At 71.2% G+C, this 457,741-nt stretch carries 412 protein-coding genes, 1 tRNA gene, 1 other RNA gene and 3 pseudogenes (2 of these 417 running past the window's edge); 194 read left to right on the plus strand and 223 right to left on the minus strand.

Features of this window, described 5'->3' with window-relative positions; translation table 11 throughout:
- From ACIBK1_RS18605 to ACIBK1_RS18620, 4 genes are all read right to left on the minus strand, one after another.
- Positions 1-227, minus strand: the 5' end (the start) of a protein-coding gene (locus ACIBK1_RS18605) for a carbohydrate ABC transporter permease (RefSeq protein ID WP_396736357.1). It extends 751 nt beyond the left edge of the window; the window shows 227 of its 978 coding nt (coding positions 1-227); it begins with the start codon at positions 225-227; the stop codon falls past the left edge of the window.
- An 11-nt stretch (positions 228-238) separates the two neighbouring features.
- Positions 239-1,096: a carbohydrate ABC transporter permease gene (locus ACIBK1_RS18610; protein WP_036408138.1), complete on the minus strand. Its 858-nt coding sequence runs from the start codon at positions 1,094-1,096 to the stop codon at positions 239-241.
- A gap of 165 nt (positions 1,097-1,261) precedes the next feature.
- On the minus strand, positions 1,262-2,641 hold the full coding sequence (locus ACIBK1_RS18615; protein ID WP_030510569.1) for an extracellular solute-binding protein: 1,380 nt from the start codon (positions 2,639-2,641) through the stop codon (positions 1,262-1,264).
- Positions 2,642-3,161: 520 nt separating this feature from the next.
- Positions 3,162-4,172 (minus strand): LacI family DNA-binding transcriptional regulator, encoded by a 1,011-nt coding sequence (locus ACIBK1_RS18620; protein WP_076441558.1) that lies wholly within the window; start codon positions 4,170-4,172, stop codon positions 3,162-3,164.
- A gap of 344 nt (positions 4,173-4,516) precedes the next feature.
- Here ACIBK1_RS18620 and ACIBK1_RS18625 point away from each other — a divergent pair, with 344 nt between their 5' ends.
- Complete coding sequence (locus ACIBK1_RS18625) at positions 4,517-7,384, plus strand: discoidin domain-containing protein (RefSeq protein ID WP_396736362.1); 2,868 nt, start codon at positions 4,517-4,519, stop codon at positions 7,382-7,384.
- 81 nt (positions 7,385-7,465) lie between these two features.
- On the opposite strand, the gene ACIBK1_RS18630 is transcribed toward ACIBK1_RS18625, so the two are convergent.
- On the minus strand, positions 7,466-8,458 hold the full coding sequence (locus tag ACIBK1_RS18630) for a LacI family DNA-binding transcriptional regulator (RefSeq protein ID WP_030510572.1): 993 nt from the start codon (positions 8,456-8,458) through the stop codon (positions 7,466-7,468).
- A 130-nt stretch (positions 8,459-8,588) separates the two neighbouring features.
- On the opposite strand from ACIBK1_RS18630, the gene ACIBK1_RS18635 reads away from it, so the two are divergent.
- Positions 8,589-8,960 carry a hypothetical protein gene (locus tag ACIBK1_RS18635; protein WP_143734704.1) on the plus strand — a complete coding sequence of 124 codons (372 nt, stop codon included), beginning with the start codon at positions 8,589-8,591 and terminating at the stop codon, positions 8,958-8,960.
- Between the two features lie 348 nt (positions 8,961-9,308).
- On the opposite strand, the gene ACIBK1_RS18640 is transcribed toward ACIBK1_RS18635, so the two are convergent.
- The 5 genes from ACIBK1_RS18640 to ACIBK1_RS18660 all read right to left on the minus strand — a co-directional run bounded on the left by ACIBK1_RS18640 (position 9,309) and on the right by ACIBK1_RS18660 (position 11,174).
- The gene (locus ACIBK1_RS18640) at positions 9,309-9,554 is read right to left on the minus strand and encodes a helix-turn-helix domain-containing protein (protein ID WP_051762224.1); all 246 of its coding nucleotides are present in this window, start codon (positions 9,552-9,554) and stop codon (positions 9,309-9,311) included.
- Positions 9,547-9,774, minus strand: coding sequence for a DUF6158 family protein (locus ACIBK1_RS18645; protein ID WP_030510574.1), 228 nt, complete (start codon positions 9,772-9,774; stop codon positions 9,547-9,549). Before ACIBK1_RS18645 ends, ACIBK1_RS18640 begins: the two co-directional genes overlap by 8 nt.
- Positions 9,775-9,786: 12 nt before the next feature.
- On the minus strand, positions 9,787-9,945 hold the full coding sequence (locus ACIBK1_RS18650) for a hypothetical protein (protein WP_156081100.1): 159 nt from the start codon (positions 9,943-9,945) through the stop codon (positions 9,787-9,789).
- A gap of 159 nt (positions 9,946-10,104) precedes the next feature.
- A complete protein-coding gene (locus ACIBK1_RS18655) occupies positions 10,105-10,326 on the minus strand; it encodes a DUF397 domain-containing protein (RefSeq protein ID WP_030510575.1) in 222 nt (73 codons plus the stop codon).
- Positions 10,323-11,174 (minus strand): helix-turn-helix domain-containing protein, encoded by an 852-nt coding sequence (locus tag ACIBK1_RS18660; protein ID WP_030510576.1) that lies wholly within the window; start codon positions 11,172-11,174, stop codon positions 10,323-10,325. Before ACIBK1_RS18660 ends, ACIBK1_RS18655 begins: the two co-directional genes overlap by 4 nt.
- 151 nt (positions 11,175-11,325) lie before the next feature.
- On the opposite strand from ACIBK1_RS18660, the gene ACIBK1_RS18665 reads away from it, so the two are divergent.
- From ACIBK1_RS18665 to ACIBK1_RS18680, 4 genes are all read left to right on the plus strand, one after another.
- The gene (locus ACIBK1_RS18665; protein WP_396736365.1) at positions 11,326-11,769 is read left to right on the plus strand and encodes an ATP-binding protein; all 444 of its coding nucleotides are present in this window, start codon (positions 11,326-11,328) and stop codon (positions 11,767-11,769) included.
- Positions 11,770-11,873: 104 nt separating this feature from the next.
- A complete protein-coding gene (locus ACIBK1_RS18670; RefSeq protein ID WP_363418444.1) occupies positions 11,874-13,313 on the plus strand; it encodes an MFS transporter in 1,440 nt (479 codons plus the stop codon).
- Between the two features lie 128 nt (positions 13,314-13,441).
- Positions 13,442-13,573 carry a hypothetical protein gene (locus ACIBK1_RS18675; protein ID WP_256863183.1) on the plus strand — a complete coding sequence of 44 codons (132 nt, stop codon included), beginning with the start codon at positions 13,442-13,444 and terminating at the stop codon, positions 13,571-13,573.
- A 200-nt stretch (positions 13,574-13,773) separates the two neighbouring features.
- Positions 13,774-14,613: an LLM class flavin-dependent oxidoreductase gene (locus ACIBK1_RS18680; RefSeq protein WP_030510579.1), complete on the plus strand. Its 840-nt coding sequence runs from the start codon at positions 13,774-13,776 to the stop codon at positions 14,611-14,613.
- A gap of 26 nt (positions 14,614-14,639) precedes the next feature.
- Here the strand turns inward: ACIBK1_RS18680 and ACIBK1_RS18685 are convergent, their stop codons facing one another.
- Both ACIBK1_RS18685 and ACIBK1_RS18690 read right to left on the minus strand, forming a co-directional pair.
- Positions 14,640-15,140: an SRPBCC family protein gene (locus ACIBK1_RS18685; RefSeq protein WP_030510580.1), complete on the minus strand. Its 501-nt coding sequence runs from the start codon at positions 15,138-15,140 to the stop codon at positions 14,640-14,642.
- On the minus strand, positions 15,137-15,499 hold the full coding sequence (locus ACIBK1_RS18690; protein ID WP_030510581.1) for a metalloregulator ArsR/SmtB family transcription factor: 363 nt from the start codon (positions 15,497-15,499) through the stop codon (positions 15,137-15,139). The genes ACIBK1_RS18685 and ACIBK1_RS18690 overlap by 4 nt, the downstream gene beginning before the upstream one ends.
- Before the next feature lie 194 nt (positions 15,500-15,693).
- Here ACIBK1_RS18690 and ACIBK1_RS18695 point away from each other — a divergent pair, with 194 nt between their 5' ends.
- From ACIBK1_RS18695 to ACIBK1_RS18740, 10 genes are all read left to right on the plus strand, one after another.
- Complete coding sequence (locus ACIBK1_RS18695; protein ID WP_030510582.1) at positions 15,694-16,197, plus strand: PH domain-containing protein; 504 nt, start codon at positions 15,694-15,696, stop codon at positions 16,195-16,197.
- Positions 16,194-17,822, plus strand: a complete 1,629-nt coding sequence (locus ACIBK1_RS18700) for a PH domain-containing protein (protein WP_396736372.1) — start codon at positions 16,194-16,196, stop codon at positions 17,820-17,822. The genes ACIBK1_RS18695 and ACIBK1_RS18700 overlap by 4 nt, the downstream gene beginning before the upstream one ends.
- Before the next feature lie 45 nt (positions 17,823-17,867).
- Positions 17,868-18,881, plus strand: a complete 1,014-nt coding sequence (gene speB, locus ACIBK1_RS18705; RefSeq protein ID WP_396736375.1) for an agmatinase — start codon at positions 17,868-17,870, stop codon at positions 18,879-18,881.
- A 75-nt stretch (positions 18,882-18,956) separates the two neighbouring features.
- Entirely contained in the window at positions 18,957-19,967 is a 1,011-nt protein-coding gene (locus tag ACIBK1_RS18710) for a hypothetical protein (protein ID WP_396736378.1), read from the plus strand.
- A gap of 97 nt (positions 19,968-20,064) precedes the next feature.
- Positions 20,065-21,099, plus strand: a complete 1,035-nt coding sequence (gene mreB / locus ACIBK1_RS18715) for a rod shape-determining protein (protein WP_030510586.1) — start codon at positions 20,065-20,067, stop codon at positions 21,097-21,099.
- 17 nt (positions 21,100-21,116) lie between these two features.
- On the plus strand, positions 21,117-21,953 hold the full coding sequence (gene mreC, locus ACIBK1_RS18720) for a rod shape-determining protein MreC (protein WP_396736382.1): 837 nt from the start codon (positions 21,117-21,119) through the stop codon (positions 21,951-21,953).
- Positions 21,953-22,489 carry a rod shape-determining protein MreD gene (gene mreD, locus ACIBK1_RS18725; protein ID WP_051762228.1) on the plus strand — a complete coding sequence of 179 codons (537 nt, stop codon included), beginning with the start codon at positions 21,953-21,955 and terminating at the stop codon, positions 22,487-22,489. Before mreC ends, mreD begins: the two co-directional genes overlap by 1 nt.
- Positions 22,482-24,530 carry a penicillin-binding protein 2 gene (gene mrdA, locus ACIBK1_RS18730; RefSeq protein ID WP_197042809.1) on the plus strand — a complete coding sequence of 683 codons (2,049 nt, stop codon included), beginning with the start codon at positions 22,482-22,484 and terminating at the stop codon, positions 24,528-24,530. The genes mreD and mrdA overlap by 8 nt, the downstream gene beginning before the upstream one ends.
- 121 nt (positions 24,531-24,651) lie before the next feature.
- Positions 24,652-25,818 (plus strand): rod shape-determining protein RodA, encoded by a 1,167-nt coding sequence (gene rodA, locus ACIBK1_RS18735; RefSeq protein WP_030510590.1) that lies wholly within the window; start codon positions 24,652-24,654, stop codon positions 25,816-25,818.
- A gap of 15 nt (positions 25,819-25,833) precedes the next feature.
- Entirely contained in the window at positions 25,834-26,877 is a 1,044-nt protein-coding gene (locus ACIBK1_RS18740; protein WP_396736387.1) for a DUF2293 domain-containing protein, read from the plus strand.
- A 57-nt stretch (positions 26,878-26,934) separates the two neighbouring features.
- Here ACIBK1_RS18740 and ACIBK1_RS18745 read toward each other — a convergent pair whose 3' ends face one another.
- Both ACIBK1_RS18745 and ACIBK1_RS18750 read right to left on the minus strand, forming a co-directional pair.
- Positions 26,935-27,837, minus strand: coding sequence for a serine/threonine-protein kinase (locus ACIBK1_RS18745; protein WP_030510592.1), 903 nt, complete (start codon positions 27,835-27,837; stop codon positions 26,935-26,937).
- Between the two features lie 109 nt (positions 27,838-27,946).
- Positions 27,947-30,061 (minus strand): N-6 DNA methylase, encoded by a 2,115-nt coding sequence (locus ACIBK1_RS18750; RefSeq protein ID WP_396736390.1) that lies wholly within the window; start codon positions 30,059-30,061, stop codon positions 27,947-27,949.
- A 58-nt stretch (positions 30,062-30,119) separates the two neighbouring features.
- Between ACIBK1_RS18750 and ACIBK1_RS18755 the strand changes: the two genes are divergently transcribed.
- On the plus strand, positions 30,120-30,854 hold the full coding sequence (locus tag ACIBK1_RS18755; RefSeq protein WP_076441589.1) for a PP2C family protein-serine/threonine phosphatase: 735 nt from the start codon (positions 30,120-30,122) through the stop codon (positions 30,852-30,854).
- Positions 30,855-30,962: 108 nt separating this feature from the next.
- On the opposite strand, the gene ACIBK1_RS18760 is transcribed toward ACIBK1_RS18755, so the two are convergent.
- Together ACIBK1_RS18760 and ACIBK1_RS18765 are read right to left on the minus strand one after the other, a co-directional pair.
- The gene (locus tag ACIBK1_RS18760; protein ID WP_396736394.1) at positions 30,963-31,712 is read right to left on the minus strand and encodes an SDR family NAD(P)-dependent oxidoreductase; all 750 of its coding nucleotides are present in this window, start codon (positions 31,710-31,712) and stop codon (positions 30,963-30,965) included.
- Positions 31,713-31,806: 94 nt separating this feature from the next.
- On the minus strand, positions 31,807-32,376 hold the full coding sequence (locus ACIBK1_RS18765; protein WP_357324286.1) for a CGNR zinc finger domain-containing protein: 570 nt from the start codon (positions 32,374-32,376) through the stop codon (positions 31,807-31,809).
- A 71-nt stretch (positions 32,377-32,447) separates the two neighbouring features.
- On the opposite strand from ACIBK1_RS18765, the gene ACIBK1_RS18770 reads away from it, so the two are divergent.
- The 3 genes from ACIBK1_RS18770 (at position 32,448) to ACIBK1_RS18780 (ending at position 35,230) form a co-directional block, all read left to right on the plus strand.
- Positions 32,448-33,212, plus strand: coding sequence for a class I SAM-dependent methyltransferase (locus ACIBK1_RS18770; RefSeq protein ID WP_396736397.1), 765 nt, complete (start codon positions 32,448-32,450; stop codon positions 33,210-33,212).
- 105 nt (positions 33,213-33,317) lie between these two features.
- The gene (locus ACIBK1_RS18775) at positions 33,318-34,436 is read left to right on the plus strand and encodes an acetate/propionate family kinase (protein WP_396736400.1); all 1,119 of its coding nucleotides are present in this window, start codon (positions 33,318-33,320) and stop codon (positions 34,434-34,436) included.
- A gap of 11 nt (positions 34,437-34,447) precedes the next feature.
- Positions 34,448-35,230 carry a PhzF family phenazine biosynthesis protein gene (locus ACIBK1_RS18780; RefSeq protein WP_030510599.1) on the plus strand — a complete coding sequence of 261 codons (783 nt, stop codon included), beginning with the start codon at positions 34,448-34,450 and terminating at the stop codon, positions 35,228-35,230.
- A gap of 2 nt (positions 35,231-35,232) precedes the next feature.
- On the opposite strand, the gene ACIBK1_RS18785 is transcribed toward ACIBK1_RS18780, so the two are convergent.
- The gene (locus tag ACIBK1_RS18785; RefSeq protein WP_030510600.1) at positions 35,233-36,237 is read right to left on the minus strand and encodes a carboxymuconolactone decarboxylase family protein; all 1,005 of its coding nucleotides are present in this window, start codon (positions 36,235-36,237) and stop codon (positions 35,233-35,235) included.
- A 197-nt stretch (positions 36,238-36,434) separates the two neighbouring features.
- On the opposite strand from ACIBK1_RS18785, the gene ACIBK1_RS18790 reads away from it, so the two are divergent.
- Both ACIBK1_RS18790 and ACIBK1_RS18795 read left to right on the plus strand, forming a co-directional pair.
- Positions 36,435-37,919, plus strand: coding sequence for a sensor histidine kinase (locus ACIBK1_RS18790; protein ID WP_081903841.1), 1,485 nt, complete (start codon positions 36,435-36,437; stop codon positions 37,917-37,919).
- A complete protein-coding gene (locus ACIBK1_RS18795) occupies positions 37,916-38,590 on the plus strand; it encodes a response regulator (protein ID WP_030510602.1) in 675 nt (224 codons plus the stop codon). The genes ACIBK1_RS18790 and ACIBK1_RS18795 overlap by 4 nt, the downstream gene beginning before the upstream one ends.
- 166 nt (positions 38,591-38,756) lie before the next feature.
- Here ACIBK1_RS18795 and metE read toward each other — a convergent pair whose 3' ends face one another.
- Positions 38,757-41,000 (minus strand): 5-methyltetrahydropteroyltriglutamate--homocysteine S-methyltransferase, encoded by a 2,244-nt coding sequence (gene metE, locus ACIBK1_RS18800; protein WP_396736405.1) that lies wholly within the window; start codon positions 40,998-41,000, stop codon positions 38,757-38,759.
- Between the two features lie 126 nt (positions 41,001-41,126).
- Positions 41,127-41,978, minus strand: a complete 852-nt coding sequence (locus ACIBK1_RS18805; protein WP_030510604.1) for a helix-turn-helix transcriptional regulator — start codon at positions 41,976-41,978, stop codon at positions 41,127-41,129.
- Positions 41,979-42,064: 86 nt separating this feature from the next.
- Here ACIBK1_RS18805 and ACIBK1_RS18810 point away from each other — a divergent pair, with 86 nt between their 5' ends.
- Positions 42,065-42,874, plus strand: a complete 810-nt coding sequence (locus ACIBK1_RS18810; RefSeq protein ID WP_030510605.1) for an SDR family NAD(P)-dependent oxidoreductase — start codon at positions 42,065-42,067, stop codon at positions 42,872-42,874.
- A 258-nt stretch (positions 42,875-43,132) separates the two neighbouring features.
- On the opposite strand, the gene ACIBK1_RS18815 is transcribed toward ACIBK1_RS18810, so the two are convergent.
- Both ACIBK1_RS18815 and ACIBK1_RS18820 read right to left on the minus strand, forming a co-directional pair.
- Positions 43,133-43,474 (minus strand): MmcQ/YjbR family DNA-binding protein, encoded by a 342-nt coding sequence (locus tag ACIBK1_RS18815; protein ID WP_363534378.1) that lies wholly within the window; start codon positions 43,472-43,474, stop codon positions 43,133-43,135.
- A 185-nt stretch (positions 43,475-43,659) separates the two neighbouring features.
- On the minus strand, positions 43,660-44,385 hold the full coding sequence (locus ACIBK1_RS18820; RefSeq protein WP_396737248.1) for a methyltransferase domain-containing protein: 726 nt from the start codon (positions 44,383-44,385) through the stop codon (positions 43,660-43,662).
- Here ACIBK1_RS18820 and ACIBK1_RS18825 point away from each other — a divergent pair.
- Positions 44,305-44,595, plus strand: a complete 291-nt coding sequence (locus tag ACIBK1_RS18825; RefSeq protein ID WP_396736409.1) for a hypothetical protein — start codon at positions 44,305-44,307, stop codon at positions 44,593-44,595. The genes ACIBK1_RS18820 and ACIBK1_RS18825 overlap by 81 nt on opposite strands.
- Here ACIBK1_RS18825 and ACIBK1_RS18830 read toward each other — a convergent pair.
- Positions 44,519-45,424 (minus strand): helix-turn-helix domain-containing protein, encoded by a 906-nt coding sequence (locus tag ACIBK1_RS18830; protein WP_030510608.1) that lies wholly within the window; start codon positions 45,422-45,424, stop codon positions 44,519-44,521. The two genes, ACIBK1_RS18825 and ACIBK1_RS18830, sit on opposite strands and share 77 nt — an antisense overlap.
- 116 nt (positions 45,425-45,540) lie before the next feature.
- On the opposite strand from ACIBK1_RS18830, the gene ACIBK1_RS18835 reads away from it, so the two are divergent.
- The 12 genes from ACIBK1_RS18835 (at position 45,541) to ACIBK1_RS18890 (ending at position 58,817) form a co-directional block, all read left to right on the plus strand.
- Complete coding sequence (locus tag ACIBK1_RS18835) at positions 45,541-46,362, plus strand: SAM-dependent methyltransferase (protein WP_030510609.1); 822 nt, start codon at positions 45,541-45,543, stop codon at positions 46,360-46,362.
- A 77-nt stretch (positions 46,363-46,439) separates the two neighbouring features.
- A complete protein-coding gene (locus ACIBK1_RS18840; RefSeq protein ID WP_396736414.1) occupies positions 46,440-46,877 on the plus strand; it encodes an ester cyclase in 438 nt (145 codons plus the stop codon).
- A gap of 17 nt (positions 46,878-46,894) precedes the next feature.
- Positions 46,895-47,791, plus strand: a complete 897-nt coding sequence (locus ACIBK1_RS18845; protein WP_030510611.1) for a LysR family transcriptional regulator — start codon at positions 46,895-46,897, stop codon at positions 47,789-47,791.
- Positions 47,792-48,363: 572 nt separating this feature from the next.
- Positions 48,364-48,807: a DoxX family protein gene (locus ACIBK1_RS18850; RefSeq protein ID WP_051762230.1), complete on the plus strand. Its 444-nt coding sequence runs from the start codon at positions 48,364-48,366 to the stop codon at positions 48,805-48,807.
- A 232-nt stretch (positions 48,808-49,039) separates the two neighbouring features.
- Positions 49,040-49,576 (plus strand): RNA polymerase sigma factor, encoded by a 537-nt coding sequence (locus ACIBK1_RS18855; RefSeq protein WP_387074614.1) that lies wholly within the window; start codon positions 49,040-49,042, stop codon positions 49,574-49,576.
- On the plus strand, positions 49,573-50,082 hold the full coding sequence (locus ACIBK1_RS18860; protein ID WP_396736419.1) for a hypothetical protein: 510 nt from the start codon (positions 49,573-49,575) through the stop codon (positions 50,080-50,082). The genes ACIBK1_RS18855 and ACIBK1_RS18860 overlap by 4 nt, the downstream gene beginning before the upstream one ends.
- A 396-nt stretch (positions 50,083-50,478) precedes the next feature.
- Positions 50,479-52,965 (plus strand): glycoside hydrolase family 9 protein, encoded by a 2,487-nt coding sequence (locus ACIBK1_RS18865; RefSeq protein ID WP_396736421.1) that lies wholly within the window; start codon positions 50,479-50,481, stop codon positions 52,963-52,965.
- A 13-nt stretch (positions 52,966-52,978) separates the two neighbouring features.
- The gene (locus ACIBK1_RS18870; RefSeq protein WP_396736424.1) at positions 52,979-55,735 is read left to right on the plus strand and encodes a glycoside hydrolase family 9 protein; all 2,757 of its coding nucleotides are present in this window, start codon (positions 52,979-52,981) and stop codon (positions 55,733-55,735) included.
- A 64-nt stretch (positions 55,736-55,799) separates the two neighbouring features.
- Positions 55,800-57,239 carry a cellulose binding domain-containing protein gene (locus ACIBK1_RS18875; protein ID WP_396736427.1) on the plus strand — a complete coding sequence of 480 codons (1,440 nt, stop codon included), beginning with the start codon at positions 55,800-55,802 and terminating at the stop codon, positions 57,237-57,239.
- A 90-nt stretch (positions 57,240-57,329) separates the two neighbouring features.
- Positions 57,330-57,593 (plus strand): hypothetical protein, encoded by a 264-nt coding sequence (locus tag ACIBK1_RS18880; RefSeq protein WP_156081105.1) that lies wholly within the window; start codon positions 57,330-57,332, stop codon positions 57,591-57,593.
- Complete coding sequence (locus ACIBK1_RS18885; protein WP_363535197.1) at positions 57,590-58,009, plus strand: hypothetical protein; 420 nt, start codon at positions 57,590-57,592, stop codon at positions 58,007-58,009. The genes ACIBK1_RS18880 and ACIBK1_RS18885 overlap by 4 nt, the downstream gene beginning before the upstream one ends.
- 40 nt (positions 58,010-58,049) lie before the next feature.
- Positions 58,050-58,817, plus strand: coding sequence for a ribonuclease HII (locus ACIBK1_RS18890; protein ID WP_030510620.1), 768 nt, complete (start codon positions 58,050-58,052; stop codon positions 58,815-58,817).
- A 79-nt stretch (positions 58,818-58,896) separates the two neighbouring features.
- Here the strand turns inward: ACIBK1_RS18890 and ACIBK1_RS18895 are convergent, their stop codons facing one another.
- From ACIBK1_RS18895 to ACIBK1_RS18940, 10 genes are all read right to left on the minus strand, one after another.
- A complete protein-coding gene (locus ACIBK1_RS18895; protein WP_396736431.1) occupies positions 58,897-60,081 on the minus strand; it encodes a CU044_5270 family protein in 1,185 nt (394 codons plus the stop codon).
- A gap of 41 nt (positions 60,082-60,122) precedes the next feature.
- Positions 60,123-60,680, minus strand: a complete 558-nt coding sequence (locus ACIBK1_RS18900) for an RNA polymerase sigma factor (RefSeq protein ID WP_357313064.1) — start codon at positions 60,678-60,680, stop codon at positions 60,123-60,125.
- A 321-nt stretch (positions 60,681-61,001) separates the two neighbouring features.
- A complete protein-coding gene (panD, locus tag ACIBK1_RS18905; RefSeq protein WP_076441633.1) occupies positions 61,002-61,415 on the minus strand; it encodes an aspartate 1-decarboxylase in 414 nt (137 codons plus the stop codon).
- Positions 61,416-61,502: 87 nt separating this feature from the next.
- On the minus strand, positions 61,503-62,126 hold the full coding sequence (locus tag ACIBK1_RS18910) for a sarcosine oxidase subunit gamma (protein WP_396736435.1): 624 nt from the start codon (positions 62,124-62,126) through the stop codon (positions 61,503-61,505).
- Positions 62,119-65,034: a 2Fe-2S iron-sulfur cluster-binding protein gene (locus ACIBK1_RS18915; protein ID WP_396736438.1), complete on the minus strand. Its 2,916-nt coding sequence runs from the start codon at positions 65,032-65,034 to the stop codon at positions 62,119-62,121. Before ACIBK1_RS18915 ends, ACIBK1_RS18910 begins: the two co-directional genes overlap by 8 nt.
- Positions 65,031-65,309 (minus strand): sarcosine oxidase subunit delta, encoded by a 279-nt coding sequence (locus tag ACIBK1_RS18920; RefSeq protein WP_030510626.1) that lies wholly within the window; start codon positions 65,307-65,309, stop codon positions 65,031-65,033. Before ACIBK1_RS18920 ends, ACIBK1_RS18915 begins: the two co-directional genes overlap by 4 nt.
- Before the next feature lie 17 nt (positions 65,310-65,326).
- Positions 65,327-66,574, minus strand: a complete 1,248-nt coding sequence (locus tag ACIBK1_RS18925; RefSeq protein WP_357313072.1) for a sarcosine oxidase subunit beta family protein — start codon at positions 66,572-66,574, stop codon at positions 65,327-65,329.
- Positions 66,571-67,836 (minus strand): serine hydroxymethyltransferase, encoded by a 1,266-nt coding sequence (gene glyA / locus ACIBK1_RS18930; RefSeq protein ID WP_357313113.1) that lies wholly within the window; start codon positions 67,834-67,836, stop codon positions 66,571-66,573. The genes ACIBK1_RS18925 and glyA overlap by 4 nt, the downstream gene beginning before the upstream one ends.
- A gap of 26 nt (positions 67,837-67,862) precedes the next feature.
- The gene (locus ACIBK1_RS18935) at positions 67,863-70,301 is read right to left on the minus strand and encodes an FAD-dependent oxidoreductase (protein ID WP_396736441.1); all 2,439 of its coding nucleotides are present in this window, start codon (positions 70,299-70,301) and stop codon (positions 67,863-67,865) included.
- 191 nt (positions 70,302-70,492) lie between these two features.
- A complete protein-coding gene (locus ACIBK1_RS18940) occupies positions 70,493-71,545 on the minus strand; it encodes a saccharopine dehydrogenase family protein (protein ID WP_030510630.1) in 1,053 nt (350 codons plus the stop codon).
- 149 nt (positions 71,546-71,694) lie between these two features.
- On the opposite strand from ACIBK1_RS18940, the gene ACIBK1_RS18945 reads away from it, so the two are divergent.
- Complete coding sequence (locus ACIBK1_RS18945) at positions 71,695-72,618, plus strand: AraC family transcriptional regulator (protein ID WP_396736445.1); 924 nt, start codon at positions 71,695-71,697, stop codon at positions 72,616-72,618.
- Positions 72,619-72,661: 43 nt separating this feature from the next.
- On the opposite strand, the gene ACIBK1_RS18950 is transcribed toward ACIBK1_RS18945, so the two are convergent.
- The gene (locus ACIBK1_RS18950) at positions 72,662-73,447 is read right to left on the minus strand and encodes an IclR family transcriptional regulator (protein ID WP_396736447.1); all 786 of its coding nucleotides are present in this window, start codon (positions 73,445-73,447) and stop codon (positions 72,662-72,664) included.
- 109 nt (positions 73,448-73,556) lie between these two features.
- Here ACIBK1_RS18950 and purU point away from each other — a divergent pair, with 109 nt between their 5' ends.
- Positions 73,557-74,423 carry a formyltetrahydrofolate deformylase gene (gene purU, locus ACIBK1_RS18955; protein ID WP_030510633.1) on the plus strand — a complete coding sequence of 289 codons (867 nt, stop codon included), beginning with the start codon at positions 73,557-73,559 and terminating at the stop codon, positions 74,421-74,423.
- A gap of 21 nt (positions 74,424-74,444) precedes the next feature.
- Here the strand turns inward: purU and ACIBK1_RS18960 are convergent, their stop codons facing one another.
- From ACIBK1_RS18960 to ACIBK1_RS18975, 4 genes are all read right to left on the minus strand, one after another.
- A complete protein-coding gene (locus tag ACIBK1_RS18960) occupies positions 74,445-75,095 on the minus strand; it encodes a response regulator (RefSeq protein WP_030510634.1) in 651 nt (216 codons plus the stop codon).
- Entirely contained in the window at positions 75,092-76,357 is a 1,266-nt protein-coding gene (locus ACIBK1_RS18965) for a sensor histidine kinase (RefSeq protein WP_231514078.1), read from the minus strand. The genes ACIBK1_RS18960 and ACIBK1_RS18965 overlap by 4 nt, the downstream gene beginning before the upstream one ends.
- Before the next feature lie 87 nt (positions 76,358-76,444).
- A complete protein-coding gene (locus tag ACIBK1_RS18970) occupies positions 76,445-76,804 on the minus strand; it encodes a hypothetical protein (RefSeq protein ID WP_396736451.1) in 360 nt (119 codons plus the stop codon).
- A gap of 225 nt (positions 76,805-77,029) precedes the next feature.
- Complete coding sequence (locus tag ACIBK1_RS18975; RefSeq protein ID WP_396736454.1) at positions 77,030-77,488, minus strand: MarR family winged helix-turn-helix transcriptional regulator; 459 nt, start codon at positions 77,486-77,488, stop codon at positions 77,030-77,032.
- 136 nt (positions 77,489-77,624) lie between these two features.
- Between ACIBK1_RS18975 and ACIBK1_RS18980 the strand changes: the two genes are divergently transcribed.
- The gene (locus tag ACIBK1_RS18980) at positions 77,625-78,314 is read left to right on the plus strand and encodes a Rossmann-fold NAD(P)-binding domain-containing protein (RefSeq protein ID WP_051762233.1); all 690 of its coding nucleotides are present in this window, start codon (positions 77,625-77,627) and stop codon (positions 78,312-78,314) included.
- A gap of 196 nt (positions 78,315-78,510) precedes the next feature.
- Positions 78,511-79,485: a hypothetical protein gene (locus ACIBK1_RS18985; RefSeq protein WP_156081107.1), complete on the plus strand. Its 975-nt coding sequence runs from the start codon at positions 78,511-78,513 to the stop codon at positions 79,483-79,485.
- A 146-nt stretch (positions 79,486-79,631) separates the two neighbouring features.
- On the opposite strand, the gene ACIBK1_RS18990 is transcribed toward ACIBK1_RS18985, so the two are convergent.
- Positions 79,632-80,324: a TetR/AcrR family transcriptional regulator gene (locus ACIBK1_RS18990; protein WP_081903843.1), complete on the minus strand. Its 693-nt coding sequence runs from the start codon at positions 80,322-80,324 to the stop codon at positions 79,632-79,634.
- Between the two features lie 94 nt (positions 80,325-80,418).
- Here ACIBK1_RS18990 and ACIBK1_RS18995 point away from each other — a divergent pair, with 94 nt between their 5' ends.
- The 3 genes and pseudogenes from ACIBK1_RS18995 to ACIBK1_RS19005 all read left to right on the plus strand — a co-directional run bounded on the left by ACIBK1_RS18995 (position 80,419) and on the right by ACIBK1_RS19005 (position 82,193).
- Entirely contained in the window at positions 80,419-81,135 is a 717-nt protein-coding gene (locus ACIBK1_RS18995) for an aldo/keto reductase (protein WP_396736458.1), read from the plus strand.
- A pseudogene (locus ACIBK1_RS19000) lies at positions 81,132-81,176 on the plus strand (hypothetical protein); the annotation flags it as partial. The gene ACIBK1_RS18995 and the pseudogene ACIBK1_RS19000, both read left to right, overlap by 4 nt.
- Before the next feature lie 231 nt (positions 81,177-81,407).
- Entirely contained in the window at positions 81,408-82,193 is a 786-nt protein-coding gene (locus ACIBK1_RS19005; protein WP_051762234.1) for an IclR family transcriptional regulator, read from the plus strand.
- Here the strand turns inward: ACIBK1_RS19005 and ACIBK1_RS19010 are convergent.
- The 5 genes from ACIBK1_RS19010 to ACIBK1_RS19030 form a co-directional block, all read right to left on the minus strand.
- Complete coding sequence (locus ACIBK1_RS19010) at positions 82,190-84,508, minus strand: FdhF/YdeP family oxidoreductase (RefSeq protein ID WP_396736461.1); 2,319 nt, start codon at positions 84,506-84,508, stop codon at positions 82,190-82,192. The two genes, ACIBK1_RS19005 and ACIBK1_RS19010, sit on opposite strands and share 4 nt — an antisense overlap.
- An 18-nt stretch (positions 84,509-84,526) precedes the next feature.
- On the minus strand, positions 84,527-85,618 hold the full coding sequence (locus ACIBK1_RS19015) for an aromatic ring-hydroxylating oxygenase subunit alpha (RefSeq protein ID WP_197042816.1): 1,092 nt from the start codon (positions 85,616-85,618) through the stop codon (positions 84,527-84,529).
- Between the two features lie 91 nt (positions 85,619-85,709).
- Positions 85,710-86,795: an S-(hydroxymethyl)mycothiol dehydrogenase gene (locus tag ACIBK1_RS19020; RefSeq protein WP_396722543.1), complete on the minus strand. Its 1,086-nt coding sequence runs from the start codon at positions 86,793-86,795 to the stop codon at positions 85,710-85,712.
- 286 nt (positions 86,796-87,081) lie between these two features.
- Positions 87,082-87,666 (minus strand): hypothetical protein, encoded by a 585-nt coding sequence (locus ACIBK1_RS19025; protein ID WP_030512623.1) that lies wholly within the window; start codon positions 87,664-87,666, stop codon positions 87,082-87,084.
- Between the two features lie 9 nt (positions 87,667-87,675).
- Positions 87,676-90,171, minus strand: coding sequence for an AAA family ATPase (locus ACIBK1_RS19030; RefSeq protein ID WP_396722539.1), 2,496 nt, complete (start codon positions 90,169-90,171; stop codon positions 87,676-87,678).
- A gap of 112 nt (positions 90,172-90,283) precedes the next feature.
- Here ACIBK1_RS19030 and ACIBK1_RS19035 point away from each other — a divergent pair, with 112 nt between their 5' ends.
- Positions 90,284-90,889 (plus strand): TetR/AcrR family transcriptional regulator, encoded by a 606-nt coding sequence (locus ACIBK1_RS19035; protein ID WP_231514215.1) that lies wholly within the window; start codon positions 90,284-90,286, stop codon positions 90,887-90,889.
- A gap of 175 nt (positions 90,890-91,064) precedes the next feature.
- Complete coding sequence (pdhA, locus tag ACIBK1_RS19040) at positions 91,065-92,150, plus strand: pyruvate dehydrogenase (acetyl-transferring) E1 component subunit alpha (protein WP_051762911.1); 1,086 nt, start codon at positions 91,065-91,067, stop codon at positions 92,148-92,150.
- On the opposite strand, the gene ACIBK1_RS19045 is transcribed toward pdhA, so the two are convergent.
- Entirely contained in the window at positions 92,117-92,935 is an 819-nt protein-coding gene (locus ACIBK1_RS19045; RefSeq protein ID WP_396736466.1) for a YqjF family protein, read from the minus strand. The genes pdhA and ACIBK1_RS19045 overlap by 34 nt on opposite strands.
- Positions 92,936-93,176: 241 nt before the next feature.
- Between ACIBK1_RS19045 and ACIBK1_RS19050 the strand changes: the two genes are divergently transcribed.
- The 4 genes from ACIBK1_RS19050 (at position 93,177) to ACIBK1_RS19065 (ending at position 100,668) form a co-directional block, all read left to right on the plus strand.
- Complete coding sequence (locus ACIBK1_RS19050) at positions 93,177-97,913, plus strand: ThuA domain-containing protein (RefSeq protein ID WP_396736469.1); 4,737 nt, start codon at positions 93,177-93,179, stop codon at positions 97,911-97,913.
- An 84-nt stretch (positions 97,914-97,997) separates the two neighbouring features.
- On the plus strand, positions 97,998-98,630 hold the full coding sequence (locus ACIBK1_RS19055; RefSeq protein WP_396736472.1) for a hypothetical protein: 633 nt from the start codon (positions 97,998-98,000) through the stop codon (positions 98,628-98,630).
- Between the two features lie 227 nt (positions 98,631-98,857).
- Positions 98,858-100,015, plus strand: coding sequence for a sensor histidine kinase (locus ACIBK1_RS19060; RefSeq protein ID WP_357319946.1), 1,158 nt, complete (start codon positions 98,858-98,860; stop codon positions 100,013-100,015).
- Positions 100,012-100,668 (plus strand): response regulator, encoded by a 657-nt coding sequence (locus ACIBK1_RS19065; RefSeq protein WP_396736474.1) that lies wholly within the window; start codon positions 100,012-100,014, stop codon positions 100,666-100,668. Before ACIBK1_RS19060 ends, ACIBK1_RS19065 begins: the two co-directional genes overlap by 4 nt.
- Before the next feature lie 10 nt (positions 100,669-100,678).
- On the opposite strand, the gene ACIBK1_RS19070 is transcribed toward ACIBK1_RS19065, so the two are convergent.
- Both ACIBK1_RS19070 and ACIBK1_RS19075 read right to left on the minus strand, forming a co-directional pair.
- Entirely contained in the window at positions 100,679-101,803 is a 1,125-nt protein-coding gene (locus ACIBK1_RS19070; RefSeq protein ID WP_396736477.1) for a Gfo/Idh/MocA family protein, read from the minus strand.
- Positions 101,800-102,843 (minus strand): aldo/keto reductase, encoded by a 1,044-nt coding sequence (locus tag ACIBK1_RS19075; RefSeq protein ID WP_396736480.1) that lies wholly within the window; start codon positions 102,841-102,843, stop codon positions 101,800-101,802. Before ACIBK1_RS19075 ends, ACIBK1_RS19070 begins: the two co-directional genes overlap by 4 nt.
- A gap of 110 nt (positions 102,844-102,953) precedes the next feature.
- Between ACIBK1_RS19075 and ACIBK1_RS19080 the strand changes: the two genes are divergently transcribed.
- The 3 genes from ACIBK1_RS19080 (at position 102,954) to ACIBK1_RS19090 (ending at position 108,825) form a co-directional block, all read left to right on the plus strand.
- Complete coding sequence (locus ACIBK1_RS19080) at positions 102,954-103,406, plus strand: MarR family winged helix-turn-helix transcriptional regulator (RefSeq protein WP_396736483.1); 453 nt, start codon at positions 102,954-102,956, stop codon at positions 103,404-103,406.
- A gap of 152 nt (positions 103,407-103,558) precedes the next feature.
- The gene (locus tag ACIBK1_RS19085) at positions 103,559-105,331 is read left to right on the plus strand and encodes a discoidin domain-containing protein (RefSeq protein ID WP_396736486.1); all 1,773 of its coding nucleotides are present in this window, start codon (positions 103,559-103,561) and stop codon (positions 105,329-105,331) included.
- Between the two features lie 17 nt (positions 105,332-105,348).
- Entirely contained in the window at positions 105,349-108,825 is a 3,477-nt protein-coding gene (locus ACIBK1_RS19090; RefSeq protein WP_396736489.1) for a discoidin domain-containing protein, read from the plus strand.
- 8 nt (positions 108,826-108,833) lie between these two features.
- On the opposite strand, the gene ACIBK1_RS19095 is transcribed toward ACIBK1_RS19090, so the two are convergent.
- From ACIBK1_RS19095 to ACIBK1_RS19115, 5 genes are all read right to left on the minus strand, one after another.
- Positions 108,834-109,769, minus strand: coding sequence for an MBL fold metallo-hydrolase (locus tag ACIBK1_RS19095; protein ID WP_239104711.1), 936 nt, complete (start codon positions 109,767-109,769; stop codon positions 108,834-108,836).
- 89 nt (positions 109,770-109,858) lie between these two features.
- Positions 109,859-111,331: an AAA family ATPase gene (locus ACIBK1_RS19100; RefSeq protein ID WP_030511115.1), complete on the minus strand. Its 1,473-nt coding sequence runs from the start codon at positions 111,329-111,331 to the stop codon at positions 109,859-109,861.
- 240 nt (positions 111,332-111,571) lie between these two features.
- A complete protein-coding gene (locus ACIBK1_RS19105; RefSeq protein WP_030511114.1) occupies positions 111,572-112,462 on the minus strand; it encodes a MurR/RpiR family transcriptional regulator in 891 nt (296 codons plus the stop codon).
- A gap of 147 nt (positions 112,463-112,609) precedes the next feature.
- Positions 112,610-114,070: a M14 family zinc carboxypeptidase gene (locus tag ACIBK1_RS19110; RefSeq protein WP_357319052.1), complete on the minus strand. Its 1,461-nt coding sequence runs from the start codon at positions 114,068-114,070 to the stop codon at positions 112,610-112,612.
- Between the two features lie 341 nt (positions 114,071-114,411).
- Positions 114,412-114,876 (minus strand): MarR family winged helix-turn-helix transcriptional regulator, encoded by a 465-nt coding sequence (locus ACIBK1_RS19115; protein ID WP_051762383.1) that lies wholly within the window; start codon positions 114,874-114,876, stop codon positions 114,412-114,414.
- 105 nt (positions 114,877-114,981) lie between these two features.
- Here ACIBK1_RS19115 and ACIBK1_RS19120 point away from each other — a divergent pair, with 105 nt between their 5' ends.
- The 5 genes from ACIBK1_RS19120 (at position 114,982) to ACIBK1_RS19140 (ending at position 121,036) form a co-directional block, all read left to right on the plus strand.
- The gene (locus ACIBK1_RS19120; RefSeq protein WP_396736493.1) at positions 114,982-116,460 is read left to right on the plus strand and encodes an MFS transporter; all 1,479 of its coding nucleotides are present in this window, start codon (positions 114,982-114,984) and stop codon (positions 116,458-116,460) included.
- Positions 116,461-116,586: 126 nt separating this feature from the next.
- Positions 116,587-117,081: a GNAT family N-acetyltransferase gene (locus tag ACIBK1_RS19125; protein ID WP_030511110.1), complete on the plus strand. Its 495-nt coding sequence runs from the start codon at positions 116,587-116,589 to the stop codon at positions 117,079-117,081.
- 369 nt (positions 117,082-117,450) lie between these two features.
- On the plus strand, positions 117,451-118,053 hold the full coding sequence (locus ACIBK1_RS19130; protein ID WP_396722490.1) for a DUF4956 domain-containing protein: 603 nt from the start codon (positions 117,451-117,453) through the stop codon (positions 118,051-118,053).
- Positions 118,050-118,880, plus strand: a complete 831-nt coding sequence (locus ACIBK1_RS19135) for a polyphosphate polymerase domain-containing protein (RefSeq protein ID WP_396736496.1) — start codon at positions 118,050-118,052, stop codon at positions 118,878-118,880. Before ACIBK1_RS19130 ends, ACIBK1_RS19135 begins: the two co-directional genes overlap by 4 nt.
- Positions 118,871-121,036 (plus strand): CotH kinase family protein, encoded by a 2,166-nt coding sequence (locus ACIBK1_RS19140; protein WP_396736499.1) that lies wholly within the window; start codon positions 118,871-118,873, stop codon positions 121,034-121,036. The genes ACIBK1_RS19135 and ACIBK1_RS19140 overlap by 10 nt, the downstream gene beginning before the upstream one ends.
- A gap of 102 nt (positions 121,037-121,138) precedes the next feature.
- Here the strand turns inward: ACIBK1_RS19140 and ACIBK1_RS19145 are convergent, their stop codons facing one another.
- The 3 genes from ACIBK1_RS19145 to ACIBK1_RS19155 form a co-directional block, all read right to left on the minus strand.
- Positions 121,139-122,410: an outer membrane protein assembly factor BamB family protein gene (locus tag ACIBK1_RS19145; protein WP_030511106.1), complete on the minus strand. Its 1,272-nt coding sequence runs from the start codon at positions 122,408-122,410 to the stop codon at positions 121,139-121,141.
- A 934-nt stretch (positions 122,411-123,344) separates the two neighbouring features.
- A complete protein-coding gene (locus ACIBK1_RS19150; RefSeq protein WP_051762380.1) occupies positions 123,345-124,700 on the minus strand; it encodes a hypothetical protein in 1,356 nt (451 codons plus the stop codon).
- A 595-nt stretch (positions 124,701-125,295) separates the two neighbouring features.
- The gene (locus tag ACIBK1_RS19155; RefSeq protein ID WP_156081160.1) at positions 125,296-125,439 is read right to left on the minus strand and encodes a hypothetical protein; all 144 of its coding nucleotides are present in this window, start codon (positions 125,437-125,439) and stop codon (positions 125,296-125,298) included.
- 74 nt (positions 125,440-125,513) lie between these two features.
- Between ACIBK1_RS19155 and ACIBK1_RS19160 the strand changes: the two genes are divergently transcribed.
- A complete protein-coding gene (locus ACIBK1_RS19160; RefSeq protein ID WP_156081159.1) occupies positions 125,514-126,236 on the plus strand; it encodes a hypothetical protein in 723 nt (240 codons plus the stop codon).
- 359 nt (positions 126,237-126,595) lie between these two features.
- Here ACIBK1_RS19160 and ACIBK1_RS19165 read toward each other — a convergent pair whose 3' ends face one another.
- From ACIBK1_RS19165 to ACIBK1_RS19180, 4 genes are all read right to left on the minus strand, one after another.
- On the minus strand, positions 126,596-127,048 hold the full coding sequence (locus ACIBK1_RS19165; RefSeq protein ID WP_396736504.1) for a hypothetical protein: 453 nt from the start codon (positions 127,046-127,048) through the stop codon (positions 126,596-126,598).
- Complete coding sequence (locus ACIBK1_RS19170; RefSeq protein WP_396736507.1) at positions 127,045-127,203, minus strand: hypothetical protein; 159 nt, start codon at positions 127,201-127,203, stop codon at positions 127,045-127,047. The genes ACIBK1_RS19165 and ACIBK1_RS19170 overlap by 4 nt, the downstream gene beginning before the upstream one ends.
- A 76-nt stretch (positions 127,204-127,279) precedes the next feature.
- Positions 127,280-128,020, minus strand: coding sequence for a VOC family protein (locus ACIBK1_RS19175; protein ID WP_396736510.1), 741 nt, complete (start codon positions 128,018-128,020; stop codon positions 127,280-127,282).
- Positions 128,021-128,057: 37 nt separating this feature from the next.
- The gene (locus ACIBK1_RS19180; RefSeq protein ID WP_396736513.1) at positions 128,058-129,635 is read right to left on the minus strand and encodes a serine/threonine protein kinase; all 1,578 of its coding nucleotides are present in this window, start codon (positions 129,633-129,635) and stop codon (positions 128,058-128,060) included.
- A gap of 97 nt (positions 129,636-129,732) precedes the next feature.
- Between ACIBK1_RS19180 and ACIBK1_RS19185 the strand changes: the two genes are divergently transcribed.
- Together ACIBK1_RS19185 and ACIBK1_RS19190 are read left to right on the plus strand one after the other, a co-directional pair.
- Complete coding sequence (locus ACIBK1_RS19185) at positions 129,733-130,119, plus strand: RNA-binding S4 domain-containing protein (RefSeq protein WP_396737252.1); 387 nt, start codon at positions 129,733-129,735, stop codon at positions 130,117-130,119.
- Positions 130,120-130,612: 493 nt separating this feature from the next.
- Positions 130,613-133,309, plus strand: coding sequence for a ricin-type beta-trefoil lectin domain protein (locus ACIBK1_RS19190; RefSeq protein WP_396736516.1), 2,697 nt, complete (start codon positions 130,613-130,615; stop codon positions 133,307-133,309).
- Between the two features lie 201 nt (positions 133,310-133,510).
- Here the strand turns inward: ACIBK1_RS19190 and ACIBK1_RS19195 are convergent, their stop codons facing one another.
- From ACIBK1_RS19195 to ACIBK1_RS19220, 6 genes are all read right to left on the minus strand, one after another.
- A complete protein-coding gene (locus tag ACIBK1_RS19195; protein ID WP_396736519.1) occupies positions 133,511-134,893 on the minus strand; it encodes a nitronate monooxygenase in 1,383 nt (460 codons plus the stop codon).
- A gap of 241 nt (positions 134,894-135,134) precedes the next feature.
- Complete coding sequence (locus ACIBK1_RS19200) at positions 135,135-135,380, minus strand: respiratory nitrate reductase subunit gamma (protein WP_030511097.1); 246 nt, start codon at positions 135,378-135,380, stop codon at positions 135,135-135,137.
- Positions 135,350-135,583, minus strand: a complete 234-nt coding sequence (locus ACIBK1_RS19205) for a hypothetical protein (RefSeq protein ID WP_204053427.1) — start codon at positions 135,581-135,583, stop codon at positions 135,350-135,352. Before ACIBK1_RS19205 ends, ACIBK1_RS19200 begins: the two co-directional genes overlap by 31 nt.
- 405 nt (positions 135,584-135,988) lie before the next feature.
- Positions 135,989-136,891, minus strand: a complete 903-nt coding sequence (locus tag ACIBK1_RS19210; protein WP_396736523.1) for a DUF6082 family protein — start codon at positions 136,889-136,891, stop codon at positions 135,989-135,991.
- Positions 136,892-137,322: 431 nt separating this feature from the next.
- On the minus strand, positions 137,323-137,586 hold the full coding sequence (locus ACIBK1_RS19215) for a YdcF family protein (protein WP_197042849.1): 264 nt from the start codon (positions 137,584-137,586) through the stop codon (positions 137,323-137,325).
- Positions 137,587-137,691: 105 nt separating this feature from the next.
- Positions 137,692-137,766, minus strand: a tRNA-Arg gene (locus tag ACIBK1_RS19220).
- 148 nt (positions 137,767-137,914) lie between these two features.
- Between ACIBK1_RS19220 and ACIBK1_RS19225 the strand changes: the two genes are divergently transcribed.
- Positions 137,915-138,283, plus strand: a complete 369-nt coding sequence (locus ACIBK1_RS19225) for a response regulator transcription factor (protein WP_030511096.1) — start codon at positions 137,915-137,917, stop codon at positions 138,281-138,283.
- 74 nt (positions 138,284-138,357) lie between these two features.
- On the plus strand, positions 138,358-138,978 hold the full coding sequence (locus ACIBK1_RS19230) for a LysE family translocator (protein WP_396736527.1): 621 nt from the start codon (positions 138,358-138,360) through the stop codon (positions 138,976-138,978).
- Here the strand turns inward: ACIBK1_RS19230 and ACIBK1_RS19235 are convergent, their stop codons facing one another.
- A complete protein-coding gene (locus ACIBK1_RS19235; protein WP_036408401.1) occupies positions 138,979-139,686 on the minus strand; it encodes an alpha/beta fold hydrolase in 708 nt (235 codons plus the stop codon). It abuts the gene before it with no gap.
- Between the two features lie 83 nt (positions 139,687-139,769).
- On the opposite strand from ACIBK1_RS19235, the gene ACIBK1_RS19240 reads away from it, so the two are divergent.
- Both ACIBK1_RS19240 and ACIBK1_RS19245 read left to right on the plus strand, forming a co-directional pair.
- A complete protein-coding gene (locus ACIBK1_RS19240) occupies positions 139,770-140,363 on the plus strand; it encodes a TetR/AcrR family transcriptional regulator (RefSeq protein ID WP_396736530.1) in 594 nt (197 codons plus the stop codon).
- A gap of 300 nt (positions 140,364-140,663) precedes the next feature.
- Positions 140,664-141,269 carry a hypothetical protein gene (locus tag ACIBK1_RS19245; protein WP_396736533.1) on the plus strand — a complete coding sequence of 202 codons (606 nt, stop codon included), beginning with the start codon at positions 140,664-140,666 and terminating at the stop codon, positions 141,267-141,269.
- Between the two features lie 53 nt (positions 141,270-141,322).
- Here ACIBK1_RS19245 and ACIBK1_RS19250 read toward each other — a convergent pair whose 3' ends face one another.
- A complete protein-coding gene (locus tag ACIBK1_RS19250) occupies positions 141,323-142,714 on the minus strand; it encodes a glycoside hydrolase family 16 protein (RefSeq protein WP_396736536.1) in 1,392 nt (463 codons plus the stop codon).
- Positions 142,715-143,070: 356 nt separating this feature from the next.
- On the minus strand, positions 143,071-143,577 hold the full coding sequence (locus ACIBK1_RS19255; protein WP_396736538.1) for an anthrone oxygenase family protein: 507 nt from the start codon (positions 143,575-143,577) through the stop codon (positions 143,071-143,073).
- A gap of 137 nt (positions 143,578-143,714) precedes the next feature.
- On the opposite strand from ACIBK1_RS19255, the gene ACIBK1_RS19260 reads away from it, so the two are divergent.
- Together ACIBK1_RS19260 and ACIBK1_RS19265 are read left to right on the plus strand one after the other, a co-directional pair.
- Positions 143,715-144,677 carry an AraC family transcriptional regulator gene (locus ACIBK1_RS19260; RefSeq protein ID WP_396736541.1) on the plus strand — a complete coding sequence of 321 codons (963 nt, stop codon included), beginning with the start codon at positions 143,715-143,717 and terminating at the stop codon, positions 144,675-144,677.
- A 308-nt stretch (positions 144,678-144,985) separates the two neighbouring features.
- Positions 144,986-145,981 carry a LacI family DNA-binding transcriptional regulator gene (locus ACIBK1_RS19265; protein WP_030511088.1) on the plus strand — a complete coding sequence of 332 codons (996 nt, stop codon included), beginning with the start codon at positions 144,986-144,988 and terminating at the stop codon, positions 145,979-145,981.
- 12 nt (positions 145,982-145,993) lie between these two features.
- Here ACIBK1_RS19265 and ACIBK1_RS19270 read toward each other — a convergent pair whose 3' ends face one another.
- Positions 145,994-146,332 carry a rhodanese-like domain-containing protein gene (locus ACIBK1_RS19270; RefSeq protein ID WP_363527350.1) on the minus strand — a complete coding sequence of 113 codons (339 nt, stop codon included), beginning with the start codon at positions 146,330-146,332 and terminating at the stop codon, positions 145,994-145,996.
- Positions 146,333-146,368: 36 nt separating this feature from the next.
- Here ACIBK1_RS19270 and ACIBK1_RS19275 point away from each other — a divergent pair, with 36 nt between their 5' ends.
- Entirely contained in the window at positions 146,369-147,007 is a 639-nt protein-coding gene (locus ACIBK1_RS19275) for a TetR/AcrR family transcriptional regulator (protein ID WP_396736543.1), read from the plus strand.
- An 82-nt stretch (positions 147,008-147,089) separates the two neighbouring features.
- Here the strand turns inward: ACIBK1_RS19275 and ACIBK1_RS19280 are convergent, their stop codons facing one another.
- The 3 genes from ACIBK1_RS19280 to ACIBK1_RS19290 are packed head-to-tail and all read right to left on the minus strand — an operon-like array spanning position 147,090 to position 149,939.
- Entirely contained in the window at positions 147,090-148,286 is a 1,197-nt protein-coding gene (locus tag ACIBK1_RS19280; protein ID WP_396736546.1) for a hypothetical protein, read from the minus strand.
- Positions 148,287-148,288: 2 nt separating this feature from the next.
- Complete coding sequence (locus tag ACIBK1_RS19285) at positions 148,289-148,675, minus strand: Rid family detoxifying hydrolase (RefSeq protein WP_076441803.1); 387 nt, start codon at positions 148,673-148,675, stop codon at positions 148,289-148,291.
- Between the two features lie 13 nt (positions 148,676-148,688).
- Entirely contained in the window at positions 148,689-149,939 is a 1,251-nt protein-coding gene (locus tag ACIBK1_RS19290) for an alanine racemase (RefSeq protein WP_396736549.1), read from the minus strand.
- Between the two features lie 112 nt (positions 149,940-150,051).
- Here ACIBK1_RS19290 and ACIBK1_RS19295 point away from each other — a divergent pair, with 112 nt between their 5' ends.
- The 3 genes from ACIBK1_RS19295 to ACIBK1_RS19305 all read left to right on the plus strand — a co-directional run bounded on the left by ACIBK1_RS19295 (position 150,052) and on the right by ACIBK1_RS19305 (position 153,105).
- Entirely contained in the window at positions 150,052-150,741 is a 690-nt protein-coding gene (locus ACIBK1_RS19295) for a tetratricopeptide repeat protein (protein ID WP_030511084.1), read from the plus strand.
- A 156-nt stretch (positions 150,742-150,897) separates the two neighbouring features.
- The gene (locus ACIBK1_RS19300) at positions 150,898-151,764 is read left to right on the plus strand and encodes an alpha/beta fold hydrolase (protein ID WP_396736554.1); all 867 of its coding nucleotides are present in this window, start codon (positions 150,898-150,900) and stop codon (positions 151,762-151,764) included.
- Positions 151,765-151,824: 60 nt separating this feature from the next.
- Complete coding sequence (locus ACIBK1_RS19305; RefSeq protein WP_396736557.1) at positions 151,825-153,105, plus strand: hypothetical protein; 1,281 nt, start codon at positions 151,825-151,827, stop codon at positions 153,103-153,105.
- Between the two features lie 78 nt (positions 153,106-153,183).
- On the opposite strand, the gene ACIBK1_RS19310 is transcribed toward ACIBK1_RS19305, so the two are convergent.
- From ACIBK1_RS19310 to ACIBK1_RS19320, 3 genes are read right to left on the minus strand one after another with little or no spacing between them, the layout of a single operon-like run.
- Entirely contained in the window at positions 153,184-154,728 is a 1,545-nt protein-coding gene (locus tag ACIBK1_RS19310) for an amidohydrolase family protein (RefSeq protein ID WP_396736560.1), read from the minus strand.
- A 13-nt stretch (positions 154,729-154,741) separates the two neighbouring features.
- Entirely contained in the window at positions 154,742-158,065 is a 3,324-nt protein-coding gene (locus tag ACIBK1_RS19315; protein WP_396736563.1) for a DUF4153 domain-containing protein, read from the minus strand.
- Positions 158,066-158,089: 24 nt separating this feature from the next.
- The gene (locus ACIBK1_RS19320; protein ID WP_036408396.1) at positions 158,090-158,779 is read right to left on the minus strand and encodes a response regulator transcription factor; all 690 of its coding nucleotides are present in this window, start codon (positions 158,777-158,779) and stop codon (positions 158,090-158,092) included.
- 200 nt (positions 158,780-158,979) lie between these two features.
- Between ACIBK1_RS19320 and ACIBK1_RS19325 the strand changes: the two genes are divergently transcribed.
- Both ACIBK1_RS19325 and ACIBK1_RS19330 read left to right on the plus strand, forming a co-directional pair.
- Positions 158,980-159,573, plus strand: coding sequence for a hemerythrin domain-containing protein (locus ACIBK1_RS19325; protein ID WP_030511079.1), 594 nt, complete (start codon positions 158,980-158,982; stop codon positions 159,571-159,573).
- 285 nt (positions 159,574-159,858) lie between these two features.
- Positions 159,859-160,053 (plus strand): hypothetical protein, encoded by a 195-nt coding sequence (locus ACIBK1_RS19330; RefSeq protein ID WP_030511078.1) that lies wholly within the window; start codon positions 159,859-159,861, stop codon positions 160,051-160,053.
- Positions 160,054-160,129: 76 nt separating this feature from the next.
- Here ACIBK1_RS19330 and ACIBK1_RS19335 read toward each other — a convergent pair whose 3' ends face one another.
- Positions 160,130-160,450, minus strand: coding sequence for a DUF3817 domain-containing protein (locus ACIBK1_RS19335; RefSeq protein WP_030511077.1), 321 nt, complete (start codon positions 160,448-160,450; stop codon positions 160,130-160,132).
- 68 nt (positions 160,451-160,518) lie between these two features.
- On the minus strand, positions 160,519-161,319 hold the full coding sequence (locus ACIBK1_RS19340) for an SURF1 family protein (RefSeq protein WP_396736565.1): 801 nt from the start codon (positions 161,317-161,319) through the stop codon (positions 160,519-160,521).
- A gap of 166 nt (positions 161,320-161,485) precedes the next feature.
- On the opposite strand from ACIBK1_RS19340, the gene ACIBK1_RS19345 reads away from it, so the two are divergent.
- The gene (locus ACIBK1_RS19345; RefSeq protein WP_167769296.1) at positions 161,486-161,659 is read left to right on the plus strand and encodes a hypothetical protein; all 174 of its coding nucleotides are present in this window, start codon (positions 161,486-161,488) and stop codon (positions 161,657-161,659) included.
- Positions 161,660-161,876: 217 nt separating this feature from the next.
- A complete protein-coding gene (locus ACIBK1_RS19350) occupies positions 161,877-163,334 on the plus strand; it encodes a flavin-containing monooxygenase (protein WP_030511075.1) in 1,458 nt (485 codons plus the stop codon).
- A 24-nt stretch (positions 163,335-163,358) separates the two neighbouring features.
- On the opposite strand, the gene ggt is transcribed toward ACIBK1_RS19350, so the two are convergent.
- Entirely contained in the window at positions 163,359-165,149 is a 1,791-nt protein-coding gene (gene ggt, locus ACIBK1_RS19355) for a gamma-glutamyltransferase (RefSeq protein WP_396736570.1), read from the minus strand.
- Between the two features lie 207 nt (positions 165,150-165,356).
- Between ggt and ACIBK1_RS19360 the strand changes: the two genes are divergently transcribed.
- On the plus strand, positions 165,357-166,514 hold the full coding sequence (locus tag ACIBK1_RS19360) for a sensor histidine kinase (protein WP_076441823.1): 1,158 nt from the start codon (positions 165,357-165,359) through the stop codon (positions 166,512-166,514).
- A complete protein-coding gene (locus ACIBK1_RS19365) occupies positions 166,511-167,173 on the plus strand; it encodes a response regulator transcription factor (protein WP_030511072.1) in 663 nt (220 codons plus the stop codon). Before ACIBK1_RS19360 ends, ACIBK1_RS19365 begins: the two co-directional genes overlap by 4 nt.
- A gap of 27 nt (positions 167,174-167,200) precedes the next feature.
- Here ACIBK1_RS19365 and ACIBK1_RS19370 read toward each other — a convergent pair whose 3' ends face one another.
- Entirely contained in the window at positions 167,201-167,836 is a 636-nt protein-coding gene (locus ACIBK1_RS19370; protein ID WP_036408392.1) for a TetR/AcrR family transcriptional regulator, read from the minus strand.
- Between the two features lie 89 nt (positions 167,837-167,925).
- Here ACIBK1_RS19370 and ACIBK1_RS19375 point away from each other — a divergent pair, with 89 nt between their 5' ends.
- From ACIBK1_RS19375 to ACIBK1_RS19385, 3 genes are all read left to right on the plus strand, one after another.
- Positions 167,926-169,401 carry a DHA2 family efflux MFS transporter permease subunit gene (locus ACIBK1_RS19375; RefSeq protein ID WP_063754691.1) on the plus strand — a complete coding sequence of 492 codons (1,476 nt, stop codon included), beginning with the start codon at positions 167,926-167,928 and terminating at the stop codon, positions 169,399-169,401.
- A 341-nt stretch (positions 169,402-169,742) separates the two neighbouring features.
- The gene (locus tag ACIBK1_RS19380) at positions 169,743-170,438 is read left to right on the plus strand and encodes an alpha/beta hydrolase (protein WP_030511069.1); all 696 of its coding nucleotides are present in this window, start codon (positions 169,743-169,745) and stop codon (positions 170,436-170,438) included.
- Positions 170,439-170,737: 299 nt separating this feature from the next.
- Positions 170,738-171,181 (plus strand): ester cyclase, encoded by a 444-nt coding sequence (locus ACIBK1_RS19385; protein ID WP_036408390.1) that lies wholly within the window; start codon positions 170,738-170,740, stop codon positions 171,179-171,181.
- Positions 171,182-171,354: 173 nt separating this feature from the next.
- Here the strand turns inward: ACIBK1_RS19385 and ACIBK1_RS19390 are convergent, their stop codons facing one another.
- Together ACIBK1_RS19390 and ACIBK1_RS19395 are read right to left on the minus strand one after the other, a co-directional pair.
- Entirely contained in the window at positions 171,355-172,173 is an 819-nt protein-coding gene (locus ACIBK1_RS19390) for a MerR family transcriptional regulator (protein WP_030511067.1), read from the minus strand.
- 51 nt (positions 172,174-172,224) lie between these two features.
- On the minus strand, positions 172,225-172,833 hold the full coding sequence (locus tag ACIBK1_RS19395; RefSeq protein WP_396736577.1) for a TetR/AcrR family transcriptional regulator: 609 nt from the start codon (positions 172,831-172,833) through the stop codon (positions 172,225-172,227).
- Positions 172,834-173,007: 174 nt separating this feature from the next.
- Between ACIBK1_RS19395 and ACIBK1_RS19400 the strand changes: the two genes are divergently transcribed.
- Positions 173,008-173,925 (plus strand): NmrA/HSCARG family protein, encoded by a 918-nt coding sequence (locus ACIBK1_RS19400; RefSeq protein ID WP_030511065.1) that lies wholly within the window; start codon positions 173,008-173,010, stop codon positions 173,923-173,925.
- A 30-nt stretch (positions 173,926-173,955) separates the two neighbouring features.
- On the opposite strand, the gene ACIBK1_RS19405 is transcribed toward ACIBK1_RS19400, so the two are convergent.
- Positions 173,956-175,116 (minus strand): anhydro-N-acetylmuramic acid kinase, encoded by a 1,161-nt coding sequence (locus ACIBK1_RS19405; protein ID WP_030511064.1) that lies wholly within the window; start codon positions 175,114-175,116, stop codon positions 173,956-173,958.
- 20 nt (positions 175,117-175,136) lie between these two features.
- A complete protein-coding gene (locus ACIBK1_RS19410; protein WP_030511063.1) occupies positions 175,137-175,766 on the minus strand; it encodes a TetR/AcrR family transcriptional regulator in 630 nt (209 codons plus the stop codon).
- A gap of 76 nt (positions 175,767-175,842) precedes the next feature.
- On the opposite strand from ACIBK1_RS19410, the gene ACIBK1_RS19415 reads away from it, so the two are divergent.
- Complete coding sequence (locus ACIBK1_RS19415; protein ID WP_030511062.1) at positions 175,843-176,562, plus strand: carboxymuconolactone decarboxylase family protein; 720 nt, start codon at positions 175,843-175,845, stop codon at positions 176,560-176,562.
- Between the two features lie 92 nt (positions 176,563-176,654).
- Here ACIBK1_RS19415 and ACIBK1_RS19420 read toward each other — a convergent pair whose 3' ends face one another.
- A complete protein-coding gene (locus ACIBK1_RS19420) occupies positions 176,655-178,220 on the minus strand; it encodes a glycoside hydrolase family 10 protein (RefSeq protein WP_030511061.1) in 1,566 nt (521 codons plus the stop codon).
- Between the two features lie 243 nt (positions 178,221-178,463).
- Here ACIBK1_RS19420 and ACIBK1_RS19425 point away from each other — a divergent pair, with 243 nt between their 5' ends.
- Entirely contained in the window at positions 178,464-179,363 is a 900-nt protein-coding gene (locus ACIBK1_RS19425) for a MurR/RpiR family transcriptional regulator (protein ID WP_363529068.1), read from the plus strand.
- 42 nt (positions 179,364-179,405) lie between these two features.
- Here ACIBK1_RS19425 and murQ read toward each other — a convergent pair whose 3' ends face one another.
- From murQ to ACIBK1_RS19455, 6 genes are all read right to left on the minus strand, one after another.
- Positions 179,406-180,359, minus strand: a complete 954-nt coding sequence (gene murQ / locus ACIBK1_RS19430; RefSeq protein ID WP_051762390.1) for an N-acetylmuramic acid 6-phosphate etherase — start codon at positions 180,357-180,359, stop codon at positions 179,406-179,408.
- Positions 180,360-180,425: 66 nt separating this feature from the next.
- Entirely contained in the window at positions 180,426-181,430 is a 1,005-nt protein-coding gene (locus tag ACIBK1_RS19435) for an ABC transporter ATP-binding protein (RefSeq protein ID WP_030511058.1), read from the minus strand.
- Positions 181,427-182,458 carry an ABC transporter ATP-binding protein gene (locus tag ACIBK1_RS19440; RefSeq protein WP_396736584.1) on the minus strand — a complete coding sequence of 344 codons (1,032 nt, stop codon included), beginning with the start codon at positions 182,456-182,458 and terminating at the stop codon, positions 181,427-181,429. Before ACIBK1_RS19440 ends, ACIBK1_RS19435 begins: the two co-directional genes overlap by 4 nt.
- A 2-nt stretch (positions 182,459-182,460) precedes the next feature.
- Positions 182,461-183,363 carry an ABC transporter permease gene (locus tag ACIBK1_RS19445; RefSeq protein ID WP_396736587.1) on the minus strand — a complete coding sequence of 301 codons (903 nt, stop codon included), beginning with the start codon at positions 183,361-183,363 and terminating at the stop codon, positions 182,461-182,463.
- On the minus strand, positions 183,360-184,367 hold the full coding sequence (locus tag ACIBK1_RS19450) for an ABC transporter permease (RefSeq protein ID WP_396736590.1): 1,008 nt from the start codon (positions 184,365-184,367) through the stop codon (positions 183,360-183,362). Before ACIBK1_RS19450 ends, ACIBK1_RS19445 begins: the two co-directional genes overlap by 4 nt.
- 3 nt (positions 184,368-184,370) lie before the next feature.
- Positions 184,371-186,185 (minus strand): ABC transporter substrate-binding protein, encoded by a 1,815-nt coding sequence (locus ACIBK1_RS19455; protein WP_076443208.1) that lies wholly within the window; start codon positions 186,183-186,185, stop codon positions 184,371-184,373.
- 258 nt (positions 186,186-186,443) lie between these two features.
- On the opposite strand from ACIBK1_RS19455, the gene ACIBK1_RS19460 reads away from it, so the two are divergent.
- The 3 genes from ACIBK1_RS19460 to ACIBK1_RS19470 all read left to right on the plus strand — a co-directional run bounded on the left by ACIBK1_RS19460 (position 186,444) and on the right by ACIBK1_RS19470 (position 189,354).
- Positions 186,444-186,644 (plus strand): hypothetical protein, encoded by a 201-nt coding sequence (locus ACIBK1_RS19460; protein ID WP_030511053.1) that lies wholly within the window; start codon positions 186,444-186,446, stop codon positions 186,642-186,644.
- Positions 186,645-186,646: 2 nt separating this feature from the next.
- Positions 186,647-187,801 (plus strand): urease accessory protein UreH domain-containing protein, encoded by a 1,155-nt coding sequence (locus ACIBK1_RS19465; protein ID WP_396736595.1) that lies wholly within the window; start codon positions 186,647-186,649, stop codon positions 187,799-187,801.
- Positions 187,802-187,908: 107 nt separating this feature from the next.
- The gene (locus ACIBK1_RS19470) at positions 187,909-189,354 is read left to right on the plus strand and encodes a tetratricopeptide repeat protein (RefSeq protein WP_396736598.1); all 1,446 of its coding nucleotides are present in this window, start codon (positions 187,909-187,911) and stop codon (positions 189,352-189,354) included.
- 16 nt (positions 189,355-189,370) lie between these two features.
- On the opposite strand, the gene ald is transcribed toward ACIBK1_RS19470, so the two are convergent.
- Together ald and ACIBK1_RS19480 are read right to left on the minus strand one after the other, a co-directional pair.
- A complete protein-coding gene (gene ald, locus ACIBK1_RS19475; protein WP_030511050.1) occupies positions 189,371-190,486 on the minus strand; it encodes an alanine dehydrogenase in 1,116 nt (371 codons plus the stop codon).
- A gap of 67 nt (positions 190,487-190,553) precedes the next feature.
- Complete coding sequence (locus ACIBK1_RS19480) at positions 190,554-191,936, minus strand: aspartate aminotransferase family protein (protein WP_030511049.1); 1,383 nt, start codon at positions 191,934-191,936, stop codon at positions 190,554-190,556.
- Positions 191,937-192,185: 249 nt separating this feature from the next.
- On the opposite strand from ACIBK1_RS19480, the gene ACIBK1_RS19485 reads away from it, so the two are divergent.
- Entirely contained in the window at positions 192,186-193,538 is a 1,353-nt protein-coding gene (locus ACIBK1_RS19485; RefSeq protein WP_156081156.1) for a M20/M25/M40 family metallo-hydrolase, read from the plus strand.
- A 113-nt stretch (positions 193,539-193,651) separates the two neighbouring features.
- Here ACIBK1_RS19485 and ACIBK1_RS19490 read toward each other — a convergent pair whose 3' ends face one another.
- Positions 193,652-194,911: a pectate lyase gene (locus tag ACIBK1_RS19490; protein ID WP_396736601.1), complete on the minus strand. Its 1,260-nt coding sequence runs from the start codon at positions 194,909-194,911 to the stop codon at positions 193,652-193,654.
- A 473-nt stretch (positions 194,912-195,384) separates the two neighbouring features.
- Here ACIBK1_RS19490 and ACIBK1_RS19495 point away from each other — a divergent pair, with 473 nt between their 5' ends.
- From ACIBK1_RS19495 to ACIBK1_RS19515, 5 genes are all read left to right on the plus strand, one after another.
- Positions 195,385-196,221: an ABC transporter ATP-binding protein gene (locus tag ACIBK1_RS19495; protein WP_396736604.1), complete on the plus strand. Its 837-nt coding sequence runs from the start codon at positions 195,385-195,387 to the stop codon at positions 196,219-196,221.
- On the plus strand, positions 196,218-198,566 hold the full coding sequence (locus ACIBK1_RS19500) for a YhgE/Pip family protein (RefSeq protein ID WP_396736607.1): 2,349 nt from the start codon (positions 196,218-196,220) through the stop codon (positions 198,564-198,566). Before ACIBK1_RS19495 ends, ACIBK1_RS19500 begins: the two co-directional genes overlap by 4 nt.
- Positions 198,563-199,174, plus strand: a complete 612-nt coding sequence (locus ACIBK1_RS19505; protein WP_030509221.1) for a TetR/AcrR family transcriptional regulator — start codon at positions 198,563-198,565, stop codon at positions 199,172-199,174. Before ACIBK1_RS19500 ends, ACIBK1_RS19505 begins: the two co-directional genes overlap by 4 nt.
- Before the next feature lie 231 nt (positions 199,175-199,405).
- Positions 199,406-201,232, plus strand: a complete 1,827-nt coding sequence (locus ACIBK1_RS19510) for an extracellular solute-binding protein (RefSeq protein ID WP_396723818.1) — start codon at positions 199,406-199,408, stop codon at positions 201,230-201,232.
- Positions 201,233-201,244: 12 nt separating this feature from the next.
- Positions 201,245-201,997 carry a hypothetical protein gene (locus ACIBK1_RS19515; protein WP_357323554.1) on the plus strand — a complete coding sequence of 251 codons (753 nt, stop codon included), beginning with the start codon at positions 201,245-201,247 and terminating at the stop codon, positions 201,995-201,997.
- Between the two features lie 47 nt (positions 201,998-202,044).
- Here the strand turns inward: ACIBK1_RS19515 and ACIBK1_RS19520 are convergent, their stop codons facing one another.
- Positions 202,045-202,995: a threonine/serine dehydratase gene (locus tag ACIBK1_RS19520; RefSeq protein ID WP_396736611.1), complete on the minus strand. Its 951-nt coding sequence runs from the start codon at positions 202,993-202,995 to the stop codon at positions 202,045-202,047.
- 76 nt (positions 202,996-203,071) lie between these two features.
- Here ACIBK1_RS19520 and ACIBK1_RS19525 point away from each other — a divergent pair, with 76 nt between their 5' ends.
- Together ACIBK1_RS19525 and ACIBK1_RS19530 are read left to right on the plus strand one after the other, a co-directional pair.
- Entirely contained in the window at positions 203,072-203,950 is an 879-nt protein-coding gene (locus ACIBK1_RS19525; RefSeq protein WP_396736614.1) for a LysR family transcriptional regulator, read from the plus strand.
- A gap of 112 nt (positions 203,951-204,062) precedes the next feature.
- Positions 204,063-205,277 carry a serine hydrolase domain-containing protein gene (locus ACIBK1_RS19530; RefSeq protein WP_396736617.1) on the plus strand — a complete coding sequence of 405 codons (1,215 nt, stop codon included), beginning with the start codon at positions 204,063-204,065 and terminating at the stop codon, positions 205,275-205,277.
- 6 nt (positions 205,278-205,283) lie between these two features.
- Here ACIBK1_RS19530 and ACIBK1_RS19535 read toward each other — a convergent pair whose 3' ends face one another.
- Positions 205,284-205,802, minus strand: coding sequence for a hypothetical protein (locus tag ACIBK1_RS19535; RefSeq protein WP_156080989.1), 519 nt, complete (start codon positions 205,800-205,802; stop codon positions 205,284-205,286).
- Positions 205,803-206,027: 225 nt separating this feature from the next.
- Positions 206,028-206,303, minus strand: coding sequence for a helix-turn-helix domain-containing protein (locus ACIBK1_RS19540; RefSeq protein WP_030509229.1), 276 nt, complete (start codon positions 206,301-206,303; stop codon positions 206,028-206,030).
- 54 nt (positions 206,304-206,357) lie between these two features.
- Here ACIBK1_RS19540 and map point away from each other — a divergent pair, with 54 nt between their 5' ends.
- The 4 genes from map (at position 206,358) to ACIBK1_RS19560 (ending at position 209,622) form a co-directional block, all read left to right on the plus strand.
- Positions 206,358-207,125 (plus strand): type I methionyl aminopeptidase, encoded by a 768-nt coding sequence (gene map / locus ACIBK1_RS19545; RefSeq protein WP_030509230.1) that lies wholly within the window; start codon positions 206,358-206,360, stop codon positions 207,123-207,125.
- A 43-nt stretch (positions 207,126-207,168) separates the two neighbouring features.
- The gene (locus ACIBK1_RS19550) at positions 207,169-207,807 is read left to right on the plus strand and encodes a LysE family translocator (RefSeq protein ID WP_030509231.1); all 639 of its coding nucleotides are present in this window, start codon (positions 207,169-207,171) and stop codon (positions 207,805-207,807) included.
- A gap of 106 nt (positions 207,808-207,913) precedes the next feature.
- Positions 207,914-208,594 carry a VC0807 family protein gene (locus ACIBK1_RS19555; RefSeq protein ID WP_396736621.1) on the plus strand — a complete coding sequence of 227 codons (681 nt, stop codon included), beginning with the start codon at positions 207,914-207,916 and terminating at the stop codon, positions 208,592-208,594.
- Positions 208,594-209,622, plus strand: a complete 1,029-nt coding sequence (locus ACIBK1_RS19560) for a hypothetical protein (protein WP_357320151.1) — start codon at positions 208,594-208,596, stop codon at positions 209,620-209,622. The genes ACIBK1_RS19555 and ACIBK1_RS19560 overlap by 1 nt, the downstream gene beginning before the upstream one ends.
- Here ACIBK1_RS19560 and ACIBK1_RS19565 read toward each other — a convergent pair.
- Genes ACIBK1_RS19565 through ACIBK1_RS19585 form a run of 5 tightly spaced genes read right to left on the minus strand, consistent with a single transcriptional unit; the run spans position 209,589 to position 215,892 of the window.
- The gene (locus tag ACIBK1_RS19565; protein WP_396736624.1) at positions 209,589-211,184 is read right to left on the minus strand and encodes an acyl-CoA synthetase; all 1,596 of its coding nucleotides are present in this window, start codon (positions 211,182-211,184) and stop codon (positions 209,589-209,591) included. The genes ACIBK1_RS19560 and ACIBK1_RS19565 overlap by 34 nt on opposite strands.
- An 18-nt stretch (positions 211,185-211,202) precedes the next feature.
- Complete coding sequence (locus ACIBK1_RS19570; protein ID WP_030509235.1) at positions 211,203-212,351, minus strand: thiolase domain-containing protein; 1,149 nt, start codon at positions 212,349-212,351, stop codon at positions 211,203-211,205.
- Positions 212,352-212,361: 10 nt separating this feature from the next.
- Positions 212,362-213,432 (minus strand): lipid-transfer protein, encoded by a 1,071-nt coding sequence (locus tag ACIBK1_RS19575; protein WP_030509236.1) that lies wholly within the window; start codon positions 213,430-213,432, stop codon positions 212,362-212,364.
- Complete coding sequence (locus ACIBK1_RS19580; protein ID WP_396737257.1) at positions 213,429-214,343, minus strand: Zn-ribbon domain-containing OB-fold protein; 915 nt, start codon at positions 214,341-214,343, stop codon at positions 213,429-213,431. The genes ACIBK1_RS19575 and ACIBK1_RS19580 overlap by 4 nt, the downstream gene beginning before the upstream one ends.
- Before the next feature lies 1 nt (position 214,344).
- Entirely contained in the window at positions 214,345-215,892 is a 1,548-nt protein-coding gene (locus ACIBK1_RS19585; protein ID WP_396736628.1) for an acyl-CoA synthetase, read from the minus strand.
- A 160-nt stretch (positions 215,893-216,052) separates the two neighbouring features.
- Between ACIBK1_RS19585 and ACIBK1_RS19590 the strand changes: the two genes are divergently transcribed.
- The 3 genes from ACIBK1_RS19590 (at position 216,053) to ACIBK1_RS19600 (ending at position 219,181) form a co-directional block, all read left to right on the plus strand.
- The gene (locus ACIBK1_RS19590; RefSeq protein WP_357314123.1) at positions 216,053-216,922 is read left to right on the plus strand and encodes a crotonase/enoyl-CoA hydratase family protein; all 870 of its coding nucleotides are present in this window, start codon (positions 216,053-216,055) and stop codon (positions 216,920-216,922) included.
- Positions 216,923-217,012: 90 nt separating this feature from the next.
- Positions 217,013-218,437, plus strand: a complete 1,425-nt coding sequence (locus tag ACIBK1_RS19595) for a serine hydrolase domain-containing protein (RefSeq protein ID WP_396736631.1) — start codon at positions 217,013-217,015, stop codon at positions 218,435-218,437.
- Between the two features lie 24 nt (positions 218,438-218,461).
- Complete coding sequence (locus ACIBK1_RS19600; RefSeq protein WP_396736634.1) at positions 218,462-219,181, plus strand: MerR family transcriptional regulator; 720 nt, start codon at positions 218,462-218,464, stop codon at positions 219,179-219,181.
- A 35-nt stretch (positions 219,182-219,216) separates the two neighbouring features.
- Here ACIBK1_RS19600 and ACIBK1_RS19605 read toward each other — a convergent pair whose 3' ends face one another.
- Complete coding sequence (locus ACIBK1_RS19605) at positions 219,217-220,410, minus strand: damage-control phosphatase ARMT1 family protein (protein WP_396736637.1); 1,194 nt, start codon at positions 220,408-220,410, stop codon at positions 219,217-219,219.
- Positions 220,411-220,554: 144 nt separating this feature from the next.
- Positions 220,555-221,670: an NAD(P)H-dependent flavin oxidoreductase gene (locus ACIBK1_RS19610; protein WP_030509242.1), complete on the minus strand. Its 1,116-nt coding sequence runs from the start codon at positions 221,668-221,670 to the stop codon at positions 220,555-220,557.
- A 260-nt stretch (positions 221,671-221,930) separates the two neighbouring features.
- Here ACIBK1_RS19610 and ACIBK1_RS19615 point away from each other — a divergent pair, with 260 nt between their 5' ends.
- Complete coding sequence (locus ACIBK1_RS19615; RefSeq protein ID WP_030509243.1) at positions 221,931-222,893, plus strand: LysR family transcriptional regulator; 963 nt, start codon at positions 221,931-221,933, stop codon at positions 222,891-222,893.
- Positions 222,894-223,085: 192 nt separating this feature from the next.
- Positions 223,086-224,240, plus strand: a complete 1,155-nt coding sequence (locus ACIBK1_RS19620) for a S1 family peptidase (RefSeq protein ID WP_030509244.1) — start codon at positions 223,086-223,088, stop codon at positions 224,238-224,240.
- 257 nt (positions 224,241-224,497) lie between these two features.
- Here the strand turns inward: ACIBK1_RS19620 and ACIBK1_RS19625 are convergent, their stop codons facing one another.
- The gene (locus ACIBK1_RS19625; RefSeq protein ID WP_396737260.1) at positions 224,498-226,705 is read right to left on the minus strand and encodes an acyl-CoA dehydrogenase; all 2,208 of its coding nucleotides are present in this window, start codon (positions 226,703-226,705) and stop codon (positions 224,498-224,500) included.
- Positions 226,706-226,875: 170 nt separating this feature from the next.
- On the opposite strand from ACIBK1_RS19625, the gene ACIBK1_RS19630 reads away from it, so the two are divergent.
- Together ACIBK1_RS19630 and ACIBK1_RS19635 are read left to right on the plus strand one after the other, a co-directional pair.
- Complete coding sequence (locus ACIBK1_RS19630) at positions 226,876-227,958, plus strand: S1C family serine protease (RefSeq protein ID WP_030509246.1); 1,083 nt, start codon at positions 226,876-226,878, stop codon at positions 227,956-227,958.
- A 79-nt stretch (positions 227,959-228,037) separates the two neighbouring features.
- A complete protein-coding gene (locus ACIBK1_RS19635) occupies positions 228,038-229,081 on the plus strand; it encodes an adenosine deaminase (protein WP_231513968.1) in 1,044 nt (347 codons plus the stop codon).
- On the opposite strand, the gene ACIBK1_RS19640 is transcribed toward ACIBK1_RS19635, so the two are convergent.
- The 6 genes from ACIBK1_RS19640 to ftsE form a co-directional block, all read right to left on the minus strand.
- Positions 229,054-229,626: a UTRA domain-containing protein gene (locus tag ACIBK1_RS19640; protein ID WP_231513969.1), complete on the minus strand. Its 573-nt coding sequence runs from the start codon at positions 229,624-229,626 to the stop codon at positions 229,054-229,056. The genes ACIBK1_RS19635 and ACIBK1_RS19640 overlap by 28 nt on opposite strands.
- 142 nt (positions 229,627-229,768) lie before the next feature.
- Positions 229,769-230,154: a transfer-messenger RNA gene (ssrA, locus tag ACIBK1_RS19645) on the minus strand.
- Between the two features lie 326 nt (positions 230,155-230,480).
- Positions 230,481-232,388 carry a penicillin-binding transpeptidase domain-containing protein gene (locus ACIBK1_RS19650; protein ID WP_030509249.1) on the minus strand — a complete coding sequence of 636 codons (1,908 nt, stop codon included), beginning with the start codon at positions 232,386-232,388 and terminating at the stop codon, positions 230,481-230,483.
- Between the two features lie 3 nt (positions 232,389-232,391).
- A complete protein-coding gene (smpB, locus tag ACIBK1_RS19655; protein ID WP_030509250.1) occupies positions 232,392-232,874 on the minus strand; it encodes an SsrA-binding protein SmpB in 483 nt (160 codons plus the stop codon).
- 56 nt (positions 232,875-232,930) lie between these two features.
- On the minus strand, positions 232,931-233,830 hold the full coding sequence (ftsX, locus tag ACIBK1_RS19660) for a permease-like cell division protein FtsX (protein ID WP_030509251.1): 900 nt from the start codon (positions 233,828-233,830) through the stop codon (positions 232,931-232,933).
- 14 nt (positions 233,831-233,844) lie between these two features.
- On the minus strand, positions 233,845-234,534 hold the full coding sequence (gene ftsE, locus ACIBK1_RS19665; RefSeq protein WP_030509252.1) for a cell division ATP-binding protein FtsE: 690 nt from the start codon (positions 234,532-234,534) through the stop codon (positions 233,845-233,847).
- Between the two features lie 179 nt (positions 234,535-234,713).
- On the opposite strand from ftsE, the gene ACIBK1_RS19670 reads away from it, so the two are divergent.
- The gene (locus ACIBK1_RS19670) at positions 234,714-234,902 is read left to right on the plus strand and encodes a hypothetical protein (RefSeq protein WP_030509253.1); all 189 of its coding nucleotides are present in this window, start codon (positions 234,714-234,716) and stop codon (positions 234,900-234,902) included.
- Here the strand turns inward: ACIBK1_RS19670 and prfB are convergent.
- The gene (prfB, locus tag ACIBK1_RS19675) at positions 234,896-236,014 is read right to left on the minus strand and encodes a peptide chain release factor 2 (RefSeq protein ID WP_030509254.1); all 1,119 of its coding nucleotides are present in this window, start codon (positions 236,012-236,014) and stop codon (positions 234,896-234,898) included. The genes ACIBK1_RS19670 and prfB overlap by 7 nt on opposite strands.
- Positions 235,974-237,308 (minus strand): RNA-guided endonuclease InsQ/TnpB family protein, encoded by a 1,335-nt coding sequence (locus ACIBK1_RS19680; protein WP_396736641.1) that lies wholly within the window; start codon positions 237,306-237,308, stop codon positions 235,974-235,976. Before ACIBK1_RS19680 ends, prfB begins: the two co-directional genes overlap by 41 nt.
- Positions 237,309-237,546: 238 nt before the next feature.
- Here ACIBK1_RS19680 and ACIBK1_RS19685 point away from each other — a divergent pair, with 238 nt between their 5' ends.
- The gene (locus ACIBK1_RS19685) at positions 237,547-238,617 is read left to right on the plus strand and encodes a hypothetical protein (protein WP_396736644.1); all 1,071 of its coding nucleotides are present in this window, start codon (positions 237,547-237,549) and stop codon (positions 238,615-238,617) included.
- Between the two features lie 13 nt (positions 238,618-238,630).
- Here ACIBK1_RS19685 and ACIBK1_RS19690 read toward each other — a convergent pair whose 3' ends face one another.
- Together ACIBK1_RS19690 and ACIBK1_RS19695 are read right to left on the minus strand one after the other, a co-directional pair.
- Positions 238,631-243,586, minus strand: coding sequence for an NAD-glutamate dehydrogenase (locus ACIBK1_RS19690; protein ID WP_396736647.1), 4,956 nt, complete (start codon positions 243,584-243,586; stop codon positions 238,631-238,633).
- Positions 243,587-243,612: 26 nt separating this feature from the next.
- Positions 243,613-244,434 carry a tryptophan 2,3-dioxygenase family protein gene (locus ACIBK1_RS19695; protein ID WP_396736650.1) on the minus strand — a complete coding sequence of 274 codons (822 nt, stop codon included), beginning with the start codon at positions 244,432-244,434 and terminating at the stop codon, positions 243,613-243,615.
- Positions 244,435-244,743: 309 nt separating this feature from the next.
- Here ACIBK1_RS19695 and ACIBK1_RS19700 point away from each other — a divergent pair, with 309 nt between their 5' ends.
- The 11 genes from ACIBK1_RS19700 (at position 244,744) to ACIBK1_RS19750 (ending at position 256,480) form a co-directional block, all read left to right on the plus strand.
- Entirely contained in the window at positions 244,744-245,340 is a 597-nt protein-coding gene (locus tag ACIBK1_RS19700) for a hypothetical protein (RefSeq protein ID WP_396736653.1), read from the plus strand.
- Positions 245,341-245,347: 7 nt separating this feature from the next.
- Positions 245,348-247,561 (plus strand): bifunctional polysaccharide deacetylase/glycosyltransferase family 2 protein, encoded by a 2,214-nt coding sequence (locus tag ACIBK1_RS19705; RefSeq protein WP_396736656.1) that lies wholly within the window; start codon positions 245,348-245,350, stop codon positions 247,559-247,561.
- Positions 247,562-247,728: 167 nt separating this feature from the next.
- Positions 247,729-249,189, plus strand: a complete 1,461-nt coding sequence (locus tag ACIBK1_RS19710; RefSeq protein WP_396736659.1) for an FAD-binding oxidoreductase — start codon at positions 247,729-247,731, stop codon at positions 249,187-249,189.
- 96 nt (positions 249,190-249,285) lie between these two features.
- Positions 249,286-249,612: a DUF2975 domain-containing protein gene (locus ACIBK1_RS19715; RefSeq protein WP_449566886.1), complete on the plus strand. Its 327-nt coding sequence runs from the start codon at positions 249,286-249,288 to the stop codon at positions 249,610-249,612.
- Positions 249,612-249,833, plus strand: coding sequence for a helix-turn-helix domain-containing protein (locus ACIBK1_RS19720; RefSeq protein ID WP_030509262.1), 222 nt, complete (start codon positions 249,612-249,614; stop codon positions 249,831-249,833). Before ACIBK1_RS19715 ends, ACIBK1_RS19720 begins: the two co-directional genes overlap by 1 nt.
- Before the next feature lie 44 nt (positions 249,834-249,877).
- Positions 249,878-250,612, plus strand: a complete 735-nt coding sequence (locus tag ACIBK1_RS19725) for a GNAT family N-acetyltransferase (RefSeq protein WP_396736662.1) — start codon at positions 249,878-249,880, stop codon at positions 250,610-250,612.
- Positions 250,613-250,717: 105 nt separating this feature from the next.
- Entirely contained in the window at positions 250,718-252,151 is a 1,434-nt protein-coding gene (locus tag ACIBK1_RS19730; protein WP_396736665.1) for an ATP-binding protein, read from the plus strand.
- A 99-nt stretch (positions 252,152-252,250) separates the two neighbouring features.
- Positions 252,251-252,895 (plus strand): hypothetical protein, encoded by a 645-nt coding sequence (locus tag ACIBK1_RS19735; protein ID WP_156080992.1) that lies wholly within the window; start codon positions 252,251-252,253, stop codon positions 252,893-252,895.
- 32 nt (positions 252,896-252,927) lie between these two features.
- Positions 252,928-253,593: an ABC transporter ATP-binding protein gene (locus ACIBK1_RS19740; protein WP_197042707.1), complete on the plus strand. Its 666-nt coding sequence runs from the start codon at positions 252,928-252,930 to the stop codon at positions 253,591-253,593.
- Complete coding sequence (locus tag ACIBK1_RS19745) at positions 253,590-254,384, plus strand: hypothetical protein (protein ID WP_051761935.1); 795 nt, start codon at positions 253,590-253,592, stop codon at positions 254,382-254,384. The genes ACIBK1_RS19740 and ACIBK1_RS19745 overlap by 4 nt, the downstream gene beginning before the upstream one ends.
- 20 nt (positions 254,385-254,404) lie before the next feature.
- The gene (locus tag ACIBK1_RS19750; protein ID WP_396736670.1) at positions 254,405-256,480 is read left to right on the plus strand and encodes a polyprenyl synthetase family protein; all 2,076 of its coding nucleotides are present in this window, start codon (positions 254,405-254,407) and stop codon (positions 256,478-256,480) included.
- A gap of 41 nt (positions 256,481-256,521) precedes the next feature.
- Here the strand turns inward: ACIBK1_RS19750 and ACIBK1_RS19755 are convergent, their stop codons facing one another.
- Positions 256,522-257,244 carry a TetR/AcrR family transcriptional regulator gene (locus tag ACIBK1_RS19755; RefSeq protein WP_030509269.1) on the minus strand — a complete coding sequence of 241 codons (723 nt, stop codon included), beginning with the start codon at positions 257,242-257,244 and terminating at the stop codon, positions 256,522-256,524.
- 84 nt (positions 257,245-257,328) lie between these two features.
- Between ACIBK1_RS19755 and ACIBK1_RS19760 the strand changes: the two genes are divergently transcribed.
- The 3 genes from ACIBK1_RS19760 to ACIBK1_RS19770 all read left to right on the plus strand — a co-directional run bounded on the left by ACIBK1_RS19760 (position 257,329) and on the right by ACIBK1_RS19770 (position 260,340).
- Complete coding sequence (locus ACIBK1_RS19760; protein ID WP_396736674.1) at positions 257,329-258,177, plus strand: SDR family oxidoreductase; 849 nt, start codon at positions 257,329-257,331, stop codon at positions 258,175-258,177.
- 94 nt (positions 258,178-258,271) lie between these two features.
- Complete coding sequence (locus ACIBK1_RS19765) at positions 258,272-258,700, plus strand: hypothetical protein (protein ID WP_396736677.1); 429 nt, start codon at positions 258,272-258,274, stop codon at positions 258,698-258,700.
- On the plus strand, positions 258,697-260,340 hold the full coding sequence (locus ACIBK1_RS19770; RefSeq protein ID WP_396736680.1) for a hypothetical protein: 1,644 nt from the start codon (positions 258,697-258,699) through the stop codon (positions 260,338-260,340). Before ACIBK1_RS19765 ends, ACIBK1_RS19770 begins: the two co-directional genes overlap by 4 nt.
- Before the next feature lie 110 nt (positions 260,341-260,450).
- On the opposite strand, the gene ACIBK1_RS19775 is transcribed toward ACIBK1_RS19770, so the two are convergent.
- Positions 260,451-261,128, minus strand: coding sequence for a TetR/AcrR family transcriptional regulator (locus tag ACIBK1_RS19775; RefSeq protein ID WP_396736683.1), 678 nt, complete (start codon positions 261,126-261,128; stop codon positions 260,451-260,453).
- A 102-nt stretch (positions 261,129-261,230) separates the two neighbouring features.
- Here ACIBK1_RS19775 and ACIBK1_RS19780 point away from each other — a divergent pair, with 102 nt between their 5' ends.
- The 3 genes from ACIBK1_RS19780 (at position 261,231) to ACIBK1_RS19790 (ending at position 265,241) form a co-directional block, all read left to right on the plus strand.
- Positions 261,231-262,208 (plus strand): NAD(P)-dependent alcohol dehydrogenase, encoded by a 978-nt coding sequence (locus tag ACIBK1_RS19780; protein WP_396736686.1) that lies wholly within the window; start codon positions 261,231-261,233, stop codon positions 262,206-262,208.
- A gap of 142 nt (positions 262,209-262,350) precedes the next feature.
- Entirely contained in the window at positions 262,351-264,489 is a 2,139-nt protein-coding gene (locus ACIBK1_RS19785; protein ID WP_396736689.1) for a glycoside hydrolase family 6 protein, read from the plus strand.
- 62 nt (positions 264,490-264,551) lie between these two features.
- On the plus strand, positions 264,552-265,241 hold the full coding sequence (locus ACIBK1_RS19790) for an alpha/beta fold hydrolase (protein WP_396736692.1): 690 nt from the start codon (positions 264,552-264,554) through the stop codon (positions 265,239-265,241).
- A 14-nt stretch (positions 265,242-265,255) separates the two neighbouring features.
- Here the strand turns inward: ACIBK1_RS19790 and ACIBK1_RS19795 are convergent, their stop codons facing one another.
- From ACIBK1_RS19795 to ACIBK1_RS19805, 3 genes are all read right to left on the minus strand, one after another.
- Complete coding sequence (locus tag ACIBK1_RS19795) at positions 265,256-265,885, minus strand: TetR/AcrR family transcriptional regulator (protein WP_030509277.1); 630 nt, start codon at positions 265,883-265,885, stop codon at positions 265,256-265,258.
- Between the two features lie 119 nt (positions 265,886-266,004).
- Positions 266,005-266,679 (minus strand): DUF4166 domain-containing protein, encoded by a 675-nt coding sequence (locus ACIBK1_RS19800; protein ID WP_396736695.1) that lies wholly within the window; start codon positions 266,677-266,679, stop codon positions 266,005-266,007.
- Positions 266,676-267,359: a hypothetical protein gene (locus tag ACIBK1_RS19805; RefSeq protein ID WP_396736698.1), complete on the minus strand. Its 684-nt coding sequence runs from the start codon at positions 267,357-267,359 to the stop codon at positions 266,676-266,678. Before ACIBK1_RS19805 ends, ACIBK1_RS19800 begins: the two co-directional genes overlap by 4 nt.
- A gap of 143 nt (positions 267,360-267,502) precedes the next feature.
- On the opposite strand from ACIBK1_RS19805, the gene ACIBK1_RS19810 reads away from it, so the two are divergent.
- A complete protein-coding gene (locus tag ACIBK1_RS19810) occupies positions 267,503-267,862 on the plus strand; it encodes a glycoside hydrolase family 6 protein (RefSeq protein WP_396736701.1) in 360 nt (119 codons plus the stop codon).
- Positions 267,863-267,864: 2 nt separating this feature from the next.
- Here the strand turns inward: ACIBK1_RS19810 and ACIBK1_RS19815 are convergent, their stop codons facing one another.
- Positions 267,865-270,951 carry a DUF3427 domain-containing protein gene (locus ACIBK1_RS19815; RefSeq protein WP_396736704.1) on the minus strand — a complete coding sequence of 1,029 codons (3,087 nt, stop codon included), beginning with the start codon at positions 270,949-270,951 and terminating at the stop codon, positions 267,865-267,867.
- 132 nt (positions 270,952-271,083) lie between these two features.
- Positions 271,084-271,767, minus strand: coding sequence for a DUF5919 domain-containing protein (locus ACIBK1_RS19820; RefSeq protein WP_357319030.1), 684 nt, complete (start codon positions 271,765-271,767; stop codon positions 271,084-271,086).
- Positions 271,768-271,957: 190 nt separating this feature from the next.
- Here ACIBK1_RS19820 and ACIBK1_RS19825 point away from each other — a divergent pair, with 190 nt between their 5' ends.
- Complete coding sequence (locus tag ACIBK1_RS19825) at positions 271,958-272,179, plus strand: hypothetical protein (RefSeq protein ID WP_396736708.1); 222 nt, start codon at positions 271,958-271,960, stop codon at positions 272,177-272,179.
- Between the two features lie 495 nt (positions 272,180-272,674).
- Here ACIBK1_RS19825 and ACIBK1_RS19830 read toward each other — a convergent pair.
- Positions 272,675-273,673, minus strand: a pseudogene (locus ACIBK1_RS19830) (alkaline phosphatase family protein); the annotation flags it as partial.
- Between the two features lie 133 nt (positions 273,674-273,806).
- Positions 273,807-274,697 (minus strand): alpha/beta fold hydrolase, encoded by an 891-nt coding sequence (locus ACIBK1_RS19835; RefSeq protein ID WP_396736711.1) that lies wholly within the window; start codon positions 274,695-274,697, stop codon positions 273,807-273,809.
- A gap of 62 nt (positions 274,698-274,759) precedes the next feature.
- Between ACIBK1_RS19835 and ACIBK1_RS19840 the strand changes: the two genes are divergently transcribed.
- The 4 genes from ACIBK1_RS19840 to ACIBK1_RS19855 all read left to right on the plus strand — a co-directional run bounded on the left by ACIBK1_RS19840 (position 274,760) and on the right by ACIBK1_RS19855 (position 277,087).
- A complete protein-coding gene (locus tag ACIBK1_RS19840) occupies positions 274,760-275,308 on the plus strand; it encodes a helix-turn-helix domain-containing protein (RefSeq protein WP_396736714.1) in 549 nt (182 codons plus the stop codon).
- A gap of 180 nt (positions 275,309-275,488) precedes the next feature.
- A complete protein-coding gene (locus ACIBK1_RS19845) occupies positions 275,489-276,424 on the plus strand; it encodes a zinc-binding alcohol dehydrogenase family protein (RefSeq protein WP_396736717.1) in 936 nt (311 codons plus the stop codon).
- Positions 276,425-276,522: 98 nt separating this feature from the next.
- Complete coding sequence (locus ACIBK1_RS19850; RefSeq protein WP_357319036.1) at positions 276,523-276,606, plus strand: DUF397 domain-containing protein; 84 nt, start codon at positions 276,523-276,525, stop codon at positions 276,604-276,606.
- A 61-nt stretch (positions 276,607-276,667) separates the two neighbouring features.
- The gene (locus ACIBK1_RS19855; protein ID WP_357319012.1) at positions 276,668-277,087 is read left to right on the plus strand and encodes a hypothetical protein; all 420 of its coding nucleotides are present in this window, start codon (positions 276,668-276,670) and stop codon (positions 277,085-277,087) included.
- 10 nt (positions 277,088-277,097) lie between these two features.
- On the opposite strand, the gene ACIBK1_RS19860 is transcribed toward ACIBK1_RS19855, so the two are convergent.
- Genes ACIBK1_RS19860 through ACIBK1_RS19880 form a run of 5 tightly spaced genes read right to left on the minus strand, consistent with a single transcriptional unit; the run spans position 277,098 to position 280,741 of the window.
- On the minus strand, positions 277,098-277,604 hold the full coding sequence (locus tag ACIBK1_RS19860; protein ID WP_396736720.1) for a DinB family protein: 507 nt from the start codon (positions 277,602-277,604) through the stop codon (positions 277,098-277,100).
- Between the two features lie 18 nt (positions 277,605-277,622).
- Positions 277,623-278,264, minus strand: coding sequence for a winged helix-turn-helix transcriptional regulator (locus tag ACIBK1_RS19865; RefSeq protein ID WP_396736723.1), 642 nt, complete (start codon positions 278,262-278,264; stop codon positions 277,623-277,625).
- Between the two features lie 60 nt (positions 278,265-278,324).
- Positions 278,325-278,750 carry an SgcJ/EcaC family oxidoreductase gene (locus ACIBK1_RS19870; RefSeq protein WP_396736726.1) on the minus strand — a complete coding sequence of 142 codons (426 nt, stop codon included), beginning with the start codon at positions 278,748-278,750 and terminating at the stop codon, positions 278,325-278,327.
- Between the two features lie 48 nt (positions 278,751-278,798).
- Positions 278,799-279,830, minus strand: a complete 1,032-nt coding sequence (locus ACIBK1_RS19875; protein WP_396736729.1) for a zinc-dependent alcohol dehydrogenase family protein — start codon at positions 279,828-279,830, stop codon at positions 278,799-278,801.
- Positions 279,831-279,841: 11 nt separating this feature from the next.
- Entirely contained in the window at positions 279,842-280,741 is a 900-nt protein-coding gene (locus ACIBK1_RS19880) for an SDR family oxidoreductase (protein ID WP_396736732.1), read from the minus strand.
- A gap of 352 nt (positions 280,742-281,093) precedes the next feature.
- On the opposite strand from ACIBK1_RS19880, the gene ACIBK1_RS19885 reads away from it, so the two are divergent.
- Positions 281,094-281,375, plus strand: a complete 282-nt coding sequence (locus tag ACIBK1_RS19885) for a HesB/IscA family protein (protein ID WP_396736735.1) — start codon at positions 281,094-281,096, stop codon at positions 281,373-281,375.
- 118 nt (positions 281,376-281,493) lie between these two features.
- Here the strand turns inward: ACIBK1_RS19885 and ACIBK1_RS19890 are convergent, their stop codons facing one another.
- Positions 281,494-282,249 carry an SDR family NAD(P)-dependent oxidoreductase gene (locus ACIBK1_RS19890; protein ID WP_396736738.1) on the minus strand — a complete coding sequence of 252 codons (756 nt, stop codon included), beginning with the start codon at positions 282,247-282,249 and terminating at the stop codon, positions 281,494-281,496.
- A gap of 144 nt (positions 282,250-282,393) precedes the next feature.
- On the opposite strand from ACIBK1_RS19890, the gene ACIBK1_RS19895 reads away from it, so the two are divergent.
- Together ACIBK1_RS19895 and ACIBK1_RS19900 are read left to right on the plus strand one after the other, a co-directional pair.
- The gene (locus tag ACIBK1_RS19895) at positions 282,394-283,254 is read left to right on the plus strand and encodes a helix-turn-helix domain-containing protein (protein WP_396736741.1); all 861 of its coding nucleotides are present in this window, start codon (positions 282,394-282,396) and stop codon (positions 283,252-283,254) included.
- Between the two features lie 45 nt (positions 283,255-283,299).
- Positions 283,300-283,824, plus strand: coding sequence for a GNAT family N-acetyltransferase (locus ACIBK1_RS19900; RefSeq protein WP_030509292.1), 525 nt, complete (start codon positions 283,300-283,302; stop codon positions 283,822-283,824).
- Here ACIBK1_RS19900 and ACIBK1_RS19905 read toward each other — a convergent pair.
- Positions 283,821-284,612: an alpha/beta fold hydrolase gene (locus ACIBK1_RS19905; protein WP_396736745.1), complete on the minus strand. Its 792-nt coding sequence runs from the start codon at positions 284,610-284,612 to the stop codon at positions 283,821-283,823. The two genes, ACIBK1_RS19900 and ACIBK1_RS19905, sit on opposite strands and share 4 nt — an antisense overlap.
- An 18-nt stretch (positions 284,613-284,630) precedes the next feature.
- Positions 284,631-285,206, minus strand: coding sequence for a GNAT family N-acetyltransferase (locus ACIBK1_RS19910; protein ID WP_076432955.1), 576 nt, complete (start codon positions 285,204-285,206; stop codon positions 284,631-284,633).
- A gap of 209 nt (positions 285,207-285,415) precedes the next feature.
- Between ACIBK1_RS19910 and ACIBK1_RS19915 the strand changes: the two genes are divergently transcribed.
- Positions 285,416-286,117 carry a DUF4328 domain-containing protein gene (locus tag ACIBK1_RS19915; RefSeq protein WP_396736749.1) on the plus strand — a complete coding sequence of 234 codons (702 nt, stop codon included), beginning with the start codon at positions 285,416-285,418 and terminating at the stop codon, positions 286,115-286,117.
- A gap of 4 nt (positions 286,118-286,121) precedes the next feature.
- Here ACIBK1_RS19915 and ACIBK1_RS19920 read toward each other — a convergent pair whose 3' ends face one another.
- The 4 genes from ACIBK1_RS19920 to ACIBK1_RS19935 are packed head-to-tail and all read right to left on the minus strand — an operon-like array spanning position 286,122 to position 289,507.
- Positions 286,122-286,727: a response regulator transcription factor gene (locus tag ACIBK1_RS19920; RefSeq protein ID WP_030509296.1), complete on the minus strand. Its 606-nt coding sequence runs from the start codon at positions 286,725-286,727 to the stop codon at positions 286,122-286,124.
- Positions 286,724-287,851 carry a sensor histidine kinase gene (locus ACIBK1_RS19925; protein ID WP_197042712.1) on the minus strand — a complete coding sequence of 376 codons (1,128 nt, stop codon included), beginning with the start codon at positions 287,849-287,851 and terminating at the stop codon, positions 286,724-286,726. The genes ACIBK1_RS19920 and ACIBK1_RS19925 overlap by 4 nt, the downstream gene beginning before the upstream one ends.
- A 10-nt stretch (positions 287,852-287,861) precedes the next feature.
- Positions 287,862-288,599, minus strand: coding sequence for an ABC transporter permease (locus ACIBK1_RS19930; RefSeq protein WP_030509298.1), 738 nt, complete (start codon positions 288,597-288,599; stop codon positions 287,862-287,864).
- Positions 288,596-289,507 carry an ABC transporter ATP-binding protein gene (locus ACIBK1_RS19935; protein WP_357320689.1) on the minus strand — a complete coding sequence of 304 codons (912 nt, stop codon included), beginning with the start codon at positions 289,505-289,507 and terminating at the stop codon, positions 288,596-288,598. Before ACIBK1_RS19935 ends, ACIBK1_RS19930 begins: the two co-directional genes overlap by 4 nt.
- 118 nt (positions 289,508-289,625) lie before the next feature.
- Between ACIBK1_RS19935 and ACIBK1_RS19940 the strand changes: the two genes are divergently transcribed.
- From ACIBK1_RS19940 to ACIBK1_RS19950, 3 genes are all read left to right on the plus strand, one after another.
- On the plus strand, positions 289,626-290,414 hold the full coding sequence (locus ACIBK1_RS19940; RefSeq protein WP_396736753.1) for an endo-1,4-beta-xylanase: 789 nt from the start codon (positions 289,626-289,628) through the stop codon (positions 290,412-290,414).
- Positions 290,415-290,489: 75 nt separating this feature from the next.
- Positions 290,490-291,512: an ATP-binding cassette domain-containing protein gene (locus tag ACIBK1_RS19945; protein WP_396736756.1), complete on the plus strand. Its 1,023-nt coding sequence runs from the start codon at positions 290,490-290,492 to the stop codon at positions 291,510-291,512.
- A complete protein-coding gene (locus ACIBK1_RS19950) occupies positions 291,509-292,354 on the plus strand; it encodes an ABC transporter permease (RefSeq protein ID WP_396736759.1) in 846 nt (281 codons plus the stop codon). The genes ACIBK1_RS19945 and ACIBK1_RS19950 overlap by 4 nt, the downstream gene beginning before the upstream one ends.
- Position 292,355: 1 nt before the next feature.
- Here ACIBK1_RS19950 and ACIBK1_RS19955 read toward each other — a convergent pair whose 3' ends face one another.
- From ACIBK1_RS19955 to ACIBK1_RS19965, 3 genes are all read right to left on the minus strand, one after another.
- Positions 292,356-295,511 carry an ATP-binding protein gene (locus tag ACIBK1_RS19955; protein ID WP_396736762.1) on the minus strand — a complete coding sequence of 1,052 codons (3,156 nt, stop codon included), beginning with the start codon at positions 295,509-295,511 and terminating at the stop codon, positions 292,356-292,358.
- Positions 295,512-295,573: 62 nt separating this feature from the next.
- Positions 295,574-296,365 (minus strand): alpha/beta fold hydrolase, encoded by a 792-nt coding sequence (locus ACIBK1_RS19960; RefSeq protein ID WP_030509304.1) that lies wholly within the window; start codon positions 296,363-296,365, stop codon positions 295,574-295,576.
- Between the two features lie 20 nt (positions 296,366-296,385).
- Positions 296,386-297,030 (minus strand): dihydrofolate reductase family protein, encoded by a 645-nt coding sequence (locus ACIBK1_RS19965; RefSeq protein WP_396736766.1) that lies wholly within the window; start codon positions 297,028-297,030, stop codon positions 296,386-296,388.
- Between the two features lie 98 nt (positions 297,031-297,128).
- Between ACIBK1_RS19965 and ACIBK1_RS19970 the strand changes: the two genes are divergently transcribed.
- Genes ACIBK1_RS19970 through ACIBK1_RS19980 form a run of 3 tightly spaced genes read left to right on the plus strand, consistent with a single transcriptional unit; the run spans position 297,129 to position 298,283 of the window.
- Positions 297,129-297,629 (plus strand): winged helix-turn-helix transcriptional regulator, encoded by a 501-nt coding sequence (locus ACIBK1_RS19970; RefSeq protein ID WP_396736769.1) that lies wholly within the window; start codon positions 297,129-297,131, stop codon positions 297,627-297,629.
- 25 nt (positions 297,630-297,654) lie between these two features.
- Positions 297,655-297,912, plus strand: a complete 258-nt coding sequence (locus ACIBK1_RS19975) for a type II toxin-antitoxin system Phd/YefM family antitoxin (protein ID WP_396736772.1) — start codon at positions 297,655-297,657, stop codon at positions 297,910-297,912.
- Between the two features lie 2 nt (positions 297,913-297,914).
- Positions 297,915-298,283, plus strand: a complete 369-nt coding sequence (locus ACIBK1_RS19980; RefSeq protein WP_396737266.1) for a type II toxin-antitoxin system VapC family toxin — start codon at positions 297,915-297,917, stop codon at positions 298,281-298,283.
- A gap of 70 nt (positions 298,284-298,353) precedes the next feature.
- Here the strand turns inward: ACIBK1_RS19980 and ACIBK1_RS19985 are convergent, their stop codons facing one another.
- The 3 genes from ACIBK1_RS19985 to ACIBK1_RS19995 form a co-directional block, all read right to left on the minus strand.
- Complete coding sequence (locus ACIBK1_RS19985) at positions 298,354-300,279, minus strand: acetoacetate--CoA ligase (RefSeq protein WP_363527921.1); 1,926 nt, start codon at positions 300,277-300,279, stop codon at positions 298,354-298,356.
- 62 nt (positions 300,280-300,341) lie between these two features.
- Positions 300,342-301,217 (minus strand): serine hydrolase, encoded by an 876-nt coding sequence (locus ACIBK1_RS19990; RefSeq protein WP_030509312.1) that lies wholly within the window; start codon positions 301,215-301,217, stop codon positions 300,342-300,344.
- A 32-nt stretch (positions 301,218-301,249) separates the two neighbouring features.
- Complete coding sequence (locus ACIBK1_RS19995) at positions 301,250-302,197, minus strand: LysR family transcriptional regulator (RefSeq protein ID WP_030509313.1); 948 nt, start codon at positions 302,195-302,197, stop codon at positions 301,250-301,252.
- 108 nt (positions 302,198-302,305) lie between these two features.
- Here ACIBK1_RS19995 and ACIBK1_RS20000 point away from each other — a divergent pair, with 108 nt between their 5' ends.
- Positions 302,306-303,853 carry a penicillin-binding transpeptidase domain-containing protein gene (locus ACIBK1_RS20000; RefSeq protein WP_030509314.1) on the plus strand — a complete coding sequence of 516 codons (1,548 nt, stop codon included), beginning with the start codon at positions 302,306-302,308 and terminating at the stop codon, positions 303,851-303,853.
- A gap of 54 nt (positions 303,854-303,907) precedes the next feature.
- Here ACIBK1_RS20000 and ACIBK1_RS20005 read toward each other — a convergent pair whose 3' ends face one another.
- Together ACIBK1_RS20005 and ACIBK1_RS20010 are read right to left on the minus strand one after the other, a co-directional pair.
- Positions 303,908-305,470 carry an SMP-30/gluconolactonase/LRE family protein gene (locus ACIBK1_RS20005; protein ID WP_396736777.1) on the minus strand — a complete coding sequence of 521 codons (1,563 nt, stop codon included), beginning with the start codon at positions 305,468-305,470 and terminating at the stop codon, positions 303,908-303,910.
- Between the two features lie 294 nt (positions 305,471-305,764).
- On the minus strand, positions 305,765-306,484 hold the full coding sequence (locus tag ACIBK1_RS20010; RefSeq protein WP_030509316.1) for an HAD family hydrolase: 720 nt from the start codon (positions 306,482-306,484) through the stop codon (positions 305,765-305,767).
- A gap of 407 nt (positions 306,485-306,891) precedes the next feature.
- Between ACIBK1_RS20010 and ACIBK1_RS20015 the strand changes: the two genes are divergently transcribed.
- The 3 genes from ACIBK1_RS20015 to ACIBK1_RS20025 are packed head-to-tail and all read left to right on the plus strand — an operon-like array spanning position 306,892 to position 317,712.
- Complete coding sequence (locus ACIBK1_RS20015; protein WP_396736780.1) at positions 306,892-311,037, plus strand: LamG-like jellyroll fold domain-containing protein; 4,146 nt, start codon at positions 306,892-306,894, stop codon at positions 311,035-311,037.
- A gap of 53 nt (positions 311,038-311,090) precedes the next feature.
- The gene (locus ACIBK1_RS20020) at positions 311,091-317,312 is read left to right on the plus strand and encodes an RHS repeat-associated core domain-containing protein (RefSeq protein ID WP_396736783.1); all 6,222 of its coding nucleotides are present in this window, start codon (positions 311,091-311,093) and stop codon (positions 317,310-317,312) included.
- A 4-nt stretch (positions 317,313-317,316) separates the two neighbouring features.
- Positions 317,317-317,712 carry a hypothetical protein gene (locus tag ACIBK1_RS20025; RefSeq protein WP_357323081.1) on the plus strand — a complete coding sequence of 132 codons (396 nt, stop codon included), beginning with the start codon at positions 317,317-317,319 and terminating at the stop codon, positions 317,710-317,712.
- Here the strand turns inward: ACIBK1_RS20025 and ACIBK1_RS20030 are convergent, their stop codons facing one another.
- From ACIBK1_RS20030 to ACIBK1_RS20045, 4 genes are read right to left on the minus strand one after another with little or no spacing between them, the layout of a single operon-like run.
- On the minus strand, positions 317,713-318,345 hold the full coding sequence (locus ACIBK1_RS20030) for an HAD family hydrolase (protein WP_030509320.1): 633 nt from the start codon (positions 318,343-318,345) through the stop codon (positions 317,713-317,715).
- Positions 318,346-318,395: 50 nt separating this feature from the next.
- Positions 318,396-318,902, minus strand: a complete 507-nt coding sequence (locus ACIBK1_RS20035; protein ID WP_030509321.1) for a DUF6912 family protein — start codon at positions 318,900-318,902, stop codon at positions 318,396-318,398.
- A 38-nt stretch (positions 318,903-318,940) separates the two neighbouring features.
- The gene (locus ACIBK1_RS20040; protein WP_030509322.1) at positions 318,941-319,615 is read right to left on the minus strand and encodes an HAD family hydrolase; all 675 of its coding nucleotides are present in this window, start codon (positions 319,613-319,615) and stop codon (positions 318,941-318,943) included.
- A 40-nt stretch (positions 319,616-319,655) separates the two neighbouring features.
- A complete protein-coding gene (locus tag ACIBK1_RS20045; protein WP_396736787.1) occupies positions 319,656-320,465 on the minus strand; it encodes a YbaB/EbfC family nucleoid-associated protein in 810 nt (269 codons plus the stop codon).
- Positions 320,466-320,554: 89 nt separating this feature from the next.
- Between ACIBK1_RS20045 and ACIBK1_RS20050 the strand changes: the two genes are divergently transcribed.
- The 3 genes from ACIBK1_RS20050 to ACIBK1_RS20060 are packed head-to-tail and all read left to right on the plus strand — an operon-like array spanning position 320,555 to position 322,082.
- On the plus strand, positions 320,555-320,887 hold the full coding sequence (locus tag ACIBK1_RS20050) for a hypothetical protein (RefSeq protein WP_396736790.1): 333 nt from the start codon (positions 320,555-320,557) through the stop codon (positions 320,885-320,887).
- Positions 320,878-321,819: a hypothetical protein gene (locus tag ACIBK1_RS20055; RefSeq protein ID WP_156080998.1), complete on the plus strand. Its 942-nt coding sequence runs from the start codon at positions 320,878-320,880 to the stop codon at positions 321,817-321,819. The genes ACIBK1_RS20050 and ACIBK1_RS20055 overlap by 10 nt, the downstream gene beginning before the upstream one ends.
- Complete coding sequence (locus ACIBK1_RS20060; protein ID WP_159454731.1) at positions 321,816-322,082, plus strand: hypothetical protein; 267 nt, start codon at positions 321,816-321,818, stop codon at positions 322,080-322,082. Before ACIBK1_RS20055 ends, ACIBK1_RS20060 begins: the two co-directional genes overlap by 4 nt.
- Here ACIBK1_RS20060 and ACIBK1_RS20065 read toward each other — a convergent pair.
- From ACIBK1_RS20065 to ACIBK1_RS20095, 7 genes are all read right to left on the minus strand, one after another.
- Positions 322,075-323,391 (minus strand): glycoside hydrolase family 3 protein, encoded by a 1,317-nt coding sequence (locus ACIBK1_RS20065; protein ID WP_396736794.1) that lies wholly within the window; start codon positions 323,389-323,391, stop codon positions 322,075-322,077. The two genes, ACIBK1_RS20060 and ACIBK1_RS20065, sit on opposite strands and share 8 nt — an antisense overlap.
- A gap of 57 nt (positions 323,392-323,448) precedes the next feature.
- A complete protein-coding gene (gene ptsP, locus ACIBK1_RS20070) occupies positions 323,449-325,185 on the minus strand; it encodes a phosphoenolpyruvate--protein phosphotransferase (RefSeq protein ID WP_396736796.1) in 1,737 nt (578 codons plus the stop codon).
- 29 nt (positions 325,186-325,214) lie between these two features.
- On the minus strand, positions 325,215-325,472 hold the full coding sequence (locus ACIBK1_RS20075) for an HPr family phosphocarrier protein (protein ID WP_030509328.1): 258 nt from the start codon (positions 325,470-325,472) through the stop codon (positions 325,215-325,217).
- A gap of 24 nt (positions 325,473-325,496) precedes the next feature.
- The gene (locus ACIBK1_RS20080; protein WP_030509329.1) at positions 325,497-326,147 is read right to left on the minus strand and encodes an HAD family hydrolase; all 651 of its coding nucleotides are present in this window, start codon (positions 326,145-326,147) and stop codon (positions 325,497-325,499) included.
- Positions 326,148-326,154: 7 nt separating this feature from the next.
- Complete coding sequence (locus ACIBK1_RS20085; RefSeq protein ID WP_396736800.1) at positions 326,155-326,601, minus strand: PTS glucose transporter subunit IIA; 447 nt, start codon at positions 326,599-326,601, stop codon at positions 326,155-326,157.
- A gap of 81 nt (positions 326,602-326,682) precedes the next feature.
- Entirely contained in the window at positions 326,683-326,919 is a 237-nt protein-coding gene (locus ACIBK1_RS20090; RefSeq protein ID WP_030509331.1) for a glucose PTS transporter subunit EIIB, read from the minus strand.
- Positions 326,920-326,952: 33 nt separating this feature from the next.
- Positions 326,953-327,987, minus strand: coding sequence for an SIS domain-containing protein (locus ACIBK1_RS20095; RefSeq protein WP_396736803.1), 1,035 nt, complete (start codon positions 327,985-327,987; stop codon positions 326,953-326,955).
- Positions 327,988-328,140: 153 nt separating this feature from the next.
- Between ACIBK1_RS20095 and ACIBK1_RS20100 the strand changes: the two genes are divergently transcribed.
- From ACIBK1_RS20100 to ACIBK1_RS20110, 3 genes are all read left to right on the plus strand, one after another.
- Positions 328,141-328,881 carry a GntR family transcriptional regulator gene (locus tag ACIBK1_RS20100; RefSeq protein WP_030509333.1) on the plus strand — a complete coding sequence of 247 codons (741 nt, stop codon included), beginning with the start codon at positions 328,141-328,143 and terminating at the stop codon, positions 328,879-328,881.
- A 28-nt stretch (positions 328,882-328,909) separates the two neighbouring features.
- Entirely contained in the window at positions 328,910-330,244 is a 1,335-nt protein-coding gene (locus tag ACIBK1_RS20105) for a PTS transporter subunit EIIC (protein WP_363527905.1), read from the plus strand.
- A gap of 267 nt (positions 330,245-330,511) precedes the next feature.
- Entirely contained in the window at positions 330,512-330,961 is a 450-nt protein-coding gene (locus ACIBK1_RS20110; RefSeq protein WP_030509335.1) for an Rv3235 family protein, read from the plus strand.
- A gap of 65 nt (positions 330,962-331,026) precedes the next feature.
- Here the strand turns inward: ACIBK1_RS20110 and secA are convergent, their stop codons facing one another.
- The gene (gene secA, locus ACIBK1_RS20115) at positions 331,027-333,828 is read right to left on the minus strand and encodes a preprotein translocase subunit SecA (RefSeq protein WP_030509336.1); all 2,802 of its coding nucleotides are present in this window, start codon (positions 333,826-333,828) and stop codon (positions 331,027-331,029) included.
- A 218-nt stretch (positions 333,829-334,046) separates the two neighbouring features.
- On the opposite strand from secA, the gene ACIBK1_RS20120 reads away from it, so the two are divergent.
- Both ACIBK1_RS20120 and ACIBK1_RS20125 read left to right on the plus strand, forming a co-directional pair.
- Positions 334,047-334,319 carry an HGxxPAAW family protein gene (locus tag ACIBK1_RS20120; protein ID WP_036407403.1) on the plus strand — a complete coding sequence of 91 codons (273 nt, stop codon included), beginning with the start codon at positions 334,047-334,049 and terminating at the stop codon, positions 334,317-334,319.
- Positions 334,320-334,375: 56 nt separating this feature from the next.
- Positions 334,376-335,605 (plus strand): winged helix-turn-helix domain-containing protein, encoded by a 1,230-nt coding sequence (locus tag ACIBK1_RS20125; protein WP_396736808.1) that lies wholly within the window; start codon positions 334,376-334,378, stop codon positions 335,603-335,605.
- On the opposite strand, the gene ACIBK1_RS20130 is transcribed toward ACIBK1_RS20125, so the two are convergent.
- Entirely contained in the window at positions 335,598-336,302 is a 705-nt protein-coding gene (locus ACIBK1_RS20130; protein WP_030509339.1) for a response regulator, read from the minus strand. The genes ACIBK1_RS20125 and ACIBK1_RS20130 overlap by 8 nt on opposite strands.
- 268 nt (positions 336,303-336,570) lie before the next feature.
- A complete protein-coding gene (locus tag ACIBK1_RS20135) occupies positions 336,571-336,900 on the minus strand; it encodes a hypothetical protein (RefSeq protein ID WP_396723897.1) in 330 nt (109 codons plus the stop codon).
- 106 nt (positions 336,901-337,006) lie between these two features.
- Here ACIBK1_RS20135 and ACIBK1_RS20140 point away from each other — a divergent pair, with 106 nt between their 5' ends.
- Together ACIBK1_RS20140 and ACIBK1_RS20145 are read left to right on the plus strand one after the other, a co-directional pair.
- Positions 337,007-338,602, plus strand: coding sequence for an alpha/beta hydrolase (locus ACIBK1_RS20140; RefSeq protein WP_396736811.1), 1,596 nt, complete (start codon positions 337,007-337,009; stop codon positions 338,600-338,602).
- An 80-nt stretch (positions 338,603-338,682) separates the two neighbouring features.
- Entirely contained in the window at positions 338,683-339,078 is a 396-nt protein-coding gene (locus ACIBK1_RS20145; RefSeq protein WP_396736814.1) for a hypothetical protein, read from the plus strand.
- A gap of 71 nt (positions 339,079-339,149) precedes the next feature.
- Here the strand turns inward: ACIBK1_RS20145 and hpf are convergent, their stop codons facing one another.
- The 5 genes from hpf to mtrA form a co-directional block, all read right to left on the minus strand.
- Positions 339,150-339,815, minus strand: coding sequence for a ribosome hibernation-promoting factor, HPF/YfiA family (gene hpf, locus ACIBK1_RS20150; protein WP_030509343.1), 666 nt, complete (start codon positions 339,813-339,815; stop codon positions 339,150-339,152).
- 527 nt (positions 339,816-340,342) lie between these two features.
- Positions 340,343-341,065, minus strand: a complete 723-nt coding sequence (locus ACIBK1_RS20155; RefSeq protein WP_030509344.1) for a ComF family protein — start codon at positions 341,063-341,065, stop codon at positions 340,343-340,345.
- Positions 341,066-341,128: 63 nt separating this feature from the next.
- Entirely contained in the window at positions 341,129-342,907 is a 1,779-nt protein-coding gene (locus ACIBK1_RS20160) for an LpqB family beta-propeller domain-containing protein (RefSeq protein ID WP_030509345.1), read from the minus strand.
- Complete coding sequence (gene mtrB, locus ACIBK1_RS20165) at positions 342,897-344,636, minus strand: MtrAB system histidine kinase MtrB (RefSeq protein ID WP_051761952.1); 1,740 nt, start codon at positions 344,634-344,636, stop codon at positions 342,897-342,899. Before mtrB ends, ACIBK1_RS20160 begins: the two co-directional genes overlap by 11 nt.
- A 16-nt stretch (positions 344,637-344,652) precedes the next feature.
- Positions 344,653-345,330, minus strand: coding sequence for an MtrAB system response regulator MtrA (gene mtrA, locus ACIBK1_RS20170; RefSeq protein ID WP_030509347.1), 678 nt, complete (start codon positions 345,328-345,330; stop codon positions 344,653-344,655).
- Between the two features lie 284 nt (positions 345,331-345,614).
- Between mtrA and ACIBK1_RS20175 the strand changes: the two genes are divergently transcribed.
- Genes ACIBK1_RS20175 through ACIBK1_RS20195 form a run of 5 tightly spaced genes read left to right on the plus strand, consistent with a single transcriptional unit; the run spans position 345,615 to position 351,087 of the window.
- Positions 345,615-347,012, plus strand: a complete 1,398-nt coding sequence (locus ACIBK1_RS20175) for a glycerophosphoryl diester phosphodiesterase membrane domain-containing protein (protein WP_396736820.1) — start codon at positions 345,615-345,617, stop codon at positions 347,010-347,012.
- Positions 347,009-347,647, plus strand: a complete 639-nt coding sequence (locus ACIBK1_RS20180; RefSeq protein ID WP_231513972.1) for a DUF4129 domain-containing protein — start codon at positions 347,009-347,011, stop codon at positions 347,645-347,647. Before ACIBK1_RS20175 ends, ACIBK1_RS20180 begins: the two co-directional genes overlap by 4 nt.
- A complete protein-coding gene (locus ACIBK1_RS20185; RefSeq protein ID WP_396736823.1) occupies positions 347,644-348,792 on the plus strand; it encodes a DUF4350 domain-containing protein in 1,149 nt (382 codons plus the stop codon). Before ACIBK1_RS20180 ends, ACIBK1_RS20185 begins: the two co-directional genes overlap by 4 nt.
- Positions 348,789-349,754 carry an AAA family ATPase gene (locus tag ACIBK1_RS20190; protein WP_396736826.1) on the plus strand — a complete coding sequence of 322 codons (966 nt, stop codon included), beginning with the start codon at positions 348,789-348,791 and terminating at the stop codon, positions 349,752-349,754. Before ACIBK1_RS20185 ends, ACIBK1_RS20190 begins: the two co-directional genes overlap by 4 nt.
- A 7-nt stretch (positions 349,755-349,761) precedes the next feature.
- Positions 349,762-351,087 (plus strand): DUF58 domain-containing protein, encoded by a 1,326-nt coding sequence (locus tag ACIBK1_RS20195; RefSeq protein WP_076432877.1) that lies wholly within the window; start codon positions 349,762-349,764, stop codon positions 351,085-351,087.
- 29 nt (positions 351,088-351,116) lie between these two features.
- On the opposite strand, the gene ACIBK1_RS20200 is transcribed toward ACIBK1_RS20195, so the two are convergent.
- Positions 351,117-352,109, minus strand: coding sequence for a stage II sporulation protein M (locus ACIBK1_RS20200; protein WP_030509353.1), 993 nt, complete (start codon positions 352,107-352,109; stop codon positions 351,117-351,119).
- A 41-nt stretch (positions 352,110-352,150) separates the two neighbouring features.
- On the opposite strand from ACIBK1_RS20200, the gene ACIBK1_RS20205 reads away from it, so the two are divergent.
- The gene (locus tag ACIBK1_RS20205; RefSeq protein WP_396736830.1) at positions 352,151-353,065 is read left to right on the plus strand and encodes an RDD family protein; all 915 of its coding nucleotides are present in this window, start codon (positions 352,151-352,153) and stop codon (positions 353,063-353,065) included.
- Between the two features lie 298 nt (positions 353,066-353,363).
- Positions 353,364-353,780: a nuclear transport factor 2 family protein gene (locus ACIBK1_RS20210; protein WP_396736833.1), complete on the plus strand. Its 417-nt coding sequence runs from the start codon at positions 353,364-353,366 to the stop codon at positions 353,778-353,780.
- Between the two features lie 220 nt (positions 353,781-354,000).
- On the opposite strand, the gene ACIBK1_RS20215 is transcribed toward ACIBK1_RS20210, so the two are convergent.
- Positions 354,001-354,396: a hypothetical protein gene (locus ACIBK1_RS20215; RefSeq protein WP_396736836.1), complete on the minus strand. Its 396-nt coding sequence runs from the start codon at positions 354,394-354,396 to the stop codon at positions 354,001-354,003.
- On the opposite strand from ACIBK1_RS20215, the pseudogene ACIBK1_RS20220 reads away from it, so the two are divergent.
- Positions 354,358-354,861, plus strand: a pseudogene (locus tag ACIBK1_RS20220) (DUF222 domain-containing protein); the annotation flags it as partial. The gene ACIBK1_RS20215 and the pseudogene ACIBK1_RS20220 overlap by 39 nt on opposite strands.
- On the opposite strand, the gene ACIBK1_RS20225 reads toward ACIBK1_RS20220, so the two are convergent.
- Positions 354,805-355,368 carry a hypothetical protein gene (locus ACIBK1_RS20225; protein ID WP_396736839.1) on the minus strand — a complete coding sequence of 188 codons (564 nt, stop codon included), beginning with the start codon at positions 355,366-355,368 and terminating at the stop codon, positions 354,805-354,807. The pseudogene ACIBK1_RS20220 and the gene ACIBK1_RS20225 overlap by 57 nt on opposite strands.
- Before the next feature lie 1,000 nt (positions 355,369-356,368).
- Between ACIBK1_RS20225 and ACIBK1_RS20230 the strand changes: the two genes are divergently transcribed.
- Entirely contained in the window at positions 356,369-356,560 is a 192-nt protein-coding gene (locus tag ACIBK1_RS20230) for a hypothetical protein (protein ID WP_396736842.1), read from the plus strand.
- A 17-nt stretch (positions 356,561-356,577) separates the two neighbouring features.
- Here ACIBK1_RS20230 and ACIBK1_RS20235 read toward each other — a convergent pair whose 3' ends face one another.
- The gene (locus tag ACIBK1_RS20235; protein WP_036407409.1) at positions 356,578-357,834 is read right to left on the minus strand and encodes an adenosylhomocysteinase; all 1,257 of its coding nucleotides are present in this window, start codon (positions 357,832-357,834) and stop codon (positions 356,578-356,580) included.
- 61 nt (positions 357,835-357,895) lie between these two features.
- Entirely contained in the window at positions 357,896-359,323 is a 1,428-nt protein-coding gene (ahcY, locus tag ACIBK1_RS20240; protein WP_396736846.1) for an adenosylhomocysteinase, read from the minus strand.
- A 168-nt stretch (positions 359,324-359,491) separates the two neighbouring features.
- Between ahcY and ACIBK1_RS20245 the strand changes: the two genes are divergently transcribed.
- Positions 359,492-359,824 carry a MerR family transcriptional regulator gene (locus tag ACIBK1_RS20245; RefSeq protein ID WP_030509359.1) on the plus strand — a complete coding sequence of 111 codons (333 nt, stop codon included), beginning with the start codon at positions 359,492-359,494 and terminating at the stop codon, positions 359,822-359,824.
- Between the two features lie 31 nt (positions 359,825-359,855).
- On the opposite strand, the gene ACIBK1_RS20250 is transcribed toward ACIBK1_RS20245, so the two are convergent.
- From ACIBK1_RS20250 to ACIBK1_RS20280, 7 genes are all read right to left on the minus strand, one after another.
- Positions 359,856-361,265 carry a DUF6114 domain-containing protein gene (locus tag ACIBK1_RS20250; protein ID WP_396736849.1) on the minus strand — a complete coding sequence of 470 codons (1,410 nt, stop codon included), beginning with the start codon at positions 361,263-361,265 and terminating at the stop codon, positions 359,856-359,858.
- 11 nt (positions 361,266-361,276) lie between these two features.
- Positions 361,277-361,870: a DUF6230 family protein gene (locus ACIBK1_RS20255; protein WP_030509361.1), complete on the minus strand. Its 594-nt coding sequence runs from the start codon at positions 361,868-361,870 to the stop codon at positions 361,277-361,279.
- Between the two features lie 130 nt (positions 361,871-362,000).
- Positions 362,001-362,942, minus strand: a complete 942-nt coding sequence (locus ACIBK1_RS20260) for a cation diffusion facilitator family transporter (RefSeq protein WP_030509362.1) — start codon at positions 362,940-362,942, stop codon at positions 362,001-362,003.
- 48 nt (positions 362,943-362,990) lie between these two features.
- On the minus strand, positions 362,991-364,145 hold the full coding sequence (locus tag ACIBK1_RS20265) for an SIS domain-containing protein (protein WP_396736852.1): 1,155 nt from the start codon (positions 364,143-364,145) through the stop codon (positions 362,991-362,993).
- A 76-nt stretch (positions 364,146-364,221) separates the two neighbouring features.
- Positions 364,222-364,395 (minus strand): Trm112 family protein, encoded by a 174-nt coding sequence (locus ACIBK1_RS20270; RefSeq protein WP_076432865.1) that lies wholly within the window; start codon positions 364,393-364,395, stop codon positions 364,222-364,224.
- 4 nt (positions 364,396-364,399) lie between these two features.
- On the minus strand, positions 364,400-365,755 hold the full coding sequence (locus ACIBK1_RS20275; RefSeq protein ID WP_396736855.1) for a phosphomannomutase/phosphoglucomutase: 1,356 nt from the start codon (positions 365,753-365,755) through the stop codon (positions 364,400-364,402).
- A 70-nt stretch (positions 365,756-365,825) separates the two neighbouring features.
- A complete protein-coding gene (locus ACIBK1_RS20280; protein ID WP_030509365.1) occupies positions 365,826-366,191 on the minus strand; it encodes a DUF3499 domain-containing protein in 366 nt (121 codons plus the stop codon).
- Positions 366,192-366,357: 166 nt separating this feature from the next.
- Between ACIBK1_RS20280 and ACIBK1_RS20285 the strand changes: the two genes are divergently transcribed.
- Positions 366,358-366,825, plus strand: coding sequence for a metallopeptidase family protein (locus ACIBK1_RS20285; protein ID WP_030509366.1), 468 nt, complete (start codon positions 366,358-366,360; stop codon positions 366,823-366,825).
- A 19-nt stretch (positions 366,826-366,844) separates the two neighbouring features.
- On the opposite strand, the gene ACIBK1_RS20290 is transcribed toward ACIBK1_RS20285, so the two are convergent.
- The 4 genes from ACIBK1_RS20290 to ACIBK1_RS20305 all read right to left on the minus strand — a co-directional run bounded on the left by ACIBK1_RS20290 (position 366,845) and on the right by ACIBK1_RS20305 (position 373,518).
- On the minus strand, positions 366,845-368,299 hold the full coding sequence (locus tag ACIBK1_RS20290; protein ID WP_076432863.1) for a DUF5719 family protein: 1,455 nt from the start codon (positions 368,297-368,299) through the stop codon (positions 366,845-366,847).
- Positions 368,296-371,148: a glycosyltransferase gene (locus tag ACIBK1_RS20295; protein ID WP_396736858.1), complete on the minus strand. Its 2,853-nt coding sequence runs from the start codon at positions 371,146-371,148 to the stop codon at positions 368,296-368,298. The genes ACIBK1_RS20290 and ACIBK1_RS20295 overlap by 4 nt, the downstream gene beginning before the upstream one ends.
- Before the next feature lie 180 nt (positions 371,149-371,328).
- Positions 371,329-371,592: a WhiB family transcriptional regulator gene (locus ACIBK1_RS20300; RefSeq protein ID WP_030509369.1), complete on the minus strand. Its 264-nt coding sequence runs from the start codon at positions 371,590-371,592 to the stop codon at positions 371,329-371,331.
- 192 nt (positions 371,593-371,784) lie between these two features.
- Positions 371,785-373,518, minus strand: coding sequence for a hypothetical protein (locus ACIBK1_RS20305; RefSeq protein WP_396736860.1), 1,734 nt, complete (start codon positions 373,516-373,518; stop codon positions 371,785-371,787).
- 171 nt (positions 373,519-373,689) lie between these two features.
- Between ACIBK1_RS20305 and cofD the strand changes: the two genes are divergently transcribed.
- Together cofD and ACIBK1_RS20315 are read left to right on the plus strand one after the other, a co-directional pair.
- On the plus strand, positions 373,690-374,628 hold the full coding sequence (gene cofD, locus ACIBK1_RS20310) for a 2-phospho-L-lactate transferase (protein ID WP_076432857.1): 939 nt from the start codon (positions 373,690-373,692) through the stop codon (positions 374,626-374,628).
- A 21-nt stretch (positions 374,629-374,649) separates the two neighbouring features.
- Complete coding sequence (locus tag ACIBK1_RS20315; protein ID WP_156081002.1) at positions 374,650-375,933, plus strand: coenzyme F420-0:L-glutamate ligase; 1,284 nt, start codon at positions 374,650-374,652, stop codon at positions 375,931-375,933.
- Here the strand turns inward: ACIBK1_RS20315 and ACIBK1_RS20320 are convergent.
- Positions 375,923-378,565 carry a bifunctional FO biosynthesis protein CofGH gene (locus ACIBK1_RS20320; protein ID WP_396736864.1) on the minus strand — a complete coding sequence of 881 codons (2,643 nt, stop codon included), beginning with the start codon at positions 378,563-378,565 and terminating at the stop codon, positions 375,923-375,925. The genes ACIBK1_RS20315 and ACIBK1_RS20320 overlap by 11 nt on opposite strands.
- Positions 378,566-378,693: 128 nt before the next feature.
- Here ACIBK1_RS20320 and ACIBK1_RS20325 point away from each other — a divergent pair, with 128 nt between their 5' ends.
- Positions 378,694-379,116 carry a hypothetical protein gene (locus ACIBK1_RS20325; protein ID WP_396736867.1) on the plus strand — a complete coding sequence of 141 codons (423 nt, stop codon included), beginning with the start codon at positions 378,694-378,696 and terminating at the stop codon, positions 379,114-379,116.
- A 53-nt stretch (positions 379,117-379,169) separates the two neighbouring features.
- On the opposite strand, the gene ACIBK1_RS20330 is transcribed toward ACIBK1_RS20325, so the two are convergent.
- The 9 genes from ACIBK1_RS20330 to ACIBK1_RS20370 all read right to left on the minus strand — a co-directional run bounded on the left by ACIBK1_RS20330 (position 379,170) and on the right by ACIBK1_RS20370 (position 391,706).
- Positions 379,170-381,914, minus strand: coding sequence for a hypothetical protein (locus tag ACIBK1_RS20330; RefSeq protein ID WP_396736870.1), 2,745 nt, complete (start codon positions 381,912-381,914; stop codon positions 379,170-379,172).
- A 94-nt stretch (positions 381,915-382,008) separates the two neighbouring features.
- On the minus strand, positions 382,009-382,986 hold the full coding sequence (locus ACIBK1_RS20335) for a DNA-3-methyladenine glycosylase family protein (protein WP_396736873.1): 978 nt from the start codon (positions 382,984-382,986) through the stop codon (positions 382,009-382,011).
- 1 nt (position 382,987) lies between these two features.
- Positions 382,988-384,091 carry a mannose-1-phosphate guanylyltransferase gene (locus tag ACIBK1_RS20340; protein WP_231513973.1) on the minus strand — a complete coding sequence of 368 codons (1,104 nt, stop codon included), beginning with the start codon at positions 384,089-384,091 and terminating at the stop codon, positions 382,988-382,990.
- 126 nt (positions 384,092-384,217) lie between these two features.
- The gene (locus ACIBK1_RS20345) at positions 384,218-385,345 is read right to left on the minus strand and encodes a glycosyltransferase family 4 protein (RefSeq protein WP_396736877.1); all 1,128 of its coding nucleotides are present in this window, start codon (positions 385,343-385,345) and stop codon (positions 384,218-384,220) included.
- 229 nt (positions 385,346-385,574) lie between these two features.
- Positions 385,575-386,501 carry a lysylphosphatidylglycerol synthase transmembrane domain-containing protein gene (locus tag ACIBK1_RS20350; protein ID WP_030509379.1) on the minus strand — a complete coding sequence of 309 codons (927 nt, stop codon included), beginning with the start codon at positions 386,499-386,501 and terminating at the stop codon, positions 385,575-385,577.
- Positions 386,498-387,352 (minus strand): class I SAM-dependent methyltransferase, encoded by an 855-nt coding sequence (locus ACIBK1_RS20355; RefSeq protein WP_396736880.1) that lies wholly within the window; start codon positions 387,350-387,352, stop codon positions 386,498-386,500. The genes ACIBK1_RS20350 and ACIBK1_RS20355 overlap by 4 nt, the downstream gene beginning before the upstream one ends.
- 122 nt (positions 387,353-387,474) lie before the next feature.
- Positions 387,475-388,590: a glycosyltransferase family 4 protein gene (locus ACIBK1_RS20360; RefSeq protein ID WP_396736883.1), complete on the minus strand. Its 1,116-nt coding sequence runs from the start codon at positions 388,588-388,590 to the stop codon at positions 387,475-387,477.
- Positions 388,587-389,519, minus strand: a complete 933-nt coding sequence (locus ACIBK1_RS20365) for a glycosyltransferase family 2 protein (protein WP_051761954.1) — start codon at positions 389,517-389,519, stop codon at positions 388,587-388,589. Before ACIBK1_RS20365 ends, ACIBK1_RS20360 begins: the two co-directional genes overlap by 4 nt.
- A 63-nt stretch (positions 389,520-389,582) precedes the next feature.
- Entirely contained in the window at positions 389,583-391,706 is a 2,124-nt protein-coding gene (locus ACIBK1_RS20370; RefSeq protein ID WP_396736885.1) for a hypothetical protein, read from the minus strand.
- Between the two features lie 274 nt (positions 391,707-391,980).
- Here ACIBK1_RS20370 and ACIBK1_RS20375 point away from each other — a divergent pair, with 274 nt between their 5' ends.
- The 4 genes from ACIBK1_RS20375 (at position 391,981) to ACIBK1_RS20390 (ending at position 399,680) form a co-directional block, all read left to right on the plus strand.
- A complete protein-coding gene (locus ACIBK1_RS20375) occupies positions 391,981-393,561 on the plus strand; it encodes a hypothetical protein (RefSeq protein WP_396736888.1) in 1,581 nt (526 codons plus the stop codon).
- Between the two features lie 303 nt (positions 393,562-393,864).
- The gene (locus ACIBK1_RS20380; RefSeq protein WP_396736891.1) at positions 393,865-395,802 is read left to right on the plus strand and encodes an LCP family protein; all 1,938 of its coding nucleotides are present in this window, start codon (positions 393,865-393,867) and stop codon (positions 395,800-395,802) included.
- Between the two features lie 298 nt (positions 395,803-396,100).
- The gene (locus ACIBK1_RS20385) at positions 396,101-398,476 is read left to right on the plus strand and encodes an acyltransferase family protein (protein WP_396736896.1); all 2,376 of its coding nucleotides are present in this window, start codon (positions 396,101-396,103) and stop codon (positions 398,474-398,476) included.
- A 67-nt stretch (positions 398,477-398,543) separates the two neighbouring features.
- Positions 398,544-399,680, plus strand: coding sequence for a glycosyltransferase (locus tag ACIBK1_RS20390; RefSeq protein ID WP_036407415.1), 1,137 nt, complete (start codon positions 398,544-398,546; stop codon positions 399,678-399,680).
- 22 nt (positions 399,681-399,702) lie between these two features.
- On the opposite strand, the gene ACIBK1_RS20395 is transcribed toward ACIBK1_RS20390, so the two are convergent.
- Positions 399,703-400,950 carry an RNA polymerase sigma factor gene (locus tag ACIBK1_RS20395; protein WP_030509388.1) on the minus strand — a complete coding sequence of 416 codons (1,248 nt, stop codon included), beginning with the start codon at positions 400,948-400,950 and terminating at the stop codon, positions 399,703-399,705.
- Positions 400,934-401,302: a YciI family protein gene (locus ACIBK1_RS20400; RefSeq protein ID WP_030509389.1), complete on the minus strand. Its 369-nt coding sequence runs from the start codon at positions 401,300-401,302 to the stop codon at positions 400,934-400,936. Before ACIBK1_RS20400 ends, ACIBK1_RS20395 begins: the two co-directional genes overlap by 17 nt.
- Positions 401,303-401,461: 159 nt before the next feature.
- Between ACIBK1_RS20400 and ACIBK1_RS20405 the strand changes: the two genes are divergently transcribed.
- Positions 401,462-402,211 (plus strand): acetoacetate decarboxylase family protein, encoded by a 750-nt coding sequence (locus ACIBK1_RS20405; protein WP_030509390.1) that lies wholly within the window; start codon positions 401,462-401,464, stop codon positions 402,209-402,211.
- A 5-nt stretch (positions 402,212-402,216) separates the two neighbouring features.
- Here the strand turns inward: ACIBK1_RS20405 and ACIBK1_RS20410 are convergent, their stop codons facing one another.
- Positions 402,217-403,107, minus strand: a complete 891-nt coding sequence (locus ACIBK1_RS20410; RefSeq protein ID WP_081903698.1) for an ion transporter — start codon at positions 403,105-403,107, stop codon at positions 402,217-402,219.
- 104 nt (positions 403,108-403,211) lie between these two features.
- Positions 403,212-404,012 carry a hypothetical protein gene (locus ACIBK1_RS20415; protein WP_197042715.1) on the minus strand — a complete coding sequence of 267 codons (801 nt, stop codon included), beginning with the start codon at positions 404,010-404,012 and terminating at the stop codon, positions 403,212-403,214.
- Positions 404,013-404,122: 110 nt separating this feature from the next.
- Between ACIBK1_RS20415 and ACIBK1_RS20420 the strand changes: the two genes are divergently transcribed.
- Positions 404,123-404,974, plus strand: coding sequence for a GNAT family N-acetyltransferase (locus ACIBK1_RS20420; protein WP_030509393.1), 852 nt, complete (start codon positions 404,123-404,125; stop codon positions 404,972-404,974).
- 18 nt (positions 404,975-404,992) lie between these two features.
- Here ACIBK1_RS20420 and ACIBK1_RS20425 read toward each other — a convergent pair whose 3' ends face one another.
- The 6 genes from ACIBK1_RS20425 to ACIBK1_RS20450 form a co-directional block, all read right to left on the minus strand.
- Positions 404,993-405,874 carry a glycosyltransferase family 2 protein gene (locus tag ACIBK1_RS20425; RefSeq protein WP_030509394.1) on the minus strand — a complete coding sequence of 294 codons (882 nt, stop codon included), beginning with the start codon at positions 405,872-405,874 and terminating at the stop codon, positions 404,993-404,995.
- Positions 405,875-406,054: 180 nt separating this feature from the next.
- Positions 406,055-406,813, minus strand: coding sequence for a CDP-alcohol phosphatidyltransferase family protein (locus ACIBK1_RS20430; protein WP_030509395.1), 759 nt, complete (start codon positions 406,811-406,813; stop codon positions 406,055-406,057).
- Positions 406,791-407,831, minus strand: coding sequence for an iron-containing alcohol dehydrogenase family protein (locus tag ACIBK1_RS20435; protein WP_030509396.1), 1,041 nt, complete (start codon positions 407,829-407,831; stop codon positions 406,791-406,793). The genes ACIBK1_RS20430 and ACIBK1_RS20435 overlap by 23 nt, the downstream gene beginning before the upstream one ends.
- Before the next feature lie 44 nt (positions 407,832-407,875).
- Positions 407,876-408,607 (minus strand): phosphocholine cytidylyltransferase family protein, encoded by a 732-nt coding sequence (locus tag ACIBK1_RS20440; protein ID WP_396736902.1) that lies wholly within the window; start codon positions 408,605-408,607, stop codon positions 407,876-407,878.
- Between the two features lie 93 nt (positions 408,608-408,700).
- Positions 408,701-409,366 (minus strand): DUF5941 domain-containing protein, encoded by a 666-nt coding sequence (locus ACIBK1_RS20445; protein ID WP_051761958.1) that lies wholly within the window; start codon positions 409,364-409,366, stop codon positions 408,701-408,703.
- Positions 409,363-410,871: a CDP-alcohol phosphatidyltransferase family protein gene (locus ACIBK1_RS20450; protein ID WP_396736904.1), complete on the minus strand. Its 1,509-nt coding sequence runs from the start codon at positions 410,869-410,871 to the stop codon at positions 409,363-409,365. Before ACIBK1_RS20450 ends, ACIBK1_RS20445 begins: the two co-directional genes overlap by 4 nt.
- 168 nt (positions 410,872-411,039) lie before the next feature.
- Between ACIBK1_RS20450 and ACIBK1_RS20455 the strand changes: the two genes are divergently transcribed.
- Genes ACIBK1_RS20455 through ACIBK1_RS20465 form a run of 3 tightly spaced genes read left to right on the plus strand, consistent with a single transcriptional unit; the run spans position 411,040 to position 415,001 of the window.
- Positions 411,040-412,446, plus strand: a complete 1,407-nt coding sequence (locus ACIBK1_RS20455) for a bifunctional cytidylyltransferase/SDR family oxidoreductase (RefSeq protein ID WP_036407482.1) — start codon at positions 411,040-411,042, stop codon at positions 412,444-412,446.
- Positions 412,447-412,480: 34 nt separating this feature from the next.
- Entirely contained in the window at positions 412,481-414,331 is a 1,851-nt protein-coding gene (locus ACIBK1_RS20460) for a CDP-glycerol glycerophosphotransferase family protein (protein WP_396736907.1), read from the plus strand.
- Between the two features lie 31 nt (positions 414,332-414,362).
- Positions 414,363-415,001 (plus strand): Uma2 family endonuclease, encoded by a 639-nt coding sequence (locus ACIBK1_RS20465; RefSeq protein WP_231513975.1) that lies wholly within the window; start codon positions 414,363-414,365, stop codon positions 414,999-415,001.
- On the opposite strand, the gene ACIBK1_RS20470 is transcribed toward ACIBK1_RS20465, so the two are convergent.
- Positions 414,978-416,036, minus strand: coding sequence for a glycosyltransferase family 2 protein (locus tag ACIBK1_RS20470; protein WP_030509403.1), 1,059 nt, complete (start codon positions 416,034-416,036; stop codon positions 414,978-414,980). The genes ACIBK1_RS20465 and ACIBK1_RS20470 overlap by 24 nt on opposite strands.
- Positions 416,037-416,090: 54 nt before the next feature.
- Here ACIBK1_RS20470 and ACIBK1_RS20475 point away from each other — a divergent pair, with 54 nt between their 5' ends.
- The 7 genes from ACIBK1_RS20475 to ACIBK1_RS20505 all read left to right on the plus strand — a co-directional run bounded on the left by ACIBK1_RS20475 (position 416,091) and on the right by ACIBK1_RS20505 (position 422,106).
- Positions 416,091-417,629: an LCP family protein gene (locus tag ACIBK1_RS20475; RefSeq protein ID WP_030509404.1), complete on the plus strand. Its 1,539-nt coding sequence runs from the start codon at positions 416,091-416,093 to the stop codon at positions 417,627-417,629.
- A gap of 285 nt (positions 417,630-417,914) precedes the next feature.
- The gene (locus tag ACIBK1_RS20480) at positions 417,915-418,568 is read left to right on the plus strand and encodes a hypothetical protein (RefSeq protein ID WP_156081007.1); all 654 of its coding nucleotides are present in this window, start codon (positions 417,915-417,917) and stop codon (positions 418,566-418,568) included.
- Positions 418,569-418,742: 174 nt separating this feature from the next.
- Positions 418,743-419,240, plus strand: a complete 498-nt coding sequence (locus ACIBK1_RS20485; RefSeq protein ID WP_396736912.1) for an SdpA family antimicrobial peptide system protein — start codon at positions 418,743-418,745, stop codon at positions 419,238-419,240.
- Positions 419,234-420,280 carry a sporulation-delaying protein SdpB family protein gene (locus ACIBK1_RS20490; protein WP_396736915.1) on the plus strand — a complete coding sequence of 349 codons (1,047 nt, stop codon included), beginning with the start codon at positions 419,234-419,236 and terminating at the stop codon, positions 420,278-420,280. Before ACIBK1_RS20485 ends, ACIBK1_RS20490 begins: the two co-directional genes overlap by 7 nt.
- A complete protein-coding gene (locus tag ACIBK1_RS20495; RefSeq protein ID WP_030509408.1) occupies positions 420,281-420,745 on the plus strand; it encodes a hypothetical protein in 465 nt (154 codons plus the stop codon). It abuts the gene before it with no gap.
- Positions 420,746-420,751: 6 nt separating this feature from the next.
- Entirely contained in the window at positions 420,752-421,672 is a 921-nt protein-coding gene (locus ACIBK1_RS20500) for a CPBP family intramembrane glutamic endopeptidase (protein WP_396736918.1), read from the plus strand.
- The gene (locus tag ACIBK1_RS20505; RefSeq protein WP_051761962.1) at positions 421,669-422,106 is read left to right on the plus strand and encodes a DCC1-like thiol-disulfide oxidoreductase family protein; all 438 of its coding nucleotides are present in this window, start codon (positions 421,669-421,671) and stop codon (positions 422,104-422,106) included. Before ACIBK1_RS20500 ends, ACIBK1_RS20505 begins: the two co-directional genes overlap by 4 nt.
- Here ACIBK1_RS20505 and ACIBK1_RS20510 read toward each other — a convergent pair.
- The 4 genes from ACIBK1_RS20510 to ACIBK1_RS20525 form a co-directional block, all read right to left on the minus strand.
- Positions 422,075-422,680 carry a response regulator transcription factor gene (locus tag ACIBK1_RS20510; RefSeq protein WP_331281175.1) on the minus strand — a complete coding sequence of 202 codons (606 nt, stop codon included), beginning with the start codon at positions 422,678-422,680 and terminating at the stop codon, positions 422,075-422,077. The two genes, ACIBK1_RS20505 and ACIBK1_RS20510, sit on opposite strands and share 32 nt — an antisense overlap.
- A 1,104-nt stretch (positions 422,681-423,784) precedes the next feature.
- The gene (locus ACIBK1_RS20515) at positions 423,785-424,969 is read right to left on the minus strand and encodes a serine hydrolase domain-containing protein (RefSeq protein WP_396736921.1); all 1,185 of its coding nucleotides are present in this window, start codon (positions 424,967-424,969) and stop codon (positions 423,785-423,787) included.
- A 40-nt stretch (positions 424,970-425,009) separates the two neighbouring features.
- A complete protein-coding gene (locus tag ACIBK1_RS20520; RefSeq protein ID WP_396736924.1) occupies positions 425,010-425,387 on the minus strand; it encodes a hypothetical protein in 378 nt (125 codons plus the stop codon).
- A 284-nt stretch (positions 425,388-425,671) separates the two neighbouring features.
- Entirely contained in the window at positions 425,672-426,298 is a 627-nt protein-coding gene (locus ACIBK1_RS20525) for a TetR/AcrR family transcriptional regulator (RefSeq protein WP_030509415.1), read from the minus strand.
- Positions 426,299-426,391: 93 nt separating this feature from the next.
- Between ACIBK1_RS20525 and ACIBK1_RS20530 the strand changes: the two genes are divergently transcribed.
- Positions 426,392-427,048: a maleylpyruvate isomerase family mycothiol-dependent enzyme gene (locus tag ACIBK1_RS20530; RefSeq protein ID WP_396736927.1), complete on the plus strand. Its 657-nt coding sequence runs from the start codon at positions 426,392-426,394 to the stop codon at positions 427,046-427,048.
- Positions 427,049-427,128: 80 nt separating this feature from the next.
- On the opposite strand, the gene ACIBK1_RS20535 is transcribed toward ACIBK1_RS20530, so the two are convergent.
- Positions 427,129-427,782, minus strand: coding sequence for a TetR/AcrR family transcriptional regulator (locus ACIBK1_RS20535; RefSeq protein ID WP_030509417.1), 654 nt, complete (start codon positions 427,780-427,782; stop codon positions 427,129-427,131).
- A gap of 162 nt (positions 427,783-427,944) precedes the next feature.
- Here ACIBK1_RS20535 and ACIBK1_RS20540 point away from each other — a divergent pair, with 162 nt between their 5' ends.
- Positions 427,945-429,825, plus strand: a complete 1,881-nt coding sequence (locus ACIBK1_RS20540) for an AfsR/SARP family transcriptional regulator (RefSeq protein WP_396736930.1) — start codon at positions 427,945-427,947, stop codon at positions 429,823-429,825.
- A gap of 71 nt (positions 429,826-429,896) precedes the next feature.
- Here ACIBK1_RS20540 and ACIBK1_RS20545 read toward each other — a convergent pair whose 3' ends face one another.
- The 5 genes from ACIBK1_RS20545 to ACIBK1_RS20565 form a co-directional block, all read right to left on the minus strand.
- Entirely contained in the window at positions 429,897-430,073 is a 177-nt protein-coding gene (locus ACIBK1_RS20545) for a hypothetical protein (RefSeq protein ID WP_156081009.1), read from the minus strand.
- Positions 430,074-430,177: 104 nt separating this feature from the next.
- Complete coding sequence (locus tag ACIBK1_RS20550; RefSeq protein WP_396736933.1) at positions 430,178-430,642, minus strand: S26 family signal peptidase; 465 nt, start codon at positions 430,640-430,642, stop codon at positions 430,178-430,180.
- Positions 430,639-432,504, minus strand: a complete 1,866-nt coding sequence (locus tag ACIBK1_RS20555) for an ABC transporter ATP-binding protein (RefSeq protein ID WP_396736936.1) — start codon at positions 432,502-432,504, stop codon at positions 430,639-430,641. Before ACIBK1_RS20555 ends, ACIBK1_RS20550 begins: the two co-directional genes overlap by 4 nt.
- Before the next feature lie 35 nt (positions 432,505-432,539).
- Positions 432,540-433,082, minus strand: a complete 543-nt coding sequence (locus tag ACIBK1_RS20560; RefSeq protein ID WP_357314222.1) for a TlpA family protein disulfide reductase — start codon at positions 433,080-433,082, stop codon at positions 432,540-432,542.
- Positions 433,083-433,088: 6 nt separating this feature from the next.
- Positions 433,089-433,640 (minus strand): MauE/DoxX family redox-associated membrane protein, encoded by a 552-nt coding sequence (locus ACIBK1_RS20565; RefSeq protein WP_396736939.1) that lies wholly within the window; start codon positions 433,638-433,640, stop codon positions 433,089-433,091.
- A gap of 362 nt (positions 433,641-434,002) precedes the next feature.
- Between ACIBK1_RS20565 and ACIBK1_RS20570 the strand changes: the two genes are divergently transcribed.
- On the plus strand, positions 434,003-435,355 hold the full coding sequence (locus tag ACIBK1_RS20570) for a penicillin-binding transpeptidase domain-containing protein (RefSeq protein ID WP_396736942.1): 1,353 nt from the start codon (positions 434,003-434,005) through the stop codon (positions 435,353-435,355).
- Between the two features lie 15 nt (positions 435,356-435,370).
- On the opposite strand, the gene ACIBK1_RS20575 is transcribed toward ACIBK1_RS20570, so the two are convergent.
- On the minus strand, positions 435,371-436,444 hold the full coding sequence (locus ACIBK1_RS20575) for an FUSC family protein (RefSeq protein WP_357314227.1): 1,074 nt from the start codon (positions 436,442-436,444) through the stop codon (positions 435,371-435,373).
- A 115-nt stretch (positions 436,445-436,559) separates the two neighbouring features.
- Positions 436,560-437,534: a GlxA family transcriptional regulator gene (locus tag ACIBK1_RS20580; RefSeq protein WP_231513976.1), complete on the minus strand. Its 975-nt coding sequence runs from the start codon at positions 437,532-437,534 to the stop codon at positions 436,560-436,562.
- A gap of 284 nt (positions 437,535-437,818) precedes the next feature.
- On the opposite strand from ACIBK1_RS20580, the gene ACIBK1_RS20585 reads away from it, so the two are divergent.
- From ACIBK1_RS20585 to ACIBK1_RS20600, 4 genes are all read left to right on the plus strand, one after another.
- Positions 437,819-438,457: an HD domain-containing protein gene (locus tag ACIBK1_RS20585; protein WP_396736946.1), complete on the plus strand. Its 639-nt coding sequence runs from the start codon at positions 437,819-437,821 to the stop codon at positions 438,455-438,457.
- Between the two features lie 71 nt (positions 438,458-438,528).
- Positions 438,529-439,467, plus strand: a complete 939-nt coding sequence (locus ACIBK1_RS20590) for an NADP-dependent oxidoreductase (RefSeq protein WP_396736949.1) — start codon at positions 438,529-438,531, stop codon at positions 439,465-439,467.
- A gap of 146 nt (positions 439,468-439,613) precedes the next feature.
- Complete coding sequence (locus ACIBK1_RS20595; RefSeq protein ID WP_396736952.1) at positions 439,614-440,633, plus strand: methyltransferase; 1,020 nt, start codon at positions 439,614-439,616, stop codon at positions 440,631-440,633.
- 113 nt (positions 440,634-440,746) lie between these two features.
- Positions 440,747-441,682 (plus strand): LLM class F420-dependent oxidoreductase, encoded by a 936-nt coding sequence (locus ACIBK1_RS20600; protein ID WP_396736955.1) that lies wholly within the window; start codon positions 440,747-440,749, stop codon positions 441,680-441,682.
- 122 nt (positions 441,683-441,804) lie between these two features.
- Here ACIBK1_RS20600 and ACIBK1_RS20605 read toward each other — a convergent pair whose 3' ends face one another.
- On the minus strand, positions 441,805-442,968 hold the full coding sequence (locus tag ACIBK1_RS20605; RefSeq protein WP_363529805.1) for an acyl-CoA dehydrogenase family protein: 1,164 nt from the start codon (positions 442,966-442,968) through the stop codon (positions 441,805-441,807).
- Between the two features lie 225 nt (positions 442,969-443,193).
- Here ACIBK1_RS20605 and ACIBK1_RS20610 point away from each other — a divergent pair, with 225 nt between their 5' ends.
- The gene (locus ACIBK1_RS20610) at positions 443,194-444,507 is read left to right on the plus strand and encodes a UDP-glucose dehydrogenase family protein (protein WP_030509430.1); all 1,314 of its coding nucleotides are present in this window, start codon (positions 443,194-443,196) and stop codon (positions 444,505-444,507) included.
- On the opposite strand, the gene purE is transcribed toward ACIBK1_RS20610, so the two are convergent.
- Genes purE through ACIBK1_RS20625 form a run of 3 tightly spaced genes read right to left on the minus strand, consistent with a single transcriptional unit; the run spans position 444,504 to position 447,189 of the window.
- Positions 444,504-445,019 (minus strand): 5-(carboxyamino)imidazole ribonucleotide mutase, encoded by a 516-nt coding sequence (gene purE / locus ACIBK1_RS20615; protein WP_030509431.1) that lies wholly within the window; start codon positions 445,017-445,019, stop codon positions 444,504-444,506. The genes ACIBK1_RS20610 and purE overlap by 4 nt on opposite strands.
- On the minus strand, positions 445,012-446,178 hold the full coding sequence (locus tag ACIBK1_RS20620; RefSeq protein ID WP_030509432.1) for a 5-(carboxyamino)imidazole ribonucleotide synthase: 1,167 nt from the start codon (positions 446,176-446,178) through the stop codon (positions 445,012-445,014). The genes purE and ACIBK1_RS20620 overlap by 8 nt, the downstream gene beginning before the upstream one ends.
- Before the next feature lie 36 nt (positions 446,179-446,214).
- Positions 446,215-447,189 (minus strand): hypothetical protein, encoded by a 975-nt coding sequence (locus ACIBK1_RS20625; RefSeq protein WP_396736960.1) that lies wholly within the window; start codon positions 447,187-447,189, stop codon positions 446,215-446,217.
- Between the two features lie 242 nt (positions 447,190-447,431).
- On the opposite strand from ACIBK1_RS20625, the gene ACIBK1_RS20630 reads away from it, so the two are divergent.
- Complete coding sequence (locus tag ACIBK1_RS20630) at positions 447,432-447,995, plus strand: GtrA family protein (protein WP_396736963.1); 564 nt, start codon at positions 447,432-447,434, stop codon at positions 447,993-447,995.
- A 16-nt stretch (positions 447,996-448,011) separates the two neighbouring features.
- Here ACIBK1_RS20630 and ACIBK1_RS20635 read toward each other — a convergent pair whose 3' ends face one another.
- From ACIBK1_RS20635 to ACIBK1_RS20675, 9 genes are all read right to left on the minus strand, one after another.
- Positions 448,012-449,280, minus strand: a complete 1,269-nt coding sequence (locus ACIBK1_RS20635) for a sensor histidine kinase (RefSeq protein ID WP_030509435.1) — start codon at positions 449,278-449,280, stop codon at positions 448,012-448,014.
- 35 nt (positions 449,281-449,315) lie between these two features.
- Positions 449,316-449,984 carry a response regulator transcription factor gene (locus tag ACIBK1_RS20640; RefSeq protein ID WP_030451323.1) on the minus strand — a complete coding sequence of 223 codons (669 nt, stop codon included), beginning with the start codon at positions 449,982-449,984 and terminating at the stop codon, positions 449,316-449,318.
- A 284-nt stretch (positions 449,985-450,268) separates the two neighbouring features.
- Complete coding sequence (gene bfr / locus ACIBK1_RS20645) at positions 450,269-450,751, minus strand: bacterioferritin (protein WP_030509436.1); 483 nt, start codon at positions 450,749-450,751, stop codon at positions 450,269-450,271.
- A gap of 13 nt (positions 450,752-450,764) precedes the next feature.
- Positions 450,765-450,980, minus strand: coding sequence for a (2Fe-2S)-binding protein (locus ACIBK1_RS20650; RefSeq protein WP_331281176.1), 216 nt, complete (start codon positions 450,978-450,980; stop codon positions 450,765-450,767).
- A gap of 100 nt (positions 450,981-451,080) precedes the next feature.
- Positions 451,081-452,166, minus strand: a complete 1,086-nt coding sequence (locus ACIBK1_RS20655; RefSeq protein WP_396736966.1) for an S-(hydroxymethyl)mycothiol dehydrogenase — start codon at positions 452,164-452,166, stop codon at positions 451,081-451,083.
- 10 nt (positions 452,167-452,176) lie between these two features.
- Complete coding sequence (locus ACIBK1_RS20660; protein WP_231513919.1) at positions 452,177-453,178, minus strand: adenylate/guanylate cyclase domain-containing protein; 1,002 nt, start codon at positions 453,176-453,178, stop codon at positions 452,177-452,179.
- A 39-nt stretch (positions 453,179-453,217) separates the two neighbouring features.
- Positions 453,218-453,730, minus strand: a complete 513-nt coding sequence (locus ACIBK1_RS20665; protein ID WP_030508563.1) for a PH domain-containing protein — start codon at positions 453,728-453,730, stop codon at positions 453,218-453,220.
- Between the two features lie 94 nt (positions 453,731-453,824).
- On the minus strand, positions 453,825-454,676 hold the full coding sequence (locus tag ACIBK1_RS20670) for a biotin--[acetyl-CoA-carboxylase] ligase (protein ID WP_030508562.1): 852 nt from the start codon (positions 454,674-454,676) through the stop codon (positions 453,825-453,827).
- A gap of 57 nt (positions 454,677-454,733) precedes the next feature.
- Positions 454,734-455,897: a glycosyltransferase family 9 protein gene (locus ACIBK1_RS20675; RefSeq protein ID WP_197042644.1), complete on the minus strand. Its 1,164-nt coding sequence runs from the start codon at positions 455,895-455,897 to the stop codon at positions 454,734-454,736.
- Positions 455,898-456,062: 165 nt separating this feature from the next.
- On the opposite strand from ACIBK1_RS20675, the gene ACIBK1_RS20680 reads away from it, so the two are divergent.
- Together ACIBK1_RS20680 and ACIBK1_RS20685 are read left to right on the plus strand one after the other, a co-directional pair.
- Positions 456,063-457,274 carry a glycosyltransferase gene (locus ACIBK1_RS20680; protein WP_051761812.1) on the plus strand — a complete coding sequence of 404 codons (1,212 nt, stop codon included), beginning with the start codon at positions 456,063-456,065 and terminating at the stop codon, positions 457,272-457,274.
- On the plus strand, positions 457,267-457,741 hold the beginning of the coding sequence (locus ACIBK1_RS20685) for a glycosyltransferase family 9 protein (protein ID WP_051761811.1). The gene runs 626 nt beyond the window's last position; only the first 475 of its 1,101 coding nucleotides appear in the window; it begins with the start codon at positions 457,267-457,269; its stop codon lies beyond the right edge, outside the window. The genes ACIBK1_RS20680 and ACIBK1_RS20685 overlap by 8 nt, the downstream gene beginning before the upstream one ends.

Below are 457,741 nucleotides of genomic sequence, written 5' to 3' on the forward strand. Positions count from 1 at the left end.
CAGTAGAGCGGGAAGACGAACGCGGCGGTGAAGCTCACCACCACGATCACCAGCACGATCCAGTAGATGATCCGGCCACGCGTCGTGTTGAGCTGGTGCGGCGAGACGGCGGTGCGGAACTGCGTGTTGATCGGCTTGCGGGGCCGCCGCTGCCCGCGGCGCTCCTGCCCGGCGGAGGTGGCCGGCGGCCCGGCCGAGCGGTCGGGCATGACGGTGATGTTCGACATGGTCGCTCCCCTCATACCGTGTTGTCGCGCGAGACGCGCAGGTAGATCGCGGAGAACACCATGAGCACGATCATGAGCATCAGGCCGAGCGCGTTGCCCGCGTTGAGATTGCCGAAGTTGAAGGCGTACTGGTACATGAGGTAGACGACGCTGACCGTGGCGTTCTCCGGACCGCCGCCGGTGAGCAGGTAGGGCTCGATGAACACCTGCATGGTCGCCACGATCTGGAGCAGCAGCATCACCAGCAGGATCAGCTTGGTCTGCGGGATCGTGACGTGCCAGATGCGCTTGAACAGGCCCGCGCCGTCGAGTTCGGCGGCCTCGTACAACTCGCTCGGGATCGTCTGCAGGGCGGCGAGATAGATGAGCGTGCCGCTGCCCATGTTCATCCAGGTGGAGACGATGACCAGCGAGATCAGCGCCGTGCTCGTCGAGTTGAGCCACTGCAGGCCGGGCAGGTGGAACAGGTCCAGGACCTGGTTGAACAGCCCGTAGTCGGGGTTGTAGAACCACTGGAACAGCAGCACGCTCACCGCGGGCGGCAGCATGACCGGCAGGTAGACCACGAAGCGCAGGTAGGCGCGCGCGTGCCGCAGCTCGTTGAGGACAATCGCGGTGACGAACGGGATCCCGTAGCCGCACAGCAGGGCGAGCACCGTGAACAGCGCGGTGTTGACCCAGGCCGGCCCGAAGGCCGGGTCGCTGACGACGGTGCGGAAGTTGTCCAGCCCCACCCATGTGGGCGGGTCCACGAAGTTGGTCTTCTGGAAGCTGAGGATGACCTCCCGGACCATCGGATACCAGGAGAAGAACGCGAAACAGATCAGAGCGCCGCACAGGAAGCCGTAGGCGGTCACGTTGCGTCGCACCGCGCGCCCTAGTTTCGTCGGCTGCCGCCGCCCGCCGCCCGCTGCCGGGATGCTCGCTGTGGTCATCGTTGTGAATCCGATCTCGACGTGATTGCCGGGGCGCCGGCCACGCGCGTACGACGGCGGCGGGCGGCGCCCCGGATTAGGCCCGGATTATCCGGGCGATCAGCCCTTCGAAGCCAGCAGGGAGTTGACCTTCGACTCGGCATCGGACAGAAGCTGGTCGATGTTCGCGTCCTTGCGGGTCAGCACGGCCGACATCGGAGTGTCGAGGATCTTGTAGATCTCCTGTGCGTACGGCCCGGGCTCGGCCTTGGGCGGGATGCCCTTGGAGCCCTCCACCCAGCCGGCGAACTGGGCGGCGTCGATGTTCGCGTTCTGCTGCCGCAGGTCGTTCACGGCCTGGCCGGACGGCGTGTCCGCGCCGTACAGGTCGGGGTACGGCTGGCCGACCGTCAGGTTCGCGCCCTTGGCTCGCACGTAGTCGAACTGGCCCTTACCGGGGGTGAGGAACTTGTACTCGATCCACTTGAGGCCGGCCTTGATCTGCTCCGGGGTGGCCTTCGGGTTGATCATGTAGCCGGCGCCGCCGTTGAACAGGGCCTTGGCCTCGGGCTGGGCGGTGATGGCGTAGTTCTCGAACTTGCCGCCGAAGTCGTTGCGCAGCGAGATGAGCACGTCGGGCGCGCCCAGCATCATGCCCATCTTGCCGCCGGCCATGGCCTTCATCAGGGCCGGCCAGTCGATGTAGAGCTGGGAGCCCATGCTGTTGTCGGCCCACCGCATCTGGTGGAGGTTCTCCAGCACGGCCTTGCCCTCGGGGGTGTTGAAGGCGGCCTTCTTGCCGTCGTCGGTGATGACCGATCCGCCCCGGCCGTAGATGGAGGCGGTGAAGTGCCAGCCGCCGACGTTGTTGCCGCTGTACTCGCCGTACCCGACGTAGCCGGGACCGAGCCCCGCGATCTTCTTCGCGGCGGCCTGCACGTCGGCCCAGGTCTTGGGCGGGTTGTTCGGGTCGAGGCCGGCCTTGGTGAAGACCGCCTTGTTGTAGACGAGGCCCATGCCGTAGCCGTCGGTTGGCAGGCCGTAGATCTTGCCGTCCTTCTTGAACAGGTCGATCGAGCTGTTGTAGTCCTGGAACGTCTTGATCTCGTTGACGTACGGCGTGAGGTCGGCGGCCTGCCCGCTTTCGATGAGGCGGCCCACGTTGGGGAAGTTGACGTAGAAGACCGTCTCCAGCTCGCCGCTGGCCAGCTTGGGCTCGAAGGTGCGCGGGTCGTAGCAGGGGAAGGCGTCGGTGACCTTCGTAACCTTGATGTTGGGGTTCAGCTGCTGGAAGGCCGCCAGGTCCTCCTCGAAGGTCGCCCGCTCCGCCTTGTTCGTCTTCGGCGGCTCGCAGTTGACCGAGATCGACACCGGCCCGGCGCTGCCGGCCGCCGCGCCGGCCTTCTCGCCGCCGTTACCGCTGTCGTCGGTGCCGCACGCCGCGGCCGCTGCAATGGCAAGTCCCGAGACCAGCAGTATCGAGAGCTTGTGGGATTTCATCCTCGTTCCCTTCTGGAACCGCGCACCACGACCCGTCGAAGCACACGGCTCGGGGCCGACTGGAGCGCCCCGATCCGCTCGGTTGCGAGAAACATACAGAGGCATGCAGGACTGAGCAATAGTCCGTCATTAACTCTGCAAAAAAGTGACAGTGATCGGTCTGTCATTGGTGTGCCACGGTCGGGCCGCGTTCACGAACGGGCTTTTAAGGCGGAGACGCGCTCACGAGCGGGGTTGTGGGCCGAGCGTGCGAGCTTTGAGGACCGGGACGCGCCCAAGAGCTGGTCTTTGAGGACGGGGACGCGCTCACGAGCGGGCGGGTGCTCCGGCCGGCCGTGATAGTTGCGCTCTGGTGAGCCTCGGGAGCGGCCATCGCGGGCGCGGTGGTACAGGGCACGGTCTTACGCCGGCCTCCGCACCCGCCCGCCCCCGGCGCTCCGCGCGCTGATTGACGGGGCAGATGACCTGGTTCGCTGACCAGCGCGGGCGAGGTTTGTGGGGGTGACCGGGGCAGGGCCTGTCAGGGGCGGGGGGCGGGGGCGGTCGAGGCGCGTACGACGAGTTCGGGCTCGAACAGCAGCTCGTCACCGGGCACCACGGCCGCGTCGATCTGGGCCACGAGCAGCTCGACGGCGGCCCTGCCCATGGCGTCGATGGGCTGGCGGACCGTGGTCAGCGGCGGGTCCACGCAGTTCATCAGCGCCGAGTCGTCGTAGCCGATGACGGAGACGTCCTCGGGCACCGACAGCCCCGCCCGGCGGGCCGCTCTGATGGCGCCGAGGGCGAGCACGTCGCTGGCGCAGATGATGCCGGTGACGCCGGCGGCGACCATGCGCGTGGCGGCGGCGTGCCCGCCTTCCAGCGAGAACATCGTGTGCTCGACGTGGTCGGGGCCGAGCTCCAGGCCGTTGGCGGCGGCGTACGCGCGGAACGCGGCGAGCTTGCGCTGGGACGGCACGTGGTCGGGCGGGCCGAGCAGCATCGCGACCTGGCGGTGCCCGAGCGCCATGAGGTGGGCGAGCGCGATCTCGGCGGCGGCGACGTCGTCGCAGGAGACCTGCGGGAACCCGAGATGCTCGACCGCGGCGTTGACGAGCACGGTCGGCAGTTTGCGTTCGAGGACCCTGCGGTAGTGGCTGTGGGAGGCGTCCCCCTGGGCGTACAGGCCGCCGGCGAAGACCATGCCGGACACGTGCTGCTGGAGGAGCAGGTCCACGTAGTCGGACTCCGAGACGCCGCCCACGGTCCGGGTGCACAGGACGGACGTGAACCCCTGCTGGGCCAGCGCACCGCCGACGACCTCGGCGAACGCCGGGAAGATCGGGTTCTGCAGTTCCGGGAGGACCAGGCCGACGAGCCGGCCGCGGTCGCCGCGCAGCTGGGTGGGCCGTTCGTATCCCAGCACGTCGAGCGCGGTGAGCACCGCCTCTCTGGTGGCGTCGGAGACCCCCGGCTTGCCGTTGAGCACGCGACTCACCGTCGCCTCGCTCACGCCCACCTTCTTAGCCACTTCCGCAAGCCGTCGTGTCATGGACGCAACTATACGACAGTGAGCGCAAGGACTTTCATCCACTTGCGCAGGCGCGCACGAGCAGCAGGTCGGGCCGCATTCTCGCGGTTGGGGGTCTCCCCCGCCGATCGTGGTGGGCGGGGGGCGATCCCGCCGCTCCTGGGGGAAAGGTGCGGATCGTTCCAGGGGGCTCGGGGCTGGGGTTACGTAATGTCGTAACGCGCATGTCATCTTGCGACTTCTCGTCGCAATATTGCAGAAGGATGTTTGTCAACTTATCGTGTGGGCCACTCACCTTCTTCGGAGGTGTGGCGGTTCAGCGTCCACGCCGCATCTCACGGGTCTCGCATGCAGAAAGGAACCTCATGAGAAGATCCGGAGCCGCCGTCGCGGTGGCGGGGGCGCTGATCGCCGTGGGGAGCGTGGTGGCGTTCCCCGGCACCTCGTCGGCCGCGACCTCGCCGTCGCCCTTCTCCGTCCCTGGGCGAGGTGCGACCGTGCCGTTCACCGAGATCGAGGCCGAGGCCGCCACGACCAACGGCGAGCAGATCGGCCCGGACCGCGTCTACACCCACCTGCCGTCCGAGGCGTCGGGCCGCCGGGCCGTACGCCTCGACGCGCCGGGAGAGTACGTCGAGTTCACCCTGCCCAAGCCCGCCAACGCGATGACCGTGCGCTACAGCGTGCCGGACAACGCCGCCGGAACGGGCATCACAGCGCCGGTCGATCTGCGGGTCAACGGGACGAAGCTCAAGGACCTGCAGTTCACCTCCCGGTACGGCTGGTTCTACGGCGGCTACCCGTTCGGCAACACGCCCGGCGACAAGCCGCACCACTTCTACGACGAGACCCGGACGATGTTCGGGTCCACCCTGGCCGCGGGGACGAAGGTCAGGATCCAGGTGGCCTCCACCTCGGTCGCGCCGTGGGTCGTCGTGGACCTCGCCGACTTCGAACTCGTGCCGGACGCGATCCCCCGGCCCGCCGGGTCGCTGTCCGTCGACGACTTCGGCGCCGACCGCAACGGCACGAACGACTCCACCGCCGCCTTCCAGGCCGCCGTCGACGCGGGAAAGGCCCAGGGCAAGGAGGTCTACATCCCGGCCGGGACGTACACGCTGTGGGACCACGTGGTCGTGGACGGGGTCACGCTGCGCGGCGCCGGGCCCTGGTACAGCGTGCTCACCGGCCGGCACCCCACCCAGCGCAACCGGGCCGCCGGCGTCTACGGCAAGTACGTGAGCGGCGGCGGCTACACCGGGCCGATCCGGTCCCACGAGGCGGGCGGGCCGAGCCGCAACGTCACCCTGCGGGACTTCGCGATCATCGGCGACATCACTGAACGCGTGGACGAGGACCAGGTCAACGCCCTCGGGGGCGCGATGACCGATTCGGTGGTCGACAACGTGTGGCTCCAGCACACCAAGGTCGGGGCCTGGATGGACGGCCCGATGGACAACTTCACGCTGAAGAACAGCCGCATCCTCGACCAGACGGCCGACGGCGTGAACTTCCACACCGGGGTCACCGACTCCACGGTGACCAACACCTTCGTGCGCAACACGGGCGACGACGGCCTGGCGATGTGGCCCGACCGGATGGCCAACGTGAACAACGCGTTCACGTTTAACACGGTGGTCGCGCCGGTCCTGGCCAACAACATCGTGACGTACGGCGGCCGGGACATAAAGATCACCGACAACGTGGTGAGCGACACGGTCACCAACGGCGGCGGCATCCACGTCGCGAACCGCTATCCCGGGGTGAACTCCGGCCAGGGCACGGCGGTGGCCGGCACGATCACCGTCGCCCGCGACACCCTCATCAGGGCCGGCAACAGCGACTACAACTGGAACTTCGGCGTCGGCGCGATCTGGTTCGACGCCCTCAACGAGCCGGTCAACGCGACGATCAACGTCACCGACACCGACATCGTCGACAGCTCCTACGAGGCCATCCAGTTCATCGAGGGCAGCACCCAGACCGTCAACTTCTCGAACGTCAACGTGGACGGCACCGGGACGTACATGATCCAGGCGCAGGCGGCGGCGAAGGCGAGCTTCACCAACGTGAGGGCGGCCCACATCGGCGCGGGCGTCGCGATCCACAACTGCGTCGGCACCGGATTCGCCCCCGCGTACGGCAGCGGCAACTCCGGCTGGAGCCCGACGTCCACCGTCTGCACCGGCCAGTGGCCCACGCCGAACTACATCTACGACGGCAGCGACCCCAGCCCGAGCCCGTCGCCGTCCACCTCGCCCTCCTCTTCGCCCTCCCCCTCCCCCTCTCCCTCGCCCAGCCCGACGGCGTGCGCTCCCGGCAGCGGCGACCTCGCCCGGGGCAAGACGGTCACGGCGACGAGCAGCACCCAGGCGTACGTCCCGGCCAACACCGTGGACGGCGACGCGAACACCTACTGGGAGTCGGCCAACAACGCCTTCCCACAGTCGATCACCGTGGACCTGTGCGCGGCGACCGCGGTCCAGCGGGTGGTGCTCAAGCTGCCGCCGAGCGCGGCCTGGGGCACCCGGACCCAGACGCTGTCGGTCCTGGGCAGCACGGACGGCACGAACTACACCACGGTGTCCCCCTCTGCGGGCCGCACCTTCGACCCGGCCACCGGCAACACGGCGAGCATCTCCTTCGGCACGGCGAACGTCCGGTACGTCCGGGTGACGGTCACCGGCAACACCGGCTGGCCCGCCGGACAGCTGTCGGCCTTCGAGGTGTACGGCACCGGCGGCGGCACCCCCAGCCCCTCACCCAGCCCCTCGCCCAGTGCCTCCCCCAGCCCGTCGCCCAGCCCGCTGCCCACGGGGAACCTCGCCCGGGGCAAGGCGGTCAGCGCGAGCAGCCACGCCGACGTGTACGTGGCGGGCAACACGACCGACGGGAACGCGGGCACCTACTGGGAGTCGGCCAACAACGCCTTCCCGCAGACCCTGACCGTGGATCTCGGCGCGACCGTCACCGTCGGCAGGGTGGTGCTCAAGCTGCCGCCGAGCACCGCCTGGGGCACCCGCACCCAGACGCTGTCGGTCCTCGGCAGCACGGACGGCACGAACTACACGACGATCGCCGGGCCCGCGGGCTACACGTTCGACCCGGCGACCGGCAACAGCGTCACCGTCGCCGTGCCCGCCGCCGCCCGGCGCTACCTGCGGCTGAACGTCACCGGTAACACCGGCTGGCCTGCCGCGCAGATCTCCGAGTTCGAGGCGTACGCCTCGTAACCCGGAACGGGACGCCCGGAGGAGGAGTGGACGCCTCCTCCTCCGGGCTCCCCCACACAGCATGACCCCCTCGGCAGGCCGTCAGGTGACGGGGACGCCGACGCGGCCGGTGGAGGAGCGGACCACGAGCTCCGGCTCGAACAACAGCTCGCCGGTGGCGACGGCGGCGCCCTCGATCTGGCTGACCAGCAGCTCCACCGCGGCCCGGCCCATCGCCTCGATCGGCTGACGCACCGTCGTGAGCGGCGGGTCCACGCAGGTCATGAGCGCGGAGTCGTCGTATCCGACGACGGACACGTCCTGGGGCACGCGTCTACCGGCCCGCCGCGCCGCGCGGATCGCCCCGAGGGCCAGCGGGTCGCTGCCGCAGATGATCCCGGTGACGTCCTGCCGCACGAGCTTCAACGCCGCCGCGTGACCGCCCTCCAGCGAGTGCATCGTGTGCTCGACCAGCTCGCCGCCCGCCGCGCGGAACGCCTCCAGCTTGCGTATGGACGGCATGTGGTCGGCGGGACCGACGACGAGGCCGATCCGCTGGTGACCGAGCGCGCGCAGGTGGCCCAGCGCCTGCTCCACCGCGATCGTGTCGTCGCAGGAGACACGGGGGAAGTCCCAGTGATCTGCGGCCGCGTTCACCAGCACGGTGGGCAGCCGCCGCTCGACCAGCCGCAGGTAGTGCTCGTGGACCATGCCGGTCTGCGTGTAGAGCCCCCCGGCGAAGACCACGCCGGACACCTGCTGCTGCAACAGCAGGTCCACGTAGTCGGCCTCGGAGATCCCGCCGACCGTACGCGTGCACAGCACGGGGGTGAACCCCTGCTGGGCCAGCGCCCCGCCGACGACCTCGGCGAACGCCGGGAAGATCGGGTTCTGCAGCTCGGGCAGGACGAGCCCGACCAGGCGGGCGCGCTCGCCGCGCAACTGCGTGGGCCGCTCATACCCGAGCACGTCGAGAGCCGTGAGCACGGCCTCCCGGGTGGCCTCGGAGACCCCTGCCTTGCCGTTGAGGACGCGACTCACCGTGGCCTCACTGACCCCGACCTTCTTCGCAACCTCCGCAAGCCGTCGCGTCATGGCGGCAAGCATACGACGCGGAACGGCCGCGCCAAGGATCTTCGACGACACGGATGCAAGCGGGCTGAAAGCACTGTGAAAGGGGTGATTCCTAGTGTCCACCGTGTTGCAGATCTCCCAGGAAGGCACCATGAACATCCTCAGGAACAGCCTCGCCGTCGTCGCGGCGTCCGCCCTTCTCGGCCTGACCGCCGCCTGCAGCGGGAGCCAGACGGCCGTCTGCGAGGAGGCGACCAAGGCGTTCACCGACTACAGCTCCAAGGCCGCGGGCGCGGCCGGCGACATCAAGGGCCTCAACGCCGCCACCGGCGACCTCGCGGCGCAGCTCAAGGAGCTGTCGGGCAAGGCCGACGGCGACCTGAAGGTGGCGCTCGCCGGCATGGCCGACTCGTGGGCATCCTTCAAGATCGACCTGTCGGACCCGGCCGCCGCGACCAAGCTCACCGAGTTCGGGCAGAAGGCCACCCAGGCGACCCAGCAGCTCGCCTCCGCCTGCTCCTGACCTCCGCGGCCCGACCCGCCGCCGGCGCCTGCGCCGGGGGCGGGCGGGTGCGGAGGCCGGCGTAAGACCGTGCCCTGTACCACCGCGCCCGCGATGGCCGCTCCCGAGGCTCACCAGAGCGCAACTATCACGGCCGGCCGGAGCACCCGCCCGTCCGTGAGCGCGTCCGCCTGGGTGGTGAAGCAAAACCCGCTCGCGAGCGCAAAGTGCGGTGCGACCTCGATCACAGCAGATCCTTGAGCACATCCAGCCTGTTGGCGGAGCCAAAGCGCGTCACGGACGCCGAGCAGGCCCTTGAGCGCGTAAGCCCGGCCAAGGCGCTCCTCTTTCCCGCCCCCGGCCGGGCCGTCAGTATTCGAGCCCCCAGTCGTGGGTGCCGAGGGTGTAGGCGTCTCCCTTGGGCACCAGCCTGCCGCCCTTGGCAAGGCTGTCGAGGCACCGCCGTACGTCGTCCTCCGGAAGCCCGGTCATCGCGGCGACGTCGGCGACGGTCGCGGGCCGTCCCTTCGTGTTCAATGCGGCGACGGCCTCGTAGACCGTCATGTCCGCCGTGGTCATCTCCTGGACGTCTTCCAGGCGCTCCTCGTCAGGCACTGCGCTGTCTCGCCCCCTCACGCAGCCGCTCCGGATCGACCTGCCGGTCCGGGTAGCGTGCGAGGTACTCGCCTTCCAGCTCCTGCGTCCGCGAGGTGTGGCGCTCCAGCGCGTCGTCCGACCCGTGGAACAACGTCTCCGTGCGGGTCTCGTGCAGGTGGCGCAACTCGCGGATCAGGTCCTCGTCGCCCAGGTCCCGCGGGTCGACTCCCATGGTCATGGCGGTCCTCCCTCACACCTCTGTCGGCTTGTCCCAGCGCTCGTCGGGGTTCTTGTCGTCCGGCTCCGCGTTCGGCGGGTCCGTGGCGGACGGAGTCCACTCACCGGCGATGTCCGGCTCATCCGCGTCGTCGCGGACGGTATCGATGTGTCGGTCGTCTTCCTTTCGCATGCCAGGTCTCCTGCCCGGTGGAGCGCCCGCCATTCCGGACCGGCCGCACCGCATCGCCCCCGGAACGCACGCATCGCCCCGCCACGCCGAATCGCCCCCGGAATGCCGTACGGCCCGCTCCGTCCAGGACGGAGACGGGCCCTACGGGGACGGGAGTGCTCAGGACAGGTCGAACTCCCCGCCCTTGACCCCCTCGATGAACGCCTCCCACTCCCCGGGGGTGAACATCAGCCGCGGGCCCTGGGGATCCTTCGAGTCGCGCACGGCGACGCCGTCGCGCAGGCGCGCGACCTCCACGCACTGGTTGCCGACGGTGTTCGAGCGCGCCGCCTTGCGCCAGACCGCGCAGGCCAGGTCGTCCGCCGGTACGAGTCCCCTCATCGTCCTGCCATCTCCTTCTCGACCGAAATGATCATTTCCATGGACTTCTCCGGGCCGAGCGCGGCGGCACGAAGATGATCGAAGACCTGGACGTATCCGCGGATCTCCGCCGGATCCTCCAGGTAGAGCTCGCCGCTCATGTTCTCCAGCAGCACGACGTCGGCGTCGCCGGGATCGGGGAAGGCCAGGATCGCCGTCGAGTTGCCCATGCCGAGGTAGGCGCCCGCGTCGAACGGCAGCACCTGCACGGTGACGTTCGGCTGGACGGCCATCTCCTGCAACCTGCGCAGTTGCTCGGCCATCACGGGCGGCCCGCCCACGGGCCGGCGCAGCGCCGCCTCGTCGAGGACGGCCCACAGTTCCAGCGGGGCGGGCCCGGTCAGGCGCCGCTGGCGCTCCATCCGGGCCGCCGCCCGCCGCTCGATCTCCGCCGGATCCTTGACCAGGGCGGCGCCGATGACCGCGCGGGCGTAGTCCTCCGTCTGGAGCAGCCCGGGGACCAGCAGCGGCTCGTAGTTGCGCACCGACGACGCCTCGGACTCCAGCCCGACGTACGGCCCGGGCAGGACGTCGTCGTAGGCGCGCCACCATCCCCGCCGGGCGGCGTCCCTGGCCAGCGCGATCAGCGCGTCCCGTTCCGAGCCCTCGACGCCGTAGAGATCGAGCAGGTCGCGGATGGTCCGGGCGTGCGGGCGGGTGTGGCCGGTCTCGATGCGATAGACGGTGGAGGCCGCCATGCCGAGCCGTCGCGCGACCTCCTCGCGAACGAACCCGGCTTCACGCCGTAGACGCGTCAGCTCACCGGAAAGCCGACGGAGCCGGACAGTAGGGCCGCCAACTCCCCTCATAGGTCGAACTCTCCCTTTCGCCGCAAAAGGAAACTATGCAATCGTGCATTCGCCATATTGCGTAGCCGTATTGCAAAGTGCAGGATGAACGCAGTCTTGCACGGACCTCGAATCGCCATCCACAGACGGGTGCACAGGGAGTTATCAGGGGATGACAATTCTCAACCTCTCGGGGAGAATCGCGATCTCACGCCCCTTCTCAGGAGACCCGTCCCGGGTGCGGGCCGCCCGGCGGTTCGTGGCGAACCGTCTCGGCGACGGCCATCCCTACCGCGACGACGCCGTGCAACTGATCGGCGAGCTGGTCGCCGAGTCCCTGCGCCACGCCGCCTCCTGTGGACGCCCGCCGGGGTACGGCGTGTCGGTCCTGGCCACGCCCGCCGCGGCCCGGGTCACGCTGTCGACACAGGGCTGCGGGTGCTGGACGTCTCCCCAGCTCACGCCGGGCCGCGGCGTCCACCTCGTGGATCTGTTCACCCGCCGGTGGGGCGTGTCGGCCAGCCGCACCGGGGTCTGCGTGTGGTTCGAGCTCGGGCACGACGCCGCCGTGCCGCCGCCCAGGGGCGTGGAGAGCGAGAGCACGAAGACGGCCTGACCGCCGGCGCGCACCGGCCGGGACCGGGACCGGTGCGAAGCAGAATGAATTTCTGGCCGGATCCGGGGTAGACGGGCGCCATATCTTCCGGAGAAGGGGACGATATGGCGCAAATAAGCACCGACATTCCCGCGCGGCTGGATCGGCTCCCCTGGGCCCGTTGGCACTGGCTCGTGCTCATCGGACTCGGCACCGTCTGGATCCTCGACGGGCTCGAAGTGACCATCGTCGGGGTCATCGGCCCCCGGATCACCGACCCGAGCAGCGGGCTTGGACTCACCGACAGCGAGGTCGGGATCGCCGCCGGGGTGTACGTCGCGGGAGCCTGTCTCGGCGCTCTCTTCTTCGGCCACCTGACGGATAGATTCGGGCGCAAGAAGCTCTTCCTGGTGACGCTCGCCGTCTACCTTGCCGCCACCGTGGCCACGGCCTTCTCGCACGACGCCTGGTACTTCTACCTGTGCCGGTTCTTCACCGGCGCCGGCATCGGAGGCGAGTACGCCGCGATCAACTCGGCGATCGACGAGCTCATCCCGGCCCGGGTGCGCGGCACGGTCGACCTGGTGGTGAACGGCTCCTTCTGGCTCGGCACCGCGCTCGGCGCGCTCATCGCGATCCCGGCGCTCGACACGAGCCTGCTGCCGGCCGATCTCGGCTGGCGCCTGCTGTTCGGCCTGGGCGCCGTCCTCGGTGTGGCGATCCTGCTGGTCCGCAGGACCGTGCCGGAGAGCCCACGCTGGCTGTTCATCCACGGGCGCGGCGAAGAGGCCGAGGAGATCGTGCGGGACATCGAGACGAAGGTCCGCGAGGAGAGCGGCAAGACGCTCGAACCCGCGCACGGGGAGATCAGGATCAACCAGCGGACGCACACCCCGCTGACGGAGGTGGCGGCCACACTGCTGCGGCGCTACCCCAAGCGCACGACCGTCGGCCTGTCGCTGTTCATCGGCCAGGCATTCCTCTACAACTCGATCTTCTTCACGTACGCGCTGGTGCTGTCGACGTTCTTCAAGGTGCCGGACGGCAGCACGCCGTGGTATCTCGTCCCGATCGCGATCGGGAACTTCCTCGGCCCGGTCCTGCTCGGCCGGTTCTTCGACACGATCGGCCGCCGGACGATGATCGCGGGCAGCTACGTGCTGTCCGGCCTGCTCCTGCTGGGCACCGCCGCGCTGTTCGACGCGCAGGTGCTTACCCCGGTGACCCTCACGGCCTGCTGGATGGTGGTGTTCTTCTTCGCCTCGGCGGGGGCGAGCAGCGCCTACCTGACGGTCTCGGAGATCTTCCCGATGGAGACCAGGGCCCTGGCGATCGCGCTGTTCTACGCCGTGGGCACCGGGCTCGGCGGCATCATCGGGCCGGTGCTGTTCGGCCGCCTGGTGGAGAGCGGGGTCGTCGGCAACGTCGTGGTCGGTTACATAATCGGCGCCGTCCTGATGATGGCGGCCGGGCTGGTGCAGTGGTTCATGGGCGTGGAGGCCGCACGGCGCTCCCTGGAGGACATCGCCGCGCCGCTCAGCGCCGAGCAGCACCAGATGGTCTGACCGGACGCACCGGTACGGCTCGCACCAGGGAAGCGCGAGCCGTACCGGCTGGGTGTCTCACCGCTCTCTTGGGTATCAACCCCCTCAGATGCGCACATAAGGCGCATCCTCGTACATTCGGGGGAATCATGGCTGACGACGCTCAGAAGAAGAAGCCCGCGAAGTCCACCGGCAAGGCGAAGAGGACGGCCATCAAGGAAGCCCGCTCGGCGAAGCAGGCGAAGAAGGCCAACCGTCCCGCCGAGGGCGCGAGCGAGTGACGGCCGCACGGCCGGTGCCACCATGATCCGGGCCGGGCCCACCGTGGCCCGGCCCTCCTCATTCCCTGCCCCGCTGAAACCCCCGCCCCCGCCGAGCAACCCATCCGTCCCCTGCGCCGTCGCCCGGTATGCGCCGCTTCCCTCCGTCCTGGATACTCGAAGGCCGTAGAGCCGATCTCGCCTGTTCTGGAGGGCCGCCCGTGAGGCTTGGAGTCGTCTTCGACCGCGACCTCCCGCCGGAGTCGCTCACGCCGTTCGCCGGGGAGCTCGACGGCACGGCGGTCTCCGACCTGTGGGTGGTGGAGGACCTCGGCTGGACGGGCGCGATCTCCTCGGCCGCCACGGCGCTGGCCGCGACCTCGCGCCTGCGCGTGGGCATCGGCATCACTCCGGCGCCCCTGCGCAATCCGATGCTGCTGGCGATGGAGCTGGCCAACCTGGCCCGCCTCCACCCCGGGCGGCTGGCCGCCGGGATCGGGCACGGCGTGCAGGCGTGGATGCGTCAGGTGGGCGCCGCCGCCGCGTCGCCGCTGTCGCTGCTGGAGGAGACGATCACGTCCGTACGGTCGCTGCTGCGCGGCGAGACCGTCACCCTGCACGGACGCGAGGTGAGCCTGGACGGCGTCCGCCTCGTCCACCCGCCGGCCGAGCCGCCGCCCGTCCTCGCCGGAGTGGTGAGCCCGCGCTCACTGGCCCTGTCGGGACGGATCGCCCAGGGCACCATCCTCCCCGAGGGCCTCCCCCCGGAGCGGCTGCGGTCGATGATCGAGGGGATCGGCGCGACCGGAGACCACGAAGTGGTGGCGTTCGTCCACCTCTACGTCGGCGACGGCGCGCGCGAGGCCATGCGGAAGGCGGCCGAGGAGCAGGCCGGGTTCCTGCAGGTCGCGCCGGAGGAGGTCGCCATGGCGGCCGGTTCGCCGGAGGAGGCGGCCGCGCACGTCAGGGCATTGTGGGAGGCGGGCGTCTCCACGGTCGCCGTCCGCCCGGTGGGCGCCGACCCGCTTTCCCACGTCCACACGCTGCTGTCCGCCCTCTGAGGTCATCCGTCAAGGGCCGGGGGCCCTCATGTCTGGGCGGGCAGTCCGGCGTAGTAGGGCCGCATCGCGGGGTAGTAGGCGGCGAAGTCCGGCGTGGGTGAGCCGTCACGCGCGGCCACGAGCATGTCCAGGTAGTACTCCCAGCCCGGGCCGATCTCGCCGAGCTGCTCCTCGGTCTCGAGGTGCTGCACGAACCGCAGGCGCGTTGCACCGGCGGCTTCCGACAGCAGCATCTCGACGCGCCAGGTGCCGGATTCGTCGGTAGCCGACAGCGCCAGCCGCCGTGGCGGATCGCACGCGTCGATGCGCATTTCGAGCCACGGCGCCTCGTCCTCGAACGCCATCCGCACCTTGATCGTGCGGCCGGGCGCGGCGTCGCCCTCCCACGGCCCGAACCAGCGCGCCGTGGACTCGGGCTCGGTGATGCTGGCCCACACGTCCTCGGCGGAGGCGCGGAACGAGCGCGTCAGGACGAGATCACTGCCGGCGCCGGTGCGGAACAGCTCGCCGGTGGGGGAATGGTTCACGCGGTGTTCTCCTTCGCTTGGTCGGCCGCACTGCGCGTACGGCGTTCGCGCCGGGTCCGGTAGACCTCCGTCTCCAGCGCGTCGAGGCGGTGCTCCCAGCCGAGAGGCCGGACGAACTGGCCGAGCCATACGGCGAGCTCGGTGAGCTGCCCGGCGTCGAGCTCGTAGAGCCGTTGCCTGCCGACGAGCTGGTCGCGCACCAGCCCGCTTTGCCGGAGCACCCGCAGGTGGCGGCTCACGGCCGGCCGGCTGATCCGGAAGTGCCCGGCGATCTGTCCCGCCGAGAGCCTGCCTCCGCGCAACATGACCAGGATCTCCCGGCGCACCGGGTCCGCGATCGCTTGCACCACCATGTCCATGAGGAAAAGCGTAACCTATAGGTTACGCTTTTCGCCGGACGGCGGCCTCGTACCGGAACCACCTCGCCAACGCGACCGTCCCCGTCGGCAGAACCGTCCGATCCACCGCCGATCGCGGGACACGACATTTGTCCCGATCAGGACGGGATATGCGCCACTACGCCAGAACGCGCGCGATCGGGCAGAGTTGAGACGTGGACACCCCGACCCTCCGGTCTCCTCAGCACCGCGTGAGCCGCACCGCCGTCTGGTATTGGGCCGCACGGGCCGCCCTCGGCTGGCTGGTCCTCCTCGCGGCCCAGGTCGTCTGGCTCGTGGCCGACGGCGACGGTGACGCCTGGCCCGCCGCCACCCACGTGACCGCTCTCGTCGTCACCGCCGTCGTCGCGGTGGCGCACGTCACGGTCATGCCACAGTGGCGTTATCGGGTGCACCGCTGGGAGGCCACGTCCGCGGCCGTGTTCACCCAGTCGGGCTGGTTCAAGCAGGAGTGGCGCATCGCCCCCGTCTCCCGCATCCAGACCGTGGACAGCGAGCGCGGCCCGCTGGAGCAGATCTTCCGCCTGGCCAACGTCACCGTCACCACCGCCTCCGCCGCCGGCCCGATCAAGGTCAGCGGCCTCGACCGCGACACGGCCCAGCGCCTGGTCGCCGAACTCACCGCGACCGCGCAGGCGACGGCGGGTGACGCCACGTGATCGACCTCGTCGAGACGACCTCGAGCTGGCGGCGGCTGAGCCCGCGCATGCTGGTGATCCACCCGTTCCAGGAGGTCGTACGGGCCGCCCCGGCGCTGCTCGGCCTGCTGGTCGCGGGGACGAGCAGCGGCGGGCAGGGCCAATGGTGGAGCATCGGCGGCGTCGGCCTCATGGTGGTGCTCGGCATGCTCCGCTGGTTCACCACGACCTATCGCATCACCCCCGAGCACGTGCAGGTCCGCCGCGGCCTGCTGACCCGCAAGGTGGTGACCGTGCCGCGCGACCGGGTCCGCACGGTGGACGTCACCTCCCACGTGCTGCACCGGGTGCTCGGCCTGGCCCGGGTGGAGGTGGGGACGGGCACGTCGGAGCGCAGGCGCGAGGGCCGGCTCAAGCTCGACGCGCTGTCCGCCGCCGAGGCCGCCCGCCTGCGCGTGGAGCTGCTGCACCGCTCTCCCGCCGCGACCTCCACCTCGTCCGCCGCGTCCGCCGCGTCCGCCGCGTCCGCCGCGTCCGCCGCGGAGATCAGCGTGACGCCTCCCGCGGGGAGCACGCCGGCCGCGGAGACCGAACTCGCGCGGATGCGTCCCGAGTGGGTGAGGTTCGGGCCGTTCACGATGTCCGGACTCGTCACGGTGGGCGTCGTCGCCGGGTTCGTGTCCCGGCTGGTCTCGGAGGGCAACGTCGACCTCGGCAGGGTCGGGCCCGTCCAGGAGACCCTGCGGTGGTTCAGGGCGATGTCGCTCCCGCTGGAGATCACGACGGTGGTGCTCGTGCTGGTGGTGTTCGTGAGCGTCGCCTCCACGCTCGGCTACGTCCTGGCCTTCGGCAACTTCCGGCTGACCCGGCACCCCGAGGGCACCCTCCACGTGACCCGGGGGCTGCTGACCACGCGGGCCACCACGATCGAGGAACGCCGGCTGCGCGGGGTCGAGGTCACCGAGCCGCTGCTGCTGCGCGCCGTACGCGGGGCCCGCCTTTCCGCGGTCACGACGGGGCTGCGGGCGGCGCAGGGCGCCCAGCGCGGCGGATCGTTGCTGCTGCCGCCCGCGCCGCGCGCGGCCGCCGTGTCGGTGGCCCGGCTCGTGCTCCCCCGTGTCGCCGTCGCCCCGTCCGACTCCTCCGCCTCCGGAGCCTCGCCGGTCACCGTGGGTCTGACCGCGCACGGCCCCGCCGCACTGCGCCGCAGGTTCACCCGGGCGTACGGCGTGCACGCGCTGGTGCTGGCCGCGCTGGTCGCGCTGTGGTGGTGGGCCGGGCTGCCGTCGTGGACGTGGCTCACCGCCGCCGCCCTGCTGCCGCTGACCGCCCTGCTCGCCGCCGACCGCTACCGCTCTCTCGGCCACGCTCTGACGTCCGGGTATCTGATCACCCGCTGGGGCTCGTTCTCCCGTCGCCGGGTGGCGCTGGAGTGCGACGGCGTCATCGGCTGGAACGTCGAGCGGTCGTTCTTCCAGCGCCGGGCCGGCCTGGTGACGCTGACGGCGACCACGGCGGCGGGCAAGCAGGGCTACCAGGTGCGCGACGTGGACCTCGCCGAGGCGCTGCGCCTGGCCGCCGCGGGCACCCCGGGCCTGCTCGACCCGTTCCTCGTCGAGGAGCAGCACGTCAGCCCTGTCGGCTAATAGCATGGGTTGCCCGATAAGACCGGTTTGATGCCAGGAGTTGGATTGTCCCGCTACGGCCAGATGTTCGGCCCCGACATCACGTTCCTCGGCGTCGAGCGCTGCGACCTCGACGACCCGGCCGGCTACGCGGACGCCGACGTCGTCATCCTGGGCGCGCCGTTCGACGGCGGCACCTCCCACCGCCCGGGTGCGCGATTCGGCCCGAACGCCATCCGGCAGACCTGCTATCTCCCCCACGACGGCTCCCGCCCCAGCCTGGCGCTGCGCGTGGACGCCCTCAAGGACCTGCGGGTGCTTGACGCCGGAGACGTGGAGACCTACGCCGGGGACATCGAGGGCAGCCTGCGCGCGATCGAGGACGCGGTCGCCAAGATCGCGGCCTCCGGGGCGATCCCCGTCGTCCTCGGCGGCGACCACACGATCGCCCTGCCCGACGCGACCGGCGTGGCCCGCCACCACGGCTTCGGCCGGATCTCCATGCTCCACTTCGACGCGCACGCCGACACCGGCGACATCGAGTTCGGCCACCTGCACGGCCACGGGCAGCCGATGCGGCGGCTCATCGAGTCGGGGGCCATCCGGGGCGACCGCTTCCTGCAGATCGGCCTGCGCGGCTACTGGCCGGGGCCGGAGATCCTCGACTGGATGGCCGGGCAGCGCATGCGGTCGTACGAGATGACCGAGATCGTCGCCAAGGGTCTCGACGAGTGCCTCAGCGAGGCGTACGCGATCGCGCTCGACGAGTGCGACGGCGTCTACCTGTCGGTCGACGTGGACGTCTGCGACCCCGGCCACGCACCCGGCACCGGCACGCCCGAGCCGGGCGGCCTGTCGGCCCGCCAGCTCCTCGACGCCGTACGCAGGACCTGTTACGAGCTGCCCGTCGTCGGCCTGGAGATCGTCGAGGTGGCCCCGCCGTACGACCACGCGGACATCACTGCGTACCTGGGCAACCGGGTCGTGCTGGAGGCGCTGTCGGCGATCGCCCGGCGGCGCAGGGACGCCGCCGACGGCACCCGCTGGGATCCGCGGCAGCCCCTCCTCGACGGCCGCTGAGACCGCTCCGGGACAACCGGTGCGTACGGGCTGTTTCCCCCCACGGCCGGGAGCCGATCTGGTAGGCATGGTCGGATGACGCGATCGAGAACCGCCGCAGTCCTGGCCGTCGCCGCCGCGCTCCCGGCGCTCCTGACCGGCTGCGCGGCCGGCGGCGACGTCACGGGCTCGGCGCGGGCGGCGTCACGGGCCACGCCGGTCACACGACCCTCAGGCGACGCCGCGACCGTGGGAGCAAGCGAGCCGGCGACGGCGGGAGCGAGCGGGCCGGCGACCAGGGACGCGTCGGCCGCCCGCCCCGTCCGGTCCCCCGCGAAGCCCGTGCGGGTGCCTGCCGGGGTGACGGCGGGGTACGCCGTGGTCGACGTGACCACGGGCAAGACGGTCGCCCAACGGCAGGCGCACCATCGGTTCCGGTCGGCGTCGGTGGTGAAGATCCTCATCGCCACCGACTATCTGGAGCGGCACAGGGGGACGATCCCGGCCCGGGACATGGCGCTGCTGACGCCCATGCTCCGTGGCAGCGACGACGACGCGGCGACGGCCCTGTGGCGGCGCGGCGGCCAGGGCGAGATCGTGCGGCGGATGGCGCGCAGGATCGGCCTGACCGAAACCGCCCCGCCACCCGCCGCCAAACCCGGCTTCTGGGGCTACACGGCCATCAGCGCGGCCGACATCGCGCTCGTCTATCGGTATCTGTTGCGGCGGGCCGAGCCGCGCGTCCGCGACTTCGTCCTCGGCAATCTGCGCAAGGCGTCGCAGTGCGCCCGCGACGGTTTCGACCAGTTCTTCGGCATCCCCCGCGCCGTCCCCCGGCCCTGGGCGATCAAGCAGGGCTGGTCCGGATATGGTGCGGTTCCTCCCGTCAAATGCACCCGGACGAAGGCGACGTCATACCGTATCGGGGCGGTCACAATCAGCGGCAACCCGGTTGATTTCGGCCGTCCGGTGCTCCACACTACTGGCGTGATCGGCGACCGGCTGATCATGGTGGTGCTCACCCTGCAGCCCTCGGGGGCGTCCTTCACGCAGTCGGCCCAGCGGGTGACGAAGCTGGCGAGAGACCTCTATCTCAGCGTCGCCTAGCGGTCCGGTTCGTACGGGAGGGACCGTTCTGTTTAGAGGCAGGGCCGCCGGGCAGCGATCACGCGTGCTCTCCCTCCTTTCTGAAAGCTGGTCGGCGATGGGTTTCCCGTGGGGATTGCTCGGCCGGGACATGGCGGTCGATCTCGGCACGGCCAACACGCTCGTGTACGTGCGCAAGAAGGGCGTGGTCCTCGACGAGCCGTCGGTGGTGGCGGTCAACCTGCACACGGACAGGATCGTGGCGGTCGGGACCGCGGCGAAGGAGATGATCGGGCGGACCCCGCCCCACATCGCCACGCTGCGTCCCCTCAAGGACGGCGTGATCGCCGACCTCGACGCGGCCGAGCGCATGCTGCGGCACTTCATCCAGGTGGCGCACAAGAACCGCTACCTGGCCAGGCCCCGGGTCGTCGTCGCCGTGCCGAGCGGCACCACGAGCGTCGAGCAGCGCGCGGTCAGGGAGGCGGCGTACGAGGCGGGCGCCCGCCGCGTCCGCATCATCGAGGAGCCGATGGCCGCGGCGATCGGCGCCGGGCTCAACGTGGGCGACACGACCGGCAACATGGTCGTGGACATCGGCGGCGGCACGACGGAGGTCGCGATCGTCTCGCTCGGCGGGGTGGTCGTGTCGAAGTCCGTGCGGGTCGGCGGCGACGAGCTCGACGAGGCGATCGTCAACTACGTCAAGAAGGAACACTCCCTGATGCTCGGCGAGCGCACGGCCGAGCACGTCAAGATCAAGCTGGGCAGCGCGCGGCCGGGCGGCGACGAGACCACGCCGCTGCCGATCCGCGGCCGTGACCTGGTGACCGGCCTGCCGAAAACCGCGACGATCAACCGGGCGCAGGTGCGGGAGGCGATCGAGGACCAGGTCCAGACGATCGTCGACGCCGTGCAGAGCACGCTGGACCAGTGCCCGGCCGAGCTGGCGGGCGACCTGATCGACAACGGCATCGTGCTGACCGGCGGCGGCGCGCTGCTCGACGGGCTGGCCGAACGGCTCGAGAAGGCCGTCGGCATGCCGATCCACCTCGTCGACCAGCCGCTCCAGTCCGTGGTGCTGGGCGCGGGCCGGTGCGTCGAGCGTTTCGACGACATGCAGGACGTGTTCCTCCCCGAAACGCGTCGATGAGGGCCTCCGGTCGCCGGGTGCCCGTTTTGCTTGCGCTCGTCTCCGCCGCCCTGATCGCAGCCGACACCGTCACCCCGCTCGAACCGCTGCGGGCGTTCGGGTCGGCCGTCTTCGGCGGGCTGGAGGACGCGGCGTCCGCCGGCGTCCGCTGGGCGTCGGGCGAGCATCGCGTGGCGGAGCTCGAACGCGAGAACGCCCGCCTGCGCGCCGACCTGCTGGCCGCCCGGCGCCCGACCCCGTCCCCCGCCCAGGCGGACGGCTACCGGGTCGTGTCGGCCCACGTCATCGGCTTCGGCCGGGACGGCACGGTCACCGTCGACACCGGCTCCGACGCCGGTGTGACCCGCGACATGACCGTGTTCGACGGCGACGGGCTGGTCGGCCGGATCCTGCGCTCCGGCCCCGGCACGGCGACCGTGCAGCTCGCCACGGCCTCCGGCGCCTCGATCGGGGCCCGGCTGGAGGGCTCGCGTGAGGTCGGCCTGGTGACCGGCGTCCCCGAGCACGGGCTGCTGCGGCTGAGCCTGCTCAACGCCTCCGCCGAGGTCAAGCCCGGCGACCGGGTGGTGACCCTGGGGTCGCGGGACATGCGGCCGTACGTGCCGGACGTGCCGATCGGCACGGTGGTCACGGTGGAACCCGCGCCGGACGCGCTGACCAGGACGGCGCTCGTGCGTCCCTTCGCCCGCTTCACCGCGCTCGACCTCGTCACCGTGGTGCTGGGACCGCTGCCGGACGCCGCGGCGGTGGACGCGTCCGCCGCCGAAGGCGAGGCCGGGAGCGAGGCCGGGGGCGGGGATGCGGACGCCGCGAAGAGCGGCGAGAAGAACCAGAAGAAGGCGAAGGGGGCGTGATGAAGGCGGTCGTCCTGTCCGTGCTCGTGGTCCTCCTCGCACCGGTGCTCCAGGTCGCCGTGGTCAACGGGCTGTCCCTGCCCGGCGGCGGACCCGACGTCGTGCTGGTCGCCGTCATCGCGCTTGCGGCGCTGCTACGCCCCGGAGCGGGGGCGTTCCTGGGGTTCGCCGCGGGCCTGGCCGCCGACGTCGCGCCGCCCGCCGACCACACCATCGGGCGGCTCGCCCTGGTCATGTGCCTGGCCGGGTGGGTGTGCGCACGGGTCACCGCGGACGGCGCGGCCGGGCGGCGCACCGCCGTCGCCGCCGTCGTGGCCCTGGGCGCGACGCTCGCCGGGGGCGTGCTCGCGGCCCTGCTCGACGGCACGCCCTGGGGCACGGCACTCGCGCCCGGCGCCGTCGCCTGGACCGTCGGCCTGGCCGCGCTCGTGGCGGCGGCGCTCGCCCTGCTGCCCCGCCGCCGCTCGTTCGGGCGGGTGCCGAGGTCGCGGGACGGTTCACGCGATCGGTACGGCCGGGGGAGGCGGCTTGCGTAGGACCGTCCACCGGGGCCGCCTCACGCTCGTGTTCGTCGTGGTGACCGCGCTCATGCTGACCCTGCTCGGCCGCCTGTGGTATCTGCAGATCGTCACCGGCCCGTCGTACGTGCGGGCGGCCACGGAGTCACGGGTCCGCTCGGTCGTCCTGCCGCCGGTGCGGGGGCCGATCCTCGACGTACGCGGCCGGCCGCTGGTCGCCAACGAGACCAAACCCCTGGTGTCGGTGGACTACATGGCCCTCATCCACCAGCCCGACGGCGGGCGGGACGTGCTGACCCGGCTCGCCCGGGCCCTGGGCCGGCCCTACCAGGAGATCGCCGACCGGGCCCGGCTGTGCGCCGGAGGTGTGCCCCGGCCGTGCTGGCCCGGCTCGCCGTACCAGCCGATCGTGGTCGCGGACGACGTGAGCGTGCGCACGGCGCTGTGGATCGCGGAGCGGCAGGACGAGTTCCCCGGCGTCAGCACCGCGTTGCGGCCGGTCAGGACCTATCCGCTCGGCTCGGCCGCGGCGCACGTGCTCGGTTACCTGCAGCCGCCCTCCCCCGACGACCCCGAGGGAGGCCCGGAGCTGATCGGCCGCGACGGCCTCGAAGCGCAGTACGACCGCGAGCTGGCCGGGCGCACCGGGCTCAGGCAGGTGGCCGTGGACAGCACGGGCACGGTCACCGGCCTGATCCGCGAGGAGGCCGCCGTCGCCGGAGACACGCTGGTGACCAGCATCGACGCGCGCATCCAGGAGGTGGCCGAGCGGGCGCTGGCCCGGGCCGTGACCGCCGCGCGCAAGCGGGGCGAGCCCGCGGACAGCGGCGCGGCGGTGGTGCTGGAGGCGAAGACCGGGCGGGTGACGGCGATCGCCGACTATCCCACCTACGACCCGGGCGTGTGGACCGGGGGCATCTCGCAGCACGACTACGAGGACCTGCCGCTGGTCAGCGCGGCCGTGCAGGGGCAGTGGCCACCGGGTTCCACCTGGAAGGTGACCTCGACGGCCGCGGCGGCGAAGGCGGGCTACTCACTGCGGGCCTCCTACGACTGCCCGGGCGGCTACACGATCGGCGGCCGGGTGTTCCACAACTTCGAGAGCGCCGAGCTGGGCCGGATGGACATGCACCGGGCCCTGGTGGTGTCCTGCGACACGATCTTCTACCGGTTCGCCGAGAAGATGTGGCAGCGCGACGGCGGGCTCAAGCCGGTCAAACACCCCAAGGACCCGATGCAGAAGATGGCCGGGGAGTTCGGGTTCGGCACGCCCACCGGCGTCGACCTGCCGCACGAGGCGTCGGGGCGGGTGCCCGACCGCGCCTGGAAGAAGGCCAACTGGGAGCGGACCAAGGCCGACTCCTGCCGCCGCGCCAAGACCGGCTATCCGGAGATGTCCGACCGCAAGCGGGCGGCCTACCTCAAGGCGCTCGCCTCCGACAACTGCCGTTCCGGCGGGGTCTGGTGGGCGGGCGACGCGGCCAACTTCTCGATCGGCCAGGGCGACGTGCTGGTGACGCCGCTCCAGCTCGCCCGGGGGTACGCCGCGCTCGCCAACGGCGGCACGGTCTTCAGCCCCAGGATCGGCAAGCGGGTCGTGCGCCCCGACGGCACCGTGGTCCGCACGATCAACCCGCCCGTCGTGGGAAAGATCGACGCCTCTCGCACGACGCTGCGGTTCATCCGCGACTCGCTCGCCGACGTGCCTCGCGCGGGTACGGCCGCCGGCGCGTTCGAGGGCTACTCCTTCAAGCGGCTGCCGGTCGCGGGGAAGACCGGCACCGCCGAGGCGTACGGCAGGCAGGACACCTCGTGGTTCGCCTCCTTCGGCCCGGTGAAGAAGCCGAAGTATGTCGTGGTGGTGGTCGTCTCGCAGGGCGGCACGGGCGCGACCACGGCGGCCCCCGCCGCCCGGGAGATCTGGGAGGGCATCGCCGCCCTCACCCACGACGCGAAGAAGCACGGCAAGAAGAGCACGAAGCACGACAAGGACGGCGGAGGGGCGCGGTCCGCCTCCCTGCCTCCGGTCGCGTTCTCCGAGCCGGGTGGCACGCGGTGACGGGCGGGACCCGGACGGGCGGGACTCGGACGGGCAGCGGTGGAACAGGCTGGACTCGGACGGGCAGGACTCGGACGGGCAGGGGTGGAACGGGCTGGGCTCGGCTGGTTGGAGGCACGCGATGACGACGCTCGGTCCCCTGTCCGTACGGCTGCCGGCGAGCCGGGCGACCAGGCGGAGGCCGTGGGCGCGCCTCGCCTTCTTCCCCGCCTGGGGCCTGGTGCTGCCCGCGGCCGCGTTGTCGGCGATCGGGCTGCTGCTCGTGTGGTCGGCCACCCGCAACGAGCCGGGCTCGACACTCCTGCAGCGGCAGGCGCTCAGCGTGGGCATCGGCTTCGCGCTCCTGTGGGCCGTCTCGCGGATCGACCTGCGAATGCTGCGGGCCTACGTCCCGGTGCTGTACCTGCTCGGGCTGGCCGGGCTGGTCGCCGTGCTGACCCCGCTGGGCCGCACGATCAACGGCTCGCACGCCTGGATCGTGCTCGGCGACGGGCTGCAGTTCCAGCCGTCCGAGTTCGCCAAGGCGGCCACGGTGCTCGCGATCGCGACGGCGCTGGGCGAGCCGCGCGACGGCGAGCGCAGGCCGGGCGCCGGGGCCGTGCTGCTCGCCCTCGGCCTCGCCGCGGTGCCGGTCGGGCTGATCGCGCTGCAGCCCGACTACGGCACCGCGATGGTCTTCCTGGTGCTGGCCACCGGGATGATCGTGGTGTCGGGAGCGCCCAAGAGGTGGTTCGCGGCGTTCGCCGCCGCCGGGGCCGCCGGGCTTCTCCTGGTGTGGCGGCTCGACCTGATCCGGCCCTACCAGCTCCAGCGCCTGATGGTGCTGGCCGACCCGGACGCCGACCCCATGGGCATGGGCTACAACGCCACCCAGGCCAGGATCGCGATCGGCTCCGGGGGCCTGCTCGGCAAGGGCCTGTTCCACGGCGAGCAGACGGCGGGTCATTTCGTGCCCGAGCAGCACACCGACTTCATCTTCACCGTCGCGGGCGAGGAGCTCGGCTTCCTCGGCGCGGCCTGCGTGATCCTGCTGATGCTCGCCCTGTTGTGGCGCGGCCTGTGGATCGCGGCCAAGAGCCCCTCACCGTTCGGCACGGCGGTGGCCGGCGGGGTGGTGTGCTGGCTGGCGTTCCAGACGTTCGTGAACGTCGGGATGACGATGGGCCTGCTGCCGGTCGCGGGGCTGCCGCTGCCGTTCGTGTCGTACGGCGGGTCGGCCACGATCTCCAGCCTGGCGGCCGTGGGGCTGCTCGCCGCCGTGAACCGGCGTACGCGCACACCGGCATAGGGCACCCTTGGAGGAATGCGCAGCAAGCTCGGCGGACGGGTGGCCCAGGCGGCGGAGATCGCCCTGGCCACCCGCAAGTACGTGACCCCGATCGACGTCCTCACCGGCCTGCGGTGGCTGCACGACCGCCACGTGGAGACGTGGCGGCAGGGGCGCGCCGACAGCCTGGAAGGGCTGGCCGCCGTGGACGCCGGCCGGATGGCCGAGGCCCTGTCGCATCTGCGCGCGTGGGCCATGTCCCGCGACCTGCTGGAGAGCGAGGCGGCCTACACGGCGGGCACCCGCGACCGGCGGCCGCTGCGCTTCACGGCGGCGGGCGACGAGGACCTGGAGCGTGCCTTCCGCGCCCACTGGCTGTCGCCCGAGCTGAGCGAGACACGGCGGCGGCAGATCGCCGAACGGCACAGCAAGGCCCCCGACCTCACGGCCGTGGCGCCGCTGGACGCGTGGACGTGTGCCGGGTGCGGGGACACCGGGCCTTATCTGATCATGGAGGACGATCGGCCGCACTGCCTGACCTGCGCCGACATGGACCATCTGTGCTTCCTTCCGGCGGGGAACGCGGCGCTGAGCCGCCGCGCCAAGAAGGAGAGCGGGTTGTCTGCGGTGGTGGTCCGCTTCAACCGGCGGCGCAAGAGATACGAGCGGCTCGGCGTGCTGGTCGAGGAGGAGGCGCTGACCCGGGCCGAGGAGCAGTGCCTGGCCGACGAGGAGGCACGGCTGCGCCGCCGCGAACGCGACCGCGAGCGCCGGGCCGGCGAGGACGCCGAGTTCCAGACGAGGATGGCTGCGCAGATCCGCCGCCTGTTCCCCCACTGCCCGGCCGAGCGGGCCGAGGCCATCGCCGCGCACGCCGCCGTACGCGGCAGCGGGCGGGTGGGCCGCACCGCCGCCGCCCGGGTGCTGGACGAGAACGCCATCACGCTCGCCGTGATCGCGAGCGTGCGCCATCTGGACACCGACTACGACGCGCTGCTGATGGGCGGGACGCCGCGGATGACGGCCCGCGAGCGAATCCGCCCCCGGGTCGAGGAGGTCCTGACGGCCTGGCGGGCGTGAGCGCCCGCTTCCGGCGGACCTCCGGCCGGCCCATCAGCGGACCCTTCAGCGGCCCCGTCAGCGGACCCGGCCGACCATCTGGGCGTACATGCGCCCGGGGCTGGGGACCGACGAGGGGTTGAGGAAGCCGGGCAGCGGGGGCAGGTCGACCGCGAACGGCTGCAGCCGCTCGAACAGCGTGTGCGCGTCGGGCGGCCGGTTGTCCGGCTCCTTCTCCAGCAGTTCGGCGATGAGACGGTCGAGCGCGGCGGGGACCCCCGGCACCCGCGGCGGCTGTTCCTTCACCTGCTTGTCGAACACGGCGTACTCCGTGGGCCCGGTGAACAGCTGGTTGCCGGTCAGCATCTCGTGCAGCACGCAGCCGAGCGAGTACAGGTCGCTCTTCGGCCCGGCGACGCCCCGCTGGATCTGCTCCGGGGACATGTACGCCGGGGTGCCGAGAATCTGCCCGATCCGGGTGAACTGCGCCGTCCTCCCCGCGACGTCCGTCTCACGCAGCATGGCGAGCCCGAAGTCGAGCAGCTTCACGCTGCCGTCCGGGCAGAGCATGAGGTTGGTCGGCTTGAGGTCCCGGTGGCAGATCGACAGCTCGTGGGCGGCGGTCAGCACGGCGCACGCCTGCGCGGCGATGGCCGCGGCCCACGGCACCGGCAGCGGGCCGTGCTCGCTCAGCAGGTCGGCGACCGTCACGCCCTCGATGAACTGCATGACCTGGAAGAGCCGCTGCTCGTAGGTGCCGAAGTCGTAGAGCACGGGCGCGCCCGGGTGGTCGAGCTTCGCGAGGATGCGCGCCTCGCGGATGAAGCGGCGCTGCAACTCCTCGTCGGGGCCGTCGGGCAGCCGCAGGAACTTCACCGCCACCTTGCGGTCGAGCCGCCGGTCGTGCCCGCCGTATACGGCGCCCATGCCGCCCTGCCCCAGGGGGAGGTCGTCCAGGTCATACCGGTCCCCGATGACCATGCGCCCCTCCCGTCGGCCTATCGGGGAAAAGCTACCGGATTCGTCCGCGATGCTCGGGCTCGGCGGCAGGGTGGACAGGACTCTCTCAGCTGAGGAGCTGCCGGCCGCGTCACCCACGGGGGCGGAGGCGTCCGTCGATCAGCCCCTCGACGCCGAGCCGCGCGAGCGCCTCACCCGCCGCGGCCACCTCGCGCAGGCCGTCCTCCAGCGCGAGCAGCCGCCGGAAGGCCGTGCCGTACGTCCGCTGGACGGCCAGGGGAAGCTGGGGCACGCGGGCCCGGCGGGCCTCCACGCGGCTGCTGCCCAGGTGCGGCCGCCCGCCGCCCGCGGCGTAGCGCAGGAACCCGGCCAGGAACTCGGGATCCACCTTGCCGGGATCGACGCGGAAAAGGCTGAGATGGGGGCCCAGGACCGCCCCCTCCCCCGCGACCACCCGGGCGGTGACGGCCGACGCGACGACGTCTCCCCGCCGTACGGCGAGCAGGCCGGGGGCGCGCGGGATCCACCTCGACGGCGTCGTTCCGGCCGCGACGTCGTCGGCCGTCAGCACGGGCACTTCCCCCTCGGGCACCTCGCCGCCGGAAACCTCGCCGCCGGAAACCTCGCTCTCGGACATCTCGCTGCCGGACATCTCGCTGCCGGGGACATCGGCGGGCAGCGCCCGCAGCGTCGAGTGCCTGATGGTGACCAGCCCGGATCTCGCCATCTCGGCCACGGTCGCCCACGACACGTCCCAGCCCGCCGCGCCGCCGGTGAGCACCTCCAGGTCGGGCATGTCGCCGGCCAGCGCCGCGAGCGCCTCCCTGAAGCGCTCACCGGCCGCGGGAAAACCCCGCATGTCGACCCGGGGGGACAGGTGCCGCGCCGGGCTCACGTCCACCTCGTCGTCGAGGATGTCGATGATCCTGACCGTGCGGCCGCCGGGCGGAAGCTCGGTCTTCGCGAGGTGGGCCCGCCAGGCCGCTTCGACGGAGGCCGGGTCGTCTCCCGCGTCGGCCACGAGGATCGCGCCGGGCTGCCGTTCCCCAGGCTCGGGACGGCGCAGCAGCCACAGGTCGGGGCCCCCGGGCACCAGCGTGAAGACCGCGCGCAGCGCGCCCGTCCGCAGCAGGTTCGCCCGGATGCGGCGTCCCGGGCGGCGGCTCGCCGCGACACCCGGCATCAGGATGGCCACCAGCCCGCCGGGCCGCACGTGGGCGAGGCAGTGCTGCACCCAGGCCAGCTCCGACTCGCCCCGCGGAGGCATGCCGTACTGCCAGCGCGGATCGCCGACGAGGTCCTCGTGGCCCCACGCCCGCTCGTTGAACGGCGGGTCGCACACGACCGCGTCCGCGAGCGCGCCGTCCGACGGCCGGTCCGGCGGGAACGCGTCGTGCCGCAGCGCGTCCCCCGGGACGACCCGGGCGTCCCGTCCGCGCAGCAGCAGCCGCAACGCCGCGAGCATCGCGACCGTCTCGTTGGCGTCCTGGCCGAGCAGTCGCACGTCGTCCCCCGCCCCGGCGGCCCCGGCGGCGCCCAGCAGGAGTGTGCCCATGCCGCACGCCGGGTCGAGCACCGTCCGCGCCCCCGAACAGGCCAGCCGGGTCATCAGGGCGACCAGGTCGGGCCGGGTCAGCGCCAGCCTGCGGCTGTGCGCCTCGGCGTACCGCTCGCAGAGGAACTCGAACGTGCCGGCCGCGCCGCTCCGCTCGGCCATCCCGGCGACCAGCCGGAGCAGGCCGGGCTCGACCTGCGTCGCGTCCCCCGCGCGCGGGGGCAGGTCGGCGGTCGCCTCCGCCACCGCACGCGGGAGCCGTACGGCGAGGTCGGGGGCGGCGGACAGCCGCTTCCAGCCGTCGGGGTCGCGGAGCGTGTAGAGCAGGAACGCCCCCACCTCCCCCAGCACCTCGCCCAGGCGCAGGTCGTCCGCCGACGCGCGCAGCCGCTGCCAGACGCGGTCGCCCTGGGACACCTCGAACGACTTGCCGTTCCTGCGCAGCCACGCCTCCACTTCGGGAAGCGAGAAAAGGGGGCTGGAGGCGGTACCTCCGACCGGCTGGGGGAAGTCCTCGTAGCGGCGGCGCCAGTTGCTGACCGCGGCCCTGCCGACGTCGGCGAGCCGGGCGATGTCGCCCGCGTTCACGGTCGCTTCGACCGCCGCCTCGACGGCGGCCTCGAGCGGGCTCGCGGCGGCCGGGCGCGCGGTCGTGTCCGCCGAGTTGTCCGCCTGGGCGTCGTGGCTCATGAACACGAGCCTAGCACTGTGCTTGTGAAGTGACTCAACCAATGGTTTACTCAAAACCATGACGCACAACCGTATTCGGTACGCCGCGGGGTCGGACGTCGGGCGCTCGCGTGCCAACAACGAGGATTCGGTGCACGCCGGCGAGCGCCTGCTCGCCATCGCCGACGGGATGGGCGGACACGGACACGGCGAGGTCGCCAGCGCGGCCGTCATCTCCACACTGGCCAGACTGGAGGACGGTCCGGCTCCCGCCGACGTCGCCGCCGCCCTCGCGGACGCCGTACGGGAGGCGGGGCAGTGCCTGGGCGACCTCGCCGCCCAGGACCCGGCACTCGAGCGGATGGGCACCACGGTCACCGCGATGCTGTGGGACGGCCAGGGGAAGTTCGCCCTGGCCCACGTGGGCGACTCGCGGGCCTACATGCTGCGTGACGGCGCGCTCTACCAGATCACCCGCGACCACACGCTGGTGCAGTCGCTGGTGGACGACGGCCGCATGAGCCCCGACCAGGCCGCCCGCCATCCGCGCCGGTCCCTGCTGCTGCGGGCGCTGGAGACGAGCGGCCTGGCCGAGCCGGACCTCTCGCTGCGCGAGGTGCACCCGGGCGACCGCTATCTGCTGTGCTCCGACGGGCTCTCCGCCGTGCTCGAACCCGAGGCGATGCACCACGTGCTCACCACCGTGGCCGATCCGCAGGAGGCGGTCAGCCGGCTCATCGAGCTGGCCAACGAGGGCGGCGGACCCGACAACATCTCGTGCGTGGTCGCCGACGTCGAAGCCGCCGACGCCTGAGACCCGCCCCGTCCCGCGCCCGTCGGAGGACCCCGCAGCCGGCAGCGGGGCACAGCCGGACAGCGCCCGACGCCGGGGCCGCGCCCGGGTGGTGTGCCCGGACGGACGTCAGACGGCCCAGCCGCCGTCCACGTTGATCGTCGCCCCGGTGACGTAACGCCCGCCGTCGCCCGCCAGGTGGGCCACGGTCTCGGCGATGTCGCCCGGCTCCGCGTAGCGGCCGAGGACCGTCAGCCCCCGGATCGTGTCCGCCATGGGGCTGTCCGCCGGGTTCGAGGCGGTGTCGGTCGGGCCGGGGTTGACGAGGTTGACCGTGATGCCGCGCGGCCCGAGGTCACGGGCGAGCCCCTTGGTCATTCCGGTCATGGCCGTCTTGCTCATCGCGTACAGGGCGAAGCCCGGGAAGACGGCCCGCTCGGCCATGTTGCTTCCGATGGTGATGATCCGGCCGCCCTCGGTCATGTGGGCCGCCGCCGCCCGCGCGGCCAGGAACGGCCCGCGCACGTTGGCCGCGAGCGTACGGTCGACCTCCTCCGGCCCCAGGTCCTCGATCGGCGCGACGTGGAAGACCGCCGCGTTGTTCACGAGGACGTCGAGCCGGCCGAACTCCGCGGCCGCCTCGTCCACGGCCGCGGTGACCGCCTTCGCGTCGCCGTTGTCGGCCCGGATGACCAGCGCCCGCCGGCCCATCCCCTTCACCTTCTCGGCCACGGCGGCCGCGCTGTCCCCGTCGCGCTCGTAGGTCAGCGCCACGTCCGCGCCGCGCTCGGCCAGCTTGAGTGCGACCGCCGCGCCGATCCCCCGGCCACCCCCGGTGACCAGGGCCGCCTTGCCGTTCATGTCGTCGATCTCGTTCATGGTGTCGAGCATGGCGGCGGCGCCACAGGGAGGTCCGGCGGCGATCGGACCTCGCGTTCCGACCGTCAGGCCCGCGAGACAGGCGACAGAGCGGTCAGGCGCCGCGTGCCCGGAAGGCGGCGGTCTTGACCCGGTTCTGGCAGGCCGTGGAGCAGAAGCGGCGGGTGCCGTTGCGGGAGGTGTCCACGTACACGCGGTCGCAGTGCGGCGCGGTGCACACGCCGAGCCGGTCGTGCAACTCGCTGCCGAGCACCACGGCGAGGCCGGTCGCGCAACCGGCCGCGTAGTTGCCGGCCAGGGTGCCGCCCGCGCCGTGGAAGTGCAGGTGCCAGGGCTCCCCGTCGTGCCGGTCGAGGTGCGGGCGGGCGTCCGTCTCGGCCAGCAGTCCGTTCAGGGCGAGCGCCGCCGCGTCCACGTCGCCACGCGTCACCGCCTCGAACACGCCGCGCAGCCGCCCCGCGACCTCCGCGAGCGCGTCCACCTCTTCCTCGGCGACCTCGGGCGCCCGGCTGTCGCCGGCCGCGAGGACGTCGCCGACCGCGGCGGCCCGCGCCTCACCCGTCGGCGGCGCGTACGGCCGGCCCCGCGCCTCACCCTCGGTCAGCGTGTTGACCAGGCCGACCGCGATCGACACCACAGCATCGGTGTGACTGTTGAAATTCACTTGACCAGTTACGCCCTTGCGTTCTACGTTGTAACTGCCGAAAGCATACACGCCAGTTACAAGGAGTCGGCATGCTCACGATCGACGTGGCCACCAGGTGGATCGACCGTTGGGACCGCCAGCAGGAGGGCTATCTCCCCGATCGGGAGGAACGCTTCACCGCGCTGATCGACGCCGTCGAGGCGGGCATGGGCCATCCGGACCCCCTGGTGATCGACCTCGGCTGCGGCCCCGGCTCGCTCTCGGCCCGCCTGCTGGACCGTCTTCCCGGGGCCACGGTCGTGGCGGTCGACGCCGATCCCCTCCTGCTGTCGCTCGCCCGGGCGGCGTACGGCGACCGTGACGGCCTGCGCCTCGCCGACCTGGACCTGCGCGAGCCGGGGTGGAGCCGGGCGCTCGGCCTCGACCGCCCGGCGGACGTGGCGGTGAGCACGACCGCGCTGCACTGGCTGGCCGAGCCCCATCTGCGCGCCGTGTACGCCGAGCTCGCGACCGTGCTGCGCCCGGGTGGGCTGTTCCTCAACGGCGACCACTTCAGCTCCGAGGACACCACTCCCCAGCTGGCGCGGCTGGAGCGGGCCGTGCACGAGAGCGAGGAGCGGCGGCGCTTCGCCGGCGGCCGTCCGGAGGACTGGCGCCAGTGGTGGGACGCGATCGCCGCCGACCCCGACCTCGCCGGTGTCGCGGCACCCCGGCCGGCCACCGCGGCGCACCACGGCTCGGAGTCGCTTCACCTGTCCACCCATGTCGAGGCCCTCCGCGCGGCGGGCTTCGCCGAGATCGGGACGCTGTGGCAGCGCGGCGACAACCGCCTGCTCTGCGCCGTGCGTCCGTAGTCTCCCCGGCCGTTCTTCCCGGCCGATCTTTTCGGCCGTTCTTCCGGCCGTTCTTTCCGGCGGCCGCCGGGGTTTGCCCGCCGGGCCGCCGGATAGACGAACGCCATGACACCGACCGTGCTCACCGTCAACGCGGGCTCCAGCAGCCTGCAGCTGCATCTGGTGCGGGACGGCCGCGTGGTGCGGACCGAGCACAGCGAGCACAGCCCGGACCCCGCCGCGGCGGAGCGCACGCTGTCGGACTTCCTGTCCGGGGCGGACACCGAGGTGACCGCCGTCGGTCACCGGCTCGTCCACGGCGGCGAGGCCGTGCGCGCTCCGGCGGTCGCCGACGACGACGTGGTGGAGGCCGTACGCGGATACGCCGACCTCGCGCCGCTGCACGTGCCGCCCGCGCTCGCGCTGGTCGAGGCGGCCCGGCGGGTGCTGCCGTCCGTGCCGCACGTGCTGTGTCCCGACACCGCCTTCCACGCCGGGCTTCCCGCCGCCGCCGCGACCTACGCCCTGCCCGCCGAGTGGCGGCGGCGCTGGGGCCTGCGCCGCTACGGCTTCCACGGGCTGTCGTACGCGTGGGCGACCCGGCGTGCGGCCGAGCTGCTCGGACGCCCGGCCGGGGAGGTCAGCCTGGTCCTCACGCATCTCGGCGGCGGATGCTCGGTCTGCGCCGTGCGGGACGGCCGGAGCGTGGATACCTCGATGGGGTTCACTCCGTTGGAGGGTGTGCCCATGAGCAAGCGCTCCGGCAGCGTCGATCCCGGCATGCTCCTGTGGCTGCTGTCCGGCGCACGCCTCACGCTGGAGGAGCTGAGCGACGGGCTGGAGCACGGCTCCGGCCTGCTGGGGCTGTCCGACGGCCTGTCGGGCGACACCCGCGACCTGGTCGCCTCACCTGAGGAGGCCGCCGCCTTGGCGCTCGACGTGTTCGCCTACCGGGTGAGCCGGGAGATCGCCGCCTCGGCCGCCGCTCTCGACCGGCTCGACGCGCTCGTGTTCACCGGCGAGATCGGCTGGGACCAGCCCGAGGTGCGCGAGGCGGTGTGCGGCCGGCTGTCGCTGCTCGGCGTCGAGCCCCCCGCCGTGACCGACGTGGACCGGGACGGCGTCGTCAGTCCGCCGGGCGCCCGCCTGCCGGTCCTCGTCGTACGGCCCCGCGAGGAGCTCCAGGTCGCCCGGGAGACCCTCGCCGCGCTCGGCCGGCCCGGTGGCGGAGGCGGGCGGCCGTAGAATCCGCAGACATGCGCATCTTCACCGTGGACTCCTTCACCGACCGGCCGTTCCGGGGCAATCCCGCCGCGGTCTGCCTCCTCGACGACACCGTGCCGGACGAGTGGATGCAGGCGGTGGCCGCCGAGATGCGCCATTCGGAGACGGCCTTCGTTCTCGGGCAGGCCGAGGGGCCGTGCTCGCTGCGCTGGTTCACCCCCGCGGTCGAGGTCGCGCTGTGCGGGCACGCCACCCTGGCCACCGCGCACGTCCTCTACTCTCTCGGGGAGTCCGGGCGGCTGGAGTTCGACACGAAGAGCGGCGTGCTCGCGACCGAGCAGGCGGACGGCGGGCTGATCGCGATGGACTTCCCGGCGAAGCAGGCCACGCCGTGCCCGCCGCCGGACGGCCTCGTCGAGGCACTCGGCGTCACGCCGGTGTGGACCGGCCGCAGCGAGTTCGACCTGCTGGTCGAGGTCGGGTCAGCCGAGGAGGTCCGGGCCGCCGAGCCCGACATGGCGCGGCTCGCCGAGGTCGAGGCCCGCGGCGTCATCGTGACGGCGTCCGGCGAAAGCACCTCCGCCGACTACGTCTCCCGGTTCTTCGGCCCCCGGGTGGGCGTGCCCGAGGACCCGGTCACCGGGTCGGCCCACTGCGTGCTCGCGCCGCACTGGTCGGCCAGGCTCGGCCGGGACGCGCTCGTCGGGGAGCAGGTGTCGCGGCGCGGCGGGACCGTGCGCACAACCCTGCGCGGCGACCGCGTCGAACTCGCCGGGCACGCCGTGACCATCTGGTCCGGCGAACTGGAGGTCTGACCTCAGGCGGGCACCGCGAGTGCGGCCTCGATCCGCCGGACGGCGGTGATCGCCCCGAACGCCAGCAGCCGCACGAGGTCGGCGTCGGACCGGCCGCCCCCGGCCTCCCGCCAGGCGGCCACGTCCGCGTCGGCCACCCGATACGGCGCGAGGGCGGCCAGCAGGGCGAGCTTGGCCGCCGGGCGCTGTGCGGGCGCGACGTCCGCCAGCGGACCGGACGGCCAGCCGGACAGCGGAGGGTGTTCGCCGTCCCAGGCCGCGACGGCCTCCACGACCGCCTCCCTGGCCGAGTCGCCCAGCAGATGACCTCCCTCCCCCGCCGCGGCCCGCAGCGCGGCGAACGCGGTCCCGGCCGGGGCGCCCGCCGCCCAGGCCGGGGCGGGGCCCGAGGGCAGCCCGTGCAGCAGGGGCAGCGCCTCGCCCTGCGGCAGCCTGCGGCGTACCGTCTTGGCGAGGGCCCTGCCGCCCAGGCCGCGTACCAGCCGGGAGCGCTGCAGCCCGGCCGGCAGGAGGTCGTCGGTCAGCAGCGACGACACCATCCTGTTGATGAAATGGAAGGCGAGGGCCGTGCCGATGTGCTCGGCCGCGTGACCCTCCGGGCACGGCGGCGCCTGCCCGGACGTGGCCGTGCCGGTGGCCCAGGCGAACAGCCGGGCGTGCTCAGGATCGGACGGCTTCTCCCCGCGTGCGACGGTCTCGGCCAGCTCGTGCTCACCCGTCGCGTGCAGGAGCACGGTGTGGGCGTCCACGCAGAAGGGGCACTTGTTGGCGAGGGAGACCCCGGTGGCGACGACCTCCTTGGCCGCCCTCGGGGCCTGCCCGGCGACCAGCGACTCACGCAGCATCGCCCAGGTGGCCGCGAGCATCTCGGGAGCCGGGGACAACGTCAGGAACAGCGGCATGCGGGCCATGCCGAAATCACGGGCGATCTGCGCGTAGACCTGGGCGATCAGGCCGGCCGCCGCCTCCGTGGGCACCGGCGTCACATAGCGGTAGGGCGTCGGCATCTCCGCCTCCTCATCGGTCGTGCTGTCATGCGAACCGATCCTGCCGAGCGCCGTCGCCCCCGTCGTCGTACGGCGGAATGCGTTCCCGGCCGCTCCCGGCGCGGCTGCAGGGTGGCGGCCGTACTCCCGCGGGAGTAGCGCCGGATGGGTCCGCCGGGAGGAGGCGGGCCGAATCGGCCTCGGTTTACCCTTCAGACATGGACGGCGATCGCGGACGGCAGGCGTCCCCCAGCCCACGGGAGTCTCGCTCACCGGTGACCGTGGACGAGCCGGCGTCGCCCGGCCCACGGGCGTTCGCGGACCTGCCGGGACTCCCCGGCAAACCGCCCTTCAAGGACGAAGTGGCCCGCTCGGACGGACCACCCCTCACGGACGGACCGCCTCTGAAGGACGGACCGCCCCTCACGGACGGACCGCCTCTCACGGACGAGCCGGCCCTCGGGGACGACCGGGCGGGGGCCGGCCGTCGCCGCCTTCCCCGGTTCTACGGGTCGGACGCCGCGCTCGCGGCTGTCGTGGCGGTGCTGCTCGCGGGCGGCACCCTGGTTCCCGGCGCGCCGAGCGGGCCCGCGCAGCTGGGGGTGGTGGGCTACCTGCTCCTGGTGGGAGGGTCCTTCGCCCTCGCCGCCCGGCGGGCGGCGCCGGTGACGGCGCTCGTCGTCTCCGGGGCCTGCATGCTGGCCTACGCCCTGCTGGTGCAACCCGAGACCGCGACCGCGTTCCCCCTCCTGCTCACGGTGTTCTCGGCGGCCACCGTGGGCCGGCGCGTGTGGGCGGCGTCGGTCAGCGCCGCCTACCTCGCCGGTGTACTGCTGGAGCAGCTGTCGGACCTCGGCGCACGGACCCCGCGCGACGTGGTGGACCGGGTCGGCCTGCTGGTCGGCTGGTTCGTCGCCGCCAACGTGGCGGGAGTCGTCACCCGGCAACGGCGGGCGTACCTTCGCCAGGCCGAGCAGCGCGCCGTCGAGGCGGAGCGCACCCGCGAGGAGGTCGCGCTGCGCCGGGCCGGCGAGGAGCGGCTGCGCATCGCCAGGGAACTGCACGACTCGCTCACCCACAGCATTTCGATCATCAAGGTGCAGGCGGGAGTGGCCGTCCATCTCGCGCGCAAGCGGGGCGACGACGTGCCGCCCGCGCTGCTGGCGATCCAGGACGCGAGTGCGGACGCCATGCGGGAGCTGCGCGCGACGCTGGAGGTGCTGCGCGAACCCGGCCCCGACGACGCGCCCGGCGCGGCCCGTGCCGACAGGATCGGCGAGCTGGTCGATCGGGCGCGGTCGGCGGGCGTGCCGGCCACGCTCGCGGTCAGCGGCACGCCCCGCGCCCTTCCGCCCGAGGTCGACCTGACCGCCTACCGGATCGTGCAGGAGGCGCTCACCAACGTGGCGCGGCACGCGGGCCCCGCCTCGGCGTCCGTGCACGTCCGCTATCTGCCCGACGCCCTCGTCGTACTCGTCGAGGACGACGGCAGGGGCGCCGAGACACCAGGGCGCGGAGCGGACGAGCCTTCCGGAACGGGCACCGCGATCGGGCCCGAAGCGGTTCGGGTGGGCGTCGGGCTCACCGGCATGCGCGAGCGGGTGTCCGGGCTGGGCGGGCGGCTCCGGACCGGTCCGGGAGCGGACGGCGGTTTCACGGTCCACGCCGAGCTGCCCCTCCCGGTCACGGAGGGAGCGGCGTGATCAGGGTGCTGCTGGTGGACGACCAGGCGCTCATCCGGGCCGGCTTCAAGGCGCTGCTCGACGCCGAGGACGGCGTGGAGGTGGTCGGCGAGGCGGGCGACGGCAGCCAGGGCCTGGCGCTGGCCGAGCGGCACCTCCCCGACGTCGCGCTCGTGGACATCCAGATGCCGGTCATGGACGGCATCGAGGCCACTCGCCGCATCGCCGCCGATCCCCGCCTGGCCGCCACCCGGGTGGTGATCCTGACCAACTACGGGCTCGACCGCTACGTGTTCGACGCGCTGCGGGCGGGCGCGAGCGGCTTCCTGCTCAAGGACACCGACCCGGCGGAGCTCGTCCAGGCGATCAGGGTCGCGGCGCGCGGCGACGCCCTGCTGTCACCGGCGGTCACCCGGACGCTGATCAGCGAGTACGTCTCCCGCCCGCCGGACGCCCTGCCGACGGCCGCCCTGGAGCAGCTCACCAACCGCGAACGGGAGGTCGTCGCCCTGGTCGCGCACGGCCTCACCAACGAGGAGATCGCCGCGCACATGGTGATCAGCCCGTTCACCGCCAAGACCCATGTGAGCAGGGCGATGACCAAGCTCGGCGCGCGGGACCGGGCGCAGCTCGTCGTCTTCGCCTACGAGTCCGGCCTGGTGGTCCCCCGGGGGTCCGCCAAGCCCCGCTGAACCGTCCGTCCGGCCCCGGGGACGCGTACTGCGGGGTCTCTCCGATCACCTCCACACGTCTGCGTACGCCCGTGGCCGCGGTCTCGCCCTGCTCTCGCTCCCGGCCTGCACCCACCTCCCACCGCTCAGGCATGGCGCGCCCGGGGGCGGTGCTCGGGCCCACCGCTCAGGAGCGGCGCTCGCGCAGGCGGGCCGCCGCCTCGACCACGTTGGCGAGCGCCGCCTCGACCTGCTCGTACGAGCGGGTCTTCAGCCCGCAGTCGGGGTTGACCCACAACCGCTCGGCGGGCACTGTCCGCAGCGCCTCCGTGAGCAGGTGCTCCACCTCGTCGGCGCCCGGCACGCGCGGCGAGTGGATGTCGTACACGCCGGGTCCGAGCCCACGGGAGAAGCCGCCGACCACGCCCAGCACGCGTCCCCGCGAACGCGCCGACTCGATGCTCGTGACGTCGGCGTCGAGCGCGTCGATCGCCGCGAGGATCTGGTCGGCGTCCGAGTAGCACAGATGCGTGTGGATCTGCGTCTGCTCACTCACACCCGAGGTGGCCCATCGGTAGGCGGCGACGGCCCACTCCAGGTAGGCGCCCTGCTCGGCACGCCGCAGCGGCACCAGCTCGCGCAGCGCGGGCTCGTCGACCTGGATGACGCGGATGCCCGCCTCCTCCAGGTCGCCCACCTCCTCCCGTACGGCGTCGGCGACCTGGAACACCACCTCGCGCAGCGGCAGGTCGTCGCGGACGAACGACCAGGCCACGATCGTCACCGGGCCGGTGAGCATGCCCTTGACCGGCGTGCTCGTCAGCGACTGCGCGTACCGAGCCCACCTCACCGTGATCGGCCCCGGCCGCCGCACGTCGCCGTGCAGGATGGGCGGGCGGGTGCAGCGCGAGCCGTACGACTGGACCCAGCCGTGCCGGGTGACGGCGAAGCCGTCGAGGTGCTCGGCGAAATACTGCACCATGTCGTTGCGCTCGGGCTCGCCGTGCACGAGGACGTCCAGCCCCAGCCGCTCCTGCAGCGCGATCACCTGCTCGATCTCCGCGCGGACCATGTTCTCGTAGGCCGCCTCGCCGATCTCTCCGGCCGCGAGGGCCGCCCGGGCCCGGCGCAGCTCGCCCGTCTGGGGGAAGGAGCCGATCGTGGTGACCGGGAGAAGCGGCAGCTTCAGGTGCTCGGCCTGCGCCGCCGCCCGTACGGCGTAGGGGGCGCGGCCCTCCGCCGTCCGGGCCGGGAAGGTGTGCGGGCGCTCCTGTGCGGCGGGATGTTCGGGCAGGTGATGCCCGGGTGTGACCGCAAGCAGGGCCGCCAGCTCGGCCACCTCGGCGACCTTCTGCTCGGCGAACGCCAGCCGCTCCCGCAGCGCGGGGTCGAGGCCGGTCTCGCGCCCCACGTCGTAGGGCACGTGGAGGAGCGAGCACGACGTGCTCACCACGACCCGCCCGGCGCGCTCCCGCACGGCGAGCAGCGTGGCCAGCGCGCGGTCCCGGTCGGTGCGCCACACGTCGCGTCCCGAGACCACGCCGGCGACGACGGTCTTGCCGGCCAGCGCCTCCACACCCAGCGCCTCCACACCCAGGGCGTCCACACCGTGGGCCGAGCCCCGGACGAGGTCCAGGCCGACGGCCTCGACCGGCGCTCCGGCCAGCACGGGCAGCGCGTCGCCGAGATCGCCGAAATAGGAGGCGACCAGCAGCGCGGGCCGGTTCTCCAGCCGTCCCAGCCGGCCGTACGCCGCCTCGGCCGCGGCCAGCTCGGCGGGGGTGCGGTCGGCGACCAGGGCGGGCTCGTCCAGCTGCACCCAGCCGACGCCCTCCGCGGCCAGTTCGGCCAGCAGGCGGGCGTACACCTCGGCCACGTCGTCCAGCCGGTCGAGCGGGGCGAAGCCCTCTGGGCTGTCCGGCGCGGCCTGCGACAGCAGCAGGAACGTCACCGGCCCGACCAGCACCGGCCGGGTCTCCAGTCCCAGCGCGCGGGCCTCGCGCACCTCGGCCAGCGGCTTGGCGGCGTCGAGTGAGAAGACCGTGTCCGGGCCGATCTCGGGAACGATGTAGTGGTAGTTGGTGTCGAACCACTTGGTCATGCGCAGCGGGGCGATCCCCTCGGCGCCCCGGGCCATCGCGAAGTAGGTCTCCAGGTCGTCGTCGTGCCGGTAGCGCGCGGGCACCGCGCCCAGCAGCACCGCCGTGTCGAGCACCTGGTCGTAATAGGAGAACGTGTTCGACGGCAGGCCCTCCAGTCCGAGCGCGGCGATTCGCCGCCAGGTGTCCTCCCGCAACCGCCGTGCGGTCTCCTCCAGGTCCGCCCGGCCGGAACGCCCCTCCCAGTAGGACTCCAGCGCCCGCTTCAACTCCCGATCCGGCCCGATCCGCGGATATCCCAGCACGGTCGATGCGGGAAAAGACGACGTCATCACCACTCCTCATACGTCGAACAGGACGCCCCGCATCCTCTCCTCGTCCCGTCCCGCCCCGGCGGATCTATCGAGCACGCTTATGGATCAGTTCGACAGGTCACCCGCGCTGGTCAACGGGGCCGGTCAACGGGGGGCGTCCATGCGCTGCGTGCCGATGACCGACAGCAGCCGTAGCGCCTCTTCCGACGGCGAACCGGGTACGGCCGTGTAGATCACCACCTGCTGATCGCGGTCGGCGATGTCGAGGACGTCGCAGTTGACGGTGACCGGGCCGACCATCGCATGCTGGAAGGTCTTGCACAGCGTGGGCCCGTCAGTGACGTCGTGGGAAGCCCACAGGCGTGCGAACTCCGGGCTCTTCGCGAGGAGTTCGTCCACCAGCCCGGTGACCTCCGGCGCGTCCGGGTAGCGGGCGGCGGCGGCACGCAGGCGCCGGGCCGCGTGCCGGGCGAAGTCGTCGGCGTCGGAGACCCCGTACAACCGCCGTCCCTCGCGGTGCGGGCCGATGAACACGCGGCGCACCAGGTTGCGGTCGCGCCGGGACAGGGCCGAGAAGTCCTCCATGAGGGCGGCCGCCAACTCGTTCCAGGCGAGCACCTCGAGCGTGGCGGACGTCACGAACGCGGCGGCCTGCGGCAGCCTCGCCAGCAGGTCCAGGATGCTCTGCCGCACCTCCCGCGGGGGCCCCGGCGGCGGGGCGGGCGAGACGCCGGCGAGGTGGTGGAGGTGGGCGCGCTCGGCGTCCGACAGGCGCAGGGCCCGGGCCAGCCCGGCCAGCACCTCGCGCGACGGGTGCGGACCGCGGGCCTGCTCCAGCCGCGTGTAGTACTCGGTCGAGATGAAGGCCAGCTGCGCCGCCTCCTCACGCCGCAGCCCCGGGGTGCGGCGCCTGGGCCCCGCGGGCAGCCCCACGTCGGCAGGGCTGATCCGCTCGCGCCTGCTGCGCAGGAAGTCGGCCAGTTCTCGTCGGTTCACACCTCCAGTGTGCGCGCAGCGCGCGAGCGATCCAGGTACTGCCGATGCCTGGATGGAGCGGCGCCCGTCGGCGCAGGCTCACTGGCATGGACAACACACCGACAACAGGCACGACCATCCCCACCCCGCCCGGCGCTCCCGGCCTGCTCGACGGCAAGGTCGCCTTCGTCAGCGGCGCCGGACGCGGCATCGGAGCCGCGGCGGCGCGGCTGTTCGCCCGGGAGGGCGCACGAGTGCTGCTCGCGGCCCGCACGGAGGCCCAGCTCAAGACGGTGACCGAGGAGATCCGGGCGACGGGCGGCACCGCCGACTACGTGGTGTGCGACCTGGCCGACACGGAGAGCGTGCGGGCCGCCGTGAACCGCGTGGTGGACCTGTACGGCCGGCTCGACGTCGCTTTCAACAACGGGGCGATCGGCCAGCCGCCCGGCCCGCTGGACCGGATGCAGGAGGCCGACTTCGACCTCGTCTACGCCGTGAACCTCAAGGGCGTCTGGCTGGCCATGGTCGCCGAGGTGGAGGCGATCCGGGCCACCGCGGGCACGGGCGCCATCGTCAACAACTCGTCCGTCGGCAGCTGGGGAGGCAACCCGGAGCTGCCGGCCTACGGTGCGATGAAACGGGCGGTCAACAGCCTCACCGAGTCGGCCGCCGTCACCTACGGCCCCGAAGGCATCCGGGTCAACGCCATCGCCCCCGGCAACACGCTCACCGAGATGATCCGCGCCTGGGAGGCGGAGTCCCCGGGTCTCCAGGAGCGGCTCACGGCCTGGACACCGCTGCGCCGCGGGGCCGACCCGGCCGAGATCGCCGAGGCCGCCGCCTGGCTGCTGAGCGACCGCGCCTCCTTCGTGACCGGCGCCGTCCTGCGGGTCGACGGCGGCGCCCGAGTCTGAGCCAGGGCGGAGATCTTCCCCTGCGGTGCCGGGCCTGCCGGCGGGCTCCGCCCATGTGGTGTCCAGGCCAGCGGACGCGTCCACTGCGGTGGCCGACGCCTCACCTGCGGTTCCCGGGGCCTGCCGGCCGAATCCGGCCACCGACTTCGGCCGCAGCGTTCCGGCCCCGCGTCCGGCTCCCGCGATCCATTGACCGTGCTTATGGATCACGCGCCGGTCATTCCGCCTGCCTGCGGCGTCGTGCCGCTTCCCGGCGAATCAGGTCGCGTCGTAGGCGGCGGCCACTCGTTTGGGCACGACCATGCGCCAGGCGTCGACGACGAGCTCCCGCATCTCGGTCTCGTCGATGGCCGCCATCCTGACCCGGACCCATTGATAGCGCTCGTCCGAGGGCAGGGGCATGACGAACTTCTCCGGCTCGGAGGCCACGAGGGCTTCCCGCTCCTCCTTGGGGAACGCGAAGCCCATCAGGGTCTCGTCCGGGGAGATGGAGATGTACACGATGCCCCTGACCCGGAACTTCACGTGGTCGCGCACCAGCGCTTCCTCGGTGCGGGGCAGCGTCAGCGCGACCCGCCGCACGTCGTCGGCCGTGACCATCAGAGGCCGTCCTCGGCTCGGACGGCCCCCACCGCGGCCGGCAATGAAAGATCGAACGTCGTCACGGACGCACCATAGCCCCGGCCACCGACATTCCGGCCGACGCCGTCGTGCCCCCAGCGGACGGGCTACCTCCCCGGCGGTGCGCACGCACGATGCTCACGGACGGTGCTCACGGACGGCGCTCACGGACGGCGGGCGGCCGCCAGGAACATGGGCACGGCGAGGAACAGCCTGCCCCGCCGCGCGCGGCCGGTCTGTTCCGCGATCCAGTCGTCGGCCTGCCGCCGGGTGACCGCGCCCGCCGCGTACGCCCCCTCGGCGAGGCCGGTGGTGATCGGCAGGAACGACTCGTCCGTGAAGACACCCGTACGGACCTCGGCGGTGACGTCCGCGAAGCCCGCGTCGAGCAGGAGGTTGCGGTGACGGCGGGCCGCGTGCGGGCTGGGCACGGCCTCCGCCCTCGCGTGCACCATGACCCGGCTGAGAGCGGGGTCGTCCGAGTCGATCACGAAGGTGTCCCAGTCCTGCCCCACCAGCACGATCCGCCCGCCCGGGGCGAGCACCCGCCATGCCTCGGCCGCCGCCCGCGCCGGATCATCCAGGGCGTGGTAGACCTTGTCGGCCCGATAACCGGTCAGTTCGCCGTCCCCGAACGGCAGGTCGCAGGCGTCGGCCCGGCGGAACTCCAGGCCCGGGTGCCGGGACCGCTGCTGACGCCCGCCCGTGTCGCGGGCGACCGGCGCCGTTACGGCCCCGGCGACCTCTTCCGGGTGGCCGTGATCCTGCGGGCGAAGGAGGCCGGGCTCGGCCTCGACGAGATCCGCGAGATGATCGCCGCCCGCGCCGCGTCCGAGCGGCGGGAGATCCTCCGGCAGCGACGGGCCGAGCTCCTGCGACGCATAGAACAGGCCCGAGCGGCCCTGGAGGTGGTCGAGTGCGCACTGGGCTGCGACCACGACGACGTCACCGGCTGCGCGCACTTCCAGCAGGCCGTATTCGAACGGATCGGCCTGCCGGCTCCCGCGCCGCTCGCCCCGGACGTCAGGGATGGGCGCGCAGGGCGGCGAGGAGCCAGGCGAAGTCGTCCGCGTGGGACGGTTTCGGCTCCCGGCCGTTGATCACGGCCATGAGGTGCCGATAGCGCTCGGCCTCGGCGAACAGCCCGGCCTCCAGACGCTGTACGACGGCCGCCCGGCCGTCGGCGTCCATGTCGCCGAGCAGGCGGCCGACGACCTCGACGGCCTCGGGCGAGTCGGGGCGCACCCCGTTCTCCCGCGCCTCACCCACCTGCCAGGCGACCTTCTTCGCGAACCACATGAAGCCTCCCGGCCCCTGCCCCCCGCGGTTGCGCGCGTTGTGTTGCACCATGTCGCGCATCCGCCGCCGGAAGCCGGGATCCTGCACGAGCTCGGCGAGCTCCACCCAGGCGTCCACCTGCTCGGGCGTGGGGTCGTCGGGCAGGCCGATCTCGGTGTGCCGCAGCCGGTTCCTGAGCTCCGGGTCGGCGTCCAGGCCGCCGAAGACCTCGTCCACGAAGTTCTCGATGATGCGCCGCCGCTCCTCGGCGGACAGCCGTGCCAGCTCGTTCAACAGTTTCGTCTCCTCCGTGCCGGACCGCCGCCTCGCGACGGTGCTGAGCACCGCGCGCCTGAGCCGCAGGGTGCGGATCTGCGCGTCCAGTGCGTCCACATGGACGGCGGCGATGTCGGCCAGGGTGACCTTCCGCTCCAGCACCCGCCGTACGTCGTCCAGGCCGAGACCGAGATCCCGCAGCGTCCTGATGAGCTCCAGCCGGGCCACGGCGCCGGCGTCGTAGAGCCGGTAGCCTCCCTCGCTCCGCTCCGCAGGCGGCAGCGCGCCGACGTCCGACCAGTATCGGATCGTGCGCACCGGCATCCCGGTGCGGCGGGAGAGCCATCCGATGGTGAACAGCCCCTCGTCGTCCATGACTCCGAGTGTGGTCTCTCCACCGGCTGGAGACTCAAGGGCCGGTTTTCACCGCTATGCCGTGCGCCAGGGAGTCTCTAAGGTGGGCATTGATCACGTGACGGCAGGAGGACCGGATGAGCGACGGCTTCGTGGACGGCCCCGGCGAGGAGCACCGTCCCAAGCTCGACACGAGCGTGCCGCACTCGGCACGCATCTGGAACTACTTCCTGGGCGGCAAGGACCACTTCACCGTCGACCGCGAACTCGGCGAGCAGATCCGGCAGGCGTACCCCGGCATCGTCGACATCGCCCGGCAGTCGCGGGGCTTCCTCGGCCGGGCCGTGCGGCACCTGGCGGGCGAGGTGGGCATCCGGCAGTTCCTCGACATCGGCACCGGCCTGCCGACCGCCGACAACACCCACCAGGTGGCGCAGCGGGTGGCGCCGGAGTCCCGCGTCGTGTACGTGGACAACGACCCCCTCGTGCTGGTGCACGCGAACGCCCTGCTGACCAGCAGCCCGCCCGGCGTGACCGACTACATCGAGGCCGACGTACGCGCTCCCGACGAGATCTTGAGCGCCGCGTCGAAGACGCTCGACTTCCGCGAGCCGGTGGCCCTCATGCTGCTGGGGATCATGGGCCAGGTGCTCGACGACTCGGAGGCGTACGCGATCGTGCGCCGGCTCATGGACGCCCTGCCGTCCGGCAGCCACCTGGTCTTCGAGGACGGCACGAAGGTCGTCCTGCCCGAGGCGGCCGACGAGGCGGAGCGCATCCGCGCCGAGGGCGGCGACCCCTACCGGTTGCGGACGCCCGAGCAGTTCGCGCGCTTCTTCGACGGCCTCACCCTGCTGGAGCCGGGGGTGGTGTCGGTGTCGCGGTGGCGGCCCGACCCCACCCAGCTCGGGGAGGCGTCCGAGGTCGACGCGCTGTGCGGGGTCGCCCGCAAGGACTGACCCGCCCCCCTTCGCTCCGCCCCTGCGTCGCCACCTGTTTCCATGGGTAGGAGTTCCAGGATGGGGACGGGAGGCGCATGGCCGAGATCAACGCGCTGCTCGACGCGATCACGGACGCGATCAGCTCTCACGACGAGGAGCGACTGCTCCGCTGCCTCGCCCCGGGGGCCGTGGTCGTCACGCCTGCGGGGGTGCTGGAGGGTCACGAGCAGATCGGCTGGTACTTCCGGCAGCTTTTCACGGCGTTCCCCGACCTGCACAACGAGATCACCACCCGGGCCGTCCTCGACGACAGCGTCGTCACGGAGTTCACGTTCAGCGGCACCCACACCGGAGTGCTGCTGCTGCCGGGCGGCACGGAGGTCATGGGCACCGGCCGCCGCGTGGTCTTCCCCGCGGCGGTCTCCTACACGATGGGCGACGACGGCGTGTTCTCCAGCGGGCGGTTCTACTACGACCAGGTGGCGTTCTACCGCCAGACGGGCTGCCACCTGCGTCTGCGCAGGACCGTCTGATCTCCCCATACTGGAGCGTGGACTCCGGCCCGCCGCTGCGCGACATCGGCTGCTTTACCCTCGTCGCCCGGCACCTCAGCTTCTCCCGCGCCGCCGCCGAACTGGGCGTCTCCCAGCCCGCCGCGAGCCAGGCCGTCGGCCGTCTCGAGCGCACGCTCGGGGTCCGCCTGTTCGAGCGGACCAGCAGGGAGGTCCACCTGTCGCCGGCCGGCAAGGCGCTGCTGCCGTACGCCGAGGCGCTGCTGGAGTCGGCGGCCGCCTTCTCGGCGGAGGCGAGGCGGCTCGCCGCGCCGGAGGGCGCCGGTGTCCGTCTGGCCTATCCCCCGCCGGTCGGCGGCCTCGCGGCGCGGATCGCCCGCCGGATGGCACGCCTCGATCCCCCGGCCGAGGTGGAACTGTGCCCGGCCGGCCGGGCCGCCGCCCTCGCCGCCCTCGCCGCCGGCGAGGTCACCGCGGCCGTCCTCGCCGCTCCCTTCCCGAGGGAGCTGACCACCGCCGCCCGTTTCCACGTGTCCGTCGGGCATCTGGCCGTGCCGGCCGGGGACCCGCTCGCCGGACTGCCCCGCGTGCAGCCCGAACGGCTCGCGCGGCACCGCGTCCTGCTGCCTCGGGAACGTCCGCCCGGCGGGATGTGGGCGCGGCTCGCCGCCCGCGTCGGGCCGCACCGGCAGCACGTCGTGGCCGACGAGATCGACGACTTCGCCGCGGCGCTCGATCTGGTCGCGGCCGGCGTCGGCCTGCTGCCCACCCCCTCCCTGGTCGTGACGTCCGTCCGCAGGGACGACGTCGCCTTCGTCCCGCTGGACGCGGGCGACCTTCGCCTGACGTACGCGCTCGCGTGGCGGGGTGAACGGCTGTCGGCCGGGCTGATGGCACTCGTGCGTACGGCGCAGGAGTGCCTCTGGACGAGGTAGCGCCCAGGGGTTCCAGGCGCTGACGCCGGAGCACTGATGCGAGAAAGTTTCACGCAGCCTCCCGTGGCGGGACCGTCCGCGACCCCGGAGAACCGGCAGGTGACCGGGCCGGCGTCGTGAATTCCCCAACACCGTGTCGCCGCTTCCTGACAGAGAATTACTTGAAGACTTGACCAGCGACACCGATATCAGCATTCTTGGGGCTAGCCGCCCCGCGCATATTCACCGCTGAATAAGCGAGGCGCGGCAACGTGGTTCACCGACGAACCGCCGAAGCCGTCAGCGACGATGCTGCTTATTTGGGCTTTGACCAGCGGATCTGGGTCTTTTGCTCGCACAACCGCGCGGCTTCGCACCGCCGGACGCCCAATCCGCCGACAATGTGAGCCACAGAACGCAGGAGATGACGGCCGATTTACTTCGCCATGACTGCGAATAGGCGATGGCCGGAGTTTCCCGTTTCCCTTCCGCCGGATCTCAGCTTTTCCGGCGCGTTCCCATCGGCCTGCCCGGATCGTGTCCGCGCGCATGCGACGCGGCCCATCCGGCAGGCACGACAAGAAGGTGATCACATGAAAACGGACCAGATCAGGGGACCAGTCCTCTCGCTTTTCCGCATCGTCACGGGACTGCTGTTCGTCTGCCACGGCGCGGCGACGATCTTCGGCGTGCTGGGCGGCAACCGCGGCACCGGCCACGCCCTGGCGATCGGCACGTGGCCGGGCTGGTGGGCGGCGGCCATCCAGCTGGTGTTCGGGACGCTCGTCCTCGTCGGGCTGCTCACCCGCGTCAGCGCGCTGCTGTGCTCCGGCTCGATGGCGTACGCGTATTTCACCGTCCACCTGCCGCAGGGCCTGTTCCCGATCCAGAACGGCGGCGAGGCGGCGGCAATGTTCTGCTGGTCGTTCTTCCTCGTCGCGGTCTTCGGGCCCGGCGCCTGGGCGCTGGACACGCTGATCCACCGGATGCGGCACCAGGAGGTCGAGACGTACGCGCCCGCGCCGGTGCAGGCGTGACCACATCGCGCCACCGCCCGTAGGGCGAAGTCGAGCGCCGGGCCCGGAGCGGCCCGCGCGCGCGGCGCCTCGCGGCCGGACGTCACACGGGCGTCCGGCCGCGAGTCCGGCGGGCCGCCCTCCCCGGCCCGTTCCCTTCTCAGCGGCCGCCACCGTGGCATCCCATCCAGTGGCCGGATGCGTGAACCTGATCGGCCCCTCGTCCGACTGTGCAATAAGACGGGAGGACGAGATGACCGACGAGCTGCTGGTGGTGCGTGCCCAGCTTGGCGAGCGCGCGGCGCTGGCCGAGCTGGTCGCCCGCTGGCAGATGCCCGTGTGGACGTACGTGCGGCGCATGCTCGATGCCGAGCGGGCCGACGACGTCACCCAGGAGATCTGGCTGGCCGTGATCCGCGGCCTGCCCCGGTTGCGGGAACCCGCCCGGTTCGCGCCCTGGCTGTTCACCATCGCGCGCCGATCGGTCACCGACCGTCTGCGCGGCCAGTACGCCAGGGAACACGAGCACGGGCACGAGACTCTGGCGGCCGGTGACGTGACCGTCGACGATCCCGTGGACGCCGCGGTGGACCGCGCCGAGCTGGTGAGCCTCCTGTCGGGCCTGCCCATGCCGGAGCGGGAGATCCTCGTCCTGTTCTACCTGCAGGACCTCTCGGTGGAGGACTGCGCGCAGATCTGCGAGATCCCCGCCGGGACGGTCAAGTCGCGGCTCAACCGCGCACGGCGCCTGTTGCGCGCGCAGCTGGAGGAGAAGGGATACCGGCCATGACCGAGGAGCCGCCGCTGTCGGCGCGGGAGATGATCGAGCGGCTCGAACCGGCGCTGTCCCGTGCCAGGCGCGTCCGCGCGGTGACGTCGCTGTTGTCCGGGCTGTCGGGCACGGCGTTCGTGACCGCCCTGTGGGCAGGCGAGCCAGGCCCGCTGCCCGGCCGCACGCGGGTGATGTTCGCCCTTCTCGCCGTCATCTGCCTGGCCTGGGCCGGCTACGGCGGATGGCTGCTCATGCGCCGGGTGCCGCTGTTCGCCACCGACCGCGTGATCGCCGCGTGGATCGCCCTGGCCGCCTCGCTGGCCACCACCGCCGCTCTCACCGTGCCGGCGGTGCGGCGCGGCACCGGCCTCGCCCCCGTGCTGGCGATCGGAGGGTTGTTCGTGGCGGCCGCACTGGTGCTGGCCGTGCACGCCCATGCCCGCCGGGCGGCGCTGCTGCGCCGGGCACGCGAGCTCACGGCGACGCATCCGTCCACACCGCGCACGCACACGTCCGAGAACTGACTCGGCGAGACGAAAGGCGCTCGTGATGGCACACAATCCGAAACTCATCCGCCGCCGGTTCGGCAGGACCGCGTTGCTCGCGGTGACCCTGGCCGTCGCCGGAATCCTCCTCGCGGGTGTGCTCATGCTGCTGCTGTGAACGCGACGCGGAGCTGAAAGCGGGGCGGAGCCGAAAGCAGGGCGCAGCTGACGCGGCGCGGAGCTGAAAGTTTCAGCTCCACGCCATGCCCTCGACCTCCCTGACCTGGACGTATCGCTCCGTGACCGGAGCGTGCTTGGATCGCGCGACCTCGCGTACGCACCATCCGGGCGGGAGTCCTCCCGAGATCGTCCCGCCCGCTTCCGGGGCGGCCCCGCACGGCGGGGCCGGCCCGTCGTCCTTTCGAGGGGCACGTGATGCGACTACCGCGACGGCTGCTGAGCGCGAGCACGGCGACCGCACTGGCCGGCGCCCTGCTGGCCGTCACCTCGACTTCCACCCCCGTTGCGGCCGCGTCCTTCAACTACGGCGAGGCGCTGCAGAAGTCGTTCCTGTTCTACGAGGCGCAGGAGTCGGGGCACCTCCCGTCCACCAACCGGGTGACCTGGCGCGCCGACTCGACCGTCAACGACGGGAAGTCCGCCGGGGTGGATCTGTCCGGCGGCTTCTACGACGCGGGCGACCACGTGAAGTTCGGCTTCCCGATGGCGGCCATGACCACCACGCTGGCCTGGGGCGGCGCGGACTACCGGGCGTCCTACGAGCGCTCGGGCCAGCTGCCGTACCTGCTGAACACGCTCCGGCAGTCGAACGACTACTTCATCGACGCCCATCCCGAGCCGAACGTCCTGTACGTCCAGGTCGGCGACGGCGGTGAGGACCACTCCTACTGGGGAGCGCCGGAGACCGTCGAGGCCAAGGGCCACAAGCGACCGGTCTACAAGATCACCGCGTCGTGCCCGGGCACCGACGTCGCCGCCGAGACCGCCGCCGCGATGGCCGCCTCGTCGGTCGTCTTCCGGCCCACCGACCCGTCGTACGCCGACACGCTGCTCACCCACGCCAAGCAGCTGTTCACGTTCGCCGACACGACCAAGGGCACGAACGGCCGCGACACGGCGTACGTGAACTGCGTCAGCGCCGCGCAGGGGTTCTACAACTCCACGGGCGAGGGCGGGCAGGTCGAGGGCGCCACGAAGATGTACTGGGACGAGCTGGCCTGGGCCTCCGTCTGGCTCTACCGGGCCACCGGCACCGCGAGCTACCTCGACCGGGCCCGCGAGTTCTACCCGAAGATGGGCACCCAGGAGGATCCGGGCAGCAACGGGCAGCAGGTGCCGGTCTTCAACTTCGGCTTCGGCTGGAACGACAAGCAGTACGCCGTCTACGAGCAGATGGCCGAGCTGACCGGCGAGCAGAAGTACAAGGACGACGTCCAGCGCTACCTCGACTACTGGACGGTCGGATACAAGGGCAAGAAGGGCACGATCACGCCCGGCGGCCTGGCGTACATCTTCTACTGGGCCTCGCTGCGCATGGCCGCCAACACGGCCTTCGTCGCGATGAGGTACGCCGACTTCCTCGGCTCGGGCGACTCGCTGTACGCGCGCTACCACGACTTCGGCAAACGGCAGGTCGACTACGCGCTGGGCGACAACCCCAGGCACTCCAGCTACATGATCGGCTTCGGGACCAACCCGCCGCGCAACCCGCACCACCGCGGCGCGCACGGCTCCTGGACCAACGCCGGTCCCGACGGCGAGCCCACCGTCAGCAGGCACATCCTGTACGGCGCGCTGGTCGGCGGCCCGGACGGCGCCGACGCCTACACCGACAGCCGCGGCGACTACGTGAAGAACGAGGTCGCGCTCGACTTCAACTCCGGCATCACCAGCTCGCTCGCCGTCCTCTACGGCGAGTACGGCGGCTCGCCCCTGGCCACGCTGCCGCGCGAGACGCCCGACGGCCCGGAGTTCTCCCTGGAGCCGACCATCACCCACACGAGCCGGGAGACGGCGGCCAAGACGTTCGTCATCAACAAGTCGGCCTGGCCGGCGACCGTGCTCGACAAGGCGAAGTTCCGCTACTACTTCACGCTCGACGGCTCGACGACGGCGAGCCAGGTCACGGTGAGCACCTCCTACACGCAGTGCAAGCAGCCCACCGGGCCGCACCTGCTGGAGGGGCGCACCTACTACGCCGAGGTCGACTGCACCGGAACGCTCATCTTCCCCGGCGGCCAGTCGGAGTATCGCCGCGAGGTGCAGCTGCGCATCGGCGTGGCCGACGGCGCGACCTGGGATCCGTCCAACGACTGGTCGGCCAAGGGCGCGGACCACATGACGCTGTACGGCAACGACGGCCGCGTCATCTGGGGCACGCCGCCCGGCGCCGAGCCCTCGCCCAGCCCGTCGCCGTCACGGTCGCCCTCACCGTCGCCATCCGCCTCCCCGTCGCCCTCGCCCTCGCCCTCGGCGTCCCCTTCGGCGTCGCCGTCCCCCAGCCCGTCCCCCAGCCCGTCGCCGTCGCCCAGCCCCTCACCGAGCCCGTCCCCCTCCCCCTCTCCGTCTCCGTCCCCGTCCGCTGGTGGCGGGTGCAGGGTGACGTACGCGCCCAACGACTGGGGCGGCGGGTTCACCGCGACCGTCACGATCGCCAACACCGGCACCACCGCGATCAACGGCTGGACCCTCAAGTTCGCCTTCCCCGGCAACCAGAAGATCAGCCCGCCCGGCTGGTCGGCCACGTGGACCCAGACCGGCACCGCCGTCACCGCCACCGGCTTCGACTGGAACAAGACCATCAACCCCGGCCAGTCCGTCCAGATCGGCTTCCAGGGCACCTACACCGGCGGCAACCCCAGCCCGGCCGCCTTCACCCTCAACGGCACCACCTGCTCCTGAGATGAGGCCATCGATGAGACTCCTGTCCCTGGGCGGGGTGGCCGCCGTACTGGCCGCCCTGCTCGTCCCGGGCCCGGCGCCCGCTCAGGCGGCGAGCTCGTACAACTACACCGAGGCCCTGCAGAAGTCGATCTACTTCTACGAGGCGCAGCAGTCCGGCAAGAAGCCCGCCTGGAGCCGGGTGGAGTGGCGCGGCGACCGCACGCTGAACGACGGCAAGGCCGCGGGGGTGGACCTGTCCGGCGGCTGGTACGACGCGGGCGACCACGTCAAGTTCGGCTTCCCGATGGCGTTCACCACGACGATGCTGGCCTGGGGCCTGGTCGAGAACCGCACCGGTTACGGGACCCAGCTCACGCCCATGCTGAACAACCTCAAGTGGGCCACCGACTACCTGATCGCCGCCCATCCCGAGCCGGAGACGTTGTACGTCCAGGTGGGCGACGGCAGCGTCGACCACGCGTACTGGGGTCCGCCCGAGGTGATCGACATCAAGGGCATGGCGCGGCCGGTCTACAAGATCACCCCGACGTGCAAGGGCACCGACGTCGTCGCCGAGACGGCGGCGGCGATGGCGGCCTCCTCGATGGCCTTCCGGCCGGCCGACCCGTCGTACGCCGACACGCTGCTCACCCACGCGAAGCAGCTGTTCACGTTCGCCGACACGACCAAGGGCTCCAACGGCCAGGACACGGCGTACACGAGCTGCGTGCCGGGCATCTCCGGCTACTACAACTCGACCTGGGAGGGCGGCTCCGACCACCCGGGCGCGACCAAGATGTACTGGGACGAACTGGCCTGGGCGGCCGTGTGGCTCTACCAGGCCACCGGCACCGGGAGCTACCTCGACAAGGCCCGCGAGTTCTATCCCAAGATGGGTAGCGAGCCCGACGCGGGCCAGGGCGCGGGCGGCACGGCCGTCCCGGCGTACACCTTCGGCCTCGGCTGGAACGACAAGGAGTACGGCGTCTACGCGCTGATGGCCACGCTGACGGGCGAGCAGCAGTACAAGGACGACGTCCAGCGCTACCTCGACTACTGGACCACGGGCTACAAGGGCAAGAAGGGACCGGTCACCCCCGGCGGCCTGGCCTACATCTTCAACTGGGCCTCGCTGCGCATGGCGCTGAACACCGCGTGGGTGGCCCTCGTCTACGCCGACCACCTCGGCCCGGACGACCCCCTCTACGCCCGCTACCACGACTTCGCCAAGCGGCAGGTCGACTACGCGCTCGGGGACAACCCCCGCCACTCCAGCTACATGGTCGGCTTCGGGACGAACCCGCCCACGCACGTCCACCACCGGGCGGCCAGCGGCCAGTACCTCGGCTACATGAGCGACACCAGCGGCCCGAACCTGCACGTCCTGTACGGCGCGCTCGCCGGCGGCCCGGACCAGACCGACGCCTACACCGACAGCCGCACGGACTACGTCCGCAACGAGGTCGCCATCGACTACAACTCCGGCATCACCAACGTGCTCGCGCGGTTCGCCAAGGAGTACGGCGGGACGCCGGTGGCGGGCTTCCCCGCCCCGGAGAGCAAGTACGACGAGATCCACGCCGAGACCGGCAACGTCTACACCGGCGTGGACGGCACCTCGCTGAGCGTCACCATCACCAACACGTCGAACTGGCCGCCGCGCGTCCTCCAGTCGGGCAAGGCGCGCTACTACTTCACGCTTGACGGCTCCATCTCCGTCTCCCAGGTGAAGGTGACCGGCGGAGACAGCAACGGCTGTGCCGTGACCGGGCCGACGCTCGCGCAGGACCGCACCTACTACGCCGAGGTGGACTGCACCGGCAAGCCCATCTATCCCGGCGACGCCCAGCTCTACCGCCGCAGCACGCAACTGCGGATCTCGGTGCCGAACGGCGCGACCTGGGACCCGTCCAACGACTGGTCGGCGTCGGCGGCCTCGCACGTGCCGGTATACGACGGGAACACGCTGGTGTGGGGCACGCCGCCCGGCGGCACGCCCAGCCCGTCCCCCTCGCCGTCGCCTTCCCCGTCCCCCTCGCCGTCGCCGTCTCCCTCACCGTCGCCCTCGCCGTCGGCTTCGGTGGACACCACGCCGCCGAGCGCGCCCACCGGGCTGTGGGTCTGCGGAGCGGACTTCGTCAACGCCGTCCCGATGTGCTGGACGGCCTCGACCGACGACACCGGGGTCACCGGCTATGACGTCTACATGAAGCAGGGCACGAGCTTCACCAAGATCGGCTCGTCCACGTCCACGCTGTACGTCGCCGACAAGCTGGTGGCCGGAACCAGCTACACGTTCTACGTGGTGGCCAGGGACGCGGCCGGCAACACCAGCCAGCCCTCGGCCACGCTCACCGCGACCGCCCAGTCGGGCCTGCCCACCCCGTCCCCCTCGCCCAGCCCCTCTCGGTCGCCGTCGCCGTCGCCCAGCCCGTCTCCGTCACCGTCACCGTCTCCGTCACCGTCTGCCGGTGGCGGGTGCAAGGTGACCTACGGGACCAGCGACTGGGGCGGCGGCTTCACCGCGACCGTCACGATCGCCAACACCGGCACCACGACGATCAACGGCTGGACCCTGAAGTTCGCCTTCCCCGGCAACCAGACGATCACGCCTCCCGGCTGGTCGGCCACCTGGGCCCAGACCGGAGCCAACGTCACCGCCACCAGCCTCGACTGGAACAAGGCCATCAACCCCGGCCAGTCCATCCAGATCGGCTTCAACGGCGCCTACACCGGCAGCAACCCCAAACCCACCGCCTTCACCCTCAACGGCACCACCTGCTCCTGATCCCGCCGACGGCCCGGCGCGTCCCCCGATGCGCCGGGCCGCCCCCATCGGAAAGGTGAACCACATGCCCGTCAAGGGTCTCCGTCCGGTCTCCGTGATCCTGGGCGCCGGCCTCGCGCTCGCCGCGTCCGCCGCGCCTGCCGTCGGCGCCGCGGACACCACCCCGCCCAGCGCGCCGGGAACGCTGTTCCACTGCCCGCTGCCCGGCGCGCCCGGGTCGGGCCTCGGCATCGGCGTGTCGCTGTGCTGGGGCGCCGCTACCGACGACGTCGGGGTGACCGGCTACGACGTCCAGGTCAAACAGGACGGCGTCTTCACGGCCATCCGTACGACGACCGGCACCGGTTCCATCGTCAGCGGCCTCACCCTTGGGCAGTCGTACACGTTCCGGGTCATCGCCAGGGACGCGGCCGGGAACGCCGGCTCGCCGTCCAACGAGGTGACGCAGGCCGCGAACTATCTCAGCGGCATGTCGCCGTCCGCTCCCCCGCCCAGCCCGTCGCCGATCGACCGGACCCCGCCGACCCGCCCGGAGGGGCTGGGACCGTACAGCGTCTACATCAACGGAGCGGCGGGCCTGACCTGGACCCGCTCCACCGACAACGTGGCGGTGTCCGGCTACGACGTGTACGCCTGGATCGACGGCGCCTTCAGCAAGGTGCCGGCCCAGGTCTCCACGCCGGCCGACGACAAGGTCCTCGCGATCGTGGGCCTCACTCCGGGGCGCGACTACCTGTTCTACGTCGTGGCGAAGGACGCCGCAGGCAACCTCAGCGCGCCCTCCGACCTGGTCCGCCAGCGGGCCATGGTCGAGCCGCCCGCCCCCAGCCCGAGCCCCGGAACGGACACCACCCCGCCCGGCACCCCGACCGGGCTGACATCGGTGAGCGGGATGGACATCCCCGGGGGAGTCTTCCTCGCCTGGAACAGCGTCAGCGACGACAGCGGGGTCCCGTCCAAGTACGACCTCTTCCGCCAGACCGACCACGGCTACGCCTACGAGGGCGAGAACGGCATCCCCCGCGACATCGTCTCGGGCCTCGAAGGCGGCAAGCCGTACACCTTCCAGGTCGTCGCCCGCGACGCCGCCGGCAACCTGAGCAACCCCTCCGCGCCGTACACGGCCGTCGCGCAGCCGGGCGGAACCTCCTCGCCCAGCCCGTCGCCGTCCGCGTCCTCCGGTACCGCGTGCAAGGTCACGTACGCGCCCACCACCTGGGGCGGCGGGTTCACCGCCACTGTCACGATCACCAACACCGGCACCGCCGCCATCGCCGGATGGAAGCTCGGCTTCAGCTTCCCGCTCGCCTCCCAGCGGGTCACCAACGGATGGTCGGCCGTCTGGACCCAGTCCGGCACCGCGGTCACGGCCGAGAACTACGAATGGAACAAGACGATCAAGCCGGGCCAGTCGCTGTACCTCGGCTTCAACGGCGCCTACTCCGGTGAGAACCCCCCGCCCGCCGCCTTCACCCTCAACGGAAACGCCTGCACGATGACGTGACACGTGGCGACCGACGCCATCCGCGTTCATGCACCACGACCATGGAGCACGGATCTGTCATACCTCTCTTCTACCCGGTAGAATTCTGGTATGACTGCTGACATGACCAGCATCAAAGTCCCCAAGGCGCTCCGAGACGAGCTCAACGAGCTGGCCAATCAGTCCGGACGCGGGACGACGCTGGCCGACGTGCTGAACCAGCTCCTCGAAGAGCACAAGACGACCCGCCTTCGCCAACGGCTGGCCTTCGAGGAGCTCCTCGCACGGGCGAAGGCGGACCCCGACGCCGTCGCCAAGGCCGAACGCCTCACGCAGGGGGCGATCGAGCACTTGCGGCGACCCCAGGCTTCATGAGCGTCGGATACGTCCTCGACGACGTCACGATCAGCGAACTCGGCAGAGGTGATCTGGTCGTCGCGAATCTCGTCGCGGCCTTGGACGAGCACACCATCCGCGTCAGCGTGCCCGCCATCGCGCTCGCCTCGGCGCAGCACACCCTGAGCGAATCCCAGACCGAGGCCGTCCACGGAATGATCCACCGGCTGGAGCACGTCCGGCTGGAGCCGATCGCATCCACCGAGGATGTGCTCCGCCTGTCGGCGGTCTCGGTGCGGCTGACCGAGCAGCAGGACATACCCGCGGCGCACACCGTGGCCGTGGCCCGTTATCTCGGCTTCCCCATCCTCGCCACAGACCTCAAACGGTGGGAGCCGGTCCGCGCGCACCTGCCATGGCAGCTCGACATCTACGAGATCAGCGATTCGGACTGACTCTCCCGACCGGCCTGCGGGTGCCTGGGAAGATACGGGGATGACCGACGCCCTGCCCGGGCTTGAGCCCGGCGCCCCATCCCCCACCGCACCCGCGACATCCCCGCGGCGCGCGGCCGGATACGAGATCGAGGATGAGCTGCGTGCCGCGGGGGCGGTCCATGTCGCGGGCGTGGACGAGGTCGGCCGCGGCGCGTGGGCGGGCCCGGTGATGGTCTGCGCGGCCGTCACCGCCTTCGGCCCGCCGCCCGAGCTGCCGGGACGCGGGGAGCGCACGGTCCGGCTGACCGATTCCAAGCTGCTCGGCCCGGCCCAGCGGGAGGCGTTCGCCGCGGTCCTGCCCGAGTGGCTCACCTGTCACGCGTACGGCGCGGCCGGACCGGAGGAGATCGACGAGGTCGGCATGACCGAGGCGCTGCGCCGGGCCGCGTGCCGTGCACTGGAGGCCCTGCCGCTGCGGCCCGACGTGGTGCTCCTCGACGGCGCGCACGACTTCCTCGGCCGGCCGTGGCGGGTGCGGTGCGAGGTCAAGGCCGACCAGCGCTCGGTGTCGGTGGCCGCCGCGTCGGTGCTGGCCAAGGTCCACCGCGACCGCCTGATGGCGGAGATCGGCGAGGAGCACCCGGCGTACGGCTTCGCCGCCAACGCGGGCTACCCCTCCCCCGTCCACCAGCAGGCGCTGGCGGAGACGGGCCCGACCCCCCACCACCGGCTCTCGTGGTCCTACCTCGACGACCTCCCCCAGTGGCGGCACCTGCGCAAACACCGCGACCCCCTCGCGGGCTCCGGTCAGATGACCCTCCTCTGAGGCTTCGGCGGCGGGCCGGTCGCGGCATGGCCCGGCGAGATCGTCGCCGCCGTGACCGGCCCGCCGTCAGCTACGGAGGTCAGGGCCGGCGGCCGAGGGCGTCCACCCAGCCGGCGTCCTCCAGGGTGACCCGGAGGTAGGGGGCGGACGCGCCGTCCCCCGCCACCTCGTACTGCAGCAGCCTGGCCGAGCCCGGGTCCACGATGATCCGATACTCGACGGACTCGCCGTGGTCGCCGGGTTCGGTCGCCGCCAGGGCCGCCCCTGTCCGCCCCAGCGAATCGGCACGCTCGCCCAGCGCGGTCAGGCCCTGCTCACCGGCCAGCACCCGGAACAGCGCGGCCCGCGTGCCCGGCGTGATCGGGGCGTTCAGCAGGTCGACGGCCGTCTGCCACAGGTAGACCGAGAAGTCCTCGTCCGTGCCGCCGGACGGGCGTGCCCGGTACAGCTCGTGCAGACGCCGCCCCAACGCCTTCTCGCCGGTGGGCAACCGGTCCACGTTCCGGATGGTGAGGCTGGGGTTGTCGATCGACAGGACCCGGTCGAGCCGGTCGTCGTCGACGGTCCGGCCCCCCTTGATCAGACGGGGCGATCCCGAGCTGCGCCACTTCTCCTCGTCCTCCGGCGAGCCGAACGTGATCTTCCCGTCGGACCTGCGGACGTTGCGGTTGACGTCCCCCTTCGCCCGGGCACGCCAGCTCTCGTCGGTGCTGCCCGAATAGGCGGCGTACGCCAAGTCGCTCGTCTTCTTCAGTTTGCTCACCTGCGCGTCCAGCCACCGGTCGGCGGCCTCCTTCGAACCGGACGCCGCTCTCCTGTCCCGCTCGGCGGCCAGAGCCTTCAGCTTGGCGACATACGCGTCTTCGTCCACCCGGACCCGGCTGAAGGTGCGCTCGCGGGTGTACCAGTAGCGGCCGGTGCTCGCCGGAGTCCTCGCCGCGCTCTCGGCGGCGGCCAGCAGCACGCTACGGGCGTCGAGGGCGGCGGGACGGGTGGCGACGGTCCGCGAAAGCGCGGCCGAGGGGGCCGGCCCGGGCTGCGGGGCCACGTGGGGAGCGACGATCACTGCTGCGGCGAGCCCGGCGGCCGCCAGGCCGCCACTCAGAAGCAACGGGCGCCGCCTGAACGGTACGGCCGCCTTCGGCGGTGCGGGCGGGGTGCGGAAGGCACGGGCGAGGTCGTCCGCGCGGTGGCGGCTGTGGGCCGCCTCGGTCAGCTCGTCCAGCCGTGCGGGCTTGAGCTGGGCGAACATACGGTCGGTCATGCGTTCCTCCGGGGAAGTGCTGCGAGGGGGTTCGGCGGCCATCACGTCTCCTCCGCCAACCGCTGCCTGCCGGCGGCGGTCCGCGCCGGTGAGGTGCTCCTGCTCGATTCGGCGCGTAACGCCCGGACCAGTCGTTTGCGGGCACGATGCAGCCGCACGTTGTAGGTGCGGGTGGAGCAGCCCATGACGGCTGCGGCCTGCTCGGGCGGCAGGCCGTGCCAGCTCGCCAGCGCCATCGCCTCCACGTCCTGCTCGGGCAGGGTCGCCAGCGCGGCCAGCGCGGTGTCCCGGTCAACGACATGGTCGGCGATGTCCCAGGCCACGTTGTCGCGCTCGGTGCCGAGCGCGGCGATGCGGTCCACCAGCGCCTTGCGCCGGCCACGCGAGTCGCGCTGCTTGGCCAGCAGGTTGCGGGCCACGCCGAGCAACCAGGGCAGCACGGGCTCGGGCAGCTCGGCCAGGCGCCGCCAGGCGACCAGGAAGGTCTCGCTGCACACGTCCTCGGCGACGCTGTGGTCGGCGCGCAGCAGTGCGTATCCCAGCACCGCCCGGTAATGCCGGTCGTAGAGGTTCGTGAAGCGTTCTTCGGAATCGTTCACGCCAAGTAGTCCTCGCAGAAGCCCCAGGATTACCACCGAACCCGAAAAGCCGAACCCCGAAGGGGGTTCGGCAGCGCGAGACGTGGACAAGCCGGCGCCCCGCCGGACATCCGCACGGCGGGGCGGTGGAGGCGGGCGATCAGCTCCATGGGGCCGCCGGGCACCTCGGTTACGCCGTCGTCCGGCTTAAGGCTGCCGAGCGGTTCGACGACACTGCGGCCGAGTTCGGCATGGGGTGGGCGGATCGGGGCGGGCGGATCGTGGCGGGCGAGCGCGCGAGAGGACCGGCCTCACCGGACAGCGCGGGAGTTCCCGGCCCTCCTACGCGACGTGGTCGCCGGGGGTCAGCCCCATGCCGTCGGGCACGGCGGCGGGGTCGGAGCCCACGTGCAGCGGCTTGTTGTCCTTGTCGACGAAGACGACGCGGGGCTTGAGCGCCTTGACCTCCTCCTCGGCGACCAGCGCGTACGCGATGATGATCACAAGGTCGCCGACCGAGATGAGGCGGGCGGCGGCGCCGTTGATTCCGATGACGCCGGAGCCCGCCGGGCCCTCGATCACATAGGTGGACAGGCGGTTGCCGTTGTCGATGTCGACGATGTCGACCTTCTCACCCTCGACGAGGTCGGCCTCGGCCATCAGGTCCGCGTCGATGGTCACCGAGCCGACGTAGTGCAGATCGGCCTGCGTGACGGTCGCGCGGTGGATCTTCGACTTCATCAGCGTGCGGAACATGGTCTCCCACCGGGGTGCGGACTGCCCTCCTTACGAGCGCCCTCGATGCTATGTCACACGCCTGACCGGCAGAACCGCGGCCCGGCGTCAGGCCGGGTCGGCCTCCCCGGCCGGGGACGTGACGTACTCGACGGACGCGTCGAGCAGCCACTCCGCGACGTACGCGGCGAAGGACGAGCGGACCAGCAGGCGGAAACCGTCCTCACCGGCGACCAGGACGACTCCCGCCCTGGCCAGCGTGGTCTGGGCGACCCGCCCCGGGCCGAACACCCGGGGGTGCAGGTCCAGCGCGCAGCCGTGGGCCAGCACGTCCCGCGCCCGGTCCCCGGCGACCACCAGGGTGGTGCGCTGGGCCGACACGTCGACGACCGAGACGTGCTCACCGGCCGCCGCCTCGGCAAGCCGCTCCACAAGCCCCGGAGCGGCGCCGTCGGGACCGACCACCAGCCACTCGTCGGGCCCGAGCCACAGGACCTCCAGGTCGCCGCCGCCCGCCGCGGTGCCGGGCTCCATCGGCAGCGGCACCCCGATCGCCGTCCCGATGCGCTCCGCCGCCGGGCTCTTGGGGTCCACCCGGAGGTTGACCTGGGACAGGAAGGGGATCTCGGCCAGGCGCAGGCCGCCGCCCGCGCTCGCCGCCTCGAACCTGGCCGCGAACGCCGCGGCCGGACTCCTGCGCTCAGCCATCGACACAGCCGCCGGCTCAACCATCGCGGCGCGCTCCTTCCGGGTCGTACAGGACGTGCGAAGTCACGGTGACGGGCACCAGGTCCGCCCCGACCGGCGCGTACAGCCGCTCGCCGATCCGCTCGCGTCCGCCACTCACCAGCGCGAGCGCGAACGTACGGCCCAGCGCGGCACTGCGGTAGCTGGAGGTGACGAAGCCGAGCGTCGGGACCGGCGGCTCGGGCAGCGCCGAGGTGTCCACGAGGTGGGCGCCCTCGGGCAGCAGCACGCCGGGGTCCTCGGGCAGCAGGCCGACCAGGTGCTTGCGGTCGGGCCGGGAGGTGTCCGCCCGGGCGAAGGACCGCTTGCCGACGAAGTCGGCCTTCTTCTTCGAGACGATCCACTCCATGCCGAGGTCCTGCGGGGTGACCGTGCCGTCGGTGTCCTGACCGACGATGGGGAACCCCTTCTCGGCACGCAGCACGTGCATGGTCTCGGTGCCGTACGGCGTGACCTCGCCGGACGCCATGACCGCCTCCCACAGGGCGAGCCCGTACCAGGAGGACACGTTGATCTCGTAGGCCAGCTCGCCCGAGAAGCTGATCCGGCAGACCCGCGCCTCGATCCCGGCGACCTCGGCGTCCCGCCACGTCATGAAGGGGAAGCTGTCGTTGTCCACCGCCAGACCCGGCGCGAGCCGCGCCAGCACCTCGCGGGAGCGCGGCCCGACGAGCGCGACGGTCGCCCACTGCTCGGTGACCGACGTGCAGTGCACCCGCAGGTCCGGCCACTCGGTCTGCAGCCACTCCTCCATCCAGTCGAGCACCGCGGCCGCGTTGCCGGTCGTCGTGGTGACGAGGAAGCGGTCGTCCGCCAGCCGGATGACGGTGCCGTCGTCGAAGACCATGCCGTCGGGGCGGCACATCACGCCGTAGCGGATGGAGCCGACCTTGAGCGTGCTCATCATGTTCGTGTAGAGCCGGTCGAGGAGCACCGCAGCGTCGGGGCCGACCACGTCGATCTTCCCGAGCGTGGAGGCGTCCATCGCGGCCACGTCCTCGCGGGCCGCCCGGCACTCGCGCAGCACGGCGGTCTCCATGTCCTCACCCGGGCCCTCGCCCTGCTGCGGGTAGTACCAGGGCCGCTTCCACTGGCCGACGTTCTCGAACAGCGCACCGCGCGCCACGTGCCACTCGTGCATCGCGGTGACGCGCACCGGGTCGTGCAGCGGCCCCCGGTCGCGGCCCGCCAGCGCGGCGAACGACACCGGCGTGTACGGCGCGCGGAACGTCGTGGTCCCCAGCTCGGCGACGTCGACGCCGAGCGCGTGCGCCACGACACCGCCGGTCAGCAGCCCGGACGTCTTGCCCTGGTCGTGCGCCGTGCCCGCCGTGGTGTAGCGCTTGACGTGCTCGACCGAGCTGAGCCCCGCGCCGGTGGCGCGCAGCACCTCCGCCACGGTGACGTCCCGCTGCAGGTCCACGAAGTGCGTGCCGTAGTCGCCGCTCTCCACGAGCCACACATGCTCGGCGGGCGCGGCGACAGGCTCCTCGTCCGCGGTCGGCAGAGTGGTCTCGGCCGGCGGAGTGGTCTCGGCCGGCACGGCGAAGCCGGCGGCGGCCAGCGCGCGGCGGCCCGCCTCCGCGCCGTCCTCCAGGCATTCCCGCAGCGTGCGGACGCCCGTGCCCCCGACACCCCTCGCGAAACCGGCGGCCTCCACCGCCTGGCGCGTCTCGCCGGGCGTGAACGCGCCCAGCTCCTCGTCGTAGCGCAGCGTGCCCCCGGCCTGGCTGAACAGGTGCACCACCGGCGTCCAGCCGCCGGACACGAGCAGCAGGTCGGCGGGGATCTCCCGGGCCTGGCCACCCGAGCCCTGTGCTTCCGGGCGCGGAGCGACCTCGACCGAGGAGACCTCGCCTTCGCCCTTCGCGGCGGTGACCACGTGGCCGGTCAGGACCTCGATGCCGCGCTCGGCGCAGCGCGCCGCCCACGTCTCGCCGGGGGCGTGCCGTACGTCGGCGATCGCGGCGATCTCGACACCGGCGCCGGCGAGGTCGAGCGCCGCGGCGTACGCGCTGTCGTTGGTGGTGAACACCACCGCTCGCGAGCCGGGCAGGACGCGGTAGTGGTTCGCGTAGGTGCGGGCCGCGCCCGCCAGCATCACGCCGGGCAGGTCGTTCCCGGCGAAGGCGACGAACCGCTCATGGCCGCCGGTCGCCAGCACCACGCGCCTGGCCCGGATGCGCCACACGCGCTCGCGCGCCACGTCGGCGGGCGCCTGGGCGCCCAGGTGGTTCGTCCGGCGCTCCACCGCGATGACGTAGTTGTCGTCGTAGTGACCGAGGACCGTGGTGCGGCGCAGCACGCGCACCTCCGGCAGGGCGGCCAGCGCGGCCGCCTCCCCGGCCGCCCACTCGCGACCGGGCGCGCCGTCGAGCGTCTCGGCCGTGCCGAGCAGGCTGCCGCCCGGCTCGGGCCGCTCGTCGGCGAGGATCACCCGGGCGCCGGCCCGCGCGGCCACGCCCGCGGCGGCGATGCCGGCCGGTCCCGCGCCGACCACGAGCACGTCGCAGTGCGCGTGCACCGCGTCGTAGCGCGCCGGGTCGGGGCGGTCGGCCAGCCTGCCCTGTCCCGGCAGGCCCGTGGCGACCAGGCCGTCGTACAGCTCGACGGTCGTGGCGGTGAGCATGGGCTCGGGGAAGGGCTCCTCGATCTGGACGAGCGCGTTGGGCTCCTCGCAGCCCGCGGCGTACACGCCGCGCGGACGGCCGAGCTTGATGCTGCTCGCCACCGCGCGCACGCCGTTGGCGAGCAGCGCCGAGGCCAGCGTGTCGCCCTCCAGGCCCGCGTACTCCCGGCCGTCGAACCGGAAGCGCAGCGTCTTTCCCGTCGCCCCCTCGCGCCGGTGCGGCTGTGCGGCGGCCCCGCCGGTTCGCTCGCTACGCTCGCTCATGCGATCACCGGCCGCGGCTCGCCCGCCCGATAGACGGCGTGGATCTCGTTGGTGGCGGTGTCCCGTACGGCGTTGAACCAGCGGCGGCATCCGGCGGTGTGGCTCCACCGCTCCGCGAACAGGCCCTTGGGGTTGTCGCGGAAGAACAGGTAGCGGGCCCACTCCTCGTCGGACAGGGCGGCCGGGTCCTCCGGATAGGCGACGTGGGCCTGCCCCCCGTAGTGGAACTCGGCCTCGTCCCGCGGCCCGCACCACGGGCAGGGAATCAGCAGCATTCTGTCTGTCTCCGGTGTTAATGCGCGACGGCGGCGGCGCCGTGCTCGTCGACGAGCTTGCCGGTGGTGAACCGGTCGAGCGAGAAGGGGGCGTTGAGCGGGTGGGGCTCGCCGGTGGCCACGGTGTGGGCGTAGCACCAGCCGACGCCCGGGGTGGCCTTGAACCCTCCGGTACCCCAGCCGCAGTTGACGTACAGGTCCTCGACGGGGGTGAGGCCGACGACGGGCGAGGCGTCGGGGGTCACGTCCACCACGCCGCCCCAGGTCCGCAGCACGTGCGCCCGGGCGAAGACCGGGAACAGCTCCAGCGCGGCCGACATCTGCCGCTCGATGATGTGGAACGCGCCGCGCTGACGGTAGGAGTTGGCCGCGTCGATGCCCGCCCCCATGACCAGCTCGCCCTTGTGCGCCTGGCTCACGTAGACGTGGACCGCGTTCGACATGACGACGGTGGGGTGCACCGGTTCGAGCAGCTCCGACACCAGCGCCTGCAGCGGGTGGCTCTGCAGCGGCAGCGAAACCCCGGCGTATCCGGCGACGACCGAGGAGTGCCCTGCGGCGGCGAGCGCGACCTTCCCGGCCGCGATCGGGCCGCGGGTGGTCTGGACGCCGGTCACCCGGCCGTCGCGCACGTCGAGGCCGGTCACCTCGCAGTGCTCGATCATGTCGACCCCGAGGTCGGCCGCCGCCTTCGCGTAGCCCCACGCCACGTAGTCGTGCTTGGCGATGCCGGCCCTGGGCTGGTAGGTGCCGCCGAGCACCGGATAGCGCACGTCGGGCGAGATGTCGACGATCGGGCAGACCTCCTTGACCTGCTCCGGCGTCAGCCACTCGGCGTCCACGCCGTTGAGCCGGTTGGCGTTGACCCGGCGCACGCTGTCGCGCACGTCCTGCAGGCTGTGCGCCAGGTTGAGCACGCCGCGCTGGCTGAACAGCAGGGGGTAGCCGAGGTCCTCCTCCAGCCCCTCCCACAGCTTCAGCGCGTGCTCGTAGATGCCCGCGCTCTCGTCCCACAGGTAGTTGGACCGGATGATGGTGGTGTTGCGGGCCATGTTGCCGCCCGCGAGCCAGCCGCGCTCCAGCACGGCGACGTTCGTGATGCCGTGGTTCTTGGCCAGGTAGTAGGCCGTGGCCAGGCCGTGCCCGCCGCCGCCGACGATCACCACGTCGTACGCGCGCTTGGGCTCCGCCGAGCGCCACAGCCGGTCGGGGTGGTCGGGCAGGTCCGCGCCCGGCGTCCTGCGCCCTTGAGTTTCGGGGCTCACTGGGCCGCTCCGTTCAGGCCGGGGTAGAGCGGGTGCTTGGCGGCGAGGGCCTCGACCCGGGCGCGCAGCGCCGTCAGGTCCGCGCCGGGACGCAGCACCTGGGCGATCACGTCGGAGACCTCCTCGAACTCGGGACGGGCGAACCCCCGGGTGGCCAGGGCCGGGGTGCCGATCCGCAGCCCGGAGGTGACCATCGGGGGCCGGGGGTCGAACGGCACCGCGTTGCGGTTGACCGTGATCCCGGCCTCGTGGAGCCGGTCCTCGGCCTGGCGGCCGTCCAGCTCCGATGCGCGCAGGTCGACCAGCACCAGGTGGACGTCCGTCCCGCCGGACAGCACCCGTACGCCCGTCTCGGCGGCGTCGGGGGCGAGCAGCCGGTCGGCGAGGATCCGCGCGCCCTCCAGCGTGCGGCGCTGCCGGTCGCGGAACCACTCGCCCGCCGCGATCTTGAACGCGACGGCCTTGGCCGCGATGACGTGTTCAAGCGGACCGCCCTGCTGGCCCGGGAACACCGACGAGTTGATCTTCTTCGCGAGGTCCTCGGTGGACAGGATCACCCCGCCCCTGGGCCCGCCGAGCGTCTTGTGCGTGGTCGTGGTGACGACGTGCGCGTGCGGGACCGGCGACGGGTGCAGCCCCGCCGCGACCAGCCCGGCGAAGTGCGCCATGTCCACCATCAGGTACGCCCCGACCTCGTCGGCGATGCGCCGGAAGGCGGCGAAGTCGAGGTGGCGCGGGTAGGCCGACCAGCCCGCGATGATCAGCTTGGGCCGGTGCTCGCGGGCGAGCCGCTCTACCTCGTCCATGTCCACGAGGCTGTCGCTCTCGCGCACGTGGTAGGCCACGACGTTGTAGAGGCGGCCGGAGAAGTTGATCCGCATGCCGTGGGTGAGGTGGCCGCCGTGCGCGAGGTCGAGACCGAGGATCGTGTCGCCCGGCTCCAGTAGCGCGGACATGGCCGCGGCGTTGGCCTGCGCCCCCGAGTGGGGCTGCACGTTCGCCGCCTCCGCGCCGAACAGCGCCCTCACCCGGTCGATCGCCAGCCGCTCGATCACGTCGACGTGCTCGCAGCCGCCGTAGTAGCGCCTGCCCGGGTAGCCCTCGGCGTACTTGTTGGTGAGCACCGAGCCCTGCGCCTGCATCACCGAGACGGGCGCGAAGTTCTCCGAGGCGATCATCTCCAGCGTGGTTCGCTGGCGGCGCGTCTCCTCGCCGATCGCCGCCGCGACCTCCGGATCGGCCTCGGCGAGCGGCGCGTCCATCACCGAATCGTTCACTTCAGTCCTCACTAGCTGCGCAGCCGTTCCATGGCGGGGTCGAACAGGGGCTCCTCGGCGACCACGGCGGTCACCCGCCGGTCGAAGTAACCGATCTCCAGCGTCCGTCCCGGCGTGGCCAGCTCGGCGGGCAGCCAGGCGTAGGCGATGCCCTTGCCGATCGTGTAGCCGAAGGCCGCGCTGGTGACGTAGCCGACGGCGCTCTCGCCGTCGTACACCGGCTCCTTGCCCATGACGACCTGGGTGGGGTCGTCGACGGTCAGGCAGGCGAGGCGGCGGCGCACGTTCTCCTTGCGCCGCTCCAGCGCCTCGCGGCCGACGAAGTCGCCCTTGTCCATCTTCACCGCGAACCCGAGCCCGGCCTCGTACGGGTCGTGCTCGAAGGTCATGTCGGTGCCGAACGACCGGTAGCCCTTCTCCAGCCGCAGGCTCGCGAAGGCGCCGCGCCCGCCGGCGATGATGCCGTGCCGCTGCCCGGCCTCCCAGAGCGTGTCCCACAGCTTGGCGCCCAGGTCGGCGGTGGTGTAGAGCTCCCAGCCCAGCTCGCCGATGTACGACAGCCGCAGCGCGGTGACCGGCACGGTGCCGATGTACGCCTTCTTCGCCCGGAAGTAGCGGAAGCCCTGGTTGGAGAAGTCCGCGTCGGTCAGCGGCTGGACGAGGTCGCGGGCACGCGGGCCCCACACGCCGAGGCAGCAGGTGCCCGCGGTGATGTCGCGGACCATGACCGAGCCGTCCGGGGGCAGGTGACGGTGGAACCAGTCGAGATCGAGGTTGCCGTTGGCGCCGACCTGGAACACGTCGCGGCCCAGCCGGGCGACGGTCACGTCGCTGCGGATGCCGCCGTCGGTGTCGAGCAGCAGGCAGTAGGTCACCGAGCCGACCGACTTGTCCATCTGGCCCGTCGTCAGCCGCTGCAGGAAGGCGAGAGCGCCCGGGCCGGCCACCTCCAGGCGCTTCAGCGCGGTCATGTCGTACAGCGCGACGGACTCGCGGGACGCCTGGGCCTCCGCGCCGACGATGGGCGACCAGTAGCGCGCCGCCCAGTCGTCGGGCGTGGGGATGTCGCGGCCCTCCAGCAGGCGGGCGTTCGCGCCGTACCACTGCGGCCGCTCGTAACCGACGGCCTCCAGGAAGAAGGCGTCCAGCTCGCGCTGCCGGGTGTGGAAGGGGCTGAGGCGGAGTGGCCGCGGCTCCTCCATCGGCTGGAGCGGGTGGATGATGTCGTAGACCTCGACGAAGTTCTGGCAGTCGCGGGCCAGCACATAATCGGGCGCGAGCTGGTGCGGCTCGAACCGGTTGACGTCGCACTCGTGCAGGTCGAAGGACGAGCAGTGACCGTCGACCAGCCACTCGGCCATCGCCCTGCCGACGCCCGCGGAGTGGGTCACCCAGACCGCCTCGGCGACCCAGAAGCCCTTCACGTCGGGCGACTCGCCCATGAGGGGCATGTGGTCCTGGGTGAAGGAGAACAGGCCGTTGATGCCCTCGTCCAGCTTGGCCGCGCGGGTGCCGGGCAGCAGCCGCTGCGTCTCGGTCCAGGCGTCCTCGAAGTCCTCCGGCGTGAACGTGAGCACCGACGGCATGACCTCGGCCTCGTCCACGGAGAGCAGGTCCTCCGGCTTGACCGGCATCGGCCGGTGGCCGTAGTAGCCGATGCCGACGCCGTCGAACCGCTGGCGGTAGTAGAGGTCGGCGTCCTGGTGGCGCAGGATCGGCAGCGTCGCCTCCTCCTCGCGTCCGGCGAGGTCGGGCACCTGCCCCGTCCAGGCGAGCTGGTGGGCGAGCGGGGTGAGCGGCAGCGGCATCCCGACCATGCCGGCGACCTTCGGGCCCCAGATGCCGGCGCAGCAGACCACGACGTCGGCGGGGATCTCCCCCTGGTCGGTCACCACTGCGGCCACCCGGCCGTCCTCGGTGCGGACGTCGAGCACCTCGTGCCGCTCCAGCACCCGTACGCCGCGGGACCGAGCGCGCCTGAGCTGCGCCTCGACCGCGCGTACGGCCTTGGCGACGCCGTCGGTGGGGATGTGCAGGCCGCCGTGCACGACTCCGGGGTCGAGCAGGGGGAAGAGCTCGGCGCATTCGGCGGGGGTGAGCAGGCGCGACTCGACGCCCCAGGACGTGGCCCAGCCGTGCCGCCTGTGCAGCTCGGAGAGCCGTTCCGGGCTGGTCGCGACCTCCAGCCCGCCGACCTGGAGGAAACAGGGCTCGCCGTCGAGGTCGAGGGAGCAGAGCTTCTCGACGGTGTAGCGCGCCATCTCGGTCATGGTCTTCGACCCGTTGATCTGGAAGACCAGTCCCGGGGCGTGCGAGGAGGAGCCTCCGGTCGCGGGCACCGAGCCCTGGTCGACCACGGTGACGTCCGTCCAGCCCCGGGCCGACAGTTCGTCGGCGAGCGCCGCACCGACGACGCCTGCTCCGATGATGACGACGCGCGGGCCCGTCATACCCACCTCCGTTGCTGCATATTTTGTTGCACAATTCGCAACAGTATGCGTTTAACGCAACAAGCGTGACGCGTCACATCCCGGGTGTCAAGCATCAAAAACTGGGCAAAACCGCACCCTCTCGGATGTGCGGCGCCCGGCAGCGACGAGCCGTGCGAGGGGGGCGCGAAGCCTGCAGGGCATCCGGGGCGTCAGCCGGCCGGCGGCTCCTCGATGCTCCAGCGAATTCCGCGGCGGGCGAGATGGTCAAGGAACGCCAGGGAATCGAACGCCTGGGCGGGGGCGAGGACACCCGCCTTGATCGGCTCGGCGACCAGGCGGCAGGCGCTCTCCACGGCGATCGCCGCGGTGGTGCCGTAGGTGTCGGCGCCCCGCACGAAGCCGCGGGCACGGCGGCCGTCGACGCCGAGGGCGTCGAGCACGTACGTGAAGCGCTGTCCCCGGCGGCTCTCCTCGCTCGGCCCTTCAGGAAGGCTCTCGACGACCTCCGCCGGCATCGGGCTGTTCAGCCGCTCCACCAGTTCCGCCTCGGCCAGTCCCTCCATGTGCCGGACGACGACGTGCCGCGGGACGGTGACCACCTCCGGCAGGGGGAAGCGCGCCACCGGGGTCGCCTCGGGCTCCTTCGGAAGGGTGACCGCTCCGCGCCGCGCCGGGACGCCCGGCCGCCACACTCCGTCGTCATAGGCGAGCCCGCCCGCCCTGACCGACTCGATGGTTTCGATCACCGAGCGCAGCGAGCCGCGTGACGGCCCGCCACCCCCAGCGATCACGTGGGTGCTGATGAGCTCGTCCAACGGCCCGAGCCGGGCGGCGAGTTGGTGGGCGAGGAGGTCGGCAGGCAGGCATGCGTCGGTGGTTGCGGGCACCACGGTGACACCGGCCGCCTCGGCCGCCGCCGCGAAAGTCTCGAAGACGCCGTTGATGTAGAGCTGCTCACCTGCGGTGTCGACATAGTGCAGGCCGCCCGCGATCGCGGCGCGTACCACTGCCGCGCCCGACGGAGTGAACGGCCCGGCGCAGTTGACGACCGCGTCACAGCCGCGCAGTGCCTCCACGAGCCCGGGATGGTCGTCGACGGCGGCGACACGTTGTTCCGCCTTGGGATGGCCGACCGAGGCTGCGGCCTCTGCCACGCGGACGGGGTCACGGCCGACCAGGACGGCCTCGACGCCGAGCCGTGCCAGCTCGGCGACGACGAGCTTCCCCTGGTATCCGTTCGCGCCGAATACGGCGATCTTCATCTGAGGTCTCCCGGAGGTGCGATCCGGCGCCGTGCGGGTCACAGCGCCCATCGCACCGTAAAGCCGCACACGAAGACGACTGAATGGCCAAACCGCTCGACTGTTTGCGTCATCGTCTTCCGTTGATCGCCTTCGGTTACGGTGATCGGGTGGATGTCCTCTCAGACGTCGTCAGCACGGCGCGCACCGGCCGGCCGCACGCGGCCCTGGTCACGCGATCCGCTCCTTTCGGCCGCTGGTTTCCCGCCTCGCAGGCCGCCGGGTTCCACGTCGTACTCCAGGGCACGTGCTGGCTCCTGCCAACGGAGGCAGAGCCAGTCGCGCTGGGGCCCGGCGACGTGGCGTTCCTGCCGCGCGGTTCCGCCCACGGCCTGGCCGACGTCCCGTCGACCCCAATCAACGATTCATCCGCGCCCCTTTCCGGCATCCGTTACGGCGACGCAGAGCGCCCCGCCGCCGGGCAGCCGACGGCGGTCATGCTCTGCGGCGCCTACCTGCTGGACCGATCCGGGCCCCACCCACTCCTGGACGACCTGCCCGAGGTCATCCACCTGCCCGCCCGGGTAGGCCGGCATCCCGAGCTGCGCGCGGCGGTCGACCTCCTGGGGACCGAATTGCAGCGCCCGCCTCGTCCCGGCGCCGACGCCGCACTCCCCACGCTGCTGGACCTGCTCCTGCTGTACCTACTGCGGGCCTGGTTCAGCGACGGGCATTTCTGCGACGACTCCCGCACAGGGTGGGTCGCGGCTCTGCACGATCCGTCCGTCGCGGCCGCTCTCCGCGCGATCCACGCGGACCCGGGCCGGGGGTGGACCGTCGAGGAGCTGGGCCGGCAGGCACGCCTGTCCCGCGCCGCCTTCGCCCGCCGCTTCACCCAGCTGGTCGGACGGCCACCGCTCACCTACCTGACGTGGTGGCGCCTGACCACCGCCGCCCGGCTCCTGCGCACCTGCGACGCACCCGTCAACACGATCGCCCAGCAGGTCGGCTACACCTCGCCGTACGCCTTCACCCATGCCTTCAAACGCCAGTACGGAATGCCACCCGGCGCCTACCGCGGCGGCGCCTGCTGAACGACGAGGCTCCGTGATCACGGACGAACGTGCACGGCGCAGATCAGCGCCGGGCCGGGCCGAACCATCCCATCCGGGCGGACACCTCCTGTGCTGCCGCCATGACCTGCTCGGCCACGGCGGCGATCGCCGTCTCGGGCATCCGGAAGCTCGGGCCGGACGCGCTGAGCGAGGCCACGACGGAGCCGTCCACGCCGAGGACGGGCGCCGCGACCGCGCTCAGGCCGTCCTCCAGTTCGTCCACCGCCGTCGCGTACCCACGGCGGCGCACCTCGGCGAGTTCCGCGCGCAGCCGGCCGGGATCGGTGACGGTGCGCGTGGCGAGGACGGGCAGCCCCGCCGCGATCACCTCCTCGCGCAGCGCGGCGGGCGCGTGCGCGAGCAGGACCTTGCCGTTGGACGTCGCGTGCAGGGGGATCCGCTGACCCACCCAGTGGTGCAGCTGGAGCGCCGACGGTCCGGCGACCTGGTCGACGTACAGGGCCTCCCGGCCCGCGAGGACGGCCACGTTGACGGTCTCTCCCACCGCGCGGGCGAGCGCGGGCGTGACGGCCCGGCTCTCGCGCACCAGGTCGAGCCGCGCACTGGTCGCCCCGGCGAGCCTGACCACGCCCACGCCGAGCCGATATCTGCCGCGGTCGCTGTCCTGCTCGACCAGGTCGTGGCTCTCCAGCGTCGCCACCAGGCGGAACGCGGTGGACCTGTGCACGCCGAGGGTGGCCGCGAGCTCGCTGACGCCGAGCTCGCCGTCCCTGGCGAGCAACTTCAGGATGGTGAGTGCGCGGTCTACGGACTGTACGGTCGCCCCGTCACCCAACCCGTTGCTCATGGCACAACTCTACGCATATTGCGCATCAACCTCTTGACCTGTTTCTCGCGACGGGTCACTCTGTTGCGTATACGTCACCATGTTGCGTATTACGCACTCAGGAGGCTCCATGTCCGCTCGCCAGGGTCGCGAGTTCGTCCTCACGTTCTCCTGCGTCGACCGGCCGGGGATCGTCTACGCGGTGAGCGGCTTCCTCGTCCAGCACGCGGGCGACATCCTGCAGAGCCAGGAGTTCAACGACCGCACGAACGGCCACTTCTTCATGCGGGTCCACTTCGAGGTGCCCGAGGGCCGCGGCGACATCGAGGAGCTGCGCCGCGGCTTCTCCTACGTCGGCGACTCCTTCCAGATGACCTGGCAGATCAAGGACGCCGTGACGCCGACGAGGACGCTCGTGCTCGTGTCGAGGTTCGGCCACTGCGTGAACGACCTGCTCTACCGCCAGCGGGTCGGCGCGCTGAACGTCGAGATCCCCGCCATCGTCTCCAACCACCGGGACCTCGAACCGCTGGCCGAGTTCTACGGCGTGCCGTTCCACCACGTGCCCGTCACGCCCGGCACCAAGCCCGAGGCCGAGCGGCGCGTCCTGGAGCTGGCCGAGGAGCTCGACACCGATCTGATCGTGCTCGCCCGCTACATGCAGATCCTGAGCGACGACATGTGCAAGCGCCTGGAGGGCCGGGCGATCAACATCCATCACTCGTTCCTGCCGGGGTTCAAGGGCGCCAAGCCCTACCACCAGGCGCACGAGCGCGGCGTCAAGCTGATCGGCGCCACCGCGCACTACGTCACCGCCGACCTCGACGAGGGACCGATCATCGAACAGGACGTGGCACGCGTGGATCACTCGCTCGACCCGGGCGAGCTGGTCACCGCGGGCCGCGACGTGGAGGCGCAGGTGCTGGCCAGGGCCGTGCGCTGGCACAGCGAGAACCGCGTCCTCCTCAACGGTGACCGCACCGTCGTCTTCCGCTGACCCCCTCACCGCCGAGTACGTTCACGGACGCTCGGGAGCACCGAGCAGGCCGCGGTTGTACCCCTCCGCGACCGCGGCCGCACGGTCGTTGACGTCGAGCTTCGTATAGATGTTGAGCAGGTGCGTCTTGACGGTGGCCTCGGTGATGAACAGCCGGGCGGCCGCCTCCCGGTTGGTGTGCCCAGCCGCGACCAGGCGCAGCACCTCCAGCTCGCGCTGGCTCAACGGGCCGGTCGACGGCGCCGGGGCGCGCAGCCGGCTCATCAGGCGGGCGGCGACCGACGGAGAAAGTGCGGCCTCGCCGCGGGCGGCCGCGCGTACGGCGCGCAGCAGCTCGTCTCGCGGCGCGTCCTTGAGCAGGTAGCCGGTGGCGCCGGCCTCGATCGCGGGCAGCACGTGGCTGTCGGTGTCGTAGGTGGTCAGCACCAGCACCCGGGCCGGCACGCCGCGCCGGGTCAGCTCGCCGATCGCGGTGACGCCGTCCATGCCGGCCATCCGCAGGTCCATCAGGATCACGTCCGGCCCGAGCGCCTCGGCCAGCCGGACCGCCTCGGCCCCGTCCGCCGCCTCGCCGACCACGGTGAACTCGGGGTCGCGGGCGAACATGCTGCTCAGCCCGTCCCGTACCACCGGGTGGTCGTCGGCGATGAGCAGCTTGATCGGGTCACTCACGCGCGCACCTCCGGCGCCTCGGCGGGCAGGCAGGCCGAGATCCCCGTCCCGCCCCCCACCTCCGATTCGATCTGCAACGTGCCCGGCAACGCCTCGATCCGCTGCCGCATCGCCACCAGCCCGAAGCCCCCGTCGCGTTCGACCTGGGCGGTCGGGTCGAAGCCGCAGCCGTCATCGCGGACGTCGAGGGCCACCTGCTGGTCCATGTAGGAAAGGGTGAGACCGACGCGGGTGACGGTGCCGGCATGCTTGGCGACGTTGGCCAAGGCCTCTTGGGCGACCCGTAACAGGGCGACCTCGGCCTCCGGGCGCATCGTGCGGGTTTCGCCGGTCACCGTGACCTGGGCCGGGATGCCGTGACGGGCCGACCACATGGCCGCCACCTCGGTGACGGCGTCGGCCAGGCGGCCGGTCTCCAGCGGCTCCGGGCGCAACTCGTTCACCGAGCGCCGCGCCTCGGTCAGGCCCTCCCGGGCCAGCGCGGTCGCCGCCGCGTGGTGCCGGCGCCACGCGGCCGGGTCGTCCGCCGCGTGCTCGGCAGCCTGCAACTGCGTGACGATGCCGGTCAGGCTCTGGGCCAGCGTGTCGTGGATCTCCCGGGCCATCCGGGCCCGCTCGTCCAGGACGCCGGCCGCGCGGGCCTGCTCCACCAGCCGGTCCTGCAGCGCCGCGTTCTCGGCCAGCGCCGCGGCCAGCCGCGCGTTGGCCTCCCGGGCCTCGCGCAGCGCCGCCTCCCGGGAGTCGTAGTACCGCCCGCCGATCTCGCCCATCCAGGCCAGCAGGCACATCGGCGCGATGTTGACGACCAGGATCCCCAGGTACTCGAGGTGGCCGACCCAGGAGCCGGTGTCCAAGCCGGCCGACTGTGCGGTTCCGGCCACCACCGCGACGCCGGCGATGAAGTACAGCTCGCGCGGCCAGCCGATGATCCGGTACGCGTAGAAGTACAGCGCCGGTGTGTACAAGCCGAACCACGGATTGCGCAGGACCATGACCAGCCCGAACAGGATCAGGCCTGCCAGGAAGACGCCCATCACGCCGACCCGGTCGCGCCACGCCGGGTGCAGCGTGAAGAGCGCCAGGCTCCACACCGCGGCCGCCGCGCAGAGCACGAGATCGATGGCGAGGGAGCCGGGCTGGTCGTGCTTGAAGGCGATGGTCAGGGCGGCCATGACGGCCAGCAGCACGTAGGGCACCACGGTGACCATGGGCCGGAACCGCTGTTCCCAGCTCGCCGGCCCGGCCATCTGCCAACTCTGCATCGCGTACCTACTCCCAGTGGGACAATCTAGCCGCCGCCCCGACCGCCCACGCGGGCGACGCGAGCAGAGCGAGCTCGATCACCGCGCTCACGGCCGGACCGCCGGGCGCCGGTTGATCTGCACGACCACGGCCAGCAGGAGCAGGCCGCAGACGCCCTGCTCGAGCTTGAACCAGAGCGGGAACAGTCCGGGCAGCGCGATGATCACCGCGATCGCGACCACCATCACCGCGGTGACGACGCGCAGCCGCAACAGCATCCGGCGGTCGCCGCGGGCCGCCCGGACCGCGAAGAACAGCGTGAGCAGCGAGCCGACGGCGACGATCACACCGCGGACCCAGACCTCGGTGGTGACCATCGTCGCGTCGTGCCGAAACACGATCATCGCCACCAGTGTCAGCAGGCTGACCGCGGCGTACCCGCTGATCAGCCAGACCACATTGCGCATGTCAGTGTGCCTCCGTCTTCTCGTTCGCGACGGAATTCAGCGTCGCAACAGAGGCACCCCGAACGGATCGCCCGATCTCCCGAGCGGGCGGTGGAAGCGGCGACTCGCCCACGCGGTGGAGCGACTCCACCGATCGGTGGATTCAGGGGCGTGCCGCCGACCGGGACGTCGGTGACCGTCCGGCAGTAGAAGCCGTGCACGCGCTGCCGTGGCCGATCAGGTCAATCAGGCCCGCCAGTCAGCCACGAGACGACCCAATTCGATGAACTGCTTCCGCTGAGCGGGCGACAGCGGTGCGAGCAGTTCCGCCTGGACGCCGTCGACGATGTCGTCCAGCCTCAGGAGTGCCTGCCTTCCGGCCTCGGTGATGGTGACGATGTTGCGGCGTTTGTGCTCGGGGTCGGGACGACGCTCGATCAGTCCGCGCCCCTCCATCTCGGTCAGGCCACCCGTGACGTCGCTGCGGTCGATTCCCGTACCGCGACTGAGGTCCGCCTGACTGGCGGCGCCCCATTGCTCAAGCGCGGCGAGCAGTCGGTAGTGGTAGCTGCGCAGGCCATCGGCGTAGGCCTCGAATGCGGCCGCCAGGAGGGCGGAGGAGCGGGCGAAGACACGGCTGACGATCCAGGTGGGGCGGTCCTTGACGCGATCAGGAGTCCGATCCGGCTGGTGGCGCATGGGCATGCCGCTCAGCATACAGAGTTGTTGGTCCCACCAACACTTGCTATGTTGGCGAAACCAACATTGGTCTGGCCAACATTGGGTGGGACAACCCCGCCTGCGAAACGGCCGGGGCCGACCACATCAAGGAGAACTATCGATGAGCACCACGCACGAGCCGACCGCGAAGCCCCCGGGCGCAAACGTCCTCGTCGTCGGCCGCAGTCCGAGCGCTCTGGTCCCCGCCGTCGACATCCTGCGCAAGACGGGATACACCGCGAACGCGACGAACCAGTTCGACAGGGTTCTCACCGATTACGACGCCGGCGGAGTCGACATCCTGGTGTTCGGGGGCATGGTGCCCCCGGACATCAAGCAGCACGTGCGTGATGAATTGACGCGGCTGAATCCTGAGGCCCGCGTCATCCAGGGATTGTTCGGGATACCCGAGCTGATCGCGGCGCAGGTAGCGGCGGCCACATGTCCGCCGCTGCCGGAAGGCGACGAAGTCGCCTACGATGCGGACCACCGTTGCGTGCGACTCACCATCCACGAGTCCGCCGATGTACGCGTGGAGGTCTGGTGGGCCACATCGTTCACCCCACCCGAGTCGACCAGCGTCTCCGAGCGGGTATACGAGAAAACCCTCGACCCCGGTGCCCACGTCATCCCGGTCCCTCACCACGTTCCCGAGGAAGCCTCATTCGGGGCCGTCACCGTCGGCCAGTCCGTGCAGGTGTTCACGATCGGCCCCGTGCCCGACTCCGTACGGCGACTGGTGCCCACATCGGCCGAGGACAAGCGTCTTCCCGACGTCACTGCTGTGACAACGCGAATCGATGAGTCCTGAGCTGAGACCCCACCCCAGCAGCGTCCGGACTCCGAGCCGCGAGCCCGGACGCCGCGGGGATACCGCGCGCCGAACCCTCTGGTTCGCGCCCTCTCCCGGATTCGCCCTCGCGGACTTCGACGTGGATTTCCCGGCCCGGATGCTTCTGATCCTGCCCGTACTCCGCTGACCACCCCACGTAACGAGGAAGCACTTCATGTCGCCTTTTTGTCGCCTCGCACGAGCCTGCGCGATCGCTGCTCGAACCTCACTCGCCCTGTCGGCGGCCGTTGCCGCGCTCTTCGCCGTCGCGACGGCGACGCCGACCGCGGCATCGGCCGACACCGATACGAACGCGGCGAAGTACTACGGCATGTGGAATTACGACCAACCCGATGCCGCCACGCTGAACAACGTCGATGTACTGGCCTGTCCCGACGGCGGTGGCCGATGCGACCGGCAACTGCCGCTGCCGCTGCAGGTGCCCCAGGTCGGCTGGGTGGTGTTCTCTCCCGGCCCCCACGGGACGGTCGATGGAACCACCGATGGGGGCTGTACCTGGAACTTCCGCGTCCAGCGCACCGGGCTGGAGTTGTCGTCCACCATCCAGCAGTGCGTCAACCGGGCGGTCGGTTCCTTGGGCAACATCACGAAATGGTCCGTCCAGGTGAAGGGCAACCGGGAGACGGAGTCGATCGTGGCCGTCAGCCATCAGCCCAACGGAGTGGATCTCATCGGCACCATGAAATCCGGCTCCCGCACCAAGGTGGTCGGCGGCCGGGACAGCGGCAAATTCGTCAAGCGGTTCCTCGGGGACTACCGCTACGACCCGGCGGACTTCCACACCCTCACCAACGTCGTCTCCACCGACAAGGGCACGGTCTACCCGGAACAGGGCACGGTCCGGTTCAGCGCCACGGACAAGAAGGGCAGGATCAACGCGCACACTCCGGACGGTTGCGACTGGACACTGACCGTGCGCGGCGACACCGCCGAGCTCGATCCCGCCACGCAGACCTGCCACTCCGCGACGGGCGACACCTCACTGGTCTACTGGGCACTGGTCGCCGACGACGGACGGCACATGAACGCCTTCCGTGCCGGATCCACCACCACGCCGAACCGACCTCCGGCCAACACCTTCCTGTACGTCGGTGCGCTGACCAGATCCGCCACAGGTAAAGCCGAATAGCCCCGCCACCCCAGGCGGTCCACCACTACCTCAGCCCCCGTTCCCGCCCGTGATCACAGCCGCGGGCCCGGCCCGACTTCGCTTGCTCACGCTTCTTGGGATCCGCCGACGAGCGATCGGCCGATCGGGGGCGCAGCCGGCGCGGGTCAGCGGGCGAGCTGTTGGAGCCAGTCGCGCAGGAGTGCCGTTTCGGCGGGCCGCAGCGGAAGGTCGGCCTGATCCGCGGCGGCGATGGCGGCGTCGAGGGCGAGTGCCCGTGAGGCTAGACCGGAATCCACGTCCGGCGGCGCGTCGGTGACGAGGGAGCCGATGACGGTTTCCCGCACCCTCGCGGAGATCTCCAGGTCGCGGTTCTCATCCGGGTCAGCGATCAGCGACAGGGTCACGCCGGTGACGGCGGCCTGCAAGAGGCGTGCCGCCAGTACGGGCGCGACCCGCAGGCGGCCGACGGCCGCGACGCGGTCCAGGAACTTCAGCACGAGGTCGTGAGCCTCGGTCGCGGCGGGCGGCCGGCGACCGGGCCGGTCGGAGCCGAACATCAGCAGGTAGAAGGCCGGGTGGCGCAGACCGAAGTCGACGTGGGCGTCCCAGCCACGACGCATGTCGTCGACCGGATCGCCGGTGGACGGCAGGAGGTGCTTCTCGTCCAGGTAGCGGTCGAAGGCGAGGATGGCCAGGGCCGCGAGCAGTCCGTCCTTGTCGCCGAAGAACTGGTAGAGGGAGGCCGCGCGGACCCCTGCCGCCGCCGCGACCGAGCGCGTGGAGACCGCCTGGGCGCCCTCGCGCTCCAGGATGCCGGCCGCCACCTCGAGGATCTGCCGCTTCTTCGCCTCGTGCACGGTTGCAATGATACGCATTTTCGCGTATCAGTGACACGTAACAGTGCTACATATTTGAGCGTTGCACTGATCCGCCACGTCGAGGAGACATTCCATGAATCGAGTTGGATACGGCGCCATGCAACTCGCCGGGCCGAACGTCTGGGGCCCGCCGGGCGATCCCGAGTCGGCCCGGCGGGTGCTGCGCCTCGCGGTCGAGCTGGGCGTGACGTTCTTCGACACCGCCAACGCCTACGGGCCGCGTACCGTCAACCGGCTGATCGGGCAGGCACTGCGGCCGTTCCCTGACGGGGTGATCGTCGGCAACAAGGTCGGCGCCGGGCGTGGCGCGGACGGGTCATGGCTCATCACCGGTCACCCCCGAACGGTCCGCCGGCAGGTCCACGAGGCCCTCGAGGACATGGGTACGGAGATCAGCGAGCTGACCTATCTGCGGCTGGGAGGTGACACCCCGGGAATCCGCGGTGATGTGCCGCTGGAGGATTCGCTCGGCGTGCTCGTCGAACTGCGCGACCAGGGCCTCATCCGCCGCATCGGCCTGTCCGGGGCGTCGCCGGAGATGCTGGCCCGCGCTCAGAGGATGACACCGATCGCGGCCGTGCAGAACCGGTTCAACCTGCTCGACCGCAGCGGCGTGCAGGTCCTCGCCGACTGTGAGCGGCAGGGCATCATGTTCGTGCCTTACTTCCCGCTCGCCTCCGGGCGGCTCACCGGCTACGCCGAGCTGACCGGCCCCGCACGGCGACTCGGCACGTCGCCGGCCAGGTCGCTCTGGCCTGGTTGTTGCGCCGTTCCCCGGCCGTTGTCGTGATTCCCGGCACGACGAACCCCGATCATCTACGTGCCAACGTCACCGCGGCGGATGTTGCCGACGACTTGACCGACGCCGAGGTGAGCCGCATGACCGGGCTCGCCGACGAGTCGACGGCCGCACTCGACCAGCCGGACGCGTCCACTCTCGACGCCCTCACGACCGCGGCGGACCGCCACCGGTAGCCCCCGGTTCAACGGGCCCCATTCCCGGGAGCCGGCCCCCGGCCCGGAGGCCGGGCGACGTGGAAGCTCAAGCGCTACAGTCCGGCTATGAGCAACGACGCTTCCGGCAGGACCGAGGCCAGCGGCGGCGGCGTGCAGTCCGTGGACCGGGCGATCAGCATCATGGAGATCCTCGCCGGCCGCGGAGAGGCCGGGGTCACCGAGATCGCCGCCGAGATCGAGGTCCACAAGTCGACCGCGTTCCGCCTGCTGGGCGCGCTGGAGGCGCGCGGGCTCGTGGAGCAGACCGAGGACCGCGGCAAGTATCGCCTCGGCTTCGGGCTCGTCCGCCTCGCCGGCAGCGTCTCCATGCGGATGGACGTCACCCAGCAGAGCAGGCCCGTCTGCCACCGCCTGGCGGAGGAGATCGGCGAGACCGTGAACATCGCCGTCCTGCGCTCGCACTACGCGGTCAACCTCGACCAGGTGCGCGGCCCCTCCGCCGTCACCGCCTACAACTGGGTGGGTCAGCTCACGCCCCTGCACGCGACGTCGAGCGGCAAGGTCCTGCTCGCGTACGTGGACCGGCAGCGCCGCGACGACCTGCTGCGCGTCGCGGGCCTCCAGCGCTACACGCCCAGCACGGTGACCTCGGCGGAGGACCTGGAGCGGGAGCTGGCGACGGTGCGCGAGCGCGGCTACGCGCTCACGCTGGAGGAGCTGGAGGTGGGCCTGAACGCGCTCGCCGCTCCCGTCCGCTCCTTCGGCGGAGAGGTCGTGGCGGCGGTGAGCGCGTCGGGGCCCGCCTACCGGTTCAGCGAGGGCCGCATGCGCGAGCTGGCCCCTCTCCTCGTCAAGGGAGCCGAGGAGATCAGTCACCGCCTCGGCGGCTAGCCCTCTCCCTCCGCCGCGCGCCGCAGCCGCACGACGACGCTCTTGGACGTGGGCGTGTTCGAGGTCTCCGCCACCGAGTCCAGGGGCACCAGCACGTTGGTCTCCGGGAAGTAGGCCGCGCAGCAGCCCCGCGCCGTCGGGTAGGCGACGGCCCGGAACCCCTCGGCCACGCGCTCGCCGTCCGGCCACTCGCTGATCAGGTCGAGCATGTCGCCGTCGGCGAGACCACGCTCGGCCAGGTCGTCGGGGTGGACGAAGACCACCCGGCGCCCGTTCTTGACGCCGCGGTAGCGGTCGTCCAGGCCGTAGATCGTGGTGTTGTACTGGTCGTGGCTGCGCACGGTCTGCAGCAGGAGCCGGCCCGGAGGCACCCGCAGCACCTCCAGCGGGTTGACCGTGAAGTTCGCCTTCCCCGTGGCCGTGGGGAAGCGGCGCTCGTCGCGCGGCGCGTTCGGCAGGAGGAAGCCGCCCGGCCTGCGCGCTCTCGCGTTGAAGTCGCCGAACCCCGGCACCACCCGCTCGATGCGCTCCCTGATCGCGTCGTACCCCGCCTCGAACTCGGCCCACGGCACGTGCGGGTCGTCGCCGAGCAGCTCACGGGCCAGCCGGCACACGATGGCCACCTCGGACAGCAGCGTGTCCGACGCGGGGCGCAGCCGTCCGCGCGAGGCGTGCACGGCGCCCATCGAGTCCTCGACGGTGACGAACTGCTCGCCGCCGGCCTGGACGTCCCGCTCGGTGCGGCCGAGCGTGGGCAGGATGAGCGCCTGTTCGCCGCACACGGCGTGCGACCGGTTCAGCTTGGTCGACACCTGCACGGTGAGCCGGCAGCGGCGCAGGGCCGCCTCCGTCGCGGCGGTGTCCGGCGTCGCGGAGACGAAGTTGCCGCCCATGGCGAAGAACACCTGGGCGTCCCCGTCGCGCATGGCGCGGATGGCCTCCACGGTGTCGTGGCCGTGCTCGCGCGGCGGCGGGAAGCCGAACTCCTGCTCCAACGCGTCGAGGAACTCGGGTTTGGGCTTCTCGTAGATGCCCATCGTCCGGTCGCCCTGCACGTTGGAGTGCCCGCGTACGGGACACACGCCCGCGCCCGGCCGTCCCACGTTGCCGCGCAGCAGCAGGAAATCGACGATCTCCCTGATCGTCGGGACCGACTTGCGGTGCTGGGTGAGGCCCATCGCCCAGCAGACCACGACCGAGCGGGCGGCCAGCACGTCGCGGGCCGTCTCCTCGATCTCGGCGCGGGTCAGGCCGGTCGCCTCCAGCACCTCGTCCCAGTACCGATCAGCACTGCCGAGCCCGCGTACGTGCTTCTCCCAGGCGTCGAACCCGTGCGTGTGCGCCTCGATGAACTCGCGGTCCACCACCGTGCCGGGCGCGGCGTCCTCGGCCTCCAGCAGGAGCAGCGACAGCGCCTGGAACAGCGCCAGGTCGCCGCCGAGGCGGATCTGCAGGAACCGGTCGGACAGCGCCGTCCCGGTCCCGGCGAGACCGGAGGGCCGCTGCGGGTTCCGGAACCGCAGCAGCCCGGCCTCCGGCAGCGGGTTGACCGCCACGATCCGCGCGCCGGCCCGCTTCGCCCGCTCCAGCGCGGTGAGCATGCGCGGATGGTTGGTGCCCGGGTTCTGGCCGACCACGAAGATCAGGTCGGCCCGGTGCAGGTCCTCCAGCAGCACGGTGCCCTTGCCGATGCCGAGCGTCTCGGTCAGCGCCGAGCCGCTCGACTCGTGGCACATGTTGGAGCAGTCGGGCAGGTTGTTGGTGCCGAACCTGCGGACGAGAAGCTGGTAGGCGAAGGCGGCCTCGTTGGAGGTGCGGCCGGAGGTGTAGAAGACGGCCTGCCCCGGGTGGTTGAGCGCGGCCAGTTCACGTGCGACGACACCGAAGGCGTCCTCCCACGAGATCGGCTCGTAGTGGTCCGAGCCGGCCGGCTTGTACATCGGCTCGGTGAGCCGGCCCTGCTGACCCAGCCAGTAGTCGCTGCGCCGGGCCAGCTCACTCACCGGATGCTCGGCGAAGAAGTCGCGGGTGACCCGGCGGACCGTCGCCTCCTCGGCCACCGCCTTCGCGCCGTTCTCGCAGAACTCGGCGGGGCTGCGGTGACCGTCGCCCTCGGGCCAGGCGCATCCCGGGCAGTCGAAACCGGACTTCTGGTTGACCCGCAGCAGGGTCAGCATCGTCCGTCCCGCGCCCATCTGCCGATAGGCCGTGCCGAGCGCGTGGCCGACCGCCGGGACCCCGCCCGCCCAGGTCTTGGGCGAGCCGATCTCCAGGCGTTCGTCTCCGACATCCTCCCGAGGGGGCTTACGTGTCACGCCGCATCTCCTCCGAACTCACTCGCCGATCTTGCCACGCACCCAATCATGGAACAGGCCGATGTGGTGCTCGCTCGGCACCAGCACGCCGCCCTTGGCGTAGGTGCGGGAGCTCATCGAGGGCTGGGTGCGCTCGCAGGCGTCGAAGTCCTGCTCGTTGACCCGGTGGAACAGCTCAACCGACCGGCTGACGTCCTTGCCGGAGGCCACGACCTCCGGCAGGTAGAGCCAGTCGCACTCCACCACCGTGCGGTCGACCGCCAGCGGGAACATCCGGTGGACGATGACGTGGTCGGGCACCATGTTGACGAACACCTGCGGCTTGATCGTGATGGCGTAGTAGCGCCTGTCCTGATCCTCGCTGATGGTCGGGATGCGGTCGAGCCCCTCGGAGCCGTCTACTGTGAACCCCTGGATGCCCTCGCCGAACAGCGCGCCGTGGCCCACGTAGTACTGCGCCGCGTAGCCGTCGGCGAACTCCGGCAGCACCTCGGTCAGCTCCGGGTGGATGGTCGCGCAGTGGTAGCACTCCATGAAGTTCTCGACGATGAGCTTCCAGTTGGCCTTCACGTCGTACACGATCCGGCGGCCGAGCGCGAGGTTGGCGACGTCGTAGTTGTCGAGGGAGGCCACGTCGCCGAGACGCGTGCGCACCTCGCCGAGCACCGTGTCCTCGAACGAGGGCGGCTCCTCGGCCAGGCACACCCACACGTAGCCCAGCCACTCCCGCACCGCCACGTTGACCAGGCCGTACTCGACCCGGTCGAGGTCGGGCATCTTGGTGAGGTTGGGGGCGGCGATGAGCTTGCCCTCCAGGTCGTACGTCCAGGCGTGGTAGGGGCACTGGAAGGCCCGCTTGACCTCGCCGGAATCCTCCGTGCAGATCCGCGCGCCGCGGTGGCGGCAGACGTTGTAGAACGCGCGGATCGAGTTGTCCCGCGCGCGGGTGATCAGGATGCTCTCGGTGCCGACCTGGACGGTCTTGAACGCTCCGGGCTTGGGCAGGTCGGCGGCCCTTACCGCGCAGAACCACATCGACTCGAAGATGTGCTTCTGCTCCAGCGCGAAGACCTGGGGGTCGGTGTAGTGCTCGCCCGGCAGCGTGGCCATCAGGCTGGGGGGCAGGCTCGTGGTGCTCACTGGTCGCTCCTGAAGGTCGTACGTCGCACGTCGGGGATCGAGATGATCAGGGGGAGGCCGGTCACAGGACCACGACGGAGCGCAGCACCTCGCCGTGGTGCATCTTCTCGAAGGCCGCCTCGACGTCCTCGAGCGCGATCGTCTCGGTGACGAACGCGTCCAGGTCGAGCCTGCCCTGCTGGTAGAGGGACACGAGCATGGGGAAGTCGCGGCTGGGCAGGCAGTCGCCGTACCAGGAGGACTTGAGCGCGCCGCCGCGGCCGAAGACGTCGAGCAGCGGCAGTTCGAGCTGCATCTCCGGGGTCGGCACGCCGACCAGCACGACGGTCCCGGCCAGGTCGCGGGCGTAGAAGGCCTGCTTGTACGTCTCGGGGCGGCCCACCGCCTCGATCACGACGTCGGCGCCGAACCCGCCGGTGAGGTCGCGGATCGCCTCCACCGGGTCGGTCTCCCGCGAGTTGACGGTGTGCGTGGCGCCGAAACGGCGGGCCCAGTCGAGCTTGGTGTCGTCCACGTCCACCGCGATGATCGTGGTCGCCCCGGCCAGGTGCGCGCCCGCGACCGCCGCGTCGCCCACGCCGCCGCAGCCGATGACGGCCACCGAGTCGCCGCGGGTCACGCCGCCGGTGTTGATGGCCGCGCCGAGGCCCGCCATGATGCCGCAGCCGAGCAGGCCGGCCGCGACCGGCGACGCGCTCGGGTCGACCTTCGTGCACTGACCGGCCGCCACCAGCGTCTTGTCGGCGAACGCGCCGATCCCGAGCGCCGGGGACAGCGGGGTGCCGTCGGCCAGCGTCATCTTCTGCGTGGCGTTGTGGGTGGCGAAGCAGTACTGCGGGCGTCCGCGCAGGCAGGCCCGGCAGGCGCCGCAGACCGCGCGCCAGTTGAGGATGACGAAGTCGCCGGGGGCGACGTCGGTCACGCCCTCGCCGACCGCCTCGACCACGCCCGCCGCCTCGTGACCGAGCAGGAACGGGAAGTCGTCGTTGATGCCGCCCTCGCGGTAGTGCAGGTCGGTGTGGCACACCCCGCAGGCCTGCACGGCCACGAGCGCCTCACCCGGACCCGGGTCGGGGACGACGATGGTCTCCAGGCTGACCGGCTGTCCCTTGCCCCTCGCGACGACCCCGCGGACTTCGTGCGCCATGTCTCTCTTTCCCTCGATCAGTCAGCGTGCAGTGGTTGTGCAAGACGAAACACATAGCACTATGCGCAACAGACTGAGGCCGTACAAGGCCAGTGTCAAGAGCCCAAAAACTGGCGTGATCTTGCAGTTTGTTGCACGCGATGCCGCTGCCTGCGGCAACACCCTTGACGATCTTGCAGTAACTCGCAGACAAGACCTCCCACCTGCGATTTCCCGTTCGTGATCATGCGGCAAATTACAAGATCACGCGGGTGGGGTGGTGGGGTGGTGGGGTGGTGGGGTGGGGTTAGCGGGGGTTTTGTTCAAGGTGGGTGACGACCGGGGCGAGCAGGTCGTTCAGCTCGCGCACGAGGACCGCGAGCGCCCGGTGCGCCGTCTCGGCCAGGTCGTGCGCGGGACCGTCCGGCGCGGCGGGCAGGTCGTCCAGCGGCACCGGGGCGTCCACGACCAGGGTGGGACGCAGATAGGGGACCTTCGCGAGGTCCTGCTCGGCGGGCTCGACGAACTGGCCGAAGATCTCCGGCCAGTCCCGCCAGCCGCGGTCGCGCCACCAGTCACGCGACACCGTCAGCGCGGCCGGCGGCGGGGAGACGATCGTGACGCGCGCCGTCAGCGACCCGTCCCAGGTGTTGCGGTCGCAGGAGGCCGACAGGATCCGCCGGTGCCAGCGCACGAACCCCGGCGAGGTCAGGGGCGGGGTGGCGATCCGCCAGGCCGCGCACGCGAACGCGACCGGCGCGATGTCACCCCACACCCCCTCGAACTCGCCGATGTTCTCCCACACCCGCTCGGAGTAGTGGCTGACGCCGCTGTAGCGGACGCGCTCGCGGTCGGATCGGCCGTCGATCCAGAACGCCTGCTGGTCGGGCATGCGCCGGGATCAGCCGTTCGACGCGGCGGTGCTCGGCGCGGCGACGGCGGCGGGCGCGGTCTCGCCGACGAAGGTGAACGTCGCGGCGTCACCTTCGCCCTCGATGTCGATCTTGACGACCTGGCCCGGCCGCAGCTCGCCGTAGAGGATCTTCTCCGACAGCGTGTCCTCCAGCTCGCGCTGGATCGTGCGCCGCAGCGGACGGGCGCCCATCACCGGGTCGTACCCGCGGTCGGCCAGCACCTGCTTGGCCGCCTGAGACACCTCCAGGCCCATGTCGCGGTCCTTCAGGCGCTCGGCCACCTGGGCGAGCATCAGGTCCACGATCTGGATGATCTCCTTGGGCGTGAGCTGGTGGAAGACCACGATGTCGTCGACGCGGTTGAGGAACTCGGGCCGGAAGTGCTGCTTGAGCTCCTCCTGCACCTTGACCTTCATCCGCTCGTAGGTGCTCTCCTCGTCGTTCGCCTTCGCGAAGCCCAGCCCCACGGCCTTGGAGATGTCCCGGGTGCCGAGGTTGGTCGTCATGATGATGACGGTGTTCTTGAAGTCGACCACCCGGCCCTGGGCGTCGGTCAGGCGACCGTCCTCCAGGATCTGCAGCAGCGAGTTGAAGATGTCCCCGTGCGCCTTCTCGACCTCGTCGAACAGGACCACGGAGAACGGCTTGCGCCGCACCTTCTCGGTCAGCTGGCCGCCCTCTTCGTACCCGACATAACCGGGCGGGGAGCCGAACAGCCGCGAGACGGTGTGCTTCTCCATGAACTCCGACATGTCAAGCATGATCAGCGCGTCTTCGTCGCCGAACAGGAACTCCGCCAGCGCCTTGGACAGTTCGGTCTTGCCGACACCCGACGGGCCGGCGAAGATGAACGACCCACCCGGACGGCGCGGGTCCTTCAACCCGGCGCGGGTGCGCCGGATCGACCGCGACAGCCCCTTGATCGCGTCGTCCTGACCGATGATCCGCTTGTGCAGCTCGTCTTCCATGCGGAGCAGCCGCTGCGACTCCTCCTCGGTCAGCTTGAACACCGGGATACCGGTGGCGGTGGCCAGAACCTCGGCGATGAGCTCCTCGGTCACCTCGGCCACGACATCCATGTCGCCGGCCTTCCACTCCTTCTCCCGCCGCTCCCGCTTGAGCTGCAGCTGCTTTTCCTGATCCCGCAACGCCGCGGCCTTCTCGAAGTCCTGCGCGTCGATCGCGGACTCCTTCTCCCGCCGCACGTTCGCGATCTTCTCGTCGTACTCGCGCAGGTCCGGCGGCGCCGTCATCCGGCGGATCCGCATCCGCGAGCCCGCCTCGTCGATCAGGTCGATCGCCTTGTCCGGCAGGAACCGATCACTGATGTAACGGTCCGCAAGCGTCGCCGCAGCCACCAGCGCACCATCGGTGATCGACACCCGGTGATGCGCCTCGTAACGATCCCGCAGCCCCTTGAGGATCTCGATCGTGTGCGACAACGACGGCTCGGCCACCTGAATCGGCTGGAACCGCCGCTCCAGCGCGGCGTCCTTCTCGACGTGCTTGCGATACTCGTCCAGGGTCGTCGCGCCGATCGTCTGCAGTTCGCCCCTCGCGAGAGGGGGCTTCAGAATGCTCGCGGCGTCGATGGCGCCCTCGGCGGCGCCCGCGCCGACCAGCGTGTGCAGCTCGTCGATGAACAAGATGATGTCGCCGCGGGTGCGGATCTCCTTGACGACCTTCTTCAGGCGCTCTTCGAAGTCACCGCGGTAACGGGAACCGGCCACCAGCGCACCCAGATCCAGGGTGTAGAGCTGCTTGTCCTTCAGCGTCTCGGGCACCTCACCCTTGACGATCTTCTGCGACAGCCCCTCCACCACGGCGGTCTTGCCCACACCGGGCTCACCCACCAACACCGGGTTGTTCTTCGTCCGGCGGGACAACACCTGCATGACCCGCTCGATCTCCTTGTCCCGGCCGATCACCGGGTCGAGCTTGCCCTCCCGCGCGGCCTGGGTCAGGTTGCGCCCGAACTGATCCAGCACAAGCGACGTCGACGGCGCCGACTCCTGCGGCCCACCCGCCGCCGCCGGCTCCTTGCCCTGATACCCGTGCAGCAACTGAATGACCTGCTGACGCACCCTGTTCAGATCAGCGCCCAGCTTCACCAGCACCTGCGCCGCGACACCCTCACCCTCCCGGATCAACCCCAGAAGAATGTGCTCGGTGCCGATGTAGTTGTGCCCGAGCTGCAACGCCTCGCGCAGCGACAGCTCAAGAACCTTCTTGGCCCGCGGCGTGAAGGGTATGTGTCCCGACGGCGCCGACTGCCCCTGACCGATGATCTCCTCGACCTGCTGGCGCACCCCCTCGAGACTGATCCCAAGACTCTCCAGAGCCTTGGCCGCCACACCCTCACCCTCATGGATCAAACCAAGAAGAATGTGCTCGGTACCGATGTAGTTGTGGTTGAGCATCCGAGCCTCTTCCTGGGCAAGGACGACAACCCGCCGCGCACGGTCGGTGAACCTCTCGAACATCTGCACTCCTCGCTGCGGCGTGACCTACAATCGGAGTCTCCACTTCGGTTACAGGCTATGAAGCGGCTAATCCGGATGTCAATCGAGGCGTGGGGAGAGCCGAGGGATGCCGATGGACCAGCGCGTTCCCGAGCAGGACGCCTCCGGAGAGCCGGCCAGGACGATGCGCGCCGACGCCCAGCGCAACCGTACGCGCATCCTGGAGGCCGCCGAGACCGTCTTCGCCGCCAAGGGTCCCTCCGCCTCGACCGAGGAGATCGCCCAGAAGGCCGGTGTCGGAATCGGGACCGTCTTCCGGCACTTCCCCACCAAGGAGTCCCTGCTCAAGGCGATCATGAACGCGGTCGCGGTCAGGCTGGCCGAGGAGACCAGGGCGCTCGCGGCTCAGGGCGACCCCGCCACCGCCTTCTTCACCTTCTTCACCCGCACGGTCGAGCAGGCCGCTGAGCAGAAGACCGTCGTCGACCTGCTCGCCCAGGCCGGCATCCCGGTCACCGTCGCCAAGCCCGTCCTCGCCCTGCGCGAGGCCGTCGAGGTGCTCGTCGGCAAGGCCCAGCAGGCCGGGGCCGTACGTTCCGACGTACGGGTGCCGGAGGTCATGGCCCTGCTGATCGGCGTGTGCCAGGCGTCCCTGCACACCCGGCTGGAGCCCGATCTGCGGGCCCGTACGCTCGCGATCGTCTTCGCGGGCCTGCGCCCCGCCGCCGCGACCGGCTGACCCCCGCCTCCCGGCCTTCGTACAAAACCGCAGCTCATCGGCGTGGCGGGCACGCGGTGTGAACCCTCGCGTCCCATAACCGCAATGATTGGCTGCGCACGGTGCGGACGAACCCGTCGATGGGGAGGGGTCGGAGGCGCCGCGCAGCGGTCACCGTTGTCAGAGAGGAGACGACGTGCGGCGCCAGGACGAGGCCGAAGATCTGGTCCAGTTGCTCACGCCCGAAGGCGAGCGTGTCGCGCACCCCGAGTACGACCTGGACCTGTCGAAGAGCCAGTATCGGGGGCTCTACCGCGACATGGCGCTGGTACGCCGGATCGACCGGGAGGCCTTCGCTCTCCAGCGCCTCGGCGAGCTGGGAATGTGGATCCCCTGTCTGGGGCAGGAGGCCGCCCAGATCGGCTCGGGCCGGGCGCTGGCTCCAGACGACCACGTGTTCCCGTCCTATCGGGAGCACGGCGTCGCCTGGTGCCGGGGCATCGCCCCTCTCGAACTCATGGGCATGCTGCGCGGCACGACGAACGGCGGCTGGGACCCCCGGGAGACCCGCTTCCACCTCTACACGATCGTCCTCGGCGCGCAGACGCTGCACGCCGTGGGGTACGCCATGGGGGTACGCAAGGACGGCGACGACTCGGCCGTCGTGGCCTACTTCGGCGACGGCGCGGCGAGCGAGGGGGACGTCAGTGAGGCGTTCAACTTCGCGGCCGTGTTCGACGCGCCGGTGGTGTTCTTCTGCCAGAACAACCAGTGGGCCATCTCCCACCCCGTCGGGCGGCAGAGCCGGGCGCCGATCTACCAGCGTGCGCGGGGCTTCGGCTTCCCCGGCGTACGGGTGGACGGCAACGACGTGCTGGCCTGCCTCGCCGTGACGAGGGCCGCGCTGCGGCACGCACGCTCCGGGGGCGGGCCGTTCCTCATCGAGGCGCACACCTACCGGATGGGCCCGCACACCACCTCCGACGACCCTGGCCGTTACAGGCCTGCCGAGGAGGTGGACGCGTGGCGGAAGAAGGACCCGATCGCGCGCCTGCGGGCCTACCTGCTGCGGGAGGGCATGGCCGACGAGGCGTTCTTCACCGAGGTCGACGAGGAGGGCGACCGCATGGCGCTCGAACTGCGCGACGGGGTCATCACCATGCCGGACCCGCCGGTGGACGCCATGTTCGACCACGTCTACGCCGGCAGGCACGCGCTGGTGGAGGAGGAGCGCGCCTGGTACGCCGCCTACCTCGACCGCTTCGAGGAGCCCGGCGCCTGACCCGCGCCCGGCGCAAGGACCTCAGCCGCGCGGTGAGCGGCCAGGCGGAACGAGGCCGTCTGATAGCGGACCGGGTGCGGCATGCCGATCCGCACGGGTACGCCGGGAGACGCGTACACGAGCGGGTCGTGGCCGGGCGCGGGAAGGCCGGCCGCTTCGAGCAGTCCCTGCTCCAGCCCGGCGAGCCGGGCGCGGTGCAGGGGCCAGCGCGGGTGTTCCACCTCCGCCGTCGCCAGGCGGCCCGCGACGACCGTGAACAGCCGGTAGCGCTCGACCAGGAAGTCCGCGAGCCCGTCGCGCTCGGCCTCGGTCATCGCAGCGCCGAGGTCGACGTCCGCGTCGCAGCGCGCCCCGGCGGGCCCCGGCCACCGGCGCCGGCAGCGGTAGCGGCGCCGCGCCCCCTCGCCGGTCACGGACATGTCCGACCAGTAGTACGGCAGCCGATACGTGGCCCGGGCGCCCAGCACGGCGGGCAGTCTCCCGGCGTCCAGCGACAGGAACCACAGACCACCCCTCCCCCTGCCGTCCCTGACGTACGTACGCACGTTGGTCTCAGGGAAGCGCGACAGCCACGGCAGCGGCGGCAGGCCGGGCGCCCGCACGTCGCGCATCAGAAACGGCGTGAGCCCGACGTACGCGGACCCCTCGTAGGCGTCCGCGGTGAGCCCGTCCGGCAGGAACGCCTGCACGAGCTCGGGTGGATACCTCCAGTGGATGAACGTGATGTCGGCCCAGTGGTGGTGCATCACCGGACGCTCGACCCGTCCTGCCGTCAGGGAGACCATGCCCGGGTTGCTACCCAGGAGACCCATGACGGCACGCGTCTGCGGATGGCCGGCAGTCGGCGCAGGCACTTTCGCCTTTTGCGAGAGAAAGTTATCCAGTTCTCACATAACTATCTTCACAAATAGGCAAAAGAAGCCTACGTTCGGTGCGATCACCTGCTTCAAGGTCGATCTGTGAAGCGGGGGTCACGCGCCCGGGCCCGTGCCGGGCGCACCGCACGGACGAAAGGAAACCTCCGCCATGCCCCCCAGGCGGCCTACCGATCGCGCAAGAAAACGGATCGCGCAGACCTGCGCCTCACTCCTGGCCTTCACAGGCCTGACCGTCCTCACCCCGGCCGCGCCCGCACAGGCGCACGCGGCGCCCATCGACGCCTCCGACTACCAGCGCGTGGAGCTGGCCAGGGGCGCCGCCGAGATGGGCGAGCCGATGACGATGACCGTGCTGCCCGACCTGTCGGTGCTGCACACCGCTCGCGAGGGCGTCCTGCGGCGCACCGACGCGCGCGGCGACACGACCGTGGTCGGCACCCTGAACGTCTACAACCACGACGAGGAGGGGCTCCAGGGAGTCGCCGCCGACCCGGGCTTCGCGACCAACCGGTTCGTCTACCTCTACTACGCTCCCCGCCTCACCACCCCTGACGGCGACGCTCCGGCCACCGCGTCCGACTTCTCGGCCTGGAAGGGCGTGAACCGGCTGTCCAGGTTCACCGTCAAGCCCGACTGGACGCTGGACAAGGACAGCGAGGTCAAGATCCTCGACGTGCCCGCCGACCGCGGCATCTGCTGCCACGTGGGCGGCGACATGGACTTCGACGCCGCGGGCAACCTCTATCTCTCGACCGGCGACGACAGCAACCCCTTCGACTCGTCGGGCTATGCCCCGATCGACGAGCGGCCCGACCGCAACCCGGCGTACGACGCCCAGCGCAGCGCGGGCAACACCGACGACCTGCGCGGCAAGATCCTGCGCATCAAGGTCAAGCCGGACGGGACCTACGACATCCCCGAGGGCAACCTGTTCCCTCCGGGCACCCCGGACACCCGGCCCGAGATCTACGCCATGGGCTTCCGCAACCCGTTCCGGTTGAGTGTCGACAAGGCCACGGGCGTCGTCTACGTGGGCGACTACGGCCCCGACGCCGGCACCGCCGACCCCAACCGGGGGCCGGGCGGCCAGGTCGAGTTCAACCGGGTCACCCGCCCCGGCAACTACGGCTGGCCCTACTGCACGGGCACCAACACGCCGGCCGAGACCTACAACGCCTTCGCCTTCCCCTCCGGCCCCTCCGGGGCGAAGTACGACTGCGCCGGCGGCCCGGTCAACGCCTCCCCGCGCAACACCGGGCAGCGTACGCTGCCGCCCGCCCAGCCCGCGTGGATCAGGTACGGCGGCGACGCCGGTTCGCCGCCCGAGTTCGGCGGCGGCTCCGAGTCGCCCATGGGCGGGCCGGTCTACCACTACGACGCCGCGCTCGACTCGGCGGTCAAGTTCCCACAGGACCTGGACGGACACCTGTTCGCCGGCGAGTTCGGCCGCAGGTGGATCAAGGCGATCGATGTGCAGGCCGACGGGACGCGCGGCGACATCGCCGACTTCCCGTGGACCGGCACGCAGGTGATGGACCTGGCGTTCGGCCCGGACGGCGCGCTGTACGTGCTCGACTACGGCACCGGCTACTTCAACGGCGACGCCAACTCGGCGTTGTATCGCTTCGAGTACATCAAGGGCCGTGACCGTTCCCCGGTCGCCGTGGCCAAGGCCGACAAGACCTCGGGCAAGACGCCGCTCACCGTCACGTTCTCCTCGGCCGGCTCCGCCGACCCTGAGGGCGCCACGCTCACCTACGCCTGGGACTTCGGCGACGGCACCACGTCCACCGAGGCGAACCCGGTCAAGACCTACGACGAGGTCGGCACGTACACCGCGACGCTGACGGTGCGCGACCCCGCGGGCAACAGCGGCAGCGCGAGCGTGGTCGTCACGGCGGGCAACACCGCGCCGGCCGTGACCATCGAGACACCCACGGCGGGCAGCCTGTTCCAGTGGGGCGACTCGGTCCCCTTCACGATCAAGGTCACCGACCCCGAGGACGGCGACGTCGACTGCTCGAAGGTCAAGATGACCTACGTGCTGGGCCACGACAGCCACGGCCACCAGATCTCCTCGAAGACCGGCTGCTCCGGCGAGCTGACCATCCCGGTCGACGGCGAGCACGACGACGCGGCGAACATCTTCGCGGTGTTCGACGCCGAATACACCGACAAGGGCGGGCTGACCACCCACAGCCAGCACATCCTGCAGCCGCGGCACCGCCAGGCCGAGCACTACGCGGCCTCGCAGGGCGTCAACCCGATCGCGAAGAGCAATGCGCACGGCGGCAAGACCGTGGGTGACATCAACGCCGGCGACTGGATCTCCTTCACGCCCTACGAGCTGACCAAGGCCAAGGGGATCACCGCCCGTGTCTCCTCCGGCGGGAAGGGCGGCACCATCGAGGTGCGCGCGGGTTCGCGGACCGGCACCCTCCTGGGCAAGGTGAGCGTGCCCGTCACCGGAAGCTGGGAGACGTTCACCGACGTGTCCGCGCCGCTGTCGAACGCCCCGGCCGGGACGACCGAGCTCTCCCTGGTCTTCCAGGGCCACGACGGCGCGCTGTTCGACGTGGACGACTTCACGCTGACGGCGGAACCGCCGGCCGGCGGAAGCCCGGCGCCGATCGTCGGCGCCGCCGGCCTGTGCCTCGACGTCGCGAACGCCGACCCCGCCAACGGAACCAAGGTGCAGCTCTTCGAGTGCAACGGGACCGGGGCGCAGGTCTGGACCGTAAGCGGTGACACCCTCCGCTCGCTCGGCAAGTGTCTCGACGTGTCCAACGGCGGCACCGCCGACGGCACGCGGGTGCAGATCTGGGACTGCGTCTCGGGTGTCGGCGCGCAGATCTGGACCGTCGGCACGGACGGCACCATCAAGAACCCCCAGTCGGGCAAGTGCCTCGACGCGACCGACCCCGCCCAGATCGTCATCAGGACGTGTGACGGCCGCGACGCGCAGAAGTGGACGACGGCGACCCCGGGCAGCGCCGAGGGCGAGGTCCTGGTCTTCTCCCGTACGGCCGGCTTCCGGCACGACTCGATCCCGGCGGGCGTCCAGGCCATCAAGGACCTGGGCTTCACGGTCACCGCGACCGAGGACCCCGCCGTCTTCACCACCGAGAACCTGGCGAAGTACAAGGCCGTGGTGTTCCTCAGCACCACGGGCGACGTGCTGAACGACGCCCAGCAGGCGGCTTTCGAGGCGTACGTCAAGGCGGGCGGCGGCTACGCCGGCATCCACGCCGCGGCGGACACCGAGTATGACTGGCCGTTCTACGGCGGCCTGGTCGGGGCGTGGTTCGCCTCGCACCCGGCCGTGCAGCAGGCGACGGTGAAGGTGGAGGACCGGGCCCACCCGTCGACCGCCCACCTCGGCTCGACGTGGACGCGCACCGACGAGTGGTACGACTACCGGACCAACGCCCGCAGCACCGCGCACGTGCTGGCCACGCTCGACGAGAAGTCGTACTCGGGCGGGAAGATGGGCGACGACCATCCGATCGCCTGGTGCAAGGAGTATCAGGGCGGCCGGTCGTTCTACACGGGCGGCGGGCACACGGCGTCCTCGTTCTCCGAGCCGGAGTTCCGGCAGCACCTGCTGGGCGGCATCAGGTACGCCATGGGCGACCTCAAGGCCGACTGCCGTCCGGAGAGCGGCTACACGACGCTCTACAACGGCGGCACCACCGGCTGGCAGCAGGCCGGGCCCGGCGGATTCACGAACGCCGACGGCACCCTGACCTCGCACGGGGGCCTGGGACTGCTCTGGTACAAGGCGAAGGAGTTCCACTCCTACTCGCTCAAGCTCGACTGGAAGATGCGCGGCGACGACAACGCGGGCGTCTTCGTCGGCTTCCCCGCCTCCGACGACCCCTGGTCGGCGGTCGACAACGGCTACGAGATCCAGATCGACGCCACGGACTCCCCGGACAAGACGACCGGGTCCGTCTACGGCTTCCAGTCGGCGGACCTCAAGGCCCGTGACGCAGCCCTCAACCCGCCGGGCCAGTGGAACACCTACGAGCTCCGCGTGGAGGGCGAGCGCCTGCAGATCTTCCTGAACGGCGTGAAGATCAACGACTTCACCAACACCGATCCGAAGCGGTCCCTCCAGCAGGGCTACGTGGGCATCCAGAACCACGGCGACGGCGACGAGGTGGCGTTCCGGAACATCCGCATCAAGGAGCTCGGCCCGGCGGAGGGCGACGTCACCGTCCAGGCCGAGAGCTGGACCGAGGCGAACGGCGTCGACACCTACCCCCACACCCCCGCGCACGGCGGCACCGTGCTCGGCTACGTCAACCCCGGCGACTGGGCGGCGTACGACGGCGTGGACCTGACCGGCGTCACCCGCTTCACGGCCCGGGTGGCCTCCCCCGACCCCAGCGGCGGCTTCGAGATCCGGACCGGTTCCCCGACCGGCCCCGTGCTCGGCAGCGTCACCGTTCCCAACACCGGCGGGTGGGAGTCGTACGCGGACGTCTCCACGGCGCTCACGAACGTCCCCTCCGGGAGCGTGAAGCTCTATCTGGTGTTCACCGGGGCGAACTTCGACGTGGACGACTTCACGCTCGTACGCGGCACGAAGGAGGTCAAGCTGACCGTGACGGCCGCGCCGCGCTGCATCGGCAGCTCGGTGTACCTCGCCGTGACGGCGGTCAACGACGGCGACGCGCCGGCCACGATCGAGCTGAACACCGCGTTCGGCAAGAAGACCGTGGCCGACGTCGCTCCGGGCAAGCAGGCCTACCAGTCCTTCAACACCCGGACCGCCCAGATCGACGCCGGCACGGTCACCGTGAAGGCGACCGCCACGATCGGCGGCAAGCAGGTCACCTCGTCCTACGACGTCGACTACAGCGCGGCAAGCTGCGGCTGAGCCGCCACCACCGCGGTAGCACAACCCGGGGCCGGCCGGCCGGCCAGCCGGCCGGCCCCGCCCCCCATAGATGGAGCGATTCCCATGAGAATGACCACCCGGATACTCGCCGCGTCGGTGCTCGGCCTGGCGCTCGCCGGGGCCGGCCTGGCCGGTCCCGCGCTGGCCGACGACGACCCCGCCACCGGCGGCGTGGATGTGTCGGTGAACATCCAGCCCACCACCACCCCCGGCCAGCTGTCGATGACCGTGGCCGACAACAACGGGGTGTCCCTGCAGGAGAACGGCTCCGACGCCGCCGCCCGCCAGTTCACCGGCACCCTGCCCACCGTCACCGTCACCGACACCCGCACCCCCGAGGAGATCCCCGCCGGCGAGTACTGGGCCGTCGTCGGCCAGGCCAGCCAGTTCGTCGCCGCCGACGACCCGGCCAAGACCATCGGCCCCGAATACCTCGGCTGGAAGCCGCACCTGATCAGCGACTCCTCCACCGGCGCGGTCGCCGCCGGTGAGCCGGTCTCCAGTGTCGTCTCCGACGGCACCGGAGCCCCCGAGGTGGGCCTGAAGGGCCAGGAACTGCTGGTCTCCTCCGCCGACTCCACCGAGGAGATCGGCACCTCGCAGGTCAACGCCGACCTCGCCCTGCGCACCCCCACCGACGTCGCCGCCGGCGAATACCACTCCACCATCACCCTGTCGCTGTTCAACCAGTCCTGACCCGGCGGCCTCAAGGGCCGTCCACCCGGGGTGCCCCGTGACGCGAGTCGCGGGGCACCCGCTTCCTTCTTCGGCCGGTCTGCGCCAGGTCTGGGCGGAATACTCCCGGCGAAGTAGCCGTACGGCGGATGGAGCAGGATCGAGGTGCCTGTGGCCGGACGACGCGGCGCGGACGCGGACCGGCCTAGCGTTGCGGGCGTCAGCAAGCCTCGAAGGAAAGGGCCCGCATGGCCGCATCCCCCACAGTGCCCGCGCCCGCCTCCACCCCGGACACCCCGGTCCGCCAGACCGGCTGGATCGCCGACCTCACGTTCGCCGTTCTCACCGTGGTCCTCTTCGTCGCCGTCGCCCTCGCCACGGGGGTGCACAACCCCTGGGACGGCCCGATTCCCCTCGCGCTGTTCCTCGGCGTGCTCCTGCTCGTCCGGCGTCGATGGCCGATGACCGTGCTGCTGCTGTCGGTCGCCGCCGTCTTCGCCTACCACCTGACGCATTGGTCTCCCGCCGGGTGGATCTGGCCCGTCGCTGCGGCGTACTTCACCGCGGCCGCCACCTCGCGGGTGCGCTGGGTGGTCGCCGTCGGCGTCGCCCAGCTCGTCTACTCCGCCGTGGACGCCCGGTGGATCATCGACAGGAACCTCGTCCGGTATCTCATACACACGCTCGGGGAGGGACTGCTGCTCGCGGCCCTCGTCGCCGTGGGGCTCGCCTACGCCGCGTCGCAGCGCCGGGGCGACCTGCTGCGCGAGGCCGAATATCGCGCCCGCGCCGCGGAGGAGCGCCTGAGCGTCGCGCGCGAGGTGCACGACATCGTCGCCCACACGCTGGCCGTCGTCGGCGTCCACCTCAACGTCGCCGCCGACACCCTGCGGGAGGAGCCGGCCGAAGCCGCCGCCGCGCTGCGCCTGGCCCAGGACGTCAGGAACCGGGCGATGAAGGACCTCAACGCCCTCATCGCCCTCCTGCGGGAGGGCCCCGCCGGCACCGAGCCCCAGCCCGACGTGTCATCGCTCGGCGCGCTCGTCGCCGACGCTCGCGCCGCCGGGCTCGACGTCGCCCTCCACGAACACGGGGACCTGTCCACGATCCCCGCCCCCGCGTCCGTCGCGGTCCACCGCATCGTGCAGGAGGCCCTCGCCAACACGCTCAGGCATTCGGGGGCGACCGCGGCCCAGGTGGCGGTCGGCCGCCACCCGCGGTCGGTCACCGTCGAGGTCACCGACGACGGCAAGGGCGACCCGACCGGCGGCGGGATCACGGACGGGAACGGCCTCACCGGGATGCGCGAGCGGGTGCGCGCCCTCGGCGGGACGCTCACCGCCGGTCCGGCGCCCCGGGGATTCGCCGTGCGGGCCGAGATCCCTGTGGCAGGCTCTCCGGAGTGACGATCAGAGTGCTCCTCGCCGACGACCAGGCACTCGTGCGTGCGGGCTTCCGCAGCCTGCTGGCCCGCTCCCGGGACGTGGCCGTCGTCGGGGAGGCCGCCGACGGCGCCGAGGCCGTACGGCTGGCCGTGAGCACCCGCCCCGACGTCGTCCTCATGGACATCCGCATGCCGGGGACGGACGGAATCACGGCCACCCGGAGCATCGTCACCGGTCAGGGCTGCCGGGTCGTCATCCTCACGACCTTCGACACCGACGAGCACGTCTTCGCCGCGCTGCGCGCCGGAGCCAGCGGCTTCCTGACCAAGGACGTCGAACCGGCCGAGCTGCGCCGCGCGGTGGCCGCCGTGGCCGCCGGGGACGCGCTCCTGTCTCCCGGCGTCACCCGCCGCGTCATCGAGCGGTTCGCCCGGCGGCAGGACCTCGCGCCCGACGCCGAGGAGCGGCTGGCCGCCCTCACCGCCCGCGAGCGGGAAGTGGTGCGGCTCGTCGCGCTCGGCCTGTCCAACGGCGAGATCGCCGAACGCCTGGTCATCAGCCCGCTGACCGCGAAGACCCACGTCGCCAGGGCCGTCGCCAAGCTGGACGTGCGCGACCGGGTGCAGCTCGTCATCCTGGCCTACGAGAGCGGCCTGGTGCGGCCAGGCGGCTGAGGGTTCGCGGTCAGGGCGTCGTGACCGCGGATTCGATGCTGCGGTGCCGGGCGGCGCCGTGCGCGAAATCGGGCACGCCCGAGGCGCCGCCATCGCGCAGGTCGTCCAGGAACCGGTGGTAGGCGTGCGCGACCGCGTACGCCGGTGCGTCGGCGCGGGGGTCCAGTCGCGGAACGCGGACGTACGACTCCGGCACGGTCAGGGGCGCGAGCCCTGTGGATGCGCCGCGGGCGCCCTCGATGGTGACCGGGCTGAGCTGGAGATGGCCGACGGGGGCGGTGACGACGAGGTCGCCCTCGGTGCCGTTGATCTCCCAGCGGAAGTTGGTGCCCCGGGAAACGCCTCCGCGGTAGTGGAAGGTGGCCACCGCGCCGCCCGGCAGCCGTCCCGAGGCCACCACCTGGTCCGGGACGGTCATGGGGACGGGCCGTCCGCTCCCGGTGTCCACGGCCGACGTACGCCGGGACGCCAGGCCGATCCGCAGATCCTCCGGCTCGCCCAGGACGGACGCGAATCCGTCGAGGGTGTGCGCGAAGGGGATGGTCAGCAGCGTCATGCCGTTGGCGGCGTCGAGCACGTGGTGATCGCCGGGGCCGACGGTGCCGCCCCAGGCGCCGCCGGAGCCGACGACCGTCGTGGACAGCACCTCCCCCACGTAGCCGTCGGCCACGAGATCCCGCAGGTAGGCCAGGGCCGGGTGCGACCGCGCCTGGAGCCCGACGACGGTCGGCACCGCGCGGTCGCGCGCGTACCGCGTCATGTCCTCGGCCTCCGCGAGCCCGTTGCCGAGCGGCCACTCGCACAGCACGCTCTTGCCGGCGCTCAGCGCCGTCCGCACCAGGTCCCGGTGGTGCGGCACCTTCACCGCCACGACCACGAGGTCCACCTCGTCGCAGGCGGCCAGTTCGGCGGCCGTCCCGAAGGTGCGCGCCACCCCGTGCTTGTGTCCTGAGCGCTCCGCCGACTCCTTCGAACTCGTGCTCAGGGCCCTCAGCTCATAACCCGGGACGGCACGCAGAGCCGGCAGGTGAGAGCGCTCGGCCCAGCTTCCGGCGGCCCCGAGTCCGATGATCCCTACGCCGATCGGCCTCCCTGACCGGACCGTCCCGGCGAGCGGTGACGTGGACGTGTTCATGAGTCGCGGCCTTCTTTCTCTGTAGCCGGCTTCGGGGTGCGCTCGCTGTCCAGCAGCGCCATGAGGGGTGCGGCGTACCGGGTCCCGGCCACCGCGCCGGCCGGGACGGCCTCGTCGATGGCGCGGAGGTCCGCTCCGGTCAGGGCGACGCCGGTCGCGGCCAGGGCCTCCTCGATGCGATGCGGCCGGCGGGCGCCCAGGACGGCCACGATGGTGCCGCGCTCGCGGTTCTGCGCGATGACCCAGGCGGTGGCGAGTTGCGCGACGCTGATGCCGTACGCGTCGGCGAGTGGCCGCAGCCGGTCCACGAGGGCGAGGTTCGCGGGGAGATTTCCGGGATGGACGCGGGGCAGCCAGTGGGCGCGCGGGTCACCCCCGGCGGGCTGCCGGTAGACGCCGGTGAGCAGGCCGTGCGCGAGGACCCCGTAGGCGGTGACGCCGATCCCCAGCTCGCGGCAGGTGTCCAGGACGCCGTTGGTCTCGGGATCACGGCTGAACAGGGAGTATTCGATCTGCACGTCGCAGATCGGGTGCACGGCGTGGGCACGGCGGATGGTCTCCGGCCCCACCTCGGAGAGCCCGATGTGGCGCACGTGCCCGGCGTGGACCAGCTCGGAGATCGCGCCGATCGTGTCCTCGATCGGGGTGCCGGGAGCGAGGCGCGCGGGGCGGTAGATGTCGACATGGTCGCTTCCGAGGCGGCGCAGCGAGTAGGCGAGCGCGTTCTTGACGTGGGCGGGCCTGCCCTCGATGCCGACGAAGGCTCCGTCGGGGCCGCGCAGAGCGCCGAACTTTACGCTCAGGAGCGCCTTGTCGCGATCACCCGGGCGGAGAGCGCGGCGGATGAGGTCCTCGTTGTGGCCCATGCCGTAGAAGTCGGCGGTGTCGAGGAGGGTGACGCCCGCGTCGAGGGCCGCGTGGATCGTGGCGACGGCGTCGGCCTCGTCGGCGGGGGCGGTGTGGTCGGACATGCCGGCGCAGCCCAGGGCGAGAGGGGCGGCCCGAGGGCCGCCGGTTCCAAGAGGTCGGGTGGTGTGCATGGCGCCTCCTGCGGGGCGAGAAGCAAGCGTGGACGGCCGCCGACAGGGCTGCCGTGGACGCAGCCACCTGTTAGCGTTGATATCTCAACATTAGGGAGAGGTGTGTTGATATGTCAACGCGGGGAGAGCTGGCCGCTTCGAGCGAGGCCGCGACCGGAGCCGCGCCGGACCCCGTCGATTTCTGGGCCGCCTTCAAGCGCGCCCATGAGGTCGTCCGGGCCCGCGTGATCGCGGACACCGCCGAGGCGGCGGGCCTGTCCGAGCCCGACCTGTCGATCCTCGTCAACCTCGACAAGGCGGGAGGAGCTCTGCGCCAGAGCGAGCTCGCCGCGTCGCTCGGCTGGGACCGCACCCGCCTCTCCCACCAGCTCACCCGCATGAGCACCCGCGGGCTCGTCACCCGCGAGCGCACCGGCGGCGTCATCGTCGCCCTCACCGACACCGGCCGCGCCGCCGTCGCCGCCGCCCAGCCCGGCCTGGACGCCGCCGTGCGCCGCCACTTCACCGGCAAGCTCTCCGCCCAGGAGATCGAGACGCTGGCCTCGGTGTTCGGCCGGTTCTAGCGAGGACAGGAACGCGAAGCCGTCGACACCACGGAGAGAGCGCCATGATCTTTTCCTTGCACACTAAATTCAAGTATTGACCTAAGTATCGAAGGCGATCATTCTCGGGTCAGGGCTCGCCTCTGTTCACCCCCCGAAGAGGAATCGCCATCATGAGAGAGCGTTCGACGATCCATCCCACGCGCCGCGCCCTGACGGCCGTGCTCAGCGCACTGGTCCTGGTCGTGGCCTGCGTCGTCGCGGCGGCGGCCGCCTCCACGCCGGCCACGGCCGCGCCCGCGCTGCTGTCGCAGGGCAAGACCGCGACGGCCTCGTCCACCGAGAACGCCGGGACCCCCGCCTCCGCGGCCGTCGACGGCAACACCGGCACCCGATGGTCCAGCGCGTTCGGCGACCCGCAGTGGCTCCAGGTCGACCTCGGAACCACGGCGACGCTGAGCCAGGTCGTCCTCAACTGGGAGGCCGCCTACGCCACGGCCTTCAAAATCCAGGTGTCCGGCAACGCCACCACCTGGACCGACCTCTACTCCACCACCACCGGCACCGGCGGCATGCAGACCCTCACCGTCAACGGCACCGGCCGGTACGTCCGCGTGTACGGCACCGCCCGCGCCACCGCGTACGGCTACTCGCTGTGGGAGTTCCAGGTCTACGGCACGACGTCGAGCGGCGCCTGCGGCACGGCCGACGCCGCCCAGGGCAGGCCGGCGACCGCCTCCTCCACCGAGAACGCCGGGACGCCCGCCTCGGCGGCCGTCGACGGCAACGGCGCGACCCGCTGGTCCAGCGCGTTCGGCGACCCGCAGTGGCTCCAGGTGGACCTCGGCTCGGCCACGACGATCTGCAAGGTCGTCCTGACCTGGGAGGCCGCCTACGCCACGGCCTTCAAAATCCAGGTCTCCGGCAACGCCACCACCTGGACCGACCTCTACTCCACCACCACCGGCACCGGCGGCACCCAGACCCTCAACGTCAACGGCACGGGCCGCTACGTCCGCGTGTACGGCACCGCCCGCGCCACCGCGTACGGCTACTCGCTGTGGAGCTTCACCGTGAACACCACGGGCGGCTCGACCGATCCGACGACCGGCCCGACGACCCCGCCCGACGCCTTCTGGGGCGACACCTCGGCCATCCCGGCGGCCAGGAACGTCGTCATGGTCAAAATCCTCAACCGGACCAACGGCCAGTATCCCGACTCGCAGGTCTACTGGAGCTACAACGGCCAGGTCCACTCGATCGCCGAGCAGCCCTACTTCGACATGCCGGCCAACACGGCGGGCCGCATGTACTTCTACCTCGGCTCCCCCAACAGCCAGTACTACGACTTCATCGAGTTCACCGTCGGTCCTTCGGTGTTCAACGGCAACACGACCCGGGTGGACGCGTTCGGCCTGAAGCTCGCGATGCGCCTGCACGCCCGCGACGGCTACGACGTGGCGGTCGGCGAGGACTACGCCACCTTCGCCGAGTCCCGCGCGGCTACGTTCCAGCGGTTCGTGGACGAGGTGCCGGCCGAGTTCAAGCCGCTGGCCCAGGTGCAGGCGCCGTACCGCATCCCGGCCCCGGGGAGCGCGTCGATCTTCCAGCCCGGCGGGGCGTACGCGAACTACTTCACCGGCTATGCCGCCCAGCAGGGCGTGACGGCGACGACCTCTCAGGTCACCGGGTGCGCCGGGCCGCTCGCCGAGGCGCCGAAGATGTGCGCGGCGCTCAACCGGCACGTGGCCGGGCTGTCCGACGCCCAGCAGTCGGACCCGTCGAACTACTACACGGCCGCGCCGGCGAACTACTACGCGAAGTTCTGGCACGACCACGCCATCGGCAAGCTCGCCTACGGCTTCCCCTACGACGACTACGCGGGCCATTCCTCGTTCATCTCGCACGGCGACCCACAGTGGCTGCTGGTCGCGGTCGGCTGGTAACGCAGGCAGGAGACGCCATGACACACCCCCGCACGCTCCGGCGCGGGCTCTCCCTCATGCTGGCCGCGGCGCTCGCGCTGTTCGCGAGCGTCGTCGCCGGGCCCGCGTACGCCGCGCCCGTCCTGCTGTCGCAGGGCAAGACCGCGACGGCCTCGTCCGCCGAGAACGCCGGGACGCCCGCCTCTGCCGCGGTGGACGGCGACGCCGGCACCCGGTGGTCCAGCGCGTTCGGCGACCCGCAGTGGCTCCAGGTCGACCTCGGGACCACGGCGACGCTGAGCCAGGTCATTCTCAGCTGGGAGGCCGCCTACGCCACGGCCTTCAAAATCCAGGTGTCCGACAACGCCACCACCTGGACCGACCTCTACAGCACGACCACCGGCACCGGCGGCACCCAGACCCTCAACGTGACCGGCTCGGGCCGCTACGTCCGGGTCTACGGCACCGCCCGCGCCACCGGCTACGGCTATTCGCTGTGGGAGTTCCAGGTCTACGGCACCACCGGCACGTCCTCGGGCTGCACCGGTCCCAACGCCGCGCTGAACCGGACAGCGACCGCCTCGTCCACCGAGAACGCCGGGACGCCCGCCTCCGCGGCGGTGGACGGCGACGCCGGCACCCGCTGGTCCAGCGCCGCCGCCGACCCCCAGTGGCTCCAGGTCGACCTCGGCTCGGCCACGACGATCTGCAAGGTCGTCCTGACCTGGGAGGCGGCCTACGCCACGGCGTTCAAAATCCAGGTGTCCGGCAACGCCACCACCTGGACCGACCTCTACAGCACGACCACCGGCACCGGAGGCACGCAGACCCTCGACGTCACCGGCTCGGGCCGCTACGTCCGGCTGTACGGCACCGCCCGCGCCACCGGCTGGGGCTACTCGCTGTGGGAGTTCGCCGTCCACACCAGCGGCGGCGGCACGACCGACCCACCGCCGACCGGCACGCCCATCTCGGCGTACAAGCAGGTGACGGCCTCGTCCTGGGAGGGCGGCAACGCCCCGGCGGCGGCGCTCGACGGGCGGACGACGACCCGCTGGTCGAGCCAGTACTCCGACGACCAGTGGCTGCGGGTGGACCTCGGCGGCGCCGGGCACATCACCGGCGTCACGCTCAACTGGGAGTCCGCGTACGCCACCGGCTACCGCATCGAGGTGTCCGCCAACGGCACGTCATGGACGCCGATCCACACCACGACCAGCGGCAAGGGCGGCGTGGAGAACCTGAGCGTCACCGGCGACGGCCGCTACGTCCGCTTCGTCGGCACGGCGCGGGCGACGGGCTACGGCTACTCGCTCTGGGAGTTCCAGGTCTTCGGCACCGTGGACACGGCGGCCACGACCGCTCCCCTGCTGTCCGCGCCCACCAAGGCCCCGGCGACCACCGGCCAGTTCGCGCTGTCCGCCCCCGCCGACAAGGCCATGATCACCGACACCCGGCGGCCCGCGTTCTCCTGGGCGGCCGTCTCCGGGGCGGTGCGCTACGAGGTCTGGCTGAACGTCAGCCGCACCGACTACGACTTCACCGCCTCGGGCAACCTGATCGACCTCTACACCAAGGTCGCCGAGCCGACCGGCACGAGCTACACGCCCACCTGGGACATCCCCGACCGGTGGACGTACAAGTGGTACGTCGTCGCGGTGAGCGGCTCGGGCGCGAGGACGACCTCGAACATCCGCACCTTCAGCCTCTACCTGCCCGACATCGAGCAGGTCGCCGACGGCGTCCCGGTCGTCGGCGGCGCCCGCGACCTCAACAAGAACGGCACGATCGAGCCGTACGAGAACTGGCGGCTGCCCGTCGAAACCCGCGTCAACGACCTTCTCGGCAGGATGACCCTCGAGGAGAAGGCATACCAGATGTTCTACAACGCCCAGGCCTACCCGCTGTCGGGCTGGCACTTCGGCCCGGCGTTGCCGAACGACCTGCACGCCGTGCTGCTGAGCGCGTCCGGAACCCGGCTCGGCATCCCGCCCGTCTCCGCGGGCGACACCATCGCCGGATACCAGACCACCTATCCGCTGCAGAGCACGCTCGCGGCGGGCAAGGACTACGCGCTCGACTACAAGCTCGGCGACATGCAGCGCCGCGAAGAGCTGGAGGTCGGGGCGCGCGGCGTGCTCGGCCCGCTCGCCGAGGTCGGCACCAAGGTCCTCTACCCCCGCATCCAGGAGGGCAACGGCGAGAACGCCGACGTCGCGGCCGCCCAGGTCCGCGCGCTGGTGGCCGGGCTCCAGGGCGGCCCCGAGCTCAACCCCGCCTCGGTGCTGGCCACCGTGAAGCACTGGCCGGGCGAGGGCGCGGGCGGCGAGGCCGGCATCACCTACGACGCGGTGACGATCAAGTACCACATGATCCCGTTCAGGGCCGCGATGGAGGCCGGCGCCGTCAACATCATGCCCGGCTACGCCGGGAGCTCCTACCTCGACCCGGGCGGGTCGGGCGCGGGCGACAGCAAGCCGATCCTCGACTACCTGCGGAACAACCTGGGCTACACCGGTCTCATCACCACCGACTGGCTGCCGTCGTCGGTCTGGGTCAAGGCCGCGAACGCCGGCTCCGACGTGATGGGCGGGGCCGACCCCGGAGCCACCGGGTTCACCATGGCGACCTTCCTCGCAAACGTCCCGATCGCGCGGATCAACGACGCGGTGACCCGGATCCTGCGCCTCAAGTTCACGCTCGGCGTGTTCGAGCGCCCGTACGGCGACCCGGTGAACGGGCCCTACCGCTTCCACCAGCCGTCGTACGTCGCGCTCGCCAACCAGGCCGCCCGGGAGTCCGTCACGCTGCTCAAGAACAACGGCGCGCTGCCGCTGAAGCTCAAGGCGGGCGACAACGTCGTCGTCGCCGGTCCGCGGGCCACCGACGGCTCGGCCTGCTGCATCTGGACGAGCTTCTTCCATCAGGAGTACGGCTCGCAGACCCTCCTCGACGCGGTCAGGGCGCGGGCGGCCACCACGGGCGTCAACGTCTACCAGGACACCGGGCCTTCACCCAAGCTCGCGATCGTGGCGGTCGGCGAGCCGACCTACACGCACGCCACCGCCTGGGTGAAGGAGCAACCCCAGCTGCCCGCCGACCAGCTGTCCGTCATCCAGAACTTCAAGAACCAGGGCATTCCGGTGGTCGTCGTGCTGACCCTCCCCCGGCCCATCGTCATCAGCGAGTGGAACGGCCTCGCCGACGCCATCGTGGTGACGTACCGGGGCGGTGAGGAGGTCGGCCCGGCCACGGCGAGTCTCCTGTTCGGCGACTACACACCGCGCGGGCGTCTGCCCTGGCAGCTGCCGCGCAGCCTCGACCAGGTCCTCAAGCCGGGCGGCGGCGACGTGCTCGCCGACGCCGTCGAGGACTGGAACCTCCCCTACGACCTGGGCGCGACCGCCGCCCAGCGCGCGGAGATCCGGGCCCGCATCGACGCGGGCCAGACCGTCCCCACCACCTACGGCAACCCCCTCTATCCGTACGGAGCCGGCCTGCAGGGCTGGTCGTGACGCCCGCTTCAGACTGAAGTGGGCAGCGGCCCGCCGCTCCAGGTCATGGCGTCGCCGAAGGCGGCGAGGAGATCCACCTCGCCGCCTTCGGCCTCGGCGTAGGCGCGGTGGAGGTTGAGCACCAGGCGCTCGGCGTCCGCCCATCCGGCGAACTCCCCCAGGTCGGCCGCCTGCGCGGCGGCCAGCGGGGTCAGCCCGTTCTCACGTCCCGCCTGGGCGGTGTCGAGGACGAAGCGGTAGTACCGCTCGTGCGCGGCCAGGACCTCCGGCAGCTCGGAGGCGGTGGCGAGCGGCCCGTGTCCCGGCACGACGTGCTCGGGTTCGAAGGCCGCCAGCCAGTCCAGCGACCGCAGCGCCCCCTCGACCGACCCCATCAGCACCATCGGGGTGAGCCCGTTGAACAGCAGGTCCCCGGCGAACAGCACCCGTTCGCCGGGAAGCCACGCCACGACGTCCCCGGGAGTGTGGGCGGCGTAGCCGGGATGCCGCAGCTCGACGCGGCGCGCCCCCACATGGACGGTCAGCTCGGAGGTGAAGACCACCGACGGCGGGCGGCGCGTCACGTGTCCCCAGTCGGGCACCGGCGTCCACACAGGCGGGCACGCATCGATGATCGGATCGACCAGCAACGCCTCTCTCATCGCCGCGTGCCCGAAGACGACCGTGTCGTCCGGGAGCAGGCTGTTTCCGTAGCAGTGGTCCCCGTGCTGGTGGGTGTTCACCGCCAACCGGACCGGAGCGTCACCGGTCGCCTCGGCGACCGCGCCGAGGAACCGCCGGGTGCGCTCCTCGGTCGCGCAGGTGTCGACGATCAGGACGCCGTCGTCGCCTGCCACGGCTCCGGCGTTGTTCAGCCACCACGTGCCGTCCGGCTGCGTCCAGGCGAAGACCCCTGGCACCACCTCATGCAGCCCCGCCCCCTCGGCCCGCTCCACCACGCTCACGATTCCTCTCGTCGACGTCCTGTCCAGGGGGGACCCTATCGACGGAGGCCCACGTCCCCGCTCGGGGGATGGCCGGTCAGCGAGGCGCGTCAGCTCCGGCCGTACAGAGCCGGAAGGTCGATCAGGTGCACATCGGGTGAGGCGCTCGCCTGGGCCACCGCCTTGTCGTTGAATCCGGCGCCGCTGAAGCACACGAGACGGGTACGCGTAGTGTCGTAACGACCGGACGCGGCGATCAAGTCGCGGATGTGCCGGAGACGTTCGACGTGGGCGATTCCCATCGTGTCATTCCATTTGGCTTCGCCGATGGCCAGGAGCGGCGGCTTGCCGCCGTCAGCGATGCCGATCACGGCCACGTCCACCTCGTGACCGGTTCTGGCCTTGGAATCGTGGACGACACCGTGACCGACGCGGGCAGGCAGCCCGCCGAACAGGTCGGGATCGGCGTGATGCAGCGACCACTCCCGGCAGATCTGCTCGAAATGTGGGCCGAGGACATTGCTGACGAAGCGGCGGCGGCTGGCCTGCCAGACCCGGGCGGCGCTGCCCGGTCGCTCGAGCTGATCCCAGACCGGCCGCATGATGGCGTGGTAGAAGCGGATCAACGGTTCGGAGATGCGATATGTGGCGCGGTTGTCCCGGAACGCATCCGCATCGCGGTGGAGCAGGCCTGCGTCTTCGAGCACGTTAATGGGATGCGCGATGTCCGTCGCCTTGCGTTCCAGGTAGCCGGCCATGCCCCCGCGCGTGGCGTTGCCGTCGGCGACGGCCGCCAGGACGGACAGATACAGGGCGCTGTCACGCAGGTCCGGCTCCTCGGCCAGCAGATAGCGGGCTTCGCGGAACAGTGGTGTCTCCGGGTTGAGCACAGTGCGGACCACCCAGTCGTCGAAGTCCTCCGGTCCCGCCGGAGTGTCGCCCCGTGCGAACTCGCGACGGTAGGCGGGCGTGCCGCCGACAACGGCGTTGACCTTGAGAGCCAGCGCCGGATCGGAGATCTCCCAGAACTCGGCGGCCAGACGGTGGTCGAGCGGACGGACGAGCAGTTCCAGTCCCGCCCGTCCGCGCAAGGGCGCGTTCCCGGACAAGAGCCGGCCCATGAAGGACAGCGCCGAACCACACAACAACAGACGCGTACGGGATGTGGTGCGCTGATCCCGCATCGGCCGGAACGCCTCCTGGATGAGGGAAGGCAACTCCGGGTTCGCCCGTGAGAGGTAGGGAAACTCGTCGATCACGACGGGGGTGGGCCGCTCGGAGCCAAGAGCCAGGAGTGCGTCGAGGGCTTCGGACCAGTCGGCGAAATGATAGGGGGTGGCAGGGCGGGCATGGGCGGTCAGCGCGGCACTCAACCGGCGCAGCGATTCGGCATCGGCCGCCTCGGTCGCTCCGAAGTAGAAGCCGCCTGCGGCACGACACGCGGCGTCCAGCAGGAAGGTCTTGCCCTGGCGCCGTCGCCCGGAGACCACTCCGAGAGTCGCGCCCGGTTGCTCGTCGGTGATGAACCGCGTCAAGGCGGACCATTCGTAGTCGCGGTCGAACATCCCGACCGGCTTCTCCATGGCACGCTCACAGATATAGGACTGCAGTTATATAAACTATAGTCCTCAAAGAGCCGGGCCGTGCGGACGTCGGCTCCGCGGTGTCCAGCAGTGCCGGTGGGCCTCCACGACCTCCTCCAGCGGAAACACGCGGTCCGCCACCGGGCGGAAGGCCTCCGCACGCAGGCCCGAGGCAACAAAGGCGACGGCGCGGCGGCTCCGGGTCCCTGGCGATCTCCAGCACCGCGACGTGCTCGCCCTTCAGCCGGTCAGGAAGACCTGACGCTCCGCGGCCCTGTCGTCGAACGCCTCCAGCCGGGCCTGCCCCTCCGCGGCGAGGGCGTCCAGCATGGTGTGCAGCAGCGCGGTGCACAGGACCGTCGGACCGGCGTGGGAGTCGAACGCGAAGCCCGAGCTCACCGGGGCGAGCAGGACCTCGTCCGCGAGGTCGGTGAGCCGGCCCACCGGCTGGTCGGTGACGAGGGCGATCTTCAGCCGGACCCGTCGCGCCCAGACGAGCCCCTGCTCCAGCTCACGCGGATAGCGCGGCAGGCCGATGGCGAGCACCCACGCGGCGCCCGACTCCGCCGCCCTGCTCAGCCGGTCTTCCATGATCGAGCCCGGCACGTCCAGGACGCGTACGTCCGGGAGCACCTTCTCGGCGAGGTAGCCGAACAGGTGCGCCAGCGGCGCGGAGATCCGCAGGCCCATGACCAGAAGCGGGCTCGACCCGGCCAGTTGACCCGCCACCCGCCGGAGCTGCCCGGGGTCGGCCAGGCCGTCGCGCAGCCGTTCGAGGTCGCGGATCTCGGAGGTGACCAGCTCCTGGATCTCGTTGTGGCGGTCGTCCGTCTGAGCCGGCGGCCGATCGCCGAAGACCGATGTGCGCAGCGCCTCCCGGAACTCCGGGAACCCGCGGAACCCGAGCGCGGCGGCGAAGCGGGTGACCGAGGGCTGGCTGACGCCGGCGCGCTCGGCGAGGTCCGCGCTGGTGAAGAAGACGGCCTCCTGCGCGTTGTCCAGCAGGTAGCGCGCGATCCGGCGTTGCGACGGCGAGAGGCGGTGGCCGTCGAAGAGCGCGCGCAGATTCGCGACGATCCGGGCGGCGTCCAGGACGGCGAGCGGCCGGCCGGGCTCTGGGACGTGCCTCATCCTGGAACACTTCCCTTCTTCGAGGAGTGACGGACCCGGCCTTCTCGCCGGGCCGCCTCACTCGTGAATCGTGAAGCGCCTGCCGGATGCAACGCCGCCGGGCGGCCCCCGCAGGGACCGCCCGGCTACGTCGCGTCGTGATGTCGGTCAGTTCTTCGGGCCGTTGCCGTTGAACCTCGTCTTGCACTCCTGCAGCCGCACGTCGACCTGCTCGCCCCGGTCGACGGTCACGTGCACCGTCTCCAGAACCTCGCCGGTCGGGCGGGCGCAGGTGAGCGTCCAGCTCTCCTTGATGAAGTTGCCCGGCCCGGTGGCGACGACACCGGTCTCGGTGTAGGCCGGGGCCGGCCGTACGGACGGGTTGACGTGCCAGGCGAACTTGCCGTTGGCGGGCGCGACCAGCGTCGACTCCAGATGGGTGGGGACCCTCTGGGGCGGGTCGAGGACGTCGTTCGCCTGCTTGATCGGCGCGGTCCACAGGTCGAAGTCCTTGGTGATCTTCAGGACCGCGCCCTTCGGCGCCTTGCCGGTGATGACGGAGTGCGCCGCCGGATCGGCCGCGTACTCCAGGGCCACCATGAACGCCTCGCGGTTCGACTTGCCCTCGTAGCGGCCGGTGCCCGTGTAGTCCTCGATCACCTCGGAGTAGGTGTTGTTGGTCGACTGGGTCTTCATGATCTCGAAGGTGAACCCGAGGCCGCGGGTCGCGTAGTACGACCAGTCCGGGGTCTCACCGGTCGTCTCGTAGTCGAAGCCCGACTTCATGCCGGTGTAGCCGTTCTCGGCCGTGATCGCGTCGGTCAGCGCGGCGTAGACGGCCTCGTCCGGGGCGTCGCCCGCGCGCTTCTCCAGCGGCGGGCGCAGGACGGTGTGACCGGAGGTGTGGTTCGTGATCAGGACCGTGACCTGGTTGTTCTTGGTCAGGTCCATGATGTTCTGCACTTCGGGCTCGGAGCCGGGCCCCGGGCCGCGGGTCGTCGCGTTGGAACCGGCGTTGCTGCCCCAGCCGAAGGGGTAGTTGCGGTTGATGTCGACGCCGCCGCTGCTCGCGCACGTCGGGGACACCCCACAGCTCGTACGCCGGTTGATGACGAACCCGTCGACGTTGACGACCGGGACGAAGATGACCCGTGCCGTGTCGAGCAGACGCGTGATCCGGGGGTCCTTGCCGTCGTTGCCGATGAGGTCGTAGGCGAACTCCATCGTGTGCTCGCCGGACGGCCACTCGTTGCCGTGGTGGACGCCCATCATCAGCAGGACCGGCTTGCCGTCGGCGGCGTCGACGTCGTGGGTGACCTCGATGCCGTACACCTCCCGGCCCTGGCGGGTCTTGTGCGGCAGCGTGATGTGCTTGACGAGGCCGGGATGCCGGGCGCTCAGCGCCAGCATCTCGTCGTTGTAGTCGGTGATCGTCCGGTAGGTGGTCCGTCCGCTGGGCAGGCTCGGCGCCTGCTCCTGGACGATCGCCGGGGAGTCCGCGGTGGCGGTGACATCGGCGCCGGCGGCCGGAATGCCGAGACCTCCCAGGAAACCGACGCCCAGCGCCAGCGTGAGAACGCGTTTCCCGAGGACAGAGGCAGTGGAGGGGGACGTGCCTCCTGAAGACATGCTGAAACCTTTCTCAGCCGCAGACGAGCGGGAAACGAAAACGCATCCTTTTCTCCGGGCCGTCTTTCGGCAGCTCGCGACGCCCCCCGAACCGTCGCTGACTGCAAAGTTTCAGTAAGTCTGCGGGGTGAATGTGAGGCTGTCAACCACTGATCGGCTGCCTTCTCCGCACGTACGGAAAATGCGTCGGTGATTTCTCGCACCCGGACGAAATGCCGATGGTGCGGGAAGAACCGCGGCGGGAGCTCAGTCTCCGTTGAGCGCTGTCTGAGGAAGGCGTGAGACGGCTTCGTGAGGGTCGCGGAACTCGATGCCGTACGCCCGGGAGGTCTGCGCGCTCGCTACCGGGGCGGAGCGTCGGCGTCGCCGGGCCCCTGGCCCCGGACGGCCCGGCCGAGCAGCTCGGTGAGCGTCCGCCGTTCGTCCTCGTCGAGCGCACCGAGGAGTTCGCCTTCCGCCCCGCCCACCAGGCCGCGCCCCTGCTCCCCCGCCCGTACGCCGTCCGGCGTAAGCGTCAGCAGGTAGGCGCGCCGGTCCGCGGGGCTACGGCGACGCTCGACGAGCCTCGCCTGTTCGAGGCCGTCGACGACCGCGACGACGGTGGTCCGGTCGATTCCGAGGCGCTGGCCCAGGTGCTGCTGCGTCATCGGGCCCTCGTCGGCCAGCAGCGCCAGGACGGCCTGCTGCTTCACGGTCACCCCCAGCGCCTCGAGTCGCCGGGCCTCCAGGTCGAGGGCGCGCATGTAGAGCCTGCCGAGCAGGAAGCTGAGACGGCCGGACAACGCCTGGGGCACCTCGGAGGTCATGCTGAGAGATTAGCAGCGGCACAAATAAATCGCTGTCCTGATTGTCAGTCAGGCTGTTACAGTTGCGCCCGACGAGACCCTGATCCGTGCGGAAGGACGAGCCGAATGACGGAGAGCACCGAGCAGAGGACGGAGTCGTCGCACCCCGATCGCTGGCGATGGTTCGGGCTGGCTTCGGTCGCGCTCGCACAGCTGATGATCGTGGTCGACATGACGATCATCAATGTGGCGTTGCCCTCCATCAACGCCGACCTGGCGATCACGGCGGCCGACCGGCAGTGGGTCATCACCGCGTACACGCTCCCCTTCGCGGGACTCCTCCTGCTGGGCGGGCGGGTCAGCGACTACACCGGCCGCAAGCGAGCGCTTCTCATCGGGCTGGTCGGCTTCGCCGCGGCTTCGGTGGCCGGTGGCGCGGCGACGAGCCTGACGATGCTGCTGGCCGCCCGGGTGGCGCAGGGAGCGTTCGGCGCGCTGCTCGCGCCCGCGTCGCTCTCCCTCGTGTCCACGACCTTCACCGACCCCAAGGAGCGGGGTGCCGCGTTCGGGGTCTTCGGCGGGGTCGTCGCCGCGGGATCACCGATCGGGCTGATCCTCGGCGGAATCCTCACCACATCGCTGAGCTGGCACTGGGTGCTCTATGTCAACGCTCCCATCGCCCTGGTCGCCGCACTCGGCGTCGTGGGGTTCCTGCACGAGTCCCGCGCCGAGGTCAGGACCGGATACGACTTCCTCGGAGCGGTGCCGGCCACGGCCGGCCTGGTGGCGATCGTCTGGGGGTTCACCAAGGCGACGCAGGACGGCTGGACCGCGACGGCCACCATCGTGTCGCTCGCCGCGGGCGTCGTCCTGCTGGCCCTGTTCCTGCTCGCGGAGGCCCGGGTGGGCAACCCCCTGCTCCCTCTGCCGATCCTCCGCCATCGCGGACGCGGCGGCGCCTACCTCGTCGTCGCGCTGATGATGGCCGGGCCGTTCGGCGCCTACCTGTTCATCAGCTTCTTTCTGCAGGACATCAAGCATTACTCCGCCCTGCGGACGGGGCTGGCCTTCCTGCCGCTGACCCTCGGCGTCATGCTGGCCGTGGGCCTCGGCAGCCGGCTGATGACGACCGTCGCGCCACGGTTCATCATGGGGGCCGGCCTGCTCCTGGGGGCCGTGGGGATGGCGCTACTCACGCGCCTCGACGCCGACAGCGCGTACGCGTCCGGCGTCCTTCCCTCCTTCATCCTGATCGGCATCGGGATGGGCCTCGTCCTGCCGGCCGCACTCGACCTGTCGACGTTCGGCGTACGGCCCAGCGAGGCGGGCGTGGCGAGCGCGATGTTCAACGTCTCCCAGCAGGCCGGCGCGTCGCTGGACACCGCGTTGCTGAACACCGTCGCGGCCAACGGCACCGCGGCCTACCTCGCCGCCAACGCCTCCAGCGTGCAGAGCCAGGTTCACGGCTACAACCTCGCGACGGGGTGGGCGGCGGGGATCCTGCTCGTGGCCGCGCTGGCCGCCCTGCTCCTGATCGACACCCGGCTGGGAAAGACGGCTCCCACGGCGCCCAGTCCCGAAGCCGACGCGACGATCGCCCGTTAGCAGTCACCTTCGGGTCCTTCCACACGCAGGGCATCACCTCAGGCCCGACTCGACGACTTCATGCAGCCGCCTGCCACTGGCGGAAACTCAGGTGGCCTCGGCGCACGATCTGGCTAAAGTCGGGCAATGCCCGAGCTGAAGCGGCTGCATGCCGACCACGCCCCGGCGGTCCTGGCCTTCGAGCTTGCGAACCGCACCTACTTCGCTGCTTCGATCTCCGACCGCGGCGACGAGTTCTTCGACCAGTTCCCCGACCGGTACAACGCCTCGCTGGCCGAGCAGGAGGCCGGCATCTGCGCCTTCTACGTGCTCGTCGCTGATGACGGCTCGGTTCTGGCCCGGTTCAACCTGTACGACTTGGAGGACGGCGCTGCGAGACTCGGCTACCGGGTCGCGCAGCAGGTCGCCGACCGCGGCGTGGCGACCGCGACCGTCCAGGAGCTTTGTCGGCTGGCGGCGGCACGGCATGGGCTGCGCACACTACGGGCGGTCACCTCCCACGACAATGTCGCGTCCCAGAAGGTGTTGACCAAGGCCGGGTTCGTCCCGGTCGGCCCGGCCACCCCAGCCGATCTCGGCGGCAAGTCAGGCACCTGGTATCAGCGCGACCTTCAGCCGTAGACCGTGATCTTGCTGGTGGACCGGCTACAGGAAGGCTGCCACCACCACTGATCATCGATGCGTGACGACCAATCCGATTTTCGAGCCCTGGGCAGTGAAACTTTCACCTGGATACACCTCGCTCGGAATGGCGCATCGCTTTCGACGAACGACGACGCACTGGCCCTGAGTAATTGCCGATCAGCGATCTTCTGCCAATTCGGACATGACTCCTTGTCAGATGTTCATTGACGCGACACTGCGGATTCACCTATTGTTCCGCACGAGTTCCCGAAACTTTCTTTTGACATTCGAAAGTTTCGACACGCCCGCGTGGAGGAGCGGGCCTGCCCTGCCCACCCCGGCGGCGACTCAGGAGGAACGAACGTGGTGGCACAGCTCGTCCTGTTCGCGATCGACATCTGCGCGGTGGTGTTGCTCGTCTTCGGGCTCTACTTCCCCCGGCACCGCCGACGTGACCTGGTCGTCTCCTACCTCGGGGTCAACATCGGCGTCCTCGCGGTGGCGAGCGCGCTGAGCGCCGGCAACGTCGGCGCGGGCCTCGGGCTGGGAATGGCGTTGTTCGGTGTGCTGTCCATCATCCGCCTGCGCTCGACCGAACTCGACCAGCACGAGGTCGCCTACTATTTCTCGGCCCTCGCCCTGGGGATCCTCGGCGCGGTGAGCACCACCTCGGTCTGGCTCAGCGGCGGCATGATGGCGCTCATCCTCGTGGTGATGTTCCTGGGCGACCACCGGCGGCTGCTCCGGCACTACCGGCACCAGATCCTGGTGCTCGACTCGGCCTTCACCGACCATGTCGCGCTCGTCGCGCACCTGGAACAACTCCTCGACGCCCGGGTGCACGCCGTCACCGTCCAGCGGCTCGACCTGGTCAACGAGACCACCGTGGTCGACGTCCGGTACGCGCTGACCGACCGGGCGCTGACCGCCGACCCCGAGGCGCCCGCACACGCCGGAGCACGCCCATGACCACGATGCCCTTAGGGACCGCCCTGGCGCGACTGGCCCCCGTCGGGCTTGACGAGCTGGTCGACCGGGCCGCGCTGCAGACCCGGGTGGACCGCAAGTATCTGGTCCCGGCCGAGGCGCTGCCCCACCTGCTGGAACGGCTCATGCCGTACGCCCAGGTGCTGGACATCGACGGCGAACGCACCTTCCGCTACCAGTCGGTGTATTTCGACACCCCGCAGTTGACCAGCTATCACTGCGCGGCCTATCGCCGACGCCGGCGTTTCAAGGTGCGCACCCGCACCTACGTCGACTCCGCCCGGTGCTGGCTGGAGGTCAAGATCAGTGGCGCGCGGGGCCGCATCACCAAACACCGGCTGCCCTATGACCCGCGGAACCGCGACACGGTGGACCCCGGGCGCGACTTCGTCGACGACGCACTCGACCGCGAGTCGATCGGTCCCGCCGCCAGGAGCTTTCTCGAACCAGTCCTGGTCACCGAATACCACCGCGCCACCCTGCTGCTGCCGGACACCGCGAGCCGGGTCACCCTCGACACCGAGCTCGCCTGGCGGCATGGCGAGGCCGCGCTGCGGCTGCCCGGCCTCGCCGTGGTCGAGACCAAGAGCGCCTCGGCCGCCACCCCGGTCGACCGCATGCTGTGGCGGGCCGGGATGAGACCCGCCCGCATCTCCAAATACGCCACCGGTCTGGCCGCGCTCCGCCCCGACCTGCCGGACACGCCGTGGCGGCGGACGCTGCGCCGCCACTTCCATGGCACCGCGTCGCCCATGGACCCGGCGCCCGACATCTCCCACCGCCCCGAACAGGAGGCATCGTGCGTCTGACGCTCCGCAGCACCGGCGTCACGGCGGCTCGCCGTACCACGAGGACGGCGGTCGCCGCCGTGCTCCTCACCGGGCTCCTCGCCGGACCCCTCAACGCGTACCCGTCATCGGCGGGCGCCGGGTCGGCTTCCAGTACCGCAGCGTCCACAGCGAAGGCCACAGCGGTGGACGACCTGACCGGCGACATCGCCTTCTCCGTACCGAGCGGCACCTTCCAGGGGCAGGTCTCGGTGTCGCTGACCACCGCGGCCGGCGGCGCGCAGATCCGCTACACCACCGACGGAACGCCGCCCACCGCGCAGTCGGCGCTCTACGGCGGCCAGCCGCTGCAGTTCACCCGCACCACCCAGTTGCGCGCACAGGCCTTCGCCGGCGGCACGGCGTCCGGAAAGCCCGGAACGGCCATGTACGTCGCCACCGCCACCACCACGACCCACGACCTGCCGCTGGTCCTGATCGACTCGTACGGCAAGGGCAAGCCCGGCCGGGACTATCTCGACGCCGCCACCATGATCTTCGACCCGGGCAGTGGTGCGACGACGTCGCTGACCGCGGCTCCGGCCGTGGCCACCCGCTCCGGATTCCACCTGCGGGGGCAGTCGTCGGCCTCGTTCGAGAAGGCGCCCTATCGCCTGGAGTTCTGGGACAACGACAACGACGACGCCGACTACCCGGTGCTGGGGATGCCCGCCGACTCCGACTGGGTGCTGCGCGGGCCGTTCCCCGACAAGTCGCTGATCCGCGAGGCCCTGGTTTACGACCTCGGCAAGGAGATGGGGCTGAAGGCTCCCCGGTATCGGTTCGTGGAGCTCTATCTCAACACCGACGCCGGTCCGGTGGGCGCCGACGACTACATGGGCGTCTACATGCTCGCCGAGACGATCAAGAATTCGAAGAACCGCCTCGACCTCAAGCAACTGGACGGGGACGACACGACCCTGCCGAAGCTCACGGGCGGGTACATCTGGAAGTTCGAGTGGATGGCCGCGGAGGAGCCGACGCTGCCGTGCAGCGGGTCCTCGGCCACCTGCTGGACCTATCTCGAAGTGGTCGACCCCTCACCGCTGCAGTCGCAGCAGAAGGACTGGCTGCGGGGCTACATCCAGGAATTCCACAACGTGCTGCACTCGCAGAACTTCGCCGATCCGGACACCGGCTATCGGGCGTACATCGACGTGGGTTCGTTCATCGACCAGCTGATCGTCTACGAGCTGAGCCGGAACATGGACGCCAACTATCGCAGCGCCTACTTCTACAAGGACCGGGACTCCAAGATCTTCGCCGGTCCGCTGTGGGACTACGACCTCACGTTCGGCGTGGGCGGGTTCTTCCAGAACGACCAGACCGCGGGCTGGCAGTACCAGCAGACCCGGCAGCCGGTCGCCAACGACTGGTTCACCCAGCTCATGCGGGATCCGGCCTTCGTCGACCAGGTCAAGGCGCGCTGGCAGGAGCTGCGCCGCGGCGTGCTGTCCGACGCCGCGCTGCAGAGCAGGATCGACGCTCTCGCCCAGCCGCTGACCAACGCCGCACAGCGCAACTTCCAGCGCTGGCCGAACCTCACGACGCGCACCATCGGCTTCTTCAACACCCCGACCGCGTCCACCTGGCAGGGGCAGGTGCAGTACCTGCGCGACTGGACGCTGCGCCGCGCGGCCTGGCTGGACTCGACGGCGGCGTGGGGCGGTCCGGTCGCCTCGCCCAGTCCGAGTCCCTCCCCCAGTGCCTCCCCGAGTCCCTCCCCCAGCGTCTCGCCGAGCCCATCGCCCAGCGTCTCGCCGAGCCCATCGCCGAGCGCCAGTCCCAGCCGTTCGCCGAGCCCGTCGCCCAGTCCTAGCCCCTCGCCGTCCGGCGGAGTGTCCGTCGCCTGCTCGGCGACGCTGCGGGTGGTGAGCTCCTGGACCGGCGGGTTCCAGGGTGAGGTCACGGTGCGCGCGGGCAACGCGGCGATCAACGGCTGGACCGTGAAGTGGACCTGGCCCGGTGGGCAGACCATCACCCAGCTGTGGGGAGGGCTGAGCTCCGGCTCCGGCTCGGCCATGTCGGTGCGCAACGAGTCGTGGAACGGCTCGCTTGCGGCCAACACGAGCACGACCTTCGGCTTCATCGGCAGCGGCTCGGCCACCACCCCGGCGGCCACCTGCACCAGCCCCTGATGTGAGGCGAATCGACGGGGTCTCGTCCGCCGGTCAGGACGGGACCCCGTCGCAACGGGCGAATCAACCCACCCGGCCGCGCGACGACCGGGCCCGGTCCGGTCAGCTCTCCTTGGTGTCGACGTAGACGACCGCGTGCTTCGCCGTGACCGAGGTCCACGGCACGATGACGACGGCGCCGTTCCGCTCGAAGGCCCGCGCGCGCTCCCCATCGGTGCCGTACTTCTGCGGCAGTTCCCCCACCTTCGCCGCCTTGCCGGTGGCCGCGTCCAGACGGACGAGCCGGGGAGGCAGGTCCCGCCAGTCGCCGACCTCCAGGGCGAGCAGGCCGTGGTCGTCGGCCCGGACGAGGTTCAGCATCGTGGGCTGGGTGCCGGACGACTCCCACACCTGCTTGCCGGTCTTGAGGTCGAAGGCGAGCACCTTGTCGCCCGATCGCGCCTTGCCCGGCACGTTCTCCGGGAAGGTCGTGAGGTAGAGGCGGTCGCCGTGCACGGCGTAGCGGCGCTGCTCGAACATCCCGTCCACGAACGCGACCGTGTTCATGGCGAGCATGTCCACCTTGCCGGTCGTGAACTCGCTGACCTTGCCGCCTCGGTCGTCGAGGACCGTGAAGGAGCTCTTGTCGCCGTCCTCCTGGCGGACGATCAGCGGGTCGGCCGACAGCATCAGGCTCATCAGGCTGAGATCGCCCATCTTGTAACGCCACCGGGGCGCGCCGCTCTTCGGGTCGAGCACCTCCACGAGGCCACCCGATCCCTCGAAGGTGCAGTCGAGGAGCAGGGCCACCTGGGCCGCCGCCGCGTTCACGTCCTTGATGTGGCAGCCCTCCGGCAGCCGCGCCGTCCACTGCTTCGCGCCGTTCGACAGGCGGTAGCCGGACAGGACGTCGTCGGCGTACACCACCACGACGTCGCCCGCGTTCATGATCTGGGGCACGGTGAGCGAGTTGGCCACCCGGGACTTCTCGGCCGGAATCTTGATCTTCCAGGTGATCTTTCCTGTCGCGGCGTCGACGCCGGCCAGGTGGTCGCACAGCTGGTCGCTGCCGTACGCCACGGCGCCCTTGCCGTTCGCCAGGTCGGCGGTGGCGCCGCAGAGCTGGTCGCCGGGCGACGGAGCGCCCCAGGCGCGCTTGCCCGAGGTCAGGTCGTAGGCGAGCACCCCGTCGCGCTGCACCCGGATCACCGTTTTGTCGGTCAGCCAGCCCGCGAACGCGAGCCCCTGGGTGAAGTCCATGCTGTCGGCACTCGCGAGCGGGACGGACCACTCCCCCTCGCCCCCACCGGATGCGGTGCCGGAGCCGGTGCCGGAGCCCGCGACGAACCAGGCGGTCCCCCCGCCCACCGCCAGCAGCACCACCAGCCCGAGCACGACGAACAGCGCCGTCTTGCCCTTGCCGCCGGGCGCCTGTTGCTGCGGCTGTGGCGGGAGCCCCTGGGGCGGCTGCCCCGGAGCGCCATACTTCTGGCCTGGGTAGCCCCCCTGCTGACCGGAGTAGCCCTGTTGGCCCGCATACCCCTGCTGCCCCGGATGCCAGGGCGTCCGGCCCTGCGCCGGCGGAGCGGGGGCCGACGCCGCCGGGCCCGGCTGCGGCTGGGCTTGCGGCTGCGGCTGCGGCTGCGGCTGCGGCTGCCCCCAGGGTTGCGCGTACGGCGAGCCCGGGTAACCCTGACCCGGCCCGCCTTGACCCGGCCCGCCTTGACCCGGCCCGCCTTGACCCGGCCCGCCTTGACCTGGCCCACCCTGGCTCGGCTGCCCCAGACCGGGTCCACCTCGACCGGGTCCGCCTTGACCCGGCTGACCGTACGGCGCCGGTGCGCCGGGGGCGCCCGGACCCCACGGCGCGCTCTGGCCGGGCGGTCCGTACCCCGGAGGGGCCGAGGCCTGCGGGCCGGGCCCGGCCTGCCCCCGCGACGCGGCTTCACTCCACTGCCCCGGACCACCCGGCTGCCCGTACGCCTGCGGGCCGGGTGCGGGCTGGCCAAAAGCCGGATGACCATGGGCCGGCTGAGCGGGTGCGGGCTGGCCAAAAGCCGGATGACCATGGGCCGGCTGAGCGGGTGCGGGCTGGCCATAGGCCGGCTGACCGTAAGCCGGCAGAGCGGGGGCGGACTGGCCGGGTGCGGGCTGGCTCAGGCCTCCGGCTTCACCCTGGTGTCCCCGATCGAGGTGCGGCTGTTCCTGCCCGCCGTAGAGCGATCGGCCGTCGCCGTACGCGTACGGCGACGGCGCGGGGGACGGCGAGGGCGGAGTGGGCCCGCCGTACGCGTCCCTGTTGTGCTGATCCGTCATACCTCTCCCCCGATCACGCGAACTGGGCGCGGACGTAGCTCGCCCACTGCCGCTCGAAGTCCGCCCTCGTCACGCCGAGCACCTGGAAGAGGGCGGCTTCGCTGTCGTCGCCCGGTGCCCGGTAAGCCGCGACCACGCCCTCGACCAGCTTCCGCTCGCCGTACTTCTGCGCGATGAACCGCATGGCCACATGCCCCATGAGGTAGTTGACGCTGGTCATCTGCTTGAAGTCCCAGAGGGCGTTGGTCGGCAGCTTCCCGTCGAACGGCATGGCGAGCTGTCCTGCCACGTAGGCGCGGCCCTCGGCGGCCCGCCGGTTCCGCGCGATCGGCTGACTGCGGCCGGCCACATACTCGGCGAAGCCCTCGGTGATCCAGTTCGCCCTGCCGAACAGAGCGAACTGCGCGCTGTCGAGCCCGGCGACGAGCGAGTGCGCCAGCTCGTGCTCGGAGATCTCCATGATCCCCTGCTCGTCCTTGAAGAACTCGGACGCCGTGTCCATGACGACGCGGGTGCCGCCGATCTTCACGGTGTCGTTCCCGATTCCCCAGCGCGGCATCGGGATCGAAACTCCCGCCTCGTTCGCCTTGGACGTACGGAACAGCTTGCCGAGCTGGGTCTTGCCCTCGACCAGCGCCACCACGAAACCGCTCGGCACCGCCGCGTCCGGATCGCCGTTCTTCTGCCAGAAGGCGAGATCGCTCGTGGCCGCGGCGGAGACGGTAGGCGCGACGCGCCGGGCGAGGGCGGCGTCCTTCGGCCTGGCGAGCACGAGGCTTCCGCCCGCCTTCGCCACCACGATGTCCGGCCAGATGTCCCACGGCCCGGGGTAGTACATGGTCTTCGACGCCTCGCCGCTGATCGTCGGCGGCGCACCCTCCACCTTCGTCACGACCAAGGGCGCCTTCGGCGACGCCTTCTCGATGGTCCAGCGGTACCACTCGGACACCGGACGCAGGTCGATGCCGGTGAACCGGTGGACGAAGGCGACATCCTGCGTGAACTTCACGCCACGCCCGAAACTGTCCTGAGCCCGGCCCTGGCGGCGCAACACCTCGTACGACTTCTCGGCCAGCGGCATCTTGCGCAGGTTGGCGAAGACTCTCGCCTGATCGCGGACCAGAGCGGCGTTCTTCTGGTCGAAGATCGAGGTGAACGCCTTGGCGTCGCCCGAGGCCAGCGCCTTGCTGTGCGACTGGACCAGCTTCGTGATCTCGTCGTCCTTCACCACGACCGTGTTCGAGTCGACGGCGACGTCGCCCGTGCCGTCTCCGGCGGTGTCGTCGCCGGAGCCGCCGCCCCGCAGGACGAGGCCCACCCCCGCGCCCACCGCGACGACGAGGACGAGGGACAGGATGCCGAGCGTCACCCACAGCCCGGTCCTGCGTCCGGGCCCAGGAGGGGGCGGCGGAGGTTGAGGCTGCCACTGCTGCGATGGGGGCTGCCACTGCTGCTGCGGAGGACCGTACTGCCACTGCGGAGGGGGAGGTGGAGGCTGAGACTGCCACTGCGGCTGAGGCGGATACTGCTGGTGATAACCGGGCCCCGTCGTCACTCTTGCCCCGTAAATGCTCAGAGTTATCGAAAGGCGTAAAGCGTATCAGTGGCCATGAAGCGGGCACCGGCGCTTCCCACAACGCGCCGTACGGGCTCTCGACATGTTCTCTGACCAGGCGTTTTCGAGCCTCCTGACCGAATGATCCGGGCCCTCACCGGCCAATCAGCGGAGCCGTACGGGCATTCATGCGGACCGGCAGGCCGCCACAGACGACGACTGGAACGATCCATTCACGGCCAATCCGCGGAATCCTCACCATCGGCGCCCAGGAATGCCGGGATTGCGTCGATCCCGCTGACGAAATCGATGAAGAGCGCACCCCAGCCTTGATCGCCCGGAGTCGGACACGCCCGGCCGGCAGGACAGCCGAGGGCATGTGCGCCCGGACGCACCGGTAGCGCGGGGGCTACGCCACCGCGGCGATCTTCGCCTCACGGCGCTTCTCGATGCTCGCCATGGCGACAACGTCGTCCGGCAGTGCGTCGGGCACGGCGGCGTCGCACCGGCGAAGATTGCGGCCGGCAACGGTCCGCTGAGCGGACCGGAACATCGCTTCGCCGGTCGGCCCGGATGAAGATATGACGGCGATAAGCAGACCGGGGTGACATTTGTGGGGGAAGCTCGATGCGTCGTCGATCTCGAATTTCAGCGTTTGCCGCTGGTCGTTCAATCACACACGGATTTCTTGTCGTTCTCCTGTCGCTTTCCCTTTTCAGCACGGCATGTATAGACCAGGAGTACGGAGGAGGCTCGAACGCCGCGGAGACCGAGAAGGGGCAGGTTCAGGAGCCGAAGAAGTCGAAGAAACCCAAGGGCCCGGTCTGCCCCGCTCCGGGGCCCATCACGAGATCCCAACTCCCCGCCTTTCCACCGGCGGACGGGGTCAGTGCGATCACGCAGAACCCCTGCATCAGCATCGCGGGCCTTGCCGATGACGCCCTCGGTTTCATCCCCGAAGGGGGCTCCGAGGAGTTCAAGCGGTTCCGCGGCGGGCTCGAGCGCTTCATCAGCAGGGTGAACGCGGTCAACGACGCGGCGGAGTGCGCCTACGAGACCGATCATTTGGCGATCGGCGTGTACCACCACGACGCCACCCCATGGTCGATCGGCATGGTGGCGGTCGTCCGCGGGGACCTGGACGCGCTGGTCGACAGCGGAGTCTGCTGGCTGCTGAGGAGGCTGCCGTTCGACGTTTCCACGGGTTTCGCACCTGACGAATTTCGTCCCTACTTCTGCGCCGACGCCGTCACCAGGAGAAGCAACGGCTATCGCTTCACGATCCTGTGGATCGGCTCGTCGAATGTCATGTGCGGGAGCCTCGCCACCATCTACAGCGGCACCACCTAAAACGCCGAACCCGCACGAACACCCCCGGATCCGCCTGTCTGTTCCGGAGGTTCGGAGTCCCTGACGGTCGAAAGCGGCTCCGCTGCCCGACTACGCGCCTGACCCTCCCGCGCAACGCGGACAGTGCCCCCGCGATCAGGTCCCACGCCTGGTCGACGTGGTGAACGCCGGTCCGTCGGTCGTGCCCGCAATACTCGCCGCCCGCCGCACGCAGAGATCCGGATTCACCGCGCGGGTCCGCCGAGGGACCTCCGCCGATCCGGTGGCGGAGGTCGAGCTGGCGACTGAACTGACCACTGTTCGAGATCGCAGGAGAACCGGCCTTCCAGGGTCAGACGCGCTGCCGGCACAGCCACGCATCACCCGACGCGGGTGGAGTCCATGGTCCAGTTGGTCTCCCAGGTACGGCCGCCGTCGTAGGAGAAGGCCTGCTCCCAGTGGCACGTGCCGGGTGTGATCCCCGACCAGATGAACCGGACCCGGATCGGACGGCCGTCGTCGGTGTCGTCGGCGTAGAAGGTGCCGACGCCGTCGACGAAACGGCCGACGACCGGCACCGGATCCAGGCCACGCCTGCTGTTGACCCAGTAGATGGACCACTCGTCCCGCTCGGCGTCGTACGTCCGGACCGTCGCGCCGTCGAAGTCCTTGGTCGGTAGCGTGAGCGTGTCGAAGCTGCCCGCGCCGCCGAAGAAGCCGTACGCGACGCAGCGGCCCGGGAACTCCTCCCACTCATCGCTGCCGACACCCCGCTTCAGCAGCCTCCGGTTGGCCACGTCCCACGTGCCGACGAGGAAGTCGAAGTCGTTCACAGTCCCGCCCTTTCCGTCCGGGCGCCGGCCAGGTGGTCGCCGCCGCCCGCAGATCCGCCCCTCCGCCCGAACGCCCGCCCGGGCCGGTCGTCGTGATTTCGGCCGCCGCCCGCCGTCGGGTCGGGCCACCGCGTGATCTTCTCGATGAACGCCATGCCGGGACCGTACGGCCCCTCCACTGACACCTACTGTCAGTGGAGACTCCCATGTGTCCGGGGGGCGGGCTCCCCGTCAGGACGGGGCGAGGACGCAGAACTCGTTGCCCTCCGGGTCGGCCAGGACGATCCACGAGGCGTCGCCCTGACCGACGTCGGCGGGGGTGGCGCCGAGGGCCTGCAGACGGGCGACCTCCGCCGCCTGGTCGTCGCCGGGGTAGGGCAGCAGGTCGAGATGCACGCGGTTCCACACGGTCGTCGCACCGAGCGTCGTGCGGATGAACTCCAGATACGGCCCGACCCCCTTGGCCGAGCGCAGCCGCGCGTGGTCGTCGCTCACCTCGTGCAGGGTCCAGTCCATCGCCTCGTCCCAGAACCGGGCCATGGCCCTGGGATCCGCGCAGTCGACCACCACCGCGGCGATCGGCCCGGTGTCCCGGTAGATCTCGCGCGGCTCCAGCACGCAGAACACGTTGCCCTCCGGGTCGGCCAGGACCGTCCACGGGACATCGCCCTGGCCCACGTCGGCGGGCGTCGCACCGAGCTCCTTCAGGCGTGCGACCAGCTCCGCCTGATGGGCCTCGGAGGTGGTGGCGAGATCCAAGTGCACCCGATACCGCACCGATTCCGGGTCCGGGACGGCGACGACGCAGACACAGAGGGCCACGGGGTCCGGCCAGACGAAGCCCACGGGCCCGACGCCTGTCACCGCGGGTCCGTCGCTGAAGACATCCCAGCCGAGCGCGTCCGCCCAGAACCGGCCGAGCGCCGAGTTGTCCCGGGCTTTGAAGTTGAGCAGACCAAGTCGCAGCGCCATGCCGCTCACCCTACGTTCGGCAGGTCAACCGGGGTGGTCAGTCCTTGATCAGGAGTCCCTGGAAGATGACCTCGCCCTCGTCGCCGTCCCATCGGTAGGCGAGCCCTTCGCCGGTCTGGGTCAGGGTGATCGTGCCCGCGGCGCACGTGTCCAGCCGGAAGACGAGTGCCGTGCCGGCGCTGCGCGTCAGCGTCAGACTCCCCCGGCATGAAGTGTTGGTGTCCTTCCAGCTTCCGGTGCGCCTGCCCGGCTCCAGCACGATCTGTACGTCGGTCTCGCTGGTTCCCACGAGCTGGTCGGGCTCGAGGTGGCCTCCCCAGGTGCCGGCGAACGCGGCCGGAACCGTCCCGCCCGGCGTGGTCGACGGCACGGGAGCCGCCTTCGGTGTCCCTGTGGCGTTCCCGGAGGAATCGTCCGAGGCGTCGTCCGTCGTCATGGTCTCGTCCTGCCCCGCGCCGCCGTAGTCCGTGACGGTCTCCCCCGGCATGGCGTCGGCGGGCGGCGCCGGTGACTCGCCGGCATGCGAGACGGTCGTCGTCGTGGTGGCGTGCGTCGAGGTGCCGGCCGTGCCGCTGGACAGCAGGCGCGGCCCCAGCAGAGCGGCGGTGACCGACACCGCGGCCACGGCCGCCACCGCCCCGGCGACGATCCCGGTGCGGGAAGCCCGCCGACGGCCGCCCACCCCGGTGGTCTCCGTACCCGACGGCATCGTCCCGGCCGGACCGGGAGCCGGGACGGCCGGGAGAATCGCGGTCGGCCCGCCCTGCCGTACGCCTTCCGGCCTGGTGGTCGCCGCGGCCGCGCCCGCCTGAAGCGGGTCGGGGGTGGACCCGACGAGTTCCAGCAGCAGGTCGCGGGAGGCAGGCCGGCGCATGGGATCCTTCGCCAGGCATCGTTCGACCACGCCGCGCAGCGATGGGGGCAGTGCCGAGACGTCGGGCTCGGCGGTCAGGATCCGGTGCATGACGGCGGGGACGCCGCCGGCGCCGAAGGCCGGGCGGCCCGTGGCGGCGAAGACCATCGTGGCTCCCCAGGCGAACACGTCGGAGGCGGACGTGGCCGGGTCCCCGGCGATCTGCTCGGGAGCCAGGTAGGCCGGGGTGCCGACCGGGCCTCCCGTGATCGTGTCGCTCGCGCCGTGCCTGGCGATGCCGAAGTCCACCACCCGGGGGCCGTCCGGCCCCAGCAGCACGTTGGCCGGTTTGAAGTCCCGGTGCACGATCCCGGCCGCGTGAATGGCCGTCAGCGCCGTGGCCGTGCCGACCGCGAGGCGTTCCAGCTCGCCGCCCCGCAGCGCACCGCCGGAATCGACCCGCTGCTGCAGCGACGGCCCGTCGATGAACTCGCTCACCACGTACGGCATCCGCCCGTCGACCACCGCGGTCAGCACCCGGGCGGTACAGAAGGGCGCGACCCCGCGCATCGCGTCGAGCTCGCGGACCAGCCGCTCCTTCACCGACGAGTCGAGCCCCGACTTGAGCACCTTCACCGCGACCGGTTCCCCGCGGGGCGACAGCCCGAGGAACACCACCCCCTGCCCGCCCTCGCCGAGCCGCCCCCGCAGCGTGAACTCACCCAGCACGCGCGGGTCATCGGGCTCCAGGGGGGTGACCATGGCACCGAACCCTAGCGACGCAAAGGCGCGACGCGATACGCCTCAGCGCCGCTGTCAGTACAGTGTCGGAGTGTCCGGTGAGCAGGTGAGTGCGCGGGTGGACGTCTGGATCTGGTCGGTACGGCTGACCAGGACTCGTTCGATCGCGTCCGACGCCTGCCGGGGCGGTCACGTCCGGGTCAACGGGGTGCGGGTCAAGCCCGCGCACGTCGTCCGGGCCGGTGACGAGGTCCGGCTGCGACACGAGGGGCGCGAACGCATCGTGGTCGTCTCCCGCATCATCACCAAGCGCGTCGGCGCCCCCGTGGCCGCCGAGTGCTACGTCGACAAGAGCCCTCCGCCTCCTCCGCCCGAGCAGGCCGCGACGGTGGCCGTCCGGGCTCGTGGCGCGGGACGCCCCACCAAACGCGAGCGCCGCAGCATCGACAGACTGCTCGGGCGCCCGGCGGTGGAGGAGCGGGACCGCCGGGCACGTCCCGAGTGAACGGCGACAGAACGCTTCGACGTCGATCAAAGGTGGGATGACTCCCCGCGGCCACGTCGCCGCCCAGGGGTGAACGAGCTAGCACGGCGCCCACCAAGCGGTCGCCGTCCCGGCGCGCGCTCAGCCTGCCTGCCGATGAAAGTTTCAGCCAGCCCTCGCGAGAATCGGCGGCCGCCTGCCCATCGGCCCCAGGTCACTCGGCGCTCATGATTGTTTCTTGACCCGAGACATCACACGTCATACGTTGTACGAAACCGAGCCTATTCATGGGATGTTCTCCGGACAGCCCACCTGAGCTCTTGCGTTCGGAGGCACCCCTTTGACCGCATGCCCTGCATCAGGGTGTCCCCATCGAACGGCGGCCCGCCGAACGACGTCCGCAACCGCACGACAAAGACGCCCCGCACGCGCAAGTGCCCACCCCGATGAGTCCTGCCAAGGCGGGGTGATTTCGCGGCGGAGATCCGCTCGGAACCAGCGAAAGGAACAGAGCGTGAAGTCAGCCCTGTCCACCACTGAGAGGGCGTTAGCAGCGCTCGCGGTGTTCGTCGCCGCCGTGTTGCTGCCGACCTTCGCAGGTAGTACCCCGGCCTCGGCCGCTACCCAGGCGACCTACTACGTCGCCCCCGACGGCAACGACGCCAACCCCGGAACGATCACGTCGCCGTTCAGAACCCTGCAGCGCGCGAGGGACGTCGTCCGCACGGTGAACGCCAATATGACAGGCGACATCTACGTGTACCTCCGCGGGGGGAACTACCCGGTCAGCAGCACGATCGACTTCACGCCGGCCGACTCCGGCACGAACGGCAACCGGGTCATATACGCCGCGTACCAGAACGAGACGCCGATCCTCAACGGAGGCGTCCAGGTAACCGGATGGACGCAGCACAGCGGCAACATCTGGAAAGCCCCGCTGAATCGCAGCAACAAGCTCCGTGCGCTCTATGTCAACGACAAGCGGGCGTACATGGCTTCGAAAACGATAAGTTCACAGGGCTGCTACGGCACCTACACCATCACGGCGGGGCAGGCGTCCTGGGCGTGGGAGTCGGGTTCGCAGTGCGCGGGGGCGAAGTACAGTCTGAACGACTTTCCCGCTGTCGCCACCAACCAGGACGACATCGAGATAGAGACGTCGACGACCTGGACCACGGCCATCGTGGGAGTCCGGCAGGTCACCGCTGACGGCTCCAACCGCATAGCCCTGTTCCAGCAGCCGGGTGCGGCCATCGCCCAGGGCGCCTTCAACGGGAACGCCCAGGTCGGCGGCACCCACAAGGTCATGAACGCCTACGAGTTCCTGGACACGCCGGGCGAGTTCTTCTTCGACAAGTCGAGCAAGACTTTGTACTACTACAAGGCAAGCTCCGAAGACATGTCGACCGCGACGGTCTTCGCGCCGAACAACGTGTCCACCCTCCTCAAGGTCGCCGGAACCTCCACGAGCAATCGCGTCCGGAACATCACCTTCTCCGGCCTCACGGTCGAGCACTCCGACTGGAATCTGTTCAACGTGGCCGGCTCGGTGTACAAGCAGGCCCAGCAGGGCAACCTCGGCGCGATCGCCTATGCAAAGCAGAACTTCCACGCCTACTACTACCGCAATGTCGACGTGGCGCCCGGCGCCATCCAGATCGACAACGCCGACGGGCTCGTCCTGCAGAACAACCGGATCCAGCACACCGGCGTCGACGGAATCAGCATGGTCAACGACGTGGTGAACACACAGTTGACCGGAAACTACACGAACGACATCGCCGGCTCCGCCGTCGTCGTGGGCCATCCCCAGCATGTCTACATCGGGGACTACACCTCCACCAATCACGAGAAGTATCCCGTGGGGGTCGAAGGAGCGCCCAAGAACATCGATATCAAGAACAACTACATCTACGACAGCGCCGTTTTGTTCAACGGCCACAGCCCCATCTCGGCGTACTTCGCCGACACCCTGACCATCCAGCACAACCGCATCGAGAAAGCCCCGTGGTCCGGTATAACGCTCGGCTGGGGCTGGTGGAACTTCGACGGGTCGTCAGGCTCGATCGCGCCCAACCGGCCGACCACCACGGCGAAGAACAACACCATCAGCTACAACCACATCATCGACACGGTGCAGCGCCTGAGCGATACGGCTCCCATCTACACGCTGGGCAGCCAGCCGGGAACCACAATCAGCAACAACTACCTGCAGGGCGTCCCGGCCGGTCACAAGTACGGACTCCACCCGGACGAAGGCTCGGCGTACATCACCTTCCGCGACAACGTCCTGAGCGTGGACAAGAATGTCACGTGGCTCATCAACTCCGACGACTTCGGGCGTAAACACGACCTGAGCATCACGCAGACGTACGGGGCCATCAACAAGGTCTCCAACAAGAACCTGCCGAACAGCACGGTCCAGGACATCCTCGTATCCTCCGACTATGTCTGGCCGTCGCAGGCCTACGGCATCGCCGTGAACTCCGGACTCGAGGACGCGTACAAGAGCATCATTCCGCAGAGCAATCTCTCTCTGCCGGACTACGTCCTGCCCGCCAGCACGTTCACAGGCGCCGGTGTGACGTCGATTCCCATCCGGAGCGCGGGCGACGCGAGCAAGACGGTGTGGCTGGCTCCCTCGGGCACGACCTCCTTCACCGCCGGCAGCACGATGACCAGGGCAAGCGGAACCGCGACTTCCATCGCCGTTCCGTCGGCGAACGGCGAGTATCGGCTCTACGTCGTGGACGCCCAGGGCAATCGATCGGCCGAGTCGAAGTCGCTCGTCAGGCAGGGCAACGGCGGCGGGACCGGCCAGCAGAGCGGCTCGATCGTCGGTGGCCAGTCCGGCCGATGCGTCGACGTGCCGAACTCCAGCACCACCAACGGCACCCAGGTCCAGCTGTACGACTGCAACGGACAGACCAACCAGCGGTGGACGTACACGTCCGGCAAGCAACTGCAGGTGTTCGGCAGCAAGTGCCTGGACGCGTACAACCAGGGCACGACGAATGGCACCCAGGTGATCATCTGGGACTGCAACGGACAGACCAACCAGCAGTGGAACCTCAACTCGAACGGCACCATCACCGGTGTGCAGTCCGGGTTGTGCCTGGACGCCAACGGCGCCGCCACCGCCAACGGCACGAAGCTCATCCTGTGGTCGTGCAACGGCGGCACGAACCAGCAGTGGAGCCTGCGCAGCTGATGTGAGGTTCCCACCGGGCCGCGGACGGTGACACACGCACCGCCCGCGGCCCATCCCCGCCGACGCTCCGGATTCCCCCCGAGGCGCCGCAGCCCTCGGCCACGAGGGGGACGACGATGCGGTCTCCGGGATCGATCTCGTCACCGCGGATACCCGCGATCAGCCCGTGAGCTGGGCGGCGCCGCCTGCCCCGGCTCTGGATCAGCGTGCGCCGGTCCCCTGCAGGATGCGTTCGACCACGTCGGCGGCCGAGTAGTCGTCCGGCAGACCGCTGAGGAAGCCGGTGTCCTGGCCGAGAGTGAGCAGCGGGGGCTCGAGATAACCGTCCGGACGGCGCTGTCCGAGACCGATCGCGGCGAGCAGCCCGTTGCACAGGCACCGGCGCCCGGCGGTCTCCTCCACGCGACCGCCCTTGCGGACGTAGGTCTCCGCTGGTTCCGCCGGGCAGCGGTAGCCGACTCCGCCGTCCGGCTTCTGATAGGGCGTGCGCAGGTGGCCCAGATCACACAGCCGGGGCCGCTCCGCGTAGACGCCGGCATCGGACAGCGTGCCGGCCACCTGGGCGACCTTGAAGGGAAAACCGGCAGGGGATGCCTGCGGGTCGTTGCGGACCTCCAGGGCGCCGTCGGCGGCGTCGCGCAGCAGTCGCCGCCTCAGCTCGTCGTCCAGGCCCGACTCCCGGCACAGCGCGAACGCCGACCCCACCTGGATCCCGGCGGCTCCCGTCTCCAGCGCACTGACGAGCCCGTCGGGCGTGCCGTACCCACCGGCGAGCCAGAACGGCAGGCCGAGCCCCGCGACCTTGCCGAGGTCCACCTCGTCACGCGGGCCGTACACGGGTTCGCCCGCCTCGTCCAGCCGCACCCGGCCGCGCGGCGGCGCGCTGTGACCGCCCGCCGCCGGAGACTCGATCACGAACCCGTACGGCCTGGTCACCGCCGAGCGCGCGAGGTAGGCGGCCAGGATGTGCGAGGAGACGATCGCCAGCAGCCGGGGCCGTGCCAGAGGCGCGAACGACCGGCCGAGCAGTGTCACCGGGTCGAGGCCGACCGTGTGCGACGTCTCGCCCCCCGCCACGGTCACCGAGATCTCCGCATCCCGTTGCGCCGCGAGATCGTCGAGCAGCCGCGGGATCTCCGCCGGAATGCCGGCGCCCATCAGCACGTAGTCGACTCCGGCGAGCATGGCCCCATAGACCGCGGCCGGCGTGGCCATCTGAATCTTCTCCAGATAATTGACCCCGATCAGACCGTCGTGCCCCTCCTTGGCGAGCAGGACCTCGGCGAAGTTGGCGACCACGGCCAGCTCGTCCGCGGCCTGGCCGCGCCGCAGCCCCAGACGCGGCACCGGCCGGTACGGCCTGTCGTCGACGGCCCCGCCGGTGACGAAGTAGCGGGCCAGGACCCGCTCGGCGATCTCGGGGACCGGAAAACGGGCCAGCGCGCGGCGCAGATGCCCTCCGGGATCCCCCTGCTGCAGCCGGCGGGCCAGCGTGACGTCGAGCGCCGTGCCCGACACCACGCCGAGCTGACCGGTGCCCGCCACCGCACGGGCCAGCCTCCACCCGGACACCCCCACGCCCATCCCGCCCTGTATCAACACGGGTGGCGCCGCGCCTGCGGGCCCGGTCCGCGCTGTCGGGAATCCTTCCGTACCACCATCGGCGTCGGACAACCCGCATCCCCCAAAGTCCCAGGTTCTCGCCTATGGCCCGCCGACGGCGGGGCCGATCAGGAGTCCACCACGGCCCGAGAGAGGGGCTGTAGTGACGAAGGTCCCACGGCAGGCGGCCGCCGGTCCTCTCCTGCCCCGCCGCGTGGGGGCGTCAGCGGCCGAGGCGTGCGGTCGCCTCGCGCCCGGCGACCGGCGTGGGCGGAACGGCCGGGAGCGGCCCTCGGCGCGCACGGTAGACGACGTACGGGCGCCACAGATAGGCCAGCGGCGCCGACCAGACGTGCACGAGCCGCGTAAAGGGCCACAACACCAGGAACAGGAAGCCGCCGATGGCGTGCACCTGGTAAACCAACGGCGCGCCGATCATCAGGTCGCTGCGCGGGGAGAACCAGAACACACTGCGGAACCAGACCGCGATCGTCCCAGGGCGTAGGTGCCGTACCGGCCGTAGACGAAGCCCATGAGCAGTGGCGGTACGAAGCCGCCCAGGCCGCCCGCGGCGCCCACGACCCCGGTGACCGAGCCGACCTTGTTCGCCGGGGCGAGCAGCGCCACCAGGGCGAACGTCGCACCGCTGCCGGCGCCGAGCGCGGCGGCCATGGACAGGAACGCGACCGTACGACAGGTGCCAGCCCGGGCGTGAACGCCTGGACGGCGGCGCCGGCCACGACGACCAGCAGCGTCCCGGCGAGCACCCCGGTCGGCGGGAACCGGTCGGACAGCCACCCGCCCACCGGGCGCATCAGCACCGCCAGCAGCACGAATCCGGCCATCCGGTTGGCGGCATCGGCCTGCGCCAGTCCGTACGCGGTCTTGAGGTAGGCGGGCAGGTAGACCGAGAACGCCACATATCCGCTGAACGCCACCGCGTACAGCGCCGAGGCCTGCCACGTCATCCGCAGCCGCAGCGTGGCCGCCAGCCGATGGGCCAGCGACTCGGCCGGCCAGGCGCCTGCCCCTCTCATGCTCCCCGCGTCAAGATCGTAGAGCCGCTAATCCAAGGCCTCAGCGCGTCGAATGACAAGACCTCGACTGTTTACGGTTCAGAATCAGCCGAGCTAACCATCCGATCAGAAGCGCTATCACGGCGAACAAGGCTCCGCTTTTGATGCTGTCAACGGGAAGAGAACGAGCGCGCGTTGGACTCGCATTTCCGCTCGGCCCTACGGAGGATACATCGACCTTATTATTTGCTGCCTCCCATTCCTCGTCCAAGATGCGGGCGAACTCGCGCGATCTCTTACTTGCCCGTTCCCCCCTCCTATACGCGTCGGCCGCACGATTCCACAAGAAGCGCCCTGCCGGGCTGCTGAACGCCTCCCTGCGAACCATATCCCGCAACTCAATTTCCTCTATATAGCCGAGTCGATATAAGGAGAACCAGTGGTTGATCCATAGGTTGACATAAGCCCGTTGACGGCTAAATTTAACCTCCTCCGGGGTGCCCACTGGAAAACCTACCCCTTCCGCCAGTATCGGGTCGTCAAGCAGCATGTGTACCAACTCTTGCTGACGTGTTCGCATGAACTCTTCGCGCGCCATTCGGCTTTGGTTTATTTGCAAGACCAGAGTCACAATTAGGCCAATCAGAGTTAGCGCCGTGAGGATCGCCGCAATCCCTCCATAGGCTTGCCCGATCTCACTTAGCCGTCCCCAATCCGAGCGGGAGAACCGGTCGGCAAACCATCCCAATAGCAGAGGAGATAAGAGGACGAGAGCAAGGGTAGGCAGACATAAAACAAAGGCAAGCGCACGCAGGAATGCCGCATTTCTCCTAGCCCGAGAGCGTCGGGTCGGCGCCATCATGTCCTCTTCCCTAACAACTGGCTCACTGAAGCAGGAAGCCCAAGCTCCTTGCGAACGATGATGCCGCCTACAGGCCAAGACGTGTAGGGCACTGGGGACCATCCGGGGACCACGTCATGCATACAGCCGAACAACTTGCACGTCACCAAACCTCGTACAGGGCTACCTGAAGGCCGTTGAGCTGTGAAAACGCCTACCCACGTCCTGGGGGTCAAGAGGGCTGACCATCGACTATCCAGGCAGGAAGGTTCCGAGCAGTGAACACGCGGAAGAGCCGCTCTGATCAAACCAAGCGACTGGTGAAACCCGCAGCTACCAGTCGTTGGAAGGCAGCAGCGACCTCATCCGGGTATGGCTGCTCGATGGCGAAGCCCTTCTTGGCGTACTCGGTGATCCTCTGAGTGTCACCGACCAGCATGTTGATTACGCGGTCTCTCTCCGATGCTCGTCACGTAGTCGTCGAGCGAGAGGGGAAGCAACGCGCACGTTACCTCTATCTCGGGCCGCAGCTTCTTGCACGCCGCATAGGCACGTCACTGCTGGTACGGCCGGGAGACGAGAACGGCTGACGCCACAGCGACTCCACGCTGCTCCAAGAGGGCGCGCGTGTTCGTGACGTTCTCCCCCGTGCTGGTCACGCGAGGCTCGACCAAGATGGCGTCTCCAGGGACGCCGAGTTTGGTGGCGTGTTCCTTGTAGTGGACAGCCTCGCCACGGGGGAACCGACTGACGGCCGGTGGGGGCGTTGGCGCCTGCCCGAGTACTAGCCCTCGCGGCCTGGTCCACGACTGGTCCACGAACAGCGAGCGCCAATGAGAACGGGCGGGAGTCCGTGAGACTGGAGGCCCGCCCGACGATCTGTCGTTCGCCCTGGTCAGCAGCTTGATCCGTTGGTCAAGGTCTGGTGCCCCCTGTAGGATTCGAACCTACGCACCCGGCTCCGGAGGCCGGTGCTCTATCCCCTGAGCTAAGGGGGCTCAACCGCTGATAAGGCTACCAGTACTTGAAGGCGGCTCGTGACATCAATACGGCCGCCGGGGGCTCGGGCATGTGGATCAGTGAAAACCGCGCGCCCACCCCGTCTCATTGGCTAGCTTTGCCGCCGTGGGCGAGCTTCTGGGACGTGTGCTGGTCGTGGATGACGACGAGGTCATCCGGCAGCTCATAGCGGTCAACCTGACCCTGGAGGGGTTCGAGGTCGAGACCGCGTACGACGGGCAGGACTGCTTGGACCGCGTCCATGACGTGGATCCCGATGTGATCACGCTCGACGTGATGATGCCGCGCCTGGACGGCTGGGAGACTGCCACGCGGCTGCGGGAGGACCCGAGCACCCGGCACATCAAGGTCATGCTCATCACCGCCCGGGCCCAGGAGGACGACCGCAGGCGGGGCTACGACATCGGCGTCGACGCCTATCTCACCAAGCCGTTCGACCCGGCCGAGCTGATCCAGAACGTACGGGAACTGGCCAAGGGCCCCGGCGCACTCTGAGCCGCATTGGTCCACGGACGCCGGCGCCGATTGGCCTGGGCGTGCGGGCCGGGACGCCTCTAGCCTCGGCAAACGTGATCGATTCCTCGACGTTGCTGGTCTACGCCGCCGCCTCGGCGGCGGTGGTGGCCGTGCCCGGCCCCAACCATCTGTACATCGCCGCCCGGGGCGTAGCCCAGGGCCGCCGTGCCGGGGTCGCCTCGGCCCTCGGGGTGGAGACGGGCACGCTGCTCCACATCGCCGCGGCGGCGGCCGGCCTATCCTATCTGCTCGCACGGTCCGCAGAGCTGTTCACCGTGGTGAAATGGGTCGGCGTCGCCTATCTGGCCTATCTCGGCGTCCGCGCTCTGACCCGCCGGGGCGCGGACGGCGACGAGCCGAGGCCGCAGCCGCTGCGCCGGGTCTTCCTCGAAGGCGTCGTGGTCAACGTGCTGAATCCCAAGACCGTGCTGTTCTTCCTGGCGTTCCTGCCGCAGTTCGTGGATCCCTCGGGCGACGTGCCGGGGCAGGTCCTGCTTCTCGGACTGGTGATCGCCGTCATCGGGCTGGCCTCGGACCTCGCGTACGCGCTCACCGCCGGGTCGCTCGGCCGCCGCCTGCGCGCGAGCACGCTCAGGTACGTCTCGGGTGTGGCCTACCTGGTGCTCGCCCTCGTCGCAGCGCTGAGCGGGGCCGGGCGAGCGGCGCGGGGCTGATCAGGCCGCGCAGGCGGACACGTCCTCGGCCGCTTTGTCGATGAAGCGGGCCAGCCCGGCGGGATCGGCGAGCACGGTCAGATGGCCCCGACCCTGCAGGTGGGCGAGGCTGCCGTCGGCGCAGGCCCGCAGGAACGCCGACTCGTCGACGCGGAAGGGATCGCGGGCGCCGTTCAGCAGCCAGACCCTGCCGGGGTAGGCGGCCAGCGAGGCGAGGGGGTCCTCCGCCATGACCGCCGCGACGACGGACGCCACGACCTCGCTGCTCAGCCCGCCCTCGATCATGGCTTCTCCTGCGGCCCCCGGCAGCATCCGCCGCAGCGCGAAGCGGCTCACCCGGTCGACCAGCGCGGGGTTGCGGGCGGCCAGGCGCCCGGCGAGCCGGTAGGCGTGCGCTCTGGGCCGGTCCGGCCGGGCCGTGCAGCCCACCGCGACCAAGCCGGCGACGAGGTCCGGATGCCGGGCGGCGGCGGCGATGCCCACGTAGCCGCCGAGGGACAGCCCCACGACGAGGGCCCGCCCGCCCAGGCCCGCGATCGTCTCCGCGACGACGTCGCAGGCCGCCTCGGTGCCGTACGGCAGGCCGCGGCGGCGGCCGTGGCCGGGCAGGTCGGGGGCGGCGGACGGGGCCCGCAGCAGCGCCCGGACCGGCGACCACATCGTGCCGCTCAGCCGGATGCCGTGAACGAAGACCACCGGCATGCTCATGACACACCTCCTTCGAAACGCAACGCAACGGTGCGTTGCGTGTCTCATTAAAACACAACGGTGCGTTGCAGTAAGCTCCCGCCATGGCCCCACGCAAGAAGGACGACATCCTGAACGCCGCGCTGCGTCTGCTGGCGGAGAAGGGCTACGAGCGCCTGACCATCGAGGGTGTGGCCGAGCTGTCGGGGGTCAACAAGACGACGATCTACCGGTGGTGGCCGTCGAAGGCCGCCCTGCTCGGCACGGCGCTGGTCGAGGCGCAGGAGCTCGGCTTCGACGTGCCCGACACCGGGAGCCTGCGCGGCGACCTCCACGCGCTGCTGGACGGTCTGGCCTGGCTGCTCACCACTCCCCCGGCGGCGGACATCGCCGTCGCGGCGCTCGGAGCCGCCGTCAACAGCCCCGAGCTGGCGGAGGCGGCCAAGGGCTTCTTCGCCGACCGGTTCGCCCGGGAGCAGCCGATCTTCGAGCGGGCCCGGGAGCGCGGTGAGCTCGCCGATTCCGCCGACCCGATGATGATCATGGATTTGCTCGCGGGCGCGGTCTGGCTGCGGGTGGTATTCCGGCAACTGCCCCTGGACGATGGTTTTACCGAGCAGGCGGTGAACGCCGTACTCGATGGGGTAGGGCGGCCAGGGGATCCCAGGGCAGGCCGACCGGCGCGGGCCGGCGGCTGACCTGACGGATCGATCTTACGGCCCGGCCAGGAGTGTCACGGGCGGGCCCTTCGCGACGGGTTCGCGGCGCCGCACGCTCCATGCGCGGCCGCGTGCGCCCGGCGCGTCGTTCCCGCGGACGTTCCATGACCCGCGCGGTCGCGTCCGCTCACGTCGTTCGCGCACATCCCAGCCGCGCCGGCCACGCCAGGCCGCACCATGTCATGCCGCGTCGTGTCATGCAGCACCGTGTCATGCCGTGCCGTGTCATGCCGTGCCGTGTCATGCCGTGCCCCAGCGCCGACTGGAGGGAGCACACCGATGACCATGTCCAGCAAACCGCCGAAACCGCACGGCAAGCGGCCCCGGCTTCTCCTCGGAATCGCCGCGGCGCTCACCCTCGTCACCGGCGCGGGCCTCGCCACCGCGGGCGCGTCGGGCCAGGACCAGCCGCGCTACCCCCAGGAGGCACAGCTCCGGTCCGGTCCTGAGCAGTTCGGCATGACCGAGCTCGCGCTGCTCCAGCTCGGACCGGCCCGCCAGCCCAGCCCGTCCGGCGACTACCAGACCTTCACCAGCCAGACCGGGGCGGTGGAATCGGTGCGGAGCGGCGCCCTCACGGTGGACGGCCGCACCTACGCGATCGACGAGTCGACCAGGGTCGTCGCGGACTACAAGGGCCTGCAGGGGATCCAAGAGGGCGACCAGGTATGGGTCGTGGGCACGACCGGCGGCAGCCCTCGCGCGATCATCGTCGCGGACGCCAGCCGCCCGGCCCTGCCGGGACACGGCGGAGGCGGCGCGCCCCCGGGGCAGACTCCGCAGACTCCGCAGACCCCGACCGCACCCGGCACTCCCAGTGAGCCCGGCGCACCTGGCGCACCCGGCGAGTCGCCTTCGCCGGAGACGGTCCCACCCACCGAGTGACGTACGTCCGGCCACGGGCGGGGACCCGGAGCGGCCCCCGCCCTGCGTGACGGTCAGGACGTGGAGAACGCGAACCAGTTGAGGTTGACGAAGTCGGCAGGCTGGCCGCTGCTGAAGGTGAGGTAGACCGTGTGGGTGCCGGTCGTCGCCGTGATGTTGGCCGGCACGGTCGTCCAGTTCTGCCAGCCGCCGGTGTTGCCGACGGCGAAGTCGCCGATCGGGGTCGCCGTCGGGCTGTCGAGCCTGACCTGGACGAGGCCGCTCACGCCGGCGGCCGCGCCGGAGGCGACCCTGGCCTTGAACTGCCGCGCCGCCGTCGAGCCGAAGTTCACGCCGTCGAAGCGCAGCCAGTCGCCGTTGGAGATGTAGCCGACGTTCTGACCGCCGCCGCTGTCCTGGGTCGTCTCCACCTGCGTGCCGCTCTGCGCCTGGTAGTTCTCCGCCTCGATGGTGGAGCGGGCGTCCACGCCGCCGCTCGGCGGGGGCGAGCTCGGCGGCGGGCTGCTGGTCGCGCCGCTCTGCCACACGGCCACGTAGTCGACCACCATCGGCCGCCCCGACACCGTGGCGGAGGTGGGCGTGGAGAACCCGGCGACGCCGTTGGGGAAGCCGCCGCCGATCGCGACGTTGAGCAGGAGGAAGTATCCGGCGTGGGAGGTCATGTTCGACCACGTCGTGGCGTCGAGCTGGCTCTGGCTGATGCTGTGGAACTGCTGGCCGTCCACGTACCACCGGAGCTGGTTGGGGGTGACGCTGCGGTCCCACTCGAAGCGGTAGGTGTGGAAGGCCGACTGGCAGGTCGAGCCCGGGCAGGCCCTGCTGGCGCCGATGCCGTTGGTCTCGCTGCACGCCCCGCCGGGGTTCACGCCGCAGTGCAGCACGCCCCAGACCGAGTTGATGCCGTTGACGTTCTCCATGATGTCGAACTCGCCGATGGCCGGCCAGTTCTGGTAGTTGCCGCGGTACGGCGAGCCCAGCGCCCAGAAGGCCGGCCAGTAGCCGAGGGCGGCGTTGCCCGTCACGTTCGGCATCTGGATGCGGCCCTCGATGCGCAGGATCCGTCCGGCCTCGGGCTTGAAGTCGGTGCGGCGGGTCTCGATCCGCGCGGAGGTCCAGCTCTGGCCGCTGCCGATCGGGGTGATGCGCAGGTTGCCGCCGCCGTCCAGGCTGACGTTGGCCGAGTCGGCCGTGTAGTTCTGGATCTCGCCGGTGCCCCAGTTGCCCGGGCCTCCGGGGTACGAGTGGCCGGTGTCGATGATCCAGTTGTTGGACGACGGAAGCGTTCCGGCCGCGCCGTTGAAGTCGTCCGACCAGACGAGCGACCAGCCGGACGGCGTCGAGGGCACCGAGGCGCCGGCGGGCCGTACGGCGAGGGCCAGGACCGCGGCGGCCACGGCGAGCAGCGCCAGAACCGAGCGCCGCCATGGGGAGTGGAGCACACGCATGAGTACCTCTCCTCCTCGGTCCGGTCGTCGCGGCGGGGGGATTGGGGGGTGCGGGTGGCCTCACGGAGCGGAAACGGCGGACGTCCGCTGCGCCGGACGGCGGCGTCCGGAGAGGGGTCGTGAGGGCCCGCGCACCGCGATCGCGGACCGCTTGAGCGACACTTTCCCCTCTGAATCTCACTCGCGTCAAGAGGATCTGTGAAATCTGAGAGAGCGTTCTCAGCATGTCCCTCCGGGCGTGAGCAGCGACGAGAGAGCGCTCTCCAGCCTGCGTTCCTCATGGCCCGGGTCCGCGCCCCGGCGGCCCGCCGCCGCGCTGCTCGAAGCGCCGCAGGGCGGGATAGAGCGTGTTGGGGTCAGGAGCCCCGGCCCCAGCGGTAGGCGCCGTAGCCCATGAGCAGCAGGCTCACCGCGCCGGCCACGGCTCGCCAGGTGTTCCACGTGGTCCACCGGGCCGAGTAGTCCGACCAGATCCTGGCGGCGGCCTCGGCCGGGTCGCCGTGGGCCGCCACTGCGGCCAGGGCGTCGTTCATCGGCACGTTCACGGCGGCCGTGATCAGGATCACGCCGACGGCGTACACCGCGGCCGCCGCGAAGAACGGCCAGGCCGCGCCGGAGCGAGGGGTGGCCAGCAGCAGGGCGCCCGCCCCCGCGGCGGCGATCGGGGCGAGGACGAACGCCGCCAGGAACGCCGGGTTCTGGATCTTGACGTTCACCGCGTTCATCGCGTCGATCGCCGAGGAGGCCGACGCGGCGTTCAGGCCCGGCATGACCCCCACCGAGAACCCGAAGAAGGTGCCCGCCATCCCGGCGGTCATGAGCATGGACAGGGCCGCGGCGACGGCGGCCAGAAGGTACGTCATGCCTCCTCCGCCGCGACGCGGACGCCGAGGACGACCAGGATTCGCGCTTTCGTCATGGTCACCACTCAACCGGCGGACCGCTCCCGGCGACATCGCCGAGACGCTCGACCGCATATCCGGCCGTCTACGATCTGGGCATGGACGCGCTGGCCGATCTCCTCGACGGCCCCCGGGCGCGGGGAGCCTTCCTGCTGCGGGCGACCCTGAGCCCGCCCTGGTCGGTGCGGATCCAGGACGAGGCGCCGCTGTGCCTGGTCGCGATGGTGCGCGACGAGGCGTGGATCACCCCGGACGAGGACCGCGTCTCAGAGGACAGGGCCGTACGCGTGGGGCCGGGCGACGTGGCGGTCGTGCGCGGTCCCGTCCACTACACGGTCGCCGACGACCCGGCGACCGCGCCGCAGGTCGTGATCCACCCCGGCCAGGTCTGCACCACACCGGACGGCCGCGCCCTGTCGGCGGAGATGGACCTGGGCACGCGTAACTGGGGCAACGACCCGGACGGCTCCGCCGTGATGCTCATCGGCACCTACCAGATGCGCGGCGCGGTCACCCAGCGGCTGCTGGCGGCGCTGCCCACGCTGCTGGTGCTGCGCGGCGACTCCTGGGACGGCTCCCTCGTCACGCTGCTCGGCAGGGAGATCGTCAAGGACGAGCCGGGCCAGGAGGTGGTGCTCGACCGCCTGCTCGACCTGCTGCTGATCGCCGTGCTGCGGACGTGGTTCTCCCGGCCGGACGCGCGGGCCCCGGGGTGGTATCGGGCGCACGGCGACCCGGTGGTGGGGCCGGCGCTGCGGATGCTGCATGCCGACCCGGCCCACCCCTGGACGGTCGCCGAGCTGGCGGGCCGGGCGGGGGTCTCCCGCGCCGCACTCGCGCAGCGGTTCGCGAAGCTGGTCGGCGAGCCGCCGATGGCCTATCTGACCGGGCTGCGGCTGGCGCAGGCGGCCGACCTGCTGCGCGAGACGGACGCGACGCTGGACGCCGTGGCGCGGCGGGTCGGCTACGGCACCGCGTTCGCGCTCAGCTCGGCCTTCAAGCGGGAACGCGGCGTGAGCCCGCAGCGGTATCGGGAGGGCCTGAGCCGCCCGGCCGGCTGAGATCCGGGTCCGGCCACCCGGGGGCGGCGCACGCCGCGATCTCCGCCGGTGCGACCTGACGGGTTATCTCGTATGGTCGCTCCTGCACGACTTCGAGTGGGCGTACGGCTTCCGCCCGAGGTTCGGCATCGTGTCCATCTGTCGACTCCGAGACCCGGCGACGCGTTCCCAAGGACAACGCGCTGTGGTATCGAGACGTCATCGAACGCAACGGGCTGGGGAGTGCCCGACGCATGCCGCCCGACGCGGAGGCGCCTCCTGGGCCCACGCGCGGCAGTGCGTCGTCGGGCACGACGAAGGGGGACTGAATGAAACGACCCACTCTGGAGGCGGTCGCGGCGCGGGCAGGGGTGTCCCGCGCCACCGTCTCCCGGGTCGTCAACGGGCAGATGACGGTGACACCGCAGATCAGGGATGCGGTGATGCGCGCCGTGGACGAGCTGGGTTACGTCCCCAACTCCGCGGCGCGCAGCCTCGTCACCCAGCGGACCGACTCGATCGCGCTGGTCGTGTCGGAGCCGCCGACCAGGGTCTTCTCCGAGGACCCGATGTTCTCCACGGTCATCCGCTCGGCCAGTCTGGAACTCGAGGCCGCCGACAAGCAGGTCGTGCTCATGCTCGGCGGCTCGGCCCAGAACCACGCGCGGATCGAGCGCTACATCGCCAGCGGCCACGTCGACGGGGTCATGCTGATCTCGATGCACGGCGCCGACCCGCTGCCCTCGGCCATCGCGCGGATGGGCGTCCCCGTCGTCTCGTACGGCAGGCCGCCCGTGCCGGTGCCCCTGCCGTACGTGGACAACGACAACGTGGGCGGTGCGGGGAAGGCGGTGCGCCACCTGCTGGACGGCGGACGGCGGCGCATCGCCACGATCGCCGGGCCGCAGGACATGGTCGGCGGCCAGGACCGGCTCAAGGGCTACCGCGACGCGCTGCGCGAGTCCGACCGGCGGTCGATCGTCGCCGTCGGGGACTTCACCCGTGAGTCCGGCGCCGTCGCCATGCGCCACCTGCTGCAGGACGACCCGGACCTGGACGCCGTCTTCGTCGCCAACGACCTCATGGCCATCGGGGCGCTGCAGACCCTGCGACAGGCGGGCCGCCGGGTGCCGGACGACGTGGCCGTCGTCGGGTTCGACGACATCGAGGCGGCCCGCTTCACCGAGCCCCCGCTGACCACGATCAGGCACCCGGTCATCGAGCAGGCCGCCGCGATGGTCCGGCTGCTGCTCGGCCTGTTCAACGACGGCCCGGCCGACCCCGTGATCCTCCCCACCGAGCTCGTCGTCCGCGACTCCGCCTGAGCGCCGGAACGATCAGGACGCGGCGGTCAGCGACTCGACCGGCAGGCCTGCCTCGACCCAGTCCTGGATGCCCTCCCGATACTTGCGTACGTCGGTGTATCCGAGCGCGGTCAGCCGGTTGGCCACGGCCTGGCTGTTGGCGCAGGCCGGATTCGAGCAGTAGGTGACGATCGCGGCGTTCTTGTCCGGCAGCAGTTCGGCGGCCCGCTCGGCGACCTGGTCCTCCGTCAGCGGGATCGCTCCCGGGAGGTGCCGCTGGGCGTAGTAGTCGCCGCCCAGCGCGTCGACGACGGTGACGGTGCCGGCCTCGATGGCGGCCTTGAGCTCGTCCCTGCTGATGAGAGCGGTCATTGCGTCCTCCAAATAAATGGACTACAGTCCGGTTGCGTGAACAGCTCGGAACTTACCGGACCACAGTCCGGATCGTCAAGGGACCTCACCTCCCTGCTCGCAGACCCGCCCAGGGAACGCGCAGACGCCGCCCGCAACCGGCGGCGGGTGCTGGAGGCCGCGGCGAAGCTGTTCCGGGAGCACGGAGTCGAAGCCGTTTCGATGGACGCGGTGGCGGCGGAGGCCGGCGTGGGCAAGGGCACGCTCTTCCGCCGGTTCGGGGACAAGTCCGGGCTCGTGGCGGCCCTGCTCGACGACAAGGAACGGGAGCTGCAGGAGCGGATCCTGTCCGGGCCGCCGCCGCTGGGGCCCGGCGCCCTAGCGTGCGATCGGGTGCGGGCGTTCGTCGCGGCCTACGCCGGCTACCTCGTCGAACACCTCGATCTGCTGCGTGTGTCGGAGACCGCGAGCCCCGGAGCCCGATATCGGATCGGCTCCTATCGTTTCTGGCACCGCCACCTGGCGATCCTGCTGGCCGAGGCGCGCCCAGGCGCCGACGCCGACTACCTCGCCCACGCGCTGCTGGCCCCGCTGGGCGCCGAGCACGTCACCGCCGTGCTACGCGACTGCGACGCCGCCCGAGTCGCCGCGGGTCTGGCCGTCCTCGCGGACGCCCTGGTAGCGGACCGGCCGTGACCACGGGCCGGGCGGCGGCGCACCCGCGGCGGCTCCGGCCCGGGTCGAGTCGAAAGCGGACGTCCGCGGCGGACGCCCGTGCTCAGGCGAGCGCGTCGGTGATGCGGCCGAGCGCCTCGAAGGGTGCCAGGCCGTACGCGTAGAAGTCGGCGGCCCCGGCCCCCGCCGTACGGGCCGCGCGCACCTTGGCGGCCAGCCGGTCGGCGGAGTCGGTGTCCGGGGGGCCGGGGCGCAGCACGACCCTCAGCTCCGGATTCTTGCCCACCGAGCGCCGGTAGGCCGCCACGTCGTCGGCCACCCGGGCCGGGTCCCTGGCATACCCGAGGACCGCGAACGACGGGACCAGGTCGCCGAGCGCCACCAGGTCGATCCCGAGCTGCCAGGAGTCGTGCGCGGCCAGGCCGGCCGCGGGCAGCCCGTGGGCGTAGCCCTTGGCCGCGCCCGTCGCGTCCATGAACGTCAGCCGCGCGCCTTCGGCCGTCACCGCCGCCGCGACCTCGCCCACCAGCGACGTGACGCTCTCGGAGCGGGCCCGCGCGTACGCCACCGTCTCCGGTCCGGCGTAGGCCGTCAGCGCCGCCCGCGTGACCTCGCCCTCCGCCGGGGGGTCGCCGTCGAGCACGCCCCCGACGATCCTGGCGCACTCCTGCCTGGCCACCTCGGCGTTCACCCCGAGATCGACGGCCCGGCGCATGCAGTTGGCGCAGAAGCACAGGCCGAACAGGAAGGCGTCCATCGGGCCGAGCGCCACGAAGCACCGCTCGTAGGCGAAGGCCCCGAAGTGCAGCGACTCCGCGACGACCGTGTCCACCCCCTGCCGGGCGACGGCCCGGGCCAGCGCCACGGCGTACGCCCGCACGTCGGGGTGCGAGGGGCACAGGTCGGCCGGGGATCCGTGGTCGCCGAAGCAGTTCTCCACCGTCACGTCGGGGTGGGCCAGGCCGAGGGTGGCGTTGTGCAGGAACACGGTCCAGCCGTGCAGCCGCATCCCCCGGTCCCCGCAGGCGCGGCGCAGCTCGTCGATCGGCCGGTCCTGCGCACCCGGCTGCACGGGCGGGGTCAGGCGCAGACCGTCGAACAGGTCCTCCGGAGGCGGGAAGTGGACGCCGTCGCGGCGCAGCGTCAGCCGCGACGCGCCGTGCGGGGTGACGTCCCTGGCCCGGTGGTAGGCCGCGGCCACCGCGACGCCTCGCACGCCGTACGCCGAGGCCCGGTCGAGCAGCCCCCGCACGCCCTCGGCTGACAGGTCCTCGACGAAGACGTACAGGGCGCTGTCCATCGTCAACGGCCCGCGTACGCCACGAAGTCGATCTCGACGAGGATGTCCATGAGATCGGAGCCCACCGTGGTGCGCACCGGGTAGGGCCGGGTGAAGTAGGACTGGTAGACCTCGTTGAACGCGGCGAAGTCCTCCTTGAGGTTCTGCAGGTGGACCGTCGCCTTCACCACGTCGTCGAAGGTCAGGCCGCGGGCCTCCAGCACCGCCCCGAGGTTGCGCATGGTGCGGTGCGTCTGGGCGGCCACGTCGTCGCCTGCGACCTCGCCGGTCGCGGGGTCGAGCGGCCCCATGCCGGAGGTGTAGAGGAAGTCGCCCACCACGAGCCCCTGGGAGTACGCGCCGATCGGCGGGGCCCCGGCGGTCGTACGGATCTCCTGCTTGCCAGCCATTGTCACCGCTCCATCAGAAACACGTACCGATCAAATCAATCACGACGTCGTCGTCGTCCACCACGGGGATGACGCGCCATTTGTCGAAGGCCGTACACGGATGGGACAGCCCGAACGACACGAGGTCTCCCGGGCGCAGCCCGGCGTCGCCGTCGAGATAGGCGTGCTGGTCCTGCACCTTGACGACCGTCACCCCGGTCAGCGGCTCGGCCGGACCCCGGCCGCCGCGCCGCACGGCCCTGGGAAAGGGCAGGTGGATGTCGTGGGGTACGTCCCGCTTGCCCATGCCGACCAGCACGAGACCGGGCTCGGGCACGGACAGGACCTGCGCCCAGACCTCCAGCGCCGGCCGCAGCTCGCCCTCCAGCCGGTTGTAGGGCGTGTGCTCGGAGTAGTAGCCGTCGTCGTGGGCGATGTAGGCGCCGCTGCGCAGCACCACTGTGGCGCCCAGCTCACCGGTCAGCGGCGCGAGCTCCTCGGCCATCAGGTCGAACCACGAGCTGCCCCCGGCGGAGACCACGATGGGGCCGGCCACCTGCGGCGCGAGCGTCCGGGCCGCGCGGGCCAGGTCGCGCAGGAACCCGCGCACCCCGGCGGCCTCGTGGTGGGTCCCCTCGTATCCGGCGACCCCGGCCAGCTCGGTCCCCCGCGCCTCCCGCGCCGCGCGGGCCACCGCCAGCAGCTCGTCCTGGTCGCGGCAGCCGGTCCGGCCGCCCGGGTGGCCCAGCTCGACCAGCACCCGGAACGGGACGTCGCCGGCCGCCTCGTCGAGCACGCGCACGCCCTCGATCGAGTCGGCGAAGCAGAGGAAGTCGAAGCGCCCGATCTCGCCGGCCAGCCAGCGCAGCGCGCCGCGGTCGAAGATCTCGTTGGCCAGCAGCACGCGCGGAACGCCGAAGGAGCGGTGGACGAGCACCTGACCCGGCGTGGCGGCGGTGACCCCCCACGCCCCGGCGTCGAGCTGGTCCCGGACGAGCTGCGGCGACATCGTGGTCTTGGCGTGCGGCGCGAAGGCCAGCCCGTGCAGGTCGGCGAAGCGCGCCAGCGTCGCGATGTTGTGGTCGAGGGCCGAGCGCCGTGCCGTCATCACCGGCCAGGTGAACGCACCGTCGAACAGGGAGTGCCGGGCCTCGGCGAACTCCCGTCCGCCGATCGGCTCGCCCGGCCACAGGAAACCGCGCGTGCGCGCGTCGACGACGATCTCCGGGAGCCCCCGCTCCGTGCGCCCTGCGGGCTGCCGTGGGAGGCCGTCCGCGAAACCCACGCCGCCCCCTTGTTGTCCCGGTTCAGACCACCTTGTGGATCGTACTGGACCACCGCCTCGGAGGTAGACTCGCGCCCTCACACCATGATCGGATGATCGGGACGGGGTAGGGATGAGCGGCGACGCACGGCTCGATCGGGCCCTGGCCCTCTACGAGCAGGCGGTCTTCGGCGGCGACGCCACGGCTCTCGCCGAGGCCGACCGGGAGCTGGACGCGGTGGAAGCCGACCTGACCACCCGGGCATCGGGACGGGACATCGGCGCGGCCGAGGCCGGTCTCGCGCTGGCCCGCGGCCGCATCGTCCACGCGCGGTTCCTCGAACACCACGAGGAGGACCCCCGCGAACTCGAGCTGTTCGAGCGGGCGGCCGATCTCTTCCGGCGGCTCGGCGACACACGCGGCGAGGGCGAGGCGCTCTTCTGGATCGGCTGCTTCCACCAGGTCGTACGGCACGACGACGAGGCGGCCGGGCCCGCGTTGCGGCGGTCGTACGAGCTCGCGGCGAAGGCCGGCGACAGGCTGACGATGTCCTACGCGCTCAGGCACCTGGGGATCGCCGAGCACAAGGCGGGACGGCTGGAGGCGGCGCGCGAACGGCTGGAGGAATCGGTCCGGCTGCGGCGGGAGCTCGATTTCCATCCGGGTGTCGCCGCCAACCTGGTCGGACTGGCCTACATCGCCGTCGCCGAGGACCGCCGGGACGACGCCCTGCGGCTGCTCGACGAGGCGGCCGCCCTGGCGGAGACGAGCGGAGCCCTGGGCATCGCGCGGCACGTGGAACAGGCGCGTACGGCCCTGTGACCGAGGCCGGGCGACCCGGTCGCCTCGCGCGTCCACCGGTTCCGCGGGTCCGCCTGCATTCGATGACACGTTCGAGATAGGGTGTGACCGCCCTCACAGGGGCTCTGAGGTTCCGCAGCGCAGACATCCGCAACGTAGACAGAGGAGTGACCGCCCATGACCGAGCCCAGGACCCACACCCTCGAAGTGCCCGGCTGCGTTCTCCATTACGACCTCCGCGAGGCCGAGGGCACCACCGAGCCGATCCTGCTGCTGATCGGATCGCCGATGAGCGCCGCCGGGTTCGCCGCCCTGGCACGGCATTTCCAGGACCGCACGGTGGTCACCTACGACCCGCGCGGCAGCGACCGGAGCACGCGGACCAGCGGTGCCGCCGAGTCGACCCCCGAGTTGCACGCCGACGACCTGCACCGGCTGATCGACGCGCTCGGAGGCGGGCCGGTGGACGTCTTCGCCAGCAGCGGAGGGGCGGTCAACGCCCTCGCGCTCGTCGCCCGGCATCCCGAGCAGGTGCGCACGCTCGTGGCGCACGAGCCGCCCGCCGCCCAGGTCCTGCCGGACCGGGAGCAGGCGCTGGCCGCCGTTGCCGACATCCGGCGGACCTACGATCGGGAGGGTTTCGGGCCGGCGATGGTGAAGTTCATCGTGGTCACCGGCCACCAGGGCGAGATCCCGGCGGACTTCGCCGATCAGCCCATGCCGAGCCCTGCCGAGTTCGGGCTGCCGGCGGAGGACGACGGTGCGCGTGGCGACGTGATGTTCGAGCAGAACCTCATCACCTGCACGCACTACGAGCCCGACTTCGACGCGCTCCGCGCGGCTCCGGCCCGCATCGTCGTCGGCGTCGGAGCCGAGTCGGAGGGGCAGCTGGCCCGCCGCGCGGGCGAGGCGGTCGCCGAGCGGCTCGGCACCAAGCCGGTGATCTTCCCCAGCAACCACGGCGGGTTCCTCGACGACACGTTCGGCATGCCGGGCGATCCGGACAACTTCGCCGTCACGCTGCGCCAGGTTCTGGCCGAGTAGGCCGCCGAGCCCGTCGAGCCGGGCGGCGAACTCCACCCCGCCATTGGGCGTCCAACCTTCATGAGCCCGCGCGCGTCGTTCACCCCGGCGTTGTCAGCCGCCATCGTCGTGGCCGTGCTGGCCGCCGCCTGCACCGCCCCGCCCGCCCGCGGACGCGTGTCCGAGCGGGCACCGGCGTCCGCTGCCACGGGTGTCGCGCCGGGCACGCCGGGGGCGGGCGGGAAGGGATTTCGAGGGGCCTGGGACTATCTGTATCCGGACGATCCGCCTGAGCGGCACCGGCCCGTGACGGTCGCGGCCGATGAGTCGGGGCCGTGGCGGCTGCGCCTGCTCGCCGACTACGGGGTGTTCGACCAGATCACCTGTGTCGTCGCCACGGCGCCCGGAGTGGCCTGGGCGTTCGGGTTCGATGAGACGTGGCGGGGCCGGCTGGTCGCACTGCGCTGGGACGGAGCCCGCTGGACCAGGTACGCCTCCGCACAGCGGGCCTACCCGGTTGCCGCTGCGGCCTCGGGGCCGGACGACGTCTGGCTGCTGCTGCGGGAGGCACGTCGCGGGCAGGTCCTGCACTGGGACGGGGCGCGGTGGGCGCCGGTCGGCGGCGGCGGGTCGTTCGCCCGGCTGGGCTCGGCGGGCAGGGGTCGGGCGTGGGCGCTGGACGGCAAGGAACCCGCGATCCGGCTGTCCGACGGCGGCCCCTGGCGGCGGGTGCCGGGACCCGGGACGGGGATGGCGGTGCGGGCGCTTTCCGTGCCCGCATCCGGGACGTACTGGGCGGTCGCCAATGACATGCGGCGGGGGCGCACGGCGCTTTACCGGCGTGCGCCCGGTGGCTCGTGGGAGCCGGTCGCCTTCGGCGGGGCGCTGCCGAAGGACACCCGGGAGAACTCGCTCGGTCTCCAGGGGGTGGTGGCCGCCTCCGACTCCGACGTCTGGGCGTACGGCACCTACGGGGCACGTCCCGATCCGGAGGGGGACGGCGCCCCGGTGAGGGACCCCTTCGCCGCGCACTGGGACGGGCGGGCCTGGCGGCCCGTGGCCGTGCCCAAGGGCTGGCGGTTCACCGACGCGGCGGTCGCCGACGGGCAGGGCGGGCTGCGGGCCGTGGTGGCGAGCACGACCGGCGACGAGGACGCCGTCGCGGCCGAGACCGCCGTCCTCTCGCTGACGCCCACCGGCCCCGCCACGCCGGCCGAGCCGAAGATCGAGGGCGGGCGGGTGGTGCTGCGCGGGCTTGCGAGAGTCCCGGGGACGCACCGCTTCTGGGCGGTGGGCGCGGCCTTCCCTGTGTCGCCGGATATGTCGGCGTCCACCTCCGTCATCTATGGCTGGCGGCCCTGAAGGCGCTGCGGCCGGCGCCTGCCGCGCTCCGGGTGCGGGCCGGGGACGCGAGTGCGAGCAGCGTCGCTCACGGTCCGGTTAGGCAGGACGCAGCGCGCGGCCGGGGGTGGCGCCGGTGAGCTCGCCCCCGCGCAGCACCGGCACACCGCCGACGAGCACGTCGTCCACGCCCACGGCGAGCGAGCGGGGCTTGTCGTAGGTCGCGGTGTCGGCCACCGTGGCCGGGTCGACGACCACCAGGTCCGCGGCCTGGCCACGCCGCACGAGACCGCGGTCGGGCAGCCGGAAGCGTCGCGCCGGGTGCGAGGCCAGGTGCACGGCGGCCTGTTCCCAGGTGAGGTCGCCGAGTTCGCGTACGTGCCGGCCGAGGTAGCGGGCGAACGCGCCGAAGCCGCGGGGGTGCGGATGGCCGCCCACGTAGATGCCGTCGGAGCCGCCCGTGTGGCCGGGGTCGCGCATGACGGCGCGCACCGACTCCTCCCCCGCCGGGCCCTCGTCGGGGCGGGCCTGCACGCAGCCCGCCTGGAGCCGGGTCTCCGCCAGCAGCACCCGGCAGAACTCGGCGGGGCCGGCGCCGAACTCGGCCGCCGCGGCGGGCAGGGTCATCCCCTCGGCCCACTCGAACCCGGGGGCGTGCGACAGCGTGATCCGCGGCCACAGGTCGTCGCGCCCCGCCCACTCCCCGGCGAGGCGTTCGCGTTCGGAGGACAACATCGCCACGGCGCGGTCGGGGTCGGCGGCGGGCACCCACGGCGGCAGCGTCACCATCGCCAGGATCGTGCTGGCCCGTAGGTAGGGATAGGTGTCGAAGGTCAGGTCGACGTCCTGCCGCCGGGCGTCCTCGACCAGCGGCAGCAAGGTGGAGGCCGGGCCGTGGAGGTGCGAGACGTGCACGGCCGCGCCGGACCGCCGGGCGATCTCCACGACCTCCGTCATCCCCACCGACGCCGACGCGCCGTACGCGCGCATGTGCGTCACGTACGGCAGGCCGCCCAGCGGTGCGCACAACGCCGCCAGTTCGGCGGCGTCGGCGTATCGGCCGGGGGCGTACTCCAGGCCCGACGACAGCCCGGCCGCCCCTTCGGCCAGGCCCCGCTCGACCGCGCGCAGCATGGCGCGCAGTTCGTCCCCGTCCGCGGCGCGTTCCGCGGCGCCCATCGCGTCGAACCGGATCGTCGCGTGCGGCAGCAGGTAGACGGTGTTGAGCGCGGTCGCGCCGTCGTATCCGGCGAGCAGGCCGGCGACGCTCACCGGCCCGTCCACGTGCGGGTGCGGGCCGTTGATCGCCGCGAAGTAGCGGCTCGCGTACGCGAAGGAGGCCGGGGAGGTGGCCGGGGCGAACGACAGCCCGTCCTGTCCCAGCACGAACGTCGTGACCCCCTGCCGCAGCGCGGCCTGCTGCACGAAGGGGTCGAACACGGCCGCGTCGCCGTGCGCGTGGCAGTCGACCAGGCCCGGCAGCACGAGCCTGCCCGCCGCGTCGATCCGCACCGCCGCCTCGGCCGCGCCGAGGCGGCCCACCGCCTCGACCAGTCCCCCGCGCACCCCGACGTCGGCGCGGAACGCGGGGGCTCCGGTGCCGTCCACGACGCGGCCACCGTTGATCAGGACATCGAAGGTCACGTCACCGATTAGATCAGTCGTACGGACCGGACAGGCGCGAGAAGCCGGGGCAGTCGCGCGACCGCGAGACGGGCGGCACGACGGGCCTGCGCTCCAGCACCTCGCGGGCGCGGGCGCGGGCGAGGTTCCAGCCGTTCCACGGGTCCGGCCTCCACAGGTCGTTGAAGGCCACCACGTCGCTCAGCACGCAGCTGCGGTCGGGCTCGGGCAGGCGGTCGAGGATCGGCACGGCCTCCGCCCCCAGCTCGCTCAGATAGCCGTGGTCGAGCCGCTCCACACCCCGGACCGCCAGCTGGGTCTCGGCCACCCTCGCGTCGGGGTCCCACACCGCGAACGCCAGCAGCGACACCCCGGTGAGCAGCACGAGCGCGCGGAAGAACCAGGACGTGCCGCCGCCGGCCAGGCGGACCGCTCCCACCGCCAGGACCAGCACGAACACCGCGCCGAGCCACCAGATCGTCGCCTCCACCGAGGCGCGCAGCCGCGACAGGCCGTACGCGTCGGTGTAGAGGCCGAGCCGGTGCAGCGCCGAGGCGAGGATGACCAGGGTGAACGCGCACAGCAGGCCGAGCAGCACGGCGAGCAGCCAGCGGTCGGCCCGGCTCTCGCGGCGCAGCAGGGCGACCGCGGCCGCCACGATGCCGAGCACGAAGAGGCTGACCGTGACGAGTTCGAAGAAGCCCGACCTCGCGTACTCCGCGTAGGTGAGCCCCGCCGTCGTCAGCACCCTGCGGCTTCCGCCGAACAACACCGTGATCTGCACGGTCACGAACGCCGCGAACAGCACGTTCAGCCCGAGCAGCGGGATCACCCACACCTGACGGCCGAGGGACATCCGCAGGTCGGGCGCGGCGGGCTCGGCCACCGGCCGCAGGCCCACCAGCACCGCCGCCGCGGCCAGGCCCGCGAACACGCAGAACACGAAGATCCGGTAGGGCAGGCTCCTGACCCAGTCAGGGGTGCGCAGCAGGTCGCTGAGGAAGGCCGAGAAGACGGCGTCCGCGGAGGAGAACAGCAGGCCGAAGACGGCCAGCAGGACGACGGTCACGAGGGCGCTGACCAGTGTGGGCAGCATCCGGCGCCGTTTCAGTCTCCGGAGCGGCCCGGCCAGGAACCACGGCAGCGGCAGCAGCGCGAACACGACCGAGACCCCACCCTTGATCACCGCGAGCCAGCCCCGCCCGCCGCCCGACACCGCGAGGGACCCGACTCCGAACGCGGCCAGCAGCACCGGCCCGACCAGCCAGTCGGCGTCGCGGAAGAGCGCCACGGAGACCAGCGCGTACGCCAGGAGGCCGAAGGCCACCGTCCACGGCGTGATCCGGCCACGCCGGAGCGGCAGCACCACGGGGAACGCCGCGGCGCCCATCGCGACCCCCGTCAGCACGAACCCCAGCCCGGGCGACGCGTCCGGCAGGGCGACGGCGGCGACCAGACCGGCCGCCGCGGCGGCCGGCAGCAGCCACCGGGGCGCGTCCGGCAGCTCCGGTCGCGGGAACAGCGGCGGCGGCACGTACGCGGGCGGCGGCGGAGTGACCGGCATATGTGATGGCACAGCGCCCTGCCAGGGCGACGGCGGCGCGCCCGCCGGCGTGGGCCGGTGGGCCCATGACGAGCCGCGGCTCGCTCCCGCGATCGTGCCGCCGACGACGAACAGCAACACCACCACCGTGTCCAAGCCGAGGATGACCGAGACTGCCATCCCGATGAACAGCCCGGCGAACATGCCGACGCCCGTCCCGAGCGCCGCCCGCGCCAGCTGCCCGGCGCGGTCGTAGGCGGGATTCGAGGCAAGCACGTTCGAAGCGACCGCGTTCGAGGCAAGCGCGTTCGAAGCGACCGCGTTCGAGGCAAGCGTGTCCGAAGCGACCGCGTTCGAAGCGACCGCGTTCGAGGCAAGCGTGTCCGAAGCGACCGCGTTCGAAGCGAGGGTGTGCGGCGCGCGCGGCCCCGCGGCCGCATTCGCGTCCTGCACCGCCGCGTCCGGCTGGTCCGCAAGCTCCCCCTGCCCGGCCTCCGCTTGCTCGCCCCCGTCCGGGGTCCCGGGCGAGGACGCCCCCGCCTCCTCGCCTCGCACGATTTCGCCCCGCACGGCCTCGTCGCCGGTCTCCTCCGGCCTCTTCGCCGGAGCGAGGGCGTCGGCCGGGCCGGCCAGGCCGGCGCCCTCGTCCCGGGACGGGCCTCGCTCGCCGGGCCGGCCTTCTGCGCGTCCCGCGCCCGGCTCACGGACGTCCATGTCTCCCTTTCCGGCGTGGACGGGCCCGTCCGCGCTCTCTCCCGCCGTGCTCTCTCCCGCCGCGGACTCCCCGCGCAGCGGCAGCACGACGACCATCCGGCACCCCGGGGTCGTCTCCCGGCCTCTCCTCGCGGCCCGTCTCATGGCCGGGGCCGGGTCCGACACCGCGATCGACCCGCCGTGCAACTCGACGATCTCCTTGGCGATGGCGAGCCCGAGCCCGGCCCCGCCCGCGTCCGCGGCCCGTCCGGCGTCGAGCCGCGAGAAGCGCTCGAACACCCGGGCCCGCTCCACCTGCGGGATGCCGGGGCCGTCGTCGACCACGCTGATCTCCAGGTTCGCCCCGGACGGCCGCGCCTCCACCCGGACCGTGCCGCCGGACGGGCTGTGCCGTACGGCGTTGTCGAGCAGGTTGGCCAGCACCTGGGCGAGCAGGGCCCCGTCGGCGGACAGCACCGTCCCCGGACCGACCGCGCTCACCACTGTGACGTCGTCACGCGCGAGAGTCGCCTCCGAGACGGCCTGGCGGCACAACGACGCCAGGTCCAGCTCCTCCGGCTCGATCAGCCGGGCCCCCGAGTCGAGCCTCGACAGGTCGAGGAGCTGGGCCACCAGGCGGCCGAGCCGCTGCGTCTGGGCGAGGGCCGTGCCCAGGGTGTCGAGGTCGGGCGGCGTGACGCCGTCCACGATGTTCTCCAGCACGGCCTGCAGGCCGGTGATCGGCGTGCGCAGCTCGTGGCTGACGTTGGCCACCAGTTCGCGCCGTTGGCGATCGACCTCGGCGAGGTCGGCCGCCATGGCGTTGAAGGCCCGCGCCAGCTCTCCCACCTCGTCGCGGGAGGTCGCGCTCACGCGCAGGCCATACCGGCCCTTGGCGATCGTCTGCGCGGCGGCTGCCATCTCGCGCAGCGGCCGGATCATGCCGCGGGCGAGGAGCTGCACCATGATCAGCGCGAGCACGACGGCGATCGCGATCCTCAGATCGCGGGACAGGCCGGAGTTGATGCCGACCTCGTTGACGACGAACGCCGCGACCACGGCGAGCACGATCACGATGCCGAGCTTGACCTTGATACGGCCGAGGAAATCGAGCGGCCTCAACGCCTGGCTCTCCCTAATGAAGCGTCACGGACGGACGAGCGCGTATCCCACGCCATGGACGGTACGGACGACCTCCGGGCCGAGCTTGCGGCGCAGCGCGCGGACGTGGCTGTCCACGGTCCGGGTCGCGGCGGCCTCGGAGAAGCCCCAGATGTCCGACAGCAGCCGTTCGCGCTCGAAGACCTGGCCGGGCCGCTCGGCGAGACGCCGCAGCAGGTCGAACTCGGTCCGGGTGAGCTGGGCCTCGGCCCCGCGGACGAACACGCGGCGCTCGGCCGTGTCGATCTCGACGTCGCCGACCCGGATCACCGCGTCCTCGTGGGCCAGCAGGCTGGCCCGCTCCACCCGCCGCAGCAGCGCGTGGATCCTCGCGACGAGTTCCCGCATGCTGAACGGCTTGGTGATGTAGTCGTCGGCCCCCACCCCCAGGCCGACCAGGACGTCCGTCTCCTCGCCGAGCGCGGTGAGCATGAGCACCGGCACCGGCCGGGCGGCCTGCATCCTGCGGCACACCTCGAGCCCGTCCAGGCCCGGCAGCAGCCGGTCGAGGACGACGACGTCGGGCTCCGCCTTCGCGTAGGCCGCGAGCGCCCCCTCGCCGTCGCTCGCAACGCGCACGTCGAAACCCTCCGCCACGAGCCGGAGCCGTACGGCGTTCGCGATCGTGTCGTCGTCCTCGACCACGAGGACGCGGCGCTGCTGAGGGGTAGCCATGGAGGGAAGCGTAGATGCCCTCTGTGCAGAGCCGTCGTCCGGAAATGTGCAGATCCCGTGCATCCGGTGCAGGAAGGCCGCCCGCGCCGGCCGGGCCGGGGCCGCGGGCGGCCGCATCGCATCCGTGCGCCGAATCCGCAGGTCAGGGGTTTCGCTTCCCTGTTACGGGTAGCCCGGATATGACCAGGAAGGAGGCGCTAATGGACCGCCAGTCAAGGCCGGAGACCATGCGGGAGAACGACGTGATCGATCTCCTGACGCAGCAGCACGTTCTCATCCGGGAGCTGTTCGACGAGGTCGACAGAAGCCAGGGGGAGCAGCGCAGGGAGGCCTTCAGCCGCCTTGTCCGCCTGCTCGCCGTCCACGAGACGGCGGAGGAGGAGATCGTCCATCCCTACGCACGGCGCAAGCTGGTCGGCGGCGACACGATCGTGGACAACCGCCTGCAGGAGGAGGAAGAGGCGAAGGAGATGCTCAGCCGCCTCGACGACATGGACGTGACGACGCCGGAGTTCTCCCAGGAGCTGGAGAGGCTGCGGGCCGCGGTGTTCGCCCACGCCGCCGCCGAGGAGCGCTACGAGTTCTCCGAGCTCAAGGCCAGCACGTCCGAGGGTGAGCGCAGGGCGATGGCCGTGGGCGTCAAGGCAGCCGAGGCGATGGCTCCCACGCACCCGCACCCCGGGATCGAATCGGCGACGGAGAACATCCTGCTGGGAACGCCCGTCGCGATCATGGATCGAGCCCGCGACGTGATCCGCAAGGCGATGGGCAAGTCGGAGTCCGGCGAAGGCTGAGTCTCCAGGCGGGCCGCCGTACGGGACGGAGTCCGTCCCGTCGACACGGGAGCGCGGCCCATGCCGGACGACCGGGGAGCGTGCGCGGCGCCGCGGGGCCGGCGGGAGACGACGACTCGTCTCCCTGGCACCGCGGCGCCTCGCCGCGGAGGTGCGGCGCGGAGGTGCGACGGCCGGGATCGGGCCGGCCCCCGGGGTGTTCACGGAACTCGGCCGAGACCCCGGACGTTCTCCAGGCGACGCGGGACGACGTTCCGCGCGGGACCCGACACGAAAGGCCTGACGATGTCGCCACTGGGCAAGTACTACGTGGGCGCGGCGGTGGTGGCCGTGCTGGTCTTCATCCTTCCGGTGCCGACGCTTCTGGCCTGGCTGATCACGATCGGCGCGCTGGGTGCGCCGATCGTCGCCTACTTCATGCTGGACGAGTCGCAGCGGGCGCGGCTGCGGCGCATCCGCCGCCGCCAGATCGGCGGCTGACTCCCCACAAAGCTGAAGGACACAGAGCTGAAGGACACGGCCGGGTCGCGCTCGCGGCCCGGCCGTTCCGCGTCGCTCAGGAAGCGGTGGCGATCCTCCTGCGCGCCCGCTCGGTGACGCTGCGCTCCATCACGAAGGACAGGAACGGGATCGTGCCCGCGATGAGCACCAGCAGCAGATAGCCCACCGACCAGCGCGCCTTGATCAGGCCCAGGTTGATCGCGGCCACCAGATAGATCATGTACAGGAAGCCGTGGATCGGCCCGACGACCGCGACCATGGTGCCGCTGTCGAAGCCGTACTTGACGACCATGGCGGCACACAGTACGAGCAGCATCACGCCGACGATGTAGGCCATGACGCGGTAGAAGTTGAGCGCGGATTCCACGTCGATCATTACCTCTGCTGGGGAAACGGTCACCCCACGATATCCGTGCCACCCGGCGGTCCGGCCTCCAGGGCCGATCAGGCCTCCACGTGCGCGGCGGGCTCGGACGGCTCCGGCTCCGCGTCCTCCCGCTCCCGCCGCCCGCGCTGGGCGTCGCGTACGAAGTGGAACCACATGTACACGGCGAACAGCGCGAAGATCCACCACTGGAGGGCGTAGGCCAGGTTGCGCCAGGTGAAGCCGCCGCCGACGGTCGGCGGCGACACGGCCACCGGCGTGACGCGGGACGGCGGCTCCTGCGCGGCCGCGACGACGAACCCGTCCCGCACCCGCGCGTCCGGCCACAGGTTGATCAGCTCCGCCGTCGACACCGTGGCCACCTGGCCGCGTGGCAGGTTCCCGCTGCGCATCACGTCGTCGGTCTGCTCGGCCGGCCGCAGCCGCCCGGTCACGGTCACGGCGCCCTCGGGCGCGGCCGTGGCGGGGTCGTCCGCACGGGGAACCCAGCCGCGTACGACGGGGACGACCGTGCCGTCCGCGAGCCGCAGCGGCGTGAGCAGCCAGAATCCGCTCCCGCGAGCCGCCCGGCCGCCGGGGGCGGCGACGTCCGCGACCCGGTCGGCCACCAGCAGCTGGTGCGCGGCGTCGTAGGTCCCCGTGGCGGTCACCTTGCGGCTGATCGCGGTGCCGCTCACGTGCTGTCCCACCTGAGCCAGCTCGGTGACGGCCACGGGCGCGGGGTCGGGAGCCCGCTTCGGGGCGCCCGACGCCTCGAAGACGCCGAGCTGCCAGCGGCCGAGGAAGGTGAAGGACACGAGCACCCCGATGACCAGCAGGTGCAGGGCCACCAGCCGGGGAGCCAGGAGGGTGCGGAGCATGGATACAACGCTATCCGCCGACCACACCGGTCCGAAATCCGCGCCGGGGCCCGGGACGGGACCTCGCGAGACCGCCGTTTCCCGACTCGCCCAAGCGATTGCCAGGAGAGGGCAAAATCCGACAAATCACAGCGATGGCGCACCATGTGTCGCTAGAGTCTTGCCCATGTCCGACCCTCAGATCGACCCGGCCGGAAACACGCAGGCTTTCCGGGTGTTCGCGCAGCAGCAGGACGCGGAGGCCTCCAAGGAGCAGCCGTCCCGCCTGCCGATTTGGATCGCCGCCGGTGCGGCGCTCGTCGTGATCCTCGCCGTGGTGGCGTACCTCCTGGTCCGCTGACATACCTGTACCAGCCGCCGACGACCGCGCCCGTCGGCGGCTTTGTCATGCCCGCCGACGGTTCGGTTCTCCACCCGCATGACGTACGGTGAGGGGCGCCACGGCGTCCCCGCGACGGGCGCTCCCCGGCCGCTCCGGCCGTGCCGCATCGGCCCCTGGACCCGGCCCACCCGCGGGCATAGGTTGGACAGATCTTCCAATAGGACGGGGAGGACGCATGCCCAGTCCGGGCGTCACGATCATCGGTTCCGGGTTCGCCGGGCTGTGCATGGCCATCAAGCTCAAGGAAGCCGGCTACCACGACTTCGTGATCCTGGAGAAGGCCGGCGAGCTCGGCGGCACCTGGCGGGACAACACCTATCCCGGCTGCGCCTGCGACGTCCCCTCGCCGCTGTACTCCTTCTCGTTCGAGCTCAACCCCGGCTGGTCACGGCTGTTCTCCCCGCAGGAGGAGATCTGGGACTACCTGCGGGCCTGCGCTCGGAAGTACGACCTGGAGCCCCACCTGCGGTTCGGCACGGAGGTCAGCGGGCTGGAGTACGACGACGAGCGGGCCCTGTGGCGGGTGTCGACCGGCGACGGGGAGACTTTCGAGACCCACGCCGTCGTCTCCGGCGTCGGCGCCCTGCACGTGCCGTCGCTCCCCGAGATCCCCGGGCGTGAGCGCTTCACCGGCACGGCGTTCCACTCCGCCCGGTGGGACCACTCCGCGGACCCGGCCGGCAAGCGCGTCGCCGTCGTCGGCACCGGTGCGTCGGCGGTCCAGTTCGTCCCCGTCGTCGCCGAGCAGGCGAGCCGGCTCACCGTCTTCCAGCGCACCCCGCCGTGGATCCAGCCCAAGCCGGACCTGCCGATAGCCGGACGGCTGAAACGGGCCATGGAGACGCCCGGCGGCGCCCGCCTGCTGCGCGACGCCGTCTACTGGCTGCTGGAGACCCGAGCCGTGGGCTTCACGATCGACCCGCGGCTGATGAAGGTCCACCAGGCGATGGCCGAGCGGCACCTGGCCCGGCAGGTGCCCGACCCCGGGATGCGCGCGAAGCTGACGCCCGACTACACCATCGGCTGCAAGCGGATCCTGCTGTCCAACGACTACTATCCCGCGCTGACCAGGGACAACGTCGAGCTGGTCACCGACGGGATCACCGAGATCAGGGAGCGGTCGATCGTGGACGCCGCGGGGCGCGAGCACGAGGTCGACATGATCGTGTACGGCACCGGCTTCAAGGTGGTCGACGCGCTCAACGAGCAGAACATCGTCGGCAGGAACGGCGTCAAGATCCAGGACGCGTGGCGCGACGGCGTCGAGGCCTACTACGGGATCACGACCGCGGGTTTCCCCAACCTGTTCTTCCTGCTCGGCCCCAACACCGGTCTCGGGCACTCCTCGGTCGTCTTCATGATCGAGTCGCAGGTCCGCTATGTCATGGACTGCCTGCGGCTGCTGTCGAGGACCAAGGCGAAGGCCCTGGACGTGCGGCCGGCGGCGCAGCGGGCCTTCAACGACCGCCTCCGGCAGCGGCTCGACCGGCTGGTGTGGAACGAGGGCGGCTGCACGAGCTGGTATCTCGACGAGCACGGCAGGAACCGCACGCTGTGGCCCGGCTTCACCTTCGAATACTGGGCGCGGACCCGGAAGGTGAAGCCGGCGGCCTACGAACTCATCGGCGCCTGAGACCGACTGGGGGGCTGATTCGGATCAGCGGCGCGGGCTGACCACGAGGGCGCTGCCTCCGCCACGCCTGGCCGGCTCGGCGGCCGCCTGGACGCGGCCGTTCTCCAGGAACTCCAGGCCGGTCGCCGCGCCGATCTCCCCCGCCGGCGGCCCGGGAACGTCCGTCAGCGTGTGACCGAGCGCGGTCAGCTCCGCGCCGTACCGGTCGGCGAACGCGGGCTCGGCCTGGGTGGCGGCGGTGTTGCGCTGCGAGGCGCGCGGCGCGGCCACGGCCTCGGGGAGCGACATGCCGAAGTCGAGCCGGTTCACCAGGATCTGCAGCACCGTCGTGATGATCGTCGCACCGCCGGGCGAGCCGACGGCGAGCAGCGGCGTGCCGTCCTTGAGCACGATGGTCGGGGCCATGGACGACCTCGGGCGCTTGCCGGGGGCGGGCAGGTTGGGGTCGCCCGGCGCCGGGCCGAAGGTGAAGTCGGTCAGTTCGTTGTTGAGCAGGATGCCGCGGCCGGGCACCACGATCCCGCTGCCGCCGGTCTGCTCGATCGTGATGTTGTAGGCGGCCACGTCGCCCCAGCGGTCGGTCACCACGAGGTGGGTGGTCTCGGGACCCTCCTTCTTCTCCTCGGGCACCGAGCCCGCCGACGCCCCCGGGGACCCCTGCGCCGCCGCGGGGCACGCCGTGTAGGAGCCGTCGGGCGAACCCGGCGCGGCGGGGTGCGCCATCGCCCGCGGGCCGATCAGGCAGGCGCGCTCCTTGGCGAACCCGTCGGACAGCAACTGCTCCAGCGGCACGTTCACGTACGCCGGGTCGCCGACGTAGGCGTTGCGGTCGGCGAACGCGAGCCGGGACGCCTCCAGATACTCGTGCAGGCCGACCTTCGGGAGGGCCTCCAGGATCTTCAGCGCCTCTCCCACCGTTGATCCGCCGGACGACGGCGGCGCCATGCCGTACACGTCGAGGCCCTTGTACGCGACCTTGGTGGGCGGCCGTTCGAGCGCCCGGTAGGCCCTGAGGTCGGAGACCTCCATCAGCCCCGTCCTGACGTTCCTGGTGGCCCCCCGGCGCACCGGCGGTTTCTTCACGGTCGCGACGATCTCCCGGCCGAGCGCCCCGCCGTACAACCAGTCCGGGCCGCGGATGCTCAGCTCACGGTAGGTGCGCGCGAGGTCGGGGTTACGGAAGACCGAGCCGACCGGCGGCGGCTCCCCGCCCGGCAGGTAGAGCGAGGCGGTCGAGGTGAAGTCGGCGAAGCGGGCGGCGTTCTGCTCCGTCTGGTCGTGGAACGTCTGGTCGACGACGAAACCCTTCTCGGCGATCTCGATCGCGGGGCGCAGCGCCTGCCGCATCGGCATCGTGCCGTAGCGGCGCAGCGCCAGGTCCCACTGCGCCACGCTGCCCGGGACGCCGACCGACAGCCCGCTCGTGACGGCCTCGTCGAACGGGATGCCCTCGAACGCCGTCGAGGTCATCGCCCGCGGGGCGGTCTCGCGCCCGTCGATCGTGGTCACCTTCCGCTTGCGGGCGTCGTAGTAGACGATGAAGCCGCCTCCGGCGAGCCCCGCCGAGTAGGGCTCGGTCACGCCCAGTGCCGCGGCCCCCGCCACCGCCGCGTCCATCGCGTTGCCGCCCTGGCGCAGCACCGAGAGCGCCGCCTTGCTCGCGTCGAGGTCCACGGTGGCCACGGCCCCGCCGTACCCCTCCGCGACCGGCCGCTTGGCCTCCGGGGCGGGCCGCACCGGCGCGGCGTGGACGGGCGGCGCGAGGAAGCCCACGAACGTGACCAGCCCCAGCGACGCGACGACGACGCTCCTCATGCCCCGGCACCTCCAGCACGACGTGACCGATCACTCCAGCATGACTCACGGCAGTCAATATCGCTGCGGGATTGTCCGCTTTTGGACGCCGATCCTGGCCGAGCACGCCGGCAGGCGACGCGGCGAACGCGCTACTCCTTCCGGCGTACGGCGGACTGCCGCGCGGGGCGGATGCGGTGACCAGCGGTGATGGCCTAGCGTGCGGGTGTGCGTTCCCGTTCCGCCGTGTACCACCGCATCGATCCCGTTCTGCCGATCATCGTCGGGATCCTCCAGGTGTTCCTGTCGATAGGCGCCCAGTATGGGCAGTTGCGGAACCCGGACCTCGGACGGGTGCCGCTGACCTGGTGGGGCTACGCGCTGCTGCTGGTCGGGCCGCTCGCGATCGCGCTGCGCCGCCGCGCGCCGGTCGCCGCGCTGGTCGTCACGTTCACGGCCACCTCGGTCTACATGCTGTTCGACTACGCGTACGGGCCGGTGTTCCTCAGCCCGATCATCGTGATCTTCAATGCGGTGCTGTCGGGACACCGTCGCGCGGCGTGGCTGTCGGCGGGGGCGTTCTTCCTGTTCGTCGTCGCCTACGCCACCTGGCTCATCCCCCATCGCGCGAGCCTCTTCCACCACACCGCGGTCGCGGCCTACCTGCTGCTCACGCTGACCGTCGCGGAGTTCCACAGGATGCGCCGCGAGCGCCTGGCCGAGCGCCGGCGGGTGGCGCAGGAGGAGGCACGGCGGCAGGCGAGCGAGGAACGGCTCACCATGGCCCAGGAGCTGCACGACGTGCTCGCCCACAACATCTCGCTGATCCACGTGCAGGCGTCCACCGCCCTGCACATCCTGGACGACCACCCCGAGCAGGCCCGCACCGCGCTGACCACGATCAAGCAGGCGTCCAAGGACGTCCTGACCGAGATGCGCGGCGTGCTGAGCCTGCTCAGGGACGGCGCGCCGCGCTCCCCCATGGCCGGGATGGCCCATCTCGCCGACCTCGCCGAGCGCAGCGGCCTGCCGGTCGCGGTGGAGGTCACCGGGCAGGAGCGCCCGCTGCCCGCCGGCATCGACCGGGCCGGCTACCGGATCGTGCAGGAGTCGCTGACCAACGTCTCGCGGCACGCGCCCGGCTCCCGGGTGACCGTACGCGTGGCGTACGCGCCGGAGGAGCTGACCGTGGTGATCGAGGACGACGGCGCGGGAACGGCGCGGGCCGAGGCGGGCCTCGGCAGCGGCAACGGCATCCCCGGCATGCGCGAACGGGCCGCGGCGCTCGGCGGGTCGCTGGCGGCGGGCCCCCGGCCCGGCGGCGGCTTCCGCGTCGAGGCCCGTCTCCCTCTCCCCCCGTCCGCCGGCCAGAAGGAGCCGAAGTGATACGCGTGCTACTCGCCGACGACCAGGCACTGGTCCGGGCCGGGTTCCGGGCCCTGCTCGACGCGCAGGAGGGGATGACCGTCGTCGGTGAGGCGGGCGACGGCGAGCAGGCCGTCCTGCTCACCCGCGACCTGCGTCCCGACGTGGTGCTGATGGACATCCGCATGCCCGGCACCGACGGCCTGACGGCCACCCGCCGCATCGGCGACGACCCCGCCCTCACCGACGTGAGGATCGTCATGCTCACCACGTTCGAGCTGGACGAGTACGTCTTCGAGGCCCTGCGCGGCGGCGCGAGCGGCTTCCTGGTGAAGGACACCGAGCCGGCCGAGCTGATCCAGGCCGTGCGGGTGGTGGCCTCCGGCGACGCCCTGCTGTCCCCCGGCGTGACGCGCAGGCTCATCGCGGAGTACGTCGCCCGCGCCAAGGAGCCCGGCATCGCGACCCGCCTCGACCCGCTCACCGAACGGGAGCGGGAGGTGCTCTCGCTCGTGGGCACCGGCATGACGAACGACGAGATCGCCGCCAGGCTCTACATGTCCCCGGCGACGGCCAAGACCCACGTGAGCCGCACGATGAGCAAGCTCCACGCGCGCGACCGTGCCCAGCTCGTCGTCATCGCGTACGAGTCGGGCCTGGTCAAACCCGGCTGGCTCTGAGGCGCCGTACGGCCGCGCCGGGTCAGGTCAGACGGCCGCCACCGGACCCGGCGCGTCGTGGTGGCCGCGGACGAGGGGGAGGAAGAGCTCGTCGAGGATCGACCGGATGCGTGCGGGCTTCGGAGGTTCGAGGTCCATGAGCAGGTCGTGACGCACCAGGTCGAACGGCATGGCGAGCACCGCGGGAGGGATCCGGTCCAGATCGATCTCGCCGCGGTCGTGGGCGCGCTGGTAGATGGCCCGGACGCGGGGGAGCCGCTGGTCGCCGATGATCCGGTCGCGCACCTGGGCGGGAGTGAGCCCGGTGCTGGTCAGCAGCCCCGAGAAGGCGGCGGCCGCGGTGACGGCGAAGAAGGCGGCGCGGGCCTCGGCCATGCCGGTCAGCGCGGCGAGGAGGTCGCCACGCAGGGTCCCTGTGTCGGGGAGGTCGACCGGGTGGCTGCTGCGGTAGTGCTCCAGCGCGGCGAGCACGAGCTGGTCCTTGTTGGCCCAGCGGCGGTACAGCACCGCGATGCCGGTGCCTGCGCGGGTGGCGACGGACTCCATCGTCAGTCTCGCGAAGCCGGCCTCGGCCAGCTCGTCCCAGGCCGCGTCCAGCAGCGCGGCCTCAAGCTCGGGCCCGCGCCGGCGTCGGCGGGAGGACGCGGCGGCAGATGTGGTCACGGCTCCACTATAAGAAAGGTTTGCATTCCCTAGCAACGCGCCCTACTCTCCCAAGAGATGGATTCCTCTCTTATGTCGAGGGCGGGACGATGACCGAGACCACCGAGGCGAAGCTGTCGCCACAGGTGAAGAACGCGCTGATCGCGCTGATCGTGGGCGGGATCGCGGCGATCCTCGACTCGACGATGGTGACGCTGGCGATCCACACGCTGGCGGTGCGGCTGCACTCGACCGCCGGCACGATCCAGTGGGTCACCACCGGCTTCCTGCTGGCGATGGCCGTCGCGATCCCGGTCACCGGGTGGGCCGAGCGCCGCTGGGGCGGCAAGCGGGTCTGGATGGCCGCGCTGGTGCTGTTCGTGCTCGCCTCGGTGCTGTGCGCGGTGGCGTGGAACGGCGCGAGCCTGATCGGCTTCCGGGCGCTGCAGGGCTTCGGGGCAGGGCTGATCTTCCCGCTGATGCAGACGCTCGCGGTGAGAGCCGCGGGCGGACAGGTCGGCAGCCGGTTGATGGCGGCCGTCAGCCTGCCGATCGCGCTCGGCCCGATCCTCGGCCCGGTGATCGGCGGGGTGATCCTGAACGGGCTGGGCTGGCGCTGGCTGTTCCTCGTCAACGTGCCCGTGATCGCCGCCGGGCTGCTGCTGGCGTGGCGGTTCCTGCCCGCCGACCACCCCGGCTCCCCCGCCGGGCGCGGGCGCCCGGACTGGATCGGCCTGGCGCTGCTCGCGCCGGCGCTGACGGGGATCCTGCTCGGCCTGTCGCAACTGTCCGAGGACGGCGGGATCGGCCACGCCGGGGTGCTGGCGCCGCTGCTCGCCGGGGTCGTCCTCCTGGCCGCGTTCGTCGTGTGGGCGTCGCGGCCCGGCGAGCGCGAGCCGATCGTCGACGTCCGGCTGCTGCGCGTGCGCTCGCTCGGCAGTGCCTCCGCGGTCCTGTTCACCGCCGGCGCGGCGATGTACGCCGGCATGTTCCTGCTGCCGCTGTACTACCAGCAGTTGCGAGGCGACAGCGTGCTGGACGCCGGGCTGCTGCTGATCCCGCAGGGTGTGGGCGCGCTCGCCTCGCGCTTCGTGATCGGCCGGCTGGTCGACCGATTCGGGGCCCGCGCCCTGACGATCGCCGGCTTCCTGCTCGCCGCCGTCGCCACCGTCCCGTTCGCGCTCGCCGGGCCGGGCACGGACCTGTGGTGGCTGGGAGCCGTGCTGCTGGTTCGCGGCCTGGGGACCGGGGCGGTGCTGATCCCGCCGATGTCCGTCGCCTACCAGGACATCCGGCCGGCGGGCATCCCGCACGCCACCATGAACACCCGCATCGCTCAGCAGGTGGGAGCCTCGTTCGGCACCGCCGTCGTCGCCGTCGCCCTGCAGTCGCTGCTCGGCCACGGCGCCACCGGCGCCTTCCAGGGCGCGTTCTGGTGGGCGGCCGGCATCGCCGTCGTGGCGATCGTCCCCGCCGTCGCCCTCCCGGCCCGCCGACCCGCGAGCCGATCACCTGCGGCCGCGCCGGTGCACGACGACGAGACCGCAGGCAGCCGAGTGGACGCGCAGGAAGAGGCCGCCCACTAGTAGTGCTTGCGGGGGCGCAAGGCCCCCATGCGGCGATTCGTGCAACTTGAATGTCGGTCATGATCCAAATGAGGGTGGTGCCCCATTGAGGCAATCGTCGACACTGCGTGGGCTGCGCAGACCTCTTAGATTGTGAACGTAATCACAGATGCGGCCGGGCGGACAACCTGGTCAAGCCGCGCCACCGGCAGGCCGGGAGGGGTTTTTCCTTGCGACAGGGGGGCTCGCCCCCGCCTCATAGATAATTGGTGACATCTATCACGTGGACGCTGTGAGGCGGGGGCCTGCATGATGGGCCCGCACATCGTGCCCAACACATCACCTGCCCCTATGAGGTTCGAATGCCCCTGCCGTCGCTGTTGCTGGTCCCCGGAGCGTGGCACAAGCCCGAGCATCTGCAACTCCTCATCGATGACCTGCCCGGCATCAATGTCCACACCGTGGCCCTCACCTCGTGTGGCGACGATCCCAAGGCGCTGGGCGACATGTACTCTGACGCGGCCGCCATCAGGGCCGCGGTCGAGGCGATCGGCGGCCCCGTGGTCGTCGTCGCGCACTCCTACGGCGGCGTCCCCACCACGCAGGCACTCGCCGATGCGTCCAACGTCAAGAGCATCGTCTACCTCGCCGCGTTCCAGCTCGACGCAGGAGACTCCCTGCTGTCGAGCGCGGGCGGCGACCCGGCACTTTGGTGGGAGTTTCACCGGCAGGAGGGTGTCGGCGACTTCCTGACCGTCGCGAACCCGGTCGAGGTGTTCTATGGCGACGTGGACAGCAGCGTTGCCGAGAAGGCGGCGGCAGCCCTGGGTTACCAGTCCTACGCCGCCACCACCCAGAAGCTGACCGCGGTCGCCTGGCAGACGATTCCGAGCACCTACATCATCTGCGAAGCAGACGGCGCCATCCCGCCCTTCGTCCAGGAACTCTTCGCGAAGCGTGCCGACAGGACGCTGCGGCTGAACAGCTCGCACTCTCCCTTCCTGTCGCAGCCCTCCGCACTCGCCCAGCTCATCAGGCACGAACTCAGCCTGCCCTGAGCCGGCCGGCGCGGACTTCAGCCGGAGCGTGAGCCCGGCTGCCCCTGCCGCCCGCCGGTCGCCGTCCACTGCGGCCGGCGGGCCCCCAACCGCTTCCCCACGACTCCGCGGGATGCCGCTCGCGGGCAAGCAGGAGATGCGATCGGCGAGCGCGGCAAGGGTTTACACGAATTTGCCCTGGCTGGGATATTGCTGGGCAGCCCCTGGCGTGTCCGCGACGGCCTCGTGGTCCATAGTCGGCCTACCCGTGGGTAGTGTGATAAAAGGGTCTATTTTCCGACCACGGAGAGGTTACGGCCATGGTCGACAAGTGGGAGATTAAGCGCGGGCTGGCCGACGCGATCAACGACCACGACGTGCATCGAATGCTTGATTTCTTCGCCGAGGATGCCGTCTTCGTCTCTCCCGTAGGGCTGGCAGAGGGACACGAACAGATCGCGTGGTTCTTTGAGCAATTCTTCAAGGGATTTCCGGACCTCCACCTGGCGGTGTGGTACGAGGCCACCGATACCGACAACCCCATGATGGTCGAATGGACGGGGACCGGCACGCACACCGGACCGGTTCTGCTGCCCGACGGGCAGGAACTGGAAGCGACAGGCCGCCGCATCACTCTGCGCGGCACCTGCGCCTCGTTCGTCGAGAACGGAAAAATCGTCACGCACCGGGAGTACTTCGACCAGTTGGAGCTGTACACACAGCTCGGCTTGCACTTGTCAAGAGACGAGCCGGCCACCGCGTAGCCCCTCCTACAGCGGATTGCCCGATTCGGTGGACAAGTCCGCTTGCCGGCCGAGAGTTCGAACTCTACTGCGGCAGCCTCCGCCAGCGTGCCCGGCGGCGCCGAAGGTGGTCGCGGTCCTGCTCGCAACGACCACCCTGATCACCTGACAAAGCACTACTAGGTCGTGTCTCCCTAACCGGCGAGCGGCTCCTGGAGTTCGGTGACCCACCCGGCGGGGTCGTCAGGGCACTCCAGGTAGAGCTCCCTGGCGTACCCGGCGGAGCGATGATCGCCGTCCGCGATCCACCGGGCCAGCGTCTGCTCGGTCGAAAGGACGTCGTCCATCGGGCCGCGATGCACGATCGTGGCCGCCCGCTCGATCGCGGGCAGGTCCACGACCGCGAAGTCGTGACCGTCCTCGGGCGCGACCGCGACCGGCATCGCCGCGTGCGCGAGGATCCCGTCGCCGCCGGGAGCGTCCTCGTAGTAGGCGATCCCCGGCCCCACCGGGGTCACCCCGGCCTCGTCCAGCCTGCGGCACAGCTCCTGGAACAGCGGGCCCACGACCGGGCCGATGTCCCGGGGTTCGTAGCTACGCGCCACGCCGCTGAGTTCCGCCACCCGGACGGCGGGGATGCGCTTGACCACCACGTCATCGGTGTTCATGTGTCCCTCACTCTCGATCGTCCGGAGCCTCGCCTCGACCTGGGCCAGCCGGTCCGCCGCGGCGGCCATCGCCGCCTCCAGCTCGGCCTGCCGCAGCCGCAGCATCCCGCGCAGCTCGGCGGCGCTCACCTGCTCGTCCAGGATCTCCCTCACCTGCCTGAGGGTGAAGCCCAGGTCCTTGAGCGCGGTGATCCGGTTGAGCCGGGCGAGCTGGCCCGCCTCGTAGAAGCGGTAGCCACTCGCAGGATCGACGCGGGCCGGGCGGAGCAGCCCGATCGCGTCGTAGTGGTGCAGCATGCGGACCGACACGCGGCCGTGCCTGGCGAAGTCTCCGATCGTGAACATGATGCGGCCGATTCCAGCGCCTCACACGGTGTCAGGGTCAAGCGCCGCCTGTCAGGCAGTAGGTGGCAGGGGCGGCAGGAGGCGCGCTCCCTCGGACCGCAGGCCGTCGAAGATCAGGTGAAGGTATCGGCGCCAGGCCCCCGTGACGCCCCGCTCCGGCGCGGCGGCCTGGCAGGCCGCCGTCAGCATCCGGATCACATCCTCCCCGGTGATGTCACCGCGGACGACACCCTCCCTTCTGGCTCGGGCGGTGAGCGCCTCAGCGACGCCGGACAGGCGGCCGGCGGCGGCGCGAACCACCGGATCCCCGCGGACGTCCGTGGTCGCCGCCTGGCAGAAGGAGCGGTCGCTCACGTGCAGCTCCACGCCCGCCGTCATGAACTCCAGCAGGGCCGCCTCCGGGTCCGCGTCCTCCAGCAGCGTGCGCCCCGTGGCCGCGAGCTCGTCGAGCCGGTCGGACACGATCGCGGCCGCCAGCGACTCCTTGGTCGCGAAGTGGCGGAAGACCGTGCCCTTCCCGATGCCCGCGCGCTGCGCGATCTCGGAGATCGACACCTCCATGCCGTGTTCGGCGAACGCCTCACGCGCGGCGGCGAGCAGCGACTGGCGGTTGCGGACGGCGTCGGCCCGCAGGCGGTGTGTCTGCGATGGGGTCGGCACGTGGCGCCTCGCCTCCCAACTGGTGTTTCCGGCGACCTTAGCACAAGTTGACCGCACGGTCCGGTTATGCCAGATTCAATCTGACCGTGCGGTCCGTTTATCGGCGCGGCCCGCTCGACGTCGCCACCGGCCGTGTGAGCGGCCGCGCATCGAGATGGACAGGAAGGTCAGATCATGGACGACAGACGGCATACGGTCCTGGTCGTCGGAGCGACCGGCACCCAGGGATCGGCCGCGGCGCGCGGCCTGTTGCGCCGCGGCCACCGGGTGCGCGCCCTGACCCGCGAACCCGGCCGCGCCCGGCACCTGACCGAGTTGGGCGCCGAGGTGGCCGTCGGCGATCTCGGCGACCCGGCGGCGGTCGAAGCCGCACTCGACGGTGTGACCGCCGTGTTCGCGGTGCCGCTCCGCGATCCCGGCGACGACGGCGCCGAGCTGGCGAACGCCGCCTTCCTCATCGAGGCGGCCAAGCGCTCAGGCGTCCGGCACTTCGTCCAGACCTCCGTGGCCGGCACCGGCGATCTGTCCCGCATGCCCCGCTGGGGCACCGGCCACTGGAACGAGGCGTACTGGGAGACCAAGCACCGGATCGAGGAAGCCGTTCGCGACGGCGGCCTGCCCGCCTACACCATCCTCAAGCCGTCGTTCCTCATGGAGAACCTCCTTCCGCCCAAGGCGCCGCTGATGTTCCCCGAACTGGCCCGGGGTGAGATCGTCACTGCCGTCGGGCGGCATGTCAGAGTGCAGATGATCAGCGCCGGTGACCTCGCGGCCTTCGCCGCCGCGGCGCTCGAACGTCCCGGCCGCTTCTCCGGACAGAGCATCGAACTGGCCGCCGAAGCGCTGACCATGCACGAAGTGGCCGCCACGATCGGCGCCGTCACGCAGCGGACCGTCAGGGCGGTCGCGCTCACCCCGTCGCAGGCCGTCGCCGCGGGTCGTCCACTGGCGGTCGTCCGCGGCGAGGAATGGCTCAACGAGGTGGGATATCACGCTCCGATCGAGGCGCTCGCCCCCTACGGCGTCGCTCTGACCGGCTTCAAGCAGTGGGCGCAGACGCACCGCTCCAGGCTCCGCCAGACCGGCGGCTGATCAGGACGTCCGTCTCCGATCCCAGGCGCCTCACCCGGTGCCGGGCGCAACGGCGCTCATGCGGATGCGGCGGGGCGGCGCGGCGAGCGGTTCCGGCAGCCGCAGCGGCCCGCGGCCCGGCGTGACGGTGCCGAGCACCCGAGGCCCGGCCGCGCCCGTGCACGCGGGCACCGTGCCGGGCAGGCCGTGCGCCGTCAGCCAGCCGAGATAGGAGAACGCGATCGCCTCCTTGGCGTCCGAGGGCACGCCGAGGTCGTCGCTCGGCAGCAGCCGCACGCCTCGGGCCCGCTCACGCAGCGCGCTCATCAGGGCGGGGTTGCGCACGCCGCCGCCGGAGACGACGACCGTGCCGAGCCCGTGCCGCCGGATCTCCGCCGCGACCGTCTCGGCGGTGAGCGCCGTGAGCGTCGCCACCACGTCCGCCAGGCCCAGCGCGTACGGCCCGGCGATCCGGTCCGGATAGCCCGCGTGGAACAGTTCCTTGCCCGTCGTCTTGGGCGGCGGCCGGTGATAGTAGGGCTCGGCGAGCAGCTCGGCCAGCAGGCCCTCGTGGACCTTGCCCGCCGCGGCCAGCCTGCCGTCCTCGTCGTACGGCATGCCGGTGGCGGCGCGCACGGCCGCGTCCGTCAGCGCCGAGGCCGGGCCGGTGTCGTAGGCGAGCGGGGGCTCGCACACGGTGAGGTTGGCGATGCCGCCGAGGTTCAGCGCGCCGGCCCGCCCCGCCGACGCGGGCAGCCCGGACAGCAGCGGCAGGTCGAAGGCGGACACGAGCGGCGCGCCCTGGCCGCCCGCGGCCACGTCGCGCACCCGCAGGTCCGACACGACCGGCACCCCGAGCCGCTCGGCGATCCAGGCGGGCTGCCCGAGCTGGAGCGTCCCCCGCACGCGCCCGTCCTCCACCCAGTGGTACATCGTCTGCCCGTGCGAGCAGACGAGGTCGGCGGCCGGGCAGGCCGCCGCCGCCTCGGCGAACGCCCGGCCCACGAGCGTGTCGAGGCGGCAGACCTCGCCCATGTCCGTGCGGTCCGGCGGCAGCGCGGCGACGATCGAAGCCCGCAGCTCAGGCGGGTAGGGCACCGTGCCGGTGTGCTCCACGACACCGGTGAGCAGGTCGCCGTCCCGCGACCAGCGGACGAGCGCGCAGTCGATCCCGTCGTGGGAGGTTCCCGACATCAGCCCGAGTACGCGCACACCTGCCTCGCGAGGATTCTTCAGCCGGCTCTCGGCGGGAGGCCGACGAGCTTGGTGAGGAAGCGGTCGATCTGCTCCTCGGCGGGCGGCCAGGACAGGTCGGGCTCGTTGATCCGCTGCGACAGCATGCCGTTCACCGCCGTGCGCAGGTCGATCGCGACGGTCGCCGCGTCGTCAGGCGGGGCGACCCCGGCGTCCATGCAGCGCCGGACCGCCTCCGTGGTCCTGGCGACCAGCACCTCCTTGAACGGCATGCCGAGCCGCCGGTGGACCGCGCTCTCGTGCAGCACCTTGTAGAGGCCCGGATGCTCGTGCGCCCACGCGGCCTGCGCGAGGATGCGGGCCCGCAGCCGCGCCGCGGGGTCCTCCTGCGCCGCGTCCGCCTCGTCACCGGTCCGCACCAGCTCCTCGTGACAGCGCCGCAGCACCGCGAGCACGAGCGCGTCGCGGTCGGGAAAGTGCAGGTAGACCGAGGTGGCCGCGATCGACACCTCGCGCGCCACGGCACGCAGCGACAGCGCCTCGTCGTCGGCGAGCTCATCGAGCATGCGCATGGCCGCCGCGACGATCTCCTCGCGCAGCCGCTCGCCCTGCCCCCGCGCGTTCGGACGGCGGCGGGCGGCGGGGGTCGGGGGCGTGGTGGATTCCATGACCGGCCCATTGTACGAGGACGATCATCACGCTACAGTCGTAGCGCTACGACCGTTCACCCAAGGAGTGATCCCCGTGACCGTCCACACCTCCACGGACTTCGACACGATCAACGAGATGGACCCGGTGTTCGCCCAGATGGCGGCCGCCAGCGTCGGGCACTGCTGGGCGGTGCCCGAGCTGACCGACCGCGAGAAGGTGTTCCTGGCCCTGGCGGCGGACGTCTGCCAGCCGGCCCTCGGGTTCCCCTTCGAGATGCACGTCCGCGCGGGCCTGCAGCGCGGCGTGTCCACCGCGGACATGCGGGCGCTGCTGCGCCTGATCTCCTACGACAGCGGGTATGTCGCGGCGCTGGCCGCGCTGGAGCGGCTCGCCGGGATCGAGGCCGCCGCCGGGCTCCCCCGTCCGGACGCCGAGCCGCTGCCCGGGGACCTGCTGGAGACCGGTCCCGGCGCGGCGCCGACCCCGCTTCCCGCGCCGGTGCGGGCCGAGCTGACCGAGCTCGACCCGTACTTCCTGGAGTATTTCGACCTTCAGTCGCGGATGCGGGGCGTCCAGGGTCCGGGCACGCTGAGCATCCGCGAGCGGGCGTTCGTGACGATGAGCGTCGACGTGCACTACCAGACGCTGGACGAGACGTTCCGCATCCACGTCGGCCGCGCCCTGGGAGCCGGCGCGACCCACGAGGACGTGCGGGCCGTGCTGCGCTTCAACGCGCAGTTCGGGGCGACCCGGGCATGGCAGGCGTGGAAAGCGCTCAACGCCTGTCTCGCCGAGCTCACCCCCGTCCGCTGACGACCGCCGACGCACGCCTGCCGAGCCTGCCGAAGCCGTAACGGCCACGGCCCGCGCCGCCTGACCGCGCGGACCGACGCTCGCTGTACCGGTTAGTGCGCCCTGCGTTCCTGACTCGGCTCGCTCTGGCGGGACGCCCGGTCGACCGCCGTGACGTGATAGCGGTGGCCGGGCGCGCCGCCGGGATCGACCCAGCGGACGTGCCTGCCCGCCGGGACGACCGCGACCAGGTGCGCCGCGTCGGCGAAGTCCTGCCGCCGGGCGGGCCGGTCGAACCGGAAGACGGCGAACTGGAACGGGGCGCGGGGTCCGGTGGCCTCGACGTGCAGCTCCACGCCCCCGCTCACGCGGCGGGCCGAGGCGAGCACGGGACGACGCGGCGGCTCGCCGCCCGCGAGCCTGGGCAGCAGCGGCGCGAGCGCCGGACGCGTGTAGTGCCCGCTCACGACCGCGCCGATCGACCCGAGCCGGTCGTCGCGGACGTCGGCGGCGTTGTACCAGATGTCCCCGCCGACCTCCGGATGGTCGCGGTTGAGCGTGAGGTGCCGGGACAGCTCGTCCGGCTGGAACCACTCCGCGGGCTGCCCGGCCGTCCCCGCCTTGTACGCCGCCTGGCCGATCCACAGCTGCACGCCTGTGCCGGCGGCCACGCCGGACCACCACGGAACCAGCTTGGCGTAGTCGGCGTTCGACTGGCCGATGTACCAGTAGAGCTGCGGCGCGATGTAGTCGAGCCAGCCCTTCTTCACCCACCCGCGGGTGTCGGCGTGCAGGTTGTCGTACGACTGGCCGCCGCTGGTGTCGGAGCCCAGCGGGTCGGTGGCCTTGTTGCGCCAGATGCCCGACGGGCCGATGCCCCAGATCACCTCGGGCTTGGCCTGCCGCACGCGCTGCTGCATCTCCCGCACCAGCAGGTCGACGTTGTCGCGCCGCCACGAGGCCAGGTCCGGGAAGCCCGCGCCGTACGCCGCGTAGGCCGCGCCGTCGTCGAACGCCGTGGTGTTGACCGGGTAGAAGTAGTCGTCGAAGTGCACGCCGTCGATGTCGTAGCGGGTGACGGCGTCCATCATCGCGTCCTGCACGAACGCCCGGACCTCGGGGATGCCGGGGTTGTAGTAGAGCTTCCCGCCGTACGGGACGATCCACTCGGGATGGCGGCGGCCGGGGTGGTCGGGGTGCAGCTTGGCCGGGTCCGCCTGCATCGACACGCGGTAGGGGTTGAACCAGGCGTGGAACGCCAGGCCCCTCCGGTGGGCCGCCTCGACGGCGAAGCCCAGCGGGTCGTAGCCCGGGTCCTGCCCCTGGACCCCGGTGAGGTACTGCGACCACGGCTCGTACGGGGACGGCCAGAAGGCGTCGGCGGTCGGCCTGATCTGCACGAACACGGAGTTGAGCCGGCGCGCCACGGCCAGGTCGAGCCAGGCCTCGAACTCGGCCTGCTGCTTCTCGGGCGTCAGTCCCGTCGTGGACGGCCAGTTGATGTTGACGACCGAGGCGATCCACATGCCGCGCATCTGGCGCAGCGGCGGGACGTACCCGGCGGGAGAGGCGGAGAGGGCGGAAGCGGGGGATGCGGCGAGGGCCGGCAGCGGGACGGCCGACGCCGCGGCGGAGAGGGCCAGGCCGCGCAGCACGGCACGCCGGGAGGGGGAGCTCAATCGGACCTCCGAAGGCCGGGGGGATTCGGCGATCACGACACTGGCAGAAACTTACTTTCAGATCAATGCGGATAAAAGAAAGTGTCATCGACGTGTAATCTGCCCCAAGAGGTCCTCATGGGAGACGTCGGCGGGCATCCAGGTCACGCCGCACATGTCTCGACATGTGGACTTCTGGTCCGTTGTCCCGCACCGGCGGACGCATGGATCTAAGCTGATCGCGCACAGGAGAGGCTGCAGGTGATGAACGAGAACGAGGGCGCCGCACCGGTCAACCCGATCGCGACGGTGCGCGCGGTGTTGCCCTCGCTCACCCCCGCCGCCCAGACCATCGCGCGCCTCATCCTCGACGACCCCGCCATGGTGGCCCGCAGCACCATCACGGAGATCAGCGCGGTCTCGGGGATCAGCGAGGCGACGATCGTGCGGACGGCACGGGCGCTGGGCTTCGCCGGCTACTCCCAGCTGCGGTTCGCCCTCGCGGCGGCCGTGGCCAGGGACACCCCCGAGCGGCTCGTGCCCGGCGACCTCGCCCCGGACGATCCCCTCACCGACGTGATCGCCAAGGTCACCCGGGCCGAGTCGCAGGCGCTCGCCGACACGGCGGCCCAGCTCAACCCCGACGGCCTCGGCGCGGTCGTGGACGCCGTCGCCGGCGCCCGCCGGGTGGACGTGTACGGCGTGGGCGCCTCCGGCCTCGTCGCGGCCGACATGGCGCAGAAACTGATGCGGATCGGGCTGCCCGGCCACTACTTCACCGACGCCCACCTCGCGCTCACCAGCTCCGCGCTGCTGCGCGAGGGAGACGTGGCCGTCGGAGTGAGCTGCACCGGCGAGACCCCCGACGTGCTCGGCCCGGCGCGGGTCGCCCGCAAGGCCGGCGCGACCGTCGTGGCCATCACGAACAACCCCCGCTCGTCGCTGGCCGGACTCGCCGACCACGTCCTGATCTCCGCGGGGCGCGAGACGGCGTTCCGGCCGGGCGCGCTGGCCAGCCGGATCAGCCAGCTGCTCATCGTCGACTGCGTCTTCGTCGGCGTCGCGCAGCGCACGTTCGACACCTCCGACGCCGCCTTACGGGCGACCCGCGACGCGCTCGCCGACTATCTCGGCGATGCCCACCGCCGCGCCCGCTCGGCCTGAGCGCCCTTCCTCACTCGACCTCACTGAGTCACGGCGCGCCGATCACGCCGCCCCGCCAGCGCGGCGGGCGGCCTCCAGACGGTCGCCGTTGGCCTTCAGCAGCGCCCGGGCGCCGTCCGGGCCGAGATCGCGCTCGATCATCAGCACGGCCACCTTGACGTTCCAGTCCGCCGCCTCGAGCGCGCCCCGCGCCGCGGCGGCCCCGGCGCCGGTGATGTCGCCGACGATCCGCGTCGCCCTGCGCGTGAGCTTCTCGTTCACCGCCGAGACCTCGATCATGGCGTTCCCGTACGTCCTGCCGAGCCGGATCATCGCGATCGTGGAGATCATGTTGAGCACGAGCTTCTGGGCGGTCCCCGCCTTGAGCCGGGTCGAGCCGGCCACCACCTCGGGGCCGACGACCACCTCGATCGGATGCTCGGCCCGCTCCGACAGCGGCGACCCCGGGTTGCAGGACAGGCTCACGGTCAGCGCACCGCGGCGCGCGGCCTCGTCCAGCGCCCCGAGCACGAACGGCGCGCGGCCGCTGGCGGAGATCCCCACCAGCGAGTCGAGCGGGCCCAGGCCCCGGTCGGCGATGGCCGCCGCCCCGCCGTCGTGGTCGTCCTCGGCGCCCTCCACCGATCGGGTCAGCGCGGCCTCGCCGCCCGCGATGACGCCCTGCACGAGTTCGGGGTCGGTGCCGAAGGTCGGCGGACACTCCGAGGCGTCGAGCACGCCCAGCCTGCCGGACGTCCCCGCCCCCACGTAGAACAGGCGTCCGCCCCGCGCCATCCGGCCGGCGATCGCGTCGATGGCGGCCGAGACGGCCGGAACGGCCGTGGCCACCGCGCCGGGCACCGTGGCGTCGGCCGCGTTCATCAGGCGGGCGATCTCCTCGGTCGGCAGCCGGTCGATGTCGCGATAACGCGGATCGCTCCGCTCGGTGTAGAGCTCGCTCTGCTCGGTGTAAAGCTCGCTGTGCTCGGTGGACAGGCCCGTCAGTGGGTCAGTCATCTTGTCCCTGTCGTCGGTTTCCATCTCCGGCCTCCCCCGCTCGCCGTACGCGTCCGGAACGACTCCTCACCGGCGGCTCACCGGCAGGGCGACCACGCTGCGGCGCTCGGGATGGAAGCAGGCGTGCTCCTGCGGCATGCCGCCGTCCCGGCCGAGCGCGGGCCGCTCGCGTTCGCACCGCTCGGTCCTGAACGGGCAGCGCGGCGCGAACAGGCACCCGTCGGGGTGCTCCCCCGGCGCCTCCACCGGCACGACCCGCTGCTCGCCCGGCGACTCCAGGCCGTGCAGCACCGGGATGGCCGACAGCAGCGCCTGCGTGTAGGGATGCACCGGGGCCGAGATGACGGTCTCGACCGGGCCGCGTTCGACCACCTGGCCGCGGTAGATGACGTACAGCTCGCCGTCGGTGCCGATGTAGCGGGCCGTCGCCACGTCGTGCGTGATGAAAAGCACGCTCACCCCGAGCCGTTCGCGCAGGTCCTTCAGCAGCGCGAGGATGCCCAGGCGCAGCGACACGTCGATCATCGAGACGGCCTCGTCGGCGACCAGGACCTCGGGATCGACGGTGAGCGCGCGAGCGATCACCACGCGCTGGCGCATGCCGCCCGACAGCTGGTGGGGATAGCGCGGCAGCACGTAGCCCGGGTCGAGCCCGACCAGCCCGAGCAGCTCCCGGGCCCGCTCGTCCGCCCATGAGCGCGGCCTGCCGGTCTGCCTCGCCCGCAGCGCGAGCGGCGCGGCCAGGGCCTGGTGGATCGTGCGCGTCGGGTTCAGCGCGGAGTACGGGTCCTGGTGGATGAGCTGCACCCGGCGGAAGTACGGCTGCCGCCTGCGGTGGCTCAGCGACGACATCGCCACGTCGTCGATGACGATCTCCCCGGAGTCGCAGGTCTCCAGCCCGGCGATGATCCGGCCGAGCGTGGTCTTGCCGCAGCCCGACTCGCCGATGAACGAGACCGCGCCGCCCTTCGGAATGGCGAAGTCCACGCCGCGCAGCGCGGGCACCTCCCGGGCGCCGAGCACGCCGCCTCGCTGCCGGAACGTCTTCGTGATGCCGATCCCGCCGATCACGCCTGGTCCTCCCCCGTCGCGGCCGCCACGGCCGGTCTGTCCCCGTCGTCGTCCCGTACGGCGTGGCAGGCCGCCGACCGGGAGCCCGAAACGACCACCGGTGGCCGGCCGGTCTCGCACACGTCCATGCGCAGCGGGCAGCGCTCGCGGAACACGCACCCGTCGGCTGGGATGTCGGCCAGCGTCGGCGGTCGGCCCGGCAGGGCGTGCGCCTCGCCGATGTCGCCGACGAGTCGCGGGATGGCCCCGAGCAGCCCCCGCGTGTACGGGTGGCGCGGCCCGGCCAGCACCTCCCGGGTGGGCCCCTGCTCGGCCACGCGCCCGCCGTACATGACCGCGAGCCGGTCGGCGACCTCGGCCACCACCCCGAGGTCGTGGGTGATGACGAGCGTGGTGAGCCCGCGCTCGGCGTGCACCTCCCGCACGATGCGCAGGATCGTCGCCTGCGTGATCATGTCGAGCGCGGTCGTGGGCTCGTCCAGCACGACGATGCGGGCGTTCAGCACCAGGGCCAGCATGATGCCGACCCGCTGGCGCATGCCGCCCGACAGCTCGTGCTGGTAGGAGTCGAGCACCCGGGCGCCGTCCAGGCCCATCCGGCCGAGCAGGTCGCGGGCGTCGGCCAGCAGGCCGCGCACGTCCTCGACGCCGTGAGAGCGGCCCAGGTCGAGCACCTGTTTGCCGACCGTCTTGAGCGGGTTGAGGGAGTTCTGCGCCGCCTGGAAGACGTACCCGACGTGCCGTCCCCGGGCTCGGCGCAGCCCCTCGCCGCCGAGCGCGACGACGTCGCCGAGTCCGTCGATCTCGACGCTGCCCGCCGCGATCCTGCCGGGCGGCTGCACGGCGTTGAGCAGCGCGAGCGCGAGCGTGGACTTGCCGGACCCCGACTCGCCGACGACCCCGGTGATCGTGCCGGGCGCGAGGTCGAGGTCGACGCCGGACACCGCGGGCAGCTCGCCGGCCGGAGTGCGGTAGACCACGGTCAGCCCGCGAATCCGCACGCCGGGAGGACTCTGCTCGGGAGCCATGCTCACTCCTCCCGCAGCCGGGGGTTGAAGATCTCGTCCATCGCGTCCACGACCAGCACGATGCCGAGCGTGAGCAGCAGGATCGCCAGCAGCGGCGCCAGCAGGTACGGCAGTGCGGCCGTCGTGGTCAGCGCGCCGCCGCCGAAGACGGCGAGGTTGAGCATGACGCCCCAGTTGTTCGCCTCGAACGGCAGCACCCCCAGGAAGAACAGGCCCACCTGCGCGTAGACCGCGCCGGTCACCGCGATGAGCGCGTTCATCGCGATGTACGGAGCCATGCCGGGCAGCAGCTCCCTGCCGACGATGTGCGTCGTGGACAGCCCGAGCCCCCGGGCGGCCTCGATGAAGCCGCGCTCGCGCAGCGACAGCGTCTGCGACCGCACGGCCCGGGCCACACCGCCCCAGCCGAGCAGCCCGAGCACCAGGCCCATCTCGACGGCGGCGGTGAACTTCCACACCGTCGACAGCACCAGCAGCAGCGGCAGCCCCGGGATCGTGAGCTTCATGTCGGTGAACCGCATGAGCACGGTGTCCCAGCGGCCCCGCCGGAACCCGGCGAACAGCCCGACGCCCGCGCCGACGACGACCGTGATGACGGCCGTCACGACGGCGGTCAGCAGGACGTACCGGGTGCCGGTGACGACGAGGGCGAGCACGTCCGTGCCCTCGAAGTCGGTGCCGAACGGATGCCGCAGGCTCGGCGACGCGTAGAGCGCGCTCGTGTCGCGGGGCAGGGGATCGGGGTAGAGCATCGGCCCGAGGATCCCCATGAGGGCGAACACCGCGAGGATGAGCGCCCCGGCCATCCGGCTCGGCTTGCGCCGCATGACCCGCCAGACGCCCCGCCAGAAGTTGCGGCGGATCGCCGCGGCGGCCCCCGCCTCCGGCACGATGGTCGCGCTCATGCCGTCTCCCCTCCGCTGCGTACCCGGGGGTCGATGACCGTGTAGAGGAGGTCGGCGGCGATGTTCGCGACGACGATCGCCGTCGTGATGAGCAGGAACGCCCCGCCCATCAGCGAGTAGTCGCGGTTGTTGACGCTGTCGATGAGCATCAGCCCCAGGCCCGGGTAGTTGAAGATGCGCTCGATGAAGATCGCGCCGCCGAAGAGCAGGCCCAGCGAGAGCGCCAGGATCGTGAACAGCGGCAGGATCGCGTTGCGCGCGACGTAACGGAAGACGATCGACCGCTTCATCCCGCGCAGCTCGGCGGCCAGGATGAAGTCGTCGCCGAGCACGGTGACCACGCTCGACTTCATCGCGAGGATCCACCCGCCGTAACCGGCCAGCGCGTACGTGACGACCGGCAGGGTGGCGTGCTGGACCAGCGAGCCGATGTAGTCGGCGGTGAAGCCGGGGTCGATCATGATGTCGGCCGTCCCCCCGGCGGGGAGGATCGGGACCAACGTGGTGAAGATCGCCCCCAGCAGCAGCGCCAGCACATACTGCGGGACCCCGTGCAGCAGCGATCCGGAGATCGCGAGCAGGTCGCCCAGCACGCCGGTCCGTTTGATCGCCGCGTAGACGCCCATGACGACACCGGCGAGGAAGCTCAGCAGCGTCCCGGTGAGCACCGGGATCACCGTCCACTTGGCGGCCGAGAACAGCACGGTGGACACGCCGGCGCCGGGCACGGACAGCGACTGCCCGAGGTCGAGGTGGGCCAGGCCGCCCATGTAGCCGAGGTACTGCTCCCACAGGCTGCCCTTCGGCGTGAAGCCGTACAGCGCCTCGACCGCGCGCTGGGCGGCGTCGGGGGCCATGCCCTGCTCGACGAGCTTCTGGTAGCGAGCCGCGAGCGGGTCGCCCGGGACGCTCCTGATGATCAGAAAACTGATCGTCGTGACGACCAGGATCATGACGAACCCGCGGGCCACGTGGCCCGCGAGCCGCCGGAGGAGAACCGCCATGGACTACTGCTTCTTCTTGATCAGGCCGAGCTGGATCCAGACGCCGGAGGGCTGGCGCAGCAGGTCGCTCTCGTCTTCGGGGAAGCCGGTAAAGCGGTTGGTGTTGACGAACTGCGTGTTCACGTAGTCCCAGAGCTGGATCACCGGAAGATCCTGGTTGGCCGCCTTGGCGAGCTTGGCGATGACGGCCTTCTGCTCGTCACCCGTGACGCTGTTGAGCTGGGCCGTCAGCTCACCGGGGTTGACCGCGCCAACGCCCTCGACGTCGATCGTCTCTGGGCCGCCCATCCAGTTGCCGTCCTTGCCCGCGGACGAGTGCTTGACCTTGCCGCCGAGGATGTTCCACCCGTTGGAGGAGCCGTACAGGCGCTGGAAGATGTTGTACGGCGCGGGGCCGAGCGCGATGAGCCAGAAGCCGAGGTCGTACTTGCCCTCGTTGAGCTCGGACAGGTAGAGCGGATAGTCGGCCGTGGTCACCACCTCGGCGTCCACGCCGGCCGTGGCGAGTTGGCTGGTGATGGCCTTGGCCGCGGAGACCCAGTCGGAGAACGGCGCGGGGATGTGGATCGTCACCTTCCACGGCTTGCCGTCGGCCAGCGCCCACTTGCCGTCCTTCTTCTGGAGGCCGGCCTCGGTGAACTCCTTGTCCGCCCTGGCCGGGTCCAGCGCGTACGGCTCCAGCGCGTCGAGTTCGGCGCCGAGCCATTCCCTGGCGGCCTTCTGGTGGATGCCCGAAGTGGTCACGGCCGCCGTGCCGCCCTCGGGAGAGGCGATCTGCGTGACCTCCTCCCGGTTGATCAGGTATGCCAGCCCGCGCCGCACATGCACGTTGTCGTACGGCTTCTTCGCCTGGTTGAACGCCAGCGCGACGGCCACCGGGGAGTAGCCCTTGATCACCTGGTTGCCGGGCGTCGCCTTGATGCGCTTCATCACGTCGGCGGGCACCGCGGTGAACGGGGCGTTGTCGAGCGTGCCGGAGGTCAGGTAGTTCCAGATCTGCTCGTTCCCCGTGGTGTTGAGCAGCTTGAGCTGGTCGGGCGCGACGTTGGCGGCGTTGTAGAAGTTCTTGTTCTTCACCAGCAGCGCCTCGCCGGGGTTCATCCGCTTGAGGACGAACGGGCCGGCCGACACGTCCTGGGCCGGAGCGAACGCGAGCACCTTCTCCGACAGCGCCTTGACCTGCCCGCGCGCCGCCTCGGCCTCGGGGCCGTCGCCGCGGGCGGCCGTGAGCGTGTCCCAGAAGCCGGCGGGAACGACGCTCTGCCACACATGTTCGGGCACCACGAAGGCGTCCATGACCCCCCGCACGAACGTGACACTGGGGTTCTTCATGTCCTGAGTGATTTTGATCGTCTTGTCGTCGACGATTTCGACGTCCGAGGCGGCGCCGGCCGCGCCGGGGTCGACCGCGAAGGCGGTGCTGCCCTGGGTGTAGGCGAGCGCGATGGAGAACTTCACGTCCTCGGCAGTGACCGGCTGCCCGTCGGACCACTTGTTGCCCGGCTGGAGGTGAAGGGTGATGGAGGAGTTGTCCGGCGCGATGTCCCAGCTCGCCGCGATGCCCGGGTAGAACTGGTTCGGGTCGGTGAGGGTGTTCTTCGCCCAGGCGATCCTCATCGCGTTGTAGCCCCAGAACGCGTTGCCCTTGGGGTTCCACGGGTTGATCGGCGCGTTGACGTCGAGCGACGGCTTGTTGATGTCGACCGTGGTGTAGACGCCGCCACCGCCGCCTGTGGAGTTCCCGCTCGTGCCGCCGCCGCTGCATGCCGCGACGGCGGCGAGGCCGAGCAACGCCGCGACCGCTGTCAGACGTTTCATTGACCGCTCCGGGGGGTTGTTCTGATGCGGATCTTGACCGGACCTTACGCGGCGGCCCAAGCGCAGGTCAATAAACTGCAAAACTCGTGAGTGTTCTGCAACTTTCCTTCATATGGATCACGGCGAAACCGAGCGCCGCGATCGGGCGCCGGGAGTGGCGGTCTTCTCTCCGGCCGGTCAGCGAACTGTTACTGGTCGCCGCCATGCGATCACATTACGTTGCGAGCAAAGGCACCCCGCCCCACGAGGAGGACCGGCGTGAAGTCCATCGCCCGATTCTGTGGCAACTGCAGCTGCGGCTGCCCCGAGCTGTTCGTGGACGCCTCCGCCCCGGCGGAGCGTCAGGTCGTCATCACCGATGACTTCGGCCAGAAGGTGGAGATGAGCATCGACCAGCTCGGCTCGCTCGTGGAGGCGGCGAAGACCGGCGCGCTGGACGACCTCGCGCTCACCGGCTGACCGTGAACGCGGCCGCCCTGTTCGCCGGGGGCCTCGCCGCAGGCCTGGCCGCGGGCACGGCGTCATGCACCGCGGTCCAGGGCGGCCTCCTCATCGGCCTGGTCGCCCGGCCCGGCGACCGCAGCGGCCCGTCCCGCGGCTTCGCGCCGGTGGCGGCGTTCCTGACCGGCAGGCTCGCCGCCCACACCGCCCTCGGGGCGCTGCTCGGACTGGCGGGCGCGGCCGTCCAGGTCGGCCCGCGCACCCGCGCGGCGCTGCTCGTCGCCGCCGGAACCGCGGTGGTCGTGCTCGCCGTACGGATGCTCCGCCGCCGCGAGGCGGGCTGCGCACCGGAGAGGAAGGCGCCCGCCGCGGCACGCGGCGACCCCGACGGATGCGTGTGTCCGGACGGCGGGCACGGACAGGGCGCCGCACCACCGGGTCGCGTACCCAGCCCACCACTGGACAGCGCCCCCAGCCCACTACTTCACAGCGCGCCCGGCGCACCGCTTGACAGCGCAGCCCGCGGGACCGGCTCCCCCGGCACCGGCGCCCGCTCCCCCGCTCTTGCGCGGGCGGCGGGACTGGGCATGGCCACGATCTTCGTACCCTGCGGCGTCACGATCGGCATGGAGGTCGTGGCCGTCGGCGCGGGTTCCGCGCTGGGGGGCGCGGCCGCGCTCGCGGGGCTCGCCTTCGGCACGGCGCCCGCCTTCGCCGCCCTGGGACTGCTGCTGCGCACGCTCGTCTCGGCCAGGCTGGCCGCGCTGGCGGGGATCGCGGCCCTGGCCGCCGGGCTGTTCACGGTCGGCTCCGGGCTGCGGCTCGGCGGCTGGCTGCCGGACTTGTCCATGCCGCAGTTCGGCTCCCCCGCCGCCGCGGCGGGACGCGCCCTCACCGGAGCGGACGGCGTGCAGCGGCTCACCGTCTGGGCGACCGCGGAAGGATTCCGGCCCGGGATCGCCGTCGCCGCCGCCGGCCGGCCCGTCGAAATCGCCTTCAGGACCAAGGACAACCGGGGCTGCACGCGCACGCTCGCGATCGACGGTCACGACGTCGTGCTCCCCGTGACGGGCGAGCGCGTGGTGCGGCTTGCGGCCCGCCCGGAGGGGCGGTTGCGTTACGCCTGCGGCATGGGGATGTACGTGGGCTTCGTCAGGTTCGAGCGCTCCCCCTGACCCCTGAGCAGGGGTACTCCCGCCCGGGAAGGGTGGGAACCGGCGTCACCCCAATGTCTTGCCAATAACCCTCCGTGACGACTCGGTTACGTGTCACCCTGTCTCCCATGACACTAGTGGGAGCGACGGAGGCGACCGCGTGGCCCGGGATACCGGTCCCGCGTACCCCTGAACCCCTGGACCCGGCCGAGGCGTACCTGGTCGACAGGGCCCGGGACGGCGACCGTGACGCGGCGCACCGGCTGGGCCGGCTGTGCGCGGAGCGCGACGACCGACTGGGCGCCCGGCACTGGTGGGAGCGGGCGGCGCGGGCGGGCAATGTCGACAGCGCCTACAACCTGGGGCTGTGGCACCGCACGCACGGGACGACCGAGGAGGCGATCGGCTGGTTCGAGCTGGCGGCGGGCACCGGCGACGCCGACGCGGCGACGAACCTGGCATCGCTGCTGCTGGAGCGGCGCGGCGACATCGACGGAGCGCGCAAGTGGTTCGAGCAGGCGGCCGAAGACGGCTCCCGCCACGCGGCCCGGCGGCTGGCCCTGCTCTGCGAGGACCAGGGCGACGGCATGGGCGCGCGGCGCTGGCACTTCAGGGCCGCCGTGGACGGCGACCTGCGCTCGGCCCACGACCTGGGGTTCCTGGGCTACGCCGCGGGCGACGAGGCCGAGGCGCTGCACTGGTGGGAGTACGCGGCGCGCGGCGGCCACGCGGAGGCCGCTTATCACATGGCCCTGCTCCTGCACGCGGTCCGCGACGAGAAGGGCGCGGAGGCGTTCTACCGGCTCGCCGCCCGCGCCGACCACGCCGGGGCGGCCTTCCGGCTCGGCGACATGGCGCTCTGCCGGGGCGACCTGCACACGGCGCGCGCCTGCTTCGAACGGGCGACGCAGACCGGCAGGCCGGACGCGCGGCGGATGGCCGGCCTCGTCTGCGCCCGGATGGACGACAAGCCGGCGGCCGCCCAATGGTATGGGCAGGCCGCGGCCGACGACCCCGAGGCCGCCTTCCGCTTCGGGCTGCTGCTCGTCGCGGACCACAACGATCTGAAGGGCGCACGCCACTGGTTCAGGCGGGCGGCCGAACGCGGGCACCACGGCGCCATGGTCGAGCTGCGGACGCTGCTGCCCCTGCTCGGCGCGTCGCCCGAGGCCGAGGAATGCCTGCTCGATCCGGCTCCGCCCTACTGGAGCCGGCCGGCGGAACCCGAGCAGGCCGCACGCGCGGAACTCGCCGTGGCCGCGGCGCGCAGGCGCGGCGACTCGGCGGCGGAGCCCGCGGACCTGGTCGAGATCCTCGGCACGTGGGATCTGGTCACCGGTGATCCCGCCGCAGTGGCCTCACCTCTCGGCGACGGGCCTGACGAGGTGGGCCCGGCGGACACGGTGAGGTGGCTCGCGCGGGCGAGCGGGGTGCACCGGGTCGCGATCGAGCACCTCGGCCTGGTGCGCGCGACGCTGCTGCGGCCGGGCACGGCCCCGTTACCCACCCCGGCCGAGGTCGAGCACGTGCTCGGCACCGCGAGGGATCTGCGCAGCCGCCTCGGACTGCGCTGATCCCCCACGTCTCCGGTCAGGCGGCGAGGATCTCCGCGACCGGCGTGTACGCCAGGTCGTGCGCCGCCGCGACCGGCGCGTTGGTGAGCACGCCGGCGTGGGTGTTGAGACCCAGGCCGAGCGCCTCGTCGCCGCGCAGCGCGTCCTTCCAGCCCTTGTCGGCGATCGTGAGGGCGTACGGCAGGGTCGCGTTGGTCAGGGCGTAGGTGGAGGTGTTGGCCACCGAGCCCGGCATGTTCGCCACGCAGTAGAACACCGACTCGTGCACGCGGAACGTCGGCTCGTCGTGCGTGGTCGGGCGGGAGTCCTCGAAGCAGCCGCCCTGGTCGATCGCGATGTCGACGAGCACGGAGCCCGGCTTCATGCGGGAGACCAGCTCGTTGGAGACGAGCGTCGGGGCCTTGGCGCCCGGGATGAGCACGGCGCCGACGACCAGGTCGGCCTCGATCACGGCCCGCTCGATCGCGTACGACGTCGAGACCAGCGTCGTCAGCCGGCCCTGGTAGATGGCGTCGATGAAGCGCAGCCGGTCGATGTTGACGTCGAGGATCGTCACGTCGGCGCCCATGCCGACGGCGATCTGCGCCGCGTTCAGACCGGAGACGCCGCCGCCGATCACGACGACCTTGGCGGGGGCCACGCCGGGCACCCCGCCGGGGAGCACGCCGCGGCCGCCGTTGAAGCGCATCAGGTTGTACGCGCCGACCTGCGGGGCCAGCCGCCCGGCGACCTCCGACATCGGGGCCAGCAGCGGCAGACCGTTGCCGACCTGGACGGTCTCGTACGCGATGGCGGTGGTGCCCGCCGCGAGCAGCGCGTCGGTGCACGGCCGGGAGGCGGCCAGGTGGAGGTAGGTGAACAGGATCTGGTCCCCGCGGAGCCGGTGGTACTCCTCCGCGATCGGCTCCTTGACCTTGAGGATCATCTCGGACTCGGCCCACACCTCGTCGGCGCTCTCGACCAGCTTGGCGCCGGCCGCGAGGTACTCCTCGTCGGTGATGTGGGAGCCGAGTCCGGCGCCGCGCTGGACGTCGACCTCGTGGCCGTGACGGACGAGCTCGTGGACGCCGGCCGGGGTGGCGGCGACGCGGTATTCGTGGTTCTTGACCTCGGCGGGCACGCCGATCTTCATGAGTTGTGTCCTTTCAAGCGGTCACTCGTCACGGTCGCCCCCTACCCGGCCGCACGAGCTCCATGGTCTACAGGCGGGCCCACGCCTCGGTGAGCACCGAACGGAGAATCGACTCGATCTCGTCGAACTCCTTGGGCCCGCAGATCAGCGGCGGGGCGAGCTGAACGACCGGGTCCCCACGGTCGTCCGCCCGGCAGTACAGGCCGGCGTCGTACAGCGCCTTCGAGAGGAAGCCGCGCAGCAGGCGCTCCGACTCCTCCTCGTTGAACGTCTGCTTGGTGGACTTGTCCTTGACCAGCTCGATCCCGTAGAAGTAGCCGGAGCCGCGGACGTCGCCGACGATCGGCAGGTCCGTCAGCCGGTCGAGAGTGGCCTTGAACACCGGCTCGTTGGCCGTGACGTGCTCCAGCAGACCCTCCCTCTCGAAGATGTCGAGGTTGGCCAGGGCGACGGCGGCCGACACCGGGTGGCCGCCGAAGGTGTAGCCGTGCGCGAAGGTCTCGGTGCCGCTCTTGAACGGCTCGAACAGCCGCTCCGAGACGATCATGGCGCCGATGGGCGAGTAACCGCTGGTCAGGCCCTTCGCACAGGTGATGATGTCCGGCACGTAGTCGAACTTCTGGCCGCCGAACATCGTGCCGAGCCGTCCGAAGGCGCAGATGACCTCGTCCGACACGAGCAGCACGTCGTGGGCGTCGCAGATTTCGCGCAGGCGCTGGAAGTATCCGGGGGGCGGCGGGAAACAGCCGCCGGCGTTCTGCACCGGCTCGACGAAGACGGCGGCCACGGTGTCCGGGCCCTCCATCTCGATGGCCTTGCCGACCTGGTCGGCGGCCCAGCGGCCGAACGCCTCGGGGTCCTTCTCCAGGCCGGGGAAGCCGGAGATCTCGTCGGCGCGGTAGAGGTTCGTGTTGGGGGCCTTGATCGCACCGGGCACCAGCGGCTCGAAGATCTGCTTGAGCGCCGGGATGCCGGTGATCGACAGCGCGCCCTGCGGCGTGCCGTGGTAGGCGATGGCCCGGCTGACGACCTTGGTCTTGAGCGGCTTGCCCTTGAGCTTGTAGTACTGCTTGGCCAGCTTCCAGGCCGACTCGACGGCCTCGCCGCCGCCGGTGGTGAAGAAGACGCGGTTGAGGTCGCCGGGGGTGAGCTCCGCGAGTCGCGCGGCGAGCTCGGCGGCCTTCGGGTGCGCGTAGGACCACAGGGGGAAGAACGCCAGCTCCTGGGCCTGCTTGGCGGCGGCCTCGGCCAGCTCGGCGCGGCCGTGGCCGACCTGGACCACGAACAGCCCGGCGAGGCCGTCGAGATACCGCTTGCCGTGGATGTCGTAGACGTAGGCGCCCTCGCCGCGCACGATCATGGGCACCTCCCCTCCCTCGTAGGAGGAGTGGCGCGTGAAGTGCATCCAGAGATTGTCCTGTGCGGCCTTGAGTACGTCGGGGCGCGTCATCGCAACCTTCCCTCAGGTGATCCGTCGCTGTTGCACAGTTTGCATGCCACTTCCGCGTTTTGCCAAGTGATTACGTGGCGTCACTGTGAAAGAAGTTCGAATTCCGTGACATCGACATGTAACGGCAACGAAATCCGTCACGGTAGATTGAGGCCGTCCAGGCCCGGGAGATGGGTCCGCCGGACCTGTGGTCAAATGGGGTCCGCCAGCCAACCTGGGCAAGATCCACGTACATCCGGGAGAAACGCCGTGACACCTGAGGAGATCGAGCGCGCCGTCGAGGAGGGCATGCCGCAGACGGTCGAGGACCTCAAGCGCCTGGTCGCCATCCCGTCCGTGGCGTTCCCCGGCCACTCCGAGGCCCCGGTCCTGGAGGCCGCGGCGCTCGTGGAGCGGCTGCTGCGCGCCGCCGGCCTCCCGCACGTCCGGCAGATCCCCATCGAGGGCAGCTTCCCCGCCGTGTTCGCCGAGGCGCCCGCCCCCGAGGGGGCCCCGACCGTGCTGCTCTACGCGCACTACGACGTGCAGCCCGCCGGTGACCTCGCCCTGTGGCGCACTCCGCCGTTCGAGCCCACGGTCGTCGACGGGATCATGCACGGCCGGGGCGCGGCCGACGACAAGAGCGGCGTCATCGCCCACGTGGCCGCCCTGCGCGCCTTCAACGGCCGGTTCCCGGTCGGCTTGAAGGTCATCATCGAGGGCCAGGAGGAGTACGCCGGCGAGCGTCTGGAGGCGTTCGTCGAGGCCAACCCCGACCTGCTGCGCGCCGACGCCATGGTCATCGCCGACGTGGGCAACCCCGAGGTGGGCGACCCCGCGATCACCACGTCGCTGCGCGGCATGGCCGCGTTCACCGTGGAGGTCCGCACGCTGGCCGAGGCCGTGCACAGCGGCTCGTTCGGCGGCGCCGCCCCCGACGCGCTGGCCGCGCTCATGCGCATGCTGACCGCCCTGCACGACGACCAGGGCAACGTACGGGTGCCCGGGCTCGAACCGGGGACCTTCCCCGGCGAGGCTCTCGGCGACGAGGAGTTCCACGCGCTCGCCGGGGTGCTCGACGGCGTGTCGCTGGTCGGCGACGGCTCGCTCGCCGACCGGCTCTGGGCGTCGTACGCGATCACCGTGACCGGGCTGGACGTGCCGACGGTGACCGGCGCGATCAACGCGGTGCAGGCGGTGGCCCGGGCCCGCGTCACGATCCGCATCCCCGCGAGCGGGGACTCCAAGCAGGCGCTGAACGACGTGACGGCCTTCCTGGAGAAGGTCGCGCCGTGGGGGGTCAAGGTCTCCTTCGGCGACTTCGTCAGCGGCTCTGGCTTCCAGATCGAGCCGGGCGGACCGGCGATGAACGCCGCGGAGCGTGCGCTGGAGCGCGCCTTCGGCCAGGCGCCGCGCCAGGTGGGCCAGGGCGGCTCGATCCCGCTGGTCGCGGCCCTCGCCCGGCAGTTCCCCAAGGCCGAGATCCTGCTGTACGGCGCCGAGGACGACGGCGCCTCGATCCACGCCCCCAACGAGCGGCTGGTGCTGGACGAACTGAAGCGGATCATCACGACCGAGGCGCTGTTCCTCGCCGAATACGGCGGCTGGCACGGCGCGGCCTGACGCCGATCGTTCACGCGGGAAGGCCCGGTGGCTGGGGGGGACCACCGGGCCTTCCGCCTTTCTCGCACCGCCGTCACACGCGGCCCGGAGGATCTCCGGGCCGGCCGGCGCGCTTACTGGTAGTGGATGTCGGAGGAGCTGTAGATGCAGTTCGTCCCATCGGCGCCGCTACCGATCTCCGTCGGCTCGCTGCCCTTCGGCACGCCCTTGTACTTCAGGCACACGATCATCTTGTGATTGGGGTCGTTTTTGATCGTGATGTTCGAGAAGCGCGCGGTGTCGCCCCAGTTGGTGTTGATGCCCGCGAGCGCCTTGCCGGGGTAGGTCGCCACGATGTTCGACATCTGGACGTGCCGCTGATAGGAGTTCGTGCAGTTGCCGCAGGCGCGGTAGAGCTTCCCGAAGTTGTCCACCTGGAAGTTCTTGATGACCATCGTGCCGGGGCCGTTGTGCTGGAACACCTTGTCGGACGCGCTCTTGGCGCCGCCGCCGTCGATGGTCATGACCTGCGACGACGAGCTGCCCAGCAGGGTGGCGGCGTCCTCGCCGACGTCCTCCCACCAGACGTTCTGCAGGGTGCAGCTGCCCAGGCAGTGGATGCCGTCGGCGCCGGGCGAGCCGACGATCACGTTCTTGAGCGTCGCGCCGTTGGCCAGCTCGAAGATCGGGTCCTGGCTCTCGCTCTGCCCGCCGTCACCCATGTCACCGCTGGCGTAGTAGCGCTTCAGACCGCCGTCCATGGTGCCGGAGACGCTGATCGTACTGGTGACCGCCTGCGAGCCGTTCGGGCTGGGCCAGCCCGACGGCGGCGTCGGGTTGGTGCTCGGTGTGGGCGACGGGCTCCTGGTCGGTGTGACGGTGGGGGTGGACGAGGGCTGGGAGCCGGCCGGCTGGAGCGACCACTGTTTGGTGGACACCGAGTCGCAGGAGTTCTGCTGTGCCGGTGCGCCGGAGGAGGTGGAGTTGTCCTTGGTGTTGAGGCACTTGTCGCTGTTGGCGTTGACGAGGCGGTAGTTGGAGCCGGAGGCGGTCGGCTCCCAGGTCTGTGCGGAGGAGCCGGTGCACGGCTCCTGCTGGACGGCCTTGCCGGCGGAGGTGGATGCGTCCTTCACGCCGGCGCATTTGCCGCTGTTGGCGGCGGCCAGGCGGAAGCCGCTGCCCTGGGCCGACAGGTTCCAGGTCTGGTTGCTCGCGCCGTTGCAGCTGGAAACGGTGAGCTGGACGCCGTCGGAGGTGCTGCCGCCCGGGACGGTGAGGCACAGGCCGCTGGCGCCGTTCACGATCCGGTAGGCGCCCGCACTGGGTGCCGCGCTGGAGACGCCGACGAAGACACCGCCGACCAGGGCGGCGACCCCGATCACGATGCCGATCACCCCGACTCCGGTTCTGGTACTCCTTCTCAAAGCCGAGCTCCTCGCAGGTCGTGCAGGACCCCTGACCGAGGTGGTGGCGGCGCCACTCCTGGTCCCGCTGAGGTATTCATGGATGTGAACAACATCCATGAATCGGAACATGGCCAAAATTACGGACCTTGGGAATCCGGGTCAATGCTCCGTGTCGACCGGTTGACGAGGCGGTCCGACACCCGCCGATTCCGGCAGGTGAGACGGGGTGCCCGACAGGGCGCACCCGGCGCTCGCCGGTGAAATTTTCATGAAACACGGGCACGCCGGAAGAGCCGCACCGCTTGGCCGGCGATCCCCTGCCGCCGCATCTGCGAGACCCGGTCACCGCTCACCGGCCCTCGCCTCGTGTCGGGGAAATCACACTGTGACGAGGCATGGGCGAGATCTCCTCGGCGTACTCTTTTGTACCGACTGGTCAGTTCAAAGAATGGAGGACGGACGTGGATGCCGGGCGGACCGAGGACGTCGCCACCCCCTCAGCCGGCGTGTCCGGGGGTGGGTCTGGCGGTGTGTTCCGCGGCGTCGAGGTGGAGGCGCGGGAGCTGGGCGTGCGAGGTGGTCACGGCTGGGTCTACCGGCACGTCTCCCTGCACGCGGCCCCCGGGACGCTGACCGTCGTCACGGGCGAGGCCGGCAGCGGCCGTACGAGCCTGCTGCTCACTCTCGCGGGACGGATGAAGCCCGCCGAGGGGACGCTCACCGTCGGCGGCCTGGCGACGCCCCGCGGGATCAGGCGGATCGCCGCCCTCGGGCTCTTCACAGAGGTGAACGCGTTCGACGACGCACTGACCGTGCGGGAGCACCTGCAGGAGCGGCTGCGCCCGCACGGGTTCCTGTGGCGCAGGCGGCACCCGGACGCCGCGCGGTCGGCGCTCGCCCACGCCGGGATCGATCCGGACGCGCTGGCGCAGGGCGACCGGACCCTGGCCAGGGAGCTCAGCCGGGACCAGGCGGTGCGGCTGGGCGTCGCGCTCGCCCTGCTCGACCAGCCGGGCCTGCTCCTCGTCGACGACGCCGGCACCGGCATCCCCGCGGACAGGCGGCGTGAGCTGTGGGACGTCCTGCGCGGCCTGGCCGACCAGGGGCTCACCGTCGTCGCGGCGTGCACCGACGCCGAGGAGGCGACCGGCGCGGCCACGGCGCTGTTGCCGCTGCCCGCTCCCGCGCCCACTCCCACTCCCCCTCTCCCTCCCCCGGTGCCTCCGCAGCCACCCGGCGCCGGGGACGAGACCGGGTCGGCGCGCCGCGAAGAGGCGGAGACAGGAGCACGTCGATGAGGGTCCCCTCCCCCGGCCGGCTCGAACTGCGCAGGTTCCTGCGCTCGCGGCTCACCAGGGCCGCGCTGGTCGCCGTGGTCATGCTGCCGCTGCTGTACGCCGGGCTCTACCTGTGGTCGTTCTGGGATCCCCAGGCGAACCTGGACCGGGTGCCGGTGGCCCTCGTCGTGGAGGACCGTCCCGCCACCGCCGCCGGCGCGGCGGGCGGCCCACCGAGCACGGTGGACGCGGGCCGTGAACTCGCCGCCGAGCTGGAGCAGCGCAAGGTCTTCGCCTGGCACCGGGTCGACACGGCGGAGGCCGACAGGGGCGTCCGCGAGGGCCGTTACTACCTGTCCCTAACGATCCCGGGCGACTTCAGCGCCGACCTCGCCTCGCCCTCCGGCGACGGCACGCCGCGCCCGGCCCAGCTCGGCGTACGGGTGGACACCGGGCGCAGCTACATCATGGGGACGATCTCGGACGCCGTGTTCCGCGAGGTCAAGGAGGCGGCCGGGCGCAGCGCGGTCAAGGACTACCTGGACCAGGTCTTCCTGTCCTTCGGCGAGCTGCACGACAAGACCGCTCAGGCGGCCAGCGGCGCCGGCCGGCTGCACGACGGGGCCGCCGCTGCGAGCGACGGCGCCGCCTCGCTCGCCAAGGGGCTCGGGTCCGCGCAGGACGCGACCGGGAAGCTGTCGTCCGGAGCGGACGCCCTGTACGGCGGGTCGAAGCGGCTGACGACCGGGCTCCACCAGGCCAGGACCGGCTCGGCCTCCCTGTCCGCCGGCCTGTCGAAGGCGGCCAGGGGCGCGGCCGACCTCCGCGAGGGCCTGTCCGCGCTCGGCAAGGGGGCGGCCCGACTGGCCGAGGGCAACCGCGAGGTCTACCGCCAGGTGCACGCCCTGTCTCCCACCGTCAACCGGGCGGCCGACACGTACGCTCCCGTGCTGGAGAAGAACGGCGACCGCATCCGGCAGGCCGCGCTCACCCTCGCGGAGGGCGCCGACGGCTTCGCCGACGCGCTCGACGGCCTGCCCCGGGAGGTGCAGGGCTCGGCGGGCACGGCCAGGCAGGAGCTGCGGGCCGTCCAGCGCTGGCTGAGCGCCCATCCCGACGCCGACCCCGAGCTGCGCGCGCTGGTCGAGCGGGCCGCCGGGTCGGCAGGCGACCTCGCGTCGGCCGCCGGACGGCTGCAGGACCGCCTCGGCACCCAGGAGGGCAGGCTTGACGGCCTCGCCCGTACGGCGCGGACGGTGGCGGACGACGCGCGCGAGCTGGCCGCCGCCGCGCCCGGCCTCGGCAGCGCGCTGGACGACGCCCGCGACACGTTCAACCAGCTGGACAAGGGGCTCGGGCGACTGTCCGACGGAGCGTCCGGCCTCCGCGACGGCGCGGGCAAGGCGCTGGACGGGGCCTCCTCACTGTCGCGCGGCCTCGGCACGCTCGGCGGCGGCGCGCGGAGCCTGTCCACCGGCCTGGCCAGGCTCGACGACGGAGCGACCGATCTCAACACCGGGCTCGCCTCGCTCGCCTCCGGTGCGGGCAAGCTCGACGACGGCATCGGCACGCTGCAGCGGGGGGCCGGCAGGCTCGGCTCCGGGCTGGTCAAGCTGACCGACGGCTCGGACGAGCTGGCCGGGAAGCTCGGCGACGGTGCCGCACAGATCCCCGACTACGGCGCCCGGGAGCGCGACAGCCGTACGGACATGATGAGCGACCCCGTCCGGCTCGCCACCGAGGTGGACAACGAGGTGCCCAACTACGGGACCGGGTTCGCGCCGTTCTTCGTGCCGCTCGCGTTGTGGGTCGGCGCGATGGTGACGTACATGCTGCTGCGGCCGCTCAACCCGCGCCTGCTCGCCGGGTCGGCGCCGGCGTGGCGCACGGCCCTCGCGGGCTGGCTGCCGGGGGTCGCGATGGGGACGCTCCAGGTGGCGGTGCTGCTCGCCGTGCTGCGCTTCGGACTGGGACTGGAGGCGGCCGACTGGCCGGGGACGGCGGCCTTCCTGGTGCTGGTCACGGCGGCGTTCCTCGCCGTCGTGCAGGCGGTCAACGCGCTGCTCGGGCCGCCCGGACGGGTGGCGGTGCTGGCGCTGCTCATGCTGCAGCTCACCTCGTCGGCGGGCACCTATCCGATCGAGACGTCCCCCGGGTTCTTCCAGGCCATCTCGCCGTGGCTGCCGATGAGCTGGGTGGTGTCGGCGATGCGCCGCCTCGTCAGCGGTGGCGACACCACCGTGGTGTGGCAGGCTTGCGGCGTGCTGTCCGCGTTCGTCGCCCTCGGTCTCGCCCTCACCGTGCTCGCCGTCCACCGCGGTCGTACGTGGTCGATGCGCCGACTCAAGCCGGAGCTGGCGCTGTGAGCCGCCCCGCGGACGGCCAGAAGGAGCAGGGCGGCAGGCGGGCCGAGACCCGGCTGCGGCTCTACCGGGCCGCGGCCGACCTCATCGCCGAGCAGGGCTTCGCCGCCACGACCGTCGACGCCATCGCCGAACGCGCGGGAGTGGCCAAGGGCACCGTCTTCTACAACTTCGGCAGCAAGGAGGCGTTGTTCGCCGGCCTGCTCGACCACGGCATCGAACGGCTCGCCGACGCCCTCGCCGAGGCAGCGCGCGGCCCGGCCGCCTCGCCGGTCGCCGTGCTCGACGCGCTCATGCTCGCCCAGCTCCGCTTCTTCGACGAGTACGGGCCGTTCGCCCGGGTGCTGCTGGCCGAGATGTGGCGGGCGGCCTGGCAGGACGCGGTCCTGCGGCTGCGTACGAGCGTGCTCGCGGTGTATGAGCGCGTTCTCGCGGACGCCGTTGAAGCCGGCGAGCTGCGCCCCGGGTTCGACACCGGCACCGCCGCCACCGCCGTCTTCGGCATGGTGCTCACCGTCGCCATCGAGCGTCGCGCGCTGCGCCCCGGCCAGCCGGTCGAGGACGTGCACGCGACGCTCGCCGAACTCGTCCACCGCCGCATCTCGCCCTGACCGAGCCCCCGCACGAGCCCCGAACGAAGAAATCGACCGTCTGCTGATGGATGAGGTTCGGCACGCGGGAGGCTTTACTCAACGTGTTCGCGTCATTACCGAGAATTACCACGTTCCGTGATGAGCGTGGGAAACGGAGCTGGGGTGTTAGCAGGACGAGATGATCGGCAACTAACGTGATCCGCCATTCGTCGGGATAGATGCTGGTATCCCGTGACAATGGAGGAGACCGTGTACCCCCCACCGCAGCAGAAGCGCCGCCGCAGCGTGGCTCCGTTCGTCATCGCGGTCATCTTCGCGGGAGCGCTCATCGTCGGGCTGAAGCTGCTGTTCGGCGGAGCCTCGGGCGGCGGGGACGCCGGTGACGAGAACGGCGGCAACGCGAGCAGGCGCGCCTGCGGCGACGACGGGATCACGCTGACCATCGCCGCGTCGAGCGAGAAGGCCGAACTTCTGCGCACGATGGCCAACGACTACAACGGCCACAAGGTGGACGGGCAGTGCGTGGACGTGGTCGTGAACTCCAAGGCCTCGGGCGGGGCTATGCAGGCCCTGGCGCGCGGCTGGGACGAGCGCCAGGACGGCCCGAAGCCTGACGTCTGGACGCCGGCGAGCACCGGCTGGGTCACCCTCCTGCGGCAGCGCGTCGAGGGCGGCGACCAGGCGTCGCCGGTGGCCGCCGACAACCCGACGATCGCCACGTCTCCGCTGGTCATCGCGATGCCCAAGCCGATGGCCCAGGCGCTCGGCTGGCCGTCCAAGAAGATCGGCTGGTCGGAGATCCTGGACCTCGCCAACGACCCCGGGGGCTGGGCGAAGTACGACCACCCGGAGTGGGGCAAGTTCCGTCTCGGCAAGACGAACCCCAACTTCTCGACTTCCGGCCTCAACGCCACCGTCGGGGCGTACTTCGCGGCCACCGGGCTGTCGGGCGACCTCACGGAGCGCGACGTCACCGCGGCGAGGACCCGTGACTTCGTGAGGGGGGTCGAGCGGTCCATCGTCCACTACGGCGACACGACGCTCACCTTCCTGTCCAACCTCCAGCACGCCGACGACTCGGGGACGGCCATGTCGTACATCTCCGCTGTGACGGTGGAGGAGAAGTCGGTGTGGGACTACAACCAGGGCAACCCGACGGGCGATCCCAAGACGCTCGGCGACCACGCCAAGCCGAAGGTCCCGCTGGTGGCGATCTATCCCAAGGAGGGCACGCTCTTCTCCGACCACCCGTACGCCGTGCTGTCCTGGGCGGACGCCGCGAAGAAGGCCGCGGCGGCGGACTTCCTGAAGTACCTGCGGGCGCCCGAGCAGCAGCGGGAGTTCGAGAAGTACGCCTTCCGGTCCTTCGACAGCAAGCCGGGCGACCTCATCACGACCGCCAACGGCCTCGACCCCAAGCAGCCGGCGACCACGCTGGCCACCCCGGTGCCGCAGGTGCTGGACCGGATCCTCAAGAGCTGGGCCGAGCTGCGCAAGCCCGCCAACGTGCTGATGGTGATGGACGTGTCGGGGTCGATGGGCGCCGACGTGGCCGGCACCGGCAAGACGAAGCTCGACCTGGCCAAGCAGGCCGCGATCAACGCGCTGCCGCAGTTCGGGCCCAACGACCGGGTCGGCCTGTGGCTGTTCAGCCTCAAACAGGACGGCGACAAGGACTACCGCGAGCTCGTCCCCCTGAGCAGGAACAACCAGTCGCGGCTCAAGAGCCGCATCAACGGCCTGATCCCCAGCGGCGGCACGGGGTTGTACGACACGGCCCTCGCGTCCTACCGGTACGTGATGGAGCGGCAGAGCGGCGACGCGATCAACGCGGTCGTGTTCCTGACGGACGGCAAGAACGAGGACAACAACTCCATCTCGCTCGACAACCTGCTGCCCGACCTGCGCAAGGAGGCAGGGCAGGAGACCGTGCGGATGTTCACCATCGCGTACGGCGGCGACGCCGACCTCGACGTCCTGCGGCGCATCTCGCAGGCCACGGACGCGGCGGCCTACGATTCGCGCAAGCCCGGAAGCATCGACGAGGTGTTCACCGCCGTCATCTCCAACTTCTGATCGGGAGCCCCCTTGTCCCGCTTCACCGAGGAACTCCGCGACCCCTGGGCGCTGCTCATGGGCGCCACCGCCGCGGGCGCGGCCTGGGCGGTCGGCGTCCCTCCCGTGGGGGTGCCCGTCGCCGGGATCGCGGTCTGGCTCATCAAGGCGTTCGCCTCCGCGTGGCAGTCCACCGGGGGCGAGAGCCGTACGGAGCCGCAGGCCCCGCCGGTCACGAAGGGGAGCGCGGAGGAGGCGTGGCTGCGGCGGGCGGAGCGAGCCGCCGCGTCGTTCGCCGACCTGACCGCCTCGATGCGCGGGCAGCTCCTGCTCGACCGGATCGCGGCGATGCGCCCGCAGGTGGACGACACCGTCGGCACGCTGCGCCGGCTGGCCGGGCACGCCTCCGTCACCGGCTCGGCGCTGGCCCGCTTCGACCCGCGGTTCCTGGAGCAGGAGCGCGTACGGCTCGCGCAGGCGCGGCAGACGGCCCGGCAGGAGGTCGTGGGCGAACTCGACCGGTCGATCGCCGCCCTCGACGCGCAGCGCGAGGTGTACGACAGGTTGTCGGGCACGCGCGAGCGGGTGCTGGCCCGGCTGCAGTCGGGCGCCATCAGCCTCGAGGGCCTGGTCGCGCGGGCCGTCGAGATCTCCGCCATGACGGCGGCCTCCGACGACGCGGGCGGCGGCGCCCGCGCGCTCGACGAGCTGACCTCGGAGCTCGAACTGACCCGGCAGAGCCTGCACGAGGTCGAGAAGGCCACCCGCGACGACGTCGGCCCCTGAGTTCCCCGCTCGGCCCGGGGAGGCGGCCGTCGTCTGCTCGCGCTCGTTCAAACGGCCGAGGCGAGGAGGCGGGCGAGTTCGGCCGGGCCGGCGTTGCCGCCCGTGCACACCACGGCCACCGTGCGCCCGGCGAACTCCTCGCGCCTGGCCAGCAGCCCGGCGAGCGCCGCCGCCCCCGCCCCCTCGGCCAGGGTGTGGGCCTCGGTGAGCAGCAGGCGCTGGGCCCGCAGGATGTCGTCGTCGTCCACCAGCACGAAGTCGGCCAGACCGTCCCGCATCACGGCCTGCGGAAGCGCGAAGGCGGAACCGGTGGCGAGCCCCTCCACGACGGTCTTGACGGGCCGGGTCACCGGTTCGCGCAACCGCCAGGAGTCGTGCGCGGCCGGAGCCTGGGCCGACTGGACGGCGATCACCCGGCAGCCCGGTGCGAGCGCGGCGGCGGCGAGGCACGCGGCGGCGGCCCCGCTGCCGCTGCCCACCGGCACGAACACCGCCTCCAGATCCGGCCGGGCGGTGAACAACTCGACGTAGAGCGTGCCCACCCCGGCGAGGATGTCCGGCTCGTCGGCGGGGCTGATCAGCCTGCGTCCCGTGCGCTCGGCGAGGTCGCGTGCGTGCCCGGCGGCCTCCACCATCGTCGCGCCCCGGATCTCGACGGTCGCCCCCAGCGCCTCGACCGCCGCGACCTTGGCGGGATTCGGGTTCTCCGGCATCAGGACGGCGCACGGCACGCCGTACAGGCGGGAGGCGTACGCGACGGACTGGGCGTGGTTGCCGGTCGAGTAGGTCACCACCCCGCGACTGCGGTCGGCCATGCGCGCCAGCAGCGCGATGCCGCCGCGCACCTTGAACGCCCCCGTGGGCTGGACGTTCTCGTGCTTGACGTGGACCTCGGCGCCCACCGCCGCGTCGAGCACGGGATAGGACCACAGGGGAGTCTCGGGCAGGTGCGGGGCGATGAGCCGCCGGGCGTCCAGGATGTCGCGGATGTCGGTCATGGCCCCCAGCCTGGCCGCCCAGGGGACAATAGGTCCAACTGAAGTTCTCAGGCGAACCCATAGACGGGATCGATGAATGCCGCTCGACGTCGTACGACTGCGGGTCCTCGTGGCCGTGGCCAGGACCGGCACGGTGACCGCCGCGGCGCGCGAGCTGCACTACTCGCAGCCGTCGGTGAGCCACCACCTCGCCCGGCTGGAGGCGGAGACGGGCGCGAAGCTGGTGCAGCGCGTGGGACGCGGCATCCGCCTCACCGAGGCGGGCCGCCTGCTCGCCGAGCGGGGCGCGGAGATCCTCGGCCGCCTCGACGCGGCGTCCGCGGAGCTCGCCGCGCACGTCGGGCTGCGCGCCGGACGCGTGCGGCTGGCGGCGTTCCCCTCCGCACTCGGCACGTTCGTCCCGGCCGCCGCCGCCCGGCTCGCGCAGGACCATCCGGGGCTTGACCTGCGGCTGATGGAGGCCGAGCCGCCCGAGGCGCTGCTCCTGCTGCGGGCGGGCCGGGTGGATGTCGCCGTGGTCTTCCGCTATGGCGAGGCCGCTCCCGAGGACGACGGCGTGCGCCTGGTCCACCTGCTCGACGACCCGGGCCTCCTCGTCACCCCCGCGGCGTACGGCGACGCGGGAGACCTGGCGGCGTACGCGGACGGGCCGTGGATCGCGGGGTGCGAGCGGTGCCGCGCGCATCTGCTCGCGCTGTGCGCAGAGGCGGGCTTCGCGCCGCGCGTCTCCTTCACCACGGACGACTACGTGGCCGTGCAGGCCATGGTCGCGGCCGGGCTGGGCACGGCGCTCCTCCCCCGGCTCGCCCTGTCGGCCCACCGGCACCCCGGCGTGCGGGTGTCCGAGCTGCCGGGGTCGGACCGCCGGGTCTACGCCGCGACGTACGGCGAGCCGCCCGACCCGCCCGCCGTCGCCGCCCTGGTCGCGGCCCTCCTCCCCCAGGAAGATGCGTGATATGCCGGCGTCGTCGGCGTTGATCCACTAGAAATTGGACATGCAGAAAATGTCGCCGTTCGCGTCCGCCTCGGGGGATCAGGGAGGTCTGAGCAGGAGGAACCTCCTTCAGATGGGCGCCATCGCGGTGCCCGCCCTCGCGTTCGGTTCGAGGCTGCTCCCCCCGCCCGTGGTGGAGGCGACAGGGGTGGCACCCGCCTCGCTCGGCGGGTTCGACACGCTGATGAAGACCTACATCAAAGAGCGAGGGATCACCTGCGGACAGCTCGCCGTTTCCAAGGGCGGCAGGCTGGTGTTCGCGAGAGGCTACCGATACTCCGACGGCAGCCATGCCGTTCCCGCCGTGTCGCCCACGTCGCTGTTCCGCATCGCGAGCCTGAGCAAGCACATCACCGCCATCGCGATCATGCGGCTCGCCCAGGAGGGCAAGCTCAGCCTGACCGCGTCGGCCGCGCGGCTTCTCGGCCTGTCCACCTCGGCCGACTCCCGGCTGGCGGAGGTGACCGTGTGGCGGCTGCTGCAGCACACCGGGGGCTGGGACCGGGACGTCTCCGGCGACTACCTGCACATGGACGCCGCCATCGCCAAGGCGCTCGGGGTGCCGCTGCCGATCACCCAGGACCACATCGTCAAGTACGCGAGCGCCCGGCCGCTCGACTTCGCCCCCGGCGCCAAGTTCGCCTACAGCAACTACGGCTACCTGCTGCTGGGCCGGATCATCGAGAAGGTCTCCGGCATGGGCTACGAGGCCTACGTCAGGCAGAAGGTCCTGGCGCCCCTCGGCATCACCCGGCCGCGGCTGGGCCGTACGCTCCGGTCGCAGGCCGCCTCCGGCGAAGTCGTCTACGAGTCGCGGTACACGGGCAAGTCGATCCTTGACCAGTCCGGCCAGGTCCTGCCCGCGCCGTACGGGGGCGGGTTCAGCATGGCCTGTCAGGGCCCCAACGGCGGCTGGATCGCCTCCGCGGTCGATTTGGTGCGCCTGGCGAAGGTGCTCGACGCGCCGAACGCGGTGCTCAACTCGACCTCCATCGGCAGGATGCTCGCCAAGCCCGAGACCGGCGCGAACCAGTACGGCTCCTGGTATGGCGCCGGCCTGTGGGTGCGCCAGGTGACCGGGCACGTCAACACCTGGCACGACGGCTCACAGCCCGGCACCTACACCTACATCGCGCGCCTGCAGAACGGCGTGACCTACGCCGCCCTGTTCAACCGGCGGGAGGAGAGCGGGTCCCCCGACTTCGACCTGCTCGCCGACCTGTTCAACGCGCAGATCGGGAAGGTGCGCTCCTGGCCCGCCGGCGACCTCGGCTCGCGCTACTTCTGACGGGGCTCAGCTGGGACTCGGCGTGGGCGCGTCGTTGTCCAGCTCCGTGGCGCTCCACTCGGCGACACCGCTGCCCGGCAGCTGACTGATTTTGGACTCGAACGTGGCGGTGCCGTCCGTCGCGTCGTCGTCCTCCTCGGCGAAGACGAGGAGGGACTGCCACTCGCTGTACCGGTCCGCGGGGAAGAGCAGCCGGGGGCCGATCAGCAGGTCCGAGTCGCCGGACAGCCGCTGGCTGTCGACGGTCACCCAGCCGTACGACGGCCGGTCGCTGAGCCGCACGTAGATGAGCGCCGAGCCTCCTTCGGGCACGACCACCTGGGCGGGCGTGACCATGACGCTCGGCGTGGCGCTCACACTCGGCGTGGGAGTGGGAACCGCGCTCGGCAGCAGGCGCACCACGCCGGCCGATCCGCGCGGCGCGGCGTCGGCCGTGCCCGGGACGAGCCCGGTCACCGCGCACGCGGTGGCCACGACGGCCGCGAGGACGGCCGAGCGACGTAACCGGCCGTGGGGGAATCGCATCGGCACCTCCATGGTGAGCTGACCAACCGCCTGGGGCCGGCTGCCGTCGATCGCCGGCGATGATCCCAGCGTCCGGTCTGCGTCGTGGCCTGTACAGGAACCGCCCCCACGGCGGCGGCCCGGGGCCCGGGCGTACGACCGGCGGCCGGCCGTTCACCTGGGGCAGACGCCACCCGGCACGGGTCGCCGCCCGGCGACGACCGGTGAAACATTCAGCGCCAGGAGTCAGCCGGCTTGGCGGAATTCGCCGGCCTGCGCACCCTCTGCGCAGGCGGCGGCCAGTTCGTCCAGCGACAGGCCCAGCGCGGCGGCGAGCGCGGCGACGGTGAAGAAGGCCGGGGTCGGCGCGCGGCCGGTCTCGATCTTGCGCAGCGTCTCGGCCGACAGGCCGGCCGCCGCCGCGACCTCGACCATGCTGCGCTCGCCGCGCGCCTGCCGGAGCAGGACGCCGAACCGCTCCCCCCGCTGCCGCTCTTCGGGGGTCAAAGGCACTCTCACCATGACCGTGATACTAATACCGGTATAGTTATTGGTGCCACCCCGGGAGGGCATGTCATGGTGGAAATCAAGACCGACGCCGCGCTGGACGCGATGCGGGAGGCGGGCCGCGTGGTGGCCCGCGCGCTCGACGCCGCGCGGAAAGCCGCGGCCATCGGGGTGCGGCTCACCGACCTGGACGAGACGGCGCGGGCGGTGCTGCGCGAGGCCGGGGCGAGCTCCCCGTTCCTCGGCTATCGGCCGCCCTTCGCGCCGACCCCGTTTCCCGCCGTGATCTGCGTGTCCGTCAACGACGCGATCGTGCACGGCATCCCGACCGACTACCGGCTGCGCGACGGGGACGTCGTCGGCGTCGACTGCGGCGCGGTGCTGGACGGCTGGGCGGCCGACGCCGCCGTCACGTTCATCGTGGGCACGCCGCGGCCCGGCGACCTGGAGCTCGTGGACACGACGCGCCGGGCGCTGGAGGCCGGCATCGCCGCCGCGACCGTGGGCAACCGCATCGGGGACATCTCCGCGGCGATCGGCGCGGTCGCCCAGAAGGCCGGATACGGCATGCCCAGGGACTTCGGCGGGCACGGCATCGGCCGTCGCATGCACGAGGACCCGTCGGTGCCCAACCACGGGCGGCCCCGCCGGGGCTATCCCCTGCGGCACGGCCTCGCCCTGGCCATCGAGCCGATGTTCATCGCCGGAGGCCGGGACGGCTACCACACGGCGGCGGACGGCTGGACGCTGCACAGCGTGGACGGCAGCCGGGCGGCCCACATGGAGCACACCATCGCGATCACCGAGGACGGCCCGCGCGTGCTGACCCTGCTCTAAATTCAGATGCCGGGGACGGCACGGCGTCCCTACCATCCGAGCCATGCCGACTCTGACCACGCTCGCCCTGTTCGCGGCCGCCACGCTGGCGCTGCTCCTGGTTCCCGGACCCGCCGTGCTCTACATCGTCACCCGCAGCGTGGCCCAGGGCCGTGCGGCGGGGCTGGTCTCCGTTCTCGGCGTCCATACCGGTTCGCTCGTCCACATCGCCGCCGCGGCGTTCGGGATCACCGCGCTGCTCGCCGCCTCGGCCACGGCGTTCGCCGTCGTGAAATATCTGGGCGCGGCCTACCTCCTCTACCTGGGCATCCGCAAGCTCATGCGGCGGACCGAGGTGGAGGAGGCCGAGGTCAAGGTGGCCTCGCCCCGGCGGCTGTTCGGCGAGGGGTTCGTGGTCAACGTGCTGAACCCGAAGACGGCCATGTTCTACCTCGCGTTCCTGCCGCAGTTCGTCGATCCGGCGCGCGGTCCCGTGGCGCCGCAGGTGCTCGTGCTCGGGGCCGTGTGGGTCGTGCTCGGCATGGCCAGCGACGGCACGTACGCCCTGCTGGCCTCGGTCCTGGCCGGGCGGCTGCGCTCCTCGGCGCGCGCCCGGCGGCGGCTCGACCGGGGCAGCGGCGTCGTCTACCTCGGTCTCGGCGCCGTGGCCGCCCTCGCGACCGAGGGCGCCAAGAAACTCTGACGGCTACCCAGGACATTTGTACTGCCGCAATCAGGAGCGCTGCATCTGCCCGGCTCCTCCGGTTTCCGAGACGCTTGACGCACACGGAGACGCCCTGGAGGACCCGATGACCGAGACCCTGACCGCCCCGGTGACAGCCGCACGGCCCCAGCGGGGCGCCCTCCGCACCTTGCTCATGCCGCTGGCGATCGACGTCGCCGCGCCGATGGCGTGCTACTACCTCCTGCACGGCGCCTTCGGCACGAGCGAGGTCACCGCGCTGGCCGTGAGCGGCGTGATCCCGGCCGTCCGGGTGATCGCCGGAATCGTCAGGGACCGCACGCTGAACGGGCTGGCCGGGCTGACGCTGGCGGTCAACGTGGCGGGCATCGCACTGAGCTTCGTCACCGGCGACGCCCGCATGATGATCGCGAAGGACTCGGCCCCGAGCGGCGTGATCAGCCTGTTCATGATGCTCACGGCGTTCACCGCGCGCCCGGTGATGACCCCGGGCATGCGCGCGTTCATCACCCGGGGGAACGCGGTGCGGGAGGCCGCCTGGGAGCGGCTCGTGAGCGGCGCCCGGTTCCGCCGCGCCGAGCGCCGCTTCACCGGCATCTGGGGCGCGGCGATGCTCGCCGACTGCGTGGTCCGGCTGATCGGCGCGTTCACGCTGCCGGTGTCCACCATGGTCTGGCTGTCCAACGTGCTGCTGATCGCCGCCCTCGCGGTGGGGCTCGTGGTGTCGGGCGCGTTCGGCTCCGGCCCGATCATGTGGATGATCAACAACGAGACGAGGAACGCGTGATGAGGGGCAGGGGCATCAACTACGACACCGGTTTCCTCCCGGGCGGGCGGATCAGCAGGGAGACGTTCGACCCGGAGACGGTCCGTGCGGAGATGCGGATCATCGCCGAAGAGCTGAACTGCACGGCCGTCCGCATCACCGGCGGACATCCCGAACGGCTCAGCGTCGCCGCGCGGCACGCCGCCGACGCGGGGCTGGAAGTGTGGTTCGCGCCCTTCCCCTGCGAGATGACGACGCGGGAACTCGCGCCGTTCTTCCTGGAGTGCGCCGAGCGGGCCGAGGAGGTGCGGCGCGACGGCGCGGAGGTGGTGCTCGTGACGGGGTGCGAGCTGAGCATCTTCTGCACCGGTTTCCTGCCCGGCGAGACCTTCTTCCACCGCCTGGCGGCGCTCGGCGCGGGGGACGCCGAGGTGTACGCCCGGTTCGCCGAGATCCCCGCGCGGCTGAACCCCTTCCTGGCGGAGACCGCCGAGGCCGTCCGCACGGTCTTCGGCGGGCGGGTGACGTACGCCTCGGGCGAGTGGGAGGACGTCGACTGGAGCCCGTTCGACATCGTCGCGGTGGACGCGTACCGCGACGAGCGCAACGCGGCGACCTACCGCGAGGAGCTGCGCTCCCGCTTCCGGCACGGCAAGCCGGTGGCGGTCACCGAGTTCGGCACGTGCGCCTACACAGGGGCAGGCGCACGCGGCGGCATGGCGTGGGCCATCGTGGACTACACCGCGAATCCGCCCCGGCTGGACGGCGACTACCGCCGCGACGAGGGCGAGCAGGTCCGTTACCTGCGCGAACTGCTCACCGTGTTCGAGGAGGAGGGCGTGGACAGCGCCTTCTGGTTCACCTTCGCCGCCTACAACACGGCGTACGACCCGGACCCGCGCCGCGACCTCGACATGGCCTCCTTCGGGGTGGTCCGGCTGCTGAAGGACGGCGGGAGCGAGCCGAAGGCGGGGGGCAGGGAGCCTAAGGAGGTCTTCCACGCCCTCGCCGCCGCCTACTCCGGCGGACGCGCCGCGGCCGCCACCTGACCGGCCCACCGATAGTCGGCCTTGCCCGCAGGGGAACGGACGATCTCCTCCACGAACGCGTAGGTCCGCGGCACCTTGTAGCCCGACAGCCGGGTGCGGCAGTGGGCGTCGAGCTGGTCCGCCGTCGGCGTCGTCCCGTCGTACGGCTGGACGACGGCCGCGACCCGCGACCCCCAGCGGTCGTCGGGGATCCCGGTGACGACGGCGTCGAAGACGGCCGGATGCCCCTTGAGCACCGCCTCGACCTCCTCGGGGAAGACCTTCTCCCCACCGGTGTTGATGCACTGGGATCCGCGGCCGAGGATGCGGATCGTGCCGTCCTCCTCCACCGTGGCGAGGTCGCCGGTGAGCAGCCACCGCACGCCGCGGGCGTCGGTCACGAAGGTGCGTGCGGTCTTGTCCGGGTCGTTGTGGTAGCCGGAGGCGATCCTGCCGGTCCTCGCCACCGTGCCGATCCGCCCCGACCCCGGCGCGACCGGGGTCAGCGTCTCGTCCAGCACGGCCACGGCGGCGCCGGCGTTGGGCCGGTAGCGCAGGCCCGACTCGGGCGACGAGCCCTCGACGCCCGACGCCGTGTATCCGGACTCGGTCGAGCCGAAGTTGTCCAGGATCATCCGGCCCGGCAGCAGCTCCTCCAGCCGGGCGCGCACGGCCCCGCTGAGGATCGCCCCGGTCGAGCTGAGCACGAACAGCGACGACAGATCGTAGGACCCGGCGGCCAGCTCCTCGGCGAGCGGGCGGGCCATCGCGTCGCCGGTGATGTTCAGGCTGACGACCTTCTCCCGCTCGATCGCGCGCAGCACGGCGGCGGCGTCGAACCTGCGGACGTACACCATGGTGCCGCCCATCCACCAGGCGATGAAGGTGCCCATCTGGGCCGCTCCGTGCATCAGCGGGGCCGCCGTCATCATGACGGCCGGCGACGCCGCGCCGCGCGCCTGCTCGATCACGGCCTCGGGCGTCTTCAGCGGCTCGCCGTACGGGTTGCCGCCGCCGAAGGCGTAGAACAGGTCCTCCGACCGCCACATCACGCCCTTGGGCATGCCGGTGGTGCCGCCGGTGTAGATGACGTACACGTCGTCGCCTGACCTGGGCGGAAATCCCCTGCCCTCGGGCTGCCCCGCCAGCGCCTCCTCGTACGGCACCGCGTCCCGCACGGCGGTGGGGCCGCCGACTGCCACGAGGTGGCGCAGCCCGGGGACCTGCGCGGCCACTCCCGCGACCCGGTCGTCGAACTCCACGTCGAACAGCAGGGCCTCGACGCCGGAGTCCCGGTAGAGGTAGAGCAGTTCCGACTCGACGTACCGGTAGTTGACGTTGACCGGCACGGCCCGCAGCTTCAGCGTCGCCAGCAGGCCCGCGACGTACTCCACCCCGTTGTAGAGCTGCATGCCGACGTGCGTGCCGGAGCCGACGCCGTGCGCGGCCAGGTGGTGGGCGAGCCGGTTGGCGCGGGCGTCGAGCTCGGCGTAGGTCGGGCGGTCGCCGCCGCAGACCACCGCCACGCGGTCCCCGATGGCGTCGGCGAGCCCCTCGAAAAGATCGGCGTGGTTGAACTCCATCCGGCGGACCTCCCGCGCTCAGGGTTTACTGCTGCCGACGATCCACATCGCGAAGAACTGGGCGCCTCCGCCGTACGCGTGGCCGAGCGCGAGGCGCGCCCCCTCGACCTGGTGCTCCCCCGCCATGCCCCGCACCTGGAGCGCCGCCTCGGCGAAGCGGATGAGGCCGGAGGCGCCGATCGGGTTGGACGACAGAACGCCGCCGGAGGCGTTCCACGGGGTGTCGCCGTCGAGGGCCGTGCATCCGGCCTCGGTCAGCTTCCAGCCCTCCCCCTCGGCCGCGAAACCGAGGTTCTCCAGCCACATCGGCTCATACCAGGAGAACGGGACGTACACCTCGGCGACGTCGATCTCCCGGCGCGGATCGGTGACGCCGGCCTGGCGGTAGACGTCGGCGGCGCAGTCGCGGCCGGCCCGCGGGCTGACGACGTCGCGGCCCGCCAGCATGATGGGCTCCGAGCGCATCGCCGTGCCGTGGATCCAGGCAGGCGTGCCGGTCACCTTGTCCTCGGCCGCCAGCACGATCGCGCAGGCGCCGTCGGACGACGGGCAGGTCTCCAAGTAGCGGATCGGCTCCCACAGCATCGGGGTCGACTCGACCATCTCCCGGTCGATCCCGGGAATGCGCAGGTGGGCGTACGGGTTCTTCAGCGCGTTCCGCCGGTCCTTGACGGCGACCAGCGTGCCGACGTGATCGGGCGCGCCCGACCTGCGCATGTACTCCCTGATGTGCGGTGCGAAGTAGCCGCCCGCGCCCACGACCAGGGAGGCGTTGAAGGGCAGGTGCGTGGTCAGGGCCCAGGTGGCGTTCGACTCCGACTGTTTCTCGAAGGCGACCACCAGCACCCGCCCGTGCACGCCGCCCTGCACCAGCGACGCGCCGACCAGCGCGGTCGAGCCGCCGACCGAGCCCGCCGTGTGCACGCGCATGACCGGCTTGCCGGCCGCGCCGAGCGCGTCGGCGAGGTACGCCTCCGGCATCATCACGCCCTCGAACAGGTCGGGGGCCTTGCCGATGACGACCGCGTCGATGTCGGCGAACGTCAGGCCGGCGTCCTCCAGCGCCCGCAGGGCGGCCTCGCGGACCAGCCCGGCCAGCGACACGTCCCGCCGCCTGGTCTGGTAGCGGGTCTGGCCCACGCCGATGACGGCACAGCGGTTTCCCACGGCGACTCCCCTACGCGGACGTTTCGAGCACTGCGCCTTCCAACCCGGCGCCTTCGAGCACGGCGACGAGGTTCTGCTGCAGGCACGGCCCCGAGGTGGCGTGCGCCACGGTGCGGCCGGCCGAGCCGTCGAGGATCCGCCGGGCCGCCTCGCCCACCCGGATCAGGCCGGTGGCCATGACCGGGTTGGCCGCGAGCGGCCCCCCGGACGGGTTGACCGTCACGTCCTCCGACAGGCCGAGCGCCTCGCGCAGGATCGGCTCCTCGTGGCTGAACTGGGTGTGCAGCTCCGCCACGTCGACCCGGCCCTTGCCCACCCCCGCCGCCCGGCCCGCGTCGGCGGCGGACACCGACCGGGACAGGTCACGCATGCCCAGATAGTGGGGCTCGGCGCGGTGCGCGATGCCGGTGATCCAGGCGGGCCGCCCGGCCAGCTCACGGGCGCGGTCGCCGGCGGCCAGCACCACGGCCGCCGCCCCGTCCGTGACCGGCGCGACGTCGTACGGCCGCAGCGGCTCGACCTCGAACTCCTCCCCTGTGTTCTTTCCAGTCGGCGGGTCCGGCAGGTCGAGGGCGTACCGGTTGGCCCGCCCGTCCGCCCGGCTGCGCCGTACGATCTCGTCCAGCGCCGCCCTGTCGGCGTTCACCGCAGCGGCCTGCAGCGCGGCGTACGACACCTGGTCGAGCCCGAGCGGCGCCAGATAGTACGGGTCGAGCTGGAGCGTCATGATCTCCCGGATGTCCGACATCGAGGACTTGCCGAAGCCGTAGACCAGGGCGGTGTCGATGTCGCCGTGCTGGAGCCGCACCCACGCCTCATACAGCGCGAAGGCGCCGTCCATCTCGACGTGGCTTTCGCTGATGGGCGGCCAGGCGCCGACCGCGTCGAGCGCGGAGACGAACGAGAACGGCGCGCCGGCCAGGTAGTCGCACGAGCCGGAAACGGTGAAGCCGAACCTCTTCAGCCCGGTCGCCCGCTTGACCTCGTCGATCACCGGCAGCAGCAGCTCCGGTTCGGCCAGCCCGGTGTCGTGGCCGGTGTGGACGGTCTGGGCGAAGGCGACGACGGCGACGTCCCTCATCGGGCGCCCCCGGTGGAGTCGAGGTCGGCGTCCGGCTCCCCGGTCGGTTCGAACCACTTCACGTTGGTCATCGACAGCGTCCGCTCCTCGGGCGGCACCCACACGGCCCGCACCCGCATGCCCTGCCGCACCTCGTGCGCGGGCACCCCGCCGATCAGCGTGATCATCGGCGTGTCCGCGCCGTCCAGCAGCACGTACGCTGAGACGAACGGCACCTCGGGGGCCCGGGGGTCGGGCAGGTTGTTGATCGCGAAGGTGGTGATCGTGCCGGTGTCGGCCACCTCCACCTCCTCCTCGATCACCGAGCCGCACGCGGGGCACGACTCGCGGTAGGGCACGTAGACGGCGGCGCACTCGGCGCACCGGCCGCCGACGAACCTCCCGTCGCGCACGCCCTCCAGGAACCGGGTGAGCGCCCGCCCCGGCGTGACGCGATACTCGGCCCGCACCGGCGCGACGAGCGAGGTGACCTCGGGCAGGAAGCACTCGATGTCCGTGATGTGCCCGGTGGTGGCGGCCCGCCAGCGCGGGCGCACCCGCATGCCCGGCCGCAGCGCCTTCGGGCTCCCGGCGTCCAGCGCGTGGACGAGGGCGGTGTCGGCGCCGTCGAGCCTGATGAGCGCCCAGGCGAACGGCCGGTCGAGCGGGTGGCCGGGCCGCGGGGAGCCGACCCAGGCCCACGCCTGCACGGTCCCGGCCGGTCCGACCTCCACGTACTCCTCGGTGACCGGCTCGCCCGTGTCCGGGTCGTACTCCAGCGGCGGCACCAGCACGCGCCCCCCTGCCGTACGGACCCCGACCAGCCGCCGGTCGCGCAGCTCGGTGAGGAACCGCCCGATGACGGGCCCGGTCGTCCGGGTGTAACCGCCGGGGAACTCCAGGACGTGCGTCGCGACCAGGTCCTCGGACATATCAGATGGCACGGTCCCTGCCTTCCCAGTAGGGGGCGCGGAGCTTGCGTTTGAGCAGCTTGCCGTTCGGCTCGCGGGGCATCTCGTCGATGAAGTCGATCACGCTCGGCCACTTCATGCGGGCCAGGCGGCCCTCCAGCGAAAGGACGATCTCCGCGGCCAGTTCCTGCCCGGGGACGGCGCCGGGGGCGGGCTCGACGACGGCCATGATCCGTTCGCCCCACTCGTCGTCCGGGATGCCGAACACGGCCACGTCGGCCACCTTCGGGTGGACCACGAGCTCCTTTTCGATCTCGGCCGGATAGATGTTGGCCCCGCCCGAGATGATCACGTCGGCCTTACGGTCGCAGAGGAACAGGAAGCCGTCCTCGTCCAGGTAGCCGATGTCACCGACGGTGAAGTAATCGCGCAACCGGTTGGCCGCGGTCTTCTCCGGGTCGCCCTTGTATTCGAAGGAGATGCCCATCTTCATGTAGACGGTGCCGGGCGTGCCCGTGGGCACCGGCGCGAGCTCGTCGTCCACGATCAGCAGCTCGCTGCCCGGCCAGGCGTTCCCGACCGTGCCCGGCCGTTTCCTCCAGTCCTCGGGAGTCGCGATCGTGCCGCCGCCCTCGGTGGCGGCGTAGTACTCGTAGATCACGTCGCCCCACCACTCCAGCATCTGCCACTTGACCGGCACCGGGCAGGGCGCGGCGGCGTGGATCATCCACCGCAGCGACGACAGGTCGTAGGAGCGTCGCGTCTCCTCGGGCAGCGACAGCAGCCGTTTGAAGTGCGTCGGCACCATGTGGGAGTTCGTCACGCGGTGGCGTTCGCACAGGCGCAGGGTCTCCTCGGCGTCCCACTTGTCCATGAAGACGAGCGTGTGCCCCATGTGCAGCGCCGTACCGGCGAACTGGGTGACCGCCGTGTGATAGCTCGGCGACGTGACCAGGTGGGCGTTCGGACGGCCAGGCGTCACGCCGAACAGCCGCAGCAGCCCGGTCATCAGCTCGGCGGAGTCGTCGGGGTCGAGGCCGGTGAGCGCGCGCCGCACGCCCTTCGGCCTGCCGGTGGTGCCCGAGGTGTAGTGCATGGTGGCCCCGGCCGTACGGCCGGGGGGCGTGGTGTCCGGCCTGCCGTCGGTCAGCTCGGCCACCGGCCGGAAGCCGTCGACCTCGCCGTACGCGAAGCACCGGCCGGCGGCGATCCCGGCTTCCCTGGCGCCCCTGGCGGCCTCCGCGGCGTACCGCTCGTGGGCGAAGAACGCGGCGGCCTCGCTGTCGGCCACGATGTAGCCGATCTCGGGCCCGGTGAGGTGCCAGTTGACCGGCGTGTAGTACCACCCCGCCTGGAGGGCCGCGAGGTAGAGCACGAGGCCGTCCGCGCCGTTGGGCAGCAGGCCGCAGATGCCGTCCCCGGGGCGCAGGCCCAGCTCGCGCAGGCCGTGGACCACGCGGTTGGCCCTGGCGAGCAGTTCGCCCGCGGGATGCTCCGTTCCGTCGGGATCGACCGCGGCGATCCACGCCGGGTCGGCCTGCGCCAGCCTCCAGAAACCGAGTGAGCCCATGTGCCAGCTCCCTTGAGGGTGCGCCGCACACCAGGACGTCGACGGCACGAGCGGCTGCGGAGTGAAGCACGCCGGCACGACGCTGACAAGACCTGGCAATGCGGAGCGACTCAGACGAGAATCGGTTCTAGTTCTTGCGGGCAGAGTAACCCCGCGCGCCATGTCGAACAAGCGCTTGATCGAGCCGGTGACGCCGCCCAGCTGGAGGACACCTGTGGAGCTCCTGCCCATCAGCACCCCGCACTGCCGGATCGAGCGCGACGGTCACGTGGTGGTCGTCACGATGGACCGGCCCGAGGCCAGGAACGCGCTCTCACAGGACATGCTGGTGGGGCTCGCCGAGGCGTGGCGGTACATCTCGGACGAGCCGGAGGTGCGGGTCGGCATCCTCACCGGCGCGGGCGGCACATTCTGCGCCGGGGCCGACCTCAAGGCCATGGGCACGCCGTCCGAGGACGAGCGGGTGCGCCGCCGGGCCGCCGAGATCCCCGACTACCACTGGAAGGGCCTGCTGCGCGATCCCGAGGCACTGCCCGCCAAGCCCGTCGTGTGCGCCGTCGAGGGGTACGCCGTGGCGGGCGGCACCGAACTGCTCGTCGGCACCGACCTGCGCGTCGCCGGCGAGAGCGCCACGCTCGGGCTGTTCGAGGCGCGGCGGGCGCTGTTCCCGATGGGCGGCAGCGCCGTACGGCTGCCGCGCCAGATCCCGTACGCGTTCGCCATGGACGTGCTGCTCACCGGCAGGCCGGTCACGGCGGCCGAGGCGCTCGCGATGGGCATGGTCAACCGGGTCGTGCCGGACGGACAGGCGCTGGAGACGGCCCGTGAGATCGCCGATCAGGTGGCCGCCTGCGGGCCGCTGGCCGTCCAGGCGATCCTGCGCGCCTACCGCGAGACGCTGGGCATGCCGGAGGCCGAGGCCCTCAAGGTCTCCGACGCGATCGGCTGGCCGGTCATCGGCTCCGAGGACGCCAAGGAGGGCTCCCGCGCCTTCCGCGACAAGCGCCCTCCCCTCTATCAGGGCCGATAACTCTATATCAGGGCCGATGACGCGCCCCCCAGCGGACGCCCACGCCGCTGCTTGACCTTGCCCCAGGGGCAGGGTTCGACGATGTTCCGCATGAACGACAACGCGCTGCACACCGTCGAAGCCCAGATCCGCGAGCAGGCCGCCGCCTACTGCGAGGCCGGGAACGTCCCCGGGTTCGTCGCCGGCGTCCACCACGCCGGCCGGCAGGTCGTCGTCGCCCACGGCACCGCGAACGCCGCCACCGGCGCCCCGATGGTCGAGGACACCGGATTCCTCTTCGGCTCCGTCACCAAGGTCCTGACCACCACGCTGGTCCTGCAGCAGGTAGACCGGGGCCTGCTGGACCTCGACACACCGGTGGTGAAGCACCTCCCCGACTTCGCCCTGACCACACCGGGCGCGGCGGACAAGATCCTGGTCCGCCATCTCATCTCACACACCAACGGCATCGACGCCGACCTCTTCTTCCCCGACGCCAAGGGCCGCGACGCTCTGAAGAGTTACGTCCACGGCCTCGCGAGCGGCTGCGGCACCCTGTTCGAACCCGGCGAGATGCTCAGTTACAGCAACGGCGGCATGATCGTCGCGGGTCGGCTGCTGGAAGCGGTGACCGGCGTCCCCTTCCCCGACCTGCTCGAACGCGACATCTACGCACCCGTCGGCATGAAGGACTCCGGCGTATCTGCCGAACAGGCCATCCTGCGCAGCACGGCCATCGGTCACTTCCCCGACCCGCGGACCATGGCGGCAAGGCCCACGGGCATGTTCATGCTGCCCGACACCTGGGGGCCGGCCGGCGGCACACCGATCGGCACCATCGCCGACCTGCTCGCCTTCGGACGCACCCACCTCGCGGGCGGTCTGTCCCCATCGGGCGCACGTGTCCTGTCGGCCGGGTCGACCGCGCTGATGCAGCAGGTCTCGTACGACATGGCGACCCCGAACGTCCCGCCGATGGGCCTGGGCTGGGTGCGGTATCCGTTCGGCGACACGACCGTGCTCGCCATGTCGGGCGCGTCGCCCGGCGGCGTGTCCATCCTGTGCGTCGTGCCCGAGCACGACCTGGTCTTCGCCGCCTACGGCAACACACCGGGGGCGATCGTGCTGCACGACCAGATCCTGCGGCGGCTCCTGAGCGAGCATCTCGGCGTCCGCATCCCTCCCCTGATCGCCGAACCGGAACAGGACGTCGACCTCACCTCCTACGTGGGCACCTACCGCTCCAACCAGCTCCGCATCGACGTCCGCGTGGTCGATGGCCAGCTCGAGGAGCGGACGACGTACGAACCGGCGGACGAATCCCAGAAGCGGATATTCACCGAGTTCGCGGGCGGCATGACCTCCGCCCCGCCGCAGCGCTACGTGCCGATCCGGCCCGGCCTTTTCGCACCCGCCGGATACCCGCTGGAGACGTTCGACGGATACCTCCGGCTGCTGCTCGTCTCCTACCACGACGTCCGCGACGGCCGGGCGCGGTTCCGCAACGGCGGCGGCCGCCTGACCCGGCGCGTGTGACGGTCCGGTGCGAGGATGTCCAGCGTGATCACGATTGGCCGGCTCGCGGACTACGCCGGAGTGACCGTCAAAGCCGTCCGCCACTACCACGAGCGCGGTCTGCTCCCCGAGCCCGGCCGCGACTCGTCCGGCTACCGGCGCTACACCGCCGAAGACGCCGTCCAGCTCATCAAGATCAGGACCTTGGCTCAGGCGGGCGTGCCGCTGGCCCGCATCAAGGACCTCCTCGACGCCGACCCCGATGCGCTCGCGGCGGCCGTGGCCGAGATCGACCGCGACGTCCGTGACCGCATCGCGCAGCTGCGGCACGTCCGCGATCAACTCGCCCAGCTGCGCGGCGGCGACGGGCTCTTCGTCTCCCCCGAAGTCGCCGCTCATCTCGACGACCTGCGCCGGCTCGGCGTCAGTGAGCGTCAGATCCGCCTGGAACGCGACGGGTGGATCCTCATGCAGACGGCCTCACCCGAGGACGCCGCCCTGTGGATCGCCGAGAAACGCGAACTCATCGCCGACCCGGAATTCCGCGCGCTCTATCTCGAACACGACGCCGCCTACGATTGGCCGCCGAGCGACCCCCGTCTTCCCGCCCTCGCGGACCGTACGCGACGCTGGTTCGCCGCCCACCACAGCCGATCCGAGTCCCGGCCCGTCCACGACCCTGCCGTCGCCCGGCTGGCCGCGCGAACCCAGCCCGGAGCCTCATCCCCGACCTGGGACCGACTGGCCCAGCTCATGGCAGGCTAGGCGCATGTCCTGCACGCGGCCGGACCGGGCAGCCGTCAGGGGCGGGCCTGGACCATGGCGTGGGTGCCGGTGGTCCGCCAGGGACGGCCGGGCGCGTCCAGCTCCGCCAGCGTGCGCTCCGGCACGCCGGCGAGCGCGTCCGACTTCAGCGTGCGCAGCGCGACGACCGGCCCCGGGAAGTAGCCGGTGACCGCGGCGAACGGCGTGCTCGCCGCCCACATCCGGTCGCCGACGAGCCGCCGGTAGTTCAGGTCGCCCTTCATGACGGTCAGCGACGCCGACGCGAACTCCTCCCGCAGGTCGTCCGGCATCTCCGCGTACGGCAGCGGGGCGCAGGCGAAGGGATGCGCCCGCAAGGTGAGGCGTCCCTCCTCCATCGCGGTCCAGAGGCGGGCGCCCGCCTCTCCGGCCCGGCCGGGCGCCGCGGCGAGCCGCCGCAGGCACGCGAGCACGTCGGCGGGAGTGGCGTCGGACACGAAGTACGGGAATGGCTTGACGTGGAGGACGACCTCGCCCGTGAGCCCCTGGGCGAGGAGATGGTCGGCCAGCACGAGATCGGGCAGCAGTTCGCGCCCCGCGTTGTCGGCGACCAGGCAGATCCTCCCCGGGGCGGCCGCCTCGATCAGCGACCACAGCAACGGGCGGTCGTCCACCACCAGGTCCGCGGCCCTCTCCCTGTCGCCCTCGGCGGTGACGCCGAAGGACAGGTCCGCGCGGTTGCCCCAGAGCGCGCCGAGCAGCAGCGCGTCGGCCCGCTCGGCCGGGGAGAGCGTCGCCGTCTCGTCGAGCGCCGCCAGCTCCGCGTCCACGACCGGGCCGTCGAGCTCGGCCTGCTTCATGGGGCCGAACGGATCGACCCCGCGCCACGGGCCGTCGCCGAAGTATCCGGTGGCTTCGAGCACCTTGCGATAGAAGTAGCTCTCCCCCCACAGGAACGGCACGTCGACGTAGCGCCGGCCGATCCTGCCGCGTCCCCACTCGGCCCAGGCGGCGCCGTCGTGCGCCGACGGCTCCAGCGGCTCCATGACGTCGCGCACGACCTCGTCGAGCAGCCGGTCGAGGGCACGCCGCCGGTCCGGCGGGTACGGCAGCGCCCCCGCGATCTGGCGGACGAGGACCGGATGCCGCTCCCTGAAGACGCTCAGGGCGTAGGAGCCGGGGACGTTCCCCATGATCGGCGGCGGGCTGGGCGGGGCCTCCGCCACGGTCTCGTCGCGGGCACCACTCATCCCCGGCGTCCTCCCTCGGCTCGCGCAACTGCACCGCCAGTAAATCGCAGCGGCCGAGCGACCGAGGGAGGCGGGGCAGGGGTGCGGGCAGGGTACGGCAGGGGTGAGGGACCGGGCGCGCGAGAGCCCTCGCCGCTCGCGGCGTCACCCGTCGCCGGTCATGCGGCCGAGGCGCTCCATGGCCTCGATGTACTCCTCCACCATCTCGAAGACGACCTGTCTGGCCGGCTTGACCTGGTTCATCGCGCCGATGATCTGACCGGCCGGGAACGTGGCCAGCTCGGTCGCGTCCGACCTGCCGATCCGCCGCAGCGCGTCGGAGATCAGCATGAACTGCAGCGGCATCGGCAGCGTGCCGGGCGACTCGGCCGACTCCCACGCGTCGGTCCACTCGTTCTTCAGCAGGCGGGCGGGCTTGCCGGTCCAGCTCCGCGACCTGACCGTGTCGCGGGAGGTGGCCGCGATGATGCGCTGCCGTACGGTCTCCGAGGTGTCGGCCTCCTCCACGGCCAGCCAGATCGAGCCGGTCCACACGCCTTCGGCGCCGAGCGCCATGCCCGCGGCCATCTGGCGGCCGGACCCGATGCCGCCCGCGGCCAGGACCGGCACGTCCACCGCGTCCACCACCTGCGGAATCAGCACCATCGTGGAGATCTCTCCGGTGTGGCCGCCGGCCTCGGTGCCCTGCGCCACGACGACGTCCACGCCGACCTCGACCTGTTTGATCGCGTGGCGGGGCGTGGAGGCGAGCGCGGCCACCTTCACGCCCTTCGCGTGCGCGTGCTCGACGACGTCGGCGGGCGGCGGGCCGAGGGCGTTGGCGAGCAGCGCGATGGGATGCCGCAGCGCGACCTCGACCTGCGGCCGGGCGGTCGCGTCGGTCCAGCCGAGCAGCACCTTGCCGGAGTCGGAGCCGTCCAGCGGCGGCACACCGTGCCGGGCCAGCAGGTCCTCCACGAAGGCCCGGTGCCCCTGCGGGATCATCCCCTGCAGGCGCGCCACCAGTTCGGCCGGAGAGTCCACGTCGAGGTCCGCGCCCGCGTAGGAGGCGGGCATCACCACGTCGACGCCGTACGGACGGCCGTCCACGTGGTCGTCGATCCACTTCAGCTCGATTTCGAGCTCTTCCGGGGTGAAGTACAGGGCGCCGAGCACTCCCATGCCGCCGGCGCGGCTGACCGCGGCGACGACGTCCCGGCAGTGGCTGAAGGCGAAAATGGGGAACTCGATTCCGAACATGTCGGTGACACGTGTCCGCATGCCTCGAACGTACGACGGCTCCCAGTGAACTGCAACGCGTTCTAATTAGCCGTATCGGGCGGGTTCCTACCAGCCGGTAACCAGGCATTCGAGGACGGCCGACGCCCCAGGTGAGAACGCGTTCCACACTGTCGCCGCCTCCCTGCGGCACGGCCCATCGGCACCATGCGTCACAGCGGCGACGATAGCTCACGGACCAAAGTCAGATTTCATGACAATGCGGGATTGCGGCCATACCACCGGGGTCGTACCGTCCCTCTATGGATCTGGAGATCCGCCATCTGAGAATCGTGCACGCGGTCGCCGAAGCCGGGAGCGTCACGAAAGCGGCCACCCGGCTCGGCCTCGCCCAACCGTCGCTCACCGCTCAGCTCAAGCGCATCGAGCGATCACTAGGAGGTCCGCTGTTCGAACGCGACCGCAACGGCGCCCGTCCCACACCTCTCGGCGAGATGGTGCTCGCCCGCGCCCGGGTGCTGCTGCCCGCCGTACGGGACCTTCAGGAGGACGCGGTGAGGTTCGCCAACACCTCCGTCAAGCTGCCCGGCTATCGTCTCGGCGCGACGAACGGGCCCATACTCGGCGGGCTCGTCGAGCGGCTGACCGCCGACCAGCCGGGCGTCCCCGTCACCACCCGCACCTCGTGGTCCGCCGGTGAGCTGACCGCGCTCGCGGTGGCGGGCCGGCTCGACTTCGTGCTGCTCGGGACGTGCGGCGACAGCCCGCCACCCCCGGCCGAGGCGATGAACTGGACCACGGTCGGCACCGACCCGGTCTTCGTGCTCCTGTCCGAGGACCACCCCCTCGCGGGGGAGAAGGAACTGGAGCTGTCCAGCCTCGCCGAGGAACACTGGACGGTCGCCCCCGGCGACGGCTGTTTCGCCGACTGCTTCGCCGCCGCCTGCGCCCGGGCCGGGTTCGTCCCCGAGTCCATCTACGAGACGGATGTGGCGACCTGCCTGCACCTGGTCGGAGTGGGCAAGGCGGTCGCCCTGTGCCAGGCCACCTTCCGGCTCACCGCCGGGCTGGTCATGATGCCGCTGGCCGGTGCGCCGCTGCGCTGGCGGCATCTGCTCGGCTGGCACGCCGACTCGATCGGCGCGCGGGCGGCCGCCCCCGTGGTCGCCGCGCACGCCCGGGCCGCGTACGCCGACGCGGTGCGGCGCAGCGCCCGCTACGCCGACTGGCTCGCCACCAACCCCGAATACGGAGCGGTTCCCTAGCCGGAAGCGCACGGCGAGGTATCCGGAACGACCCTGCCGGTGCCCGCTGTGCTGGAGCGACCAATTTCGGGCCAGCGAATCCTCAGACGAGGGCGGTTCCATAACTCGGCGATAGGGGCGAACTGATAGATCCACCTGAGAGCGGAGGTCGGTTACGTTGACGGCACCCCCCAAAGACAAGGAGAGCCCCACATGCTCCACAGACGCACCGTACTCGCCGGATGCGCTCTGGCCGTCACGGCCCTCGCCACGGTCGCCACCCCCGCCATGGCCGAGCCGAACAACTCTCCCGCCTCCTCCGCCGTCAAGCCCCCGCCCGCAATGGTGGACGCCATGCAGCGCGACCTCGGGCTCACCCCCGCCCAGATCGACGCCCGGCTGGCCAACGAGGCGAAGGCCATGTCCACCGACGCCAAGGTCCGTGCCGCGATCGGTGACGCCTACGCCGGATCCTGGGTCTCCGGCACCACCGCCGAGAGCTTCATCGTCGCCACCTCCGACGCTTCCAAGGCGGGCGCGGTGCTGGCCGCCGGCGCGCAGCCGAAGATCGTCGGCCGCAACCTCGCCGCGCTCGAGTCCGCCGAGGCCGCACTGGACCGGGCCGCCTCCGGCGCGCCCGCCTCCACGTCCGTCTGGTACGTCGACGTGCTCAGCAACAGCGTCGTCGTGCTGTCCTCCAACACCGCCGAGGCCGAGGCGTTCGTGGCCGCGAGCGGCGTGGACAAGTCGGCCGTACGGGTCGAGCAGTCCAACGAGCAGCCGCAGACCTACTACGACGTGCGCGGCGGCGACGCCTACTACATCAACAGCTCTGCCCGGTGCTCGATCGGCTTCTCCGTACGCAAGGGAAGCACGAACGGCTTCGTCAGCGCCGGCCACTGCGGCCGCGCGGGCAACACCACGACCGGCTACAACCGGGTCGCGCAGGGCACCTTCCAGGGCTCCTCGTTCCCCGGCAACGACTACTCCTGGGTCGCGGTCAACAGCAACTGGACGCCCAGGGGCTGGGTCAACAACTACAGCGGCGGCAACGTGGCCGTGAAGGGCTCGACCGCCGCGACCGTGGGGTCGTCGATCTGCAGGTCCGGCTCGACCACCGGCTGGCACTGTGGCACCGTCCAGCAGCTCAACGCCAGCGTCCGCTACTCGCAGGGCACGGTGAGCGGCCTGACCCGGACCAACGTCTGCGCCGAGCCCGGTGACTCCGGCGGCTCGTTCATCTCGGGCAGCCAGGCCCAGGGCATGACCTCCGGCGGCTCGGGCAACTGCTCCTCCGGCGGCACCACATACTTCCAGCCCGTCAACGAGGCCCTCTCGGCGTACGGCCTCACCCTCGTCACCGGCTGACCCCACCCCCCTCGTGATCTTGTAGTTTGCGCAGTGATGGGCTCTGACCAGCGCCATCACAGCCCGTGATCTTGCACAAAAGCGCACCCTGGCCGCACGACCAGCGACAACGCCCTCCGTGATCAAGCAATTGCCGGATCACGGAGGGCGTTTTCGCGGGCGGAGCGCACGACCGGCGGCTCGACTGCAAGATCACGAGAGGGAGCGCCGCAGGTCAGCGACTTCTGTGCGACAAACTACAAGATCACGGCGGGGGGCTACTTGCCCGGCTCCGGGTCGCGGGGCAGGCCGAGCATGCGCTCGGCGATGATGTTGAGCTGCACCTCCGTGGTGCCGCCGTAGATCGTCATCGCCCGGGTGGCGAGCACGGCGCGGTTCCAGTAGCCGGCGTCGCCGAGCTTCCAGTCGGCGGCGGTGACGGCGGCCGTGCCGAGCAGCGAGACCGCCACCTCGGAGACGTGCTGCGCGTGCGCGGTGGACAGCAGCTTGCGCACCGACGCGTCGGCGCCCGGCTCGCTGCCGGCGAGCTGCTTGAGGGTCACCCGCAGCGACAGCGCGTTGATCGAGTGCGCCTCGCAGGCGACGCGGGCGAGGTCCTGCCGCTCGGCGGCGGTGAGCTCACGGCCGAGCCGGCCGGCCAGGCCGAGCAGGTCGGGCACCGAGGCTCCGGTGCCGCCCGAGCCGGACGACAGCGAGACCCGCTCGTTCGACAGCGTGTTCCTGGCGACCCGCCAGCCCTCGTTCACCTCGCCGACGACCATCTCGTCCGGCACGAAGACGTCGTCGAGGAACACCTCGTTGAACAGGTTCTCCCCCGTCATCTCGGTCAGCGGCCGCACGGTGACGCCCGGCGCCTTCATGTGCACGAGGAAGTAGGTGATGCCGTCGTGCTTGGGCTTGGAGGTGTCGGACCGGGCGATGCAGATGGCCCACTCGGCGACGTGCGCCACCGACGTCCAGATCTTCTGCCCGTTGAGCCTCCAGCCGCCCTCGACCTTCTCCGCCTTCATCTGCAGCGACGCGAGGTCGGAGCCGGCCTCCGGCTCGGAGAAGAGCTGGCACCAGATGAGCTCGCCGCTCAGCGTCGGCGGCAGGAACCGCTCCTGCTGCTCCGACGTGCCGTACGTGACCAGCGACGGCACCACCCACGCGCCGATGATCATCTGCGGCGGCTTGATCTTGGCCGCCCTGACCTCCTGGTGGATGAGCACCTGCTCCAGCGGGGAGGCCGCGCGGCCCCAGGGCTTGGGCAGGTGCGGCATGACGAAACCGGCCTTGGCCAGGGCCCGCTTCTGCTCGACGCCCTCCAGGGCGGCGATCTCGGCGAGCTCCGCCCGGATGGACTCGCGCAGCGGCTCCGACTCCTCCGGCAGGTCGATCTCCATCTCCCGGGAGACGCCCTGGAGCGCGAGCGCCGCCACCCGGTCGGACCACTCGGAGGAGGAGCCGAGCAGCGCGCGGAGGGTCAGCGCCCGGCGGTAGTAGAGGTGCGCGTCGTGCTCGAAGGTGTAGCCGATGCCGCCGAACGTCTGGATCGCATCCTTGGCGCACTGCACGGCCGCGTCGGGCGCCATGACGGCGGCGATCGCGGCGGCGTAGTCGCGCTCGGCGCCCTCCGCCCGGGTGGCGTCCCAGACGGTGGCCCGCGCCTGCTCCAGCGCCACCAGCATCCGCGAGATCTTGTGCTTGATGCCCTGGAACTGGCCGATCGGACGGCCGAACTGCACCCGGACCTTGGCGTAGTCGGCGGCGGCGGACACGCACCAGGCGGCCACGCCGGCCGCGTCCGCCCCGAGGACGATCGCGGCCACGTTCCGCACCTCGGCGCCGGTCAGGCCGGTCAGCACCCGCTCGGCGGGCACCCGTACGCCGTCCAGCTCGACCTTGGCCACGCCGCGGGTGAGGTCGAGCGACTTGACCGCGGTGACCGTCGCCTGGGCGGCGTCGATCGCCACCCACTCCTCACCGCCGTCCACGGCCACCGGCAGGACCAGCACGTCGGCGACCGCCGCGCCGAGGACGAACCCGGCCGCGCCGCTCACCGTCAGCGCGTCGCCGTCGCGGACACCGGTGATCTCGGCGGCGAGCGCGACCGCGCCGGTCAGCGATCCGTCCGCGAGCCCGGGCAGCAGCTCGGCCTGGGCCTTGCCCTCGGAGGCGAGGATCGCGGCGCTGGCGAGCACGGTCGGCACCATCGGGCCGGGCGCCACCCGCTCCGACAGCGCCTCGATCGCCACGGCCGCCTCCAGGAGGCCGTAGCCGGAGCCCCCGAACTCCTCCGGGACGTGCAGCCCGAGCAGCCCCTGGCCGGCGAGAGCGGGCCAGAAGGCCGGGCGCTCCTCCGTTCCCGGATCGGCGAGGACACCGACCGTGCTTCGCACGAGGTCGGCGGGCACGGCCCGCTCGGCCCATCCGGTCACCGACTCGCGAAGCGCCTCGTGCTCCTCGCTCAGCCCGATCGCCATAAGATCCTCCAGCACTAGGTCCTTGTAGAACCATATTCTAGAGGAATATTCGCTGGCTAGGCCGGGTTCCGCGGAGCTCCGGTATCGGCCGTTCCCGGCACCCGTCATGACCTGCGCCGGTCCCGGCGTGCCGCCTTGCGGCGACCGTTCCCGCAGGTAGACAGGGGACTATGCAGCTCTCACGGAAGGTCCTCCGCACGGTCGCCGCCCCGGCCGTGGCCGCGCTGGTCGCGGGGGGATGCGCGCCGGGAACCACCCCGGGCGAGACCGCCTCTCCGACGGCCTCTCCGAGGACGGGGACGGCCGCGCCCGTGCCGTCCCGCCCGATCGAGCTGGAGACGACCTACGAGCAGGTCATCAAGAGAGTCCTTCCGTCGATCGTGCAGATCACCACAGGGGAGGCGCTGGGCTCGGGCATCGTCTACGACACCGACGGCCACATCCTGACGAACGCCCACGTCGTGGGCGCCGCCACGACGTTCCAGGTCACGCTGGCGACCGGCGGCAAGCCGAGGAGGGCCAGGCTGGTGAGCTCCTATCCCCCCGGCGATCTGGCCATCATCCAGGTCGAGAACAAGAACGGGCTGACGCCCGCGACCTTCGGCCGCTCCGCGAACCTCAAGGTCGGGCAGATCGTGCTCGCGATGGGCAACCCGCTCGGCTTCTCCGGCAGCGTGACCCAGGGCATCGTGTCGGCCCTGGGCCGCACCGTGACGGGCGAAAGGCACGCCGGCGGCGGGGCCGCGACCATCACCAACGCCGTCCAGACCTCCGCGCCCATCAACCCCGGCAACAGCGGCGGCGCACTGGTGGACCTGTCCGGCCAGGTCATCGGCATCCCGACGCTGGCCGCCGTCGATCCCAACCAGGGCGCCGCGCCCGGCCTCGGCTTCGCGATCCCGAGCGACACCGCGACCGACATCGCCCGCCAGATCATCCGGTACGGCCGGGTCGTCAACAGCCATCGGGCGGCCCTCGGCGTACGGGTCGGCACGGCGGTCGACGCGGAAGGCAACCCGGTCGGCGTGGCCGTCGGCTCTGTGTCCCCCGGCGGCGGCGCGGACAAGGCCGGCATCCGCCCCGGCGACGTGATCGTCAAGGTCAACGGCACGCCCACGCCCACGGCCACCGCCCTGTCGCAGGTCCTGGTGACGCTCAAGCCGGGTGACGCGGCCAAGGTCGAGCTGATGCAGCCGGACGGCACCAAGAGGACGGTGACCGTCGTGCTCAGCGAACTGCCGGCCGGAGGGTGACCCCGATCCTGACGAAATGGTGTGAGATAGCGCGGAAACGCTTGGAGGTGGCTCCTCCCTGCTTGTTACGTTCGATCCCGTGATCTCCCCAGAACTCACCCGGTTCATCGCCGGGCTGCCCAAGGCGGAACTGCACGTGCACCACGTCGGTGCGGCGTCCCCGCGGATCGTCGCCGAGCTCGCCGCACGGCACGAAGGACTCACGCCCGTGCCCGCCGACCCCGCGCTGGTCGAGGCGTTCTACGACTTCCGCGACTTCGCCCATTTCCTGCAGGTCTACCTGCAGGTGGTGGACCTGGTGAGGACGCCCGACGACCTGTGGACGCTGATCCACGGCGTGGGCGGCGACATGGCCGCCCAGCAGGTGCGGTACGCCGAGCTCACCATCACGCCGCAGCTCCATCTGGTGCGGGGCTTCGCCCCGCAGGAGTTCTGCGAGGTGATCGAGGACGCCCGTCACAGGGTCGAGGCGGACTACGGCACCATCCTGCGCTGGTGCTTCGACATCCCCGGCGACTTCGGGGTCCCGGCCGCCGATCAGACGCTCTCCCTCGCGCTCGACCAGCGACCGGACGGGCTCGTCAGCCTCGGGCTCGGCGGCGGAGAGCACGGGGTGCCGCGATCGCTGTTCGCCCCGCACTTCGCCGCGGCCCGCGCCGCCGGGCTCCACTCGGTGCCGCACGCCGGCGAGGTGACCGGCGCGCAGTGCGTCTGGGACGCCGTACGCGAGCTCGGCGCGGAGCGGATCGCGCACGGCATCCACAGCGTCGAGGACCCGGCGCTGCTGGAGCACCTGGCCGAGCACAAGATCACGCTTGAGGTCTGCCCCACCTCCAACGTGTGCACGCGGGCCGTGCCCAGCCTGGCCGAGCATCCGCTGCCCGCGCTGGTCGCGGCCGGGGTGCCGGTCACGGTGAACACCGACGACCCGCCGATGTTCGGCACCGACCTCAACCGGGAGTACGCCGTGGCGGCCGAGCTGCTCTCCCTCGACGAGAAGGGCGTCGCCGACCTGGCCCGCGCCGCGGTGGATGCGTCCTTCCTCGGCGCCGAGGGCAAGTCGGCCCTGCTCGCGGAGATCGACGCCTACACCGCTCAGAACTCGTCGGCGCCGCTCACCTGAACGACGTCGAAGACGTGCCGGGAGGCGGCGCAGACCGTCTCCAGCACGTGGATCGGCAGGTCGTCGGCCGAGTAGGCGGCCCGCACAATCTGGACCACCCACTCTCCGGGGTCCAGGCGCAGCGTGGCCGCTTCGTCACCCCGGGGCGGCCGGGCCACCAACTGTTCCTCCGCCCGCCCGAACCGGTGGCCCAGCTCCTCGATGCGCGCCTGCAGGCTCGGGGAGAGGAAGCCCGGCTCGCACAGCGGCGTGTCCGCGAAGAGGTCGAGCCGCAGGAAGCTCGTGGCGACCCGCACCGGCACGTCCCCGGCGAGCAGCAGCTTGCGCCGGGCCAGCACCGGCGTTCCCGGCTCGACCCGCAGCCCGGCGGCCACGTGCTCCGACGCGGGCTCCGGGCCGACGTACAGCATCCGGCGCCCGGCCCGCACGCCCTGCCGCCGCGCCTCGGTCAGGAACAACGAGGCCGATCCCCGTACGGCAGGCTCCGACGGCAACGACCGCCGCACCAGCACTCCCGGCTCCCCCAGGACTTTCGGCTCCCCCACGGCAGATCCCCTCCCACGTACCGGACCCGACAGTACTCGCCATGCCGGGGAACCGCTTCCCAAGGGCACCCGGTCGCACCAGGGGCAGAACAGCAGAAAGGCGGGGAGGAAGCGAATGCTTCCTCCCCGCCCTTCGGCGGAGATGTGGAGGTGGCGGGAATCGAACCCGCGTCCTTCAACACCAAGACAGGGCTTCTCCGGGTGCAGCCTGTTGCGATTTTCTCGGCCCCGGCAATCTCACAGGCGAGTCGCCGACGGGCCCAGTCACTGTTTGGTTTCCCGTACAGCCCCGTGACCGGGCCGGACGGTTGAGCCTTCTAGCGATGTCAGTTCCGGGCCGAAGGCACTCCCGGGCTGACAGAGGTTTCTCGCTGCTTAGGCGGCGAGAGCCAGGGAAGCCTGGCTGACCTCAGTGCTCTTGTTATTGGCACTTATTGTTTTGCGGTCACAGTGTTGACGGGGTTATGTCCGCAGTCCCCGACCCGCTTCCCCTGACTTGCAATGTCGAAGTCGAAACCGGTCACCCCCTGTGCAGTTGTCAATCCAGACCCGAGGACCTGGCTTCACAAGCTTACTCGTCACAACACCGGCGACGCGACTCGAATTCCGTCCCCCCGGGTAGACCGGCGCACCGGCGGTCCGGTGGGATGCCGAAGCCCCCGGGATCGCGGCCTCTGGCGCGCGCTCCCGGGGGCCGACCGGCAGGGTCGAGCCGGTCGAGACGGGCAGGGCTCCCCCCGAGATGGAGCCCTGTCCTCATCACGGTGACTGGGCCCGCAACCCCCCAAGCGGGTCCCAGTCACCTAGAAAGACGCCGGTCGCCGCCCTGATGGTTGCTCGCCTTCGAGCATTTTTCAGGTCTGGGGCTGGGCGTCCCGGAAGAAGCTCCCGGCCATCGCCGATGCGGCCGCCGTATCGCCGCTCTCCGCCAGCGCGGCGACCGCGACGTCCCCCTGCCAGCCCACGAACCACGAGAGCTTGGTTCGCTCCTTCTTCTCCGTCTGGGTGACCTCGGCGGCCACGCCGTACACGGGGTCGCCGGGGGCGGAGGCGGCGGACGCGGCGCCGGACGTCACGCCGGCCCGCATGAGCGTGCGCAGCTTCGCGATGATCGCGGGATCGAGCGTCACGGGCTGGGCGGTGGCCTGTGGGGCGCCGTCGCCGACCACCGGGTCGGGAGCGGCGGGCGAGGTCACCAGCACCGGCGGCCGCCACGTGCCGGACTTGACGGCCGCGGCGACGAGGGCCATCGCCAGCGGGCTCACGCGGGCGCCCTGCCCCGCCATGATCTTCGCGATGGCGGCGTCGCCGTTGGGGGCGGTCATCGACCCGCTGAACGTCTTGAGCGGCAGCCTCCAGTCGCCGCCGATGCCGAACAGGGTCGCGCTGTCCGACAGCCGCTGCCCGCTGATCCGCCGGGCCAGCGACGCCAGTGCGGTCACGCAGCCCTGCGCGAAGTCGGTCTGGAAGGTGGGCGTCGTCACCCCGATGACGCCGGGCTGCTGGAAGCGGGCTCCGCCCACGGTGCGGTCGGCGCTGCACGGCACCTTCTGCTTCGGGTCGAGGCCCGACTGGAGCAGTCCTTCCGCGGCGATGACCGAGAAGGCGGTGCCGGCCGCGAACTTGCCGGCCAGCGCGTCGTTCTCCTGGTGCAACTGGGTCGTGGAGACGGCCAGCACCTCGCCGGTGGAGGCCTGCACCGCCACGAGCGCGGCCGGGCGGGGTCCCGCCACCGCGGCGTCGCCCACGCTCTGCAGGCGGCTGTCGATCGTGGTCTGGACCGACGAGTTCTCCCGCCCCGGCCACGCCTTGAGCTCCTTGACCTGCCGGCCGGTGGCGTCGTCGAGGATGACGACCCGGGTCTCGGTCGAGCCGGTGAGCTGGTCCTGGTAGGCCTTCTGCAGGCCGTCCCGGCCGAGCGTGTCGCCGGCCCGCTGCGGTCCGCCGAGCTTCTGCTCCGCCTCCGGGGTGATGGCCGTGACGACCCCGACGATCTGGGTGGGCGACTTGGGGGCGACCGGCGGGTTGTCGATCTGAAACTCCAGACCTCGGATGGCCTCCAGCTTGGACCTGATCTGGGCGAACTTCGTCCGCCCGAACGTCGCGAGGGGGACGAAGTCCTGCGGGGGCGACGACAGGATGCGGCTCAGCAGGCGGTCCTGGGCGAAGCCGGTGATCTTGGACAGCTGGTCGCAGAGCCGGCCGGGGTCCTTGACCTTGGCGGGGACGACCCCGGCGACGTGCAGCACGGTCTCGTCCTGCAACGGGTTGCCGTTCCGGTCGAGGATCGGCTTGCGGCCCTTGGGGACGGTGGCGACCGCGAGCCGCTGCCCGGGGTGCAGGTCGGGGTGGATGACGCTCGGCGACCACCGCACCTTCCACTGGCCGCCGACCAGGTGCAGGGGCAGGTTCCCGTCGTACTGCCAGAGGGGGTTGTTCTCACCGAGGTCCACCTCGGCGTGATAGCCGGCCTGCGCCGCGTCGCCGTCCTGGCTGATCCCCCGCAGGGAGAAACGGACTGAGGCGGCGTCCAGCTGCAGCCTGGCGTCCTCCAGTGCCTTGCGCACCGCCGCCTGGTCTCCGTCGGCGCGCCGCGCGGCGGCGGCGTAGTCACCCGTCTGCCAGCCGACGAGGAAGTCGCGCACCGCGTCGTGCGGCGACGACTCCTCGAAGCAGCCGGTCAGCAGGGGCGCGGCCAGCCCCAGTGCGAGCGCGGCCCGTACGGCTCTCGCCCGGACGACCCCGAATGATCGGAAGGACACGGCCTAACGGCCCCCCCGGCGGCGGACCGCGTTCGACATGGCCCGCGCCATCTCCCGGTTGGCCTGCTTCTCCATGAGCGTCTGCCGCTTGTCGTAGTCCTTCTTACCCCTGGCGATGCCGATTTCGATCTTCGCCCGGCCGTCCTTGAAGTACATCGACAGCGGGATCAGCGTGAGGCCCTTCTCCTTCAGCGTCGCGTCGAGCTTGCCGATCTCCTTGCGGTTCAGCAGCAGCTTGCGCGTCCGCCTGGCGGCATGGTTGGTCCAGGTGCCCTGGCTGTACTCCGGGATGTATACGTTGATCAGCCAGACCTCGCCGCCCTCGACCGAGGCGTAGCCGTCGGTCAGGTTGGCCTTTCCCGCCCGCAGGGACTTGACCTCGGTGCCGGTCAGGACGAGCCCGGCCTCGTAGGTGTCCTCGATGAAGAAGTCGTGCCTGGCACGCTTGTTCTGGGCGATCAGCTTGCGCCCGGTCTCACGTGGCATAAGGGGAGCCTACCGTCGCCCCGAGGGGCGGAAACGAGCTGCGCGACGGTGCGGGATCACACCCGCAGGTAGCGGCGCAGGGTGACGAAAGAGGCGAGCACACAGATGAGCACGCCGATGGCCATGGTGCCGGTGATCACGCCCGCGACCGTGTCCCAGCCGAGGGGCGCGGCCATGTAGGTCTGGATCGACTCGAAGATGAAGACCTTGACGATGATCAGGATCACACCGGACAGGACGCCGCCGATGAGGCCGGCGATCAGACCCTCCAGCACGAACGGCAGCTGGATGTAGATGTTGGAGGCGCCGACCAGCCGCATGATGCCGGTCTCTCTCCGGCGGTTGTACGCCGACAGCCGGACCGTGTTGCCGATCAGCAGGGTCGCCGCGACCACCATGAGGATCGCGATGCCGAGCGCCACGTTTCGCAGCGTGTCCATGAAGCCGAAGACCGACTGGAGCAGGTCGCGCTCGTTGACGACGTTGGAGACGCCGGGCTGCCCCTTGAGGCTGCTCGCGACGGCCGTCGCCTTCTCCGGATCCTTCAGCTTGACCCGGAACGACTCGGGCATGTCCTCGGGCTTGGTCACAGAAAGCAGCAGCGTGTTGCTCTCGGTGCTCTGGAAGTTCTTGAACGCCTGGGCCTGGTTCTCGAACTGCACCCGCTCGACGTCCGGGAGCCCCTTGATCGTCTGCTCCAGGGTCCCCTTCTCGTCCTGGGTGACGGCGCCCCTGTTCTTACAGGGCTCGAAGGGCGAGCCCTTCGTGCACAGGTAGACCGACAGCTCGACCTTGTCGCTCCAGAATCCGGTCAGCTTCGAGACCTGGGAGTTGATCATCAGTCCGACGCCGAGCAGCGCCATGCCGACCGCCACTGTCACGATCACCGCGATGGTCATCGTGAGGTTGCGCCGAAGGCCGATCCAGACCTCGGAGAAGATGAAGTTGGCCCGCATGGTCCCAGTTACTCCTAATACGCCTGGCCGTACACGCCGCGCGACTGGTCGCGGACGATCTTGCCGTCCTCGAGCTCGACCACGCGCTTACGCATGGAGTCGACGATCGCGGCGTCGTGTGTCGCCATGAGGACGGTCGTGCCGGTCCTGTTGATTCGGTCGAGCACCTTCATGATGCCGATGCTCGTGGCGGGGTCGATGTTTCCCGTGGGCTCGTCGGCGAGCAGGATCATCGGCCGGTTGACGAACGCGCGGGCCATGGCGACCCGCTGCTGCTCGCCACCGGACAGCTCCTCCGGCATGCGGTGCGCCTTGCCCTCCAGGCCGACGAGCTCGATGACCTCGGGCACGACCTTGCGGATGAAGCGGCGCGGCTTGCCGATGACCTCCAGGGCGAACGCCACGTTCTCGTAGACGTTCTTGTTCGGCAGCAGCCGGAAGTCCTGGAACACGCAGCCGATGCGGCGGCGCAGGTGCGGCACCTTGAAGTTGGACAGCTTCGACAGGTCCTTGCCGGCCACGTGGATGGAGCCGCTGTTGGGCCGCTCCTCCTTCAGCACCAGCCGGAGGAAGGTGGACTTCCCCGACCCTGAGGGACCGACCAGGAACACGAACTCGCCCTTGTCGACGTCCACACTCACGTGGTCGAGGGCGGGCCGGTTTTGGTTCGCGTAGACCTTGGTGACATTATCGAGATGGATCACGGGCGCATCACGGCTAGCCAGTCTAGGGGGTTGGACGGCCGGTCCGGGGGTCGCCGGTCACTTTGCTCTGGATCGACGTTCCGTTTGGCCAGAGGCCAGTCTAGGGGTAACACTGGCATGGAACGTCCATAACGGAAACAAAACGATTAGCCCTTGGGCGATGGGGCGGTAAAGCTGCTATGAGCTGCGAACACTTGATCTGCGCCGCGTGCGCGGGCCCCGTGGTGGAAGGGCGCTGCCCCGTCTGCCGGGAGGGCCGCGCCAAGGTTCACCACCACGGGTTCATGGGGCTGTCGCCCCTGGTCATCGCGCTGATCGTGCTACTGGTCGTGGCGCTCGTCGCGCTCACGCACGTCAGCGGTTACTGACCGTCACCCGCCTCCTGGCGCCGCGACCAGCGGATCTCGCCCTCGATGAACTCGTCGAGGTCGCCGTCCAGCACGGCGGAGGGGTTGCCCGCCTCCACACCCGTACGCAGGTCCTTGACGATCTGGTAGGGGTGCAGCACGTAGTTGCGGATCTGCGTGCCCCACGACGTCGTCGTCTCACCGCGCAGCTCGTTCATCGCCGCGGCCTCCTCCTGGCGCTTGCGCTCCAGCAGCTTGGCGGACAGGACGGCCATCGCCGTCGCCCGGTTCTGCAGCTGCGACCGCTCGTTCTGGCAGGAGACCACGATCCCGGTCGGGAGGTGGGTGATCCGCACGGCCGAGTCGGTCGTGTTCACGCCCTGGCCGCCCGGGCCGGACGACCGGTAGACGTCGATGCGCAGGTCGTCCTCGTTGATGTCGATGTGGTCGGTCTGCTCGACCACGGGCACCACGTCGACGCCCGCGAACGAGGTCTGCCGGCGGCCCTGGTTGTCGAACGGGCTGATCCGCACCAGCCGGTGGGTGCCGTGCTCGCCCCTGAGCGTGCCGTACGCGTAGGGGGCCTTGACCGTGAACGTGGCCGACTTGATGCCGGCCTCCTCGGCGTAGGAGGTCTCGTAGACCTCCGCCGGGTAGCCCTTGCGCTCGGCCCACCGCAGGTACATGCGCAGCAGCATCTGGGCCCAGTCGGCCGCGTCGACGCCGCCCGCTTGCGCGTTGATGGTCACCAGGGCCTCACGGGCGTCGTACTCGCCCGACAGGAGCGTGCGGACCTCGAGCGCGCCGACCTCGGACCTGAGCGCGGACAGCTCCCTTTCCGCCTCGGCCAGCGCGTCCTCGTCGCCCTCTTCGGACGCCAGCTCGAACAGGACCGGCAGGTCCTCCAGACGGCGGCCCAGGCCGTCCACCCGGTTGACCTCGGCCTGCAGATGGGAGAGCCGGCTGGTGACGCGCTGCGCCTGCTCGGGGTCGTTCCACAGATCGGGCGCGGCAGCCTGGTCCTCCAACTCGGCGATCTGCTTGCGCAGGGCGTCGAGGTCGAGCACCTCCTGAATGCCCTTCAGCGTGCCGCTAAGCTCGTTGATTTCTTCGGCTGGATCGATGACTGCCACGTCTGTAAAGGGTACGCGAATCGGAGACCCGGTCAGGCAGCACGCCTCGTTGACGCGCTCCCCATCTTGGAGAGACTGGGGATTCAGCCGGCACCGCGTCATGCGGCACCTCTGAGGCTTCCTGCTTCGACGGGCTGTGCCACTGGTGGGGTGGTCTTACCTGCCCTCCACAGGCGTTTAGCCTCTCCGCCCGCCCGGCGGCGAGGATATTCTTGGCGGCGTTGACGTCCCGATCGTGGACCGCCCCACAGGGGCAGGTCCACTGCCGGATGCTCAGCGGCATGGACGCGGCGAGCTCCCCGCATTCGGAGCAGAGCTTGGAGGAGGGGAACCACCGGTCGATCCGGTGGAAGACGCGCCCATACAAGGCGGCCTTGTACTCCAGCATGGCAACGAATGCCGACCAGCCCGAGTCGTACACGCTCTTGGCCAAGCGGGTGCGCGCCAACCCCTTCACCGCCAGGTCCTCCACGTACACCGCTTGGTTCTCGCGGATGATCCGGGTGGAGAGCTTGTGTGCCCAGTCTCGGCGCCTGTCGGTCACCCTGGCGTGCGCCTTGGCGACCTTGACACTGGCTTTGGCCCGATTGGCCGACCCCGGGGCTTTGCGGCTGAGGGCCTGCTGCGCCTTTCGGAGGCGTCGTTCGGCCCGGCGCAGCAGACGCGGATTATCCACCTTGCGGCCGTCCGACATGACGGCGAAGTGGGACAGCCCCAGGTCGATGCCGACCTCGCTGGTCGTTTCGGGCAGCGGATCGCCGGAGACATCGACCACTAACGAGGCGAAGTACCGCCCGGCCGCGTCCTTGACCACTGTCACCGATGAGGGTGTAGCTGGCAGAGATCGCGACCACCGCACCGGCACGTCTCCGATCTTCGGTAACCGGAGCCTCCCGTCAGCAGTGATGGAGAACCGGGCATTTCTGGTGAAGCGAATCGCCTGCCGGTTGTCCCTTTTCGACCGGAACCGGGGCGGGGCCACCTTCGGCCCCTTCCGCCTGCCGGTGATCGAGTTGAAGAAGTTGCGATAGGCAAGGTTCAGGTCGGCGAGCGCCTGCTGCAACACCACGGCTGACACCTCGCCAAGCCATGAACGTTCCAAGGTCTTCTTCGCCTCAGTGATGACCCGCTTGGACAGGTCCCCGTCGGAGATGTACGGCCGCCCGGCCGCGTGGGCGTCCTGCCGCATGCGCAGCCCGTCGTTGAACACCACCCGTGCACACCCGAACGCCCGCGTCAGTGCGACACGCTGCTCGTGGGTCGGGTAGAGGCGGAAGTTATACCTGAGCCACACAACGCGACAGTACCGTTACTTCCAGTAGAACTCAGCGCGATCAGCACGGCATTCGTCCCGCACGTCTATGCGGTTTTCCGTCGAACACCGGGCCGTCGAGCAGCAGAACGCCCGGCTTGGGCGGCGAAGCTGCTCTCCTGCCCCCCACAGGCGGGGAGAGCCGCTTCACCACCGACTGAGGCCGGAGAGTCTCAGGCGAAGCCGATACCATGTGAATCGATTGCATGGGGAGGCTGGGGTGAACGGGGTCGTTCGAAGTGCGCTGGCCCTTGCCCTCCTCACCTGTACGGTCGCCGCCTGCTCGGGCGAGGAACCGGCCAGGCCGACGGCCAGCCCCGCGGCGGCCACCTCCACCCTGCCGAGCACCGGCGGCAGCCCGTCGCCGTCGCCCAGTCCCCCGGCGGTGACCCTGGAGGAGGCGTCCGAGGCGCTCGACGCGTTCCTGGACACCGACGACGTGCTGCGGCAGGCCGGGGCCGACCGGTGGGCGCTCCTGCTCACCCAGGACGGCCAGCGGCCCATCACGATCGCCGGCATCCACTCCCGGGAGGGCAAGCCCGCCCACTACACGTGGGATCGCCGTACGGTGCTCGTGCCCCGGCAGAGCGGCCGCTCGACCGTCTGGTTCGCGGCCACCGCCCGGCGGCGCGACGCGTCAGGCGAGGTCCGCACGGGCGTGTTCACGTTCGTACGGCAGGGCAGGGAAGGGCGGTGGCTCAACAGCTTCGCGTCCCTCCTCTACCCCGGGCAGACGCCGCCCACGGTCGCCCTCGACGAGGACGGGTACGCCACGGCGCTGGAGTCGCGCGACGCTTCGGTGGCCATCAGCCCCAACCTGATGGGCCCGCTGCACGCGACGGTCGCCGAGGAGGGCCCCAAGGGCTACGCCTCCGGGCTGATCGCCCCCGGTCCGCAGACGACGGGCTTCTACGACGAGATCAGCGAGACCAAGGAGACGGCGAAGGCCGACGACTGCATGAACTACGAGTCGATCTTCGCCTCGGCCCCCAACTATCCGATCTTCGCGCTGCGCACGCGCGACGGCGGCGCGATGATGCTGTACACGCTGGTCCGCACGTCCTCCTGGACCCCCACCCCACAGGGGCTCAAGTGCGGCGAGGGGCGTCCGGTGGCGGTGCCCGCGGAGGCCCGCTGGCTGCTGAGCCCCACCAAGAGCCTGTTCATCCGGCAGAAGCGGCAGATCGTCGAGACCCAGCAGTGCGTGAGCGCGGTGCCGCCCAAGGCGTCCACCGCGCCCGCGCACGTCGTCGGCTACGAGGGCATCGTCACCGGCGGCTCCAACCGCTGATCAGCCGGCACGGTCACGCCTCCGCGTGCGGGAGGTTGCTGGTGGAGACCAGCGTCCGCACCGCGCGCAGCGCCACCGACAGCGTCGCCAGGTCGAAGGTGTCGCTCTCCCAGATCTCCGACAGCGTCTGCCGCGCCCGCGTCACGGCGGCCTCGTTGGCCTCCGTCCAGCTCGCCAGCCGCTCCTCCGGCGACAGGCCCGGCCGGCTGTGGATCAGCACGTCCCTGGTCAGCGTCGCGTGGGCGGCGTACAGGTCGTCGCGCAGCGCCGACCTGGCCATCGAGTTCCACCGGCTGTCGCGCGGCAGCGCGATCACCCGCTCGCGCAGCCGGGCGAGCTGGAGCCGGTCGGCCAGGTCGAAGTAGACCTCGGCCACCTCGCTCACGGGCCGGCCGGTGTACGCCGCGATCTCCACGAGGTCGAACGTGGAGTAGGCCGGCACCATCGCCGCGACCCGCTCGGCCAGTTCCCCGGGCACACCCCTGGCCGCGAAGGAGTCCCTGCGCTCCTCGTACGCCGACAGGTCGGGGCCGGTCAGCAGCTTGGGCAGGTGGGGCAGCAGCCCGGCGGCGCCCTCGATGAAGTAGCGGGCCGTCGAGGCGAGGTCGAGCGGGGGGCGGCGGTTGCCGAGCAGCCAGCGGGTGCCGCGCTCGGACAGCTTGCGGCCCTCCATCAGCATGGCGAGCTGGGTCGAGGTGTCCACCTCGTTGTCCAGCTCCTCGACCTGGCGCATGAACGACGGCAGGTCGAAGACCTCCCGCGTCACGAGGTAGGCCCGCACGATGTCGGCCGTCGAGGCGCCGGTCTCCTCGCCGAACCGGTAGGCGAAGCTCGTCCCGCCGAAGTTCACCACGTCGTTGACGATCCGGGTGGTGATGATCTCCCGGCGCAGCGGGTGGGAGTCCATGTACGGCCGGAAGCGGTCGCGCAGGGCCGAGGGGAAGTACGACACCAGCCAGGACGCCAGCGACGGGTCGTCGGGGATGTCCGACTGCAGCAGCTCCGCGTCCACCACGAGCTTGGTGTAAGCGAGCAGCACCGCGAACTCGGGGTTGGTGAGCCCGAGCCCGGCCTGGCGCCGCTCGGCGAGCACCTTGTCCGACGGCAGGAACTCCAGCTCCCGGTTGACCAGCCCCTCGCGCTCCAGCCTCCGCAGGTAGCGGGCGTGGATGTGCAGCATCTCCGGCGCCTGCGCCCGGGCCGCCGCGAGCACGACGTTCTGGGCGTAGTTGTCCTCCAGCACCAGCCTGCCCACCTCGTCGGTCATGTCGAGGAAGAGCTGGTTGCGCTGCTTGTCGGTCATGTCGCCGTCGCGGACGACCTGGTCGAGCAGGATCTTGATGTTCACCTCGTGGTCGGAGGTGTCCACGCCGGCCGAGTTGTCGATGAAGTCGGTGTTGATCAGCCCGCCGTTCAGCGCGAACTCGATCCGGGCGCGCTGGGTGAAGCCGAGGTTGCCGCCCTCGCCCACGACCTTGCAGCGCAGGTCGGCCGCGTTGATCCGCAGCGCGTCGTTGGCCTTGTCCCCCGCGTCGGCGTGGGTCTCCGACGACGCCTTGACGTACGTGCCGATGCCGCCGTTCCACAGCAGGTCGACGGGGGCCCGCAGGATCGCGCTGATCAGGTCGTTCGGCGCGAGCGCGGTGACGTTGTGCGGCAGGCCGAGCGCGGCGCGCGTCTGGGGCGAGACCGGGATCGACTTCGCGGTGCGCGGCCACACGCCGCCGCCCGCCGAGATGAGCTTCCTGTCGTAGTCGTCCCAGGAGCTTCTGGGCAGCTCGAACAGCCGTCGCCGCTCGGCGAAGCTCCGCGCGGCGTCCGGGTCGGGGTCGACGAAGACGTGCCGGTGGTCGAAGGCCGCCACGAGCCGGATGTGCTCCGACAGGAGCATCCCGTTGCCGAAAACGTCGCCGGACATGTCGCCGACGCCGGCCACGGTGAAGTCGGTGCTCTGCACGTCCACGCCGAGCGTGCGGAAGTGGTACTTGACCGACTCCCAGGCGCCCCTGGCGGTGATGCCCATGGCCTTGTGGTCGTAGCCGACCGACCCGCCGGAGGCGAAGGCGTCGCCGAGCCAGTAGCGGTACTCCTTGGCCACCTCGTTGGCGATGTCGGAGAACGTCGCGGTGCCCTTGTCGGCGGCGACCACGAGGTAGGTGTCGTCGCCGTCGTGCCGCACGACGTCGGGCGGCGGCACGACCTGCCCCGCGACCAGGTTGTCGGTGAGGTCGAGCAGGCCGGAGATGAAGTGGCGGTAGCAGGCCACGCCCTCGGCGAGGAACTCGTCGCGCCCGCCCGCGGGGGGCTGCTTGACGACGAATCCGCCCTTGGAGCCGGTCGGCACGATGACGGTGTTCTTGACCATCTGCGCCTTGACCAGGCCGAGGATCTCCGTGCGGAAGTCCTCCATGCGGTCCGACCAGCGCAAGCCGCCGCGGGCGACCTTGCCGAAGCGCAGGTGCACGCCCTCGACCCGCGGCGAGTACACGAAGATCTCGTACTTCGGCCGGGGCAGCGGCAGCACGCTGATCGCCTGCGGATCGACCTTCAGCGAGATGTACGGCTTGCGCCTGCCGGTGACGAACTGGCTGCCCGCGTCCCCGGCGTCGCGCCCCTCGGCGTCCTTTCCTGAGGGCGCGGCCTGGAAGACGTTGGTGCGCAGCGTCGCCTGGATCATCTCCAGGTAGGCCCGCAGGATGCGGTCCTCGTCGAGCGAGGCCACCTCGTCCAGCGAGGCGAGGATCTCCTCGGTCAGCGCGTCGCAGACCTCCGCCCTGCCGTCGTCCGGCCGCCGCGGGTCGAGCCTGGCCTCGAACAGCTGCACCAGGAGCCGGGCCAGCCGCACGTTGCCGTGCAGCACCTTCTCTATGTACGACTGGCTGAACGTGGTGCCGGCCTGCCGCAGATACTTGGCGTACGCCCGGAGGATCTCGGCCTGCTCCCACGTGAGCCCGCCGGCCAGCACGAGCGCGTTGAAGCCGTCGTTCTCCACCTCGCCGCGCCACAGCACGGCGAACGCGTCCTGGAACAGCCGCTTGAACTCGTCGCGGTGCACCTCCTCTGAGGGGGTGTACCGCAGGCCGAAGTCGTAGATCCAGGCGTCCCGGGTGTCGGGGTCGTGGTCGCGGTCCACCTCGTACGGCCGCTCGTCCACCACCTCGACGCCCATCCGCTGCAGCAGCGGGAGCACCCGCGACAGCGAGATCGGCGCGCCCAGCCGGTAGAGCTTGAAGCGCCGCTCCCCCTCCGCCGCGCCGTACGGCTCGTAGAGGTTCATGCCGATGGCGTTCGGGTCCTCGCCGAGCGCCTCCAGCCGCTTGAGGTCGGCGACGGCCGTACGCGCGGGGAAGTCGGCCTTGTAGCCCTCGGGGAAGGCGGTGCCGTAGCGGCGCAGCAGCCGGGGCGCGTCCTCCTCCGGGCACAGCTCGGCGATCGCGGCGGCGAGGTCGTCCTCCCACGTGCGGGTGGTGGCGGCCAGCCGCGCCTCCAGCTCATCGAGGTCGACCGGCGTCTCGCCGAGCGGCTTGCCGCGCTCGCCGCGGATCACGATGTGCAGCCGGGCCAGCGCCGACTCGCCGATCATCGTGCTGTAGTCGAGCGAGGTGCCGCCGAGCGCCTTCATCAGGATGCGCTGCATGTGCAGGCGGACCTTGGTGGTGTAGCGGTCACGCGGCAGGAAGATCAGGCAGGAGATGTAGCGGCCGTAGTCGTCGCGGCGCAGGAACAGCTTGACCTGCTTGCGCTCGCGCAGCCGCAGCACGCCGAGCGCGATGGGCAGCAGCTCGGCCACGGGCATCTGGAAGAGCTCGGTGCGCGGGTAGGTCTCCAGGATCTCCATCAGATCCTTGCCGTCGTGGCTGTCGGGCGACAGCCCGGCGTGCTCCAGCACCTCGGCGAGCTTGCGCCGCAGGACCGGGATCCGCGAGATCGACTCGTTGTACGCCACGTGGGTGAACAGGCCGAGGAACCGCCGCTCGCCGATCACCTCGCCCTCGGGCGAGAAGACCTTGATCCCGACGTAGTCGAGGTAGTGGGGCTTGTAGACGGTGGCCCGGCTGTTGGCCTTGGTGACGATCAGAAGCTGTTTCTCGCGCGCCTTCGCCCGCACCTTCGGCGGCAGGGCCGCGAAGCTGGCCGATCCGGCCTTGTCGGCCCGCAGGATGCCGAGCCCGGTGCCGGGCAGCCCGCGCAGCGCGACGCCGCCGTCGGTGTCCTCCAGCCGGTATTCGCGGTAGCCGAGGAACGTGAAGTGCCCGTCGGCCAGCCAGCGCAGCAGCTCCATGCCGTCCTCGACCTGCGCGGGGTCGAGCGGCGGCGGGTTGACCGCCAGGTCCTCGGCGGTCTGCACGGCGAGCGCCCGCATCTTGGCGAAGTCCTCGACCGCGCAGCGCACGTCGAGCAGCACCCGCTGCAGGTCGTTCTCCAGCTCCTTGAGCACGGCGTGATCGGCCTGCCGGTCGATCTCGATGTGCATCCAGGACTCGCGGATGACCTGCCCGGTCATGTCCTCCTTGTCGGGGCCGAGCAGCTCGCCGGTCATGTCCCTGCGCAGCCGCATCTGCGGGTGGACGATCAGGTGGGTGCCGATCTCGTGCCGGTCCAGCTCCGTCGTCACCGAGTCGACGAGGAACGGCATGTCGTCGGTGACGATCTGGACCACCGAGCGGCCCGGGTCCCAGCCGAACTCCTCAAGCGTGGGGGTGTAGACGCGGACCAGCGCGCGTCCCTGCGGCCGGTGCTGGGCCAGGTGGCGGTGGGCCATCGCGGGGCCGTACACGTCCACCGGGTCGCGGTCGGCCAGGTCCTCGACCGGGACGTTGCGGTAGTACCGCCTCAGGAAGGCCAGGGGGTCCTCGCCCTCCACCTGCAGCGCTCCCGGCGCGTGCGCGCACCTCTCGGCGGCGATGCGGAGAAGCTCGTCCAGCGCTTCTTCCGATTCCTGCCGACTTAGCGCCATTTCGAGCGGCATGTCGCTACTCACTCCCTTGTGAGGATTCAAAGCCAGGCCCGGAGTTCCCACAGCAGGGGAAAGAAGTGCAAACGCGTTCTTCCCCTCAAGTACGGTGCCCCGGAGGAGCCTCCCGTACCGGATTTCGTCCCGATCTGGCGCTCCACCATCTGCACGTGCCTCATCCGCCAGAGCGCGGTCGTCTCGTCGTGGGTGAGGAGATCTTCGGCCAGGTCCCACAGATCGTCGTACGACCCCCGGTCACGGGCCACTGCCAGCAGGGATTCCATGATCTCCTCGTCGGAGACCGGCAGGCCGCGCTGGGAGAGGGCGGTGACGAAAGCGTCCCACAGCGTCGGCTCGGCGAGCCGCCGCCGGAGCCGGGCGAGTTCCGCCTCGCTCGCGTCCCTGAGCCGGCCGAGGTACGACGGGTCCTTGGTGCCGGAGAGGAACTCCAGCTCGCGGAACTGCACCGACTGGAAGCCGCTCGCGGGGGCGAGGACCGACCGGAACTGCAGGAAGTCCTGCGGCGTCATGGTCTCCAGCACGTGGACCTGGTCGACCAGCACCTTCTCCACCGCGTGGACCCGGCGGAACAGGTGCCTGGCGCGCCAGAGCGCGCCCTCGATCATCGCGTCCCTGATCCGCTCCAGCTCGTGCAGGAGGAGCTTGAACCACAGCTCGTAGACCTGGTGAACGGTGATGAACAGCAGTTCGTCGCTGGCCCCTGACCGCTGCTCCTGCTGGGCGAGCAGCTCGGGGAGGCGGAGATAGCCGCCATAGGACAGGCGCCCGCCCTCCTCGCCGAAGCTGCGCGGCGGGGGCAGGATGTCCCCCGACCCGGCCCGGCCGTACGGCGTCGCAGGCATGCGCCACTCCTCCACGTGGGCGCGTTCCTTCCGGTCCCCATTGACCGAAAGCCCGGCACCACCGCCCCCGATACCACCCCATAACGGCACAAACGTCAACTTAGTCCATACGCCTGTGACCTGGGGGTTGACCTTGTCTCATTTAACCAGCCCCACCCCCGCCGAGGGGTCCGAAGCGCACGGCACCCCGGCGACGCCGCCCCCCGGCCGAAGGTCCCGGTGCCGGCCATCGGGAAATCCTGCTATGCCTGATCACAAAACGGTCTGAACTTCTCGAAGCTGCTTTCGACTCGCGTACGATCCTGCGTCGTGGAAGATCACCGCCCGGAGCGTACGGCCGTCTTCGTGGACCAGAGTGGACGCCGGGCCAAGATCTTGACAGCCGCCGCGGTCGGCGGGGCGATCACCGTCCTCGCGCTGACCCTCACCCTGGTGAGCGGAGCGCTGGCCGGCCCCGAACTGCCCCCGATGGGATGGCCCGGCCCCCAGGGACAGCAGCCACAGGGACAACAGGAGATGGAACGCTCCCCCACGGGCTCCCCCACGCCGTCGCGGCGGTCCGGGCGCAGGCATGTCCCCTTGGACGAGGCGGGGGCGAGCGGCACGCCGGGCGCGACGGCGGCTCCCGCGCGGCGGACTCCCTCCACTCGCCGACCTGCGGGCAGAGGGCGCTCCGCCGCGCCTGCCGATGGGGGCAGACGCACGCCGAGCACGACGCCCTCCGCGGTCCCGGAGCCGGATGTGCTGATCTCCGCGTCCGGCGAGTCCACGCCCGCGCCGTCGGCGCCCGAGGTCGCGCAGACCACGGCGCCCGCCGAGGAGGCGACGCGGACCCCCGCACCGGAGCCCGGCACCACCCAGACGCCTCCCCGGCAGCCCGGGCCGACGACCGGGACCTCCCAGTGACGCGCCGATGAGACGACGGCGCGGACCGGCCGGGCGGCGGCCGGCGGAGCCGCGCGGCCACTGGTTCCTCGTCGCGATCGCCGCGCTGCTCATGACCGGAGCGCTGCTGCTCAACGCGTACGCGCACAACGTCGTCGGCGAGACCCAGCCACCCCCGGCGGACTACGGCGACTCCGCCGAGCTGGAGCGGATCCGCTCGGGCGGCCCCCTGGTCAACGTCTCGGGGGCCCGGCCGCTCAGCGCGCGGCCCAAGCCCCGCCGGGTGGCGCTCACCTTCGACGACGGTCCCGACCCGCGCTGGACGCCCCGGCTGCTCGACCTGCTCCGCGAGCACCACGCGAAGGCGACCTTCTTCGTCCTCGGGGCCCGCGTCGCCGAGCATCCCGAGCTCACCCGCCGCCTGGTCGCGGAAGGGCACGAGATCGGCAACCACACCTACACCCACGCCGACCTGGCGGCGGTGCCGGCCTGGCGGGTCCGCGTGGAGATGTCCCTGACCCAGAAGGCGCTGGCCGCGGCGGCCGGGATCCACACCCGCCTCGCCCGCATCCCGTACTCCTCGGGCCCGGGAGCGGTCGGGTACGGGCAGCTCGCCGCGATGCGGCTGCTCGGCGACGAGGGATATCTCGTGACGTTCGCCGACGTGGACACCCAGGACTGGAGCCGCCCGCCCGTGGACGAGATGGTCCTGGCGTCCCTCGCGCGCACGGCCGAGGGCGAGGGCGCGGTGATCATATTCCACGACTCGGGAGGCGACCGCACCCGGACGCTGGCCGCCGTCGACCGGCTGCTCACCCGGCTGGAGAGGAAGGGATACACCGCCACCACGCTCACCGAGGCCGTCGGGCTTCCCACGGCGCACACCGCCGCCTCCCCGAACGAGCGCGTCCTCGGCACGGTGCTGGGGTTCGCCCAGCGGGCGTCCTTCGCCTTCGTCGAGGCGCTCGGCTGGTTCCTCGCCGCGGCCGGCGTGCTCACCCTGCTCCGGCTGGCCCTTTTCGTCGCGCTGGCGTGGGCGCACGCCCGCAGGACGCGCCGGAGATCCGCCGGGACGCCCCACTGGACGGCCCCGCCGCCGGTCTCGGTGATCGTCCCCGCCTACAACGAGGCGGCGGGGATCGAGGCGACGGTGCGGTCGCTGATCGCGACCGACTATCCGGGCCCGGTCGAGGTCGTCGTCGTGGACGACGGCTCGGCCGACGGGACGGGACGGATCGCCGCCTCGCTCGGCCTGCCCGGGGTCCGGGTGATCCGGCAGCCGAACGCCGGGAAACCCGCGGCGCTCACCACCGGCATCACCCACGCCGCCCACGACGTCCTGGTCATGGTGGACGGCGACACCGTCTTCGAGCCCCCGACCATCCGCAACCTCGTACGGCCGCTCGCCGATCCGGCCGTCGGTGCGGTCAGCGGCAACACCAAGGTCGGCAACCGGCGGGGGATGATCGGCCGCTGGCAGCACATCGAGTATGTCGTCGGGTTCAACCTGGACCGCCGCGCGTTCGACCTGCTCGGCTGCATGGCGACGGTGCCGGGCGCGATCGGCGCGTTCCGCCGCGAGGCGGTGGCCTCGGCCGGCGGCGTCAGCGCGGACACGCTCGCCGAGGACACCGATCTCACCATGGCGATCTGCCGCGAGGGCTGGCGGGTGGTCTACGAGGAGCGGGCCCGCGCGTGGACCGAGGCGCCCGCCTCACTCGGCCAGTTGTGGCGGCAGCGCTACCGGTGGTGCTACGGCACGCTGCAGGCGATCTGGAAGCATCGCGGGGCGGTCGTGGAGCGCCGTCCGTTCGGCCGCCGGTGCCTCGGATATCTCACGCTGTTCCAGGTGGTCCTGCCGCTGCTGGCCCCCGTCGTCGACGTCATGGCCCTCTACGGGCTGTTCGTCGGCGATCCCCTGCCCGTGGTCGCGGTGTGGGCCTGCTTCGTCGCGGTGCAGGCGCTCACCGGCTGGTACGCGTTGCGCCTCGACGGCGAACGGGCCTCGGTGCTGTGGGTGCTGCCGCTGCAGCAGTTCGTCTACCGGCAGCTGATGTATCTGGTCGTCATCCAGTCGGTGGCCACCGCGGTCCTGGGGGCCCGGCTGCGCTGGCACACCGTACGCAGGGAGGGCACGTTCACCCTGCCGGCCGCGTCCGTCCCGGAACCGTCCCTCGCGGGCCGCCGGCGCCGGGCGGTCAGGGGTGGGAACGCTCCGAGGAGGAGACGGAGCCGTCCTTGACGGCATCGAGCATGCCGGGCCCGCGTGGCTGCTGGGCGAGGGGCGGAAGGCCGTGGAGATGTGCCCCGCCGGCCCTGCGCATAGGGACGAAGTGATGGGCTTGTTACCAACCGGACCGGTTCCATGAGCGTCTCAACGAGGTAGATCACCACCTCGGGAGCACGACCATGATCGACAGACGGAGTTTCCTTCGCGTTTCCGCCCTGGCCGGGGCCGCCGCCGTTTCCGGCACGGCGTTCGCCGCCGCGGGTCCCCGTCCCGCCGACTGGTCCGCGCTCGGGCGGGGGCTGGACGGCAGACTGATCCGCCCCGGCGACGCGTCGTACGACAACGCGCGCCGCGTGTTCAACTCGGCCTTCGACTCCGCCCGCCCCGTCGGGGTCGCCTACTGCAAGACGGCGGCGGACGTGTCGGAGTGCCTGGCGTTCGCCCGGCGATACGGCGTGCCGGTGACCTCCCGGTCGGGCGGCCACAGCTACGCGGGCTGGTCCACGGGCAGCGGGCTGGTCGTCGACGTGTCGCCGATGAGCGGCGTGTCGTACACGGACGGCCACGCCACGGTCGGCGCCGGGGCGCGCCTGGTCGACGTGTACGCCAAGCTGGCCGCGCACGGCGTCAGCATCCCGGCGGGCTCCTGCCCGACGGTCGGGGTGGCCGGGCTCACGCTGGGCGGCGGCATCGGCGTGGTGTCGCGGCAGTACGGCCTGACCTGCGACACGCTGGAGTCCCTGAAGGTCGTCACGGCGGACGGGAAGGTGCTGACCTGCTCGCCGAGCTCGCACCCGGACCTCTACTGGGCCTCCCGGGGAGGCGGCGGCGGCAACTTCGGCGTGGCGACGTCGTTCACGTTCCGGACTCATCGGACGCGTTCTGTGACCCTGTTCTTCCTGCACTGGCCCTGGGCGAAGGCCGCGGCCGTCCTGAAGGCGTGGCAGGCGTGGGGGCCCGCCGCGCCCGACGCGATGTGGTCGAACTGCCATCTCGACCACGACCCCTCGCTCGACGTGATGGTCGGCGGCCTCTACCTCGGCGGCAGGACGGCGTGCGAGAACCTGCTGCAGAAGCTCGTCGACCGCGTCGGATCGAGTCCTTCGAGCCGCTACGTCGCGACCTCCGCCTACGACCACGCGATGATGGTGGAGGCGGGCTGCGCGTCGATGTCCGTGGCCCAGTGCCACCGTCCAGGCACGCTTCCCGGGCAGAACGCGAGCGGCAAGCTCGTCCGCGACTCGTTCTCGGCCAAGTCGCACTTCGCCTACACGCCGCTGTCGTCCGCCGGGATCAAGGCGCTGCTGGCCCAGGTCGCCGCGCCGGGACGGCACACGGTGATGCTCGACGCGCTCGGCGGCGCCGTCGCCCGGGTCCGCCCCGACGCCACCGCCTTCCCGCACCGCAAGGCGCTGTTCAGCGTGCAGTACTACTCCCACTTCTCCGGCGCGGCCGCCTGGGCCCGGGCCGCCCACGCCGCCATGCGGCCGCACTTCGGCGACCACGCGTACGTGAACTACATCGATCCCGAGCTCAAGAACTGGCGGCAGCAGTATTACGGCGCCAACGCCGCCCGGCTGGCCCGGGTCAAGGCGGCGTACGACCCCGGCCGCCTGTTCCGCCTCCCCCAGGGCGTCTAGGAAGCGCTCCCGAGCATCGCTCGCGCGGACGGGCCTTGCCTCCTTCTATACGCCTACCTGCGCTCGCCGTTCCTCGCGATCACGGTCCTGGGCTTCGTGACGGTCGAGGTCGTCCTGGTGTGCGTATGGCGACTGGTGACGCTGGTGCGGCGCGACACGGTGTTCACCCACGCCGCCTTCCGATGGGTGGACGTCGTGATCGGCGCTTTCGTGGCCGCCGCTATCCTGATCTTCGCGCTCGGGGCGGTCCTGGCGCCGGGCGAGGCCGTCCCCCCTGGCATGGTCCTCCTGGTGGGCGGGGCCGGCGTGGCGGCGCTGGGGGTCGCGCTCATCGTGCTCGTGCTGCGGATGCTGCTCGCCCAGGCCGTCGCGCGCGACATCGAGGCGGCGCGGATGCAGGCCGAGCTGGACGAGGTGATCTGATGCCGATCGTCGTCGAGATCGACGTGCTGCTGGCCAAGCGGAAGATGTCCGTGGGCGAGCTCGCGGACCGCGTCGGGATCACGCCTGCCAATCTGGCGGTGCTCAAGAACGGCCGCGCCAAGGCGGTGCGCTTCTCGACGCTCGCCGCGCTCTGCGAGGCGCTCGAGTGTCAGCCGGGAGACCTGCTGCGCTGGGAGGCCGGGGACGACGCGGACGCGTGACCTCCGCCGTTGCCGATCGGGCCGGGTTGAGCGAACCTCACGGTATGACCGACGAGCGGCGGACGATGACCGGCCCCGGCGGCGTCCCGGTGTGCAGCTATCTGGAAGGCGTCCGCGACGGCAGCCCCTGGGCGTACGCGATCGAGGACGCCGGCCCGGGAGCCGCCGAGGCGATCACGGCGCGGATGCCCGGCTGGGCGGTCTCCGCGCCCGCCGAGCTCGGTCAGGCCCTGCTCGACCGGGGCGCGCGGCTGCTGCGGCACATGCACGTGATGCGGTGCGATCTGCCGGTGGCCCGGCCGGTCGCGGGCACCGCTCCGGACGGCTTTCTGATCGTCCCCTGTGATCGGCCGCCCGCCGAGATCCTCCCCGCGTGGTTGGCCGCCTACCCGCCCGGCCATCCCGACCACCGCCCCCGCGATCGCGATAAGGCCCTGAACGAGGAGCTCGTCCCGCTCCTGAGCGGCGAGGAGATCGGCCCCCTGCTTCCCTGCAGCGTCCTCGCCGTACGGGAGGACTCCCCGGGCCCGGGCGAGGTGGTGGGCGGCGTTTTCGCGCACGACTCGGACCGGGGACCGTGGATCGCGGACGTGTTCCGGCATCCGGACCGGTCACCGCGAGGTCTCGGCGCGCTCATGCTGTCGGCCACCCTCGCCCGGGCCGGTGCGGACGGGCTGACCGGCCTGAGCCTGGTGGTCACCGAGGGCAACCCCGCCCGCCGCGTCTACGAGAGGCTCGGTTTCCACGTCGTCGAGACCGTGATGACAGCAATGATCTGACATCCGAACCGCCGGGTCGTCACACTCTCATTGACGTGATCGGGAGCCCCAGGAAATGTAACCGACGACCCACGAAATGTAACTGCCCTTGGTTACATTTCCCGCATGCCTGCGGACGTGAGCCACCTCGTCGATGAGCTTCGGGCAGCCGGCGGTGACACGACGGCCCTGGAGGTCAAATCGGCCGCCGGAGGACTTCCCGAGTCGCTGACCCCCACCCTGAGTGCGCTCGCGAATCTGCCCGGCGGCGGAACGATAATTCTCGGGTTGGATGAACGGTTCGGGTTCCGCCCGGTTCCACTGCCGAACCCGCAGTCGCTGAAACAGGGCCTCGCGGCGAAAGCACGCTCGTTCACACCGCCTGTCCGCCTGACTTTGGACGACGGCATCGCGTACGGCGCTCCGGTCATAGTGGCGAGGGTGCACGAGTGCGACAAGTCCGCCAAACCATGCCGGGTCACAGCCACAGGCGCCTCCTACCTCCGAGGATATGACGGCGACTTCCGGCTCTCGGATATCGAAGAACAGGCCTTCATCGCGGCACGACGAGCACCTATGTTCGATCGGACCCTGGTCGAGGGAGCCACCGCGGCGGACCTCGACCCCGAGCTGGTGAAGGCGTTCATCGAAGCGGCCCGCGAGCGCGATCAGCAGGGGCTGGGGCGCTTCGTCCGGGAAGACGAACTGCTTTGCCGCGCCGGAGTAACCGCCGTCGACGGCAGGCCCACAGTCGCCGGGCTGCTGGCTCTGGGCACGCATCCGCAGCAGTGGTTCCCCCGATACGCCATCCAGATATCCGCCGATCCGCTGCCTGGAGATCCGCCCGGTTCCCGGGCACGCAACCAGGCCGTCCTGACCGGACCCATTCCCCGAATGCTGGACGCAGCCATGGAGTGGGCCAGACGAACCTTCGATACGGCCATCGTGGCGGGGCCCGACGGCACCGTACGGGACCTGCCTGTCTATCCGCTTGTCGCCTTCCGTGAACTGGTCGCCAACGCGCTGATACACCGCGATCTCGATCACTGGTCAGCGGGAATGGCCGTGGAAATCAGGCTTCGCCGGGATCGTCTTGTGATCGCGAATCCCGGAGGGCTTTATGGCATAACGGTCGATCGTCTGGGCAAAGAAGCGGTCACGTCTGCGCGCAACGCACGGCTTGTCGCCATTTGCCAGAATGTGCGTTCCCCCTTCAGCGGTGGCCGAGTCATCGAGGCGCTCGCCAGCGGCATTCCTACGGTGGGCGCGGCGCTCGAGGAGGCGCGTCTGCCTCCCGCTCATTACATCGACGCGGGCATCCGGTTTGTCGCCATCCTGCACCGGCCCATCGTCCCCACCGCGGCAGCCGACCCGTTGAACGCTACCGAGTCACGCGTCCTTGACGCCCTCACACAAGGGGCTCTCACCGTCGCACAGCTCGTTGACATGCTCGATCTCACGGCACCGAACATCCGCAAGGCTCTCCGTGGCCTACGCGAGCACGGCTATGTGCGACAGCATGGCGGCCGAGGAAAGTTCACGTACTACGAGCGCGTCTGATGCCAGATCGCGTCGGGCGACCCGCATCGAGCCATAGACCTTCCCGTTACTGATTGTGATAAGTAGATTACCGACAGCAATCGTCTCGGGGGGATGTCCATGAACCTTTCTCGATCGCGCGTCTACCTGGCCTGCGGTGTCGGCGCCGCTGCGGGTGTGGCCGGCCTGGCCCTGACGGTCGTCCCGTCGGTCGCCCAGGGCGCGTCCGGCGGCAGCGGCCAGAGCACCAGGCCGGTCGCCGATCCCTCACCGAAGCAGCCCGGCGGCCACACCGTCCTGACCTGCGCGGTGAGCACCGGCGGCCAGCCGATCACCGCCGACCCCGCGGTGGGCAAGGAGGCCCGCGCGGTGACCGCCAAGGGCACCGTGACGCTCACCGGCTGCGCCTCTCCCGACGGGAGCTTCCCCAACATCCGCTCGGGGACGGCCACCTTCAAGGGCACCGGGCAGGCGTCCTGCACGGGCGTCCAGAACGTCGCCGGCACGGGCACCGTCACCTGGAAGGATGCCCAGGGCCAGACGCTCGGCACCTCCACGGTCCGCCCCAATCTCGACGGGATCGCCTCGTACAACCCCGGCGACATGATGCTGGTCGGCGAGGTCACTGAAGGGAAGCTCAAGGGCAAGCGGATCGCCGGAAAGGCCGCTCCCACCTCGGACATCAGCCAGTGCTCCAGCAAGGGCGTGAGCAGCGCCCAGGGCAGCGGCACGGTCGCCTTCATCGCCGTCGACACAACGAAGTAGCCGACGCGGGGCCGGGTCGGGAAGGGTGCCGAATGCCGTCGGATGATTCCGTGCTGCGGGTGCGGGACGTGCGGAAGAGCTACCGGGGTGGCCCGGTCCTGCGTGGTGTGGATCTCGATCTGCCGCCCGGCCGGGTGGTGGGGATCGTCGGGGAGAACGGCGCGGGCAAGACCACGCTGCTGCGCGTCCTCGCCGGCGACCTGCGGCCGGACGGCGGGTCGGTGCGCCACGGCGGGCGCATCGGGCACTGTCCGCAGGAGACGGTGCTGCACGACGCGTTCACCGTCGAGCAGCACCTGCGGTTCTTCCAGGTCGCCTATGGCCTGGAGAGCCTGCGCAGGGCCGAGGAGCTGATGGAGGCGCTGCGGTTCTCCGGCTCCCGCCGGGCCCGCCCCGGCACGCTGAGCGGCGGCACCCGGCAGAAGCTCAACCTCGTCCTGGCCCTGATGCACGACCCGGACGTGCTCCTGCTCGACGAGCCCTACCAGGGCTTCGACTGGGAGACCTACGTACGGTTCTGGGACCTGGCCGAGGAGCTGCGCGGGCGCGGCCGCTCCGTGCTGGTGGTCTCCCACCTCACCTATGACGCGGCCCGCCTCGACACGCTCCACCGGCTGGAGAGCGGCGTGCTGCGGGAGCAGGAACGCGTGGGCGTCGCCACCGGCGAGGGGGCCGGGGACAGGGCGGGTGCGCCGTGAGACGCCACTGGGACTGCTACGCCACCGCCGTGCGCATGACGTTCGTGGAGCACCTGCGCAACCGGCTGGCATTGGTGATCATCGTGGTCTTCATCCCGGTGTGGGCGATCCTCATCTACGCCCTGTCGCTGGAGATCCCGCTGCCGTTCTACGTCCGGGCCGCCGACAGGACCGTCACGATGCCGGCCGGCGTGCTCAACCAGCTCGGCGGAGCGTTGCAGATCCTGGCATTGATCACCGGGTTCATGATGTTCGTGACCACGATGAACTCGGCGTCGTTCGACCGCCGCCTGGTGCGATCCGGGTTCCCCCAGCTGTGCCTGATCGCGGCGAAGCTCACCGCCCTGGTGGCGGTCGCGCTCTGCGTCGCGCTCTACGCGACCGGCCTGATCTGCCTGACCCACCCGACCGAGCAGCCCCTGCTGCTCGCCGCCGCCCTCGCCGGTGGGGCGCTCATCTACGGAGGGATCGGCATCGCGCTCGCCGCGGTGCTCACCAGCGACCTGGCCGGGCTGGTCCTCGTCACCGTGATCTGCTCGATCGACCTGGCCCTGCAGAGCCCGCTCGCCACCCCGGCCGCGGCCGGCGTCCTGGTGCGTTACCTGCCCGACTACGGGCCGATGCAGGCGGCGGTCGCGGCCGTGGCCATGGACACGGTGCCCTGGAACGCCGTCGGCCCGGCCGTGTGCTGGGCGCTGGGCACGATCGTCCTCGGCATCTCCGCCTTCGCCGGCCGTACGCGCGCGCAGGGGCCGGTCGGCGCGCCGGTGACAGCGCCGGCGAATTCATGAGTCCCCCGTCAGGAGCATCCGTGACATCTGAGAGCGTTTCTCGTGCCTTCCCCGCCCTGGAGTCCGACCTGGACCGGGTGCGGGAGATCGTCGGCATGGCGGACGTGCCGAGCCGCTCCGAGCTGACCCCGCTGACCAGGCAGCCGGCGGGTCACCGCCACCTGATCCGGCCCACCCTGGCGCTGTTGTCGTACTACGTGCTCGCCGGAACAGAGCGGGCCGCCGACGTCCGCGCCGTCAAGGCCGCGGCGGCCGTCGAACTGCTGCACATGGCGTCGCTCTACCACGACGACGTCATCGACGACGCGCGCCGGCGCAGAGGCAGGCCGAGCGTCAACATCGTGTGGGGCGCGCGCCTGGCGGTCCTGGCCGGTGACCTGCTGTTCACCAGCGCCAGCCGGATCCTCTCCGAGCTGGGCCGGCGCGAGCCCATGATGGTCGCGGAGACCGCGCAGCGCATCTGCTCGGGAATGATCGCCGAGACCGCCGACCGCTTCCTGCTCTCCCGCACCGAGGCCGCCTATCTGGAGGTGACCGGCGCCAAGACGGCCGAGTTGCTGTCCCTGGCCTGCAGGCTGGGCGCCATGCAGGCCGGGCGGGACCCCGAGGCGGAGGAGGACCTGGCGGGGTTCGGCTGGCATCTCGGCATGGCCTACCAGGTGCGCGACGACATCCTCGACCTGACCGCGACGACCGGGGAGCTCGGAAAACCGGCCAACTCCGACATCGTGGAAGGCGTCTACACACTCCCCGTGATCAGGGCCCTGGGCCGCGAACCCTCGCTCGCCCGGCTGCTGCGCCGCGGCCTGACCGCGGCCGACGCCGAGCGGGCGCGGCAACTGGTCCTGTCCTGCGGAGCCGTGGAGGAAGCCCGGCAGGTCGCCGGCACCCATGTGGAGACGGCACTGCGGCGGCTCGATCTCCTGCGGCTCCGGGGCCTCGGCGATCCGCGGTCACGCGAGGGGCTGGCCGGATACGTGCGGTCGATCACGAGCCCGGGCGGAAAGGCCGCCCCTGCACCCGTCACGGCGCCCGTCACGGTGCCCGCTCCCTCCCCCGCCTCCCCTGCCGTTCCCTCTCTCGCCCCGGCCTCCGCTCGGCCCGGTGTCCTGACCGGGCGGCAGGAGCACGTGCAGGAGCGGTTGGACGCCTGGCTGCTGGACACCGAGCTGGCCGCCACGCCGGAGGAGGCCCGCCACCCACGCTGGAACGCCATGGCCTCGACCGCCCTGCGGTTCTGGCCGGGCGCCGACGCCGAGCAGGCCGAGACGCTGGCCCGGTGGATGCTGGTGATCGCCGTCGTCGACGACCTCTTCGACGAGCCGGGTCTCGCCAACCCCGGCGAGATCGCCCGGCTGCGGCACCGGCTCGCCCTCCTCGTCCGCGGGCTCGACGACACCCCGGCGACCGGTGGAGCGGTCGCCACGGCCATGGCCCAGGCGTGGGAGCGGGTCCGCCTGATCCAGCCGCCCTCGTGGCGGACGCGCGCCCTCGGTCACTTCGAGGAATGGCTGGAGGCGGCCGAGCGCGAGGCATGCCACCGGCTCAGCGGGTTCATCCCCAGCCTGCGGGACCAGTTCACACTGCGCCTGGGGAGTTCCGGGGCGCCCGTCTTCCTGGACACCTTCGAGATCACGTACGGCGGGGAGCTCGAGCCGGCGGTGCGCGACCATCCGCTCGTCCGGCGGCTGCTGGACGTCGCCGCGGCCGCGGCGCTCGCCGAGAACGACCTGCGGACCCTGGACGAGGACGAGGCCGTGGGCGCTCCCTACAACCTGGTCAGGGTGCTCCGCCACGAGACCGGCTGCACCAGGCAGGAGGCGATCGACGAGGTGACCCGCCAGGTCGAGGACGGCTTCGCCCAGGTGGACGCCATACTCACCGCCGCCCCCGCCATCCTGCGGCCCGCCGACGGCAGCGCCGCCTCCGTGACCGGGACGGGTCTCCTGCGCCTTGCCCGAGAGCGACTGCCGAGCTGGCGCACCCTGCACAGCATCGACCGCTACAGCCGCTCGTCCGCCGGCAGCGAGACGTACCTGGCCCGGCTGCGCCGGGAACTCCTGGTCGAGTACGCCGAGACCGGCGCGGCCCGCTGACCCCGGTCCCCTGCGTACCGAAACCTCAGCGCGCCGAGACCTCAGCCGGGTCCGTCCGCGGCGAGGCGGTCGAGCCATTCGCCGAGCACGTGGCGTTCGCCGTCGGTGAGAGCAGTGGCGTCGGGCAGCGCGGCGCGCAGCGCCATCGCCGCCGTGGCCGGTCCGGGAGTCTCGACCACGGCGGCGCCGGCGGTGATGGCGGCGATCGACGCGTCGCGGGCCACCTCCGACAGGCGGGGGTCACGCCGCTCCACCGGCAGGGCGAGCAGCGTGAAGACGGTGCCGCAGCCCGCGGCGTGCACGAGGTCCGCCGCCAGGCGCTCACCGACCTTCAGCCGGCCGGCGGCGGCGATGGCGCGGATGCGCTCCCCCAGCATGCGGAAGGCGGCGACGGCGGCGGGCGACTGCCGTCCCGGCGTGGGGTCGCCGTACATGAGCGAGAACAAAGCGGGGTTGGCCAGCCCGAAGCCGACGTGCAGGTCCCATCCGGCGCGCAACGCTTCGACCGGGTCGTCGACCGGCGGGCTCGCCTTCTTGTCCGCCAGATAAGAGCTGAAGCCATACTCGGCGACCGCGTCGAGCAGGCCCTCCTTGTCGCCGAACAGGCGGTAGATCGTCGGCGCCTGCGTCCCCGCCGCGGCGGCCACCGCTCTGGTCGAGACGGCCTCGCGCCCGCCGCTCGCGAGCAGCCCGGCCGCGACCGACACGATGTGCGCCCGCGTCCTGTCTCGGCCGCTCGCCGTCTCGCTCTCGGAATCGCTCACGCTTCCAACGATAGCAGTATGTTGCTATCGATGAATTTCCAGTGTTAGCGTTCTGGCGATATCAGCGATAGCAAGGAGTGAATCGTGATCATCATCACCGGGGCGACCGGTCAGCTCGGCAGCGGCGTCGTCGAGCACCTGCTCGCGCGAATCCCCGCCGACCGGATCGGCGTCAGCGTCCGCGACATTGCGAAAGCCGGCGACCTCGCGCAGCGCGGCGTCCGCGTGCGGCAGGGCGACTTCGACGACCCCGCGAGCCTGACGTACGCGTTCGAGGGCGCGTCACAGGTGCTCGTCGTCTCCGGGCCGGCGGACGCGCGCCCGCACCGTACGGCGATCGAGGCCGCCACGGCCGCGGGCGCCGAGCGGATCCTCTACACCAGCCACATGGGCGCGAATCCGGCCTCCCCCTTCGTCCCGATGCCGTCCCACGCCGAGACCGAGCAGGACCTGCGCGCGTCGGGGGTCGCGTTCACCGCGCTGCGCAACGGCTTCTACGCGACCACCGCGGTCCGGTTCGTGAGTCAGGCGCTCGAGACCGGCACGCTCGTCGCGCCCGAGGACGGCCCGGTCTCCTGGACGGCCCACGCCGACCTCGCCGAGATCGCCGCCGTCGCCCTGACCGAGGAGAACCGGCTCGACGGCATCACCCCGCCGCTGACCGGTCCCGAGGCGCTCGACCTCGCGGACGTCGCCGCGATCGCCTCCGAGCTGACGGGACGCGAGATCACCCGCGTCACCGTCCCGGACGAGGAGTGGGTGGCGGGCATGGTGTCACACGGCGTCCCCGAGCAGCAGGCCCGCTTCCTGCTGGGCATGTTCGAGGCCAGCCGTCGGGGCGAGTTCGCCGAGGTCGGCCTCGCCCTCGGGGAGCTGCTCGGCCGCAAGCCGACCGCGTTGCGCGAACTGCTCGCGGACACGCTCACGAGCTGACGCCCCTTCCGGTCGATTTCCCCTTTTCGGGATATCCGGCGGCTCCGTCAAGGCCAGATATACAGTGTCATTGGATCTTGTAAGGGGGCCGGGAATGCTCGAATGGGTGGCGGCGGCGGTTGCGGCCGGCGGGACCGCGGTGGTGCAGGCCGCGGGCACCGACGCGTGGTCGCTCGTACGGCAGCGGGTGGCGCGAGTGCTCAGCCGCGACGATCCCGAACGCGAGCGGACGGAACTGATGCGGCTGGATCAGACCGCGACGGATCTCGCCTCGCTCGCCCCGGGGGAAGCCGCGCTCATACGGGCCAGGCAGGAGGCGGCCTGGGCGGCCCGGTTCGAAATGCTGCTGGAGAGTCTCGGCGAGGCCGAACGCGAACGGGTCGCCCGCGAACTGAACGACATCGCCGACCAGGCCCGCCAGGCATCGGTGGGAGGAGTGTCGGGGAACGTCTTCCACGGACCGGCCGCGTTCCAGATCGGCGACCACAACCGTCAGGACAACCACTTCGGGCCGGGCGCATGACGCGCGACTCCGAATCAGGAAAAGACGGCTTAACGGGAAGAGACGGAGTAACGGGCAACGTCTTCCACGGCCCGGCCCCTTTCCAACTCGGGGATCGCAACGTCCAGATCAACCACATCCACCAGGCGGCGCCGCGGCGCCGCCCGCTGGTCCTCGCAGGTACGGCGGTTACGACCCGGGAAGAACTGGCCGCCGTCATCCGCGGCGACTGGACCGCCGCGAGACGTCAGTTCTTCGAGGGCGCGGCCGCGACCGGCGCGCCCTCCGACGGCTGGCTCGGCCTTCTCACCTGGCTGCGCGAGCTCGACGGTCTCACCGCCGAGGACCTGACCGCCCAGATCGAACTCATCGACCATCGGCTCCGCGACCCGCTTCTCCCGGCCGACCTGAAACTGCTTCACCTGCTGGGCTGGCTCGATCCGACGGGAGAAGCCGTCTGGCGAGGGACGCCGGTGACGGTGGAGTCGCTTTCCGAGGCACTCAGGATCGGTCGTCTGGGCGAAAGCGGCCCCGAACGGGAGCTCTATCGCGACCTCTGCGAGGGCGGCCTGCTGGACGCCCTCTCCAGGTTCACGGCGCTGAGCGCGCTGCGCGGAACACAACGCGCCTGGGACGAGGCCTGGGACTCCTGGCGGCGACTGGCCGCCGAGGTTCCCGGACTGCCGCCCGAGGCCCGGGAATGGGCCGAGAGCGGGGCGCGCGGGCTGCTCCTGGCGGCCCTCCTGCCCTACCCGGCGAGCACGACGTGGTTGCGCGCCGCCCGCGAACACGTGGCGCCACCCCCCACCGGTGAGATCGAGTGGTACGACTGGTTGCGCGCGCGAGACGGTGGCTCGGATACGCCTATCGGGTGGCTCATGGCCACCGACTTCACTGCTTACGCCGCCGCGCAGGCGGAACAGCGGCGTCGGCAGGCGGCAGTCGACCGGCAGAACCAGCGAATGACGACAGTGCTGGATCAGGCCTCCGCGCTGCGGGACCGCCAGTGGGCCGACTACGAGCGCCGGCGGCTCACGCCCACGGCCCGATTGGGAGCGGTCGTCCGCGCGACGCTGTGGCTCGGGGCCTGGGGCGCCACCACGATCCCGGTGGCCTGGATCATGTGGGGCTGGGCTCAGCCGGACATCGCCCTGACGTTGTCCTGGTATCTCGTCGCGCTGACCCTGGCGGCGTACGCGGGCGGGCTGCCAAGAGTCCTACGGCTCGGCGCGGCGTACCAGCCTCCGCTGCGGCGCGTGCGGGAGTGGGCCGACGGAGCCAGGGCCGACCGTGGACGCGTCCGGAGGGGCCTGATCAGAGCCGGCGTCGTGGTCGGAGCCGTCCTGATCCTCGGGGTGCTCCTTCACGACGTCGGCGTCATCGCGACAACGGTTCTCGTCGTTCCCCTGCTGGCCGCGGTGTTCCATTTCGCCCGCATCGGGGCGCTTCACGACTGGGCGGACGAGCATCAGGAGCGGCAGCGGGACTACCGGTCCAGGCGGGCCGATTCCGGCGGCATCCCTCAGAACATCGTCCGGGATGTGCGATCGCCGTCGCCTGGAGTCCGGGCCGACGCCTACCGGGCGTACATGCGGCAGTTCATCGGCCTCGACCACAGCGGGCAGGACGAGGACCGGGACAACGGCCGCCGCGACCGCTGATTGGACCGGAGTCGTACACGACCCCGACCGGGAGCCGGCACATCTACGACGTGACGGCGTCCGCGCTCTGCGTGCGATAGCGCGATCACCGGGCGTCGCCCACTCTCGCGTCAGGCCCTGGAGGGACGCTGTCTCTGGGAGCCGTCGGCCGCGATCGGGACATCACGCAGCGACAGAGCACTCGGCGGAGGCAAAGGCTGGTGAGCCGCCTCGGCGCGGAACGACTGCAGCAGGTACGCCACCAGGCGACGCGACGCGGCACCGTCGTGCGGCAGCGCGGTGACCAGACCGCAGTGGGACAACAGGGCCACGACGAGGTCGGAAGGGTGGAAGTCGGCCCGCAGCGCGCCCGCCGCCTGGGCTCTGCGGACCAGGGTCATGAGGTCCCGTTCGGTCCGTTCCCGAGCCTGCGCGTGCTCCGCCGTGCTGTCCGGAAAGGCCGCGACGAACGCGGCGGGGAAGCCGCGTTCCTCCCGCTGGAGTTCGCAGACCGTCTCGAACAGCCGCTGGAAGCCCCGCCAGGGGTCGGGATCGGCCAGCGCGTCGGTGAGCGCCCGTGCACAGGTCTCCATCTGGTGCGCGAACGCGGCCCGCACCAGTGCGTCGCGGGTCGGGAAACGCCGGTACAGCGTCGCCACGCCGACCCCGGCCCGCCGGGCCACGGTCGCCATGGGCGCGTCGATGCCGTGCTCGGCGAAAACCGCACGGGCGGCGACGAGGATGCGCCCCCGGTTACGCCGGGCGTCGGCCCGCATCCCCGGGCCGGCGATCCGAGAGGGATCCTCCACCACTGTTTCTCACTTCCGATGTAAACGGACGATGCCGTCCACTTAGGAGCCTACGCTCGGGGCCAGATTCCCGCACGGCCACTGGTGGCGAAGGTGAGAACGATGGACGACGACACGATGAGAGCAGTGCTTTTCGATCGATACGGCGGCCCCGAGGTGCTGTACGTGAGCCGGGTGCCACGCCCGGAGCCGGCGCCCGGCGAGGTGCTCGTGCGGGTGCGCGCGTTCAGCGTCAACGGCGGAGAAACGGCCGCCCGTTCCGGCGGGCTCCGTCTCCTCACCGGACGGAAGTTCCCGAAACGCATCGGGTTGGACTTCACCGGCGAGGTCGCCGCGCTCGGCGCCGGCGTGACGGGCATCGTGATCGGCGACCGGGTGTGGGGCGTCATGGGCCGTACCGGATTCGGCAGCGCCGCTGAGTATGTGGCGGTCCGGGCCGAGCGGCTCGGCCACGTCCCGGACGGACTCGATCTGGTGGAGGCCGCCGCGCTGCCGGTGGCGACCACGGCCATCACGGCGCTGCGTGACAAGGCCCGGCTGCGCCCCGGCGAACGACTGCTCGTACGCGGCGCCGCGGGCGGTGTCGGCAACGCCGCCGTCCAGCTGGGGCGGGCCTACGGCGCCGAGGTCACGGCCCTGGCCCGCGCCGCCAACCTCGACTTCGTCCGCACGCTCGGCGCCCACCACGCCATCGACCACCGGGCCATCGACCACCGGACCGTCTCGCCGAGCGAACTGGGCCCGTTCGACGTGGTCCTCGACACGGTGGGCACCGACCTGCGGGCCTTCCGGCGCCTGCTGTCGCCCGGCGGCCGCATGGTGACCATCGCCTTCGACCTGACCCGGCTTGCCGCCTCACTCGGTTACATCGCCGCCAGCGCCGTACACGGACGCGGCCGGGTGCGCTTCTTCAGCGGCAACCCCACGCGGGCGCTCTTCGACGATCTCGCCCGCGAGGTGTCGGAGGGGAGACTGCGCCCTGCGGTGGACACCTGCTTCCCGCTGGAGGAGACGGCGGCGGCCCACCGCGCGCTGGAGGCGGGCGGAGTGCGGGGCAAATACGTCGTCAAGGTCGACTGACGGCTCCCAGGGAGTCCGCGGAAGGCCGAGTCCGCTTGGAACCTCTTCATTGTGATGGCAGGTGTCCGGCATGGCCGCCCCCGGGCGGTGGTCAATAAGATCCGTACTGACCTGACCTTCCGGACATCCCAGCGGGGGCGATGTGAACGGCGGCAGCGAAGCCGGGGGCTTACGCGGTTTCGGTGAGGGACACGAGTCCGGCCTGCGGGCGGGCGACCCGGCGCAGGTGGGGCCTTACCGGCTGGTGCGCCGGCTGGGCGAGGGCGGCATGGGCACCGTCTACCTGGGCGAGGCGCCGGACGGCACCCGCGTGGCGGTCAAGCTGCTCCACCACACCGTCGCCGCCGACCCCGACTTCCGCCGCCGCTTCCGTCGCGAGGTCGAAGCCGCCAAACGCGTCGCCCGCTTCTGCACCGCCGCCGTCCTGGACGCCGAAATGGACGGCGAGACCGCCTACCTCGTCACCGAATACGTCCCCGGCCCGACCCTCCGCCAGGCCGTAGAACAGGATGGACCCCTGCGCGGCTCCAGCCTGGACGGACTCGCCGTCAGCATCGCGACCGCCCTGCGCGCCATCCATGCCGCCGGCATCATCCACCGTGACCTGAAGCCCGGCAACGTCCTGCTCTCCCCCATCGGCCCCAAGGTCATCGACTTCGGCGTCGCCCACCTGTCCGACACCGCCACGCACAGCAGCGCGGTGGTCGGCACACCGTCGTTCATGTCCCCGGAACAGTTCGACGGCGGCCCCCTCACCCCCGCCTCCGACGTCTTCGCCTGGGCGGGCACGGTCGCGTACGCGGGCACGGGCCGTGCCCCCTTCGGCAACGGCCCGCTGCCGGTCGTCATCAACCGGGTCATCAACGGGGAGCCCGACCTCACCGGCCTCGACGGACCGCTGGGCGCGCTGGTCACCCGCGCCCTGGCCAAGAATCCGGCGCAACGGCCGACCGTACGGGACATCCTGGACACCCTCACCGGCTCGTCCGGGCTTGAGGAGCCGTGGGTCACGACACTGCCCGGGGGCGGCAGACGCCGCCGCGGGCTGCTGGCCGGGGCCGCGGCCGGCGTCGCCGGGCTGGCGGTGATCGCGACGGCGGTCGCCGTATGGCCCTCCGACCACGACACGCATGCCGCGGCCTCCGCGACCTCCTCCGTCACCACCACGCGCCCGGCCGTGGAGGCCTCCGGGGGTCCTGCGCCTGCCACTCCGGCCGTGTCGAAGGCTCCGACGGGCAGTGGCGGCAACCCGCTGCGCGAGCCCGGCGTACGGTTCGCGTACCTGCCGGATTCCGAGGCACAGCGCCAGGCGAACGCCTGGAACACGAAGGGCAGGAAGGCCGACGCGGCGCTGATGCGCGCCCTGGCCGCGGTGCCGCATCCCGTGAACCTGAACATGCCGGCCGCCGAGGCCGGGCGTACGGTCGCGTCCACCGTGCGGGTGGCCTCCGCCCACCATGCGGTTCCCGTGTTCGTGACCGATCACGTGCCGATGAAGGACTGCTCCCATTGGGGAGAGCCGGACGAGCGGTCCTACCGTGACTGGATCGACCGGGTGGCGAAGGGAATCGGCACGGCGCGTGCGGTGGTCGTGCTGGAGCCGAACAGCCTGACCAGGCTCCCCGGCTCGAACAGTTGCTCACAGGGGACCAAGGCGGGCGCGGCCGAGCGCTACCGCGAGCTGTCGTACGCGGTGAACCGCCTGGGGAAGCTCCCGCACACGGCCGTGTATCTCGACGGCGGCATCAAGGGCTGGCCCAGCCTCGTCGAGATCGCCGACCGGCTTGTGAAGGCCGGGGTGAAGCGCGCCGACGGCTTCTATCTGAACGTCGCGGACTTCCAGCAGACCGAGGAACTTCTCAGGTATGGGGAAAGCCTCTCCCGCTGCCTCTACCTGAAGACGAGCGACGGAGCGAGCACCTGCACCGGCCCCGAACTCGACGCGGTGCCGGCCGAGACGCCCCTGACCCACTTCGTCATCGACACCAGCCGCAACGGCAAGGGCGTCTGGCAGCCGCCGGAAGGCAAGTACGCCGACCCGCAGATCTGGTGCAACCCACCGGGCCGGGGCGTCGGCCGCCGCCCGACGACCGACACGGGCAGCGAGCTGGCCGACGCGTTCCTGTGGCTCCGCTCCCCCGAACAGTCCAACGGCCAGTGCACGCGAGGCGGCAAGGGTCCCCAGGACCCCGTCTATCACCAGGTCGACCCCATCGGCGGCACCTGGTGGTCGGTGCTCGCGCTCGACCGCGCCCGCAACGCCGTCCCCCCGCTGCGCTGACTCACTTCTACTTGTAAGCGCAGACCTGAATTGGACGCGACAACCCAGGAGGATTCTGTCTGATGGCGACCTACGTGTTGATCCACGCTGCGGCGGTCGATTCTTGGTATTGGGGGCCGCTCTCGGCCGCCCTGCGAGACCGTGGGCACGACGTGGTGGCACCGGACCTGCCGTGCGACGACGAGTCGGCCGGGCTTGCGGAGTACGCGGACACAGTGGTCGAGGCGATCGGCCGGCGCACCGGTCTGGTCGTCGTCGCCCACTCGTTTGGTGGGTTCACCGGCCCACTGGTGTGTGACCGGGTGCCTGCCGACCTGCTCGTGATGCTCCAGGCTCAGATCCCGGCCCCCGGAGAGTCGCCGGGCGAATGGTGGGGCAACACCGGCTACTGGGCGGCACGGGAGGAAGCCGACCGGCGCCGAGGCGTCCCGGGCGGCGCGGAGGAGGACGCGTCCTCCCTCGTGCTGCACGACACTCCGGCCGACCTGGCCGCCGAGTTCGTAACCGCGCACCAGCGGCACCAGGCGCCTACCCCGTTCGGCAAGCCGTGGCCGCTGGCCTCCTGGCCTGACGTGCCGACCAGGTTCCTACTGGCGGCCGACGACCGCTTCTTCCCGGCCGAGTTCATGCGCGGGCTCGTCACCGAGCGTCTCGGTTTCCAACCGGACGAAATGCCTGGTGATCACTGTCCGATGCTCGGTCACCCGAAGGAACTGGCCGACCGCCTTGAGGCGTACCGCGCGGGGCTGTGAACAGTGCCGGCTCGTCAATCGCCGTTGGCCTTGCGGAGGCGGGCGCGGACCGTACGGCGAACCAGCGGGCCCATGTCCTCCAGGACGGCGACCAGGCCGGCGAGCTGCTCCAGGCTGTCGAAGGCGCGCTCCGCGCCGTCCTTGTCGACGCCCTCGTACAGTTCGAGGCCGACGAAGGCCGCCGCCGTGGCGCGGGCGAGCCCGGCGACGTCCACGAACTCCGCGAGCGGGCTGCCGGCCAGCACGCGGCCGAGGACCTCCTCGATCTCGGTCACCCACATGCCGAGACCGTCAGCGGTGGCGGGGGCGAGTCTGCCGTCCATCTGGCTGCCCGCGAGCATCTGGGCGAGCACGGCGAGGTTCCCCGCCTCGCGCTCATCGGCGTGCAGCGCACGGCCGAGGTCGAGCAGTTCCTTGAGGCTGTTCACGGCCGCGAACCGAGCTCGATAGACGGCCACCCGCTGCTCGGAGCCGTACCGCAGGGCCGCGGCGAGGAGCTCGTCGACCGTGCCGAAGTGGTAGAAGACGAGCGCCTGGTTCACCCCGGCCGCGGTGGCGATCGCCCTCGCCGAGGCCCCCGCGATGCCCTGGGTCCGCAATGTCTCCAGAGCACCTTCGAGCAGCCGCGTACGGGTGTCGCCCATCGTCTCCCCCTTCGTTCCTCTTCGCGGCTTCACCGTAGTGGCAGATGTCCGGCGATGGCCGGTATCACCAGGTGGCCCCCGTCGGCGGCACCTGGTGGCCGTCCCTCACTGCGTTGATCTCAAAGGCGCGCCTCTTCGCGTAGCGGCTTCACCGTGGCGGGTACGCCGTGCTCGGTGACGTCGACATAGTGGGCTGTGAATGCGCCCCAGTAGCCGAACATGGGCCCCAGCCTGTGGTGGGACACGGTGACACCGACGCGGAACTCCCCCACCTCATCGTCGTACGACTCCCTGACGACGGCCGTTCCCGTGACGGCTCCGGGAAGACGGCAGGAGAGCCGGCCCTCATGCAGCCGGAACCCGTCGGAGCGGATGACGAGGCCCCCGCGCTCGTCCACCTGAAAGTCCAGGTCCACGGCCAGGTGCTGATGCGAGCCCAGATAGTCGACGATGCCTTTGACGGGGTTGTACACCATCTGGGCGTCGAACCGCCTGGGGCGGCCTGGCATGTCGAAGGTGCGGACGAAGCTGATCGTCTCCCGCCCGTACGAGTCGACGTACGGGTAGTTCTCGATGGTGAACGGCACCTGCCGCCCCTGCTCGGGAACCAGGATGTTGCGGGTCCCGCCGAGGGCGAGGAACGGCCGGGTGAAGCCCGCGTGCCAGATGTGCTCCATCACCCCCGTGCCGACGCAGGCCTGCCCGCCAGTGACGCTCACGCCGAAGCGGCGCCGCAGTTGGGGGTGCAGGCGGGCGAAGTCGACGCCGAGGGCACGTTCGAAGATCGAGGTCATGGGGTCTCCATCAGGGTGTGCGGGGCTGTTGCCGTCTGCCGGTCGGGTGGGCGGCGCAGGCATCGGCGGGCCGCCGGGGTCGACGGGAGCGGCGGCAGGAGGACGGCCACCGCTGCCACCAGGCATGCGACGGCGGCTGGGGTGGTGGTGATGGCGATGGCGGTCGTGAGGGTGCGCAGGCAGACTTCGGCGAGGGCCTGCCACAGGGAACGCTCCGGCATCTGGCCGGTCTCCAGCCAGAGACGGAGCCGGTCGAAGGACCAGGCCGTCGCCCACCCGATGAGCGGACGAAAGACGAGGTCAACGGCTTTGCCCCAGCCGGGGCGATAGCCGTACCGGGTGATGAAGCGGACGCCGTCGTCGGTGGCGACGTAACGCCAGTAGCCGGAGCCGGAGCGGATCAGCGAGAGCGGATGGCCGGAGGCGAACCGCAGCGCCGACGTCCTTCGTCCGGGATCGCGCCTGTCTCCGGCGGTGACACCGTCGCCGTCGATGACAAGCGCAGGCAGGAGCCGGAAGGCATACCGGAACCGCTGCGGCTCACCCTCGGCCGGCGGCAGGTAGTCGATCTCCGTGAAGCGTAAGTCCCACCGTTGATGCAGCTCAGGCCGCTGCGTCCGCTCCCACAGAGCCTCCATATCGGCCCGGATCAAGCACTCCACGTACACAAACCGGCCCATGCGCACCCCTCACGTCTTGAGCGATCGCTCAAAACCGAGGGTAAGCCGATTTAAGCGATCGCTCAAGTCGCGTCGGACGCAGTGAAAGCCCCTGAGCGGGAAGACTGGCACCACAGCGCCTTCCGCGACACGCTGACCGGGTCGTGAAGGCCGGGGTGAAGCGCGCCGACGGCTTCTATCTGAACGTCGCGGACTTCCAGCAGACCGAGGAACTGCTCAGGTATGGGGAAAGCCTCTCCCGCTGCCTCTACCTGAAGACGAGCGACGGAGCGAGCACCTGCACCGGCGCCGAGCTCGACGCGGTGCCGGCCGGGACACCGCTGACCCACTTCGTCATCGACACCAGCCGCAACGGCAAGGGCGTGTGGCAACCGCCGGAAGGCAAGTACGCCGACCCGCAGATCTGGTGCAACCCACCGGGCCGGGGCGTCGGCCGCCGCCCCACCACCGACACGGGCAGCGAACTGGCCGACGCGTTCCTATGGCTCCGCCCCCGAGCCTAGGCTCACCCGGCTATGGCAGCCCTCCGGAATAGGTCGGCGGGCATCTCCTCATCCAGCCTCCACGTGATGGCCATAGGACGCTCGCCTCGATGTTCGACGTATCGAGCCGTGCCATGGAAAACGAAAGATTCGGGGTGACCGTTGTCGTTTTCCTTCCGCTCTCGGGTGAACAAAAGAACGTGGCTACCCTCGGTCTCATGGTTCTGGTAGCGCAGGCCAGTAGTCGAGTGGGAACTTGTCCGGTTCTGCGACTCCCAGTGAAATAGATTTGGGGTAAGCGCATAATCCCGGTACATCGTCTGCGGCGAGAACTCCTTTTCGTTCTTGTGCAGGGTGACGAACAGAGCATCGCACTGAGTGACGGGGCTCCACGCAACGCCCTCACGCATCGTGGACGGCACTAGCCCTCCAAGGACTGCCCATCCGATCGCGGCGAGCACTTCCTCCGTGGAGTAACGGGCGTTGACCGCGAGCGGCACCGAATCAAAATTTTGACCGAGCGGTCGAGCCACGTGTCGTGGACGGTCAATACCGTAGGCCAGAACCTCGCGGATCTCCTCACACAGAGCATGCTCGCCTCGCAGCCGTTCCAGCGCCTGATCATAGGAGGAGAAGTCTCCGCCGTCGCGCCAAAAGGAGAAAAATAGCATCCGCGCAAACGCCTGATCCGCAGGTGAGCATCCTGCATAGTGCGGGCCATCGGCGCTGAGCAGCCGGACATAGGCTTCGCCACGGCGGCGGTCGTCCACATGCAACAGCGCCCGGACCCGCCGGCCAAGCAGTTCCTCTAGCGGTGAGCCGGAATCGGGCATAAGGCCGGCTCGACGAAGGAGCGATGTCCAGTACCGTCGGTTGCGGTACAGGTCGCCGATCTCGCGCCCGCTCTCCGCGAGGTAACCGATAAGCGACCTTTCCGCACAAGATCTAATCTCCTGCGTCAGCGTATTCACTGTCGCACCGAGATGAAGCTTGAGCTCAGCCAGCAGCCGGTCCTTAGTCACTCGGTCCAGCACAACCTGACTGCCCGGCGGCAGCAGCGGGAAGTCGTCTTTGACCTGCCTGTCCAGCCGCCCCCGGCTGAATCCAGTCAATGCCTGGAACCGATTAGCGAAGCGATACTCCTTGCGGTGCTGGCCGACAAAATCTAACACCGTCAGCACCTCTTTTTCTGGGGTGCGGCGGAGCCCTCGTCCGAGTTGCTGCAGGAAGACGGTGGCGCTTTCAGTCGGCCGTAGAAGCAGCAGAGTGTCCACGTCGGGCACGTCCAAACCCTCATTGAACAGATCAACTGCAAACAGGAATCGGACTTCGCCATCCCGCAGCGCCCGCAGTGCCGCCTTTCGGGAAGCATCATCGGTCGAGCCGTCTACCGCGAGAGAGGGCAAACCTAACCCAGTGAAGAAGTCGGCCATGAAGTGCGCATGCCGTACTGAAACGCAGAAGCCAAGGCCACGGACAGCCGCCAGGTCACTCACCTTGTCGTTCAGAGCGTTGAACACAAGACGAGCACGAGCCTCGTCTCCAGTGAATAAGTCGTCGAGGGCGGTGCTGTCGTAGGACCCACGTGACCATTTCACGCTGGTGAGATCGGTTTCATCATTGATGCCGAAGTAGTGAAACGGGCAGAGCAGGTCCGCGTCCAGCGCATCCCACAGGCGCAACTCGGAGGCGATACGGCCATCAAAGAATTCTTCCTGGACCCAGGTGCCGTCGGCGCGCTCCGGGGTGGCAGTGAGTCCCAGCAGTTCCTTTGGCTTGAGATGATCGATGATTCGTCGATAGGTACGAGCAGCGGCATGGTGAAACTCGTCGATCACCACCACGTCGAAGTGCTCGGGATCAAATGATTCGATTCCCATAGCGGTGAGCGACTGCACGCTGGCGAACACATGCCACCAGTCTCGCGAGCGATCCTCGCCCACATGCAACTCACCGAAGTCTGGCACGGCCAGAACCTGCCGATATGTGCGTAATGCCTGAGCCAGAATTTCGCGCCGATGCGCGACAAACAGCAGTGACGGCCGACGGCCTAGCCGTTGCTGGAGGTTCCGGTAGTCAAAAGCGGCTACAACCGTCTTACCGGTGCCAGTTGCAGCGACGAGTAGGTTGCGATGCCGACCATGCACGGTGCGCTCGACATCCAGGTCCTCCAACATCTCGCGCTGGTGAGGAAAGGGATGCGGCACCAAGGCAGGAATGTCGAAAAGCTGCTTGCCCACCTTGGACCTGGACAATGCCTCATCTAACCGATCGCCGTCAACCGTAGGGTCGTAAGGTTCAAATTCGGGACGGTTCCAATAGGAATCGAAGGTCGCCTCGAACTTGTCCAGCAGCCGAGCGGTGGTCACGGACGAGAGACGCACGTTCCATTCCAGTCCATCCAACAGCGCCGCCCGAGAAAGGTTGGAACTGCCGACGTAAGCGGTGTCGAAGCCCGTGTTGCGGCGCAGCAGCCATGCCTTGGCGTGCAGGCGAGTGGAGTTCTGCTCGTAACTGACACGCACCTCGGCGCCGAAGTCCCGTACTAGCCGGTCCAGAGCACGTCGCTCTGTCGCGCCCATGTAGGTCGTGGTGATCACTCTCAGCGGGACGCGCCGACGCTGCAGATCAGCGAGTTGGCGTTCCAGGATGCGCAGTCCCGACCACTTGACGAAGGCGCACAGGAGGTCCACCCGGTCGGCGCTGATTAACTCGGCCGCCAACTCATGCGCCAGGTTGGGGTCCTCGCGAGCGTTGGTCAGCAAGGCCGCCTCAGACAGCGATGTCAACGGCCGTACTGGGGCACTCGCACCCGGACTGTGCCTCACGATCGACAGCAGCCTGTTCGGCCCATCTGCCACAGTTGCGGGCTCCGTCAGCTGACTCAGCAACCGATTGACCAACTCAACCTGCTCTTGGGGCTCTTTGAGCATGGCCAACGCCTGCGCTGCCGTTTCGCCGACAAAACGACCCAGCAGGTGGGCGACTTCTTCTTTTTCGACTTCCGACACCTCCACGAGGTGTCCCGTCTGCCGCCACTCAGCGACGCTCTTGGCGAGCTTGTCAGTGAGCAGCGAATCGTACAGACCAGTGATCGGGGCGTCGTCCACTACATGTCCTCGTGACTAGGCCTGCGCTACAGGCGCACTGCAGACGATCATCGTAATTGGAACGCGCCAAAAGTTTCACAACAACATGATCACAAAAGTCGTCGCTCATTCCGATACACCAACTCGCTGATGTCATCCGGCAGGTGCCTCCGACCAGATGTCGCGGCCGGCTGACCACAGTTCGGTGATGTGGTACGCGAAGCGGTCGTAGAGGCCGTCGTCTTGGTGGCGCTTCAGGTGCAGGAGCGGCGAGTCGTGGCCGACCAGCTTGGCCAGGTGTGGGGTGACGAGCATTTCGTCGTCGAACTGGAATGCCGACAGGGCGATGTGCTCGTCACCGAACCGCGCCTCGATTCCGGGCACGTCCTTGAGTTGGTCGAGTTCGGCCAGCGTGATGCGGATCCGGGTGGACACTGTGAGCGGGACCGCTTCGGTTTCCTCACGTCGGCGGGTTACCTCGCTGTCGGGGTCGCCGATCAGGAAGCGGACGCGGCAACCTTGCTCAGCTTTGCGCTTGAGTACCTTCGCCAGGTTGGGGTGCTCCAACCAAAGGAAGTAGTTCGTGTATCCCGCCAGCGTAATTGTCGCCTTCGCCTCGGTGATGAGCGCCCGCCACACGCTCTTCGGGCAGGCGGATCGGTAGGGGTAAACCGACACCACTTCTCGATCGGGGCCGATCTTGACCGTGTTCCGAATCGCCTCGGGCCATAACACGGACTCATCCACTCCCAACGCTTCGGCAGCGGCCCACCGATGACGCGGGTGCGGCACGCGTGCCTCGTCAGCCAGCCAGCGGGACACCGTCTTGACGTCCACCTCGCATCGCAACGCGAGGTCCCTTTCGGTCAGTCTCGCACTGGACATGGCTTGGCGTAGAGAGTCATTCGCCACTGGCGACCTCGAATCGGGAGGACGTTGAGGACGTCTCCCGACGGTAACGCGAAACGTCCCGCACGTCCCGCGAACGCGGTGTGAATGTGCCAGCACCGTAAGTGACTCTGTCGCCATGTCCCCGACGACAACCTTTCAGGATCTGCAGGCCGCGTTCCCCCACTGGACGATCTGGCGGAGCTCAGCCGATCGCCTGTGGGCGACGCGCAATCAGCGGCTCACCGACGCGCAGTTGAGTCACGGGCTGAGCCACACCATCGACGCTGATGACGCCGACCAACTCGTTGCGCAACTCCGTAACCAGGAGGAACTCGCCACAGGGTTGCTGCCCCGGTGAATGCTCTCCGAGGGTCCGCTGTCCGAGCGCTCGATGCTCTGGCTCAGGCCGCCTCCACCTGCCCTGGGCTGCATGTGGCGTCGGAGCAGCCGGAGCGGGTCGCGATCCGGTGGATGCCTGAGACCAGGCGCGCCGTCCGGGTCCGGGTTGTGGCCCACACCTGCGACCACTGCTCGCCGCTGGCGTACGAACTGTGCGCATCCGGCGGGCTGCTGTTCGTCGGCCGTACGGACCGGAGCGGCGGCCAGCCGGAGATACGCGAGACCGAACGCCTGCCCGACGTGCGGGCGCCGGATGTGGCTGGACCTGCTGCTCGGCCGGGCTCGATAAGCCCCATAAGACGCCCGTCCGGCGATCCCGTCCGAGGCGGTGTCGGATTCACGGCGTGGACGTGCAGTGGGGCGCTGGACCACCGGCTGTCACACCCGCGCCTGAGACCAGGCCCACACATCCTCACCGAAGTGCGTGGGCCTGGTCTCCCCGGCACTCAGCGGGTCACGGGTGCTTGCGAAAGGTCTCCGTCAGCGCCCGGCCCTGGGCCTGTGCCGGGGCCGGCATGCCGAGCAGCGCGGAAATGGTCGGCGCGATGTCCACCAACCGCGGGTTGTCCGGGCGGGCGTTCGGCCGGATGTTCTTGCCCGCGATGAGGAACCCGGGTTGGACCACGTCCACCATGCCGTGGTATCCGGCGGGCGTGGTCGGGTCTCCCACTTGGAACGACCAGCCGGTCTCCGGCTCGGCGACCAGATCGCCGAGCCCGTCACCGCCGTGCAGCGTGGCCAGCTCGGCGCGGTCGTACACGTGAGTCACGTGCGGGACGCCGGCGAGGACGGAGCGGACCTTCTCCACGTCGGCCGGGGTCTGCCCGGCGCCCAGCAGATAGACGTTGGCGACACCCCCGACGACCATGACCAGGTCCGTTCCCGCCGCCGGGGTCTGTCCGGCGGTGAGGAACCGCGGGTGGTAGCCCGCGGCGGTCAGCGCGTCGAGCGCGTCCTGTCCGAAGCCGTGCGTGAAGTGCCGCATGCCGTGGTCGCCGGTCAGGATGAATGTCGTGTCCTCGTACAGGTCGGCGTCCTTCAGTCCCCGGACCAGCCGGCCGAGTTGGGTGTCGAGCGAGGCGAGCGTAGCGGGCATGCTCGGGCTCTCGTCGCCCTCGGCGTGCCCGAGCGCGTCACAGTACAGGGCCAGCACGTCCGGCATCGTGTCGACGGTCACGGTCGTACCGCCGGAGTTCACCGGACTGTGGGCGATCAGATCCAGCGCGGCGTTGGTCCGGGTATCGCATTCACCTCCCGGCTGCACGTACAGGTGCTTCGGGTCGCCGTAGACGGTGCCGTGGATCTGCACCGCGTAGAACTGCACCGCCGCGAACGTGCCGCCCGCCTGGGCGACCGATTCGGCGATGCTCTGCATGTTCATCACCCGCGTCTGGCCGAAGGCGGTGTTCGTCGTGCGGTCGAGGCCGTACGCGACGTTGCCGTGCACCTCGGGCCAGGCGCCGGTGGACCGTCGTTCAACTGGGGTTGGAGAGGGTCGGAAAGGTTCCGGTCGCCTCGGTCAGCCGGCCCTTCTTGGTCAGGGCCGACAGGTTCGGCGTCTCGGTGGTGGACAGGTATAGGCCACGTCACAGTGCGAGGACGTCACGGATCGCCTGCGCCACTGCCTCGGGGCGGCGGAACGGCAGCGTGACGTGCCCCGCGTCCTCCACGATGCGGTTCTCACCGCGCGGGACGGAGGCGGCGAACTCGTTGTAGAGGCGCGTTTTGCCGTCGTTTTCCGCCTGGAGCAGTTCCTCGGAAGTGCCCGCCGACACTGCCTGCTTGAACGGGTCGATGGCTGGCGCGGTTAGGATGATCATCGGTACGTCGGGCAGCGGGCCCGCGGCGCGGATTTCGTCGTGAACGGCTTGGATGTTCGCGGCCTCCCGGATGCCGGTGAGCAGCCATTCACGGCTCACGTGGCTGTCGACGAGTGGCTCGCGCAGGCCGGCCGGCCAGTGGGCCATCTCCTGTTCGAACAGGACGCGGTAGAACTCCAGGATCTCTCTGGGCAGCTCGTCGGAAAGTCCGTTGGCGGGGTCCCATGCGTCCCATCGTTCGACCAGCTCGCGAGGCATGTAGGCGCGGTAGTCCTCGTGGGCCGGATCCATCAGGACAAGCCCCGCGACCTCGTCGGGGAAGCGGGTCGCGTAGTGGCGGGCGTACAGGCCGCCCAGCGAGTGTCCGGCGAGCACGTAGGGCCCGGGGATTTTTGCGCTGTGCAGGAGCGCGCGGAGTTCGTCGGTGACCTCGCTGGACGCGCGGGGGAGGTCGATGCTCTCGCTCCAGCCAGTCCCCGCCCGGTCGTAGAGGACGCTCGTGGTGAAGGCGGCGGCTTGCCGCTGAGCGTCCCAGTAGTCCATGGCGACCGCACCGGCTCCGGGGATGAACACGACGGCGGGGGCGCCGCTCCCCTCTCGATGCAGCAGCAACTTGCGGCCGTTCACGTCGTAGTACTCGCCTAAGGGTGGCTTCATGATCTTCCTTCCTGCTGCAATCCCAATTTTGGGAATGGTACCAAATGTGGAATCGTAGCGGTATGGACACGGTGACCCTGCTTTTGCATCCAGTGCGCCTGCGAATCGTGCACGCCATGTCGGGCGGTCGCGCTCGTACGGTCGGTGACCTGTGCGAAGACCTGGCCGACGTGCCGAGGACCACCGTGTACCGGCATGTCGGGCTGCTGGCCGAGGCGGGCGTGCTCGAAGTGGTCGGCGAGCAACGGGTGCACGGCGCGGTCGAGCGCACCTACCGGCTGCAACGAGCCCGGCCGCTGATCGACCGCGAGATGGCCGCGTCGATGTCACTGGAGGACCATCGCGAAGCGTTCACGACGGCGCTGGGGGTGTTGCTCAGCGAGTTCAACGCCTACCTCGACCGGGAGGAAGCAGACCCGTTCGCCGACTCGGTGGGCTACACCCAGTCCACGTACTGGCTGACACCCGACGAGCTTGCGGACCTGATCAAGCAGGTGCAGGCCGCGATGCTGGCTCACCGGGGCAACGGGCCGGCGGAGGGCCGCCGGCCGTACTTGCTGAGCCCGATCCTGTTCCCCACCGGCGGCCCCACCACCGAAGGCCACACATGAGCCTCGCGGGAGGCAGGACGCAGCGCTGTCATAGCAGGTGACACGGCAAGGGGCCGCGGGCGGAGCACGCCGTATCGGAGGGCACCCTTCGGATCAGCTCCCCCGGGTGCCCACGGTCTCGCCTGAGGTGATCGCCGCGTTCTTGATCTGCTGTGCATCGCTGTGGCTAGCGTGGCCGCCATGAGAGCTATTGGCTTCATCGAGTTCGGCGGCCCGGACACGTTACACGTCGTCGACGTCCCCGAGCCCCACGCCGGTCCAGGCGAAGTGCGCATCCGCGTCCACGCGGCGGCGGTGAACCCCAGCGACATCGCGCTGCGGGCAGGCCATTTCGGGCCGCCCAGGGATCAAGCGCCCTACATACCGGGAATGGACGCCGCCGGGGAGATCAGCGAAGTCGGCGAGGGCGCACCCTGGCAGGTCGGGGACAAGGTGATGGCCCTCGTGGTGCCCACGGGACCGAACGGCGGCGCCTACGCCGACCAGATCGTCGTACCGGCCGAGTCTGTGGTCCGGATGCCGGAGGGGGCGGACTTCTTCGCCGCCTCAACGCTGCCGATGAACGGGCTCACCGCCAAACTGACGCTCGACCATCTCGACCTCTCGCCAGGCCAGACGATCGCGGTGACCGGCGCGGCCGGCGTCTACGGCGGCTACGTCGTCCAGCTCGCGAAAGCCGCCGGGCTGCGCGTCCTCGCCGACGCCTCGGCGGCCGACGAGCAAATGGTGCGCGACCTGGGCGCCGACGTGGTCGTGCGCCGCGGTGACGACGTCGCCGACCGCATTCGTGAGCTGTGCCCCGAAGGCGTCGACGGTGTCGCCGATGGAGCACTCCTCAACGAGCGCATTGCTCCCGCGGTCCGTGACGGTGGCGGCATGGTCGTGCTCCGAGGCTGGGACGGCGACCCCGGACGCGGCATCACGGTGCACAAGGTGCTGGTGGTCCTTTCGGCCAAGGACACCGCCTCGCTGGATTGGCTGCGGCAGCAGGCCGAGGCGAGGGCCGTCACGCCGCGGGTCGCCCGGGTGCTACCGGCTGAGCAGGCCGCCGAGGCGCACCGGCTGCTTGAAGCCGGCGGTATCCGTGGGCGCCTGGTGCTCGGTTTCAGCTCCTGACCGCGCAATATCTCCGCCGAATGATTGCTGCCCTCTCCTGTCATCAGAAGAGGGCAGCAAGGTGATTTCAAGTTCCGGGCGAGACCGGCGCCTTCGCCCTGCGTGACAGTAAGAACCCGGATGCCGGGACTCTCCGCTTCACCGGTGCCGAGCTTCGCGCGGCAGGCCTGACCACACTGTAGGAGCACGGTGGCCCCTGCCCGGTGATAGCAGGCAGGGGCCACCCCCACTGTACGGAGCGTCATGCACCTGCACTGCTACGTGTGGAGCGGCATCGGGGAAGAGCTGCGCAGCGAGGCCGAGCGGCGACCGCCGCTGCCGCCCGCCGACCCCGGCCAGTTCACGAGCTCCCCGCTGCCGCCGATGCGTACGTGCGACTGGCTGCTGAAGCCGGCCCGCCGGATCGACGCCTCCCCGGCCACTCCCGACGACGCGCTCGCGTGGCTGGCAGAGCGCTACCGGTCGATGGAGAGTTCCTTCCTCCGCCCGGCGGACGAGGCCCGGATCGGACTCGACGTCCGGCTGCACAACGCCCGCGAGGCACTGGCCAACGGCGTCGACGTGCAGTGGGGCATCTGGCTGACCGGCGGCCGGTTCCTCACGTGCGGCGTGGTGTGCTGCTCCCCCAACCGCCACGCCGCCTACCGATGCCCCGCCTCCTGACTCTCTCCATTCAGTCCAGGACGAGGAACTGCTTGCCGTCGATCAGCTCACGCACCGCGTCGAGATGGCCGGCGTGGGTCGCCGTCTCGACGAGGACGTGGAGGATCGCCGCACGCAGGTCGCGCGGCGGCCGGTCGTCGCGGTAGTCCGGCCACCAGCGCGGCGTCTGGTCGAGGCCGCTGGAAGCGATCACCTCGCCGGCGCGGGCCGTCTCCTCGCGGTAGAGGTCGAACACCTCCGAGGCGAGCCGGTCGCCGGGCACCTGCCATGCGTCCGTCGGGGTGGCGAACGAGGCCACCGCCTCGGGGTCGGCGCCGAAGACCGCGCGGAACCAGAAGCGCTCGACGTCGAGGGCGAGATGGTTGACGAGGCCGACGGGGGTCCAGGCCGACGGAAGGACAGGGCGCCGGAGGTCGGCTTCGTCCAGGCCGTCGAGGATGTCGAGGACGTGCCGCCGCTTCCAGTTCAGGTAGCCGAGGAGGGTCTCGACCTCACTCGATGCCGGTGACGAGCTCACGTGCGATCTCCCTTTCGGTCACTCGGTCGCGAGGGCGTCGAGCAGCCGCTGGAGGGCCGCGCGGTCGCCGGTGGTCTCCAGCCGCTCCTCGACCTGGCCGGGCGGGGTCCCGTCGATCACCAGGGCCTTGAGGCCGGCCGGATCGGTCCGCAGGGCCGCGTCCCACCGATCCGGCTCGCCCCTGCGGATCGCGAGCTCGCCGCCGGACACGCGGAGGGTGAAGACGTCCTCGCCCACGTCGACCAGGAACGTCGCGTCGAGGTCGCCCAGCCGGGCGGGGTCGAGGTGGCTCTTCACCGCGAGCACCAGCGAATCGATCCCGAGGGGCGTCGTCGTCTCCTTCAGCGGAGACCGCCGGCCCCATCGGCCCAGGTGCACGAGGATCGGCTCCAGGTCGTGGCCCCACTCGGTGAGCTCGTAGACCCATGCGCGCGCCGGCGGGCCCAGCTTGCGCCGCCGGATCACCCCGCCCTCCTCCAGATCGCGCAGCCGCTGCGAGAGCACGGTCGGACTGGCGTTGGGCAGGCCGCTCTGCAGGTCGCTGTAGCGCTTCGGGCCGAAGAGCAGGTCCCGGACGATCATCAGTGCCCAGCGCTCGCCGACCAGGTCGAGGGCGCGCGCCGCGGCACAGGGGTCGCCGTACGTGCGTGCCGTGGTCACGCGCTCATCCTACTCAACCCGGAGCAGGTGCTTGCTTTCCCGTAGTGCGGCCATGAAGCGTCAGCCGGGCGTCCCGGCCGGGGAGCTGTGATACGCCTCGACGAGCCATTCGCCGTCGCGCCGCACGAGCGTCCAGGTCGCCAGCTCCCACCGGTCGGCCGGCGGCTCCGCCTCCCCCGCGAACACGGTGACGCTCCGCGTGATCACGACGGCCACGTCCGGAACGGGGAACCGGACGCTCTCCGTCCTGTGGACGCGCCTCGAGTCTTTCAGCGGCCCCGCGAAGGCGGCGCCCATGGCGGACCCGATGCCGTCCCTGCCCCGCAGGTGGACCCCGGGCAGGATCACGGTGGCGTCCCGCGCGTACCGGCCCGCGAACGCGCCGCCGTCACCGTCCGACCATGCGGCCGACGTCGCCTCGAACAGGGCCCGTACGGCGAGCTCCTCGGCCGGCCCGGCGGCCGCCTCGTGAAGTTCCGAACTCATTCCATCCTCCAGTGATTGTCGGCCGCCGGGGGGCGGCCGGAAAGCGGTCTAGAACACCAGGAGCGGTTTGCCGCCGTGGCCGGGCGCCTCGGCCAGGCGGACCGCGTCCAGCGCACGCTCGGCGGGGATCGCCTGCCCCTCGGGGACGGTCATCGCCGACTTCTCGACCAGCGCGATCACCTCGCCCAGCTCGCGGCGCGCGACCTGTGGAGGCGTGGTGGCGAACCAGCGCGACAGGAAGAACCCGCGCACGCTCCTGCCACCGAAGATGATCGCGTCGGCGGGCACGGGAATGCCGAGCATGGCCGGGTCGGTCTGGCGGTGCGTGGACAACGCTCCGTAGACCACGAGTTCCCCGCCGGGGGCCAGTGCTCGGAGGACGTCGGCCCCGACCCGCCCGGCCACGCAGTCGATCGCCTTGGACACCGGCCGGGCGGCGGTGATGTGGCCCAGCCGTTCCGGCAGGTCCTCGTCTTCGGTGCAGACCACCTCCGTGCCGCCGAGAGCGCGGATCCGGTCCACGGTGGCCCGGCGGCGGACGACATTCACCGTATGGAAGCCCAGATGGTGTGACAGGTCGAGGACGAGCTGCCCGACCGTGGAGCCGGCGGCCGTCTGCACGAGCCAATCGCCGGGCCCGAGGTCGAGCCCGGTGACCAGCAGCCACGCGGTGAGCGGAGAGACGATCAGCTGCGCCGCGGTGGAGACGCTCAGCGAATCGGGCACCGGAAGGACCTGCGCGGCGTCCGCGACCACGAACTCCTGCCAGGTCCCGGTCACACCGACCGTGGTCACCCGCTGCCCGAGCCGCAGCCCGTCCTCACCGTCCTCGCCGTCCTCGCCGTCCTCACCGGCCCCGGCGCCCGGCCCGAGCGCGGCGACGGTTCCGGCGCACTCCAGTCCGGGCACCGCCGGGAACGGCGGCGCATAGCCGTACCGGCCTCGGATGACGTGCAGGTCGCCGGCGTGCACCGGCGCCGCGTCCACGCGCACGAGGACCTGTCCCGGTCCGGGCTCGGGCACCGGCACGCGGCGAACCGTGAGGACGTCGCCCGGCTCGCCGACCTCCTGTGCGACCACGGCCCGCATCGTCACCACCGCCCGTCGCCACCCGCCTGACCGAGGAACGCCGCCGCGTGGCCGCGGGCGAACTCGGCGAAGGTCGTGGGCCGCACTCCGAAGGCCCGGTGGGTCTCCAGCCGCACCTCGGACTCGGGACGCCGCCCGCGCTCGGCGAACAGCTCACGCAGGATCCGGATGGACGGTCCGGGCATCCCCGCCTCCGCGCACTCGCGCAGCTTGTCCTCCAAAGGCAGCTCAACATGGCGGAAGGCGGTTCCCGTCGCCGCCGAGATGTGCTCGACGACCTCCTTCATCGTCAGCGCCTCCGGGCCGGTCATGTCGTACGCCCTGCCCTCGTGGCCGTCGGAGTTGAGCAGCGCGACCGCGACCTTCGCGACGTCCTCGATGGCGACGGGCGCCAGCCTGCTGTCGCCGATGGACATGCGCAGCTCCCGCCGGAGCGGATCCACCCCGGTGAGGGTGCCGGGCAGGTAGAACTCCATGAACTGGCTCGGACGCAGATGGGTCCAGGCCAGGCCGGACGCCTCGAGGTGGCGCTCGATCTGCAGGTGCTCATGCGTCCCGATGAAGCTGTCGGGATCGAACCCGACGCCCGACTCCTTGCCGGAGTACTTCACGATGTGCGGCACGCCCGCGGCCTTGGCCGCGTCGACGAACGTGCACTGCGTCTCCACCATCCGCTCCCTCGGGGAGGAGATCATGAGGGCGCGCTCCACGCCGCGCAGGGCGGCCGTCAGGGTCTCGGGGCGCAGCATGTCGCCCTCCACCACTTCCACGCCCGGCAGCTCATGGAGCTTCCTGGCCTTGTCCGGGTTCCTGACCAGCGCTCGGACGGGAGCGTTCTGCCGGGCGAACTCCTGGACCACGATCGATCCACTGAGCCCCGTCGCTCCGGTGACAAGAATCATGACTACGACGCTAGTACTAGTTACTACGGAAAAACAAGTAATCAGCTCTGCATGTGTAGCATCATGCGTACGAGTGAGAGGGGCCCGATGTCGGACCCCATGCTGTTGCCGCACACACCGAACCACCGGTGAGAACAAGCGATGGGAAGAGGACCGATGGGCGGAAGTGATCGGTAGGACGTGCACGGCCGGAGCGGTACGCGGTTTCCCCCACGGATCGGGGGTACGGCGTAACGAGGTCGGAGTGGCCGGCGTTGCACACTCGCCGTGGGGCCGTCCCGGCCACATGCGGTGCCGGGGTTCCCTCCGGCCGTCCGGAAAATCCGTCCCCCATTCGTGAAGGAGCATGCCAATGCTGACGCTGACCGACAACGCCGTCATGGCGATTCGTGATCTGATGGCCGGTGACAACATCCCCGATGAGGCGGGCCTGCGACTGGCGGCGAAGCCCGGCCCGGAAGCCTCCCTCGAACTGTCTCTGGTGAGTGCGCCGCAGGCCGGCGACCAGGTGATCGAGAAGGCGGATACCCGGGTCTTCGTCGAGGCGGAGGTGGCGCCCGCGCTCGACGACAAGACGCTCGACGCCGAGCTTGGCGCGGAGGGTCAGCACACCTTCACGCTCATGCGCCAGTAGAACCACCTCTAGCGGTACGAAACCGCGGCCCAAGTCGTGCGGGCCCGCAGGTCGTCCGGCACTGACCAGGCGGCGGCTTCAGCGCGGGCTCGCATCGGGTCGTCACAGCGAACAGGTGTCAGGCCCCGCCGGTCACTTTGATGGCCTGTCCGGTGATGCCGGTGTTGGCGGCCGAGCCCAGGTAGACGACGGCGCCCGCGACCTCGGCGGCGTCGAGCAGACGGCCGATCGGAGCCCGCGCGCTGTAGTGCCCGCCCCACTGCTCGGCCATCGCGACGTTGGTCTCGGTCCTGGTGAACCCGGGCATGACGACGTTGGACAGGATGTCGCCGTCCTTCCCCAGCCCGAACGCGGCGGACCTGCTGAAACCGTGCAGTGCCGCCTTGGCCGCCCCGTAGTACTCCCCACCGGGCATGCCGTCGACCGCGATGCTCGACGAGATGTGCACCATCCGGCCCCATCCGCGCTCTCGCATCGACGGGACGACCGCCCGGCTGAGCCGCAGCGCCCCCTCGACGTTGGCCCGGATCACCTTCCGCCACCTCTCGTCGGGCACGGCGTCGAAGGAGAGGCCGGCGTCCGGCTCCGCGGCGCCCCAGTGCACGGCGTTGTTGACCAGCACGTCGATCCGGCCGGACCAGGCGAGCACGCTCTCGACCAGGCCGCGGGCCGCTTCGTCGTCGTCCAGCTCGTACGGGGCGACGAGCGAGCGTCCGTCGATCTCCTTGGCGAGCCGCTCCGCGCCCGCCTGCGAGTGGTGATAGGCGAGCACCACGTCGGCCCCTTCGGCGGCGAACCCGCGGGCGATCTCGCGCCCGATGCCGCCGGAGGCCCCCGTCACGACGACCGTACGGCCGGTGAGTCCCAGATCCATTTCAGTGCTCCTCACGAAACGACAGTGGAAAACCTTGAGCAGCGCCAAGGATCCGGTGACAGGGACCGCCGGAGGGAGGCCGGGCCGAGACTGGCCCCCGCAGGGCCACGATCGGAGACGAGGCCAGTCGGTAGCCTGCGAATCGTGAGCGACAACACTCTGGGCGAGTTCCTGCGGGCCCGCCGCGAGGCCGTCACCCCCGCCGAGGTCGGGCTGCCCGGCGGCGGCCGCCGCCGCACCCCCGGCCTTCGCCGTTCCGAACTGGCCACGCTCGCCGGGATCAGCGTCGAATACCTCACCCGGCTTGAGCAGGGACGTGATCGTCACCCCTCGGTGCCCGTGCTCGCCGCCCTCGCCGACGCGTTACGCCTGTCCGCCGGCGACCGCCTCCATCTGCTCCACCATTTCAAGGCGGCCGATGGCGCCGGCCGGCTCGTCGGCCCGTGCCAGGGGCCGCCCGCGCAGTCGGTCCGTCCCACCGTCCGGGCACTGCTCGACCGGCTCGAACCCGCCCCGGCAGTGGTCGTCAACCGGCTCGGTGACGTGCTCGCCCACACGTACGGCTACGAGCGGCTCGCCGGACCCATCGGATTGCTGGACCGCCGGCCGCCCAACCTGGTGCGGTACGTCTTCGCCGACCCCCGGGCCAGAGCCGCGTATCCCGAGTGGGACCGGGTCGCCGGCGAGCGGCTCGCCGGGCTGAAACCAGGGGTCTCCCGGAAGGACCCGCACGTCGAGCACCTCGTCAACGAGCTGACCCTCGCCGTCGGCGCGCCCTTCACCGGCCGGTTGGCGACTGCGTCCGGCCCGTCCAGGCGCACCGGCCTCGAACGGCTGGCGCACCCGGAGGCGGGCGAACTGCGGCTGGCCTACGAGACCCTCGGCCTGTCCGACGACGACAGCCAGCTCCTGATCGCCTACCTCCCCGCGGACGACTCCACCGCCGCCAGGCTCGACCGCCTCACCGGCCGCCGCCCCGGCGCCCTTCGCGCCGTCACGGGCTGATGATCTCGGGGCTAGTGTCGAAGAGCATCGAGGGGAGGCGGCACGGTGAGCGCGCTAGAGGTACGGCTGCGGCCGGTGCAGGAGGACGATCTCGACATGTTCCGGCGGTTCGTCACGGAGCCGGGGCTGATCGGCCTCGACTGGGCGGGATTCCGCGACGCTCAGGGCCCGGCGCGGCGCTACGCCAAGGACGGATACCTGGGCGAGGACGACAGCAGGCTCATCGTCGAGGCCGACGGCACGGCCGCGGGCCTGGTGAGCTGGTCGGCGCGGGGGGTCGGGCTCTCCCGATTCTGGGAGATAGGGATCGCCCTGCTTCCTGACCGGCGGGGGCGCGGCATCGGCTGGCGCGCTCAGGCGATGCTGTGCGACTACCTGTTCACCCACACCCCGGTCGAGCGCATCCAGGCGTTCACCCATCCGGAGAACATCGCGGAGCAGAAGTCGCTGGAGAAGGCCGGATTCACCTTCGAGGGCGTCCTACGCGCGGTGGAGTTCCTCCGCGGTCAGTGGCGCGACGGCTGGATGTACAGCAGGCTGCGAAGCGATCCGTACCCGGCGAATCTCTAACAGATCGTCACTCTGTCGAGCCACTCGCCGATGAGCGCGGCCAGCAGCCCGGTCTGCTCGTGCGGCAGCGCGTGGCCGGCCCGGTCCAGGACGGCGTACGTGGCATGCGGATATCGCTCCACCAGCTCCCACGCACCGGCGTACCCCACCGTGGCGTCCTGGCGGCCGGTGAGGATCAGGGTCGGGCCCGGGTACGCGGAGGTGTCGCTCAGCCGCCATTGTTCGAAGACCCGCCCAAGGCCGTCCCGGTCGACCAGGGGCAGGGCCGGAGCCACGTGCTCACGGAACCGTTCGAGAGTGGCGGGCGTCTGCACCACGAAGTAGTCGCGGAACTGGGCCTGCTCGGCCGGGCTCAGCGCGTCGGCCACGTCGGCCGAGGCGTGCTGCACCTCGTGTGCGGGCACGTCACGCGCGTCCTCGCCGAGGGGGCAGATCAGCGCCAGCCCCGTGACCTGGGCCGGGCGCCGGGCGGCGACGCCCCTGGCCAAATATCCGCCGAACGAGTGGCCGACGACCGCGAACCGCTGATCGCCGGCAACGGCGTCAACCAGACCGAGCACGAGATCGAGGACGTCGTCGGAGCCGCGGAGCCGGTCGGCCACCGGAGTGCGCCCCATGCCCGGCAGGTCCGGGTAGACGCGCCGATAACCGGGCCGGTCGCGGAAGACGGGTTCCAAGGCGCCGACCATCTCGCGATGGTCCACCCCCGCTCCGTGCAACGCCAGAACGGGCATCCCGTCGCCGTGCTCGGCGAAATGCACCGGTACGCCGCTGATCTCCACTTCCATTCCGTCAACCTAACCGGATCAGGCGGTGGCCGATCGGGAAACGAGCCACTGCTCCCGGGTGATCGCGTACTCGACCTCACCGAGCTCGCTGCCGGGGAGCGGCTCTTCCCAGTCCATGGGGAACGTACGGACGTACCGCATGCCGATCGCGGTCATCGTCGCGCGGGAGGCGGCGTTGACCGCCATGGTCTCGGCGAAGACACGGTTCAGTCGAAGATCTTCGAATCCGTAGCGAAGGAGCTCGCGGGCTCCCTCGCTGCCCAGGCCCTGGCGCCAGCAGCGCCGCAGGAGCCGGTATCCGAGTTCGGCCTGTCCTTCGGCCGGGCCCTGGTCGGCACGCGCGGGCGGCTCAAGAAGCCACCAGCCGACGAACCGGCCGTCCACGAACCCCACCCAGAAGCCGAGCCCGGCAGCGTCGTGCGCGGCGGCGAGCCGCTGCCGATGGAGAACCTCCACTTCCTCACGGCTACGCGCGCGGCCGGTGAGATAGCGCATGACCTCGGGATCGGCGTCGAGTTCGATCTCGTGCTCGAGGTGTTCGTCGGACAGCGGAACAAGCGTGATGCGGTCGGTCTGCAATATCGGCTGGGACACGCGGGCGATTCTCGCGCGTGACCCGCTTTCCGGTCATTCCATTTTCCCGGGGGACGTCGGCGACCGGAGTGCGGCGTCGTCCGCTCCGGCGGTACTCCGAATGACCCGATCCCGGCTCGATCACAGCATCATCCCGGGTGAGATACGCGCGCGGCCGGGCTCGGAGCTCTGCTGCATGATGACTCGTCGGCCTATTTCGAGGAGTCATCGTGTATCCCGCACCACCGCTCACACCTCTGCGTCCGATACGGGGCCTGGGGACGGCGGCCGTCGTGATGCTGGTCGTCGACGCCGTGGTGCGCGTGCTCGCCTTCGCCGTCGACGTGCAGCGCATCGTGCTCATCGACAGGTTCATGGCCGACATGAATTCCGTTCCCCTCAGCGATCTCGAAACCAACGACAGGTTCTATGCGATGTCCGGGCCGGTGGAGACCGTCGCCTACTACGCCACCGCCGTCATGTTCCTGATCTGGCTGTTCCGGGCCAGGGCGAATGCCGAGACGCTGAGCCCGTGGCCGCACCGGCGCGCCAGACCCTGGCTGATCTTCGGGTGGTTCGCGCCGATCGTCAGTCTCTGGTTCCCGAAACAGATCGTCGACGACATCTGGACGTCTTCCCGGCCGGGCGCCATCCAGGAGACCGGAAGCCTCGCGGCCGCCCGCCGTTCCGGTCTTGTCTGGGCCTGGTGGCTGGCATGGTGGGTCACCTCGTTCGTGACGAGGGGGCTGAGCGTGTTGTTCGCCAATTCCAAGGAGTTGCCGGCCATTCGGGATGCCGCCCTTTTCGGCGTCGCCGGCAACGTCCTGACCATCGGGGCCGCCGCCCTGGCCATCGCGGTCGTCCTGACGATCACTCGTTTCCAGGACGACCACCGCCGGGTCGCCTTCTGGCCGTCCTCGTACGCGATGTGAGGCGTTAGAGCCAGCCGTGTTCGTCGGCTATCAGCGCGGCCTCGGCGCGGGTGCCGGCGCCGGTCTTGCCGATCGCCGCCGACAGGTGGTTGCGTACGGTCCCTGCCGACAGGTGCAGGCTCCGGGCTATCTCCGCCACGGTGCCGCCCTGCCGGGCCGCGCGCAGGACGTCGCGCTCCCGCGCGGTCAGCGGGCTCGACCCGCTGGCGAGCGATTCCGCGGCCAGGGCGGGATCGACCACGCGCAGGCCCGCGTGGACCCGGCGCACCGTGTCGACCAGGTGCTCGGGCGGCGCGTCCTTCACGACGAAGCCCGAGGCGCCGTTCTCCATCGCCCGGGCGAAGTAGCCGGGCCGCCCGAAGGTCGTGCAGATCACCACCCGGCAGGACGGGAGCGCGGCACGCAGGTCGGCCGTGACCTCCAGGCCGTCCCTGCCCGGCATCTGCACGTCGAGCAAGGCCACGTCCGGCCGGCTGCGCCGCGCCGCCTCGACGACCTCCTCGCCCGAGCCGACCTGGGCCACCACCTCGATGTCGGGCTCCAGCGCGAGCATCGCCGCCAGCGCCCCGCGTACGAGCGCCTGGTCGTCGGCGAGCAGCACCCTGATCATGCGCGGCTCGCCCGCAGCCGGAAGCCGCCCGCGGGCAGCGGGCCCGCCTCGACCCGCCCTCCGACGGCCCGCAACCGCTCGGCCAGCCCGGACAGGCCGTTGCCCGGCTTCGCCGCGTCCCGCCCGGGGCCGTCGTCGCGCACCTCCAGCCAGTCGTCTCCGAGCCGCACCTCGCACCGGGTGGCGCCGCTGTGCCGGATCACGTTGGTGACCCCCTCTCTCAGGACGTATGCGAAGGGCTCGGCCAGCTCGGCCGGGACGTGGTCCGCGGACGGCGGGAGGATCGGGCTGATCCCGGCGGCCCGCAGCGCGGCGCGGGCCCCCGCCAGCTCGGCGGCCAGGGACGGCCGGCGGCGGCCCGACACGGTCAGGCGCACCTCGCCGTGCGCCTCCCGGGACAGCCGCTCGACGTCGCGCAGCTCGGCCAGCGCGCGTTCGACGTCGCCGCCGCTCTCCAGCACCCGGCGGGCCAGGCCGGTCTTCACCGTGATCGTGGTCAGGCTGTGCCCGAGCACGTCGTGGAGGTCCCTGGCCAGCCGGTCGCGCTCCGCCGCCGCGGCCAGCGCCGCGATCTCCTCGCGGGCCTGGCCGAGCTGGACGACGAGCCGGATCAGCAGCACCACGGCCACCGGGATCACGACGGCCGGGAAGAGGCCGCCCATGAGATTCCAGTGGATCGGCCCGGGCGTCGCCCACTGCACGAGTGCCTGGGCCGTCCCGATCCCCAGCCCGAGGAGCACGGCCCACAGCGCCGGGAACAGCCACGCCGCCGCCGCGAGCACGAAGCTGAAGAGGCCGGCGTGGCCGAGGTAGAGCGGGCCGCCACGCAGCAGCGCCGCCACGACCGCCAGCGCGAACAGCGTCCCGACGAGCAGGATCCGCCGCCGGGGCGGCAGGCGGGGCCCGGCGGTCATGGCGACGAGCCACCCCGCGCCGTACAGGGGGAGGACGGCCCCGAGCGCCGCATCCGGCCCGCCGGCCTCCGGGCGCAGGATCTCCCAGAGCGGCCACAGGAGGAAAAGCGACAACACGACGACACCGCGTACGCGAGCCGAGCGGGCCCCCGGCCGGGCCGGGTTCCACGCCGGCCAGGCGGAACGCCCCCATACGCCCTGCTCGCCCACGTCAATCACCCTAGGCCCGAGCGGTGTCGCGGCGATACCGGACGGCCACGGCGACGCCCAGCACGAGCGTGTACAGCGCCAGGACCAGCGCGGCCTGCCCGCCGCCCTCCCCGCCGCCAACCCCACCGGCACCGTCCAGTGCGGCGGCGTGCCCGACCTGGGCGAGCCAGTAGCTCGGCAGCACCTTGGCCACGGTCGCGAGCGCGTCGGGGAACGTGCTCACCGGGATGAACAGCCCGCCGACGAAGCTGAGCACCAGCACCACCGCCCCCTGGTACGCCTGCAGGCTCTGGGCGCCGACGAACTGGCCGATCAGCAGGCCGAGCAGGGCAAACGGCACCGTGCCCGCCCACACGCCGAGCACGGCCAGTGCCCATCCGCCGGCAGACAGGTGCACCCCGCCGACGAGCGCGGCGACCAGCGACACCCCGGCCACCGGCGGCAGCGCCACGACCATCGCCACCGACGCCTTGGCCAGCAGATAGCCGCCGCCGCTGAGCGGAGTGAGCCGCAACTGGCGCTGCCAGCCGATGCCGCGCTCCACCGCCGTGCGGGCGCCGACGTCGAGCGCCGCCTTCATCGACCCGAACGCCGCGACGCCGCCCATCACGTACGACGCGGGAGCCCCCTGGTCGGCGAAGCGGTCGGCCATCAGCAGATACAGGCCCACCGGCAGCGCGACCGCGAACAGCAGGAACTTGGCGTCCCGCAGGGTCCGCCTGATCTCGAACGCGAGATATCCGGTCATCGCACGGCCTCCGACGCTCCGGTCAGGCGCAGGAACGCGTCCTCCAGGCCCAGCGCGGCCACCTCGACGTCCCGGGCCTCGGGATAGCGCGCCAGCAGTTCCCGTACGACGAGGTCGGAGTCGGTGCAGCGCAGTTCTGCCCGGCCGTCGCGGACGTGCGCCGCCGTCACACCCGGCAGCGCGCCCAGGTCCTCGGCGCGGGCACCGGGCACGGTCGCGGTCACCGTACGGCCGGACACCTCGGCCATGACCGCATGCACGGGGCCGTCGGCCACGATGCGCCCCGCGTGCATCAGCACGACCCGATCGGCGTACGCCTCGGCCTCCTCCAGATAGTGCGTGGAGAACAGCACGGTGCGGCCGGTCTCGGCGAAGGCGTGCATCGACTGCCAGAACTCCCGCCGAGCCGTCACGTCCATGGCCGCCGTCGGTTCGTCGAGCACCAGCAGGTCGGGGCCGGGCACCAGCGCCATGGCGAACCGCACCCGCTGCTTCTGGCCGCCGGACAGCAGCGCGGCCCGGCGGCCGGCGAGGTCGGCCACCCCGGCGCGGCGCAGCGCCTCCTCCGCCGGCAGCGGCGTCCGGTGCAGTGACGCGATCAGCGCCACCGTCTCCCGGACGGTCACGTCGTCGAGCAGCGCGCCCTCCTGCGGCATCACGCCCACCATGCCGCGCCGCACCGCCTCATGGGGAGACGCACCGAACACGGCGATCTCCCCGGCGTCCGGACGGCTCAGCCCGACGACCATGTCGATCGTGGTGGATTTGCCCGCGCCGTTGGGACCGAGGAGGGCCACCACCTCCCCCCGGTCCACCACCAGGTCGATCCCGTCGACCGCACGAGTCTCGCCGTACGTCTTGCGCAGCCCCGCGACGGAGAGGGCGGGTGCGCCGTCATGAATGTTCATACGGCAAGCCTCCGCCGCCGTCCCAGTGCGGGCCTGCGCCATCTGTCACGACCTGCCCACGACAGATGTCACGGTTCCTTGCACGGTTCCTGCGACCACGGCGCGCACGAACGAGGTCTTGCTCTGGCACGCCGGGCAGCCGGGCTGGTTGCAGTCCCTCAGCGGCAGCGCGCTGCGCCAGGCGATGATCGATCACATCGACGGCGTGATGACCCACTACAAAGGCAGGATCTACGCATGGGACGTGGTCAACGAGGCCTTCGCGGACGGCACCGGCGCCCGGCGTAACTCGAACTTCCAGCACACCGGCGACGATTGGATCGAGGTCGCCTTCCGCACCGCGCGGGCCGCCGACCCGGCCGCGAAGCTCTGCTACAACGACTACAACATCGAGAACTGGACCTGGGCCAAGACCCAGAGCGTCTACGCCATGGTCAAGGACTTCACGGACCGCGGAGTGCCGATCGACTGCGTCGGCTTCCAGGCCCACTTCGGCAGCGGCAACCCCTACGACGCCGGCTTCCGCACCACGCTGCGGAACTTCGCCGCCCTCGGCGTCGACGTCCAGATCACCGAGCTGGACGTCCAGGGCGCCCCTGCCGCGACGTACGCCGCCGTGGTCGCCGACTGCCTGGCCGTTCCCCGCTGCGCCGGCATCACGGTGTGGGGCGTGCGCGATCCCGACTCCTGGCGCAGCAGCGACACCCCGCTGCTGTTCGACGGGAACGGCGAGAAGAAGGCGGCCTACACCGCCGTGCTCGACGCCTTCAACGCCGCCGTTCCCGGCGCCTCGCCCAGCCCGGCGCGGTCTCCCGGGCGGCACTGCACACGGCCCTCTCCGCGGGCGCGAAACGGCACCCCCTGGGGGGCGACGATCGGGCATCACGGCCACTGCGGGCACCGCTAGATCGGATCTAGCGGCGTCTGCCCCGGATCTGGCGCCTCTTCCGTGAACGGCTAGACGGAACGGAGACGACATATCATGCGGGACCTGGCGATAGAGACATCGGGCCTGGTCAAGACATTCGGCGACAACCGCGCGGTGGACGGGCTCGACCTCACGGTGCCGGCAGGCACGGTGTACGGCGTGCTCGGCCCCAACGGGGCGGGGAAGACCACGGCGGTCAAGATGCTGGCGACCCTGCTGCGCCCGGACGGCGGCGAGGCCAGGGTCTTCGGTCACGACGTGCTGCGCGAGCCCGACGCCGTACGCAGCCGGGTGAGCCTGACGGGCCAGTACGCCTCGGTGGACGAGGAGATGACCGGGTTGGAGAACCTGGTGCTGCTCGGCAGGCTGCTGGGCCACAGGAGGGCCGCCGCCAGAGACAGGGCCATGCGGCTGCTTGAGGCGTTCGGGCTGACCGAGGCCGCCGGCCGGCAGGTCAAGACCTACTCAGGCGGCATGCGCAGAAGGCTGGACATCGCGGCCAGCATCCTCAACACGCCCGACCTGTTGTTCCTGGACGAGCCCACGACCGGCCTCGACCCGCGCAGCCGCAACCAGGTCTGGGACATCGTCAGGATCGTGGTCGCCCACGGCACGACCGTGCTGCTCACCACGCAGTATCTGGACGAGGCCGACCGGCTGGCGGGGCGCATCGCGGTCGTCGACCACGGCAGGGTCATCGCCGAGGGCACGCCGGGCGAGCTCAAGTCGTCGGTCGGCTCGGGGTCGGTGCACGTGCGGCTGCGGGATGCCGCGCAGCGGCCGGAGGCCGAGCGGGTGCTGGCCAGGGAGCTGAACACCCAGGTCCAGCTGGAGGCCGATCCCGTGGCCCTGACCGCCCGCATCGCCGGGGATGACGCCGACGCGGGCGCGGAGCGCGCCTCGCGGGCCCTCGGGGCGCTGGCGGCGTCCGGCATCGTCGTGGACGACTTCTCCCTCGGCCAGCCCAGCCTGGACGAGGCCTTCCTCGCGCTGACAGGCGCGCCTCCTGGGGAACACAGCCTGGCACTTACGGATCACCCGGCCACCGACAAGAACGCTCAGGAGGAGGCGGCATGAGTGCCACGACCACCGAGACCGGCACGTCCTTCGTCCCCGCCGCCGACACGCTGGGCGCGGTCCTGGCCCCCGGGGCACGCCCGCCGCGCCCCAGCGCCCTGTCGGCCTCTCTGACGTTCGGCTGGCGGGCGATGCTGAAGATCAAGCACGTGCCCGAGCAGCTGTTCGACGTCACCGCGTTTCCGATCATGATGACGTTGATGTTCACCTACCTGTTCGGCGGTGCGCTGGCGGGCTCGCCGACGGAGTACCTGCAGTTCCTGCTGCCGGGCATCATGGTGACGAGCGTCGTGATGATCACGATGTACACCGGGGTCGAGGTCAACAAGGACATCGAGAAGGGCGTCTTCGACCGCTTCCGTACGCTGCCGATCTGGCGGCCGTCCACCATGGTCGGCTACCTGCTCGGCGACGCCCTCCGCTACACGATGGCCGCGACGGTCATCCTCGTGGTCGGCCTGGTGCTGGGCTTCCGCCCGCCGGGCGGGGTCGCCGGCGTGCTGGCCGCGATCGCGCTGCTGGTGGCCTTCTCGTTCGCGTTCTCGTGGATCTGGACGATGTTCGGGCTGCTGCTGCGCAGCGAGAAGTCGGTGATGGGCGTCAGCATGCTGGTGCTGTTCCCGCTCACCTTCCTCAGCAACGTCTACGTGAACCCGCAGACCATGCCGGGCTGGCTGCAGGCGTTCGTCGGGGTCAACCCCATCTCCCACCTGGTCACCGCCGCGCGTTCCCTGATGGCGGGCAGCCCGGACACCGGGGAGATCACCTGGGTGCTGGTCTGCGGCGCGCTGTCAATCTTGGTCTTCGGCGCGCTGACCATGCGCCTCTACAACCGCAAATAGGTCACAGGCGCCAGGCGATCTCGTGGCCGGGTTGATAGCGGCAGGTGGCACCGGTGGAGACGGCCGCGCGCAGATGCGCGGCCATCGCGGGATGAAGGCGGTCGAGCTTACGCAGCACGTCACGGATGCGGGCGGTGACGGCCTTGCGGGCGCGCTCCGCCTCGTCGCCGAGACGGCGGTCACGCCCGCCGAGCCCGGAGGCGGAACGCAGCTCGTCCAGCAGGGCCGCCCGCTCCCTGTCGAACTCCGCCGCCCGGCCGTCGTCTCCCCGCTCGGCCGCCCGGTCGATCTCCTCGTCGAGCAACGCGAGCCGGCGCCGGTATCGCGCCTTGGCCTTCTCGTCGAGGACCGCGTCGCCGCCCATCCCCCGGGCGGCGACGACCAGCTCCCCGCCCTCCGGGGCGAGCAGCCGTACGGCGGGCAGGTCGGCCCCGGGATGGCTCAGCAGGCAGTGCAGGTCGCGCAGGCCCTTGGCGTCGGGCAGGCGAACGGTGTCGCCGCCGAACTCCAGGGTCCAGACCGCGCCGTCCCACCGGAACCCGGCTCCGGCGACCGGCGTACGGCTCCTGCGGACGCGCTCCAGGATGTGCCGCATGCCGAGCCGGCCCGCCTCGCCCTCCACCTCGTCCAGCAGCTTCCCGGCCTCCTCGGCGTCGCCCGGGCGGCCCCGCCGCAGCAGCGCCTCGCCGAGATGCGCCCGCGCCTCGACGGACCACGGGCGGGCGAGGAGCAGTTCGGCGGAGTGCCAGGCGGCGGTGAACCCGTCGATCGCCTCGTCCCAGCGTTCCTGGGCCGCGTCGACGAGAGCACGCAGGAGGACCACCGGGCCGCCGATGTCCCAGCCGTACAGCGACACCGCCCAGGTGCCGAGGTAAGGATCGAGCTCGGCCCTCGCCTTCTCGCACAGCTCCGGGTCGCGCGACCAGGCGGCCACCATGGCCTGGAACCGCAGCCACAGGGGTTGAACCGAACGTCTCGGCTCGCCTCTGGCCATGGTGTCGCGCAGGTGGCGCAGTGCGGTCGCGCCGTCACCCCTGCGCAGCGCGGTCATCGCCTCCAGCAGGCCCGGGCAGGGGTGCCGGCTCTTGCGCAGCGCACGGTGGACCTCGTCCAGGCCGTCGTCGCGGCCCTGGAGCATACGCACGGCCCAGCGATGATGGTCCAGCATGTACGCGAAGTGGTCGTGCCCGTGCTCGAACCGGGCGAGCTCGTCGAGCAGGGTCTCCGCCTGGCCGAAGTCGCCCGTGAGTGCGGCGATGATGCTGCGGTCGCTGGCCGTGGCCATGTCGATGCGCGGCAGGTCGGCGCGGCCGCCGAGCGTGACGAACTCGCGGAACTGGTCGAAGTAGGAGGGGTCTCCCTGCTCGAGCAGAGCCACCCAGCGCAACGCGGCGGCGATGCTCTCCATCTCCACGTCGCCCGTGCGGCGGGCCAGAGTCAGCAGCTCTCCGGTGAGCGCCGCCCTCTCCGGTGCGGTGCCCAGGCCCCAGATGGCGTCGTGGGAGGCCCACAGGCTGAAGGCCAGCGCCTCGTCGTCCTCGCCGCGCCGGGCGAGCAGAGCCACATGGATGGCCAGCTCTCGTGCGAGGTGGTCGAGGGAGGGCTCCTCGCCGGGGGGCCGGCCGTCCCGGACCAGCTCGCCGTGCGCCTCCCGCAGCAGGTCGGCGACCAGCGGACCGCCGTCGCCGCCACCGGCCGCGTAGACGGACAGCGCCACTCTGGCGACCAGCTCGGGCTCGCCGGTCTCCCGCGCGACGGCGGCCGCCTCCTCGAACGCGCGCCGGCCGCCGTCGCGGTCGTCCCCCTGATAGACCTCGCGGCCGAGTTCGAGTGCGATCACGACGCGCCGGCGCGGCTCGCCGGCGACGGCGGCCAGTTCGAGCGCCCTGCGATAGTGCCCGAGCGCCTCCTCGGTGGCCAGGCGCGCGGCGGCGTCACGGGCGGCGGCGAGCAGCCGGTCCGCCGCGTGGGCCGGCTCCACCTGGTCACCGGCGAGGTAGGCGTGCCGTGCTACGTCGGCGGGGAGCACATGCTCGGCGAGGGTGGGCGACCGGTCCACGGCGTGGACGACCGCGGCGTGCCTCCGCGTTGCCGTCTTCTCGTCGAGAGACTCGTAGAGCGTCTGGCGGACCAGGTCGTGGGCGAACGCGAAGGTCTCCCCGCCCCTCGCCGCCCCGCCGCTCGCCACCACGAGCCGTGCGGCCACCGCCTGGTCGAGCAGCCGTTCCACCTGGAGAACGGGAGCGGCGGCGACGGCGGCCAGCGCCTGGCGATGGAACTGACGCCCGAGCACCGCGGCGGTGACGAGAAGGTCCACGACCTGCGCGGGGAGCAGGGACAGCCGGCGCAGGAGGGTGTCGCGGACGCCGGGAGCGATCGTGGCGACCGAACCGCCGCTGCGCCACAGCCGCGCCGTCTGCTCGACGAAGAAGGGGTTGCCGCCGGTGCGCCGGTGCACCTCGGCGACGAGGTCGGTGGACGGATCCCGGCCGGCGGCACGGGTCATCAATGCGCCGACCTCCTCGCGTTCGAGCCCGGTCAAGGTGACCGTGGTCGCCCGCGCCACGAGCGGCAGCACGAGGGGCCGCAGCGGATGGTCCGCCGACTCCACCTCCACGTCGCGGTAGGTGCCCACCAGCAGCACCCGCTCGAACCAGGTGTGCTGGGCCGCGAACTCCAGCAGCCTGAGCGACGCGACGTCCGCCCAGTGGAGGTCTTCGAGCACGACCACCAGGGGGCGGCTCTGGGACACCGCCACCAGGGCGCTCGTCACCGCGTCGTACAGCCGGAAGCCCTCGGCCGCGTCGGCGCTCGGCGACTCGCCCAGCAGCGCGGCCAGTCCGGCGCCCGCGGCGTCCTCGGCCGCCGCCCACTCCTCGGGCGCGGCGCACCGCCGCATGCCCCGCAGCACCTGCACCCACGGCCAGTAGCCGGGGGCGTTGTCGGACTCCCAGCAGGCTCCGCCGAGGACCAGCGCGCCCAGGCGCCTGGCCTCCTCGGCCGCGCTGGCGACAAGCGTGGTCTTGCCGATGCCGGCCTCACCGGCGACCAGCGTCAGGCCGCCGTGACTGCCGACCGCCCGCGCGATCTCGGCACGCAGCATCGCGGCAGGATGCTCCCTGCCGATGAGCTGAGGGGTCGCGCCGTCGATTCGCATGCCGCTCCGACGGTATCCGCCCGCTCCGACAATTTCCCAGCCTCGGATCCGGGCAGACCGCGTCAGCCGAGGAACTTCGCGAGGAGCTGCGCCAGCGCCGCCGGCCGCTGCAACACTCCGTGGTCCTCTCCGGGCATCACCTGCAGTTCGGCGCCGGGCACGGCCGCCGCGACGGCCTTCGTCCCCTCCGCCAGGTTCGGCGCGGTCTGGTCGCCGTAGACCGCCAGCACCGGCACGCCGATGGCGGCGAGCCGATCGAACGGCATCAGCTGCCAGGGCGCGCTGACCAGCACGTCGTACGGCAGGCTGGACGCCTTGTCGGCCAGGAACGCCCACTCGGCCCCGGCCTTCATCCCGGCGATCGCCTCGGCCGGCACCCCGACCGCCTCGTGGAGGAACAGCTCCACCGCGCCGTCGCGGTCACCGGCGGCGACCAGGGCCGTGAGCCGGTCGTAGATGTCGGCCGCCGGCCTCGGCTGGTTCTCGTCCGCGCAGTACGGCGGCTCGTAGACGGCCACCCGGTCGATCGGCAGCCCGCGCATGGCCCCCTCCAGCACGAGGATCGCGCCCGAGGAGTGGCCGAACGCCGAGGCCCTGCCGCCCACGTGCTCGATGACGGCCGCCAGGTCGTCGACCTCGTTGGCGACCCGGTAGTCGTCGCTCTTGTCGTCGCTGGCCACCCGGCCGCGCCGGTCGTAGGTCACGACGGTGAACGCCGGCGCGAGTTCGGCGCCGAGCCCGGCCACGGTGGAGCGGTCGTTGAACGCGCCGCCGACGAGGATCACCGGCGCGCCCTGGCCGATCGTGTCGACGGCGAGGGTCGTGCCGTCCTTCGAAGTGATGTTCTCGGTCATGTCCGTCAGCCTTTCAGGGTCTACCGTCGTGTGAAGGTCATGTGGGTGATGCCGCTCGGGGTGGTCACGGACTCGATCCCGAAGCGCTCCTCGAGCCCTTCGAGCCCGTCCCACAGGCGTTCGCCGCGGCCCAGGACGATCGGGACGACGGCGACGTGCATGTGGTCGACCAGGTCCGCGGCCAGGAACTGGCGGACGGTGCTCGGCCCGCCGCCGATCCGCACGTCGAGATCGCCCGCGGCCTCGCGCGCCTGCCGCAGCGCCTCCTCGGGGCCGCCGTCGACGAAGTGGAACGTGGTTCCCCCCTCCATCTCGATCGAGGGCCGGGGGTGATGGGTCAGGACGAAGACCGGCGTGTGGAACGGCGGGTTCGGCCCCCACCATCCGGTCCACTCGTGGTCCTCCCACGGGCCCCGCTGCGGCCCGAACTTGTTGCGGCCCATGATCTCCGCGCCGACGCCCTCGTTCCAGGTGCGGGCCACGGCGTCGTCGACCCCGGCGCCGCCGCCGGTCTTCCCCTGCATGGCGCGAAAGACCCGGGTGTCGAAGAACCACTCGTGGAGCCGTTCGCCGGCATGGCCGAACGGCTCGTCGAGGCTCTGCCCCTCGCCCGTGGCGAAGCCGTCCAGAGAGACGGCGAAGTTGTGGACTCTGACGCGAGACATTGCTGATCTCCTGTTTCCGGCCACTGCTTGCGGATTGCAACTACTGAGATTGAGCGTAAACTAGGTAGTGGCAAAACGCAATCAGTTGGAGGTCGGTCATGCGACACGAGCCGCGGTCGGGGTGCGCGATCAATGCGGCGGTGGAGGCCCTCGGCGACAGGTGGAGCCTCATCGTCCTGCGCGATGTGATCTTCGGCGGGCGGCGGCACTTCCGTGACCTGCTCGCCAACTCCGACGAGGGGATCGCGTCGAACATCCTCAGCAGCCGCCTCAAGGCGCTCGTCGCCGGTGGCCTGCTGACCCATGAGGACGCGGGGCGGGGACGGCGGGGGACCTACAGCCTCACCGAGGCGGGCATCCAGACGCTTCCGATCATGGTCGCGCTCGGCTCGTGGGGCCTGCGCCATCGGCCGACGACACCGGAGCTGACCATCCGGGCGCAGCTGCTGGAGGAGGGCGGCCCACCGCTGTGGGAGAACCTGATGGACGAGCTGCGCGAGGCGCACCTCGGCATCCCCCGTCCCGACCCCGGCCGCCCGCGCGCGTCCCGACTGCTCCAGGACGCGTACGAACGCGTCCTGGCGGCATCTACGGGCTAAGCTAACTTAGCTAAGGAGGTCGGTGATGTCAGAAGGCGCTACCGAGCAATACAACATCCACGAGGCGAAGACGAACTTGTCGCGCATCATCGACAGGGTCGAGCACGGCGAGGAGATCGTCATCAGCCGTGCCGGTCGTCCCGTGGCCAAGGTCATTCCCTTTCCGACCAAGGTGAGCCGCCGCGGCAGGGGCTCCCTGAAAGGGCAGCTTCACATGGCCGACGACTGGGACTCACCTGAGGTCAACGACACCATCGCGAGGGATTTCGGGTTGCTGCCGTGAGGATGCTTCTCGACACACACGTCGTCCTTTGGTGGCTGAGCGACGACCCGACGCTCGCCGACGAGATCAAGAGCATGATCGAGGAAGAGCCGGAGGTCTTTGTGAGCCCGGCCACTCTTTGGGAGGTGGCCATCAAGCAGAGCATCGGCAAGCTGGTCGCACCCGACGACCTCGTCGAACGAATCCGAGACAGCGAGTTCCGCGAACTGCCGATTCGCTTCGGCCACACCATCGAGGCAGGGAGGCTACCGCTCCTTCACCGCGATCCCTTCGACCGGCTGCTGATCGCTCAGGCCCGCCACGAAGGACTCTCCTTGGTCACCAGAGACGGCCAGATTCCCAAGTACGACGTCCATGTGCTGACAGTCTGAACGCGCCGCCGGGACTCAGACTCTATATAAGTGCACTTCTTATAGGTGCACTTATATAGACGGGCCGGCCTCACTGCTGCGGCGCGAAGTGGGTGAGGACCTCGGGGTTGGCCATGGCGTCGGGGTTGGCGGCCTTCTCGACCGGGGTGCCGAGCAGGATCTTCCGTACGGGGACCTCCAGCTTCTTGCCCGACAGCGTGCGCGGGATGCCGGGGACCACGTGGATCTCGTCGGGCACGTGCCGGGGCGACAGCTCGGTGCGCAGGGTCGTACGCAGGCGAGACGTCAGCTCGTCGGACAGGGACGCGCCGTCGGCCAGGGTGACGAACAGCAGCAGCCTGCCCTCCTGGCCGAGCTGCCCGGTGTCGATGACGAGGCTGTCGGCGATCTCCTCGAAGCGCTCCACGACGCGGTAGAACTCGCTGGTGCCCATCCGTACGCCGCCGCGGTTGAGGGTGGAGTCGGAGCGGCCGTAGATGACGCAGCCGCCGTCGGGCAGGATCTTGATCCAGTCGCCGTGCCTCCAGACACCCGGGTAGTCGGCGAAGTACGACTCCCGATAGCGGTCGCCCGAGGGGTCGTTCCAGAACATGACCGGCATGGACGGCATGGGCCGGGTGATGACGAGCTCCCCCACCTCGCCCACGATCGAGGCGCCCGCGGGGTCGAAGGACTCGACGGACGCGCCGAGGCAGCGGCACGGGATCACGCCGGCCCGGATCGGCAGCAGCGGCACCGCACCCACGAACCCGGTGCACACGTCGGTGCCGCCGGAGAACGAGCCGAGCTGCACGTCGGGCCGCACATCCGAGTAGACCCAGGCGAACCCCTCGGGCGGCAGCGGCGAGCCGGTCGAGCCGATCCCGCGCAGCCGGTCGAGCCCCTGCGGCTTCACCCCGGCCTTCATCGACGCCATGATGTACGGCGCGCCGGTGCCGAAGTACGTCACGCCCTCCTCGGCGGCGAGCCGCCACAGGGCGCCGGTGTCGGGGTGGGCCGCGCTGCCGTCGTACAGCAGGACGGTGGACCCCACCAGAAGGCCGCCGATGAGGTAGTTCCACATCATCCAGCCCGTGGTGGTGTACCAGAAGAACACATCGCCCTCGCCGAGGTCCTGGTGGAAGGACAGCGACTTGAGGTGCTCCAGCACGATGCCGCCGTGGCCGTGCACGATGGGCTTGGGCAGGCCGGTGGTGCCGGACGAGTACAGCACCCACAGGGGATGGCCGAAGGGCACCCGCTCGAACTCCAGCGGCGCGGTCTCGGCACGCAGGTCGTCCCAGCTCAGCGCGGTATCGGGGGCGTCATCGGGCGCGCCTTCGCGGAGCACTGGAATCCATACGGTGGCCTCCAGCGTCGGCAGCTTCCCGGCGATCTCGCGCACCACCGCCGACCGGTCGTACGCCTTGCCGCCGTAGCGGTAGCCGTCCACCGCGACCAGCACCTTCGGCTCGATCTGGGCGAAGCGGTCGGTCACGCTGGGCGCGCCGAAGTCGGGCGAGCAGGAGGACCAGATCGCCCCGAGCGAGGCGGTGGCCAGGAAGGCGATGAGGGCCTCGGGGATGTTCGGCACATAGGCGGCGACCCGGTCACCACGCCCGACACCCAGCCGCACGAGGCCCGCCCGGACCCGGGCGACCTCCTCGCGGAGCTCACCGAGCGAGTACTGCCAGCGGCTGCCCGATTCGTTGCGGAAAATCACCGCCGACCGGCCAGGGTGGCCGCGCAGCGCGTTCTCGGCGTAATTCAGGGCCGATCCCGCGAACCATTCGGCGTCCGGCATCGTTCCCTGGATGACGGGCCCGTCGCCACGCGTACCTACCACGCCGAAGTAGTCCCATATGGAGGTCCAGAAGTCGGCCGGAGACTCGACCGACCACTTCCAGACGTCCTCGTAGTCCCCGGTGCGGCCCAGTCGTTCCATGTAACGGGTGATCCGGGCCGCACGTACGACGTCGGGCGTGGGTTCCCAGAGCAGAGCGCCTTCCTCGACCATGTCCCCATCTTTGCCACGCTTGCGCCGCATGTCACCCTCCCCGCCCACATAGAAAGGGCCTGTCATATGTGGGTTCTGAGCTGGTCGATCGCCATCCGGGCGGCGGCTCCGATCGCGGCGTCGGCCCGCGGCTGATTCTGCGCGGTGCCGAACGACCGGGTGAACACGGCCACGGCGTAGCGCCCGCCGTCGGGATACTCGACCACCCCGACCTCGTTGCGCAGCGTGGGCAGCGTGCCCGTCTTGCCGCTCACCGCGACGTCGTCGAACGGGAAGCCAGAGGCCAGCCGGTGCGGCCACACCTGCAGTGCCATGAGGCGGCGGATCGCCGCACAGGAGGCCGCTCCCGCCGCCTCGTCCCGCCAGATCATGGCCAGCAGCCGGGTCATCTCGCGTGGCGTGCTCCGGTTGCCCACCGCCGGGTCGAGCGCGCTCAGCCGCGCCACCACCTCAGGGTCGGTGCACGCCTGGGTCACGGCCGACTGATCCGCCACGCCCGCGTCCACCCACAGGCTGGTGAGCATCTCGCGGCAGTTCTGCACCACTCGCGTCGCCGTCAGCCCGAGGCCGTCGAGCAGCGCGTTGACCGCCTCCCGGCCCACCCGGGCGAGCAGCACGTCGGCCGCGGTGTTGTCGCTCACCGCCATCATCAGGTAGGCCAGGTCGCGCAGCGACAGCGTGGCGTCGTCCAGCATCGCCGCCAGCCCGGTGCCCCCACCCGTACGGTCCGCGGCCGGCACGCCGACTCGTTCGGTGAGGTCGAACAGCCCGCGCTCGGCCTGGCGCTGCAGTTCCAGCAGCAGGGGCACCTTGAAGACCGACGCGAGCACCACCGGCTCGTCGGCCCGCAGGCCCACCTCGCGCCCGTCGTCGATGTCGACCGCGTGCAGCCACCCCGTGACGCCGGCGGACCGGAAGACGCGCTCCACGGGATTCATGCCGGGATTCACGCCTGGGTTCACGCCGGGTTTCATGCGAGGAACCCGGTCGCCGGGCGCGGCGTCACCCGCGGCGCGGGCGGCACGCCTTCGTCCACCATGCCGGCGCTCTCTTTCAGCACCTGTACGGCCACGGTCGTGAAGTCTCGCACGTACGGCCCCGGCTCGGTCCGCCAGGCAGGGGAGCAGCGCCAGGCCAGGGGCGCGCCCGCCAGGGGTCGCCACACGACGCCCGGCACCTCGGCGGGGGCGCCGAACGCGACGGCCGTTCCGGACAGGACCAGGCCGAGGGCGAACTCCAGGCGGTCGGTGCAGACGATCTCGGTGGGGACGAAGCCCCCCCGGCGGCACGAGGCCAGCGTGTCGTCGTACAGGCCGGGCTCGGCGTCCCGGGGGAACAGCACCAGGTCCCGCCCGGCCAGGTCGCCGAGGTGCACGGTCGCCCAGGCGGTCAGCTCGTCGTCCTCCGCCAGCAGGACACCCGGATGCCGGACGAGCACCGGCCCGTACGCGAGCCCGTTCGCGGCGACCGGATGCCGCAGCAGCCCGACGTCGAGCCTGCCCTCCAGCAACGCGCCGACCTGCGCGGCCGTGCCCATCTCGGTCAGCGACAGCCGTACGTCGGGACGGCGGTCGCGAAACCCCGCGATGAGCGCGGCGAGCACGGCCGCGCCCAGATCGGCGGGGACGCCCGCCCGCACGACCGCCGCGTCGCCGCGCGCGAGGTCGGACATGAGGTCGCGCATCCGCTCGACCCTGGCGACGATCTCACGGGCCTCGGGCACCAGCAGCCGTCCCGCCTCCGTGAGCGCCACCCGCCGGCTCGACCGCTCGAACAGGCGCACGCCCAGCTCCTCCTCCAGCCGCCTGATGCGCTGGCTCAGCGGCGGCTGCGCCATCCCCAGTCGCGCGGCCGCGTTCCCGAAATGCAGCTCTTCCGTCACAACCAGGAAGTAGCCGAGATGCCGGACCAAGTCCACGAGCTGGGAGCATATCCGAACCGCACATGAAGCACGTTGATATCCATATTGGACATTCTTCCGGCCGATCTGCTGCTCTTGGCGTGCACTCGACTCGAAGGGGGACGCATGCGAGAGCGAAGGCGCTGGCCGTACGTCACGGCGGCGGTGCTCGTGCCGGTGGTGGCCGCGGGGGTCACGGTGTGGGCGCTGCGGACGAAGGGATCACCCGAGGAGACCGCGCGGGACTTCCTCGCGGCGTGGTCACGTTCGGACTACGCGGCGATGCGCACGCTCGCCGCCGACCCGCCGGCCGGCTTCGAAAGCACCTATCGACGCTTCCACGACGACCTGAAGCTCACGGGGCAGCGATTCCAGGTCACGAACGTCCAGGACGACACGGTGCGGTTCCGGGCGCGGCTGACCGGCCCGCTGCCCATCGCGTACGACGGGAGGCTCCGCCTGGTCGAGCGCGACCGCGCCTGGAAGGTGGCATGGACCTCGACGGCCATCCACCCCCGGATGGGCGACGGTGTCCGGGCCAAGCTCACCACCGTGCCCGCCGAGCGCGCGCCGATCACCGACGCCGACGGCACCCGTATCGACACGCCGGACGCCCCCGGCTCCGTGCAGCAGATCGTCGAGGGGCTGCGCGAGCAGTACGCCTCCCGCCTGGCCGGCACCGCGTCCGCCCGGGCCGACCTGGTCGACACCCGTACGAACACGAAGGTCGCCACGCTGGCCGAGGGCGGGTCGAAGCCCGGCAAGCCGCTGCCGACCACCCTCGACCTGCGAGTGCACCAGGCGGGAGCGCAGGCCCTGGAGGGCGTGGACAAGCCCGCCTCGCTCGTCGCGCTGCGCCCGTCCACGGGCGAGGTCCTCGCGGTGGTCAACAAGCCGGGCGGCTACAACCGCGCCCTGCTCGGCACGTATCCGCCCGGCTCCACTTTCAAGATCGTGACCGCCTCGGCGCTGGTCGCCGGCGGCGTCACGCCCGGCCAGACCGTCGAGTGCCCGGCCGAGAAGACGATCGGCGGCTTCCCGTTCCACAACGCCGAATTCCACGACTACGGCACGCTGCGCTTCGTCGACGCCTTCGCCCACTCGTGCAACACGACGTTCGGCGACATGGCGGTCCGGCGCCTCGGCGCCGATCGCCTGTCCAAGGTGGCCGCCGACTTCGGTTTCGGCGCCAGCATCAAGATCGGGGTGCCCGCCGTGGACGCCGCCTTCCCCGCGCCGCATGACGACACCGACCTCGCGTCCGCGGCCATCGGCCAGGGGCGCGTCCTGGCCAGCCCGCTGAACATGGCCGCCGTCGCCGGCGCCATCGCCGCCGGCACCTGGCGGCAACCCCGGCTGGTCCCGGCCTCACTCGTCCCCGACGGCGGCACGCCGCCGCGCGCGCTGGAGCCCGCGGTCGTGTCCGCGCTGCGCCGCCTCATGCCCGCCGTCGTCAGCGAGGGCACCGCGAGCAGCGTCTCCTTCCCCGCCGGCACGGCCGGCAAGACCGGCACAGCCGAGTACGGCTCGGCCGAGGACGGCCAGAACCCTCCGACGCACTCGTGGTTCATCGGCTACAAGGGCGACCTGGCCTTCGCCGTCGTGGTCGAGGGCGGCGGCACCGGAGCGCAGGTGGCGGCCCCCGTCGCGGCCCGCTTCCTCAACGCGCTGTGACAACAAGGCACTGTGACACTAAGGCGCTGTGACGACGAGGCGCTGTGACGACGCTCAGTACGGCCAGCCGGGGACGTTCAGCCGCACGCGGTAGAGACCGAAGTTGCCGCTGTTCCCGCCGCGGGAGGGCGTTCCCGAGGTGATGTACAGCGTCCGGCCGTCGGGGCCCCCGAAGGCGACGTTGGTGGTGTTGAGCCCGGCGGAGATGGTGCCGAGCTGAACGCCGGACGGCGCGTACACGTGGACCTTGCCGTCGTTGAAGGACGCCTGGTAGAGGTTGCCGGCACAGTCGATGGTCGCGCCGTCCGAGCCGTTCAGGGACGCGAAGTCGGCGCGGGCGCCGACGCTGCCGTCGGGGTTGACGGGCCACTTGTAGATCCGGCCTGTGCCGTTGCCGCCGACGTAGAGCGTCTTGCCGTCGGGAGAGAGCACGACGCCGTTCGGCTCCCGGATGGTGTCGTCGATCAGCGAGACGACGCCGTTCTTGACCCGGAACACGCCGGTGCGGCCGGACATCTGGTCGGGCCGGTTGGCGCGCTGGAAGTCGGGGTCGGTGAAGTAGACGGTGCCGTCGGCGCCGACGGTGAGGTCATTGGGTGAGTTGAAGGCGCGGCCTTGATAGGAGGAGGCGACCACGCCGCGGGTCCGGTCGGGCAGGTGGAAGGAGGAGACGCTGCGCTGGTCGTGTGTCGCGGCCAGCAGCGTGCCGCCGTCCCGGCTGAGGGCCAGGCCGTTGCTGCCGGAGCCGGAGATGAAGGTCTCGAAGGTGTTCGGCTCGGTGAACCGCAGCACGTCCGCGGGCTGAACGCCTTCCGATCCCGTGCCGTCGCGCATGAGCGACAGCAGCAGGGTCTGGGTGGTGGCGTCCCAGACCGGGCCTTCCAGGAAGTTGAACCCGTCCCGGATCTTGGTGGCGGTCACCGACGATGACGGCAGCGGGTTGGGGTAGGTCGCGCCCGGCGTACACGGTCCGACGCCGGGGCGCGGCGTGCCCGGCGTGGGTGTGACGGTCGGACTCGGGCTCGGCGAGGGACTCGCGCTCGGCGTGGGACTCGGGCTCGGCGTGGGACTCGGGCTCGGCGTTGGAGTGGGGCTCGGGCTCGGCGAGGGACTCGGGCTCGGCGTTGGAGTGGGGCTCGGGCTCGGCGAGGGACTCGGGCTCGGCGAGGGACTCGGGCTCGGCGAGGGGCTGAGGGTTGCGGGGCCGCTGCACATGAAGCCGTTGAGCCAGAATGTGGCAGGCACGGGGTTGGCGCCGGTGAGGCTCGCGGTGAATCCCATGCCACTGACCGTGGCGTTGGTGGCGATGGAGCCGTTGTAGGACACGCTGGTCGCGGTCACGTGCGTGCCGGACTGCGTCCAGGTGGCGTTCCAGCCGGACGCGATCTTCTGACCGGACTCCGGGAAGTCGAACTCCAGCTTCCAGCCGCCGACAGGGTCGCCGAGATTGGTGATGGCCACGTCGCCCTGGAAGCCGCCGCCCCATTGGTTCACGATCGTGTAGGTCACCTTGCACCCGGCGGCGGCCGTGGCCGGCGTCGTCGTCATCGCGGCTCCACCGGCGACCAGCGCGGCGGCCAGTCCGGCGGCCGCGACGGTTGCGAGACTTCGTCTCATCAGGAGTCCTTTCGGGGACAGGAGCCAACCCGCACGCCACGCGGCGCACAGCCGGCCGCGCGTTCCGAAATTAAGCGAACGAGCAGGCGGTAGCGATCGGTCCCCCGGTGCGACGATCTCCGGGTAGGACGCGGCCGACGGTGCGGTGAACGATCGCGCGCCGCGCCTACGGCCGCCCCAGCCTGGGCGAACGCGCCCGCCCGCCCGACCGGCGAGCCGATCGGCGGCCGAAAGTATCCACGCCGCGGCGCTGAAACGTTCAGCCCGCGCCACCCGGTGCTCCCGAGTCCGGGGTCAGTGGGCCGTACGGTCGGCCGGAGTGGTCAGGCGGGCGACGGCCGCGACGACTTCGGAGGGGTTGGACAGGTCGGAGAGCACGATGTCCGCCCCCGCCTCGCGCAGCTCGGCGGCCGTGGACCGGCCCGACGCGACGCCGATCATGGCGGCGCCGCCGATCGTCGCCGCCTGGACGTCACGCGTGGAGTCGCCGATGAGGACCGTGTTGCCGGCGGTGAAGACGGCGCCGTGCCTGGCCTTGGCCCGCCCCTGCGCGACCTGCAGCAGGGTGGCCTTCGGGTAGACCTCCTCGCCGTAGCCGCCCACCTCGGCGTCGATCCACTTGTCCAGCCCGAACGCCTTGAGCTTGTGCACGGCGTTGCTCTTGATGGTGCCGGTGAGCACCGACTGGACGACGCCGTCGAGACGCGACACGGCCTTGAGCGCGTCCTTGGCGCCGGGCAGCGCACGGCCGTCCTTGGCCAGCCGCCCGCGCCGCTCCGCGAAGCAGACGGCCAGCGCGTCGAGGAATCTCGGCAGGTGGTGGTCCTCGACGGCGATGCCGTTGACGGCCAGGGTCTCGAAGACGATCTCCGAGTCGGGACGGCCCAGCGCCGGTGCGAGCTTCACCAGCGGTCGCCCTGTCACCATCCGGAACGCGTCCGCGTAGGCCTCGCGGGTGACGATGGCGACGTCGACGAGCGTCAGGTCGATGTTCCAGAGAACGAGGCGGTTGATCGCGGCCTCCGTGGGGGTGCGGTGTGGATCGTGCTCAGAGTACGGCCCACGCGGAGTGCCCGCTGTATCCACAACCGTCTTATAACCCCTCACAGGCGGGACGGCTTGCGAGGTACCGGCCGAAATGCGCCCGGGCGCTCTTCCCGGCGCCCGTTACCCCGAGAGCCGCCGTGGCCGGAACCCGGCCCATGCGGCATGTGGAGAGTCCGCAATTCCGCCGCGGATACAGCCCGAACCCGCTTTCCCTCGCACCCGAGGCGCGGAGATCGTAACCGTCCACCACCCCGCAAACAAGATATTGACAAGACATGTCACCGAAGGTTCTCTTAATGATCAGTAAACGTTTTTTGCACTTTCCGCGCGGTTCTTAGCTCTCGTCCCACCCTGTCCAGAATGAGGCGGACGTCGTGTACCGAAAGCTGGGTTCTACAGTGCTGGCCGCGGTCCTCGCGATCGGCCTGACCGTAACCGCCGAGGGCGAGAGCGCGGCGTACGCCGCTCCCCGCGCCGCCCAGGCCGATCCAGTACCGCCGGGAGAAGGAGCGCCGGAGGAAGGTGCGCCGACCGACGAGGCCGCCGGGCAGGCCGCCCGCGAGACCGGCCGCCCGGTCGAGGTGCTGGCCAAGCGCGGCGAGGACCGGGAGACCTACGCCAACCCCGACGGCACGTTCACCACGGTCGAGCATCTGCGCCCCGTGCGGGTGCGGGAGGGCGACTCCTGGGTCGCGCCCGACACGACGCTGGTCCGGCGGCCGGACGGCTCGATCGGGCCGCGCGCGAGCACCGTCGGGCTGTCGCTGTCGAGCGGCGGCGACGCGCCGCTGGCCCGCGTCGCCAGGGCCGGCCGCGAAATGTCGCTGAAGTGGCCCGGAGGGCTGCCGGAACCCGAACTGCAGGGCGACTCGGCCGTCTACCACGACGTCATGAAGGACGTGGACCTCGTCGTACGGGCCGACGTGGACGGCTTCTCCCACACCCTCGTCGTCAAGACCAGGGAGGCCGCCGCGAACGGCGCGCTGACCCGGCTCACGCTCGGCCTCGGCGGCCCGGGGCTGGGTGTGCGGACGAAGGACGGCGGCGCCGTCGAGGCGGTCGACGCCGCGGGCGGCGGAGCGCTCTTCGAGGCGCCCGCGGCGGTCATGTGGGACTCCGGCGCCCCGGCCCCCGCGCTGAAGGCGGCGACCTCGGCCCCGCTGGAGCGCGGCCCCTCCGACACCTCGAAGGTCGCCGGCCTGAGCGCGGCCGTGGAGGGCGGGAGCCTCACCCTCACCCCCGACCGGGCGCTGCTCGACGCGCCCGACACCCGCTATCCCGTCTACATCGACCCGGTGTGGAAGACGGTCAAGGCCTCGGCCTGGGCCTACGTGTCGCGCACCTACCCCAGCCAGTCGTACTACAAGTTCGGCGGCAAGGCCGACTCGGGCATGGGCCTGTGCTCGGGCGACTCCAAGTGCGCGCCGTCCGACGTCAAGCGCATCTTCTACCGCATGCCGACCAGCGCGTACGCCGGCAAATACATCATCTCGGCCGACTTCGTGGCCAAGGAGACCTGGTCGTACTCGTGCGACGGCCGCACCGTGCAGTTGTGGCGCACCAAGGGGTTCATCGAGAGCTCGACATGGAACTCCACCTCGGACAACTGGCTGGAGCACCTCGACACCCGTGACGTGGCCAAGGGCTGGTCGTCCAGCTGCCCCGCGGGCGACGTCGAGTTCGACGCGACCAAGGCCGTCAAGGACGCCTCGGCGGGCAAGTGGTCGACCACGACGTTCGGCCTGCGCGCGGGCTACGAGACCGACCCCGGGGGCTGGAAGCGCTTCGCCGACGACGCCTACCTGCGGGTCAACTACAACACCCCGCCGCCGCAGCCGAAGATGTCGAACCTGTCGATGAACCCCGGCGGCACCTGCGTCTACTCCCCCGCCCCCGCCGTACGCGTGCCCCCCACCATCTCGGCGGTCCTGCTCGACGCCGACTCCGCCGACGCCAAGAAGGTGTACGCCGAGTTCGGCGCGACCTGGGACGGCGCGCAGAAGTGGTCGTCGGGCAAGATCGGCCCGAAGACCACCGGCTCGACCTTCCAGGTCACGCTGCCGGCGTCGATACCCGAGAAGAAGACGATCAACTGGTACGTCCGCACCTGGGACGGCTACCAGTACAGCCCGTGGAGCTACGCGGGCGACGCCACCGCGTGCTACTTCACCTACGACAAGGGCGTGCCGGCCGCTCCCACGCTGTCGTCCACGGCCTACCCGCAGTCGGACCCGGAGAACGAGGCCGATCCCTGGTATGACGGCGTCGGCCGCTACGGCCGTTTCACCGCGGCCTCGTCGTCGTCCGACGTGGTCAAGTACTGGTTCGGCGTCAACTCCAACCCGACCTCCGCCAACGAGCGCAAGCCGTCCAGCGCGGGCGGGGCGGTGACCATCGACATCGCACCCGATCACGCCGGGCCGAACTACCTCACCGTGAAGGCGTTCGACGCGGCCGGCAACTCCAGCGAGATCGGGCGCTACGTGTTCCGCGTGAAGGCGGGCTCCCCGGCCAAGGCCCAGTGGGCCCTGGACGAGCCGATCGACTCCACCCAGGTGGCCGACGTCTCGGGCGCGTACCCGGCGACCGTGTACGGCGGGGTGACGCTCGGGGTGGACGGCATGTCGAAGACCGCCATGCAGACCAACGGCACCGACGGCTACGCCAAGACCGCCGGGCCGGTGCTCGACACGCGCAACGGCTACGCGGTGTCGGCCTGGGCGCGGCTGCCCGCCACCAAACCCACGCACGCCGGGATCATCGCCACGCAGATCGGCGCCCAGCGCAGCGGGTTCGAGCTGTACTACTCCTCCGGCTACGACCGGTGGATCTTCAACCGCTACAACAACGACACGACCGACGGCACGATCACCCGGGCGATCGGCACCGCCTCGCCCCAGGGCAGCGAGTGGACCCACCTCGTCGGCGTGTACGACCCGGTGGCCAAGAACATCAAGCTGTACGTCAACGGGCAGCTCCAGGCCACGACGGCCTACACGACCCCGTGGAACGCCACCGGCCCGGTGCAGATCGGCGCGGGCTGGTACGGCAAGCTCGACGCCTTCTTCCCCGGCGAGATCGACGACGTGCGGCTGTTCGACCGCATCGTCACGCCCGAGGAGGTCGGCAACCTGTTCACCCAGCATCCCGTGGTGGCCTCGCGCTGGAAGCTGAACGACTCCGCCTCCGCCGTACGGGCCGCCACCGCCTACTGGAAGATGGACGAGGCGGCCGGGGCCCCGCGCGCGGAGGAGGCGGGCGGCACCTACCCGGCCGGTCCGCAGGGCGGCGTCACGTTCGGCGCGGCGGGGCGGTTCGGCAAGGCCGTGCACCTCGACGGCACGACCGGTTATCTCAAGACCGGCGGCCCGGTCCTGCCCGACACCACCAAGAGCTTCTCGGTGTCGGCCTGGGCCAAGCTCCCGGCGACGAAACCGACCCACGCGGCGATCATCGCGACACAGGCCGGCTCCCGGCGCAGCGGGTTCGAGCTGTACTACTCCTCCAGCTACGACCGGTGGATCTTCAACCGCTACAACAACGACAACGACGACGACGTGATCACCCGGGCCCAGTCCACGGCCGTGCCCGAAGGCGGCGTCTGGACCCACCTCGCCGGTGTGTACGACGCGGCGAACAAGCAGATCAGGCTCTACGTCAACGGCAAGCTCAACTCCACGACGGCCTTCACCACGCCGTGGAAGGCCACCGGCCCGGTGCAGATCGGGGCCGGCTGGTACGGCACGCTGAAGTCCTACTTCCCCGGTGACATCGACGACGTGCGGCTGTACGACCAGATCATCAGCGACTCGGAGATCGCGACACTGGCCTCCGGCGCCTCGCTGACCATCGCCGCCGACGACGGCCCGTCCGGGCGCCACGTCACGCTGAACGGCAACGCCAGGATCGACCAGGGAGCCGGCTGGGTCGGAACCCCGCCGGGCGGCCTGGTGCTGGACGGCGACGGCGACTACGCCGCCACCTCCGTTCCGGCCGTCCGCACCGACGAGAGCTTCACGATCGCGGGCTGGGTGACGACCGCGGGACGGCCGTCCAGGGCCGCGGCGGTCTTCAGCCAGGAGGGCTCGGTCAACAGCGCGTTCACCCTGCGCTACCGGCCCGACCCGGCCGACCCGGCGAACGCGGGCGGCTACCAGATCGAGATGCCGGACAAGGACGCGACCGGCGCGGCCCGGCCGACCGCCGAGCATTCGGCCTTCCAGTCCGGCTTCGACTGGGATCACGTGGCGATCGTGTACGACGCCTTCCAGGACGAGATGCGGCTCTACGTGAACGGCGAGCTGGAACAGGTCGAGGACACGGTGTCCTGGCGCCACAACGTGATCGGCTTCAACGCGGGCAAGGGGCTCCAGCTCGGCCGCACCAAGGCGGACGGCGCATGGGGCGAGTACTGGCCCGGCGTGATCGACGACGTGTGGGCCATCCAGGGGATCGCGACCGAGGAACAGATCCAGATGCTGGCCGGCGGCACCGAGCTGGCCACGGACACCGGCCTGTAAGCGAACTCGAAGCAGCCCCGGCCGCCGCGCGGCGGCCGGGCGGGAGGTTGCGCATGTACGGGTTCCCCCACCCGAAGAGGTTCAGGCAGCGGTTCAGACAGCGGTTCAGACGCAGGGTCGCCGCGGTCACGGCGCTGGTGACCGTCGCGGCGTCCCTGGTCGCCCAGCCCGCGCAGGCGGCGGCCCCGGACGCGGGACGCCCGGAGGTGAGCAGCGCCGAGCGCGTGGTCCGCGGTGAGACGCCGGGTGTCAAGCCCCGCCGTCCCGACCCGGCGGGCGCCCCCGCGGACGCCTCCGCCACGCGGCGGCCCGCGTCCGGCGAGGTGAAGGTCACCTCCCCTGCCGCCGTGCGGATGCTGGACGGCGCCGCCGCCGCGCGCGTCGGCGCCGACGCCGCCCTGTTCACGGTCAAGGCCGCCGGAGACAGGGCGTCGAGTGTCACCGTCGACTACTCGGCCCTCGCCGGCGAATTCGGCGGCTCGTACGGCAGCCGGCTGCGGCTGGTCCGGCTGCCCGCCTGCGCATTGACGACCCCCGACCAGCCCTCCTGCCGTACGGAGACGCCGGTCCGCGCGCGCAACGACGCGGCGAGCCGCACGCTCACCGCCACGGTCCCGGCGGACGCGACGGTGCTGGCGGCCGTTTCCGGCGACTCCAGCGACAAGGGCGACTACAAGGCCACCAAGCTGTCGCCGTCGGCCACCTGGACCGTGGCCGAGCAGTCGGGCGACTTCTCCTGGTCCTATCCCCTGCGGGTGCCGCCCGTTCCCGGTGAGCTGACGCCCAAGGTGGAGATCGGCTACTCCTCCGGCGCGGTGGACGGCCGCACCTCCAACACCAACAACCAGCCGTCCTGGGTGGGCGAGGGCTTCGACTACTGGCCCGGCTACATCAAGCGCGCCTACAAGCCCTGCGCGGACGACGGGGCGCCGAAGGACCAGTGGGGCACCCCGCCCGGCGACCAGTGCTGGGCGTACGACAACGCCGTGATCAGCTGGAACGGACGCGGCGGCGAGCTGATCCAGGCATCCGACGGCACGTGGCGGATGAAGAACGACGACGGCACCCGCGTCGAACGCCTGAAGGACACGTCCAAGGCCAACGGCGACGACGACGGGGAGTACTGGAAGCTCACCACCCCCGACGGCGTGCAGTTCTTCTTCGGGCTCAACCGGCTGCCCGGGTGGAGCAGCGGCAAGCCGGAGACGAAGTCGGCCTGGACGCACCCCGTGTTCGGCGACGACGCGGACGAGCCGTGTCACGCCTCCACCTTCGCCGCCTCGTGGTGCCAGCAGGCCTACCAGTGGAACCTCGACTATGTCGTGGACCCGCGCGGCAACGCCATCACGTACTACTACCAGCAGGAGGGCAACCACTACGGCCGCAACCTCAAGCCCGAGGACGAGACGCCGTACGTGCGCGGGGGCTGGCTCGACCGCATCGAATACGGACAGCGCTCCGACACGCTGTTCACGGCCAAGGCCCCGGCACGCGTGGTGTTCGGCGTCTCCGAGCGGTGCCTGAAGACCGACGCCTTCGACTGCGACCCGAGCAAGATCGGCTCGAACCCCACCAAGTGGCCGGACGTGCCGTACGACCTGAACTGCGACACCGGCACGGAGTGCAAGGCGACCCATGGAACGCTCGCGCCCACGTTCTGGTCGCGCAAGCGGCTCACCGGCGTGACCACGCAGGTGATCAAGGCCGACGGCACCTACCGCGACGTGGACAACTGGGCCGTCGACCACCTGTGGGGCGACGCGGACATCGACCAGGCCCTGCTGGTGAAGTCGATCACGCATACCGGTCGCGCGGCCGGCAGCCCGGTAGCGCTGCCCTCGGTGACCTTCAACCACGTGCAACTGCCCAACCGGGTGGACAAGCAGGGCGACGACATCCCCCCGTTCGTCAAGTATCGCCTCGGGGCGATCTACGACGAGTCGGGCGGGCAGATCGACGTCAACTACTCCGACGCCGACTGCACGCTCGGCTCGCTGCCCACCCCGGAGACCAACACCCGGCGCTGCTTCCCGGTCAAGTGGACGCCCGCCGGGTACGAGGACCCGATCACCGACTGGTTCCACAAGTACGTCGTCACCCAGGTCGTGCAGACCGACCGCACCGGCGGCTCCCCCGACGCGCTGACGACGTACGAGTACGTCGACGGCGCCGCCTGGCACTATGACGACGACGACGGCATGACCAAGGAGAAGTACAAGACCTGGTCTCAGTGGCGCGGCTACGGCCGCGTACGGGTGCGCACCGGCGGCTGGAACGACCTGCGCTCCCTGGTCGAGACGCGCTACCTGCGCGGCATGAACGGCGACCGGGCCGGCCCGAGCGGCGGGACCAAGAAGGTCACGGTCTCCGACGGCGAGGGCGGCAGCGTCGTCGACGAGGACCCGCTGCAGGGGTTCGAGCTCAAGCGGACCGAATACGAGGGCGTGGACGGCGCGGTCGCGGTCAAGACCGTCAACACGCCCTGGTATCAGGAGACGGCCAAGCGCACCCGGAGCTGGGGCACCGTCACTGCGAACATCGTCAACGTCGCCAAGACGCACACGTGGACCGCGATGGACGGCGGCTGGCGGGAGACCGAGAGCGGCACGAAGTACGAGCCCGTCGCCGGTCTCACCACCGAGGTGGACGACAAGGGCGACCTGTCCACCGCCTCCGACGACCGGTGCACCCGCACCACCTACGCCCAGAACACCAAGGCCTGGATGCTGAGATATCCGGTCAGGGTGGAGACGGTCGCGGTGGCGTGCTCGGCCACCCCCGACCGGTCCAAGCAGGTCGTCGAGGACGACCGGACCTACTACGACAACGGCGCCTTCGGGACCGCGCCCACCAGGGGCGACATCACCCGGGTCGAGACGATCGCCGCGCACGACGGCACCACCGCGACGTACGTCGCCAAGGAGGTCTCGACGTACGACGCCTACGGCCGCGAGCTGACCACGAAGAACGCGGCCGGCCACGTCACGACCACGGCCTACACCGACACCGGAGGGCTGAACACGGGCGTGAAGGTCACCGGGCCGCCGGTGGTCCCCGGCGACGCCTCGACGGCCCACGTCACCAGCCAGGAGAAGGACCCGGCGTACGGGTTCGAGACCGTCAAGATCGACGCCAACGGCAAGCGCACCGACCTGGAGTACGACGCGCTCGGCCGCCTGCTGAAGGTGTGGATGCCCGACCGGTCGAAGGCGGCGAGCCAGACGCCGAACCTGGAGTTCAGCTACCGCATCGTGGACGGCGAGATCGTCGCCATCGGCACGAAGAAGCTGGACGCCGAGGGCGGCCAGACCCCGCCGACGTACGAGCTGTACGACGGGCGGCTGCGGCTGCGCCAGACCCAGGAGCCGGGGCCGGACGGCGGCCGCCTGGTCAGCGACAAGTTCTACGACTCCCGGGGCAACGTGGCCCGTGAGTACGGCCAGTACTACTCGACCACGGCCCCCTCCACCAAGCTGTTCGGCGCGTACGAGGGCGACGTCGAGTCGCAGAAGGTGTTCGACTACGACGGCCGCAACCGGGTCACACTCGAACGGTTCCTCGTCGGCAACGGCGAGACCAAGGAGAAGTGGCGCACGGTCACCAGTTACGGCGGCGGCAGGGTCACCGTGGACCCGCCGACCGGGGACACGCCGGTGACCACACTGACCGACGCCCGCGACCAGATCGTCGAGCTGCGCCAGTACAAGGGCGACTCCCCCGCCGGCGACTACGACAAGACGACCTACACCTACACGCCCGCTGGCAAGCTCTCGACCGTCAAGGACCCCGCGGGCAACGTCTGGACGCACTTCTACGACCTGCGCGGGCGGGAGACCGAGGTGCGCGACCCCGACAAGGGGACGACGAAGACGACGTACGACGACCTCGACCACGTGCTGACCACCACCGACGCGCGCGGCAAGACGATCTTCAACGTCTACGACTCCATGGGCCGTAAGACGGAGACCCGTGAGGGCTCGGCGACCGGCCCGCTGATGGCGTCGTGGGCCTACGACACCGTACGCAAGGGACAGGCGTCCAGCGCCACCAGGTACGCGAACGGCCAAGCGTACACGACCACGTTCAACGCCTACGACAACCTCTATCGGGCCATCCGCACGACCGTGACGATCCCGTCCGCCGAGGGCGCGCTGGCGGGCAGCTACGTGTTCGACACGCGCTACAAACTGGACGGCACCGTCCAGTCGGCCACCTACCCCGAGGCGGGCGGCCTCCCGGCCGAGACCGTCGTCTACTCCTACGACGACCTGCGCAGGCCCACCACCATGTCGGGCCTGTCGCCGTACGTCACCGACTCGATCCACAGCCTCACCGGCAAGCCCGAGCAGTACGAGCTGTCGACCGGAGGCAAGAAGACCTGGTTCACCTACTCCTACGAGTACGGCACCCAGCGCCTGCGGTCGTCGCGGGTGGACCGCGAGGACGTGCCGGGCGTGGACCGCGACGCCACTTACACCTACGACGCCGTGGGCAACGTCGTCTCGATCTCCGACGTGTCCCGCAGCGGCACCGACACGCAGTGTTTCGCCTACGACTACCTGCGCCGCCTCACCGATGCCTGGACGCAGGGCACCCAGTCGTGCGCGGGCGCGCCGAGCGCGAGCGTCATCGGCGGCGTCGCGCCCTACTGGCAGTCGTTCGGGTACGACGTGACCGGCAACCGCACGAAGGAGGTCGAGCACGGCGTCGGCGGCGCGGCCGACACGACCCGGACCTACGGCTACCCGGCCCCCGGCTCGCCGCACCCGCACGCCCTGTCCGGCGTGACTCAGGCAGGCGGCGCGGGCGCCCGCACGGAGTCCTACGCCTACGACGAGACCGGCAACACCACCGGCCGCACGATCGGCGCCACGGCCCAGACGCTGGAGTGGGACGTCGAGGGTCGCCTGGCCAAGGTGACCGAGGGCACGAAGGTCACCTCCTACGTGTACGACGCCGACGGCAACCGGCTCATCCGGCGCGACCCCGGCGGCACCACGCTCTACCTCCCCGGGTTGGAGCTGCGCCTGGACAAGGCCGCGGCCGATTCCACGGCCAAGGTCCAGGCGACCAGGTACTACACGCACGACACCGTGACGGTCGCGGTGCGCACCACCGCGGGCGTGAAGTTCCTGGCCGCCGACCAGAACGGCACGGCGGAGCTGGCGATCGACGCCGCGAACCAGTCGCTGACCCAGCGCCGGTTCAAGCCCTTCGGCCAGCAGCGGGGAGCGCCGCCGGGCTCCTGGCCGGGCGAGAAGGGCTTCGTCGGCGGCACCGTGGACGAGTCGACCGGGCTCACCCACCTCGGGGCCCGCGAGTACGACCCCGCCACCGGCAGGTTCATCAGCGTCGACCCGATCATCGACCCGCACGACCCGCAGCAGATGAACGGCTACGCCTACGCCGGCAACAACCCCGTCACCTTCACCGACCCCGACGGCAAGTTCTGGGGCAGCTGGCTGGCGATCCTGCTGGCGCTCATGCGGGCCCTGCTGGCCGTCCTCAACCACGGAGGGGGAGGAGGAGGTAACCACGGCGGCGGCGGTGGCCACGGTGGCGGTGGCGGCTCCACCGGCGGTGGCGGCGGCGCGCCACACCGCTCCGGGCCGAGCTTCGGCTCCACGGTCAAGAGCAACACCCTGGCCAGCGTCGATCCACGCAAGTTCACCGCCCTGGGCTGGCTGGCGTACGGACTGGGCGGCCCCGCGGACATGCTCAACACCTGGGGTGAGAACTTCAAGGAGAGCCGCCGGGTCATGGCCGGCCTCTACAAGCTCAAGTCGGTCAGCTATCCGGAGGGCAACTGGCTGACCAAGTGGCTGTGGAAGGGGCTCGGCAAGTGGTACGACGCCAAGGCCAACCGGATCGAGGCGCGCGGCATCAAGTGGGGCGGCAGGCTCGGCAAGGCGGGCAAGTTCGTCGGCAGGTTCGGGGTCGTCGCCACCTTCGCCGACGGCGCCCTCACCCAATGGGGCAGCGACTCGGGCAAGGACATCAACACCGGTGAGAAGGTCGCGCGGGCGACCATCCGCGGGGCGGCGGTCGCGGGCGGCTCCTACGCGGGCGCCACGATCGGCGCGGCGGCGTGCAGCCCGGGCGTCGTGCTCGCCGCGGTCTGCGGCGCCGCCGGCGCGTACGTCGGCGGAATGGTCGGCGGCGTCGTCGGCGACACCGCGATCGCCGCGTACGACCACCTGCGTAAACCGGTGGCGAACACCGTCAAGTCGATCGGGTCGGGTATCAAGAAGGGATGGAAGAGTGTCTTTGGGTAGTGCCGTGACCGACACGGTCGAGGCCGTGGGCTACCCGCACGCGCCGGTATGGGCGGTGCTCGCCGCCGCCCTGCTCGCGGTCCTCGGCATCGTCAACCACGTCAGGTTCGTCCGGGGCGGGCCTGGCAGCACGTGGGCGGCGCGCTACTTCGACGCCGACACCCCGAAGGAACTGCGCAACCTGGCGTTCGCGCAGCTCCCCGGGGCCGTGATGTTCGCGATGTGGGCCGTGATGCTCGCCTACACCCGGGTCTCCGGCCAGGAGACCTGGGACGCGATCATGGGCCTGTTCCTGTTCGCGTCGTTCGTCGTCGGAGGTGTGGCGGTCAAGCGGCTCTACCGGCCGCCGCGCAGGGCCAAACCCCGATGGCTGCTGGAGGAGGAACGCCAGGCCCGCTGATCAGACGAGGTCGAGGGCGTCGGCCAGCGAGTCCACCACCGGGACCCCGACGCCCTCCAGCTCCGACCGCCTGGTCATGCCGCCGGTGTAGAGGATGGCGCGGGCGCCGACGTGCAGGGCCGCGTGGGCGTCGTCCACGCTGTCACCGATGACGACGACCTTCGCCGAGTCGAGGCCGAGCGCACTCAGGTGCTCCACCATGTGCTCGGCCTTGTGGCCGCCGGTCGCCGAGCGCGAGCCGTCGATCCGGGTGAAGTGGCCGTCGATGCCGAACTCGCCGGTCTTGCGGACCAGCCGTTCGTGGCCCCACATGGACAGCAGCGACTGCGTGCGGCCCGACTCCCCCCAGGCGCGCAGACTCGACACCGCCCCCTCCGCGAGGCTGCACGCCTCCATCAGCCGGTGGTAGTGCTCGTGGAAGCCCGCGTCGAGCAGTTCCCATTCGCCCTCCCTGAGGGGCCGGCCGAGCATCCGCTCGTACGCCACCCAGATGGGGCGGGTGTACACCTCGCGGAAGCCGTCCGCGTCGTACGGCCCCAGGCCGTACGGCAGGAAGAGCTCGTTGGTCGCGCCGACGACGGCGTCGATGTCGTGGAAGAGCGTCCCGTTCCAGTCCCAAACAATGTGTGTCATCTTGCTCCCAGCTTAGACGCCAGGTGTGACATATCCATGAACGCCGTGCGTCAGCTGAGCAGATCGGGGATCTCCTGGGTGGCGTACCACAGCAGTTCGTGGTCCTCCGCGCCGTCCACGACGAACTGCGCGTCGTCGTCCCCGCCGTCGGCCGCGGGCAGCGCCGCGATGGCCGCCTCCACATCGGGCAGGGCGTCGGCGTCGTCCACGTGGACCGCGGCGACCAACCGCATCGGGATCGGCTCCAGCACCCGCACCCGGGCGCGCTCCTCCAGCTCGGCCCCGGTCTTCACGGTCTCGTCGGGCACCTCGGCCGCGATCACCACCCGCCGGACGGCCGCCTGGACGCCGTCCGCGCGGTCGGCGGCCAGCATGCGCAGGGAGCCCCTGGCGGCCTCGGTCAGCGCGACGTACTCCAGCTCCTCGGTGTCACCCGAGGCGTACCACTCGATCAACGCGGGGGTGACCGCGAAGCCGGTCAGCGGGGCCGGGCCCAGCTCCCCCGCGGCGACGACGCGCGCCAGCGCGGGAATCGTGGACGGCAGATAGACGCGCATGCGTTCCTCGACTCGGTCTGTGGTTGAAGCCATTGCGGCTACGGACGGGCGGCGGCGCCGGGCTCGCGGAAGGGCAGGCCGAACAGGCGCTCCATCTCGGCGATGGTCTCCGAGGGGTCGCTGTGGTGGACGCCGACCAGGCCGATCGCGCGGGCCGCCACGATGTTCGCCTCGATGTCGTCGACGAACACGCACTGCACCGCGTCGAGCCCCAGCAGGCCGAGCGCGTGCCGGAAGATCCGCTCCTCGGGCTTGCGCATGCCGACCTCTCCCGAGATGACGACCGCGTCGAAGAGGACCTCCCAGTCCTCACGCGAATAGTGGTCGCCCCAGGAGTTGGACACCAGGCAGGTGCCGAGCCCGGCCGCCCGGGCCTGGCGGAGCATCTCGTTCATCTCCTCGACCGGCCGGAACCCGGCGAACATCCGGGTGAGCAGGCCGTCGGCCTCCGGCGGTCCGCCGTCGAGGGTCACCAGCCGGGCCGCCAGAGCGCGCTCGAACTCCAGGACCGGAATCTCGCCGCGTTCGAGCGCGTGGATCGGGTTCTCCGCACCCGGCCCGACGCCGGCCCGGTATGCCTGGGTGACCAGCGCGCGCATCACGTCCCGGTAGTGCCGGGGGTCGATCCGGTCCGCCTCGATCCACTCCGCGATCGACTCGGCCAGGCTCGTGGTCAGAACCCCGCCCCAGTCGATCAGCACACCCTTGAGCACCGCGCCTCCCACCCGACGTGCCTACAAATATAGGGAGTGGTCAGTCGGGCCGCTCGAACGGCTTGAGCAACCCGCCGAACCACTCGTCGACGGCGTCCGGGCCGAACGACTCGCCGGGCGCCAGCTCCCGCAGCGCGTCACTCACCATCTGACGGCCCTGCCGTTCCGCGTCCTGCTGCGCCCGGTGCACGGCCAGCAGGACCTCTTCGGCCAGCGTCCGGCTGGGCAGGCGCATGGCGCGGGGCTCGATGACGACCTCCCGCACCTGGCCGTACGCCGTCGTGACGGCCTGGATCCGGCCGTCCGCCCCCCGGCCGTGGCCGGTGACGGCCTCGATCTCGCGCTGCCCGTCCTCCAGCCACGCCTCGATCCGCGCGGCCCGCTCCGCGTCCTGGTCCAGGTCACCTGAGTGTTGGCCGGCGGAGTATCGGCCGGCGGAGCGTGGGCCGGAGGCGTCCGCCCCCGCGTCCAGCTCCTGGGCGAGCTGGTCGAACCGATAACGCACGAACGTCTCGTCGAGCGGGGCGGCCAGCCCGGTCGCCCTGGTCTGGGCGGCGGCGACGAGCTCGTCCGTCCTCTCCTTCGCGGCGTCCTGGGCGATCCTGATCGCCCTCGTGACCTCCGCGCTCAAGGCGGCCGGGTCGAGCCGCATGACCCGCGCATCCAGGATGATCGCGGTCACCTGCCCCCGGCCGTCGGCCCTGGCCCGCACCAGGCCGTCGGCGCCCTCCCCTTCACCGGTGACCTGCCGGATCTGGGCCTGGACGTCCGCGAGGCCGCGCATGACGTCCTCGGCCTGGCGAATCATCTGCTCCAGCAGCTCCTGATCGCTGCCCCCTGGAAAGGACAAGGACAAGTATTCCTCCACAAAAAGAACAAAAGGCTTTTACTGTGCAATTCACCCGTCCGCAATTCGCGGGTCATGCTAACGTGCCGCGCATGCACGGGGAACTTGGCATCGAGCACAGCGGGGTGGACCGGGCCTCCCTTCGCCTGACGGAGCACGGCGACGAGTTCGTGACCGCTCTGGCTCATCTGCGCGAGCGGGCGGGCTCCGCCTCGTGGGGCGACGACGGCCTGTTCGGCGCCTTCGTCGCCGCCTACAACCGCTGCGCCCTGACCGCCGTCGAAGCGTACGCGCACCTCGGAGGGACGGTGGGGGGCACGGGAGACGCGCTCGCGGTCGCGCGCCGGCGGGTGTCCGACGCCGAGGGCGACGCGGGGCGCCAGATCACGGGGGCCCACGACGAGACGGGCCGCGCATGGGCTTGATGCCGCCCGACTGGGCGCAGCCGATCGCGAGCCTGGTCAACTTCCCCAAGATCGACGAGGCCGACATCCGCACGGAGATCCGCCCGTGGCAGGTCGTGCAGGCCGGCGCCGCCTCCGGTGGGACCGGCGCGGAGGACGAGGTCCGGCGACTGCCGGGGGTCTATCAGGGCGTGTCCGCCGAGGCGATGCGCACCAACTGGAACAAGACCGGCACCACGGAACACCTCCGTACGGCCGTCGGGGCCGCCGCGTACGCGCCCGCCGTGCTCGAAGGCACCGCCACCGCGGTGACCGCCACGAAGGTGGCCATCATCAGTCAGGCCGTCGCGGGCGCGACCAGGCTGGCCTCGGTCCTCGTCGCGGGCGGCCCGTTCGCCGCGGCCTCGGCCACGGCCGGGCTCCTCGCCACCCGGTACGCCATGCGGAAGATCCTGAGGGAGGCCGAGGAGGGCGGCGCCCGGGTTCTGGCCCCGGCCGTCACACGGCACATCACCGAACCGCTGGAACGCATTCTCAAGAACACCCGCGGCCCCTTCGGCGGTGGTCCGTCCCTCGCGGGAGCGGGCGGCCCCCACGTGCCCCTGAGGGGAGCGCCGGTGCGGACGGCGGGCGAGGCGGGGCCCCGCGGCGGCCTCAAGCTGGACATGGGCAGGAGCCGCAAGCCCTATTCGAGACAGAGCGGCCCCCAGTTGTCCTCGGCGGAGCAGGCCGCGCTGGACGCGAAGAAGGCCGGTCAGCCGTACGACCGGAAGGCCGCCAGAGCGGCGGAGCAGAAGGTGAAGACGGGTGAGAAGCTCGACGGTGAGCGCAACGCGCAGAAGCGCGGCACCCAGAATGACCAGTCCGGCCAGAGCAACCAGCAGCAGGGCCAGCAGAACCAGCAGAACCAGAGCAATCAGGGCAAGAAGAAGCGCCGGTGGGGATCTTCGTGACGAAACCGATCACCAATCAGATGCACCACTTCACCCAGAACAATCCGGAAGGGATCGGCCAGGACAGCGTGCCCGCGCTGCTCCGCCGGGTCGCGACCACGATCGAGGAGCTGGGCGCGATCGAGGTGTACGACCTGATCATGCACAACGAGATCACCGACGACGGAACCGACTGGCCGTCGATCACCGTGTACTTCGACTACACCCACGCCGACGAGCCGGCGGAGGACGCACCCGGAGAGGACGCGCCCGCCGTCACCTGACGGCGGCGAAGACGCGGTCCGCGACCTTGCGGTGCGCGGCGGACTTCAGCGCGCCGGGGTCGGTGCGGATCGGGCCGAAGACGCCGCGCTTCTCCTTCAGCCGCAGGATCCGCAGCACCGACTCGTCGATCCTGCGCTCGGAGATCCGGCCCGACTTCACCGCGTCGAGGACGGCGTCGTACGCCTTGGGCAGGTTCGGCGGCATGAGGAGTATGTCGGCCCCGGCGAGCACGGCCCGCACGGCGACCTCGGCGTCGCCGTACTTCTTCCGCACCCCGGCCATGTCGAGCGCGTCGGTGCTGATCACGCCGTCGAAGCCGAGTTCCTCGCGGAGCAGGCCGGTGAGGATGCGGTGGGACAGCGTGGAGGGGTCGCCCGAGGGGTCGAGCTTCGGCATCACCACGTGCGCCGACATGATCGCGTCCACTCCGTGCGTGATCGCCTCGCGGAACGGCGGCGCGTCCAGCTTCCGCCACTGCGTCTTCGAGTGCGTGATGACCGGCAGACCCGTGTGGCTGTCGACCGAGGTGTCCCCGTGGCCGGGGAAGTGCTTGGCGACGGAGGCCACGCCCGCCGCGTGGAAGCCGTCGACGGCCGCCCCGACCATCGCGGCCACCTTCCCCGGGTCGGAGCCGTACGCGCGGGGGCCGATCACGGGATTGCGCGGGTTGATGTTGACGTCGGCGACCGGCGCGAAGTCGAGCGAGATGCCGAGGTCGAGCAGCTCCTCACCGGTCGCCCTGGCGACGTCGCGCGCGTTCGCCGTCCTGCCGGTCTTCCCGATCTCCGACGCGCCGGGGAACGTGGTGACGATGGACTTGAGCCGGGAGACCAGACCGTTCTCCTGATCCACGCCGATCATGAGCGGCGCCTCGCCCGACCTGGCCGCCGCCTCGCGCAGGCCGGTGGTCAGCGCGGCCACCTGGCTCGCGCCGGAGACGTTGCCCGCCCAGTCGAACAGGATCACCCCGCCGGGGCGGAACTTCTCCACCACCTGCGCCGGCGTCGCCACGCCGTACCGCGCCTGGTTCTCCTTGCTCGCCGCCCCGGCCTTCTGACCCCACACCACGACGGTGAAGAGCTGGGCGACCTTGTCCCGCAGGCTCATCTCCGCGAGCGTCCGCTCGGCCCGGCTTCCCGAGGGCTGGTCATCCGACGACGAGGGGGGCGGCAGGGACGACGATGGGACCACGGACACCGGCGCGGACGCGCGCGGCGAGGGCGCCGAGCTGGCGGCGCCGATGCCGGACCCGCATCCGGTCACGAGGAGGGCGGCGAGCATGCCGATACCGTGTCTGATTCGTGGCACGTTCTTTACCGTAGCCGCGTCCGGCCGTGACCGGGCCGTGAACCCGGTCACGGACGGTCAGAGCGCGAGCGCGTCCAGCCCCGGCAACTCCGCGCGCGCGGCGGCCTTGGCGGCCTGCGCCGAGGCGACCGCGCGCGCCGCCGCCGCGGCGGCGCGGCACTGCGCGAGCGTGTGCCGCGACAGGGCGGCACGCACCCAGGGCAGCGCGGGGGAGCCCATGGACAGCGAGGTGACCCCCATGCCCACGAGCACGCAGGCGAGCACAGGATCGGCCGCGGCCTCGCCGCAGACCCCGCAGCCCTTGCCCGCCGCGGAGGCGGCGGAGGCCGCCGTCGTGATCAGGTCGAGCACGGCCGGATGCCACGGGTCCTGCAGCCCGGCGACGGCGCTGACCTGGCGGTCGGCGGCGAGCGCATACTGCGTGAGGTCGTTGGTCCCGATCGAGAAGAAGTCGACGGCCCGGATGAGGTCCGCCGCCCGCAGCGCCGCCGACGGCACCTCGATCATGATGCCCGCGCCGGCGAGCCCCGCCGTACGGCAGGCCTCGGCGAACCACTCGGCCTCCTCCGCGGTGGCCACCATCGGCGCCATGACCTGGACCTTGGCCGAGACGCCCGCGGCGGCCCGGGCCAGCGCGCCCAGCTGGGCGGTCATGATCTCCGGATAGCGGCGGAACATGCGCAGGCCGCGCTCCCCGAGCGCCGGGTTCGGCTCCTCCTCCGGCGGCGGCAGGAACGCCAGCGGCTTGTCGGCGCCCGAGTCGAGCGTGCGCACCACCACGCGGCCCTCGGGAAACGCCTCGAACACCGCCCGGTAGGCCTCCTCCTGCTCACTGCCCGACGGCGCGGTCTCGCGGTCGAGGAAGAGGAACTCGGTGCGGTAGAGGCCCACGCCCTCGGCGCCGTTCGCCAGCGCGCTCTCCAGATCGCGGGGGCCGCCGATGTTGGCGAGCAGGGGAACGGGGTGCCCGTCGGCGGTCGCGCCGGGGCCGGTGGCGGCCGACAGCACCGCCCGCCGCGCCTCCTCGGCGGCGCGCGCCTCGGTGACGCGGGCCGGGTCCGGCGTGAGCAGCACCTGCCCGGACGCGCCGTCGACCAGCACGGGGGTGCCGGGGGCGATCGCGGTCGCGCCGGCGCAGCCCACGACGGCGGGCACGCCCATCGAGCGGGCGAGGATCGCCGTGTGGCTGGTCGGCCCGCCCTGCTCGGTGACGAACGCGGCCACCACGTCCTTGGACAGCAGGGCGGTGTCGGCGGGGGCGAGGTCCTTGGCGATGAGCACGAACGGCTCGGCCGCACTGGCCGGCACGCCGGGCATGGGCAGACCGGTGAGCACGGCGATCACCCGGTCGCGGATGTCGTCGAGATCCGTCACGCGCTCGGCCAGATAGCCGCCGGCCGCCGCGAGCAGGTCCCGATACTTGCCGAAGGCGTCGAAGACGGCGCGCGGGGCGGCCACGCCACGCTCGATGAGCTCGCCGACCTCGATGGCCAGGCTCGGGTCGCGGGCCATCAACGCCTGCGCGCCGAGCACCTCCTGAGCCTCGCCGCCCGCCCGGTCGCCGCGCGCCTCCAGGTCGGCGGCCACCTCCTCGACGGCCCGCTCCGCGCGGGCCCGCTCGGCGGCGGCGTCACCGTCGTGGCGCGATTCCTTGTCGGGCTCGGGGATCTCACCCGCGAGCACATGGGCCGGGCCGTACCCGGCGCCGGGGCTGACCCCGGTACCGGCAAGCACAGTGCCGGCCAGCGACGTGCCGGTCAGCGACCGCGCGCCGTCGTCGTCCCCCGTCGTCATCCCCGTCTTCCGCTGCCCGTCCACCGGCGTCAGGAGGCCGAGGCGATCTGGGCGAGCTCGTCGAGCAGCTCTTCGGCGCCGTCGCCCTCCGCGCTGATGACGATCGACTCCCCCTGCCGCACGTCGAGCGCCAGAACCGACAGGATGCTCTTCGCGCTCACCGCCGAACCGCCCGCCTTGGCGACGGTGACGTCGTAGGGCGCCTTCGCCGCGGTCTGCACGAACGTCGCCGCCGGGCGGGCGTGCAGCCCGACCTCGGACGTGACGCTGACTGTGCGCTGAGCCACGTTTCCTCCTCCTGCGGCGGTGGTCTAGACCGCCGGTAGTTCCATCAAAGGCCAGTCAATACCCGACATATCGGGTATTACCAGATCCGCGTGTGACAGTTCATCCGGATGATGGGTGGTGGCCACCGCGACGCAGGTCATACCCGCGGCCCGAGCCGCCGCTATCCCGGCGAGCGAGTCCTCGAACACCACACACGTGGCCGGGTCCACCGCGAGCAGGTCGGCCGCCATGAGGTAGCCGGAGGGGTCCGGCTTCCCCACGGTCACGTCCTCGGCGCAGACGATGGTCCGCACCAGCTCCACCACGCCGATCTCGGTGAGCCGCTCCACCGCCCACCAACGCTGGGCCGAGGTGACCAGGGCCAGCGGAGCCCCCTGCTCCGCGACCCGGGCCACCAGCTCCGCCGCTCCCGGGACCGGCACGATGCCGGGCAGGTCCGGATGGTCATAGTAGGAGCGGATCTCCTCCATCACGACCTCCGGATCCATGTCGGGCAGCACCTCGGGCACCACGTCCACCCCGCGGCGGCCCATGACGCGCCGCAACAGCGTCTCGTCACAGGTGATGCCGTGGTCCTCCAGGAACATCCGCCACAGGGCGCGGCTGCGGATCTCGGTGTTGACCAGGGTGCCGTCGAGGTCGAAGAGCGCGGCCGCCGTCACCTGAGCAGTCACCGGTGCATCACGACCACTCGAAGAGCGGGTCACCCGCGCTCACGCGGCCCTCGGCGACCTCGCCGACGGAGCCCGCCACGGCGTCGAGCGCCACCACCGGGCACACCGGCGAGCGCCCGCCGGCCTCGACCGCCGCGGGGTCCCAGGCCACGACGGGCTCACCTGCGCCGACGCGGTCCCCCTCGGCCGCGAGCAGGCGGAAGCCCTCGCCCTTGAGTTGCACGGTGTCGATGCCGAGATGCACCAGCACGCCCCTGCCGTCGTCCCCCACCACGACGTACGCGTGCGGGTGCAGCTTCACGATCGTGCCGTCGATCGGGGCCACGGCCTCGACGGGCTCCCTGAGGGGGTCGATCGCGGTTCCCGGGCCGACCATCGCCTGCGAGAACACCGGGTCCGGCACGGCGGCCAGACCGATGGCCGCCCCCGTGATCGGGGCGAGAACAGTCGTCAATGAAGAGCCCTTCCCTGAGATCCGGGCAGGCGTCGTCACAGGTCCGCCCGAGACCGGCGGACCCGCGACGATCTCCCGGATTCAGCCGATGATGTCCTCGATGTCGCTGGCGATGGTGTCGGCCTCGGGGCCCACCACGACCTGGACGACGTTGCCCGCCGCCATCACTCCGTGGGCGCCGGCCGCCTTGAGCGCGGCCTGGTCCACCTTCGAGGCGTCGTGCACCTCGGTGCGCAGCCGGGTGATGCACGGCTCCACTTCGATGATGTTGTCGGCGCCACCGAGCCCGGCGATGATCGCCTCGGCGTCTGCAGCCATGGGGGTCCTCCTGTTGTTTCGGCCGGTCTGTCGTCAGTCGGTCTGCGTGACCTTCTTCAGACCGCGGGGGGAATCGGGGTCGATACCGAGCCTGCGCGCGAGCGCCTCGGTGAGCAACTGCCCGGGGACGATGAGTCCCAGCGGAGCCACCCACTCGGGCAGGTCCGGACCGTTGAGGGCGGCGGTCGAGGCGCCGGCGAGCCGTTCGCCGCCCCCGACGCCGAAGGCGGCGGCGCCCGCGCCGGTGACCCGCTCGGCCAGCGCGACCATGCCCGCCAGTGTCGGGCCCTGCCCCGCCGCCACCAGGATCGCCGGGGTCTCGGCGTCCACGACCGCGATCGGGCCGTGCAGCAGGTCGGCGTACGACAGGCCCATGGCGTGCAGGTAGCACGCCTCCTTGAGCTTGAGCGCCAGCTCCAGCGCGGTCGAGAACGCCAGGCCGCGCCCGGACACGACGACGCCGGGCTTGTCGGCCAGGCCCTCGACCACGGCGTCCAGGTCGCCGGGGTCGGAGACGAGCTTGTCCACCGCGTCCGGCACCCGGCGCAGGTCGTCGGGGTCGACGTCGGCACCGAGGCCGATGGCGAGCACGGCCAGCGCGGCGAGCTGGGTCGTGTAGGTCTTCGTGGCCGGGACGGCCTTCTCCTCGCCGGCGAGCGTGCACAGCGCGAGGTCGGCGGCCTGGGCCAGCGGCGACTCCTCGCCGCCGTTGGTGATCGCGACGGTCTTCGCGCCGCAGTCCTTCGCCCACTGGAGGGTCTCGACGATCTCCTCCGTACGGCCGGACTGGGACAGGCCCACGGCCAGCACCCCGTCGAGGTCGAGCCTGCGGCGGTAGGTGGTGGCGACCGAGGGGGCGCCCATCGCGGCCATCCGGCCCGCCCGCGCCTCGATCAGGTAGCGGCCGTAGACCGCCGCGTTGTCCGAGGTCCCGCGGGCGACGAACAGCAGGTGACGGGTGTCCCGCGCGACCGCCTCGACTTCGCCGGTCCTCGGAAGTAGGGCGTCCAGCGTCGCCCGGATCGCCGCGGGCTGCTCGGCGATCTCACCGCGCATTCTGGTCGTCATCGATGATCATCCCCTGCTTGGCGAGATTTGTCCGTTATCGATCCGTCGCCGGCCCATACATTGACACACATTTCCCGGCTGTGGTCTAGTCCGGACTAGACCAGTAAGAACCTTAACTTATTCGGACGATCCAGAGCGAGAGGGGAGGAATCAGTGGCCCAGATCGATCCGGACAGCCCGGTGCCCAAGTATTTCCAGCTACGGGAGATCCTGCTCGACCTCGTCGAGAGCAACGAGCTGCCGATCGGCGCGGCGATCCCCTCCGAACGCGACCTGAGCCAGCGCTTCGACCTGTCTCGTATGACGGTACGGCAGGCCGTCGACCACCTGGTGTCCGAGGGCCGGTTGCACCGGGTCCCGGGCAAGGGAACGTTCGTGGCCCGCCCGAAGATCGAGCTGGCGCTCCAGCTCACCTCCTTCACCGACGACATGCGGGCGCGCGGCATGGAGCCGGGCTCTCGCGACCTGGACCGGCGGGTGGTCCGGGCCAGTGCCCATCTCGCACGGCAGCTCGGCATCCAGCCGGGAGACGCCGTCCACTTCATCGAGCGGCTGCGCACGGCGGACGGGGAACCGCTGAGCATCGAGCGCGCCCACATCCCGGTGGCGCTCGCACCCGATCTCGATGCCTACGACCTGACCGGACGATCCCTGTACGCCCTGCTCGAGTCACGCTACGGACTCGTGATGGACGCCGGGGAGCTGACCATCGACGGCGGGCTCGCCGATCCGAGCGACGCCGACCTGCTCAAACTTCCCCGGGGCGGAGCCGTGCTGCTGCTGCAGCGCCGGTCCTTCGCCGGCGGGGTATGCGCCGAACTCGGCGTCTCCACCTATCGCGCCGACCGCTACCAGCTCCGGACGCTCCTCGGAGCCCCGGCCAGACGCCTCTAGTAGTCCCCCCATCCTGGAGGAACACCAGATGAGTTCCACCTCCGCCGACGCGGGCCTGCCCGCAGCGCCCTCTAACCAGAACGCGGTGATGACCGCGCTGTCCCGCATCGGCCGCTCGCTGATGCTTCCGATCGCGGCGCTGCCCGCCGCGGCCCTCCTTCTCCGGATCGGTCAGGACGACCTCCTCGGCCGTACGGACAACGCGACCCTCGACAAGATCGCACAGGTCATCGGCGGCGCGGGCGGCGCCCTGTTCGACGCGCTGCCGCTGCTGTTCGCGGTGGGCGTCGCGGTCGGCTTCGCCCGCAGGGCCGACGGCTCGACCGCCCTGGCGGCCGTGGTCGGCTATCTCGTCTGGGACCGGGTCACCCACCTGATGTTCTTCGACGCCTCCGCGGACGCGGCGGTGCACACGAAGGTGGCCCAGAGCGTCGTGGGGGCGGACGGCAAACCGACGGAGGTGCTCAACCTGGCGTCGGCCAATCCGACCGGAGTGCTCGGCGGCATCCTCATGGGCCTCGTCGCGGCCATCCTCTGGCAGCGGTACTACCGGACGAAGCTGCCCGCCTACCTGGCCTTCTTCGGCGGCCGCCGCTTCGTGCCGATCCTCACCGCGCTGGCCGGGCTCATCCTCGGCGTCGTCTTCGGCCTGGTCTGGCAGCCGATCGGACAGGGCCTGAGCAGCTTCGGCGACTGGCTGGCCGGCAACGCCACGATCGGTGCGGGCATCTACGGGATCGTGAACCGGGGCCTCATCCCCTTCGGCCTGCACCACTTCGTCAACTCGATCGTCTGGTTCACCGTGCCGGAGTGCACCGTCGGCGCGACCCACGCCACCGGCGACCTGAACTGCTACTTCGCGGGCCAGGACGGCGCGGGCGCGTTCATGGCGGGCTTCTTCCCGGTCATGATGTTCGGCCTGCCGGCCGCCGCGATCGCCATGTGGCGGGCCGCCCCGGCGCACCGCCGCGCCCAGATCGGCGGCATCATGATCTCGACGGCCCTGATCTCGTTCGTGACCGGCATCACCGAGCCGATCGAGTTCGCCTTCATCTTCGTGGCCCCGATCCTGTTCGCGGCGCACGCGCTGCTCACCGGCATCTCGATGGCCGTGGTGGCGGCCCTCGACGGACGGCTCGGCTTCGGGTTCTCCGCCGGCGCGATCGACGCCGCCCTCAACGCGACGAAGGACAACACGCACAACTTCTGGCTGATCATGCTGATCGGCGTGGTCTACTTCGTCCTCTACTACGTGATCTTCAGCTTCCTCATCAAGAAGCTGAACATCATGACGCCCGGTCGCGAGCCCGAGCCCGACGTGGACTCCGGGGAGAGCGCCGACACGGCGCGTGCCCGCGCCTGACGCGTCAAATCCCCTCTCAGGGAGCAGGGGCGCCCGGTGATCCCGGGCGCCCCTGTTGTGTTTCCCCCCATTGCGGATGCCGCTAATAGCCGGTCAGCTAACGTTCAAATCCGATGCGACCCCGCCAACCCGGAGGAATCTTCCCGGACGAAGGGCGGCACAAAGGCCCGCGACTCGGCAAAGTTGGCGTTTCCCCGTATCAGGGCGGATGACCGCAATCTCTATTAGACGTCAGTCAGGTTCACGGCGTACGAGAGCGGAGTCCCGATGCCCAAGCCCGTCCCCCTGCCACGGCTCGCGTCCGTCCCCCCTGCCGATCCTCCCTACGACGAGCGTGACGGCGGCCAGGTCACGCGTCCCGGCACGTACGGCGCGCTCGCCCTGGCCCCCGTCCCGCGCCGCACGGGCGCGCCCACGGACGAGCGCCGCCTGCGGGGGCTCGGCCAGGCGCTCGCGGAGATCCTGGCCGGCCGCAGGCCGCCGGAGACCGTCCAGGACCGGCTGACCGAGCGGGCCTATCGGGAACTGGTCCGGGCCGGGAAGATGATCGACACCGAGCGGCCGCCCCTGACGGGCCTCCCCCACGTGCAGCGACCCCGGGACGGGGTGATCGAGATGTGCCTGCTCGTCCACTGCGGGACCCGCAGCCGCGTGCTCGCCGTACGGCTGGAGCGGCGGGGCGTGCAGTGGCTGGTCACGGACTTCGAGACCGCCTGACCGGGCCCCGCAAGAAGCGAAGAACCCCGCCGGGCCTGGCCCGGCGGGGTCCCTCTCAGATCACGTCACGCCTGCTGGTTGCGCGGGTCGCCGTGGCAGCGCTTGTACTTCTTGCCCGAGCCGCAGGGGCAGGGCGCGTTGCGCTCGGTGTCGCCGTACGCGGCGCGCTGCTCGGGGGTCGACCGCACCCGGCTGACCTCCACGTCGCCGCTCTCGCCCGGCGCGGTGTAGACCATCTCGGCCGGCCGCGACGGCTGCCGCAGCGCGCGGGCGATGATCGAGCCGGTCTCGGAGAGCGCCGTGTCCTCCTCGGCGTTCTCCTCGACGATCGGGTTGGCCTGCACCTCGACCTCGAGGTTGAACAGGTAGCCGACCGACTCCTCCTTGATGCCGTCGAGCATCGCGGAGAACATCTCGTAGCCCTCGCGCTGATACTCGATCAGCGGGTCCTTCTGGGCATAGGCACGCATGCCGATGCCCTCCTGGAGGTAGTCCATCTCGTAGAGGTGCTCGCGCCACTTGCGGTCGAGCACCGACAGGATGACCCGGCGCTCCAGCTCGCGCATCGCCTCGGAGCCGAGCTGCTCCTCGCGCCTGCCGTACGCCGCGAGCGCGTCCTCCTTGACCTTCTCGGCGAGGAGCTCCGCTGTGAGCTCCTCCCGGTCGCCGCCGACCTGCTCGATGAGCTCGTCGACCGTGAAGGAGATCGGGTAGAGCTGGCCGAACGCCTTCCACAGCTTCTCGAGGTCCCACTCCTCGGCGAAGCCCTCGGCCGTGGCGCCCTTGACGTAGTCGTCGACGACGTCGGTGACGAAGCCGCGGACCTGCTCGTGCAGGTCGGCGCCTTCCAGCACACGCCGCCGCTCGGCGTAGATCACCGTGCGCTGGCGGTTCATCACTTCGTCGTACTTCAGGACGTTCTTGCGGATCTCGAAGTTCTGCTGCTCGACCTGGTGCTGCGCGGACGCGATGGCCTTGGAGACCATGCCCGACTCGATCGGCACGTCGTCCGGGATGTTGAGCCGCGTCATGATCATCTCGACCCTGGCCGAGTTGAACAGTCGCATGAGGTCGTCCTCGAGCGAGAGGTAGAAACGCGACTCGCCCGGGTCGCCCTGACGGCCGGAACGACCGCGGAGCTGGTTGTCGATGCGCCGCGACTCGTGCCGCTCGGTGCCCAGCACGTAGAGCCCGCCGAGCTCGGTGACCTCCTCGTGCTCGGCCTTGACGGCCTCCTTGGCCTTCTCCAGCGCCTCGGGATAGGCCTTCTCGTACTCCTCCGGAGTCTCGGACGGCGACAGGCCGCGCTGATGAAGCTCCAGGTCGGCGCGGAACTCGGGGTTGCCGCCGAGCATGATGTCGGTGCCTCGACCGGCCATGTTGGTCGCCACGGTGACCGCGCCCTTGCGGCCCGCCTCGGCGACGATCGTGGCCTCACGGGCGTGGTTCTTGGCGTTCAGCACCTCGTGCGGCACGCCCTGCCGCTTGAGCATCCGCGAGAGCTTCTCGGACTTCTCGACGCTCGTCGTGCCGACGAGGACCGGCTGGCCCCTCTCGTAGCGCTCCTTGATGTCCTCGACGCACGCCTGGAACTTGGCGTCCTCGGACTTGTAGACCACGTCGGGCTGGTCCTTGCGGACCATCGGCCGGTTTGTCGGGATCGGGACGACACCCAGCTTGTACGTCTGGTGGAACTCGTTGGCCTCGGTGGTCGCCGTACCGGTCATGCCGGCGAGCTTCTCGTAGAGGCGGAAGTAGTTCTGCAGCGTGATCGTGGCGAGAGTCTGGTTCTCGTCCTTGATCTTCACGCCTTCCTTGGCCTCGATGGCCTGGTGCATGCCCTCGTTGTAGCGACGGCCGTGCAGGACGCGCCCGGTGAACTCGTCGACGATCAGGACCTCGCCGTCGACGACGATGTAGTCCTTGTCCTTCTTGAACAGCTCTTTGGCCTTGAGGGCGTTGTTGAGGTACTGCACGAGGTGGGTGTGCTCGGGCTTGTAGAGGTTGTCGATGCCGAGCCAGTCCTCGACCTTCTCCACGCCCGCCTCGAGGATGCCGACGGTGCGCTTCTTCTCGTCGACGACGTAGTCGCCGGTGCTCTCCTCGCCGTCCTTGCCCTCGGTGCCGCGCCGCAGCCGCGGCACGATCTTGGCGAACTCCTGGTACCACTTGCCCGACTGCTCGCCCGGGCCGGAGATGATGAGCGGCGTCCTGGCCTCGTCGATCAGGATCGAGTCGACCTCGTCCACGATGGCGAAGTTGTGGCCGCGCTGGACGCACTCCTCCATCGACCACGACATGTTGTCGCGCAGGTAGTCGAAACCGAACTCGTTGTTCGTGCCGTACGTGATGTCGGCGTTGTACTGCTTGCGGCGCTCCTCCGGCGGCATGTTGGCCAGGATGACGCCGACCTCCAGGCCGAGGAAGCGGTGGACGCGGCCCATGGTCTCGGCGTCGCGCTTGGCCAGGTAGTCGTTGACCGTGACGACGTGGACACCCTTGCCCGAGATCGCGTTGAGATAGGCGGGAAGCGTACAGGTGAGCGTCTTGCCCTCACCGGTGCGCATCTCGGAGATGTTGCCCATGTGCAGGTTGGCGCCGCCCATGAGCTGCACGTCGAAGTGGCGCTGCCCCAGCACCCTTCGGGCGGCCTCACGGACGGTCGCGAACGCCTCGGGAAGCAGGTCGTCGAGGGACTCGCCCTCGGTGTGACGCTGCTTGTACTCGGCGGTCAGCGCGCGGAGCTCGGCGTCGGACAGGCTCTTGAAGTCTTCTTCGATCGAGTTGACCTGCTCGGCGATGCGCTTGAGCTTCCGCAGAGTCTTGCCTTCGCCGGCGCGAAGGATCTTGTCGAGAATGGCTGGCACTTTTAGTAAAGCTCCTCGCAGGTCTACCTCGGTTGATCACCGCGGTGTGAGGACGAGACATACTTCCCCACTAGCCATCGTAGGCGGTTCCCGTACCAGACACACCCACCTGCAATCGACGGAGCGCCGCGGCACAATCGCATAACTCATACGGCAAAACCGCCGCCAGGGTTCCCCCGATGTTCCGACCACCTCCGCCATCAGGTAGAAAACGGGGTATGGCACAGAGCGGACACCAGGGCAGCCACGCGGGAAGCGCCAAATCTTGGCTTGCCGTCGTCACCATCCTCATCGGCTTCACGATCGGAGGTGTGGCGCTGACCCTCGGCCCGAACTGGCTCTTCGTCTGGATCGGCGTGGGCATCTGCGCGGTCGGCGGGCTGCTCGCGCTCGCGTTCGACATCTTCTCGGACGTGATCGTGGACGCGCCCCGCGACATCTCGGTCCAGGAGCACCACTCGCCGTTCGAGCACCGGTCCATCAGCTCCTGAGGCCTCCCGAACCGCCGTAAGCGTTTTGTCGGTCACGGCGTCTAGCATCTGTGGCTGTGACCGACGTGACCGCCGACCTGACCGCCGACGAGGCCCGCAGGATCATCCTCCGGGCCCAGGGTTTCCTCGGCGCCACCGCTCGCGGCGGCGGTGTTCCCGCCATGCTGCGGCGTGTCGGCGCCGTCCAGCTCGACACCATCTCCGTCCTCGCCCGCTCCCACGAGCTCGTCGCGTACGCGCGTCTCGGGCCGGTCGGCCGCTCCGTGGTCGAGCGGGCCTATTGGGACGACCCCGCCCGCGCCTTCGAGTACTGGTGCCACGCCGCCTGCGTCCTGCCCATCGAGCAGTGGCCGCTGTACGCCTTCCGCCGCCGCGCTTACCGAGAGCGGCGCTACCGCTGGCATGAGGTGCCGCCCGTCGTCGACAAGGTCCTGGAGCAGGTGCGCGCGGACGGCCCGCTCACCACGGCCGACATCGGCGGAGCCAAGAATGGAGGCCCGTGGTGGGACTGGTCGGACACCAAGATCGCGATTGAGTTCCTGCTCGACATCGGTGAGGTCGTCTGCACCCGCCGCGTCGGCTGGCGGCGCGTCTACGAGCTCGCCGAGCGCGCGGTCCCGGCGGACCTGCTCGCCCAGGACCTGTCCGACGACGAGTGCGTGACCCGGCTGACCACGATCGCCGGACGGTCGCTCGGCGTGGCCACCAGGGCCGACCTGGTCGACTTCACCCGCGTCAAGGGCGGGCACGCCGCCATGCTCGACGAGGCGCTGCTGAGCGGCGCCGCCGGCCTCGTGCCCGTACGCGTGTCGGGCTGGCCTGCGCGGCGCGGCGCGGACCCGCATGGTCCGAACGCCTGGGCGGACCCGGCCGCGCTGGAGAGCGAGCCGCGCGGGCGCCATCGCACCACGCCGCTGTCGCCGTTCGACTCGCTCATCTGGGAGCGGGCGCGGGCCGAGCGCGTGTTCGGCCTCAGCCACCGCCTGGAGGCGTACGTCCCGAAGGACAAACGGGTGCACGGCTACTTCGCGATGCCGGTGCTCGCGGGCGGGCGGATCATCGGCAGGGTCGACCCGGCCCGCGAGGGCGCAACGCTGGTCGCGCGGCAGGTCGGTTTCGAGTCCGGCGGCCGGGCGAGGGCAGTGGAGGCGATGAGCGACGCCCTGTGGGAGGCCGCGAGCTGGGCCGGCTGCACCGACGTGCGGGTGGAGCGGGTCGGTACAACGGACCTGGAGGCCCCGCTGCGCGCCGCGGTGGCCCGCGGCCCGAGCCGGCCGATCAAGTGATCTCCAGCAGCCGCTCGCGCACGGCGTAGACCACGGCCTCCATGCGGGAGTGGAGCTGGAGCTTCTCCAGGATGTTGCGGACGTGGTTCTTCACCGTGTTCTCGGAGATGAACAGGTCCTTGGCGATCTCGCGGTTGTTCATGCCCTTCGCGACGAGGCGCAGCACCTCCATCTCCCGGTCGGTGAGGCGGGGAACCGGGAGCTGGGGGGGCCGCTCGGCCTCCTTGCGGCTCATGTTCGCGAACTCGCTGATCAGCTTGGCCGCCATGGCGGGGTTGATGAGCGACTGGCCCTCGTGGACGCCGCGCACGGCGTCGGGCACCTCGTCGATCTGGACGTCCTTGAGCAGATAACCCGTCGCACCCGCCTTGATCGCCTCGAAGAGGTCCTCCTCCTCGTCGCTGACGGTGAGCATGATGATCCGGGTGCTCGGCACCGACTCCTTGATCTTCCGAGTCGCTCCGATGCCGTCCAGCTTCGGCATGCGGACGTCCATCAGGACCACGTCTGGCATCAGCCGGTCCGCGAGCTCGACGGCCTCCTGGCCGTCGCTCGCCTCGCCTACCACCTCGATGTCCGCCTCCGCGGCCAGCGCGAGCTCCAGGCTGCGGCGGATCAGCGCGTGATCGTCGACGATCAGCACACGGATCGGCTCGCTTCGACCGGCTGCTCGGGCCGCCTCGTCGGGTCGGGTCACGGAACCTCCTTGCGGGGGTCAAGGACGCTGTCGCTCCGCCCGGCGAACCGTGGCGGTCAGCGCGCTGATCGCCATCATGGCACGGTTCCGGAACCGGTGCGGATCTTCGTTGAGGCGTTACTACCCCCTGCACCAGGACATACCTGGGCGAACGACACCTGATGCGCGGAACGCGCTCTTCCTCTTCACGATAAGTGCCCGCACCCCCGAATCACGCACTCTGCTTCGATGCCGCAGGCTTTCGTCCGGCGTCGCAAGGCCCGGCTTCTCAGAGGACGCCGTACCGGGAGAGCACGTCCGAAAGGGCGGGACCCACCGGGCTGATCTGACGGAGAACCCCTCTCAGCAGATCCTGCGGAGACGGCGGCGGGATCCCCGGCGTGAGCGTTCTGGGGACGGCCGCCGCCGCTCCCCTGAGTAGCACGGCCCGGTCTCGCAGGCTTCCGCTGACCGTCCCGGTGCCGCGCCGCATCGCCCCCAGCTCGGCCTGCACCCGATCCCGATGCGGGCCCTTCCATTCCATCCGGTCTATCAGGGCGCTGACCGGCTGCAGCACCTCATCAATCGCCTCGGCCAGATCCTCATGTTCATGTGCCAACCGGCTCAAATCATCATGCAGAGACATCCCCGTTATTCCATCCGATCCAGTCGGGCGGTGTAGGAATACTTCCAGATTGTGTAACGACGGGCTAGGTTCTAGTCCCGTGGAGCCGGAACGGGTGGTCGACGCCGACGATCTGGAACGACTGGCCAAGCTGCTTACCGACAAACGACAACTGGCGGAGCAGTACTACGCACGGGCATGCCGGCTTGTGGGTCAGGCCCAGGCCACTCCGCTGGCAGCCATGCTGCGGTGGGCCGGGGAAACCGCTACAGAACTGGGCAACCGAGCCGCGATCGTCCGTGCCGCGGAAAAGGGTGGAGACCCATTCGGTGCGTTGTCGGAATTCGGCCTCAGCACCGCGATCGGCACAGTTTCCGGCCAGGATAGAAAACGGCTCACAAAAGACCTAAAATCAGTCATCCATCGCAGTGCGACAGCCCGTCCGGAACAACGCGCAGAGGCGATCCGGAAATTCTTCGGAAAACTGACCGCGGCCGAACGAGCCTCGCTCGCCATCGAACAGCCCGACGTGGTCGGGCGACTGGACGGCGCTCCAGCCACAGTGCGCTACGCCGCCAACCGGCTCCTGATCGAGCGCGCCCTCACCCATGAACAGAAGGACCTTGCCGCGTTGAAGGCCACCGACCCCAAAAGTCCCCAGGCGACACTCCTGGGGAAGCGGGTGGCCCGCATGACGGAATTCCTCCAACCCCGGGTGACCGGCGACGGCCGGTCCGTCCCGCGCCAGTTCCTGCTGTTCGATCCGGCCGGCGACGGCCGCGTCGCGGAGGTCTTCGGCGACCTCGCCAAGGCCGAACACGTCGCCGTCATGGTGCCGGGCATCACCAACCGGCTCGACAACTACAACGACATCGCGCGAGATGCCACGCTGCTCCTGCTAGATCCCGAAACCAAGAAGGACCTGCCGGAGAGTGCGGTCATCACGTGGCTCGGTTATGACACGCCCGAGTTCGGCGACTCCGTGCTGCCTGCCAAGGCCGAGGCTGGTGCTCCCGCCCTCCACTCCTTCCGCGCGGGGCTGGAGACGGCCAAGGGGGCAAAGTTCGCCCTGTTCGCCCACAGCTACGGCACGCTGCTGTCCAGCAAGGCCCTGCAGGAGGGCACGCCGTTCGACTCGGTCGTGTTCATGGGGAGCCCGGGACTCGGCCCCACCGTCAGGAGCGCGGCCGATCTCAAGCTGAGGCCCGGCACCCAGGTGTTCGTCATGCGCGCCCCGGGCGACTGGGTTTCCTACACGGAAGCACACGGCAGGGATCCCGCGGAGATGGCCGACATCCGACGGCTGGCCACCGGCCGGTCGTCCGGTCACTCCGAGTACTACATGCAGAAGAACACGGGGTTGAACAACCTACAGGCCATCCTCACCGGCGACGGGTGTGTTCAGACCTTCATGGGGTCGCCGAAACTGGATGACGAGCAGTTCGGCGCCGCCAACGTGCGGGTCCTGGTCAAGGAACTGCAGAGCAGGGTCCCGCAGTGGAAGGCGGGCGAACTCGCCACGGCGTTCGAGCCCATCATCACAGGGGTGATGAACGGAGGCACCGACATACCCACGCTCATGGCTCTGACGACGAAGACGCTCGCCGACTCCGGCCTCGGCGGCTACTTCACCCCGCAGGACATCGCACAGATCGTCGGCAGATCCCTCACGGAAGCCGGGCCCGACCAGAGATGACCTTTCCGCTCAGGCTTCGCCTCCTCGCCGCCGTGTTGGCCTCGTCTGCGCTCGTGAGCGCCTGCACAAATGAACCGGAGATGAAAATGACCCCTGAGGAATCTCGCCAGGTTCTCATCACCGAGGCCAAGGCCATCATCCGGGCAGTCTTCCCTGACGCCGACCCTCTCGTCGCCGTGCAGGTGAAGGATGCGCCGTGTGGCGGGCCTGTCGGTACCGACGACACGAGCGTGACAAGTGTCCTCACGGTTCGCAGCGACACCGCGGACGACACGTCGAATCCGGACGAGGTGTTTCGCAAAGTCCTCACAGTGTTGCGCCAGCGCGGCTGGACCATCAACTACACGAAAGGTCGCGTAGCCGGCGCCGAACGCACAGGCGTGGGCGGCATCAGCGTGGGGGTGCCGGATTCCCCTGTCGGAATCAACATCGGCGGCGACACGGAATGTGTGAAGAACCCGGAACGAGCGACCTGACCTCGGAGAATGAGGCGTACGAGCGTGGGCCGGCCCCGCTGGGCGAGGTCCGGCCCACGTTGGGCGAGGTGCTAGCTCTCCACGAGCCTGAGGACTCCGTAGTCGTAGCCGCGGCGGCGGTAGACGACGCTCGGCTGTCCCCCTTCCTTGTCGCGGAAGAGGTAGAAGTCGTGACCGACGAGCTCCATCTCCAGGAGCGCCTGGTCGATCGTCATGGGGTCGGCCTTGTGGAACTTCTCGCGTACGATCAGTGGTCCTTCGCCGTCCATCTCGATGGGCACGATGGGCTCGGCACCCTCGGCCCGCCCTCCGGCGCTCTCCGCCGGGATCTCGACGACCGGCTCCGGCTCCTCCCGGACGGTCGTAACCACTCCCTGCGCGTTCTCCGTCACCGCGGTGAGCTCCGCCATCGAGGGAGGGCAGTTCTTCCCGTGATGGATCTTGCGCCGATCGGCGAGCCGCCTCAGCCGCTCCTCCAGTTTGCCGATGGCGATGTCCAGCGCTGAGAACCGGTCGTCCGCGCAGGCCTCCGCGCGGATAGCTGGGCCCCGTGAGTGGATCGTCAGCTCCACCCGTTCACGTTGCCCGCTCTGCCGGTGGTTGGGTTCCTTCGAGACCTCTACGTCGACCTGGATGAGCTTGTTGTTGAGCTTCTGGATTCTGGCCAGCTTGGACGTCACTTGATCGCGGAACCGGTCACCCACTGTGGTGTGCCGTCCCTTGACGATGATTTCCACGCAAAGCCCCCCTTCGCACATCGACGGTGGTGCACGCGCTCTTTGGACACCCGTCCGGCCGACCTGGTCTTCGTCCCCACATCCGCCTGCTGAGGGGTTCGCAGCTCACTCGCCACTACTGCCCTTCTCCTCTTACGGGGGACATCTGGACCCCCGGGAGGGCAGGACTTACCTCTAAGCCGCACCGTGATCAGTCGACCAAGAGTCGCCTTACGTGGGCCGTTTCGCCTGCGGCTGGCATCGGCTAGCCAGGCCGGACTCCGCGAGGGAGTCGGCCCGGCGCAACCACGGACCCGAACGGGTGCCATGCCTGAACGCTAGTCGCTACCGCCTCGAATGTCAGCCAGGAGATCGGCTAAACGATCACTTTGCGTGATCCCGGTTGCCGTGTCCCCGTCGGAAAATTCGTGGTCATATTCTCGGAATCCCCGCAACCGCGGCATCCACACCTGCCTTGAGCAGCTAAGTCGCCCCGAAATCGGCAGGCGGTCGCCCCCCGGCGACCGGCCCTGCTCTTACCCAAGTCTTTACGGTCCGTGATATTCACCAATCGGGCGTCTCCGGCGTGTCGCAGCGACGGTCACCGCCGCGGACGGCTCAGCGCCGGCGGCGCGCAGCGCCCTGGCCGCCTCCGCCAGCGTCGTCCCCGTCGTGACGACGTCGTCCACCAGGACCACGGCGACGGCCCCCTGACCGCGGCCAGAGGGCCGTGGCCGCGCCGCCGAGCCAGGGGCGACCTCGAACGCCCCCGACAGGTTGACGGCCCTCTCCGCCGATCCCAGCCCCGCCTGGTCGGCCACGCGCCGGCCCAGCCGCAGCAGGGGCGCGAGGGCGGCGGGCCGGCCTCGCGCGCACAGCTCGCGGGCCGCCGCCGCGGCGACGGCGCGGACGGGGTCGTGCCCCCGGCGCCGGGAGGCGGCCCGGGCGCTCGGAACCGGCACCAGCCACACCTCGCGGCGGACTCCCCCGCACGCCGCCCACGCGGCCACACACGCGCTCACGGCGGCCGCCAGGACCGGCACCAGGGCCGTGCGGCCGCGTTCCTTGCAGGCGAGGATCATCCGGCGGGCCGCACCGTCGTAGGCGGTGGCCGACCAGCAGTCCGGCAGGCCCGGAGGGGGCGGGTCCGGCGGCCGGGGAGCCGGCTCCCGCAGCAACTCGGTCCTGCAGGACGGGCAGGCGAGGGCGCCCGGCGCGCCGCATCCGGCGCAGCGGGGCGGGAGGATCAGGTCGAGCAGGGCGGGTGGCACGCCCTCAGCATGCCGTCCGCCACCGACAGTTCACGCTAGGTAACCGTCGTCACCGCGACCGGCTCAGCCGAGGGGGTAGACGGGGTCGGTGGAGCCGTTGTCGGCGCGCGGGGTCCAGGCGTGCTTGTCCACGCTGTAGGTGAGGACCTGGCCCTCGTCGGCCGCCGCGAGGACGTGGTCGGGGACGGCCGCGATCGACTTGATCTTCGAATCGAGCTTGATGGGGCCGTCGTTGGGGACCACGCCCTCCATCACCGACCAGTTGGCGAGCTCCTGGCCGCTGCTGCCCTCGGACAGCACGAGCAGATCGGCGGCGTCCTGCCAGGCGATGTCCTTGATCTTGCGAGCGTCACGTGGCTCGATCAGCGTCCGCACGGACTCGATCCGCGTCTGCAGGCCGTTGCGCACGATCGTGCCGATCTTCACGGAGGTGCCGAGGCCGTCGTCGACGATCGCGGCGATCCGGGCGCCGTCACGGGAGACCCGCAGCTCGATGATCCGCCCATACGACAGCTCGTCGTCGATGTCCACGCGGCGGGCCCGGCCGTTCTCGGCCATCCACACCCGGCTCTCGTGCGGGTTCACCCTCTCGGCCGACCAGACGGCGCCGTAGCGGTCCCAGGAGGGCGGGCTCATGTCCCCGCCCGCGATCCACCGCTGCCACTGGCTGCCGGGGGCCATCGAGGCGACGTAGACACCGTCACCGTTGAGCAGGGCGGCCACGAGGGGCGGGTAGTTGTTGGGGTTGGACACGGCCGGCTGGGAGAACTTCCCGGTCTGCTCGCCGGCCGCGCCCGGCACTGGGGTGCCGTCGCCCTTCTCCTTGAACTGCAGCAGCCTGCCGCCCTGCATGTAGTACGCCTGCAGGGAGCCGGTCAGCACGTTCGGGTCGTAGCGTGCGTAGTCGGCGGGCCGGAACCGCCTCCCGGACTCGCCGTTCACGCGGATCTCGACGGTCCGGCCGGTGACCAGTTCGCCGAGCGTCCACACGAGCTGCGCCTTGAGCGCGTCGAGGCGGTCGGTGGGCACCGCCTCCAGCTCGGCGGAGAAGTCGAGCACGACCGTGTCGCCTTCGACGGTGATCCGGTTGAGTCTTGTGCCCGGTGGGAACGCGCTGGTCACCGCGTTCCTTATGGAGGACGTCGGCCCGGCGAGCAGGCGGCGGACCAGTGTCTCGGGAACGCCCCTGCCGGGCTCGATCGGCACCCACACCCTGTCGTCCACGAGGCCGATCTCCCCGGAGGCCGGCGGGTAGTACAGGTCCACCCTCCGGTACGCGCGCTGCAGATCGTCGTACGACAGCAGGCGGCCGTCGGAAAGCCCGTCGATCCGCCACTCGCCGTTCTGCTTGACCAGCATGAACGGCTCCCCGATGGCACCGGCGGCCGGGGTGGACCTGCCCTCGGGGTCGATCGTGGCGACCGCCGTGCCCTTCAGCGTCACCGTCATCCGGGTGGCCTTCTGGAGGTCCTGCGTGTGGTCCGACTCGATCTTGCCCTCGTAGATGCGGGTCTGCTGCCAGGGGTTCCAGCGTTTGACCGCGCCGGAGGTGAGGTACTCCCGGGCGATGGCGAGATCGGGATCGTCGAAGGCGGCCATGGCGGCCTGGAAGCCCTTCACGATGTCCTCGGGCGGGGCGCCCTTCTTGGGCGGGGTCGCGATGAGCCGCACGTACGGCTGGCTGAGCGTGTCCTTGCCGTGGTCCTCCTGTGCGGCGCGGGGGCTGCCGCTCGTGGGGACGGTCGCGCACCCCGCCCCGCCGGAGACCAGGACGAGCGCCGTCCCCATGGCCGCGGTCAGACGGCGGGCGCCGAGCCGCTCACTCCGCCGCTCACTCCGCATCGAAGGCCCCCGCGTCCACGTTCTCCCGCGCCCTTGGCGCCGTCTCCGCGGGCGCCGGGGTCAGGACCGGTGTGGCGTGGCCGCGCCACGTGCGCCGCATCTCGACCTCGGGTGGCACGAGCGGCAGCGGTGAGCCGCGCAGCGGGGCCCCCGCCACGCGCGGCAGCGACAGGCGGAACTGGCTGCCCTCACCCGGCGCCCCCCACGCCTGGAGCCAGCCGCCGTGCAGCATGGCGTCCTCCCGCGAGATCGCCAGGCCGAGCCCGGTGCCGCCGATTGTCCGGGCGCGCGAGGGATCGGCCCGCCAGAAGCGGTCGAACACCATCGTCTCCTCGCCCGGCTTGAGGCCGACCCCGTGGTCGCGTACGGCCACGGCCACCGCGTCGCGGTCGGCGCCGAGCGTGACGACGATGTCCTTGCCCTCGCCGTGCTCGATGGCGTTGAAGAGCAGGTTGCGCAGGATGCGCTCGACCCTGCGGCTGTCCACCTCGGCCATGCACGGCTCGTTGGGCAGGCGCAGCTCGAAGCGGGTGGCCTGCCGCTCGGCGAGCGCCTCGGAGTCGCCCACCGCGCGCAGGACCACGTCGCGCATGTCGACGGGGTCCAGGTCGAGGGTGGCCGCCCCCGCGTCGTAGCGGCTGATCTCCAGCAGGTCGGCGAGCATCGACTCGAAGCGTTCGAGCTGGTTCTGCATGAGCTCGGCGGCCCGCGCGGAGGCGGGGTCGAAGTCCTCGCGGCCCTCGTACAGCAGGTCGGCGGCCATGCGGACGGTCGTCAGCGGCGTGCGCAGCTCGTGCGAGACGTCGGAGACGAACTGCCGCTGCACCTGGGAGAGCTCCTCCAGCTGGTGGATCTTCACGGCGAGGTTGGACGCCATCTCGTTGAACGAGGTCGCCAGCCGGGCGAGGTCGTCCTCCCCGCGCACCTTGAGCCGCTCCTCCAGCCGGCCGGCGGCGAGCCGTTCCGCCGCCTGGCGCGCGAGCCGTACGGGGGTGACCACCTGGCGGGTGACCAGCGAGGCGACGCCGGCGAGCAGCAGCACGAGCGCGGCTCCCGCGCCGAAGACCATCTGCTGGACCGCGAGCAGCGTCTTCTCCTCGTCGCCGAGCGGGAAGACGTGGTAGATCTCGTAGGTGCCGTTCACCCGGGCGCCGACGACCCAGGCGCTCTCGGGCTGCTTCGCGCCGATGTACCGGATCTTCACGGTCTGGACCCAGAGTGACTGCTCCTCGCTGCTCTGGACCTTCGCGCGCAGCAGGGCCGGAATGCTCGACCAGTCGACCTGCCCGGACGCCCGGCCCTCGCCGACCGATGCGTCGTTGAAGACGACGACGTCGTAGCGACCGCCGGAGCGGTCGGTCAGCGCCTTGGCCGCCGCGTCGACGGGGTTCATCGTCTGCCCCTGGGCGGTCGCGTCCTGCGTGATGTCGGTCGAGTCCGCCGGCTGGGTGAGGTAGCCGCTCGCCGTCGCGATGTTCGCCCGCGACTCCTCGACCGCGGACACCTCGGTGCTGGTCAGCACCGACGCGACGATCGACTGCATCAGGAAGACGCCGAGGACGACCACCACGGCCATCGACAGCACGAGCGTGCTGGTGACGACGCGAAGCTGGAGCGAGCGCCGCCAGACGTGCCGCAGCCGGCCCGCGAGGCGGCGCGCGCGCCTGCGGACCCCGCGGGCGATCTGGCCCGGGGTCCGGCGACGGCGTTTCCTCGCGGGGACCGGCATCACGCTGACGTACGGCTTACGCCGGGCCGGCCTTGTAGCCCACACCCCGGACCGTCACGACGATCTCCGGGTGCTCGGGGTCCTTCTCGATCTTCGCGCGCAGGCGCTGGACGTGCACGTTCACCAGACGAGTATCGGCGGCGTGCCGGTAGCCCCAAACCTGCTCCAGCAGCACCTCGCGGGTGAAGACCTGACGGGGCTTGCGGGCCAGCGCGACCAGCAGGTCGAACTCCAGCGGGGTGAGGTTGATGGTCTCCTCTCCACGCTTGACCGAGTGGCCGGCCACGTCGATGGTGATGTCGCCGATCTGCAGGATCTCGGGCGTGGGCTCGTCCGTGCGGCGCAGGCGGGCGCGCACGCGGGCGACGAGCTCCTTGGGCTTGAACGGCTTGACGATGTAGTCGTCCGCGCCGGACTCCAGGCCGAGCACCACGTCGATGGTGTCGCTCTTGGCCGTGAGCATCACGATCGGGACCCCGGACTCGGCGCGGATGCGGCGGCAGACGTCGATTCCGTCGGCGCCGGGGAGCATCAGGTCGAGCAGGACGAGGTCCGGCCGGGTGTCCCTGAAGGCGTCTAGCGCCTTGTCGCCATCGGACACGAACGACGGCTCAAAGCCCTCCCCGCGCAAGACGATGCCGAGCATCTCGGCGAGAGCGGCGTCGTCGTCGACGACCAGCACGCGTCCTTTCATGGCCCCTCATTCGTACGCGTATGGGAGATTTGGGCGTTTGTCACAGTTTCCCCCGCAGGCTACCGTGGCCACCGCTTTGGTGTTACACGACCACGACAGTGGATGGAGTTTAGGCGCAGCGGACGAAGCGCGCGATGATCTGACCAGATGCGGTCACACCGGCGGGAATCCCGTGGTGCGGTCACGTTCCAAGTGTGCGCCCGCACCCCCCGTTTCGGCCATCCCCCAAGAGCCTTCCTGCTACGACCGCGCGGCACGCGCGTACATCATGCCAGGATTGGGACATGACAGACGGCCCCGGCTCCACCCCCGACATGCCCTCCGGCTGGGCGGCCGAGCAACCTCCCCCGTACGGCGGGGCCGCCGGGGCAGCCGGGCCCTCCTGGGCATCTCCCGGCGCCGGCGCGCCGCAGGACGCGAACCCGTCCGCACCGCCCCCATCCGCGCCTCCCCCGTCCGCCCCTTATCAGTCCGCCCCTTATCAGTCCGCCCCTCACCCGGCCGCTCCGTACGCTCCTGCTCCGTACGCGCCGTACGCAGGCGGACAGTACGGATACCGGGCGCCGGACGCGCCGCGGCCGGGCATCATCCCGCTGCGCCCACTGACGCTGGGCGACATCCTCGACGGCACGATCAAGCTGATCCGGTCGAACCCCAAGGCCACGCTCGGCCTGTCGGCGATCGTCGCGGCGGTGACCGGAATCCCGGCCGCGATCGGGCAGGCCATCTCCTTCGGCTCGCTCGGCGACCTCATGGCCGACCCTTACGCCGCCGAAACGGCGAGCGCGCCGATCGCCGGGCTGGCCGCGCAGTACATCGGCACCATCATCAGCTACGTCATGACGTTCGTCGGCACCACCGTCCTCACGGGCGTCCTCACCCGGGTGCTGGGCCGCGCGGTGTTCGGCGGGCGCATCACGGTGGGCGAGGCGTGGCGGCTGGCGCGGTCGCGGGTGCTCGCGCTGTTCGGGCTGGTGCTGCTGCAGGCGCTCATCCTCCTGCTGCCGCTGCTCGCGCTCGTCGCCGTGTTCGTGATCATGGTCGCGGCCGGCGCGTTCGACTCCATGGATGGCGCCGCCGCCGGACTGGGGGTCCTCGTCGGCCTGCTGTTCTTCCTGGCCTACATCCCTTATCTACTGTTCTTCTATACGCGCCTGTCGTTGTCGGCCCCGGCCATCGTGCTGGAGGGCCGCGGGGTCACCGACGCCATGAGCCGGTCGTGGCGGCTGGTGAAGGGCGACAGCTGGCGGGTGCTCGGCATCCTGCTGCTCACCGCCATACTCGCGGCCATCATCAGCGGCGTGCTGGCGATCCCGTTCACGTTCGGCGGCTCGCTCCTCGGCATGCTCAACAGCGGCAGCGCCGGCGGGACCGTGATCGCGGCGCTCCTCCTGGCGGTCGGCCAGGTCATCGCCTCGATGATCACCTACCCCTTCCAGGCGGGCGTGACCGGGCTGCTGTACGCCGACCGGCGGATGCGGGCCGAGGCGTTCGACCTCGTGCTGCAGACGGCGGCGGCGCAGAACCAGTCGCAGGGCTGGGTCCACGCCGGGGTCGACGACATGTGGCACCCGAGCTACGCCGCCGGGACGCAGCAGGGCTCCGGGCCCTATCACGGGGCTCCGCCGTACGGGACTCAGGGGCCTTATGGCCCTTACGGGCCGTACGGCCCGCAGGCGTGACGCCCATACGGTCGGCGGCGCTGCTCGCCTCGCCGATCGACGTCGGCCGTGACCAGGCCGCCCGGGAGGCCGCGCGCGAGCTGACCGGGGCGGGCTACCAGCACGAGCCGCTGTTCGACCGGCTGCAGCGGGAGATGTCCCAGTTCCTCGGCGACCTCATGAGCGGCGGCGGGACGGGCGGAGGCGGCGTGACGTCGCTCGTCGTGATCGCCGTCGTCCTCGCCGTCCTGGCCGTGCTGCTCCTGTGGGCCCTGCGCCGCTTCTCGGGCGGCCGGCGTACGGAGAGCGGCGCGGTGTTCGGGCAGCGTGAGCGGACCGCCGCAGAGCATCGCGCCGAGGCCGAGCGCCTGGCGGCCGAGGGCGGCTGGGCCGGGGCCATCCAGGAGCGGCTGCGCGCGATCGCCCGCGAACTGGAGGAACGCGCGATCGTCAGCCCGATGCCGGGCCGCACCGCCGTGGAACTGGCCGAGGTCGCCGGGCAGGCGCTGCCGCCCCACGCGGCGGACCTGCGCGCGGCGGCACGACTGTTCGACGACGTGACCTACGGCGGGCTGGGCGGCACCAGGGAGGGCTACCTCTCGCTCACCGCCCTGGACGAGCGCCTGCGGTCGGCCCGCACGGGGGTGGGCGCATGACCGCCACCACACCGGGGCGGGCGCGGCAGGCGGCCTGGGTCACGTCGCTGGTGGTGCTCGTGCTGGTCACGGCGGCGCTGCCCGTGCTGCTCATGGGGGGACAGGCCGGCGGCCGCTCCCTCGATCCCGCCGACACCTCGCTGAACGGCAGCGCCGCGCTCGCCCGGCTGCTCCAGGCGCACGGGGTCGAGGTGGTCCGGGTGGAGACCCCCAGCGCGGCCGTGTCCGCCGCCGGGCCGTTCACCCTGTTGCTGGTCACCGAGGCGAGCCTCCTGGACCGCGGCGCCGCCGGCCGCCTCGCCGTGGCTTTCGGCGACCGGCTCGTCGTCGGCTCCGTGCCGTACCTCGACGTGCTCGCCTCCGGCGTACGCAGGCAGGGCCCCGTGCGCGCCCGGTCCCGGGCCCCGGAGTGCACGCTGAATGAGGCGGTGCGGGCAGGCGCCGCCTACACCGGCGGCACGTCCTTCACCGGGCCGCCGGGCTCCACCGGCTGCTACCCCGCCGGCGACGGGCGCTCGCTGGTCCGCTACACCGCGGACGGGCACACGGTGACCGTGCTGGGCGACGCGTCGTTCATGACCAACCTGCGCCTCGCGGAGGACGGCAACGCGGCGCTCGCGCTGAACCTCGCCGGGGCGCGACCGAAACTCGTCTGGCTCGCCGAGCCCGACGACCTCGACGAGGCGGGCGGCTCCGGCGATGGGACGGACGGGCAGGCCCGTTCGCTCGGCGACCTCGTTCCCGGCGGCGTCAAGTGGGCGGTCCTTCAGCTCGCCGTCGCGGTGGCCCTGGCCGCCCTGTGGCGTGGACGCAGGCTCGGGCCCGTCGTGGCCGAGCGCCTGCCCGTGGTCGTGCGGGCCGCGGAGACCGTCGAGGGGCGCGGACGCCTGTACCGGTCCCGCCGGGCCAGGGACCGGGCGGCCCTCGCGTTGCGGGCCGCCGCGGCCGACCGGCTCGCCCCCCGCCTCGGACTGCCCCGCACCGCCACCCCGGAGGAGGTCGCCGTCGCCGCCGCCGCGCGCACCGGCCGCGCCCCGGAGCCCGTACTGGCGCTGCTGTGCGGCCCGTCACCCGGAGACGACACCGCGCTGGTGGCCCTCGCCGCTCACCTGGACACACTCGAAAGGCAGGTACGAGACTCGTGACCACACCTGAATCGGACGCGGACGCCGCCCGCGAGGCGCTCGCGGCGCTGCGGGCGGAGGTGGCCAAGGCGGTCGTGGGCCAGGACCCCGTCGTCACCGGACTGGTCATCGCGCTGCTGTGCCGGGGTCACGTGCTGCTCGAAGGCGTGCCCGGCGTGGCCAAGACCCTGCTCGTACGCACGCTGTCGGCCACGCTCGCACTGGACTTCAAGCGGGTGCAGTTCACCCCCGACCTGATGCCGGGCGACGTCACGGGATCGCTGGTCTACGACGCCAGGACGGCGGAGTTCGAGTTCCGTGAGGGGCCGGTCTTCACCAACCTGCTGCTCGCCGACGAGATCAACCGCACGCCGCCGAAGACCCAGGCCGCCCTCCTCGAGGCCATGGAGGAACGGCAGGTCAGCGTCGACGGCACGGCCCGCGCGCTGCCGGATCCCTTCATCGTCGTGGCGACCCAGAACCCCGTCGAGTACGAGGGCACCTACCAGCTCCCCGAGGCGCAGCTCGACCGGTTCCAGCTCAAGCTGACCGTGCCGCTGCCGGCGCGCGAGCAGGAGATCGCCGTCCTCGAACGGCACGCGCTCGGCTTCGACCCGCGCGACCTGACCGAGATCAAGGCGGTGGCGTCCGCGGCCGACCTCGCGGCGGGACGCCGGGCGGTCGCGCAGGTCCACGCGAGTGCCGAGGTGCTCGGTTACATCGTGGACGTCGCGCGGGCCACCCGGCAGTCGCCCTCGCTCCAGCTCGGCGTCTCGACCCGCGGGGCCACCGCGCTGCTCGCCGCCGCCCGCGCGTGGGCGTGGCTGTCGGGACGGTCGTACGTGACGCCGGACGACGTGAAGGCCCTGGCGCGGCCCGCCCTGCGCCACCGCGTGGGGCTGCGCCCGGAGGCCGAACTGGAGGGCGCCACCCCCGACGGCATCCTGGAGGGCATCCTGGCCGCCGTCCCCGTTCCCCGGTGAGGGCCGCGTGGCGCTGACCGGACGCGCGGGACTGCTCGCCGCCCTCGCCGCGATCGTCGTGCTCCTCGCCCCCGAGCCCGGCCTGGTCGTCCTGGCCGCCGCGCTCGTGCTCGCCGTGCTCGTGACGGCCGACCTGCTGCTCGCGGGCGCCGTACGCGGGCTCCGCTTCCAGCGCGACGGCGAACGGCGGGTGCGCCTCGGGCAGTCGGCGACGATCGGCCTCGTCGTGGACAACCCGGGCGCGCGGCGGGTCCGTGGCGTGCTGCGCGACGCCTGGCAGCCCTCGGCCGCGGCCGCGCCGCGGCGGGTGACGCTCGACGTGCCGGCCCACGAGCGGCGACGCCTGGTCACGACGCTGACGCCCACCCGCAGGGGTGACCGGGAGGCCGTCGCCGTGACGGTCCGCTCGGTCGGGCCGCTGGGCCTGGCGGCGCGGCAGCGGACGTTCCACGTGCCGTGGACCGTCAGGGTGCTGCCGCCGTTCCTCAGCCGCAGGCATCTGCCTGCGCGGCTGGCCCGGCTGCGCGAGCTCGACGGACGGCATCCGGCGCTGGTGCGCGGCCAGGGCACCGAGTTCGACTCGCTGCGTGAGTATGTGGTGGGCGACGACGTCCGCTCGATCGACTGGCGGGCGAGCGCCCGGCGCAGCGACGTCGTCGTGCGCACCTGGCGGCCCGAACGCGACCGCCGCGTGCTGATCGTGCTCGACACGGGCCGCACCTCGGCGGGCCGGGTCGGGGAGGCGCCCGTTCCCGGCTCCGGCCCTTCCGGATGGCCCCGGCTGGACTGGTCGATGGACGCCGCGCTGCTGCTGGCCGCGCTCGCCGCACGGGCCGGCGACCGCGTCGACTTCCTCGCCTACGACCGGGCCGTACGGGCCCAGGTGTCCGGCGCGTCGCGCACGGAACTGCTGTCGTCGCTGGTCGACGCGATGGCGCCGATCGAGGCGGAGCTGGTCGAGGCCGACGCCGCGGGGATGGTGGCGGCCGTGCTGTCTCGGGCCAGGCGGCGCTGCCTGGTGGTGCTGCTGACCGACCTGAACGCCACCGCCATGGAGGAGGGCCTGCTGCCCGTGCTGCCCAGCCTGTCGTCCCGGCACACGGTTGTGGTGGCCTCGGTCGCCGATCCGCGCGTGGCCGGCATGGCGGCCGGGCGCGGCACCTCGGAGGCCGTCTACGACGCCGCGGCGGCCGAGCGGCTGCGCGGCGAACGGCGTGGGATCACCGCCGTGCTGCGCCGCCACGGCGTGGAGGTCGTGGACGCCCTGCCCGAGGACGTCGCCCCGGCGCTCGCGGACGCGTACCTGGCTCTGAAGGCCGCCGGCCGGCTCTGATCAGGCTGTGGGGGCTCAGCTGTTGGGGTTCAGGCTGTGGGCGCGAGGTCGGGGGCGTGCTCGATGTCCCCTGTCTCGTCCGCGCGTTCCGCCCGGCGGCCGAAGACGACCACGTACGCGATGAAGAGCGCCTCCGCGAGCGCCCCGATGGAGATGCGCGCCCAGGTCGGCAGGCCCGAAGGGGTGACCCCCGCCTCGATGAGCCCGGAGACGAGCAGCACCACGACCAGGCCGAGCGCGACGCTCATCACGGCCCTGCCCTGCTCGGCCAGCGCCTCCGCGCGCCGCCTGGGGCCGGGGTCGACGACGGTCCAGCCCAGCCGCAGCCCGGCGGCCGCCGCGAGGAAGACCGCGGTCAGCTCCAGCATGCCGTGCGGCAGGATCAGGCCCCAGAAGACGTCCGCCTTGCCGTGGGCGTGCATGAGGCCGCCCATGAGCCCCACGTTGGCCGCGTTCTGGAACAGGATCCAGGGGATGGGCAGGCCGAGCAGGATCGCCGAGACAACGACCTGCATGGACAGCCAGGCGTTGTTCAGCCACACGTGGCCGGCGAACGACGCCGCCGGGTTCTCGGAGTAGTAGTCGGCGAAGTCGTGCTCGACGATCTGCCGGATCTCCTCAGGTGTGCCGACGAGGCTCTGCACGGCGGGGTCGCGCGCCACCCACACGCCCACGACGTACGCGACCGCGAGCGAGACCACCGTGACGCCGATCCACCACCGGCGCGCCCGGTAGGCCACCACGGGGAACGACACCGTGAAGAACCGGGCGACCTCCCGCCAGGCCGGGCTGTGGGCCCCCGTGACGGCCGAGCGCGCCCTCGCCACCAGCGACGACAGGCGTCCGACGAGAAGGGCGTCGGACGACCCCGATCGCACGATGGACAGGTGGGTCGCCGCCCGCTGGTAGAGCTCGACCAGTTCGTCGACCTCCGCGCCGCGCAGCCTGCGCTGCCGCCGTACGAGGTCGTCCAGCCGATCCCAGGACGGCTTGCTCGCGGCGACGAACGCATCGATGTCCACGGATCGGACCCTATCGGCGGTGGCACAGTAGGGTGCGCAGTGTGTCCGAAGTCGTGACCGGCGAGGCGGTCGTCGTAGAGGTTCGCGTCGCCCAGCTCCCCAGCCGCGCCCTGGCCTTCCTCATCGACTGGGCCGTCCAGTGGGCCGTGATCATCCTTGCTGTCGTGCTGGTCACGCAGGCGTCTGTGGTGACCGACGAGTCACTGGCCACCGGCCTGCTCATCCTGTTCGTCGTGCTGGTCACGGTGGGCTACCCGGTCGCGTTCGAGACGATCACCAGGGGCCGCTCGCTGGGCAAGCTCGCCCTCGGCCTGCGCGTGGTGAGCGACGACGGCGGGCCGGAACGCTTCCGGCAGGCGTTGTTCCGCGGGCTCGCCGGATTCCTGGAGTTCTGGACGTTCGCCGGCGCTCCCGCGCTCATCACGTCGCTCCTCAACCAGCGTGGTAAGCGCCTGGGGGACGTGTTCGCGGGGACGACCGTCATCGGGGAGCGTTCGCCGCAGCAGACCCCGCCGCCGGAGATGCCTCCGTCGCTCGCGTCGTGGGCCGCGACGCTGGAGTTGTCCGGGCTGTCCGACGACCTGGCCAACACGGCCCGGCAGTACCTGTCCCGGTGGAACCAGCTCAGCCCGCACACCCGGGACGAGATGGGGCTGCGTGTGGCTGCGCGGATCAGCGCGCAGGTGGCGCCGCCGCCCCCGCCCGGCGTCCCGCCGTACGCCTATCTGGCCGCCGTGCTGGCCGAACGCAGGCGCCGTGAGGAGATACGGCTCGCCCGGGTTCGTTCCACGCCCCCGCCGTACGGTCCCCAGGGGTTGGGCGTGCAGGGGTTGGGCGTGCAGAGGTACGGCGTACAGGCACCGACCCCGCCGACCGCGCCGACCGCGCCGAGGGCGGCGGAACCGCCGCGTGGAGGGGCTCCGACGACATCGGGAGGATTTGTTCCACCCGTTTAGGTGTAGAGGCCGATTTGCGGGGCACCTGTGGTCATTGCAGGTCATGGGGCATACCTGCAGTGGGGTTGAGGCGGGCATCGCCGGTGCGTTGAGGGAGAGGCCGCACCGGAGATGCCCGCCTCCTCGCCTGTCTCTTGAGCGGCTGGCGCCCTGATGCCACCGCTTCACCACGAACTCGCGGCGGTGGCGCGGCCGCCCGGTCTTCCCCGCGCTCCACCTCACTGACCGCGTCACTTCGCTTGTCGCGTTACCTCGCTGGTAATCGACGCGTCGCGTGTGGGTCCGCAAGAGTCGCGGCATGAGTACCGACACCTATGAGGTCGTGGAAGAGCTGCTGCGCCGGATGGCGGAGGGCGATCACGACCGTACGGCGGCGCTGTTCGCCGAACCCGTCGACTGGAAACTCTCCTGGCCCGCCGAGGGACATGCGGCGGTTCCCTGGATCCGACCTCGCTCCAACCGCGCCGAGGTGGCCGACCACTTCCGGTCCCTGGAGGCGCATCATGTGCCCGAGCTCAACGGCACCTCGGTAGCTCGGATCCTGGTCGACGGGACGCACGCCGTCGTGCTCGGAGAGATCGCGCAGACGGTCCGGGCCGGAGGCACCGCCTACACCTCGCCTTTCGCGCTGCATTTGACCGTAGAAAACGGTCTTATCACTCGCTATCACATTTACGAAGACAGTCTTACTGTCGCGCGAGCTCTCAGCACCTGAGTCGGCCTTTAGCCGGGCCTTCCTGTGACCCCAGGAAATCGTTCAGCGAGCTTGCCCCCACCTCCATCACGTGACACGATTCATACAAGCTTTCGAATTTATCGAGGAGGGTGTGATGGATCTGCTCGAAATCGATCCTGACCGCTCTCGTCGTTCGAATTTCTCTGACGGCTGGTGGGACCGGTTGACCGCCGACTCGCCGTTGTGGTCCGCCGATGGCTCATCCGCCCGCGAGCACTTTCCGATCATCGACCTCCAGCCGCCGCGGCACACGAGCGCGAACACGAGCGACGGCGCGCCCGGCACCGGGAGCCCAGGCAGCCCGGGTGCGGGTGCCGACGGCGCGGACGGCCCGCGTGCCGATGGCCTTGGTGCCGATGGTGGTGGCGGCGCGGGTGCCTCCGACGCGGGTGGTCGTCCCCGTGCCCGGTCGTCGTGGGTGCTGGTGGGGTCTGTTCGTGAGTCGGCGCAGGCGTTGGCGTTGGCGCCGCTTCCGGAGGATGTGGATGTCTGCCTGGCTGAGGCGGAGGATTTGCTGTTCGCGCGGGATCGGATCACCTGTGCCATTGCTGATCGGGTGGGTCGGGTGCATCGGGCGGGGCAGGTCAAGCAGCATGGGCATGCCTCCACCCGCAGCTGGCTGCGCACCGCCGCCGGGATGAGCGTCGCCGGTGCGGGCCGCCTGCTGACGTTGGCGGTGGAGCTGGCGCGTCTGCCCCGGGTGCGGGAGAAGTTCGCCGCCGGTCAGTTGGCGGCGGGGGTGGCGGAGGCGATCTGCACCGCCACCGCGAACCTGTCCGATGAGCACGCCGGTGTGGCCGAGCCGATCCTGCTGGAGCTCGCAACCAAAGCAGGCGCGGCGGAGGTGGCCAAGGCCGGGCGTTACCTGCGTGCCGTGCTGGACCCTGATGGGGAGGACCGCGACGAGCGGGCCGACTACGGGCGGCGGTTCCTTCGGGTGCGCCCCGGGCGGGGCGGCGGCCTGGAAGGGGAGTTCTCCCTCCCCCGCGAAGCGGCAGCCCGGCTACGCGCCCTGCTCGACGCCTACGCCAAACCCCGCGCGGAAGGCGATGACCGGCCACTGAGCGTGCGCCAGGCCGATGCCTTCATCGCCCTGCTGGAACAGAAGATCGCCACCGAACTCCTGGTCCTCGTCAACGCCGAATCCCTCCCCACCGACCCCGCCGCCGGCGACTCCAGCGACTCTGCCCCCAGCGAGGCCGACGACGCCGTTTCCAGCGCGATGGGCGACCCCGGTCACGCGGGCAGCACCGACGATCCCGCCGCCACCGCCGACCACCCCGCCGACCCCGACCATGCCGGAAGCGCTGACGACCCCAGCGAGGCTGACGACGCGGTCCCCGGCACGACGGGCGACCCCGGTCACGCGGGCGGCGCCGACGACCCGGACGAGCCGGACGACCTCGACACCGCCGAAGCTGAGGCCGAGGCAAATGCCGGTGCCGGTGCCGACGGAGCGACGGACTCCGGTGCGGAGAGCGACGCCGGAGCCGCTGGAGCCGCGCACGCCGATGTCAGAAACGCCGACCGCGCCACCACCGGTCCCCGCGATGAGGAGTCTCGCCACCCCGGACCTGAAGAGCGCGGGGCGGATGAGTACGGAACCTCTGAGCGTGGGACCGGTAGGCGCGCGTCCCGTGAGCGCGGGGCTGGTGAGCGGCGGGCCGGTGAGTGTGAGCCGCGCAAGGCCGCGAGCGCCGTCTCTGCCGAGGGCGACGACACCGCGCCCTTAGAGGGCGATGACTGCGACCGTGCTGTGGCAAAGACTGGGGCACTGGACGCGGGGCGGCACGGGTCAGCATGGCCTGCAGACGGTGGCGGGCCTTCGCACCCAGCGCCTTCGAACAGAACACCCTCGAACACAGCACTCCCGGACACAGCGCCCTCGGGCACAGCGCCTGCCCAGGCCGCGCAGCCCGATCCTCCTCCCGAGGACAGCCCCGCGCCCCAGACCCACGCCGGGCATCGGCCTGCGAGGGACTGCCGGCATGCGCAGACCACGTCTGAGGACCACAGCGACGTGCGCCGTGGCCAGTCCCGCCATGACCGGGGCCGCCATCAGCCGGACTGTCATGAGCCGGGTCGCGAGGAGCATGGCAGCAAGGAGCAGGGCCGCGAGGAGCAGGACCGGGCTCGGCAAGACGCGGCGGACGGCCAGGGCGCGTGCCGGTGCGGCAGCTCGGCGCGGTGCTCGTGTGCGACGCAGGCACCGGGAACAGCGGGGACGACGGGGACGGGGCAGGGAGCGTCACCGGGGACGCCGCCCGGGGCGGCACCAGGGGAGCCGGGAACGGCCGGGGCGCTGTTCGGGACGCCGCCGGGGGCGTTGCTGGGGACGGCGTTGGGGACAGCGCCGGGGTTGTTGCTGGCGACCGGGCAGATGCTGCCCGTCACCAGCGTGCACCGCCTCGCCCGCACCTCGACTCTCGTGCGGCTGGTCATGGACGCCGAAGGGCAGGTGCTCGACATGGGCCGCAAGGTCCGCCTGGCCACCCCCGCCCAACGCAGGGCGATCTTCGCCCAGCTACGCCACCTGCTGGATCGACGGCTGCCCGCTCCCCGCCACCATGTGCCAGATCGACCACGCCGACAACTGGAGCACCGGCGGCCTGACCGACCTGAAGCTGCTCGGACCGGCCTGCCAGTTCCACAACCGCGACCGCTACCAGCACCCCCACCGCTACACCCGCCGCCAAACCGGCACCGACCGCTGGGCCTTCACCTACCACCGACTTGCAGCCACACGGCTACGGAAATGACGACCAGGGCCGAGGTGTCAGGACCCGATGCGCCAGGAGTGGAGATACTCCTCCTGATCGCCGGTGAGCGCGTCGATCGAGATCCCGGCGGCGGCGAGCTTCAGGCGGGCCACCTCGGCGTCGATGTCGGCCGGGACGTCGTACACGCCAGGATCCATCTGGGCCGACTCGCGGACCAGCCAGGCGACGGCGAGCGCCTGGGCGGAGAACGACATGTCCATCACCGCGGCCGGGTGTCCCTCGGCGGCGGTCAGGTTGACCAGGCGCCCCTCGGCGAGCAGCAGCAGCCTGCGGCCGTCCTCCAGGACATACTCGTCGGTGTTGGGCCGGATCCCGAAGCGCACCTCGCGCGCCATCTCCTCCAGGGCCCGTACGTCGATCTCGACGTCGAAGTGGCCCGCGTTCGCGAGGATCGCACCGTCCTTCATCACGGCCAGGTGCTCGGCACGGATGACGTCGCGGTTGCCGGTGACGGTCACGAACACGTCGCCGGTCTCGGCGGCCAGGCTCATCGGCCGTACGTCGTAGCCCTGAAGTGCCGCGTCGAGGGCCTTGACCGGATCGATCTCGGTGACGACGACCCGCGCGCCGAGGCCCTTGGCCCGTTCAGCGACGCCCCGGCCGCAGAAGCCGAAGCCCGCCACGACCACGGTGCGGCCCGCGAGCAGGACATTCGTGGCCCGCATGATGCCGTCGAGCGTCGACTGGCCGGTGCCGTAACGGTTGTCGAACATCCGCTTGGTCCGGGTGTCGTTCACCGCGACCATCGGGAAGCGGAGCGCGTTCTCCGAGGCCATCTGGCGCAGCCGGATGATCCCGGTCGTGGTCGCCTCGCAGCCGCCGATCACGCCGTCGAGGAGTTCGACCCGCTCGGTGTGCAGGGTGTTGACGAGGTCGCATCCGTCGTCGAGCACGACGTGTGGCGCGATGTCGAGCGCCTGGTGGATGTGGCGGTAGTAGGTCGCCTTGTCCACCCCGGCGCGGGCGTGCACGGCGATGCCGTACGTTCTCAGCGCCTCGGCCACGTCGTCCTGGGTGGACAGCGGGTTGGACGCGGCCAGGGCGATTCGGGCACCACCCTGCTGCAGCGCCCCGAGAAGCACCGCCGTCTCGGCGGTCACGTGCATGCAGGCGGCGATGCGCATTCCGTCGAGCGGCCGATCGGCGCCGAACCCGGCGCCGATCGCCTGGAGGACCGGCATCGACCGGGCGGCCCACTCGATGCGCCGCTCTCCGGCCTCCGCGATGTCCGCCGTGATGTCCGGCTGAATCACGCCGTCTGCCTCCTGACGAGGGGCGCGGGCTGGGCCCACGCCCCCGTCGTGCGAGTCGCGGTCAGTAGCGGTAGTGGTCCGGCTTGTACGGGCCCTCGACGTCGACACCGATGTACTCCGCCTGCTTCTTGCTGAGCGTGGTCAGCTTGACGCCGAGCGCGTCGAGGTGGAGGCGGGCGACCTTCTCGTCGAGGTGCTTGGGCAGCACGTACACGCCGGTCGGGTACTCGTCGGTCTTCGTGAACAGCTCGATCTGAGCGATGACCTGGTTGGTGAACGAGTTCGACATGACGAACGACGGGTGGCCGGTGGCGCAGCCGAGGTTCATCAGGCGGCCCTCGGCGAGCACGAGGATCGAGTGCCCGTCGGGGAAGACCCACTCGTCGACCTGCGGCTTGATGTTGATCTTCTCGATGCCCGGGATGCGGCCGAGGCCGGCCATGTCGATCTCGTTGTCGAAGTGGCCGATGTTGGACACGATCGCCTGGTGCTTCATCTGCGCCATGTGCTCGGCGGTGATGATGCCGAAGTTGCCGGTCGTGGTGACGAAGATGTCGGCGATGCCGACGACGTCCTCCAGGGTGGTGACCTGGAAGCCGTCCATGGCGGCCTGCAGCGCGCAGATCGGGTCGATCTCGGTCACGATGACCCGGGCGCCCTGGCCGCGCAGCGCGTCGGCGCAGCCCTTGCCCACATCGCCGTAGCCGCAGACCACGGCGACCTTGCCGCCGATCAGCACGTCGGTGGCGCGGTTGAGGCCGTCGATCACGGAGTGGCGGCAGCCGTACTTGTTGTCGAACTTCGACTTCGTCACCGAGTCGTTGACGTTGATCGCCGGGAAGAGGAGCGTGCCGGACTTGTGCATCTCGTAGAGGCGGTGCACGCCGGTCGTGGTCTCCTCGGTGACGCCCTTGATGTCCTCGGCCACGCGGGTCCACCACTTGTCCTCGGACACCGTGCGGCGGAGCGTGTCGAGGATGACCGCCCACTCCTCGGGGTCGTCCTCACCGGCGACCGGTACGGCGCCGGCCTTCTCGAACTCCACACCCTTGTGCACGAGCAGCGTCGCGTCGCCGCCGTCGTCCAGGATCATGTTGGGGCCGGAGCCGTCGGGCCAGCGGAGGGCCTGCTCGGTGCACCACCAGTATTCCTCCAGCGTCTCGCCCTTCCAGGCGAAGACCGGGACACCGGAGGGGTTGTCCACCGTGCCGCCCGGGCCGACGACGACCGCGGCGGCGGCGTGGTCCTGGGTGGAGAAGATGTTGCAGCTCACCCAGCGGACGTCGGCGCCGAGCGCGACCAGCGTCTCGATCAGCACGGCGGTCTGGATCGTCATGTGCAGCGAGCCCATGATCTTCGCGCCGCGCAGCGGCTGCGCCGCGGCGTACTCCTTGCGGGTCGCCATGAGGCCCGGCATCTCGTGCTCCGCGAGGCGGATCTCTTTGCGGCCGAATTCCGCAAGCGTAAGGTCGGCGACCTTGAAGTCCATGAGTGTCTCCTCCGTTGTCCGTCGGTGCGAGTTTAGGCGGCGCGAACGCAGGAACGCATACGCAGGCCCGCAAACCTGACACAAGAATGTGAGATTCCCTCGCCGACAGGTGCCGGAGGGCCGCTGGACTGTCTAGCGTGGACCCCAGGAACGGGGACCGGAGGCACGATGCGCATCACCGAGGCGGCCAAGCGGCTCGGCATGTCCCCCCGGATGTTGCGCTACCGGGAGGCTCTCGGCCTGCTGCCGCCCGTACGGGACAAGGGCGCCCATCGACGCTTCGGGCCCGACGAACTGGAGGCGGTGCGCCAGGCGACGGAGCTGGAGCGGCGGTTCGACGTCTCGCCGGCCGAGCTGGCCTTCGCGCTCCGGGCGCTGTCCGAGCCCGCGGTGGCCCAGGCCGTACGCGATCTCGGTGTGCGCATCGGTCGTATCCAGGCGCCGCGCCGGGCACTGGACTTCGAGAAGGAGAAGGCCCTTCGGCTGCTGCGGCACCGGTGAGTCAGGCGCTCGGGAATCAGGCGCTCGGGGATCAGGCGCCCACCACGAGGTGCAGGTCGTCCGCCCGCAGGGAGTCGGCGGTGACGTACGGCTGCTCGCTGACGATGTCGGTCATCGTCAGCGGGACGTTCAGGGACGGCACCAGTTTGAGTGCCCTGACCAGCAGGTTCGGGTGCTCCGCCGTGAACTCCTGAGGCACGCCGAGGAGTTTGGCGGTCATCTTCGTGGTGCAGATCACCACATTGCCCTCGAAGGTGAACGTGCTGCCGGTCAGCGTCGCCGGGCCCATGGTCTGCTGGGGCTGCTCCAGCACGGCCTTGTCCATGGTGAAACGGAGCATCTTGACCGTGCCGGTCGCGGTGGGCATCTCGACCACGCCGGTGAACTTCATCCCGGTCATGGTCAGCGAGGGCGCGCGGACGGCGGCCGTCTCGGTCGCGACCCTCACCGCTCCCGGCCGGGAGGAGACCCCCGGCCCGTCCTCGCCGTCCTCGTCGTCCTCCCCGGGCGACGGCGAGGGGCTCTTCCTGCCGGTGAGGGACCCGACGGCGTCCTTCAAATCCGTGGGCAGCTTCGTGGGCAGGGGCGTGGGCAGCGCGCTGGGCAGGACACCGTCGAGGACGTCGGACAGGCCGCTGGGGACGGCGCTCGGGACGACACCGGGCAGGAGGGAGCCGCTCTGCCCGCCCGTTCCCGGGTCCTCCCGCGCCAGGCCCGTCCCGGCCGCCAGGATGACGGGCAGCACGGCGATGGCCAGCGCCCTGGCCGCCGGACCCGGCCCCGGACCGGTGTCTCCGCGCCCGCCGCCGTCCGGCCGTACGCCACCGCCGCCGGGGCCGCCGCCGGGGCCGCCGCCGGGGCCGCCATCAGGGCCGTCATCAGTACCGCCGTCAGGGCCCTCATCAGAGCCAGGGGCGCCGGGATCGGCGTCGCGCCGGACCCGGGCGACCAGGATGCGCGGGTTCTCGTTCACGGGTTCGGCGGGCTGCTGCGGCCGCGTGGCCTCCAGGCGCTCGTCGCCGCTGACCACCCGCCGCTCGGTGAAGGTGATGCCCCCTTCCCCCGGCGCGGGCCGCGCGGCGGGCTCGATCGGCGCCGCGCCGCCCTCGGTGGTCTCCGCGGGCGTCCAGGCGACCGCGAGCGCGCCTCCGACCAGGCCGAGCAGCATGCCGATCAGGAAACCGCCCAGGTTGGCGTAGACGAACGACGCGATCGAGACGAGTACGGCGACCACGCCGAGGAAGGCCCGCTGGCCGGGCTGGAGCCAGACCATCAGGCCCAGGATGATCAGCACCAGCGCGATCAGATAGGTGGCGCCGACCGTGCCCGACTGGATGACGAGCGGCAGGGCCTGGGTCGCGAACGGGATGCTCAGCAACTCCAGACCGGCCGCGAGCACGAGCAGGCCGCCCCAGAACGGCCGCGACCGCCGCCATTTCACCGGCCGCTCCATCAGAAGCACTCGTGCTCGCCCGGCTCCACGGCGAGCTTCAGCCCGGGCAGCTTGAACGTGGCCGCGTTGACCGCCCAGGAGACCTGCCGGAAGTCCTTGATGGTGACCGCGGCGGCCTGCTGGCCGAACATGCCCGCCGCGCCCTGGCCGTCGGGCACCTGGTCGAGCGAGCTCGCGTCGCGGCCTGCCTCCAGCTTCGTGAAGACCGCGTTGCCCTCGATCTGGGTGGCGTCGACGATCATGTTCTCGGCGGTCACCGGTTCCTTGCCCGTGCCGGCGGTGATCCGGATGGTCACGGCGCCGACGGGCGACTTCACCAGCACCGTCTGGCACATGTTGGTCAGGGTGGCCTTCCGGATGCCGGAGACGGCGACCGGGATCTTCTGGCCCTTCTTGTTCTCGACCGTGCTGCCGTACTGGACGAAGCCCTGGCCCTGCAGCGTGTCCGCGGAGACCTTGAAGGTGTCACCCGAGACCACGAACGACGCGCCGATCGCCCCCTCCGCGGTCGCGCCGACCAGCACGGAGGCGACCGCGAGCGCGGGCACGAAGACGAGGGCGAATCGTTTCCACCGCACGCGTCCCTGGATCATGAGTCACCTCCGGGGTAAACCAGCCGTAATGTGAGAGTAAAGTTACCGACTGGTACCGCCAGCGATGAAGTGACTGTGCATCACATTTCAATCACGGTGCGCGAGGAAATACAGCTGCCCGTAACGGGAGTTATGCGCCGGTACGTTGCCCCGAGGCCGCGTCTGCCCGATAGAGGTCCGGCTCCAGGTAGATCACCCGGGCCATCGGAACCGCCTCACGGATGCGCCGTTCGGCTTCGTCGATGCCCCGCGCCACCTCTCCGGCGGTGTCGTCGTGCTCCACCGCGATCTTCGCGGCGACCAGCAGCTCCTCCGGGCCGAGGTGCAGGGTGCGCAGGTGGATGACCCGGCTGACCTCGGGGGCGGCCTCCAGCGCGGCGCAGATCTTGTCCTCCATCTCGGGCGTCGCGCTCTCCCCGATCAGCAGTGACTTGGTCTCGGTGGCCAGGATGATCGCGATCACCGCGAGCAGCACACCGATGGCGAGGCTGCCCACACCGTCCCAGGCGCCGTTGCCGGTGACCACGGCCATCGTCACGCCGAACAGCGCGAAGACCAGGCCGATCAGCGCGCCGAAGTCCTCCAGCAGCACGACCGGGAGTTCGGGAGCCTTCGCCCTCCGGATGAACGCCACCCAGGAGTGGTCGCCCTTGATCGCGCTCGACTCCTTGATGGCCGTGCGGAACGAGAAGCCCTCGGCGACGATCGCGAAGATCAGCACCGCGAAGGCCCAGATCGGCGACTCCACGGGCTGGGGGTCGGCGATCTTGTGCCAGCCCTCGTACAGGGAGAACAGGGCGCCGATCGTGAACAGCACCACGGCCACCACGAACGCGTAGAAGTAGCGCTCCCTGCCATAGCCGAAGGGGTGCTTACGGGTGCTCCGCTTGGCGGCGCGCTTGCCGCCGAGCATCAGCAGCGCCTGGTTGCCGGAGTCGGCCACCGAGTGGACCGACTCGGCGAGCATCGACGAGGACCCGGTGAACAGGAACGCTACGAACTTCGCCACAGCGATCGCCAGGTTGGCGCCGAGCGCCGCGAGGATCGCCTTGGTACCGCCACCCGCACTCACTATGAACTCCTCATATCAATCGGCCGAGGCGATCCTATTGGGAAATCCCTATTGGGAAATCCTGGCCTGGAGTTCCGTCGCCGCCATGGCCGATGCCGGGTCCATCCCGTACCCGAGAGCGAGGTAGACACTCGCGTAGTCGCACAGGCCGGCCAGGGCGGCGAACCGCTCCAGCGGGTGCGCCCCCTCGGCCAGAATCTCGGACACCGGAACCCCCCGGTCCTCGGCCAGCCGTACGGCGGCCGTCCGGGAGCCGGTCACCTGCGGGTGCTCCTCTGCGTCACGCAGCAGGAACAGGCGCAGGCGCGGGCTTTCGCCCGGCTCGTCGGCGAACGGGTCGGTGAAGATGTCCCGCCCGGCGAAGGGGCCGTCCAACGTCACGATCTGGCTGTGGGCGGCCTCGGGCAGCTCCCCCCAGATCGCCGGGTAGCCCGCGTCCTCGCTCAGCCGGCCGGCCAGACCGTGGGCCGCCGCCGCGGCCAGCGGCGAGGTGCCCCAGATGACCGGAAGCGTCCCGGCCAGTTCCATCGCCAGCGTCTTGCCGGGATTGATGAACGCCTCACTGGACGGCCGGCACCGATGGGCTAGGTCCTCCAGCCGCTTGGCCACCGACTCGAACTCGCTCTCCCCCGCCGAAACCAGCCCGAGCGCGGCCGCCGCCAGGATCGGCGGCACCATGAGCGACCACAGCGTGGCCCTCGGCTGCCCGGCCACCCCGGTCGCCCCGCCCACCGGCGCGTACGGCCCGCCCGCCCGCTCGACCAGCGCCGACAGCGGCGTGTCGGGCGCGCCCGCGCCCACGAGCGCGCACCCGCGCCGTACGGCCTCGGCGGTCACGGCGACGGTCTCCTCTGTCCTGCCGGAGCGGGAGACGGCGATGACGAGATCGGCGGCGCCGACCCAGCCGGGCAGCCGGTGGCCGCGCACCGTCACCACCGGGACCGGGGCGCCGTATCGGCAGAGCGCCTCCAGCACGTCGCCCACGAGGGCGGAGGCGCCGATGCCCGCCACCACGATCGCGCGGGGGCGGCCGTCCCTGCCGACCCGGGCCACGCCGTTCTCCACCGCCGACCGATAGGCCGCCCGCACCTGGGCGGCCGACGACGCAACGGAGCGGAGCATGCCGGAGGGGTCGCCCTCCACCAGGTATGCCTGGTCGTCGAGCCGGTCGGGCTCGAACCGGCCCCCTCCGGCACCGCTCATGCCACGCCCTCGCCTGGCGGCTCGGGCTCGCATTGGCGAATCACACTGTGCTTATTGATTCGCTCGCTCCGCTCGCTCATGCCTTACGTGCCTCGTCGACGAGGAGCACCGGGATGTCGTCACGCACCGGGTAGACCAGCCCGCACGACTCGGAGGTGCACGCCAGCTCGTCCGCGTCGGGTACGGCGCGGAGCGGGGACTTGCACGCCGGGCAGGCGAGGATGTCCAGCAGCCAGTCGTCGATCTTCAACTCGTCAGCTCCTTACAACGGCGAGAACTTCGTCTCGGACTGCGGCGACCTTCTCCTCGTCGGCGGCTTCCGCGTTGAGCCGGAGCAGCGGCTCGGTGTTGGACGGACGCAGGTTGAACCACCAGTCCGGACCGCTGACGGTGAGTCCGTCCAGCTCGTCGAAGGTAACACCCTCCCGGCCCGCGAAGGTCTCACGCACCCGGGCCAGGGCGGCGGCCTGGTCCTCGACCCGGCTGTTGATCTCGCCGGACGCGGCGTACCGCGAGTACTGGGACAGCACCTCCGACAGCGGCCGGTCCTGCTCGCCCAGCGCGGCGAGCACGTGCAGGGCGGCCAGCATGCCGGAGTCGGCGAACCAGAAGTCGCGGAAGTAGTAGTGGGCCGAGTGCTCTCCGCCGAAGACGGCGCCGGTGCGGGCCATCTCCGCCTTGATGAACGAGTGCCCGACGCGGGTGCGGACGGGCTTTCCTCCGTGCTCGCCGACGATCTCCGGCACGCCCTTGGAGGTGATCAGGTTGTGGATGATCGTGGCGCCGGGGTTCTTGGCCAGCTCCCGCACCGCGACCAGCGCCGTGATCGTGGACGGCGAGACGGACTCGCCCCGCTCGTCGATGACCCAGCAGCGGTCGGCGTCGCCGTCGAAAGCGATGCCGATGTCCGCGCCCTGCGAGACGACCGCCTTCTGCAGGTCGCGCAGGTTCTCCGGCTCGATCGGGTTGGCCTCGTGGTTGGGGAAGCTGCCGTCGAGCTCGAAGTAGAGCGGGGTCAGCTCGACCGGCAGGCCCGTGAAGACCTCCGGGACCGTGTAGCCGCCCATGCCGTTGCCCGCGTCCACGACCACCTTCAGCGGCCGGATGCCCGACAGGTCGACCAGCGTCTTCAAGTGGGCGGCGTAGCCCTCCAGCACGTTCCGCCGAGTCACCGTGCCCGCGCCCGGCGTGCCGCCCAGCTCTGTCGCCAGCAGCTCGGATGCGCGGTCGCGGATCTGCAGCAGGCCGGTGTCGGTGCCCACCGGCACGGCGCCCGCCCGGCACATCTTCATCCCGTTGTACTTGGCCGGGTTGTGGCTCGCGGTGAACATGACGCCCGGCAGGCCGAGGCTGCCGCTCGCGTAGTAGAGCATGTCGGTCGAGCCGAGCCCCGCGTTGACCACGTCCGCGCCCCGGGAGGTCGCGCCCCGCGCGAACGCCTCGGCCAGCGGGCCGGACGAGGCGCGCATGTCGTGCGCCATCACCACCGATGACGCGCCGGTCAGCTCGACGAAGGCCGCCCCGACGGCCTGTGCGATCTCCTCGTCGAGCTCGTCCGGCACCACGCCCCGCACGTCGTACGCCTTGAAGATCCTGCTGAGGTCGGCCACTGCACGCCCCTAAAGTCGTTAAGTCTTCGCACCTGAGCCTATAGCGCCCGATTACCCACGAAGCGGGGTCTCATCGCTCCCTGTTGGGCTGGGCGGACTTGAGCACCCGCAGGTGACCTCGGCGGCCCACCTCGACCGCCTGGCCGACGGGCTCGCCGGCGGCGGGAGCGGGGCGCGCGGCCTCGCGGACCGCGTTCGCCAGGGCCTCCAGGTCGTCCCCGCTCGGGGCGACGGACTCGGACGGAAGGCGCACGACCTCCCATCCCCTGGGCGCGGTGAGCCGTTCCGCGTGCTCCGCGCACAGGTCGTAACAGTGTGGCTCGACGTACGTCGCCAGGGGGCCGAGTACAGCGGTCGAGTCGGCGTAGACATACGTGAGTGTGAAGACGGCAGGCTGCCTGCAGGCGGTACGGGAACAGCTGCGGACGGGGCTCACGGAGGGACCGTATCCGGTCCGCGTTCACATTGCCACCACCCCGCCGCTCTTATTGAACGTGTCGCCACAATTCCGCGATCTCTGAAGTCGACATGACGTTGTTGGGCAAAGCGGACACGACCCGCCGGACCCACCGCACCGGCGGGACGGGCTCTAAGCTGACTGCGTGAGCGAGCGGAGCGGTGACAGGCCGGATCGAGGGCGGCGGGTGCGCCGGCGTGACCGGCACGGCCGCGGCATGCGCGGGCCCCTCGCGCCCTCGCACGTCCCCATCGCCAAGTCCCGCGGCGAGCGGTTCGACGACCTGGTGCTCGACGCGGTCGAGCGGCTCAAGCCCCGGTGGGGCACCCAGCTCGCGTCGGTCGAGTTCGCCGTCGAGGAGGTGCCGCCGGCCGCGGAGCTCGTGGACGGGCCGGCGCGGCTGTCGTCCGACCCGATCCCCCTGGGACGGGCGGAGTCGGCCTCGGGGGACGACCCCGCCGCCGTCGTGCTCTACCGCCGCCCGCTGGAGGCCCGGGCCCGGGACCGCGAACAGCTCGGCACGCTGGTCCTGGACGTGGTCGTCGAGCAGGTGGCCAGTCTGCTGGGCCTCACGCCGGAGGCGATCGACCCCGGCTACGACGACCGGCATTAGAACCTGCCGGCATCAGGACTTACGGAAGCACCGCGCCCGGAGAGTCGGCGGTCGGGGGCACCAGCGCCCACGTCCTGGCCATGGCCAGTGGCTGCGCGGTCACCATCTGGCCGTCCTTGACCCCCTCGTCGAGGACGCGCCCGCCGTACACGGGGCCGGAGCCCGGCATCGGCCGTACGACCACGCTGAAGCCGCCCTTGCTTCCCTTCGGCGGCGCGAGCCTGAGCTCCTTGGTGCGGGCGGCGGGCACCTTCACCTCGACCGGGTCCGGCGCCGTGCCCTTCGACGGCACCAGCCGGACCTCCACGGTGGCCGCCGCGAAGGGAGCCGACAGCACCAGCCAGGAGGTCTGCTTGCCCTCCGCCCGGCCATCCGCGACGACGCTGCCGAGGTCGACGGATGCGGCGCCGGCCGTGAAGGCGACGTCCTGCCTCGCCCCCGTTCCGGTGATCTTCATGCCTGCGACGATCGGAACGTCGGACTCCAGCACCAGCGCGGCCGGCTGGCCGCCGATCCCGGTGGACAGGTCGAGCGAGGCCGCCGATCCGGCCGGCACCTCGATCGTCTCCTTGTTCTTCAGCGCGTAGGAGCCGTCCTTCAGCACGGCCCTGATCCGCACGGACGTGTCCCGCTCCCCCGGCGTGGCGACGTACAGCTCCCGCTGCCCGGCGGTGCCGGGAATGCCGGGGACGACGACCCGGGTGGCGGGGGCTGCGGCGGCGGGCAGCCAGTCGACGCCCCTGCCCTCACCCAGCACGGCCTTGACCGCCGCGGCCACCCGGCCGCTGCGGGTGCTCACCTGCAGGGCCATGATCAGCGGGGAGGGCGCGAGGTCGCGCAGCCTGATCACGCGGTGCTGGCCGGGCTTGACGACGACGCCGTTGCCGCGCTCGCTCAGCACCGGGCCTTCCCCGGAGTAGACCATGAACGAGACGTTGGCCGGGGCAGCGTCGGGGTTGGCGAGGTAGAGGGTCATCTCCGCCGCGGCCGGCCCGGGCCCGATGAACCAGCTCTCCGCGCCGGGCTCGACGCACCGCACTCCGGCGAGCCCCCGCTGGGTGCCCGACGTCTCCCTGGCGGTCTGGGCGCTCTCCAGCCCGGCGGCCATCGAACCGGTGGCGTCGACCACGAGAGGTCCGCCCCCGGCGGCGATCTCGCGCTGCCACAGCAGGCCCGGCCGGTCGATCACATCGTCCTTGCCGCCGTCCTTCCCCTCCGGAGCCTTGATGGGCGACAGGGTGGCGCTTCCCTGCTCCTGGTTCTGCTCCTCCTGCACGGGGGTCACCACGCTCACCCGGCTGCCGGACGGCGCGGGACACACGGCGGTCACCGACTCCACCGGCGCCCTGACCGCCTGCGGGCGCGCCTGCGCGGCCGGCGCGGGCCGGCTGACGAAGGCCACGCCGTACAACGCGCCCAGCGCGACCAGCACCAGGGCGAGCAGGCCGAAGCGGTTCTCGATCAGTCTCCTCACGCGGGCACCCGATCTTCCTTTGCTCGGCGGCGGCTCCGCGGGCCCTCCTCGACGGGCGCGTCGGTGTAGTCGCCCTCCGGCTCCTTCGTACGGGCGCCGGGCGAGGCCAGGATCAGCACGAGCACGAGCAGCGCGCCTTGGGCCCACAGCCAGCCCCGGTGCAGCGTGCCCGCGGGCGCCGGCGGCGAAGGCGGGGTCACCTCGCCGGCCACGCGCCACAGGCCGCCGGTCTCCGAGAGGCTCACCCTGACCAGGGCGGGCTGCGAGTCGAGCGCTCGTTGCAGGGCGAGGTCGACGGGGCCGGGCACCGTCACGAAGCGGACCCCGGACGACGCGAGCGTCTGGACGTACGTGCTGCCCCGGCCCGAGGCGAGCCCGGCGACCGCGGTCGTGAAGCGGTCGGTCGCGTCCCGTGGCGGTTCGAGGTCGGACTCGCCGATCAGCGGGCCACGGCCGCGCATCAGCGTGTAGCCGACCCTGCCGTCCCTCGGACGCAGCAGGAGCGTGCCCTCGCCGGGCTCCGACTGGAGCTCGGCGAGCACCGGCACCGGGTCGCTCAGGTCGCTGCGCAGCGGGCCGTGCGCGCCCCTGGTCACCCACAGCCCGGCGGCGGCGAGCGGGGTCGCGAAGGCGACCACGACGATCAGCATCGCGCCCAGGCGGCGCAGGCCGCCCGCGGCGCGGAACTCGGCGATCCGATGCGCCTGGTGACCCGCGGCCACCAGCAGGCCCGTCGCCGCGAACGCCAGCGGCACCCCCGGCCACGCCGCGCCGTTGACCCGGCTGACCACGATCGCCACCAGCAGCCCGAAGAGCATGACGCCCCAGCCGATGGCGACGACCATCTGGTGACGCCGCAGCAGCAGGGCGGCCAGCGCGACCGCGATGAGGCCCGCCGTCGCCCACACGGGCGGCACCCCCGGCCCGCCGGGGCTCAGCATGAGCAGGAGGTCGGCGCCGAGGCGGGGGTCGATGAGGCGGCCGTCGTGAAGGCCGGATTCGAGCAGGATCCGTCCGGGCTCCCTGGCGATCTGCACCAGCCACGGGAGCAGCAGCACGACCGGGGTGCCGAGGCCGATCACGAGCGACCGCCTGACGCCCCTGCGGATGCCTCCGAAGGACACCGCGGCGAGCCCGCCGAGGATGGCCACCAGCACGTACACGAGCGGGACGAAGGCCGTGCCCACGGTCAGGAGCAGGCCGAAGCCCCAGGCGGCCCGCCGCGACCCGGCGATCACCCGCGTGGCGAGCGCCGCGTAGACGGGTAGCAGCACGATCACGATCGCGGTGCCGAGCCGCCCGCCCGCGATCACGCCCGTCGTGACCGGCAGCAGGGCGTAGGTGGCGGCCAGCCAGACCCGCGCGGGCGTGTACGAGATCATCCGCTTGGTCGCCGCGTACGCCGAGATCCCGGCCAGCGGCACGCAGCCGAGCAGCACCACGGCCACGGCCAGCCACGTCTTGCCCAGCGCGATCGCCGACAGCCCGGCCAGCACGGCGACGTACGGCGGGGCCCAGGTCTGCGAGCCGATCCCGGCGGCGTGGTGGTCTTCGATGTAGAGCCGCCACAGGTCGGACGCGCTCCCGGTGACCGGCACCAGTGCGCCGCCGCCCAGGTGCCCGTCGGAGGACAGGAGTCCGGGCAGCAGCGTCCTTTCGGCCGCCAGCGTGATCACCGCCAGGATCAGGAAGAGCACCACGCCGGGGCTGCTGAACACGCGCTGGACGCCGCCCGAGTCGGTGAGCAGTTCGTCGCCGTCGTCCTCTTGAGCGCGGTCCGCGGCCGCGTGGTGGCGGCCCGCCGAGTCCACCGGGCCGGCTCCGGCGAGGAAGCCCTGCACCATGTCGGCCAGCCGCCGCAGCGCGGCGCCCGGCGGGGTGAGCTTGCGCCGGATCGCGGGCCAGCCCTGTTTTCTGCCCTTCTTCCTGGCCTTTCTGGCCCGCCGCAGGCGCAAGGGGTGGCCGATGACCGAGCCGAGCGCGGCGAGTTCGTCGAGGGCGTTGGCCGGCTGCTTGGCCAGCAGGAACAGCAGGGCCCGCAGCACGGACCCGAAGACGTTGCGCAGCACCGACCGCACGAGCGCGCCGAACGGCACGTTCGCCATCAGGACGAACAGGCCGTTGCGCCGGTCGAGCCTGCGTGGGTGCTGCTCGCTGGTGGCGATCCTGCGGCGCCGCCGCGCCGACGCCTCGGCGTGCCAGGCCACCGCGTCGCTCACGTTGAGCACGCGGTGCCCGGCCGTACGGGCCCGCCAGCACAGGTCGAGGTCGTCGCGGAACAGCGGCAGGGCGGTGTCGAGGCCGGACAGCTCGTCCCAGACGTCCCTGCGGATGAGCATGCCCGCCGTGGAGACCGACAGGACGTCGGCGATCCCGTCGTGCTGGCCCTGGTCGTACTCCCTCGGCTCCAGGCCGGTGTCGCGCCGCCCCGACCTGCTGACGGTCACGCCCATCTCCAGCAGCACCCGCCGGTCGAGCCAGTCGCGCAGCTTGGGGCCGAGGACGGCGGACTTGGGATCCTGCTCGGCGGCCCACAGCAGGGCCTGCAACGCGTGCGCGTCGGGCGCGCAGTCGTCGTGGAGCAGCCAGACCCATTCCTGTCCGGGCGCGGGCGGCAGCCGCCGCAGCACCTCGTGGACGGCCTCGCCGAACCCGGTGGACCTGGGCAGGGTCAGCACGTTGCCCGGCCCGAACGCCTCGGTCAGCAGCTTCCCGCTGCCGTCACGGCTGCCGTTGTCGACGCCGACGACACGGTCGAGAGGCCGGGTCTGGCGCAGCACCGCCGCCAGCGTCTCCTTGAGCCAGCGGGCGCCGTCGTGGGCGACGACGATCGCGGTCACCGAGTGCACGTCGAGTCCTAGGGGGGTCGTACGGCTGAGCGCCGACCACGATACGGCAACCCGGACTCACCCGATCACATCCAGGCGAAACAGGATGTCAGCAACAACCCAGACAGATGAGTGCAGACATGAGTGCGGGGCCGCGCGCCGAACGCACAGCCCCGCCCACGTCGGTGTCAGGGACGCTACCTAGACAGCCTGGCGCTTGATCTTGCGCCTTTCCCGCTCAGACAGGCCGCCCCAGATGCCGAAACGCTCATCATGCTGAAGCGCGTATTCAAGGCATTCGGCGCGCACCTCACACGAACGGCACACCTTCTTTGCTTCCCTGGTGGAACCGCCCTTTTCAGGAAAGAACGCCTCAGGATCAGTCTGCGCGCACAAAGCGCGCTCCTGCCACCCAAGATCTTCACCATCGCCATCGAGCGCCTGTGCCATGACCAGATCGGTCATTGCACACCTCCCTGTCGCTCGCCCGCCCACATGGAGCCCCCCATAAAAACGCCTGCCCTATACCCACCCTCGGGAAGGCGTAACAACATGTCTGTAATTACACGCGCGTGGCGCGTGTGGCGTCAAGCGGCATAACGATACCCGGGGAAAGACCTGCTCGCCCCGGTTCGTACGCCCCGATCTACGGTCCTATCAGCGTTCGGAACCATACCAAGGGAGGTTGGGGTCGGTTCCGAGGCCTGCCTGATCGGGGGCGGAACCTTCCTCATACTTTGCCTGCGACCGATCGGGGGTGTAGATGGCCGTCGGATCGAGCGGTTCCTCCCTGTGCAGGGGGTCGCTGAGCGGGTCTCCCTGGTAGCCGGAGGCGTCGAAGCGGACCGTCTGGTCGGCGGGGCCGGGCATCGGGGCCTGGAACGGCGCGGGCTCGGACTGGGGGTGGCCGAGCGGGTTGTCGTAGTACTCCGGCATGTCCTGCGGACCGGTGGGGTGGTCGGGCAGGGCGCCCTTCTGGTAGCTCTGCGCCTGCTGGTAGGCCTGCGCGAGCTGCTGCTCCCTCGGGTCGGCCGGGCCCTCGTACGCGGGGGGAGCGTCGAAGGCCGGACCGCCGGCCACGTGCTCGGCGGCCTGGCGGGCGAACGCCTGGCCCGAGTAGCCGGAGAACGGCGAGCCCTGTCCGTACGGCTGCTCCTGCTCGTACGGCCTGGCCTCGGGAGCCGGGCTCGGGTTGTAGGAGGAGGGCTGGCCGTAACCGCCCGAGGCGCCGGGGGCGCTGAGGGCACTGGGGACGTTGGGCGCACTGGTGGGAGCGCTGGGGGGAGCACTGGGGGGAGCGCTCGGGAACTGCCCGTAACCGGCGGAGTCCGACTGCTGGCCCGCGTAACCGTACTGGTCGAAGACCGGGCCCTGCGGCGGCGGGGAGTAGTCGGGCCGCTGGGGCGCCGCAGGGGCCTCGGGCTGCGCGCCGTACGCGCCGTAGTCGGAGTAGTGCGCACCGGTCTGGACGTCGTGCAGCGACGGCCGGGGCTGCTGCTGCGCCTGTCCGTGAGCGGGAGCCGGAGCGGCGGGCTGCCCGAACTGCTGCGGCTGCGCGGGCTGCGGCGGCGGCGGGGACTGCGGGGCAGTCGGGGCGGGGCTGTAGGAGGGCTGCGGCTCGTACTCCTGGGGGTACTGCTCCTGGGCGTACTGCTGGTGCTCGGCGTACCGGTGCTCGGCGGGCGGCAGCTGGGGGTGGACCGGCGCCGGCGCGTTCTGCCCGTACGCGGGCCCCTGCGGCTGGCCCTGTGGCTGGCCCTGGTGGGGGGCGTTCTGCGGCGGAGTCTGGGGCACGTTCTGGGGCATCTGCTGGGCGGGCATCTGCTGGGCGGGCATCGGGCCGGGGCCCTGCGGACCCTGCGGAACCTGCGGGCCCTGCGGCGGCGCCGGAGCGTACGGCTGGGGCGGGTAGGCGTCCTCGCTCCTGCCGAAGTAGCCGCCCGCCGGTTCCCTGGCGGGCTGGAGCGCCGACGCCGTGCTCAGCGCGAACAGCGCGCCGAAGACGGCGAGCGCGACCATCGGCAGTCCGGTGATCAGGTATTCGAACCGGTCGCGGAACGTGGCCAGGTCGCCCACGAGCACGCCCAGCACGGCGATCACGCCGAAGACGATGCCGAGACCGAGCGACCCGGCCGCGCCGAGCGCCACCAGGCGGGCCCGGGGGGTGGGCGCGCCGGCCTTGGCGACGAGCAGCACGGCGCCGAACGCGAGCGCGGTCGAGACCGGGGACACGAGGGAGTACAGGCTCGCCGCCGCGCGGATGCCGAACGTGCTGCTCAGCGAGGATCCGATCAGCATGCGCGCGATGCTGACGAGGACGCTGGTGATCACCACCGCGAGCATCGTCCACGCGGCCGGCTCGCGGAGCCGGCCGGTATCGACCTTGAGCACGACTACCCCCATCGGTCCAAACGGCACTCGGGGAAGTTTTGCACATGACTGACTAAAGCGTCGTCAGACCCAGCAACCTCACAAGCCGAACACACCCTACATATCGCTGTTCATCCCGTTCCTGGGGTGGGTGTCGGCGATCCCGCGGGCGGCCGGTGGAAGACTGGCGGCATGCGCATCGTGTCCCTCGCCGGAGGAATCGGCGGCGCCCGGTTCCTCCGAGGTCTCAAGGCGGCGGCCCCCGATTCCGAGATCACCGTGATCGGCAACACCGGCGACGACATCACCCTCTTCGGCCTGCGCGTGTGCCCGGACCTCGACACGGTCATGTACACGCTGGGCGGCGGCATCAACGAGGAACAAGGCTGGGGGCGGGCAGCTGAAACGTTCACCGTCAAGGAGGAGCTCGCCGCCTACGGCATGGAGCCGCAGTGGTTCGGCCTCGGCGACCGGGACTTCGCCACCCACATCATCCGCAGCCAGATGCTGGCGGCCGGTTATCCGCTCTCGCAGGTGACCGAGGCCCTGTGCGACCGGTGGCGCCCCGGAGTGCGGCTGCTGCCGATGTCGGACGACCGCACCGAGACCCACGTGGTCGTCTCCGACGAGGACGGCAGAAGGGCGATCCACTTCCAGGAGTGGTGGGTGCGGCTGCGCGCCTCCGTGCCGGCCGAGCAGATCGTGCTCGTCGGCGCGGACGAGGCCCGTCCCGCGCCCGGCGTGCTCGACGCCATCGCGGCGGCGGATGTCGTCGTCCTCCCGCCGTCGAACCCGGTCGTCAGCATCGGCACGATCCTCCAGATCCCGGGCATCCGGGCGGCCCTGGAGGACAAGACGGTCGTCGGCGTCTCCCCCATCATCGGCGGCGCGCCGGTGCGCGGCATGGCCGACGCCTGCCTGACCGCGATCGGCGTGGAGACGAGCGCCCAGGCCGTCCTGGAGCTGTACGGCTCCGCGCTGCTCGACGGCTGGCTCGTGGCCGAGGAGGACAAGGGCGTGGCGCTCGACGGCGTGGTGGTGGAGGCGCGGCCGCTCCTGATGAGCGACCCCGAGGCCACGAGGGACATCGCCGCCGCGGCCCTCGCCCTGGCCCGGTCGATCGGGTCCTGAACCGAGATGTCAGAGGAACACATGCCCCAGATCACTGTAAGCGGCGTGCCCGGCCTGCCCGAGGTGCGGCCCGGCGACGACATCTCCCTGCTCGTGGCGCAGGCCGCGCCCGGCCTCCAGGACGGCGACATCCTGGTCGTGACCTCCAAGATCGTGAGCAAGGCCGAGGGCCGCGTCCGCCACGGCGAGAGCCGTACGGCCGCGATCGAGGAGGAGACCGAGCGTGTGGTCGCGCGGCGCGGGGACACGGTCATCGCGCAGACGCGGCACGGCTTCGTGATGGCCGCGGCCGGCGTGGACGCCTCCAACACCTCCCCCGGCACCGTGCTGCTGCTGCCCGAGGACCCGGACGCCTCGGCGGACCGGATCCGGCGGGGGCTGCGCGAGCGGCTCGGCGTGCGGGTCGGGGTGATCGTCTCCGACACCTTCGGCCGGCCCTGGCGGCACGGCCTGACCGACGTCGCCATCGGCACGGCCGGCGTGCTGCCCCTTGAGGACCTGCGCGGCGGCACCGACGGCTACGGCAACCCGCTCAACGCCACCGTCACGGCGCTGGCCGACGAGATCGCGGCGGCGGGCGACCTGGCGAAGGGCAAGCTGTCCGGCGTTCCGGTGGCCGTCGTGCGTGGGCTTGGCGGCCTGGTGACCGACGAGGAAGGCCCGGGCGGGCGGGTCCTGGTCCGCCCCGCCGACGAGGACATGTTCCGGTTCGGCTCGGCCGACGTCGTCTTCGCCCGCCGCACGATCCGGGAGTTCTCCCCCGCCGAGGTGGACACCGCCGCCGTACGGCGGGCCGTGGCGGCCGCCGTCGCCGCGCCCGCCCCGCACCACACCACCCCGTGGCGGTTCGTGCTGCTGGAGACCCCGCAGGCGCGTACGGAACTGCTCGACGCTATGCGGGACGCCTGGATCGAGGACCTGCGCTCCGACGGCTTCTCCGAGGAGTCGATCGCCCGGCGGATCCGGCGCGGCGACGTGCTGCGGAACGCGCCCTACCTGGCGGTGCCGTGCCTGGTGATGGACGGCTCGCACACCTACAGGGACGAGCGCAGGAACGCCGCCGAGCGGGAGATGTTCGTGGTGGCCACCGGCGCCGGGGTGCAGAACTTCCTGGTGCAGCTCGCCGTGCAGGGGCTGGGCTCGGCCTGGGTGTCGTCCACGATGTTCTGCCGCGACGTGGTGCGCAAGGTGCTCGGCCTGCCGCAGAACTGGGACCCCATGGGCGCGGTGGCCATCGGGCATCCCGCCGCGCCCCCCAAGGACCGGCCGCCGCGCGACCCGGCCGACTTCTACGTCACGAGGTGACCGGCGGCCGGGAGACGGGTGAGACCGTGAGCAGCGGCCTGCGGACCGACTGGCACACTCCGTCGCTGCGCCGGGCCGCCTCGGCCCGCTCCTCGCTCGGCCGGCCGTACGCGGTGGTGCGCTGGCGCAGCGGACGGCCGGTCGGCGCGACCATGGCCGCGATCTCGCTGATCGTCTTGTAGGAGCCGTTCTCCGAGCCGGCCATCCGGCTGATCGTCTCCTCCATGAGCGTGCCGCCGAGGTCGTTCACGCCGCCGGCGAGCACGTCCCGGCACAGGTCGTCGCGCAGCTTCACCCAGGAGCACTGGATGTTGCGGATCGCGCCGTGCAGCATGACCCGCGCCAGCGCGTGGACGGCCCGGTTCTCCCGCGCGGTCGGCCCCGGCCTGGCGATGCCCGCCAGATAGATCGGGGCGCTGTGGTGCACGAACGGCAGCAGCACGAACTCGCTGAACCCGCCCGTCTCCTCCTGGATCGTTCGGATCAGCCGGATGTGGCGCACCCAGTGCTCATGGGTGTCCACGTGGCCGTACATCATGGTCGATGTCGTCGGGATCCCGACCCGGTGGGCGGTGGAGATGACCTCGATCCACTCCCGGGCGGGCAGCTTGCCCTTGGTCAGCACCCACCGCACGTCGTCGTCGAGGATCTCGGCGGCCGTGCCGGGCAGCGAGTCGACCCCCGCCTCCCGCGCCGCGTGCAGCCACTCCTCGACCGACAGGTTCGTACGGCTCGCGCCGTTGACGACCTCCATCGGCGAGAACGCGTGCACGTGGATGTCGGGACAGCGTTCCTTCACCGCGCGGGCGATGTCGAAGTAGGCCGTGCCGGGCAGGTCGGGGTGGATGCCGCCCTGCATGCACACCTCGGTCGCCCCGGCCTCCCACGCCTCCTGGGCCCGGTCGGCGACCTCGCTCAGCGACAGGGTGTAGGCGTCGGCGTCGGTGCGCCGCTGGGCGAACGCGCAGAACCGGCAGCCGGTGTAGCAGACGTTGGTGAAGTTGATGTTCCGGTTGACGACGTAGGTGACGTCGTCGCCCACGGCCTCACGGCGCAGCCCGTCGGCGATCCGGCACAGCTCGTCCAGGCCGGCGTCGTCGGCGCCCGCCCCCGACTGGTCCCCGGCCAGGTCGAGCAGCGTCAGCGCCTGCTCGTCGGTCAGCCGCGCCGGGTCCGCCTCGGCCTGCCGCAGCGCCTCCCGGACGTCCGCCCTGACGGCCCCGTCTCGTCCACCCCTGGGCAGGCGCTCGCGCAGCGCGTCCCAGTCGCCGTACACGCTGTCGAAGTCGGCACGGCGGTCGCCCGTCCGGCCCTCGGCGTCGACGGCGGTGTGCAGGTCGGCCCGTCCGCCGGTGACGAGCCCGCCGAGGCCGCCGTCGGGCTCCTGCCAGGGACGGCCCTGGAGCACGGCGTCCTCCCGGGCGAGCCCGGTGGCGGGGTCGGCCAGCGCCGCCACGTGCTCGGTGAGCCGGGGGTCGAGCCACGGCTCCCCCGCGAGCACATACTCGGGATAGATCGTGAGGCGCTCGCGCAGCGCGAACCCGGCGCCGGCGGTCCGCGCCGCCAGGTCGTCGATCTGCGGCCAGGGGCGTTCGGGGTTGACGTGGTCGGGCGTGAGCGGCGACACCCCGCCCCAGTCGTCGATGCCCGCCCGCAGCATCAGCGCGTACTCCTCGCCGATCAGGTTGGGCGGCGCCTGCACGCGGACCTTCGGGCCGAGCACGAGCCGCGTCACCGCGATCGTCGCGGCCAGCTCGTGCAGGTCGGCGTCGGGCATCCCGCGCATGGCCGTGTCGGGCTTGGCGCGGAAGTTCTGGACGATGACCTCCTGGATGCCGCCGTACTCCCTGGCCACCCGGCGGATCGCGAAGATCGAGTCGGCCCGCTCCTCGATCGTCTCGCCGATGCCGATCAGCAGGCCCGTCGTGAACGGCACGCTGGAGCGGCCGGCGTCCTCCAGCACGCGCAGCCGTACGTCGGGGTCCTTGTCGGGAGAGCCGTAGTGGGCCTCGCCCTTCTCGGTGAACAGCCGCCGTGAGGTGGTCTCCAGCATCATGCCCATCGAGGGCGCGACCGGCTTGAGCCGCTGCAGGTCCTTCCAAGTCAGCACGCCGGGGTTGAGGTGGGGCAGCAGCCCCGTCTCCTCCAGCACCCGGATCGCCATCGCCCGGACGTACGACAGCGTGTCGTCGTACCCGTGGGCGTCGAGCCACTCGCGCGCCTGGTGCCAGCGGTCCTCCGGCCGGTCGCCGAGCGTGAACAGCGCCTCCTTGCAGCCCATCGCCGCGCCCTGGCGGGCGATCTCCAGCACCTCGTCCGGGGACAGGAATGCGGCGGGCAGCTTGTGCGGCGCGGTGGCGAACGTGCAGTAGCCGCACCTGTCCCGGCACAGCCGGGTCAGCGGGATGAAGACCTTGCGGCTGTAGGTGATGACGCCGGGCCGGCCGGCGGCCTCCAGTCCCGCGTCCCTGACCCGCGAGGCGTGCGCGAGCAGGGCGTCCAGGTCGTCGCCGCGGGCGCGCAGCAGGATCGCCGCCTCCGCGAGGTCGAGGGTCTTGCCGTCCCTGGCCCGCGCGAGTGCCCGGCGGGTGCCGCTGTCGGAGCTGACGTTCGGGGGTCGCTTCGCCGTCATACGCCGCACCCTATGAGGCGTGGGTCCGTCCGGCGCACTCAGCCCCCGGCCGCACGTACGGGAGAAGTCATGGCGTGCGCCCGCCGGGGAGTTTGCGGCCGGAGGGTATGAGCGCTGGGGCGAGATCGATGAACGGGTGGGAACTGATGGCCGCAATAAGGGTGAATCGTGCTTTTTGTCTGCCCTCGGGGGTCCGGTCGCTGGCCGTCGCGACGCTCGTGATCGGGTTGTCGGCGCCGCTCACGGGTGCCGCGTTCGCGGCGGCGCAGGCCGGGCACGGCGGCAGATCGGGCAAGGGCCACGCCAAGCAGGTCACGGACGGCCGCAACACGGCCAACACGCCCGCGATCGCCAGCGCACCCCTGCAGGTGTCCAGGGGCAGGCGCAACGTGAACGCCCCCGCCGGCAACAACGGCCTCGCCTTCACCGGCCTCCAGCAGGTGACGAGCGTCAGCGTCTTCACCAACACCCTCAGCGGCAGGTGCCGGGACGGGGTCGATCACTGCGGGATCAACCAGGACCTGAACGGACGTCGTCAGAAGGCCCGGTAGTCGGCGGCCCACCGCCCGTAGGAGCGAGCCATGCCCCATCTCGTCGAACCGCGCTACTCCTCCCTACGAGGCTCGTTCGGCGGCGCAAAGATCCCCGGGGAAGAAGTAGCCGTGCCAGCCGACGGAGAGGGCGCCGGTCTCACGATCTCCGTCACGGCCGCACCCGCCAGCGAGGTCGCCGCGGCCGTGCCGGCGGCGATGGCGATCGCGGTGAGGGGCGCGGCCAGGGAACGAAGATTGCGGATGTTGCGGATACGAGCCCACGACTCCCCCGCGGCGCGCATGAAGCGCCACTCCCACAGGACGCCCAGCCCCAGCCCCAACAGCGCGACGTCGCCCAGCACGATCGCGACGACGTTGAGCCTTTCCAGAAATGAGGCTTTGTCGCCCACCAGGAAGCTCCAGGACGGGGCGATATCGGGGGGAAGGACGGCCATCGCGAGGAACAGACCCTTAGTGATGGGCGATCTACCGCGGACTCGTGGATAGAAGTAGCCGTAGACGATGCCGAAGGCCAGCAAGCCGAGGATCAAACGGTTGTCGAACAGCGCGATGAGCGACAGGTTTATGTCCTGTCTTTTAATGGCGACTGGCAGAGGAAGCGCGAGTAGGACCGCCAGCAGGAGCGCCGCCAGGCCGTTCTGCTTGGGGGAGTACCCGCCCGAGGTCGAGAAGGCAAGGTCTGGGTCGATCCCCTCGGGTCTCGCGCTCACCGCTTGGTCGAGGTCATCGGCCTGGCGGTCCAGTTCGCCGACAGTCACCTCACCGCCCGCCAGGCGGGCGCGCATGGTACGGAAGAAATCCTCTTGAGAGAGCCTGAGAACTCTCAGCCGCAGTGCGGCGCGTACGAGTCGCTTGTGCTCCTTGCCGGTGACGGCCGAGAGCGTCTTCAGATGCCGGCCCGCGCCTTTCGGGAGGAGCCACACGACCGCCGCGCATGCGAGCAGCGCGGGGATCTCCTGACCTGCCCCCCGCATGAAGAGCATGGTGACGCAGCAGACGGTCGTGGCGAAGGGAATCTGGCCGGTGACTGCCGAGGGAGATCGGCCCAACCGGAACATACGCACAACCATGAGGAGGAATGCCAGGAGAAAGGCCAGCCCCAGGCTTTGTACGGCGAAGCTGAAAACGACAGACCGCACGTTGTCCGGAGTCAGATCCGGGTCGATATCCTCTAAGTCGGCGATCGTCGGGAACGCCAGCACGACAAGAGTCCCGGCGACGCACAGTGCCGCGTGCCAGGCGGACCACCGGTGATTGGCGACGGCAACGCCAGCCACCGCAGCGGGAGACCATAACAGTGCCAGGGACATGACGAGAGCCGGCACCTCCATCCCACCGCCGACCGCGATGTCACGCTCGAGCACCGTCAGTCCCAGAAGGAACACCGGGACGGCGAAGGCGACCAGGATCATGGCACGGCCGTCCACCCACCGGCGGCGGAGCCGCCGTGCGAGTACGACGGCGCCGCCGGACCCCGCCAGCAGTAGGAGAAGGACGGGCGCGAGATGCCGCACGTCCTGGGCGTTCGCCCCCAGGGCGATGAGAGCCGTTCCGGTGGCAAGCAGGACCGCCCCCAGCCACCAAACCTCCCGCGCTCGCCAGGGTGGAACGCCCAGCCGATGCAGGGCATGAGCGACTGCCACCGCCGGAAGCAGGAGCACCGCCGACGCCAAGGACACTATGAGCCCGCCCACGTTGAGCTGGGGCCACATCTGGAGGTAGAGAGCGCTGTAGGGCGCGCTGAGGATGTCCGTCACCTCGGAGAGGAGGAAGTACCGCGGACTCGCGAACAGCCCAACGAAGGTGACTACGGCGAGGACGCCGATGGCGGTCACGATCAGTACTTGATTGGATCGCCTGCGCCACCACTTCAATCCGAGCGCGCGGACGAAGGAAAAGAAGACGATCGCGATCGCGGCGACGGTGGAGAGAGACCCCGCGAGAGAGGGGAAGGAGCCCTCCGCGCCCGGCTCGCCCTTGTTGTCCTTCGCCTCGTGGTCGACGTCCGCAAGTTGGGCGCTCACGTCTGGGGCATAACCGTCGCGTACGAGGGCGACCCGCGCGTTCGCCCCGCCCCGCAGTTCGACCGAGCGGTCGCCCTGCGTGGCGGGGACCTGACCGGTGACGCCCGCGACCGTCCATCCGCCAGCCGTGATCTCGATGAGATGGGAGTCCAGAGGCGGCCGCGGACGGCGTGTTCCCGGTCGCCCGGAACCGCCCACCAACGGCGCGTCGTACTCCACGAGCAGCGTGTCGTACTCGTATACAGTGCCGCTGAAGTCCTGGGTCAGCGCGACGGTCGCCGTCGACTGGCCCTCGTTGAACCGTAGAACGGGCGCCGTCGCGTCTTCGTACTGGAAACTCCCTCCGACCGCCTGGAGACCAAAAACGCCGAGGGCGTTGTCTTCCAGAAGATCCAGATCGACCAGCCCGGCACGCACCTGCTCGATGACGGGATCGTCTGCCGACAGACGGATCGCCACGCTAACGGTCCCCTCGACCTCGATCGGCAGGCCGTCGTCTTCCTCCTGCTTCTTGTTCCCGGCCGCCGACGACACCCGTACGGAGGTGACGGCCGACCGAGGAGGATGACTGGGATCCCGCCACCCCTCCGTCTCGGGAGTCGGCAACGTCCTGGTGACCGCGGGCTCGGGCTGAGACGATGCGGACGGTGCGTCGTAGATCCGGATCGCACCGTAGAGAATTCCCCCCACCATGACGGCCAGCAGCAGAAGCAGTACGGCGATCGCCCCTCCCCGGCGGGTCGCGTCCCAGCGTGTTCGCCCTTCCGACACATTTTGAGATCGTCGTATCCATCCCTCCCGCTACGCTCGCCTCAAGACCGTGACAGAGATGTTGCCGGTGCTCTGACAGACACGCGGGAGGTCGTCAGAAGGCCCGGTAGTCGCGCGGGGCCATGCGCGGGCCACGGGCCGGCGGTCTGACGCCGCTGAGCTCGATCAGCCTCACCACGCGGTGGCGGTGCCCCCGGAACGGCTCGAGCAGGTCGAGCATGCCGTCGTCGTCGGCCTTCTGCCCGGTCAACGCGTAGCCGACGATTCCCGGCAGGTGGAAGTCGCCCACGCTCGGGGCGTCCGGGTCGCCGTGGGCCCGCTGGCGCACCTCGGCGGAGGTCCACACGCCGATGCCCGGCAGTGCCCGCAGCAGGCGGTCCGCCTCCTCCGACGATGCCGACGTGGTGGTGCTCTCCAATTTCTCGGCGTGCCGGGCCGCGTTGACGATCGTCCGAGCCCGTACGGCCTCCGCGCCCGCCCGATGCCAGTCCCACGACGGGATCGCCCGCCACGCCTCCGGGGGCGGGATCACGTACATGCCCTCGGGGGCCGGGCCCGGAGCCGGCTCGCCGTACCGGCGCAGGAGGAACCGCCAGGCCCGCCACGCCTCCCTGCCGACCACCTTCTGTTCGAGCACGGCGGGCGCGAGCGCCTCGAAGACCCGCAGGGAGCGCCCGACCCGCAGCCCGGCCGCACGGGTGGCGAGGCCCGCGACGAACGCGGCGGCCCGGGCCTGCCCCGGATCGCCCGAGCGGGTGAGCCGCGCGAGCATCGCGGCGAAGCCCCCCACGTCGTCCTCGGCGCCGAGCAGCGACGGAAGCGTCTCCAGCAGCCAGCCGGCCCCCGGCCCCCACGCCTGCGCGTGGACCTCGCCGGGGCTCGCCGTCACGCGCAGGGTGCCGGGCCCTTCCGGGGTGCGCGAGGTGCGCCAGATCGCCCCGTCGGGGGTGCGCCGCCAGGCCGGGTCGCCTCCCCCGCGCCGGTGCGGCGACAGCGTCAACGCGAGATCGAGCTGCGCGGACGGCCGCCAGCGCCGCTCGCTTGCCCGTCCGGTGGACGCCGTACAGGTCATGTCAGACGTCGCTGGAGAAGCGGACCGCACACTCGGGCAGATTTACCCCGGGCCAGACCCGCATACCGGAGGTGAGCTCGTTGCCGGGGCCGATGAGCGCGCCGTCGCCGACGACGACCGCGCGCAGCACCGCGCCGGCGGCGACCCGGGCGCCGACGCCGACGACCGAGTCCACGACGGTCGCGCCGGACGCGACGTGGCAGCCCTCGGACAGCACGCTGCCGCGTACGCTCGCGCCGGCCTCGACCGTGGCCCGGGCACCGACGACCGTGCCACCGGTGACCTTGGCCTCGGGCGACACGACGGCCCCGTCCAGCAGGAGGCTCTCGCCCACCGGACCGGGCAGCGCGGGCGAGCCGAGCTTGCCCAGCACCAGGTCGGCCGAGCCCTGCACGAACGCCGCCGGCGTGCCCACGTCCAGCCAGTACGACGCGTCGGCGTAGCCGAGCACCAGCTCGCCTGCCGCGATCAGCCCGGGGAAGGTCTCCCGCTCCACCGACACCACCTGGCCCTCGGGGATCGTGTCGATGACCGAGCGCTGGAACACGTAGCAGCCCGCGTTGATCCGGTTCGTCACGGGATTGGGCGTCTTCTCCAGGAAGGCGCTGACCCTGCCGTCGTCGTCGGTCGGCACGCAGCCGAACCTCGACGGGTCGTCCACCTCCGTGAGGTGGAGGGTCACCGCGGCCCCCCGTGAGACGTGCAGGTCCACCTGCGCCGCGATGTCGTGGCCCGACAGGATGTCGCCGTTCAGCACGAGCACCGGCGCCCCGGGCGGGCAGGTCAGCGCCCGCGCGGCGTTGCGGATCGCGCCGCCGGTGCCGAGCGGGGTGTCCTCGGTCATGTAGACGATCTCCAGGCCGAAGCCCGACCCGTCGCCGAACGCCTCGCCGAACATGGACGCCCGGTAAGAGGTCGCGAAGACCACCCGGCGCACCCCGTACGCCCGCGCCTTCGCCAGCTGGTGCGCGAGGAAGGGCACCCCCGCCGTCGGAAGCAGCGGCTTGGGCGTGGTGAGCGTCAGCGGGCGCAGACGCGTGCCCTGGCCGCCCACGAGAAGGATCGCCTCAAGACCGTCCGGCGACCGCACAGAACTCTCCCTCACAGCCGCGAGGGTAGCCTAGCCGGGCCCTCCGCATGGCTCGCCGACGCCGACCGTTGCGCGGACGTTTCCTGACAGGTGCGCACCCTCCGCCGCTGATCGAAACTTTCACGGGCCGGCCCCGATTCGCTAGCCCTCGACGGCCCGTTGGTAGGCGAGCAGATGGGCCTCGGCCGAGTGCCGCCAGGTGAACTCGCGCGAGCGGGTTACCCCCGCCTGTGCCAGCGACTCACGCCGCTCCGGCGACTCCAGCAGGGCACGCAGCGCACGCGCGATGCTGTCGGCGTCGGGTTCGGTGTAGGCCACGGCGTCGCCGCCCACCTCGGGCAGCGAGGCGCGGTGGGTGGTCAGCACGGGCGCTCCGCACGCCATCGCCTCCAGCACGGGCAGCCCGAACCCCTCGCACCGCGACGGAGAGGCGACCACGAGCGCCCCGCCGAGGAAGCCCGGCAGGTCGGCGAAGGGCAGGAAGCCGGGGCGCACGACCTTCACCCGGGGCGGCAGCCCGGCTACGGCGGCGTCGACCTCCTCGTCCCAGGCGGGGCCGCCCGCCAGCACGAGCGCGGGCGGCGAGGACAGATGGGCGACCGCCCTGCCGAACCCGGTCACCAGGGCCGGCACGTTCTTGCGCGGCTCCAGCGCGCCCAGGTAGGCGACGTACGGCCGGCCGTGCAGGCCGATGCGCCCGGCCACCCGGCGCACGTCCTCGGGCGCCGGCGCGTGGAACAACGTGGGGTCCACCCCGTGGTAGGCGACGTCGATCCGGGTGGGGTCGGCGTCCAGCACCCGGACCAGCTCGTCCATGGTGGCCTTCGAGGGCACGATCACCCGGTTCGCGTGGCGTACGGCGGTGCGGGTGGCCGACCGGAAGAACGAGGCCCTGACGGGGTCGTGCTGGTCGGGGTCGGTGAACGAGGTGACGTCGTGGACGGTGACCACCGTGGGCAGGCCCGAGCCCAGCGGGATCGAGTAATAGGGGGCGTGGACCACCTGGGCGCCGGCGTGCCGGGCGAGGACCGGCAGCCCGGTCTGCTCCCAGGCCAGCCGCTTGTTCCGGTTGGTGATCGCGGGCGGTCCGGAGAGGATCCGCGCGGAGGGGGCCAGAGCGGAGTACCGCTCGGCGTCCGCGCGCTGGCAGACCACCGCGATGTCCGCGCCCGCCTCGTGCAGGGCCGCGACCAGTCCATCGACATACCTGATCAGGGCGCCGCGATCGGCGGGGACCGCGGCGGCGTCGACGAGCACCCGGGGTGTCAAATGAATCGCTCCCCTCACTGGGCCCGCCCCGAGCCGGGAGGATCGCTCCCCGCCCGCGCGGTCCCGCTGGTTCCGGCGGTGTTCCGGCAGGGCCAGGGGCCCACGCCACGAACTGACGCCTTCCCCCGCTTCCCTCCCTGTCACTCTATTTCCGGCGTCCCCCGAAACGTGAGGGATATCACGTGAGGATCATCTCTACTGATGGCCGACCCGCGCCGATTCCACGGATTCAGGCCCGGGTTACGGGCTCCTCGCGCGTACGGACCACGCGCCGGGAGGCAAGACCGGCGACGCCGGCGCACACCAGGTCGCCGACGGACACGATGAGCCGGGAGCACAGCGCGGCGGCGATGGCGGCGGGCCGGTCGAGCACCGGGGCGAGCGCGGCCACCATCGCGACCTCCCGCACGCCGGCGCCCGCCGGGGCGATCACGAACACGAACCCCAGGCACCAGGCGAGCGCGAACGCGCCGAAGCTCAGGATCACGGCCGAGGGCCCGTCCGCCCCGAGGCCGTGCACGACGAGCGCCAGGTGCACGCCGTAGGCCGCCCAGCCCGCCAGGGCCCAGCCGCACGCGACGAGCACGCCGCGCCGGGTGAGCGGCCGTTCGAGCGGCGGGCGGCGCAGTTTGCGCAGCCCGAACGCGATGACGCCGTTGACCACCTTCGGATGCAGGGCGGCGGCGACCACGGGCACGAGCAGCAGCAGCCAGGCGTATCTCATGACCGACTGCCCGGCGAGCACCGGCAGCGTGACGCCGGCGACCAGCAGTCCGGTGCCGAGGTAGATCGGATAGGTCAGGAAGAAGGCGGCCGCGCTGCGCGGCCGGGGGATGCCGTGGTCGCGGCCCATCTCCATCTGCGCGAGCATCGGCCACACCGACCCGGGGATGTACTTGCCAAGCTGGCCCACGAAGAAGATCTTGGAGGCGTCGGTGAACGCCAGCGGGGAGCCCAGGTCGGTCAGCAGCGCCCGCCACATGAGCATCCCCGACAGCAGCGCGCCGAGCACCGCCACCAGCGAGCCGGCGAGCTCCACCCACGACAGCCGGGCGAACCCGTCCGCCACGGCGGTCCACTGGCTCGCCACCGCCCAGACGCCGAACCCCAGCGCCACGAGCAGGAACAGCGCGCGTACGGCCTTGCGGCGAGTCATCGGGACGTGCGGACCGGCTCGGGCGACTGCGGGAGCGGCGCGCCGAGGGGGCGGCGGGGCGTCTTGGTCGCGACCCACAGATACGTGGGGACGACCGGCAGCAGCGCCCGCAGGGCCGGGCGCGGGGTCCGCTCCAGCGTGGCCTTGGCGGCACGGCCGGCCGCGCCGGGGAACAGCTCGCCCCCGGCGAACCGCTCGGGCGCGGCCAGCACGGGGAACGTGTAGTCCCACACGTGGAAGTCCGCCAGCATGCGCCGGAGCCCGGGCCGGGTGCGGAAGCGCTCGTAGTAGTGGTCGGCCCGGCCGAACGCCCGCACGTACCGGTCGGCCGCGGCGGGCGGCAGGTAGGACAGGAAGGGCAGCTTGTAGTGCGGCTCCATGATCCCGAGCCGGTTGCCCAGGCCGAGGTAGAGCACGCCGTCGTCGGACAGCACCCGGTGCATGTCGGCGATCACGGCGTCGGGGTCCACCACGTGCTCGTAGATGTGGTTGAAGACCAACACGTCGATCGAACCGTCCAGGAACGGCAGGCGCGAGCCGTCCGCGCAGACGAACTCGACCCGGCCGCCGAAGCGGTCGGAGGCCTTGCGCAGGCCGGGGACGTCGATGTCGAGCCCGAGCGTGTGGCGCGCGCCCGCGGCTGCGAGCTCGTCGGCGATGAACCCGGCCGAGCACCCGACGTCGCCGACCGTCAACCCCGACAGCACCTCGCCGGGCTTGGCCGCGTCCCTGCCCAGGAAGTGCGCGAGCACGGCGATGATCTTGGCGGCCTTGCGCCTGCGCTTGTCCTCGTCGAGCATCGCGGCCTGGAACTCGGAGTATTCGAGCTGGGCCGCGCGTTCCCCGCTCACCCTCGTCCTCCGCTCACCCTCGTCTTCACGCTGCCCAACAGTACCCGTGCCCGCGCCGCCCCCGTCTCCCGATCAGCCGACCCTGTGGATAACCCGCGCAGCGGACCTACCGATCAGTAGCTTCAGGCTTCACCCTGGGGCGCGGCCAGCAACGTGTCGAGGTAGACCGCCCAGTGCGGCTCGGGATCGACGGGGGCGACGCCCGCCCGCAGCCGCTCGGGCGTCCCCGGCTCGTAGAACCGCTTGATCGCCTCCGCCAGCGCGCCGGCCGAACCCGGCTCCACCAGGAGGCCGTCCACGTCGTCGCGTACGTTGTCGGGCAGCGCCCCGACCCGGGTGGCGATCACCGGCACGCCGTGCTCGTGACCGAGCCACACGTTCTGGCTCGCGGTCGCCGACCGGTAGGGCAGCACCAGCGCGTCGGCCTCGGCGAACAGCCCGGGCACCTCCTCGGCCGCCACGTATCCCGGCCGGATCTCCACCCGATCCGCCAGGCCGAGCCGGGCGATCAGGGCGCGAGTGTCCTCCAGACCGCCCCAGAACTCCCCCGCGACCGTCAGTCGTACGCCGGGCGCCTGCGCGAGCGCCTCGAGCAGCAGGTCGAGACCCTTGTAGGGCCGGACGATGCCGAAGAACAGCAGCCTGCCGTGCGCCGTGTGCCCGGCCGCCTCCCGGGCGCCGCGCGCGGGCAGGTGCGGGGCGAGGGCGGCCACCCGCACCGGCGCGCCGGTGAGCGCGCGGGCGAGGTCCGACTGCTGCTCGGAGTGGACGAGCACGCCGTCCACGCGACGCAGCAGCGCCTTCATCAGCGGCCTGTCGTACGGCTTGCTCTCGTGCGGCAGCACGTTGTGGCACAGTGCCACCACCCGCGCCTCTCGGCGCGATGCGACCACCGGCGTGCGGCGGCGCAGGCCGGACAGGATGCCGAGATACGCGGGCACCTGCACCGGGCTGAGCACGGTGAGCACGACGAGGTCGGCGCTCCGCAGCCGCCGCCCGCAGGCCACCCAGCCGTCCGGCCGCCGCCAGTCGAGGTCGCGGCGGGTGCCCGGGTAGGGCTCGCCCTCCGGGCTGTCGATCGTCTGCTGCCCGGGATACAGGAACGAGGGATACTGCGCCCGCCACGACTCGATGACCACGTCGTGGCCCCGGGCCCGCAGCCGGTGGGCCAGCTCGGTCGTGTGCTGCGCCCCGCCGCCCTTGTACGGATATGTCGGGCCGACGATCGCGATCCTCACACATCACCCCGAGATCGCACGATCAGGTCGGCCAGCAGGGCCACCGCCCCGATCAGCATGCCGGATATGAAGATCACGATGGCGTTGCTGGTGAGGTAGAAGCCGTAGCGGATCACGTCGTACAGGCCCTTGACGAAACCGATGCCGACCAGCCAGAGCGCGGGCGGCATGAGCACCTTGAGCGGGTTGAAGTACATGACCATCCGCAGCACCTGCAGGATGTAGCGGTAGGCGTCGGAGACGAAGTTGAACTTCGACTTCCCGGCCCGCTTCGAATACTCGATCGGCAGGTAGTAGACGTCGTGCTGGTTCGACATGAACGCCAGCGTGATCGTCGTGACACAGGAGAAGCCGGGGGGCAGCAGGCGCAGGTACGGCTTGGCGACCGACTTGCGGAAGGCCCGCAGGCCCGAGTTGAGGTCGGGGATCTTCTGCCCGGCCAGCCGCTCGGCCACCTTGCGGATGAACCACTTCGCGGGCACCCGCAGGACCTTGTGCGAGCCCTCCTCCGTGGTGCGCGCGCCCACGACCTGGTCGATCGTCTGGTCCTTCTCCAGGATCTGGACCAGCTCGGGGATGCGCTCGTTCGGGTAGCTCATGTCGGCGTCGGTCCACACGACGATCTCGCCGCGGGCCTCCTGGCTGCCGATCCTGCGTACGGTGCCCGAGCCGCCGTTGCGGTGGAACGCCCTGATCCGCATGTGCGGGAAGCGCGGCGCGGCCTCCTGCAGGCGCGCCAGCGTCTCGTCGGTGGAGCAGTCGTCCACGGCCAGCAGTTCGTAGCTGTACCCGCTGGCGTCCATGGCCGCGCAGATGCGCTCGACCTCGTCGATGACGTGGTCCTGCTCGTTGTAACACGGCAGAACAATCGTGACGTACGGGGTTTCTGCGGGAGTCACGGCGCTTCCAGAGGTCTCGGGCGAGGTCACGTCGGGCTAGGGTACTCTGCCCCGCCAAATCCCGGTCTCACTTCACGGACGCCGTCCCGCCTGTCAGGTGGGTACGGTCATCCAGACGTCGATGGTGAGCGACCAGGTGCCGTTGGGCGGATCCACCAGCGAGCGCTCGTCCTGCCGGGTGCGCAGGCTCATCACCCGGGTCGCCGGGCCGTACGCCATGAGCTGCTCGGGCTCGGCGGCGAGCAGCACGGGCACGCGCCCGGTGCGGCGCACGGCCTCGGTCAGGCGCAGCACGTCTGCCCGGAGCGGCACGTCGGAGCCCGAGGGATAGACCACCCGGGCCGCCGGCAGCCCGCACTGGCCGCGCAGGACCTGCGTCAGCCGGTCGCCGGTGACGCGCTCGGCGATGAGCACCGAGGCGTTCGCCGGGATCGCCCGGCACAGTCCCGCCACCGCCGCGGCCTCCCCCCGGTTGACCGGCGTGAACGCGGTGCCGATGGACGTGATCGCGGGCGGGACCGCCAGCAGCAGCGCCCCCGCCGCGACGGCGGCCCGCGAGCGTGCCGGACGGGCGGCGAACCAGCGCGTACGCGAGAGCCGCCGCGAGAGCCACCGCAGCCCCCAGACGGCGAGCAGCACCAGGCCCGGGATGACGATCGGCACCAGCCTGCGCGAGGCGAAGGGGTGGTCGGGGGTGATCGCGGGACGCCAGAGCGTCGTCACCGTCGTCCAGCCGATCACGGCCAGCGGCAGCAGCCAGCCGAACTCCCCTCCCCGCATCGGGCCGCCCCTGGTCAGGCGCCGGGCGAGCACGGCCGCCGCCAGGGTCGCCAGCACGACGGCGGGGATCCCGACGTACCAGAAGACCCAGTCGAGGGAGTGCTCGTAGTACAGCCGGGACTTGTCGGGCATCAGGCCGTTGGCGACCTGCGTCTTCTCGATGAAGTCGGCCGTGAGCCTGTCCTCGGGCGTGACCGCGTCACGACGCACGGTCTGCGCCCAGGGCCGTACGGCGAAGCCCGCCATGACCAGCACGACCAGGGCCGCGGCGGCGTTCGGCAGCCACCCCGCTCCCGCGCGGATCCGGCGCACGCGTACGGCGATCCAGGGCGCGAGAGCCGTGCCGGCGACCGTGAGCGCCACGACGACGGCGCAGATCGCGAGCAGCGGCATGAGCGAGCCCGACAGATACTCCAGGTATGGCCGGGCGAGGACGTAGCCGTCGGTGAACCCCCACAGGGCGCCCACGGCCAGCCCGGCCAGCAGGGGCACGCCCAGCCGTCCCTCGGGGAAGGGCCTCGCGCGGGGAATCCGCCGCGACGCGATGAGCACCCCGGCGAAGGCGAGCACGGGCAGCACGTCACGCAGGCCGTCGATGCGCACCAGCAGCGCCAGCCCGAACGACAGCCCCGCGAGCGCGGCGGACGGGAAACCCGCCCCGGGCAGTGCCGCCTCGAGCCGGGCCCGGGCGTCGAGCAGCAGGTTCATCGCGCCGAACAGCAGGATCAGCGAGGGGATCTCGCTGAACGTCGTCCGCGACGTGTAGAGGATCGGCAGGCTGATCGCGAACAGGAGCGCGGCGAGGGGCGCCCAGCGCGTGCCCACGAGCCGCGCGGCGGTCCCGGCGACGGTGAGCACCGCGAGCGCGCCCAGCACGGGCGGCACGAGCAGCAGGCCGGGCACGCCGCCCAGCCAGTGGCCGATCGCGTAGGTCATCGGCGGCCCGGCCATGAACTGGGGGACGATCCCGCCGCCGGTCATGTAGACGCCCATGCTGTCGAAGCGGAGCGCGGGATCGGGACCGCCGAAGTCCCCCACCGGGATCGGCAGCGACCCGTGCCGGGCGAGCCAGACGGCGTACTGCGCGTAGGTCGACGGATCACGCCGGACGATCAGCTGCTCGCCGTGCAGGAGGCCGTTGAACACTCCCGATCCGAGCGCCACGGCGAGTGTGGCGGCCGTGGCCCACCGGTGCGGCGTGGCGGTCCCGGGCAGGCGCCGCAGGCCGTACGCGCAGAGCAGGAGGGCCGCGGCGCCGCCGAGCAGCGCCATGGGCAGCGGCCGGAACCACCCGAGCAGCAGGAGTGGCAGCCCGGCGAGCAGCCACCCGCTCAGCGCGAGCGCGGGCACGACGGAGGCGGCCGCGAGCGTCCTGCCCGCCGCCTCCTGCTCTGACGGCAGCCCTGTGCGGCCACGTGAGCGGCCGGATCTGTTCACTGGAATGCACCCGAGACTAGCGGCCCGCTCCCGCGTCACGCCTTCACCAGGAAGATCGTCCGCTGCGCGCGTCGCGGTTGTCCACAGGCGCGTATGGGGCTCACACGGGGGTCGTACGGAGCCGGTAGCGTACGCCGGGAGGCAGGCGGGGGGGCATGTGAGGGTGTCGGACAGCCGGGGCTCGGCGCCCTGGCCCGAGCAGGATGGGCCCGAGCAGAATGGGCCCGAGCGGGACGGACCCGCCCGGTCCGGTGAGCCCTCGTCGAGGCCGCCCGTGACGTTCGCGCGGGAACGGCTCGCGGGCCGACGGCTCGGGAGCCGGGTGCGCGAGCGTCTGGCGCCCCGCGATCCGCTGCACCCGGTGGCCTGGGCGCGTGCGGAGCTCCGCGGGTGGGCGCGCAGGCATCGGTGGTTCCTCGTGGTCTTCGGGCTGGGGGCGCTCCTGCGGGTGGTGACCACGCTCGGCTACCGGCCCGCGCTGTGGTTCCCCGACTCCTACACCTATGTCGTGACGGCCATGCGGCCGAGGCCCGACCTCGTCCGCCCGGCGGGTTACTCGATGTTCCTGAGGCTCCTGGAGGCCTTCCACAGTTTCGCCCTGGTCGTGACCGTGCAGCACGTGCTGGGGCTGCTCGTCGGCGTGATGCTCTACGTGACCGTCCTGCGGCGCGGCGGCCCTCCGTGGGCGGGCGCCCTGGCCTGCGTGCCGGTGCTGCTCGACGCGTACCAGATCGAGCTGGAGCACCTGCTCGTCTCCGACACGCTGTTCACGTTCCTGGTCGTGGGGGCGGTGTGCCTGGCCATGCGCCGCCCGCTGACGCCGCGCTCGGCCGCCGCGCTCGGCCTCGTGCTGGCCGCCGCCACGCTGACGAGGACCGTCGGGCTGCCGCTGATCGCCGTCTTCGCGCTCCTCCTGCTCGCGTACGGCGTGCGCGGCGCGAGCGCGGACGCCCGCCCGGGCAGGGCGGTGGCCAGACTCACCGTGCCCTTCCTGGTGGCCGCGCTCCTGCCGGTCGCGGGCTACGCGGGGTGGTTCTACGCGACCTACCAGCGCGTCGGGCTGGTCGGCTCGAACGGCGTCTTCCTCTACGCCCGCACGATGGCGTTCGCCGACTGTTCGGTGATGAAGCCGCCGCCCGACCTCGCCGTGTTGTGCGACTCCCGGCCTCCGGCGTCCCGGCCCGCGTCCCAGGAGTACATCTGGAACGCCGAATCCCCGCTCGTCCGGTTGCCCGGCATCACGTTCACCAAGGAGACCGACACCCTGGCCGGGAGGTTCGCCTCGCTCGCGATCCGCAGCCAGCCGCTCGACTACCTCCGCGGCGTGCTGACCGAGCTCGGCAGGTCGTTCACGCTTGACCGGCCCGTCTACCCGGATCCCGAGACGTACGGGTACTACGAGTTCCCGGAGACCGTGCCGCCGCCGCCCGGTCGGCACCCCGCGCTCGTCGGCAAGGAGTTCGCGCAGCGTTACGAGCGGGGGCCCATCACGGTGGACGTCGTCGAGCCGTTCGCCGGCGTGATGCGGGCCTATCAGGACGTCGCACGGCTGCCGGGGACGGCGCTGCTGGTGATCCTCCTGGTCCCCCCGGCCGCCTGGGCCGTGCGGGCCCGGTGGCGGCCGGGCGCGGCACGCACGCGACGGCCGCCCGCGCACCGGCTCCGCTCGAACGGGACCCACTCGAACTGGGCCGACTCGAACTGGGGCGTTGCCTATGTGACCGCCTGGGCTCTGCTGCTCGTCCCGCCCGCCACAGCCCAGTTCGACTACCGCTACGCCCTGCCCGCGGTGCCGCTCGCCTGTCTGGCCGCCGCCCTGTCCGTCCGGGCGTCACGGCCGGACATGACCGGCTGAACTGACCAAACAACATCCGAAACATCAAATCCTGGTAAAGGGAAACTCAATCCCATACCCAGAATGTCGGTGTTTAGTATGCTCTGCCCCTGGATCAGGGGGACGTGGCACGGCGTGATCGCGGCCCGGATCCTCCCAATCGCGGCGCCCGCAGACGCTCCAGTGACCTACCCTCGGAGCGCCACGTGTGATCGCCAGGCAAGGAGGACAAGTGTGCGAGCGAACCAGTAATCCTGCCGGCCCCTCGCCCACTCGTCCGGCCGCCCCACCATGCCGTACGGCCGCCTGCCGGGCAGGCCTGCGGTGAGTGAGCACAGGCGCATCGGCGCGCGTTCCGGCCGTCCGCCGGCTCCGTCCGACCAGAGAGTCTGGGGTTCCCCCGAAGACGGCGCATACGACGGCGCCTTCGAGGCTCCCCGGGGCCGCAGAGGGGCCTCCGCGCCCGCCGGGTACGCCGACATGCCGGTGGCCACCGCCCCCGCGGGCTACGCGGAGATGCCGGCGAGACGAGGGCGGCAGCGGCCACCCGAGAACGGCTACCCGCCCGAGGCGTACGACGGGGGACGCCGGCGAGGCGGGCGGCGCGCCGAGCCGTCCGAGCCCCTGTACGAGCCCGATCCCCTCTATGAAGAGGAGGAGGAGCCGCCGCGGCGGCGCGGCCGCAGGCGCGGCGGCGACGAGGACAGCGGCTACGGCCCGGCCCCCACCGCCGCGGGCCGCGCCTCCGGAGGCGGCGGCGAGCTCCCTCCGGACGACAGGCCGTCCCGCCGGCGCGGCGGGGGCGGCGGGGGCCGGTCCGGCCTGGGGATCGGCGGCTGGATCAGCGTGGTGCTCACGTGTGTGCTGGTCATCGGCACGCTGACGGCCTACAAGGTCTATCGGAGCACCATCGGCCTGATCAACAGAGGCGCGTCCACCGACGACCTCGACAAGAACCGTCCCGTGAACGAGACCGGTGCGATCAACGTTCTGCTCGTGGGTTCCGACACCCGGGCGGGGGACAACAAGAAGTACGGCCAGCACCTGGTCAACGATGGTGAGCGCACCGACACGATCATGCTGCTCCACGTGTCGCCCAACCGCGACGGGGCGACGCTGCTGAGCTTCCCCCGCGACTCCATGGTGATGATCCCCGCCTGCTACAACAGGAACAAGACGCTCGTCCCCGCGCATCTCGGGATGATCAACTCCGCGTTCTCCGACGGCGGGATGATCTGCACGCGCCGGACCATCGAGACCCTCACCGGTATCAGCGTCCAGCACTACGTGAAGGTGGACTTCACCGGCTTCAAGAACATCGTGAACGCGCTCGGCGGCATCGAGATCTGCCTGCCGCAGGCCGTCAACGACAAGAAGTCGAAGCTCACGCTGCCGGCCGGCAAGCAGATCGTGAAGGGCGAGGCGGCGCTCGGCTACGTGCGGCTGCGCTACGGCCTCGGCGACGGCAGCGACATCTCCCGCATCAAGCGCCAGCAGGTCTTCATCTCCCAGGTCGTGAAGAAGGCGACCAGCAGCGCCCTGCTCACCGACGTCGGCAAGCTGCAGAACTTCATCGCCGCCGCGGCGAAGTCCGTCACCATGGACGACGCGCTCAACACCGAGGAGCTCCTCAAGGTCGCCCAGAGCGCGCAGAAGCTCTCCGCGAAGGGCTTCAAGGCCACCACCGTGCCGTGGGAGCCGTACGTCGCCGACAAGAACCGCGTCCAGTGGAAGCAGCCGGCCGCGGGCAACCTCTTCAAGGCCATCGCGAACGACACCGAGGTGACCCCCACCGCCAGCGCCGCTCCGAGCGCGGCCGCCTCGCCCTCGGGCCCGGTGGTCAGCAAGCCGCAGCAGGTCAAGGTGCAGGTGTTCAACGGCACCAACACGAACAACCTGGCCAGAGAGGTCGCCGAGGAGCTCGCCGGGCTCGGCTTCAACGTCGTCGGCGTCGGCGACGCGAAGAAGCCCGATGGCACCGACCAGCCGAAGACCATGGTCCGCTACACCGGTCAGGGCTGGAACTACTCGAAGATCCTGGTCGGCAAGCTGCTCAACCCCGTCAGCCCGGAGACCGGCAAGGCGGCGAGCGGCACGGTCACGCCGTTCACGCCGTCCTCGCCCCCGCCGGACGCGCCCAAGGGCAAGGTACGCGGGCCGATCATCCAGCTCGTCGTCGGCGCCGACTGGAAGGGCGTGCGCGTCCCGCTGCAGGTCGGGGACAACGCGGTGACGTCCGAGACCAACATCTGCGCGAGCTGACACGCGTCGCGGCCGGGCCGGGGCTCCAAGATCGTCCACGAGGGCGAAGGGCCCCGGCCGGTTCCGTTTCCGCCGGTCTGACAACAAAACTCACAGAACTCACAGGATCTTCGTTCAACCCCAGAGGCGACATCGGCGTCCCAAGAACGTTAGGGTGAACACCTGGCGAACGCGCCCTGTTCGCCCGTTCGGGCTGATGCGCCGGGGCGCCTTCGCTAGTGTCCGAAAGGACGCGGCGACGCTACGACAGGCGTGGCCGTTCCCCCGAACCTCCAACAGATAGCTGAGCGTTTCTCCCGTGAGTGACCCCCGCCATCACCCGCCGGTTCCCGGATCCCCGCAAGGCAACGACCCCGATGCCGAAGAGGCTCCCACCGGAGTGATAGGACGCATCACCGGAGACTGGCCCGCTCCGGACGGCGGCCTTCCACGGCGGGAGCCGAAGACCGCGGGCGGTCCCGAGGCGGAGCAGGGTACGGGCCGACCTGGCTTCCAGTCCCACGAGCGGCACGAGCACGGGCGTCACGAGGGCGGCGTTCCGGCGCCCGGCGACGAGGGCACGGGCGCACCGGCGTACGGTCGCCACGAGAGCGGCGAGAGGGCCTCGGGCAGCGCGACAGGCGCCGCCGCCGAAGCGGGGAGCCCCGAAGGCCCCGGCGCCGCGCCGAGCGGCTCCACACCCGTCGGCGCCCCGACGACGTACGACAGCCCGTACGAGAAGCAGCCGCTGCCCGTACGCAAGCCGCGGAGCGCCGGGGGGCCCGGCATCTCGCACGGCAGTGCCGCGCCGACCGGTTCCATGCCGATCGGTTCCGCGCCCGCCGCCCCCGCACCCGCGCCCGCCGCTTCCGCATCGCACGACACGCCCTACGAGAAGCAGCCCCTGCCCGTACGCAAGCCGCGCCAGCCGGGAGCCTCCCGCCTGGGTATGCCGCCCGCGTCCGCCCCGAAGCCGGAGGGCTTCGACTACTTCTCCGCAGGCCGGGGCCTGGCTGGTCAGGACACGGCTCGTCAGGGCATGCAACGTCCCGCGCCGCGCGCGGGCGCCGCCGAGGACGCCGCGTGGCCGCAGGCGTTCCCCGAGCACGGTCCTCGCAACCTCGCGGACGCGTTCCCCGCCGCCGCCCGGCGGTCGTCCGCCCCCGGGCCGCAGGACGGCCCCGACGCCCCCACGCCCCCCTTCGGCGAATCCCCTGCCTTCCCCGCCCCGGCCTTCGGAGCCGGGCCGGAACCGGCGCCGACGCGCTTCGCGGGCTTCCCGGAGCCCCCTGCCTTTCCCGAACCCCTCGGCTTCCCTTCGCCGGCGGCGGCCGCCGGCAGGACGGCCAACCCCTTCCTCGACACTCCCCCGTCCGGCACCGGCCCGGCCGTCACCCCGGACGACCCCTTCGGCGCCGCGCCGGCCCCCGCGTGGCCGGGACAGGAGGCCGGCGACCCCGCCCAGTGGGATCCCTGGCGGCGCTCCCCGGACGGCCCCGACGGCGCGAACGACCCCCGCCAGACCGGTCCGCTCGGCAGGCCGCTGCGTGCCCCGCTGCCCGCCTGGGCCGAGGCGCTCGCCGGGCCGGGCGACTCGGCCGCCCGAGGCGCGGGGCGGCGTGACGGCCAGGAGGGCGAGCGCGAGCAGGAGCGCGCGCCCCGGGCCAAGAAGCCGCGTGACCCCTACCTCGACAACGTGAAGTTCGTCGGCATCGCCCTGGTGCCGATCGGCCACTCGCTGGTCCCGACGCTGGCGGCCGACTCCTCCCGGGCGGCCTACCTGTTCATCTACGTCTTCCACATGCCGCTGTTCGTCATCGTCAGCGGTTACCTGTCCAGGAACTTCTGGAACTCCAACGCGAAGACCAACAAGCTGGTCGACACGTTCCTCGTGCCGTACGTGATCGTCGAGCTGGGGTACGCGGTGCTGCGCACCGCCTTCGGGCACAAGTTCAGCATCACGATCACCGATCCCGCCTGGTTGAACTGGTATCTGCTCGCGCTGCTGTTCTGGCGGCTGTCCACACCCGTGTGGAAGCGGATGAAGTACCCGTTCGTCATCTCGATCGTCGTCTACCTGTTCGCCGGGTTCTCCCAGCTCTCCGGCGACTTCAGCATGGACCGCTTCTTCGGCCTCATGCCGTTCTTCGTCCTCGGCCTCGTGCTCAAGCCGGAGGTCTTCGACTTCCTCAAGCAGCGCTGGGTGATGGTGCTGTCGGCGATCGTGCTGCTGGGCGCCGCGGCCGTGGCGATCTTCCTGGTGAAGAACTACTCGATCAAGCTCGGCCCGATCTACTACAAGAACAGCTACAAGGACCTCCACCTGGTCTGGTGGAAGGGCATGCTGCTGCGCACCGGTCTGCTGGTGGCCGCGCTGGCCATGTCGGCGGCCGTGATGTCGCTGATCCCCCGCCGCCAGACGTGGTTCACCGACCTCGGCACCCGCACGCTCTACTGCTACCTGCTGCACGGCGTGCCGGTGATGATCGCCAAGGAGATGGGCTGGCTCAGCTTCTCCTGGCTGTACGGCCCGCTCGGCGTGGCGGCCATCGCGTGCTCCTGCTTCGCGCTGGCCATCGTGCTGTGCCTGCCGATCACCCGTACGGCGTTCAAGTGGCTGCTCGAACCCCGGCTGACCTGGTTGTACCGGAGGCCGAGCGCGCGGACTCCGCAACCGGCGAACACCGGAAGTTAAGCGCTATTTCGAGGAGCATTCACCCGGCGCATCCGGTCATTTCGGACGGTGCGGTCAACCTCGCCGTATGAGGGTATGCGTCGGCACGACAGTCCATCACCCCGAGGACGCCCGGATCGCTCACCGGCAGATCCGGGCGCTGCTCGACGCCGGGCACGAGGTCACCTTCGTCGCGCCGTTCACGCACTGCAACGTGACGCCGCGGCCGGGCATCCGGGCCGTCGACGTGCCGAGGGCCGTGGGCCTGCGCCGCGGTAAGGCGCTGCGGGCCGCCACCTCCGCCCTGCGCACGGCCGCGCGAGACGCCGACCTGCTGCTCGTGCACGACACCGAGCTGCTGCTCGCGCTGCCGCGCAAACGGCCGCCCACGGTCTGGGACGTCCACGAGGACACGATCGGGGCGCTGAACGCCAAGACGTACCTCCCCGGGCCGGTGCGGAGCGTCCTGCCGCCGCTGATCCGCGCCATCGAGGGCCGGGCGGAGCGCAACCTCCATCTCATCCTCGCCGAGGAGGCCTACCGTGAGCGCTTCCCCGGCACGCATCCCGTGGTGCCCAACCACACGTACGTGCCTCCGGCTCCGCCCGCGCCGCCGGGGGACTCCCGGGTCGTCTACGTGGGGCAGATCTCCCTGGCGCGCGGCGCGGCCGAGATGGTGGAGATCGCCCGGCGGCTCCGGCCACACGGCATCCGCCTGGATCTGATCGGCCCGGCCGACGCCGCGGTGCGTCCGATGCTGCGCGACGCACAGCGCGCGGGGCTGCTCGACTGGTTCGGGTACGTCCCCAACAACCACGCGCTGCGGATGGCCGAGGGCGCCCTGGCCGGGCTGTCCCTGCTGCACGACGTGCCGAACTATCGCCAGTCGACGCCCACGAAGGTCGTCGAATACATGGCCCGCGGCATCCCCGTCGTGACGACCCCGCTGCCAAGGGCGGCGTCCCTGGTCGGGCGGGTCGACTGCGGGACGATCGTCCCGTTCGGCGACGTCGGCGCGGTGGCGGACGCGGTCGTGCAGTGCGTGCTCCGCCTGCGCGAGGACGCCGAACGGCGGGCCGCGATGGGCGCCCGAGGCTACGTCGAGGCGCTGAACCACTACCACTGGCCCGCCGTGGCCGGGGAGTTCGTCGCCCTGCTGGAACGGTGGGCCCAGGCCCCGACCACGGTCCCGGCCCTGAGCCCCGGCCGTACGGTCCCGGCCTGACGCCGCTCAGCACCGCTCGCGCTCAGGACCGCTCAGGCCCCCGGACCTGACGCAGGCGCCGGTCGAGGAAGGACCGCTCCGAGGCGTTCCGGGTGCGGGCGATCGCCGCCTCGTACGCCCGCGCGGCCTCCCCGGCCCGGCCGAGCCGCCGCAGCAGGTCGGCCCTGACGGCGTGGAACAGGTGGTATCCGTCCAGGTCGAGATCGTCCACGAGGGCGAGCGCGGCCTGTGGGCCGTCCACCTCGGCCACCGCGACGGCGCGGTTCAGGGCCACGACAGGGTTCGGGGCGAGGGCGAGCAGGTGGTCGTACAGGCTCAGGATCTGCCGCCAGTCCGTGGCGGCGGCGATCGGCGCGTCGGCGTGGACGGCGTTGATCGCCGCCTGGATCTGGTACGGCCCCGGCCGGCCGCGCCGCAGGCACGCCCGCACGATGTCCTGGCCCTCGGCGACGAGTGCGCGATCCCACCGGCCGCGGTCCTGCTCCGGCAGCGGCACGAGGTCGCCGGCCGGGGTGGTGCGGGCGTCGCGGCGGGCGTGGACGAGCAGCATGAGCGCGAGCAGCCCCATGACCTCCGGCTCGTCGGGCATCAGCGCGGCCAGCAGGCGGCCGAGCCTGACGGCCTCCGCGCACAGGTCCTCGCGGGCCAGCCGGTCGCCCGCACTCGCCGTGTGCCCTTCGTTGAAGATCAGGTAAACGACGGCGAGCACGGCCTGGAGGCGGTCCGGCAGGTCGGCCTCCCTCGGGACGCGGTACGGGATCCCCGCGTCACGGATCTTGGCCTTGGCCCGGACCAGCCGCTGGGCCATGGTCGGCTCGGGGACCAGGAACGCCCGCGCGATCTCGGCCGTGGTGAGGCCGCCGAGCAGGCGCAGCGTCAGCGCGACCCGGGTGGCCGGGGCGAGCGCGGGATGGCAGCAGGTGAAGATCAGACGGAGCCGGTCGTCGTGCACGGGGCCCTCCTCGGCCGGTTCGCCGCCGGCGTCGCCGGGGGTGTGGAGCAGGGCCGCCCGCGCGTGCCTGTCCGCACGCAGGGACTCCCGGCGATGGCGGTCGATCACCCGGTTGCGGGCGGTCGTGATGATCCAGCCGGCCGGGCTGGGCGGCGGCCCGTCGCGCGGCCAGCGCCGCACCGCCTCGGCGAACGCGTCCTGGACCGCCTCCTCCGCGACGTCGATGTCGCCGAAGTGGCGGACCAGGACCGCGACGGCCCGGCCGTACTCCTCGCGGAACACCCGCTCGATGCCGGGGTCCCTACCGCCGGTCGCCATCGCCCTCCACGACGCCCGCGAAGGGGCGCACCTCCACCGGGAGCGTGGTCGCGCGGGCGAGCCTGCGCCCCCACTCCAGCGCCGCGTCGAGGTCGGGCGCCTTGATGATCGTGAGCCCGCCGACGTGCTCCTTGCCCTCGGTGTACGGGCCGTCGGTGACGAGCTCCTCCCCGTCGCGCACCCGCACCACCGTCGCCGTGCCCGGATCGTGCAGCCCACCGGAGAACACCCACGCCCCCGCGGCGCGCAGCTCCTCGTTGAGGACCGCCAGATCACGCATGATCGGCTCCAGGACCTCCGGCGGGGGCGTCCCGCCGTCGGGCTGCTGGATGCTGAGCAGATAGTGCCTCATGGTCTCGTATGCCTCCTCGGCGAGGCCCGCCGGGCGCGGGCCGCTCACCCTTTACACGAACGGCCGCCCCGGATATCGACGTCCGCCGGAGAACAGGTCTGGGACAACCTTGCCGCCGTACGGCTGTCGCCCGGCCGCCCGGCTTGCTGTACTGAGAGCATGGCTAGCCATCTCGTCCAGGGTCGCAGGGTCGAGACGCCGGTGGAGGTCCGTGACGCGTCGGTCTGCCTCGCCGCCTACCTGGTACGGGCCGACGCGGCCCGTGCGGTCCTCGCGTACTCCAGGATGGACGTCACCGAGGTCCTGCCGGGCAAAGCCCTGTGCTCGCTGGTGTTCGTCCGCTACCACGATTCCGATCTGGGCTCCTACAACGAGTTCGGGGTGACCTTCCTCGTACGGCCGGCCGACGCCGGCCCCCCGCCGAGGCGCGGGCCGCTGGCCGGGCTGAGGGACCTGCGCGGGGCGGGCTCGGGCGCCTTCGTCCACTGGTTGCCGGTCGACCAGACGTTCACGCTGGAGGCCGGGCGGACCATCTGGGGCTTCCCGAAGGAGCTGGCCGATGTGGACCTGCGGCTCGGCTCGCCGTACAAGCGGTGTCTGCTGCGCAGGGACGGCCGGATGGTCGTCGACCTGCTGCTCAGGCCCGGCATCCCGGCGACGCCCGCGCCGCTGCTCGGCGAGACGCTGCCCGTGCCGGACGCCTACGCCCACCTGGACGGGGTCACCCGCCGCATCCCCTGGACGGTCCGCGCCCGGGGCATCCGCTGGCGGCCGGGAGGCGCGCTCATCCGCCTGGGCAACCACCCGATCGCCAAGGAGCTGAGCGAGCTCGGCCTGCCCCGGCGGGCCCTGATGACGGCCACGGCCGAGCACGTGTCGATGGCCTTCCTGGAGCCGGGACGCGAGTGACGCCCTCACTCGGGCTGTGGCGCCTCGCCGCCCGTCGTGCGATCCGCCGGCGCGGCGTCACGGGCGTCGGCGCCCGCGGGACGGGTGCTCACGGCCACCGGCAGGGCGGCCGCCAGCCGGTCGACCCTCTCGCTCAGCGCCCTGATCTCATCCATGACCGCGGTGTGCTGCTTCAGCTCCAGTTCCTGGTCCTCTTTCCACCGCTGGGCGTTCACCTCCGCCTCCATCGCGGAGACGATCACACCGATGAGCAGGTTGAGCACGAAGAACGCCGTGATCACGATGAAGGTGGCGAAGAAGATCCACGCCAGGGGCTCCTTCGCCATCACGTCCCCGGCCACCTGCGGCCAGTTCTCGACCGTGAGCACCGTGAACATGGTGAACAGCGACTGCCCGAGGTCCCCGAAGTACTGCGGGGCCACTTCGTGGAAGAGCTGCTCACCGATCACGGACGCCGTGTAGAGCGACAGCAGCAGGAGGACCACGGCCGAGGCCAGCCCCGGAATCGCGGTGAACAGCGCCGAGACGACCCGTCGCATGCCCGGCACGACGGAGATCAGCCGCAGGACCCGCAGGAACCGGAAAAGCCGCAGGATCGACACCGACTCCGAGGCCGGCACGAGGGCCATTCCGACGATGATCAGGTCGAACCAGCTCCACGGGTCACGGAAGAACGCCTTGCCGTGGACGACGATCCGCAGGATGATCTCGATGACGAAAACGCCGAGGATGACCCGGTCGATCACGAGGAAGGCCGTGGCGTGGCGGTCGGCCAGCTCGTGCGACGTCTCCAGCCCGAGCGCGATCCCGTTCAGCGCGATGACGGCGATGACCGCACGGTGGAAGACCGGAGAGTCGACGAAGACGCGGAGCCGTTCGCGATCGAAAACGGGCAATCCCACACCCCAAGATCAGACAGTGTGAACGCCCGAAATCCTACAGTTTGCTCCTGACTATGGGTTTCCGGGGAACGTCGACCGCCGCCATCCGTCCCGGCCTGCTACGCGTAGTCGGCGCGCGGCTGGACAATGCCGACCCCACCGGTGTGCGGCGTCGGCACATAGCCCTCCGGAGGAGCGGGAAGCGCATCGACGCAGGCCTGCGAACAGGCGTTGACCAAAAGAGGAAGAACGTCGGTGCCAACCCGCAGCGAGATCCAGACTTGGTGGAGCCCGGCTTCGGCGATCGGTCGGTCGCAGACGCTGCATGCCCGGATCACGTCGGTTCCCCACACCGTGGGGTCCGGGCTCATGAGATCGAGGTCCCGGGTCGACGCTCTGGCCGGCTGCAGCGGAGGAAACGGCGGTCGGATTTTCCGGTTGCCGTACAGCGAACGGGTGCTGACCGTGCTTGCCTTCAGTTGCCGGCACCTGGTCAGCTCGTAGGGGAACCAGTGCATGCGATGCGACGTGTAGGGGCTGAACTCCTGCAGGTTGGTCATCGCGCCGATCTCCGGCGGAATCCGCACCAGGTTGCTGCCGTAAAGGATCAGATGCTTGACCTCGACGAGCTTGGCGATGGTCGGTGGCAGTGTGACGATCTGACGCCGTTCGGCCGGACTGAGCTCCACCAGGGGCCGGAACACCTCTCGGCCGTCGGCCGCCGCTTCTTCCACGAGCTCAAGCAGGCGCCGCCACCCAGTGGACTCGGTGTCCTGACGCTGCCCATGGAAGCGCACCAGGTGCGGTGGACGTACCGTGTGCTGATCGAAACACCGGCAGATCTCCCTGTCGGCCAGGTGTCCACCTTTGCCGACGGCGTCGGCCCATCGGTTCGTCAAGGGCGGGGCAGCGTCCTCCATTCACGAACGGTAGCGCCATCCGCCCTACCCTGATCAACCTTGTGCGGTGCCGCGCTCCGGACGGAGACGCCGGGGCGCTACCGTCGGAGGGCCGTCGACGAAAGGTGCCCATGAAGCCCGCAGCCCCGTCCTTCCCGCCCGTCCGCCGCCTCGGCCTCGGCGACCTGCCCCACTGCCTCGACCTGGCGCAGGATCGCTCCTGGCCCCGGGAGGAGCGCAAGTGGCGGCTCCTGCTGGAGAACGGCGAGGGCTTCGGCGCCGACGCCCCGGACGGCGGCCTGGCGGGGACCGTCGTCCTCACCCGGTACGGCACGACGGCGGCAGCGGTCGGCATGATGCTGGTGGCCTCCCGCTACAGCGGGCGAGGGCTGGGGCGCCGTCTCCTGACCCACGTCCTGGCGGAGGCCGCAGACGCGACCGTGTTCCTGTGCGCGACGGAGTACGGCCGTCCCCTCTACGAGAAGCTCGGCTTCGAGACGGCCGGTGTGGTCGAGGCCCGGGTCGGCCACTTCGACACCGGCGGCGATCCGGACACCACACGACTCGCCGAGCCCGGGCGGGACCTGGGCGCGCTGTGCGCCCTCGACGCGGAGGTCTTCGGGGCCGACCGATCGCACCTGCTGGCCCGTCTGTTCGCCTTCGCCGAGCAGGTCCGGGTCGCCGAGCGGGACGGCGAGATCGCCGGCTACGGGGCGGCCTGGCCGAGCGGCGACAAACTGTTCGTGGGGCCGATCGTCGCGGAGGACGACGCGACCGCCCGCGCCCTCGTCACGGACCTGGCCCGGGACGCGGACGTCCGGATCAGGATCGACCTCCACCCCCGCCACGAGGAGTTGATCCCGTGGCTCGCCGGGCGCGGCCTGGCGCGGGCCTCCACGACGTCGTTCATGGTCCACGGCGGGCGGGCGCTCCCCGGCGACCGGTCCCGTCTCGTCGCGTCGTTCATGTCGGCGCTCGGCTGAGCGCCCGACGAAGCACTACTAGACGATGGGCGGGCGGCCGAGGCGGAGCATGCGCCAGGCGGTGCGCCAGGCCATCGGACGGCGCTCGCCGGCCGGCTCGCGCAGCCCTTCGAAGAAGCCGCGGAACCACGCCTTGATCGCGGGCATCGAGCGCTCGCGTACGAGCGTGAGCACGACCCAGTTGAGCAGGTAGAGCATCGCGAGCGGCCACGGCAGGTTGCGCCGGGCCAGCCAGACCCGGTTGCGGGCGTTCAGCCGGTAGAAGTCCGTGTGCCGGGACGGCAGCACCAGCGGGTGGTACATGACCGTCTCGGCGTCGTACTCGATGCGGTAGCCCTCGCCGAGCAGGCGCCAGGCGAGGTCGCTCTCCTCGTGGGCGTAGAAGAACCGCTCGGGCAGCCCGCCGACCTGGAGGAACGCCGACTTGCGGATCGCGCAGGCGCCGCCGAGGAAGGTCGTCACCGGGGAGGACCGCTCGGGGTCGCCGGCCCGCAGGCGCGGCACGTGCCGCCGCTGCACCGAACCGCCCTCGGGGTCCATCACCCGGAAACTGATCACGGCGAGGTCGGGCTCGTGCGTGAACCGCTCGCGGACGTGCGCGGCGACCTTGGAGTTGGCGTACCAGCCGTCGTCGTCCAGGAACAGGACGATGTCGCCCGAGCACTCCTGCACGCCGCGGTTGCGCCCCTCGGGGATGCCCGCGTTGTGCTCCAGCCGAACGGTCTTGATCGACGCGGCGGAGCCGGGCAGCGGCCGGACGGTCAGCCCCGGCACGTCCGCGCCGTTGCCGACGATGACCACCTCGATGTCGCCGTCGGTCTGGGTGAGCGCGGATTCCACTGCCCGGTCGAGCTCGGCGATCCTGTTGCCCATGGTGAGAATGACACAGGAGATTTTCACCGCGTCATCGCCTCGACGTGGGGCGCACTACACACGACTTCATGATCACCGAGTCTGTATGGCCGGGCAATCCGGAATCTGCCTGGTTTACCGTTGAACAAGGGTATCGGAACTGCCACCAAACCCCTACCCAACCGCGAATGTACGGCCCATCAGCACGCCGCGCGGGAACCGACGCGCTCATGAGAGCCGCCGGGAGGCGAGGATGCTGACCAGGTGCAGCAGGAGCTGGACCACCGCGATGATCACACAGGCCACCACGAGGATCCGGGTGGCGGAGAACCAGTTGTCGAGCACCGCCGCGACCACGACGATCAGCGACAGCTCGACGGCCTGGATCACCCGGTGGAACCGCAGCGCCGCCGCGGCCTTGCGGGCCAGCGCGAGCCGCGGCGAGGTGAACTGCTGCGCCGCCGCCTCGGTGGTCGCCACCAGGCCCGACCGGGCGCGGGCGACGTCGACCAGGTCGGTCTCCGACTTGATCAGGATCGCGCCGAGCGCCGCCGCCACGCCCATCACCGTGTACCAGTCGGGCAGGGTCTCCGAGGCCCGGAAGCCCAGCCCGATCAGCAGGGCCGCCTCGGCGAAGTAGTGCCCGACCCGGTCGAGGTAGACCCCGGTGATCGAGGTCCGGCCGGTCCAGCGGGCCAGCTCCCCGTCGGAGCAGTCGAGCAGCAGGTAGACCTGGATGAGCAGGGCCGCGCCCAGCGCCGCCCAGAAACCCGGGAGGGCGAGCACGGCGCCCGCCGCCACCCCGCACAGGATCATCAGGCCGGTGACCTGGTTCGGCGAGATGGGGGTCTTGGCCAGCAGCCAGGTGGCGTAGATGGACAGGCGCCGCATGTACAGCAGGCCGGCCCAGTGCTCGCCGCTGCGGCGGTCCATGGTGGTCTGCGGCTGGGCGACCGCGCGAAGCTCAGCGACCGACGGCGCGGACATAGTCCTCAACTCTCCCCCGGACCTCGTGCTCGGACAGCCGGAGGTGCTCAAGGATGGTGTAGCGGCCGGGCCGGGTGCTGGGAGCCAGCATCACCGCGGCCGTGAACTGGTCGATCGTCAGCCCGACGTCGCCGGGGGCGACGGGCAGGCCGTGCCGTCTGAGACAGCCGGTCACCTGGCCGAGCCGGTGCGCGTCCTCACGGAGGAAATAGCAGAACGCCGCACCGATGCCGGCCAGCTCACCGTGGTTGGAGGTGCCGGGGAATAGCTGGTCCACAGCATGAAGGATCTCATGATCGCCGCCACTCGCCGGACGGCTTGACCCCGCGATGACCATCGACATCCCCGACAGGATCAGCGCCTCGGCGAGCACGGTCAGGAACGCGTCCGACTCGATCGAGTCCGGCCGGCCGAGCACGGCCTCGGCGGCGGTGCGCGACATGGAGATCGCCAGCCCGTCGATGGGCTCGCCCCGCTCGGTGTTGCCGAGCTGCCAGTCCTCGATGGCCGACAGGTTGCTGAGCACGTCGCCGATGCCGGACCGGACGAGCGGGGGCGGGGCGTCGTGGACGAACTCGAGGTCCACCATGATCGCCAACGGCATGGGGACGCCGAACGAGCCCTTGCCGCCCTCGTACACGAGTGAGGCCACCGGCGAGCAGATGCCGTCGTGCGAGAGGTTCGTGGCGACGGCGACGATCGGGATGCCGGCGAGCGACGCGGCGTACTTGGTGGCGTCGATCGTCCTGCCGCCGCCGACGCCGACGACGGCCTCGTAGTTGCCCTTGCGCAGATCCGCGCCGAGCGACACGGCGGCGTCCACGGTGCCGTCCGCCACCCGGAGCACCTTGGCCTCACCCAGCGAAGGCGCGATGACCTCCGCGATGCGGTCGCCCTGCCCGACGCCGACCGCGACCGCGACCCGGCCGGAGGTGGCCACCCTGCTGTCGGCGAGCAGAGTTCCGAGCTGCGCGATCGCGCCCCGCCGCACCTCCATGGTGAGAGGCGCGGGGAGCATCCTTGCCAGAATCGGCATGCGAACTCCTCAGAAGACCGCGGAAATCAGTACCGGCACGCGATCTCACGGGCCTTCGCGAGGTCGTCGTGGTTGTCCACCTCGACCCACTCGACCTTGCCGATCGGCGCGACGGCGATCTTCTCGCCGCGCTCCACCATCTCCTGGTAGCCGTCCTCGTAGTAGAGCTGCGGGTCGCGCTCGAACGTCGCCTTCAGCGCGTCGGCGAGCCGCTCGGCCGCGCCCGGCCGGATCAGCGTCGCGCCGATGTACTCGCCATACGCGTCGGCCGGGTCCATGAGCTTGGTGATCCGCTTCAGCCGGCCGTCCTCCAGGGTGACCTTCATCTCCTCGTCCGCCAGCGACTTCACGTCGTCGACGGCGAGCAGAATGTCGGAGGTGTCCTCAGCGGCCAGCAGGGTCCGCTCCACCGACACCGGGTGGACGGTGTCGCCGTTGACCAGCAGCGCGCCCTGGGAGAAGTAGTCGCGGGCGCACCACAGCGAATAGGCGTTGTTCCACTCCTCGGCCTTGTCGTTGTGGACAAGCGTGAGCTTCACCCCGTGGCGGCGCTCCAGGTCGGCCTGCCGTTCCCGTACGGCCTGGGCCTGGTAGCCGACGATCACCACGACCTCGCGGAGGTCCACGGCCGCCAGGTTACGCAGAGCGATGTCGAGGATCGTGGTCTCACCGTCGACCGGCACCAGCGCCTTCGGCAGCGTGTTGGTGTACGGCCGCAGGCGACGTCCGGCCCCGGCGGCCAGCACCATTCCGAGCAATTTCCCGCACTCCTTGAGGTCGAGCGTCAGACAGTAACCCCAAAGGTTAGTTGGCTCGGCACCCCGATTGGGTAATCCACCGTTGGTCTGACGTTAATCGGCGGGTGCCGGTTCCACGGCCTCGTCGGGCGTGCGGGGGGCGGCGAGCCAGCAGGTCACGCTCTCCCAGGCGAACAGGGCCCACAGATAGACCGCGAGCAACACGAACACGGCCGTCACCACGTCGAGCAGGCCGCCCAGGGCGACGGCGAGCATCCGGCCGTCCCATCCCAGCCCGGCCGTCGCCAGCCACGGCGGCGGATACACATGCTGACGCAGCCGGTAGACCGTGTCGTAGTGGTGGAAGGCCATCGCGCCGAGCAGCGCGACGATGAGCACCGGCGGGACGGAACGGGCGAACCCGGCCGAGGCGATGAAGCCGTACTCGGTCAGTCGCAGGATCGGGGGCGCCAGCCAGTCGAGCCGGCCGTCGTGCCGGTGGGCGCTGCCCGCCCCGGCCAGCAGCAGGGCCACCGCCGGGGCGAAGACCGCGAAGTCGTCGGCCCCGGCGATGCCGAGCACCAGCAGCACGGCGGTCACGAAGGCTCCCGCGACCACGGGCGGCAGCGGCGGGAGCTGCCCGGCCACGAGCAGCCCCATCGCCTTCGACAGCGGGCCGTCGTCGCGGTTGGCCACCACGACGCTGCGCGGCACCGGGGTCATGTGCACGGAGATCGCGCCCCTGGCCTTCCCGCCCGTCTCACCAGGACGCCTGCTCATGCGAAGGACCTCGCCATCCGCCCGCCAGTCGTGTAGGCCAGGGCCACCGCGCCCCAGCCCAGCAGCGCGAGGAACGTCACCCGCGCGTCGAACAGCGCGGCGGTCACCGAGATCAGCGCCATGCGCTCCCCAATCGGCAGGACGATCATCTTCTTCGCCCAGTAGGCCACGCCCCTCGCGGCGCTCAGCGCGTCGAGCCGCCGCGACAGCGCCAGCACCGATCCGGTGCCCTTCGCGGCGGCCGCCGCGGGCGCCTCGTCCCAGGGCACGGCCATCGAACGCGGGGCCGCCGCCCGCAGGCCGGCCGTTCTAGCCCGGTCGGCCATCGCTCCCGCGTAGGAGAAGTCGACCATGTGACGGACCGTCTGAAGGATCATCGCGCCCACCGCCAGGGCCCAGATCTCCCACGGCTCCCGGGACCCTGCCACGTATCCGGCCGCCAGGCCGACGTACACCAGGTATTCCTTCAGCCGGTCGCAGATCGCGTCGAGCCAGCTCCCGAGCGGCGAGAAGCGGCGCGTGTACCGGGCGAGCTGCCCGTCGAGGCAGTCGAGCACGAACGACAGGTAGAGCGCGACGGCGCCGACCACGAGCCCCGCCCGGCGTCCGTCGGAGAACCAGATCGCGGCGATGGCGGCGAACGCGACCGAGATGCCGGTGACCGTGTTCGGGGTCAGGCCGAGACGGGCGGCCGGGCGGATGAGGTGGCGCGACCACGAGCTGACGCAGTGGGTGGTGAAGAAGCCGTCGCCGCTCTTCACCGCGGCGTCGAGCCTGGCCTGCGCCTCGTCGACGTCGGCCAGCTCGCGCACGGCGCGCTCGGCGGCCGGGCGCGTGCCGGCCCGCCCGCAGTGCAGGGTGTCCAGCGCGACGGCGTGCACCTGCACGCCCGCCCGCACCAGGCCCGTGAGCAGCAGCTCGGGAACCTCGCCGTCGCCGACCCGCCCGAGGTGGCGGCGCTGGGCCAGGTCGGCCAGGTCCTCGGCGATGTCGGCCAGCCCGGCCAGGTGGGCCTCCCCCACCTGGAGGACGCCGCGGAAGGTGCCGTTGGCCCACTCGACCTCGTGGAAGGACGTGCCCGCCGACACGACGCGGCCCCACTCGGTCCGTACGGGCGGCCGCAGCGGGGCCGGGTCGCCGCTGGCGACGAGCGCGCCGGTCGGGCGCGCGGGATGGCCGAGCAGCAGCGACAGCGCCTCGGTGTGCGCGACCAGGTCGGCCGCCAGCACGGCGACCGGAGAGGTCGAGGCGCGGGCCGTCTTGGCCACGATCCGCAGGTCCTCGGCGAGCCCGTCGCTGACGCGGATCTGGTGGGGCGGGCCGCTCTCCGCGCCCTTCTCCCATCCCTCCGCCTGGGCGTCCTGGCCGCGCACCACGACCAGCACCTCGCGAACCGGCAGCGCGCGGAGCTGGGCGGTGAGCCGCTCCAGGAGGCTGCCGTCGGATCGGGCGCCGTCGGACCAGGGCAACCCGGCGGCCGGCGAGGTCGCGAGGACGATCGCCACCGTTTCTGTGTCCCGTGACGTACCGGGCTTGCTCGGATCCGCCCCCATATGAAACCCGCTTCACGTTGACCGCACGTGCTCACCTCGCAAAGTAACCGAGTGATCACTAGGTGGCAATCACCTTCTACGGCTTCCGGCACGGGTATGGTCTCCTCCGGGGAGGACATCATGATCGCCGAATCGCGTCTGCGCAGGGTGGGGGTGGTGCTGGCCGGCGGTGTCGGTCAGCGCGTGGGCCTCAACACCCCGAAACAGCTTCTGAAGATCGCCGGGAAGACGATTCTGGAGCACACGCTCGACGTGTTCGACGGCCACCCGGAGATCGACGAGGTCGTCGTCCTGATGGCCCCCGGCTTCGTCGCCGAGGCCGAGGAGCTCGTCAGGAAGAACGGGTACACCAAGGTCGGCCGGGTGCTCGAAGGAGGTGCGAGCCGCACCGAGACGACCTGGCGGGCCCTGTCCGCGCTGGGCGAGCAGGAGTGCGACGTGCTGCTGCACGACGCCGTACGGCCGCTGATCGAGCCCCGCATCATCAGCGAGTGCGCGGCCGCGCTCGAACGCTACGAGGCGGTCGAGGTGGCGATCCCGTCCTCCGACACGATCGTGGTGGCCGCTCCGGGCCCGCGGGGCGACATCATCCGCGACATCCCCGACCGCTCCCGGCTCCGCCGGGGGCAGACCCCGCAGTGCTTCCGGCTGTCGGTGATCCGGGCGGCGTACGAGCGGGCTCTGGCCGACCCCGAGTTCCCCTCGCTGCCCACGACGGACGACTGCGGCGTCGTGCTGCGCTACCTGCCCGACGTGCCGATCTACATCGTGCCCGGCAGCGAGCACAACATGAAGGTCACCCATCCGGTCGACGTCTTCATCGCCGACAAGCTCTTCCAGCTCGCCGAGAACACGGCGCCCGCACTGGACGAGGAGGCCTACCGGGCCGGGCTCGAAGGCCGCACGCTCGTGGTCTTCGGCGGCAGCTACGGCATCGGCGCGGACATCGTCGCGCTGGCCAGGGGATACGGCGCGAGCGTGCACTCGTTCTCCCGCAGCCAGAACGGCGTGCGCGTCGAGGACGTCGCCGCCGTGGAGGACGCGCTCGCCCGGGTGTACGCCGAGACCGGCCGGATCGACTACGTCGTCAACACGGCGGGCGTGCTGCACATGGGCAAGCTCGGCGAGTCCGGGCAGCACACGATCGAGGAGACCATCGGGGTCAACTACCTCGGACCGGTCAACATCGCCCGCGCGTCCGTGAAGTACCTGATGGAGACCCGCGGCCACCTGCTCCTCTACACCTCCTCGTCCTACACCCGCGGCCGGGCCGACTACAGCCTCTACTCCTCGACGAAGGCCGCCGTCGTCAACCTCACCCAGGCGCTCGCCGACGAGTGGGCCTGCCAGGGTGTCCGCGTCAACTGCGTCAACCCCGAGCGCACCGCCACCCCCATGCGGCTGCGCGCGTTCGGCGACGAACCCGCCGGAACGCTTCTCTCCCCCGCCGCCGTCGCCCGCACCAGCATCGACGTGCTGCTGTCCCGCCTCACGGGACAGGTCGTGGACGTACGGCTCAGCCGATGACCGCAACCATCTACGGAGGGATGGGCGCCCGCCCATGGGGGGAAACATCACGGGGCGCAGGGCCCCGAACGCACTGGTCAGGCTGGCCCGGCGGCCGGCGCTGAGAGGCCTGGCCGGTGGACGCAGAAGCGCGTTCACCGCGCTCACGCTCGCGTCGTACCCGGCCCTACTCGCCGCCGCCGTGTGGCCGCTGCCCGCGACCTTCGCGGTGCTCGTGCCGCTGTCGTACGCCGCGGAGATCGCGCTGCCCGGCCGGGCGGCGGGGACGCTGAGCCGGGCCCATCTCGGGGCCACGGTCCGCTTCCTGTCGCGTGAGACGGCCGTCGTCGTGCTGCTGGCACGGCTGGCCTCGGAACGGTCGTGGTGGTTCGCGGCGTTCGCGGCCGGGCTGTTCCTGTTCCACGGTCTGCGCGCGGTGCAGACGTGGCTCGCCGAGCACGTCGACCGGCGGCACAACCAGATGCCGGTGGTGACCCGCAACATCCGCCTGCCCGCGCTGCGGATCCCGCCCGCGCCGCCCCGCGTGCTGCTCACCTGGCGGGGCGCCAAGCTGCTCTACCTCGACGCGCTCGCGGTCGTGCCGGCCGCGGCCGGGGCGTCGGCCGGCCTGGGCTGGACGGGCGCGGCGGGCGCCGCCGCGGCCCTGGCGCTGGAGGTCGTCGCGGTGGCCCTGCTGCTGGCGCACGCACGGCGGGCCAGGCACCTGGGCGACCGGCGCCGGGTCCTCGCGGTCGTGGACGAGTGGGTCGCCGCCTACCGGCCCGAGGTGGTCATGTACTTCTCCGGGCCGGTCACCGCGGCCTACCAGGCCACGATGTGGCTCGGGACGCTGGAGCGGATCGCGCCGAGGACGCTGGTGGTGCTGCGCGAGCGGGCCCTGGTCACGGCCCTCGGGTCGACGACGCTGCCGGTGGTGTGCGTCCCCTCCTCCGTCGACCTCATGAACTTCCGCGCGCTCGACGGCGTGCGGGTCGCGCTGTTCCCCGCCAACGTCGGCAACAACATCCACATGCTCCGGGTGCCGGGCGTGCGGAGCGTGTTCATCGGCCACGGCGACAGCGACAAGGAGGCGTCCTTCAACCCGTACACCAAGGTGTACGACGAGGTCTGGGTGGCAGGGCCGGCCGGGCGGGACCGCTACCTGCGCGCCCAGGTGGGCGTGCGCAACGAGGCCGTCGAGGAGGTCGGCCGCCCCCAGCTCGCCGGGGTGCGGCGCACCAGCCCGTACGCCGAGGGCACCTCGCCGCACCGGACCGTCCTGTACGCGCCGACGTGGGAGGGGTGGAGCGACGACCTGTTCCACAGCTCGCTCGTCGCCATGGGCCCGGCGATCGTGCACGCCCTGCTCACCAAGCCGGTGCGGGTGATCTACAAGCCTCACCCGCTGACCGGCCACCGCTCGCAGGCCGCCCGCTTGGCCCACCGGAAGATCATGAAGCTGCTGGGCGAGAGCACCGGCATGCCGCACCTCGTCGTGACCGGCCGCGAGCCGTCGCTGTACGAGTGCTTCAATGAGGCGGACGTGCTGATCTCGGACATCTCCAGCGTGGTGTCGGACTTCGTGGCCAGCGGCAAGCCGTACGTCGTGGCCAACGTGGCGGGCCTGCCCGAGGACCGGTTCCGCGAGCGCTACCCGGCCGCGGGGGCGGCGTACCTGCTCGGCACCGACCTGGCCGAGCTGCCGGACATCATGCGGCGTCTCGACGTGCCCGGAGAGGACGACATGGCCGCCGCCCGGCGGGCGCTGCGCGCCTACCTGCTCGGCGCCGACCATCCGGACCCGCTGGCCCGCTTCGAGGAGGCCGTACGGCGTGCCGCCGCACGGGCCGAGGCGCGCGCCCGCTCCCTCGGCCTGAACGCCCTCGATCCTGTCGTTCACGAGTGAGATACTGACCGCGTCAACTCAGCGTATCGACGTGGACACGAACGGACACCAGCCCATGGTCGCGATCTCACGCAAACCCCACGGCCCCGCTCTGGCACCCGTACCCGAGCGGCCACTGCCCGGCACTCCTCGTGAGCTGTTCGACTCGCTGCCCCCACTTCCGGGTCTGCGGACCGAGATCATCGACGGGAGACTGATAGTGAGCTCCGTGGGCACCCCCGAACACGGCCTAGCCGCCATGCAGTTGTTCCGCGCGTTCATCCCCCTCATCGACGAGCGAGGGTGGGAGGGTTTCAGCGGCAACGTGGACGTGTGCATCGACGGCAGCCGGGACCCGGTAGAGCCGGACTTCGTCCTCGCCCCCAAGGACTGCCCACGCTGGGGGGAGCGGGAACTGCTCTCCTCGGGGCTGATGCTGGTGGCCGAGGTGGTCTCGAAGGGGAGCGCGGAGGACGACCGGCTCAAGAAGCCGGCGATCTACGCCGGGGGCGGCGTCCCGGTGATGCTCCTGGTGGATCCGCTGACGAGGCCCGCGTCGGTCACGGTCTACAGCGACCCCAAGGAAGGTCAGTACCAGGTGACCTCGACGGTGCCGTTCAGGCGGGAGATTTACGTCCCCCACCCGATCGGCTTCACGCTGGACACCTCAGTCTTCGAAGAGGTCCTCTAGCCGCGCCCGTTCGGGCTTGGGACGGGGCTTGCTGAGCTTCGGGGGGCTGGTCAGGAAGCCCGTCCCCCACGAGACGTGCATGGTGGCGTACACGACCGGCAGGCGTACGAGCGCGGCGCCGGACAGCCCGCGGCCGGTGAGGACCGAGCCCGCGAGGATCGCCAGGAGATAGCCCCCGGGGATGATCAGGCCGGGCCAGAAGAACGGCGAGACCACCAGGCCGAGCGCCATCGCCGCCACGGCGGCCGGCGGGGCGAGGTAGCGCAGGTTGATCGTGCCCTGGTGGGTGCGGGAGACGACCCGCCGCCAGCGGCCGTAGTGGAAATACTGCTTGGCCAGGGCGCGCACGTTGGGCCGGGGACGGTAGGTGACGCGCATCCTCGGCTGGAACCACACCAGCCCGCCGGTCTCCCGGATGCGGTGGTTCATCTCCCAGTCCTGCGCGCGCAGGAAGTGCTCGTCGTAGCCGCCCACCCGGTCGAGGGCGCTGCGGCGGAAGACGCCCAGGTAGACGGTGTCGGCCGGGCCCGCCTCCCCACCTGTGTGGAAGCGCGCGTTGCCCACGCCGATCTTCGAGGTCATGGCGCAGGCCACCGCCTGCTCGAACGGCGTGATGCCCTCGGCGGCCATGATGCCGCCGACGTTGTCGGCGCCGGTCTGCTCCAGCGTCTCCACGGCCGTACGGAGGTAGTCGCGGGGCAGGATCGCGTGCCCGTCGACCCGCGCGACGATGGGGTTGCGCGACGCCGTGATGGCGGCGTTCAGCGCGTTGGGGGTGCGGCCCGTGGGGTTCGGCACGACGACGACGCGGCGGTCCTCGGCCGCGATGGCGTCGGCGACCTCCTGCGTGCGGTCGTGGGAGGGCCCCACGCTGATGACGACCTCAAGAGGGCCCTCGTAGTCCTGTTCGAGGACCTGCCGTACGGCGTCGCGCAGGTGCCGTTCCTCGTTGAGCACCGGCATGATCACCGACACCGGCGGCCAGGGCCGCGCGGGATTCTGGCTCGACTGTCGCGAGTCGGGAAAGGGCTTCATGGCGGCGCTCACGCTACTGTACGGAGGGGTGGAGACGGCAACCGGAGGACGGGAATGCCCGGCGACCAAGAGGAGGACTCCGGCGTCCGCGTAGGGGGCGACGGATACGGCGGCGTGAGGCTGACGGCACAACGCGCCCGCCAGCGGAGGACGAACCTCCGATCCCTCGTCATTTCGGGCTCGCTGTCCGGAGTCGTGCTCATCGGCTCGGGCGTCGCGTGGCTGGCGCCGAACTACGCGCTCAACCGGATCCACTCGGTGGACGCAGGAACGAGCGAGGCCGAATCCACGGGTGCGATGAATATCCTGCTGGTGGGCGTGGACAAGCGCGACAACCTGACCAGGCGCCAGCAGAACCAGCTCCACCTCGGCCGCGACGTCGGGCAGCGCACCGACACGATGATGGTGATCCACCTGTCGGAGGACCACCGCGGGGTGACCGTGGTCAGCCTGCCGAGGGACACCTGGACGACGATCCCCGGCAAGGGCGAGCACAAGATCAACGCCGCCTACCAGTTCGGCGGCGCCAAGCTGGCCGTGAAGACGGTGGAGCAGGCGACGGGCCTGCGCATCAACCACTACGTCGAGGTCAACGTGCTCGGGTTCATCGACGTAGTGGAGTCGCTGGGCGGTGTCACCGTCTGCACGCCGGTGGCCATCGACGACCCGAAGACCAAACTGAACCTGCAGCCGGGGACGTACACGCTGGACGGCGTCAACGCGCTCGCGTACGCCCGCACGAGGGCCACGGCGCGCTCCGACCTCGACCGCATCGACCGGCAGCAGCAGGTCATCTCCGCGCTGCTCGGCAAGGCGCTCAGCGGCGGCACGCTGACCAATCCCGCCAGGCTCGCCGGGTTCCTCGACTCCACGTTCAAGACGCTCACCGTGGACGCGGCCCTGCAGAAGAACCTGCTCGGCATGGTGAACCAGTTCAAGGACGTCTCGACCGACGACGTGTCGTTCGCGACCGTGCCGCTGGCCGACGTGAACTACCACGCGCCCACGGGCGAGTCCGCGGTGCTGTGGGACAAGACGGCCGCCCGCGCCCTGTTCCAGCAGATCGACGCCGACCAGCCCCTCGTCAAGCCGTCGGCGAAGGCCTCGGCGTCCGCTTCGGGCAGCGCCGCGGCGCCGGCGAGCCCCGCGTCCTCCCCGGCGGCCTCCCCTGTGGCCTCTCCGGCGGCCTCTTCTGGGGCGCTCACGATCCCGCCGGGCCGCATCTCGGTGAAGGTGCTCAACGGCACGCTCATCACCGGCCTCGGCGCGACCACGAAGGCCCGCCTCGTCGAGGCCGGGTTCATGGTGCCGTCGCCCCCCGGCGACACGGCCCGCCGTGACTTCGCCACCACGGTCATCCGCTACCCGCCCGGCCGCGAGGACTCCGCGCGTACGGTGGCCGCCGCCATTCCGGGGGCCGAGTTGCGCGAGCAACCGGACGTAACCGGCATCGAGGTGGTGGTGGGCCAGAAGAACCACGACGTGAAGAAGGTGACGGTCGCCGCGCCGGCGGGCTCCGCCGCCTCCGCCTCGCCCACGCCGCAGGCGACCCCCTCCGCCCGGACCGCCACGCAGAACATCTGCAAGAAGTGACCTCCCGGCCGGAGACGAGCCGCGGCACCCGAGGTCAGGACAGTCCGAGACCGAAGCGGTAAACCGGTCGATGGACAACAGGTCCATCGACCGGAGGGTACACATTCACGACCCTCTCGAAAATCCTTGACTCATGCGCTGGCGGGCGCAAGCCGAATTTGGGCCCGCCAACGCATGCACCTTACTTCGCGGGCACGCTGCGGCTTGACGTGCCGGTCGTGACGTGTGCCGCGGACCCGCCGAGAGGAGACCCCCTTGTTTCTCACGATCCGCCGACGATGGGCAGTGCCACTGCTGGCAGTGGTGACGGCATTCGCCGTTGCCGTCACCTCGTCGTCCGTTCACAGCGCCTCCGCCGAGACTGCCCCGGTCCCCCGGTTCTCCGCGGTCGATCTCGTCGACGCCATCGCCTTCGGCCAGGGGCCGGCGGCGCGTTATCTGCACCCGTCCAGGCAGGAGCCGTTCCCGCTGGACGACAAGCTCGCGAAGGTCAAGCAGCTGGTGGACCAGAACGTCGCGCAGAACGGTCAGGTCGCCGCCGATCTCGCCGCGAAGCTGCAAAGCGGCAACCGCGTGGCCGTTACGGGCGCCGTCGCCACCCTCGCCAAGATCGCCCAGGCGGCGATGAGCAAGGTGTACGGCGCCGATGTCGTCGACCGCGCCATCAGCCGCACCAAGGCGCAGATCAGCGCGTCCGTCGACGCACAGGGAAACGGGGCGGCGGCCTACCAGGTCAACACCAACTACCAGATCAACACCAACTACCTCTACGCCTACGCGGCCCTCTACGGCGCCGCCGCCGTTCTGATCATCATCGTCCTCCTCCTGCCGGTCGCCCCGGCCAACGGCGCTCCGGTCCTGGACAACGTCGACAACTCGGCCAGGCTGGCATACGAGCAGTTCATCGACCAGATCGCCGGCAATCTTCGCGCGGCGTAGGACGCACGCGCCCGGCATCCCCATAGAGAGTTAAGAGGAATTCGTCCGATGGGGCTCAGGTTTTGGCAGAAGGGCGGAAGATCCGTCACCACGACTCGCGATCACTCCCACTTCCGTCTGCCTGAGCCCCAGCCCGGGGCTCGTGCGGCCATACGGCGGGGAGGACGCTTTCTTGTGATCGCGTCGGTTGCGACGGCCTTCGTGACCTATGTTCTCCATGCGGCTCTCCCTGTGAACGCGGTGGAGCTGCCCTTCGAGAACAGGGACGTCATCCGGCAATTCATCCCCGAGGGATGGGCGTTCTTCACCGCCAGCCCTCGTACCGTCTATCCCCAGGTTTACGAGAACGCGGCCGGCGCGTGGCGGGTGCACGGCGGAACTCTCGTCGTACCGTCCGGGCTGTTCGGACTGAACCGGTCGCAGCGCGCGGAAGGCACAGAGGCGGCCCTGCTGGTGTCCTCGATTCCCAAGGACACCTGGCAATCGTGCGACACGCTGCCCACGAACTGCCTCAACGGAATGCAACCGGCCGTCGCGTTACGCAATACATCGACGCTGCGTCATATTTGCGGAGACATCGGATTTGTCAACCAGGAAGTCCTGCCATGGGCATGGAGAAGGTCCAGCACGATCATGCCCTCGACGGTGGTGCGGGTGAGGGTCACATGCTGACAGGTCAACTTGAACGACTGGGCGGCTGGATCAGGCCGTACGTCGCGCGGCCCCCCTGGGGGACGGTCCTGGGGCTCGCGCGCACGCTGCTCGCTCTCGGTACTTTGGGCACCCTGCTCGCGACTCCCGCGTCCGTCCTGCTCTCCCCGCTCGCGGGCGGTGTCCGGCCGCCGGTGTGCTCGGGCGCGGGCTCCTTGAGCCTCTGGTGCGTCCTGCCCTCCGACCGGCACGAGCTCGCCAAATGGGTGTCGATCGGCGTGCTGGCCGTCGTGGCCAGCGGTTGGCGTCCGACGCTCACAGCGATACCCCACTGGTGGATCTCGTGGAGCTTCATCACCTCCGTCACCGTCCAGGACGGAGGTGATCAGGTGACCGCCGTGCTCACCCTGCTCCTCATCCCCATCGCGCTCACGGACCCCCGCCGATGGCACTGGACTCCCACGGCCTGGAGAGGCGTCTCCGAGACCCGGCGACTCGTCGCGGTCACGGCGTTCTTCCTCATCAGGGTGCAAGTGATGGTGATCTATCTGCACGCGGGAATCGCCAAGCTCGGGGTGCCGGAATGGGTGGACGGAACCGCCATCTTCTACTGGTTCCGAAACGTCGCTTTCGGCGCACCGGAACTGCTGCGACCGCTACTCGACGCAATGACCGACGTTCCTCTGCTGGTCGCTCTCATCACGTGGGGCTCGATCGTCCTGGAGGTCCTCATCGGCGTGGCGCTCTTCCTGCCGACGCGGGCACAGGTCGTGCTGCTGTTTTCCGGACTGCTATTCCATGACGCGATTTCCGCGCTCATGGGCCTGTGGAGCTTCGACGCGGCGATGACGGCCGCACTGGTCCTCTACCTGTCTCCCATCGGCGCCAACCTGGCGGGGGTGAAGAATGCGACCAGGCTCTGGCGGAAGCGGAACCTGTCAGGCGGGCAGGGTCAGCCCGCCACCGCGGAGTCCGAAGAGCCGCCGAAACCAGAATCGTCTAGCATGATTGTTCCCGGCGGCACCGGCAGAGAACTTGTCCGGGAAAGTGAGGCGGGCTGAATGTTTTCGGATCTCCTGCAGGTCATGTTGCCGCTTGCGGTGATTCTGGGAGTGGTCCTTCACGGAGTGACTCTCGCGAAGACGGGCGACCTGGCGGAGATCTCCGTCTCGGAACGAGAGATTCTGATAAGCCCGCGCAGCGTATTCAAGATCCTCTCGCTGCGCTGGAACATTCGCCTTCCCTCGGAGGCCATCACAGGTGTGTCCGTCGTCCTGCCGGGAGGGGTCCAAGCGCCGGGCCTGCGATACGGCGCCGTCTTCTTTCCGGGGCTGACGGCAGGCACCTACATGGCTCCCGACGGTATGTCGTACTGGCTGACCGGCCAGCGTCTGCCCGCATTGGAGATCACCTTGCGTGAGGGGTCTCTGTCGTACGTCGTCGTCCAGGTGCGCGATCCGGAGGCCGTGGCCACGCGCATCCGCAACCGCGGCAACGCGCCTTCGGGCGGGCCTGGACGGGGATGACGGACCATGGCTGTTTCGCCCGCCCGTAGGGATCTGCTGATCTTCCTCGGTGTCGCCTTCGGCCTCTCCTGGCTGATCGCGCTGCCGCTCTGGCTGGGAGAAGGCCTGGGGTCGCCGCTGGCCGGGCCGATCATCACCGTGATGTCGTTCACCCCGGCCCTGGGCGTGCTGGCTGTCCAGCTGACGCACCGCGGATCGGCCGCCGGCTTCCGCGAGGCCACCGGCCTCACGATGGGCCCGAACAGGAAGCGGACGATCGGATTGATCGTGGCCGGCTGGCTGGGAGTCCCGCTGATCGCGGTGGTCGCCACCGTCGTCAGCGCGATGCTCGGCCTCGTCTCTCTCGATTTCGGGAGACTCAGCCTCCTGCGGGGCGCCGTCGAATCGGCCACTCCCGCCGGTGCGGACGTGCCCGACCTGAGTCTTGTCGCCGCCTCGCAGGTCGTGGGAGCGCTGACGATCGCCCCACTGATCAACTCGATCGTGGTCCTGGGCGAAGAACTGGGGTGGCGGGGTTGGCTGCTGCCCCGTCTCGCCGGGAGCCAGGGCGTTCTCAAAGCGCTGGCGGTGACCGGGTTCGTCTGGGGACTGTGGCACGCGCCCCTAACGCTACTCGGCTACAACTATCCGGATATCGGTCCGTGGGCAGCCCTGGCGTTCACTGGATTCTGTGTGCTGTTCGGCATGCTGGTCGGCTGGTTGCGCCTGTCTTCCGGCAGCCTGTGGCCGGCGATACTGGCCCACGGCTCGCTGAACGCCTGTGCGGGGCTGCCGCTGTTACTGGGAGACGCGACCGAGCCGCCGAACATGCTCGTCGTGGGACTGCCGGGTTTCGTCGGATGGGCATTCCTGGCCGTTCTCGCCGTGGTCGTCCACCGGTGGTCCCCCATCCGCTTCACCGACGTCGAAGGCCGGGTGAACCCGTGAACGGATCCACTCCGTACGATCTGCCGCTGCTGGTGTACGACGGTGACTGCGGCTTCTGCGCCACTTCGCTTCGCGTCCTGCGGCGGATGCTTCCCTCCTGGCCTCAGGCGACCGCCTGGCAGGCAGCGGACCTGGGCCGTCTGGGTCTGTCCGCCGACCAGGCCCAGCGCGCCGCGTGGTGGGTGACCGGTGACCGGCCGCCCCGCCGCGGAGCGATGGCGTTCGCCGCGCTGCTGGCCTGGCAGCCCGCGCGCGGCTGGCGACTCACGGGCTGGTTGATAGCGCACCCGCCCTTGTCGTGGGCGGCGGTCGTCGTGTACGCATTGGTGGCCCGGCACCGCCGCCACCTGCCGGGCGGCACCGCGGCGTGCTCGGTATCACCGGGAATCAATCGGCCGAAGATCAGATCAAGCCCCACCTCAGGGCGGCGGTGACCGCCGCCGTCCGGTCGGAGACGTCGAGCTTGCCGAAGATGCGATTCAAATGCGTCTTCACGGTGCTTTCACCGATGATCAGCGACCGTGCGATCTCGGCGTTGGACCGCCCCTTCGCCACCAGGGAGAGGATCTCCGCCTCGCGAGGAGTCAGGGGTTGCGTTTCCGGCACGCTCATTCTGGACACGAGTTTCGTGGCCACCGGCGGAGCGAGAACCGTGCCTCCCTCGACAACCGTGGAAATCGCCGAGAGCAATTCGAGCACGCTGGTTTCTTTCAACAGGTAGCCGGCGACGCCCGCCGAAATCGCTCCAAGGATGTCCCGGTCGTCCGCGGAGCCGGTCAATACGACCACCCGGGTCTCGGGGCGGTCGTCCAGAATGCGCGCGACGGTGTCCGCACCACCTCCGGATGACATCCGCAGATCCATCAACACGACGTCCGGGCGCAATTCCCTCGCCCGTACGACGGCCTCATCCCCCGAGGAGGCCTCGCCTGTTATCGCGATATGAGAGTCGGCGAGGACGGCGCGCAACCCTTCCCGGAAGATCGGATGACTGTCCGCTATGATCATTCTGATCATTGAAATCCCCGTGATAGTTGGTGTCGGCGCGCGCGTCTTCTTCGTTCCCACCGAAGCCAGGCCGGTGCGAGACCATCCCCATGGCCGAGGACGCCGTCCGCCGGATTACCCCGTTTCCCGTTTTCCCGCTCAACGAATGCAGCCGTTGACCACTGCGGTAATCAAAGGCCGCCGCGATCGCCACGACCTTTTCGACCGATCCCCGTTCAGCCCCATTCATGCATCATCGATGCATACACCACTTTTATCCCATCTTCACATCGCCCACAAGATCCCGTAGAGGAAATCTGCGTCCCAGTTGACACCCTGCCGCGGTGCCCGCGGCTCGCGCGCGAGGCCTCGAGTACGGAACACCGGCCGGTCACCGAGCGGCGATCACGCCGTACGGATTCGGCGATGCGGACGGACTGGAGGACATCTGGGAATTATGAGCCTCGCGTGACTATGGTGAAGCAGGGCGAATATCGCTCCTTTGGACACCATTGCTGGCGAGTCGAGGGAGCGCACAGTGGCCGACCGTTCACGACCGTCCCAGGACGGGCCCGTACGTATCCACGCCGCCGGAATGGGCGGTACGGATCCGAGGCCGGGCGGAGGGGTACCGTGCTGACGTACGGCAGGCACCGACGGGAGATTCACGGCGGCGAACCGGAGACCACCCAGGACCGCATGGACCTTCTCGCGGTCGTGCGGGCGCTTGAATGCCTCACCCGGCCGGTGTCCGTCCAGCTCATGTTCGAGGGCGACCACGTGCGGCGGTGGGCGGTTCAGCGGTCCCCCACGCCGCCGGTCGATCGCGACGGCGACCTGTGGCTCCGCCTTGCGGCGGCCGCCCGGGCGACACGAGATCACGTCGATCCACCTCGACGGCGACTTCGCCGATCCCGGCTGCTTCCGCGCACTGGAACTGGCGACGGACGCGCTCACCGAGGCCGAGGACCAGCTCGTGCGTCTCGAACGCGAGCGGGAAGAGCAAAAATACAACGCGCCGTGCGAGGGCCCCTCAATCGACACAGTGCTCACGGAGTTCCTCGCCGACCGGCGCGACACCTGCTCCCCGCGCACCTTCGGGAAAGCCGTCCCGGGGCGCCGCGACTACCGGGCCTGGGCCTTCATCGCGTCGCGGACCGCGTCGAGGAGCGTGGCGGCCCTCAGGTCCGGTACGCCTTCCCTGATGTGGTTCATGACGTAGCCGAAGGCCAGGCCGGTCGCCGGGTCGGCGAAGCCGAGGGAGCCGCCGTAGCCGGGGAACCCGAAGGCGGCCGGGCTGTACCAGAAGGCGTCGGGTGTCGGCAGGCCGAAACCGGTGGCGATCCGGACGGGCACGCGCAGGACGCGGTCCACACCGCTGACCTGCTCGGTGGTCGCCGCCGCCAGAGTGGCGGGTGAGAGGACGCGATGCCCGTCGACCTCACCGATGAGCGCTGCGTAGAAGCGGGCCAGCGCGCGTGCGGTGCAGATGCCGTTGGTCGACGGCATCTCCGCGAGCTGCTCGGCGGGGTCGTCGTGGTTCAGCATCGGCGTGACGACGGTCATCGCCCGCATCGTCAGTGACGTGGGATCGGCGTAGGCGCTCATCACCTCGCGCGCGGGCTCGGGCAGGGCGTCCAGGTCGATCCCGGCCAACGCGCCGAGGTCGATCGGGGCGGCGACGATCCGGCTGACCCGATGCTGCTCGGATTCCGGCAGCCCGATCCACAGGTCCAGGCCGAGCGGTGCCGCGATCTCCTCGGCGAGGAACGTGCCGAGACTTCGGCCGGTCACCCGGCGGACGACCTCGCCGACCAGCCAGCCGTACGTGTGGGCGTGGTAGCCGTGATCGGTGCCCGGCTCCCAGAACGGCCGCTGGGCGGCCAGTGCGGTCACCATGGGGTCCCAGGCGATCGCCTCCGCCGGAGTGATCGGGTGATCGAGCGCGGGCAGTCCGGCCTGGTGGGTGAGCAGCCAGCGGACCGGGATCCGGTCCTTTCCGCATGCCGCGAACTCCGGCCAGTAGTCGGCGACGGGGGCGTCCAGGTCCAGCTCGCCGCGCTCGGCCAGCAGGTGCGCGCAGGCGGCGGTGACGCCCTTGGTGGTGGAGAACACGACCTGCAGGGTGTCGCGCTCCCAGCGGCGGCCGGTCCCGGGGTCGGCGATCCCGCCCCACAGGTCGACGACCTTCCGGCCGCGCAGGTAGACGGCGACCGCGGCGCCCACTTCCTGTCCGCCGGCCAGGTTGGCCGCGAACGCCTCACGTACCGCTTCGAATCCGGGTGCGGTCTCGCCGCCGATTTCGGGCATGCGTCATCGCCTTCGTGATGGGATTGATCGGGGGGAAGTGCTACCTCCGCCAGTGCCCGACGAGCCAGGCGCAGATTTCCGGCTCGGTCATCTCGGGGAAGTCCTCGGACAACGTGACGAGCGCGCGCAGCGCCTCGTCCCGGTCCATGCCTCGCGCCGCCGCTTCCTTCAGGTATTCCTGTCGCGCGGCGGTAGGACGTCCGCCGCCCGCGCCACGGCCCGGCAGGCCGTTGCGCCACTCGATGATCTCCGCCAGGCGGTCAGGCCGCCAGCCGGGAGTTCCGTCGACCTCGACGTCGGGCTCGGGGAACGGGCGCTCCGAACCGCCGGGATAGCGGGAGCGCCACTTGTGCACCGCGTGCCGGCTCACGCCCAGCGCCTCGCCGATGCCGATGACGCCGAGGTACCGCTCGGTCATGGTGCACCAACTCTGTCTGTACGGCCTCCTCCGCGATTCTCATTACTACCACGCCCAAGACGGAGTCCCGCATCGTCGATGCACTAACTTCGTCCCTTACGGAGACGAAGTTATGCCAAGAGGCGGAACATCGTCAACAGCCGGAAAGCCGACGGCGTTCACGGCTCCAGTGGTGACCGCGCCGCCCATCCCCATGGCCACGTGCTGATCGCGACGGCCCAGCGCCGCGTTTCGTGCTCACGGGGTTTCCTTCGGGGGCTCGGGTGCGGGGTGGAGGTGAGGAGTCATGATTTCGCGGTCAGGCCCAGGATGAGGGTGTCCAGCGCGAGGCGGGCCAGCCGGACGGCCTCCTCCCCGGACAGCGCCTGGAGCGGCCCGTGGACGCGCAACTCGGCGAGGCCGTGAACGGTGGACCAGCACGACCACTCGGCATCGGCACGGCGAGCCGGCGCCATGACTCCCGCCCGCGTCATCTCGTCGAGGATGCCGAGCAGGATGAGGTGGGGCGGGGGCGGGCCCCCCTCCTCGACTCCGTCCGGCGGCGCCTCCTGCGAGGCGCAGGCGAGCTCGTACCAGCCGGGAGTCGACTGGGCAAACCCCACGTACGCCAGCCCGAAGGCGCGCAGCCGTTCGGTGGATCGCCTCGCGGAGTCGAGGCCGGGCGTGATCGCGTCGAGCCGCTCGATGATGGAGCGCGCGAGACGATGCCGGGCCTCCAGCGCGACGGTGAGGACGAGCACCCTCAGGTCAGCGAAGTGCCGATAGGCGGCGTTGGGACTCACCCCGACCGCGCGGGTCACCTCGCGCAGGCCCAGAGCACCGGCGCCCTTGTCTCTGGCGAGGTCGAGAGCGGCCTCGATCAGGGCCGAACGCAGGTTGCCGTGGTGGTAGCCCGGCGAGGTTCTCTTCATGCTTGCCTGACACCTCCGTGGATGTCTACAGTGTGCACATTGCGGATGTTCACAGTGTATACATCATTCGAGACGGGACGGAAGGAACGGCGAATGGACGCCGATGCCGTACGCGACGCAATCGCGAACGAGCGGATGAGCCTGTGCGACCTGCTGGAAGAGCTGGACGACGCCGAGTGGGCAACCCCATCGCTGTGCGCGGGCTGGACGGCGAAGGATGTGGTGGCCCACCTGACGACCACCACCCGCACCACGGTGCTGGACATGGTCGCCGGCATGGCCCGCGCCCGCGGCGACTTCCACCGCATGACCGACAGACGTGCCCGCAGACGCGCGCAGAGGTTCACTCCGGCCGAACTCGTCGCGCAGCTGCGCCAGAGCGCGATTTCGCCGCGCCGCATGCCAGGCAGCGGACCGCTGGATCCACTGGTGGACCTGCTTGTGCACGGGCAGGACATCGCCCGCCCGCTGCACCGTGACCGGCCACTCCCGGCAAGTCCTGCGGTCGCGGCCCTGACCTACGTCGCCGGCAACCGCTTCTACGACGCGCCCGCGCGTCTCGCAGACCTTCACCTCGTCGCCACCGACGTGGACTGGACGTCCGGCAGCGGGCAGGAGATCAGCGGCGCGGTCGGCGACCTGCTCCTGATCGCGATGGGGCGTCCGGCCGGGCTGGCCGGCCTGTCCGGTCCCGGGACGGACGTCCTGACCGCACGGATGCACGGCCTTGAGCCTCGGCCCGGCCGATGAGCGTCGACGGCCGGGCCAGAAGATGCGACCAGGCGGCCCGCGCCCACGACCGCCACGCCACGTCTCGCGATCGGGCCGTCTCACCTGCGAGAGGGACGCTCCACCGGTGGGGGCTCTCCAGGCAGGCGGAGCGTGCGGTGGACCATCTGGTGCAGGTAGGTGCGGAAGCGCCACAGCGCGCCGGAGTGGTCGTGGTCGTAGCGCCGGCCCGACCGGTCGTACACGCCGCTCTGCACGAAGCTGTGCACGCACCAGATCACCGCGTTGATCGTGTAATCAACGTCCACATCCGGGGTGGTCACCAGCGGGGCGATGGTGTCGATCACGAACTGCGCCGCCGGCGCGGCGTACATCGGCTCCAGCTCGGGGATGTCGGTGGCGTCGGCGAGCCACCTGTGGGTGTAGAGCGCCGGATACTCCGGCTGGTGACAGCAGAAGTCGATGTATCGGTCGAGGAGCCGGTGCAGGGCGATGATCTTCTGATCGGGCGAGGCGCCGACGATGTCCTTGATCCCTTTCTCCAGGACGGCGTTGTGCGCGCTGTTCATGCGGTCCATGACCTCGAGATAGATCTCCCGCTTGTCGCCGAACTGCCGCCTCACGAAGGCCACGTCCGTGCCCGCGGCGTCGGCGATCTGCCGCATGTCCGTGCCGTCATAACCCAGCCCGGCGAACAGGCGGGTCGCCACCTGGAGAACGCGGTCGGACAGGTCCCCGTCGCCCGTACCCGTCATGCGGTAGTCGGTTCCCGCCTGGTTGCCCCCTAATCACCGTACGGTGGGCCCGGTCCGGAACTGTTCCGGACACTCGCCGGGCTTGTGCGGGTTCCCGGCGGGCCGGGATCTTCGTGGGGTTCTCTCAGACGCTCCTCGCGAGACGCCTATGGAGGTCCCCTCGTGCACCGATCATCCGCTCCGGAGGGCGGATCGACGCTTCGGTTCGGGTTGCTGGGCCCGGTCGAGGTCAGGAGGAACGGCAGGCCGGTCCCGCTCGGCTCACCCAAACAGCGTGCCCTGCTGACCGCGCTGCTGCTCGAACCCAACCGGGTCGTGTCGATCGACCGGCTGGTCATGGCCGTCTGGGACGAGGAGCCGCCCCGCTCCGCCGTCGCCAACGTCCGCACCTACATCAACCGGCTGCGGGGCACGCTCGGCGAAGGCGAGCGGCTGGCGGCCCGGCCGCCCGGTTACGTCCTCACCGTGCACGCCGGCGAGCTCGACGTGAACGAGTTCGCCGATGCCCTGCGTCGGGGCAGGCAGGAACTGTCGGCCGGGCGGCCGGAGACGGCGCTGCGGCACCTGACGGCGGCCCTCACCCGGTGGCGCGGCGCGCCGGCCGAGGACGTGCCCAGGTCGGCGGCGCTCGGCCCGCGCCTGGACGCGCTCGCCGAGCAGCGCTGCCTGGCCCTGGAGGCGCAGGCCGAGGCCCGCCTCATGCTGGGCGAGCACGCCGAGGCGGTGCCGGAGCTTCGCGAGACGGTGGCCGCCCATCCGGCCAGGGAGCGGCTGTGGGGCAGCCTCATGCTCGCGTTGTATCGCACCGGCGACTCCGCGGCCGCGCTGTCCGCCTACGGGCAGGCGCGTACGTTCCTGGCGGAGGAGCTGGGTGTCGAGCCCGGGCCCGAGCTGGCCGAGCTGCACCGGAGCATGCTCAACCGGGATCCCGCGCTCGGGGCGGTATCCCCGCTCGCCGCCCGCGGCCCGTCCCACCCGGCGCCCCTGCCGGGAACGGGGCAGCAAACGGGGCCGAAGCCGGCGCCGGTCGCGGCTCCCGGAGGTCTCGTGAGTCTCCTGGGCCGGGATCCGGAGCTGAACCAGCTCGTGGCCGCGATCACCGCCGGACATCCGCGGCCCGTCGCCGTGCACGGCGCGGCGGGGGTGGGCAAGTCGGCCCTGGCCCTGCACGCCGTCCGGACGGCGGCGCCGGATTTCCCGGACGGCGTGTTCCACGTCGATCTGCGGCCCTTTCCCCGGCCCGGTGCGTACGAGACGCTCGCTCGGCTGCTGGGACTGCTGGGACTGGCGGACGACGAGATCGCCGCCGATCTCGACGACGCGGTGCTCCAGCTCGCGAACGCCACGGCCGGCAGGCGCGTGCTCGTCCTCCTCGACAACGTGACCGACGAGGGGCAGGTGCGCCCGCTGGTCGGCGCCTGTCCCGGCTGCCGGTTCGTCATCACCAGCAGGACGGTGCTCGCGGCGCTCGACGACGTCGACCACCTGTCTCTCGCTCCCCTGACGGACGACGCGGCGTACGCGCTGGTGGTCCGGCTCTGCGGCAGGGACCGGGTGGATCCCGAGCAGGTGAGGAGAGTGGCCCGGCTCTGCGACAACCTGCCGCTCGCGCTGCGGATCGCGGGCAAGCGGCTCGCGGTCCGGCGGGAGTGGACGCTGGCGGCGTTCGCCGACATGCTGGCCGGCGAGGAGCACCGGCTCGACCTGCTGACCTGCGGTGACCTTTCCGTGCGCAGCGCCCTCGACCTCGACTACCAGGTCCTGCGGCAGTGCGGGGGAAAGGCGAACGGCAGTGCGCTCGGCCTGTTCCACCGCCTCGGCGAACGCGGCATGGCCGGCTGCGGGTCGACGACCGCGGCGGGGCTCCTCGGATGCGACCGGCGCACGGCGTGGGCGGCGCTCGGCAGGCTGGCCGATCTCCGCCTGATGACGTCCATAGCCCCGGACCACTACCGGATGAACGACCTCACCCGCCTGTACGCCATGGAGGTCGCCAGAGCCGCAGGAAAACCCGCGAACGGGAATTCGGCGGCTTTCGCCTGACGGGCGATGCGAGAGCGGAGCGCCCTTCACACGAGGGGAATTCGCGCGACAGGGCGCTCCGCCGTACCCGTTCAGCAGGTGTACTGCCACGGAGTGCAGTAGCCGCTGGGGATGCCCGACCCGGTGCAGCAGTAGCGGCGCACGCAGGTCCCCGAGTACTCGTACCAGCAGTTGACGGCCTCCGCGCGGGTGGCCGGGACCAGCCGGGCGACCATCCGGTCCGCCAGCCGCTGAATCGTCCGTGTCATTCAGTTCCTCCTTTTGAAGGGACTCCTTTTCGGTGACCGACGTTAGGAGCGGATCCGATCGCGGACGTACCACTCCGATACACGAATTCCTGTATCGGCTTCATTCACCCGTGCAACCGCCGGAGCACGACACCCGTGATCCTGGTTTCCGGAAGGAGACCCCAGTGGCGCGAGTCGGTGCTGCGCGACGGGTTGTCTCCGAGGACGAACAGCCGCCCCGGTGGCACCCGGGTCTCCCCCAGCGCCTCGAATCCCGGAGGGATCGGATCCCCGGCCACGGCCGCGGCCCTTTTGATCACCAAATTCGTGCCGCCGTCGAGCGCGAAGCCCTCCCCCGGGCCCACGCGGGAGATGACCACGACGTCCCCGCGCCGGACGCGTCCCCGAGACCGGCCGGGCCGGCCCGGCCGCAGCCTGCGTACGAGGACCCGGTCACCGGACCGCAGACCGGGCTCCATGCTCTCCCCGTGCACCTCGACGACGCGCAGCGTCCGCCTGGCCGCCGTCACGGCGCAGCCGCCGAGCGCCGATGCGAGCAGGACGAGCAGGACGAGCAGGACGGGTGTCATCGTGCCCCCGAGAGCCGGTCGTGCGGGGCATCGGAGTTCCGGTCCTCCCGGTGCCGGTATCCCTCGGCCTGCAGGGCGAACAGGTGGGCGTAGATCCCGCCGCAGGCGAGCAGCCCGGTGTGCGTGCCCTGCTCGGCAACCTGTCCGCCGTCCAGGACCACGATGTGGTCCGCGTCGCGCACGGCGCCGAGCCGGTGGCTGATCAGCAGGCTCGTGCGGCCGCGGCGGTGCTCCCGCAGGCCCCGGTGGATCTCGTGCTCCGCCTCGGCGTCCAGGCCCGAACTGGGCTCGTCCAGGATCAGCAGATCCCTCTCGCCCCGCAGGTAGGCGCGGGCGAGGGCGAGCCGCTGCCACTGCCCGCCGGACAGGTGGACTCCCACGTCACCGCCCCCGTCCTCGGTGGGAGCGTCCTCCTTGAGACCGTCCTCCACGGGCCCGGTGAAGATGCGGGACAGCATGGTGTCGTACCCCCGGGGCAGACGGCACACGACGTCGTGCACGCCCGCCCGCCGTGCCGCCGCCTCGATCCTCCCCCGGTCGTCCATCGCGGTGAGGTCGCCCAGGCCGATGTTCTCGGCCGCGGTCATGTCGTAGTGCATGTAGTCCTGGAACACCGCCCCGATCCGCGCGCGAAGCTCCGCCGGGTCCATCTCCCTGAGGTCGATCCCGTCCCAGCGGATCGAGCCGCGCTCCGGGTCGTACATGCGGCACAGGAGCTTGACCACCGTGCTCTTGCCGGCGCCGTTCCTGCCGGCGAGCGCCACCGCGCTGCCGTACGGAATGGTCAGGCTGACGCCGCGCAGGGCCCAGGGGTGGTCGGGTGAGTAGCGGAACCACACGTCGTTCAGCTCGATCCCCCGGCGCAGCGGGCCCGCCCGCCGGGGCCGGGCCGGGACCGGCAGGTCCGGCCCGGCGTCCAGGACGGCGAGGTAGTGGCCGAACAGCAGCACCTGCTGATGCGCGGTGACGAGTTCGAGGACGAGGCCGCCTGCCGCCGCCTGGACTCCGGCGACGGCGGCCACGAACAGCGCCACGTCACCGATCGCGCCGGTGCCGTTCGCCGCGGACACGAGGACCCACAGCAGGCCGCCCCCGGCCGCGAGCGCGGCCGTCGTCCCGGTGACGGCCTGGACGCCCAGCTCACGCCGGTCGGTACGGCTCCGCTCGGCGTTCGCGGCCCGCCGCTGGGCGTTCATGAGCCCGCGCAGGTGCGCCCCGATGCCGAAGAGCCTCAGCTCCTTGGCCGCCTGGACGTTGACGAGAAGCTCACCGAAGAAGATCTCGCGGCGCTCGACGGGGCCGATGCCCCACAGCATCGCGGCCCGCCGCCGCGACAGCCGGAGCTCAGCGGCCAGGGACGGCACCACGGCGGCGAGCACGAGGGCGGCCATCCATGGGCTGATCGTCACGAGGGAGACGAGGAACCCGGCACCGGTCATCGCCGTCCTGGCGGCGCCCAGGGCGGCGGAGACCACCATGCCCGGGGTCGCCCCGCCGTACTGCTGGGCCATGCGGATCCGGTCGTGGAACGCGGGGTCCTCGAACCTGGCGAGGCCGACGAACCGCTCGGTGGCCCGGAAGAGGCGGTCCTGTGCGACGAGGCCGATCCTGCGCCCGCTCTCGTCCTTGACGTACTGGACGATCTGCGGCCCGAGCGCCGTCAGCACCCCGCACCCGGCGAGCACCGCGCCCAGAGCCGCCGTCACACCGGCCCCGGGGCGGCCGCCGGCGATCTCGTCGAGGACCAACTTGGTGCACCAGGCGATCGTCACCGGCAGGACGGCCATGAGCGCGCTGAGGACGGCGAAGGCGATGGTCAGCCCCCTGCCCGCCCGCCAGGCCATGCGGAGAGCGGTGACCACCGCCCGCGCTCCGGCCGAGCCCCGCACCCGCGGCCTCACGCGTGTGCGGGAATCTTGTCGAGGTCCTCCAGCGTGGTCCCGCTGGCGACGACCCTCCTGTGCTCGTCGACCAGGGCGAGGGAGGGGAAGCCGCGCACCTGCAACGCCTTCGTCAGGCCGGTGCCGTACTCCTCGATCAGCACCAGGGCGACCGGCTCCAGCGTCCGCCGCTCGTCCGCCATCTCCTCCTCCGTACCGACGAGCACGGCCAGCACGTTGCCGCGTCCTCCGGGGAAGGACCGCGCGTGCTCGGCGAACTGCGGCAGGCGTTCGTGGCAGGCCGAGCAGTCGGGCGAGAAGACCCCGACGAGGACCGTCTCGGTCAGCGTCTCGTCCGAGACGTGGACACCGTCGGTGCTCGTCGCGGAGAAACCGCCGATCACCGCCCCGGGTGGGAGCACGATGGACGGCAACCCCGCCGGTCGCGCCGACAGCATCTCCTCGTGTGCCCGCAACCGCCGGATCACGCCGACCGTCAGCACCAGATCGACCAGGCACAGGACGCCGACGCTCAGGACGAGCGCTGTCAGGAACGGCATGAGGAACTACCTCCGTCGGGATGAACTGGTGAAGAGACCGGCGATCTCGCCGATCGCGGACAGCAGGACCGCCACGGCCCCGGCCGCCAGGGCGACCGCGGCGAGCCCGGCCGGCCCGAGGCCCGCGAAGACGGCACCGGTCCCGGCGTGGACGGCGCCGGCCCCCGCTTGGACGGCCCCGGCCGCCGCCGCCACGATGAGCACGGCGTTGCGCGCGAGATGACCGGCCCCCACCGGAACGGCGGAGGCGCCGAAGCAGCGGCAGGGCACCCGCCTGCCGCGCCGCAGGGCGACGACGATGGCCGCGGTGAACGCCACGAGCAGCCCGAGCGCGACGCAGAAGCCGGCGAGCACGGTGGGCCGCCAGGCCAGCAGCGGCGCGACGGCGATCTCGGCGGCGGCGACGAGCGCCGCGACGGGCCGGGACGGCAGCCGCACGAGGGCGCTGGTGGCCGCCGTGAACTCCTCGTACGCCGCCCGCCCGCGCAGCTTGCTCACGGCGGACATGAGGAAGACGATCCCCGTGAGCAGCCGGCAGAAGGCGAAGAGATAGGCCACGGGCGTCCTCGATCCCCGGTCGGGCAGGCGGGTCTCCCACCACGCTAGGAACCCCCGCGGGACGCCGGATATACGACGGCTACACGCCGCGATGTATCAGGTCGAACGCTCCTGTACGACGGAAATCGAATCGTCAATCGACGGGGCCGAAACCCGATAACCCGATAACCCCGGACTCGGGATTTCGACTCCGGTGCCATCACCGGAATCGCCCCGTCGAGGAATGGGCCGTCAAGGTGCTCGTGCGAATTTGGCCGGTGTGACGCGGGGACTGCATCATGGGTGACGTTTCGCTCCGGCGACGAATCGGAGCAGTATGGAAACGGGGCGGAAACGCGGCCGTGGGAGACCGAAGGGCGACGATGAAGGCATTTCTGGTTTTCCTCAGCGTCGCCATGCTGGGGGCGGTGATCGCGACTCTCCTGCTGTTGTGGAGTCCGGCGGGCGACGCGGACAAGGAGCCCGTGGCCTCGGTTTCCACCTCCGCCTCCTCCGCGTCCCCCGTCGCCGGGAAAAGCGTGCTGCTGGATGCCGATGGCGGCGTCATCGAGGAGTTCTCCGGCGACTGCACGCGCAGCGGATATCCCTACCTCTGCCAGTACGTCAGTGAGCGGCTTCGCGCCGAGGACCCGCAACTGCTCACCCGTGACGGATTGACGATCCAGACGACCATCGACCAGCGGCTCCAGCGGGCGGCGCAACGGGCCGTCGACGCCTACGTCCACCGCGACGACCCGCAGATCGCCACGCAGGTCGTGGTCGTCCCGGGTGAAGGGGCCGTCAAAGCGATGGTCACCAGCCGTGATCCCGCCGACGGGCCGGGGCTCCACCAGGGCACGACGGCGATGCCGTACGCCCTGGCCGCCGCGCTCGCCGCCGGTTGGCGATACGACGACGGCTTCGTCGTCGGGGACGCGTACCGTCCCCAGGGCTACGCGAAGTTCAAGAACTGCGCGGGCCGGCCTGTCGCAGATCCATCCCACAGCATCCACAACCGGAAGAAGGGCGGAGTCCGGTTCGTCACCCTCCGGTCGGGCACCCGGGACGCGGTGAACACCTTCTTCATGCAGCTGCAGGAGAAGGTGGGCCTGTGCGAGACCGTCCAGATGGCCCAGCGGCTCGGGCTCAAAAGCTTCGACGGGAAGCCGCTACAGGAGTATGAGTCCTTCCCCTTGGGCCTTACCGAGGCCGATCCCGTCTCTCTGGCCAACTCGTACGCGAGCCTCGCCGCCCGCGGGCGCTTCTGCGAGCCGAGGGTGATCACGGAGATCCGCGACGGCTCGGGCGCCGTGCGCTCCTTCCCTGCACACTGTGCGCAGGTCCTGGACCCGGCGGTCGCCGACGCGGTCACCGGCGTGCTGAAGGACGTTCTGGCCAAGAGCGCGCTCAAGGGCATCGGCCGGGAGGCGGCGGGCATGCCCGGTGAGGGCGACGCCTTCCACACCGCCTGGTACGCCGGTTACGCCCCCGGCCTGGCCTCGGCCGTCAGCCTCGGCGACTCTCGCAGCACGATCCACTACCCGTTGATCGACGTCACCATCGGCGGCCGCCGCTATTCACACGTTGACGGCGCGTCGGTTCCCGGCCTGATCTGGAAGAACACGATGACCGAGGCGGTGCGGGGGACGCAGGAGACCCGTTTCACCCAGCCGGACGCCGAGCGCTTCGGCGGCTGCCGCGACGCCTGCCCGCCTCCGTCCCTCCGGCCACGGTGAGCGGGACGTTCGACCTCAGCCACGCATGCTCTCGTCGCGGAACTCGTCGAGCGGGGTCAGCGCGGCCGATGCCTCGTCGTGATCCATGCCGGTCGCCTCGAGCAGATCGACGGCGATGGAACGCAGCTGCGCGATGATGACGTTCGCCGAGAAGCCGAGGTTCTTGGGCCGCTCCCGCGCGGCGACGGCGAGCAGCGCCTGCCTGGTCAGCATCGGTTCCCGTCCGGCCCCCAGTTCGAGCTGGAGCAGCAGCGCCGCCTCCGAGACCTCGCGCAGCACCTCGGCCAGGGCGACCGGCGGCGGGCTCGCCTCCCCCATCGCCGCAAGCGTGCGGCGCACCAGGACGCGTGCGTTGCGCAGGGCGAGATCCACCGGCAGGGCGGCGGTCTTGTATCTGGCCAGCCTGGCCCGGTGATGCCAGCGCAGCGGCGATATCTTGATGATCTCCTTGCTGTTGTCCAGCGCCGCCGTGAACTCCTCGACCGCGGTCTGGGTCCTGCGGCCGCACTCCAGCGCCTCGGCGGCCAGGTCCGCGTCGCCCTTCTCGATCGCCTCCGCCGCCTGTTCGAGCATGGTGGAGAAGGCGTCGAGCACGCCGGACAGATGTCTGCCCGCGATGGTGAGCGGACTGGCGGGCAGCAGCGCGACCGCGGCGAGGCCGATGACGCCGCCGGCGAGCGCGTCGGCCATCCGGTCCAGCCCACCGGCGTCCGTGCCCGGCACCAGCATGGCGACCAGCACCGCGGACGACCCGGCCTGCGACACGAACAGCTGGCCGCTGTTCAGCAGCCATGCGATGGTCATCGCCAGCGCGATCACGAGGGCGAGCTGCCAGGGGCCCGAGCCGATCCAGGACACCAGCAGGTCGCCGACGCCCACGCCCAGACTGACGCCGACCACCAGCTCGGCCATCCTGCGCAGCCGCTGCCCGATCCCCAGGCCCACGCAGATCAGCACCGAGATGGGCGCGAAGAGCGGATGAGCGTGTCCGAGAAGATGAACGGCGACGATCCAGGCCAGAGCGGCGCCTACGGCGCACTGCGCGATAGAGGGCCCGATCAGCCCGAACGTGCCCAGCCGTTTCCTCACCTGATCAACGAGCCACGCGCGCACCCCTCCACGATCGCGGATCTTTATGACATTGGGATCACATTTGCCCCGAAATTGTCCGATTCGGACCGCTCAGCGACGGCCCGGCCTGCGGTCAGCCCGCGTTGGCGCGGCGGGCCGTGCCGAACCGGCGCTGGTAGGCGGCGGGGCTGATCGACAGCTTCCTGGCGAAAACCCGTCGCAGGCTCTCGTAACTGGGGAACCCGGCAAGGGTCGCGGCCTGCGTCGCGGTGTGTCCTTGATCGAGCAGTGCCCTGGCCATGTCGAATCGGATGTTCTCCACGTAGCGGGCCGGCGTCGTGGACAGCTCGTCGCGGAAGAGCCGGGTGAGGTGCCGGGTGCTCACGTTGAGGTGTTTGGCGAGTTCGCCGAGCGAGTGGTTCCCGCCGGGGTTCGCCGTCACCACGTCGGTGATTCTGCGGAGCGCCGACGAGCGGGGCGGCGGTCCTTGCAGCGGCGCGGAGAACTGGGACTGGCCACCCGCACGCTGCATGTACACCACCAGGGCGCGGGCGACTTCGCGCGCGAGATCGGGCCCGTGGTCCTCCTCGACGAGAGCGAGCGCCAGATCGATGCCCGCCGTCACCCCTGCCGACGTGTAGACGGCGCCATCGCGCACGTAGATCGCGTCGGGCTCGACCCGGCACGTCGGGCACCGTACGGCGAGCTCGTGCGCGACCTTCCAGTGGGTGGTCGCGCGCCTGCCGTCGAGGAGGCCGGCGGCGGCGAGGACGAACGCCCCGGTGCAGATCGACGCGACGCGGCCGGCCACCGCCGCCGGTTTCCGCGCCGCGTCCGCCAGCTCGCCGGGGACAGCGGCACGCGGGTAGAGATCGGACCCGGCCACCAGCAACGTGTCGGAGGCCGGCTCCGAGGAGACGGCGCCGTGCACCGCGATCCGGACCCCGAGGCTCGACGTGACGTCCGCACCCGTCGGCGACAGCAGCACGATCCGGTAGCCGGCACCGAACCGGTTCGCCTCCCTGAAAACCTCCGCGGGACCGGCGACGTCGAGCAACGTCACTCCGTCATAGACGAGGATCGCGACGCGATGAGGGGCGGCGTCCACCACTCCGGCCCCTCCGGAGCCGGAGCCGCGCGGTGACCGTCCGGACCCCGCCGGCACCGACCGCCCTCGGGCCGGCGACGCAGGAGGCATGGGCACCGTTCATTGGTAGCACACCGTTACCGACGATCACGGGGCCCCCTGGACAGGGTGCACTCGATACCACCCTGTCCGGATATAGGGGATTCCTGGCCAGACGAGGGCGGCGTCGCACGCCGACGACGGGGAGCATGGAAGTCGGACATACGACCCAATAGTCCGACATAGCTCCCGGAAGGTCAGAGGTTATGCCAGAGGTCATCGCGGGAGTGGAGATTCCCGAGACAGCGGCGGTCGCCGAGGCGACCACGCTCATCCAGGAGACGACCACCCCCCTCATCTACCACCATTCCCGGCGGGTCTTCTTCTTCGGCCTGATTCACGCGCGCACGCTCGGTGTCGAACCGGACCCGGAGCTGCTCTACCTGGCGGCCATGTTCCACGACGCCGGTCTCCTGACTCCCTTCTCCGATGTCGAGCAGCGCTTCGAGGTGGACAGCGCCGACCACGCGCGCAGGTTCCTACTGGAACGGGGTTTCTCAACGGCCGCCGCCGAGACCGTCTGGACGGCGATCGCGCTGCACACGACGCCGGGCATCCCCGACCGGATGGCCCCCGAGATCGCGAGCACGTACCTCGGCGTCCTGACCGACGTGATCGGCTTCGGCCTGGACGGACTGGAGCAGGATCGACTGGACGAAATCCTCGCCGCCCATCCTCGTGGGGACTTCAAGAACGAGTTCCTGCGCGCCTATGTCGACGGGCTCAAGAACCGCCCCGAAACCACGAACGGGACCGTGAACTCCGACGTGCTCGAACACTTCGTCCCCGGCTTCCGGCGTGTGACGACGGTCGAGCGCATCCTCGGCTCAGCCTGGCCGAGCTGACCGGCATCACCTTCATCGCGCGAGATGAGCGGTGTGAGTCACTTCGACACCGCTGTGGAAAGGATTCGGACATGCGAGCGATCACCGTACGGGATCGTGCCGCGGGCGTCGGCGGCCTCACCCTGACCGACATGCCTTATCCCCACGCCGCCGAGAACGACGTCATCGTGCGCGTGCACGCCGCGGGCTTCACCCCCGGAGAGCTCGACTGGCCGGCGACGTGGTCCGATCGCGCCGGCCGCGACCGGACACCCAGCATCCCCGGGCACGAGCTGTCCGGAGTCGTGGTCGAGCTCGGCTACGGAACCACCGGCCTCACCGTGGGCCAACGGGTGTTCGGGCTGACCGACTGGGCCCGCAACGGGTCCCTGGCCGAATACACGGCAGTGGAGGCGCGCAACCTCGCCCCCCTCGCGGCCGACATCGACCACTCTGTGGCCGCCGCGCTGCCCATCTCCGGACTGACCGCGTGGCAGGGACTGTTCGACCACGCCCACCTCACGACCGGCCAGACCGTCCTCATTCACGGCGCCGCGGGCGGCGTCGGCTCGATCGCCGTCCAACTCGCGCGGGAGACGGGCGCCCACGTGATCGGCACCGGCCGGGCCGACGACCGCGATGTCGCGCTCGGCCTCGGCGCGCAGACCTTCCTCGACCTGGACGCCGACGACTTGCGGCACGTCGGCGAGGTGGACGTGGTGTTCGACGTGATCGGCGGCGACATCCTCGAGCGATCCACCGAGCTGGTGCGCCCGGGCGGCACTCTCGTCACCATCGCCATGCCACCCACGGTGCGGCCCAAGGACGGGCGAGCCGTCTTCTTCGTCGTCGAACCCGACCGCGCCCGGCTGGCGGACCTCGCCCAGCGCGTGCGGGCCGGACGGCTCACCCCCGTCGTCGGCGACGTGCGACCGCTTGCCGAAACGGCCTCCGCGTTCGCCCGCCACCGCCGCACGCCCGGGAAGACGATCATCCAGATCGCGGGCGACCAAGCAGCGCGGCCCTCCTGATCAGCGTGCGAATCACGGCAGCGTGCCGATAGGCACGGCTGCCGCGATTCCACAGCCCGCCCCTCACATCAGATGTCCCGTTGCCGGCCATACCGGCAGAAGCCGATGCCCGTCCGGGCAGCGACGAGATGAAAGTACGGAGCACCATGAAGGACCTTGAGCAGGAACGCGACTTCGGCAGGCTGTTCCAGATGATTACCGGCCACGGGGTCGCGCAGATCGTCCGGACGGCGGCGGCCCTGTCGATCATCGACCATGTCGCCGCGGGGGCACGTACGGCCGATGAGGTCGCCGAACGGGCATCCACCCATCCGGACACGACCTATCGCCTGATGCGGGCGTGCGCCTCGATCGGACTGCTCGCCTACGAAGGCCACGACAGGTTCGCCACCACCCCGATGGGAGAACTGCTGCGCGAAGGGGTCCCGGGTTCACTGCGCGACACCACCCTCCACCTGGCGGGCTACTCGACCTGGGTGAGCTGGGCGCACCTGCCCGATGCCGTGCGCGAGGGCAGAACGCAGGTGTACAAGGCACTGGGCATGGACCAGTTCACCTACTTCTCCCAGCATCCGGAGGAGGGTGACGCCTTCGCCTCCAGCGGTTCGAGCATGTCGGAGATCGTCGCGGCCGAGGCGGCGAGCGTGCTCGACCTCTCGGGTGTTTCGACGGCCGTCGACGTGGGCGGCGCCAACGGCCGGCTCGTGCTCGGGCTGATGCAGGCCAATCCCGGACTGCACGGCATCGTCCTGGACCAGCCGCATGTGACCGCGGCCGCTGCCCGCGCCGCCGGGGAACTCGGCCTCTCCGACCGCTTCAGCGCGGTGCAGGGCGACTTCTTCGAAGGGGTGCCCGCGGCGGACCTGTACCTGCTGAAGTGGGTCCTGCACGACTGGGACGACGACGCATGCGTTCGCCTTCTTCGCAACTGCCGTGCCGCCGCCCGGCCAGGAGCGCGTGCCGTCGTCTTCGAGCTCGTGCTCGGCGAGGTCGGTACGCCGGACTTCGGCGCCGTGGCGGACATGAACATGCTGTCCGTCACCGATGGAGGCCGGGAACGCCACCTTCACGAGTATGACGCCCTGTTCACGGCTGGAGGATGGCGTCGAATCTCCGCCCGGCCCACTCGCTCGCCACTGTGGATCATGGAACTCGAGGCCGCCTGACGCCGTCCCGCACTGGCGCGGCCACCCCGGAACGGCGATCACCACAGCGGCGCTTCCGGCACAGCCGAACCCCACCCCGCTTCTAACCGCGTTCCAATTCAGGAGTCAGTCACATGCCATTGAAACTTGGCGTCAATCTTCCGCAGAGCTCCGACTACGACTTGACGACGGACGTCGTGAAGTTCGCGCGGGCGGCCGAAGAGATCGGGTACGACAGTCTCTGGGTGTACGAGCGTGTGCTCGTGCCCGTCGACCAGAGCGGTCCCCATGGTTTGTACGGCATTCCTGACGCTCCCTGGCCGGACGTCTATGCGTCCACCGGCGAGCCACTTTTGACTCTGGCGATGGCTGCTGCTGTCACCGAGCGGGTCGAGCTGGGCACGGGTGTCCTTGTTCCGCCGCTGCGCACGCCGTTTCAGCTGGCCCGATCCCTGGCGGCGCTGGATCACCAGTCGGGTGGCCGAGTCATCGCGGGCCTGGGCAGTGGCTGGTCGATCGATGAGTATCACGCGGCCGCGCCGCGGCCGTACTCCGAGCGCGGCCTGGCTCTCGACGAGTTCCTGGACATGGCCTCGGCGGTGTGGGGTCCCGACCCGGTCTCGTTCGGCAACGACCGCTACCGCATCGCCCCGGCGCTGGTGAAGCCGAAGCCGGCTCGCCGGATCCCGATCTATCTGGCCGGTGCTGGTCCGGCCGCGCTGCGACGCATCGCCCGCCGCGGCACCGGTTGGCTGCCCACCGGCCTCCCGCCCGAACAGGTCGTGGCGCAGCTCGCGCAGCTTCGTGAGATGGCAGCCGAGGCGGGACGCGACCCGGCCGAGATCAAATGCATATACCAGGTGCTCGTGCAGGACCTGTCCGACGTGCCGGCGGAGGGCCGGCAGCCCTTTGCCGGCAGCCCGAAGCAGCTGGTCGAGGACCTGGCTGTCCTTGCTGAGGGAGGTGTGCACCACGTCTATGTCACTGCGACGATGGCCAGCAAGGACGTCAACGAGCTGATCGACAACAGTGCGGCGATCCATGAGGCCGTGCGTGCCGCAGGACTGTGACCCGAGAGCCTGAGCCAGGGACCGTTTCCCCCGCCCGGGCTTTGATCGTTTATATGCTCATCCGCCGGCATGACAACCCCGCCCGTCCCTCGGCGGCAGACGGGGTTCTCGCTGCTCATCGGCTACTTGAGGAGCTGGCGGGCCATGACCACGCGCTGGATCTGGTTGGTGCCCTCGTAGATCTGGGTGATCTTGGCGTCGCGCATCATCCGCTCGACCGGGAAGTCCCGCGTGTAGCCGTACCCGCCGAGGAGCTGGACGGCGTCGACGGTGATCTCCATGGCGGCGTCGGAGGCGGCGCACTTGGCGGCGCTGGAGAAGAACGTGAGGTCCTTGACCGGGGTTCCGTTCATGGCCAGCTCCGACTTCGCGGCGGCGGCGTAGGTGAGCTGACGGGCGGCCTCCAGCTTCATCGCCATGTCGGCGAGCATGAACTGCAGGCCCTGGAAGTCGGCGATCGGCTTGCCGAACTGCTTGCGCTCCTTGACGTACCCGAGCGCGTAGTCGAGCGCGCCCTGGGCGATGCCGAGCGCCTGGGCGGCGATCGTGACGCGGGTGTGGTCGAGCGTGGCCAGGGCGGTCTTGAACCCGGTGCCCGGCTCGCCGATCATCCGCGAGGCCGGGATGCGGACGTTCTCCAGGATGACCTGGCGGGTGGGCGAGCCCTTGATGCCGAGCTTCTTCTCCTTGGGCCCGAACGAGACGCCCTCGTCGTCCTTCTCCACCACGAACGCCGAGATGCCGCGGCCGCCCGCCGAGGGGTCGGTCACGGCCATGACCGTGTAGTACTCCGACACGCCCGCGTTGGTGATCCACATCTTGGTGCCGTTGAGCACGTAGTGGTCGCCGTCGCGCACGGCCCTGGTCTTCATGGAGGCGGCGTCCGAGCCGGCCTCCGGCTCGGACAGGGCGTAGGAGAACATGGCCTCACCGCGCGCGACCGGCGTCAGGTAGCGCTGCTTGAGCTCCTCGGACGCCGACAGCAGCAGCGGCACGGTGCCCAGCTTGTTGACGGCCGGGATCAGCGAGGACGAGGCGCACGCGCGGGCGACCTCCTCGATCACGATCACGGTCGCGAGCGCGTCGGCACCCGCACCGCCGTACGCCTCGGGGATGTGGACGGCGTGGAGGTCGGCCGCGACGAGGTCCTTGTAGACCTCCCAGGGGAACTCCTCGTTCTCGTCGGCCGCCGCGGCGCGCGGGGCGATCTTCTCGTCGGCGAGGGCCCGGACCGTCTCGCGGAGCATCTCGTGCTCCTCAGCGGGGGCGTAGAGAGGGAAGCTCATAGCGCCGATACTAGGACGTCCGACTAGAAAGTTACCAGTCAGTACGACAGCCTCCCTGACCGAACCTCCTGACAAGGGTGAGGAACCGGTCGCCTTGCATCGACCGGGCGGGCTGAGAGCCGTACCGTGGGGCCAAGGCGCCGGTTTGCCCAGGTGGCTCACAGGGCAGTTGACTGGGCCGGTACCATGCCAGATCACAAAGAGTCGGTAAGAGGGGAGCATGCCGTGCCGTACCGCCTCACTGTGCTGGGGACCGGATACCTGGGTGCTACGCACGCGGCGTGCATGGCCGAACTGGGCTTCGAAGTGCTCGGTCTGGACGTGGATCAGAGCAAGATCGAACGGCTGCAGCGCGGCGAGCTGCCGATTCACGAGCCCGGCCTGGAGGAGCTCCTCCGCCGCAACCTCGACTCGGGCAGACTGCGCTTCACCACCTCCTACGAGGAGGCGGCGGCGTTCGGCGACGTCCACTTCATCTGCGTGGGCACGCCCCAGAAGAAGGGCGAGCAGGCCGCCGACGTCTCCTTCCTCGACGCGGTCGTCGAGGCGCTGGCCCCGCACCTCGACCGCGAGTGCCTGGTCGTGGGCAAGTCCACGGTGCCGGTCGGCACCGCCGAGCGCCTCGCCGACAAGCTCGTACGGCTTTCGCCCGCCGGGATGCAGGTCGAGCTGGCCTGGAACCCCGAGTTCCTGCGTGAGGGCTTCGCCGTGCAGGACACGCTCCGCCCCGACCGGATCGTGCTCGGCGTCGCCTCCGAGCGGGCCGAGAAGGTGCTGCGGGACGTCTACGCGCCCCTGGGCGAGGTCCCGATCGTGGTGACCGACTTCCCCACGGCCGAGCTGGTGAAGTCGGCCGCGAACGCGTTCCTGGCCACGAAGATCTCGTTCATCAACGCCATGGCCGAGCTCTGCGAGGCCGCCGGCGGCGACGTCACCCAGCTGTCGCAGGCGCTGTCGTACGACGAGCGGATCGGCGGCAGGTACCTCAACCCCGGCCTCGGCTTCGGCGGCGGCTGTCTGCCGAAGGACATCAGGGCGTTCACGGCCAGGGCCGACGAGCTCGGCGCCCCCGGGGCGCTCGCCTTCCTCCGCGAGGTCGACGAGATCAACCTGCGCCGCCGTTCCCGGACGGTCGACCTCACCCGCGACATCCTGGGCGGGGCGTTCGACGGCCGCAGGGTGGCGGTGCTGGGAGCGGCGTTCAAGCCCAACTCCGACGACATCCGGGACTCCCCGGCCCTGGACGTGGCCCTGAAGATCGCCGAGCAGGGCGGGCAGGTCACGGTCTACGACCCGGTCGCCCTGTCCAACGCGCGGGCGGCCCACCCCCACCTCGGGTACGCCGACTCGGCCATGGAGGCCGCCCAGGGGGCCGAGGTCGTGCTGCTGCTCACCGAGTGGCAGGAGTTCGTCGCCCTCGACCCCGAGGAGCTGGGAAGCGCCGTCGCCACCCGCACGATCGTCGACGGCCGCAACGCGCTGGACGCGGACTCCTGGCGCGAAGCCGGATGGGACTACCGCGCCCTCGGCCGCCCCTAACCCCTCGGGTGGGGGTGGAGAGTGGCGGCTTCGGCGCGCAGCCGCTCGCCCTTGGCGTGCGCCTGGTCCCGCAGGGCGGCCTGGAAGTCCTCCATCCGCCGCCGCAGCCCCTCGTCCGACGCGGCCAGGATCCGTACGGCGAGCAGCCCCGCGTTGCGGGCTCCGCCGACGGCGACGGTCGCCACGGGCACCCCGGCCGGCATCTGGACGATCGACAGCAGCGAGTCCATGCCGTCCAGATACTTGAGCGGCACCGGGACGCCGATCACGGGCAGCGGGGTGACCGAGGCCAGCATGCCCGGCAGGTGGGCGGCGCCGCCCGCACCCGCGATGATCACTTTCAGCCCGCGTCCGGCGGCGCCGGAGCCATACTCGATCATCTCGGCCGGCATGCGGTGCGCCGACACCACGTCGGCCTCGAAGGACACGCCGAACTCCGCGACCGCCTCGGCGGCCTGGCGCATCACCGGCCAGTCCGAGTCGCTCCCCATGACGATCCCGACGTCAGGCATCCACAGGTCCTCTCAGGCAGGTGACGGCGTGGTGGGCGCGGGCCCGCACCTCGTCGAGGTCGGTGCCGAGCGCGGTGACGTGCCCGATCTTGCGGCCGGGCCGGACGTCCTTGCCGTAGAAGTGAATCTTGATGCCCGGGTCGTTGGCCATCACGTGCTCATACCGGGAGTACACGTCGGGGTCGGGCCCGCCGAGCAGGTTGGCCATGACGACGACCGGCGCGGTCATCGACGGCGACCCGAGCGGCAGGTTGAGCACGGCCCGCAGGTGCTGCTCGAACTGCGAGGTGCGGGCGCCCTCGATCGTCCAGTGACCGCTGTTGTGCGGGCGCATGGCCAGCTCGTTGACCACGAGCCCGGACTTCGTGACGAACATCTCGACCGCGAGGAGGCCGGTCACGCCGAGGTCGCGGGCGATCGTGAGCGCGACACGCTGGGCGTCCGCCGCCTCCTCCTCGCCCAGGTTCGGCGCGGGCGCGATGACCTCGACGCAGATGCCGTCCTGCTGCACGGTCTCGACCACGGGATAGCTGACACCCTGGCCGTGCGCCGACCGGGCGACCAGCACGGCGACCTCCCGCTCGAACGGGACGAACGCCTCGGCCAGCAGGGCCACCCCGGTGGCGAGCACCTCGCGCGCCTCGTCGGGGGTCTGGCACATCCACACGCCCCGGCCGTCGTAACCGCCGCGCACGGCCTTCAGCACCACGGGCCAGCCGTGCTCCTCGGCGAACGCCTCCACACCGGCCAGGTCCTCGACGCGGGCCCAGGCGGGGCAGGGCGCGCCGATGGCGGTGAGCCGCTCCCGCATGACCGCCTTGTCCTGCGCGTGGACCAGGGCGTCCGCCCCGGGATGTACGGCGTGGCCGTCGGCGGCCAGCGCCCGGATGTGCTCGGTCGGCACGTGCTCGTGGTCGAAGGTCACGGCGTCGCACCCCTTCGCGAACTCCCGGAGATCGGCGAGGTCGCGGTAGTCGCCGAGCCGGGTGTCCACGATCACCTTGGCGGCGCTCTCGTCACGGGTGTTCGCGAGCACGCGCAGGTCGATGCCGAGCGCGATCGCGGCCTGCTGCGTCATCCTCGCCAGCTGGCCCGCGCCGACCATGCCCACCACGGGCGCGGTCACGGGTTCGGAAGGGGGAACGTTCGGGCTGTTCACGACACGTCAGCCTACCTATTGCGCGGCGAAACCCCGTCAGCCGGACCCCTGCCCGGAGCCCTTGGTGATGTCGGCGAGGACCCGGCGCATGCCGACCGTCGTCATCGTGGCGTCCTTGGCCACCCTGGTGGCGAGCACCAGGATCTCGCCGCCGGTGACGGTCGTGGCCGCGCCGCCCGTGAAGGCGCGTACGTCGGCGGCCCGGTAGCGGGGGTGCCCGAGAGAGGAACGGCCAGAGCCCGGCTTCTGGGTGAAGACGACGCGCAGCGCGTGGAACACCAGCGACCCGCCGCCGGGCAGCGCGAGCGCGCGGGCCGGTCCCTCGATGCGCACGTCGGTGGACAGGTGATCGGGACGGACCCTGCCGGGGGCGCGGACCAGCTCCACGAGAAGGCGGCGCATGGGGTCGCCGGAGGTGAAGCGCACCCCGCTGACCCCGTCGCCGCCCACCCCGGCGGGATCGGTCAGGAATGCGACGTGCCGGGTGGGCGCGAGCCGCGCCCCGACGGCCGTGTCCGGGTCGGCCGCGGCGTCGATCACCTCGCCGTCCGCGCCGCCCCCCACGTCGGGCGCCTTGCCGACGAGCGGGATCGGCCCGGCGCCGAGCCGCCATCGGCCGTCCGCCCGCACGAAGACGAAGTAAGCCGGCTCGGGCTTGCGGGCCAGCACGGCGAACCAGGCCCCGTCCTCGCCGTCCTCCCGGGCGGGCAGCAAGAACTCCGGGTCCCGATAGGCGGTCGAACCTGGCGAGCGGCCGGCCGCGCAGAGGCGGCTCCCGATCGTGCTCTCCACGCCGGTCGTGAGCTGCTCGATCTCGGCGCAGTCGCGGTCCTTCCAGGCGTCCGACAGGTCGCCGAGGCCGTCGAAGGCCGCCTGCGCGTCGGCCGTGGTGATCTCGACCGTCGCCGGGGACGTGGCGCCCGGCTCGGCCGGGGTCTCGCGTAGGCCCTCGGTTCCACACCCCGCGAGCAGGACGAGGCCGAGACCGAGGGCCGTGAGTCTGCGCAACACGAGAAAGGCCACCCCTCCAGAACGCGCGCGTCCCCGAACTAGGTGATCCTGGTCGGGCGAGAGCGTAGTGCGAAGAGGGCCCACTCATCCCAGATAGCAGTATTTTTCTTGAAATGTTCTTTGATGACCTGGGACGAAGCGGGCGAAGGTTGCGGCAAGACCCCGATTTGTGCTTGCTACCGGTAGCCTGAGAAGACCTCGCCGCCGACCATGGCCGCCGATCAGGAAGGACCGTGCGGGACGTGCAGTTGCTACGACGTGCCTACGAGCGGTTCGCCGCGCTCATCCACGAGTTGATCAAGTTCGGCCTGGTGGGCGCCATCGCGTTCGTCATCGACTTCGGCGGCACGAACCTGCTGCGGTTCGGCGTCGGCATGGGCCCGCTGTTCTCGAAGGTCGTGGCCACGATCGTCGCCGCCACGTTCGCGTACCTGGGAAACCGCTTCTGGACCTACCGTCATCGGGAGCAGAGCGGCCTGGCACGCGAGTACGTCCTGTTCTTCGTGCTGAACGGCTTCGGGCTGCTGCCCCCGCTGCTCCTCATCGGCTTCGTGACCTACTCGCTGGGCCTGCACGACGCGGTGAGCTACAACATCGCCCAGTTCGTCGGCGTGGGGCTCGGCACACTGTTCCGGCTGTGGTCGTACAAGAAGTGGGTGTTCCTCGCGGCCCCTGAGCTGGCCGAGGAGCCCACCGTGGGAGCCGCCGTGGGGACTGTGGGGACCGCAGAAGGAGCCGTCGAGAGGGTCGGCGCGCGGCCTCACTCCGACGTGAAGGCACAGCCCGACCCCCTCACCACCAGCTGACCCCTCCGCCGGACCGTCAGGCGGGGCCGCTCACCACGCGATGACGTCCGCTGTCGCGGGTGTGGCGTAAGAAGATGGCGAAGGTCGCCGGGCGGCGCTTGACCAGCTCCAGCCGCCCGCCGTCGGCCGCCACCAGGGCGCGGGCGAGGGTGAGCCCCAGGCCCGTGCCGCCTCCCCCGCTCACGCTCCGCTCGAACACCCGGTGGCCGAGTGCCTCCGGGATGCCCGGGCCCTCGTCGGCCACCTCGATCACCACAGACCTGCCCGTACTCGATGTGTTGATCGTCAGCACGCCGTCGCCGTGCTTGAGGGAGTTCTCCAGCAGGGTGGACAGCACCTGGCTGAGCCCGCCGGTCGTGCCGAGCGCGCTGAGGCCGCGGTCGCCCGCGAGCACCAGCGACCGGTGGGCCCGGCGGAACGCCGGCTCCCACTCGGTGATCTGCTGCCCCACCACGTCGTCCACGTCGATCGGCTCCGCCTGGGCGTGCCGCTGACGGCGGGCGGCGGCCAGCAGTTCGTCGATCACGGCCGTCAGCCGCTCGACCTGCACGACCGCGGCCTCACCCTCCTCGCGGACCACCTCGGGCTGGTCGGCCGCCGCGACGATCTCCTCCAGGCGCATGCTCAGCCCGGTCAGCGGCGTGCGCAGCTGATGGGAGGCGTCGGTCGCGAACTCGCGCTCCCGCGCGAGCAGGTCGGAGATCCGCAGCGCGCTGCGGTCCAGCACCTCGGCCACGAGATCCAGCTCGGGGATCCCGTAGCGGTGCCTGCTCGGCCTCGCGTCGCCCGAACCCAGCCGCTCGGCGATCCTGGTGAGATCTTGGAGCGGCAGGCTCAGGCGACGCGAGGTGACGGTGGCCAGCCCGATCGCGGCCCCGAGGGCCACGACGGCGAGCGCGATGATGAGCACCAGCCGCGCCTGGGTGTCCTGCTGGACTTGGGCCGCGTCGCGGCTGACGCGTACGTAACCGTTCTCGGAGCGCGCCTCCTCGGTCAGGTCACGGCCCGCACGTGGAGGCGAGCCGACGACGATCGGCGGTTTCCCGCGGACGAACACCTGGAGGTATCGGTCCGGGTAGTTCCGTGCGAGCTGGTCCGGACTGATCCCCTGGCCCTGGCTGAGGGAGTACTCCACCCCCAGCAGCAGCCGGTTCGCATCCGTTCTGAGCTCCTGGGCGACCTCGTCGTTGAACAGACGCACGACGACCACACCCAGGGGCACGCCTAACAGCATTACCGCGATGACCGCGACGAGCAGCATGGAGGACAGCAGGCGCCGGCGCACGTGCTAGCCCCTCCCCCGCAACCGCCCCACGGCGGCTACTCGCGCTCGAAACGGAAGCCGACCCCTCGGACGGTCGTGATGTAGCGCGGCTTGGCCGCGTCGTCACCGAGCTTGCGGCGCAGCCACGAGATGTGCATGTCCAGTGTCTTGGTCGACCCCCACCAGTTCGTGTCCCACACCTCGCGCATGATCTGCTCGCGGGTGACGACCTTGCCCGCGTCCCGTACGAGCACGCGCAGCAGGTCGAACTCCTTGGTGGTCAGGTGCAGTTCCTTGTCCCCCATCCAGGCCCGGCGGGAGTCGGCGTCGATGCGGACGCCTTGCACCACCGGGGTCTCCGATGTTCCGCGCCGGAGCAGAGCCCGCACTCGGGCGAGCAATTCTGCCAGGCGGAACGGCTTGGTGACGTAGTCGTCGGCGCCGGCGTCGAGACCGACGACGGTGTCGACTTCGTCGACACGGGCGGTGAGGATCAGGACCGGAGTCCCGTGTCCCTCCGCGCGAATGCGGCGCGCGACCTCCAGCCCGTCCATCTCTGGAAGGCCGAGGTCGAGAACAATCAGGTCGACGCCCCCCGACAAGGCCCTCTCCAGGGCCTGCGGGCCATCGGGGCTCACCTCCACCTGATAGCCCTCCCGGCGCAGGGCTCGCGCCAGCGGCTCGGAAATCGAGGTGTCATCCTCGGCGAGAAGTACGCAGGTCATGGTGCGATCGTAGGACCTTGTGCGATCGTTTCCCGGCTACAGCGCGCCTTTTGACTTGTCGTTGACCCATCAATTGACCTGGGCAAACACTGATAAATCCAGGATAGTCAGCACGCAACCGACGCGATCTTCTACCCTATTCTCGACCATTCCGAACTTCGTCGCTGGAAACCGGATAATGGCAGGAAAAACGCCCGCCGAAACGATGACGGCGGGCGTTGTCGATCTGATTTTCGCGTGTCAGGAGCGACCGCGGGGAGAGCGCCGGGTCAGCAGAGCGCGGCTCAGGAGGACGACGGCGGCTCCGCGTACCGCTGAAGGTACAGCTGCTCGCCCAGACTCTCCAGGAGGCCCAGCTCGGTCTCCAGGTAGTCGATGTGGTGCTCCTCGTCGGCCAGGATGCGCTCGAAGAGCGTGGCCGAGGTGATGTCCCCCCGCTCCCGCATGAGGGCGATGCCGGGCCGCAGGCGCTTGACCACGCCCAGCTCGAGCTCCAGGTCGGCCTGAAGCTGCTCCCTGACGGTCTGGCCGATGTGCAGGGTGTTCAGCTTCTGGTAGTTCGGCAGACCCTCCAGGAACAGGATCCGGTCGGTGAGTTCCTCCGCGTGCCGCATCTCATCGATGGACTCCGCCCGCGTGATCGCGGCGAGCTTCGTATATCCCCAGTTCTCCTGTAGCTTCGCGTGCAGGAAGTACTGGTTGATGGCGGTCAGCTCGGAGGTGAGCTGCTCGTTGAGCAGCGCGATGATCTCTTTGTCGCCCTGCATAAGCTTCCTCGATCTATGCGCTGGTGACCAGGTCCTCTGACCGTTTCAGGATCGCACAGATCTTCCGGACGCAGGACGCGCAGTCCCCCCCTGCACCCGTGACGTCCCGCACCTGGCGAGCCGTCCTCGCCCCGTCGGCGATGCAGTCGTGCACCTCGCTCTCGGTGACGGCGCGGCAGATGCAGACGTACATGGGTCGCCTCTCAGGATCTTGAGGAAGGTTAGGCATACCTAAGATAACCCAGTTTGGTAAGGCTTGCCTATGTGATCCAAGGCACAGAAAAGGGCGGCACTCCGCAAACGGAAGCGCCGCCCCTCGCCGGCGGGCGTCAGAGCACCACGACCGACCGCAGCACCTCCCCGCGGTGCATCTTGCCGAACGCCTCTTCGACCTGGTCGAGGCCGATGGTCTCGGAGACGAACCCGTCGAGGTCGAGCCGTCCCTGCAGGTAGAGGTCGATCAGCATGGGGAAGTCCCGGCTGGGCAGGCAGTCGCCGTACCAGGAGGACTTGAGCGCGCCGCCGCGGCCGAAGACATCGAGCAGCGGCAGCTCGAGCTGCATCTCCGGGGTCGGCACGCCGACCAGCACGACGGTCCCGGCGAGGTCGCGGGCGTAGAAGGCCTGCTTGTACGTCTCGGGACGGCCCACCGCCTCGATCACGACGTCGGCGCCGAACCCGCCGGTGAGGTCGCGGATCGCCTCCACCGGGTCGGTCTCCCGCGAGTTGACGGTGTGCGTGGCTCCGAAGCCGCGGGCCCAGTCGAGCTTGCGGTCGTCCACGTCCACCGCGACGATGGTCCGGGCTCCCGCCAGCTGCGCGCCCGCGATGGCCGCGTTGCCCACGCCGCCGCAGCCGATCACCGCGACCGTGTCGCCCCGGGTCACGCCGCCGGTGTTGATCGCGGCCCCGAGACCGGCCATCACGCCGCAGCCGAGCAGCCCGGCGACGGCCGGCTTGGCCGCCGGGTTGACCTTCGTGCACTGCCCGGCCGCCACCAGGGTCTTCTCCAGGAAGGCCCCGATGCCGAGCGCCGGGCTGAGCACGGTGCCGTCGGCCAGCGTCATCTTCTGCGCCGCGTTGTGGGTGTTGAAGCAGTACCACGGCCGGCCCCGCAGGCACGCGCGGCACTGCCCGCACACCGCCCGCCAGTTGAGGATCACGTAGTCGCCGGGCTCGACCTCGGTCACGCCCGCGCCGACCGCCTCGACGACGCCCGCGGCCTCGTGGCCCAGCAGGAACGGGAACTCGTCGTTGATGCCGCCCTCGCGATAGTGGAGGTCGGTGTGGCAGACCCCGCAGGCCTGCACGTTCACGACCGCCTCGCCGGGCCCCGGATCCGGCACGACGACCGTCTCCAGCGTCACCGCCTCTCCCTTGCCGCGCGCCACCACGCCTTGGACTTCGTACGGCATGTGCTGCACCTCAACTTTCTCGGGTGGATCTCCTCAGAACATACGGCTCCACCACGCCGAGCCCGCGGGCGGGACGGCGGCGGAGTTTGACCAGGTCGACGCCGGTCGCCCCGGCGAGGCCGGCGGCGAGCTCGCTGTCGGCCAGGATCGTGCCGGGCCTGGCGATGGCCGTCAGCCGGGCCGCCAGGTTGACCGTCGTGCCGAAGACGTCGCCCATCGCCGGGAGCACCGGGCCGTACGCCAGCCCGACCCGCACGTCCGGCCCCTCGGCGTCCCGTTTGAGCTCGTCGAGCAGGTCGAGCGCGATGAGGGCCGCGGTCCTCGGGTCGGCGGCGGTGAAGAGCACCTCGTCGCCGAGGGTCTTGACCAGCCGGCCGTCGTGCGCCGCGATCACGTCGGAGGCCCGCGACTCGAACCCCTCGACCAGGTCGGCCAGCGCCAGTTCGTCCAGCTCCCGCGACACGCGGGTGAAGGCGACCAGGTCGGCGAACCCGACCCCGAGCCTCGGCCGGGTCGGCGAGACGTCCTCGCCGGGTTCGGCGAGGGAGACCAGCCGGCTCGCGGTCGCGGCGAGCTGGGAGCGCCAGACGTGCACCAGCGTCTGCTCGAAGTCCGGCAGCAGGCGGCTGACCGTGTCCACCACCTGCCGCAGCGCGTCCTCCCCCGCCTTCGCGCCGGGCTGGATCAGCGCGTCCAGCATGATCTCGGCCTGCCACTGGGCGAGCCGCGCGGTCGTGCGACCGAGGGCCCTGGCCATGCGGATGACGGTCCGCTCGTCGAGCGTCTCCGTGTCGATCAGGTCGCGGATGCGGTGCAGGGCCGCCAGGTCGGCCTCGGTGAACGCAACGGCGTCGTCGGCGAACGTGGCGAAGCCGAGGGCCCGCCAGATCCGCGCCGCCAGGTCCTGCGGGATGCCGGCCGCCTCGGCGACCTGCCTCCGGGTGTAGGCCGGTGCCGGCCCCAGGAACAATCGCCGCATGTCGTCGGCGCCGGGCCGCCCGCTAGTGTCCACGTCCCCCTCCCCCGCACGGCGCGCAGGCCGCGCCGCGTTTCATTCCCCGTCGATGTTCCCGTCCGCGGCGTCCTCCACCAGCCGGAACAGCTCGTGCCGCACCCGCTGGATCTGGGGGATGTCGCGATAGTCGATGTCGCCCTTCTCCGAGGCCGACTCGACCCGGAGCGTGCCGCATCCGAGGATGCGCTCCAGGAGCCGCTGGTCGGAGCTCACGCTGCTCACCTTGGCCAGCGGGATGTCGTCCTCCGACTTGTTCAGCACGCCCGTGCTGATCGCGAAGCGGTGCGAGGTCAGCGTGTACGACGTCGTCACCCAGCGCAGATAGGGGACGATCGTCCACAGGACCAGCGCCACGAAGGCGACCACGGCCACCGCGCCGCGGGCGTATCCCGCGTACTCGTAGTCGCCGGGGATGAAGATGAAGGCCGCGACGGCGGCGGCCAGCACGACGACGAGGGCGAGGACCGGAAGGATCAGTCGCTTCCAGTGCGGATGGAACGATAGAACGACGCGCTCGCCGTCGGCCAAGTAGTGATCCGGGAGACCCATGGCGCAAATCGTGACACGATCGCCGGTCGATTGCATGCGTTCGCCTGATCACCCGGCGGCTCCGATCACGCGGAAGCCCTGATCACCCGGCAGCTCAGGCCGCCGGGCCGGTCTCCGGCCCCGGACCCTTGCGGACGTGGACGACGTCGCCCGCGCTGAGCGTGTGCTCCCCGTCGCCGGCACGCACGACCAGATGGCCGGACGCGTCGACGCCGGTCGCCAGGCCGGTCAGCACCCGCTCGCCGGGCAGCTCGACCCTGACCTCCTGGCCCACGGTGGACGACCAGGCGAGGTAGGCGGCACGCAGGCCCGATGCGTCCGGGTCGCCGTCGGCGGCCTTCCAGTCGCGGTAGTGCGACTCGACCTCCCGCAAGATCGCGCGCAGCAGCGGATCGCGGTCGGTGCAGGCGGCGTTCTCGACGGCGAGGGACGTGGCCCGATCCACGGGCAGCTCCTCCGGCCGCAGCGAGACGTTGAGCCCCATGCCGACGACCACCATGCGGTCCACCCGCTCGGCCAGGATCCCGGCGAGCTTGCGCTCCCCCACCATGAGGTCGTTGGGCCACTTGAGCCGCACGTCGATCTCCGCGATCCGCCGTACGGCCGAGGCGGCGGCGAGGCCGACCAGCAGCGCCAGCCAGCCCTGCCGGGCGAGCGGCACCTCCGGCCGCAGCAGCATCGAGAACGTCAGCCCGGAGCGCGGCGGCGCGGTCCACGGGCGTCCGAGCCTGCCCCGGCCGGCGAACTGCGACTCCGCGACGAGCACGGCGCCCTCGGCCGGGCTCTCGCGCACGGTCCTGGCCAGGTCGGCGTTGGTGGAGCCGGTCCGCTCGACGACGCGTATGGACGACCACAGCGAGCCCGGGCGCACCAGCGCCCTGGTCAGCGCGGTCTCGGACAGCGGAGGCCGGTCGAGATCGGCGTACGGCGAGTCGGGCACGCACATCAGGCTATCGGCCGCAGGACCCGCCTCCGCCGCCCCGTCCGTCGGCCGGAGGCGCGATCACCGGGCGTCCCGGGCGCCCGCCGGGGTCCGCCACCAGGGACCGCCGCGCTCGTCGGTCAGGCGCAGCGCCTCGGCGGCCACCTGCTCGGGCGGGATGTCGAGGCAGTCGTGGGCGAAGGGGCAGGCGAACTGGCGGCAGGGCGAGCAGGCGGTGGGCACCGTGAGGATCGACGCCGGGCCGAACCGCGGCCGATACTGCTCCACCTGCTCGGTGCCGGCGAACAGCACGACCACGGGCGTGCCGAGCGCGCTGGCCAGGTGTGCCCCGCCGCTGTTGTTGCACACCACCACGTCGACGGCGTCGATGAGCGCCGCCAGGACCGGCACGTCGAACCGTCCGGGCAGCAGGACGGCGCCGGGCACATCGGCGCCGGTCGCCTCGACGAGCGACGCCTCGCGGGCCGTGCCCGCCACGAGGACCCGCAGCCCGGCGGCCGTGAGCAGCCCGGCCACCTGGGCGAACCGATCCGCCGGGTAGCGCCGCGCGGAGCAGGAGGCCCCCGGAAGGATGAGCGCGCACGGCCGCCTTCCGTGGCCCTCTGCGTGGCCGTCCCCATGCCCGTCCGCCTGCCCGTCCGTCTGCCCGTCCACCTGCCGGTCCGTCTGCCCCTCCATGCGCCCGTCGCCTGTGGGTCCGCCGCCGAGCAGGCGGCGGGCCGTACGGGCCGCCTCTGCGGGCACGCGTACGCGCAGCCTGCCCTCGACCGGAGGGACGCCCACCCGTTCGAGCATGTGCAGCGCGCGATCCACCTGGTGGGTCTCGTCCGGCGGCGAGGGCACCCAGTGGGTCAGCCCCGCCCCGCCGAACTCCTTGGACATGCCGACCCTCACGGGCAGTCCGGCGAGCCTGCAGAGGTTCCCGGCCGGCCAGGGGGCCTGCGAGAACGAGGTCAGGATCACCGCCGCCTCGTAGCCGCCCCACCCGATCCGTTCAACGAGATCCAGGTCGTCGGTGACCGGGACGTCCTCACCGCCCGTCTTCTGCCACGAGACCGAGGCGGTGAGCACGCCGTCCACCTCGGGGAGCAGCGCGGCGGCCGCGGCGCCCGCGGGGGTGGCCAGCAGGTCGAGCCGGGCCCGGGGAGCGGCCCGCCGCAGCGATCGCAGCGCCGGGCCCGCCATCACCACGTCGCCGACGTTGTCCGGCCTGATCACGAGCACGCGGGCGAGCCTCCGCCACGGGACAGGTGGGCCTGTGAGCGCCGCGGGATGCTCCATCTCCTGCGCGTACCCCCCGAAAACGAGACATAAAGCCCCGTAAATGCATGGTTTGCCCTGAAAGTCCGTCGGGCACCTCCCCCGCAGCGACGCCGGGGAGGGGGAGGCGTGAGCGTGACGGAGGGTGGCCGGATCCGCGTGGCCATGGTCCACGGTCCCGGGCCCGCCGACCGCGACGGCGTCGGCGACTACGTCGAACGGCTCGTCCGCGCGCTCGGCGACGCCGGAGTCGAGGCGGTGGGGGTGCCCGTGGGGTCGCCGGGGGCCCGCTCCCCCTGGCACTGGCTGCCGGCCACGCTCGGCGCCGCCCGCCGGGTGCGGCGGCTGCGCCCGGACGTGGTCCACGTGCAGTTCGCCCCTTCGGCCTACCGGTTCTCGGGCCTGCCCGGGCTGCTGCCACCCCTGCTGCCGCCCGGCGTGCCGCTGGTGACCACCCTCCACGAGTACGGCTGGTGGGCGGCCCCCGGATGGGTGCCCGGCCCCGCCTGGCGGCCCCTGGAACGCGCCCGCCTGTGGGACCGGGAGACCGGGCGGCTGGTGCCCGCCAGCGCCCTCGTGGTCGTGACGAACGCCTCCCACGCCCGGCAGGTCAGGCGGCGCGTCGGGGCAGCCGCCGTGGAGGTGCCGCTGGCGCCGAACGTGGTGGATCACGGCGGCGGACGGCAGGCGCGCGTGCGGGTGCGCGACCGGCTCGGCACGGGGCCGGAGGACCCGCTGCTCGCCTTCTTCGGGTTCGTGCACCCCGTGAAGGGCGTGCGGCAGCTCGTCGAGGCCCTGCCCGCGCTGCGGGCGGCCCGCCCCCGCCTGCGCCTGCTGGTCGTGGGCGGCTTCACCTCCCAGGCGCTGCCGGAGGCCGAGGCGCGGGCCTTCCGGGCGGAGCTGGAGGCGCTCGCCGCGCGGCACGGCGTCGCGGACGCGGTGACGTTCACCGGGCACCTGCCCGCCGCCCGGGTGTCGGAGTTCCTGCACGCGGCGGACGCCGGGGTGCTGCCCTTCACCGCCGGGGTGACGACCAAGAGCGGCGCGCTGCTCACGATGCTGGCGCACGGGCTGCCGACCGCGGTCACCGTGCCGGACGAGCCCGACCCCGCCCTCCCGCTCGGAGAGGCCGTCGCCGTGATCAGGGCCCGCCGCGACCCCGCCGCCATCGCGGACGCCGTCGCGCCGCTGCTCGACGGCTCCGGGCCGGGGCGGCGCATGGGGAGGGCGGCCCGGCGGCTCGCCGCCCGCCACTCCTGGTCCCGGGTCGCCGCCGCCCACCGCGAGCTGTACGAGACCCTGGCCGGCCCCGGTCGTCCGCCCGGCCGCCCGGATGCGTGAGCCGTACCGGGAGATCCTGGTGGTCGACCTGCTCGGCGGGATCGGCGACCTGGTCATGCTCCTGCCCGTCGTGCACGGCCTGGCCCGCGCGAACCCCGGCGGGTCGCTGCGCGTGCTCACCCACGAGCCCGGAGCCGCACTCCTGCGCGGCGACCCCGCCGTCACGCGGGTGCTCACCCCCCGCCACGGCGGCGCGGGCGCGGCACGGGAGGCGGTGGCCGAGGCGCTGGCCGCACGGCGTCCGGATCTCGCGGTCACCTCCACCCGCTACGACGGCATCCCGGATCTCCTCGCCGCCTCGGGCGCCCGGTGCGTCACCGACCTGTGGCGCCGCCCGCCCCCTGACGAGCCCGTCGGCGAGCGCTACCTGCGCATCCTGCTCGCCGAGGGCCTGCTGCGGCCCGAGGACGTGGCGCTCCGGCCCGCCGTGCGCCTGACGCCGGCCGAGATCGCGTACGGCGAGAGCG

Origin of the sequence: Microbispora rosea (genome assembly GCF_044460045.1) — a bacterium.
Classification (GTDB): Bacteria; Actinomycetota; Actinomycetes; order Streptosporangiales; family Streptosporangiaceae; genus Microbispora; species Microbispora rosea.

Excerpts from the sequence above, each read along its gene's own strand:
- ACIBK1_RS18615 (WP_030510569.1), bottom strand. The coding sequence starts at position 2,641 with ATGAAATCCCACAAGCTCTCGATACTGCTGGTCTCGGGACTTGCCATT.
- ACIBK1_RS18620 (WP_076441558.1), bottom strand. The coding sequence starts at position 4,172 with ATGACACGACGGCTTGCGGAAGTGGCTAAGAAGGTGGGCGTGAGCGAG.
- ACIBK1_RS18625 (WP_396736362.1), top strand. The coding sequence starts at position 4,517 with ATGAGAAGATCCGGAGCCGCCGTCGCGGTGGCGGGGGCGCTGATCGCC.
- ACIBK1_RS18630 (WP_030510572.1), bottom strand. The coding sequence starts at position 8,458 with ATGACGCGACGGCTTGCGGAGGTTGCGAAGAAGGTCGGGGTCAGTGAG.
- ACIBK1_RS18635 (WP_143734704.1), top strand. The coding sequence starts at position 8,589 with ATGAACATCCTCAGGAACAGCCTCGCCGTCGTCGCGGCGTCCGCCCTT.
- ACIBK1_RS18645 (WP_030510574.1), bottom strand. The coding sequence starts at position 9,774 with ATGACCATGGGAGTCGACCCGCGGGACCTGGGCGACGAGGACCTGATC.
- ACIBK1_RS18650 (WP_156081100.1), bottom strand. The coding sequence starts at position 9,945 with ATGCGAAAGGAAGACGACCGACACATCGATACCGTCCGCGACGACGCG.
- ACIBK1_RS18655 (WP_030510575.1), bottom strand. The coding sequence starts at position 10,326 with ATGAGGGGACTCGTACCGGCGGACGACCTGGCCTGCGCGGTCTGGCGC.
- ACIBK1_RS18660 (WP_030510576.1), bottom strand. The coding sequence starts at position 11,174 with ATGAGGGGAGTTGGCGGCCCTACTGTCCGGCTCCGTCGGCTTTCCGGT.
- ACIBK1_RS18665 (WP_396736365.1), top strand. The coding sequence starts at position 11,326 with ATGACAATTCTCAACCTCTCGGGGAGAATCGCGATCTCACGCCCCTTC.
- ACIBK1_RS18670 (WP_363418444.1), top strand. The coding sequence starts at position 11,874 with ATGGCGCAAATAAGCACCGACATTCCCGCGCGGCTGGATCGGCTCCCC.
- ACIBK1_RS18675 (WP_256863183.1), top strand. The coding sequence starts at position 13,442 with ATGGCTGACGACGCTCAGAAGAAGAAGCCCGCGAAGTCCACCGGCAAG.
- ACIBK1_RS18690 (WP_030510581.1), bottom strand. The coding sequence starts at position 15,499 with ATGGACATGGTGGTGCAAGCGATCGCGGACCCGGTGCGCCGGGAGATC.
- ACIBK1_RS18710 (WP_396736378.1), top strand. The coding sequence starts at position 18,957 with ATGACGCGATCGAGAACCGCCGCAGTCCTGGCCGTCGCCGCCGCGCTC.
- mreB (WP_030510586.1), top strand. The coding sequence starts at position 20,065 with ATGGGTTTCCCGTGGGGATTGCTCGGCCGGGACATGGCGGTCGATCTC.
- mreD (WP_051762228.1), top strand. The coding sequence starts at position 21,953 with ATGAAGGCGGTCGTCCTGTCCGTGCTCGTGGTCCTCCTCGCACCGGTG.
- rodA (WP_030510590.1), top strand. The coding sequence starts at position 24,652 with ATGACGACGCTCGGTCCCCTGTCCGTACGGCTGCCGGCGAGCCGGGCG.
- ACIBK1_RS18740 (WP_396736387.1), top strand. The coding sequence starts at position 25,834 with ATGCGCAGCAAGCTCGGCGGACGGGTGGCCCAGGCGGCGGAGATCGCC.
- ACIBK1_RS18745 (WP_030510592.1), bottom strand. The coding sequence starts at position 27,837 with ATGGTCATCGGGGACCGGTATGACCTGGACGACCTCCCCCTGGGGCAG.
- ACIBK1_RS18750 (WP_396736390.1), bottom strand. The coding sequence starts at position 30,061 with ATGAGCCACGACGCCCAGGCGGACAACTCGGCGGACACGACCGCGCGC.
- ACIBK1_RS18755 (WP_076441589.1), top strand. The coding sequence starts at position 30,120 with ATGACGCACAACCGTATTCGGTACGCCGCGGGGTCGGACGTCGGGCGC.
- ACIBK1_RS18760 (WP_396736394.1), bottom strand. The coding sequence starts at position 31,712 with ATGAACGAGATCGACGACATGAACGGCAAGGCGGCCCTGGTCACCGGG.
- ACIBK1_RS18770 (WP_396736397.1), top strand. The coding sequence starts at position 32,448 with ATGCTCACGATCGACGTGGCCACCAGGTGGATCGACCGTTGGGACCGC.
- ACIBK1_RS18775 (WP_396736400.1), top strand. The coding sequence starts at position 33,318 with ATGACACCGACCGTGCTCACCGTCAACGCGGGCTCCAGCAGCCTGCAG.
- ACIBK1_RS18780 (WP_030510599.1), top strand. The coding sequence starts at position 34,448 with ATGCGCATCTTCACCGTGGACTCCTTCACCGACCGGCCGTTCCGGGGC.
- ACIBK1_RS18785 (WP_030510600.1), bottom strand. The coding sequence starts at position 36,237 with ATGCCGACGCCCTACCGCTATGTGACGCCGGTGCCCACGGAGGCGGCG.
- ACIBK1_RS18790 (WP_081903841.1), top strand. The coding sequence starts at position 36,435 with ATGGACGGCGATCGCGGACGGCAGGCGTCCCCCAGCCCACGGGAGTCT.
- metE (WP_396736405.1), bottom strand. The coding sequence starts at position 41,000 with ATGACGTCGTCTTTTCCCGCATCGACCGTGCTGGGATATCCGCGGATC.
- ACIBK1_RS18810 (WP_030510605.1), top strand. The coding sequence starts at position 42,065 with ATGGACAACACACCGACAACAGGCACGACCATCCCCACCCCGCCCGGC.
- ACIBK1_RS18815 (WP_363534378.1), bottom strand. The coding sequence starts at position 43,474 with ATGGTCACGGCCGACGACGTGCGGCGGGTCGCGCTGACGCTGCCCCGC.
- ACIBK1_RS18825 (WP_396736409.1), top strand. The coding sequence starts at position 44,305 with ATGATCGCCGCCCGCGCCGCGTCCGAGCGGCGGGAGATCCTCCGGCAG.
- ACIBK1_RS18830 (WP_030510608.1), bottom strand. The coding sequence starts at position 45,424 with ATGGACGACGAGGGGCTGTTCACCATCGGATGGCTCTCCCGCCGCACC.
- ACIBK1_RS18835 (WP_030510609.1), top strand. The coding sequence starts at position 45,541 with ATGAGCGACGGCTTCGTGGACGGCCCCGGCGAGGAGCACCGTCCCAAG.
- ACIBK1_RS18840 (WP_396736414.1), top strand. The coding sequence starts at position 46,440 with ATGGCCGAGATCAACGCGCTGCTCGACGCGATCACGGACGCGATCAGC.
- ACIBK1_RS18850 (WP_051762230.1), top strand. The coding sequence starts at position 48,364 with ATGAAAACGGACCAGATCAGGGGACCAGTCCTCTCGCTTTTCCGCATC.
- ACIBK1_RS18855 (WP_387074614.1), top strand. The coding sequence starts at position 49,040 with ATGACCGACGAGCTGCTGGTGGTGCGTGCCCAGCTTGGCGAGCGCGCG.
- ACIBK1_RS18860 (WP_396736419.1), top strand. The coding sequence starts at position 49,573 with ATGACCGAGGAGCCGCCGCTGTCGGCGCGGGAGATGATCGAGCGGCTC.
- ACIBK1_RS18865 (WP_396736421.1), top strand. The coding sequence starts at position 50,479 with ATGCGACTACCGCGACGGCTGCTGAGCGCGAGCACGGCGACCGCACTG.
- ACIBK1_RS18870 (WP_396736424.1), top strand. The coding sequence starts at position 52,979 with ATGAGACTCCTGTCCCTGGGCGGGGTGGCCGCCGTACTGGCCGCCCTG.
- ACIBK1_RS18875 (WP_396736427.1), top strand. The coding sequence starts at position 55,800 with ATGCCCGTCAAGGGTCTCCGTCCGGTCTCCGTGATCCTGGGCGCCGGC.
- ACIBK1_RS18880 (WP_156081105.1), top strand. The coding sequence starts at position 57,330 with ATGACTGCTGACATGACCAGCATCAAAGTCCCCAAGGCGCTCCGAGAC.
- ACIBK1_RS18885 (WP_363535197.1), top strand. The coding sequence starts at position 57,590 with ATGAGCGTCGGATACGTCCTCGACGACGTCACGATCAGCGAACTCGGC.
- ACIBK1_RS18890 (WP_030510620.1), top strand. The coding sequence starts at position 58,050 with ATGACCGACGCCCTGCCCGGGCTTGAGCCCGGCGCCCCATCCCCCACC.
- ACIBK1_RS18895 (WP_396736431.1), bottom strand. The coding sequence starts at position 60,081 with ATGACCGACCGTATGTTCGCCCAGCTCAAGCCCGCACGGCTGGACGAG.
- panD (WP_076441633.1), bottom strand. The coding sequence starts at position 61,415 with ATGTTCCGCACGCTGATGAAGTCGAAGATCCACCGCGCGACCGTCACG.
- ACIBK1_RS18910 (WP_396736435.1), bottom strand. The coding sequence starts at position 62,126 with ATGGTTGAGCCGGCGGCTGTGTCGATGGCTGAGCGCAGGAGTCCGGCC.
- ACIBK1_RS18915 (WP_396736438.1), bottom strand. The coding sequence starts at position 65,034 with ATGAGCGAGCGTAGCGAGCGAACCGGCGGGGCCGCCGCACAGCCGCAC.
- ACIBK1_RS18920 (WP_030510626.1), bottom strand. The coding sequence starts at position 65,309 with ATGCTGCTGATTCCCTGCCCGTGGTGCGGGCCGCGGGACGAGGCCGAG.
- glyA (WP_357313113.1), bottom strand. The coding sequence starts at position 67,836 with ATGGACGCGCCGCTCGCCGAGGCCGATCCGGAGGTCGCGGCGGCGATC.
- ACIBK1_RS18935 (WP_396736441.1), bottom strand. The coding sequence starts at position 70,301 with ATGACGGGCCCGCGCGTCGTCATCATCGGAGCAGGCGTCGTCGGTGCG.
- ACIBK1_RS18940 (WP_030510630.1), bottom strand. The coding sequence starts at position 71,545 with ATGAAGATCGCCGTATTCGGCGCGAACGGATACCAGGGGAAGCTCGTC.
- ACIBK1_RS18950 (WP_396736447.1), bottom strand. The coding sequence starts at position 73,447 with ATGAGCAACGGGTTGGGTGACGGGGCGACCGTACAGTCCGTAGACCGC.
- purU (WP_030510633.1), top strand. The coding sequence starts at position 73,557 with ATGTCCGCTCGCCAGGGTCGCGAGTTCGTCCTCACGTTCTCCTGCGTC.
- ACIBK1_RS18965 (WP_231514078.1), bottom strand. The coding sequence starts at position 76,357 with ATGCAGAGTTGGCAGATGGCCGGGCCGGCGAGCTGGGAACAGCGGTTC.
- ACIBK1_RS18970 (WP_396736451.1), bottom strand. The coding sequence starts at position 76,804 with ATGCGCAATGTGGTCTGGCTGATCAGCGGGTACGCCGCGGTCAGCCTG.
- ACIBK1_RS18975 (WP_396736454.1), bottom strand. The coding sequence starts at position 77,488 with ATGCCCATGCGCCACCAGCCGGATCGGACTCCTGATCGCGTCAAGGAC.
- ACIBK1_RS18980 (WP_051762233.1), top strand. The coding sequence starts at position 77,625 with ATGAGCACCACGCACGAGCCGACCGCGAAGCCCCCGGGCGCAAACGTC.
- ACIBK1_RS18985 (WP_156081107.1), top strand. The coding sequence starts at position 78,511 with ATGTCGCCTTTTTGTCGCCTCGCACGAGCCTGCGCGATCGCTGCTCGA.
- ACIBK1_RS18995 (WP_396736458.1), top strand. The coding sequence starts at position 80,419 with ATGAATCGAGTTGGATACGGCGCCATGCAACTCGCCGGGCCGAACGTC.
- ACIBK1_RS19005 (WP_051762234.1), top strand. The coding sequence starts at position 81,408 with ATGAGCAACGACGCTTCCGGCAGGACCGAGGCCAGCGGCGGCGGCGTG.
- ACIBK1_RS19015 (WP_197042816.1), bottom strand. The coding sequence starts at position 85,618 with ATGGCCACGCTGCCGGGCGAGCACTACACCGACCCCCAGGTCTTCGCG.
- ACIBK1_RS19020 (WP_396722543.1), bottom strand. The coding sequence starts at position 86,795 with ATGGCGCACGAAGTCCGCGGGGTCGTCGCGAGGGGCAAGGGACAGCCG.
- ACIBK1_RS19025 (WP_030512623.1), bottom strand. The coding sequence starts at position 87,666 with ATGCCCGACCAGCAGGCGTTCTGGATCGACGGCCGATCCGACCGCGAG.
- ACIBK1_RS19030 (WP_396722539.1), bottom strand. The coding sequence starts at position 90,171 with ATGTTCGAGAGGTTCACCGACCGTGCGCGGCGGGTTGTCGTCCTTGCC.
- ACIBK1_RS19035 (WP_231514215.1), top strand. The coding sequence starts at position 90,284 with ATGGACCAGCGCGTTCCCGAGCAGGACGCCTCCGGAGAGCCGGCCAGG.
- ACIBK1_RS19045 (WP_396736466.1), bottom strand. The coding sequence starts at position 92,935 with ATGGTCTCCCTGACGGCAGGACGGGTCGAGCGTCCGGTGATGCACCAC.
- ACIBK1_RS19050 (WP_396736469.1), top strand. The coding sequence starts at position 93,177 with ATGCCCCCCAGGCGGCCTACCGATCGCGCAAGAAAACGGATCGCGCAG.
- ACIBK1_RS19055 (WP_396736472.1), top strand. The coding sequence starts at position 97,998 with ATGAGAATGACCACCCGGATACTCGCCGCGTCGGTGCTCGGCCTGGCG.
- ACIBK1_RS19060 (WP_357319946.1), top strand. The coding sequence starts at position 98,858 with ATGGCCGCATCCCCCACAGTGCCCGCGCCCGCCTCCACCCCGGACACC.
- ACIBK1_RS19070 (WP_396736477.1), bottom strand. The coding sequence starts at position 101,803 with ATGAACACGTCCACGTCACCGCTCGCCGGGACGGTCCGGTCAGGGAGG.
- ACIBK1_RS19075 (WP_396736480.1), bottom strand. The coding sequence starts at position 102,843 with ATGCACACCACCCGACCTCTTGGAACCGGCGGCCCTCGGGCCGCCCCT.
- ACIBK1_RS19080 (WP_396736483.1), top strand. The coding sequence starts at position 102,954 with ATGTCAACGCGGGGAGAGCTGGCCGCTTCGAGCGAGGCCGCGACCGGA.
- ACIBK1_RS19085 (WP_396736486.1), top strand. The coding sequence starts at position 103,559 with ATGAGAGAGCGTTCGACGATCCATCCCACGCGCCGCGCCCTGACGGCC.
- ACIBK1_RS19090 (WP_396736489.1), top strand. The coding sequence starts at position 105,349 with ATGACACACCCCCGCACGCTCCGGCGCGGGCTCTCCCTCATGCTGGCC.
- ACIBK1_RS19100 (WP_030511115.1), bottom strand. The coding sequence starts at position 111,331 with ATGGAGAAGCCGGTCGGGATGTTCGACCGCGACTACGAATGGTCCGCC.
- ACIBK1_RS19105 (WP_030511114.1), bottom strand. The coding sequence starts at position 112,462 with ATGAGGCACGTCCCAGAGCCCGGCCGGCCGCTCGCCGTCCTGGACGCC.
- ACIBK1_RS19110 (WP_357319052.1), bottom strand. The coding sequence starts at position 114,070 with ATGTCTTCAGGAGGCACGTCCCCCTCCACTGCCTCTGTCCTCGGGAAA.
- ACIBK1_RS19115 (WP_051762383.1), bottom strand. The coding sequence starts at position 114,876 with ATGACCTCCGAGGTGCCCCAGGCGTTGTCCGGCCGTCTCAGCTTCCTG.
- ACIBK1_RS19120 (WP_396736493.1), top strand. The coding sequence starts at position 114,982 with ATGACGGAGAGCACCGAGCAGAGGACGGAGTCGTCGCACCCCGATCGC.
- ACIBK1_RS19125 (WP_030511110.1), top strand. The coding sequence starts at position 116,587 with ATGCCCGAGCTGAAGCGGCTGCATGCCGACCACGCCCCGGCGGTCCTG.
- ACIBK1_RS19135 (WP_396736496.1), top strand. The coding sequence starts at position 118,050 with ATGACCACGATGCCCTTAGGGACCGCCCTGGCGCGACTGGCCCCCGTC.
- ACIBK1_RS19155 (WP_156081160.1), bottom strand. The coding sequence starts at position 125,439 with ATGTTCCGGTCCGCTCAGCGGACCGTTGCCGGCCGCAATCTTCGCCGG.
- ACIBK1_RS19160 (WP_156081159.1), top strand. The coding sequence starts at position 125,514 with ATGCGTCGTCGATCTCGAATTTCAGCGTTTGCCGCTGGTCGTTCAATC.
- ACIBK1_RS19170 (WP_396736507.1), bottom strand. The coding sequence starts at position 127,203 with ATGGCGTTCATCGAGAAGATCACGCGGTGGCCCGACCCGACGGCGGGC.
- ACIBK1_RS19175 (WP_396736510.1), bottom strand. The coding sequence starts at position 128,020 with ATGGCGCTGCGACTTGGTCTGCTCAACTTCAAAGCCCGGGACAACTCG.
- ACIBK1_RS19180 (WP_396736513.1), bottom strand. The coding sequence starts at position 129,635 with ATGGTCACCCCCCTGGAGCCCGATGACCCGCGCGTGCTGGGTGAGTTC.
- ACIBK1_RS19195 (WP_396736519.1), bottom strand. The coding sequence starts at position 134,893 with ATGGGCGTGGGGGTGTCCGGGTGGAGGCTGGCCCGTGCGGTGGCGGGC.
- ACIBK1_RS19205 (WP_204053427.1), bottom strand. The coding sequence starts at position 135,583 with ATGGCCGCCGCGCTCGGCGCCGGCAGCGGTGCGACGTTCGCCCTGGTG.
- ACIBK1_RS19210 (WP_396736523.1), bottom strand. The coding sequence starts at position 136,891 with ATGGTCCCCAGTGCCCTACACGTCTTGGCCTGTAGGCGGCATCATCGT.
- ACIBK1_RS19235 (WP_036408401.1), bottom strand. The coding sequence starts at position 139,686 with ATGAGCATGCCGGTGGTCTTCGTTCACGGCATCCGGCTGAGCGGCACG.
- ACIBK1_RS19240 (WP_396736530.1), top strand. The coding sequence starts at position 139,770 with ATGGCCCCACGCAAGAAGGACGACATCCTGAACGCCGCGCTGCGTCTG.
- ACIBK1_RS19245 (WP_396736533.1), top strand. The coding sequence starts at position 140,664 with ATGACCATGTCCAGCAAACCGCCGAAACCGCACGGCAAGCGGCCCCGG.
- ACIBK1_RS19250 (WP_396736536.1), bottom strand. The coding sequence starts at position 142,714 with ATGCGTGTGCTCCACTCCCCATGGCGGCGCTCGGTTCTGGCGCTGCTC.
- ACIBK1_RS19255 (WP_396736538.1), bottom strand. The coding sequence starts at position 143,577 with ATGACGTACCTTCTGGCCGCCGTCGCCGCGGCCCTGTCCATGCTCATG.
- ACIBK1_RS19260 (WP_396736541.1), top strand. The coding sequence starts at position 143,715 with ATGGACGCGCTGGCCGATCTCCTCGACGGCCCCCGGGCGCGGGGAGCC.
- ACIBK1_RS19265 (WP_030511088.1), top strand. The coding sequence starts at position 144,986 with ATGAAACGACCCACTCTGGAGGCGGTCGCGGCGCGGGCAGGGGTGTCC.
- ACIBK1_RS19270 (WP_363527350.1), bottom strand. The coding sequence starts at position 146,332 with ATGACCGCTCTCATCAGCAGGGACGAGCTCAAGGCCGCCATCGAGGCC.
- ACIBK1_RS19280 (WP_396736546.1), bottom strand. The coding sequence starts at position 148,286 with ATGGACAGCGCCCTGTACGTCTTCGTCGAGGACCTGTCAGCCGAGGGC.
- ACIBK1_RS19285 (WP_076441803.1), bottom strand. The coding sequence starts at position 148,675 with ATGGCTGGCAAGCAGGAGATCCGTACGACCGCCGGGGCCCCGCCGATC.
- ACIBK1_RS19295 (WP_030511084.1), top strand. The coding sequence starts at position 150,052 with ATGAGCGGCGACGCACGGCTCGATCGGGCCCTGGCCCTCTACGAGCAG.
- ACIBK1_RS19300 (WP_396736554.1), top strand. The coding sequence starts at position 150,898 with ATGACCGAGCCCAGGACCCACACCCTCGAAGTGCCCGGCTGCGTTCTC.
- ACIBK1_RS19305 (WP_396736557.1), top strand. The coding sequence starts at position 151,825 with ATGAGCCCGCGCGCGTCGTTCACCCCGGCGTTGTCAGCCGCCATCGTC.
- ACIBK1_RS19320 (WP_036408396.1), bottom strand. The coding sequence starts at position 158,779 with ATGGCTACCCCTCAGCAGCGCCGCGTCCTCGTGGTCGAGGACGACGAC.
- ACIBK1_RS19325 (WP_030511079.1), top strand. The coding sequence starts at position 158,980 with ATGGACCGCCAGTCAAGGCCGGAGACCATGCGGGAGAACGACGTGATC.
- ACIBK1_RS19330 (WP_030511078.1), top strand. The coding sequence starts at position 159,859 with ATGTCGCCACTGGGCAAGTACTACGTGGGCGCGGCGGTGGTGGCCGTG.
- ACIBK1_RS19335 (WP_030511077.1), bottom strand. The coding sequence starts at position 160,450 with ATGATCGACGTGGAATCCGCGCTCAACTTCTACCGCGTCATGGCCTAC.
- ACIBK1_RS19340 (WP_396736565.1), bottom strand. The coding sequence starts at position 161,319 with ATGCTCCGCACCCTCCTGGCTCCCCGGCTGGTGGCCCTGCACCTGCTG.
- ACIBK1_RS19345 (WP_167769296.1), top strand. The coding sequence starts at position 161,486 with ATGTCCGACCCTCAGATCGACCCGGCCGGAAACACGCAGGCTTTCCGG.
- ACIBK1_RS19350 (WP_030511075.1), top strand. The coding sequence starts at position 161,877 with ATGCCCAGTCCGGGCGTCACGATCATCGGTTCCGGGTTCGCCGGGCTG.
- ggt (WP_396736570.1), bottom strand. The coding sequence starts at position 165,149 with ATGAGGAGCGTCGTCGTCGCGTCGCTGGGGCTGGTCACGTTCGTGGGC.
- ACIBK1_RS19375 (WP_063754691.1), top strand. The coding sequence starts at position 167,926 with ATGACCGAGACCACCGAGGCGAAGCTGTCGCCACAGGTGAAGAACGCG.
- ACIBK1_RS19380 (WP_030511069.1), top strand. The coding sequence starts at position 169,743 with ATGCCCCTGCCGTCGCTGTTGCTGGTCCCCGGAGCGTGGCACAAGCCC.
- ACIBK1_RS19385 (WP_036408390.1), top strand. The coding sequence starts at position 170,738 with ATGGTCGACAAGTGGGAGATTAAGCGCGGGCTGGCCGACGCGATCAAC.
- ACIBK1_RS19390 (WP_030511067.1), bottom strand. The coding sequence starts at position 172,173 with ATGTTCACGATCGGAGACTTCGCCAGGCACGGCCGCGTGTCGGTCCGC.
- ACIBK1_RS19400 (WP_030511065.1), top strand. The coding sequence starts at position 173,008 with ATGGACGACAGACGGCATACGGTCCTGGTCGTCGGAGCGACCGGCACC.
- ACIBK1_RS19410 (WP_030511063.1), bottom strand. The coding sequence starts at position 175,766 with ATGGAATCCACCACGCCCCCGACCCCCGCCGCCCGCCGCCGTCCGAAC.
- ACIBK1_RS19425 (WP_363529068.1), top strand. The coding sequence starts at position 178,464 with ATGAACGAGAACGAGGGCGCCGCACCGGTCAACCCGATCGCGACGGTG.
- murQ (WP_051762390.1), bottom strand. The coding sequence starts at position 180,359 with ATGACTGACCCACTGACGGGCCTGTCCACCGAGCACAGCGAGCTTTAC.
- ACIBK1_RS19440 (WP_396736584.1), bottom strand. The coding sequence starts at position 182,458 with ATGGCTCCCGAGCAGAGTCCTCCCGGCGTGCGGATTCGCGGGCTGACC.
- ACIBK1_RS19445 (WP_396736587.1), bottom strand. The coding sequence starts at position 183,363 with ATGAGCGCGACCATCGTGCCGGAGGCGGGGGCCGCCGCGGCGATCCGC.
- ACIBK1_RS19450 (WP_396736590.1), bottom strand. The coding sequence starts at position 184,367 with ATGGCGGTTCTCCTCCGGCGGCTCGCGGGCCACGTGGCCCGCGGGTTC.
- ACIBK1_RS19455 (WP_076443208.1), bottom strand. The coding sequence starts at position 186,185 with ATGAAACGTCTGACAGCGGTCGCGGCGTTGCTCGGCCTCGCCGCCGTC.
- ACIBK1_RS19470 (WP_396736598.1), top strand. The coding sequence starts at position 187,909 with ATGACACTAGTGGGAGCGACGGAGGCGACCGCGTGGCCCGGGATACCG.
- ald (WP_030511050.1), bottom strand. The coding sequence starts at position 190,486 with ATGAAGATCGGCGTGCCCGCCGAGGTCAAGAACCACGAATACCGCGTC.
- ACIBK1_RS19480 (WP_030511049.1), bottom strand. The coding sequence starts at position 191,936 with ATGACGCGCCCCGACGTACTCAAGGCCGCACAGGACAATCTCTGGATG.
- ACIBK1_RS19500 (WP_396736607.1), top strand. The coding sequence starts at position 196,218 with ATGAGGGTCCCCTCCCCCGGCCGGCTCGAACTGCGCAGGTTCCTGCGC.
- ACIBK1_RS19520 (WP_396736611.1), bottom strand. The coding sequence starts at position 202,995 with ATGACCGACATCCGCGACATCCTGGACGCCCGGCGGCTCATCGCCCCG.
- ACIBK1_RS19525 (WP_396736614.1), top strand. The coding sequence starts at position 203,072 with ATGCCGCTCGACGTCGTACGACTGCGGGTCCTCGTGGCCGTGGCCAGG.
- ACIBK1_RS19530 (WP_396736617.1), top strand. The coding sequence starts at position 204,063 with ATGGGCGCCATCGCGGTGCCCGCCCTCGCGTTCGGTTCGAGGCTGCTC.
- ACIBK1_RS19535 (WP_156080989.1), bottom strand. The coding sequence starts at position 205,802 with ATGCGATTCCCCCACGGCCGGTTACGTCGCTCGGCCGTCCTCGCGGCC.
- ACIBK1_RS19540 (WP_030509229.1), bottom strand. The coding sequence starts at position 206,303 with ATGGTGAGAGTGCCTTTGACCCCCGAAGAGCGGCAGCGGGGGGAGCGG.
- map (WP_030509230.1), top strand. The coding sequence starts at position 206,358 with ATGGTGGAAATCAAGACCGACGCCGCGCTGGACGCGATGCGGGAGGCG.
- ACIBK1_RS19550 (WP_030509231.1), top strand. The coding sequence starts at position 207,169 with ATGCCGACTCTGACCACGCTCGCCCTGTTCGCGGCCGCCACGCTGGCG.
- ACIBK1_RS19555 (WP_396736621.1), top strand. The coding sequence starts at position 207,914 with ATGACCGAGACCCTGACCGCCCCGGTGACAGCCGCACGGCCCCAGCGG.
- ACIBK1_RS19560 (WP_357320151.1), top strand. The coding sequence starts at position 208,594 with ATGAGGGGCAGGGGCATCAACTACGACACCGGTTTCCTCCCGGGCGGG.
- ACIBK1_RS19565 (WP_396736624.1), bottom strand. The coding sequence starts at position 211,184 with ATGGAGTTCAACCACGCCGATCTTTTCGAGGGGCTCGCCGACGCCATC.
- ACIBK1_RS19575 (WP_030509236.1), bottom strand. The coding sequence starts at position 213,432 with ATGAGGGACGTCGCCGTCGTCGCCTTCGCCCAGACCGTCCACACCGGC.
- ACIBK1_RS19580 (WP_396737257.1), bottom strand. The coding sequence starts at position 214,343 with ATGTCCGAGGACCTGGTCGCGACGCACGTCCTGGAGTTCCCCGGCGGT.
- ACIBK1_RS19585 (WP_396736628.1), bottom strand. The coding sequence starts at position 215,892 with ATGGGCTCACTCGGTTTCTGGAGGCTGGCGCAGGCCGACCCGGCGTGG.
- ACIBK1_RS19590 (WP_357314123.1), top strand. The coding sequence starts at position 216,053 with ATGTCGAACAAGCGCTTGATCGAGCCGGTGACGCCGCCCAGCTGGAGG.
- ACIBK1_RS19595 (WP_396736631.1), top strand. The coding sequence starts at position 217,013 with ATGAACGACAACGCGCTGCACACCGTCGAAGCCCAGATCCGCGAGCAG.
- ACIBK1_RS19605 (WP_396736637.1), bottom strand. The coding sequence starts at position 220,410 with ATGAGTGGTGCCCGCGACGAGACCGTGGCGGAGGCCCCGCCCAGCCCG.
- ACIBK1_RS19610 (WP_030509242.1), bottom strand. The coding sequence starts at position 221,670 with ATGCGGACACGTGTCACCGACATGTTCGGAATCGAGTTCCCCATTTTC.
- ACIBK1_RS19615 (WP_030509243.1), top strand. The coding sequence starts at position 221,931 with ATGGATCTGGAGATCCGCCATCTGAGAATCGTGCACGCGGTCGCCGAA.
- ACIBK1_RS19620 (WP_030509244.1), top strand. The coding sequence starts at position 223,086 with ATGCTCCACAGACGCACCGTACTCGCCGGATGCGCTCTGGCCGTCACG.
- ACIBK1_RS19625 (WP_396737260.1), bottom strand. The coding sequence starts at position 226,705 with ATGGCGATCGGGCTGAGCGAGGAGCACGAGGCGCTTCGCGAGTCGGTG.
- ACIBK1_RS19630 (WP_030509246.1), top strand. The coding sequence starts at position 226,876 with ATGCAGCTCTCACGGAAGGTCCTCCGCACGGTCGCCGCCCCGGCCGTG.
- smpB (WP_030509250.1), bottom strand. The coding sequence starts at position 232,874 with ATGCCACGTGAGACCGGGCGCAAGCTGATCGCCCAGAACAAGCGTGCC.
- ftsX (WP_030509251.1), bottom strand. The coding sequence starts at position 233,830 with ATGCGGGCCAACTTCATCTTCTCCGAGGTCTGGATCGGCCTTCGGCGC.
- ACIBK1_RS19670 (WP_030509253.1), top strand. The coding sequence starts at position 234,714 with ATGAGCTGCGAACACTTGATCTGCGCCGCGTGCGCGGGCCCCGTGGTG.
- ACIBK1_RS19690 (WP_396736647.1), bottom strand. The coding sequence starts at position 243,586 with ATGCCGCTCGAAATGGCGCTAAGTCGGCAGGAATCGGAAGAAGCGCTG.
- ACIBK1_RS19695 (WP_396736650.1), bottom strand. The coding sequence starts at position 244,434 with ATGCCTGCGACGCCGTACGGCCGGGCCGGGTCGGGGGACATCCTGCCC.
- ACIBK1_RS19705 (WP_396736656.1), top strand. The coding sequence starts at position 245,348 with ATGAGACGACGGCGCGGACCGGCCGGGCGGCGGCCGGCGGAGCCGCGC.
- ACIBK1_RS19710 (WP_396736659.1), top strand. The coding sequence starts at position 247,729 with ATGATCGACAGACGGAGTTTCCTTCGCGTTTCCGCCCTGGCCGGGGCC.
- ACIBK1_RS19720 (WP_030509262.1), top strand. The coding sequence starts at position 249,612 with ATGCCGATCGTCGTCGAGATCGACGTGCTGCTGGCCAAGCGGAAGATG.
- ACIBK1_RS19725 (WP_396736662.1), top strand. The coding sequence starts at position 249,878 with ATGACCGACGAGCGGCGGACGATGACCGGCCCCGGCGGCGTCCCGGTG.
- ACIBK1_RS19730 (WP_396736665.1), top strand. The coding sequence starts at position 250,718 with ATGCCTGCGGACGTGAGCCACCTCGTCGATGAGCTTCGGGCAGCCGGC.
- ACIBK1_RS19735 (WP_156080992.1), top strand. The coding sequence starts at position 252,251 with ATGAACCTTTCTCGATCGCGCGTCTACCTGGCCTGCGGTGTCGGCGCC.
- ACIBK1_RS19740 (WP_197042707.1), top strand. The coding sequence starts at position 252,928 with ATGCCGTCGGATGATTCCGTGCTGCGGGTGCGGGACGTGCGGAAGAGC.
- ACIBK1_RS19765 (WP_396736677.1), top strand. The coding sequence starts at position 258,272 with ATGCTCGAATGGGTGGCGGCGGCGGTTGCGGCCGGCGGGACCGCGGTG.
- ACIBK1_RS19770 (WP_396736680.1), top strand. The coding sequence starts at position 258,697 with ATGACGCGCGACTCCGAATCAGGAAAAGACGGCTTAACGGGAAGAGAC.
- ACIBK1_RS19780 (WP_396736686.1), top strand. The coding sequence starts at position 261,231 with ATGGACGACGACACGATGAGAGCAGTGCTTTTCGATCGATACGGCGGC.
- ACIBK1_RS19790 (WP_396736692.1), top strand. The coding sequence starts at position 264,552 with ATGGCGACCTACGTGTTGATCCACGCTGCGGCGGTCGATTCTTGGTAT.
- ACIBK1_RS19795 (WP_030509277.1), bottom strand. The coding sequence starts at position 265,885 with ATGGGCGACACCCGTACGCGGCTGCTCGAAGGTGCTCTGGAGACATTG.
- ACIBK1_RS19800 (WP_396736695.1), bottom strand. The coding sequence starts at position 266,679 with ATGACCTCGATCTTCGAACGTGCCCTCGGCGTCGACTTCGCCCGCCTG.
- ACIBK1_RS19805 (WP_396736698.1), bottom strand. The coding sequence starts at position 267,359 with ATGGGCCGGTTTGTGTACGTGGAGTGCTTGATCCGGGCCGATATGGAG.
- ACIBK1_RS19825 (WP_396736708.1), top strand. The coding sequence starts at position 271,958 with ATGTCCCCGACGACAACCTTTCAGGATCTGCAGGCCGCGTTCCCCCAC.
- ACIBK1_RS19835 (WP_396736711.1), bottom strand. The coding sequence starts at position 274,697 with ATGAAGCCACCCTTAGGCGAGTACTACGACGTGAACGGCCGCAAGTTG.
- ACIBK1_RS19840 (WP_396736714.1), top strand. The coding sequence starts at position 274,760 with ATGGACACGGTGACCCTGCTTTTGCATCCAGTGCGCCTGCGAATCGTG.
- ACIBK1_RS19845 (WP_396736717.1), top strand. The coding sequence starts at position 275,489 with ATGAGAGCTATTGGCTTCATCGAGTTCGGCGGCCCGGACACGTTACAC.
- ACIBK1_RS19855 (WP_357319012.1), top strand. The coding sequence starts at position 276,668 with ATGCACCTGCACTGCTACGTGTGGAGCGGCATCGGGGAAGAGCTGCGC.
- ACIBK1_RS19870 (WP_396736726.1), bottom strand. The coding sequence starts at position 278,750 with ATGAGTTCGGAACTTCACGAGGCGGCCGCCGGGCCGGCCGAGGAGCTC.
- ACIBK1_RS19880 (WP_396736732.1), bottom strand. The coding sequence starts at position 280,741 with ATGATTCTTGTCACCGGAGCGACGGGGCTCAGTGGATCGATCGTGGTC.
- ACIBK1_RS19885 (WP_396736735.1), top strand. The coding sequence starts at position 281,094 with ATGCTGACGCTGACCGACAACGCCGTCATGGCGATTCGTGATCTGATG.
- ACIBK1_RS19890 (WP_396736738.1), bottom strand. The coding sequence starts at position 282,249 with ATGGATCTGGGACTCACCGGCCGTACGGTCGTCGTGACGGGGGCCTCC.
- ACIBK1_RS19905 (WP_396736745.1), bottom strand. The coding sequence starts at position 284,612 with ATGGAAGTGGAGATCAGCGGCGTACCGGTGCATTTCGCCGAGCACGGC.
- ACIBK1_RS19920 (WP_030509296.1), bottom strand. The coding sequence starts at position 286,727 with ATGATCAGGGTGCTGCTCGCCGACGACCAGGCGCTCGTACGCGGGGCG.
- ACIBK1_RS19930 (WP_030509298.1), bottom strand. The coding sequence starts at position 288,599 with ATGACCGGATATCTCGCGTTCGAGATCAGGCGGACCCTGCGGGACGCC.
- ACIBK1_RS19935 (WP_357320689.1), bottom strand. The coding sequence starts at position 289,507 with ATGAACATTCATGACGGCGCACCCGCCCTCTCCGTCGCGGGGCTGCGC.
- ACIBK1_RS19945 (WP_396736756.1), top strand. The coding sequence starts at position 290,490 with ATGCGGGACCTGGCGATAGAGACATCGGGCCTGGTCAAGACATTCGGC.
- ACIBK1_RS19950 (WP_396736759.1), top strand. The coding sequence starts at position 291,509 with ATGAGTGCCACGACCACCGAGACCGGCACGTCCTTCGTCCCCGCCGCC.
- ACIBK1_RS19955 (WP_396736762.1), bottom strand. The coding sequence starts at position 295,511 with ATGCGAATCGACGGCGCGACCCCTCAGCTCATCGGCAGGGAGCATCCT.
- ACIBK1_RS19960 (WP_030509304.1), bottom strand. The coding sequence starts at position 296,365 with ATGACCGAGAACATCACTTCGAAGGACGGCACGACCCTCGCCGTCGAC.
- ACIBK1_RS19965 (WP_396736766.1), bottom strand. The coding sequence starts at position 297,030 with ATGTCTCGCGTCAGAGTCCACAACTTCGCCGTCTCTCTGGACGGCTTC.
- ACIBK1_RS19970 (WP_396736769.1), top strand. The coding sequence starts at position 297,129 with ATGCGACACGAGCCGCGGTCGGGGTGCGCGATCAATGCGGCGGTGGAG.
- ACIBK1_RS19975 (WP_396736772.1), top strand. The coding sequence starts at position 297,655 with ATGTCAGAAGGCGCTACCGAGCAATACAACATCCACGAGGCGAAGACG.
- ACIBK1_RS19980 (WP_396737266.1), top strand. The coding sequence starts at position 297,915 with ATGCTTCTCGACACACACGTCGTCCTTTGGTGGCTGAGCGACGACCCG.
- ACIBK1_RS19985 (WP_363527921.1), bottom strand. The coding sequence starts at position 300,279 with ATGGTCGAGGAAGGCGCTCTGCTCTGGGAACCCACGCCCGACGTCGTA.
- ACIBK1_RS19990 (WP_030509312.1), bottom strand. The coding sequence starts at position 301,217 with ATGAATCCCGTGGAGCGCGTCTTCCGGTCCGCCGGCGTCACGGGGTGG.
- ACIBK1_RS20000 (WP_030509314.1), top strand. The coding sequence starts at position 302,306 with ATGCGAGAGCGAAGGCGCTGGCCGTACGTCACGGCGGCGGTGCTCGTG.
- ACIBK1_RS20005 (WP_396736777.1), bottom strand. The coding sequence starts at position 305,470 with ATGAGACGAAGTCTCGCAACCGTCGCGGCCGCCGGACTGGCCGCCGCG.
- ACIBK1_RS20020 (WP_396736783.1), top strand. The coding sequence starts at position 311,091 with ATGTACGGGTTCCCCCACCCGAAGAGGTTCAGGCAGCGGTTCAGACAG.
- ACIBK1_RS20030 (WP_030509320.1), bottom strand. The coding sequence starts at position 318,345 with ATGACACACATTGTTTGGGACTGGAACGGGACGCTCTTCCACGACATC.
- ACIBK1_RS20035 (WP_030509321.1), bottom strand. The coding sequence starts at position 318,902 with ATGCGCGTCTATCTGCCGTCCACGATTCCCGCGCTGGCGCGCGTCGTC.
- ACIBK1_RS20050 (WP_396736790.1), top strand. The coding sequence starts at position 320,555 with ATGCACGGGGAACTTGGCATCGAGCACAGCGGGGTGGACCGGGCCTCC.
- ACIBK1_RS20055 (WP_156080998.1), top strand. The coding sequence starts at position 320,878 with ATGGGCTTGATGCCGCCCGACTGGGCGCAGCCGATCGCGAGCCTGGTC.
- ptsP (WP_396736796.1), bottom strand. The coding sequence starts at position 325,185 with ATGACGACGGGGGACGACGACGGCGCGCGGTCGCTGACCGGCACGTCG.
- ACIBK1_RS20090 (WP_030509331.1), bottom strand. The coding sequence starts at position 326,919 with ATGGCTGCAGACGCCGAGGCGATCATCGCCGGGCTCGGTGGCGCCGAC.
- ACIBK1_RS20095 (WP_396736803.1), bottom strand. The coding sequence starts at position 327,987 with ATGACGACCAGAATGCGCGGTGAGATCGCCGAGCAGCCCGCGGCGATC.
- ACIBK1_RS20105 (WP_363527905.1), top strand. The coding sequence starts at position 328,910 with ATGAGTTCCACCTCCGCCGACGCGGGCCTGCCCGCAGCGCCCTCTAAC.
- ACIBK1_RS20110 (WP_030509335.1), top strand. The coding sequence starts at position 330,512 with ATGCCCAAGCCCGTCCCCCTGCCACGGCTCGCGTCCGTCCCCCCTGCC.
- ACIBK1_RS20120 (WP_036407403.1), top strand. The coding sequence starts at position 334,047 with ATGGCACAGAGCGGACACCAGGGCAGCCACGCGGGAAGCGCCAAATCT.
- ACIBK1_RS20145 (WP_396736814.1), top strand. The coding sequence starts at position 338,683 with ATGAAAATGACCCCTGAGGAATCTCGCCAGGTTCTCATCACCGAGGCC.
- ACIBK1_RS20160 (WP_030509345.1), bottom strand. The coding sequence starts at position 342,907 with ATGCGGAGTGAGCGGCGGAGTGAGCGGCTCGGCGCCCGCCGTCTGACC.
- mtrB (WP_051761952.1), bottom strand. The coding sequence starts at position 344,636 with ATGCCGGTCCCCGCGAGGAAACGCCGTCGCCGGACCCCGGGCCAGATC.
- mtrA (WP_030509347.1), bottom strand. The coding sequence starts at position 345,330 with ATGAAAGGACGCGTGCTGGTCGTCGACGACGACGCCGCTCTCGCCGAG.
- ACIBK1_RS20175 (WP_396736820.1), top strand. The coding sequence starts at position 345,615 with ATGACAGACGGCCCCGGCTCCACCCCCGACATGCCCTCCGGCTGGGCG.
- ACIBK1_RS20185 (WP_396736823.1), top strand. The coding sequence starts at position 347,644 with ATGACCGCCACCACACCGGGGCGGGCGCGGCAGGCGGCCTGGGTCACG.
- ACIBK1_RS20210 (WP_396736833.1), top strand. The coding sequence starts at position 353,364 with ATGAGTACCGACACCTATGAGGTCGTGGAAGAGCTGCTGCGCCGGATG.
- ACIBK1_RS20215 (WP_396736836.1), bottom strand. The coding sequence starts at position 354,396 with ATGCTGCTTGACCTGCCCCGCCCGATGCACCCGACCCACCCGATCAGC.
- ACIBK1_RS20230 (WP_396736842.1), top strand. The coding sequence starts at position 356,369 with ATGTGCCAGATCGACCACGCCGACAACTGGAGCACCGGCGGCCTGACC.
- ahcY (WP_396736846.1), bottom strand. The coding sequence starts at position 359,323 with ATGGACTTCAAGGTCGCCGACCTTACGCTTGCGGAATTCGGCCGCAAA.
- ACIBK1_RS20245 (WP_030509359.1), top strand. The coding sequence starts at position 359,492 with ATGCGCATCACCGAGGCGGCCAAGCGGCTCGGCATGTCCCCCCGGATG.
- ACIBK1_RS20255 (WP_030509361.1), bottom strand. The coding sequence starts at position 361,870 with ATGATCCAGGGACGCGTGCGGTGGAAACGATTCGCCCTCGTCTTCGTG.
- ACIBK1_RS20265 (WP_396736852.1), bottom strand. The coding sequence starts at position 364,145 with ATGAGCGGTGCCGGAGGGGGCCGGTTCGAGCCCGACCGGCTCGACGAC.
- ACIBK1_RS20300 (WP_030509369.1), bottom strand. The coding sequence starts at position 371,592 with ATGACCGATCTGGTCATGGCACAGGCGCTCGATGGCGATGGTGAAGAT.
- cofD (WP_076432857.1), top strand. The coding sequence starts at position 373,690 with ATGCGCATCGTGTCCCTCGCCGGAGGAATCGGCGGCGCCCGGTTCCTC.
- ACIBK1_RS20315 (WP_156081002.1), top strand. The coding sequence starts at position 374,650 with ATGCCCCAGATCACTGTAAGCGGCGTGCCCGGCCTGCCCGAGGTGCGG.
- ACIBK1_RS20320 (WP_396736864.1), bottom strand. The coding sequence starts at position 378,565 with ATGACGGCGAAGCGACCCCCGAACGTCAGCTCCGACAGCGGCACCCGC.
- ACIBK1_RS20325 (WP_396736867.1), top strand. The coding sequence starts at position 378,694 with ATGAACGGGTGGGAACTGATGGCCGCAATAAGGGTGAATCGTGCTTTT.
- ACIBK1_RS20335 (WP_396736873.1), bottom strand. The coding sequence starts at position 382,986 with ATGACCTGTACGGCGTCCACCGGACGGGCAAGCGAGCGGCGCTGGCGG.
- ACIBK1_RS20350 (WP_030509379.1), bottom strand. The coding sequence starts at position 386,501 with ATGACTCGCCGCAAGGCCGTACGCGCGCTGTTCCTGCTCGTGGCGCTG.
- ACIBK1_RS20390 (WP_036407415.1), top strand. The coding sequence starts at position 398,544 with ATGAGGGTATGCGTCGGCACGACAGTCCATCACCCCGAGGACGCCCGG.
- ACIBK1_RS20395 (WP_030509388.1), bottom strand. The coding sequence starts at position 400,950 with ATGGCGACCGGCGGTAGGGACCCCGGCATCGAGCGGGTGTTCCGCGAG.
- ACIBK1_RS20400 (WP_030509389.1), bottom strand. The coding sequence starts at position 401,302 with ATGAGGCACTATCTGCTCAGCATCCAGCAGCCCGACGGCGGGACGCCC.
- ACIBK1_RS20405 (WP_030509390.1), top strand. The coding sequence starts at position 401,462 with ATGGCTAGCCATCTCGTCCAGGGTCGCAGGGTCGAGACGCCGGTGGAG.
- ACIBK1_RS20415 (WP_197042715.1), bottom strand. The coding sequence starts at position 404,012 with ATGGAGGACGCTGCCCCGCCCTTGACGAACCGATGGGCCGACGCCGTC.
- ACIBK1_RS20420 (WP_030509393.1), top strand. The coding sequence starts at position 404,123 with ATGAAGCCCGCAGCCCCGTCCTTCCCGCCCGTCCGCCGCCTCGGCCTC.
- ACIBK1_RS20430 (WP_030509395.1), bottom strand. The coding sequence starts at position 406,813 with ATGTCCGCGCCGTCGGTCGCTGAGCTTCGCGCGGTCGCCCAGCCGCAG.
- ACIBK1_RS20435 (WP_030509396.1), bottom strand. The coding sequence starts at position 407,831 with ATGCTCCCCGCGCCTCTCACCATGGAGGTGCGGCGGGGCGCGATCGCG.
- ACIBK1_RS20445 (WP_051761958.1), bottom strand. The coding sequence starts at position 409,366 with ATGAGCAGGCGTCCTGGTGAGACGGGCGGGAAGGCCAGGGGCGCGATC.
- ACIBK1_RS20455 (WP_036407482.1), top strand. The coding sequence starts at position 411,040 with ATGATCGCCGAATCGCGTCTGCGCAGGGTGGGGGTGGTGCTGGCCGGC.
- ACIBK1_RS20460 (WP_396736907.1), top strand. The coding sequence starts at position 412,481 with ATGGGGGGAAACATCACGGGGCGCAGGGCCCCGAACGCACTGGTCAGG.
- ACIBK1_RS20470 (WP_030509403.1), bottom strand. The coding sequence starts at position 416,036 with ATGAAGCCCTTTCCCGACTCGCGACAGTCGAGCCAGAATCCCGCGCGG.
- ACIBK1_RS20475 (WP_030509404.1), top strand. The coding sequence starts at position 416,091 with ATGCCCGGCGACCAAGAGGAGGACTCCGGCGTCCGCGTAGGGGGCGAC.
- ACIBK1_RS20490 (WP_396736915.1), top strand. The coding sequence starts at position 419,234 with ATGCTGACAGGTCAACTTGAACGACTGGGCGGCTGGATCAGGCCGTAC.
- ACIBK1_RS20495 (WP_030509408.1), top strand. The coding sequence starts at position 420,281 with ATGTTTTCGGATCTCCTGCAGGTCATGTTGCCGCTTGCGGTGATTCTG.
- ACIBK1_RS20500 (WP_396736918.1), top strand. The coding sequence starts at position 420,752 with ATGGCTGTTTCGCCCGCCCGTAGGGATCTGCTGATCTTCCTCGGTGTC.
- ACIBK1_RS20510 (WP_331281175.1), bottom strand. The coding sequence starts at position 422,680 with ATGATCATAGCGGACAGTCATCCGATCTTCCGGGAAGGGTTGCGCGCC.
- ACIBK1_RS20515 (WP_396736921.1), bottom strand. The coding sequence starts at position 424,969 with ATGCCCGAAATCGGCGGCGAGACCGCACCCGGATTCGAAGCGGTACGT.
- ACIBK1_RS20520 (WP_396736924.1), bottom strand. The coding sequence starts at position 425,387 with ATGACCGAGCGGTACCTCGGCGTCATCGGCATCGGCGAGGCGCTGGGC.
- ACIBK1_RS20525 (WP_030509415.1), bottom strand. The coding sequence starts at position 426,298 with ATGAAGAGAACCTCGCCGGGCTACCACCACGGCAACCTGCGTTCGGCC.
- ACIBK1_RS20530 (WP_396736927.1), top strand. The coding sequence starts at position 426,392 with ATGGACGCCGATGCCGTACGCGACGCAATCGCGAACGAGCGGATGAGC.
- ACIBK1_RS20535 (WP_030509417.1), bottom strand. The coding sequence starts at position 427,782 with ATGACGGGTACGGGCGACGGGGACCTGTCCGACCGCGTTCTCCAGGTG.
- ACIBK1_RS20545 (WP_156081009.1), bottom strand. The coding sequence starts at position 430,073 with ATGACACGGACGATTCAGCGGCTGGCGGACCGGATGGTCGCCCGGCTG.
- ACIBK1_RS20550 (WP_396736933.1), bottom strand. The coding sequence starts at position 430,642 with ATGACACCCGTCCTGCTCGTCCTGCTCGTCCTGCTCGCATCGGCGCTC.
- ACIBK1_RS20560 (WP_357314222.1), bottom strand. The coding sequence starts at position 433,082 with ATGCCGTTCCTGACAGCGCTCGTCCTGAGCGTCGGCGTCCTGTGCCTG.
- ACIBK1_RS20570 (WP_396736942.1), top strand. The coding sequence starts at position 434,003 with ATGAAGGCATTTCTGGTTTTCCTCAGCGTCGCCATGCTGGGGGCGGTG.
- ACIBK1_RS20585 (WP_396736946.1), top strand. The coding sequence starts at position 437,819 with ATGCCAGAGGTCATCGCGGGAGTGGAGATTCCCGAGACAGCGGCGGTC.
- ACIBK1_RS20590 (WP_396736949.1), top strand. The coding sequence starts at position 438,529 with ATGCGAGCGATCACCGTACGGGATCGTGCCGCGGGCGTCGGCGGCCTC.
- ACIBK1_RS20595 (WP_396736952.1), top strand. The coding sequence starts at position 439,614 with ATGAAGGACCTTGAGCAGGAACGCGACTTCGGCAGGCTGTTCCAGATG.
- ACIBK1_RS20600 (WP_396736955.1), top strand. The coding sequence starts at position 440,747 with ATGCCATTGAAACTTGGCGTCAATCTTCCGCAGAGCTCCGACTACGAC.
- ACIBK1_RS20605 (WP_363529805.1), bottom strand. The coding sequence starts at position 442,968 with ATGAGCTTCCCTCTCTACGCCCCCGCTGAGGAGCACGAGATGCTCCGC.
- purE (WP_030509431.1), bottom strand. The coding sequence starts at position 445,019 with ATGCCTGACGTCGGGATCGTCATGGGGAGCGACTCGGACTGGCCGGTG.
- ACIBK1_RS20640 (WP_030451323.1), bottom strand. The coding sequence starts at position 449,984 with ATGACCTGCGTACTTCTCGCCGAGGATGACACCTCGATTTCCGAGCCG.
- bfr (WP_030509436.1), bottom strand. The coding sequence starts at position 450,751 with ATGCAGGGCGACAAAGAGATCATCGCGCTGCTCAACGAGCAGCTCACC.
- ACIBK1_RS20650 (WP_331281176.1), bottom strand. The coding sequence starts at position 450,980 with ATGCCTAACCTTCCTCAAGATCCTGAGAGGCGACCCATGTACGTCTGC.
- ACIBK1_RS20655 (WP_396736966.1), bottom strand. The coding sequence starts at position 452,166 with ATGCCGTACGAAGTCCAAGGCGTGGTGGCGCGCGGCAAGGGAGAGGCG.
- ACIBK1_RS20665 (WP_030508563.1), bottom strand. The coding sequence starts at position 453,730 with ATGGGTCTCCCGGATCACTACTTGGCCGACGGCGAGCGCGTCGTTCTA.
- ACIBK1_RS20670 (WP_030508562.1), bottom strand. The coding sequence starts at position 454,676 with ATGTGCGTGCCCGACTCGCCGTACGCCGATCTCGACCGGCCTCCGCTG.